This window comes from Ruegeria sp. AF2, assembly GCF_056542025.1.
The window spans coordinates 57,384-518,756 of record NZ_JBQFZC010000002.1 but is presented as its reverse complement, the minus strand read 5'-3'; the positions used below and the strand labels follow the sequence as shown (position 1 = coordinate 518,756).

The 461,373-nt window shown below is 56.4% G+C and carries 385 protein-coding genes, 2 tRNA genes, 5 pseudogenes and 1 riboswitch (2 of these 393 running past the window's edge); of the genes and pseudogenes, 234 read left to right on the top strand and 158 right to left on the bottom strand.

What is annotated here, in order from left to right:
- Nucleotides 1-367: the end of a LysR family transcriptional regulator gene (locus tag ACR0NM_RS10035; protein WP_480614451.1), read on the top strand. The gene continues 494 nt to the left of window position 1, outside the view; 367 of the gene's 861 nt are visible here — the last part of the coding sequence; the start codon falls outside the window, past its left edge; its stop codon occupies nucleotides 365-367.
- Here the strand turns inward: ACR0NM_RS10035 and ACR0NM_RS10030 are convergent, their stop codons facing one another.
- Complete coding sequence (locus ACR0NM_RS10030; protein ID WP_170394659.1) at nucleotides 368-550, bottom strand: DUF1674 domain-containing protein; 183 nt, start codon at nucleotides 548-550, stop codon at nucleotides 368-370. It lies immediately after the preceding gene.
- A 91-nt stretch (nucleotides 551-641) separates the two neighbouring features.
- Here ACR0NM_RS10030 and ACR0NM_RS10025 point away from each other — a divergent pair, with 91 nt between their 5' ends.
- The 8 genes from ACR0NM_RS10025 to ACR0NM_RS09990 all read left to right on the top strand — a co-directional run bounded on the left by ACR0NM_RS10025 (nucleotide 642) and on the right by ACR0NM_RS09990 (nucleotide 9,561).
- On the top strand, nucleotides 642-1,901 hold the full coding sequence (locus ACR0NM_RS10025) for an RsmB/NOP family class I SAM-dependent RNA methyltransferase (protein ID WP_480614448.1): 1,260 nt from the start codon (nucleotides 642-644) through the stop codon (nucleotides 1,899-1,901).
- 88 nt (nucleotides 1,902-1,989) lie between these two features.
- On the top strand, nucleotides 1,990-3,729 hold the full coding sequence (locus tag ACR0NM_RS10020; RefSeq protein ID WP_480614446.1) for a heparinase II/III family protein: 1,740 nt from the start codon (nucleotides 1,990-1,992) through the stop codon (nucleotides 3,727-3,729).
- 22 nt (nucleotides 3,730-3,751) lie between these two features.
- Nucleotides 3,752-5,341 (top strand): bifunctional phosphoribosylaminoimidazolecarboxamide formyltransferase/IMP cyclohydrolase, encoded by a 1,590-nt coding sequence (gene purH / locus ACR0NM_RS10015; RefSeq protein WP_170394650.1) that lies wholly within the window; start codon nucleotides 3,752-3,754, stop codon nucleotides 5,339-5,341.
- Entirely contained in the window at nucleotides 5,341-5,811 is a 471-nt protein-coding gene (gene lspA, locus ACR0NM_RS10010) for a signal peptidase II (protein WP_170394647.1), read from the top strand. The genes purH and lspA overlap by 1 nt, the downstream gene beginning before the upstream one ends.
- 50 nt (nucleotides 5,812-5,861) lie before the next feature.
- Nucleotides 5,862-6,377: a DUF3035 domain-containing protein gene (locus tag ACR0NM_RS10005; RefSeq protein WP_170408488.1), complete on the top strand. Its 516-nt coding sequence runs from the start codon at nucleotides 5,862-5,864 to the stop codon at nucleotides 6,375-6,377.
- An 85-nt stretch (nucleotides 6,378-6,462) separates the two neighbouring features.
- The gene (locus ACR0NM_RS10000; protein WP_480614443.1) at nucleotides 6,463-7,803 is read left to right on the top strand and encodes a M16 family metallopeptidase; all 1,341 of its coding nucleotides are present in this window, start codon (nucleotides 6,463-6,465) and stop codon (nucleotides 7,801-7,803) included.
- The gene (locus ACR0NM_RS09995; RefSeq protein ID WP_170613311.1) at nucleotides 7,800-9,104 is read left to right on the top strand and encodes a M16 family metallopeptidase; all 1,305 of its coding nucleotides are present in this window, start codon (nucleotides 7,800-7,802) and stop codon (nucleotides 9,102-9,104) included. Before ACR0NM_RS10000 ends, ACR0NM_RS09995 begins: the two co-directional genes overlap by 4 nt.
- Nucleotides 9,105-9,396: 292 nt before the next feature.
- Nucleotides 9,397-9,561 carry a hypothetical protein gene (locus ACR0NM_RS09990; RefSeq protein ID WP_480614440.1) on the top strand — a complete coding sequence of 55 codons (165 nt, stop codon included), beginning with the start codon at nucleotides 9,397-9,399 and terminating at the stop codon, nucleotides 9,559-9,561.
- A 69-nt stretch (nucleotides 9,562-9,630) separates the two neighbouring features.
- Here ACR0NM_RS09990 and ACR0NM_RS09985 read toward each other — a convergent pair whose 3' ends face one another.
- From ACR0NM_RS09985 to deoC, 3 genes are read right to left on the bottom strand one after another with little or no spacing between them, the layout of a single operon-like run.
- Complete coding sequence (locus ACR0NM_RS09985; RefSeq protein ID WP_170566980.1) at nucleotides 9,631-10,446, bottom strand: SDR family oxidoreductase; 816 nt, start codon at nucleotides 10,444-10,446, stop codon at nucleotides 9,631-9,633.
- A gap of 25 nt (nucleotides 10,447-10,471) precedes the next feature.
- Nucleotides 10,472-12,805 (bottom strand): aldehyde dehydrogenase family protein, encoded by a 2,334-nt coding sequence (locus ACR0NM_RS09980; protein ID WP_480614436.1) that lies wholly within the window; start codon nucleotides 12,803-12,805, stop codon nucleotides 10,472-10,474.
- Between the two features lie 11 nt (nucleotides 12,806-12,816).
- The gene (deoC, locus tag ACR0NM_RS09975) at nucleotides 12,817-13,815 is read right to left on the bottom strand and encodes a deoxyribose-phosphate aldolase (RefSeq protein WP_480614433.1); all 999 of its coding nucleotides are present in this window, start codon (nucleotides 13,813-13,815) and stop codon (nucleotides 12,817-12,819) included.
- Between the two features lie 199 nt (nucleotides 13,816-14,014).
- Here deoC and ACR0NM_RS09970 point away from each other — a divergent pair, with 199 nt between their 5' ends.
- The 6 genes from ACR0NM_RS09970 (at nucleotide 14,015) to ACR0NM_RS09945 (ending at nucleotide 21,325) form a co-directional block, all read left to right on the top strand.
- Nucleotides 14,015-14,968: a metal ABC transporter solute-binding protein, Zn/Mn family gene (locus tag ACR0NM_RS09970; RefSeq protein WP_170514993.1), complete on the top strand. Its 954-nt coding sequence runs from the start codon at nucleotides 14,015-14,017 to the stop codon at nucleotides 14,966-14,968.
- Nucleotides 14,969-14,971: 3 nt separating this feature from the next.
- A complete protein-coding gene (locus tag ACR0NM_RS09965) occupies nucleotides 14,972-15,775 on the top strand; it encodes a metal ABC transporter ATP-binding protein (RefSeq protein WP_170514990.1) in 804 nt (267 codons plus the stop codon).
- 2 nt (nucleotides 15,776-15,777) lie between these two features.
- Nucleotides 15,778-16,983, top strand: a complete 1,206-nt coding sequence (locus ACR0NM_RS09960) for a metal ABC transporter permease (protein ID WP_170626787.1) — start codon at nucleotides 15,778-15,780, stop codon at nucleotides 16,981-16,983.
- A complete protein-coding gene (locus tag ACR0NM_RS09955) occupies nucleotides 16,980-17,909 on the top strand; it encodes a metal ABC transporter permease (protein WP_480614430.1) in 930 nt (309 codons plus the stop codon). The genes ACR0NM_RS09960 and ACR0NM_RS09955 overlap by 4 nt, the downstream gene beginning before the upstream one ends.
- Before the next feature lie 283 nt (nucleotides 17,910-18,192).
- On the top strand, nucleotides 18,193-20,043 hold the full coding sequence (mutL, locus tag ACR0NM_RS09950) for a DNA mismatch repair endonuclease MutL (RefSeq protein ID WP_480614427.1): 1,851 nt from the start codon (nucleotides 18,193-18,195) through the stop codon (nucleotides 20,041-20,043).
- Between the two features lie 52 nt (nucleotides 20,044-20,095).
- Complete coding sequence (locus ACR0NM_RS09945; RefSeq protein WP_170613295.1) at nucleotides 20,096-21,325, top strand: DNA recombination protein RmuC; 1,230 nt, start codon at nucleotides 20,096-20,098, stop codon at nucleotides 21,323-21,325.
- A 3-nt stretch (nucleotides 21,326-21,328) separates the two neighbouring features.
- Here ACR0NM_RS09945 and ACR0NM_RS09940 read toward each other — a convergent pair whose 3' ends face one another.
- The 3 genes from ACR0NM_RS09940 to ACR0NM_RS09930 are packed head-to-tail and all read right to left on the bottom strand — an operon-like array spanning nucleotide 21,329 to nucleotide 23,100.
- Nucleotides 21,329-21,733: a hypothetical protein gene (locus ACR0NM_RS09940; protein WP_480436536.1), complete on the bottom strand. Its 405-nt coding sequence runs from the start codon at nucleotides 21,731-21,733 to the stop codon at nucleotides 21,329-21,331.
- A gap of 49 nt (nucleotides 21,734-21,782) precedes the next feature.
- The gene (locus ACR0NM_RS09935) at nucleotides 21,783-22,433 is read right to left on the bottom strand and encodes a ChrR family anti-sigma-E factor (RefSeq protein ID WP_480614425.1); all 651 of its coding nucleotides are present in this window, start codon (nucleotides 22,431-22,433) and stop codon (nucleotides 21,783-21,785) included.
- Between the two features lie 10 nt (nucleotides 22,434-22,443).
- Nucleotides 22,444-23,100 (bottom strand): sigma-70 family RNA polymerase sigma factor, encoded by a 657-nt coding sequence (locus tag ACR0NM_RS09930; RefSeq protein WP_480614635.1) that lies wholly within the window; start codon nucleotides 23,098-23,100, stop codon nucleotides 22,444-22,446.
- Nucleotides 23,101-23,247: 147 nt separating this feature from the next.
- Between ACR0NM_RS09930 and ACR0NM_RS09925 the strand changes: the two genes are divergently transcribed.
- The 4 genes from ACR0NM_RS09925 to ACR0NM_RS09910 all read left to right on the top strand — a co-directional run bounded on the left by ACR0NM_RS09925 (nucleotide 23,248) and on the right by ACR0NM_RS09910 (nucleotide 25,048).
- Nucleotides 23,248-24,018, top strand: coding sequence for a DUF1365 domain-containing protein (locus ACR0NM_RS09925; RefSeq protein ID WP_480614422.1), 771 nt, complete (start codon nucleotides 23,248-23,250; stop codon nucleotides 24,016-24,018).
- Nucleotides 24,019-24,105: 87 nt separating this feature from the next.
- Entirely contained in the window at nucleotides 24,106-24,423 is a 318-nt protein-coding gene (locus tag ACR0NM_RS09920) for a DUF3775 domain-containing protein (protein ID WP_170408475.1), read from the top strand.
- A gap of 130 nt (nucleotides 24,424-24,553) precedes the next feature.
- A complete protein-coding gene (locus ACR0NM_RS09915; protein WP_170394595.1) occupies nucleotides 24,554-24,790 on the top strand; it encodes a DUF1127 domain-containing protein in 237 nt (78 codons plus the stop codon).
- A 57-nt stretch (nucleotides 24,791-24,847) separates the two neighbouring features.
- Nucleotides 24,848-25,048, top strand: coding sequence for a DUF1127 domain-containing protein (locus ACR0NM_RS09910; RefSeq protein ID WP_480614420.1), 201 nt, complete (start codon nucleotides 24,848-24,850; stop codon nucleotides 25,046-25,048).
- A gap of 64 nt (nucleotides 25,049-25,112) precedes the next feature.
- On the opposite strand, the gene ACR0NM_RS09905 is transcribed toward ACR0NM_RS09910, so the two are convergent.
- From ACR0NM_RS09905 to ACR0NM_RS09890, 4 genes are read right to left on the bottom strand one after another with little or no spacing between them, the layout of a single operon-like run.
- Nucleotides 25,113-26,255 carry a saccharopine dehydrogenase family protein gene (locus tag ACR0NM_RS09905; RefSeq protein ID WP_480614417.1) on the bottom strand — a complete coding sequence of 381 codons (1,143 nt, stop codon included), beginning with the start codon at nucleotides 26,253-26,255 and terminating at the stop codon, nucleotides 25,113-25,115.
- 3 nt (nucleotides 26,256-26,258) lie between these two features.
- Nucleotides 26,259-27,314: a saccharopine dehydrogenase gene (locus ACR0NM_RS09900; RefSeq protein ID WP_170626795.1), complete on the bottom strand. Its 1,056-nt coding sequence runs from the start codon at nucleotides 27,312-27,314 to the stop codon at nucleotides 26,259-26,261.
- Nucleotides 27,315-27,328: 14 nt separating this feature from the next.
- Complete coding sequence (locus ACR0NM_RS09895; RefSeq protein WP_170426208.1) at nucleotides 27,329-27,943, bottom strand: glutathione S-transferase family protein; 615 nt, start codon at nucleotides 27,941-27,943, stop codon at nucleotides 27,329-27,331.
- Between the two features lie 10 nt (nucleotides 27,944-27,953).
- Nucleotides 27,954-28,604, bottom strand: a complete 651-nt coding sequence (locus ACR0NM_RS09890; protein WP_170514965.1) for a histidine phosphatase family protein — start codon at nucleotides 28,602-28,604, stop codon at nucleotides 27,954-27,956.
- Nucleotides 28,605-28,733: 129 nt separating this feature from the next.
- On the opposite strand from ACR0NM_RS09890, the gene ACR0NM_RS09885 reads away from it, so the two are divergent.
- The 7 genes from ACR0NM_RS09885 (at nucleotide 28,734) to ACR0NM_RS09855 (ending at nucleotide 38,343) form a co-directional block, all read left to right on the top strand.
- Entirely contained in the window at nucleotides 28,734-29,921 is a 1,188-nt protein-coding gene (locus ACR0NM_RS09885; protein ID WP_480614414.1) for a Zn-dependent hydrolase, read from the top strand.
- A 291-nt stretch (nucleotides 29,922-30,212) separates the two neighbouring features.
- The gene (gene gcvT, locus ACR0NM_RS09880; RefSeq protein WP_480614412.1) at nucleotides 30,213-31,310 is read left to right on the top strand and encodes a glycine cleavage system aminomethyltransferase GcvT; all 1,098 of its coding nucleotides are present in this window, start codon (nucleotides 30,213-30,215) and stop codon (nucleotides 31,308-31,310) included.
- 17 nt (nucleotides 31,311-31,327) lie between these two features.
- Entirely contained in the window at nucleotides 31,328-31,693 is a 366-nt protein-coding gene (gene gcvH / locus ACR0NM_RS09875; RefSeq protein WP_170393732.1) for a glycine cleavage system protein GcvH, read from the top strand.
- Nucleotides 31,694-31,804: 111 nt separating this feature from the next.
- Nucleotides 31,805-34,660 (top strand): aminomethyl-transferring glycine dehydrogenase, encoded by a 2,856-nt coding sequence (gene gcvP, locus ACR0NM_RS09870; protein WP_480614409.1) that lies wholly within the window; start codon nucleotides 31,805-31,807, stop codon nucleotides 34,658-34,660.
- A gap of 96 nt (nucleotides 34,661-34,756) precedes the next feature.
- Nucleotides 34,757-35,752, top strand: a complete 996-nt coding sequence (locus ACR0NM_RS09865; protein WP_170394573.1) for a helix-turn-helix domain-containing protein — start codon at nucleotides 34,757-34,759, stop codon at nucleotides 35,750-35,752.
- 317 nt (nucleotides 35,753-36,069) lie between these two features.
- Complete coding sequence (locus tag ACR0NM_RS09860) at nucleotides 36,070-37,086, top strand: GlxA family transcriptional regulator (protein ID WP_170394570.1); 1,017 nt, start codon at nucleotides 36,070-36,072, stop codon at nucleotides 37,084-37,086.
- Between the two features lie 108 nt (nucleotides 37,087-37,194).
- Nucleotides 37,195-38,343 carry an amidohydrolase gene (locus tag ACR0NM_RS09855; protein WP_480614407.1) on the top strand — a complete coding sequence of 383 codons (1,149 nt, stop codon included), beginning with the start codon at nucleotides 37,195-37,197 and terminating at the stop codon, nucleotides 38,341-38,343.
- 89 nt (nucleotides 38,344-38,432) lie between these two features.
- Here the strand turns inward: ACR0NM_RS09855 and ACR0NM_RS09850 are convergent, their stop codons facing one another.
- A complete protein-coding gene (locus ACR0NM_RS09850) occupies nucleotides 38,433-40,412 on the bottom strand; it encodes a bifunctional 2',3'-cyclic-nucleotide 2'-phosphodiesterase/3'-nucleotidase (RefSeq protein WP_480614404.1) in 1,980 nt (659 codons plus the stop codon).
- A 144-nt stretch (nucleotides 40,413-40,556) separates the two neighbouring features.
- Nucleotides 40,557-40,767, bottom strand: a pseudogene (locus tag ACR0NM_RS09845) (hypothetical protein); the annotation flags it as partial.
- Between the two features lie 373 nt (nucleotides 40,768-41,140).
- Here ACR0NM_RS09845 and ACR0NM_RS09840 point away from each other — a divergent pair.
- From ACR0NM_RS09840 to ACR0NM_RS09830, 3 genes are all read left to right on the top strand, one after another.
- Nucleotides 41,141-42,457 (top strand): nucleotide sugar dehydrogenase, encoded by a 1,317-nt coding sequence (locus ACR0NM_RS09840; RefSeq protein ID WP_170561491.1) that lies wholly within the window; start codon nucleotides 41,141-41,143, stop codon nucleotides 42,455-42,457.
- 360 nt (nucleotides 42,458-42,817) lie between these two features.
- The gene (locus ACR0NM_RS09835) at nucleotides 42,818-44,557 is read left to right on the top strand and encodes a type I secretion system permease/ATPase (protein WP_170394562.1); all 1,740 of its coding nucleotides are present in this window, start codon (nucleotides 42,818-42,820) and stop codon (nucleotides 44,555-44,557) included.
- The gene (locus ACR0NM_RS09830) at nucleotides 44,557-45,864 is read left to right on the top strand and encodes an HlyD family type I secretion periplasmic adaptor subunit (protein ID WP_170394559.1); all 1,308 of its coding nucleotides are present in this window, start codon (nucleotides 44,557-44,559) and stop codon (nucleotides 45,862-45,864) included. Before ACR0NM_RS09835 ends, ACR0NM_RS09830 begins: the two co-directional genes overlap by 1 nt.
- A 20-nt stretch (nucleotides 45,865-45,884) precedes the next feature.
- Here ACR0NM_RS09830 and ACR0NM_RS09825 read toward each other — a convergent pair whose 3' ends face one another.
- Nucleotides 45,885-47,798, bottom strand: a complete 1,914-nt coding sequence (locus tag ACR0NM_RS09825) for a M10 family metallopeptidase C-terminal domain-containing protein (protein ID WP_480614402.1) — start codon at nucleotides 47,796-47,798, stop codon at nucleotides 45,885-45,887.
- Between the two features lie 349 nt (nucleotides 47,799-48,147).
- Between ACR0NM_RS09825 and ACR0NM_RS09820 the strand changes: the two genes are divergently transcribed.
- The 5 genes from ACR0NM_RS09820 (at nucleotide 48,148) to ACR0NM_RS09800 (ending at nucleotide 56,846) form a co-directional block, all read left to right on the top strand.
- Nucleotides 48,148-52,002 (top strand): Ig-like domain-containing protein, encoded by a 3,855-nt coding sequence (locus tag ACR0NM_RS09820; RefSeq protein WP_480614400.1) that lies wholly within the window; start codon nucleotides 48,148-48,150, stop codon nucleotides 52,000-52,002.
- Between the two features lie 64 nt (nucleotides 52,003-52,066).
- Complete coding sequence (locus ACR0NM_RS09815) at nucleotides 52,067-52,873, top strand: SapC family protein (protein WP_480614398.1); 807 nt, start codon at nucleotides 52,067-52,069, stop codon at nucleotides 52,871-52,873.
- Nucleotides 52,874-53,240: 367 nt separating this feature from the next.
- Complete coding sequence (locus ACR0NM_RS09810) at nucleotides 53,241-53,423, top strand: hypothetical protein (protein ID WP_480614396.1); 183 nt, start codon at nucleotides 53,241-53,243, stop codon at nucleotides 53,421-53,423.
- The gene (locus tag ACR0NM_RS09805; protein ID WP_480614393.1) at nucleotides 53,420-55,552 is read left to right on the top strand and encodes a type I secretion system permease/ATPase; all 2,133 of its coding nucleotides are present in this window, start codon (nucleotides 53,420-53,422) and stop codon (nucleotides 55,550-55,552) included. The genes ACR0NM_RS09810 and ACR0NM_RS09805 overlap by 4 nt, the downstream gene beginning before the upstream one ends.
- Nucleotides 55,536-56,846 (top strand): HlyD family type I secretion periplasmic adaptor subunit, encoded by a 1,311-nt coding sequence (locus ACR0NM_RS09800; protein ID WP_170596152.1) that lies wholly within the window; start codon nucleotides 55,536-55,538, stop codon nucleotides 56,844-56,846. The genes ACR0NM_RS09805 and ACR0NM_RS09800 overlap by 17 nt, the downstream gene beginning before the upstream one ends.
- Nucleotides 56,847-56,920: 74 nt before the next feature.
- Here ACR0NM_RS09800 and ACR0NM_RS09795 read toward each other — a convergent pair whose 3' ends face one another.
- The 4 genes from ACR0NM_RS09795 to aspT are packed head-to-tail and all read right to left on the bottom strand — an operon-like array spanning nucleotide 56,921 to nucleotide 62,900.
- Nucleotides 56,921-57,622, bottom strand: coding sequence for a response regulator transcription factor (locus tag ACR0NM_RS09795; protein ID WP_170394537.1), 702 nt, complete (start codon nucleotides 57,620-57,622; stop codon nucleotides 56,921-56,923).
- Nucleotides 57,623-59,524: a PAS-domain containing protein gene (locus ACR0NM_RS09790; protein WP_480614389.1), complete on the bottom strand. Its 1,902-nt coding sequence runs from the start codon at nucleotides 59,522-59,524 to the stop codon at nucleotides 57,623-57,625.
- Between the two features lie 55 nt (nucleotides 59,525-59,579).
- Nucleotides 59,580-61,196, bottom strand: coding sequence for a bifunctional aspartate transaminase/aspartate 4-decarboxylase (locus tag ACR0NM_RS09785; protein ID WP_480614387.1), 1,617 nt, complete (start codon nucleotides 61,194-61,196; stop codon nucleotides 59,580-59,582).
- Nucleotides 61,197-61,214: 18 nt separating this feature from the next.
- Nucleotides 61,215-62,900, bottom strand: coding sequence for an aspartate-alanine antiporter (aspT, locus tag ACR0NM_RS09780; RefSeq protein ID WP_170407834.1), 1,686 nt, complete (start codon nucleotides 62,898-62,900; stop codon nucleotides 61,215-61,217).
- Nucleotides 62,901-63,296: 396 nt separating this feature from the next.
- Between aspT and ACR0NM_RS09775 the strand changes: the two genes are divergently transcribed.
- Genes ACR0NM_RS09775 through ACR0NM_RS09760 form a run of 4 tightly spaced genes read left to right on the top strand, consistent with a single transcriptional unit; the run spans nucleotide 63,297 to nucleotide 67,213 of the window.
- On the top strand, nucleotides 63,297-64,421 hold the full coding sequence (locus ACR0NM_RS09775) for an ABC transporter permease (RefSeq protein ID WP_170511940.1): 1,125 nt from the start codon (nucleotides 63,297-63,299) through the stop codon (nucleotides 64,419-64,421).
- Between the two features lies 1 nt (nucleotide 64,422).
- Nucleotides 64,423-65,238 carry an ABC transporter ATP-binding protein gene (locus ACR0NM_RS09770; protein ID WP_170422811.1) on the top strand — a complete coding sequence of 272 codons (816 nt, stop codon included), beginning with the start codon at nucleotides 64,423-64,425 and terminating at the stop codon, nucleotides 65,236-65,238.
- 5 nt (nucleotides 65,239-65,243) lie between these two features.
- Complete coding sequence (locus ACR0NM_RS09765; RefSeq protein ID WP_170394518.1) at nucleotides 65,244-66,560, top strand: MlaD family protein; 1,317 nt, start codon at nucleotides 65,244-65,246, stop codon at nucleotides 66,558-66,560.
- Nucleotides 66,557-67,213 carry an ABC-type transport auxiliary lipoprotein family protein gene (locus ACR0NM_RS09760; RefSeq protein WP_170407827.1) on the top strand — a complete coding sequence of 219 codons (657 nt, stop codon included), beginning with the start codon at nucleotides 66,557-66,559 and terminating at the stop codon, nucleotides 67,211-67,213. The genes ACR0NM_RS09765 and ACR0NM_RS09760 overlap by 4 nt, the downstream gene beginning before the upstream one ends.
- Nucleotides 67,214-67,219: 6 nt before the next feature.
- Here the strand turns inward: ACR0NM_RS09760 and ACR0NM_RS09755 are convergent, their stop codons facing one another.
- Nucleotides 67,220-68,800 carry an FMN-binding glutamate synthase family protein gene (locus ACR0NM_RS09755; RefSeq protein WP_170635839.1) on the bottom strand — a complete coding sequence of 527 codons (1,581 nt, stop codon included), beginning with the start codon at nucleotides 68,798-68,800 and terminating at the stop codon, nucleotides 67,220-67,222.
- Nucleotides 68,801-68,977: 177 nt separating this feature from the next.
- Between ACR0NM_RS09755 and ACR0NM_RS09750 the strand changes: the two genes are divergently transcribed.
- Nucleotides 68,978-69,424 (top strand): fluoride efflux transporter FluC, encoded by a 447-nt coding sequence (locus tag ACR0NM_RS09750; protein ID WP_480614385.1) that lies wholly within the window; start codon nucleotides 68,978-68,980, stop codon nucleotides 69,422-69,424.
- Nucleotides 69,421-69,783 carry a fluoride efflux transporter CrcB gene (gene crcB / locus ACR0NM_RS09745; RefSeq protein WP_170407821.1) on the top strand — a complete coding sequence of 121 codons (363 nt, stop codon included), beginning with the start codon at nucleotides 69,421-69,423 and terminating at the stop codon, nucleotides 69,781-69,783. Before ACR0NM_RS09750 ends, crcB begins: the two co-directional genes overlap by 4 nt.
- On the opposite strand, the gene ACR0NM_RS09740 is transcribed toward crcB, so the two are convergent.
- The 6 genes from ACR0NM_RS09740 to ACR0NM_RS09715 are packed head-to-tail and all read right to left on the bottom strand — an operon-like array spanning nucleotide 69,780 to nucleotide 76,304.
- On the bottom strand, nucleotides 69,780-71,297 hold the full coding sequence (locus ACR0NM_RS09740; protein ID WP_480586262.1) for a DHA2 family efflux MFS transporter permease subunit: 1,518 nt from the start codon (nucleotides 71,295-71,297) through the stop codon (nucleotides 69,780-69,782). The two genes, crcB and ACR0NM_RS09740, sit on opposite strands and share 4 nt — an antisense overlap.
- A complete protein-coding gene (locus ACR0NM_RS09735) occupies nucleotides 71,294-72,271 on the bottom strand; it encodes an HlyD family secretion protein (RefSeq protein ID WP_170407817.1) in 978 nt (325 codons plus the stop codon). Before ACR0NM_RS09735 ends, ACR0NM_RS09740 begins: the two co-directional genes overlap by 4 nt.
- Before the next feature lie 35 nt (nucleotides 72,272-72,306).
- A complete protein-coding gene (locus ACR0NM_RS09730) occupies nucleotides 72,307-72,633 on the bottom strand; it encodes a cytochrome o ubiquinol oxidase subunit IV (RefSeq protein WP_255612219.1) in 327 nt (108 codons plus the stop codon).
- Nucleotides 72,626-73,258: a cytochrome c oxidase subunit 3 gene (locus ACR0NM_RS09725; RefSeq protein ID WP_480614382.1), complete on the bottom strand. Its 633-nt coding sequence runs from the start codon at nucleotides 73,256-73,258 to the stop codon at nucleotides 72,626-72,628. The genes ACR0NM_RS09730 and ACR0NM_RS09725 overlap by 8 nt, the downstream gene beginning before the upstream one ends.
- Nucleotides 73,255-75,345, bottom strand: a complete 2,091-nt coding sequence (locus tag ACR0NM_RS09720; RefSeq protein WP_170511943.1) for a cbb3-type cytochrome c oxidase subunit I — start codon at nucleotides 75,343-75,345, stop codon at nucleotides 73,255-73,257. The genes ACR0NM_RS09725 and ACR0NM_RS09720 overlap by 4 nt, the downstream gene beginning before the upstream one ends.
- Nucleotides 75,342-76,304: a cytochrome ubiquinol oxidase subunit II gene (locus ACR0NM_RS09715; RefSeq protein WP_480614379.1), complete on the bottom strand. Its 963-nt coding sequence runs from the start codon at nucleotides 76,302-76,304 to the stop codon at nucleotides 75,342-75,344. Before ACR0NM_RS09715 ends, ACR0NM_RS09720 begins: the two co-directional genes overlap by 4 nt.
- A gap of 131 nt (nucleotides 76,305-76,435) precedes the next feature.
- Between ACR0NM_RS09715 and ACR0NM_RS09710 the strand changes: the two genes are divergently transcribed.
- The 8 genes from ACR0NM_RS09710 to ACR0NM_RS09675 all read left to right on the top strand — a co-directional run bounded on the left by ACR0NM_RS09710 (nucleotide 76,436) and on the right by ACR0NM_RS09675 (nucleotide 87,329).
- On the top strand, nucleotides 76,436-77,671 hold the full coding sequence (locus ACR0NM_RS09710) for a lytic murein transglycosylase (protein ID WP_170735894.1): 1,236 nt from the start codon (nucleotides 76,436-76,438) through the stop codon (nucleotides 77,669-77,671).
- 391 nt (nucleotides 77,672-78,062) lie between these two features.
- The gene (locus ACR0NM_RS09705) at nucleotides 78,063-79,691 is read left to right on the top strand and encodes a peptide ABC transporter substrate-binding protein (protein ID WP_170407804.1); all 1,629 of its coding nucleotides are present in this window, start codon (nucleotides 78,063-78,065) and stop codon (nucleotides 79,689-79,691) included.
- Between the two features lie 66 nt (nucleotides 79,692-79,757).
- Nucleotides 79,758-80,681 carry an oligopeptide ABC transporter permease OppB gene (oppB, locus tag ACR0NM_RS09700; RefSeq protein WP_170422826.1) on the top strand — a complete coding sequence of 308 codons (924 nt, stop codon included), beginning with the start codon at nucleotides 79,758-79,760 and terminating at the stop codon, nucleotides 80,679-80,681.
- Nucleotides 80,682-80,691: 10 nt separating this feature from the next.
- On the top strand, nucleotides 80,692-81,621 hold the full coding sequence (locus tag ACR0NM_RS09695) for an ABC transporter permease subunit (protein ID WP_170407802.1): 930 nt from the start codon (nucleotides 80,692-80,694) through the stop codon (nucleotides 81,619-81,621).
- 1 nt (nucleotide 81,622) lies between these two features.
- Nucleotides 81,623-83,428: an ABC transporter ATP-binding protein gene (locus ACR0NM_RS09690; protein WP_480614376.1), complete on the top strand. Its 1,806-nt coding sequence runs from the start codon at nucleotides 81,623-81,625 to the stop codon at nucleotides 83,426-83,428.
- A gap of 242 nt (nucleotides 83,429-83,670) precedes the next feature.
- Entirely contained in the window at nucleotides 83,671-84,564 is an 894-nt protein-coding gene (galU, locus tag ACR0NM_RS09685; protein ID WP_170407796.1) for a UTP--glucose-1-phosphate uridylyltransferase GalU, read from the top strand.
- A 77-nt stretch (nucleotides 84,565-84,641) separates the two neighbouring features.
- Nucleotides 84,642-86,072, top strand: a complete 1,431-nt coding sequence (locus tag ACR0NM_RS09680) for a mannose-1-phosphate guanylyltransferase/mannose-6-phosphate isomerase (protein WP_170818456.1) — start codon at nucleotides 84,642-84,644, stop codon at nucleotides 86,070-86,072.
- Nucleotides 86,073-86,252: 180 nt separating this feature from the next.
- Nucleotides 86,253-87,329 carry a DUF2793 domain-containing protein gene (locus tag ACR0NM_RS09675; RefSeq protein ID WP_170394471.1) on the top strand — a complete coding sequence of 359 codons (1,077 nt, stop codon included), beginning with the start codon at nucleotides 86,253-86,255 and terminating at the stop codon, nucleotides 87,327-87,329.
- Between the two features lie 171 nt (nucleotides 87,330-87,500).
- Here the strand turns inward: ACR0NM_RS09675 and ACR0NM_RS09670 are convergent, their stop codons facing one another.
- Genes ACR0NM_RS09670 through ACR0NM_RS09660 form a run of 3 tightly spaced genes read right to left on the bottom strand, consistent with a single transcriptional unit; the run spans nucleotide 87,501 to nucleotide 89,898 of the window.
- Complete coding sequence (locus ACR0NM_RS09670; RefSeq protein WP_480614373.1) at nucleotides 87,501-88,580, bottom strand: helix-turn-helix domain-containing protein; 1,080 nt, start codon at nucleotides 88,578-88,580, stop codon at nucleotides 87,501-87,503.
- Nucleotides 88,581-88,639: 59 nt separating this feature from the next.
- Nucleotides 88,640-89,377, bottom strand: coding sequence for a hypothetical protein (locus ACR0NM_RS09665; RefSeq protein ID WP_170394465.1), 738 nt, complete (start codon nucleotides 89,375-89,377; stop codon nucleotides 88,640-88,642).
- Nucleotides 89,374-89,898: an RNA polymerase sigma factor gene (locus tag ACR0NM_RS09660; protein WP_255612221.1), complete on the bottom strand. Its 525-nt coding sequence runs from the start codon at nucleotides 89,896-89,898 to the stop codon at nucleotides 89,374-89,376. Before ACR0NM_RS09660 ends, ACR0NM_RS09665 begins: the two co-directional genes overlap by 4 nt.
- A 98-nt stretch (nucleotides 89,899-89,996) precedes the next feature.
- Here ACR0NM_RS09660 and ACR0NM_RS09655 point away from each other — a divergent pair, with 98 nt between their 5' ends.
- Nucleotides 89,997-90,578, top strand: coding sequence for a YceI family protein (locus ACR0NM_RS09655; protein ID WP_480614370.1), 582 nt, complete (start codon nucleotides 89,997-89,999; stop codon nucleotides 90,576-90,578).
- Nucleotides 90,579-90,615: 37 nt separating this feature from the next.
- Here the strand turns inward: ACR0NM_RS09655 and ACR0NM_RS09650 are convergent, their stop codons facing one another.
- The 3 genes from ACR0NM_RS09650 to ACR0NM_RS09640 all read right to left on the bottom strand — a co-directional run bounded on the left by ACR0NM_RS09650 (nucleotide 90,616) and on the right by ACR0NM_RS09640 (nucleotide 93,551).
- The gene (locus ACR0NM_RS09650; RefSeq protein WP_170394456.1) at nucleotides 90,616-91,638 is read right to left on the bottom strand and encodes a trans-3-hydroxy-L-proline dehydratase; all 1,023 of its coding nucleotides are present in this window, start codon (nucleotides 91,636-91,638) and stop codon (nucleotides 90,616-90,618) included.
- Nucleotides 91,639-91,701: 63 nt separating this feature from the next.
- Nucleotides 91,702-92,760 carry an ABC transporter ATP-binding protein gene (locus tag ACR0NM_RS09645; RefSeq protein ID WP_480614367.1) on the bottom strand — a complete coding sequence of 353 codons (1,059 nt, stop codon included), beginning with the start codon at nucleotides 92,758-92,760 and terminating at the stop codon, nucleotides 91,702-91,704.
- Entirely contained in the window at nucleotides 92,757-93,551 is a 795-nt protein-coding gene (locus tag ACR0NM_RS09640) for an IclR family transcriptional regulator (RefSeq protein ID WP_170394450.1), read from the bottom strand. The genes ACR0NM_RS09645 and ACR0NM_RS09640 overlap by 4 nt, the downstream gene beginning before the upstream one ends.
- 140 nt (nucleotides 93,552-93,691) lie before the next feature.
- On the opposite strand from ACR0NM_RS09640, the gene ACR0NM_RS09635 reads away from it, so the two are divergent.
- The 12 genes from ACR0NM_RS09635 to ACR0NM_RS09580 all read left to right on the top strand — a co-directional run bounded on the left by ACR0NM_RS09635 (nucleotide 93,692) and on the right by ACR0NM_RS09580 (nucleotide 107,861).
- Nucleotides 93,692-94,951 (top strand): ABC transporter substrate-binding protein, encoded by a 1,260-nt coding sequence (locus ACR0NM_RS09635; protein WP_170394448.1) that lies wholly within the window; start codon nucleotides 93,692-93,694, stop codon nucleotides 94,949-94,951.
- Between the two features lie 94 nt (nucleotides 94,952-95,045).
- Nucleotides 95,046-95,972: a carbohydrate ABC transporter permease gene (locus tag ACR0NM_RS09630; RefSeq protein WP_170394445.1), complete on the top strand. Its 927-nt coding sequence runs from the start codon at nucleotides 95,046-95,048 to the stop codon at nucleotides 95,970-95,972.
- Nucleotide 95,973: 1 nt separating this feature from the next.
- Nucleotides 95,974-96,822: a carbohydrate ABC transporter permease gene (locus tag ACR0NM_RS09625; RefSeq protein ID WP_170394442.1), complete on the top strand. Its 849-nt coding sequence runs from the start codon at nucleotides 95,974-95,976 to the stop codon at nucleotides 96,820-96,822.
- 22 nt (nucleotides 96,823-96,844) lie between these two features.
- On the top strand, nucleotides 96,845-98,185 hold the full coding sequence (gene melA / locus ACR0NM_RS09620) for an alpha-glucosidase/alpha-galactosidase (protein WP_170663509.1): 1,341 nt from the start codon (nucleotides 96,845-96,847) through the stop codon (nucleotides 98,183-98,185).
- A gap of 54 nt (nucleotides 98,186-98,239) precedes the next feature.
- Entirely contained in the window at nucleotides 98,240-99,949 is a 1,710-nt protein-coding gene (locus ACR0NM_RS09615) for an IlvD/Edd family dehydratase (protein WP_480614364.1), read from the top strand.
- Nucleotides 99,949-100,716, top strand: coding sequence for an SDR family NAD(P)-dependent oxidoreductase (locus ACR0NM_RS09610; protein WP_170625528.1), 768 nt, complete (start codon nucleotides 99,949-99,951; stop codon nucleotides 100,714-100,716). Before ACR0NM_RS09615 ends, ACR0NM_RS09610 begins: the two co-directional genes overlap by 1 nt.
- A gap of 4 nt (nucleotides 100,717-100,720) precedes the next feature.
- Nucleotides 100,721-101,614, top strand: coding sequence for a 2-dehydro-3-deoxygalactonokinase (locus ACR0NM_RS09605; protein WP_170625529.1), 894 nt, complete (start codon nucleotides 100,721-100,723; stop codon nucleotides 101,612-101,614).
- Complete coding sequence (locus ACR0NM_RS09600) at nucleotides 101,611-102,216, top strand: 2-dehydro-3-deoxy-6-phosphogalactonate aldolase (protein WP_170735907.1); 606 nt, start codon at nucleotides 101,611-101,613, stop codon at nucleotides 102,214-102,216. Before ACR0NM_RS09605 ends, ACR0NM_RS09600 begins: the two co-directional genes overlap by 4 nt.
- The gene (locus ACR0NM_RS09595) at nucleotides 102,213-103,073 is read left to right on the top strand and encodes an SMP-30/gluconolactonase/LRE family protein (protein ID WP_480614362.1); all 861 of its coding nucleotides are present in this window, start codon (nucleotides 102,213-102,215) and stop codon (nucleotides 103,071-103,073) included. The genes ACR0NM_RS09600 and ACR0NM_RS09595 overlap by 4 nt, the downstream gene beginning before the upstream one ends.
- The gene (locus ACR0NM_RS09590) at nucleotides 103,070-104,983 is read left to right on the top strand and encodes a beta-galactosidase (protein WP_480614359.1); all 1,914 of its coding nucleotides are present in this window, start codon (nucleotides 103,070-103,072) and stop codon (nucleotides 104,981-104,983) included. The genes ACR0NM_RS09595 and ACR0NM_RS09590 overlap by 4 nt, the downstream gene beginning before the upstream one ends.
- Nucleotides 104,984-105,050: 67 nt before the next feature.
- A complete protein-coding gene (locus tag ACR0NM_RS09585) occupies nucleotides 105,051-106,895 on the top strand; it encodes a family 1 glycosylhydrolase (RefSeq protein ID WP_480614356.1) in 1,845 nt (614 codons plus the stop codon).
- A gap of 39 nt (nucleotides 106,896-106,934) precedes the next feature.
- Entirely contained in the window at nucleotides 106,935-107,861 is a 927-nt protein-coding gene (locus ACR0NM_RS09580; RefSeq protein ID WP_170422864.1) for a carbohydrate kinase family protein, read from the top strand.
- Between the two features lie 135 nt (nucleotides 107,862-107,996).
- Here ACR0NM_RS09580 and ACR0NM_RS09575 read toward each other — a convergent pair whose 3' ends face one another.
- From ACR0NM_RS09575 to ACR0NM_RS09565, 3 genes are all read right to left on the bottom strand, one after another.
- On the bottom strand, nucleotides 107,997-109,262 hold the full coding sequence (locus ACR0NM_RS09575) for an ABC transporter permease (RefSeq protein WP_170394412.1): 1,266 nt from the start codon (nucleotides 109,260-109,262) through the stop codon (nucleotides 107,997-107,999).
- Nucleotides 109,259-110,065 (bottom strand): taurine ABC transporter ATP-binding protein, encoded by an 807-nt coding sequence (locus ACR0NM_RS09570; protein ID WP_170394409.1) that lies wholly within the window; start codon nucleotides 110,063-110,065, stop codon nucleotides 109,259-109,261. The genes ACR0NM_RS09575 and ACR0NM_RS09570 overlap by 4 nt, the downstream gene beginning before the upstream one ends.
- A 73-nt stretch (nucleotides 110,066-110,138) precedes the next feature.
- Nucleotides 110,139-111,134: a taurine ABC transporter substrate-binding protein gene (locus ACR0NM_RS09565; protein WP_170394406.1), complete on the bottom strand. Its 996-nt coding sequence runs from the start codon at nucleotides 111,132-111,134 to the stop codon at nucleotides 110,139-110,141.
- A 176-nt stretch (nucleotides 111,135-111,310) separates the two neighbouring features.
- Here ACR0NM_RS09565 and ACR0NM_RS09560 point away from each other — a divergent pair, with 176 nt between their 5' ends.
- The 4 genes from ACR0NM_RS09560 (at nucleotide 111,311) to hisD (ACR0NM_RS09545) (ending at nucleotide 115,531) form a co-directional block, all read left to right on the top strand.
- The gene (locus ACR0NM_RS09560) at nucleotides 111,311-112,285 is read left to right on the top strand and encodes a LysR family transcriptional regulator (RefSeq protein ID WP_170394403.1); all 975 of its coding nucleotides are present in this window, start codon (nucleotides 111,311-111,313) and stop codon (nucleotides 112,283-112,285) included.
- Between the two features lie 218 nt (nucleotides 112,286-112,503).
- Nucleotides 112,504-113,517 carry a D-cysteate sulfo-lyase gene (gene cuyA, locus ACR0NM_RS09555; protein WP_480614354.1) on the top strand — a complete coding sequence of 338 codons (1,014 nt, stop codon included), beginning with the start codon at nucleotides 112,504-112,506 and terminating at the stop codon, nucleotides 113,515-113,517.
- A 35-nt stretch (nucleotides 113,518-113,552) separates the two neighbouring features.
- Entirely contained in the window at nucleotides 113,553-114,248 is a 696-nt protein-coding gene (cuyB, locus tag ACR0NM_RS09550) for a cysteate racemase (RefSeq protein WP_170635860.1), read from the top strand.
- A gap of 8 nt (nucleotides 114,249-114,256) precedes the next feature.
- Nucleotides 114,257-115,531 carry a histidinol dehydrogenase gene (hisD, locus tag ACR0NM_RS09545; RefSeq protein WP_480614351.1) on the top strand — a complete coding sequence of 425 codons (1,275 nt, stop codon included), beginning with the start codon at nucleotides 114,257-114,259 and terminating at the stop codon, nucleotides 115,529-115,531.
- Nucleotides 115,532-115,564: 33 nt separating this feature from the next.
- Here the strand turns inward: hisD (ACR0NM_RS09545) and ACR0NM_RS09540 are convergent, their stop codons facing one another.
- Genes ACR0NM_RS09540 through ACR0NM_RS09520 form a run of 5 tightly spaced genes read right to left on the bottom strand, consistent with a single transcriptional unit; the run spans nucleotide 115,565 to nucleotide 120,383 of the window.
- The gene (locus tag ACR0NM_RS09540; protein WP_480614349.1) at nucleotides 115,565-117,031 is read right to left on the bottom strand and encodes an aldehyde dehydrogenase; all 1,467 of its coding nucleotides are present in this window, start codon (nucleotides 117,029-117,031) and stop codon (nucleotides 115,565-115,567) included.
- A 9-nt stretch (nucleotides 117,032-117,040) separates the two neighbouring features.
- Nucleotides 117,041-118,078, bottom strand: a complete 1,038-nt coding sequence (locus ACR0NM_RS09535; protein ID WP_170561567.1) for an LLM class flavin-dependent oxidoreductase — start codon at nucleotides 118,076-118,078, stop codon at nucleotides 117,041-117,043.
- A 1-nt stretch (nucleotide 118,079) separates the two neighbouring features.
- Nucleotides 118,080-119,000 (bottom strand): flavin reductase, encoded by a 921-nt coding sequence (locus ACR0NM_RS09530; protein WP_480614345.1) that lies wholly within the window; start codon nucleotides 118,998-119,000, stop codon nucleotides 118,080-118,082.
- The gene (locus tag ACR0NM_RS09525; RefSeq protein ID WP_480562047.1) at nucleotides 118,997-119,809 is read right to left on the bottom strand and encodes an alpha/beta fold hydrolase; all 813 of its coding nucleotides are present in this window, start codon (nucleotides 119,807-119,809) and stop codon (nucleotides 118,997-118,999) included. Before ACR0NM_RS09525 ends, ACR0NM_RS09530 begins: the two co-directional genes overlap by 4 nt.
- Nucleotides 119,781-120,383 carry an amino acid synthesis family protein gene (locus ACR0NM_RS09520; protein ID WP_223118490.1) on the bottom strand — a complete coding sequence of 201 codons (603 nt, stop codon included), beginning with the start codon at nucleotides 120,381-120,383 and terminating at the stop codon, nucleotides 119,781-119,783. The genes ACR0NM_RS09525 and ACR0NM_RS09520 overlap by 29 nt, the downstream gene beginning before the upstream one ends.
- A 102-nt stretch (nucleotides 120,384-120,485) precedes the next feature.
- Between ACR0NM_RS09520 and ACR0NM_RS09515 the strand changes: the two genes are divergently transcribed.
- Nucleotides 120,486-121,172, top strand: coding sequence for a GntR family transcriptional regulator (locus ACR0NM_RS09515; RefSeq protein WP_170422879.1), 687 nt, complete (start codon nucleotides 120,486-120,488; stop codon nucleotides 121,170-121,172).
- A gap of 100 nt (nucleotides 121,173-121,272) precedes the next feature.
- The gene (locus ACR0NM_RS09510; RefSeq protein WP_170422881.1) at nucleotides 121,273-122,247 is read left to right on the top strand and encodes a LysR family transcriptional regulator; all 975 of its coding nucleotides are present in this window, start codon (nucleotides 121,273-121,275) and stop codon (nucleotides 122,245-122,247) included.
- Nucleotides 122,248-122,261: 14 nt separating this feature from the next.
- On the opposite strand, the gene ACR0NM_RS09505 is transcribed toward ACR0NM_RS09510, so the two are convergent.
- The gene (locus tag ACR0NM_RS09505; RefSeq protein WP_170561577.1) at nucleotides 122,262-123,779 is read right to left on the bottom strand and encodes a trimethylamine methyltransferase family protein; all 1,518 of its coding nucleotides are present in this window, start codon (nucleotides 123,777-123,779) and stop codon (nucleotides 122,262-122,264) included.
- Nucleotides 123,780-123,968: 189 nt separating this feature from the next.
- Between ACR0NM_RS09505 and ACR0NM_RS09500 the strand changes: the two genes are divergently transcribed.
- Nucleotides 123,969-126,404 carry a GcvT family protein gene (locus ACR0NM_RS09500; protein WP_480614341.1) on the top strand — a complete coding sequence of 812 codons (2,436 nt, stop codon included), beginning with the start codon at nucleotides 123,969-123,971 and terminating at the stop codon, nucleotides 126,402-126,404.
- A gap of 8 nt (nucleotides 126,405-126,412) precedes the next feature.
- Here ACR0NM_RS09500 and ACR0NM_RS09495 read toward each other — a convergent pair whose 3' ends face one another.
- On the bottom strand, nucleotides 126,413-127,330 hold the full coding sequence (locus tag ACR0NM_RS09495) for a GlxA family transcriptional regulator (RefSeq protein ID WP_170512003.1): 918 nt from the start codon (nucleotides 127,328-127,330) through the stop codon (nucleotides 126,413-126,415).
- A gap of 95 nt (nucleotides 127,331-127,425) precedes the next feature.
- On the opposite strand from ACR0NM_RS09495, the gene ACR0NM_RS09490 reads away from it, so the two are divergent.
- The 4 genes from ACR0NM_RS09490 (at nucleotide 127,426) to ACR0NM_RS09475 (ending at nucleotide 132,121) form a co-directional block, all read left to right on the top strand.
- Nucleotides 127,426-128,586: an acyl-CoA dehydrogenase family protein gene (locus ACR0NM_RS09490; RefSeq protein WP_170512005.1), complete on the top strand. Its 1,161-nt coding sequence runs from the start codon at nucleotides 127,426-127,428 to the stop codon at nucleotides 128,584-128,586.
- A gap of 7 nt (nucleotides 128,587-128,593) precedes the next feature.
- Nucleotides 128,594-130,609: an acetate--CoA ligase family protein gene (locus ACR0NM_RS09485; protein ID WP_480614338.1), complete on the top strand. Its 2,016-nt coding sequence runs from the start codon at nucleotides 128,594-128,596 to the stop codon at nucleotides 130,607-130,609.
- A 3-nt stretch (nucleotides 130,610-130,612) separates the two neighbouring features.
- A complete protein-coding gene (locus ACR0NM_RS09480; protein ID WP_480614336.1) occupies nucleotides 130,613-131,392 on the top strand; it encodes a carnitinyl-CoA dehydratase in 780 nt (259 codons plus the stop codon).
- A 147-nt stretch (nucleotides 131,393-131,539) separates the two neighbouring features.
- A complete protein-coding gene (locus ACR0NM_RS09475; protein ID WP_480614333.1) occupies nucleotides 131,540-132,121 on the top strand; it encodes a helix-turn-helix domain-containing protein in 582 nt (193 codons plus the stop codon).
- 14 nt (nucleotides 132,122-132,135) lie between these two features.
- Here the strand turns inward: ACR0NM_RS09475 and ACR0NM_RS09470 are convergent, their stop codons facing one another.
- The 3 genes from ACR0NM_RS09470 to ACR0NM_RS09460 are packed head-to-tail and all read right to left on the bottom strand — an operon-like array spanning nucleotide 132,136 to nucleotide 134,194.
- Entirely contained in the window at nucleotides 132,136-132,933 is a 798-nt protein-coding gene (locus tag ACR0NM_RS09470) for a metal ABC transporter permease (protein ID WP_480568579.1), read from the bottom strand.
- On the bottom strand, nucleotides 132,933-133,679 hold the full coding sequence (locus tag ACR0NM_RS09465) for a metal ABC transporter ATP-binding protein (protein ID WP_170611711.1): 747 nt from the start codon (nucleotides 133,677-133,679) through the stop codon (nucleotides 132,933-132,935). Before ACR0NM_RS09465 ends, ACR0NM_RS09470 begins: the two co-directional genes overlap by 1 nt.
- 2 nt (nucleotides 133,680-133,681) lie before the next feature.
- Nucleotides 133,682-134,194, bottom strand: coding sequence for a Fur family transcriptional regulator (locus tag ACR0NM_RS09460; protein ID WP_480614330.1), 513 nt, complete (start codon nucleotides 134,192-134,194; stop codon nucleotides 133,682-133,684).
- 56 nt (nucleotides 134,195-134,250) lie between these two features.
- Between ACR0NM_RS09460 and ACR0NM_RS09455 the strand changes: the two genes are divergently transcribed.
- Nucleotides 134,251-135,375 (top strand): zinc ABC transporter substrate-binding protein, encoded by a 1,125-nt coding sequence (locus ACR0NM_RS09455; protein ID WP_480614327.1) that lies wholly within the window; start codon nucleotides 134,251-134,253, stop codon nucleotides 135,373-135,375.
- 335 nt (nucleotides 135,376-135,710) lie between these two features.
- Here ACR0NM_RS09455 and ACR0NM_RS09450 read toward each other — a convergent pair whose 3' ends face one another.
- From ACR0NM_RS09450 to ACR0NM_RS09440, 3 genes are all read right to left on the bottom strand, one after another.
- Nucleotides 135,711-136,184: a 6TM ABC transporter family protein gene (locus ACR0NM_RS09450; RefSeq protein ID WP_480614325.1), complete on the bottom strand. Its 474-nt coding sequence runs from the start codon at nucleotides 136,182-136,184 to the stop codon at nucleotides 135,711-135,713.
- A 371-nt stretch (nucleotides 136,185-136,555) separates the two neighbouring features.
- On the bottom strand, nucleotides 136,556-137,704 hold the full coding sequence (locus tag ACR0NM_RS09445; RefSeq protein ID WP_170512019.1) for a TolC family protein: 1,149 nt from the start codon (nucleotides 137,702-137,704) through the stop codon (nucleotides 136,556-136,558).
- A gap of 445 nt (nucleotides 137,705-138,149) precedes the next feature.
- Nucleotides 138,150-139,292 carry an alpha-D-ribose 1-methylphosphonate 5-triphosphate diphosphatase gene (locus ACR0NM_RS09440; protein WP_170512021.1) on the bottom strand — a complete coding sequence of 381 codons (1,143 nt, stop codon included), beginning with the start codon at nucleotides 139,290-139,292 and terminating at the stop codon, nucleotides 138,150-138,152.
- Nucleotides 139,293-139,341: 49 nt separating this feature from the next.
- Between ACR0NM_RS09440 and ACR0NM_RS09435 the strand changes: the two genes are divergently transcribed.
- A complete protein-coding gene (locus ACR0NM_RS09435; protein WP_480614322.1) occupies nucleotides 139,342-140,013 on the top strand; it encodes a DUF1045 domain-containing protein in 672 nt (223 codons plus the stop codon).
- On the opposite strand, the gene phnN is transcribed toward ACR0NM_RS09435, so the two are convergent.
- From phnN to phnG, 7 genes are read right to left on the bottom strand one after another with little or no spacing between them, the layout of a single operon-like run.
- A complete protein-coding gene (phnN, locus tag ACR0NM_RS09430; RefSeq protein WP_170394325.1) occupies nucleotides 139,989-140,540 on the bottom strand; it encodes a phosphonate metabolism protein/1,5-bisphosphokinase (PRPP-forming) PhnN in 552 nt (183 codons plus the stop codon). The two genes, ACR0NM_RS09435 and phnN, sit on opposite strands and share 25 nt — an antisense overlap.
- Nucleotides 140,537-141,220: a phosphonate C-P lyase system protein PhnL gene (gene phnL, locus ACR0NM_RS09425; protein ID WP_170394324.1), complete on the bottom strand. Its 684-nt coding sequence runs from the start codon at nucleotides 141,218-141,220 to the stop codon at nucleotides 140,537-140,539. The genes phnN and phnL overlap by 4 nt, the downstream gene beginning before the upstream one ends.
- 3 nt (nucleotides 141,221-141,223) lie before the next feature.
- Entirely contained in the window at nucleotides 141,224-141,994 is a 771-nt protein-coding gene (phnK, locus tag ACR0NM_RS09420) for a phosphonate C-P lyase system protein PhnK (RefSeq protein WP_480614319.1), read from the bottom strand.
- Nucleotides 141,991-142,842 (bottom strand): alpha-D-ribose 1-methylphosphonate 5-phosphate C-P-lyase PhnJ, encoded by an 852-nt coding sequence (locus tag ACR0NM_RS09415; RefSeq protein ID WP_480614316.1) that lies wholly within the window; start codon nucleotides 142,840-142,842, stop codon nucleotides 141,991-141,993. Before ACR0NM_RS09415 ends, phnK begins: the two co-directional genes overlap by 4 nt.
- A complete protein-coding gene (locus tag ACR0NM_RS09410; RefSeq protein ID WP_480614314.1) occupies nucleotides 142,839-143,927 on the bottom strand; it encodes a carbon-phosphorus lyase complex subunit in 1,089 nt (362 codons plus the stop codon). The genes ACR0NM_RS09415 and ACR0NM_RS09410 overlap by 4 nt, the downstream gene beginning before the upstream one ends.
- On the bottom strand, nucleotides 143,927-144,490 hold the full coding sequence (gene phnH / locus ACR0NM_RS09405) for a phosphonate C-P lyase system protein PhnH (RefSeq protein WP_480614311.1): 564 nt from the start codon (nucleotides 144,488-144,490) through the stop codon (nucleotides 143,927-143,929). Before phnH ends, ACR0NM_RS09410 begins: the two co-directional genes overlap by 1 nt.
- Nucleotides 144,490-144,945, bottom strand: coding sequence for a phosphonate C-P lyase system protein PhnG (gene phnG / locus ACR0NM_RS09400; RefSeq protein WP_480614308.1), 456 nt, complete (start codon nucleotides 144,943-144,945; stop codon nucleotides 144,490-144,492). Before phnG ends, phnH begins: the two co-directional genes overlap by 1 nt.
- A gap of 81 nt (nucleotides 144,946-145,026) precedes the next feature.
- Between phnG and phnF the strand changes: the two genes are divergently transcribed.
- Nucleotides 145,027-145,746 carry a phosphonate metabolism transcriptional regulator PhnF gene (phnF, locus tag ACR0NM_RS09395; RefSeq protein WP_170422919.1) on the top strand — a complete coding sequence of 240 codons (720 nt, stop codon included), beginning with the start codon at nucleotides 145,027-145,029 and terminating at the stop codon, nucleotides 145,744-145,746.
- On the opposite strand, the gene ACR0NM_RS09390 is transcribed toward phnF, so the two are convergent.
- From ACR0NM_RS09390 to phnC, 5 genes are all read right to left on the bottom strand, one after another.
- Nucleotides 145,743-146,360, bottom strand: coding sequence for a DapH/DapD/GlmU-related protein (locus ACR0NM_RS09390; RefSeq protein ID WP_480614305.1), 618 nt, complete (start codon nucleotides 146,358-146,360; stop codon nucleotides 145,743-145,745). The genes phnF and ACR0NM_RS09390 overlap by 4 nt on opposite strands.
- Nucleotides 146,360-147,685, bottom strand: coding sequence for a phosphonate ABC transporter, permease protein PhnE (gene phnE / locus ACR0NM_RS09385; protein ID WP_480614301.1), 1,326 nt, complete (start codon nucleotides 147,683-147,685; stop codon nucleotides 146,360-146,362). The genes ACR0NM_RS09390 and phnE (ACR0NM_RS09385) overlap by 1 nt, the downstream gene beginning before the upstream one ends.
- Nucleotides 147,682-148,557, bottom strand: coding sequence for a phosphonate ABC transporter, permease protein PhnE (phnE, locus tag ACR0NM_RS09380; RefSeq protein ID WP_170635883.1), 876 nt, complete (start codon nucleotides 148,555-148,557; stop codon nucleotides 147,682-147,684). The genes phnE (ACR0NM_RS09385) and phnE (ACR0NM_RS09380) overlap by 4 nt, the downstream gene beginning before the upstream one ends.
- Before the next feature lie 65 nt (nucleotides 148,558-148,622).
- Complete coding sequence (phnD, locus tag ACR0NM_RS09375; RefSeq protein ID WP_170611738.1) at nucleotides 148,623-149,534, bottom strand: phosphonate ABC transporter substrate-binding protein; 912 nt, start codon at nucleotides 149,532-149,534, stop codon at nucleotides 148,623-148,625.
- A 59-nt stretch (nucleotides 149,535-149,593) separates the two neighbouring features.
- Nucleotides 149,594-150,409, bottom strand: coding sequence for a phosphonate ABC transporter ATP-binding protein (phnC, locus tag ACR0NM_RS09370; RefSeq protein WP_480614297.1), 816 nt, complete (start codon nucleotides 150,407-150,409; stop codon nucleotides 149,594-149,596).
- A gap of 284 nt (nucleotides 150,410-150,693) precedes the next feature.
- On the opposite strand from phnC, the gene ACR0NM_RS09365 reads away from it, so the two are divergent.
- On the top strand, nucleotides 150,694-150,921 hold the full coding sequence (locus ACR0NM_RS09365; protein WP_170509507.1) for a hypothetical protein: 228 nt from the start codon (nucleotides 150,694-150,696) through the stop codon (nucleotides 150,919-150,921).
- 86 nt (nucleotides 150,922-151,007) lie between these two features.
- Here the strand turns inward: ACR0NM_RS09365 and ACR0NM_RS09360 are convergent, their stop codons facing one another.
- The gene (locus ACR0NM_RS09360) at nucleotides 151,008-151,394 is read right to left on the bottom strand and encodes a carboxymuconolactone decarboxylase family protein (RefSeq protein ID WP_480436495.1); all 387 of its coding nucleotides are present in this window, start codon (nucleotides 151,392-151,394) and stop codon (nucleotides 151,008-151,010) included.
- Nucleotides 151,395-151,592: 198 nt separating this feature from the next.
- Nucleotides 151,593-152,684, bottom strand: a complete 1,092-nt coding sequence (locus tag ACR0NM_RS09355) for an aromatic ring-hydroxylating oxygenase subunit alpha (RefSeq protein WP_170394282.1) — start codon at nucleotides 152,682-152,684, stop codon at nucleotides 151,593-151,595.
- A gap of 214 nt (nucleotides 152,685-152,898) precedes the next feature.
- On the opposite strand from ACR0NM_RS09355, the gene ACR0NM_RS09350 reads away from it, so the two are divergent.
- From ACR0NM_RS09350 to ACR0NM_RS09335, 4 genes are read left to right on the top strand one after another with little or no spacing between them, the layout of a single operon-like run.
- Entirely contained in the window at nucleotides 152,899-155,373 is a 2,475-nt protein-coding gene (locus ACR0NM_RS09350; protein WP_480614294.1) for an FAD-dependent oxidoreductase, read from the top strand.
- A 47-nt stretch (nucleotides 155,374-155,420) separates the two neighbouring features.
- Nucleotides 155,421-156,536 (top strand): mandelate racemase/muconate lactonizing enzyme family protein, encoded by a 1,116-nt coding sequence (locus ACR0NM_RS09345; RefSeq protein ID WP_480614291.1) that lies wholly within the window; start codon nucleotides 155,421-155,423, stop codon nucleotides 156,534-156,536.
- Nucleotides 156,537-156,549: 13 nt separating this feature from the next.
- Entirely contained in the window at nucleotides 156,550-157,653 is a 1,104-nt protein-coding gene (locus tag ACR0NM_RS09340) for a mandelate racemase/muconate lactonizing enzyme family protein (protein WP_480614288.1), read from the top strand.
- A 29-nt stretch (nucleotides 157,654-157,682) separates the two neighbouring features.
- On the top strand, nucleotides 157,683-159,044 hold the full coding sequence (locus ACR0NM_RS09335) for an aminotransferase class III-fold pyridoxal phosphate-dependent enzyme (protein ID WP_480614286.1): 1,362 nt from the start codon (nucleotides 157,683-157,685) through the stop codon (nucleotides 159,042-159,044).
- A 173-nt stretch (nucleotides 159,045-159,217) separates the two neighbouring features.
- Here ACR0NM_RS09335 and ACR0NM_RS09330 read toward each other — a convergent pair whose 3' ends face one another.
- Together ACR0NM_RS09330 and ACR0NM_RS09325 are read right to left on the bottom strand one after the other, a co-directional pair.
- Nucleotides 159,218-159,697, bottom strand: coding sequence for an invasion associated locus B family protein (locus ACR0NM_RS09330; protein ID WP_170509492.1), 480 nt, complete (start codon nucleotides 159,695-159,697; stop codon nucleotides 159,218-159,220).
- 18 nt (nucleotides 159,698-159,715) lie between these two features.
- Nucleotides 159,716-173,041, bottom strand: coding sequence for a hypothetical protein (locus ACR0NM_RS09325; RefSeq protein WP_480614284.1), 13,326 nt, complete (start codon nucleotides 173,039-173,041; stop codon nucleotides 159,716-159,718).
- A gap of 270 nt (nucleotides 173,042-173,311) precedes the next feature.
- On the opposite strand from ACR0NM_RS09325, the gene ACR0NM_RS09320 reads away from it, so the two are divergent.
- Complete coding sequence (locus ACR0NM_RS09320) at nucleotides 173,312-174,349, top strand: zinc-dependent alcohol dehydrogenase family protein (protein WP_480614282.1); 1,038 nt, start codon at nucleotides 173,312-173,314, stop codon at nucleotides 174,347-174,349.
- Between the two features lie 65 nt (nucleotides 174,350-174,414).
- Here the strand turns inward: ACR0NM_RS09320 and ACR0NM_RS09315 are convergent, their stop codons facing one another.
- Entirely contained in the window at nucleotides 174,415-175,218 is an 804-nt protein-coding gene (locus ACR0NM_RS09315) for a helix-turn-helix domain-containing protein (protein ID WP_170407624.1), read from the bottom strand.
- Between the two features lie 131 nt (nucleotides 175,219-175,349).
- On the opposite strand from ACR0NM_RS09315, the gene ACR0NM_RS09310 reads away from it, so the two are divergent.
- The 11 genes from ACR0NM_RS09310 (at nucleotide 175,350) to ACR0NM_RS09260 (ending at nucleotide 189,524) form a co-directional block, all read left to right on the top strand.
- Nucleotides 175,350-177,326, top strand: coding sequence for a CocE/NonD family hydrolase (locus ACR0NM_RS09310; protein WP_480614280.1), 1,977 nt, complete (start codon nucleotides 175,350-175,352; stop codon nucleotides 177,324-177,326).
- Between the two features lie 25 nt (nucleotides 177,327-177,351).
- The gene (locus ACR0NM_RS09305; protein ID WP_480614278.1) at nucleotides 177,352-178,917 is read left to right on the top strand and encodes an ABC transporter substrate-binding protein; all 1,566 of its coding nucleotides are present in this window, start codon (nucleotides 177,352-177,354) and stop codon (nucleotides 178,915-178,917) included.
- Nucleotides 178,918-179,003: 86 nt separating this feature from the next.
- A complete protein-coding gene (locus ACR0NM_RS09300; protein ID WP_170422950.1) occupies nucleotides 179,004-179,942 on the top strand; it encodes an ABC transporter permease in 939 nt (312 codons plus the stop codon).
- Between the two features lie 11 nt (nucleotides 179,943-179,953).
- Nucleotides 179,954-180,811, top strand: a complete 858-nt coding sequence (locus ACR0NM_RS09295) for an ABC transporter permease (protein WP_170394253.1) — start codon at nucleotides 179,954-179,956, stop codon at nucleotides 180,809-180,811.
- Nucleotides 180,808-181,788, top strand: coding sequence for an ABC transporter ATP-binding protein (locus tag ACR0NM_RS09290; RefSeq protein WP_480614276.1), 981 nt, complete (start codon nucleotides 180,808-180,810; stop codon nucleotides 181,786-181,788). Before ACR0NM_RS09295 ends, ACR0NM_RS09290 begins: the two co-directional genes overlap by 4 nt.
- A complete protein-coding gene (locus ACR0NM_RS09285; protein WP_480614274.1) occupies nucleotides 181,785-182,729 on the top strand; it encodes an oligopeptide/dipeptide ABC transporter ATP-binding protein in 945 nt (314 codons plus the stop codon). The genes ACR0NM_RS09290 and ACR0NM_RS09285 overlap by 4 nt, the downstream gene beginning before the upstream one ends.
- 3 nt (nucleotides 182,730-182,732) lie before the next feature.
- Nucleotides 182,733-184,376 (top strand): amidohydrolase, encoded by a 1,644-nt coding sequence (locus ACR0NM_RS09280; protein WP_480614272.1) that lies wholly within the window; start codon nucleotides 182,733-182,735, stop codon nucleotides 184,374-184,376.
- Between the two features lies 1 nt (nucleotide 184,377).
- The gene (locus ACR0NM_RS09275; RefSeq protein WP_480614270.1) at nucleotides 184,378-185,883 is read left to right on the top strand and encodes a M81 family metallopeptidase; all 1,506 of its coding nucleotides are present in this window, start codon (nucleotides 184,378-184,380) and stop codon (nucleotides 185,881-185,883) included.
- 613 nt (nucleotides 185,884-186,496) lie between these two features.
- Nucleotides 186,497-187,582, top strand: coding sequence for a hypothetical protein (locus ACR0NM_RS09270; protein ID WP_480614268.1), 1,086 nt, complete (start codon nucleotides 186,497-186,499; stop codon nucleotides 187,580-187,582).
- A gap of 160 nt (nucleotides 187,583-187,742) precedes the next feature.
- Complete coding sequence (locus ACR0NM_RS09265; RefSeq protein WP_480614266.1) at nucleotides 187,743-188,855, top strand: glycosyltransferase family 2 protein; 1,113 nt, start codon at nucleotides 187,743-187,745, stop codon at nucleotides 188,853-188,855.
- Between the two features lie 12 nt (nucleotides 188,856-188,867).
- Nucleotides 188,868-189,524, top strand: a complete 657-nt coding sequence (locus ACR0NM_RS09260; RefSeq protein ID WP_170663560.1) for a sulfotransferase — start codon at nucleotides 188,868-188,870, stop codon at nucleotides 189,522-189,524.
- A 289-nt stretch (nucleotides 189,525-189,813) separates the two neighbouring features.
- On the opposite strand, the gene nadC is transcribed toward ACR0NM_RS09260, so the two are convergent.
- From nadC to ACR0NM_RS09235, 5 genes are all read right to left on the bottom strand, one after another.
- Nucleotides 189,814-190,674 (bottom strand): carboxylating nicotinate-nucleotide diphosphorylase, encoded by an 861-nt coding sequence (nadC, locus tag ACR0NM_RS09255; RefSeq protein WP_480614263.1) that lies wholly within the window; start codon nucleotides 190,672-190,674, stop codon nucleotides 189,814-189,816.
- 3 nt (nucleotides 190,675-190,677) lie between these two features.
- The gene (locus ACR0NM_RS09250) at nucleotides 190,678-192,216 is read right to left on the bottom strand and encodes an L-aspartate oxidase (protein WP_480614261.1); all 1,539 of its coding nucleotides are present in this window, start codon (nucleotides 192,214-192,216) and stop codon (nucleotides 190,678-190,680) included.
- Complete coding sequence (gene nadA / locus ACR0NM_RS09245; RefSeq protein WP_480614259.1) at nucleotides 192,213-193,184, bottom strand: quinolinate synthase NadA; 972 nt, start codon at nucleotides 193,182-193,184, stop codon at nucleotides 192,213-192,215. The genes ACR0NM_RS09250 and nadA overlap by 4 nt, the downstream gene beginning before the upstream one ends.
- Nucleotides 193,185-193,261: 77 nt before the next feature.
- A complete protein-coding gene (locus tag ACR0NM_RS09240; RefSeq protein WP_170635900.1) occupies nucleotides 193,262-194,143 on the bottom strand; it encodes an NrtR DNA-binding winged helix domain-containing protein in 882 nt (293 codons plus the stop codon).
- An 864-nt stretch (nucleotides 194,144-195,007) separates the two neighbouring features.
- Complete coding sequence (locus ACR0NM_RS09235) at nucleotides 195,008-197,071, bottom strand: alkyl/aryl-sulfatase (protein ID WP_480614257.1); 2,064 nt, start codon at nucleotides 197,069-197,071, stop codon at nucleotides 195,008-195,010.
- A gap of 293 nt (nucleotides 197,072-197,364) precedes the next feature.
- Here ACR0NM_RS09235 and ACR0NM_RS09230 point away from each other — a divergent pair, with 293 nt between their 5' ends.
- The gene (locus ACR0NM_RS09230; RefSeq protein ID WP_480614254.1) at nucleotides 197,365-199,062 is read left to right on the top strand and encodes a hypothetical protein; all 1,698 of its coding nucleotides are present in this window, start codon (nucleotides 197,365-197,367) and stop codon (nucleotides 199,060-199,062) included.
- 564 nt (nucleotides 199,063-199,626) lie between these two features.
- Here the strand turns inward: ACR0NM_RS09230 and ACR0NM_RS09225 are convergent.
- Both ACR0NM_RS09225 and acdA read right to left on the bottom strand, forming a co-directional pair.
- Complete coding sequence (locus ACR0NM_RS09225) at nucleotides 199,627-199,980, bottom strand: hypothetical protein (RefSeq protein ID WP_170732796.1); 354 nt, start codon at nucleotides 199,978-199,980, stop codon at nucleotides 199,627-199,629.
- A 340-nt stretch (nucleotides 199,981-200,320) separates the two neighbouring features.
- Nucleotides 200,321-201,538 carry a 3-sulfinopropanoyl-CoA desulfinase gene (gene acdA / locus ACR0NM_RS09220; RefSeq protein WP_480614252.1) on the bottom strand — a complete coding sequence of 406 codons (1,218 nt, stop codon included), beginning with the start codon at nucleotides 201,536-201,538 and terminating at the stop codon, nucleotides 200,321-200,323.
- A 95-nt stretch (nucleotides 201,539-201,633) separates the two neighbouring features.
- Here acdA and ACR0NM_RS09215 point away from each other — a divergent pair, with 95 nt between their 5' ends.
- Nucleotides 201,634-202,518, top strand: coding sequence for a LysR family transcriptional regulator (locus tag ACR0NM_RS09215; RefSeq protein ID WP_480614250.1), 885 nt, complete (start codon nucleotides 201,634-201,636; stop codon nucleotides 202,516-202,518).
- A gap of 287 nt (nucleotides 202,519-202,805) precedes the next feature.
- On the opposite strand, the gene ACR0NM_RS09210 is transcribed toward ACR0NM_RS09215, so the two are convergent.
- Entirely contained in the window at nucleotides 202,806-203,717 is a 912-nt protein-coding gene (locus tag ACR0NM_RS09210) for a LysR family transcriptional regulator (protein WP_480614248.1), read from the bottom strand.
- A gap of 107 nt (nucleotides 203,718-203,824) precedes the next feature.
- On the opposite strand from ACR0NM_RS09210, the gene ACR0NM_RS09205 reads away from it, so the two are divergent.
- From ACR0NM_RS09205 to ACR0NM_RS09185, 5 genes are all read left to right on the top strand, one after another.
- Nucleotides 203,825-204,601 carry a CmcJ/NvfI family oxidoreductase gene (locus tag ACR0NM_RS09205; RefSeq protein ID WP_480614246.1) on the top strand — a complete coding sequence of 259 codons (777 nt, stop codon included), beginning with the start codon at nucleotides 203,825-203,827 and terminating at the stop codon, nucleotides 204,599-204,601.
- 13 nt (nucleotides 204,602-204,614) lie between these two features.
- Nucleotides 204,615-205,580 (top strand): LLM class oxidoreductase, encoded by a 966-nt coding sequence (locus ACR0NM_RS09200; protein ID WP_480614244.1) that lies wholly within the window; start codon nucleotides 204,615-204,617, stop codon nucleotides 205,578-205,580.
- Between the two features lie 12 nt (nucleotides 205,581-205,592).
- Nucleotides 205,593-206,381 carry an SDR family NAD(P)-dependent oxidoreductase gene (locus tag ACR0NM_RS09195; RefSeq protein WP_170818226.1) on the top strand — a complete coding sequence of 263 codons (789 nt, stop codon included), beginning with the start codon at nucleotides 205,593-205,595 and terminating at the stop codon, nucleotides 206,379-206,381.
- 91 nt (nucleotides 206,382-206,472) lie between these two features.
- Nucleotides 206,473-207,318 carry an enoyl-CoA hydratase/isomerase family protein gene (locus tag ACR0NM_RS09190; protein ID WP_170596288.1) on the top strand — a complete coding sequence of 282 codons (846 nt, stop codon included), beginning with the start codon at nucleotides 206,473-206,475 and terminating at the stop codon, nucleotides 207,316-207,318.
- An 82-nt stretch (nucleotides 207,319-207,400) separates the two neighbouring features.
- Nucleotides 207,401-208,387, top strand: a complete 987-nt coding sequence (locus tag ACR0NM_RS09185) for a zinc-dependent alcohol dehydrogenase family protein (protein ID WP_480614242.1) — start codon at nucleotides 207,401-207,403, stop codon at nucleotides 208,385-208,387.
- Between the two features lie 182 nt (nucleotides 208,388-208,569).
- On the opposite strand, the gene ACR0NM_RS09180 is transcribed toward ACR0NM_RS09185, so the two are convergent.
- From ACR0NM_RS09180 to ACR0NM_RS09165, 4 genes are read right to left on the bottom strand one after another with little or no spacing between them, the layout of a single operon-like run.
- On the bottom strand, nucleotides 208,570-209,367 hold the full coding sequence (locus ACR0NM_RS09180; RefSeq protein WP_480614240.1) for an ABC transporter permease: 798 nt from the start codon (nucleotides 209,365-209,367) through the stop codon (nucleotides 208,570-208,572).
- Nucleotides 209,364-210,116: an ABC transporter permease gene (locus ACR0NM_RS09175; RefSeq protein ID WP_170423024.1), complete on the bottom strand. Its 753-nt coding sequence runs from the start codon at nucleotides 210,114-210,116 to the stop codon at nucleotides 209,364-209,366. Before ACR0NM_RS09175 ends, ACR0NM_RS09180 begins: the two co-directional genes overlap by 4 nt.
- Before the next feature lie 9 nt (nucleotides 210,117-210,125).
- Entirely contained in the window at nucleotides 210,126-210,890 is a 765-nt protein-coding gene (locus ACR0NM_RS09170) for a transporter substrate-binding domain-containing protein (protein ID WP_170394204.1), read from the bottom strand.
- A 41-nt stretch (nucleotides 210,891-210,931) separates the two neighbouring features.
- Nucleotides 210,932-211,729 (bottom strand): ABC transporter ATP-binding protein, encoded by a 798-nt coding sequence (locus ACR0NM_RS09165; RefSeq protein WP_480614237.1) that lies wholly within the window; start codon nucleotides 211,727-211,729, stop codon nucleotides 210,932-210,934.
- 77 nt (nucleotides 211,730-211,806) lie between these two features.
- Between ACR0NM_RS09165 and ACR0NM_RS09160 the strand changes: the two genes are divergently transcribed.
- From ACR0NM_RS09160 to ACR0NM_RS09145, 4 genes are read left to right on the top strand one after another with little or no spacing between them, the layout of a single operon-like run.
- Entirely contained in the window at nucleotides 211,807-212,463 is a 657-nt protein-coding gene (locus ACR0NM_RS09160) for a TetR/AcrR family transcriptional regulator (RefSeq protein WP_480568438.1), read from the top strand.
- On the top strand, nucleotides 212,460-213,644 hold the full coding sequence (locus ACR0NM_RS09155) for a pyridoxal phosphate-dependent aminotransferase (protein WP_480568435.1): 1,185 nt from the start codon (nucleotides 212,460-212,462) through the stop codon (nucleotides 213,642-213,644). The genes ACR0NM_RS09160 and ACR0NM_RS09155 overlap by 4 nt, the downstream gene beginning before the upstream one ends.
- Nucleotides 213,641-215,245, top strand: coding sequence for a 5-guanidino-2-oxopentanoate decarboxylase (locus tag ACR0NM_RS09150; RefSeq protein WP_480614235.1), 1,605 nt, complete (start codon nucleotides 213,641-213,643; stop codon nucleotides 215,243-215,245). Before ACR0NM_RS09155 ends, ACR0NM_RS09150 begins: the two co-directional genes overlap by 4 nt.
- A gap of 3 nt (nucleotides 215,246-215,248) precedes the next feature.
- Complete coding sequence (locus ACR0NM_RS09145) at nucleotides 215,249-216,031, top strand: arginine deiminase family protein (RefSeq protein WP_170561710.1); 783 nt, start codon at nucleotides 215,249-215,251, stop codon at nucleotides 216,029-216,031.
- Between the two features lie 119 nt (nucleotides 216,032-216,150).
- Here the strand turns inward: ACR0NM_RS09145 and ACR0NM_RS09140 are convergent, their stop codons facing one another.
- The 3 genes from ACR0NM_RS09140 to ACR0NM_RS09130 form a co-directional block, all read right to left on the bottom strand.
- Nucleotides 216,151-217,761, bottom strand: coding sequence for a glycosyltransferase family 2 protein (locus tag ACR0NM_RS09140; protein ID WP_480614233.1), 1,611 nt, complete (start codon nucleotides 217,759-217,761; stop codon nucleotides 216,151-216,153).
- Nucleotides 217,761-218,891, bottom strand: a complete 1,131-nt coding sequence (locus tag ACR0NM_RS09135; protein ID WP_480614231.1) for a glycosyltransferase family 61 protein — start codon at nucleotides 218,889-218,891, stop codon at nucleotides 217,761-217,763. Before ACR0NM_RS09135 ends, ACR0NM_RS09140 begins: the two co-directional genes overlap by 1 nt.
- 522 nt (nucleotides 218,892-219,413) lie before the next feature.
- Complete coding sequence (locus ACR0NM_RS09130) at nucleotides 219,414-220,286, bottom strand: glycosyltransferase family 32 protein (protein WP_480614229.1); 873 nt, start codon at nucleotides 220,284-220,286, stop codon at nucleotides 219,414-219,416.
- Nucleotides 220,287-220,760: 474 nt separating this feature from the next.
- On the opposite strand from ACR0NM_RS09130, the gene ACR0NM_RS09125 reads away from it, so the two are divergent.
- The 13 genes from ACR0NM_RS09125 to ACR0NM_RS09065 all read left to right on the top strand — a co-directional run bounded on the left by ACR0NM_RS09125 (nucleotide 220,761) and on the right by ACR0NM_RS09065 (nucleotide 231,172).
- The gene (locus tag ACR0NM_RS09125; protein WP_480614228.1) at nucleotides 220,761-221,756 is read left to right on the top strand and encodes a glycosyltransferase family 2 protein; all 996 of its coding nucleotides are present in this window, start codon (nucleotides 220,761-220,763) and stop codon (nucleotides 221,754-221,756) included.
- 72 nt (nucleotides 221,757-221,828) lie between these two features.
- Entirely contained in the window at nucleotides 221,829-222,524 is a 696-nt protein-coding gene (locus tag ACR0NM_RS09120) for an FkbM family methyltransferase (RefSeq protein WP_480614226.1), read from the top strand.
- A gap of 399 nt (nucleotides 222,525-222,923) precedes the next feature.
- A riboswitch (TPP riboswitch) is annotated at nucleotides 222,924-223,024 on the top strand.
- A 79-nt stretch (nucleotides 223,025-223,103) separates the two neighbouring features.
- Nucleotides 223,104-223,892 carry a bifunctional hydroxymethylpyrimidine kinase/phosphomethylpyrimidine kinase gene (gene thiD / locus ACR0NM_RS09115; RefSeq protein WP_480614224.1) on the top strand — a complete coding sequence of 263 codons (789 nt, stop codon included), beginning with the start codon at nucleotides 223,104-223,106 and terminating at the stop codon, nucleotides 223,890-223,892.
- Entirely contained in the window at nucleotides 223,889-224,917 is a 1,029-nt protein-coding gene (locus ACR0NM_RS09110; RefSeq protein ID WP_480614222.1) for an FAD-dependent oxidoreductase, read from the top strand. The genes thiD and ACR0NM_RS09110 overlap by 4 nt, the downstream gene beginning before the upstream one ends.
- The gene (thiS, locus tag ACR0NM_RS09105; protein WP_480614220.1) at nucleotides 224,914-225,111 is read left to right on the top strand and encodes a sulfur carrier protein ThiS; all 198 of its coding nucleotides are present in this window, start codon (nucleotides 224,914-224,916) and stop codon (nucleotides 225,109-225,111) included. Before ACR0NM_RS09110 ends, thiS begins: the two co-directional genes overlap by 4 nt.
- Before the next feature lies 1 nt (nucleotide 225,112).
- A complete protein-coding gene (locus ACR0NM_RS09100; RefSeq protein ID WP_170625590.1) occupies nucleotides 225,113-225,883 on the top strand; it encodes a thiazole synthase in 771 nt (256 codons plus the stop codon).
- On the top strand, nucleotides 225,880-226,476 hold the full coding sequence (locus ACR0NM_RS09095) for a thiamine phosphate synthase (protein ID WP_170561737.1): 597 nt from the start codon (nucleotides 225,880-225,882) through the stop codon (nucleotides 226,474-226,476). The genes ACR0NM_RS09100 and ACR0NM_RS09095 overlap by 4 nt, the downstream gene beginning before the upstream one ends.
- Nucleotides 226,473-227,441, top strand: coding sequence for a ThiF family adenylyltransferase (locus tag ACR0NM_RS09090; RefSeq protein WP_480614218.1), 969 nt, complete (start codon nucleotides 226,473-226,475; stop codon nucleotides 227,439-227,441). Before ACR0NM_RS09095 ends, ACR0NM_RS09090 begins: the two co-directional genes overlap by 4 nt.
- Before the next feature lie 42 nt (nucleotides 227,442-227,483).
- The gene (locus ACR0NM_RS09085) at nucleotides 227,484-228,392 is read left to right on the top strand and encodes an ABC transporter substrate-binding protein (protein WP_480614633.1); all 909 of its coding nucleotides are present in this window, start codon (nucleotides 227,484-227,486) and stop codon (nucleotides 228,390-228,392) included.
- A complete protein-coding gene (gene tenA / locus ACR0NM_RS09080; protein WP_223118545.1) occupies nucleotides 228,389-229,060 on the top strand; it encodes a thiaminase II in 672 nt (223 codons plus the stop codon). The genes ACR0NM_RS09085 and tenA overlap by 4 nt, the downstream gene beginning before the upstream one ends.
- The gene (locus ACR0NM_RS09075) at nucleotides 229,057-229,782 is read left to right on the top strand and encodes an ABC transporter ATP-binding protein (RefSeq protein WP_223118546.1); all 726 of its coding nucleotides are present in this window, start codon (nucleotides 229,057-229,059) and stop codon (nucleotides 229,780-229,782) included. Before tenA ends, ACR0NM_RS09075 begins: the two co-directional genes overlap by 4 nt.
- The gene (locus ACR0NM_RS09070; RefSeq protein WP_223118547.1) at nucleotides 229,779-230,432 is read left to right on the top strand and encodes a TenA family protein; all 654 of its coding nucleotides are present in this window, start codon (nucleotides 229,779-229,781) and stop codon (nucleotides 230,430-230,432) included. The genes ACR0NM_RS09075 and ACR0NM_RS09070 overlap by 4 nt, the downstream gene beginning before the upstream one ends.
- Nucleotides 230,429-231,172: an ABC transporter permease gene (locus tag ACR0NM_RS09065; RefSeq protein WP_480614216.1), complete on the top strand. Its 744-nt coding sequence runs from the start codon at nucleotides 230,429-230,431 to the stop codon at nucleotides 231,170-231,172. The genes ACR0NM_RS09070 and ACR0NM_RS09065 overlap by 4 nt, the downstream gene beginning before the upstream one ends.
- A gap of 258 nt (nucleotides 231,173-231,430) precedes the next feature.
- On the opposite strand, the gene ACR0NM_RS09060 is transcribed toward ACR0NM_RS09065, so the two are convergent.
- The 3 genes from ACR0NM_RS09060 to ACR0NM_RS09050 form a co-directional block, all read right to left on the bottom strand.
- Nucleotides 231,431-232,360: a glycosyltransferase family 2 protein gene (locus ACR0NM_RS09060; RefSeq protein WP_480614214.1), complete on the bottom strand. Its 930-nt coding sequence runs from the start codon at nucleotides 232,358-232,360 to the stop codon at nucleotides 231,431-231,433.
- Nucleotides 232,350-234,098 carry an ABC transporter ATP-binding protein gene (locus ACR0NM_RS09055; protein ID WP_480436466.1) on the bottom strand — a complete coding sequence of 583 codons (1,749 nt, stop codon included), beginning with the start codon at nucleotides 234,096-234,098 and terminating at the stop codon, nucleotides 232,350-232,352. Before ACR0NM_RS09055 ends, ACR0NM_RS09060 begins: the two co-directional genes overlap by 11 nt.
- A 137-nt stretch (nucleotides 234,099-234,235) precedes the next feature.
- Nucleotides 234,236-234,919, bottom strand: coding sequence for a DnaA N-terminal domain-containing protein (locus tag ACR0NM_RS09050; protein WP_480614212.1), 684 nt, complete (start codon nucleotides 234,917-234,919; stop codon nucleotides 234,236-234,238).
- A 469-nt stretch (nucleotides 234,920-235,388) separates the two neighbouring features.
- Between ACR0NM_RS09050 and ACR0NM_RS09045 the strand changes: the two genes are divergently transcribed.
- A complete protein-coding gene (locus tag ACR0NM_RS09045) occupies nucleotides 235,389-236,696 on the top strand; it encodes an AAA family ATPase (protein ID WP_170423104.1) in 1,308 nt (435 codons plus the stop codon).
- A complete protein-coding gene (locus ACR0NM_RS09040) occupies nucleotides 236,693-237,799 on the top strand; it encodes a ParB/RepB/Spo0J family partition protein (protein WP_480614210.1) in 1,107 nt (368 codons plus the stop codon). The genes ACR0NM_RS09045 and ACR0NM_RS09040 overlap by 4 nt, the downstream gene beginning before the upstream one ends.
- An 880-nt stretch (nucleotides 237,800-238,679) precedes the next feature.
- On the opposite strand, the gene ACR0NM_RS09035 is transcribed toward ACR0NM_RS09040, so the two are convergent.
- The 8 genes from ACR0NM_RS09035 to ACR0NM_RS09000 are packed head-to-tail and all read right to left on the bottom strand — an operon-like array spanning nucleotide 238,680 to nucleotide 245,964.
- Nucleotides 238,680-239,522, bottom strand: a complete 843-nt coding sequence (locus ACR0NM_RS09035) for a fumarylacetoacetate hydrolase family protein (RefSeq protein ID WP_480614208.1) — start codon at nucleotides 239,520-239,522, stop codon at nucleotides 238,680-238,682.
- 17 nt (nucleotides 239,523-239,539) lie between these two features.
- Nucleotides 239,540-240,295 (bottom strand): SDR family oxidoreductase, encoded by a 756-nt coding sequence (locus ACR0NM_RS09030; RefSeq protein WP_480614206.1) that lies wholly within the window; start codon nucleotides 240,293-240,295, stop codon nucleotides 239,540-239,542.
- A gap of 8 nt (nucleotides 240,296-240,303) precedes the next feature.
- A complete protein-coding gene (locus ACR0NM_RS09025; protein ID WP_480614204.1) occupies nucleotides 240,304-241,806 on the bottom strand; it encodes an aldehyde dehydrogenase (NADP(+)) in 1,503 nt (500 codons plus the stop codon).
- 12 nt (nucleotides 241,807-241,818) lie between these two features.
- Nucleotides 241,819-242,931 carry a fumarylacetoacetate hydrolase family protein gene (locus tag ACR0NM_RS09020; RefSeq protein WP_170394151.1) on the bottom strand — a complete coding sequence of 371 codons (1,113 nt, stop codon included), beginning with the start codon at nucleotides 242,929-242,931 and terminating at the stop codon, nucleotides 241,819-241,821.
- Between the two features lies 1 nt (nucleotide 242,932).
- Nucleotides 242,933-243,763 (bottom strand): amidohydrolase family protein, encoded by an 831-nt coding sequence (locus tag ACR0NM_RS09015; RefSeq protein ID WP_480614202.1) that lies wholly within the window; start codon nucleotides 243,761-243,763, stop codon nucleotides 242,933-242,935.
- Nucleotides 243,760-244,188 (bottom strand): RbsD/FucU family protein, encoded by a 429-nt coding sequence (locus ACR0NM_RS09010; RefSeq protein ID WP_480614200.1) that lies wholly within the window; start codon nucleotides 244,186-244,188, stop codon nucleotides 243,760-243,762. Before ACR0NM_RS09010 ends, ACR0NM_RS09015 begins: the two co-directional genes overlap by 4 nt.
- Nucleotides 244,178-245,230, bottom strand: coding sequence for an aldo/keto reductase (locus ACR0NM_RS09005; RefSeq protein WP_480614198.1), 1,053 nt, complete (start codon nucleotides 245,228-245,230; stop codon nucleotides 244,178-244,180). Before ACR0NM_RS09005 ends, ACR0NM_RS09010 begins: the two co-directional genes overlap by 11 nt.
- Nucleotides 245,227-245,964 (bottom strand): GntR family transcriptional regulator, encoded by a 738-nt coding sequence (locus ACR0NM_RS09000; protein ID WP_170394143.1) that lies wholly within the window; start codon nucleotides 245,962-245,964, stop codon nucleotides 245,227-245,229. The genes ACR0NM_RS09005 and ACR0NM_RS09000 overlap by 4 nt, the downstream gene beginning before the upstream one ends.
- Nucleotides 245,965-246,048: 84 nt before the next feature.
- Here ACR0NM_RS09000 and ACR0NM_RS08995 point away from each other — a divergent pair, with 84 nt between their 5' ends.
- From ACR0NM_RS08995 to ACR0NM_RS08970, 6 genes are all read left to right on the top strand, one after another.
- Nucleotides 246,049-247,602, top strand: a complete 1,554-nt coding sequence (locus tag ACR0NM_RS08995) for a UxaA family hydrolase (RefSeq protein ID WP_480614196.1) — start codon at nucleotides 246,049-246,051, stop codon at nucleotides 247,600-247,602.
- Nucleotides 247,603-247,631: 29 nt separating this feature from the next.
- Nucleotides 247,632-249,170: a sugar ABC transporter ATP-binding protein gene (locus ACR0NM_RS08990; protein ID WP_255612237.1), complete on the top strand. Its 1,539-nt coding sequence runs from the start codon at nucleotides 247,632-247,634 to the stop codon at nucleotides 249,168-249,170.
- Nucleotides 249,167-250,174, top strand: a complete 1,008-nt coding sequence (locus ACR0NM_RS08985; RefSeq protein ID WP_170394139.1) for an ABC transporter permease — start codon at nucleotides 249,167-249,169, stop codon at nucleotides 250,172-250,174. The genes ACR0NM_RS08990 and ACR0NM_RS08985 overlap by 4 nt, the downstream gene beginning before the upstream one ends.
- Before the next feature lie 47 nt (nucleotides 250,175-250,221).
- Nucleotides 250,222-251,166 (top strand): ABC transporter substrate-binding protein, encoded by a 945-nt coding sequence (locus tag ACR0NM_RS08980; RefSeq protein ID WP_170407420.1) that lies wholly within the window; start codon nucleotides 250,222-250,224, stop codon nucleotides 251,164-251,166.
- A gap of 839 nt (nucleotides 251,167-252,005) precedes the next feature.
- Entirely contained in the window at nucleotides 252,006-253,256 is a 1,251-nt protein-coding gene (locus ACR0NM_RS08975; RefSeq protein ID WP_480614194.1) for an aminotransferase class V-fold PLP-dependent enzyme, read from the top strand.
- A gap of 21 nt (nucleotides 253,257-253,277) precedes the next feature.
- The gene (locus ACR0NM_RS08970) at nucleotides 253,278-255,722 is read left to right on the top strand and encodes an FAD-dependent oxidoreductase (protein ID WP_170625610.1); all 2,445 of its coding nucleotides are present in this window, start codon (nucleotides 253,278-253,280) and stop codon (nucleotides 255,720-255,722) included.
- Between the two features lie 16 nt (nucleotides 255,723-255,738).
- Here ACR0NM_RS08970 and ACR0NM_RS08965 read toward each other — a convergent pair whose 3' ends face one another.
- Nucleotides 255,739-256,626: a LysR substrate-binding domain-containing protein gene (locus tag ACR0NM_RS08965; protein WP_480614192.1), complete on the bottom strand. Its 888-nt coding sequence runs from the start codon at nucleotides 256,624-256,626 to the stop codon at nucleotides 255,739-255,741.
- 203 nt (nucleotides 256,627-256,829) lie between these two features.
- Here ACR0NM_RS08965 and ACR0NM_RS08960 point away from each other — a divergent pair, with 203 nt between their 5' ends.
- From ACR0NM_RS08960 to ACR0NM_RS08930, 7 genes are read left to right on the top strand one after another with little or no spacing between them, the layout of a single operon-like run.
- Nucleotides 256,830-258,185 (top strand): MmgE/PrpD family protein, encoded by a 1,356-nt coding sequence (locus tag ACR0NM_RS08960; RefSeq protein WP_480614190.1) that lies wholly within the window; start codon nucleotides 256,830-256,832, stop codon nucleotides 258,183-258,185.
- Between the two features lie 16 nt (nucleotides 258,186-258,201).
- A complete protein-coding gene (locus ACR0NM_RS08955; protein WP_480614188.1) occupies nucleotides 258,202-259,443 on the top strand; it encodes an FAD-dependent oxidoreductase in 1,242 nt (413 codons plus the stop codon).
- A gap of 1 nt (nucleotide 259,444) precedes the next feature.
- On the top strand, nucleotides 259,445-259,708 hold the full coding sequence (locus tag ACR0NM_RS08950) for a sarcosine oxidase subunit delta (RefSeq protein WP_170407402.1): 264 nt from the start codon (nucleotides 259,445-259,447) through the stop codon (nucleotides 259,706-259,708).
- Entirely contained in the window at nucleotides 259,708-262,545 is a 2,838-nt protein-coding gene (locus ACR0NM_RS08945; protein WP_480614186.1) for a 2Fe-2S iron-sulfur cluster-binding protein, read from the top strand. Before ACR0NM_RS08950 ends, ACR0NM_RS08945 begins: the two co-directional genes overlap by 1 nt.
- A complete protein-coding gene (locus tag ACR0NM_RS08940; protein ID WP_170407396.1) occupies nucleotides 262,545-263,096 on the top strand; it encodes an aminomethyltransferase family protein in 552 nt (183 codons plus the stop codon). Before ACR0NM_RS08945 ends, ACR0NM_RS08940 begins: the two co-directional genes overlap by 1 nt.
- On the top strand, nucleotides 263,093-264,058 hold the full coding sequence (locus ACR0NM_RS08935) for a D-2-hydroxyacid dehydrogenase (RefSeq protein WP_170407393.1): 966 nt from the start codon (nucleotides 263,093-263,095) through the stop codon (nucleotides 264,056-264,058). Before ACR0NM_RS08940 ends, ACR0NM_RS08935 begins: the two co-directional genes overlap by 4 nt.
- 4 nt (nucleotides 264,059-264,062) lie before the next feature.
- A complete protein-coding gene (locus ACR0NM_RS08930) occupies nucleotides 264,063-265,601 on the top strand; it encodes a trimethylamine methyltransferase family protein (RefSeq protein ID WP_480614184.1) in 1,539 nt (512 codons plus the stop codon).
- Nucleotides 265,602-265,643: 42 nt separating this feature from the next.
- On the opposite strand, the gene ACR0NM_RS08925 is transcribed toward ACR0NM_RS08930, so the two are convergent.
- From ACR0NM_RS08925 to ACR0NM_RS08905, 5 genes are all read right to left on the bottom strand, one after another.
- Complete coding sequence (locus ACR0NM_RS08925; protein ID WP_480614182.1) at nucleotides 265,644-266,384, bottom strand: maleate cis-trans isomerase family protein; 741 nt, start codon at nucleotides 266,382-266,384, stop codon at nucleotides 265,644-265,646.
- Nucleotides 266,381-267,448 (bottom strand): pyridoxal phosphate-dependent aminotransferase, encoded by a 1,068-nt coding sequence (locus ACR0NM_RS08920; RefSeq protein WP_480614180.1) that lies wholly within the window; start codon nucleotides 267,446-267,448, stop codon nucleotides 266,381-266,383. Before ACR0NM_RS08920 ends, ACR0NM_RS08925 begins: the two co-directional genes overlap by 4 nt.
- Nucleotides 267,445-269,097 carry a hydantoinase B/oxoprolinase family protein gene (locus tag ACR0NM_RS08915; protein ID WP_480614178.1) on the bottom strand — a complete coding sequence of 551 codons (1,653 nt, stop codon included), beginning with the start codon at nucleotides 269,095-269,097 and terminating at the stop codon, nucleotides 267,445-267,447. The genes ACR0NM_RS08920 and ACR0NM_RS08915 overlap by 4 nt, the downstream gene beginning before the upstream one ends.
- Entirely contained in the window at nucleotides 269,097-271,193 is a 2,097-nt protein-coding gene (locus tag ACR0NM_RS08910; protein ID WP_480614176.1) for a hydantoinase/oxoprolinase family protein, read from the bottom strand. Before ACR0NM_RS08910 ends, ACR0NM_RS08915 begins: the two co-directional genes overlap by 1 nt.
- 257 nt (nucleotides 271,194-271,450) lie before the next feature.
- Nucleotides 271,451-273,058, bottom strand: coding sequence for an ABC transporter substrate-binding protein (locus ACR0NM_RS08905; RefSeq protein WP_480614174.1), 1,608 nt, complete (start codon nucleotides 273,056-273,058; stop codon nucleotides 271,451-271,453).
- A 218-nt stretch (nucleotides 273,059-273,276) separates the two neighbouring features.
- Between ACR0NM_RS08905 and ACR0NM_RS08900 the strand changes: the two genes are divergently transcribed.
- The 4 genes from ACR0NM_RS08900 to ACR0NM_RS08885 all read left to right on the top strand — a co-directional run bounded on the left by ACR0NM_RS08900 (nucleotide 273,277) and on the right by ACR0NM_RS08885 (nucleotide 277,913).
- Nucleotides 273,277-274,257, top strand: coding sequence for an ABC transporter permease (locus ACR0NM_RS08900; RefSeq protein ID WP_480614172.1), 981 nt, complete (start codon nucleotides 273,277-273,279; stop codon nucleotides 274,255-274,257).
- Nucleotides 274,254-275,174 (top strand): ABC transporter permease, encoded by a 921-nt coding sequence (locus ACR0NM_RS08895; RefSeq protein WP_223118569.1) that lies wholly within the window; start codon nucleotides 274,254-274,256, stop codon nucleotides 275,172-275,174. The genes ACR0NM_RS08900 and ACR0NM_RS08895 overlap by 4 nt, the downstream gene beginning before the upstream one ends.
- A complete protein-coding gene (locus ACR0NM_RS08890; protein ID WP_480614170.1) occupies nucleotides 275,164-276,804 on the top strand; it encodes an ABC transporter ATP-binding protein in 1,641 nt (546 codons plus the stop codon). Before ACR0NM_RS08895 ends, ACR0NM_RS08890 begins: the two co-directional genes overlap by 11 nt.
- Before the next feature lie 797 nt (nucleotides 276,805-277,601).
- Complete coding sequence (locus tag ACR0NM_RS08885) at nucleotides 277,602-277,913, top strand: helix-turn-helix domain-containing protein (protein WP_480614168.1); 312 nt, start codon at nucleotides 277,602-277,604, stop codon at nucleotides 277,911-277,913.
- A gap of 83 nt (nucleotides 277,914-277,996) precedes the next feature.
- On the opposite strand, the gene ACR0NM_RS08880 is transcribed toward ACR0NM_RS08885, so the two are convergent.
- The 7 genes from ACR0NM_RS08880 to dctP form a co-directional block, all read right to left on the bottom strand.
- The gene (locus ACR0NM_RS08880; protein ID WP_480614630.1) at nucleotides 277,997-278,647 is read right to left on the bottom strand and encodes an adenylate kinase; all 651 of its coding nucleotides are present in this window, start codon (nucleotides 278,645-278,647) and stop codon (nucleotides 277,997-277,999) included.
- Between the two features lie 145 nt (nucleotides 278,648-278,792).
- Nucleotides 278,793-279,200 carry a universal stress protein gene (locus tag ACR0NM_RS08875; RefSeq protein WP_480614166.1) on the bottom strand — a complete coding sequence of 136 codons (408 nt, stop codon included), beginning with the start codon at nucleotides 279,198-279,200 and terminating at the stop codon, nucleotides 278,793-278,795.
- A 127-nt stretch (nucleotides 279,201-279,327) separates the two neighbouring features.
- Nucleotides 279,328-280,842 carry a malonate--CoA ligase gene (locus ACR0NM_RS08870; RefSeq protein WP_480614164.1) on the bottom strand — a complete coding sequence of 505 codons (1,515 nt, stop codon included), beginning with the start codon at nucleotides 280,840-280,842 and terminating at the stop codon, nucleotides 279,328-279,330.
- Nucleotides 280,843-280,847: 5 nt separating this feature from the next.
- Nucleotides 280,848-282,104 carry a malonyl-CoA decarboxylase gene (locus tag ACR0NM_RS08865; protein WP_480614162.1) on the bottom strand — a complete coding sequence of 419 codons (1,257 nt, stop codon included), beginning with the start codon at nucleotides 282,102-282,104 and terminating at the stop codon, nucleotides 280,848-280,850.
- A complete protein-coding gene (locus ACR0NM_RS08860) occupies nucleotides 282,101-283,417 on the bottom strand; it encodes a TRAP transporter large permease (RefSeq protein WP_170423173.1) in 1,317 nt (438 codons plus the stop codon). Before ACR0NM_RS08860 ends, ACR0NM_RS08865 begins: the two co-directional genes overlap by 4 nt.
- A gap of 5 nt (nucleotides 283,418-283,422) precedes the next feature.
- On the bottom strand, nucleotides 283,423-283,965 hold the full coding sequence (locus ACR0NM_RS08855; protein ID WP_170423175.1) for a TRAP transporter small permease: 543 nt from the start codon (nucleotides 283,963-283,965) through the stop codon (nucleotides 283,423-283,425).
- A gap of 101 nt (nucleotides 283,966-284,066) precedes the next feature.
- Nucleotides 284,067-285,053 carry a TRAP transporter substrate-binding protein DctP gene (dctP, locus tag ACR0NM_RS08850; protein ID WP_480614160.1) on the bottom strand — a complete coding sequence of 329 codons (987 nt, stop codon included), beginning with the start codon at nucleotides 285,051-285,053 and terminating at the stop codon, nucleotides 284,067-284,069.
- Between the two features lie 138 nt (nucleotides 285,054-285,191).
- On the opposite strand from dctP, the gene ACR0NM_RS08845 reads away from it, so the two are divergent.
- The 11 genes and pseudogenes from ACR0NM_RS08845 to ACR0NM_RS08795 all read left to right on the top strand — a co-directional run bounded on the left by ACR0NM_RS08845 (nucleotide 285,192) and on the right by ACR0NM_RS08795 (nucleotide 293,764).
- Complete coding sequence (locus tag ACR0NM_RS08845; protein WP_170423179.1) at nucleotides 285,192-285,848, top strand: GntR family transcriptional regulator; 657 nt, start codon at nucleotides 285,192-285,194, stop codon at nucleotides 285,846-285,848.
- 180 nt (nucleotides 285,849-286,028) lie between these two features.
- Entirely contained in the window at nucleotides 286,029-286,286 is a 258-nt protein-coding gene (locus ACR0NM_RS08840; RefSeq protein ID WP_170465639.1) for a metal-sensing transcriptional repressor, read from the top strand.
- Between the two features lie 4 nt (nucleotides 286,287-286,290).
- Nucleotides 286,291-287,628 carry an MFS transporter gene (locus ACR0NM_RS08835; protein ID WP_480614158.1) on the top strand — a complete coding sequence of 446 codons (1,338 nt, stop codon included), beginning with the start codon at nucleotides 286,291-286,293 and terminating at the stop codon, nucleotides 287,626-287,628.
- Nucleotides 287,629-288,396: 768 nt separating this feature from the next.
- On the top strand, nucleotides 288,397-289,194 hold the full coding sequence (locus ACR0NM_RS08830) for an ABC transporter permease (RefSeq protein ID WP_480614156.1): 798 nt from the start codon (nucleotides 288,397-288,399) through the stop codon (nucleotides 289,192-289,194).
- A 56-nt stretch (nucleotides 289,195-289,250) separates the two neighbouring features.
- Nucleotides 289,251-289,862, top strand: a complete 612-nt coding sequence (locus ACR0NM_RS08825) for an ABC transporter permease (RefSeq protein ID WP_480614154.1) — start codon at nucleotides 289,251-289,253, stop codon at nucleotides 289,860-289,862.
- A 221-nt stretch (nucleotides 289,863-290,083) separates the two neighbouring features.
- The gene (locus tag ACR0NM_RS08820) at nucleotides 290,084-290,824 is read left to right on the top strand and encodes an oligopeptide/dipeptide ABC transporter ATP-binding protein (RefSeq protein WP_480614152.1); all 741 of its coding nucleotides are present in this window, start codon (nucleotides 290,084-290,086) and stop codon (nucleotides 290,822-290,824) included.
- Nucleotides 290,778-291,341: pseudogene (locus ACR0NM_RS08815) on the top strand (ATP-binding cassette domain-containing protein); the annotation flags it as partial. The gene ACR0NM_RS08820 and the pseudogene ACR0NM_RS08815, both read left to right, overlap by 47 nt.
- Nucleotides 291,315-291,806, top strand: coding sequence for an oligopeptide/dipeptide ABC transporter ATP-binding protein (locus ACR0NM_RS08810; protein WP_480614627.1), 492 nt, complete (start codon nucleotides 291,315-291,317; stop codon nucleotides 291,804-291,806). The pseudogene ACR0NM_RS08815 and the gene ACR0NM_RS08810, both read left to right, overlap by 27 nt.
- A gap of 164 nt (nucleotides 291,807-291,970) precedes the next feature.
- Nucleotides 291,971-292,339 carry a hypothetical protein gene (locus ACR0NM_RS08805; protein ID WP_170465622.1) on the top strand — a complete coding sequence of 123 codons (369 nt, stop codon included), beginning with the start codon at nucleotides 291,971-291,973 and terminating at the stop codon, nucleotides 292,337-292,339.
- Between the two features lie 59 nt (nucleotides 292,340-292,398).
- Complete coding sequence (locus ACR0NM_RS08800) at nucleotides 292,399-293,127, top strand: HupE/UreJ family protein (protein ID WP_480614150.1); 729 nt, start codon at nucleotides 292,399-292,401, stop codon at nucleotides 293,125-293,127.
- 16 nt (nucleotides 293,128-293,143) lie between these two features.
- A complete protein-coding gene (locus tag ACR0NM_RS08795; RefSeq protein WP_480614148.1) occupies nucleotides 293,144-293,764 on the top strand; it encodes a transmembrane anchor protein in 621 nt (206 codons plus the stop codon).
- Between the two features lie 595 nt (nucleotides 293,765-294,359).
- On the opposite strand, the pseudogene ACR0NM_RS08790 reads toward ACR0NM_RS08795, so the two are convergent.
- Nucleotides 294,360-294,470 (bottom strand): annotated as a pseudogene (locus tag ACR0NM_RS08790) (IS5/IS1182 family transposase); the annotation flags it as partial.
- Nucleotides 294,471-294,792: 322 nt separating this feature from the next.
- Here ACR0NM_RS08790 and ACR0NM_RS08785 point away from each other — a divergent pair.
- On the top strand, nucleotides 294,793-294,960 hold the full coding sequence (locus tag ACR0NM_RS08785) for a hypothetical protein (RefSeq protein ID WP_480614146.1): 168 nt from the start codon (nucleotides 294,793-294,795) through the stop codon (nucleotides 294,958-294,960).
- Between the two features lie 393 nt (nucleotides 294,961-295,353).
- On the opposite strand, the gene ACR0NM_RS08780 is transcribed toward ACR0NM_RS08785, so the two are convergent.
- The gene (locus ACR0NM_RS08780) at nucleotides 295,354-296,115 is read right to left on the bottom strand and encodes an aldolase/citrate lyase family protein (RefSeq protein ID WP_170465613.1); all 762 of its coding nucleotides are present in this window, start codon (nucleotides 296,113-296,115) and stop codon (nucleotides 295,354-295,356) included.
- A 200-nt stretch (nucleotides 296,116-296,315) separates the two neighbouring features.
- Here ACR0NM_RS08780 and ACR0NM_RS08775 point away from each other — a divergent pair, with 200 nt between their 5' ends.
- Nucleotides 296,316-297,206 (top strand): SMP-30/gluconolactonase/LRE family protein, encoded by an 891-nt coding sequence (locus ACR0NM_RS08775; RefSeq protein WP_480614144.1) that lies wholly within the window; start codon nucleotides 296,316-296,318, stop codon nucleotides 297,204-297,206.
- Here the strand turns inward: ACR0NM_RS08775 and ACR0NM_RS08770 are convergent.
- Complete coding sequence (locus ACR0NM_RS08770) at nucleotides 297,203-298,201, bottom strand: ester cyclase (protein WP_480614624.1); 999 nt, start codon at nucleotides 298,199-298,201, stop codon at nucleotides 297,203-297,205. The genes ACR0NM_RS08775 and ACR0NM_RS08770 overlap by 4 nt on opposite strands.
- Nucleotides 298,202-298,358: 157 nt before the next feature.
- Here ACR0NM_RS08770 and ACR0NM_RS08765 point away from each other — a divergent pair, with 157 nt between their 5' ends.
- The 15 genes from ACR0NM_RS08765 to ACR0NM_RS08695 all read left to right on the top strand — a co-directional run bounded on the left by ACR0NM_RS08765 (nucleotide 298,359) and on the right by ACR0NM_RS08695 (nucleotide 313,920).
- The gene (locus ACR0NM_RS08765; RefSeq protein ID WP_170394099.1) at nucleotides 298,359-299,408 is read left to right on the top strand and encodes an ABC transporter ATP-binding protein; all 1,050 of its coding nucleotides are present in this window, start codon (nucleotides 298,359-298,361) and stop codon (nucleotides 299,406-299,408) included.
- Nucleotides 299,409-299,493: 85 nt separating this feature from the next.
- Complete coding sequence (locus ACR0NM_RS08760; protein WP_170394097.1) at nucleotides 299,494-300,720, top strand: extracellular solute-binding protein; 1,227 nt, start codon at nucleotides 299,494-299,496, stop codon at nucleotides 300,718-300,720.
- A gap of 63 nt (nucleotides 300,721-300,783) precedes the next feature.
- Nucleotides 300,784-301,812 carry a carbohydrate ABC transporter permease gene (locus tag ACR0NM_RS08755; protein ID WP_170394095.1) on the top strand — a complete coding sequence of 343 codons (1,029 nt, stop codon included), beginning with the start codon at nucleotides 300,784-300,786 and terminating at the stop codon, nucleotides 301,810-301,812.
- 1 nt (nucleotide 301,813) lies between these two features.
- Complete coding sequence (locus tag ACR0NM_RS08750; RefSeq protein ID WP_170394093.1) at nucleotides 301,814-302,695, top strand: carbohydrate ABC transporter permease; 882 nt, start codon at nucleotides 301,814-301,816, stop codon at nucleotides 302,693-302,695.
- A 178-nt stretch (nucleotides 302,696-302,873) separates the two neighbouring features.
- Nucleotides 302,874-303,863, top strand: a complete 990-nt coding sequence (locus ACR0NM_RS08745; protein WP_480614142.1) for a nuclear transport factor 2 family protein — start codon at nucleotides 302,874-302,876, stop codon at nucleotides 303,861-303,863.
- Between the two features lie 132 nt (nucleotides 303,864-303,995).
- Complete coding sequence (locus ACR0NM_RS08740) at nucleotides 303,996-304,532, top strand: ester cyclase (RefSeq protein ID WP_170407056.1); 537 nt, start codon at nucleotides 303,996-303,998, stop codon at nucleotides 304,530-304,532.
- A gap of 4 nt (nucleotides 304,533-304,536) precedes the next feature.
- Nucleotides 304,537-305,868, top strand: a complete 1,332-nt coding sequence (gene hisD / locus ACR0NM_RS08735) for a histidinol dehydrogenase (protein ID WP_170394087.1) — start codon at nucleotides 304,537-304,539, stop codon at nucleotides 305,866-305,868.
- Nucleotides 305,865-306,917, top strand: coding sequence for an ester cyclase (locus ACR0NM_RS08730; RefSeq protein WP_480614140.1), 1,053 nt, complete (start codon nucleotides 305,865-305,867; stop codon nucleotides 306,915-306,917). Before hisD (ACR0NM_RS08735) ends, ACR0NM_RS08730 begins: the two co-directional genes overlap by 4 nt.
- A 1-nt stretch (nucleotide 306,918) precedes the next feature.
- A complete protein-coding gene (locus tag ACR0NM_RS08725; RefSeq protein ID WP_480614138.1) occupies nucleotides 306,919-307,686 on the top strand; it encodes an SDR family NAD(P)-dependent oxidoreductase in 768 nt (255 codons plus the stop codon).
- The gene (locus ACR0NM_RS08720) at nucleotides 307,686-308,705 is read left to right on the top strand and encodes a LacI family DNA-binding transcriptional regulator (RefSeq protein WP_480614136.1); all 1,020 of its coding nucleotides are present in this window, start codon (nucleotides 307,686-307,688) and stop codon (nucleotides 308,703-308,705) included. Before ACR0NM_RS08725 ends, ACR0NM_RS08720 begins: the two co-directional genes overlap by 1 nt.
- Complete coding sequence (locus ACR0NM_RS08715) at nucleotides 308,702-309,691, top strand: nuclear transport factor 2 family protein (protein WP_480614134.1); 990 nt, start codon at nucleotides 308,702-308,704, stop codon at nucleotides 309,689-309,691. Before ACR0NM_RS08720 ends, ACR0NM_RS08715 begins: the two co-directional genes overlap by 4 nt.
- 152 nt (nucleotides 309,692-309,843) lie before the next feature.
- A complete protein-coding gene (locus ACR0NM_RS08710) occupies nucleotides 309,844-310,806 on the top strand; it encodes a cupin domain-containing protein (RefSeq protein WP_170663400.1) in 963 nt (320 codons plus the stop codon).
- Between the two features lie 102 nt (nucleotides 310,807-310,908).
- On the top strand, nucleotides 310,909-312,033 hold the full coding sequence (locus tag ACR0NM_RS08705) for a cobalamin-independent methionine synthase II family protein (protein ID WP_480614132.1): 1,125 nt from the start codon (nucleotides 310,909-310,911) through the stop codon (nucleotides 312,031-312,033).
- Nucleotides 312,030-312,734, top strand: coding sequence for an alpha/beta fold hydrolase (locus tag ACR0NM_RS08700; RefSeq protein WP_480614130.1), 705 nt, complete (start codon nucleotides 312,030-312,032; stop codon nucleotides 312,732-312,734). Before ACR0NM_RS08705 ends, ACR0NM_RS08700 begins: the two co-directional genes overlap by 4 nt.
- A 463-nt stretch (nucleotides 312,735-313,197) precedes the next feature.
- Nucleotides 313,198-313,920 (top strand): response regulator, encoded by a 723-nt coding sequence (locus ACR0NM_RS08695; RefSeq protein WP_170561885.1) that lies wholly within the window; start codon nucleotides 313,198-313,200, stop codon nucleotides 313,918-313,920.
- On the opposite strand, the gene ACR0NM_RS08690 is transcribed toward ACR0NM_RS08695, so the two are convergent.
- Nucleotides 313,899-315,275 carry a sensor histidine kinase gene (locus ACR0NM_RS08690; RefSeq protein ID WP_480614128.1) on the bottom strand — a complete coding sequence of 459 codons (1,377 nt, stop codon included), beginning with the start codon at nucleotides 315,273-315,275 and terminating at the stop codon, nucleotides 313,899-313,901. The genes ACR0NM_RS08695 and ACR0NM_RS08690 overlap by 22 nt on opposite strands.
- Before the next feature lie 300 nt (nucleotides 315,276-315,575).
- Between ACR0NM_RS08690 and ACR0NM_RS08685 the strand changes: the two genes are divergently transcribed.
- From ACR0NM_RS08685 to ACR0NM_RS08660, 6 genes are all read left to right on the top strand, one after another.
- Complete coding sequence (locus ACR0NM_RS08685) at nucleotides 315,576-317,351, top strand: type I secretion system permease/ATPase (RefSeq protein WP_480614126.1); 1,776 nt, start codon at nucleotides 315,576-315,578, stop codon at nucleotides 317,349-317,351.
- Between the two features lie 39 nt (nucleotides 317,352-317,390).
- Nucleotides 317,391-318,722, top strand: a complete 1,332-nt coding sequence (locus tag ACR0NM_RS08680; protein WP_480614124.1) for an HlyD family type I secretion periplasmic adaptor subunit — start codon at nucleotides 317,391-317,393, stop codon at nucleotides 318,720-318,722.
- A gap of 323 nt (nucleotides 318,723-319,045) precedes the next feature.
- Nucleotides 319,046-319,708: a hypothetical protein gene (locus ACR0NM_RS08675; RefSeq protein ID WP_480562188.1), complete on the top strand. Its 663-nt coding sequence runs from the start codon at nucleotides 319,046-319,048 to the stop codon at nucleotides 319,706-319,708.
- A 308-nt stretch (nucleotides 319,709-320,016) separates the two neighbouring features.
- Entirely contained in the window at nucleotides 320,017-322,911 is a 2,895-nt protein-coding gene (locus ACR0NM_RS08670) for a calcium-binding protein (protein WP_480614122.1), read from the top strand.
- A gap of 354 nt (nucleotides 322,912-323,265) precedes the next feature.
- The gene (locus tag ACR0NM_RS08665) at nucleotides 323,266-325,860 is read left to right on the top strand and encodes a hypothetical protein (RefSeq protein ID WP_480614120.1); all 2,595 of its coding nucleotides are present in this window, start codon (nucleotides 323,266-323,268) and stop codon (nucleotides 325,858-325,860) included.
- An 864-nt stretch (nucleotides 325,861-326,724) separates the two neighbouring features.
- Nucleotides 326,725-328,206, top strand: a complete 1,482-nt coding sequence (locus tag ACR0NM_RS08660) for a heparinase II/III domain-containing protein (RefSeq protein WP_480614118.1) — start codon at nucleotides 326,725-326,727, stop codon at nucleotides 328,204-328,206.
- Between the two features lie 204 nt (nucleotides 328,207-328,410).
- On the opposite strand, the gene ACR0NM_RS08655 is transcribed toward ACR0NM_RS08660, so the two are convergent.
- The 6 genes from ACR0NM_RS08655 to ACR0NM_RS08630 all read right to left on the bottom strand — a co-directional run bounded on the left by ACR0NM_RS08655 (nucleotide 328,411) and on the right by ACR0NM_RS08630 (nucleotide 335,251).
- The gene (locus ACR0NM_RS08655) at nucleotides 328,411-329,328 is read right to left on the bottom strand and encodes a hypothetical protein (protein ID WP_480614116.1); all 918 of its coding nucleotides are present in this window, start codon (nucleotides 329,326-329,328) and stop codon (nucleotides 328,411-328,413) included.
- A gap of 4 nt (nucleotides 329,329-329,332) precedes the next feature.
- Nucleotides 329,333-330,166 (bottom strand): class I SAM-dependent methyltransferase, encoded by an 834-nt coding sequence (locus tag ACR0NM_RS08650; protein WP_480614114.1) that lies wholly within the window; start codon nucleotides 330,164-330,166, stop codon nucleotides 329,333-329,335.
- A 13-nt stretch (nucleotides 330,167-330,179) separates the two neighbouring features.
- Complete coding sequence (locus ACR0NM_RS08645; RefSeq protein ID WP_480614112.1) at nucleotides 330,180-331,133, bottom strand: glycosyltransferase; 954 nt, start codon at nucleotides 331,131-331,133, stop codon at nucleotides 330,180-330,182.
- A gap of 227 nt (nucleotides 331,134-331,360) precedes the next feature.
- Entirely contained in the window at nucleotides 331,361-333,037 is a 1,677-nt protein-coding gene (locus tag ACR0NM_RS08640; protein WP_480614110.1) for a hypothetical protein, read from the bottom strand.
- The gene (locus ACR0NM_RS08635) at nucleotides 333,030-334,019 is read right to left on the bottom strand and encodes a glycosyltransferase family 2 protein (protein WP_170395047.1); all 990 of its coding nucleotides are present in this window, start codon (nucleotides 334,017-334,019) and stop codon (nucleotides 333,030-333,032) included. The genes ACR0NM_RS08640 and ACR0NM_RS08635 overlap by 8 nt, the downstream gene beginning before the upstream one ends.
- A 278-nt stretch (nucleotides 334,020-334,297) precedes the next feature.
- Nucleotides 334,298-335,251, bottom strand: coding sequence for a LysR family transcriptional regulator (locus tag ACR0NM_RS08630; protein ID WP_480562203.1), 954 nt, complete (start codon nucleotides 335,249-335,251; stop codon nucleotides 334,298-334,300).
- Nucleotides 335,252-335,387: 136 nt separating this feature from the next.
- Between ACR0NM_RS08630 and ACR0NM_RS08625 the strand changes: the two genes are divergently transcribed.
- From ACR0NM_RS08625 to ACR0NM_RS08595, 7 genes are all read left to right on the top strand, one after another.
- On the top strand, nucleotides 335,388-336,395 hold the full coding sequence (locus tag ACR0NM_RS08625) for a TAXI family TRAP transporter solute-binding subunit (RefSeq protein WP_170422662.1): 1,008 nt from the start codon (nucleotides 335,388-335,390) through the stop codon (nucleotides 336,393-336,395).
- Nucleotides 336,396-336,475: 80 nt separating this feature from the next.
- Nucleotides 336,476-338,689, top strand: a complete 2,214-nt coding sequence (locus ACR0NM_RS08620) for a TRAP transporter permease (protein WP_480614108.1) — start codon at nucleotides 336,476-336,478, stop codon at nucleotides 338,687-338,689.
- A gap of 4 nt (nucleotides 338,690-338,693) precedes the next feature.
- Nucleotides 338,694-339,932 (top strand): NAD(P)/FAD-dependent oxidoreductase, encoded by a 1,239-nt coding sequence (locus ACR0NM_RS08615; RefSeq protein ID WP_170611509.1) that lies wholly within the window; start codon nucleotides 338,694-338,696, stop codon nucleotides 339,930-339,932.
- A gap of 24 nt (nucleotides 339,933-339,956) precedes the next feature.
- On the top strand, nucleotides 339,957-340,706 hold the full coding sequence (locus ACR0NM_RS08610; protein WP_480438944.1) for an aspartate/glutamate racemase family protein: 750 nt from the start codon (nucleotides 339,957-339,959) through the stop codon (nucleotides 340,704-340,706).
- Nucleotides 340,707-340,806: 100 nt separating this feature from the next.
- Nucleotides 340,807-341,535, top strand: a complete 729-nt coding sequence (locus ACR0NM_RS08605) for a TSUP family transporter (RefSeq protein ID WP_170422664.1) — start codon at nucleotides 340,807-340,809, stop codon at nucleotides 341,533-341,535.
- 16 nt (nucleotides 341,536-341,551) lie between these two features.
- Nucleotides 341,552-342,568: a D-cysteine desulfhydrase family protein gene (locus ACR0NM_RS08600; protein WP_480614106.1), complete on the top strand. Its 1,017-nt coding sequence runs from the start codon at nucleotides 341,552-341,554 to the stop codon at nucleotides 342,566-342,568.
- Nucleotides 342,569-342,684: 116 nt separating this feature from the next.
- A complete protein-coding gene (locus ACR0NM_RS08595; RefSeq protein ID WP_480614104.1) occupies nucleotides 342,685-343,029 on the top strand; it encodes a RidA family protein in 345 nt (114 codons plus the stop codon).
- 446 nt (nucleotides 343,030-343,475) lie between these two features.
- Here the strand turns inward: ACR0NM_RS08595 and ACR0NM_RS08590 are convergent, their stop codons facing one another.
- From ACR0NM_RS08590 to ACR0NM_RS08540, 11 genes are all read right to left on the bottom strand, one after another.
- Nucleotides 343,476-344,564, bottom strand: a complete 1,089-nt coding sequence (locus tag ACR0NM_RS08590) for a ferritin-like domain-containing protein (protein ID WP_170394033.1) — start codon at nucleotides 344,562-344,564, stop codon at nucleotides 343,476-343,478.
- Nucleotides 344,561-346,465: a GMC family oxidoreductase gene (locus ACR0NM_RS08585; protein WP_170611518.1), complete on the bottom strand. Its 1,905-nt coding sequence runs from the start codon at nucleotides 346,463-346,465 to the stop codon at nucleotides 344,561-344,563. The genes ACR0NM_RS08590 and ACR0NM_RS08585 overlap by 4 nt, the downstream gene beginning before the upstream one ends.
- Nucleotides 346,462-346,938 carry a hypothetical protein gene (locus tag ACR0NM_RS08580; protein WP_170511783.1) on the bottom strand — a complete coding sequence of 159 codons (477 nt, stop codon included), beginning with the start codon at nucleotides 346,936-346,938 and terminating at the stop codon, nucleotides 346,462-346,464. The genes ACR0NM_RS08585 and ACR0NM_RS08580 overlap by 4 nt, the downstream gene beginning before the upstream one ends.
- On the bottom strand, nucleotides 346,925-347,866 hold the full coding sequence (locus tag ACR0NM_RS08575; RefSeq protein ID WP_480614102.1) for a hypothetical protein: 942 nt from the start codon (nucleotides 347,864-347,866) through the stop codon (nucleotides 346,925-346,927). The genes ACR0NM_RS08580 and ACR0NM_RS08575 overlap by 14 nt, the downstream gene beginning before the upstream one ends.
- A gap of 43 nt (nucleotides 347,867-347,909) precedes the next feature.
- Nucleotides 347,910-351,269 (bottom strand): adenylate/guanylate cyclase domain-containing protein, encoded by a 3,360-nt coding sequence (locus ACR0NM_RS08570; RefSeq protein WP_480614100.1) that lies wholly within the window; start codon nucleotides 351,267-351,269, stop codon nucleotides 347,910-347,912.
- A gap of 208 nt (nucleotides 351,270-351,477) precedes the next feature.
- Nucleotides 351,478-351,846 carry a putative quinol monooxygenase gene (locus ACR0NM_RS08565; protein WP_480614098.1) on the bottom strand — a complete coding sequence of 123 codons (369 nt, stop codon included), beginning with the start codon at nucleotides 351,844-351,846 and terminating at the stop codon, nucleotides 351,478-351,480.
- 331 nt (nucleotides 351,847-352,177) lie between these two features.
- Entirely contained in the window at nucleotides 352,178-353,410 is a 1,233-nt protein-coding gene (locus ACR0NM_RS08560; protein ID WP_480614096.1) for a Tm-1-like ATP-binding domain-containing protein, read from the bottom strand.
- Nucleotides 353,411-353,483: 73 nt separating this feature from the next.
- A complete protein-coding gene (locus ACR0NM_RS08555; protein ID WP_480614094.1) occupies nucleotides 353,484-354,968 on the bottom strand; it encodes an aldehyde dehydrogenase in 1,485 nt (494 codons plus the stop codon).
- Nucleotides 354,969-354,973: 5 nt separating this feature from the next.
- On the bottom strand, nucleotides 354,974-356,506 hold the full coding sequence (locus tag ACR0NM_RS08550) for a tripartite tricarboxylate transporter permease (protein ID WP_480614092.1): 1,533 nt from the start codon (nucleotides 356,504-356,506) through the stop codon (nucleotides 354,974-354,976).
- A 10-nt stretch (nucleotides 356,507-356,516) separates the two neighbouring features.
- Nucleotides 356,517-357,053, bottom strand: a complete 537-nt coding sequence (locus tag ACR0NM_RS08545) for a tripartite tricarboxylate transporter TctB family protein (protein WP_170394014.1) — start codon at nucleotides 357,051-357,053, stop codon at nucleotides 356,517-356,519.
- A 62-nt stretch (nucleotides 357,054-357,115) separates the two neighbouring features.
- Nucleotides 357,116-358,045, bottom strand: a complete 930-nt coding sequence (locus tag ACR0NM_RS08540; protein ID WP_170394012.1) for a tripartite tricarboxylate transporter substrate binding protein — start codon at nucleotides 358,043-358,045, stop codon at nucleotides 357,116-357,118.
- Between the two features lie 109 nt (nucleotides 358,046-358,154).
- Between ACR0NM_RS08540 and ACR0NM_RS08535 the strand changes: the two genes are divergently transcribed.
- On the top strand, nucleotides 358,155-358,934 hold the full coding sequence (locus ACR0NM_RS08535) for an IclR family transcriptional regulator (RefSeq protein WP_480614090.1): 780 nt from the start codon (nucleotides 358,155-358,157) through the stop codon (nucleotides 358,932-358,934).
- A 32-nt stretch (nucleotides 358,935-358,966) separates the two neighbouring features.
- Nucleotides 358,967-360,319, top strand: a complete 1,353-nt coding sequence (locus ACR0NM_RS08530) for an aminotransferase class III-fold pyridoxal phosphate-dependent enzyme (RefSeq protein WP_480614088.1) — start codon at nucleotides 358,967-358,969, stop codon at nucleotides 360,317-360,319.
- A gap of 34 nt (nucleotides 360,320-360,353) precedes the next feature.
- On the opposite strand, the gene hpaR is transcribed toward ACR0NM_RS08530, so the two are convergent.
- Nucleotides 360,354-360,857, bottom strand: a complete 504-nt coding sequence (hpaR, locus tag ACR0NM_RS08525) for a homoprotocatechuate degradation operon regulator HpaR (RefSeq protein ID WP_480614086.1) — start codon at nucleotides 360,855-360,857, stop codon at nucleotides 360,354-360,356.
- A 42-nt stretch (nucleotides 360,858-360,899) separates the two neighbouring features.
- On the opposite strand from hpaR, the gene ACR0NM_RS08520 reads away from it, so the two are divergent.
- The 7 genes from ACR0NM_RS08520 (at nucleotide 360,900) to ACR0NM_RS08490 (ending at nucleotide 367,482) form a co-directional block, all read left to right on the top strand.
- Entirely contained in the window at nucleotides 360,900-361,283 is a 384-nt protein-coding gene (locus tag ACR0NM_RS08520) for a 5-carboxymethyl-2-hydroxymuconate Delta-isomerase (protein ID WP_170394004.1), read from the top strand.
- Nucleotides 361,284-361,285: 2 nt separating this feature from the next.
- Nucleotides 361,286-362,797, top strand: coding sequence for a 5-carboxymethyl-2-hydroxymuconate semialdehyde dehydrogenase (hpaE, locus tag ACR0NM_RS08515; protein WP_170663431.1), 1,512 nt, complete (start codon nucleotides 361,286-361,288; stop codon nucleotides 362,795-362,797).
- Nucleotides 362,798-362,848: 51 nt separating this feature from the next.
- Entirely contained in the window at nucleotides 362,849-363,700 is an 852-nt protein-coding gene (hpaD, locus tag ACR0NM_RS08510; protein ID WP_480614083.1) for a 3,4-dihydroxyphenylacetate 2,3-dioxygenase, read from the top strand.
- A 12-nt stretch (nucleotides 363,701-363,712) separates the two neighbouring features.
- Nucleotides 363,713-364,696, top strand: a complete 984-nt coding sequence (gene hpaD / locus ACR0NM_RS08505) for a 3,4-dihydroxyphenylacetate 2,3-dioxygenase (RefSeq protein ID WP_480614081.1) — start codon at nucleotides 363,713-363,715, stop codon at nucleotides 364,694-364,696.
- A gap of 63 nt (nucleotides 364,697-364,759) precedes the next feature.
- A complete protein-coding gene (locus ACR0NM_RS08500) occupies nucleotides 364,760-365,614 on the top strand; it encodes a fumarylacetoacetate hydrolase family protein (protein ID WP_480614079.1) in 855 nt (284 codons plus the stop codon).
- A complete protein-coding gene (gene hpaH, locus ACR0NM_RS08495) occupies nucleotides 365,611-366,411 on the top strand; it encodes a 2-oxo-hept-4-ene-1,7-dioate hydratase (RefSeq protein ID WP_480614077.1) in 801 nt (266 codons plus the stop codon). Before ACR0NM_RS08500 ends, hpaH begins: the two co-directional genes overlap by 4 nt.
- A 12-nt stretch (nucleotides 366,412-366,423) precedes the next feature.
- Complete coding sequence (locus tag ACR0NM_RS08490) at nucleotides 366,424-367,482, top strand: aldolase/citrate lyase family protein (RefSeq protein WP_480614075.1); 1,059 nt, start codon at nucleotides 366,424-366,426, stop codon at nucleotides 367,480-367,482.
- A gap of 60 nt (nucleotides 367,483-367,542) precedes the next feature.
- On the opposite strand, the gene ACR0NM_RS08485 is transcribed toward ACR0NM_RS08490, so the two are convergent.
- Nucleotides 367,543-367,619 (bottom strand) — tRNA-Pro (locus ACR0NM_RS08485).
- Nucleotides 367,620-367,745: 126 nt separating this feature from the next.
- The gene (locus ACR0NM_RS08480; RefSeq protein WP_480614073.1) at nucleotides 367,746-368,861 is read right to left on the bottom strand and encodes a THUMP domain-containing class I SAM-dependent RNA methyltransferase; all 1,116 of its coding nucleotides are present in this window, start codon (nucleotides 368,859-368,861) and stop codon (nucleotides 367,746-367,748) included.
- A gap of 299 nt (nucleotides 368,862-369,160) precedes the next feature.
- Between ACR0NM_RS08480 and ACR0NM_RS08475 the strand changes: the two genes are divergently transcribed.
- The 7 genes from ACR0NM_RS08475 to ACR0NM_RS08445 all read left to right on the top strand — a co-directional run bounded on the left by ACR0NM_RS08475 (nucleotide 369,161) and on the right by ACR0NM_RS08445 (nucleotide 375,934).
- A complete protein-coding gene (locus tag ACR0NM_RS08475; protein ID WP_480614071.1) occupies nucleotides 369,161-370,504 on the top strand; it encodes a Na(+)-translocating NADH-quinone reductase subunit A in 1,344 nt (447 codons plus the stop codon).
- Between the two features lie 5 nt (nucleotides 370,505-370,509).
- Nucleotides 370,510-371,718, top strand: a complete 1,209-nt coding sequence (locus ACR0NM_RS08470) for an NADH:ubiquinone reductase (Na(+)-transporting) subunit B (protein WP_170393985.1) — start codon at nucleotides 370,510-370,512, stop codon at nucleotides 371,716-371,718.
- A complete protein-coding gene (locus ACR0NM_RS08465) occupies nucleotides 371,711-372,526 on the top strand; it encodes a Na(+)-translocating NADH-quinone reductase subunit C (RefSeq protein WP_170635799.1) in 816 nt (271 codons plus the stop codon). The genes ACR0NM_RS08470 and ACR0NM_RS08465 overlap by 8 nt, the downstream gene beginning before the upstream one ends.
- Entirely contained in the window at nucleotides 372,526-373,179 is a 654-nt protein-coding gene (locus ACR0NM_RS08460; protein ID WP_480614068.1) for an NADH:ubiquinone reductase (Na(+)-transporting) subunit D, read from the top strand. The genes ACR0NM_RS08465 and ACR0NM_RS08460 overlap by 1 nt, the downstream gene beginning before the upstream one ends.
- The gene (nqrE, locus tag ACR0NM_RS08455; protein ID WP_050603817.1) at nucleotides 373,179-373,787 is read left to right on the top strand and encodes an NADH:ubiquinone reductase (Na(+)-transporting) subunit E; all 609 of its coding nucleotides are present in this window, start codon (nucleotides 373,179-373,181) and stop codon (nucleotides 373,785-373,787) included. The genes ACR0NM_RS08460 and nqrE overlap by 1 nt, the downstream gene beginning before the upstream one ends.
- A 10-nt stretch (nucleotides 373,788-373,797) precedes the next feature.
- A complete protein-coding gene (gene nqrF / locus ACR0NM_RS08450; RefSeq protein WP_480614066.1) occupies nucleotides 373,798-375,021 on the top strand; it encodes an NADH:ubiquinone reductase (Na(+)-transporting) subunit F in 1,224 nt (407 codons plus the stop codon).
- Nucleotides 375,022-375,154: 133 nt separating this feature from the next.
- On the top strand, nucleotides 375,155-375,934 hold the full coding sequence (locus tag ACR0NM_RS08445; RefSeq protein ID WP_170625665.1) for a metallophosphoesterase: 780 nt from the start codon (nucleotides 375,155-375,157) through the stop codon (nucleotides 375,932-375,934).
- A 4-nt stretch (nucleotides 375,935-375,938) separates the two neighbouring features.
- On the opposite strand, the gene ACR0NM_RS08440 is transcribed toward ACR0NM_RS08445, so the two are convergent.
- Nucleotides 375,939-376,463, bottom strand: coding sequence for a CBS domain-containing protein (locus ACR0NM_RS08440; protein ID WP_480614064.1), 525 nt, complete (start codon nucleotides 376,461-376,463; stop codon nucleotides 375,939-375,941).
- A gap of 120 nt (nucleotides 376,464-376,583) precedes the next feature.
- Here ACR0NM_RS08440 and ACR0NM_RS08435 point away from each other — a divergent pair, with 120 nt between their 5' ends.
- The 7 genes from ACR0NM_RS08435 to ACR0NM_RS08405 all read left to right on the top strand — a co-directional run bounded on the left by ACR0NM_RS08435 (nucleotide 376,584) and on the right by ACR0NM_RS08405 (nucleotide 383,878).
- The gene (locus ACR0NM_RS08435) at nucleotides 376,584-376,769 is read left to right on the top strand and encodes a hypothetical protein (protein ID WP_170407230.1); all 186 of its coding nucleotides are present in this window, start codon (nucleotides 376,584-376,586) and stop codon (nucleotides 376,767-376,769) included.
- Nucleotides 376,770-376,836: 67 nt separating this feature from the next.
- Nucleotides 376,837-377,862, top strand: coding sequence for an FAD:protein FMN transferase (locus tag ACR0NM_RS08430; RefSeq protein ID WP_480614062.1), 1,026 nt, complete (start codon nucleotides 376,837-376,839; stop codon nucleotides 377,860-377,862).
- 15 nt (nucleotides 377,863-377,877) lie between these two features.
- Nucleotides 377,878-378,108 carry a (Na+)-NQR maturation NqrM gene (gene nqrM, locus ACR0NM_RS08425; RefSeq protein WP_170393970.1) on the top strand — a complete coding sequence of 77 codons (231 nt, stop codon included), beginning with the start codon at nucleotides 377,878-377,880 and terminating at the stop codon, nucleotides 378,106-378,108.
- A 15-nt stretch (nucleotides 378,109-378,123) separates the two neighbouring features.
- A complete protein-coding gene (locus ACR0NM_RS08420) occupies nucleotides 378,124-379,794 on the top strand; it encodes a sulfatase-like hydrolase/transferase (RefSeq protein WP_480614060.1) in 1,671 nt (556 codons plus the stop codon).
- Nucleotides 379,795-379,880: 86 nt separating this feature from the next.
- Nucleotides 379,881-381,398, top strand: a complete 1,518-nt coding sequence (gpmI, locus tag ACR0NM_RS08415; RefSeq protein ID WP_480614058.1) for a 2,3-bisphosphoglycerate-independent phosphoglycerate mutase — start codon at nucleotides 379,881-379,883, stop codon at nucleotides 381,396-381,398.
- Nucleotides 381,395-382,528, top strand: a complete 1,134-nt coding sequence (locus ACR0NM_RS08410) for a peptidase M23 (protein ID WP_170625670.1) — start codon at nucleotides 381,395-381,397, stop codon at nucleotides 382,526-382,528. Before gpmI ends, ACR0NM_RS08410 begins: the two co-directional genes overlap by 4 nt.
- A gap of 6 nt (nucleotides 382,529-382,534) precedes the next feature.
- Complete coding sequence (locus ACR0NM_RS08405; RefSeq protein ID WP_170393963.1) at nucleotides 382,535-383,878, top strand: S41 family peptidase; 1,344 nt, start codon at nucleotides 382,535-382,537, stop codon at nucleotides 383,876-383,878.
- Nucleotides 383,879-383,926: 48 nt separating this feature from the next.
- Here ACR0NM_RS08405 and ACR0NM_RS08400 read toward each other — a convergent pair whose 3' ends face one another.
- From ACR0NM_RS08400 to ACR0NM_RS08390, 3 genes are all read right to left on the bottom strand, one after another.
- Nucleotides 383,927-385,453: an MFS transporter gene (locus ACR0NM_RS08400; protein WP_170422711.1), complete on the bottom strand. Its 1,527-nt coding sequence runs from the start codon at nucleotides 385,451-385,453 to the stop codon at nucleotides 383,927-383,929.
- A gap of 63 nt (nucleotides 385,454-385,516) precedes the next feature.
- A complete protein-coding gene (locus ACR0NM_RS08395) occupies nucleotides 385,517-385,882 on the bottom strand; it encodes a hypothetical protein (RefSeq protein WP_170407248.1) in 366 nt (121 codons plus the stop codon).
- A 10-nt stretch (nucleotides 385,883-385,892) separates the two neighbouring features.
- Complete coding sequence (locus ACR0NM_RS08390; protein ID WP_170562004.1) at nucleotides 385,893-386,654, bottom strand: DUF6478 family protein; 762 nt, start codon at nucleotides 386,652-386,654, stop codon at nucleotides 385,893-385,895.
- 233 nt (nucleotides 386,655-386,887) lie between these two features.
- Here ACR0NM_RS08390 and ACR0NM_RS08385 point away from each other — a divergent pair, with 233 nt between their 5' ends.
- Genes ACR0NM_RS08385 through ACR0NM_RS08370 form a run of 4 tightly spaced genes read left to right on the top strand, consistent with a single transcriptional unit; the run spans nucleotide 386,888 to nucleotide 393,135 of the window.
- On the top strand, nucleotides 386,888-389,983 hold the full coding sequence (locus tag ACR0NM_RS08385; protein WP_480614055.1) for an ABC transporter transmembrane domain-containing protein: 3,096 nt from the start codon (nucleotides 386,888-386,890) through the stop codon (nucleotides 389,981-389,983).
- Nucleotides 389,973-390,872, top strand: coding sequence for a type II CAAX endopeptidase family protein (locus ACR0NM_RS08380; RefSeq protein WP_170407256.1), 900 nt, complete (start codon nucleotides 389,973-389,975; stop codon nucleotides 390,870-390,872). Before ACR0NM_RS08385 ends, ACR0NM_RS08380 begins: the two co-directional genes overlap by 11 nt.
- A 59-nt stretch (nucleotides 390,873-390,931) precedes the next feature.
- Nucleotides 390,932-391,864 (top strand): acetyl-CoA carboxylase, carboxyltransferase subunit beta, encoded by a 933-nt coding sequence (gene accD, locus ACR0NM_RS08375; protein ID WP_170393952.1) that lies wholly within the window; start codon nucleotides 390,932-390,934, stop codon nucleotides 391,862-391,864.
- Nucleotides 391,861-393,135 (top strand): bifunctional folylpolyglutamate synthase/dihydrofolate synthase, encoded by a 1,275-nt coding sequence (locus ACR0NM_RS08370; RefSeq protein ID WP_170393950.1) that lies wholly within the window; start codon nucleotides 391,861-391,863, stop codon nucleotides 393,133-393,135. Before accD ends, ACR0NM_RS08370 begins: the two co-directional genes overlap by 4 nt.
- Nucleotides 393,136-393,178: 43 nt before the next feature.
- On the opposite strand, the gene zapE is transcribed toward ACR0NM_RS08370, so the two are convergent.
- Nucleotides 393,179-394,237 carry a cell division protein ZapE gene (gene zapE, locus ACR0NM_RS08365; protein WP_480614053.1) on the bottom strand — a complete coding sequence of 353 codons (1,059 nt, stop codon included), beginning with the start codon at nucleotides 394,235-394,237 and terminating at the stop codon, nucleotides 393,179-393,181.
- A gap of 148 nt (nucleotides 394,238-394,385) precedes the next feature.
- Between zapE and ACR0NM_RS08360 the strand changes: the two genes are divergently transcribed.
- Nucleotides 394,386-395,627, top strand: a complete 1,242-nt coding sequence (locus tag ACR0NM_RS08360; protein ID WP_480614051.1) for an MFS transporter — start codon at nucleotides 394,386-394,388, stop codon at nucleotides 395,625-395,627.
- Nucleotide 395,628: 1 nt separating this feature from the next.
- Here the strand turns inward: ACR0NM_RS08360 and ACR0NM_RS08355 are convergent, their stop codons facing one another.
- The 5 genes from ACR0NM_RS08355 to ACR0NM_RS08335 all read right to left on the bottom strand — a co-directional run bounded on the left by ACR0NM_RS08355 (nucleotide 395,629) and on the right by ACR0NM_RS08335 (nucleotide 400,173).
- Nucleotides 395,629-396,249, bottom strand: coding sequence for an HAD family hydrolase (locus ACR0NM_RS08355; RefSeq protein ID WP_170625675.1), 621 nt, complete (start codon nucleotides 396,247-396,249; stop codon nucleotides 395,629-395,631).
- Between the two features lie 142 nt (nucleotides 396,250-396,391).
- A complete protein-coding gene (locus tag ACR0NM_RS08350; protein WP_170511868.1) occupies nucleotides 396,392-396,847 on the bottom strand; it encodes a YaiI/YqxD family protein in 456 nt (151 codons plus the stop codon).
- Nucleotides 396,844-398,304, bottom strand: coding sequence for a Si-specific NAD(P)(+) transhydrogenase (gene sthA / locus ACR0NM_RS08345; RefSeq protein WP_170818326.1), 1,461 nt, complete (start codon nucleotides 398,302-398,304; stop codon nucleotides 396,844-396,846). Before sthA ends, ACR0NM_RS08350 begins: the two co-directional genes overlap by 4 nt.
- Nucleotides 398,305-398,307: 3 nt before the next feature.
- Nucleotides 398,308-399,141: an S-formylglutathione hydrolase gene (gene fghA, locus ACR0NM_RS08340; RefSeq protein WP_170562027.1), complete on the bottom strand. Its 834-nt coding sequence runs from the start codon at nucleotides 399,139-399,141 to the stop codon at nucleotides 398,308-398,310.
- Nucleotides 399,142-399,243: 102 nt separating this feature from the next.
- A complete protein-coding gene (locus ACR0NM_RS08335) occupies nucleotides 399,244-400,173 on the bottom strand; it encodes an AEC family transporter (protein ID WP_170393935.1) in 930 nt (309 codons plus the stop codon).
- 161 nt (nucleotides 400,174-400,334) lie between these two features.
- Here ACR0NM_RS08335 and ACR0NM_RS08330 point away from each other — a divergent pair, with 161 nt between their 5' ends.
- On the top strand, nucleotides 400,335-400,952 hold the full coding sequence (locus ACR0NM_RS08330) for a TetR/AcrR family transcriptional regulator (RefSeq protein WP_170732693.1): 618 nt from the start codon (nucleotides 400,335-400,337) through the stop codon (nucleotides 400,950-400,952).
- Between the two features lie 50 nt (nucleotides 400,953-401,002).
- Here ACR0NM_RS08330 and ACR0NM_RS08325 read toward each other — a convergent pair.
- Nucleotides 401,003-401,087: transfer RNA gene (locus ACR0NM_RS08325), tRNA-Leu, on the bottom strand.
- Between the two features lie 768 nt (nucleotides 401,088-401,855).
- On the opposite strand from ACR0NM_RS08325, the gene ACR0NM_RS08320 reads away from it, so the two are divergent.
- From ACR0NM_RS08320 to ACR0NM_RS08265, 12 genes are all read left to right on the top strand, one after another.
- Nucleotides 401,856-402,269 carry a hypothetical protein gene (locus ACR0NM_RS08320; protein ID WP_170393931.1) on the top strand — a complete coding sequence of 138 codons (414 nt, stop codon included), beginning with the start codon at nucleotides 401,856-401,858 and terminating at the stop codon, nucleotides 402,267-402,269.
- A 2-nt stretch (nucleotides 402,270-402,271) separates the two neighbouring features.
- Nucleotides 402,272-404,272 carry a dynamin family protein gene (locus ACR0NM_RS08315; RefSeq protein WP_170393929.1) on the top strand — a complete coding sequence of 667 codons (2,001 nt, stop codon included), beginning with the start codon at nucleotides 402,272-402,274 and terminating at the stop codon, nucleotides 404,270-404,272.
- Nucleotides 404,273-404,280: 8 nt separating this feature from the next.
- Complete coding sequence (locus ACR0NM_RS08310) at nucleotides 404,281-405,930, top strand: dynamin family protein (protein ID WP_170393927.1); 1,650 nt, start codon at nucleotides 404,281-404,283, stop codon at nucleotides 405,928-405,930.
- A 25-nt stretch (nucleotides 405,931-405,955) separates the two neighbouring features.
- On the top strand, nucleotides 405,956-406,357 hold the full coding sequence (locus ACR0NM_RS08305; protein WP_170818330.1) for a hypothetical protein: 402 nt from the start codon (nucleotides 405,956-405,958) through the stop codon (nucleotides 406,355-406,357).
- A gap of 22 nt (nucleotides 406,358-406,379) precedes the next feature.
- A complete protein-coding gene (locus ACR0NM_RS08300) occupies nucleotides 406,380-407,243 on the top strand; it encodes a hypothetical protein (RefSeq protein ID WP_480614048.1) in 864 nt (287 codons plus the stop codon).
- 68 nt (nucleotides 407,244-407,311) lie between these two features.
- Nucleotides 407,312-409,354: a dynamin family protein gene (locus ACR0NM_RS08295; protein ID WP_170407302.1), complete on the top strand. Its 2,043-nt coding sequence runs from the start codon at nucleotides 407,312-407,314 to the stop codon at nucleotides 409,352-409,354.
- Nucleotides 409,351-410,640: a dynamin family protein gene (locus ACR0NM_RS08290; protein WP_170511884.1), complete on the top strand. Its 1,290-nt coding sequence runs from the start codon at nucleotides 409,351-409,353 to the stop codon at nucleotides 410,638-410,640. Before ACR0NM_RS08295 ends, ACR0NM_RS08290 begins: the two co-directional genes overlap by 4 nt.
- Nucleotides 410,641-410,980: 340 nt before the next feature.
- Nucleotides 410,981-413,149, top strand: coding sequence for a serine/threonine protein kinase (locus ACR0NM_RS08285; RefSeq protein ID WP_480614046.1), 2,169 nt, complete (start codon nucleotides 410,981-410,983; stop codon nucleotides 413,147-413,149).
- Between the two features lie 200 nt (nucleotides 413,150-413,349).
- A complete protein-coding gene (locus ACR0NM_RS08280; RefSeq protein ID WP_170663469.1) occupies nucleotides 413,350-414,333 on the top strand; it encodes an FHA domain-containing protein in 984 nt (327 codons plus the stop codon).
- Complete coding sequence (locus tag ACR0NM_RS08275; protein ID WP_170393913.1) at nucleotides 414,333-415,112, top strand: PP2C family protein-serine/threonine phosphatase; 780 nt, start codon at nucleotides 414,333-414,335, stop codon at nucleotides 415,110-415,112. Before ACR0NM_RS08280 ends, ACR0NM_RS08275 begins: the two co-directional genes overlap by 1 nt.
- A 22-nt stretch (nucleotides 415,113-415,134) precedes the next feature.
- A complete protein-coding gene (locus ACR0NM_RS08270; protein ID WP_170625684.1) occupies nucleotides 415,135-416,397 on the top strand; it encodes a transporter substrate-binding domain-containing protein in 1,263 nt (420 codons plus the stop codon).
- A 43-nt stretch (nucleotides 416,398-416,440) separates the two neighbouring features.
- Nucleotides 416,441-417,547 carry a transporter substrate-binding domain-containing protein gene (locus ACR0NM_RS08265; RefSeq protein ID WP_170393909.1) on the top strand — a complete coding sequence of 369 codons (1,107 nt, stop codon included), beginning with the start codon at nucleotides 416,441-416,443 and terminating at the stop codon, nucleotides 417,545-417,547.
- A 385-nt stretch (nucleotides 417,548-417,932) separates the two neighbouring features.
- On the opposite strand, the gene ACR0NM_RS08260 is transcribed toward ACR0NM_RS08265, so the two are convergent.
- The 4 genes from ACR0NM_RS08260 to ACR0NM_RS08245 form a co-directional block, all read right to left on the bottom strand.
- A complete protein-coding gene (locus ACR0NM_RS08260; RefSeq protein WP_170465585.1) occupies nucleotides 417,933-420,146 on the bottom strand; it encodes an NADP-dependent isocitrate dehydrogenase in 2,214 nt (737 codons plus the stop codon).
- Between the two features lie 210 nt (nucleotides 420,147-420,356).
- Nucleotides 420,357-421,322: a sensor histidine kinase gene (locus ACR0NM_RS08255; protein WP_480614044.1), complete on the bottom strand. Its 966-nt coding sequence runs from the start codon at nucleotides 421,320-421,322 to the stop codon at nucleotides 420,357-420,359.
- Nucleotides 421,310-421,987, bottom strand: a complete 678-nt coding sequence (locus tag ACR0NM_RS08250) for a response regulator transcription factor (RefSeq protein WP_480614042.1) — start codon at nucleotides 421,985-421,987, stop codon at nucleotides 421,310-421,312. The genes ACR0NM_RS08255 and ACR0NM_RS08250 overlap by 13 nt, the downstream gene beginning before the upstream one ends.
- The gene (locus ACR0NM_RS08245; protein WP_480614040.1) at nucleotides 421,965-423,431 is read right to left on the bottom strand and encodes a DUF4153 domain-containing protein; all 1,467 of its coding nucleotides are present in this window, start codon (nucleotides 423,429-423,431) and stop codon (nucleotides 421,965-421,967) included. Before ACR0NM_RS08245 ends, ACR0NM_RS08250 begins: the two co-directional genes overlap by 23 nt.
- 166 nt (nucleotides 423,432-423,597) lie before the next feature.
- Here ACR0NM_RS08245 and ACR0NM_RS08240 point away from each other — a divergent pair, with 166 nt between their 5' ends.
- The 6 genes from ACR0NM_RS08240 to ACR0NM_RS08215 all read left to right on the top strand — a co-directional run bounded on the left by ACR0NM_RS08240 (nucleotide 423,598) and on the right by ACR0NM_RS08215 (nucleotide 433,139).
- On the top strand, nucleotides 423,598-425,904 hold the full coding sequence (locus ACR0NM_RS08240) for a Tex family protein (RefSeq protein ID WP_480614038.1): 2,307 nt from the start codon (nucleotides 423,598-423,600) through the stop codon (nucleotides 425,902-425,904).
- A 209-nt stretch (nucleotides 425,905-426,113) separates the two neighbouring features.
- Nucleotides 426,114-427,694: an ABC transporter substrate-binding protein gene (locus ACR0NM_RS08235; RefSeq protein WP_170393897.1), complete on the top strand. Its 1,581-nt coding sequence runs from the start codon at nucleotides 426,114-426,116 to the stop codon at nucleotides 427,692-427,694.
- Nucleotides 427,695-427,843: 149 nt separating this feature from the next.
- Entirely contained in the window at nucleotides 427,844-429,409 is a 1,566-nt protein-coding gene (locus tag ACR0NM_RS08230; protein WP_170407338.1) for an ABC transporter substrate-binding protein, read from the top strand.
- An 88-nt stretch (nucleotides 429,410-429,497) separates the two neighbouring features.
- Nucleotides 429,498-430,475 carry an ABC transporter permease gene (locus ACR0NM_RS08225; protein ID WP_170393893.1) on the top strand — a complete coding sequence of 326 codons (978 nt, stop codon included), beginning with the start codon at nucleotides 429,498-429,500 and terminating at the stop codon, nucleotides 430,473-430,475.
- Entirely contained in the window at nucleotides 430,472-431,422 is a 951-nt protein-coding gene (locus ACR0NM_RS08220) for an ABC transporter permease (protein ID WP_170407343.1), read from the top strand. Before ACR0NM_RS08225 ends, ACR0NM_RS08220 begins: the two co-directional genes overlap by 4 nt.
- 4 nt (nucleotides 431,423-431,426) lie before the next feature.
- Complete coding sequence (locus ACR0NM_RS08215; RefSeq protein WP_480614036.1) at nucleotides 431,427-433,139, top strand: ABC transporter ATP-binding protein; 1,713 nt, start codon at nucleotides 431,427-431,429, stop codon at nucleotides 433,137-433,139.
- A gap of 31 nt (nucleotides 433,140-433,170) precedes the next feature.
- Here the strand turns inward: ACR0NM_RS08215 and ACR0NM_RS08210 are convergent, their stop codons facing one another.
- Together ACR0NM_RS08210 and ACR0NM_RS08205 are read right to left on the bottom strand one after the other, a co-directional pair.
- Nucleotides 433,171-433,908 (bottom strand): creatininase family protein, encoded by a 738-nt coding sequence (locus ACR0NM_RS08210; protein ID WP_480537098.1) that lies wholly within the window; start codon nucleotides 433,906-433,908, stop codon nucleotides 433,171-433,173.
- A 45-nt stretch (nucleotides 433,909-433,953) separates the two neighbouring features.
- Nucleotides 433,954-434,724 carry a transporter substrate-binding domain-containing protein gene (locus ACR0NM_RS08205; protein WP_170393886.1) on the bottom strand — a complete coding sequence of 257 codons (771 nt, stop codon included), beginning with the start codon at nucleotides 434,722-434,724 and terminating at the stop codon, nucleotides 433,954-433,956.
- Between the two features lie 121 nt (nucleotides 434,725-434,845).
- Here ACR0NM_RS08205 and ACR0NM_RS08200 point away from each other — a divergent pair, with 121 nt between their 5' ends.
- The 5 genes from ACR0NM_RS08200 (at nucleotide 434,846) to ACR0NM_RS08180 (ending at nucleotide 439,348) form a co-directional block, all read left to right on the top strand.
- Nucleotides 434,846-435,586, top strand: coding sequence for an amino acid ABC transporter ATP-binding protein (locus tag ACR0NM_RS08200; protein WP_170407352.1), 741 nt, complete (start codon nucleotides 434,846-434,848; stop codon nucleotides 435,584-435,586).
- Between the two features lie 10 nt (nucleotides 435,587-435,596).
- On the top strand, nucleotides 435,597-436,358 hold the full coding sequence (locus ACR0NM_RS08195; RefSeq protein WP_170407354.1) for an amino acid ABC transporter permease: 762 nt from the start codon (nucleotides 435,597-435,599) through the stop codon (nucleotides 436,356-436,358).
- Between the two features lie 10 nt (nucleotides 436,359-436,368).
- Nucleotides 436,369-436,704, top strand: a complete 336-nt coding sequence (locus ACR0NM_RS08190) for a carboxymuconolactone decarboxylase family protein (RefSeq protein ID WP_480614033.1) — start codon at nucleotides 436,369-436,371, stop codon at nucleotides 436,702-436,704.
- A 41-nt stretch (nucleotides 436,705-436,745) separates the two neighbouring features.
- Entirely contained in the window at nucleotides 436,746-438,194 is a 1,449-nt protein-coding gene (gene phnY, locus ACR0NM_RS08185) for a phosphonoacetaldehyde dehydrogenase (protein ID WP_480614031.1), read from the top strand.
- 140 nt (nucleotides 438,195-438,334) lie between these two features.
- Nucleotides 438,335-439,348: an NAD-dependent epimerase/dehydratase family protein gene (locus tag ACR0NM_RS08180; RefSeq protein WP_480614029.1), complete on the top strand. Its 1,014-nt coding sequence runs from the start codon at nucleotides 438,335-438,337 to the stop codon at nucleotides 439,346-439,348.
- 63 nt (nucleotides 439,349-439,411) lie between these two features.
- On the opposite strand, the gene ACR0NM_RS08175 is transcribed toward ACR0NM_RS08180, so the two are convergent.
- Genes ACR0NM_RS08175 through ACR0NM_RS08165 form a run of 3 tightly spaced genes read right to left on the bottom strand, consistent with a single transcriptional unit; the run spans nucleotide 439,412 to nucleotide 442,555 of the window.
- Nucleotides 439,412-440,494, bottom strand: a complete 1,083-nt coding sequence (locus tag ACR0NM_RS08175) for a DegT/DnrJ/EryC1/StrS family aminotransferase (protein ID WP_480614027.1) — start codon at nucleotides 440,492-440,494, stop codon at nucleotides 439,412-439,414.
- 4 nt (nucleotides 440,495-440,498) lie between these two features.
- Complete coding sequence (locus ACR0NM_RS08170; RefSeq protein WP_170562078.1) at nucleotides 440,499-441,605, bottom strand: formyltransferase family protein; 1,107 nt, start codon at nucleotides 441,603-441,605, stop codon at nucleotides 440,499-440,501.
- Nucleotides 441,602-442,555, bottom strand: coding sequence for a Gfo/Idh/MocA family protein (locus ACR0NM_RS08165; protein ID WP_480614025.1), 954 nt, complete (start codon nucleotides 442,553-442,555; stop codon nucleotides 441,602-441,604). The genes ACR0NM_RS08170 and ACR0NM_RS08165 overlap by 4 nt, the downstream gene beginning before the upstream one ends.
- A 163-nt stretch (nucleotides 442,556-442,718) precedes the next feature.
- Here ACR0NM_RS08165 and ACR0NM_RS08160 point away from each other — a divergent pair, with 163 nt between their 5' ends.
- Nucleotides 442,719-444,221, top strand: coding sequence for a glycosyltransferase (locus ACR0NM_RS08160; protein WP_170562084.1), 1,503 nt, complete (start codon nucleotides 442,719-442,721; stop codon nucleotides 444,219-444,221).
- Here the strand turns inward: ACR0NM_RS08160 and ACR0NM_RS08155 are convergent.
- Nucleotides 444,218-444,724: pseudogene (locus ACR0NM_RS08155) on the bottom strand (UDP-N-acetylglucosamine 2-epimerase). The gene ACR0NM_RS08160 and the pseudogene ACR0NM_RS08155 overlap by 4 nt on opposite strands.
- A gap of 26 nt (nucleotides 444,725-444,750) precedes the next feature.
- Between ACR0NM_RS08155 and ACR0NM_RS08150 the strand changes: the two are divergent.
- Nucleotides 444,751-445,060, top strand: a pseudogene (locus ACR0NM_RS08150) (transposase); the annotation flags it as partial.
- Nucleotides 445,061-445,134: 74 nt separating this feature from the next.
- On the opposite strand, the gene ACR0NM_RS08145 reads toward ACR0NM_RS08150, so the two are convergent.
- The 5 genes from ACR0NM_RS08145 to ACR0NM_RS08125 all read right to left on the bottom strand — a co-directional run bounded on the left by ACR0NM_RS08145 (nucleotide 445,135) and on the right by ACR0NM_RS08125 (nucleotide 453,097).
- Nucleotides 445,135-447,927, bottom strand: a complete 2,793-nt coding sequence (locus ACR0NM_RS08145; protein WP_170393863.1) for a bifunctional aconitate hydratase 2/2-methylisocitrate dehydratase — start codon at nucleotides 447,925-447,927, stop codon at nucleotides 445,135-445,137.
- A gap of 291 nt (nucleotides 447,928-448,218) precedes the next feature.
- Nucleotides 448,219-448,707, bottom strand: coding sequence for a sarcosine oxidase subunit gamma (locus tag ACR0NM_RS08140; protein ID WP_480614023.1), 489 nt, complete (start codon nucleotides 448,705-448,707; stop codon nucleotides 448,219-448,221).
- 1 nt (nucleotide 448,708) lies between these two features.
- Entirely contained in the window at nucleotides 448,709-451,579 is a 2,871-nt protein-coding gene (locus ACR0NM_RS08135; RefSeq protein ID WP_480614021.1) for a 2Fe-2S iron-sulfur cluster-binding protein, read from the bottom strand.
- Nucleotides 451,566-451,823 (bottom strand): sarcosine oxidase subunit delta, encoded by a 258-nt coding sequence (locus ACR0NM_RS08130; protein WP_170596652.1) that lies wholly within the window; start codon nucleotides 451,821-451,823, stop codon nucleotides 451,566-451,568. The genes ACR0NM_RS08135 and ACR0NM_RS08130 overlap by 14 nt, the downstream gene beginning before the upstream one ends.
- A 14-nt stretch (nucleotides 451,824-451,837) precedes the next feature.
- On the bottom strand, nucleotides 451,838-453,097 hold the full coding sequence (locus tag ACR0NM_RS08125) for an FAD-dependent oxidoreductase (RefSeq protein ID WP_480614019.1): 1,260 nt from the start codon (nucleotides 453,095-453,097) through the stop codon (nucleotides 451,838-451,840).
- A 264-nt stretch (nucleotides 453,098-453,361) separates the two neighbouring features.
- Here ACR0NM_RS08125 and ACR0NM_RS08120 point away from each other — a divergent pair, with 264 nt between their 5' ends.
- On the top strand, nucleotides 453,362-454,165 hold the full coding sequence (locus ACR0NM_RS08120; RefSeq protein WP_480614017.1) for a phytanoyl-CoA dioxygenase family protein: 804 nt from the start codon (nucleotides 453,362-453,364) through the stop codon (nucleotides 454,163-454,165).
- Nucleotides 454,166-454,199: 34 nt separating this feature from the next.
- Here the strand turns inward: ACR0NM_RS08120 and ACR0NM_RS08115 are convergent, their stop codons facing one another.
- Nucleotides 454,200-455,249 (bottom strand): aromatic ring-hydroxylating dioxygenase subunit alpha, encoded by a 1,050-nt coding sequence (locus ACR0NM_RS08115; RefSeq protein WP_170422580.1) that lies wholly within the window; start codon nucleotides 455,247-455,249, stop codon nucleotides 454,200-454,202.
- 96 nt (nucleotides 455,250-455,345) lie between these two features.
- Nucleotides 455,346-456,275, bottom strand: coding sequence for a LysR substrate-binding domain-containing protein (locus ACR0NM_RS08110; RefSeq protein ID WP_480614015.1), 930 nt, complete (start codon nucleotides 456,273-456,275; stop codon nucleotides 455,346-455,348).
- A 95-nt stretch (nucleotides 456,276-456,370) separates the two neighbouring features.
- Here ACR0NM_RS08110 and ACR0NM_RS08105 point away from each other — a divergent pair, with 95 nt between their 5' ends.
- The 3 genes from ACR0NM_RS08105 (at nucleotide 456,371) to ACR0NM_RS08095 (ending at nucleotide 458,876) form a co-directional block, all read left to right on the top strand.
- Nucleotides 456,371-457,456 carry a hypothetical protein gene (locus ACR0NM_RS08105; protein WP_480614013.1) on the top strand — a complete coding sequence of 362 codons (1,086 nt, stop codon included), beginning with the start codon at nucleotides 456,371-456,373 and terminating at the stop codon, nucleotides 457,454-457,456.
- A gap of 154 nt (nucleotides 457,457-457,610) precedes the next feature.
- Nucleotides 457,611-458,555: a fatty acid desaturase family protein gene (locus ACR0NM_RS08100; RefSeq protein ID WP_480614011.1), complete on the top strand. Its 945-nt coding sequence runs from the start codon at nucleotides 457,611-457,613 to the stop codon at nucleotides 458,553-458,555.
- A 3-nt stretch (nucleotides 458,556-458,558) separates the two neighbouring features.
- On the top strand, nucleotides 458,559-458,876 hold the full coding sequence (locus ACR0NM_RS08095; RefSeq protein WP_170635751.1) for a non-heme iron oxygenase ferredoxin subunit: 318 nt from the start codon (nucleotides 458,559-458,561) through the stop codon (nucleotides 458,874-458,876).
- Between the two features lie 7 nt (nucleotides 458,877-458,883).
- Here ACR0NM_RS08095 and ACR0NM_RS08090 read toward each other — a convergent pair whose 3' ends face one another.
- The 3 genes in view from ACR0NM_RS08090 to ACR0NM_RS08080 are tightly spaced (at most 53 nt apart) and all read right to left on the bottom strand, a layout consistent with a single transcriptional unit that may run on beyond the window.
- Entirely contained in the window at nucleotides 458,884-459,765 is an 882-nt protein-coding gene (locus ACR0NM_RS08090; RefSeq protein WP_170562105.1) for an amino acid ABC transporter permease, read from the bottom strand.
- Nucleotides 459,766-459,818: 53 nt separating this feature from the next.
- The gene (locus ACR0NM_RS08085; RefSeq protein WP_170393843.1) at nucleotides 459,819-460,652 is read right to left on the bottom strand and encodes a transporter substrate-binding domain-containing protein; all 834 of its coding nucleotides are present in this window, start codon (nucleotides 460,650-460,652) and stop codon (nucleotides 459,819-459,821) included.
- A 36-nt stretch (nucleotides 460,653-460,688) separates the two neighbouring features.
- A protein-coding gene (locus ACR0NM_RS08080; RefSeq protein ID WP_170393841.1) for an amino acid ABC transporter permease crosses the window boundary here: on the bottom strand, nucleotides 460,689-461,373 show its 3' portion. It continues 158 nt past the right edge of the window; the window shows 685 of its 843 coding nt (coding positions 159-843); its start codon lies beyond the right edge, outside the window — the gene reads right to left on this strand; its stop codon occupies nucleotides 460,689-460,691.

Below are 461,373 nucleotides of genomic sequence, written 5' to 3'. Positions count from 1 at the left end.
AGTGCTGGCACCGATGGCCGCATCCGGCATCAACTGGGGTGCGCCGCTGATTGATTTGCGCGGAGAACGCCCCGGTTGGAAGGACTGGGCGCAAGTAGCGGGGGTTGATGAATTACCGGCTGGCCGGATCAGTTTTGATTCGGTAGGTCACGCGATCACGGCGGCGCGTCAGGGCATGGGGATCGCGTTGGGTTCACTACCGTTGGCTTCGGGCAGCTTAAAGACTGGTCAATTACACAGATTGGATATGCCCGAGCTTAGGACAAAGGATGGCTATTGGCTGACATGGCCCGAGGATCGGGCAAGGTCGAAACGGCAAAGGGCGTTGATAGACGACTTTCTGCAAGCGCTGCGGGGCGGGGCCTGATCAGAAGTCGATGGCGATGCCCTTTTTTTCCCAATCACCATAGCGGGCCGGATCGGGACCGTCGCGCCCACCCAGTTCCTTGGGCTGCGCCTTGGCTTCCGCTTCGGCCTTTTTGCGACGTTCCTCAGCCTCGGCCAATGCGCGCTGGGCGGCGGGGGGCAAGTCTTTGCGCTCGTCACTCATGACATCGGGTTCCTTTCCGTTCTGGGCCTTGATATACGCCCTCGTCCGCCCAAGGCAATGCGGGCAAAGGTCACGAGAGGCACTCAGCATCATGTCAAACTCTGCAACCGCCGCGCGGCGCAGTGCAATCTATCTGCTGGATCAGATATTGGGCGAGGGGCGGCTGTTACCTGAGTGTCTGGCGGCCGGCGCATTGGATCGTCTGGTACCCGAGGATCGTGCGCGCGCACAGCGGTTGACGATTGAAACCCTGCGAGGGCTTGAGCGTGCCGACCGGCTGTTGGCCGATCACCTGCGGCAGACACCAGCGCTAACGGTGCATAACGCACTGCGGCTTGGAACGGTCGAGCTGTGTCAGGGCGAGGCCGCGCATGGCGTGGTCAATTCGATGGTCGAGATCGTGGGACGCTCGCGCAAGCATGGGCGGCTCAAGGGGTTGGTGAATGCAGTCTTGCGCAAGATTGCCGCCGATGGACCGGATGCTTGGCCCAAGATGCGCGTGCCCCGTCTGCCCGACTGGCTGCGCGATCCTCTGATCATGGCGTGGGGCGATGACGCAGTAAAGGGTATGGAACAGGCCCATTTCAATGGTGCACCGCTGGACGTGACGCTGAAACCGGGCGCCGAGGCGCCGGGCGGAGAAGCCCTGCCCACCGGCTCAGTCCGTTTGCAGGATGCGGGGCAGGTGTCGGCTTTGCCGGGCTACAAGCGTGGAAACTGGTGGGTTCAGGATGCGGCAGCGGCGCTGCCTGTGCGCGTGCTGGCCCCGAAAGCCGGGGAAAAGGTATTGGACCTTTGCGCCGCGCCCGGTGGCAAGACGTTGCAATTGGCTGTGGTAGCGGCAGAGGTCACGGCGCTGGATATCTCCGAAACACGGTTGGAGCGGGTGCGCGAGAACCTGAAACGGACAGGTTTGAAGGCCAAGGTGATCGCTGGTGATGCGCTGGACCATCAGGGCCAGTATGATGCCATCCTGCTCGACGCGCCATGTTCGGCCACGGGCACGATTCGCCGCCATCCTGATTTACCCTTCGCCAAGGATGGCTCGGAATTCGGGGGATTGATCGAACTACAGGCCCGGATGCTGGCCCATGCCTGGACCCTGCTCAAACCCGGAGGCCGATTGGTATATTGCACCTGTTCCTTGTTGCCGGACGAAGGAGAGGTGCAGATCGAAGAGGCGCTGGATCAATACCCGGATATGCAGATTGACCGTGCGGCGCTTGAGATTGCGGGCGTTGAACCGGACTGGATTACAGAAGAAGGTGGCTTGCGTTTGCGTCCGGATTTCTGGGCGGACAAGGGTGGCATGGACGGGTTCTATTTCGCCTGTCTGAACAAATCCGCTTGAGGCGACGCTTTTCGATGACTTGACGCGCGGACCGGTCTATCGTGTGTTCAAGCGCCCGCAGAGCGCAAGGGGCAGAGTCGCAAGCGTCATGTCAGAATCGGACACAATGGCCAATCGCTGGATGCGGTTTCAGAACCGCCTTTACGCGCGCCTGAGCCAAAGGCGGAAGGCGGTTTCGGGATTCGTCAGCCAGCCTGAGCCGCGCACCGTGGGTTCGTTTGCACGCGGGCGACAACTGGTGGCCGGGAATCTCCTTTTCGCTGGATATCTAGTCGAGGCGGATGACACCGATCTATGGGATGTTGCTGCGCCCAGTCCGGATTTTGATGATGAACGCCACGGTTTCATCTGGCTGGATGATCTGGCAGCCGTCGGCGATATGCGCGCCCGTGAAAAGGCGCAGCGATGGGTCTGGGGCTGGATCACCGCACATGGGCGCGGGAAGGGACCCGGCTGGGCGCCGGATCTGACCGGGCGTCGGGTGATGCGCTGGATCAACCACGCGCAATTTCTGCTACGCGGCGCTGATGAGGCGCAAAGCAGAGCTTTCTTCCGCTCCTTGGCACAACAAACATGGTTTCTTTCCAAACGCTGGACAGCAGCAACACCAGGATTGCCGAGATTCGAAGCGCTCGCAGGGCTGGTTCAGGCTGGTTTGGCCCTGGAGGGGTTGGAGCAACTGGCTGATCCCGCATTGCGCGCACTGGCCCGGGAATGCGACCGCCAGATCGATGCCGAGGGCGGCATTCTCACCCGCAACCCTGAGGAATTGCTGGAGGTCTTCACTCTGCTGGCCTGGACTTCTGCTGCACTTGGTGAAGTTGGCCGGGGCACGCCTACCTCTCAGACCGGGGCGATCAAGCGCATTGCACCTACTCTGCGAAATCTGCGTCATGCAGATGGATCTCTGGCCAGATTTCACGGGGGCGGGCGTGGGCTTGAAGGGCGGCTGGATCAGGCACTGGCACAAAGCGGTGTCAAGCCGCAGCAGCATTCGGACCTGTCAATGGGTTATGCACGATTGGCCGCCTCGAGAACCACGGTTCTGGTGGATGCCAGCGCGCCCCCCAAAGGTGCAGCGTCATTCAACGCACATGCGTCCTCGCTTGCGTTTGAGCTGACCTCGGGGCGCCGTCCTCTGATCGTGAACTGTGGATCAGGCGGCAGTTTTGGGCAGGAATGGCGCAGGGCAGGGCGCGCGACCCCGTCGCATTCGACCCTATGCGTCGAAGGGTATTCCAGCGCCCGGCTCGCAGAAGGCGCAAATGGGTCGTCGCAGGAAGCATTGGTGGATGGCCCGCAGGATGTGCCCGTGGATTTCGAGGATGCATTCGAAGGCACCCGCTTTATGGTGGGTCATGACGGCTACGCCAAAGTGTTTGGCCTGACCCATGCCCGCACGCTTGAACTGCGCTTTGACGGGCGTGAGCTGGTGGGTGAGGATATTCTGCTGACCGCAACCGACAAAGCCAAACGGCAGTTCGATCGCGCGATGGACGGGGCAGGTCTGCAGGGGATCGCCTTTGACATCCGGTTTCACCTGCATCCTGACGTTGATGCGGCACTTGATCTGGGTGGCGCTGCGGTGTCGATGGCGCTCAAAAGCGGTGAGATATGGGTTTTCCGCCATGATGGCGTTGGAAAGTTGTCAGTTGAACCAAGCGTTTACCTTGAAAAAGGCCGTTTGAAGCCACGCGCGACAAAACAGATCGTTCTATCTGGGCGCGCAATGGAGTATGCGACGCGCATCCGGTGGACGCTCAGCAAGGCTCAGGACACAGCCTATGCCGTGCGGGATACGCACCGGGACGAGCCCGTTTTCGACTGACGCCAAAAGGACCTTTGGACCCATGACCGACCTTCACCCCGTGCGCCGCGCGTTGCTTTCCGTTTCCGACAAAACCGGGCTGATCGAGCTGGGAACGGCGTTGGCCGAACGCGGGGTTGAACTGCTTTCGACCGGCGGTACCGCGAAGGCGCTACGCGATGCGGGGTTGGAGGTGAAAGATGTCAGCGAGATCACCGGCTTCCCCGAGATGATGGATGGCCGGGTCAAAACGCTGCACCCGATGGTCCATGGCGGGCTGCTGGCTCTGCGCGATAATGACACCCATGTCGCCGCGATGAACGAACATGGTATCGGCGCAATCGACCTGCTTGTGGTAAATCTCTACCCATTTGAAGCGACCGTGGCCAAGGGCGCTGCCTATGATGAGTGTATCGAGAACATCGATATCGGCGGCCCAGCCATGATCCGGGCGGCATCCAAGAACCATGCCTTTGTAAACGTGGTTGTGGATGTCGAAGATTACTCGTCGCTGCTGGATCAGCTGGAAGAGAATTACGGTAAGACTTCTCTGGGCTTCCGTCAGTGGCTGGCGCAAAAGGCCTATGCCCGCACTGCCGCCTATGACACAGCCGTGTCCAACTGGATGGCCGATGCGCTGGAGCTTGAGGCCCCCAAACGCCGCGCCTTTGCCGGTGAGCTGAAACAGACCCTGCGCTATGGCGAGAATAGCCACCAGTCGGCAGCGTTCTATGTAGATGGCTCGGGTCGTCCGGGCGTGGCGACGGCGGTACAGCATCAGGGCAAGGAACTGAGCTATAACAACATCAACGATACCGATGCCGCCTTTGAGCTGGTGGCCGAGTTCGACCCGGCCGAAGGGGCAGCTTGTGCGATTATCAAGCATGCCAATCCGTGTGGTGTAGCGAAAGGTGCGACGTTGCTTGAGGCCTATAAAGCCGCGTTCGACTGCGACAGGACGTCGGCATTCGGCGGTATCGTGGCGTTGAATCAACCGCTGGACGCGGAAACCGCGCAGGAGATCACGGGGATTTTCACCGAGGTTGTGATCGCTCCGGGGGCGTCAGACGAGGCCAAGGCGATCTTCGCCGCCAAGAAGAACCTGCGCCTGCTGACGACCGAAGCTCTGCCGGATGTGACCGCCGGTGGTAAAACTGTGCGACAGGTGGCCGGTGGCCTGCTGGTGCAGGACAAGGATAACGGCTTTGTTGGTATGGATGATTTGAAGGTGGTCACCAAAAAAGCGCCATCTGAGGAGCAGATGCGCGACCTGCTGTTCGCGTGGAAAGTGGCGAAACATGTCAAATCCAACGCCATCGTCTATGTCAAAGACGGCGCGACCGTGGGTGTCGGCGCGGGGCAGATGAGCCGCGTTGACTCGGCACTGATCGCGGCAAAGAAAGCCGAGCGTATGGCTGATGCGCTGGGCTTGCCCCAGCCGCTGACCATCGGTTCGGCCGTAGCTTCTGATGCATTCTTCCCATTCCCCGATGGGCTTATGGAGGCCGCCGAGGCAGGCGCAACATGCGTTATTCAGCCCGGCGGTTCGATGCGTGATGATGAAGTGATCGCGGCGGCGGATGAAGCCGGTCTGGCCATGGTCTTCACCGGCATGCGGCATTTCCGTCACTGATGCGCGGTTCGTTCATCCTATGGGCCGGATTGGCGGCGTTTTTGATCGACCAGATCAGTAAGTATCTGGTCGTCCACGTAATGCGCGTGGCGCAGGGCGATATCGACGTGCTGCCACCGCTTCTGGTTTTCAGATACGGCGAGAATCGCGGCATCAATTTTGGCCTGTTTCAGGGCGACGGTGACGCCGCCCGCTGGGTGCTGATCGGGGTTTCCGTGGCGATCTGCCTGGGCGTCCTGATCTGGCTGGGCCGCATCGCTCCTACGAAGCTTCAACAATTCTGCGGCGGTCTCCTGATCGGCGGTGCGCTGGGAAATGTTGTGGACCGGGTGCTTTACGGCTATGTTCTCGACTTTTTGAACATGTCCTGCTGCGGGATCAGCAACCCTTTTGTGTTCAATCTGGCGGATGTGTTCATATTTGCGGGAGCTTTGGGATTGGTCCTGTTCGATGGCAAAAAGCCCTCGTGACCTGCCGGACGATATGCGATAAAAGCGCCTGAAACTGGCTGGAGACACTGATGCGTATGCCACGCGCCATTCTTGTTCTGACACTCGCCGTTGTCGTTGCGGGCTGTTCCGATATTGGTTTGCGCAATCTTGATCCGCCCGGAGCCGGGCCGGATGAGTTTTCGGTATTGCCTGTCAAGCCACTGACCCAGCCCAAGGACTACGCCTTTCTTCCAGCGCCGACCCCCGGCGGTGCAAACCTGACCGATCCTAACCCCAAAGCGGATGCCGTTGTGGCGCTGGGTGGTAGTGAGGCAGCGCTGAACCCGAATACCTCAATACCGGCCAGCGATGCCGCGCTTGTGACGGCCTCAAGCAGATATGGCGTTCCTGCCAATACGCGTCAGGTAACGGCCGAAGAGGATGCGGCTTTCCGTAAAAATCGCGGTCGCTGGACCCGCCTGCGCCTGTTCCCGGTTGATCGGTACTCGCAGGTCTATGAACGTCAGTCAATCGATGCGAACGCGACCAATGAAGCGGCGCGTCGTCGTGGGATCGAAACGCCGTCGGCCCCGCCGCTGGAATGAATTCTTCTTAACTTTCCGTCATTGGCCTTGAACCCCGGCGGCACCACCGTAGTTTGAATATCAGAAATGAAACGGAGGATGCCCCATGTTTCGGGCCCTGGCATTGTCGGCTGCCCTGATCGCCGCCACCCCCTTGTTCGCGAAAGAGGGGCAAGAGGCTGTCACCACATTTACGCTGGAAAACGGCATGGACGTCGTAGTGGTCGAGGATCATCGCGCTCCTGTTGTGCAGCATATGGTCTGGTACCGGGCCGGATCCGCCGATGAACCGATCGGATCCTCTGGCGTTGCACATTTCCTGGAACATCTGTTGTTCAAAGCCACCGACACAATGGAAGCGGGCGAGTTGTCAGCCACTGTCGCGGCCAATGGCGGCAATGACAACGCTTTCACTTCTTACGACTACACCGCCTATTTTCAGCGTGTCGCCGCTGACCGGTTGGAACTGATGATGCGGATGGAGGCAGATCGCATGCGCAACATCCGCCTGACTGAGAATGATATCACCACCGAACGCGATGTGGTTCTGGAAGAGCGTAATCAGCGGACCGAAAACAATCCACGCGCTCTGTTCGGAGAACAGATGAATGCAGCGCAATATTTGAACCACCGTTACGGAGCGCCGATTATCGGCTGGCGCCACGAGATGGAGGCGTTGGATATGGACGACGCCCTGTCCTTCTACCAGACCCATTATGCACCCAATAACGCCATATTGGTCGTCACCGGAGATGTTGACCCGGACGAAGTCAGGGCGTTGGCCGATCAGTACTACGGTGTTATCCCAGCCAACCCTGATTTGCCCGAGCGGGTACGCTCGCAAGAACCACCCCAGACTGCCGAACGTCGCCTGACCTTCAAGGATGCGCGTGTCGCACAACCCTACGTGCAGCGCAGCTATCTGGCCCCTGAACGGGACGCCGGTGAGCAGGAGAAGGCCGCTGCCCTGTTCCTTTTGGCGGAATTGCTGGGAGGAAGCACAACTTCATATCTGAATGAAAAGCTGCAATTTGAGCAGCAGAAGGTGGTCTATACCGGTGCGTTCTACAAGGGGGTCTCATTGGATGACACGACCTTTGATCTGATCGTTGTGCCGGCTGAGGGCGTTTCGCTTCAGGATGCGGAGGATGCCATGGATCAGGCCGTTGCGGATTTCATCGCGGAAGGTGTCAAGGATGAAGACCTGGAGCGCATTAAGATGCAGCTCCGCGCCGCGCAGACCTATGCGCGCGATAACGTGGACGGTATTGGAAACCGCTATGGTCGTGCGTTGACCAGCGGGTTGACGGTCGAGGATGTGCAGGCCTGGCCCGACATCCTGCAGGCTGTGACGGGTGACGAGATCATCGCGGCTGCCCGTGAAGTGCTGCAACCTGAAACCTCGGTCACTGGCTGGCTGATGCGTGACGATGAGGTGACACAATGAAACGGTTTGCCGCAACGCTGATTGCGCTGATCATTGCCCTTCCCGCCTGGGCCGAGATTAAGATCAAAGAGGTAACCTCGCCCGGTGGTATTACCGCTTGGCTGGTCCAAGATCATTCGATCCCCTTCACTGCGCTGGAACTGCGGTTTCGTGGAGGAACGTCGCTGGATGATCCCGATAAACGCGGCGCGGTCTATCTGATGAGCGGCCTGATTGAGGAAGGCGCCGGCGACATGGATGCCCGCACCTATGCGCGCGAACTTGAATCTCTGGCTGCGTCCTTCAGCTACAGGGCAACAGATGATACGGTCTCCATTTCGGCGCGGTTCCTGACTGAGAACCGGGATGAAGTGATTGATTTGCTGCAGACCACAATTCATGAACCGCGTTTCGATGAGGATGCCATCGATCGGGTGCGCGCTCAGGTGATTTCGGGTCTGAAGTCCGACCAGACTGATCCAAGCGATATTGCCGGACGTAGCTTTGCTGAAATGGCATATGGGGATCATCCTTATGCGTCGGACGGTAAAGGTACGATTGAAAGCGTTTCAAGCCTGACCCGCGACGACATCGTCGCTGCCTACGACAATGTCTTTGCCAAGGACAGACTGTATGTCGGGGCTGTTGGCGACATCACGGCAGAAGAGTTGGGCGTACTGTTGGACGAATTGCTGTTGGATCTGCCAGCAACCGGGAAACCCATTCCAGACAAGGCGAAGGTCACCATTGACGGCGGTGTCAGCGTAGTGGACTTCAACACTCCGCAATCCGTCGCCCTGTTCGGGCAAAGTGGCATTGATCGCGACGATCCCGATTTCTTTGCGGCCTATATCCTGAATCACATTCTGGGCGGCGGCGGATTCGAAAGTCGCCTTATGCAGGAAGTACGTGAGAAACGTGGCCTGACCTATGGCGTGGCGACCTATCTGGTGCCCAAGGATCTGGCGTCAGTGTATCTGGGCTCGGTCTCATCTGCCAATGACCGCATCGCCGAAGCGGTCGAAGTGATCCGACAGGAATGGGCGCGCGCGGCTGCGGAAGGTGTGACGCAGAAAGAATTGGATGACGCCAAGACCTATTTGACCGGGGCCTATCCGCTGCGTTTTGACGGCAATGGCCAGATTGCCGGAATCATGGTCGGGATGCAGATGGAAGATTTGCCTATCGACTACATTGCGACTCGCAACGACAAGGTGAATGCAGTGACCTTGGAGGATGTGAACCGGGTGGCGTCTGAACTGCTGGACCCCGAGGGTCTGCATTTCACCATCGTCGGCAAACCGGAAGGGGTGGACGGCTGACGTCGTCCATTTACCCGCTGCCGAACAGAATTATTCGTTGTTATTGAATAATTTTTCTTGGAATTGACGGCAGTGGGTGATGCGAACCACTGGCGAAAACAACGAGTTTGTGAACTCTTCCAGGGCGCAGCGCCAGACAGAAGATCGGCAATTCTCCGCCTTAAGTAATCGTTAACTCGTCTTGGCCATACTTTGGCCAGAAATGTCGAGAATTCTATGTTAGTCGGGAACGGAGATGGGATTCAGAAGATCAACATCTCCTGAGACGAGGCTTGGGACGGATAGCGGCACCATGATAGTTGCGATAATGGGATTGGGAATACTTGCAGGGTTGTTAACCTTTGCTGCCGCTTTGGTTGTCGGTCAATCTCTGCTCAGCGCTTTCGCACTTTACGTGGTGGCTGGTACGCTGACATCGCTTTTGGTAGCAGCGGGTATCTATTTCAGAAGCTCTTGAATTTGGTAGGTTGGAAATAAAGCCCAGCGACTGAAAAGTTTGTCACCAATCGGATCCCTGTGTTCTAACCTAAGCTTGGTCCTTTTTCGCTGCGCGCAGCATCTGACCCATCATCTGGCCAAACTTGCCCGAGCCGCGCTGATACAAAGCCCCGTCAACGGCCATGACTGTTCCGCTGATATAGCTCGCCATATCAGAGCTAAGGAATAGGCAGGCATTTGCCACATCCTGGGGTTGACCCCAGCGACCCAGCGGGACGTCCCGACGCAGCTCTTCATGGGCATTTTCGGTAGGGGCCAGCCGTTTTGCGCCTTCGGTTCCTTCGATAAAACCCGGAACGACCGAATTCACGCGAATCCCTTCGACGCCCCATTCCATTGAAAGGGTTCGGGTGATCTGATCAACGCCCGCCTTGGCGGCGCAAACATGGGCCTGCCCTTCGTAAGGCAGATAGGATTGCGGGGCCGAAATGTTGATAATGCTGGCACCGGGACGTTTGAGATAGGGGTAGGCCCCTTTCATGACGTGGATCGTGCCCATCAGATCGATATCTATGACCGCCTTGAATGCATTGACCGACATTTCAGATGCCAGCGCTGGGAAGTTGCCGGCAGCACCAGAAATCAGGACATCGAAATCTCCAAAAGCGTCGTGGAATTGCTTAAGGCCTTCGGCTACGGCCTCTGGATTGCGAACGTCGAACGCCGCGCCGATCGCGTCGGATGCGCCTGCTGCTTTCAACGCAGCCACGGTATCATCGACCTTTTCCTGCGACCGGCTGGCGACAGCCAGATTAGCACCCGAGGCCGCAAAGGCCTCGGCAATGCCGCGATTGATACCGCTGGTGCCACCAATGACGATGACGGTCTTACCTGAAAAATCCATTTAGGCCTCCGGTGGTACGGGGGCCTTACTCTCCGTAGGGCACCCAGATGTTTTTCACTTCGGTCGCAGCCTGCAGGAAGCGGCGCGAATGGTCCACGCTCCAGTCAAATGCCGTCGCGTTATTGACCCAAGTCCGCTTCAGATTTCCGGCCGAGACGACCTCGATATCTTTAGACAGATCGGTGGACGAGAACGACCAGACCGCATCCACGTTCAGATGCGAGGCCAGCGGCTTTGCCAGCTCTGCGTGGCTGCCGGTCAGGATGTTGACCACACCGGCGGGCACGTCCGAGGTTTCTAGGATCTGGTAAAAATCCGTTGCTGCCAGCGGGTAGGGCTCACTTGCCGCCAGAACCACCCGGTTGCCCATCGCAATCGCTGGCGCCATGGCCGAAACTAGACCCAAGAGGGGTGTTTCGTCAGCACACAGGGCGCCGATCACGCCAACCGGCTCTTTCATGGCAATGGCGACGCCCCGGATCGGAACACCATGTACTTGACCATCATACTTGTCCGCCCAGGCGGCGGCGGTGAACAGTCGCTGGATCGAGGCCTCAACCTCTTTCGCGCCGTCTTTCTTACCGGTCATCGCATCAATACGAGCAGCGAACTCACCCGCACGTGCCGAGAGGTTTTCACCGATGTAATACAGAATCTGAGCCCGCAGATGGCCGGTGGTCTTGGACCAGCCTTTTGCACCCGCTGCAGCCTCAACCGCGTTGCGCACGTCCTTACGGTTGGCCAGACCCACATGGCCAAGTAGGCCGGATTTGCCCCAGACGGGTTTCGAATAGCCGCCATCGGGCCGCGCCTGCTTACCGCCGACATACATCTTGGCGGTGCGGTCAATAGGATCGACTGGAGCGCCTTCGCCCATTGCCGCCTCAATCTTCGCCAGCGGTTTGGCCTTGGCTTTGGGCTTGGTATAGGCCGTCAGCCCTTCCCAACCGCCTTCACGGCCAAAGCCGCTTTCGCGTACACCGCCGAACCCGGCAGCAGCGTCGAACAGGTTAGTTGCGTTCACCCAGACCACGCCCGCAACCAGCTTGGGCGCGATATCCAGCGCGAGGTTCACGTTCTCGGTCCACACAGTCGCGGCCAGCCCGTAGCGGGTGTTGTTGGCCAACTCGACCGCTTCTTCCGGGGTGCGGAAGGTCGAAGAAACCAGAACCGGGCCAAAGATTTCTTCCTGCATCAGCGGATCGGAGGTTTCGAGTCCTGAAATCAAAGTTGGTGGATAGTAGCAGCCATTCGAGGGCAGCTCACAGGCCGCCTGATGAACATGCCCAACCGTGTTGCTTTCGACCATGCCCTTGATGGTCTGTAACTGCACGGGGTCCACAACCGCACCCACGTCGATGCACTTGTCCAGCGGATCGCCGATGCGCAGCTTGTCCATACGGGCACGCAGCTTGTCATGGAAGCGATCTGCGATGCCTTCTTGTACCAGAAGGCGCGAGCCCGCACAGCAGACCTGGCCCTGGTTGAACCAGATCGCGTCGACCAAGCCTTCGATCGCTGAATCAATATCGGCGTCGTCAAAGACGATGTAGGCGGACTTGCCGCCCAGTTCCAACGTCAGTTCTTTGCCAGAGCCAGCGGTCGCTTCACGGATGCGGCGGCCCACGACGGTCGAGCCGGTAAAGGCGATTTTGTCGACGTCCGAAGACACGATCATCTCACCAACGGCACCATCACCTGTGACGATGTTGACCACGCCTTTCGGCAACCCGGCCTGAGAGCAGATGTCGGCAAACAGCAGCGCGGTCAGCGAGGTGTACTCGGCCGGCTTCAGAACCACCGTGTTGCCCATTGCGATTGCAGGCGCGATCTTCCACGCCATCATCAGCAGCGGGAAGTTCCACGGGATGATCTGGCCGCAAACACCCAGTGCTTCGGCATCGGGCAATTCGCTTTCCATCAACTGCGCCATGCCGGCGTGATAGTAGAAATGCCGCTGTGCCAGGGGGATGTCGATGTCGCGGGATTCTCGGATCGGCTTACCGTTGTCGAGGCTTTCGAGCACAGCAAACAAACGCGAGTGCTTCTGCAGCAGGCGCGCAATCGCGTAGAGGTAGCGCGCACGACCGGCTCCGCCCAGCTTCTCCCATTTCGGCTGCGCCTTGCGCGCCGCAGAAACGGCGGCGTCCACGTCAGCCTGTTTGGCTTGTGTCAGCTTGGCCAGAACCTCTCCGGTTGCTGGGTTGCGGCTGTCGAATCCTTTGCCGGGTTTGGTAAACGCGCCATCGATGTAGTGGCCGAACTTGTCGCCCTGATCGACCAGCCAGGCCAGTGCCTCGGCTGCGCTTTCGGGGGCAGGGCCGTAGTCCATGGTCTCGAAAATCTCTTTGACTGTCATTGTTTTTGTCCTCAGCCCATGGAGTGACGGTAACCGGCAGAGTAAGCGCCGGTGACATAGTGTTCCATCTGCCGCTCGATATCGCCCAGCAGTGATGAGGCGCCAAAGCGAAACAGATCCGGCTCCAGCCAGCGGTCGCCCAGCTCGTCCTTGATCAGCGACAGATAGACCAGCGCATCCTTGGCTTTCGAAATCCCACCCGCAGGCTTGTAGCCTACGCGATAGCCGGTGCGGTCATAATAGTCGCGAATGGCTCGGATCATTACCAACGACACAGGCAAGGTGGCGTTGACGCTTTCTTTGCCGGTCGAGGTCTTGATGAAGTCTGCCCCTGCCATCATGCACACCAGCGAGGCACGGGTGACGTTGCGCAGGCTGCCCAGCTCTCCGGTCGCCAAAATGGCTTTGACATGTGCATCGCCGCAGGCGATGCGGAAGGCCTTCATCTCATCATACAGGGCCTGCCAGTCGCCAGACAGCACATGACGGCGCGAGATGACGATGTCGATCTCCTCGGCTCCGGCCTTCACGCTTTCTTCGATCTCTGCCACACGCAGATGAAACGGAGAGAGCCCGGCCGGGAAGCCAGTGGATACCGCCGCAACCGGAATACCAGTGCCTTCCAATGCGTCCACAGCCGTTTCGATCATGTCATGGTAGACACACACCGCTCCGGTTGTGATCGGCGGCATGTCCAGCGCCTGCAAAACCGAAGCCGCGACAGGCTGACGAGCCTTTGCGCACAGGCGACGAACCCGCCCAACCGTATCATCGCCCGACAGAGTGGTCAGGTCGATCATTGTGATCGCCTTGAGCAGCCATGCGGCCTGGTATTCTTTTTTCACCGACCGCCGACCGGGCAGCGTCGCTGCGCGGCGCTCGATGGCCGAAGTGTTGGCCTGCACGGCCCGCACCCAATCCAGATCCAGATCCATTCCTGGGTTCCGGGGCTCGGTCACTTGCGGCAGATGCGGGGTGCGCACGGTGCTTTCTGAGCTCTGCGTTTCCATTATTCCGTCCTTTTGGAGGTTCGCGTCAAAATCGCATGGGTCGCAGCGAAAGGGAAGGTGTGCCAGCGTCGTAAGGGGCAAATTTTTGACCAAATGGACAAATATAGTCGCTTTCTTGCGAGTAATTCGCATTTGCATTGACTTAGTTGCGAATGGTTCTCATATTTTGACTTAACAGGATAACCGTTCGGAGTCTGAAATGATTCGTCGATCGCTACTTACGGCATTGGCTCTCGTGTTTGTGTGGCCCGTCGCCGCAATCGCTCAAGCGCCGCTGAAAGTCGTCGCCACCACCGGCATGATTGCAGACGCTGCGCGCCAGGTCGGCGGTGAACAGGTCGACGTTAAGGGCTTGATGGGACCCGGTGTCGACCCGCACGCCTATCGCCAGACCCGCACCGATATTGTTGCGATGACCCGCGCTGATCTGGTGCTGTGGCACGGCCTCTATCTAGAGGCTCAGATGGAAGGTTTCTTTGACGATCTGGGCCGCAAGCGGACAGTGGTTGCCGTGGCGGATGGCATCGACACATCGAAACTGCGCGCCCATGACGATTACGCTGACAAATTTGACCCGCATGTCTGGATGAGCCCGGTTCTGTGGCGCGATGTCGTGATCGAAGTGCAGGAAGCTCTGACCGAAGCCCGACCCGAAGCGGCAGATGAGTTCGCAGCCAACGCACAAGCTTTTCTGGCCGAGATCGATCTGCTGGCCGCCTATGGCAAGCAGGTTTTGGCGGCCGTTCCCGAAAACAACCGCGTGTTGGTGACTGCGCATGATGCATTTGGCTATTTCGGTGATGAATATGGCTATGAGGTGCTGGGTATTCAGGGCATCTCAACCCAATCCGAGGCAGGGTTGAACCGGATCGGTGAGTTGGTCGAAACTCTGGTAGAGCGTCAGCTGAACGCCGTGTTTGTGGAGAGTTCCGTTTCAGATCGATCCATGCGTGCCTTGATCGAGGGTGCTTCGGCCGAAGGTCACAAAGTGGGCGTCGGCGGAGAGCTTTATTCCGACGCCATGGGCGAACCGGGCACTTATGAGGGTACCTATATCGGTATGCTCGATCACAACATTACCGTGATTGCCGGCGCGTTGGGGGCGGATGTGCCCGAACGTGGCATGAACGGCAAACTGTCGGCGGGGTTCTAAACCATGATTGAACTCGCAACAGTTCAGGGCGTTTCTGTCGACGGGCAGGACATCGATCTTTGCCCCCTCGCCATTCGTGGTCTGACAGTCTCATACGGTCAGAAGCCAGCGGTTTTCTCGGTCGATATGACGGTGCAGCCCGGCGCCATGACGGCGATTATCGGGCCAAATGGGGCTGGCAAATCAACCTTGCTAAAGGCTGCTTTGGGGATCGTGTCTCCGTTGTCGGGTCAGGTGACCGTGTTTGGTCAGCCGCTCGATGACCAGCGGGCACGCATCGCCTATGTACCACAGCGCGCCAGCGTGGACTGGGATTTCCCGACGCGCGTGATTGATGTGGTGCTGATGGGCTTGTCGCGTCAATTGGGCCTGCTGGGTCGGGTTCGTGCCCGCCATACCGCCCGTGCCATGGACTGTCTGCACCGTGTCGGTATGCGGGAATTTGCCGACCGTCAGATCGGGCAGCTTTCTGGTGGTCAGCAACAGAGGGTCTTTCTTGCGCGCGCTTTGGCACAGGATGCCGACATGTATTTGTTGGACGAACCTTTTGCAGGCGTGGACGCTGCGACTGAAAAGGCGATCATCGCCGTGCTGAAATCGTTGAAAGAGGCTGGCAAGACCGTTGTTGTAGTGCATCACGACCTGGCCACGGTCACCGACTATTTCGACCATGTGTTCCTGATCAACACCCGCAAAGTGGCCGAGGGACCGGTGGAGCAGGCCTTTACCGCTGAAACGCTGCAGGCCGCTTATGGCGGACGTCTTGCAACGGCTCAAATCGATCAGATTTCGCGCGCGCTGGGGTAATCATGCTTTGGGAGGCTTTGACCTTACAGCTTGGCTATAACGCCACGCTGGTTGCCATTGGTGCGACGTTACTGGGCGTTTCGGCAGGTGTGACGGGCACGTTCTTATTCCTGCGTAAACGCGCGCTGGTTAGCGATGCCATCAGCCACGCGACCCTACCGGGCGTTTGCCTTGCCTTCATGGTGCTGGTGGCCCTCGGTGGTGATGGGCGTAACTTGATCGGACTACTTGCAGGTTCGGCAATATCCGCATGGGTTGGTTTGCTCTGTATGAACTGGCTGACCAGTCGCACACGTTTGGCAGAAGATGCAGCGATCGGCGCAGTGTTATCGGTGTTCTTCGGTTTTGGTGTCGTACTGCTGACGGTTATTCAAACCATGGGGGTTGGACGCCAGGCAGGATTGGAAGGATTCTTGCTGGGTTCTACTGCGGGGATGCTGTGGGCGGATGCTCTGGTCATCGCGATCGGGGGCGCGGCAACTTTGGTGCTGGTGATGATCATCCGCCGCCCGATGACGATGGTCGCCTTCGATCCTGAATATGCCGCCGCGCGCGGGTTGCCCGTGCATCGGATTGATCTGGCGATGATGGGGCTCGTGATGGCGGTGACCGTGGTCGGGTTAAAGATCGTTGGTCTGATCCTGATTGTTGCTCTGCTGATCATCCCGCCTGTGACAGCGCGGTTCTGGACGGAGCGATCCGACCGCGTGGTCGTTCTGGCCGGTTTGGCCGGAGGTCTTGCAGGGTATCTGGGGGCAGGTGTTTCGGCCTCGGCTCCGAACCTGCCGACCGGACCGATCATCGTTCTGGTCAGTTTTGGGTTCTTTGCCTTGTCGCTCCTGCTCGCGCCGGTTCGGGGTGTGTTGGCAGCTATTCTCAGCCACCTTCGGTTCCAGCGTCGAGTGCACATTCGGCAGGGACTGCTGGCACTGGCGCAGGGGCAGCAAATCTATGAACCCCTAACCATTCGCCTGTTACGCCGCACCGGCCTTGTGCGCGCCGATGGAGTTGCAACGGAGGAAGGGAGGGCGCGTGCGGCCAAGGCCCTACGAGACGAAAAGCGGTGGGAGATCGTCCGCGCGGATCAGGCGCATGAGGCCACTGCGGCGCTGTACGATGGGCTGCGCGATATCGAGACTGTGCTGACTCGCGATCAGATCGCCGAGATTGATCGTCGTATCGGCGGTCCGCAGGAGGTCACGCCATGAGCGGAGAAGAGTTCGTCCCCCTGTCGCTGACGCCTTTGTTGATTGGGACATTCGCGGCCATCGCATGCGCTCTGCCCGGTAACTTTCTGGTGCTGCGCAAGCAAGCGCTGATTGGCGACGCGATCAGCCATGTGGTGTTGCCCGGTATTGTCGTCGCGTTTCTGCTGACAGGCGCAATTTCAACTTGGCCGATGATGCTTGGCGCAGCAGGGGCTGCTGTGGTCGCCGTGGTTATGATCGAAGCGATCCGGCGATTGGGTCAGATCGAGCCGGGGGCAGCGATGGGTGTCGTATTCACGACCATGTTCGCCGGTGGTGTCCTACTGCTTGAGCAGACTGACACGTCGACCGTCCATTTGGACGTGGAACATGCGCTTTACGGCAATCTGGAAAGCTTGATCTGGCTGGATGCAACGGACTGGTCGTCGCTGCTGGATCTACAGGCATTGGCAGGGTTGCCACCTGAATTGCCGCGCATTGCGCTGACACTGACGGGGGTCTTGCTGTTCACGTGGTTGTTCTGGCGACCGCTCAAGATATCGACCTTCGATGAAGGCTTTGCGCGTACAATTGGTATCCGCACTGGCGCGTTAGGGATGGCGCTGGTGATCATAGCTGCGATCGCCGCTGTCGCGGCATTTGATGCAGTGGGGTCGATCATCGTGATTGCAATGTTCATCTGCCCGCCAGCTGCGGCACGGATGATGACCAACCGGTTGGAAGTCCAGATCGTCTGGAGTGTCCTGTTCGCAACCCTTTCCGCCGTGTCCGGTTATGTTTTAGCGGGCTATGGCCCATTGTGGTTGGGGGCTGCGGATGCTGTCAGCGCCGCTGGAATGATCGCCACGATATCAGGCCTGATTCTGGCGCTGACCGCTGCTTTTGGCCCATGTCGAACCCGCAGCGGAGCGCTCAGTCAGGCTTGACTTGGCGTATTCACGCCAACGCCTATCACGCAGTTTCGGCTGAACTTCGCCAAGTGGAAACAATCACGAATTCTTAACAAGATTTATTCCATTTTCGGTGATACCAAACTTTCAATTGGAAACCACAAGACCACCACTCACTCTGGTATATCCGGCCAGTTTTGACCTTAGTCGCTACCCCCTTAACGGCGCGGTCAAACTGGCCGGATACCTCGTTTAAAACCCGCTCTTCACAATTCAAACCGGTGGTCGAATCGCGTGCGCCTATGCTAGGTCTAGCGGTATGGTGTGTGCGAACCCCAATATCAGCGACGATCGCCCGGTAATCCGCCAGCTGGATGACGCAGCGATCAACCGGATCGCGGCGGGTGAAGTCGTGGAACGGCCTGCTTCTGCCGTCAAGGAACTGGTCGAAAACGCCATCGATGCCGGGGCCACACGCATCGCCATTGAGGTCGCGGATGGCGGCAAGACCCTGATTCGTGTCACAGATGATGGGTGTGGGATCGCAGCCGGGGATTTGCCACTGGCGCTGTCGCGCCATGCGACATCGAAGATCGACGGCTCCGACCTGTTGAATATCCACACCTTTGGATTTCGCGGTGAAGCACTGCCCTCGCTGGGGGCTGTCGGGCGTTTGACCATCACCAGCCGTGTCTCGGGTGCTGATGCGGCCTCGATCCAGGTGTCCGGTGGCAAAATGGATGCAGTGAAGCCAGCAGCCTTGCGCGCTGGGACTGTGGTTGAGTTGCGAGACCTGTTTTACGCCACCCCGGCACGGCTGAAGTTCATGCGCACGGACCGGGCCGAGGCGCAGGCGATTTCAGACATTGTGAAACGTTTGGCGATGGCCGAGCCTTCGGTCGCGTTCACCCTGCGCGATGTCTCGGGCGGGGGAGAGGGGCGCGTGACCTTCCGCGCCGACCGCGAGAATGGCGATCTGTTTGATGCGCTGCATGCCCGATTGGCGCGCGTTCTTGGCCGTGAGTTCGCTGAGAATGCTTTGCAGATCGATGCCACACGCGAAGGGCTCAGGCTTTATGGCTATGCCGCGCTGCCGACCTATTCGCGCGGGGCTGCAGTGGCGCAGTATCTGTTCGTCAATGGGCGACCCGTGCGGGACAAGATGCTGACCGGTGCGCTGCGAGCGGCCTATTTCGATTTCCTCAGCCGCGACCGGCATCCGGCGGCGGCGCTGTTCATAGATTGCGATCCAACGCTGGTGGATGTGAATGTACATCCGGCAAAATCCGAGGTTCGGTTCCGCGATCCCGGCCTCGCGCGTGGCTTGATCGTGTCCAGCCTGCGTCACGCGTTGGCCGAGGCCGGGCACCGGGCATCTTCGACCGTGGCCAACGCAACCTTGGGTGCGATGCGGCCCGAGCCGGCACCTGCAACCCCGGCGCGGGTGTATCAAATGGATCGCCCGTCACCCGCGGCGCGTGAGGCGGCCTATCGGGCGCAGTCTCCAGGCTTTGCGGAACTGTCGCAGGACTATAGCGGACGCATCATGGAACCTGTGCCCGAAATTGCACCGGTGGATGAGCTGCAAGACCTGCCCTTGGGGGCGGCGCGCGGGCAGGTGCACGAGAATTACATCATCGCCCAAACGGCAGACGGCATGGTGATCGTGGATCAACACGCCGCACATGAACGGCTGGTTTACGAAAAGCTCAAGTCCCAGATGGCCGAAAATGGCGTTGCCGCACAAGCGTTGTTGATCCCCGAAATCGTCGAACTGACAGACGGTGACTGCACACGTCTGATGGCCGTTGCAGAGGACCTGTCGCGCTTTGGATTGACCATCGAACCCTTTGGTGGCGGGGCAATCGCCGTGCGCGAAACTCCGGCCATTCTTGGCGAGGTCGATGCCCGCGCGATGATCCTCGACATCCTTGATGAGCTCTCCGATCAGGGCGAAAGCCAGATGGTGCAAGCGCGGATCGAGGCGATCCTGAGCCGCGTGGCCTGCCATGGCTCGGTTCGGTCTGGCCGTCGGATGCGGGCCGAAGAGATGAATGCCCTGCTGCGTGAGATGGAGGCGACGCCCCATTCCGGGCAGTGCAACCACGGGCGGCCAACTTATGTGGAACTGAAGCTGAGCGATATCGAACGCCTGTTCGGCCGCAGTTGATCCGCTGGCCCGCTCGGGCTATGAAGAATAAAACAAGAACATCTGAGGCGATATGATCGAGATTGCTGGCACCCAATATGCATTGAATGACCCTATCATCCTGATTGCAGGCGGGGTGGTGGTGTTGATTCTGCTGCTTCTGTTTCTGTCACTTCGAGCGTCACAGCGTTCAGCTCGGATGGCGGAGCCGCTGGCCCGGCAGATGGCGCACCTTGGGCAGCATGTGCAGCAACTGGGCCAGGGGCAGGAACAACTGCGGGGTGGCCTACAGCATGTCTCGGACACGCAAGCCAACGCGCAGGTGCAGGTGATCCAGACCGTTGAATCCCGCCTGTCATCGGTGCAACAGCAGATGAATGACCGACTGGCCGATAACGCGATGAAATCGGCGCGCGCTCTGGCTGAGATGCAGGAGCGGATGAAGGAATCGCTGCATGGTTCGTCGAAACAGACGGCGACCTCGCTGACGCAATTGCAGGAACGTCTGGCAGCCATCGACAAGGCGCAGGACAATATCACCAAGCTTTCAGGCGACGTGCTGTCATTGCAGGATATCCTGTCGAACAAGCAGACGCGCGGGGCTTTCGGGGAAATCCAGCTGAACGATATCGTTTCAAAGGCGCTGCCATCAGATAGTTTTCAGCTGCAGGCCACGTTATCGAACGGACGGCGCGCTGATTGCCTGATCAACCTGCCGAACCCTCCCGGACCGATCGTGATCGACAGCAAGTTCCCGCTGGAAGCCTATGAGGCGCTGATCGGATCGACCAACGACTTGGAGCTGAAAGCAGCGGTACAGATGTTCCGCAGTACCGTGCGCAAGCACATCAACGATATTGCCGAGAAGTACATTCTGGACGGTGAAACTGCAGATGGTGCGCTGATGTTTCTGCCCTCTGAGGCAGTCTATGCCGAGCTGCACGCCAAGTTCCCTGAATTGGTGCAAGAGAGTTTCTCGAAACGCGTTTGGATCGTTTCACCCACAACTTGCATGGCGACGCTGAACACCATGCGGGCGATCCTTAAAGATGCGCGTATGCGCGAACAGGCCGGTGCGATCCGCAAGGAATTGGGGCTGCTGCATAAGGATGTGGAACGTTTAGGCGACCGGGTGTCGAACCTCGACCGTCATTTCGGGCAGGCTGCAAAGGATATCTCGGAAATCAAGATCAGCGCGGAAAAGGCGGGTCGCCGGGCGCAACGGTTGGACAATTTCGATTTCGAAGAGCTTGCGCCGGATGACCAAACAAACGTCGTGCCGCTCGGCAAAACCGAAGGGTAAGCGTTATTGGATCGACAGGTCCAAATTGTAACCAACCGTCTTGCCTGTGTCGCGATCGTTACCCATCAGATAAACACGTATGGTGTAGTCGCCATCATCGGGAAGCTCGATCCGGGCGGTATTTCCATCGATTGAGCCGTTGTAAATTGCGACGCCGTCGCTATCCGGCGGCAAGATGTTGAAATAGATCACGCCGTTGCCATTGGTGTCACTGACCTTAAGGTCGGCGAACATCTCCTGCCCAGCCTTGGCTCCGAGTTTATAGTCGAAATATTCGTCGCCGGTGACAGTCCCATTCACCATCGTGCCGAAATTGCCCGGTTGGAATTTAACGTCTGCGGACATCTGTGCGGAAACGCTGGCTCCAAAAGTCAGCAAAAGCGCTGTGACTGCCATCCTTAAGAACATTGAAAACCCCGATTTAGTTAGCGTCGATAAACAACCCTACCACGACGGATCAGATTCGAAGGAATGGCTGGAACAGGCGTGGCATCAGCTTGCTGAACTTCAGTGGAGCATCAGTGACGGCCAGGCAAATGCAATCTTCAGAGATATCTGCCGTTGGGGTATGATGGATAGACTGGTCAGCGATTTCGACATCGCCGCGGTCGAAGCGGTCGATCTCGTCAGAGAATGCACCCTGCAGGACCATCGTCAGTTCTATGCCTTTATGGCTGTGATCCGGCACCGCTGCCCCGGCGGGGATAAACAACAACCGGGCGGTGGCTTCGCTGGTCGTGGGCAGAATTGCCTGTTTGACACCCATGCCGACGGGCTTCCATTTGATCGCGTTCACGTCGCCGCCGACATAGTCCTGCAGCGGTGTCGGAAGAACTGCACAAGGCTGGTGCGCGGGTTTCACCTTTGGTGCGCCCTGAGCAATCAATGCCATTGTTGCCGCTAGTGAACCGTCACTCATGCTTGCTGACGCATCTTGTTCCTGCAAAACGCATCCGCCAACTGCGTCAAAGCTTTCAGCGCGGGCGCGGCAGTGGTCGCACAGAGACAGATGCGTTGCGACCATCAGGTCAAACGCTTCGGGCAGATTGCCTGCGGCATAGGCCATCAGCAGGTCGTCTGTCAGGTGATGTTTAATCTCGTTTTTCATGCTCGTCATCTCAGTTCATCGCGTGGCGCAAGCGGTCCAGCGCCAGCCGTATCCGTGATTTGATCGTTCCCAAGGGCAACCCGGTCTGAGATGCGATTTCTCGATGGCTCAGATCTCCGAAGTAGGCCTTCTCGATCAGCTGTCTTTGCGCCTCAGGTAATGCCGCCATGGCATCACGCAGCTGCGCGGTTTCCTGTTGCAGCGCTAGAACGTCTTCCTGTTCCGGCTCCGCCTCCGGCCCCCACCCGAGGTCTTCGGGTTCGGGGCGGCGTTGCTTGCGCAATACGTCAATGCGCTTGTTCCTTGCGATCGTGAACACCCAGGTCGCAACCGTTGCCCTTGTCGGGTCAAACAGATGCGCCTTGTGCCACAAGGTCGCCATGACCTCCTGCGCGCATTCTTCAGCCAGGGCGGCATCCGAACCGGACTTGATCAGGAACGCCTTGATACGAGGCGCGAAATGCTGAAACAGTTCGGCGAAGGACGCCTGATCCTGAGCGTCTCGGATTCGACGGACGTGTTCCACCCAATCCTTTCTGGCGCCACAAGTATTATTCTGTCCGTTCACCGAGTTGCCCTTAAAACGCTTAGGTCCGCGCCAAACAAGTCTTTCAGCAGCTTCTGCCGCCGGTTCGTCCAATGTCGCGGTGTCAGTCTCGGTAAACATAACCACAATACGTGGGGACACCCAAGGTGGATCAGTCGGTTGGATAAATTTCATCCAAAACCGGCTGAATATCGTATTGTGAGATATCAGATATGCGGAAATGCATGTCAATTGAATGATTTGCGGGCAGGACGGAAAATCTGTTTCATGAACAGAATTGATTATATCGCGGGCCATACCTTTCACGGGCGCAAAGGTGCGGTCGAGAATGCGTTTCGCTATTCCGTCGATTACATCTTGCTAGACCCCGAGGCCCACCCCAAGACCCCATACCTGTTTTCGATCAATGGCGCGAACCTGACAAGCTGGCGAGATTGCGATCATGGGGGTGAACCTGGTCAGGGTCGCGGGGCGATCTGGCTGCGTGAATGCTTTGAGGCGCAAGATATTCCACAACCGGACAGGATGACCTTGCTGACACAACCCCGTGTGTTAGGGCATGTGTTCAATCCGGTCAGTTTCTGGTTCTGTTTTGATAAAGATCACCAGCTTTATGCTGTGGTGGCCGAGGTGACCAACACTTATGGCACACGCCATAGCTACTTGTGCCACAAACCCGATCTTTCACCGATTGCACCTACCGATCGGATACTTGCGGACAAGCTGATGCATGTCTCTCCGTTTCAGAAGATCGAGGGCACCTATACCTTCCGCTTTGATTATCAGGACGAACGTGTTGGTGTCTGGATCGATTATGGGCGTGCCCGAGGCGGTTTGATTGCCACGCTGACCGGTCCGCGCCAGCCGTACAGCAACCGGATCATTCTAAAGTCTCTCTGGCGGCGTCCGTTCGGCGCGCGCCGGGCGGTGTTTCTGATCCACTGGCAGGCGGTGAAGCTGTGGTTCAAACGGGCGCGGTTCAGCCCGTTTCGTACCGCGCCGGTTCCCGATCAGCCTGTATCCCGGTCGCGGCACTAAAGCCCTCCGCTTTGCGCAAGATCAAAGACGGTCACCTGTGGGATCGTGCAGAAATGCCTGGACCGCGAACACGAGGAGTTGAGACAGATGTTGGAAATCTCGGCAAGAAAGATCGCCCAGGTCGCCATGATGGGGCGTGAACTGGACCGGGCCGAGGGCGAATTGCGCGCATTCATCGACCGTATGGGTGAGGATGAGCAAGCAGAGCTGGTGGCCGTCATGTGGATCGGTCGAGAAAGCTTTTTTGCCGAGGATTTGGCCGAAGCGATTGCGACGGCTAAGTCCGAAGCCTCGACGCCTTGCGCGGATTATCTGATCGGAACACCGCATTTGTCGGACCATCTGGAAAACGGTTTGGATGCGCTGGGAATTTCAGCCGAGGACGTTGAAAACGATCTGATGTAGTCGGTGATCTGGCGACGGGTCAGCTTATCCTAGCGTATGAAGCAAAATTAATGCGGCCTTCCGTCGGGGTTAATGTCGAGTTCTTTGATCAGGTTCATCAAACACAGCGATGAATCTAGGAGGAACCGTCATGGCACATGTCAATGCAACCGGAGCAGATCATCGGGATCTGCTTTTTGGCCAACTTGTGAACCAAACAGTGCCAAAGTCAGGATGGCAGCGCCGCAAGGTCTACAAGAACACGATCCGGGCGCTTGAAGAACTCAGCGATCGTCAGCTTTTTGATATCGGCATTCCGCGTGGTGAGATCAGGCGGCGCGTATATCGGAACGTCTATCAGAACATACCCTATCTGAACGGCGTTTAAGCCTTTCCGGCGCTGAACGGATATCAGTCCATTTTAAATTTTGCTGAGGTAACGAGTATGCTGGATGCCAACCCAACCCCGAAACAAACCCCTTCAAAAAGCGCATTGATGCTGTTTGACCGGGCGATGAGAATACACGCCATCAGAGCGGATATCGTTTGCGCCGCCCAAGAGCTGAACCGGCTTTCTGACTCGGATTTATCAGAACTGGGCATCAACCGCTGCGATGTGGAAGCGGTGATTGCGCAATACATTTGATGACGGCTACTTAAGTCGTATCTAAAACAGCCGCTCCGAAGATACCGGAGCGGCTGTTTGTGATTTAGGCCATGTGGTCCACGATCTGCAGGTGCTGTGCCAGCGTGTCGATCTCGTGCATCCAGTCCTGCACCAGCTTCGGGTCGCTGGGTGCAGCGTGAACTCCTGCGGGAATAGCGCGGTTCAGCACGGCCTCGACGGCCAGTGAAACCGGGATCGAAACCAGCCGCGCCATCGCCGTCCCGCGCGCGTCGCCCCAGGCATCCATGACATAGGTTTTGTGCCAAACTTCGACGCCGTCCTTTTCCGCCTTCAGGCCCACACATAAAACCACGCGGTCAGGCTCGCCCTCGTCATAGGCGTTCTCGGCCCAGAACTGATCCGACATCTCTTTCAAGCGCGCATCGCCTTCGGGGCCGGACAGCGTTTCGATTTCGGTGAACACATCCGACCACGCCTCAGCCCAGCCGTTCAGGCGCAGGGTGCCACGGACAAATTCCTTGACCGGCCAGTGATCCTCGAACTGGTACTCAGCCTTGAAGGGGATCGAGTCGCGGTTCGGGTAGACTTCGAAGCTTTCCGGAGTGGGCAGCGGTGCGATGTAGCTGGTGATCGCGTCCCAAGGTCGGGCGACATCCAGCGGCGCGTAGTCCCGGATTGACTTGGAAGGAGAGCGCAGCGCTTTGAGCACACCCAGAGGTGACCAGCTGAATTTGTAGCGGAACGGGTTGGGATTCTTGGGAACGCCTCCGCAATAAGAGATAAAGCTCAGGTGGTTTTGGGGATCAAACGCGTCCGAGGCGCGGTAATCGGCAACCAGAGCGTGCGCCATCAGATGGTCGATGCCCGGGTCCAACCCAACTTCGTTAACCAGTGCAACCCCGGCCTCGCGGGCCTTGCCGTCCAGCGCGCGCATCTCAGGTGCGATATATGAGGAAGAGACAAAGTTGGCTTCTTTCGAGATTGCCAATTCTGCCAAAGGTACATGCCAGTCACCAGGCAGCATCGATACGATGACGTCACCTTTTCCCAGCACCTCACCCAATGCATCGATGTCGAAGGCGCGGATGTCGTCGGTGAGGTCACCGACCTCTGTCTTGGCCTTCTCAATGGTCCGGTTCCAGACAGTGACTTTGTGCCCGCCTTCAATAAGACGGCGCAGGCCGGGGATGGCCGACAGGCCGGTGCCGCACCAGTGAATCGTCATCGCTCAGATCCCTTCAATATGAGTTTTGTAAGTTGCTTCTGCCCGGCCCCAGACGCCGCTATCCAGATCGGTGAGGGTCAACAACGACGGAAGCAATTGCGCCGCGTAGTCCTCGGAACTTTCGACAGGCAGCATCGACGGCAGGTTGTCGATCGCCATAACATCCATCACCGGATCGGTGGCCACGCGCAAGGCGGGGGCATCCCATGTGGTCGCGCGGTCATAGACCGGCACTGGGTTGTAATCGCTATCCGGGTCGCAGGCCACATCGCCGATAGCTGTAAGGTTCCGCGAGGTGGTCAGCGCTGACCGTGGGACAAAGACCGGTGTGCCGGGACGAGCGAAGATACAGTTCAAGAACAGGTCGTGGTCGAGGATTTCTGGGAATGGTCCGCCGCGGGCGGTTTCGGCCATGTCCCACTTGGTAACGCTGACGCCCATTGCCTCGCAGAGATCAGCCGCGCCTGTGCCAACACGGCCCAACGCACCGATGACGATGGCGCGGGGACGGTCGGCGCCGGTGGAGTCCAGCTCGGCCAGCAATTCGGCATTCAACGTGTCTTTGTTCTTATAAACACCAACCGGCGGGCATTCTTCATTTCGTTGCTGGGCCGCCCATGTCTTGAGCGTCACGGCAGCCCCCGCGTATCCAGCCCAATAGCCGAAAGCGGCAACCCGGCGGCCGTTTTCCTCGACCAGATACTCCAGATCATAAAGTGTGCCGCCGCCAGCCTTGAACCGCTGCAAAAGCGCGCGTCCTGAATGTTGCCCCTTATAGGCATGGCCGAACATGATATGGCGGTGGGGCAGGGGCGTGCCGTCCTCGGGCAGCTCCTTGAGGCCAAAGATGATCGCGTCCAGCGGGGCATTGGGCCAGGAATTCTCAGCCGCGATTTCACAGCCCGAGTCCTTGTAGCCATCAATTGCGATGGCGCGGACGGAACTTTCCTCGACCGTCACGCGGATGCCTGCCGCGATCAACGCGGCAGTGCCTTCGGGGGTCAGCCCGACCCGTTCCTCGTTCGGGCGCTGTTCTGCCCGGACCCAGAGATGTGTCATTCCAATTCCTTTTGTCAGAGCATACCGGCAGCGCGTACCGCCTGTACCGAGGGACGCGCCTCCATCGCTTCTCGGAAGGCGATGATCTTTGGAAAGGCCGAGACGTCAACACCGTCGCCCTCCAGCCAGCTGCAAACCACGTACAGGTACGCGTCGGCCAGCGAGAACGCCTCGCCCAAAACAAACGGCCCACGCAACCCGTTCGACGAGATATATGCGCAGGACTCAGTCATGTTTTGCGCGACTTTGTCCTTCATGTCTTTCCAGCTGGATTTCTTGTCTGCCCAACGGGGCCCGCGCATCTTGTGGGCATGGTTCACATGCATGGTCGAGGCGAGATAAAACATCACCTCTCGCATCCGCGCCGCCATAACCGAATCTGATGGCACCAATCCCGCCTCGGGCGCTTTAGCGGCAATGTATTCCAACAACGCTCCGGTTTCGGTCAGAATGCCGCCATCCACAACCAGTGCCGGGACCCGACCTTTTGGATTGATCTGCTTATAGGCGGGTTTGGTTTGCTCACCTCCGGCAAAGTCCAGTTGGATGGCCTCATACTCAAGCCCGGCCTCTTCCAGCGCAATTGCCACGGCGACCGAGATTGTGCGGGGGGCATAATAAAGTTGCATTGTAGCCTCCTTACAGATGGGTCTGCGCGAACTGACGGTCTGGCGCTTCCAGATGGGGCACTGCGTTGAACAGAACCGGACTTAGCTGCGCGCCAATCGGGTGCAGACGATGCATCGACGTGTTCATGATGGCAAGCGCCACCCGCGCCATCGATGGGATATCCAAGCCCATCGCCTGCCGCACCACCATCGAGATCAGCCCGCCCGAGGTCACGACAATTGCCGGACCGCCTTCGGTGCCTATCTCACGCAGAGCGTCGCGAACGCGAGTCTCGAACTCTTCAAAGGTTTCCGGCGTATCTTCGATCTCGCCCCGGGACCAGGCGGCAAAGGTGCGGGGCAAGTGCTCGACAAAGCCTTCGCGGTCGGTTGGTATTTCAACCCCGTGCTGCTGTTGGAATAACTGGGCGAGGGTGAAATACTCGATCTCATTCAGCCGCGCATCCCGAGTTGGCTGCGGCAGCCCCATGCTAGCCGCAGTTTCCACGTGCCGGTTGAGTGTGCCGCAATAAACCCGAGGGTAATGCAGGCGGGTATCGCGCAAATGCGCGCCCAGCCAACGGGCCTGTTGGTGACCCAGTTCGCTCAGCCGGTCATAGCTCAGCTCATCCCGTGCGGTTGTGTTGGCCTGCCCGTGGCGCACTAATGTGATATGTGACATGATGATCCCTCTTGCGTTGACGTCTTAGGGCAGGTTCGGGGCCGGGACCAGAGAGCTTTCACGCGGGCCCGAAAAAACTCCTATATCAGGCGAAGTTTACCGCTATGGTCACCCCGACAAGGAGGACCCATGGCTGTCGATCACACACGGTTTCTGACCGATCTACACACGCTGCGTTCATTCGGGGCTTCGGGCGTCGGCAAGGGCGTCGTCCGCCCCGCCTATTCCAAAGCTGATATCGCCGCGCGCCAGTGGCTCGTCGGGCGCATGACCGAGGCTGGCCTGACTCCGCATGTCGACCCGGTTGGAAACCTGTTCGGGTTGGCTGATGGACCCTCGCTGCTGATGGGCTCGCATTCCGACAGCCAGCCCGAGGGCGGTTGGCTGGACGGAGCCCTGGGCGTTATTGCGGCACTGGAAATCGCGCGTTCTAGTGATCGACCCATCTCGGTCGTCAGTTTTCAGGACGAAGAGGGGCGGTTCGGCGTCACCACCGGATCGGCGGTCTGGTCAGGTGGATTATCTTTGGAACAGGCGGACGTGCTGACTGATGGCTCAGGCGTCACCTTTGGCAGCGCGCGGGCTGAAATGGCAAAGAAGTCGCAAGGCTTTGTTGATCCTGCTCGGTTCAGCGGTTTCATCGAAATGCACATCGAACAGGGCCCGGCACTGGATGCAGCCGGTGAACAGATCGGCGTTGTCACCGATATCGTCGGCATCCGCGATATGGCCATCACCTTCCAAGGCCAGCAAAACCACGCCGGAACCACGCCAATGCATTTGCGACGTGATGCGTTTCAGGCCCTGTCGCTGTTTAACGCGCGTCTCAACGACCGGTTCCGTAATGTGGTCACGCCGCAAACCGTCTGGACCATCGGGCGTGTTGATGTTCACCCCAATGCGTCCTCTATCGTGCCGGGACGGGTGCGGTTTTCGATGCAATGGCGCGACGGCGATCCTGAGCGTCTGGTGCGTATGGAAGACATCATTCGCGCGACCGCACAGCAGATTGCCGAAGAGCAGGGCGTAACACTAACCTACGGCCCGATGCTGGGGTTAGAGCCCGTCAGCATGGAGCCGGTTTTGCGCGGTGCGCTGGAAAGCGGCGCGCAGGCCATTGCGCCTGGGCGTTGGCGCAATATGCCATCCGGAGCGCTCCACGATGCCACCAATGTCTCGCGCCTGATGCCGGTTGCGATGCTCTTTGTCCCGTCGATTGACGGAATCAGCCACGATTTTGCCGAAGACACAGCCGAAGAGGATTTGGTTGCGGGTCTCAGGGTGCTTGATCGCGCAGTTCATTCCCTTGAGGAATGAAGGTAAGTTGAAGACCATTTCATGATTTTCCACGCGAAACCAAGTTACTATCGGGGATGTCCACCAGCTATGGGCGGGTGCTCGGCACAGTTTTACTGACTCCGAACAAGGAGTGTTGCCTAACGGAAAAAAGTTTCCTATAGGAACATTATTGATGCATGCACCCGTATACTGTTCTGCCGTGATCGAGGCGATCTGCTGAAATCCTGGGCTGAATCGTTGCAATCTGTGCAGCTTGGGTCAGACTGACAGGAACGTTTCTGGGTAACTGATACAAAGCAGGTGGCCACCATGACTTCATCCTTAAAACGCACTCCCTTGCACGCTTTGCATGTTGAGTTGGGAGGTAAGTTGGTTGATTTTGCGGGTTGGGAGATGCCTGTTCAGTATCCTTTGGGGATTATGGGGGAGCATAAGCAGTGCCGTGAGAAGGCGGCGGTGTTTGATGTGAGCCATATGGGTCAGGTGATTTTGCGGGGCGAGAATGTGGGTGAGAAGCTGGAAGCGCTTTGCCCGCAGGCCTATGCGACGCTGAAGGAAGGCAAGGCGCGGTACGGGTTTTTCACCAATGCCGAAGGCGGGATCATGGATGACCTGATCGTGTCGAATGCGGGCGATCATTACATTGTGGTGGTGAACGCGGCGCTGCGGCATCAGGACATTCCGCATATGCGTGAGCACCTTGAAGGCGTTGAAGTGATCGAGATTTTCGACCGCGCGCTGGTGGCGGTTCAGGGCCCTGCGGCGGAAAACGTTGTGGGCGAACTGTGCCCCGCCGCGCGTGATCTAAAGTTCATGGAAACCACGGTTGCCGATATCAACGGTGTTGAGTGCCGTATCTCGCGGCTGGGCTATACCGGCGAGGATGGCTACGAGATCTCGATCCCCGAGGACAAGGCGATCGAGATCACCAAGGCGTTTCTGGCGCATGAGGATTGCGAGCCGGCCGGTCTGGGCGCGCGCGACAGCCTGCGGCTGGAGGCAGGTCTGTGCCTTTATGGCAATGACATCGACCAGAGCACCTCGCCGGTCGAGGCCTCGCTGGGCTGGGCGATGCAAAAGCGCCGCAAGGAAGAGGGCGGTTTCCCGGGCGCGGCCCGCGTGCAAAAGGAACTGGCCGAAGGTCCCGCGCGCAAGCTGGTGGGCATCAAGCCCGAAGGCCGTGCGCCAGCGCGTCAGGGCGTGGAAGTGCAGTGCCTTGAGGGCAACAGCATCGGTCAGATCACCTCGGGCGTGTTTGGCCCCACGGTGGGTGGACCGGTGGCGATGGGCTATGTGAGCAAAGGCCATGGCGAGCCGGGCGAGAAGGTGAACCTGATCATCCGGGGCAAGCCGCAACCGGCTGAGATCGTGGCGCTGCCCTTCGTCAAACAGAATTACAAGCGTTGAAGTCAGGAGAGAGAGACATGGCAACCTATTATTCCGAAGAGCATGAATGGCTGAGCGTTGACGGCGACACCGCCACGCTGGGCATCACCAAACACGCCGCCGAGCAATTGGGTGACGTGGTGTTCGTGGAACAGCAGGAAGCAGGCGACGAGTTCGAAAAAGGCGGCGAGATCGGCGTGATTGAATCCGTCAAGGCGGCGTCCGAGCTTTACGCACCGGTCGACGGCGAGATCACCGAGGTGAACGAGGCGCTGGCCGACAATCCCGGCGCGCTGAACGAAGACCCCGAAGGCGAGGCCTGGATCTACAAGATCAAGATCGCGGACGCCTCGCAGCTCGAAGACCTGATGGACGAGGCCGGCTACAAGGCCTTCATCGGTTAACTCAGGCGGCGGGTCCGTGCGCGGCCCCGCCCCTTCATCTGTTTCCAAATACTTCCGCCGGAGGCTCCTGCCGTCTCCGCCGGGCCTGACCTATCCTTGAGGAGCGCACACATGGCCTTCAAACTGACCGATTACGAAGCCTATGACTTCGCCAACCGCCGCCATATCGGGCCCAGCCCGACCGAGATGCGCGACATGCTCAAGGTGATCGGCTTCAAGACGCTGGACGAGCTGATCGACGCCACCGTCCCGCCGGCGATCCGGCAGAAAGAGCCGCTGGACTGGGGTTCGGCGATGACCGAGCGCGATGCGCTCTTTCACATGAAAGAAGTGGCGAGCAAGAACAAGGTTCTGACCTCGCTGATCGGTCAGGGCTATTATGGCACCACCACGCCGGCGCCGATCCTGCGCAACATTCTGGAGAACCCGGCCTGGTACACGGCTTACACGCCTTATCAGCCCGAGATCAGCCAGGGCCGACTTGAGGCGCTCTTGAACTTCCAGACCATGGTCAGCGACCTGACCGGGCTGGACGTGGCCAACGCGTCCTTGCTGGACGAAGCGACTGCTGCGGCGGAAGCCATGGCGATGGCCAAGCGCGGTGGCCGGTCCAAGGCCAACAATGCAGCCTTCTTTGTCGACAAGAACTGCCACCCGCAGACCATCGCGGTGATTAAAACGCGCGCCGAGCCTCTGGGTATCGAGGTGCAGGTGGCCGATCCGGACACGCTGGATGCGGGCGCGGTCTTTGGCGCCATCTTCCAGTATCCGGGCACGCACGGCCATGTGCGCGACTTCACCAAGGAAATCGCGGCGCTGCATGAACACAAGGCGATTGCCATCGTCGCCGCCGATATCCTGTCGCTGGCGCTGCTGAAGTCGCCCGGCGAGATGGGCGCGGATATCGCCATCGGCTCGACCCAGCGCTTTGGTGTGCCGATGGGCTATGGTGGCCCGCACGCCGCGTATATGGCGACCACCGACAAGCTGAAGCGCTCGATGCCGGGCCGGATCATCGGTGTCAGCATCGACAGCCGGGGCAACAAGGCTTACCGCCTGGCGCTGCAGACCCGCGAACAGCACATCCGGCGTGAGAAAGCCAACTCGAATGTCTGCACCGCGCAGGCGCTGCTGGCGGTGATTGCCTCGATGTATGCCGTGTATCACGGCCCCGACGGCATCAAGGCCATCGCGCAATCGGTGCACCGCAAGACCTCGCGTATGGCTGCCGGTCTGGAAGAGGCAGGCTTTGCTGTGGAGCCGGAAGTGTTCTTCGACACGATCACGGTTGAGGTTGGCCATCTGCAGAAAACGGTCATGGAGGCCGCTGTGGCCCGGGGCGTCAACCTGCGTAAGGTCGGCGACACGAAAGTGGGCATCAGCCTGGACGAACAGACCCGCCCCGAGACCATCGAGGCGGTCTGGGGGGCCTTTGGCATCGACCGCAAGGATGACAGCTCGAACGTGGCCTATCGCCTGCCGGATTACGCGCTGCGCGAAAGCGAGTACCTGACCCACCCGATCTTCCACAAGAACCGGGCCGAGGCCGAGATCACGCGCTACATGCGCCGTCTGGCCGACCGCGACCTGGCGCTGGACCGGGCGATGATCCCGCTGGGCTCGTGCACCATGAAGCTGAACGCCACGATCGAGATGATCCCGGTCACCTGGCCCGAGTTCGGCAACCTGCACCCGTTCTGCCCCGAAGATCAGGCGCAGGGCTATCATGAGATGATCGATGATCTGAACGACAAGCTGTGCCAGATCACCGGCTATGACGCGATCAGCCAGCAGCCCAACTCGGGCGCGCAGGGTGAGTACGCAGGCCTCTTGACCATCCGCAACTATCACTTCGCCCGGGGCGAAGGGCAGCGCAATGTCTGCCTGATCCCGACCTCGGCGCATGGGACCAACCCGGCCTCGGCGCAGATGGTGGGCTGGCAGGTTGTGCCGGTGCAGGCGGATGAGAATGGCAACATTGATCTGAATGACTTCCGCGCCAAGGCTGAAAAGCACTCCGATCATCTGGCCGCCTGCATGATCACCTACCCCTCGACCCATGGCGTGTTCGAGACCACCGTGCAGGAGGTCTGCCAGATCACCCATGATCACGGCGGTCAGGTCTATATCGACGGCGCCAACATGAACGCCATGGTCGGCCTGTCGCGTCCCGGAGACATCGGCGGTGACGTCAGCCACCTGAACCTGCACAAGACCTTCTGCATCCCCCATGGCGGCGGCGGCCCCGGCATGGGTCCGATCGGCGTCAAGGCGCATCTGACCGAGCATCTGCCCGGCCACCCGGAATACGGCACTGCCGTGGGTCCGGTCTCGGCGGCGCCCTTTGGGTCTCCGTCCATCCTGCCGGTTAGCTGGGCCTATGTGCTGCTTATGGGCGGCGCGGGTCTGACGCAGGCGACCAAGGTGGCGATCCTGAACGCCAACTACATCGCGGCGCGGCTCAAGGATGCCTACCCGATCCTCTACACCTCGGAAACGGGTCGCGTGGCGCATGAATGCATCCTCGACACCCGCCCGCTGGACGAGGCGGCCCATGTCAGCGTCGATGACATTGCCAAACGTCTGGTGGACAGCGGCTTCCACGCGCCCACCATGTCCTGGCCGGTGGCCGGCACCCTGATGGTCGAGCCCACGGAATCGGAACCCATGGATGAGCTGGACCGCTTCTGCGACGCCATGCTGTCCATCCGCTCCGAGGCACAGGACATCATCGACGGCAAGATCGACGCGGAAAACAACCCGCTGAAAAACGCTCCCCACACGGTGCGCGATCTGGTCGGCGACTGGGACCGTCCCTACACCCGTGAACAGGCCTGCTTCCCCCCGGGCTCCATGGGCGTCGACAAATACTGGTCCCCCGTCAACCGCGTCGACAACGCATACGGCGACAGAAACCTCATCTGCACATGCCCGCCAATGACCGAATACATGGACGCAGCTGAATAAACCTCAATCAATAAACCCCCGCCAACTGGCGGGGGTTTCAATCCAAGTTCGGGAACGATTGCTCGCGGCCGAAGCGCTAAAGAAGGTGGAGGAGAAATGAAGCATTATGTCCCTGTAAATGACCATGCGCATTTGACCGAAACCACGTTGGCACGACCCAAACGAGACCATCAGATCGAGATCATTCTTTGCGAGGGCGGAGCGGAAGCATCGGCAGATATGCTGGTTGATTTCTATCGTGCCCTGAATGAACTGAACGAAGGCCATACATACATTACAAATATCCGCCCCATTGCCGACGGTGCTGCGGGCGGACCCTTGCACTGGGCCGGGCGAACCGCGATTTTCTGGGGGGATATCTATAAAAGCTGGCCTCTTACACCGTCGGACAAAACCTGGATCGCCCAAGTATTGAATCTGTCCTACCGATCAATTCTCGTTGGCGGTGCAGTGTTTCTTCTCGCCCAGACTAGTCGCGCAACCAAGCGGATTGCATCGGTTCACCCCAACTTTTCTGCCGCAGCGCAAGAGGTTGGACTGATCGACGTCGGTTCGGGTACATACTGGTCCTCAGATAGCCGCACCCATAGCGCATCAACCAGATTGGGCACGTTGCGTTTGTTGTCCGATTTTGTTGCCTTTGATCACGGCGAGCATCTTGCCGAGTCAGTACGCAGCTATATCGGGTTGGCCGACAGGCAAACTACATGCGCAAGCCAACTGGCATCTCGATTGATCAGACGTTCAAAAGCCGACCCGATGGTGCGACAGGTTGTTGAAAAGATGCAGAACAATCTAGAGGATCCGCTTAGGATACCGGAACTTGCGATGGCGCTTGGTACATCAACGCGCCAGTTACAGCGGCGGTTTCTGGACAGAACGGGTGTAAAACTGCTGACAACGTATCGGGAACTTCGCCTAGAACGGGCCTATGGCCTGCTTCAATTTACCGAGATGACCTATCTTGAAGTGGCGACCGCTACGGGCTTTTCTTCCACAAGTGCATTGGTGCGTGCGTTCCGGGATCACTATGATGCATCGCCTGAAAGTGTACGAAATCGGCGATTTGCAGGCAAAACTCAGGCTGTTTAGCTTGATCGTGTGAATCGACGGCGCAGTCGAATGCGGTTGATACCACACTGGGCCTGAACTTTTGGCATTCACCATTCATGAGGTTGACGACAGATACGATTGTTAGTCCAGTTAACAATGCTTTGCCACCGGTTCAATTAATGACCCGGCCACATCCTCAATTGCCGTCTTACAGACAAGCTCGCAGCTACTCGCTGGCCAATTGTTGTCGTAGGACCACTCGCTTGTGATCTGCGAAGTTGATACGCTGGTGTTTCGATCGATACGATATTGTACGGGCCGGTTATCCATCCAGGTCCGCACTGGGAAAAGAGAGCATGAAACCTAGGAATTTCGTTCCGAAAGGGGCCGCGACGTTCGACATCGATTATGACGGATCATCCAACGAGATCTATTTTCTGTTGCTGCCGAAACTCACCATGCTTGCCTTTAGCGCAGCGGTTGAACCGCTGAGGATCGCCAATCAGGTCACCAACAAAGAGCTCTACAAGTGGTTTCTGATCTCTGAGGATGGGAACCCTGTTCGATGCTCCAATGGAGTCGAAATAGCAGCTGACTTGGCTCTGCATAATTTGCCGCGATCATCCAGATTGTTTGTGTGTTCAGGGATCGAACCATCGGAAAGCATTAATTCAACGATCCTTTCGTGGATCAGCCGTCAGAAAGCGTTTGGCTGCAAGCTTGGTGGAATTTGTACCGGCGCATTTACGCTGGCCAAGGCAGGCATGCTGACCGGCAAGAGGTTCACACTGCATTGGGAAAACCAACCCGCCTTTGTTGAACACTTCGAACACCTGACACCATCGGCTAACCTGTATGAGATTGACAATGATCTGATGACCTGCGGTGGAGGTAACGCGGCAACCGACATGGTACTGGACATGATTGAAACCGACTTCGGAAAGGATCTGGCCATCATCGTCTCGGACATGTGCATCCACTCACGATCCAACAATCAAAAAACGCTCCAGAAATCCGCGTTTTCTGTCGCGTTGGGCAGTCGGAACCAATACCTGATCAACGCCATCCAGATCATGCATGAGAATCTGGAAGAGCCTCTGGATATCTCTGAGATCGCCAAGATCGTTCAGATTTCTCGCCGACAGTTGGAGCGGCTGTTTCAAAAGTATGTCGAGGTTTCCCCGGTACAATTCTACATCGAGTTGCGTGTGGCGCGCGCCTACGCGTTGCTAAGCGAAACAGAAATGACCGTTGCTGAAATTGCGGCCGCCACGGGTTTTGGCAGCGCGACCCAACTGACAGTTCGGTTCAAGAAACGATACGGCGCAGCGCCGACTTCATTCAGGCGGGGCTGGTCGGGACAGAACGATTGAGAGATGCCGTGCCGGTGGACCCGTCTGCCATCGTACTCTACCAATCAGGGCTAGAGTCCGAGTTCGCCCCGCTCGGATAGCACCTATAATCTGGGAACATTAACCGCCATGGAATTGAACCAACCCGAACTTCGCCAACTTAGGCGGTCATTCCACAGACACCCCGAATTGGGCTTCAATGAAACGAAAACCAAAGCCAAAGTTGCGGCGCTGCTACGTCAATACGGGCTTGAAGTTCATGAAGGCGTGGGCGTGGTGGGTATCCTCAGGGCCGGTCAAGGCAACCGCGCGATCGGATTACGCGCAGATATGGACGCGCTACCCATTCAGGAAGCCAGCGATCATGATTACGTGTCACAAAATACCGGCATTATGCACGCCTGTGGCCATGATGGTCACATGACGATGCTGTTGGGCGCAGCAAAGACTTTGTCCTCGGATCCCGGTTTCAGCGGCACGGTGGTGTTCCTGTTTCAACCGAATGAAGAGCTTGGCCTGGGGGCCAAAGCGATGCTGGACGAAGATGTCCTGACGCGATTTCCAATCGAAGAAGTCTACGCCATACATAACCTGCCCGGGGCGCCCGCCGGACAGATGTCGACCCGAACTGGGCAGATCTGTTCCTCGGAAAGCCTGTTCGAAATTAAGATCAAGGGGCAAGGGGGTCATGCGTCCATGCCACAGGCGGGGCGTGACGCGCTGACGATCGGGTCCGAGATCGTTCTGGCGCTTCAGACAATTGTTGCGCGCAAGCTGGCCCCGGGCGCCGGTGCGGTTGTGTCGGTGACCGAATTTCTGACCGATGGGCAGCGCAACATCCTGCCAGGAACCGCGACGCTAAAGGGTGATGCGCGGGCACGCAGCCCCGAAGATCGAAACAAGATCGAAGAACACATGCGCAGGATTGCGCATGGCATCGCATCCGCCCATGGCGTTGAGGTCCAAGTGGATCTCAAAACTGAGTTCATCGAAACGATCAACGCACCGATCCCGACCGAAGCTGCCATCCGCGTTGCGCAGCAATCCGGACTGGACACCCTCCCCGATCGTCAGCCGATGAGTTTTTCAGAAGATTTCGCGCATTTCTGCGAAGCCGTACCCGGCTGCTTTATTCTGCTGGGCAACGGTGAAACTGGCCCCAATGGGCAACCGCTGCATTCGAATGACTACGACTTCAACGATGCGTTACTGCCGATCGGCGCGGAATACTGGGCAAATCTCGTGCGCGATAGGCTTCCGCTTCAAGACGAAGACTGAACGGGGCCCAGCAACATAGCACCTTCGAACGGCCGTCAGATGAATGATCTAAGACGGCCGCTCACACTGTAATTTGGACCTTACCCTTGCTAGAGCCTGATGCGGAATGCCGCAAACCCATCAGCGCCTTCACCGGCATCCTCGATGGTGACGCCTTTGACTTCGCCCATGTAGTCGCGCGCCTTTGGACCAGTTTCAAACAACACGGTAGTGTCAGAAAGCGGCGCGAACGACCAGTTTGCATCGGCCTTGGGATCGATTGTTCCTTGCTCGACGATATACCGCACGATCACGTCGCGGTTGGTGTCAGGGGCTTCGAACACGACGGTATCACCCATTGCGCCCGGGAAAGAGCCGCCGCCCGAAGCACGATAGTTGTTGGTGGCAATGATGAACTCCATGTCATCCGTGACCGCCTCACCGTTGAAGGCCAAATCTACGATACGGGCTGCATCCGGGTTGATCTCTTCCCCCTTGGGTCCAAAGCGCGACGGTTGCGATAAGTCGATCTGGTAGGTCACACCGTCCATCACGTCGAAATTGTAAGACGGGAAGTCCGGGTTTAGCAAAATCGCATCCTCTGATCCCGCCTCGATCTGGTTGAACATACCCGCCGAGCGTTCCAACCAACCCCGAACCTGTGCACCGTTCACCCGCACCGCGCGCACGGTATTGGGATACAGGTAAAGATCAGCCACGTTTTTGATCGCAACATCGCCCACCGGAACATCTGTGTAATAGTCCGGGCCGCCGCGACCCCCTGCCTTGAACGGCGCTGCAGCCGATAGAATGGGCAGACCTTCATGTTCGGTGCCCTTCATCATCTCTTCGACGTACCATTTCTGCGCAATCGAGACGATTTGCACCGATGGATCATCCGCAACCAACGCGAAGTAGCTGTGAAGCGGGGCCGAAGTCTTGCCGACCGCGCGGCGTACATAGGCCAGTGTTTCGTCATGATCTTTCGCCACCGAGTCCAGCACCTTCTGATAGTCGCCAACAAGTGCCGCGATCGAACGATCTTCGTTGCGCTTTGAAATCGGGCGCGCCTCAGACGTTGTCGTCACAACCCGCCATTCGTTTCCGTCGCGCTCAAGCAGCAGATCCAGCAGGCCAAGATGTGACCCCCAAAATCCGCCCATCACCGCCGGTTTGCCCATCAAGGTCCCCTTGTCGACATCAATGCCGGGACGATCAGCAAAGGTAGCGGACGGGAATACGAGGTGATTGTGCCCGGTCACCAGCGCGTCGATGCCATCGACCCCTGCCAAAACGACTGAAGCATTTTCCATTCCATCAGCGTGATCCGCATCCCCAATGCCGGAATGCGACAAGGCGATGATCAGGTCGCAACCCTGCTCTTGCATCTCGGGGACATAAGCCTGCGCCGTTTCGACTATGTCACGCGCCTGCACGTTGCCTTCCAGATGCTTGCGATCCCAGTTCATGATCTGAGGCGGAGTAAATCCGATGACACCAACCTTGATCGGATGCTTGCTGCCATCCCCCATTTCAATCTCACGCTCAAGGATGGCATAGGGCTTCACCAGAGTCGTATCATCGCGGGGGGACGCCCCAGTCTCTTTTGCAACATTGGCCAGAACCACGGGGAATTCTGCACCAGCAAGCGCCTTTTCAAGGAAATCTAGACCATAGTTGAACTCGTGATTGCCCAAAGTGGCAGCGTCATAACCAACAGTATTGAAGGCAGTGATGATCGGATGGCTGTCGCCTTCTTTCATGCCACGCTCATAGGCGATGTAATCGCCCATCGGATTGCCTTGCAGAAAATCTCCATTATCGACGAGCAGCGAATTTGTCGCCTCGGAACGAATCTCATTGATGATCGAAGCGGTCCGCGACAGTCCGACAGTATCGCGCGGTTTGTCCGCATAGTAATCGTATGGGAACACGTGAACATGGATGTCAGTGGTTTCCATGATCCTCAGATGCGCCTGATTGTTGGCCGCCGCCGCCGAAAAGGGATGCAAGGTGATGGCAGCTGCGCTGGCGGTCGTAGTGGCAAGAAACTGACGGCGCGAAATCAAACTACGATTGGAATAGGACATAAGGCACCTCTCAGGTTTGTGGATCGACGCGTGTTCTGGATGCTTTTCACAACAAGGGTATGACAGTGAAGATCTTTGCATCAAACATGTCGAACTTGGGGGTAGGATCCTAAAAGCCTATTGTATTGAATTGCACAGTCCAAGTCACTTTACGCACCAAAGGCGATTGCAGCGAACTGCCCCCATCGTCAGGCCTTCCAACCGATGGATGGCGGTTTCCGCGAGAGCGATGGCTGAGTGACAGACAGCGGTCAAAGCGCGTCGCAACGCGCATTAGACCCTTGAGCCTATCGGATATGATCTCGATGCGGTTTTGCCGTCTGTACCGACGCTTGTCATATTTGACCGGGGTCTTGCACGGACCATAATCGGCAGGAGCGGCACGTCAGCGCATATCATTGTGAATGAAAAAGACTATTTCTCTCAGTACACACCTATCGTCGAACCGGGGCTTTCTAGGCGACTTCGGGATGAAGGGTCTAGGCGTGCTATCTGCGCGTCAGCCAGCCGATGAACTCAATCATGATTTCAGTTCAATTTTCCAATCGGGAAAAAAGTGAAAGCTGCAAGTCAATGGCTTCCGAACTTGACGAAGTTACAATGGCCAAAACTGTTTGCAAAGCAAATACCCATTGCCTTTTCCACCAAAGCAACTAGTAGAGACGCGACTTCGTATTCGGGCCCCCTCTGACTTTCCTGCGCAGACTTAGATAATGAGCGATTTTGTCATGACACAGACATCACTGGACAACCTGCTACACAAACTTAATGCGAAGCAGGCTGTGATCGGGATTGTTGGACTGGGATATGTCGGACAGCCCCTGGCCCTCAGATATACCGAAATTGGATACCGGGTCATTGGCTTCGACCTGGATGCCACAAAGGTGCAGGACTTAAACTCGGGTCACAGTTCGATTGAGCATATCGACGATGCCCGCATCACAGCGGCACGGGAAAATGGGTTCGAGGCTACCACGGATTTTTCGCGTATCGCTGAGGCGGATGGCATTATGCTTTGCGTGCCAACGCCACTCAACAAATATCGCGAGCCAGATCTGAGCTTTGTCACCGACACGTGCGATCAGATAGCAGATCATTTGCGTCCGGGTCAGGTTATTGCGCTGGAAAGCACAACTTATCCAGGCACAACCAAAGAAGAAGTTTTGCCTCGGCTTGAGAAGAACGGCCTCAAGGTCGGCGAGGATATTTTTGCGGTCTACTCACCTGAACGGGAAGACCCAGCCAACCCGGATTTTACCACCAATACCATCCCAAAGGTTGTCGGCGGGCATACAGGCGCCTGCCTGAAAGCGGGTATCGCGCTTTATGAACACGCAATTGATAAACTCGTACCAGTCAGCTCGACTGAAACTGCCGAGATGACAAAGCTTCTGGAAAATATCCACCGGGCGGTAAACATTGGCCTCGTGAACGAGATGAAAATCGTTGCTGACCGCATGGGAATCGATATTTTTGAGGTCATCGACGCGGCCGCGACCAAACCCTTTGGGTTCACGCCTTACTATCCGGGTCCGGGACTTGGAGGGCACTGCATCCCTATCGATCCATTTTACCTGACCTGGAAAGCACGTGAATACGGCATCAACACACGCTTCATCGAATTGGCCGGTGAAGTGAACACGGCGATGCCGGAATATGTGTTTGGCAAACTCGCCAATGCGCTGAATGATCGCAGCAAAGCGATTCGTGGCAGTAAAATTATGGTTTTGGGCATCGCGTACAAAAAAAATGTCGACGACATGCGTGAGAGCCCTTCTGTCAGCTTGATGGAGCTGATCCGAGACAATGGCGGAGACCTCAGCTACTCGGACCCCCATGTGCCCGAGTTTCCCACGATGCGGGAACACTTCTTCGAATTGTCATCTGAGACCCTTACCCCTGAGGTTCTGTCGGAGCAGGATGCAGTTATTCTGGCGACCAATCACGATGCCTTTGATTATGAGTTGATCAAAAAACACGCGAAGCTCCTCATCGACACCCGCGGTAAATACCGTACCTCTGAGCAAAATATTGTTCGTGCTTAAATGAAATCGTGACCGGCTTTGCCGAGCAGGGCCGGAACATCTGGCGGATGGTACTTAGGAACGGCTGTCGCTCGTATGACCGCTTACGCGGGACCAAAACTCTGAATGGTTTGACGGTGTCCTAAGCGCTGGATGAATGCGCTGAGAATTGGACCCGCAAGGCAAAAATATCGGCACTTTCCTGCCATTCCAATCAATTCATCGGTACGAACACCGCCTAAACAACTGGCGGCGCATGAAACGCGCGTTGTTCCGGTGCAGGTAGGCAGATATAGTTGCGGGAAATGTCAGGCCGCCTTCGGGTACAGGAAGATTGGCTGTTGACGAGTTCCAATTGTGAGCAATCAAGGGCCAAAACGCGTGAGCTTGAAAAACCGCAACACCCCGCCTCAGCGCCATGAGCTGCGAAAGGTGCGTAATCAGGGGAACAGTTTCCTGGCGCTTGCCTTCATTTTCAGCGTTTTTGTCAATCTGCTTATGCTGACCGGACCGCTGTTCATGCTGCAAGTGTATGATCGGGTCCTTGGGTCGCGCTCGGTCGAGACTTTATCAGCGCTTTTTTTGCTTGTCGCGCTGCTTTATGCGCTGATGGCGATGTTGGACTATGCGCGCGGCCGAATTGTGGCTCGGTTCGGAGCGCGATTTCAATCAGCACTCGATGAACGCGTGTTTGAAGGGACCATGCGACGCGCATTGTTCCCACAGGTTCGATCAGCACCTGCGACTGCATTGCGTGATCTAGAATCGATCCGTGCATTATGTGCCTCGCCCGTTTTGTTGGCGGTAATGGACATCCCTTGGACTCCAATCTTTGTGGCTGCAATTTTCCTGTTCCACCCGTTGCTAGGCTGGTTGGCCGTCGCAGGCGGAACGCTTCTGGTTGTTATCGCCCTACTGAACCAAGCGTTGACCCATCGCAAAGTGGCAGATGCTCAAATCGCCTCTGCCAAAGCAAATGCATTTTCTGAACACGCCAGACAAGCTGCCGAGGTCGTCAGATCTCAGGGCATGCAGGAAGATGTCTCAAAACGCTGGTTGAACCAACGCACCGAGGCGCTTTCTCAATCCATATCCGCAAGCGACTGGACCGGCAGCTTTACTTCGTTGACTAAGTCTCTGCGGCTGTTTTTGCAATCCGCCATGCTGGCGCTTGGCGCGTTGCTGGTTCTGCGCAACGAAATGACGCCCGGTGCTATGATTGCTGGCACGATCCTTCTAGGTCGCGCTTTGGCTCCGGTCGAAATGGCGGTGGGTCAATGGTCGATGATCGAACGCGCGCGCACGGCATGGATTAACCTGAACACATTTCTTGATTCAACGCCGCCCGAGGCGTCGCGCACCAAACTGCCCGTTCCCAAAGCACATCTTGTCGCAAAGGGCCTGACGGTGATCCCTCCGGGCGCGAAGACACCGACACTACGGAATGCGGCACTTGAGTTGCGCCCCGGCACAGCTCTGGGTGTGATTGGTAAAAGTGGGTCTGGCAAAACGACCCTAGCCAAAGCGTTGTTGGGCCTTTGGCAACCGGCGGCAGGGGAAATTCGTTTGGCCGGCGCTACACTTGATCAATACGACCCTGATGATCTTGGGCAACATATTGGCTATTTGCCCCAGCAAGTGACGCTGTTCAACGGAACGGTTGCTGAAAACATCGCCCGGATGTCACAAACCCCTGATCCCGAAGCGGTTGTTGCAGCGGCGAAAACAGCCAATGCACATGAGCTGATTCTGGGGCTTGAGAAAGGATACGACACCTTCCTTGAGGGCAATGACAGCCAGCTTTCCGGTGGGCAGAAACAGCGGATTGCATTGGCGCGCGCTCTATATGGCAATCCGGTATTGTTGATTCTGGATGAGCCAAACTCGGCCCTGGATGCAGACGGAACCCTCGCCCTGAACAACGCGGTCCGCGAGCTCAAGAGCGCGGGCAAATCCACGATCATCATGACGCACCGGCCTCAGGCGATCTCGGAATGCGACGATCTTGTCGTTGTCGAGAAGGGCCAGATCGTCAAATCCGGTGGGCGCGATGAAGTTTTGAACACGATGGTCCAAAATGCCAACGTTATCAAAAGGCACCTGAACAAGGTGGGTGAATAATGGCAGACAAGAGTTCACGTCCCGTTTGGAGTATTAAAGCGCCCGCTTTTGTCGGCCTTTTGGCTCTGGCAGTTTTGATCCTGGGACTGGGATTATGGAGCGTCCGCACTGAGCTGGCCGGTGCTATTATCTCGCAAGGTGTGATCGAAGTTCAGAGCAATCGTCAGGTCATCGAACACCCCGATGGTGGCGTTGTAGGCGAGATATTCGTACGTGACGGTGACGCAGTGGCGCGTGGGGACATGATGCTGCGGCTTGACGATACGTTTTTGGCCTCGGAGCAAACGATCGTGGAATCTCAGCTATTTGAGTTACTTGCCCGAAAGACCCGGCTAGAGGCTGAACGGGATGGTGCGAACGCAGATACGTTAAAGCAAAATCTGCAAGAGCTCAAAGCCCGCGAATCGATCGACGACGATCTGTTGGAAGGCCAACAACGTCTGTTCAACGCCAGGTTGGAAACGCTGACCCAGCAGATCGACCAGCTTGGGAAACAGAAGATACAGATCCAGAACGAGATTGAGGGGACGCAGGCGCAATTGGCGTCACTGAATACTCAGGTCGAATTGATCAGAACGGAGCTCGAAGATCAGCAAGGTTTGCTTGATCGCGGCCTGACACAGGCCAGCCGCGTTTCTGCATTGCAGCGGGAAGAGGCAAATCTAACAGGGCAAATCGGCAGCCTCGAATCCACAGTTGCGCGACTGACAGGCCAGATCGCCACGACCGAGATTCAAATTGTTGAATTGCAGGCCACGCGGCGCGAAGAAGCCATCACCGAGCTTCGGGATGTGCAGTCTCGCGTTGTAGAACTGGCAGAACGTCGTCTTTCCCTTTCCGAGCGTTTGTCGCGTCTAGACATCCGTGCACCCGTCGCTGGCACAGTTTACGACAGTCAGGTTTTTGCCATCCAGTCTGTGATCCAGCCGGGTGAGCCGATGATGTATGTAGTGCCGCAGGATACGCCCTTGTTGGTCGCAGCACGGGTGGATGCGTTGCATGTGGATCAGTTACATCGCGGACAGGAAGTCGCCCTGCGCTTTCCCGCATTCAATCAACGCGACACGCCCGAGCTGAATGGCCGTGTGATCAATGTCTCAGCAGATTCATTCACAGATGAGACAAGCGGCTTTACCTTCTACCGTGCTGAAGTTGTGCCTGACGAAGGACAACTGGACCGTTTGAATGGCCAGGAACTGTTGCCGGGTATGCCTGTCGAAGCCATGATCAAAACTGATGAACGCACTCCGCTTTCTTACCTGGTCAAACCATTGGCAGATTACTTCTACCGAGCGTTTCGAGAATAGCACCGGTCACGCAGTCTCATTCAAACTGCCTCGATATTGCCAAGCAGTATTGAGGTCATGTCGACCGACAGATCACTATCAACAATTGTGACCTCTGCTCCGGTTTCGTAGGTGACGTTGCTGCGTGAAATTCCGGATAGATCCGCATTTGCATCCAGAAAAACCCACTCAGCGTTGTGCGCAGAAGGCTGGCCAACCGCAACCTGAAGAATTGCCAGTGCATCCAACGCGTTTACCGATCCATCCCGGGTGATATCGGCCGCGATGTAATTTTCGGCCGTTGCCGGACCCCATGTCGGATCAAGTCCAACCGACATGCGCAAAACCTGCAATGAGTCCAGCGCTGTTATCTCGCTGCTTGCCGTTGAATACGATTTAATGATGTCCAATTGGCCGGGAAACGCGCCGTCTGGTAGATCCAGATCAAATTCACCTTGTGCATTTGCCTGAGCAACAATTGCAGACCCTCCGTCTGGGGTGAACCGGATTTCAGCATTTCCCAACGCTGCGTTTGGAGTCGTCGAATTCAGCGTGAACCCACCAGCTACCCCGTCTGATGAGTTGTTATCCGGCCCGCTACCCAGATTGACAGGAATATGATCAGGACCACCAAATCCAGCGCCGAATACCTGCTCAGTTGTCAGGGACGTGCCATTAGCTGAAACAAGTTCTATCGTTTCGTCGCGATAAGCGATTTGGGCGCCTTGAGCGGTGGAAGTGAAATCCAACTGCGCTGGGGTGCGCAGAAAAGGATAATCGGTCAGATCCAAACGATCGGTGCCGGCCTGAAAGTCCGTGATCACAGTCGGGCCACTTGTTTGACGGATCACAAAGATGTCCGCGCCAGCACCACCCGTCATGGTCGTGGAACTAGTGCCCGTAATCAGCATATCGTCCCCTGCTCCGCCGTCCAGAATAGTGTCCAGTACACCGCCTTTTAGCATGTCGTCCTGCGCGGTACCGGTTACTGTACCAAAGCCTTCGACAACAATTCCAGGGTCGGCAATCGATACGCTCAGCTGAGTGAGCCCTGCATCCTGTTGAGATGATACAAATATCTGCAGCTCATCCCCCATATGCGCAACGCTGATCGTTTGGACATTTTGCAGTCCACTGTCCAGGGTATCAGCAAAACTATCCATATGGATGAGCTGCCCGTCCGGCGTCATTGTAAACAGCGTGATCCCATCATCCCCGCCCCCAGCCACCACGAAAACCCGACCATTAACTTCAAGAATTGAAAGATCCTGTACGGCCCCAAACCGGGTATGCAGGGTATCCAGAATATGATCCGTCGGCTTTAACTGCCCGCTGGCGTCCAATTCCATAACGCTTAGCGAATCGCTTTGCGATCCGGCCACAACAATCCATGACTTTCCATAGGCTTGAATTGTCTCAACCGCCGTAGGAGAACTGATGCCCAGCGTTTGGATATCGTCATTACCGGCAACCTCAGAGAGCACGCCACTGCCTTGATCGATCGAATATGACGAGATTGTTCCACTGGTTGCATCTGCGCCGACAATGAAATGATTCGACCCCGATTGCAGGGTCTGAAGCGTACTGGCAGACGCGTTGATGCTATGCGCCGGGCTCAGCGATCCATCACCATTAATACTGTAGGTGCCGATCTGGCCTGTGTCCTCATGCGCAAGCGCAAGCAAGTCGCCAGCCCCAATCGTCACCTGAACCGCTGCAGCGATATCCCCGCCGCCCATCAAGGCATTGGTTTCTTGCAAGGCACCGATAGTGCCATCCGCGTTTAGTTCATAACCCACAAGCCCTGTGGCAGTATCGACGTCGAGGACCAGTTGATTATTGCCCGCCAGATGAATCGGGGTTCCGCTGCGCCCGACCTGATGGGCAATCGAGGCATCGAAATATTGTTGGTCCTGTTCTTGTGGGCCAGCCCCCTCCACAAGGTGCCAAGACACGAGCCCTCCCCCGGGTCCGCTCGTGCTGTAAAGATACGTTTCCCCGTTAAACGTTTTTAAAGCCGTATCGCCGATACCTGAATCGAGCGCTGCGGTCCCCGTTGCCACCACTCTTTCGAACTGAAGCATCATCGCCCGTTACCCCCTGCCACCCCTGGCAACACATACAGGATGAAACGATGTTCGGTTCTGAACCAGAACAGAAATGTGGTGAAAACAAGGACTTCAGTTCCAGATTAACTCAAATTTTTCGCAGCGGTCGAATGGCGCAGAAGATCAAACCACAGACCAGATCGGCCGAAAACAGCATATCACGCAACGACCAGCGTCCATCTAATGAGAGGGCAAAATGACCAAAGATACCGTTTCGACCAATAAATCGACCACGGACGCCGGGCCCGATGCGCAACGTACGCGCCATATCCGCAAATGGTTCGACAAAAAACTTCAGCGATGGGTAGGACGCGGGGTTGCTGGCGGCCTTGGCTCGACACTATTCGCATTACCAGCTCTTGCGCAGGCCACCGATGAACAGCTTGCGTCACATCAGTTTGCTGAGTCAATTCCGGGCGTTCGGGTGGCAAAGCTGCTTTCGAATGGCGACGTGCAGCTGAAACTGACAGATGGGCGGACGATTGTTGTCTCTGCCGAGAACGTACAGATTCTGGAAAACGGCACCATAATGGTTGCAGATGAAGTCGTCGGCGAAATTGCACAATTAGATCTAGCCGCAGAGGCCGCAGGTGCGACCGCAGCGACCGCAGGTGGCGTAAGCGGTGCCGGGCTGGCCTTGGGCGGGCTGGGAATAGCCGGTGCTGCAGCTGCCGGTGGCGGAGGCGGCGGCGGTGGAGATAGCGACGATGAAACTGATGCCGAACCCACGGTTACCCCCTCACCTCCTCGACCGCCCAGCCTGAACCTGGCTGAGCTGCAATCAAACGCATTGAGCAATCTCAGCAGCCAAACAACAGCGCCGGATGGAACAACGACTGTCGAAGTTACCATCGGATCGGTGACAAAATCAGTCACTCCTGCAGGCGACGGAAGCTGGAGCGTTTCACTAACGCAGGCCGAGGCAGCGGCCCTGCCTCAGGGGATCTCGGATGTTTCCGTGCGCCATCTGGATGGTAGCGGGATGGAGCTATCGGCTGAAACCGCAAGGTTCGACGTTGATACCATTCCGCCGGTCCTGACCATCGATACATTCTCGGCGGGTGCGGTAATGAATGCTGCAGAACAAGGTACAAATCTCGAAATCTCTGGAACAACGGATGCCGAGAATGGGCAGACCGTAACGGTAGCGATTGGTGGGCAATCCTATAGTGGCACCGTTTCGGGCGGCGGCTGGAGCGTTTCGGTGCCCGCTTCAGATCTTACCACGCTGCCAGACGGGTCAAGCGTCACGGTGACGGCTGATGTATCGGATCGCGTTGGGAACCCAGCAGCTCAGGCCAATGGAAGTTTTGACACTGATCTGACTGCGCCTGATCTGACACTAAACCCAGTGGGTGGCGGTTCAATAGATCTGGCCGATGTCGTTGGGGATCTTGTCTTGTCGGGCACGACCACAGCTGAAAACGGCCAGGTGGTCAATGTATCTTTCGACGGTCAGGATTACACGGGTTCTGTATCGGGCGGCAGTTGGTCAGTGACGATCCCGAATGCCGATTTGTCTGGTTTGGCAACCGGTGTGCCCGCATCCGTTTCAGTTGCCGTCAGCGACACAGCAGGCAATTCGGCAACACCGATATCGGTATCCGTTCCGGTCGATCTTACGGGCCCATCAATTGCAATCACTCCCTTGTCGGTCGGGGCTATCCTGAATACGGTCGAAACCGGATCTGACCTGGTCGTAAGCGGGACAACAGGGAACGTAACCGACGGGCAGCAGGTAACAGTAGCCCTTGATGGGCAGACTTATACCGACTCGGTCTCGGGCGGCAGTTGGAGTGTGACAATCCCCAGCGCCGATCTCATTGCGCTTGCCGATGGCGGAGATTTCAATATCACAGGCGACGTGACGGACGCCGACGGCCTTGTCGCCCCGCAAGCCAGCGTCAACTTATCCAAAGATGTCACCGCCCCAACTCTGAGTATCGACAGTTTTTCGGACGGAGCGGTTTTGAATGCTGCGGAACGTGGTACGGACTTGACCATTACGGGCACTACATCCGCCGAAGATGGTCAGACAATCACCGTAAATCTGAACGGCCAATCCTACACAGGACAGGCCTCAACCGGGGGGTGGTCGGTGAGTGTCCCCTCGGCGCATTTGGCGGCGCTACCCGATGGAACCACGATCAGCGTGACAGCGGATGTCTCGGATGCCGCCGGCAATCTGGCGATACAGGCGACCAACAGCTTTGACACGGACTTCACCGCCCCGTCGCTCGCCATATCATCACTGTCAGGTGGAGCTGTAGTCAACCTGACCGAACAAGCAACGGATCTGGTGGTCTCGGGAACTTCTGATGCGGCCAATGGTACGCAAGTTTCGGTACAGATCATCCAATCCGGAGGTGCGGTTCTGACCGGCGGAACCGCCACTGTAAATGGTGGCATCTGGACATTCACAGCGGCTGCTGCCGATTTGAGCAGCCTGCAGGACGGGCAAACGTATGACGTGAACGCCTCAATCACGGATGCGGCTGGCAACACGAACGCTGCGACTACCAGTTTCAGCACCGACCTCAGCGCACCAACAATTGCATTGAACCCGCTTTCGGTTGGATGGGTTCTGGATATCGTTGAACAGGGAACAGACCTCAATGTGTCGGGGACAACAAATGCCGAGGACGGGCAGATTGTAACGATTAGCCTTAATAACCAGACCTACAGTGCGGTGGTTTCCGGTGGCTTGTGGAGCACAAGCATTCCTTCGGCGGATTTGGCCAGTTTGGCCGATGGAGGCAATTTTGCGGTCACGGCATCGGTTCAAGACGCCGCAGGAAACCCGGCAACCGATGCGACAACCATGTTGGCCACGGATTTCAAACCTATCCTCTACATCGATGATCTGGGTGCCAATAGTGCCGTGTCGCTGAGCGATGCACAAAACACTGGAATGACCGTATCAGGCAGTTCCGCAGGCCTGTCAGCCGGACAAGCGGTCGATGTTACACTTAACTCGGTCTCGCTTGGTTCGGCGACGGTTGCGGCCGATGGGAGCTGGACCCTGTCCGCGCCTGCCGCAAGCTTTGCCTCGATTGAAGCGGGAGACGCCCTCGATTTCGAAGCACAGGCGACAGTCGCAGGCGGCCCCGATCCTGATCCGGTGTCCGAACACGCAATTGCTCATGTTCCGGCGGCCTACACCATCGTTGAAGCCGGTCGCAGCGGAACGACAGTGACGTTCGAGGTCTACGCAGATTCCGATCGCGATATCTCAAGCGGTCTGGCCATTACCGCCGAGCTGGGGTTCGATCCTTCGGTGGCGACCTACGATAGCGGCTCCGAGACAGAAAACCCTGACTTCAATCTCTTTCTGGCTAACCCGAATGGAGGTTCCGCAATCAGTTTCGCGGGCGCGGCCACGAGCTATGGGGACTTATCGCAGCCTGTGGTGACATTTACCATGACAGTTCAGGACGCGAGCCAACCCATCGTTTTGACGTTGACCACTCCAGACGGAGGGCCATCACAGCTCCATCTCGGCACCAGTGGGAATGATACCATTACGGGCTCGGATGTTGATGATGTCATCCGCGGCAACAAGGGCGACGACACCATAGATGTGTCCGGGGCGGGTCGAGACGTCATCGTTTTCGAAGCTGACCCATCTTCAAATGGCATTGATACGATCAATGGTTTCACACTGGGCCCAGCAGCCAGCGTTTCTGACGCCTTGATGTTCCAGGGGTTGAATACCACATCGCTTCGCGGCGACGGGACCGGTGTGGAGACCTTGGTGGCCGGCGGCACAATTGGTGCCAACACCGGGTTCGTCGGGCTGGAGACCACGCTTTCGGACCTTGATCTGGATACAATCACTAGCGCAGCCGAAAACCTGAATGGTGCTCAATCAGGTGATGAGATGTATCTGCTGGCAACGGACGGCACTGACAGCATTCTGGTCAAGGTTGACTACTCTGGCCCAGATTCGGCGTCGGTCGAAGCGCTTGCACAGTTCGACGGCCTTTCCGATCTGAGCAGTTTGTCCGACGACAACATCCTGATCACTGACCCAACTGGCGCTTCAGCCTAAACGGCGGATTTAGCTTGGGGCGATGCACAAATGTAGCCTCGCCTCTTCAGAACAAGAGGATCACATGGCAGAGAACGGCCTTTTCCCAGTCAGCCTTGTACGGCACAGGAATCGATTCTGGCGCCGGTTCACATCATACCAATTTGTTGCAGAGATGGACGCCTGTCCCATCGTCATCTCAGAAGTTCCGCAAATTGCCACATCTTTTCCGATTGTGTTCCTTTCAAACCAAACAGGTTTTTCTCCCGTCGCACTATTCTCAGTCATCCCGGAAGTGGCACAGCCCTTCGTCGACCAAAACGGTCGCTGGCTTGCGCCTTATGTGCCCTCAGCGTTGCGTTGCTTTCCATTCCAGGCAGAAGCTTTGAAAAAGGGCGACTCTCGGTCACGTCTGTTTGTCGACGAGGTTTCAGGGTTGGTTACACATGACCCTAAGGACCAACCATTTTTTACAGTGGACGGACTTTTGACGCAGGATCTATGCGATGTGCGCCGCTTTCTGCAAAATCGCCTGGCCTCGGCAAACAAAACGGACCAAGTCTGCTCTTTGATCGCTGAAATGGGTCTGCTTGTACCACTGGACGAACAGAATGGCATCACTTTGACCGAGGGTTACTGGGGCGTTGATCCAATTCTGCTGGAACGATTGCCCGAGTCTTATAAATTGTCCCTGCTTTCCAGCGGCGCGCTACGGTTGATTCACGCTCATCAAGTATCCCTGTCGCATTGCGTTTGGCTGTCCAGTGCACAGAGCCAATCAGGCACGAGGAGTTCAGAACAAAACGACACCTTTGGCGGATTCATGACTGCACTTGCTGAAGAAGTTCGGCACGGACAATGCAAGGAGGGCGCGATCCATGCAATGGGTTAAGTTCGGGCTTGGAATCCTTGGCATAACAGCGGGGTTGCTGTCAGTTTCAGCCTGCACCTCAACGCCCAACCTAGCCGATGTCGAGACATCTTTAACGCGAGGAACGACCGGAGCAAGCGCAACAGCACGATCAAAACAACTTTCAAAGAACGCTTTTAACCAACAAGTGCGACAGGCTGTTCAGAGCAGTTCGATTGTGGCACGAAGTGGGTCCAAAACAAGGACAATCCAAGCTTACCAGAATGCCGCTGGCGGTGCATTTTTGGCTCAGGCCTTATTGGGGTTGATAGCTCGGCCCGTACAGACGAACTCCAATAGTAGTGAAGTGCCGTCTTGCTTGCGGGTATCAAACGGTCATGAATCTAGAATGGGTGTATTGACCGCGAAATCCCGAGTGTCGGGTAAGAAACGCAACTACATGCAGCTACAGGAACGGCTGATTCTGGCAGAACAGAACTTCGCTTTGGCCAATTACGCCTCATTGAGCCTAACTGAGAACATTCTGGATTTTCCGGGGTTCACGATGGACACGCTGGATAAGTCGCTATGAATGTTGATCGTGCAACTCTGACCGAACTGGAAGCTTGCTTGTTGAATGTCGCGGCGACACTTGAGCGACCGTTGACAGTGGCAGCACTGAACGCCTGCCAATCTGGTGATACAGGTGAGTTGACCGTGCGCGATGCGATGCACGCGGCACAACAAGCAGGCCTGCAGGTCGGGTTTGGTGCGCGAAAGCTGTCGGCATTTGATACAACGCTGGCACCTGCGATCTTGTTGTTGGAAGGCGATCGCGCCGTTGTGTACCACGGGCGCACGCGCAATGGCGATCTATTGCTTTACGACCCCGCTTTGGATGACGGTATCGGAGAGGTTCCCGAAAGCGGCGTGGGCGAAGTCTACACGGGCTATGCATTGTTGTTTCGACCCTTGCACCGCGACGAGGTTAACGCAGATCAAGCGGATCAGCGGGGTCATTGGTTCTGGTCGGCACTTTCCGCAAACCGCTGGTCTTACGTTCAGGTGGCGCTGGCTGCGGCGATGGCAAACGTTCTGGGGCTTACGACCTCAGTCTTTATCATGATCGTCTACGACCGGGTTTTGCCCAACGAGGCGACCGAGTCGCTGATAGCTTTGACGCTTGGCGTGGGGTTGGCGCTTCTTTTTGACTTCGCGCTGAAGCTCCTTCGCGCGGGGTTCATAGATCGCGCCGGCCAGAATGCTGACATGTCCATGGGACGGCGAGTATTTGACCAGGTGCTGAATATTCGCATGTCGTCCCGAACGGGCTCAACGGGTGCAATGGCCAGTACCATCCGCGAATTCGAAACTTTGCGTGAATTCTTCACTTCTGCCACACTCGTCGCTGTCGTAGACTTGCCATTCATCGCGGTATTCATATTCGCGATCTATATGGTGGGCGGCCCGCTGGCGCTTGTTCCAGCACTCGCTGTACCAGTCGTTCTTCTCAGCGGACTGGCTGTTCAACCGATCCTGTCGCGTCTTGCTGAACAAAGTTTTGCAGACGGACAATCCAAGCAATCTGTTCTGGTTGAGGCTGTATCAGGCTTGGAAACCATCAAGACAACCGCCGCCAGTCGGCAGATGCGAATGCGGTGGGAAGGTGCAATTGCACGCCAGTCAAACTACGGATCACGCAGCAGGGCCGTTACTCAATTTGCCCTGAACCTAACTGGATTTACTCAGCAGGCCGCGCAAGTTCTTATCGTCTTTTATGGTGTATTTCTGATCACGGATGGCCAGACGAGCATGGGGGCACTTGTTGCGTCGGTGATGCTGACCGGCCGTGCCCTGGCACCGCTGGGACAATTGGCGCAAACCCTGACACGTGTCAATCAGGCACGCAGTGCCTACCGCAATCTGGACACGTTAATGCAGGCGAGCAATGAGCGGCCTGAAGGCAAATCTTGGATCAGCAGATCCGAGTTTTCCGGGCGGATAACGTTTAACAATGTTCATTTCGCATATCCTGATCAAACGGAAGACGCGATGAAAGGTGTTTCATTTACAATCGAACCCGGTGAAAAAGTCGCTGTCCTGGGCCAGATTGGGTCGGGCAAGAGTACGATTGCGCGACTGCTGTTGGGCCTCTACCAACCGCGCGTGGGCTCGGTGATGTTGGACGGGCTGGACATTCGCCAGATTGATCCCGGCGACTTGCGGCGAAATATTGGTTCAGTCTTGCAAGACATCTGGCTGTTTTCCGGTACCGTCCGGGAAAACATTGCCAGCGGGTCGGTGCGCCCGCGTGATGATGAACTGATCCGTGCAGGGCGCATTGCAGGTGTCGAAGATTTTATCGCGCGGCACCCACGGGGCTATGATCAGCCTGTAGCCGAACGAGGAGAAGGATTGTCAGGTGGTCAAAGGCAGGCGATTGCATTGGCCCGGGCGCTTATCGGGCATCCTCCTGTCCTGCTGCTGGATGAGCCTACGAGTGCGATGGACGTCAAATCCGAATCCGAAATTATACGCCGCCTTTATAAGACCACGCCAGATACCACGATGATCATTGTGACGCACCGAACCAGCCTGCTGGAACTGGTTGATCGGGTCATAGTGATTGAGGATGGCAAAATTGCGATGGATGGACCCAAAAACATCCTGACGCAGACAGTTCGCAAACCCGGGAGGCATCTGAATGTCGCGGCATCCTGATCTGGAAAGCCTCGCCTGTGAAATGCGTGGCGGGTCACCGCTGCGGGGATCATTGCTGCTGCTCCTGATACTCAGTTGTTTGATAAGCGCCGTCGCCTGGGCTCATTTAACTGAACTCGACGATGTCGTGAGGGCAGATGGGCGTATCGTGCCATCCGGCGATATTCAGGTGATCGAAGCGACCGAACCCGGTGTTTTGCGGTCCGTTCACGTGCGCGAGGGTCTGGTGGTTGAGGCTGGTACATTGCTGATGGAGCTGAATACTACTCAGATCGAACGAGAGTTGAGCCAAGAGCAACAGCGTGCCTTTGGTTTGATGGCCCGCGCACAACGACTACGTGCCGAAATCGATGGGGCTGAGCTTGAGTTCGACGACGATCTTCTGACTGGCGCGCCAGATGTCGTGCGGTCGGAGACTGCGCTGTACCACGGTCGGCAAGCAGAACTTGAAGCTGAGATTGCAATTCTCTCTCGACAGCGCGAACAGCGGCAACGCGAGTACGAAGAGGGATTGGTTGACCAGGTCACGTCAACCGAGACCCTGAATGTTTTGGCCGATGAGCGCGCTATGATGGTGCCGTTGGTCGAACAGAAGATGGAACCGGCAACAACCCTTTTGGCCCTGCGCCGTAGCGAGGCGGAATGGAAAGGCCGCAAGGTCAGAGCAGAGGCGATGATCAACCGGTTGAAGGCCGGGCTGGATGAAGTGGATGACAAGGTCCGCGCGACGCGCAGTCGGTTTCGTAGTGCCGCACTAACTGATCTGGCTTTGGTTTCGGCAGAGCTTGCCGCCTTGCAACCTGCCCTGCCCTCTTTGCGTGACCGTGCGTCTCGCGCGCTGATCCGGGCCCCCGTACGGGGTGTCGTAAACCGGATTCACCGGACGACGATCGGCGGGATGGCCCGAAGCGGTGAGGAACTGATTGAGATTGTTCCGTTGGACGACAGATTGTTGGTGGAAGCCTATGTCCGGCCCAAGGACATCGCCTTCCTGCACCCAGAGCAAAAGGTCAAAATCAAGATCACGGCCTACGATTTTTCGCGGTACGGCAGTCTGGATGGTGAGATCGTTCGAATCGGTGCCGACACCATCACTCGCTCGGAACGAAGTGAAGAAGAGGTTTTCGTCGTCGAAATTCAGACGTCAGACACGATGTTGGATGCGGGTGGTACAGCGGTTGAAATCATCCCAGGAATGATCGCTCAGGTCGATATTCTGTCAGGCCGAAAGTCAGTTCTGGATTATCTGATCCAACCTGTTCTGAAGATAAAAGACGAGGCGCTGCGCGATTGAAGAGAACGACAGATGGGCAGCAGATAGCAAAGCACCAGCCGATAGACATCTTAGGCGTCGGGGGGGACCGACGACTAAGACCAGGTCACGTCACCAAGAAAGATATATCCCGCACCATATATCGTTTTAATAAGGCGCGGGTTTTTGGGATCTTCGCCCAGCTTCGTTCGCAAGCGGGAAATCCGAACATCCATAGCGCGGTCAAAGCTGTCACCTGCCCCGCCACCCAACATGTCCTGCATGCGCGCGCGGCTGATCAGGCGTTTGGGACTTTCAAGAAACAATCGCAGAACCTCACCTTCGGCATGACTGAAAGGTGTCTCGACGCCATCGGCATTGATCAAGACATATCGATCAAACTGTGCGGTCCAACCATTGAATTCGGCTATGTCTGAATTCGGCGTTGCTGGTCCAGTAGAGCGTAGCCGAGCGCGCACCCGAGCAATTACTTCGGCTGGATCAAATGGTTTGGTGATGTAATCATCTGCGCCAAGCTCCAATCCCGTTACCCGGTCCTGCACCTGAGCGCGGCCTGATATGATGATGACGGCAGCACCTTGCTCAAGCGCAAGTTTGTGCACAAGTGCAAGTCCATCAGTATCCGGCAATGATAAATCCACCAAACACAGATCCGGAGTGACCCTTTTCAGCGAAGCTTCAAATTCACGGGCACGTGAAAAGCTTTGAGTTTGAAACCCGGCATCTTCCAGCGCTTCCGTTAGGATACGGCGGATTTCAGGTTCGTCATCGAGAATGGTCACCAAAGGTTGTGTCATTCAGGCGGCCTCGGTTCGGATCAACGCCGACAATTGCGACGATGTGAATGGTTTGCTTAGGACAGGTGCACGGGTCAATGCCTGATGATGTAGCGGGTCATTTAGCGGCAGCGACGTCATCAGTATACAGGGCAACGCACCATTCAGGCGGTCGACAATGTCGATCCCAGTGCCTTCGCCCTCCAGCTTAATATCTGATAGAACCAGCGCGATATCACCGATTTCCGACGTCAAGGTCAAAGCTTCATCGACCGAGCTTGCCTCGATCACCGAACACCCCAAATCGACCAGCATATCCCGGAACTGACTGCGCAGGTCATCGCTGTCTTCAACCAACAATACGAGACCCGCTTGCGCGGACGGGGCAGGACGGTAGGGCAAACGTATCACGACCGAAGCACCAGAAGGCGTGTTGCGCAAATTAAGGTCACCGCCCGCCAGCTTTACCGTGTCGTAGACCATTGGAAGTCCCAACCCCGAGCCATCGCTGCCTTTGGTGGAAAAGAATGGGTTTAACGCCTTCTTTAATGCTTCCCCGGTAAACCCCGGGCCAGTGTCCGACACCGTGATCTCAACCCATATTGTCCCGATTGCATGCGCAGTGATCGTGATCTGGCCCGATGTGCCGCAAGCATCCCGCGCATTCAGAACCAGGTTCAGCAGTGCATCCTGAACCATGCCGGGATCTAGCATCAGCGCCTTGTCGGGTAGAGTATTGACCACCGACAACCCCATGCCCCGCGGCAAGGACGGGGTGGCAAGGATTCGCAAATCTTCAAGTAAACCGCGCATATCCGTCGCCTGAGGTTGAGGCGTGCGATTGCCGGTCATGTCTGCGATGCGATTCAGCAATTGCCCCCCGCGTCGGGCAGTTTGTTGCGTAGCCGTGACTAGCTGATCGGCTTCCTCGGGCAGATTCATCCTCTCTAATCGCGCCTGCATGCCCAGAATGATGGTCAGCAAATTAGAAAAGTCATGGGCAAGCCCGCTTGTCATCTGCGCCGCCATGGCTCTGCGCCGCGTTTGCTGAAGGGCGACACGGGCTTGAGTTTCTTCGGTGATATCCACCGACATGACATAAACACCACCCGCTTTATCCGGGGTGAATGATACCCGAATGCGGCGTGAATCCTGATCTTCGGTAAACTCGAAAACCGAAGGTTGGCCTCCATAGGCCTGTTCCAGATGTGGCTTTACCCGGTCATAGGCAGATGACCCCAAAGCCTTTGAAATATGAAGGCCCAGAATGTCAGACGGACGGCCGGGCATGACCGAACTGAGGCGGCGGTTTGAGTAATCGTATCGTCCATCGGCATCCAGATGCGCGATATGAGCCGGCATCATCTCGGTCGTCATCCGCGTACGGGCCTCGATCTCGGTCAGTTGACGCTTGGCTTCTTCCAGCGCGGTGATGGTTGCGGCCAGTTTGCGGTTTGTTGCAGAAAGCTCTTCGGCATGGCTCAGAAGTTGGCCAGACAGTTCTTCTGAACGGGCGCGCAGCAAATCTTCTACCCGCTTCGTGCGAGTTATGTCGGTATAGACGGCCACCCAACCCCCATTGGGCAAAGGTGCACCTTCAACCGAGATCACCTGACCATTGGGCCGGGTGCGCTCCATATAATGCGGCTCAAACGCGAGGGCCTGTGAAACGCGTAGCTCGACCATCTCGTCAACATCGCCGACCGAACCGTATTCCCCGCGGCTAGCGAGAAAATAAATTGTGTCGCGAAACAGAGCCCCCGGCTCGACAAGTTCGTTTGGCAGGTCGAACATTTCCTGAAACCGCAGGTTGCTGACAACGAGACGCAATTGGCTGTCATAAATTGACAGCGCCTGACCGATCAGGTTCAGGCCAGCCGTGGTCATCGCCTTGATGCGCTGTTCGGAAATGTCCAAATTCATCCTCCCCTGCGCCCATGGGTATCACCAGTTCAGGCGCAGGTGTAGGGAGATTTACCTATCCGTGCAGCGGCAAATTGTTTGCGGCACGGTAGGCTTGAACATAGCCGCGTGCCACTGATCGAACGGCTGTACCAATCTGCGAATAAGCCTCGTCCGGCAGGTTGGCAAAGGACACACGGGCCGACCATCCGGGCGCATCAAATCCGCTGCCGTTCAGCAAAACGATGCCATAGTCTTCGGCCAGCTTGAACGCGATATCCAATGGATGAACATTCTGCTTGATCCAAGCCACGACATCTTCACCGACATATTTTCGCAACCAGTATTCGAAATCGATGATGCCGTAATAGGCGTCGTAATGCTCACCTGCCTGCACCTCGATGCCCATCGCTTCGGTCAGCAGTTTGAAACGGCGATGAACCAACTCCATACAGGCGGTCTGATAGATCTTCTTGCTGTCGACCAACTCACTGAGTGAAAACAGTGTCATCATCACCTGCTGCGGCAGCGACAGGCCCGCCGTGTGGTTCAAAGCCACATCGCGGCTATCGGCCACAAGCCGGTCGATAAAGCGAATGTCGCGCGGTGTCAGGCTAAGCGTGCCATAGCGCTTGTCCAGGGCCTGTTTGATCTCATCCGGGTGATCCGCCAGTTTCAGATCGAAGATGTTGTCTTGCGCGACAGCAATCACGCCAAGACGCCAGCCGGTGCAGCCAAAGTACTTGGAATAGGAATACACCCCGATCGTGTTGCGTGGCAGATGGCCCATGACCGAGGTAAAATCATGCACAAAGGTGCCGTAGACATCATCCGTCAACACGATCAGATCGGGACGGTGGTTTTCCACCAAATCCGCCAGTTTGCGCAGTGATGCGGTGCTTAGTGCAACCGAAGACGGATTGCCCGGGTTGACCAGAAAGAACGCCTTTACCTTGGGATCTTTCAGCTTTTCCACTGCGGCATCCGTCAGTTGGAAGCCGTCTTCCTCGTCGGTTTCCACATGGACGGATTCAAGGCTGTAATCCTCAAGCTCTGGCATTTCCAGATAGGGGGTGAAGATCGGTGTACACAACGCGATCGTATCACCCGGGTTCAGCAGCCGATTGGCTTTGAGAGACTTGAAGATATAACACATCGCCGCCGTGCCGCCTTCGACTGCGAACAGATCGAACTGAGCGTCAGGCCGGTGACCTCGGCACATGGACCACATCAGGTATTCATGGGCAATGGTGGCATTGTGTTTCAGGATGCGGTCAGGCACCGGATAGTTATCACCGATGATCGAATCCGTCAGTTCATGCACAAACTCGTCCGCATCGAAATCAAATGCGGATATGGCATGCGCCACGACCTCAAGCAGCGTATCGACGCCCGGCGTGTCGGAATGATCAGACGCCCAGCTCTGCAGCCGTCCATGGCAACCTTTCTGCGCCGGCATTCCGCCTAAACCAGCGGGGTGGTCCATCACACGTTTGGATTCAGTTATGGCAAATTGACCAAGGGCAAAGAACGCCTCACGCGGACGGGTGGCAACCCAGTTAGGATTGCCGCGCCCCGCGTTCAGGAAAGCGCTATTGGCCTTACGCGCCTCGGCCGAGGCCAGTTTGATCAGCTCATCCTTGATCTGAAACGGGCTGAGTGCTTCGTAATCGTGCAGCGCTACTCTATCCATAACGTGAACCTCTCCAAATCAGCTTAGGATCAAAACAACGACCATCCCGAAGATGGTCAATAGTGTATTTCCGATCGCATACGGCATTCCGTAGCCAAGCGCCGGGATGCGACTTTGCGCGGCTTCCTGGATCATACCCAACGCGGCAGTGGTGGTGCGTGCGCCTGCGCAGGCACCAAACAGAATAGCCGGGTGGAACTTGAATACGTAATGCCCGACGTAAACTGCAAAGATCATTGGTAGCGAAGTCGCGACGATTCCCCATAGCAGCAGCGCAATACCGGCCTGTTGCAGTCCCGCGACAAATCCCGGCCCTGCGGTGATCCCTATCACCGCGATAAAGACGTTCAGGCCCAGCGTGTTCATCAACCACAGTGCCGGCCCCGGGATGCGCCCAAAGGTCGGGTGCACCGTACGCAGCCAACCCAGCACCAGCCCAGCCAGCAGCGCGCCTCCGGTAGTGGAAAGGCTGATCGGGAAACCACCCATCATGACTGACAATGTTCCAATGATGCCGCCGATGAAAATCCCCCAGCCTACAAAGGCCAGATCCGTGGTGTCTACCGGGCGGTCGGCATAGCCAATCTGGGCAACTGCGGCCTCGACATGCCGCTTGCTGCCCTGAATTGTGACGATGTCACCACGATGCACGACTGTCCCGGGTAGCAGCGGCAAATCCTGCATGTTTCGCATCAGTTTCGAGACATAAATGCCCCGCGCGATCGACAGTTTGCTTAGCTCTTCAAGCGTCTTGTTATGAACCTCTTTGCTTGTGATCAGCACATCCAGTTTTTCCGACGGTATGCTCAGCAGATCAGGCGCGTCAGCTTCTGTAAGATTGGTCTCAAGCAAACTCACCAGATCAGCGCGGCGGCCTGAGAACATCACAACATCTCCGGCCTGCAATACGGTGTTATCATCTACCTCTATGATCTTCCCGTCGCGTCTCAGGCGTTCGGCATAGATGCGGATACCGGGCATCAGATCTTTGACCGGTTGCCCTAGCAAATCGCTACCTTCTGGGATCTCAAAGGCCCGCGCCTCGATCGCGCGATATGCCGAGACGATGCCATCACCGGTTTCAACCGACGTCGTGCCACCCAGCTTAGCCTCATATTCCTTGCAGGCCGCGACCAGATCGACGCCAATCAGACGCGGGCCGATCTTGGCCAGAATGATGGCCGACCCGATTGTGCCGTAAATATAGGTCACCGCATAGGCAATCGGAATCTGGTTCGCATAGGTTTTGGCCTGTTCCGCCGACAGGCCCAGCTGGCCGATTTGGTCGGTGGCAACACCGATCGCCGCTGAAATCGTCTGCGATCCGGCATAAAGCCCCGCGGCATAGCCAAGTTCCAGACCCGCGACCTTGGCTGCGATGATCGGGATTACAAGGCAAAGTGCGAGCACGCTGAGCGCAAAGAACACCTCGCGCGCGCCGTCTGCTTTCAGGCCGCGGATGAACTGAGGTCCGACACCGTAGCCCACAGCAAAGATGAACAAGATGAAGAAAGTCGATTTGACCGCCGAGTCGATTTCAATCTGGGCCTGCCCGATCACCACCGCCGCCAACAACGTTGCCGTGACCGTGCCCAGACTGAACCCCATCAGTTTCCAGGGACCAACGAGAAAGCCGATACCGATGGACAGGAACACCGCCAATTCAGGGTAGTTTTGAAGAATATGCACCAGCCAATCGACCATCAATCACCTCTCAATCCGCGCCTGACAGGCATTTGAGGCAAAAGCCGGAGACAAGGTGAAGAAGCGCCCAATTGGCCCACTTGCTGCCCGACCAAGCCGCCTGTTCGAACACACAACCGCAACAGGAAAACTTCGGCTTCACGATACCTTACAAAGGACATTTGTCTATAATTATCTGAATATTAATAGTTCTGCTTGTCCGCCCTCATTCAGAACACCCCGACTGAGCCTGCGCCACAATGCAAACACGCGAAACGCATGGCTCGCCCGCTCTGCCTGCTCCAGAACCGGAACCATGGGCTTCACTGTCGCTCTACCGCAATGCGCGGGTGCAAAATCCTGAGGGGTTCGAACAAATCCATTGCAGCGACCCGGTGTTTGCCATCACATACCGCTATGACACGGCCGACGATTATTTCCGAGACCAGCGCAACCGGCGTTTGTATCCGCCTTGCCGGAGATCTGCGCACTCAATCGTTGGATCGTGTCGAAGCGGGTTTTGCTGCCCAAAAGCCCAACGGCCAAGATGTCATTGTGGACATGTCGCAGGTGGAATCACTGGATACCGGAGGGGCCTGGCTAGTCGCCAATCTGGTGCAGCGGATGGGAAGCGAGGGCGCTCAGGTCCAGCTCGAAGGGTTGGCCCCTGCGCATTCGTCATTGATCGAAACAGTATCGCACAACATATCCGAGGTTACAGGAGAAGAACTGCCGCCGCATGGCTTTGTGAATTGGGTTGCCCGGATTGGGCAAAAAACTTTGGGCGCCTGGCAGGACACATTATCAATCATCGGCTTTCTTGGCCTTACTCTGCATCGATTGGTCCGGACTCTGATCATGCCATGGCGACTGCGTCGTGCTGCCTTGGTGTCACAGATGGAGCAAGTCGGCTTCAAGGCGCTGCCGATTGTGTCCTTGATGGGTTTCCTGATCGGCGTCGTTCTGGCCTTTCAGGGCGCGACGCAGTTGAAACAGTTCGGGGCTGAGATCTTTGTTGTCGAATTGATCTCCATCTCGATCCTGCGTGAGCTTGGTATCCTGCTGACAGCAATCATCGTCGCAGGTCGCTCCGGGTCGGCTTTTACGGCTTCGATTGGCTCGATGAAGGTGCAGGAAGAGATTGATGCGATGCGCACCCTGGGGTTGGATCCGATTGAAGTTCTGGTCATTCCCCGTGTTCTGGCGCTGTTGATCATGTTGCCCATTCTTGGCTTTGTTGCCGATATGGCTGGCCTGATCGGCGGAGCGTTGATGAGTTGGATTGACCTCGGTGTCAGCCCTGGCATGTTCCTGACCCGGTTGAAGGAAAATACCGGCGTCGCACAACTTGCCGTCGGGATGATCAAGGCACCGTTCTTTGCACTGGTGATCGGTGTCATTGCCTGCTGGCAGGCTATGCAGGTCAAAGGTTCATCCGAAAGCGTTGGTCAGCGGACGACAGCCTCGGTCGTGCAATCGATCTTTATGGTCATCGCCATCGACGCCCTGTTTTCGATCTTCTTCTCAGAGTTGGGGATCTGACATGGATGGAGCCGCGCTTCAGGACAAGCCCCAATCCGACGCGAAACGCGAGGCCGTTATTCGTGTGCGCAATTTAACCAACCAGTTCGGCGAGCAAGTGGTCCACGACAACCTCAACCTCGATGTCTGGCGCGGTGAAGTGCTGGGTGTTGTCGGTGGATCGGGCACTGGGAAGTCCGTGCTTTTGCGTACGATCGTCGGGCTGAACAAGCCCAAGTCGGGAAGTATTGAGGTTCTTGGCGTCGATGTTCTTAACGGCCCCGAAGAAGAACGTCAGCGGATCGAAAGAAGCTGGGGTGTGGCATTTCAGGACGGTGCGCTGTTTTCCTCACTGACTGTATTGCAGAACGTGATGGCGCCTCTGCGCGAGCACACGGGTATCAGTGAAAAATTGATGGCCGCACTGGGTGGTCTGAAGATCAGTCTTGTTGGCTTGCCTCAACTAAGTTGTAGCAAGTTCCCTTCGGAACTGTCCGGCGGAATGCGTAAACGCGCCGCGTTGGCCCGCGCCCTGTCGCTGGACCCTGAAATCGTTTTTCTGGACGAACCAACTGCCGGGTTGGACCCGATCGGGGCCGCCGCATATGATGACCTGATCGGGGAACTTCAGCACACGTTGGGGCTGACCGTGTTCATGGTAACGCATGATCTGGACAGCCTTTATGCCATATGTGATCGCGTCGCGGTACTTGCGGAAAAACGCGTGCTGGTTGAAGGTCCGATAGAAGAGATGACCAAGGTCGACCATCCTTGGGTTCAGGAATATTTCACAGGCCCCCGCGCCCGTGCGGCACAACAGAAGGGGCAGGACAGGTAGAGGCGATGGAGACCCGAGCGAATTACATCCTGATCGGTGCGTTCACCCTGGCGGGCATCCTTGGTGCCTTCGGGTTCTTCCTGTGGCTCGCCAAATTCGAAGTGACCCGGCAATACGCCTATTATGATGTGTTGTTCGACAATGTCTCGGGCCTGTCGGCTGCAGGTGGCGTAAATTACAACGGCTTGCCTGTGGGTCAGGTGGTTTCCCTGGACTTGGACAAAGATGACCCGTCAAAGGTGCGAGTGCGGCTTGAGGTTGATGCCGACATTCCTGTTACCAAAGAAACCATCGCACAGTTGCAATCTCTGGGTGTGACAGGGGTTGCTTATGTTGAGCTTTCCGGAGGGTCTCCAACCGCAGAAAGGCTGGCCCAGAATAGTGTCATCCCAAGCAAGCGCAGTTCGATTCAATCCTTGCTTGAGGGTGCGCCAGAGGTTCTGGAAAAGGCGGTCACCCTGCTGGAGAACCTCAATTCGGTTGTTGATGACAAAAACCGAAAGGCGGTGTCGGATATCCTGAACAATCTGGCAGAAGCGTCGGGCAAGCTGGATAAAACTCTGACGGATTTCCAGTCGCTCTCGTCCGATTTGGGCGGTGCGGCCAAAGACGTTGGAGAATTTACCAAGAGACTGGATACGTTGGCGAATACGGCCGAGACGACGTTGAGCACAGGAACGGACACGCTGAAGAGCATCAAAGAAACCTCAGAATCCGCCAAAACAACGCTAGAGACTGCAAATAACGCCATTGCCAGTGCTGAAAGCGTGATTCAGGAGGATATCCGGCCCTTTATCGAACGCGGGTCAATTCTGGCCGAAAGGCTTACTCGGCTGTCAGACGAAGGCAGCGTTACGCTTGAGGTAATCAGCGAAACTGTTCTGAATGCAAACACCACCCTTGAATCGGTTACATCGACTATGGATTCAGCCAAAGGGGCGCTCGATTCAGCAGAGAGGGCGTTTGACTCGGCAAACCGCGTGATGGACGAGGATATCTCACCTGTCGCTGAAGATGTGAGTAAGGCGGCTAATCAGGTTGCGGAAACCGTCTCGAACATCACCGAAAAGATTGACAAGATTTCCGACGATGTTCTCAGCGCCTCCCAATCGGCGTCGGATCTGCTGGGAACCATCGACGGGATCGTTCAGGACAACCGCCGTCAGGTTTCGGACTTCTTGCGCGTTGGGTTGCCTCAGTTCATCCGGTTCATCGAGGAATCACAACGTCTGGTCATCAGTCTGGATAGATTGGTCGACAAGGTCGAACGCGACCCGGCCCGCTTTTTGTTAGGCACCCAAGCATCGGAGTTTCGTCAATGATACGGCCCTTAATATTGACTCTGGTTTTGGCCGCTTTGACGGGCTGCACGGGCTTGGGCACGCTGCGGCAGGCTTCTAAGCCCAATGATTTGTATTTGCTGACACCCAAAAGCACGTTCTCGTCATCGCTGCCGCGTATCCAAAAACAGATCGTTGTCGAAGAGCCCACAGCGACGGCGGCCGTGAACACCGATCAGATCGCCGTGCAGCCCACCTTGCTTCAGGTTCAGTATCTGCCGCGGGCCCGATGGGTGGATCGCGCGCCGTTAATTGTGCAGGCGCTGATGGTAGAAAGTTACGAAAATTCGGGCAAGGTCGCGGCCGTAGGACGTTCGACCGTAGGCCTGAGAGCGGACTATGTGATCGCGCCTGATCTGCGCGAATTTCAGGGCATCGTCATCAGCGAAACCGAAGACACGAAGACGGTCCGCGTAGAAGTGCGCATCAATATCAAGATTATCGATGAGTATGAGGACAAGATCATCGCTTCAAGCTCATTCCAGGAAGCAGTGCTGGCGACCAGCGATAAAACACCCGAACTGGTTGAGGCCTTTGATATCGCCTTGGGCAAGACAATGCGGGATGCCGTGGAATGGAGTATCCGCAAAATCCATACGCATACGCTCAATAACCCGCGATCAAGACCTAGCTAGTGGTCGCTAGAACTGGCTTGCTGAGGCGACTTGCCAGTCAGCGGCGAACTCTTCGGGGATGGTCTTGCCCAACAAAGAGCCGTCATCCAGAAAGCTGTATAGCTCGGCATAAGACCGCTCTCGTTCATCCGCATTTCGGCGCCGGATGTCGGCAGGGCGCAGGTCGGAAACTTTTGCTTTGCCCATAGCCCCTAATATCTCGCGGAAGCTTTCAAGCGTCGCGTCATGAAACCGATGCACGCGCTGTCGTTTCTGTGGCACATTCACTGCCCGCCCACGGATCGGATCTTGCGTCGCTACCCCCGAGGGGCACCTGTTGGTGTTGCAATGCAGCGCCTGAATGCACCCCACCGCAAACATCATCGCCCGCGCCGCGTTACACATATCCGCACCCAAAGCGAATTTCTCGACCATATCGAACCCAGTGGCCACTTTGCCCGAACAGATCACCCGCACCTTGTCGCGGACCCCGATACCGCGCAGACAGTTGTTTACAAATATCAGTGCCTCGTTGAGCGGCATCCCCAATCGGTTGGTGAACTCGACCGGGGCAGCGCCAGTGCCCCCTTCCGCGCCGTCCACCGTGATGAAGTCAGGCAGAATCTCAGTTTCCAACATCGCTTTGCAAATCGCCATAAACTCGGATCGACGACCGATGCACAGTTTGAAGCCTACGGGCTTGCCACCTGACATCTCTCGCAGATGCTGAACGAAATGCATCAATCCAGTTGGTCCATCAAAGGCCGAATGAATAGGTGGGGAAATCACATCCTGATGTACTGGAACCCCACGAATCTCGGCGATTTCTTCATCCACCTTTGCTGCCGGTAGGACCCCGCCATGAGACGGCTTCGCCCCTTGCGACAATTTGATCTCGATCGCTTTGACGACATCTTTCTTGGCCTTTTCGGCAAACAGGTCCTTATCGAACCCACCATCAGGCGTGCGGCATCCAAAATATCCTGTTCCGATTTGCCAGATGATGTCTCCACCTTCTGCCAGATGGTGGGGGGACAGTCCGCCTTCGCCCGTGTTATGCGCAAAACCCCCATCTTTTGCACCGCCATTCAAAGCACGGATTGCGTTGGCGCTGAGTGCACCGAAACTCATTGCTGATACGTTCAGACGCGACGCATTGTAGGGTTTGTCGCACTGAGGGCCGCCCAGTATCACCCGTTCTTCGCTCTCTTCAACGTGCTTGGGGGATAGCGAGTGATCAGCGCGGTGATAACCTACCGTCATGATATCGTACTGAGTGCCAAACGCCTGAGTATCCACCTGCCCCTTGGCGCGGGAATAGACCAGACTGCGGATGATCCGATTATAGGGCCGCCCGCTTTCATTGGTTTCAACGAAATACTGCCGGATTTCAGGGCTGACAAACTCCAACATATATCGGAAGTGACCCAGTACCGGGTAGTTGTTCAGCACATTATGCTTTGTTGTCAGCATATCGTAGAGACCGACAACCGCATAGGGGATCAGTATGATCAGCAACCAGTGGGCGGGTGGCCAGAAAAAACCCCAAAGCAAAGTCAAAGGCAAGCAGACATAGCTGAGGAAATAGTAAAGCCTGCGAACAATCATTTCCTATCTCCCTGAGTAGCGCTGTGACAGCGTGACCTTGAATGGACATTGGGTCCATGACCCTGCTCTTCATCCAGAACGTGGAACAAATTGACCTGTTTGCGCAAGCCCTTGCCAATCAAACAAAGATAACGGTTGGGTTAGCGAGGCCGGTTGAACCAAGCAAAAGCAGTCTGTATGCAAAATGAAACGCTGGTCAGAGCAGGATCAACCGCAGTGTCGAAAACAGCGCCTGCATTCGGGCATCGCGCCCTGATGTATACAGCCGTCTTTGTGGGGGGTGCTGCAGGGTCGTTGCTGCGCGAGCTATTTTCGCTGGAGATCCCCGGCGCTCCGTTCCTAACCGCGACTTTCGGCATCAATGTTGCGGCCTGTTTCGTTCTAGGTTGGCTCTATGCCATTCGAAATCGTGTCCACGCCCACGTCCTGCATCTAGGGGCCGTTGGATTATGCGGTGGGCTATCGACGTTTTCCTCATTCGTTGCCGAGCTGGAAAGACTGGCAGAAACCCAGAATTGGTTTGTGGTTATCGCCGTAAGCGCGGAGATCGCATTTGGTCTTACGGCGGCGGTTCTTGGGGAAGCGCTGGGTCGGCGGCATCATTCCCGGGAAACATCGGAATGACGACCTTGTATCTGCATGCCATGTTCGCATTGGGCGGAGGATTGGGGGCTGTACTGCGGCATTGGCTGGCGCTTCGGGTGACGCATGATCTGCCGTACTCGACCCTGATCGTGAATGTTCTGGGCAGCCTTCTGCTGGGTCTATGGATTGGTTATCTGGGTGGCTCTGCGGAAATGGGCGAAGAGGAAAAACGCCTTGTATTCGGGTTTTGCGGCGGCTTCACCACATTCTCAAGCTTCGCCTATCAATCGCTGCAATTGCACCGTGAACGGACGATCGTATTTGCCGCCGGTAACATCGCTCTCAGCCTCGTCTTGTGCTGGTTCGCGCTATGGCTGGGCCTTGTTCTGACGCGCTAGTGAACGGGTGCTGCAGCCCTTTGGTCGGGCCTGGGCGCGCGGCAGAAGAACAACAGTGGGATCGTGGCCAACGCCAGCAGTCCAAGATTGTTGAATACTGTAAGGTACGAGATCATCTCGGCCTGCCGTGCGATCTCTTGCCCCAGAATGGCGGCGCCCTGAGCGCTATCGGGTGTTAGCCCCAGCGGCGCAAGATAAGCCTGTGCAGCAGGATTGTAGGGTGTCACATTCTGGCTGAGCACTGCCGTATTGGTTTGCAGGCCTCGCACGACCCAAGTCCCCACCAATGAAATACCTACCGAAGAGCCAAGCTGCCTGGTGACGTTGAATAAGCCCGAGGCCTCATCCTGCCTTGATTTACTGATGCTCTCGAATGCCAGAATAGACATCGGCACAAACACCAGCCCCATCCCCAGACCACTGACAAAGCCCGGCCAAGCCAGTTGCCAGAAACCGGCGTCGAGGTTGAGCGTGCCCAACATGAAATTCCCCAGTGCTGTCAACAGCATCCCCAACCCGGCTAAAACTCGTGGATCAAACCGGGTGACCAGTACGGCCCCGGTCAGCACCATCGATGCACCTGCGGCGATCCCGCGCGGTATGAACAAATGACCGGATTCGATCACGGGGTAATCGAGCAGGCTTTGCACAAAGGTTGGCAGTATGGCGATCCCGCCAAACAATGAGATCGCGAACCCCGCTATCACTAGGTTGCACAGGGCAAAGTTGCGATCCGCAAAAAGGCGCAAATCAACGACAGAATGCCGGGATGTCAGAGAATGGACGATGAACCCCATTGCCCCAAGAACCGAAGCGATCAACGCCAGCTGTATCATCCTCGATGACAGCCAGTCCTTGGTCTCACCTTGGTCAAGAATGAATTGAAGGCATCCAATGCCAAGTGCCAGCAGCGCCAGGCCTTTCCAGTCGATGCGCACCTCTTCGGTTTTGTCGTCCGGCAACTCGCCCGCCAAAAGCAGCAGGGCCATGGCAGCGACCGGAAGGTTGACGAAAAACACCATTCGCCACGAAAAATACTCAGTCAGGACTGCACCTACAGTTGGGCCCAACACCGGTGCGACCACCACGCCCAAGCCAAAGACCGCCATGGCCTGTCCCCGTTTTTCACGCGGAAAGGCGTCAAACAGGATGGACTGCGATAACGGGATCAGGAACGCGCCGAACATCCCCTGCGCCAGGCGGAACGCGACGATAGTCTGAAGACTCCATGACAGGCCGCACATGACAGACATTGTGGCAAAACCCGTGACCGCAGTCAGGATCAGCCTGCGCCGCCCGACCCGACGCGCGACAAACCCGGTCAGCGGCATGACCACAACGGCTGAGACGATATAGCTGGTTAAGATCCATGTCGCCTGATCGGTTGTGGCCCCAAAAGCCGCCTGAATATGCGGCAACGCAACATTGACGATGGTACTGTCCAGAACTTCGAGAATTGCACTGAGCACGACGGCCACGACAATCACGCGATTGATATGGCCGGCATCAGTCATTGGCTGGTTCCGGTTGTATCCACCGTAACTTTGCTGCTGCCTCCTACACGTAGCGGAGCATCAGTTGGATCAAGCTCAATCCGCACCGGGAAACGTCGAGTGACCTTGACCCAGTTGCCGCTGGAGTTTTCGGACGGCAACAACGAAAACGTATCGCCCGAGCCTCGACCGATCGACGCAACCTTGCCGGTCAGGGTCGTGTCTGGAAGCATATCCACCTGCACTGTGACCGGCTGACCGGGTCGGATGCGTGGCAGTGATGTTTCCTTGAAATTTGCATCGACCCACCAGTCAGACGACTCGACAATGGAAAATTGCGGCGCATTGGCCGAGACAGACGACCCTGGCCGCAGCGTCAGATTTGCGATCCAGCCATCGGCCGCGGCATAGACCTTGGTCCAGACAAGATCGGCCTGCGCGATTTCCAACGCAGCCTGCGAGGACAACACATTGTCCTGCCGGGCCGCGAGGCCACTTTGCAACGCGGAAAGCTCGGACCGGCTGGTGGTCAACCGGGCCGAAGCCTGTGCGAATTCGGATGTAGTTTGGTCCAGCGAGGCCTGCGCGAGGTCCCCGTCCGAAAACAAAGCTCGGGCGCGTTCAAGATTGCTCTGAGCGGTTTCGTAGAAAGAGTTGGCGCTTTCGACAGCGGCCTGTGCAGCAGTGATCTGGTTCGAGAAGGAGTCAGCCTGCTGAATGGCACTGTCCAGATTAGCTTTGGCCTGATCGACCGAGGCTTGGAACTGTGTCGGATCAATCGAGAACAGCAAATCGCCTGCATTGACCGGCTGGTTTTCGACCACTGCAACGTCTGAAACCTGCCCGGTCACCTGTGCGGCCACATAGATGATATTCGCGCCGATATAGGCGTCTTTTGTTGACGGATACCGCTCTTCATGCCGCCAGAAAAGGAACAATCCAACAGCAATCGTGACCAGGATCCCAGCGGCGGCAATTGCCTTGAATGACTTCATAAGCAGCTTCCTTTTCGGTGCCTAATCGAGCGACCTCACATCACCTGCATATGCATGCGCATGGCCAGATTGCCCAGAATCCAAACTGTCCCGCCGATGATAATCAGCAGAACAAGTGTCGAGAACAGAACCAGGTCCAGATCTTCTCGGCTGCTGCGGCGGCGGTCGATGTGTAGAAAATAGATCAGTTGAACAACCAGTTGTGCCAACCCCAGAAGGCCGATGGTCATATAGACGCCTGGTGTTTCAATACCGAAATGATAGGCGATCACAAATACCACCAGCGTGAGCAGCAGTGACCCACCATAGCCAATCACGTAACGCCGCCGTTCGCGGTGATGCATCTCGGATCGTTTATCCATAGGCCAGCCCTCCGAAATACACGATGGTTATTATGCCGATCCAGATAAGATCGAGGAAATGCCAGAATAGCGCCAACCGCACCATACGCGACATCAGCAGATCGGTCAGCCCGAACATACGCAGCTGAATACCCAGCACGATTAGCCACATACACCCGGCTGCAACATGCAAGCCGTGGAGCGGTACGAGACCATAGAAGGCCGACAAAAACCCGCTACGCTGTGGGATACCGCCTTGGGCTGCCATGTTCATGAAATCACGGATCTCCAAAACCAGAAAACTGAGCCCCAGCAGCAGTGTCACTCCGAACCACAGCACGATCCGTGCCCGAGGCAGGTTGTATTTCAGCGCTAACATCGCCAGCCCGACGGTCAAACTGCTGGTCAGCAGAATGAGAGTCTGGGCAAAGATGCTTTTCAGGTCGAACAGCTCATGCGGGCCCGGACCGCCGGCCTGCGCGTCTATCATGGTGATATAGATCGCGAACATCAGGCCGAAATAGACCAGATCGCTCATCAGGAAGACCCAGAAGCCGAAAGTGACGACCTCGGTCGCCTTGTGAGCGCTGGCGTGGTCCTCACCGAGGTTTATCCCCGGATAGCTGTGCTTGGGTGCGCGCCTCATATCACGGCCTCCATATCCGGGCGGGCGAGGCCGCGATTTTCCGGTGTACTTTCATGATCGCGATCCACAGCGGCGGTGCTGTGGACCAGCGCCAACCACGCCTCGTGTTCTTTGCGGACCTCTTCGGCGGGGATGATGACCTCGGTGCTGGTGTCGAAGCTCCAGATGATAATGGCGAGGATCATCGCGATGGTCATCAGTGCTGCCAGCCACCAGATCCACCAGACCAGAGAGAACATCCAGATGCCACTGAGCACGCAGAGGATAAACCCGATGCCGGTGTTGCGCGGCATCTCGATATCTTCGTAGGCCGCGGGTGCAGGATAGGCTTGTCCGCGCTCCTTAGCTGCAGCAAAGTCATCGCGGTCACTAACCTGAGGAATAATAGCGAAGTTGTAGGGTGGCGGCGGAGACGGGATCGACCATTCCAGCGTGCGCCCGTCCCAAGGATCACCGACCGGTGCGCGGGTCTGTTCTCGGTCGCGTATACTGACCCACAATTGGACCAGGATCGAAAGCAACCCGCAAGTAATCACCAGCGATCCTATGGCGGCGGTGATCATGTAGGGGTGAAAGCTGGGATCCTCCCAACTGAACGACCGGCGGGGCATGCCCATCAGACCAACGAAGTAGAGCGGCATGAAGGTCAGCAGAAACCCAACCGTCCAGCAGAAAACCGAAACGCGGCCCCAGAACTCGTTTAGACGGAACCCAAAGGCCTTGGGGAACCAGTAGTTATAGCCGGCGAGCAACCCGAACAGCACACCGGGTAGCAACGCGTTGTGGAAATGAGCAACCAGAAACAGCGTATTATGGACCTGATAGTCGACGGTTGGATTGGCAAGAACCACCCCGCTGAGGCCGCCGATGACGAACAACATCAAGAACGCTAGGCCATAAAGCATCGGAACCGAGAATCGAATGCGCCCACGGTACAGAGTCGCCATCCAGTCATAGACCTTTACCCCGGTCGGAATGGCGATCAGCATCGTGGCAATCCCGAACACCGCGTTGATCAGAGCGCTTTGCCCCATGGTGAAGAAATGATGCAACCAAACCGTGAAGGACATGACCGCAATCGACATTGTTGCGATGACCAGTGAGTTGTAACCATAGAGACGCTTGGCCGAAAAGGTGGCAAAGACCTCGGAATAGATACCATATGCAGGCAGGACCAACAGGTAGACCTCGGGGTGGCCAAACAGCCAGAACAGGTTGGCATAGTTCATCATGTTGCCGCCAAGGTCATTGGTGAAGAAGTGGAAATCGAGATATCGGTCAGCGGCCAGCAACAATGCAGCTACGCCAAGGGGGGGCATGGCAAAGATGATCAGAATCGAGCTGCAGATTATCGTCCAGCAATACATGGGCAACCGCATGAACTTCATCCCCGGCGCACGCAGCTTGTAGATCGTGACGGCAAAGTTGATGCCAGTCAGTGTTGTGCCCACGCCAGAGACCACGATGGCCCAAATCCAGTAATCCGGCCCAACGCCGGGATTAAAAGCTGCTCCGGTATAGGGTGGATACGCGGTCCAGCCACCGGTCGAGAACTCTCCGACCACCAGCGAGACCATCAGCATCAGCCCGGCCGAGACGGTTAAGCCAAGCCCGATCTGGTTCATCACCGGGAAGGCCACGTCGCGCGCGCCTATCATGAGCGGAATTATGTAATTAGCGACGCCAAAGACAAAAGGTACCGCGACGAAGAACACCATTATGGTGCCATGAGTGCTGAACAGTTCCGCGAAATGCTCGGGTTCCAGGAATCCGTCCCCCGGTCCCGCCGCCTGTTGGGCCCGCATCACCACGCCTTCCAGGACGCCCCGCGCTAGCATGACGATGGCGAAGACAATGTACATGACGCCGATCTTCTTGTGATCAGCGCTGGTCAGCCAATCGCGCCAGAGCGGACCCCACAACCGGAACCACGTCAGGATGCCAATCACTACCACTACGCCCACGATCACAATAGCAGCAGCAGCGTTTGCAATGATCTCATTTGCGCCAGGATTCTGGATCAGTCCAGCGATGGGAAATGCATCCCAGCTCAGGCGACCGAAGAAACCGGTCTCGGCATTTGTCATTGGCTTGCCTCCTGCCCGTATTCAGCCGTTCCGGGTTGCTGATCCAACTGCAGAGGCTCTCCGCTGTGATAACGACGCAGGATCGAATGGAACAGGTCGCCCTCTTCCAGCGTGAAATAAAGCGCATTCAGCGGCATGAGTTCGGTGCCCAATGCCGCCTGTACCTCATCCCGATCCGTACGCATCGCCAACGTCCGATAGGTGCTTTCGGTCAACGGTATGCCATGCGCTTTAACACTGGCGACCCATGCCTGAAAATCCTCGGGCTGCATCGCTTGCGCCAGGAATTTCTGCTTTGTGAATCCTCGGCCATTATACTGTGTGTTCTCGCCTTGCATCGTCTCAGGCGAGTCTGCCACCAGGTGTAGCCGAGTCGTCATCCCCGGCATGGCATAGATTTGCCCTGCCAGCGCCGGGATCATGAACGACTGCATCACCGTGTCTGTGGTCAGCGTCATCGCAACTTGCTGTTTGATCGGTATGCCCAGTTCTCCCACCGTTGCGATGCCATGATCTGGATAGATGAACAGCCATTTCCAATCGAGACCAACCACCTGCACATTTAGGGCGGGCCCTTCCCCAAACGGGGCCGAATAAGGGTCAAGACGATGTGTCGCTTTCCAGAGATAGAAGGACAGGATCATCACGATCACCACCGGGACGCCCCACATCAGAAATTCTAGCTTCGCCGAAAAATCCCAATGCGGAGTGTAGGCTGCGCTTCCTCCTTTCCGTCGCCGATAGCGAATGGCGATCAGCGGCACCAGAACCAGAACCGGAATCACCGCGATCAGGATCAGGGCCGTCGCACGCAAAAGATGGGTCTTTTGCACCGCCGCGATCGGGCCTTGAGGGTCCATGAAGCTATCGCTCGCCCCGGCTGTCTGTGCCGTCGACATCAGAGCAACAAGCGTCACCAAGGCGGGCACAGCGACTGAAGACATCCGGGAAAAGGTCAAGCCTGATGATCCTCTTGCGGCGGGGTTCCCGGCAACTATCGGCAGAGTCACAGATTTTCTCAAGGACTTTTGCAAAATTGCCCGAACACCCCGATGTTGACATAAAGTCATGCGCACGCGAGACCGGTCATATGCGTTTGGTTCTTGCTCTCCTCTCCCTGCTTTGTCTTGCGGCCCCTTCGGCCGCGCAGGATCGCGCTGCGGTTGAGCGTCAGTTTCAGAGCTGGCTGCAACAGACCATATGGCCTCAGGCAAAAGCCAAGGGCGTTTCGAAACGCACATTCCAAAGTGCCTTTGACGGGGTAACACTAAACTGGGACCTTCCTGACCTGGTTCCGCCGGGCAGCTCTAAAAAGACACCCAAGCAACAACGGCAGGCCGAGTTCGGCTCACCTGGTCGTTATTTCAATGCCGGATCAGTCCAGGGTGCCACCTCCGTCGGTCGCAAGATGGCTAAGCGCCACGCGGACACGCTATCACGTGTCGAGACAGAAACCGGCGTACCCGCCCGTATCATACTGGCCATCTGGGGCCGCGAAAGCGGATACGGACAAGTCCCTATCCGCCATAATGCGTTTCAGGTGCTGGGCACCAAAGGGTTCATGAGCACACGGGCAGAGTATTTCACGGCTGAACTGATTGCTGCGCTACAGATCGCTGAATCCGGTCACGGCCAAGGCCACGCACTGAAAAGCAGTTGGGCGGGTGCCTTGGGGCAGCCTCAGTTTATGCCCACAAATTTTCTGACTTACGCGCGCGATGGCGATGGGGATGGCCGAACTGATATCTGGGGCTCAGCCTCGGACACGATTGCATCGATCGGCGCGTATCTTGACGAGCACGGATGGGTGACAGGCCGCGACTGGGGGTTCGAAGTTATCCTACCTACGACCGTTTCTTGCGCGTTGGAGGGCCCTGATCAGGGGCGGTTGATCCGCGATTGGGTCGCCATGGGCGTAAATCGCGTTTCCGGCAAACCTTTTCCGGCACATGAACTTGATGCCGAGGGCTATCTTATGATGCCTGCCGGTCGTAGCGGTCCGGCCTTTATCGTAACGCCCAATTTCTATGTCCTCAAAGACTATAACACCAGCGACCTTTATGCGCTGTTTGTGGGACATGTCGGTGATCGCATCCAATACGGAGTTGGCGATTTTCGGGGTCGTTGGGGCGATGTCGGCAATCTCTATCGTTCAGATGTCGCCAGCATGCAGCAGGTGCTTGTTCAACAGGGTCATGACGTCGGTGGCGTCGATGGCCTGCCCGGATACAAAACCCGACGCTCGATCGGGCGCTGGCAAGAGGCTTCTGGAAGCACACCAACCTGCTTCCCCGATGCCTCATTGAAGGCCGTTCTGAAGCCGTAGCAGCGTACTGATTCGCCATTTACGAGCATCACTGCGAACACATTCACCCACGGTGATATGTTGAGCTTCACGAAAATGTCACTGCCACGAAGCGTTTCAAAATAAAATTTTAACACCTCCGCCGGCTGCGGTTCTAATCAGCCTTTGTGGTCTTCACCCACCGCAAAACCCTTTACCTTTGCTTCAAAACTGACAGGTTCATGGGCAGTGAAAGATAGCTTTCGCATTCGGATCTCCGACATTGCCTGATGCATGAATGCCGAAATTATCGATCTTGGCACGATCTAGATCAAGGTAAAGTCCAGACAATTGCCGGAGACAAAATGGCAGACAAGCGCCCACCGCGAATGCGGTTTGGACGTTCGAAACCATACAAAATGGGAGTAAACACATGAACAAAATAATCAGAACCTCTTTGGCAGGACTGTTGTCCTCGACCATCATTACCGGTGCTGCAATTGCTGCCGGTACACATCCCGAAACCGGAGAAGCCCTGGCCGACGATCAGACCTTCACCTATCGGATTCTCGATGAACACAGCTCGGTCGACCCGCAAGTCGTAGAAGATGTGTCGGGTGCAGAAATTGTTCGCGATCTGTTTGAAGGCCTGATGAATCAGGATGAGGACGGTAACCTGGTTCCTGGTGTCGCCACCGAATTCTCGGTCAACGATACCAAGGACGTTTACACCTTTACCCTGCGCGATGAAGCGAAGTGGTCGAATGGTGATCCGGTGACCGCAGGTGACTTTGTGTATGCCTGGAAGCGCGCCGTCGATCCCGAACTGTCGTCGCCCTATGCGTGGTTCATGGAACTGATGTCGATCGAAAACGCTGCCGAGATCATCGCGGGCGAAAAACCGGTAGATGAGTTGGGTGTCAAAGCCATCGACGACAAAACGCTGGAAGTCCGCCTGAGCGCCCCCCTTCCCTATTTCCCGCAGATGACCACACATTCGACAACCTTCCCGGCACCGCAGAAAGTGATCGAAGAATTTGGTGACGCCTGGACCAAACCGGAAAACATCGTCTCGAACGGCGCATATGTTCTGACCGAGCACCTGCCGCAAGAACGCTCGGTACGTGAACGCAACACCGCCTATTGGGACAACGATAACACCATCATCGACAAGGTCGTGGCGCTGGTCATCAATGATGAAAACGTCGCCCTGACCCGCTATTTGGCTGGCGAACTGGACCGCACCGAAATTCCAGCCGGCCAGTACCCACGTCTGAAGGAAGAGCACCCCGTAGAAGCCATCAGCTTCCCACGCCTGTGCAACTATTATTACACCTTCAATCTGTCTGATGGTGGCCCCGAGGCTTTCAAGGACCCGAACGTCCGCCAAGCCCTGTCACTGGCCGTTGATCGTGCGATCATCACCGAAAAAGTGATGGCAGGCGGTCAGCCCGAAGCCTACACCTTCGCCCCCGAAGCAACCGCAGGCTTCACCGTCCCGGCCGTTGAAATGGCATCCATGTCCCAAGCCGAACGCGACGAGTTGGCGAAGGAGCTGCTAGCAGAAGCAGGTTATGGGCCTGACAACCCTCTGAGCTTCCAGATGGTTTATAACACCGCGGAAAACCACAAGAAGGTCGCCGTTGCGCTGAGCCAGATGTGGAAGCAAAAGCTTGGCGTGAACGCCGAACTGGCAAATATGGAGTGGAAAGTCTTCCTCGAGGAGCGCGGCAACCAAAACTTTGAGCTGGCACGTGGTGCTTGGTGCGGAGACTACAACGAGGCGTCGACCTTCCTGGACCTGCTGCAGTCGGACTCGGGCTATAATGACGGCAAATATGCCAACGCGCGCGTTGATGAGCTGCTGGCCGAGGCCAAAACCTCGGACGATCCGGCTCCGCTTTACACCGAAGTTGAACGCATCATCGCCCAAGAAACGCCTGTGATCCCGATCTATCACTACGCAGGCGTCTATATGATGGACAGCGATGTAGGCAACTGGCCGGTGAACAACGTCGAGCAGAACTGGTACTCGAAGAACCTCTACAAGCTCGCTGAATAATCGTCTTTGAACCACGCCCTGCCCCGGAGACATCCGGGGCAGGGCCAATAAACACGGGGGCATGAAATGCTTGCCTACAGTTTAAAGCGGCTGCTGGTCGCTATTCCGACGATCCTGTTATTGATCGTCGCCTGCTTTTTCCTCATGCACATCGCGCCTGGCGGGCCATTCACCTCGGAACGGCCATTGCCGCCGCAGGTTCTGGCCAATATCGAGGCGCGTTATGGATTGGACCAACCGCTGTGGAAACAGCTTTGGGACTATCTGTACAACATCGTGGTGCATTTTGATTTCGGACCGTCCTTCAAATTCAAGGATCGGGATGTGAACGACATCATCGCGCAGGGTTTCCCGATTTCGCTGACCTATGGTTCGTTGTCTTTCCTTGTTGCAACTTCCGTTGGCGTCGCGCTGGGAATTGCCGCTGCAATCAAACACAATAGCTGGATTGACTACTTTGCGGTGGGTCTGGGTATCGCCGCTCAGGCGCTTCCTAACTTCATCATGGGGCCGATCCTGATCCTGACCTTTACCCTGTGGTTGGGGTGGCTGCCGGGTGGCGGCTGGCATGGCGGTCAATGGCAGTATCTGGTGATGCCGGTGATTGCGTTGGCGACCTCCTACATGGGCTCAATCGCAAGGATTACGCGGTCATCGATGCTGGAGGTTCTGAACTCGAACTTCATTCGAACTGCACGGGCCAAGGGATTGCCGACAAGAACCGTGATCTGGCGCCATGCGCTTAAGCCGACATTGCTTCCCGTTGTCTCGTACCTCGGGCCGGTTTTTGTCTACGTTCTGACCGGTTCGGTTTTTGTCGACATCTATTTCTCAACCGGTGGTCTGGGGCAGGCCTATGTCGGCTCGGCTTTGTCTCGCGACTATGCTGTGCTGCTAGGGGTCACCATTCTTTACGGCGCGTTGACCGTGGTTGTGAACCTTCTGACCGACCTGGCTTATGCCTGGTTCGATCCAAAAATCCGATACTGAGGGGCAGGCAATGCTTGGAAAATCACAAAAAGCCGCCCATCTGGCCGAGGAAATCACTGATTACACGGTCATTCAGGGGCGCTCGCTTTGGCAGGACGCACGGATACGTTTTGTCCGCAACAAGGCCGCAATGGCCAGCGTTTTCATTTTGGGTCTGATCGTGTTGTTCACGATTGTTGGGCCTTACTTCGCGGTCTGGAACAATGAAGAGATCGATTGGAACGTCATGGGGGACGTGCGCGGCATGGGGATGCCATCCATCGAAACCGGACACTATTTCGGCGTCGATGATCTGGGGCGCGACCTATACAGCCGTGTCATTCAGGCCACCACCACATCGCTGCTGGTCGGTTTGATCGGGGCCGCGACCGCTCTGATCGTCGGCACCTGCTATGGCATCACCGCTGGATATATTGGCGGGCGCACCGACAGTGCCATGATGCGGTTCGTGGACATCCTGCTTGCAATTCCGGCAACACTGATCATCATTTTGCTGCTTGTCGTGGCGGGACGATCCTTTTTCATGCTGTTCATCGCCTTGGGCGCTGTTGGTTGGCTGACGATGGCACGGATTGTTCGTGGGCAAACCCTGACCCTCAAGAACCGCGAGTTTATCGAAGCCGCGCGCGCCGCCGGTGTCAGCGAATTTACCATCATGTACCGTCACATTCTGCCCAACCTGTTGGGCGTTGTGATCGTGTACGCTTCGTTACTGGTGCCCGAGATGATCCTGACGGAAAGCTTCATCTCGTTCCTCGGCCTCGGAATCTCAGAACCCTACACATCGTTGGGCCGCCTGATCGCCGAAGGGGCTGGCACCATGGCGTATGGTACGCTCTGGCAGCTGATGTTCCCACTTACTTTTTATGTCGCCATCATCATCACCATGTTTTTCATCGGTGACGGGCTGCGCGACGCTCTGGACCCGAAGGATCGCTGATATGAGTCTGTTTTCCGTGAAGGACCTGAGCGTCCGATTTGATACACCCGACGGCGTGGTTGAAGCTGTAAAGGGCATCAGTTTCGACATTAATCCCGGCGAATGTCTGGGCATCGTCGGCGAAAGTGGCTCGGGCAAAAGCCAGACGTTCATGGCAGCGATGGGGCTGTTGCCCTCCGCTGGCCATGCGTCTGGTGCTGCTTTGCTGAATGGTCAGGAAATCCTGAATCTGCCCGTCAACAAAATCAACAAGATCCGTGGCTCAGACGTCGGCATGATCTTTCAGGATCCGCTGACCGCGCTGACCCCACATCTGCGAGTCGGCCAGCAAATGCGCGAGGTGCTACAGGTTCACGAAGGTTTGCAAGGCTCGGCTGCCCGCCAACGTTGCCTTGACTGGCTGAATCGCGTTCGCATCCCTGAAGCGAAACGGCGGCTGGATCAATATCCACATGAATTATCTGGTGGCATGCGTCAGCGTGTGATGATCGCCATGTCGATGCTGTGTAATCCCAAACTTTTGATCGCGGATGAGCCGACTACTGCGTTGGATGTGACCGTTCAGGCCGACATTTTGGACCTGATGGTACGGTTGCAAAAGGATGAAGGTACGGCCATAGCTCTGATCACCCATGACATGGGCGTTGTTGCGCGCATGTGCGACAATATTCAAGTCATGCGTATGGGTGAGTTTGTGGAGGCCGGTGACACGCGCGAAGTCTTTCGTTCTCCTCAGCATGATTATACCCGAACGCTACTTGAGGCTATGCCGCGAATTGATGCGGGCGATGCTCCGAAAGCACTTACGCAGACGGGAGAACCGCTACTGAAAGTGGATGACGTCAAGGTTCATTTCCCCATCCATGTCTCGGGAGGTCTTTTTGGGCACAAGGTACCGCTGAAAGCCGTTGATGGCGTGAGTTTCGACATCCGAAAGGGCGAGACCCTAGGTGTTGTTGGAGAATCCGGCTGTGGCAAATCCACGCTGGCCCGGGCTGTGCTGCAACTGATCGAACCCAGCGCGGGCAATGTCAGCTGGCTGGGGCATCCGATCGTCGGGCTGAAACGGGCCGAGTTGAACAAGTACCGCAAGGACCTGCAGATCGTGTTTCAGGACCCGCTGGCGAGCCTTGATCCACGGATGACGATCTCGGCCTCGATCGCAGAACCGCTGAAAACCTATCGCCCGGATCTGACCGAGCGGGAACGCAAAGAGCTGGTCGCAGAGATGATGGAGCGTGTTGGCTTGAAGGCCAACATGATCAACCGGTATCCGCACGAGCTGTCCGGGGGGCAAAACCAGCGTGTTGGAATCGCGCGTGCCATGATCAACAAACCAAAACTGATTATCTGTGACGAGGCAGTTTCTGCGCTGGATGTGTCCATTCAAGCCCAGATCGTAGGATTGTTGCGTGAACTGCAACAAGAGTTTGGCCTATCGATGATCTTCATCAGCCACGATTTGTCTGTGGTACGCGCGGTTTCGAACCGGATCATGGTTCTATATCTGGGCCGCATCGTTGAATTGGGCGATGGTGAAGTGATCTGTTCCGAACCGAAACATCCTTACACTCAGTCCCTGATTTCGGCGGTTCCGATCCCTGATCCGGATGTCGAGCGCAGCCGCCAAAGGCTTAAACTACCGGGAGAATTGCCTTCTCCCATGGATCCGAAAGCAGCTTTGCGCTTTTTGCCCAGCAGATTGTCTATGGGTGAGACCGACTATGTACCTCAACTCAGTGAGATTGCCCCGGATCATTTCGTCGCCGAACACGATCCGCTTGAGGTGATTATGGCCAATGCATAATCTTACGCGCCCCGATCTAAGGGGCGCGTTTTAAACTTCATAGAACAAGTGATTAGTGGATTGGTTCGGTGATCCCGCTTTCGGTCGTGTTTCGTTTTGACTCTGCCCTTAAGTTAATGGCAGATTCCAGCGAACCCGTAGCAGACCAGCCGGGTGTGATTGATTGGTAGGGTTTTAGTTTATATGTGGGGGCTCCGGCATCACCGAGAGTCGTCGGCAATATATAGAATTAGTGAGGTAATATGGTACGCAAAGTCACCAAGGCGATATTTCCCGTAGCGGGAATGGGCACTCGGTTTCTTCCGGCGACAAAGTCGGTGCCAAAGGAAATCATGACATTGGTTGATCGTCCGCTGGTCCAATATGCCATCGACGAAGCGCGTGCGGCCGGGATCACTGAATTCATCTTCGTGACATCGCGCGGAAAATCAGCACTTGAGGACTATTTCGATCACAATCTCGTGCTGGAGCAGGACCTCAAGTCTAAGGGCAAAGACGAACTGCTTGAAGTCTTGAACGCAACCAATATGGAAAGCGGAGCAATTGCCTATATCCGTCAACACAAGGCTTTGGGATTGGGGCATGCGGTCTGGTGCGCCCGTCGACTGATCGGGGATGAACCCTTTGCCGTGATGCTGCCCGACGATGTGATTGCCGCCGACAAACCCTGCCTACAGCAGATGGTCGAAGCCTATGAGGAAACCGGCGGCAACATGGTCGCCGCGATGGAAGTTCCCAACGAAAAAACCAGCTCCTACGGTATTCTGGATACCGGCCAGAATGTTGGAACGGTTGTCCGTGCCAAAGGAATGGTTGAAAAACCGAAACCCGAGGACGCGCCATCCAATCTAGCGGTGATCGGTCGTTACATCTTGGGTCCTTCGGTTCTGTACAATCTGAACCAGAAAAAGAAGGGAAGTGGCGGCGAAATCCAACTGACCGACGCAATTGCTGAGGATATTGGCAATGGTGTTCCTGTTTTTGGCTACAAGTTTGACGGACAGCGGTTCGATTGTGGTTCAAAGGCTGGCTTTCTGCAGGCAACGGTCTCGTTCGCATTGGCTCGCGATGATCTGCGCGACGACCTAAACCAATATCTGCATGAAGTCGTGGCCTCTGATCGGGCCGCGCAGTAGGCCTAGTTGTGTCAGCTATTCCGATTTCAATTCAATAGTTTAAGATAAAAGGTTCAGAAGGGGCAGGCACCGTGAGCATGGTCTATCCTGTAATTTTATGTGGCGGATCCGGCACTCGGCTTTGGCCGTTGTCGCGTAAAAGCTACCCCAAACAGTTTGTTCCGCTGATTGGTGAAACCAGCCTGCTGCAGCAATGTGCCGAGCGGTTGAAAGGCCCGACCGACGCGCCTTACGCCAAACCTCTGATCCTGACCAACGAGGCTTTCCGCTTTGTTGTCCCTGAACAATTGATGGCCATCGGAGTCGATCCGGGTCCGATCTTGATCGAACCCGAAGGACGCAATACTGCACCTGCAGTGCTGGCCGCTGCTCTGCACCTTTCATCCATTGATCCCGACGGGATGATGCTGGTAGCCGCGTCGGATCACGTTATTCCAGACAGTGCGGCCTTTCACGAGGCCGTCACCGAAGGTGTCCGAACAATAGCCGAGCGTGGAGATCTGGTGACATTTGGGATCACACCCGACCGACCCGAAACCGGGTATGGCTACCTTAAGCTCGCCCAAGCACCGGACTCGTCAGGCGCTTCTGTGCAACTTGACCGGTTCGTTGAAAAACCCGATCTTGAAAACGCCAAGGCAATGGTGGCTGAAGGGAGTTATCTTTGGAACTCGGGCATCTTTTTGTTCGCAGTCCGAGATATTCTTGAGGCGTTCGACCAGCATGCACATGATCTAATTGCGCCCGTTCAGAAGGCGGTTGAGCATGCGCAGTGTGATCTGGGCTTCCTGCGGTTAGATCCCGAGGCCTGGGCGACGGCTCAGGACATCTCTATCGACTATGCGGTTATGGAGAAGGCCGACAATCTCAGCGTTGTCCCTTATGCCGCCGGGTGGTCAGACGTGGGCAGCTGGTCTGCCGTACAAGAGCTTAGCAACCCCGATACGGACGGCGTTGCAACTGCCGGCGAAGTGACCGCCATAGATTGTCGCAACGTGCTGGTGCGTTCTGAATCGCCCGCGCAAGAAGTTGTTGCAATGGGGTTAGAGAACGTAATCACCGTGGCTATGCCTGACGCGGTTTTGGTCGCCAGCATGGACCGGGCGCAAGACGTCAAGCAGGCCGTCGCAGCATTGAAGGCAAAAGGCGCCAAGCAGGCGGAAGCATTGCCCGTTGATCATCGCCCTTGGGGATGGTTCGAAAGCCTCGTCATCGGCGATCGGTTTCAGGTCAAACGCATTCACGTCCATCCCGGCGCTTCGCTGAGCTTGCAATCGCATCACCATCGGTCCGAGCATTGGATTGTCGTGGAAGGCACCGCCGAGGTGACTATTGACGACAAGGTACAGCTCGTGTCTGAGAATGAATCCGTCTATGTGCCGCTCGGGGCCGTGCACCGGATGGTAAACCCAGGCAAAGTGCCAATGGTTCTTATCGAGGTGCAGACCGGGACCTATTTGGGTGAAGATGACATTATTCGCTACGAAGATGTCTACGCGCGTGACTGAGATCTGATTTCAAGAACTGATCCAAGTTTGGGGCATCTGCAAGGCAGATGTCTCCATATATCTGAGACCAAATCTTAAAAATTCGAAACCTGGGAGTTCGGCTGGGTCAGGCGGGATTTACGCACATCACGGCAGTGTGGCGCGCAATCATCATCGGACCGACACCACAGGAGGATGCCCATGCCACAGAACTCTCCCCGTCTAAATCTGCCCTATCTGCAACCCGCGCAGGCCCAAAAACATGTGACCCATAACGAAGCGCTGCGTGCGCTAGATCTGGTGGTGCAGCTAAGCGTTGCGTCCGTTAACGCGACGATCCCACCAGCTGCTCCTGATCAGGGTGAAACCTATGCATTGGGCACGTCTCCGACCGCGGCATGGTCCGGACAGGATGGAAAACTGGCGGCTTGGTTGGACAACGGGTGGCATTTCTTGACGCCCGGCATGGGCTGGCGGGCTTGGGATCAAAATGCAGGGCTGTTGAAAGTCTGGGACGGGTCGGCGTGGATCGACCCGCCGGTCAATACACAGAACCTTTCCGGGATCGGCATCGCAACCGGATCAGACAGCACAAACCGTCTGGCCGTACGTAGCCCTGCCACCTTGTTGACGCATGAGGGCGCTGGCCACCAACTCAAGATCAACAAGGCTGGTGCCGGTGATACTGCCTCGCTGCTGTTTCAATCGAACTGGACCGGCCATGCCGAAATGGGCCTATCCGGCGATACAAATTTTTCAATCAAGGTCTCGCAGGATGGCGGAAGCTGGGTCGATGCTTTGCGGTTTGACGCCACAACCGGAACAGCCAGCGGAGCGGCTGTGCAAAGCAGCGCCGATGACACCACCTCGGGTCGCCTGATGCGGGCAGATTTCGGGTACGGACCGGGCAATGTGCTGGGCACCGTATCCGAAAGCAGCGGTGTACCCAGCGGAGCGGTGATCGAGAGGGGCAGCAATGCAAATGGTGACTACACGCGCTTTGCTGACGGAACCCAGATTTGCACCGCCGTTCTAAGTGCGGTGGCCTGCACGACCGCAACTGGTAGTATGTTCGCCAGCGGTACCGCCAATTGGGATTTCCCTATTGCCTTTGCTGACAGCAGTTCTCCCGCTCTCAGCGGGAACGGCGGCGGTATTGGCCGATTTATGGGGTTTGACGCACCTTCAGAAACTCAAGCGACGTATCAGGTGATGGCTCCATCCTTGGACGCTACCAGTATAGCGCCAACAGTGATCGCAGTCGGACGTTGGTACTGAATAAAGACCGTTCGGGCCATCGCCCGGACGGTTATCGTTCTTGCAAATTGGTTTCTGACCGATCCAGACAACACGCAAAGATCTGTCTTATCCTGTACCAAGATCGATACCAGGAACCCAGCTAACAACCCAATCATTTCACTCTTTGTGAAAGCGACAGATCAATGCCAGTTACAAGGCCGCCGTCCATACGCGATATCGACCCTGCCCGGTTACTTCACGGATCAGCCCCCTATCGCTGAATTTGTCCAGATTTCGCTGTGCCGCTGCACGCGAGGCATGGGTCAGTTCTTCGGCCAGCGGGGCGGAAACCATCGGCCAAGCCGTTAATGCATCAATCAGCACGGGTGGGGTTCGACCGCTTAGGTCCGAAATGGCGTCGCGGGCGCGCTCTTCCCAAGCGCTGATCCGGTCCAAATGCAGCAAAGCCGCAAGTGAGGCCTGGCCTGCCCCCTGAATCCAGGCCGAAAGTTTCTCGTCCAACGATCCTGCCCCCCGCAATGCACCTGGGCCCGACAGAGAAAGCGGCATGAACAATGCGCCACCTCGACCCATCGCGGCGGCATGGCGGGCCGCGATGACCGCGGCCTCGGTATCTTGTCCGATGCCAGGAGACAACGCGCGCCACGCGTGAAATCCGATGGCGGCCTGGGTAACCGGGTGCAAATCGGCGACATTTCGCATGGTTTCCGCCAGATCAATCACTGCTTCGGGTGTATCTTCGAAACCTTGGGCCTGACGGTCTAGAAAAGCGGTCAGCCCCGCATCCCAGCCGCCCTCTGATGGCGCAGCACCCGACGACAGCCGCCTCACTGCCCATCCCGCCCGATACAAAGCCTGCACATCATCACCGGTTGCTCCGATCCGCAAACCGGTCCAAAGCGCAAGGCGGTCGACGCTGATCCGGTCGCCCGTCCACCAGCCCAGATCCGAGACCTCCATCAGGGCCAGACGGTGACCCCACCCCTTGGGACCCGCGCGCAAACGTTCATCCAGAGCTCCAAATGTGACGGCCAGATCGGCAAGTTCAGCCGATAACTCGGATTGGGCCGCACGCCAGTCCCTTGGGTCAAACAGCAAACGCTGGTCCGGTCTCGGTACAGAGGGCAGAAATTCTCCCGGGTCTTCTTCGCCGTCGGGCGGAAGGAACCACAAATCGTCGTCTTCCGGCGGATCGGCGTCATAGATGCTGCGCGGCCCTTCTTCCAAGGCCTCATCATCCGGGTCCGGTATCTGAGGGTTCGGCTTCATGTCGGGTATTCTTCGGGCATTTACCGCGGTTCACAAGTGGTTTTGCGGATTCTTGTCGCTCAGCCTGAGAACGCCTCGGTCAAAACACTTAGTTCTCCACTCAGGTCTGTTTGCGCATCTCCACCCAACAGCATATAGCCGTAGCCATCATTCGCCCATGTCGCTGTCGCAAGACCACTGAGCACCGCAAGGTTCACATCCTTGACCGGTGCTCCCGCGCCTTGCCGGATCACACAAAACGCCACCGGATTGCCCTGGGCGTCAGCAAAGACCACCTGCACCAAAGGTTTACCTTTGAACGACAGTACCTGAGCACGTTTCAGATCAAGGCCCGGCAGAGTTTCCAACACGTCCCGGTTCAGTGAACGACCCAACTGAGCCTCGGCCTGAACAAACTGCGCGTCCAGCGTTTGCTGAGAATTGTCCAGATCGGCAATCGTGTCCGGTGAATAAAGCGATTGATAGATCGCAGCCTGCTCCGCCCAGCCCAATGCCGGTGGTCGCGTGGCCCAGAATGTTGCAGACGCAGCAATAACAGCAACTGAGGCTGCGACCGCCAGCAAACGGAGCGGTCCGGCATTGGACTGTTGAGCGCTTGGTATGGGCAGATCGATCGAAGGCGCCTCAGTTGGAATGCCTTCAAAAGCCTGCTGCACAACCTGGGCAAATGGGTCGAGCGCCATGAGACGGTGTTCGAGTGCAGAATCCTCGGCCACCGCGTCTTCGATGGCGCGGGCTTCGGCCTCATCGAGGCTGCCTTCCAGATAGGCCAGAAGTGTTTCGTCGGAAAACTTCATTTGCCACTCCGTTGCACGGTGTCAGCCGCATCGTGCTGCATAACAGTTTTCAGTTTCTGCCGGGCATTGGAAAGCCGGCTCATGATTGTGCCGATGGGTACGTCCAGCATATCCGCAGCTTCGCGGTAGCTGTAGCCTTCGACAAACACAAGCATCACCGTTTCACGTTGCGCCTCTGGCAGCTGCATCACTTGAGTAAACACCTGAGCGGCGAAAATATTCGTTTCTGAATCAGGCCCTGTCGCGACTAATTCCGCCTCGGGCGTGACTGAAAGCGCCTGCGCCTTTCTTACGGATCGCGCCCGTATCTCGTTCAGCCAGATTGAACGGCAGATCGTCATCAGCCAACTGTCCAGCCGTTCATACGAGGTGACCTGGTGGTGCTTCTCCAACGCACGCAATGCCGTCGCCTGCAACAGATCATCCGCAACGTCCGACGCACCCGACAAAGCCAGCCCAAACCGCCAGACCCGTTTCGAGTGGGTCTGGATTGCGCCGCGCACGGCTTGTTCGGTGCTCATCTCAACACTCATCGAATAAAACGCGACCTGTGTGTGTTTGCTTTGACATGGGACCGGGCCCGCTTGGTCAGAACTGTCATAGATCCTGGAGGAAAGAAATGAAACTTCTGTTCAAAACAATCACGATTGCGTCGGCTATTATTGCAGGCCCGAGTCTGGCTGCAGATTGGACACTAAACCCGGATGCGTCTCATCTGGCTTATGGAACGGTCAAGATCGATGATGTTGGAGAGGTCAATTCTTTCACCAACCTTTCGGGTCATGTCAGCGAAGATGGCAAGGTTAATATCGATATCGATCTGTCGTCGGTCGAAACGAATATCGACATCCGTAACGAAAGGATGATCGAGTATGTGTTTCGCAAGGCCGCGACCGCGACATTGAGCGCGAATATTGATATGGACCAAGTGTCGAAGCTGGATGTGGGGGCCAGTAACACGATTGAGGTGGATGCGAAGCTGGCTCTGGCGGGGACCGAGGTGGAATTCTACACCGATATGTTTATCCTGCGTGTGGCCGAAGATACCGTCATGGTTTCAACCAACGACATGGTGTTCATCAGCACCGAGGATGCGGGCGTTTCGGCAGGCGTAGACAAGCTGATGGAGTTGGCACAACTACCCAGCATCACCCGCACCGTACCGGTGACCGCACGATTGATGTTCAGTCTCGAAGGCTGAAACCTAAGAAAAGTACGGGGTCGAATTTGGCCCCGGCTTATGCCCCCCAAGTGTCGCTTAGGCGATAGCCGCCAGGCCATGGGTCATCGGGGTCCAGCATGTGCTGGTGCGTACCCGTAATCCAGCCTCGCCCCGAGATTTCCGGGGTGATCGCCACGCGGCCGTTCAGATCATGCCGCTCTACGATACGGCAGCGAAATTCACTGTTGATGACTGAACGCGCGTGGTAGCGATCGGTCATCGTCATTTCTCCCTTGGCCAGCAAAACCGCCATCCGGGCTGAAGCACCGGTGCCACAAGGTGAACGATCCAGCTTACCCGGTTTGATGGCGACAGTATTACGTCCGATGAGAATATCGCCCTGACGATCGAGCGGGCCTGCAATCTGGCAGAACGAAATGTGGCTCCAGTCTTTAGTAGGGTGATCGAAGCCAAGCTGCTCATTGGCGGCATCGGTGATACGCGCGCCAGTCCTTGCAAGATCAGCTCCTTCATCAGGGGTAAGCTCGAAACCCAAATCGGCGGCATCGACAATTGCAAAACTGTCGCCACCAAACGCGGTATCCACGCGCAACGTCCCGATGCCCTCAACCTCGATCCGAGCATCCAGCTTGTCGACGAAACTTGGCACATTATGCACAAAGATACGTTCGGCCTTGCCATTGCGGCATTCGGCGCGGACGCGGATCAACCCTCCTGGGGCTTCCAATGTCAGATGGGTTTCAGGCTCGTGCATCGGAAGAATGCCACTGTCCAACAGAACCGTTGAGACACAAATCGAGTTGGAGCCTGACATCGGTGGCGTGTCTTCCGGTTCCATTATGATGAACGCTGCATCGGCCTCGGGGTTTTTTGGTGGAACCAACAGATTCACATGGCGAAAGACACCGCCGCGAGGTTCATTCAGCATGAAATCCCGCAATGTCTGGTCTTCAGCGATAAAGGTCCTTTGGTCCCATACCGTCTCTCCCGGAGGCGGAGCGACGCCGCCGACGATAACGTCGCCCACTTCGCCTTCAGCATGGGCCGAGATTACATGGATGGTTTTGGAACTGCGCATTGAGCCTCCTGAAAGCCGATGGATAATGCGCAGTCATGCAAAACAGATCCGGTCTGGCAAGCCTTATCGCAGCCGCTGACCCGACTCTGGATCAAACAGCATCGCACGCTCAGGACGAACCGAAAGCCCGATGCGGTCACCGGTCGTACTGCGTTGGTCTTCCCGTTCTTCCACAATCAGCTTATCGCCATTTGGCGTCAGCAGATAAGAATATGAAACACCACCGAGCGCTTCGGTCAGATCAACTGTGCAGGTGTCACCGTTTCGATCCACCTGAATATGCTCGGGGCGAATACCCAATGTTACTTTCGTCGCTCCTTTGGGAACGCTCTCGGTGACCGGGACATCATCAGTAAGTGCTGGGTGCCGCACCATGCCGTCCACGACATCGCACTCAAGGAAGTTCATTGCAGGAGACCCGATGAAACCCGCCACGAACTTATTGTCGGGGTCGCGATACAGGTCCATAGGGGCTCCCACTTGCTCAATCCGACCGTCGCGCAATACCACAATCTTGTCGGCCATGGTCATCGCCTCGACCTGATCGTGCGTAACGTAGATCATCGTCGCGCCGATTTCCTGATGAAGCCGCGCAATTTCAACCCGCATTTCCACGCGAAGTTCTGCATCCAGATTCGAGAGCGGTTCGTCGAACAGGAACACCTCGGGGCCGCGCACAATGGCACGCCCGATCGCGACCCGCTGACGCTGACCGCCGGACAACGCTTTGGGTTTGCGTTTCAGATATTGGTCGAGCTTCAGAATATTTGACGCTTCCTGAACCTTCTGATCGATCTCGGCCTTGGCAACACCGTTCATCCGCAGACCAAATCCCATGTTCTCGGCCACGGTCATATGGGGATAGAGCGCATAGGTTTGAAAAACCATCGCCACTCCGCGTTTGGCCGGATCCACATGCGTGACTTCACGTGCGCCGATATGGATTTCCCCGTCCGAGGTTTCTTCCAAACCCGCGATCATCCTCAACAGCGTCGACTTACCGCAGCCCGAGGGGCCCACGAACACGCAAAACTCACCATCTTCAATCTGCAGATCAATCCCGTGAATGACCTGCGTCTGGCCATACCGTTTGATCGCGCCTTTCAGGGTTACACCTGTCATGTTGCTTGCATCCTATTCTGTTGGCCCTCGGGGAACCGCCACGCCTGTGCTTCTGTGCCGATCTGTTCAGCGACGCGCCGGACGCGCGGCACCCAAGATTGCAATTGCTCGAAATCCATTCGCCCAGTCGATCCTGTCACCGAAAGGGCCCCCAACATGCGGCCCCCGTTAGTCAGAATCGGGCAGGCAATGCAGATGATGCCGGGCTCATGCTCTTCATCATCAACTGCGTAACCACGGCTGCGGATCTTAACGAGATCAGCCCGCAATGCCTTTTCCGAGGCCAAGGTCTTGTCAGTGAACCGATGAAAGCTTTGTTGCGAGATCGTCTTTTCCAACTGTGCCTCGTCCAAATAGGCCATCATCGCTTTGCCAACGCCTGTGCAATAGGCCGGGCCGACCTTGCCGGCCTCAGAATACATCTCAATTGGTCGTTGCGCGTTGCGCTTATCCACATAAAGCACCTGCCCGGAATCAAGTTGCGCCAAGTGCACGGTCTCCCCTGTCTCGGCGCTGAGAGCGTCCAGGAAAGGCCGCGCAATTGGAGCTAATGAGCTATGCGTCCATGCCGAATGCGCCAGTCGCACCAATCGCATACCTGGCGAATAAGTCTGCCGTTCCGGTTCGTAATGCAGCATGCCCTGATTGGTTAGCGACTGCAGAAAACGGTATAGCGTCGCCTTGGGAAATTCACTGCGTTCCAGCAATTCCCCGAACCGCACCGGGCGTTCGAAGGCCGCGACCTGTTCCAGCACGTCACATGCTTTTCCTATTGTTCCGTCACCTGCCACGGGTGCCTGTTCTCCTCCACTTTCCCTCGGCTTTGGGCACGAGGGTCTTGACAAGAGTAGCCGAGTCGATGTGTAGTTTTCAATATATAAAACAAGGTTTCAATATTTGAGACCAATATGGAAGCTTAAGGGAGGAAACTATGCATTCCATGTTCAAGCGCACAGCGGCTGCTTTGGCTGCCAGTGTGGCACTTGCTGCGCCCGTCGCAGCAGAGCTGACCGGCGAGCTGCGAATCTTCCTCGATACGTCCAACCCGGCGCCGCGCGCGACGATGGAAGCGATGATCGAGCGATTCGCGGCCGAACATCCCGGTCTGGAAATCGAAACCACCGTGATCGACCGTGAGGCCTACAAGACCCAGATTCGCAACTTCCTGACGGCTGACACGCCAGACGTTGCCACCTGGTATGCAGCCAACCGGATGAAGCCTTATGTTGAAGCGGGTCTTTTCGAAGACGTCTCGGACCTGTGGGCTGAACCTGAAATCGCCGACAATCTGGCCTCGACCAAAGGTGCGATGACCATTGATGGCAAACAGTGGGGCGTTCCGTACACCTACTATCAATGGGGCGTTTATTACCGCAAAGACATCTTTGATGAGCTGGGTCTGACCGAGCCGACCACTTGGGAAGAAGAACTGGCCAATTGCCAGAAGATCGTCGATTCCGGCCGCGCCTGTTATACCATCGGCACCAAGTTCCTGTGGACAGCAGGTGGCTGGTTTGACTATCTGAACATGCGCACCAACGGGTTCGACTTTCACAATCAACTCGCAAATGGCGAGATCAGCTGGGAAGACGACCGGGTTAAGCAGACCTTCGCCAACTGGAAACAGCTGATCGACATGGGCGCATTCATTGACAACCACCAGACATATAGCTGGCAAGAAGCCCTGCCCTTTATGGTCAACGGTGAGGCCGCCGCCTATCTGATGGGTAACTTCGCTGTGGCTCCGCTGCGTGAAGCAGGCCTGACCGACGATCAGTTGGACTTCTATCAGTTTGTCGCCATCAACCCCGATGTTGAACTGGCCGAAGACGCGCCGACCGATACGTTCCATATCCCGGCCAATGCCTCGAACAAGGAAGCCGCGCGTGAGTTCCTGCGTTTCGCAGTCTCTGCGGACGAACAGACCGAAATCAACAACGGTGCAAACCTCGGCCAATTGCCTGTGAACGCGCAATCTGCAGTCGACGACGACAAGTTCCTGCAGCAGGGCTTTGTCATGCTATCGTCTAACAGCCCCGGCGGTGTTGCACAGTTCTGGGACCGCGACGCACCAGCGGAAATGGCAAAAGTGTCGATGGAAGGCTTCCAGGAATTCATGGTCAAGCCGGACAACGCTGACAAGATTCTGGCCAAGCTGGAACGTGCGCGCGAGCGCATCTACGACAACTAAATCTTGTCCAGGGTCGGGCTGAAGCCCGGCCTACACCTTGCACAATAGTAGGGCGGGCTTCAGCCCGCCTTCACCCACCAGATCCGAGATGCCCATGACCGCTGCCGTTGACGCCCCCGAGCAAGAAAGCTGGTTCCACAGAAACCAACAGCGCATCGCGCCCTGGCTGTTTTTGGCTCCGGGTCTGTTGTTCTTCATGGTCTATGTGATCATCCCGGTTTTTCAATCTTTCAATCTGTCTCTTTATGAATGGGACGGTTTAGGTGCAGCTGAATATGTCGGCTTTCGCAACTATGAAGATCTGTATTGGGAATGGGTGGACCGCGACGCTTTCTACATCTCGCTCAAGAACAACTTGATCTGGCTGATCCTGTATCTGGCCGCAATCCCTGCAGGCTTGTTTATCGCACTGTTCCTGAACCAGACGGTCTGGGGCATCCGCCTCTACAAGTCTTTGTTCTTCTTTCCCTTCGTCATCTCTCAGGTCGTCGTTGGGCTAGTATTCACATGGTTCTACGACCCAACCTTTGGCCTGCTAAATGAATTCCTAAGCCTCTTTGGCCTCGGTCCACTGAACGTGCTGGGGGATGAGCGCTTCGTAACCTACGGCATTATCTTCGCAGGTCTATGGCCACAAACGGCCTATTGCATGATCCTCTACCTCACCGGCCTGAACGCCGTCGACCCCGAACAGATCGAAGCCGGGCGTCTGGACGGCGCAAAAGGTGGGCGAATGCTGTGGCACATCATTCTGCCGCAGCTGCGCCCGGCAACATTCATCGCATTCGTTGTGACAATCATCGGCGCGCTGCGCAGCTTTGACCTGATCTCGATCATGACACAGGGCGGCCCTTTTGGCTCGTCCCGCGTGCTGGCCTACTACATGTTCGAGGTCGCGCTGTCCGAATACGGCTTCCGCATGGGATATGGCGCAGCTATCGCTGTGATCCTGTTCCTGATTATGCTCTGCTTCATCGCCTACTTCCTGTGGTCGATGTACCGCGAAGAAAGGGGGCACTGAGATGTTTCCCAAACCGATCGAAAAACAACCCCGCGCAGCGCAGATCACCTATCAGGCGATGTTGCCTCTGGCACTGCTACTATGGCTGGGGCCCCTTTTGGCGGTCGCGCTTTTCTCGGTCAAACCTGCCGCAGACTTCACCAACGCGAATTACTGGGGGATGCCGTCCAGTTTTGAGGGCGCGTTCAACTATGGTCAGGTCTTTTTCAATTCGGATATGCCACGTTACTTGATGAACTCGTTCCTGATCACCGTACCAACGGTAATCGGGGCCGTTGCGCTCAGTTGCATGACAGGCTTCGCGCTGGGGATCTACAAATTCAAATCGAACCTCTGGATCTTCTTCATGTTTGTGGCGGGCAATTTCGTACCCTTCCAGATCCTGATGGTCCCTGTGCGCGATCTCACGCTGGAGTTGGGCCTTTACAACACCAAAACAGGGCTTGTGCTATTCCACATCGCCTTCCAGACCGGGTTCTGCACGCTCTTCATGCGCAACTTCATCCGCGCCCTGCCATTCGAACTGATCGAGGCCGCACGGGTCGAGGGCATTAGCGAATGGCGAATCTTCTGGTACGTTGTTCTACCACTGATGAAACCGGCCATCGCCGCACTCAGTGTCCTGATTTTCACCTTCATCTGGAACGACTATTTCTGGGCTGTTGTCCTGACCCAAGGGGCCGAAAGCCAGCCCGTGACAGCCGGAATCACCAGCTTTAACGCGCAATTTCGCGCTGCTTATCAGTTGATGAGTGCCGGTTCTATAGTGGCAGCCCTGCCGCCGGTTGCCATGTTCTTCCTGATGCAAAAACACTTCATCGCGGGCCTGACCCTCGGTGCCGTAAAATAACGTCAAACCAGAGGTTTACCTCATGACCAAGATCACCTTTGTAGGTGCAGGTTCCACGATCTTCATGCAGAACATCGTGGGCGACGCCCTGCTCACCCCTGCCCTTGCAGACAGCCACTTTGCGCTGATGGATATCGATCCGGTGCGCTTGGCCGAAAGCGAAGCTGTGGCCAAGGCCATGATCCGCTCAGTCGGCACGGGTGCAACCGTCTCAACCCACACGGATCGTCGCGCGGCGCTGGACGGCGCAGATTTCGTGATCACTGCCTTTCAGGTTGGCGGGTATGAGCCTTGCACGGTGACAGATTTTGAAATCCCAAAACAATATGGCCTGCGTCAGACTATCGCCGATACGCTGGGCGTTGGTGGCATTATGCGCGGCCTGCGTACTGTACCCGTTCTGTGGGGCGTCGCGCAGGACATGATGCAGTTGTGCCCCAATGCAACGCTGCTGCAATACGTGAATCCGATGGCCATCAACACCTGGTCTCTGGCTGAGCGCTTCCCTAATCTGAAACATGTCGGCCTGTGCCATTCTGTCCAGAACACGGTCGAAGAACTGGCGCATGATCTAGACCTGCCCAAGGCGGACTTTCGCTACAAAGTTGCCGGTATCAATCACGTCGCGTTCTTCCTCAAGCTCGAGCATGAAGGCCGCGATCTGTATCCGGCTTTGCGTCAGGGCTATCGCGCCGGGCATTTACCCAAGCCTCCGCTGCTAATGCCGCGCTGTCCAAACAAAGTCCGGTACGAAGTGATGGACCATCTTGGATACTTCTGCACCGAAAGTTCCGAGCATTTTGCAGAATACGTTCCTTGGTTCATCAAAGACGGTCGCAATGACCTGATCGAACAGTTCAGCATACCGCTGGACGAATACCCGACCCGCTGTGTCGAGCAGGTGGCCAATTGGAAGGAACAGGCCAAGACCCTGACCGATGGTCGGAACATCGAAGTAACCCGAAGCCATGAATTCGCCGCCGACCTTATGAACGCAATCGTGACAGACACGCCGTACACAGCCTACGGCAACCTGCCAAATACGGGTCAGATTCCGCAACTACCCCTAGGTGCAGCGGTTGAAACGCCGTGTCTGGTTGACTCGAATGGCGTCCAACCTTCCGTGGTCACTGATATCCCGCCACAACTGATCGCGTTGATGCGGACCCAGATCAACGTACAAGAGCTAACGGTTCGCGCGCTGACCGAAGAAAACCCCGAATACATCTATCACGCCGCAATGATGGATCCCCATACTGCGGCCGAGCTGGATCTGCGCCAAATTCGCAGCCTCGTCACCGATCTGCTTTCTGCCCATGGCGATTGGCTGCCAGATTGGTGCCGTCCAGCCCGCGCAGCTTGATCTTCGTCTTCTAAAAAAACTTTCAATTCCAACGCCAGACAGACAGAGCCAATAATGACCAAGAAACGCCGTTCACAGCATTGGTACGGAAAACTCGATAAGGACGGGTTCATTCATCGGTCCTGGATGAAAAACCAGGGCTTTCCGGATCACGCTTTTGACGGGCGCCCCATCATCGGCATCTGCAACACATGGTCGGAACTGACGCCCTGCAATTCGGGCCTTCGTGATCTGGCCGAAGGCGTGAAACGGGGCGTGTGGGAGGCAGGCGGCTTTCCAGTGGAATTCCCCGTTATGTCGCTGGGCGAGACCCAGATGAAACCCACCGCCATGCTGTTTCGCAACCTGCTGGCGATGGATGTCGAGGAATCGATCCGCGCCTATGGTATCGACGGCGTTGTCCTGCTGGGTGGATGCGACAAGACCACCCCGGGGCAGCTGATGGGTGCAGCCTCGGTCGATTTGCCGTCCATCGTGGTTAGCTCTGGCCCGATGCTGAACGGCAAATACCGGGGTCAGGATATCGGCTCGGGCACAGATGTCTGGAAGTTTTCCGAGGCTGTTCGTGCCGGAGAAATGACACTTCAGGATTTCATGAACGCTGAATCAGGCATGTCGCGTAGCGCGGGTGTGTGCATGACTATGGGCACCGCTAGTACCATGGCCTCATTGGTTGAGGCGATGGGCATGTCGCTGCCCACCAACGCCGCCCTGCCTGCCGTTGATGCCCGCCGCATGGCACTGGCGCATCTGACCGGCAAGCGCATTGTCGAGATGGTGGACGAGGACCTCAAGCCATCAGATATCCTGACCAGGGAGGCGTTTGAGAATGCCATCCTCGCCAATGCGGCCGTCGGAGGATCGACAAACGCAGTGGTCCACCTGTTGGCACTTGCAGGTCGCGTGGGTGTCGACTTGACGTTGAAAGACTTTGAAATCGGATCGGAAATCCCCCTGCTGGTCAATTGCATGCCTTCTGGCAAATACCTGATGGAGGATTTCTGTTATGCAGGCGGTGTGCCAGTGGTTCTGAGCGAACTCAAACCTTTCCTGCGCCCGGCAAGAACAGTTCTGAACAAGGACATCTCGGCCCACTGTGAAGGGGCTGAGTGTTTCAACACAGACGTCATCCGCCCATTTGACGATCCGGTAAAACGCGCCGCAGGCCTGCGGGTTCTGCACGGCAATCTTGCGCCCAACGGGGCAATCGTGAAGCCTTCGGCGGCCACAGATGCATTGCTGGAAACCGAGGCCGAAGCATACGTTTTTGAGAGCATCGAAGATCTGAAAGCCAATATCGACCGCGACAACCTACCAGTTACACCTGAGACCATTCTGGTCCTCAAAGGTTGTGGGCCCAAGGGCTATCCAGGGATGCCCGAGGTTGGGAACATGCCGATCCCGGCCAAGCTGGTCAAAGACGGCGTACGCGACATGATCCGGATCTCGGACGCGCGTATGTCTGGTACTGCATTCGGGACAGTTATCCTGCATGTCAGCCCTGAGGCTCAGGTCGGTGGTACGTTGGCGTTGGTCAAAACCGGTGACCGTATTCGCGTGTCCGCCAGCAAGGGCGAGCTGCAGCTGCTGGTCGACGAAAAGGAACTGGACGCCCGCCGCGCCCTGTGGCAACCGGACGATCCGCATTACTCGCGCGGGTATGCGAAGCTTTATATCGACCACGTGTCGCAGGCTGATCGCGGCGCGGACCTTGATTTCCTTGTGGGCAAAGACACGCGCTTAGTGACGAGAGAGAGCCACTGATGGATCAACCTGCTACATTTCAAGACCTCAACGGAGCCTCTGTTTATATCACCGGCGGCGGTTCGGGCGTTGGTGCAGCGTTGACTGACGGGTTCATGGCCCAAGGGGCTAAAGTTGCCTTTATCGGTCGGTCAGATGCCGGTGAATTTGTCGAACAGATGCGTGACAAGCACGGCCGCGCCCCCTTGTTCCTGCAGGGTGACATGACTGATACCGAGCTGTTGCACGCCACCATGGCCAAAGCAGCTGAAGCCCATGGTCCGATTAAAGTGCTGGTCAACAACGCCGCGAATGACAAGCGGCACTCACTTGAAGAATCTACAACCGAGTTCTGGGACTGGATGATCGAAGTCAACCTAAAGGCCTATTATTTTGCCTGTCAGGAAGCCGCGCGACAGATGAAGGACAAAGGCGGTTCGATCATCAATTTCAGTTCGATCAGTTACCTGATGGGGAACGCAGGTTATCCAATCTATACAAGTTCAAATGCGGCAATCACCGGCATGACACGCTCGTTGGCGCGTGAACTTGGGCCACATAAAATTCGCGTCAACGCGCTGGCACCGGGATGGGTTCTGACACAGAAACAGCTGGACATGTGGGCCACACCCGAAGATCTGGCTGCGCATATGGATCGCCAGAGCCTGAAAGAGCATCTGACGCCCGAAGACATGATCGCACCAACCCTGTTTCTGGCTTCAAGCGCAAGCCGTGCAATGACCGGGCAGTGCATGGTGGTTGACGGCGGCGTGGTAGGAACGGGGTGACGCTATGAATGTCGAGTGGATCGCTGTTGACTGGGGAACATCTCATCTGCGGGCATGGGCCATGCAAGGTGATAGCGTTTTGGCACAGGCCGCGTCGTCAGATGGTATGTCCCGCACAACCGGCGGAGGTTTTCAGGCAGCCCTGCTGGCTTTGATCGAAGATTGGCTGCCCGGGCAACCGGTAGATGTGATCGCCTGCGGAATGGTCGGGGCACGACAGGGTTGGGTCGAGGCCCCGTATTCTGCGGTTCCATCCGAGCCCATTCCGGTCGTACCCTTCCGCGTTCCAAACACCGATCCGCGCATTCGGGCCTTCGTTGTCCCTGGGCTGAAACAGCCCAGCCCTCCCGATGTGATGCGCGGCGAAGAGACTCAGATCGCGGGGTTCCTCAGCACGCATCAGAATTGGGACGGTGTGATTTGCCTGCCCGGCACGCATACAAAATGGGCCCAGATCAGTGCGGGTGAGGTCGTTAGTTTCCGAACCTTCATGACCGGTGAGTTGTTTGATCTGCTGCGCGGGCAATCCGTTCTGCAGCATTCAATTGACGAGGGCTGGGACGACGCGAGTTTTTCTGAAGCGGTTGCCGACATGCTGTCGAAACCCGAGCAGCTGGCAGCGCGCCTATTCGGGCTACGGGCTGCTGATTTGCTGCACGGTCAAAACAAGAGCGTTGCACGCGCCCGTCTTTCAGGGTTCCTGATTGGCGCCGAGCTTGCCGCATCGCGACCCTATTGGCTGGGCCAGCAATTGGCGATCATCGGCTCGGAAAGCTTATCCAACGCCTACGCAACCGCCCTGCAGCAACAAGGTGCCATGGTCGAAACCGCAGACGCCACAATCGCAACACTTGCGGGTCTGTCGCAGGCCCGAACATTAACGAGGCAAACCGCATGAGCCGCCCCATCATTGCCATCCTGCGTGGGCTGCCCCCTGACGAGGCAATACCCGTCGGTCACGCCCTGTTGGAAGCGGGCATAGACCGGATTGAGGTTCCGTTGAATTCTCCCGATCCGCTGGAAAGTATCCGAGTTCTCGCCTCGGAAATCGGGGACCGCGCGCTTATTGGGGCGGGTACTGTATTGACCCCCGATCAGGTTGACGCGGTTGCCGATGTCGGGGGCAAACTGATCGTTTCGCCAAATTGCGATGTGTCAGTGATCCAACGCTCTGTCGCACTTGGGCTGCAAAGCTGGCCGGGTGTGTTCACCCCGACCGAGGCCTTCGCTGCGCTCCAGGCCGGGGCTACGGGGTTAAAACTTTTCCCCGGTTCGCTTGCCGGTCTTGCAGGGTTGGCTGCGCTGCGCCCTGTTTTGCCGCCGGGTGCTCAGGTCTTTGCGGTGGGCGGTGCGGGCCCCGAGAACTTTGGAGCCTGGATCGAGGCCAGCGCCGACGGCTTCGGAATTGGATCTGCGCTCTATAAGCCCGGAATGGCAGTTGGAGAAATAGCAAACCGTGCCCGGCAAATCGTTGCTGCCTATGATGAGGCCGTTGGATGAGTCAGGTCTATGACGACCGCCCCTGCGAATTGGGCGAGGGGCCATTGTGGCACCCTAAACGGCAACAGCTTTTCTGGTTCGATATCATCGGCAAGCGATTGATGACGCGAGAAAATGAACAAGCGCATAGCTGGGCGTTCGATGAACATGTCTCAGCCGCAGGATGGGTAGACCGTGACACTTTGCTGATCGCGTCGGAAACCGGCCTGTGGCGATTTGGGCTTGAGAGTCGAGCCAAAGATTTGATCGCCCCGCTTGAGGTCGACAATCTGGTGACTCGATCCAATGATGGGCGCGCCGATCCTTGGGGCGGGTTCTGGATTGGCACCATGGGCAAACAGGCAGAAGTAGGCGCAGGTTCGATCTATCGCTATTGGAATGGCGAGCTACGGCCATTGGTCCGAGATATCACCATCTCAAATGCAATTTGCTTTGCGCCGGACCGATCCTGCGCCTATTACAGCGATACCGCCACCAAGCTGGTCATGCGTTGGGAACTGGACGCGCAGACAGGCTGGCCCATAGAAAAAGCGGCGGTCTTCCTTGACCTGCAAAGCGAAGATCTGAACCCGGACGGTGCCGTGGTTGATCACGACGGAAACATCTGGATCGCCCAATGGGGTGCCAGCCGGGTTGCAGCCTATACGCCCGGCGGTCAATTCCTGAGAGCGGTTGGTTTCGATGCCAAACACACTTCGTGCCCGAGTTTTGGTGGTGATGACCTGACTACACTGTTCTGCACCACCGCCCGCCAAGGGCTGGACGCGGACACTCTTGTAAGAACGCCGACGAATGGCATGACACTCACCGCGCCAAATGTGGCGCAAGGTCAAGCTGAACACAGAGTTATACTATGAAGCCGGAACTTGGCGTTTGCTATTACCCTGAACACTGGCCCGAAGAAAACTGGGCTCAGGACGCCGCGCGCATGGTCGAGACTGGCTTGAAATGGGTCAGGATCGGCGAATTCGCCTGGAGCCGAATGGAACCCACTGCTGGAGACCTGCAATTCGACTGGTTGGATCGCGCGATTGAAACCTTGGGTGCGGCAGGGCTGAAGATTGTGCTGGGCACCCCGACGGCAACACCTCCGCGATGGATGCTGGACAAGCATCCCGACATGCTGGCTGTGGATGTTGATGGCAATCTACGCAAGTTCGGCTCACGCAGACATTATTGCTTTAGTCACACCGGCTATATCGACGAATGCAAGCGGATCATGAAGACCATGGGTCAGCGCTATGGCCGCAACCCGCATATCGCCGCTTGGCAAATCGATAACGAATATGGCTGTCACGATACGACGCTCAGCTATAGTGCTGCGGCGTTGTATGCTTTTCACCGCTGGCTGGCGAACCGATACAACTCGATCGACGCGTTGAACGATGCCTGGGGGAATGTGTTCTGGTCGATGGAATATAACAGCTTCGATCAGATCGAGCTGCCGAACCAGACCGTGACCGAGCCCAACCCGGCACACGTCTTGGCGTTTCGCAGGTTCAGTTCGGATCAAGTGGTGGCGTTCAACAAGGCCCAGGTCGATGCGCTGCGGCCGCTAACGGATCAACCATTGCTGCACAATTACATGGGGCGTGTGCTGGAATTCGATCATTTCGATGTAGGCAGGGATTTGGACATCGCGACGTGGGACAGCTATCCGATTGGCTTCCTGTCGGATCGGTTGGAAGTGGACGAGCCGCACAAGACTGCATTTCTGCAGCAGGGTGATCCGGACATGCAGGCCTTTCACCACGACCTATACCGCGCCGTCGGTCGAGGCCGTTGGTGGGTCATGGAACAGCAACCCGGTCCAGTGAACTGGGCCCCCTACAACCCGGCACCCCTGCCCGGCATGGTGCGCCTCTGGTCGCTTGAGGCGGTGGCCCATGGGGCCGAAGTGGTCAGCTATTTCCGCTGGCGGCAAGCGCCATTTGGGCAGGAACAGATGCATGCCGGTCTACTTACCCCGCATGGCGACGAAGCACCCGGTTTGGCCGAGGCGCGTCAGACCGCCGATGATCTGGCCGCGATAGGCACGGTTCAGCCTATCCATGCGCAGGTTGCTATCGTCTTCGATTATGCATCTGACTGGGCCTGGACAACGCAGCCTCAGGGCGCGGGGTTCGATTATTTCCGGCTCGTATTCTCTGCCTACCGCGCGCTGCGGCGCGCTGGGTTGTCGGTGGATTTCGTGCCTCAGGACGAGGTCGGCAAGGAGCACTATAATCTGATCCTAGCACCGGGCCTGGCTGCCCTAGGCGATCTTGAACAAAGGCTAATACAAGGGTGTGATCTTGCTGTTCTGGGACCGCGCAGCGGGGCAATCACCGCAGATTTTCAGATCCCTGATTCGGGGCGCCCAGGTCTTGATGGCCTCAGCAGCTATGTCGATCTGATCGAAACTTTGCCACCTGGCGTAACCCGTATTGTCGAAGAGGGCGGGGCTGCGGAACATTGGGTTGAGCGCTTGTCAGGCTCCGCGCAAAAATTGCTTTCTTTCGCAGATGGCACTGCGGCGTTGCATGGCGGTGCCGGTCTTTGGTATTTGGCGGGGTTCCCCGATGAGGCCCTTTGGGATCGCGTCATAGCCATGGCGGCCCAGAAAACGGATCTGGCGCTCCATCCGATGCCCGAAGGGCTGCGGCGGCGCGAGACGCAGTCGCACGAAGTGCTGATCAACTATAATGCGCATTCAGTGACATGGGACGGCCAGCAGGTCGAGGGATGTGATGTCCTGTTCAGGACGCGCGGTTCATATAAACGTTAATCTAGATACCGCTAACATAACCTGTTAGATGGCGTGACGCTGGTCATGGCTCCAACAGGTTGCGACAATGAAATATACCCGTTCTGACTTTCCCAATGGCTTTCTGTTTGGTGCGGCTGCCCCTGCAGAACCGGCAACTGGGCTAGACATGCACCGCTTTACAGTCCGTTGGCAGCAAATCATGCCAGACGGTCGCATTCCTGATGCACGCGCATTGGATCAGTGCGAGCAGCGGATTGATCAGCTTTTGGCACACAGCATTCGGCCATGCATTGTGCTGGATCACAACGATATCCCCCCAGCGCTGGAGGATATCGGCGGGTGGCGCAATCGAGTAATGGCCGACTATTTTGCAGCGTTTTCTGAGGCAGTCGTCGCTCGGATGGGTGATCGGATATTCAACATCTCTACCTTGAACCCGTCCGTCGGAATCGAACGCGACCCTCGCACTAATGCCCGCAGCCTGCACCATCAATTGCTTGCACAGGGCGCGGCGCGTCAGGAAATGCGGAGCTATGGGATGGCCAATCTGGGTGTAGAGGTCGATCCGCTCATCCTTGATACGATAACCAACGGGCAATACCCGCAGTCTTTGCTGGATCGATTGGCCCGCCACTTTCCCGAAAATTGGCGGGATGATTTTTCCATCATCGCCGAGCCGATTGATTGGTGCAGCGTAGTCGTGAAAGAGGGCGCTGACATAGACATACTCATGCGCACAACACATGAGCAATCGCTGCCTTCATTCGTGACCGTAGCCGCCGATGCGGGTCATGACTTGGTGCATTCGCTGGCGCGCGTGCATGACGCGCTTGAATCCGACACCTTGGTACACGGCATTTTCGTTCAGTCCGGGACCGACGTCGAGGCGTTGCAGACAATCCAAACAAGTGACGCCCAGCCGGCCCCATGGGTTAGACCCAAGGGCGGGTTACACGCACATTGGAATCTGGTGGCTGATATCGGCGGCACAAATACAAGATTGGGCGTCGTAACCGAGGGGGCGCTGACCGATCTTCGCAAACATCCCACCGGCTCCGTAAGCGACCTGCAAGACGCATTACACAGTTTGTGCGACGAGGTCGGAACAAAACCGCGCGCGGTCGTTGCTGCCGGGGCGGGGCCGGTCCAGAACGGCACCATTCGCCTGACCAATGCCAATCTTGATCTTTCCGAAGACGCTCTGGCCCGAGCAACCGGCGCGCACCATACCTATGTCATCAATGATTTCACGGCTGCCGCATGGTCAGTCGCCGAGATTACCGAGAATGATGTTGAGGTATTGCAGGGCTCAGCCGCTCCACCACTGGGGACACGGCTAGTTGTCGGGCCGGGAACCGGGCTGGGTGTGGGCGCCCTGCTCTACTCTGAAGGACATTTTCACACCGTTTCCGGCGAAGGCGGCCATGTTGGATTGTCCCCGCGCCATCTTGACGAGGTCGAGGTTTTCCGCGCAGCGCGCAAGATCATACCCGAGTGCTTTTTCGACGACACGCTCACCATCGAGGCCGAGATGTTCCTGAGCGGAACCGGGCTGCCGGTCCTCTATCAGGCGATCGGGATGGCCGAGGGTCAGCCCGAGGGTGTGGTACGTTCGGCAAAAGACATTCTGCAGGATGCGCAGGACGGCTCGGATACCTGTGCTGTCAAAGCGGCGCGAATGTTCACCGAGCATCTGGGCGCCATCATGGGCGATCTTGCTGTCGCTCTTATCCCCGCCGGAGGCGTATTTCTGGTTGGCGGGGTGGCCGAAAAGAACCGCTGGCTGTTTGGTCAGGATTTTCTGCGTGCCTTCAACGCGGGTGGGCGGTTCGATGAATTGCGGCAATCGATGAACCTGTATGTGTCAGAACAGGATGAGTTTGGCATTGTTGGCGCTAACAATTTCTGTAAGAATGCCTTGGCACGGTAATTTGGCCGTGCATTTTTAGGCAGATCGAAGGGTAGCGGAATGATCCTGTGCTGTGGAGAAGCTCTGATCGATATGATTGCCGAACCAACGGTTTCTGGCAGCAAAGGGTTTGTCCCACATTCCGGCGGCGCGATCTTCAATACAGCAATTGCATTGGGTCGTTTGGGCATACAAACGGGGCTGCTGTCAGGGCTATCTACCGACATGTTCGGAGAGCAGTTGATCGCCGCCTTGCAGATCAGCCATGTCGCGACCTCGCACGTTATCCGCTCGGACCGTCCTACGACACTTGCATTCGTGCAGTTGAGGGATGGGCACGCCACATACAGTTTTGTCGATGAGAATACGGCGGGCCGGATGCTGCGGCCCGAAGACATGCCGGATCAACTGCCGGGCGTTTCCGCACTGTATTTCGGAGGGATCAGCCTGGCTTGCGAACCATGCGCTGATGCGTACGCGGCCGCACTTGATCGTCATGGCGCGGATCATGCAGTGATGTTGGATCCCAATATTCGACCCAGCTTTATCAAGGATCAGACCCGATACCGGACCCGCTTGAACCGTATGATCGCAAAGACCGACATCATCAAAGTTTCTGATGAAGACCTTGATTGGATTATACCGGGCCCCGAAAGCCATGCCGAGAAAATTCCCCTGCTGCTTCGTGCAGGACCAGCGATTGCAATCGTGACCAAAGGGGGAGATGGCGCGACAGGCTATCTTTCTGATGGAACGGACGTATCCGTACCCGTCCAGAAAGTTAAGGTTGTGGATACTGTTGGTGCTGGCGATACGTTCAACGCAGGTGTGCTGGCCGCGCTGAGCCAAACCGGTCATCTCAACAAGCCCGCCTTGCGCACTTTGCCCACAAGCAGTCTTCGCGACGCGCTTGAATACGGTGCAAAGGTCGCTGCCGTCACCGTATCCCGAGCGGGGGCAAACCCGCCTTGGGCACAGGAGCTCTGAAGGTATACAGACCGATGCCGTGTTCAAGCTAAAACAGCAGCAAGGTCCAACGCCGCGTTCTTAATCGCAGCTGGAACAAAAGGCCCCCGAGATTGCTCGGGGGCCGCTTTGTTACCACAGTATCGGAAAGACCGATCAGCTGCGGCCTTTCCATGGCACCAGCCAGTTCTCGGCCTTGCGCATCAGGATATCGATTCCATATCCGATCACCCCGATCAGGACGATCCCCATAATGACAATGTCGGTCAGCTGGAATTTGGATGCGGCGATGATCATCATGCCGGCGCCCTTTTGTGCGGCAACCAGTTCAGCCGCAACAACAGTTCCCCAACAGACACCCATAGCCACACGTGCACCGGTGAAAATCTCGGGCAGCGAGTTGGGCACGATCACATGGCGCATGATCTGCCATTTCGACGCCCCCAGAGAATACGCTGCGTGGATTTTCGAGATGTTCACACCGGACACACCAGCCCGCGCGGCGATGGTCATGATCCAAAGGGCCGCAAGGAACAGCAGAACGATCTTGCCGGTCTCCCAGATGCCGAACCAGATGATCACCAGTGGGATCAGCGCAAGTGGCGGCACCGGTCGCATGAACTCGACAATCGGATCGAACCAGCCGCGGAACCAACCGGATAGGCCCATTGCATAACCCAGCGGAATCCCCACAAGCGCACCTGCGATAAACCCAGCAATCACGCGCAACAGCGACCAGCCCAGGTGCTCCCAAAGCGAGAAGTTCTGGTAGCCTTCATTCGCAATCTCAAAGAACCGGGCCACAACCGTTTCAGGGGCTGGAAGCCAGATGGGGTTCATCTGCAAGCCCTGTTTGGGGGTGAAACTGATCGCCCCTTTCCCGGTCAGCGTTACGGTACCATCGCCTGTATCAACCTTTTGGCCTTCACCTATAGGTGTGCCGTTGATCGCGACGATCTTTGCACCCTCATTGCGTTTAGCATCATCGTTCTTGTCGAAAAGGATCGTCGATGAGCGGCCCGCAGCAGCGGCAACCGCATCGTCTTTGGCAAATCCGCTGCCGGGCTCGACCTCGAATTTCTCTGCTTCCTCACCGAAGGCTGGAACGCGAACAAAAATCGTGGCTTCATCCGTGCTGCCATCCGCGTTTTCGAGCGTATAGGTGAATTGCGTATCACCTACAAATGGGCCCGGCACATGGATCGGAAACAACTTCGAGCCGGTGAAAGCCGCCCAGATTACAAAGATCACGAGAACCGAGATTATCGATGCAGCCCTATCCGCTCGTACGGCACTTTCGTCGCCGAAAGTCACAGTTTTCAAGCTTGTGAAATCCTGACGCGATTGCAAACCGCGGCGTAACGCGTAGACGATAAAAAACGCGCCACCGAACAGGCCGATATAGAAGAGAAGTACAATCATGATGCCTGCTCCGTCCGACCCATAATTTCTTCTTCCATCTCCCAGATCATCGAGAGGATCTCATCGCGCTTTTCCGCAAAACCTTCGGATTTCTTCACATCACGCAGATCGGCATTCACACCGCGTTCAGCAAAAGGCAGATTGTATTCGCGGTGAATGCGCCCCGGTCTGGGGGCCATGACAATCAGACGCTCACCCAGCAACAAGGCCTCTTCGACCGAGTGGGTGATCAGGATGATCGTCTTGCCTGTTTCTTTCCAAAGCTTCAGGACAAGGCCCTGCATTTTCTCACGGGTCAGCGCATCCAAAGCACCCAGCGGTTCGTCCATCAGGATGACGTCCGGCTCATTCGCCAGGCACCGCGCCAACGCAACACGCTGCTGCATCCCGCCCGATAGTTCATAAACCGCCTTGTCTTTGAAATCCTGAAGCCCGACGACCTCAAGCAGATGGTCGGAAATCTGGTCACGCTCGGCTTTGGGCATGCCTTTCATGCGCGGGCCAAACTCGACATTTTCCCGCACGTTCATCCATTCGAACAACGCGCCTTTCTGAAACACCATCCCTCGTTCAGCATCAGGGCCTTTGACCAGATGGCCGTTCAGTTCAATCTTGCCAGATGTCGGCGCCAGAAATCCTGCAACGATGTTCAGCAACGTCGTTTTACCACAGCCCGACGGGCCAAGGACAGACATCAGCTCACCCTCTTTAAGGCTGAGTGAAACATCTTGTAGGGCCTGTACTGAGGAGCCGTTGGGTAAGTCAAAGCGCATGGACAATTCTACGATGTCCAGTTCAGGCATCCTGCCTCCTTCCTGCTTTCATAGCTGTCGACCGGCCCGAAACCGGGCCGGTCGCATGAAATGTCCTGCGTGATTAGTTATTCGCAGCTGTCAGCGGGCCTGCATTAACGGCACCATCATACGAATCCAGAGCGGATTCGATGCTGCCTGCCGACACGAACACGTTTGCAACACCCTGCATGAAGTCTTGCGCGCCACCGCCCAGCCACTTCTCGGACAGCTGGTCTTCAACTGACGGGAAGGTGAAAGTCGCGATTGTGGCTTCAGCGTCTGCAGGATCCATACCAGCATCCTTTGCAATCACCGGCAGCATTTCATCTTTGCTGTCGCCTGCGTTCCACTTGGCGTTGGCATCTGCGGTAACCTTAAGGAACTTCGACAGAAGCTCGGGCTCTTCTTCGATGAAGCTTGCCGGAGCGCTAGTGACGTCGAACACCAGAATACCGATCTCTTCTTTTTCAGCACCGGTCAGCAGAATGTTGCCATGCTCGGTCATACGACGAAGCGCGCCACCCCAGCCGCAAACCATGTCGAGGTTGCCCTGGGCAAACGCCGCGGCGCCATCGGCAGGAGCCATGTCAACAATTTCCATTGAACCGATGTCGACACCAAAGTGAGACATTTGCGACAGGAAACCGTAATGCGCAGCTGTACCGATCGGAACACCGACCTTCTTGCCGTTCAGTTCACCCGCGTTGCCCTTGTCGATTTCAAGCGCTTCGGCAACAACGCAGTTGTCGTTGTCTGAATAGCTAACCGCCACATCGACGATCTGGATGTCCTGACCGGCCGAAGTGGTTACCACAAACGGTGGTACCCCTTGGCTGACCGCGATCTGTACATCACCCGAGGCCATCGCAGCTGACATGGCGGTACCGGTGTCGAAGGACACCCAGTTGATCTTGACGCCCAGTTCTTCTTCGTAGGTTCCGTTTGCTTTCGCATACTGGAACGGCATCGGCCATTCGAGGAAATATGCAACCGTCAGTTCATCAAGCGCGGCGGCTTGTGAAGCGGTGACGGCCGCAATCCCGGCATATGCTGTTGTGAGCAGATATTTCTTGATCATTTTGACTATTTTCTCCCTGCTGGTTCCACTTGTCGGCTCTTGAAACGTCCGAACTCTGGAACAGTAGAAAAACCATAGTCCTTACGCGTTGAATTAGTAAATCAAAATACTGGTTGCGTAAAAAGCGAAACTTTGTTTCGCTTTTGACTGATAGTTCGCTGGTTTGGGAGCACCCGATGACAAAGAAAGCACTCAGTCTTAGGTGGCTGGAGGTCTTCCAACTTATTTCCAAGTTGGGTTCAATCCAAAAGGTGTCAGCTGAAACCGGTTTGTCAATCAGTACGGTCTCCAATCATTTGCGCAGTCTTGAAAAGGCGCTGGATGTGGATTTGGTGGACCACAGCCGCAGACCCATGGGTCTGACACCCGCAGGCACGGTGTTCTCACGACATGTGCATGACGGCCTGATCGCCTTGAAACGGGGCGAGGCCGAGCTTCGCTCGGGCAGTTGGCAACATGCAACAGATTTGCGTCTGGGCCTGATTGACGATTTTGACAGCCGGGTCGCGCCAGAACTGTTCCGTCATCTCTCTGCAAGCCTGCCGCGGTGCAATTTTCGCCACTTTACCCGCCCCAGCCATGAGATTCTTGACAAACTGCAGTCTCAAAAGCTGGATGCAGGCGTTGCGACCCGACCTCCTGAGCACTTTGAGGGGTTAATCGAATTCCCGCTACTTCGAGATCCGTTTATCGTCATTCTTCCGCCTGCATATGACGGACCGGTCGAGGAACTGACCAAATCAGACAGTCCGCTTCCGCTTTTACGATATTCGCGTGATCACACCATAGGCAGACTCATCGAAATTCAGCTAACCCGCAGCAAGATTAACCTACCCAACCGGTTCGAACTTGAATGTAATCAGTCAATTATCGGACTTGTCGCCGGGGGCAGTGGTTGGACGATCACGACTGCCGCCAGCTACTATCGCGCACGGCGATTCCACAAAGATACACGCGCATTACCTTTCCCGGGCAAAAGCTTTGCGCGTACCGTATCGTTGTTCACGACCAATATCTATCCGTCGACAACCACACGACTGATCCACAACACACTGCAAAACCTGATCCGTCGTCATGTGACCGAGCCTATGAATTCGCGGTTTCCGTGGTTGAATGACGACTTTCGAACCATTCCCGCACCCCCCGAATGAGCAACCAGGTAATCTGAGCGCAATATCGAAGTTATTTTCCGGCTTTTTCGAAACCGGGTACAGTGCGCTTGACCGACGCGCCCCATCCGCTGTGATTAGGCCTGACCTTGCGGCTTGAATACAGGCGGCATTCTAAACCCAGAAACCTACCCAGCGGCACATGTTGGCAAGACCTACCGGTCTTGAACCATGTGCCGGGCCCAGATCAGGACAGTTTGATGCATCTTTCCCGTTTTCCCCGTGTTTTTCTTGCCCATCTGCCAACACCGCTTGAACGGATGGATCGTATGTCCGAGGCTCTGGGAATCGATCTGTGGATCAAGCGAGACGACTGCACCGGCATGTCGACGGGTGGCAACAAGACCCGCAAACTAGAGTTTCTGTTCGGCGAAGCGCTCGAACAAGGCGCAGACATGGTGATGACGCAAGGGGCAACGCAATCGAACCATGCGCGTCAAACCGCTGCATTCGCTGCCCGGCTGGGTTTGAAATGTCATATCCTACTGGAAGACCGCACCAGCTATAACAACGCCAACTACAACAACAATGGCAATGTCCTGCTGGATCATCTGCATGGCGCAACCACCGAGAAGTTTCCCGGCGGCCACGACATGCCCGCCGAGATGGAGCGTTCGGCCGCGAAGAAGCGTGAAGAAGGTCACAACGTTTATGTCATTCCGGGCGGAGGCTCGAACCCGACCGGAGCGCTTGGCTATTTGAACTGCGCGCTAGAGCTTGTGAGCCAAGCCAATAACGCCGGTCTCAAAATCGATCGCGTGGTGCATGCGACGGGCTCCTCGGGCACGCAAGCCGGGCTGGTCACCGGGCTTTGCGCCATGAATACGGGCATTCCGGTTCTTGGCATTGGCACCCGCGCGCCGCAGCCCAAACAAGAGCAGATGGTCTATGATCTAGCCTGCAACACGGCTGAGAAATTGGGTTGCCCAGACGTGGTGCGGCGCGAGGATGTGATGGCCAATACCGACTATGTAGGCGACGGCTACGGCTTGCCGACCGAAAGCGGCATTGAGGCGATCCGCATGTTTGCCGAACTGGAAGGCATTCTGCTCGACCCGGTCTATTCCGCCAAAGGGGCCGCCGGTCTGATCGATCTGGCGCGCAAGGGCTCGTTCAAGGATGAGCGCGTGGTGTTCTTGCATACCGGAGGCTCGGTTGGCCTGTTCGGTTATGATTTCGCTTTCGATCACACCGACCGCTGGATCAATCTGTAAATCACGGTGATAAGTTCCAGCAAGCAGGTCTTTGCATGAAACCCCGCGTCACCGGCATATTGGGCGGAATGGGCCCCGAGGCGACAATTCTGTTGCAGCAGCGCGTGTTATCCACGGTACAGGCGGCGGATGATGCCGATCACCTGCCACTACTGATTGACATGAACCCACAGGTGCCTTCCCGCATCGCGCACCTGATCGAGGGCAACGGGTCTGATCCCGGGCCGGTTCTGGCCGATATGGCGAGAGGATTGGAGCAATCAGGGGCAACCGCGCTTGCGATGCCTTGTAACACCGCACACCACTATGCGGCGCAGATAGAGGACGCGGTCTCGATCCCCTTTCTGAACATGGTAGACCTGTCCGTGGATCAAGCGTCGCAGCTCCTGCCTTCTGGCAGCCAGGTCGGAATTCTTGCCTCACCAGCGCTGCGAAAGGTCGGAATTTTTGACGCCCCCCTGAACCGCGCTGGATTTACCGCAATCTGGCCCGAGGATGAAGATAGGATGCTCGGCACGATCCGCCACATCAAATCTGAAGGGCCAACCGGCGCTGCACTCAGCACACTTTCCGACGCTGCTAACGCCCTTTCGGGCCGGGGTGCCGCACTTTTGTTTGTGGCCTGCTCCGAATTCTCTCTGCTCACCCGCGACTTACCCAAAAGCGTTCCGATCATCGACACCGTCGATGTTCTGGCGGGCGCTATCCACTCCCACTCTCTGACGCGTTGAGGTTTCCCATGGCCGTCTCATATCTGAAAACCGCCCTGCCCCGCCCCGATGCAGAAAATTCGGATATCCGCGATATCGTCGCAATCATGCTCTCCAATATCGAGCTCGAGGGCGAAGAGGCCGTTCGGCGCTATGCCGGAACGCTCGATGGCTGGACGGGAGAGTTCGTGTTGACTGATGAAGCGCGCAAAGCCGCATGTGACCGCGTGCCTGAACAGGTCAAAGACGACATCCGCTTTGCCCATGCCAATATCCGTCGATTTGCCGAAGCGCAGATGACCACGGTGAGCGAATGCGAGATCGAGGTGATGCCCGGCCTGATCGCAGGTCAGAAACAGATCCCGATCGCTAGTGCGGGATGTTACGTTCCTGGTGGTCGGTATAGCCATATCGCAAGTGCGTTGATGACGATTACCACGGCAAAGGTGGCTGGGGTGTCCCACATCACGGCGGTCTCGCCACCGCGTCCCGGTGCGGGCATCCCTGATGCAATTGTTTATGCGATGGACCTTAGCGGTGCAGATCTGATCCTGAATCTGGGCGGAGTTCAGGGGATTGCTGCGATGGCCCATGGCTTTTTTGGTGCGCGGCCAGCTGATATTCTTGTCGGTCCGGGAAACTCCTATGTCGCCGAGGCGAAACGGATGCTGTTTGGTAAGGTTGGCATCGACATGTTTGCAGGTCCAACCGATACCTTAGTCATTGCCGATCACACAGCATCGATCGAGACTGTCGCCTGGGATCTGGTGAGCCAAGCCGAGCACGGCGTCGATAGCCCTGTCTGGCTGGTCAGCACCGATAAAGCTCTGGCCCAGGGTGTTATCGCGCGCGCCGATGCCCTGATCGAAAGTCTTCCCGAGCCGAACGCTAGTGCAGCGCGCACGGCATGGCGCGACCGGGCCGAGATCATTCTTTGCGACAGCCGCGACGAGGCTGCCAGGGTCGCCAATAACTACGCGCCCGAACATCTGCAGGTGATCGCCGAGGACCTGGATTGGTGGCTGGACCAACTGACCACCTATGGATCGCTGTTTCTGGGTGCCGAAACAACAGTGCCCTTCGGCGACAAGACGTCCGGGCCAAATCATGTTTTGCCAACAAGCGGAGCGGCCCGATATACCGGCGGTCTGTCAGTGCATAAATTCACCAAAACGGTGACTTGGCAGCGCTGCACAGCGCAAGCCTCGCACGAGCTTGCTGAACGCACTGCCAGGATCAGTCGGATGGAAGGCATGGAAGGCCACGCACGCGCGGCAGAGATGCGATTGTCTAAAGTGTGCTAAATCTGGCCCAAGGATCCTGTTGATTGGTCAGATTCACCGCATCACGAACGGATCGGGGATCGGATCGTCGCTTGTGCGCAACCAGACCGATTTGACCCGTGTGTAATCAAGCGCCGCCTGTAGGCCCCCTTCGCGCCCGTGGCCCGACAGTCCATGACCTCCGAATGGAGCAATCGGGCTGACAGCGCGATATGTGTTAACCCAGACAATGCCAGCCCGAATTCTGCGGATCATTCGATGTGCGCGGGTCAAGTCTTTGGTAAAGACACCCGACGCCAGCCCAAACGCGGTGTTGTTGGCTATTTGTATCGCCTCCGCTTCGGTCCCGAAACTGACGACCGAGAGGATCGGACCAAAGGCTTCGCGCGTCAGACAGGGCGCATCAGGCGCGTCCGTACAATCAATGATTGTCGGTGGAAAATAGTGCCCCTCACGGTCCAAAGGTTGCCCACCCGCTATCACGGTAGCCCCTGCCGAGACGGATTCAGCAACCAAATTTGCCGCTGTCACAAGCTGAGCCTGAGTGCACAGCGGGCCAACTTCGGTCTTTAGGTCATCGGGCGCCCCGATCACGATCTCACCCGCTTTTTCGGTGAGCCGGGCCAGAAACTCATCTTTGATCTTATCAGAGATTACCAATCGCGATCCCGCCACGCAGCTTTGCCCGGTAGCAGCAAAGATCCCCGAAACCTGCGCGTTCACAGCACTTTCGATATCGGCATCTTCGAATACGATGAACGGGGATTTTCCGCCCAGTTCCAACGAAGTCGAAGCGAGGTTTTCAGCCGAGTTGCGCACGATATGGCGCGCGGTTTCCGGGCCGCCTGTAAAGGCAACATGATCGACATCCGGGTGACTGGTCAGAACAGCGCCGCATTCCGGCCCGAAGCCGGTGATGACGTTCAGAACTCCGGGCGGGAAGCCTGCCTGATCGAAAATACGCGCGAATTCCAGCATCGGGGCCGGACCATCTTCGGATGCTTTCAGAACGACTGTGCAACCGGCGGCAAGCGCCGGGCCAATCTTGACCGCAGACAGGAACAGTTGCGAATTCCACGGCACTATGGCGGCCACCACACCAACTGGTTCGCGGCGCAGCCAAACCTCCATGTCGGGCTTGTCGATCGGCAGGTGCGCCCCTTCGATTTTGTCCGCCAATCCGGCATAGTAACGGTAGTAGTCCGCGACATAGGCGATCTGAGCAGAGGTTTCGCGAATGATCTTGCCGGTATCGCGCGTTTCAAGCTCGGCTAAGGTCTGAGCATTTTCGGCGACCAGATCGGCCAGCCGGTACAACAGTTTACCACGCGCCGTTGCTGTCATGGTCGCCCATTCGGGGGCATTCAGCGCTGAACACGCAGCCTTAACCGCGGCGTTCACATCATGTGTTCTGGCCTCAGGCATTTTCGCCCAAACGGTGCCCGTCGCGGGATCAAGGCTGTCGAAATGCGCGGTCCCATCCGAAAACGTGCCGCCGATATAGTGCTGAAACTGCCGCATTTTCTCTCCTTAGGCGAAGGCGGGCATGACGTCCGCAATGAACCGCTCAAGCGAGGCTTTCTTGCGCTCAAAGCTCATCCCACTGTCGATCCAGAAAGAATACTCATCATATCCAAGATCGCTATAGCCCTTGAGGCGTTCGATTGCTTTGTCGGGCGTGGCGATCACATTGTCCCGGATCATCGCCTCGGGCGAATAGAAGGGATGGTTAGCGATGTCGTCATCGCTCAGCGTCTGGATCAGACCCTGCGACACAGGGCGTTCGTTTTTGAACCACGCGCCGAAATAGCAATAAAAGCGATTGATCTCTTCCGCCGCGCGACGGGCATCCGCCTCGTCCGAGGCGATGTAGGTGTGGTTCAACAGCATGATTTCGGGGCGCGGGACGTCATGAAATTTGGCGCAAGCGGCATTGAACGTATCCATCAGCCGGGTAATCTCTTCGTCGCCCTGCCACAATGGGGTGACCTGCACGTGACAACCGTTCGATACCGCAAACTCATGACTGTTGGGATCGCGCGCGGCAACCCAGATCGGTGGACCGTTTTGTTGCAGAGGCTTGGGTGAAGATGTGGTTGCCGGGAAAGAATGAAACTCTCCGTCCAGCGCATGATCGCCCTCCCAAAGACCCCGCAATGCCGGGACAAGCTCGCGCATACGCTGGCCTGCCTCCCAGGCGTCCAGCCCCGGCACCATCCGCTCGTATTCATAGCTGTAGGCGCCACGCGCGATGCCCAGATCCAAACGGCCATTCGTGATCATGTCCGTCATTGCGGCCTCTCCGGCCAGCCGGATCGGATGCCAGAACGGAGCGATAACGGTTCCGGTTCCCAGACGCACATTGTTGGTCTGGCGTGCTAGATCGACAATATTCAGGAACGGGTTCGGCGAGATGGTGAAATCCATCCCGTGATGTTCGCCGGTCCAGACCGCATGCATGCCGCCCGCATCAGCGATCTTGGCCAGTTCTATGAAGTTTTCATACAGCTCCTGCTGGTCCTGATCGGGAGAGGTGCGTTCCATATGAACGAAAAGCGAAAACCGCATGTCAGTGACCTCCTCGTGTAATCGGGCGAACCTCGCCGCTGTTCTTGTTTCCGTAGTAAATGCCAAAATCTCCCAGACGGGATTCCTCGGACAATCGTTCTAGCATGGTTCGGGTCGCCGTGTCGGTTATAGTGCCAAAGGATACGACATCCAGCGGGACGAAATTACCTTTCTTCGGCTCACCATCTGCGGCCTGACACAGAAACGCGATGTGTTGACGCTTTTTCTCTGCATCTTCGTAAACCGAATAAACAAAGCCCGGCTCTGCGGTCAGCCCGGTGGCATCGATTAGCTTGTCCAATGCAGCCGAAACGCCCTCTGATCCAACCGCCACCTCAGGCGGTGCAAGCGCGCCGTCACCGGCATCGATCAACAGAACCTCACCTGCGCGTTCGATCAAGGCTGAGACGATCAGGCCGGTGTCCTGCATCAAGGCGCCAGCCGCTGTTGATGGTGTTACATAGGCCCCCCTGACATATCCGAGACCGGGTGCCGGAGTATTGTCGAAGGCTTTGACCTCGCCGATCAGGATCACATGATCCCCCGCTTCGACGGTTTTGTGCATAGCGCAGTCAAACCAGGCCGACGACCCATCGATCAACGGCGATCCCGCAGGTCCACGCCGCCACTCGACGCTGGCAAACCGGTCTTCGACGGGCCGGGCAAAGGTATTGGATATCTCGATCTGTGTCTCTGACAGGATATTGACGGCAAACCCGTCTGCGGCAATCAATGCTTCATAGTTCTTTGAACTGTTGGCGAGACAAACCAGCACAAGCGGCGGGTCTAGTGAGACGGATGTGAACGAGTTCGCGGTAAATCCGATCGGGTTACCTTGGGTATCATGCGACGTAACCACGGTGACGCCGGTCATGAACGCTCCAAATGCATTTCGCAGCGTGCGGGGATCAAGCGAGGTCATTGCGCAATCCTTTCTTCGGCGGGCTGGCCGAGCCATTCAACCAGATGCGCTGTTACTTCATCGGGTGCTGTCAAGTTCACCATATGTCGGTGGCCTTGGATCACAACGGCCCGACCGTTTTGAACTGCTGCGGCCATAGCTTGTGACATAGCCGGGGTTGAGTTCGAGTCTCCGTCACCGGTGAGCGCCAGAAACGGGCACGAAATCAGATTCATCTTGCTGGCGTAAGTGGCATCGCCCCGCGCAAAAGCGGAATAGGCGATGGCGTAGCCTCGTTGATCCACAGACCCAAGCCACGACGCCACCTGCGCACGGGCAGCCAGATCACCCGGACTGTCACCAAACCAGCGCGACAACGGCGTTTCCAGATCAACTCGACCCGCGCTGATTTCTGCGGCCCGTTGGATGACTGCGGCGCGGGCTGAGGCATCGCGACAGAAGACGCCGTTCAGCATAGCAACACGGCTAGTGATATCGGGATACTCTGCCGCAAAGCCGGCGGCAATCAGTGCCCCCATTGAATGACCGATGATCGCGACCGGAGCCAGATTCAATGCGTCGACAACATCATGTATCCAGCCGACAAAATCCGGCAATTGGCTTCCAGATAGCAGACGGTCACTGCCTCCATGCCCCGGCAGATCAACCGCAATTACACGGCAATGCTGGCTCAGCGTGTCAAACTGAGGGCCCCAGGCCGCAGATTGCATGCCTACGCCATGGATCATAAAGACCGGTTGCCCTTCGCCCGCCTCTCTGAACGCGACTGATCGGCCCGAGTTAGACAGCTGCAGGGTTGTCAACGTCATGACCAAGTTCCTCGATGTCCCGATAGCGATCCCCGATCCGGTGGTGCGGCCGCCCTCCAATCGATGCACCCAGTGCAATCAGAATCTCATCTGCCGCAGGTGCATCTGCGACCGAAGTCTGGATCGTAAGGTAGTGAGAGCGACGACCCCCATCATGTTTGTCCATCAAGGGGATCAGCAGCGGCGCATTGGCAGGGCCGCGCGTATTGCAGAAGGAAAGGTAGGATTTCGCGCCGACTGCTTTGCGATAATGATTGCCAAAATGCAGCGTGTGGATCAGGGCCGACGCATGCTCGACCTCTCCGTTCAAGCCCACAATCGCGGATTTTCCATAGGCTTCGACCCGGTCGCCGCCACCTGAAGCATCCAAAATCATTTTGGTCAGCAACTCCCCCAATCCGGGGGCGCAATCGCGGATCGCGGGGCCAAGATCTTCGACAAAACCCTGACCAGCCCAAGGGTTCCGAATGACAGCTATTGCGGCAATTAGCTTCAGCGGAGTGTCCGCCAACTTACCACCCTCGATCAGAGTGTCTTCGACATGCAGAAGCGTTTTTCGAATTTCGGCGGACATGGTGATTCCTTTGGCAAGCCTTTGGTCGAGAATATGGTATACCATAATACGATATGTCAATCATACTTGTTCCGGATCCGTACCACAGATATGAAAGCGTCGATGATGAACACCGACTCCACCCTGCAAAAGATCGAAAAAGCACCGCAAACCTTGCGGGATATCGTGCAAGCCCGCCTGCGCGAAGCGATCATCGCCGGGCATTTTGCCCCCGGTGAGCGGCTTGTTGAACGCCCGCTTTGCGATCAGCTTGGTGTCAGCCGCACCGTCATCCGCGAGACGATCCGGTTTCTGGAAGCCGAAGGTTTGGTTGAGATTATCCCCAACCGCGGGCCAATCGTCTCGACCCTCAGCTGGGACCAAGCGCAGCAAATCTATGACATCCGCTTACAGCTAGAAGGCTCAGCCGCCGCCGCCTGTGCACAAGCGCATGAGACAGGTTTCGCAAACGATCTGGGCAAGGCATTGAAAGCAGTGGGCGCGGCGCAGAATGACACCGAATGGTCAAATCTGCTACAGGCCACAACTCGCTTCTATGAACTGATTTTTCTACAGGCTGGGCACAGCATCGCCTGGGATGTCGTGCAACGTCTGAACGGCCGGATCAGCCGCCTGCGGGCCTTGACCCTCGCAGCGCGGAATCGAGAGCGTTCTGGGATGAGCCACATGACTGCAATCCATGATGCCATCCTCAGTGGTGATCCTGCCAAAGCCCGAAAAGCAGTCGAAAGCCATATCGCGGATGCTGCACAGACCGCGCGCGGCTTTTTGGAAAGCTCTGAAACCTGAGTGCTCGGCAATTGAGCCAGAATTCCAAGATTCTGATATCAAAGCTCTCATTATCTGCGTAGATTTGCCGGGAATGCCCTGATCTCACGAAAGCACCGGAATGCCGCGTCAGTCTACTCCGAAAGACCTCAGCCTCAAATGGCTGGAACTGTTTCAGATATGCGCGCAGAAAGGGTCGCTGCAGGCGGCCTCAAAGGAAACAGGGCTGACGATAAGCACCGTTTCCCATCACCTGCGCAATCTCGAAGACCATCTGGGCGTTGAGCTGTTCAACCACACCCGCAGACCCATGGTTCTGACCCCAAAGGGCCGGGTCTTCCTGCGCAATATCGACGATGCGCTGCACCTGATCCGAAAGGCCAAGGCCGAAGCGTCTGCAGGAAGCATCACCGAGGCCAGCTATCTGCGTTTCGGCACGATCGAAGACTTCGACAGCGACATAATTCCAGAGCTGGCGGTCTATCTATTCGCGAATATGCCCGCCTGTGATTTCATGTACCACACGGATTCCAGCCACGCGATTATCGACATGCTGCGCGACAGGCAGTTGGATCTGGGGATTTCCACTACTCCTAGCGAACGTATGCGCGATCTGCAGGATCGCCCCCTTCTGCGCGATCCATTTGTGATCGTTTTGCCTGCGGTGAGTGACAAGTCTTTGCAAGACATTGTTGAGGGTCGAACTAAATTGCCGTTTCTACGATATTCCAGCAATCTGATCATCGCGCGCCAGATCGAGTCCCAATTACGCCGGATGGGGATTTCGTCCTCTCACAGGTTTGAATGCAGCAACAATCAGACGTTGATGTCGATGGTGTCCTCCGGTGCGGGTTGGACCATCACGACGCCGCTGCTGTATTCTCGGGCAAAGCGGTTCCAATCAAAGCTGTGCATGCACCCGTTTCCGGGCAAGAGCTTTGCACGCACACTGGCGCTGGTCGCGACGCCGGATTGTTCAAGATCAGTGATTGAGCTTGTGGATGCCAAAACCCGATCACTGATCAATGACCGCATCATTTCACCACTGCGCGATGATACCCCGTGGCTGACGGATAGTTTCAAACTTATCGAATAGCACTGGATCAGCCTTCAAAGAATGTTGAAGCGATCTCGGATTTGCCGATCCTGTTCGTCTGACAGGTATCTTGGCGTATGGGTCTGCAAAATTTCTTGCGCCCGATGTCGCGCGCGGCTCCAGGCATCTTGCGCTCCGTTTTCTGCCCAGGTTCGCGGCTCGTCCCTGTCTGCGAGTGAGGGATAAAAGTAATCCCGTTCCATGGCCGCAAAAGTATGCTGACCACCCAGAAAATGGCCCTCGCCCAGAACTGCTTCGCAGATCGCGTCAAAGCCCAGATTCTCGTGTGTCACCTCTATGCCCCTCAAAGCGCGGTAGGTGTACGAGTGCATCTCATCATCCAGCACGAACGCCTCAAAACTTGCACCCAGCAACGAGGCCGTCATGCCCGAGCTTTCATATATCAGATTACCACCTGCCAGCGCTGCCGCCATTGAGGTCAGTCCCTTTTCCATCCCGTATTGAGCGTCGATCGCCTTGGCATCAGACATCGAACAGGCCACACCTGAAGGCAGCCCAAGCCAATTTGATAATTGTGCTGATGCTGCATTCAGGACAGCCGTCTCTCCGCTGCCACCTGAGAACGCGCCGGTCCGAAGGTCAATCACCAGTGGCCAATTCGAAAAGACCATAGGAAACCCGGGCTGGATCGCGTGGACCATTACTAGACTCGCAAGAGTTTCTGCCAATGACTGCGCCAGAAAACCAGCCAAGGTCGCTGGTGCAGTCGCGCCGGCCTGAGCAGCGGTGATGCAAGAAATCGGAATATTGTGTTCGATGCAGGCGTAGACCACATCCACCGCGTCTTCGCCGTAGCGCATCGGCGAGATCACCGGGCTTATATGTGCTTTCATGAACGGGCGTTTTGCGAATTCACCGGGTCCCCCGGCTGCGATATCCAATATCTCAACAATTGGCGCAACGTGCTGCGCCAATGTAAAAGACGTCGCGGTGGGCTTGGAGGTATTCTTCAACAGCGCATAGACGGTGTTCACATCCAGATCGAAGGTTTCCTCCAGATCGGTTGCAACGCAACAGCGGGTGAACCAGCTGACATTTGGCAAGACATCTTGAAGACGCGTGAAATCATGCAAGTCCTGCAAGGTTGAAGGCCGATAGCGACCACTGCGCAGATCAAGCGTCTGAACCGCCGCCCCTCCGGTTCCGAAATAGACGCGATTACCGCCAACTTCGATGGATCGGGCTGGATCACGCCCGTGCAGAACGAAGGTCTTGGCGGCCTGATCAATCGCCTGTTCCACAAGTTGAGGCGAAAAAAGTATCCTCCCCTCCCCGCTATCTTGCGCCCCAACCGCCAACAAATCAGAACGCAAACGATCCGGCACCTCGCCGATCCCCAGCTTCTCAAGAAGATCCAGAGCTGTGTTGTAAATCCGCTCAAGCTCAACCCCAGTCAAGGGTTTGTAAGTGCCTCCCGGTTGACCTGGCGGACAGGGGTCGAGCGCAGGCTTTTCAGCCCGCTGTGCGATACGTCCTTTTCGACCGGACCTTTTCGCCTGCGGCGCAGCCATTTGTGATCCTCCAACCGCATCAGATTGATCAATTCAACTAAACGCCTAGGGCGAATTTCAACCGCATTCGAATTACTACGAGTTAATGAGCTTTTATTTTCGATTTTTTACGTAACAATATCCAGCCGCTTGTGAACCAACTGACAGAACAGGCTAATCCCCAAAAGACTACCTACCGGAGGGTCCTTGATGAAATCGCGCACTAAAGTGGTCGTCATTGGCGGCGGTATCGCCGGCTGCTCGACTCTGTATCACTTGACCCGTGAAGGTTGGTCCGATGTGGTGCTGGTCGAGCGCGATGAGTTGACCAGCGGCACAACTTGGCATTCGGCCGCGCAGGTGACCAATTTTGGCATGAACCAGACCATGGTTGGTCTGAAGACCCACTCGATCAACCTGTACAAGGAACTGGCCGAGGATCCGGACTATCCTATCAACTACCATCACGGTGACGGCGGCATCCGGCTTGCAAATACGCCTGAGCAGATGCAGGGGTACCATCATTTTGCGTCTATGGCGCGCGGAATGGATGTGCATTTCGAGGTCATAGATGCAGAGGAATGCGCCCGCCGGCACCCGTTGATTTCCACCGACAACCTTCTCGGTGGGCTATGGGATCCGCTAGATGGCGACATCGATCCGGCTCAACTGTGCCAAGCTCTGGCACGCCGTGCGCGCAAAGCCGGGGCCGAGGTATATCGCAATACTCCGGTCACAGGACTGACACAGCACAAGGACGATACCTGGACGGTTCACACGGAACACGGCAATATTGACTGCGATATCGTAGTTAACGCTTGTGGTTATCGGGTCAACGAAGTGGGCGCGATGATGGGCGTGCACCACCCTGTCGCTTCGATGGAGCATCAGTATTTTCTGACAGAAGAAATCGCAACGATCCGCGACGCAGGCCATCGGATGCCCCTGCTGCGCTGTCCGATCAGCGACTATTATTGTCGGCAGGAGAAGAACGGCTTGCTGGTCGGCTTCTACGAGCAGGATTGCAAAACCTGGGGCATGGACGGGATCGATCCGAATTTTGTGAACGCGCTGTGCCCTGACGATCTGGACCGCGTGACGGATGTGCTGGAAGGTGCCTTCGCACGCATGCCTGCACTGATGGATGTCGGCATTCATACAGTGGTGAATGGTCCGATCACCTACACAATTGACGGCGCACCTTTGGTCGGGCCAATCCCCGGAAAGCGCAATGCTTTCTGCATCATCGGTCTGCGCGCGGGTTTGGGCGAAGGGGGTGGCCATGGCTGGCTGCTGGCCCAACAGATCGTTCACGGCGAGGCCTGTTATGACACGTGGTGCCTTGATCCGCGTCGGTTTACCGGCCACACAAATGTGGAGCTGACCGCGCTGAAAGCCATCGAAGATTACCAGAATGAATTCCGCTTTCATTTCCCGCACGAACACCGGCCTGCCGGTCGCCCCGCCAAAACCACACCGCTGACCCCGATCCTCGCAGCAGAAGGGGCTGAATTTACAGTGGTCAACGGTTGGGAGCGGGTCGACTACATCAAGCCTGCGCCTGATTTTCAACCAACGCTGAGTTTCAGTTTTGGTGAGGCCTTTGACGTCGTCGCGGCGGAAATCAGAAACCTTCAGGAAAATGTCGGACTGGCCGAAGTGAACGGCTTCAACCGGCTGGAAATCACCGGAACCGATCGGCATCGGTTTCTGGATCGGATGATGTGCGGCGCGGTGACAAAACGCGACGGGCGGGTCGGCCTTGGTTATCTGCTGAACCACCACGGGATGGTCAAAGCCGAGGCCACCATCGCCAACCTGCCCGCGAGTGATCGCGGCCCGGCACGGGTCTGGTACGGGTCCGCCGCCGCCAGCGAATACCATGATATGGACTGGCTAAAGGCGCATCTGCATGATGGCGAAGATGTGCAAATCCGCTCACTCACCAATGATCAGACAATATTAGTGCTGGCCGGACCCAAATCGCGCGACGTGCTGTCCGCTTGTGCTCGAGGAGACTGGTCGCGAGAAGCTTTTCCCTGGCTGTCAGTTCGCGAGTGTTTTGTCGGGTTCGCGCCAGCAACTGTATTGAATATCAGCTTCTCAGGGGAACTGGCCTACGAGATACATGTCCCGAACGCCTCACTATACGCGGCCTATCTGGCGCTCAGAAAAGCTGGCGAGACGCATGACTTGAAATTATTTGGTGCTCGCGCCGTCGAGTCCATGCGGATGGAGAAAGGGTTCTTGCACTGGAAAGCCGATCTGCTCACAGAGTTCGACCCGTTTGAGACCGGTTTGGATCGGTTCGTGAAACTGACCAAAGGCGATTTCATTGGCCGAAACGCGTTGCAGAGACGCCTTGAGAACGGGCCTCAAAAGAAACTGGTAAGCCTGAAAATCGATGCAACCAAAGCACCGGCGCATGGTGGAGCCTCCCTGATGTTGGACGACATGGTTGTTGGTACGATCACGTCAGGTGACTGGGGCCACAGAACAGGGCTAAACCTTGCTTACGGCTTTGTGAATCCGGAATTTTCCGAACCCGGCAGCCGAATGCAACTTGACCTGTGCGGAGAAATGATCGCGGCCGAGGTGATTGCGCCGTCCCCGTATGACCCGGACCTCTCACGCGTGCGAGGCTAATCCCAAAGTTACTCCCCGTTTCGATAGGCTGTTGGTGTCTGCCCGAATTGCATCCGGAACGCCCGCGTCATTGCGCTTGGGTTCTCATACCCGCAGCGGCTGGCGATCTCGGCCACGGACTGCTGGGTCTCGACCGCAAGTTTACGCGCCAAATTCAGACGCAGGCGACGATAGAGCGCCTGCGGTGTTACACCCAGCTCGGACAAAACCCGGGTCTCAATCTTCTTTTGAGAGCACCCGAGCTGACGAGCGATATCCTTTATCATTACTGGCGCATCCAACGTGCCCTGCATGACGCCCAGCACCCGATTCACCAGCCTGTCTTCGGATTTCATCTGTGATGAAGCAGCACTTGGTTCACCACGGTTCATCAGAAGATGCGCCACCTCCATCGACAACAGCGGCCCGTGATCCGCAAGAATCAGAGCAGTCGCCAGATCATAAGCAGCCATCGCGCCTGAACAGGTGATCCGGTCCCGGTCGATCACAAAACGTTCCTGCACGACCTCGACATCGGTAAAATTTTCTTCGAACCGGGAAAGTTCATCCCAGTGAATGGTCGCGCGATACCCTTCCAACAGTCCCGCACGCGCGAGCAACCAACTCCCTGTGTCCAGACCAGCCAGTTTGCGATGACGGGTTGCGGCCCTGCGCAAAGCGCGATGAGTATCGGGAACCGAGTGTTCCAGATACCCATAAGACGGCATGACAACCAAAGCATCACCCGCCTCAATGCCCATCGCTCCATGCGGCGCGACCTGCAACCCGCTGGAGCTTTGGACTGGCGCACCATGGGGTGAATAAAACTGCCAGGCATAGAGATCCTGCCCCGCCAAAGTGTTCGCCGCGCGCAATGGCTCAACCATGTTGGCGAGGCAAAGGTTCGAGAACCCGTCGAACAGCAAAAAGTTATAGATCTGGATCAAATTTTTCTAACTCGGCATGATATCGTACGATTACTGCATGTCATTGCGTCAGGCAATTACGTTTCATTGCCAATCAGACATCAGGGGAACGCGTCATGCAATTTGGCTTAACCGAAGAACAGGAAATGATCGTCTCAACAGTGCGGAGCTTTGTTGAGAACGAGATTTACCCCCACGAAGCTGAGGTCGAACGCACCGGACAGGTGCCGCAAGAGCTGGGAGACGAAATCAAGCGGAAATGCATCGAACTGGGGTTTTATGCCTGTAACTTCCCCGAAGAAGTTGGTGGCGCAGGTCTCTCGCATCTTGATTTCACTCTTGTCGAACGCGAGCTCGGCCGAGGTTCGATGGCATTGACCCATTTCTTCGGTCGTCCGCAGAATATCCTGATGGCCTGCAACGCCGACCAGCGTGAACGCTATTTGTTGCCTGCCGTGCGTGGCGAAAAGATGGATGCTCTGGCTATGACCGAACCTGACGCGGGTTCAGATGTTCGGGGCATGAAATGTCAGGCCGTTCGCGATGGCGGTGACTGGGTCGTCAACGGTTCGAAACACTTCATCTCGGGCGCGGAGCACGCGGATTTCTTCATCGTATTCATCGCAACAGGTGTGGATGAAACTCCCAAGGGCCCCAAAAAACGGATCACTACATTCCTCGTAGATCGTGGCACGCCGGGTTTTGAAGTGCGCGAGGGGTACAACTCAGTCAGCCACAAAGGCTATAAGAACTATATCCTGTATTTTGACAATTGCCGCCTGCCCGATGAACAGGTTCTGGGCGAGGTCGATGGCGGTTTCGCCGTGATGAACGAGTGGCTCTATGCAACGCGCCTGACGGTTGCTGCTTTTTCGGTCGGGCGCGCGCGGCGCTGTTTTGATTACGCACTGAACTACGCGGCTGAGCGCAAGCAATTCGGCCAGCCAATCGGCAAGTTTCAGGGTGTTGGCTTTCAGATCGCTGACATGATCACCGAGATCGACGCTGCCGACTGGCTGACGCTCGCGGCCGCATGGCGTCTGGATCAGGACTTGCCCTCAAATCGCGAGATTGCCTCGGCCAAGCTTTATGCTTCGGAAATGCTGGCAAAGGTCACGGATACGACGCTGCAAATCTATGGTGGCATGGGTCTGATGGACGACTTCCCGATCGAACGGTTCTGGCGGGATGCGCGCGTAGAACGTATCTGGGATGGTACGAGTGAAATCCAGCGGCATATCATCAGTCGTGATCTGCTGCGGCCTCTGGGTGCCTGAGGCCCGAATGAGCAAGGATATCTCCCGTCTTCTACGCCCGGAATCCATCGCGGTGATCGGCGGCGGCGCGTGGTGCCAGCAGGTTATCCTGCAGTCGGAACGCATGGGCTACGCAGGGAAAATCTGGCCTGTTCATCCCAAGGCGGATGAAATTGCCGGGCACAAGGCCTACGCACGGATTGAGGACCTGCCATCGTCCCCGGACGCGGCCTTTGTTGGCATCAATCGTCACGCCACCGTTGAGGCAGTTCAGGTTCTGTCAGACATGGGCAGCGGCGGAGCAGCTTGCTTTGCCTCTGGCTTCTCGGAAGCTGCAGCCGAGGATCAGGCAGGAGGAGATCTGCAATCAGAGTTGATCAATGCAGCAGGCAGCATGCCCATTCTTGGGCCAAACTGCTATGGCTTTATCAATGCGCTTGATGGTGCGCTATTGTGGCCCGATCAGCATGGAGCTGCTCGAGTAGATCGAGGCGTTGCCATTCTGACCCAGAGCTCCAACATCTCGATCAACCTGACTATGCAGAAACGAGCTCTGCCGATTGCCTATATGGTGACTTGCGGGAACATGGCGCAGACCAGTCAGGCTGAGATCGCCATGTCGCTGATCGATGATCCACGGGTCACTGCCGTCGGTTTACATATCGAGGGCTTCAAGGATATCCGCGAATGGGAGGCCCTTGCTGCCAAGGCACATCGGAAAGGCGTGCCTCTGATCGCACTTAAGGTGGGCGCATCCGAACAGGCGCAGGCAGCAACAGTTTCTCATACCGCCTCACTGGCTGGGAGTGATGCGGGTGCGCAGGCTTTGCTAAACCGGCTGGGCATCCCGCGCCTGTCCTCGCTGCCCGAGTTTCTGGAAACCCTGAAATTGTTGCATTGTTATGGGCCTTTGCCGGGGGGCAACATTGCTTCGATCAGCTGCTCGGGCGGCGAGGCCAGCCTGATCGCAGATATGGCGATCGGCACTGGCCTCAGATTTCCAGAACTGTCCAGAGATAAGCAAACCCGATTGCGCGATGCGCTTGGTCCGATGGTCGCACTAAGCAATCCACTCGATTACCACACCTATATCTGGCGCGATGAAGAGGCGATGGCGAACGCTTGGGCCGGGATGACAGGCAACGATCTGGATCTGACCTTCTCGATCGTCGACTACCCGACCACCGATCCAACGGATTGGGCTGCCGCGACGCGCACGGCACTAAAGGTGCGGGCAGAAACGGGCGCGCGCTTCGCAGTGGTTTCTACACTGCCCGAATTGTTCCCTGAAAACACTGCGCAATCCCTGGTAGAAGGCGGTGTAGTTCCCTTCATGGGCCTTCGTGAAGCGCTTGCCGCTACACGCGCGGCGGCTCAAGTCGCCGCGCCTTCGGACACGCCAATCTGCCTGCCGGGCACATTAGATGCCACGCAGACGCTGACCGAAGCCGAGGCGAAGCAGGCTCTGGCCGCGCATGGTTTGCGCATTCCTCAGAACAGGTCTGTCCGAGGCGCCGAAGAAGCCCTAAGCGCGACGCGCGAGATGGAAGCGCCCTTTGCCGTCAAAGGTGTCGGCCTTGCCCACAAGTCCGAACATTCCGCTGTACGATTGAGGGTTCAGGCTGCCGATGTGACAGGTGTGGCAGCGGACATTGGAACTGATGAGATTCTGATCGAAGAGATGATCACGGGTGCGGTGGCTGAAATCCTCGTCGGTGTGGTGCGGGACCCTGCCCATGGCTTTGTGCTGACAATAGGGGCCGGTGGTGTCTTGACCGAAATATTGCGCGATACCACCTCTCTTCTGGTCCCGGCAACATCCGACAGTATTCGCGCTGCTCTCGGCGAACTAAAGATCGCGTCATTGCTGGCAGGCTATCGCGGCCAACCAGCGGCTGATATGGATGAAATCGTTGCCGCCATTCAGGCCGTTCAAGACTATGTAATGCAAAATGCCGAAACGCTCGGCGAGGTCGAAATCAACCCGCTTCTCTGCACGCCCACCCGGGCGGTGGCGGTGGATGCGCTTATCAGAAAGGCCTGAGAAATGGACCCGATCAAGACCCGCCGTGACGGCGCAATTCTCGAAGTGACGCTGGATCGGCCAAAAGCCAATGCCATCGATCTGGCAACCAGCCGGATCATGGGGCAGGTATTTGCCGAATTTCGCGATGATCCCGAGCTGCGCGTCGCTATCTTGACCGGAGCAGGCGAGAAGTTCTTTTGCCCTGGCTGGGACCTGAAAGCCGCAGCCGAAGGCGACGCCGTGGATGGGGATTATGGTGTCGGTGGCTTTGGTGGTTTGCAGGAGTTACGCGATCTGAACAAACCGGTCATCGCGGCCATCAATGGTATTGCCTGTGGTGGCGGGCTCGAGCTTGCGATTTCAGCCGATATGATCCTGGCCGCTGAACACGCAACTTTTGCCCTGCCTGAGATTCGATCCGGAACCGTTGCAGATGCGGCGAGCGTCAAGCTACCCAAACGCATTCCCTACCACATCGCGATGGAGCTATTGCTGACTGGACGCTGGTTCGATGCCGAAGAAGGTCAGCGCTGGGGCTTGGTCAATGAAGTCCTGCCCGCCGATCAACTGATGGATCGTGCCTGGGAATTGGCGCGTCTGCTCGCCTCGGGTCCTCCGCTGGTTTATGCTGCGATCAAAGAGGTCGTGCGCGAAGCTGAAGACAGCAAATTTCAGGACGCCATGAATCGCATCACCAAGCGCCAGCTGCGCACCGTCGATATCCTCTATTCCAGCGAAGATCAGCTTGAAGGCGCAAAAGCCTTCGCTGAAAAACGTGATCCGGTCTGGAAAGGAAAATAAGTTCAAAACACCGCTGCCTTCATCGCATTGGCGCAGTTTTGCGCCAATCGCTCAGCTAAGCTTGTTTTTTGTCAGAAAACACTTTTACTATCCTGCAATTCAGGCCACAGCTACTTTAACTGGAAGAAGGAATGTCAAAGCGGCCCGATGCAGGACAAGAAAACAGAACCAGAACTTGAGATCGGGCGAACCCTGCAGCGTTTGCGACAGGAACGTCAGCTCACGGTGACCGAACTTGCTGCGCAGTCAAAGGTTTCCGCGCCCATGATCAGCCGAATCGAAAATGGTCATGTTTCGCCGTCCCTTAGTACCTTACACGCGTTGGCAGATGCACTATCTGTCTCTCTGATGGCGCTGTTCAGCCATACCGACACGACCTCGGATGTGCATCACGTTCAGGCGGGAACCGGGTTGCCGTCGCGGCGTATCACACCAGACCATGCCCATGACTATCTACTGCTCGGCAAACACAGCGGGCCTAGCGGGTCATTCCAATCCGCACGCATCCGCATCTCAAAACAAGACCAACGCAAGTTGCCTAACTATCAGCACGAAGGCTACGTCTTCATCTACATGATTGAAGGCAGCGCCATCTATGGCTGTGGGACCGAAGAGTTCCAGATGTCAGAAGGTGACACGCTCAGCTTCGACGCCAAGCTCCCACATGGGGTACGGGTCATCCTGTCAGACGAAATTGAATTCTTGACCGTGTCGACGCGACCGCATTGATCTTTGCAGATGCCCTAGGCTCCACGCCGCGTTTGCCATCCGATCAGGCTGAAACACGCGAACACTACTGCAGCAACACAAACAATGGATGGCCCTGCAGGCGTATCAAATATGTAAGCAGCCCGTAGCCCGGCGATTGCGGAAAATGCACCAATCGCCGCCGCAATCAAAGCCATCGCTTCCGGAGATCTGGCCAAACTGCGCGCAGCCGCCGCCGGGATGATCAGCATTGCAGCAATCAGTAGAACACCTACGACCTTTATCGCCACGGCCACTGTAACTGCCAGAGACAGCGTCAGGATCAACTGCTCTCGCTTGGGGTCAAAGCCGCTGGCATAGGCCAGCTCTTCATTCATGGTCGCTGTCAATAGCTGCGACCAGCGCCATACGATCAGGGCCACGACAAGCGCTGCGCCCCCCCAGATCACAACCAGATCGGTGCGTGACACGGCCAGAATATCACCGAAGAGATAGGCCATCAGGTCGATGCGAACACCGGACAGGAAAGATACGGCGACTAGACCGAAGGCAAGTGCAGAATGTGCTAGAACGCCCAGCAGTGTATCCATCGCGTAACCACGTCCGGACAACAGTGTCACGGTAAGTGCCATCGCAAGTGCAACAGCTAGCGCCCCAGTAAAGACGGACAACTGAAACGTCAGCGACAAAGCGACACCCAGGATTGCCGCATGGGCGGTGGCATCCCCGAAATAGGCCATTCGACGCCAGACAACAAAACACCCCAGTGGTGCCGCAGCAAAAGCAACGCCAACACCTGCAAGCGTCGCGCGCGTCATGAAATCATCCAGCATTATTCTGCGGCTTCCTGAGAGGTTTCACAGTGACCGTGATCGTGATCATGGTCGTGATCATGGCGATAAAGGGCCAGTGCGCCTCCGGTACCCGTTCCGAACAGGGCCCGATATTCCGGGGCCGAGGCTACGACTGCGGGGGACCCTTGGCAGCACACATGACCATTGAGGCAGATCACCCTGTCAGACGCGCTCATGACCACGTGCAATTCATGGCTGATCATCAGTATGGCGCATCCGGTTTCACGCCGGACCTCCTCGATCTGACGATAAAACGCCGCCGACCCCGGTTGGTCGAGACCCTGAGTGGCTTCGTCCAAAAGCAGAACGTCGGGCCGATTGATCAACGCTCGCGCCAGCAAAACGCGCTGAAACTGTCCGCCTGACAATTGCGACATTTGGCGCTTTAGCAGATCCGGCACCCCAGCAGTTTCAAGCGCTTCTGTACATTGAAGCCTAGAGACACGCTCCGTCAGACGCATGAATCTTTCCACTGATATCGGCAGGGTCGGATCAATGTGCAGTTTTTGGGGGACATACCCGATTTTTAGCCCAGGCTTCAGTGTAACCTTACCTTCCGCAGGCTTGGTCGCGCCAATGACGGCACGCAACAGGCTGGTCTTTCCCGATCCGTTTGGACCAACGATCGTCACGATTTCACCAGCCTCAATCGTCATGCCGACATGGCGCAGAACGGTATTCGCGCCATAACGCACGCTGAGATTTTCAACGGTGATCAGGGTCATGTCTACGCCTTCTCGGTGCAGTCTGGGCAGAGTCCCTCGGCTTCTACAACGGTTCGCTCGATTTCGAAACCCGCCGCGCGCGCGGCTGCGCCGAGGACGCCATTGGACGGTGCCGACTGAGCTTCGGCGACAGCGTCGCATTTTCTGCAGATCATGAAGGCCGGGGAATGCGACGCTCCGGGACGAGAACAGGCCACAAAGGCGTTCAAACGTTCGATCTTGTGGACGAACCCGTTCTGGACAAGAAAATCAAGCGCGCGATAAGCCACCGGCGGCTGAGAGCCAAAACCGGCTTCGCGCAAACGGTCCAGAATAGCGTATGCCCCGAGCGACTTGTGGTCTTGCAACAGCATTTCAAGAACTTTTCGCCGCACAGGGGTTAGCCGCAACCCTTCTTCCCTGCACCGAGCATCCGCTGTGGCCAACGCCGTTTCGACGCAATTCTTGTGATCATGCTCCTGAAATCCTACCGGCGCATCTTCACCAACCGAAATGGGGTGCATCTCACTTGTCATGTTATACCATATCATATATGCCGCTCGTAACGTTATAAAATCACACAGAGGGTCTGATGTCCAGAAAGCTGCTCCCACTATCGATTACCGCTGCATTGATGGGCGGAACCGCCATGGCGGATGCACCCAAGGTTGCGGTTGACATCGCACCCGTTCACTCACTCGTGGCCCGGGTGATGGAGGGGGTAGGAACGCCTGAATTGATAGTGCAGCCCGGTGCCTCGCCACACGAATACAACCTTCGTCCGTCAGAAGCAGCCGCACTGCAAGAGGCAGATCTGGTATTCTGGATTGGCGAGGACCTGACCCCGTGGATGGAAGGCGCTGTCGAGACGCTCAGCGACGGGGCGACTGTTACGGTGTTGCTTGAGTCGGACGGAACGGTTCTGCTCGATTTCCGTGAAAGTGCTTTGTTCGAAGCGCATGACCATAGCGACGACGAAGATCATGGGGATGACGATCATGACGATCACGACCATGCTGAGGATGATGGTCATGATCACGACGACCACGACGATCATGCAAAAGACGATGACGACGATCACGAGGATCATGCCGAGGACAAAGAGCATGATGATCATAATCATGACGAAGAGCATGCGGATGAGCATGACCACGATGATCATGAGGACCACGCCGGACATGACGACCATGAGGGCCATGCGCATGGCGAACATGATCCGCACGCCTGGCTCTCTCCGGTCAACGCAGAAATCTGGCTGAAAACGATCGCGGCGCAGCTTTCTTCGGCTGACCCAGACAACGCAGGTGCTTATTTTGCGAATGCGGCAGCTGCGCGTGAAGAAATGGCTGCTTTGTCAGCGGAAGTGGCCGAAACGCTGGCGCCGGTCAAAGGTGGCAGCTTCATCGTGTTCCACGATGCCTATCAATATTTCGAAGATGCCTTTGGCTTCCCGGCCTCGGGTGCAATTTCCCTCAGCGATGCGACCGATCCAAGCCCGGCAAGGATCGCCGAAATTCAGGGGCGTATCCGCGACGAAGGTGTGGATTGTGTCATGGCTGAACCCCAGTTCAACCCCGGAATTGTCGCAACCGTTCTCGACGGCACCGAAGCTAAAACCGGCATCATGGACCCGCTGGGATCTGATCTGGAACCCGGAGTAAATCTGTACCCGCAACTCATCCGCAATCTGGCCAAAACACTGTCTGAGTGCCTTTGACTCAATCAACAGCCTGGTTGGGAGTTGGTTCTGGCCAGGCTGAAATCAGACAAAGTTCTCCGCTCATCGTTCCAACAAAGTCATCAGTATTCGGCTACCGGCCTCTCTAAGCTGTCCAATTTGGCGGCTAAGCTGCCGGCGCAAGTCAATCATCGCCAGCGAACTTTCGATGCCGCGCTCGACCAGAGGTTGGATCACGCCAATCTATACCTCCAGAAACGCCGCCTCCACACCTGTACGGTCGGGAAGATCAAATTCTTGTCCGGATATCTGAGCCTCAAGTCTCGCGCGCGACGCGATCGCAATCGCCTGTCGCGGCCTGCCAATCGCCTAGATCACACCACGAATACGAAAGGGAAGGGCAGATCGACCAAAGCAACCAGCGAGGCAGACGTAAAGAAATCCCTCACGACCTTTAAATCCTGAAGGATCGAGGCCATGTGTCCATTCGGCCCGCCCCGGGCTTTCATTATAAGCGCCATCAACTGATTGAACAGCCGCTCGGTGATCTTCAGGTCCGCCCGTTTTCCCGCTGTATCGATGAACCGTGTCCGCAGGTTCTTGATCAGGAAATCGAACAACAGTGCAAGGCCAACCCCGACGACCAGAGCCAACAAGCTATCAACCACTTCGTTTGGCAGAATGGGGTCATGAACGACCATGGTGAACCGCGACGTCACCAGCCCAAGCACGCTTGTCACCATCGCGGCCAATAGGATCTGAATGTAGACCCCGCGCAGATCGCTGAACGCGGACCAAAACCGATGACCTTGCGGCCTAAACGATTCTCGTTCCAGCGGCGCGAGCATTATGCGCGCAATATCCAGCGCGTCTTGCGCAGTCGTGTTTCCTGTCGCCGCCAGATCTGAGGTTCGCTGAGTCCGCCGCTGGCATCGATCACAAGAAAGCGTTGGTGTCTTCTCGATCCAGAAACGCGAAAGATTGCACAGCTGCGTCAAACGCCAGGACCAGAAACAAGTTCGGGTCCAGTTTCAGCAACCGCGCTTTCCCGAAACCCGCCTGTAGCCCACCGCTTCCACTGCGCTGACCGCCTAGGCGACTTCATTGCCCTAGAACACCCGAAAGATATCCACCTCGGACAACCCAAGACCCAAATGCTCTGTCAGAAGTCGGAGGTGCGTATTCAGCGGGTTAGTCGCAGTCGAGTTCACGACGGATATCACAAGGTTGGATCGGTCGGCTGTGCAACACCCAACGCGTCCAGGATATCGCCCGTGACCGCCAGCACGGCATATTCCGCACGACGTGCCTGAGCCTCAAGCTGGATCACCCGAACCTGCGCAAGATTCAACTCGCGCAACGCATCCAATATCTGTACCAGCGTGCTGCGCCCGATATCAAACTGTCCACGAGCTGCATCCAGCGCTTGCTCATTGATCTCGACAGCGCGCCGGGCTGTGGCGAGCCGTCGCTGGATTGAATTGGTCTCTTCCAAGGCCTGGGAGAGATTACGTTGCAACTCGCGCCGCAATTCTTCTTCATCAGCCCGGCTTTGTTGAAGATTCGCCCTTGCGGTTTCGACATTGGCGCGCGCGGATCCCCCTTGGTAAATCGGGACCGTTACACCCAATCGGGCCTGCACACCGTCGTCGATACTGCCCTGGTCGAAATCTGTCTCAAGAATCGCAGAGAGTGTTGGGCGGGTCGCTCGTTCGGCAACCACGACCTCTTGTTCACGCACTTGACTGAAGGCGACCTGAGTACGCAGACGCGGGCTGCGTGCAACCATTTGCTGCGAGGTGGCCGCTGCCAGAATGGGTGCGGGGGGGATGGTCGGAATTATATCGGGTCGCGTTCCGAAGACTTCGACCCATGTTGCCGTCGCCAGTTCCACATCCGTCTGAGCCTGCGCTAATTCTGTCTCGGCGTTAGACTTCCGCCCCTGCCCCGCCAGCAAATCTGCCACCGATCCGGCCCCGGCATCAAAACGGGACTGGAGGTCGCTGACCAAAACGTCCGTACGATCCAGATTCTGCTGGGCTTGTTCTTCGAGGCGGCGATTTCGATCCAGATCAATTATGGTTTCGATGGCCTCGAAGCTCAGCGCGCTCAGCTCTGACAATTCGTTTAACCAGGTCTGCCGGGCTTCAATCTGACGCAAACCCACACGACCCGAGACTTTGCCACCATCATAGATGATCTGGCTAAGCCGCAGGATCGGTACTGTATCCCCATCGGACGTCAGGGATGTCTCGGCCTCGATCTGCGGCAGGAACGCGCCTTGCTCGGCATCAATGCGGGATTTCGAAGCCAGAACGCTGGCGGCTCCGGCTGCGGTGGTGGGCGATGTCGCGACAGACCTTCGCACCAACTCAGCGAATTCAGTGCGTGCGACATTTCCCTTCAGATTATTCCCCCCCGATAAGGGAGCGGGGGCTGGTGTCGCCCCGGGATCAAAGGACTTGGTTCCCTGTAAATCCTGACTGCAGCCCGCCAAAATAATAGTGGCTATCACAACCGACAACCATGCCCTCATCCCGCCAAAGCTCCTGATTTCAACTCTGAGATAAGCAACAAATTTCCAGTCAGTTAATCGTGGAACTTGTTGCCCGCATTTTGCGTTACAGGAGAAAGTGCGGTAAAAAAGTAACCATATTCTTTACGAGTTTAATGTTCTGGCACGACATCAGTTTATCAAGATGCGGGTCCAGAAAAATCAAGCGGAGCAAGGGCGCAGATCCCATCTGATAATCCGCGAGCTTTCGGCCGCCAGCCATGTTCTGTTCGGCAAGTTTGATTCAACCAATCACAACTCATCCAACCTTGTTGCCTTGGCTCCAGACACCGCGCAAAACTGGTGTTTGACCCATGCGACGCACACGCAGAACGTCACCACGCAGACCTACATTCAGGATGCCACGGTCATCAAGACCGACAGCCATTGCAGGATTACGTGTAACCGTGGCCACAGCACGTGGCAGGTCGTCCCAAACACTGGCAAGATGAAAAGCCGACAGCAGTAGCGCAGAAGGCACATAGTCGGAAGACACAATTTCCAGAAGATCGGCCTTTGCAAGATCTTCAGCCGCGACATTGCCGGAATGCGAGCCGCCACGGATCAGATTCGGGGCACCCATCATGACGGCGATGTTGCGGGTACGGCAGGCCTCGGCCGCCTCGAACGTGGTTGGGAATTCGGCGAAAGCCACACCATTTTCGGACGATTTTTCGACATGCCGCGCCGTGGTATCGTCATGGCTGGCCAGCGCAGCGCCAAGACGGGCGGCCTCGATCACTGCACCGGCTTCGTGCTTTTCTCCGAAACGCTGCTGTAGACCACGCAGGTTCTCGACATGTGCAACGAAATCGGCGTCGGTCATACCGCGCTTTTTGGCGACATAGGTCTTCAATGCACTCAGATCGCTGAATTGGCGTTGACCCGGCGTGTGGTCCATCAGACTGACAATGCCAACCCTGTCTTCCGGCCCGAAGGTCGCCAATTCCTCAAGCAGTGTCTCCGAGCAGATCTCGGCCCGCAGGTGAAGGAAATGGCTGATCTTGAAATAGCCTGCGGCGCGCGCCGACAACAGTTCGTCCGCCAGTTTGCGGGCATAATCGATGTAACGGCCCTTGCCGCTGTGAATGGAACCTACTCGCATGGCGTCGAACACGGTTGTGATTCCGGTCGAGGCCAGCTCGCTATCATGCGCGATCAGGGCCGGAAGATGAGGCCAGTCCACTTCCGGGCGAGGCTCGATATGACGTTCGATATTGTCGGTGTGCAGCTCGACCAGTCCCGGAAGGATGTAATCACCTGCACAATCGACTGCGCCGGTCGGAACATGATCCCCTTCGGTGATCTCGGAAATGACGCCCTGTTCGATTGTCACCGAACCGGTTACTACCCGATCGGGCATCACAAGCTGGGCATTCGCAAGGCACAGATTATCTGACATATCGCTGTCACAAGCCTTTGCCAAAGAGGGCGCGGGAAAAGGGGAATTCATGTCATACTCTCGATTTGCAATCTACTACGTGCCGCCCGAAGGACCATTGGAACAGTTCGGCGCGCGCTGGCTGGGATGGGATGTCGTGCAGGGCTGCGAGGTGCCTCAGCCCGATCTGCCCGATTTGCATGACGTTACGATGACACCGCGCAAATACGGCTTTCACGGAACGCTGAAACCACCCTTTCAACTGGCCGGAGGTTATTCGCTTGAAGCCCTGAAAGCGGCGGCGTCTGAGATGGCCGCTGGCCTGGCGCCTTCGAGCTGTGAAGGGCTGAGTCTGACGAGGCTGGGCCGGTTTCTCGCTTTGACCCCACAGGGCGATGTGAGCGGCTTGCAAAGAATTGGTGCGGCCTGTGTACGTGAGCTTGACCCGTTTCGCGCCCCAACCAATGAGGCTGAACTTGAGCGGCGGCGCGGTGCAAGGTTGAGCCCACGTCAAGACGCACTGTTGATCGAGTGGGGTTATCCCTATGTGATGGACGAGTTTCGGTTTCACATGACGCTGACGGGTCGGCTGCCGAATGGCGATATTCCTGTATGGACCGAGGCGCTGCGCCGCCATTTGCCAGCCTTGCCAGAGCCCTTCGTCATCGACCAAATTGCCTTGTGCGGCGAGCGCATTGATGGGCGTTTCGAGCTTATTCATCGGTACGCGCTCGCCGGTTGAAGGACCCCTGCGGCGCGCGCAACCGTCTCGGCCAGTGGGCCATCGTTGGAAATGGTGATAACGTCCAACCCATCGGGCAAGGGTTTTTCTGCCTGAGCAAGCCGATTTGCAATCTCGCTATCGCTTTCTCGGCCGCGAGTCGCCAAACGCCGTGCAAGAGTTTCCGGCTTCGCCGTGATATTCAGGACAATGAAGCGTGGGAAATTTTCTGCGGCCTCGAGCAGAGCTTTGCGCGAGAAATTTGCCAGACAGTCTGCGCCATCACTCAGCCGATCTTTGACGGCAACCGGTATCCCGTAGCAAAGCCCATGAGCAACCCAATGCACCGCAAAGGCACCATTCGCTGCCATTTCTTCAAATTCGGCGATTTCGACGGCGTCATAGTCTTCCCCGCCCAACTCTGGTGCCCGGGTGATGACGCGGCGCACCAAATGCAAATCGGGCAACAAGTCACAAAGCCCTAGCATCACACTGTCTTTGCCAGCCCCCGACGGGCCAACCACAGCGATGAGGCGACCCCGGGTCATGCCGCGACCTCGGGTGAAAACTGACTGGCGTCGATTTCGCGATCACAAACGCGCGCCCTAGCCGCTTCGTCATGGAAAATGCCGATGATTGCAGTACCACGCGCCTTTGCCTCTTCGATGAGCCTTAGAACAACCTCGCGATTGGCCGCATCCAGACTGGCAGTCGGCTCATCCAACAGCATCGCGGGATAGGAATGGGCGAACCCGCGTGCGATGTTGACACGCTGCTGTTCACCACCCGAGAAGGTAGTCGGTGAAAGGGTCCAGAGCCGCTCGGGAATGTTCAGTTGCCGCAACAGAGCTTCAGCCCGCGCCTTCGCGTCAGCAGCGGAAATGCCCACAGCCCGCAAGGGCTCGGCCACGACATCGACGGTGGGCACGCGCGGAACCACGCGGAGAAACTGGCTGACATAACCCAGAACCTCGCGGCGCAGGGCGATAACTGTCCGAGGCTCTGCCTGCACGATATCCACATCACCGATGCGAATTTCTCCGCTTCGGGCCAGATAGTTGCCATAGATCATACGCATGAGGGTGGACTTGCCCGCTCCAGACGCGCCCGTCAGCGCTACGCATTCGCCCGGAGAGACCGAGAAGGATACATCGCTCAGCACCTCGATCACGGCCGCACCTTGATTATGGAGAGTGAAAGTCTTTGAGACGTTGTTAAGCTCAATCATTGCTCACACCTGCAAAACGGAACTGACAAGAAGTTGGCTATAGGCATGCTGCGGGTCATCCAGCACCTGATCGGTCAGGCCTGCCTCGACCACGCGGCCCGATTTCATCACCATCAGCCGATCCGCTAGCAGGCGCACCACGGCCAGATCATGCGTGACGATGATCGCCGACAGGCTCATGTCGCGAACTAACCCGCGTAACAAGTCGAGCAACCGCGCCTGAACGGACACGTCCAGACCGCCCGTTGGCTCATCCATGAACACCAGCCGAGGACCGGTCACGAGGTTTCGTGCAATCTGCAGGCGCTGCTGCATCCCGCCCGAAAAGGTCGTCGGGCGATCATCCACACGGGAGGCATCGATCTCCACTCGTTGCAACCAATCCGTGGCCTTGCCGCGAATGTCGCCATAGTGGCGCTCCCCCACGGCCATCAGCCGTTCACCCACATTGCCCCCGGCACTGACGCCCATGCGAAGACCGTCGCGGGCATGTTGGTGGACAAAGGCCCAATCGGTGCGGCTCAGCATCCGGCGTTCAGGCTCGGACATAGTCACGGTATCCTGCAGACCATTCGCGCGGGTGTCGAACACAACCTCTCCGGCATCCGGGGTCAGATGCCCGGCCATGCAGTTCAACAAAGTCGATTTGCCCGACCCGCTTTCGCCAACGATCCCCATGACCTCACCGGGATAGAGGTCGAATGACACATCGGCACAGCCAATATGTGGGCCATAGCGCTTTGTGATGCCCCGAACAGACAGCAAAGGTGTCATGCGGCGTCCTTTCCTTTGTGGCCCGCCGCCTGGCGCGCCTCGCAATAGTCGGTATCCGAGCAGACAAACATCCGCCCGCCCGCGTCGTCGATGATCACCTCGTCAAGATAGCTGTCCTCAGCTCCGCACAAGCTGCAAGCATGTTCGGCCTTGGACGCCTCAAACGGGTGATCCTCGAAATCCAGCGAGACAACCTGTGTATTAGGCGGCAATGCATAAATCCGTTGCTCACGCCCCGCTCCAAACAGCTGGATCGCAGCCATGTCACCCAATTTCGGGTTATCGAATTTCGGGATCGGCGACGGGTCCATCACATAGCGGCCCTCGACCTTCACGGGGTAGGCATAAGACGTCGCGATATGCCCGTGCCGACTGATGTCTTCGTACAGCTTCACATGCATCAGCCCGTATTCTTCAAGGCTGTGCATCTTGCGGGTTTCGCTCTCTCGCGGTTCCAGAAAGCGCAACGGCTCAGGGATAGGCACCTGATAGACAAGGATCTGACCTTCTTGCAGCGGCTCCTCGGGAATCCGGTGGCGGGTCTGAATCACGGAGGCGTCGCTTGTCGTTGTGGTTGTTTCAACCCCTGCAGTGCGTTCAAAGAAGGTGCGGATCGAGACCGCGTTTGTGGTATCGTCCGAGCCCTGATCGATCACCTTGAACGTGTCATCCGGGGTCAACACAGCGGCCGAGACCTGCACACCGCCCGTACCCCAGCCATACGGCATAGGCATTTCGCGCGAGGCAAACGGCACCTGATAGCCCGGGATCGCCAGACTTTTCAGAATTGCACGGCGGATCATCCGCTTGGTCTGCTCGTCCAGATAAGCAAAGTTATAGGCGTTCATTCCGCAGCCTCCTGCACCTGATCCGCGCCAGCCTCGCGGCGTAGTTTACGCACCAGTTCCAGTTCAGACTGGAAGTCGACGTAATGCGGCAGCTTGATATGCTCTAGAAACCCCGTCGCCTGTATGTTGTCCGCGTGATAGAGGACAAACTCGGCATCCTGAGCAGGTGCGCCGACATTGTCCTCACCCAGTTCTTCCCACCGCAGCGCACGGTCGACCAAAGCCATCGAGATCGCCTTGCGTTCCGTCTGACCAAACACAAGCCCATAACCTCGGGTGAATTGCGGCGGCTCGGTTTTGGAGCCCTTGAACTGGTTAACCGTTTCACATTCGGTCAGAACGACCTCACCGATTTCGATGGCAAAGCCGAGTTCAGGGATCTCCATTTCAACCGGCACGGACCCGATCCGAAGCTCTCCAACAAAGGCGTGATTGCGCGCGTATCCGCGCTGTGTGGAATACGCCAGACCGAGGGTGAAACCTTCATCCGCGCGGGTCAGCGCCTGAAGGCGCAGGGCGCGATCGGCGGGCATTTCAAGCGGCTCGCGGGTCAGATCAGGTGGCGGCGTATCGTCATGCGGCGCTTCCTCGATCAGGCCTTCGCGATTGAGGAAATCCGTGACATGCGGCACATCACCCAGTTCAGCTTCGCGCGCTGGGGCTTTGGGCACCTCACCATCAGCAGCCAGTTTGAAATCCAGTAAGCGATGAGTGTAGTCGAAGGTCGGCCCAAGCACCTGCCCGCCCGGCAAGTCCTTGAAGGTTGCCGAAATGCGCCGGTCACAAGCCATAGCCCCGGTATCAACAGGCTCGGATGCGCCAAAGCGTGGCAACGTGGTTCGATAGGCGCGGATTAAGAAGATGGCCTCAATCAGATCGCCGCGCGACTGCTTGATCGCAAGCGCGGCCAGATCTGGATCGAACAACGAGCCTTCGGCCATAACCCGATTGACCGCCAGGCTAAGCTGTTCGCGGATTTGCGCGATGCTCAGTTCCGCCACATCGGTATCACCGCGGCGTTCTTCGGCAAGCCAAGCGTGGGCGTTCTCAATCGCGCGCTCACCGCCTTTTACTGCGACATACATCAGGACACCTCGGTCGTTCTTGGCAAAGCCGCTAGGCGGCTGCTATTCGTGAAGATGAAGTCGAGCCCCAGTGGATATAGCGTCTGATTATGCTGAAACGCCTCAAGCTCGGGCAATGAAAGCGCGGCTTTATCCTTGATTCCCGGACCTGTCAGAGTCGCCCCTGAAGCGATGAGTTCGGGGCATTCCATGATCAACGTGGCAGAACGATCCGGATATTCAGACGTCCCGATCGGGTATGCGTTCAATGGTCCCAGATCCGACCACGCACCAATGGCAAACATACAATGCGACGGGCCGGTCAGCGGTGCGCCGGTGTGGAATGCAAGCCAGCTGCGTACGGCGTCGCAATCTAGCGCACCTGCCAGATAAACGGGCGTCTCAGTGTCGCAAAGCGTCAACAACACCGCACCCGCTGCTGGTGACATTGGGGCCGGAGGAACTGCGCCAGAAATCTCTTGCACGGTACCGGGACGCGCCATTGCTTCCATCACGCTGCGAAAGGCGTGAGCAGATTGGATCGCGGGATCCTTGAAACCGCCGATCAGGGCTTCTGACTGCATCAATCCTCTCCTCGTACCATGGTGAAGAAATCAACCTTAGTGGCTGCGGCTTTGGCGGCACGCGCGGCCTTTGCATTGGTCAGCTCATCTCGCACAGGGGTCAGCACTTTTATTCGCAACAGATCAGACACATCTGTCTGCATCAGTGCATCAACCAGCGCGGCGACTTCGGCATCTTCTTTCCGACGGCCTTGCATATAGGCATGCCCGACTTCGCCCGTTCCCAGCGTCAGCGCACAGCGTGTTACCGTCATTTCGCCCAGATTGAACGGCGCACCAGTCCCGCCAGCGCGAGCCCGAACCATGGTGCTGCCAATCTCAGGAGCACGCAGCCATGTGAAGCCGGGGCGAGGCATCGTTGCATCCAACAGGACGGCCACGCGTCCCTCCGGCGCTTTGGCCAGCAGGCTCATCCAAGCCTTCCGGTCCGCGTTTTCATCAAAAGTGTCTTTCATCTCGACAACTTTTCCATATACTATACAACTATACACATCTTATCATATTTGCCGCCGTCAGACAGAGGAATTTTGTGAAACTTGCGTGACACTCCCACCAAAACCCCGATCTGGAAGGCCATCGCCGACGCACTTCGCAGCGATATGGCCGAAGGGCGCTATGGCCCGGGTGATAAGCTGCCAACCGAAGCGGCACTGGCAGAGCGGTTCGGTGTGAACCGCCATACGGTGCGTCACGGCATCTCGGCCCTTGTGGATGAGGGCCTAATCCGAACGCGCCGGGGCGCGGGCGCTTTCGTGGCAGCCACGCCCACCGATTACCCCATCGGCTCGCGGGTGCGATTCCATGAAAACCTCATCGCTGCTGGTCGCAGACCAGAAAAGAGGGTGCTTCATGTTGAAGAACGGGCAGCGACCGAGGGCGAGGCCACCGCACTGACCGTTTCACCCGGTGATCAGATCTGTGCGTATCACGGGCTCTCATTGGCGGACGGGCACCCGATTGCCGTGTTTGAAAGCATGTTTCCCCTTGAGCGCCTGCCTGGCATCACTGCTGCGCTGCAAGAGACCAGCAGCGTTACCGAGGCGTTAAACAGGTCGGGCGTCACTGACTATACTCGGGCCTCAACCCGGTTGACGGCCACGCGCGCTACGGCCACTCAAGCTCTGCATCTGCAGGTTTCAGAAGGTGATCCGCTGCTTAGATCATCCGGAGTGAATGTTGACGAACAGGGACAACCGGTTGAATTTGGTCGAACATGGTTCGTCGGAGACCGGGTGACACTGACCCTTGAGAGTTAAGGCTCGTATTTCTCCAGAAACGCTTCCGCCGTCAGAGCACGGAAATCGTCGAGCGCTATCCGCAACTTGTCATGAGACCAATTCCACCAGGCCAATGCGATCAACCGATCGGCGATGTGTCGTGGCTGACGCAGTCGCAAGGGTCTTGCAGGTGTACCGGCAACAATTGTGTAGGGGTCTACATCCTTCGTCACCAAGGCACCCGCAGCCACAACAGCCCCGTCACCCAGTGTGACCTCGGGCTTTATCATCGCGCCTGCGCCAATCCATGTATCGTTCCCGATATGGACAATTCGGGATTTGCGGTGACTGAAAAACACCTCGTCCCGATCCGCATCGTCCCAATAATCGTTCGAGCGATACAGGAAATGGTGACAGGACGCCGTGTGCAGCGGGTGATCAGTCGCGCCGATCCGCGAAAACGCGGCGATGTTGGCGAACTTACCGACCTTCGCGTTGGCGATGTCGGCATAACGATCGCAATAGCTGTAGTCGCCCATTTTTGTATGTACGACGCGGCTGCCCTTGCCGATTTCAACATAGGCCCCGAACGTGCTTTCGGTAATCTCACATTCGGGGTGAATGCAGGGCTGTTCCGCTGAAAGCCGCGCCATCAGTCTTTCCGCCCGATCAGCTTGCCGCGCAACCTGCCCGAGGCCCAATCCATGAACATCACCATGATGATGATCAGGACGATATAATAGGCAACCTCTTCCCAATCCTTTTGCGTCTGGATGGCTTGTGTCAGCATCAGGCCGATGCCACCTCCGGTGATCGCACCGATGATCGTTGCTGAACGGGTGTTGGATTCGAGGAAATAAAGAACTTGTGCCAGCAACACGGGAACGACCTGCGGGATCACCCCGAACCGGTAACGCTGTAGCGGTTTAGCCCCGGTCGAGGACACCCCTTCGATCTGTTTCTGATCAACGTTTTCCAACGCTTCCGAAAAAATCTTGCCAAACGTACCCGTGTCGGTGATCAGGATGGCCAAGGCCCCCGTCAATGGTCCGGGACCGAAGGCACGTGCCAGAACCACGGTCCAGATCAGAGCATCCACGCCGCGCACAAAGTCGAACAGACGGCGCGTTGCGGCGCGAAGCAGCATGATCGGCGAGAACCGTTTGGCGGCGAGAAAGGCCAGAGGCAGCGCGATCATCGCGGCACCCATCGTGCCCAGAAATGCCATCAGGATCGTTTCTCCGATGGCCCAGGCCACATCCTTATGCCGCCACATCGCGTTGTTCCACCAGTCAGAGATTGCGCCTGCGATATTCGAACGGCTTGGATCGATCTGCGCGCCAAACAGGATCTCTCCAAGCCCATGGCCGTGGTAGGGACTGTCAAGCGTGAACCAGAACAGCTCCCAACCCGGGAAATAGTTGAACACTTCAGTCCGAGCGCCCGTCATGGTGATCCGGCCCTCAGGCGTTGTGACGCCAACACGCCGTTCAGATGCGGAAATCCAGTCGGGCAGTTCAGAGGGCAGATTTGTCGTCAGGCGACGTCCCTTGGCCTGCACTTCGATCAGCTGGAAGTCGGGTATTTCAATCTCGGTCCGGTTGTCAGGCAGGAACCGCACGATATGATTGCGGCCCAGATCGATCGTCGTCACCTCTTCACCCGATACCCAGTCGGGACGTTTACCCTCGGGATAAGTGCCCTTACGCTCGCCTTCAACAGCATAGGTCACCTCACCGCTCCGATTATTGCGTGTGACATGCACCTTGTGTGACCAGCTATCAGAAGCCAGTGTAACGGCGTTGTCCAGATTGGCACGTTGCGCTAGGCCCGGCAGGTCGAAGGCAAAGAAGATGTAGGTGAGATAAACGAGGATCACGACAGGGATGCTAAAGCCGATCAATCGTTTACGCTGAAATAGCTTTTCGGCGTCAAGCTTGGCCCCGTCCAGCCCGAAGTTCCAATCAATAGTGGTCATTGGCCCTGCCCTTCGGTCAGACGGTTGCGGTAGCGGCTGGACACCTGATCGAAGAATACGATGGTGCTGAATAGCAGGATGAAAATCGCGCCGGCCTCGTCAAAACGACCCGGACCCCAAGCCATGGCATTGCGCAGTTCGTAACCCAACCCTCCCGCGCCGACGAAGCCCAGGATGGCAGAAGCGCGAATATTGATCTCAAATCGCAGCAACGTGTAGCTGATATAGTTTGGCGCGACCTGTGGCAGGATACCCAGCATCATCTGTTTCGACCAAGTCGCCCCGGTCGAAGCCAACCCCTCAACCGGTTTCAGATCCGCGTTTTCGGACACTTCCGAGAACATTTTGCCAAGCGCCCCAGCGGTGTGGATTGAGATGGCGATCATCGCCGGCACCGGCCCGCCGCCAAGGACAAAGATCAGCACAAGCGCGATAACGATTTCCGGCACTGCGCGCATAACATCCGAGATACGCCGGAAGACCGGGATCAATCGCGGCCATTTCGCCAGCCCGCGTGTGCCGAGAAGCGACAGGATCAGGCCACCGATGGCCCCGATCAACGTGGAAACTGCGGCAATGTTCACCGTCTCAACCAGTGCAGGGAAGTACTTCACGATCAGGCCAGGCAGATCGGCCCGCTTTTCCCAAGCTTCAGACAGCACATCCGCCGGGTAATCACCGATCTGATGCAATCCGTCCCAGAACCCACCCGCGTTTCGGGAATCCGCAATGTTGAAACCTGATACCATCAGGACCACAAAGATCAGCAGCGTCAGCCCGCCATAAAGCCTGCGCTTGTGAACTTGTGCCATATAGCTGGATTGAATGGTCTCAACGCCGCCTGGCGCCGCACCGATTGATAAATCTGCCATCCCGAGCCCCGAATGAATAAAGACCGGCAACCCCAATGGGTTGCCGGAAACGTCATGTGCGCGCGTTAGCCACCGATTTTGGCTTTGCGGGCCTCAACAATCGAGATGTAGGTGTCATGCGATACCGGCTGGAAACCCAGCGTCTCGCCTGCCGCCACACCATAAGCGCAATCGGGGTCACGCTCGTGCAGGCCATCGACAAGATCTGTCATGGTCGCACGGACATCGGCAGGCAACGCCTTGCGCAGAACCACAGGGCCTTCGGGGATAACGTTCGATTTCCAGATCTGGACCATGTCGTTCATGTCGACAAGACCTGCGTCAACCGCTTTGCGCAGGGCACCAGAATTGTATCCATCTTCCCAGTTGCCCTGACCATCGGCCCAGGTCACACCACCATCAATGTCGCCATTATTCACAGCGACGATCGTCTGCTCGTGGCCACCAGTGAATTTGACCTCACCGAAATACTCACCCGACTCCATGGTGATACCTTCTTTGTATTGCGGGATTTCGATCGACGGGATCAGATAACCTGAGGTCGAGTTCGGATCACCAAACCCAAACACTCTGCCTTTCATGTCGTCCAGTGAGGTGACGCCACTATCCTTGCGGGCGAACCCAATCGAGTGATACCCGATTGAACCATCCACATTGACCTTGATCAGAACGGGCTCAACTGCTTCGGGGTCTTGCAGATAGGTGGCCGCGTAAGAAGAGGCACCCAGCCATGCCATGTCGAGTGTACCGCCCAACAGGCCCTGTATCACACCGTTGTAGTCCGCCGGGGCGAATAGCTTGGTCTCAACGCCTAACGCCTCAGAGGTATAGTCTGCAAGACACTGGTACGAGTTCATGCGGTCCTGGGCATTTTCACCACCGAGGATGCCAATGCGAAACTCGGTGATTTCTTCGGCAAGAGCAGCAGTGCTCAATACAGTCGTGGCGGCAAACGACAGTGCGAGGGTCTTTTTCATCATTTTCTCCGTTCGGTTAGATGAAGGTGGCCCGCGACGGACGCGGGGGGGGAAATGGCTCAGACGTAGGCTTCCGCTTCGCGGACCTCGGGCCTGTCCAGTGTTTCGATCTCGGTCGAGGTTGCGGCCTCGGAAAAGTCCGCGCCTGCACCGTAGATGTCGCGCGCTACGCCCGTGGTCAGCTGCGCAGGGGTGCCGTCGAACACAATCCGACCATCACGCATTCCGATGACCCGGTCGCAGTAGCGACGCGCGGTATCCAACGTGTGCAGATTAGCAATGACCATTCGGCCGTCTTCTTCGTGAATGGCCCGCAGCGACTGCATCACAACCTGTGCATTCATTGGGTCCAGCGAGGCAATCGGCTCATCCGCCAGAATGATCTTCGGGTCCTGCATCAGCGCGCGGGCGATGGCGACGCGTTGCTGCTGGCCGCCTGATAAGGCTTCGGCTCGTTTGGGTGCTTGCTCGGCAATGCCTAGCCGATCCAGAATTTCAATCGCCTTATGAATATCCGACCGCGGGTACAGGTTGAACATCGTCGAAAAGGTCGATTGCCTGTTCAGCGTGCCATGCAAAACGTTCGAGACGACATCCATGCGCGGTACAAGATTGAACTGCTGGAAGATCATCGCACAGCGCGATTGCCATTCGCGTTTGGCAGCACCGCGAAGCGCAGAGATCTCTTCGCCTTCAAAAGTAATTGTGCCGGTCGTTGCATCGCTCAGACGGTTGACCGTGCGCAAAAGCGTGGATTTTCCAGCCCCGGAGCTGCCTATAATCCCGATCATGGTTGGCTTGTCGACAACGATATTCGCCGAATCCACGGCCCGTTTGTCACCAAACTTTTTGGTCAGCTTTTCAATTCTCAGCATATCGCCCCCATCGTTGCGAGGCGGATAGAACGTCAAAACAAAAGCTTCGTGACGCTTTTGAATCGTTTCGTTTACATCTACGCGAAAGATTTGTGACAGGCGCGATGATTGCCTGGTTCTGCAGTGTGTGGCGTTTCTCGCAGGACTCTGCGCGAGTTTTATCTACAGGGCGTCATAAAACTGTTACGCTTGAGCGCAGAAAGAACTAACCTTCACCTATGACCCGTCTTCATGCCAGCCTTCTTCTTCTATGCCTTGCGGTGCCTTCTACTGCGCAGTCTAAAATGGCGGATGTCAGCTGTGATGACAGCGCGCGGATGGCACAGACACTGAAACAGGTTCTGGGAGCCGAACGTCAGGGCATGGGTTTGCGCGATCCCGAAACAATGCTGGAGGTTTGGGTCAAACGCACAAGCGGAGACTGGATGATCGTTCAGAACTACGCCAACGGTACTTCATGCATCGTCGCGATGGGGGACCATTGGCAAGGTGAGGTGCCAGACCCGGCTTAGGCAGGTGTCAGCAGACCGCGCGAACTGCAGACGCGCAATCTCGCTGATTGTGGCGTTCCTTCTGAAGATCTCGCGAAGGGATCAGGTCAGTCCAGCAGCCCACGTTCGGTCAGGACTTTGCGAGCGACACGGAAGCATTCAAGAGACTGCGGGACGCCACAATAAATGCCGATCACATGAATGATTGATCGGATTTCCTCTTTGGTGACACCATTGTTCAACGCGCCGTTACAGTGGATTTCCCATTCATGCATCTTGCCGAGTGCCCCAATCATAGCGAGGTTCATCATCGAACGGGTCTTGTGATCGATCGTGTCATCCCCCCAGCCGAAGCCCCAGCACCAAGCAGTCATGTTCTCTTGGAATGAGCGGGTAAAATCATCCGCCGCTGCCAGGTTCTTCTCAACATACTCGGCGCCCAGCGTCGACTTGCGCTGCTTCAGGCCATGTTCAAACAGGTTGTCGTCCATCATTCTCTCCTCAGGTGAAACGACCGATCTGCAACTTAGTCGGTCCTGGCTCGATATTCCGCTAAAGCCGCCGCCCCTGTCTTACAACCAACCCCACCACCGAAGGCAAGGGGCTCGATCGCGTCGTTCTGGTCGGGTGTGCCCTTTGGCACAGCGTTGGCTTCGGTGATGTCTTATCTGGCCCATCCACAGCACGTAACGTTATTCAATCGCCTCGCGCATCCATTGTTGAAGCTTCGCAACGGAATGCTCGCTCATGACGCCACAGGCCGGATCAAGCACCAGCGGTCCCGGTTTGTACCCTTTGGATTTCAGGCCGCGGTGAACGGATTCCACCAACCGAATATCTTCGGCCACAGTCGTTTCGCGATCCTGAGTGGCAAGGCCACGGATCACGTCGCTTTCATGACCGCCTTCTGTGTACCACCCGCGCCAGACGGTACAGCTGTCCACTGTATTTGCCCGCCAATGATAGGTGTTCAGAACATTTCCCGGATAGCATTGGAACGAGAACATCGGCCACAAGAACCAGCTTTGATAGTCGCCCGCGTGCTTGTTGCTTTCCAGATCAATCGGATAGGTCATCTTTTCGAGGCTTTGGCACTCGGTCGTGTGACGCAGCACGTAACCTCCCGACACATCGGGTTGAATGTCATAGGTTTCCGGTTTGATCACGCCTTCGGCAAAGGTCGGGTGATTAGTTGGGCAGTGATAGCATTCCGAGTAATTCTCGATCGAAACCTTCCAATTGCAGTTCTCAGGAATTTCGACCCACTCTAAGGGGGCCAGAGCGTTAGTGTTCGGCACGAACTCAGACAACTCGTCCCGGACACCGGGATACCATTCGTCCATCGTTGCCGCGTTATCGTCCAAATTGACAAAGATGAACCCGAGGAAGTCTTCGGTCCGTACTTCGGTCAGACAGATTTTCGCGCGATCAAAACCGGGAACTTTCTTGATGTTCGGCCCAGACCGCAGGCCGCCGGTAAGCTCATAGGTCCACTGATGATAGGGACAGACCACTACACGGGTATTTCCGGTTCCGGTCACCATTTCATGCGCACGATGCTGGCACACGTTGTAGAAAGTCCTGACAAGATTGTCGCGTCCGCGAATGGCAAAAAGGTTCTGACCAGCGATTTCGAACGCAAAGTAATCGCCTACATTTGGGATATCTGCCGCATGACCTGCGTATTGCCAAGTTCTGCACAACAGGCCGTTCATCTCTTTGTCGAATATGTCAGGATCCGTATAGTACCGGGCCTCGAGCGAGTGGGTTGGCAGGACAGTCATATTTTTTCTCCTGATACAAGCCAAGCTGGTGTTTCAGTCAAAAAGATCGCGTAAGGATTCGTAACATCCGTACGCGTCAGAATACCACTTGAAACATCTGTACCGCACATTGCTTACCTCGGTATGTACATTTGTGCCATTTTTAATTGACAGTGGTACATATGTAGCAATAGGAAGTCCACAGAATTCCATGTCTCGGAAACAGGAAGTTGCGATGTCTAAAAAGGAACTGCCTGCACGCGCAAAGGTCGTCATTGTCGGCGGTGGCGTCATGGGTTGCGGACTGGCCTATCACCTGGGCCATGAAGGTTGGGGCGAAGACACGGTACTGTTGGAAAAGGCCGAGTTGACTTCGGGCTCCACCTGGCATGCCGCCGGTCAGATCACTCACTCCACCAGTTCCTACGGGCTGGGCAAGATGGTCGACTATAACATTGGCCTCTATTCCAAGACACTTGAGGAAGAAACCGGTCAGGCGGTCACGTGGCACGGCTGCGGTTCATTCCGTCTGGCCTATACCGAGGATGAGATGGACTGGCTGCGCCACACCTTATCGGTTGGCCGTGCGCTGGGGTTCAATATCGAGTTGGTAGGGCCTGACTTCATCGCTGAAAAGCACCCTTACTATAACCTCGACGGTGTCATTGGTGCGCTTTACACGCCAGACGACGGCCACGTTGATCCTTCGAACGTGACCATGGCCATGGCCGCTGGTGCCCGCCAGAAGGGTGTGAAGATTTTCCGCCACTGTCGCGCGACCAACATCACCCAGAACGACGCCGGTGAATGGGTGGTGGAAACCGAACAAGGCACCATTATCTGCGAACACGTGGTCAACGCGGGCGGAACCTATGCCCGTCAGATGGGCGAATGGTCGAACCTGCAGTTGCCCATGACCTCGATGACCCATCATTACTTCGTCACCGAAGATGTGCCAGAATTCAAAGACCTTAAGACCGAGCTGCCGGTGATCCGCGATGACAAGATGGTTTCGGGCTACATCCGTATGGAACAAAAGAAGGGCCTGATCGGGATCTACGAAAAAGAGAACTCGAACTCTGTCTGGCACGATGAATGCCCATGGGAATACGAAAACTGGCTGTTCGAGGCGGATTATGACCGTGTCATGCCATGGCTGGAAAACTCGTTGGAACGGATGCCGATCTTTGCGGAACTGGGCATCACCCGCGAGGTCCATGGCGCGATCAGCCATCCGCCAGATGGCAACCCGATGGTCGGCCCCGCGCCGGGCGTCAAGAACTACTGGTGCTGCTGCGGCACACAAATCGGCATCGGTTGGGGCCCCGGCCTGACCCGCGAACTGGCCAAATGGATGGTGCACGGTGCTGCCGACATTAACATGCGCGACTATGACCCGCGCCGCTTTGGCAGCTATGCCAAGAAAGACTGGCAGGTCATCAAGGCGCATGAGGATTACAAGCTGCGGCACGAGATCCCCTTTCCGCATTTCAACCGCCTTGCAGGGCGTCCGATCAAACCCTCGCCTCTTTATGAAATCCTCAAGGAAAAGGGCGCGGTCTATGAAGAGGTTTTCGGCCACGAACGCCCCCGCTGGTTCGCGCGCAATGGTGTTGAACAGCGTGATCACTATTCGTTCCGCCGTAACGAGGTTTTCGACATGGTGGCGCTGGAATGCCAGGCCGTACGTGAACGCGTCGGCATCATGGACGTGACCGCGTTCACCAAAGTCGAAGTTTCAGGCCCCGATGCCTATGCCTATCTTGACCGTCTGACGGCCAACAAGATGCCGCAGAAAGACGGCTCGATCACGCTGACCCACTTTTTGAATCGCCGAGGCCGGATCGAGCTTGAGACGACCATCGTTCGCATGGCTGAAGATCGGTTCTACCTTGTATGTGCCGCCTTCTTCGAACAACGCCTTGTCGATCACCTGAACCAGAACCTCACGGGAGAGACAGTCTTTGTCAAAACGCTCTCCGAAGATTGGTCGGCTTTGTCCCTGAACGGGCCAAATTCCCGCGAGGTGCTGGCCAGATGCACCGACGCGGACCTGTCCAACGCCGGGTTCCGCTGGCTGTCGGCTCAGGAAATCACCATCGCGGGGCACAAGGTCTGGGCCTTTCGCATGTCCTATGCGGGCGAGTTGGGTTGGGAATTCCACATGCCGGATGAAGCCTGCGTTGACGTCTACAACGCACTGTGGGCTGCCGGCGAGGAATTTGGCATCGAAAACTACGGCTCGTTTGCGATGAACAGCCTGCGCATGGAAAAAGCATTCCCCGGTGCTGGAGAACTGACCAACGAGGTCACGCTGCCAGAGGCCAATGTCAGCCGGTTCTTCAAGCTGGACAAAGAGTATCTAGGTGTCGAAGCAACGCGCGCCAGTGCCGCTCAGTCTGAGGCGGGCGAGATGCCTTGGATTTGCGCCTATTTGGAGATCGAACCGGATGGGGTCGAAGATGGTCATGGGGGCGAGGCTATTCGGATCAAAGGCGAGGTTGTCGGTGCAACAGCCTCGGTCGCCTATGGCCACAGCGTCGGCAAAATCCTCGCCTTTGCTTACGTCAAGCCACACGTGAATGTTCCGGGCACAAAGATCGAAGTAGTTATCGCTGGTGTACCCCGCAAAGGGCGTGTCCTCGGCGAAGCAGCCTATGATCCGAAATCCGAACGCCCACGCACGGACGCAGTTCGTGAACTGGCGTGATCTGAAAACCAGAGCATCGGCCATCGCGGAAGCCCTATGGTGACGCCATGAAGATAACCCGTATCCGTGTGTTCAAAACCCCCCTGCCCTATGTCGGCGGATCATACGGCTGGGGCGCGGGCAACGCGATCACAACGTCGATGTCTTCGGTAGTGGTGATCGACACGGATGCGGGTCTACAGGGCTGCGGCGAGTTTGCCCCATGCGGCGAGAACTACATGATCGCCCATTCCGAAGGCGTCGAGGCCTTTGCCCGCCTCGTCGCCCCGCGCTTGCTGGGGGAAGATCCCCGCCAGCTGTCCAAGATCGAACGGTTGATGGATGGCACGGTCCAAGGTCACGGCTACGCCAAAGCGCCCTTTGATGCAGCGTGTTGGGATATTCTGGGACGGTCCACCGGACAACCTGTTTGGATGCTGATGGGCGGCAAACTCACCGATGGTGCGCCGATGTACCGGGTTGTGCCGCAAAAGCCTGTCTTGGAAGAAACCATCGCCGAGATGGAGCAGCACCGCGCAGCGGGATACCGGCAGTTCCAGATCAAGGTAGGTGGCGACTGGGTGACCGATATCGACCGTATCCGCGAAGGCGTGCCCCTGCTGAAACCCGGTGAAAAGGCGATGGCAGACGCCAATCAGGGTTGGCGTGTCGACAATGCCATCCGTGTCGCTCGGGCAACCCGCGATCAGGACTATATCCTTGAGCAACCCTGCCACAGCTATGACGAGTGCCAGCAGGTGCGCCGCGTGGCCGAGCAGCCGATGAAACTGGATGAATGCGTGACCGGGATCGACATGGCCCGGCGTATCGTCAACGATCGGGGTGCCGAAATTTGCTGTCTGAAGATTTCAAACCTTGGCGGCCTGTCCAAGGCCCGACGGGTGCGCGATTTCCTGATTGACCACGGTATTCCCGTCGTTTCCGAGGACACTTGGGGCGGGCAGATCACCACCGCTGCCGTCGCCCATTTTGCAGCCTCGACCCCCCAAGAGATGCTGATCAATTCGACCGATCTGATGAACTACAACACCCGAAACACCGGGATTGGCGGCCCCACGGTAAGGGGCGGTAAACTCTATGCCTCTGATACACCTGGGCTGGGTGTGACGCCGGACTTTGACAGCCTTGGCCCACCTGTCGCAACCTACGAATCCTGCGCCTGATGGAAACCGCCTGATGAAGATTACCCGCATCACCGTCTGGGAAGTCCCGCTAACCTCGCATGACACCTACTACATGGCTGAGGGCAAGACCTGCGATACGACGGTTTCGGTGGTTGTCCGTCTGGATACCGATATCGGCGCATCGGGCTGGGGAGAGGTTTGTCCGATCCCGCATTATTTACCCGCCTATGCCAAGGGTGTGGTTCCAGCACTTGAAGAGATGGCACCCGTTCTCATCGGCGCTAACCCGGTTGGTCCCGAAGCGCTGATGGAGCGCCTTAATAAGCATCTGATCGGGCATGGCTACGCCAAGTCAGCGATCGATACAGCGCTTTGGGACCTGACCGCACAGGCAGCCGACCTACCGCTTTACGCTTTGCTCGGTGGGCGGGCGGTCGCGGATTTGCCGCTGTATCACTCGATCACCTGTATCACACCAGAGGAAATGGCGCGCATGGCGCGCGATGCCTTTGATCAGGGCATGCGACAGTTTCAGGTGAAGCTGGGCGCGGACGACAACTGGGAAGCCGACGTTGCTCGTTTGATTCAGGTGCGCGAGACTGTGGGTGATGGCCCGTTGGTTTATGGAGACTGGAACTGCGGGTCAGATACGCTGACCGCCACACGAGTTGGCCGCGCTGTCTCGCATCTGGACATAATGCTGGAACAACCTTGCGCCACGATCGAGGAATGCGCCCATGTACGAGCAGCCACGGGTCTGCCGATGAAGCTGGACGAAAGTGCCTGTGACATTCATTCGATACTGGCTGGACACCGCGCTGGCTGCATGGATGCTGCCGCGCTGAAACTGTCGAAGATGGGCGGCCTTTCGACGATGCGTCAAATCCGCGATCTCTGCCTGTCGCTTGGCACGCAGATGTGCATCGAGGACACTTGGGGCAGCGATGTTACGACGGCCGCCTCGCTGCATCTTGCAGCCTCAACCCCAGCGCGCGGCATCATGAATACCTGCGATTTGTCCCACTATGTCAAACCGCGTCTCGATCCGAATGCACCTAGCCGCCGGAACGGCCGCATCGCCCCACCCGAAGGCCCCGGCCTTGGCGTCACGCCTGATGCAGACGCTTTGGGCCAGCCAGTAACCATCATCGATTGATCCCAACCCCGCACGCCAAGAGGCCTGTTATGGAAGACTTCAGCAACGCCTACCCCTCCCATGATCCCGAATGGGTCAAAGACATGCACGCGGATCATTATCTGCAAAGCTGGTCTAAACAGGGCAGCCGCCCGCGTGTCATCACCGGCGCGCAGGGCAGCTGGTTCTGGGACAGCGAAGGTAAACGCTACCTCGATTTCCAAAGCCAACTTGTGAACGCCAATATGGGTCATCAGCACCCCAAGATCGTACAAGCGATTAAGGATCAGGCGGACAAGCTTTGTTATATCGGCCCGGCCATGGGCTCGGATGTTCGATCAGAACTCGCGGCAATCATGACCGAGATCACGCCTGCCAACATCTCATCAACCTTTTTTACAACAGGAGGGTCCGCCGCCAATGAAACCGCGATCCGTTTGGCGCGGCATTACACCGGTCGGACAAAGATCATTGCCCGCTACCGTTCCTATCACGGAGCAACCGGAGGCACGCTGTCGCTGACGGGCGATCCACGTCACCATCTGACCCGCGCCGATATGCCGGGCATCGTGCGGATGCTTGATCCTTACGTCTATCGGTTACCAACGGGCCACAAAGACCCGGCCCAGTGCCCGGTCGCCCAAGGCGGGCCGCATCTGGAAGAAATCCTGATGTATGAAAACCCCAACACCGTGGCCGCTGTCATTCTGGAACCTATTGTCGGCACAAACGGGATCATCGTGCCACCCGACGGATATCTGCAATCTATTAAGGCAACCTGCGAAAAATACGGCATCCTACTGATCGCGGATGAGGTCATGGCCGGGTTTGGCCGGACCGGAAAATGGTTCGCCGTCGATCACTGGGGTGTTCAGCCGGACATCATTTGTTCGGCCAAGGGCATCAACTCGGGTTACGTGCCGCTTGGCACCATGTCCGTCAGTACCGAGCTGCATGACTGGCTGCGCGATTACCCATTGCCCGGAGGCCTGACTTATGCCGGCCATCCGCTGGCCTGCGCATCTGGCATTGCCGCGATCCGAGCCATGCAGGAAGAAGGCACGCTGGCCCACGCCACCGCGATGGGGGAAAAGATGCGCGCAGAGCTGCACAAGCTGGCAAAGAAACACCCCTCGATCGGGGATATTCGCGGCAAGGGCATGTTCAACGGCATCGAACTGGTCAAGAACCGCGACACTCGCGAACCGCTGGTGCCATTTGCTGCCAAAGGCGAAGACGCCAGACCCATGAGCGAGATGATGAGCTTTGCGATGAACGAAGGCCTCTACCTGTCCTTCTTCTCGAACGTGATCCGCCTGACCCCACCGCTCAACATCAGTGAAGACGACCTGATGACAGGGCTGGCGATTCTGGACCGCACCCTCGACATCGCCGACCGGGAGTGTCTCTGAGAACTAGTCGGCGCGAACGATCGCATTTCGGAAATCCAAAGCCATCACATAGCCCTACGCCGCAGCCTCCGCTCGTTGCGAGCGTAATCACAAAATGAACGCTCTGGTCAGACCCTTCTACGCGTTGCTGACCAAGAAGGCCTGCGCGGCCTTCTGGAAGGAAGGCCAGGCAATCACGGCAGCATATCGGATATTCTGCTAAATCCCGCCAGATCGAAGCCAAAGGAAATCGGATCGCCGACCCGGTTAACGCTTTCAATGCTCAACTGATTGCCAGCGCGCATCTTTGACATCCAGTCCTGAGAAACAGGAGAACGGGCAAAACAACCCTGTGCTTCGCAGGTTAGAAAATCCAGCCGCGCGATCTCGGCATCATCCACTTTAGCAATCAGCCCTTCAGAGAACAGCAGGCCAAATGGCAGTGTCAGCACCGCTTCGATCTCGTCTCTGCCGGCAGGTTTGACGAATGCAATCGAGGCAAGCCTTTGATTGTTCTCGGTTAAAATAATGGTCTGGGTCATTTCACAAATCAATTCAGTTCCGTTGACCTGATTGCTGCAGTTGACCGACCACAATGGCGCTTCGTTTTCCTGTGCGCCAAGTTGAGTTGTCAAACCGAACGACGCCACCAAAGCGTAGATCCAAGTTTTCATACTGCTGTTCCTCATAAACTAGAATTGTATCCCAAGGCCAATGCCAACCTGCAGGGCTTCGGTTGAGTCTCCAAACATATGGTCCAGGCTCAGGTTGATAAAGCTGCTGTCATCCAAAGCAAACAATCCCAACCGCGCGGACACGACGCCGTGGGCGTCACCGATATAGCTGGTATTCACGAACCCTCCGTCGGAGGCGCTGGCCCCACTGAAGCCAGCGGTTACCGACACCGTGTCGTCAGACGAGAGGATGGCACCGGCGCGCAGGCTCGCACGCAGTTTCTGCGAGGCGCTCAGGATCTGCTCGGTCCCGATCTCAATCGACGGCGTCAGCGAATAGATCATCTCGTTGTCGTCCTGCAAGACGATACCTGACAAAGTGGCATCGCCATTGCTTTCCGTCGCCAACCGCGTCGCATCGACGGCCAGTTCGGGGCGCAGGTACGCTCCACCAGCGCCAAGTCTTTGATCATACGCCAGGCTGAGCCGCAGGTTCTGGTGGTTCATCTTGTGCTTGATCTCGCTGACACCAACGGTGTCCACAATAGTGCCATTGGGCAAAACGCCCCGGATCCCACCTGCACGGCTTGTATCGTAGTTTGACCAACCTGCCGACAGCATGGCCGCAAACTCCCACGCGCCTGTGTATTTGGTCAGCGATGCACCCAGATTAAACCGATCGCCGGATGCATTGTATTGCGATCCGTTCTGCAGGCTGATCTGATCGTAGCCCAAGGCAAACCCTGCATACAACTCATCCCCCACCGGTAGACGGACACCCGCCGACCAATTGGTGTTATTGACGTTCAGATCGTTGTAAATCCCGGTCTGCTCGCGGTCGAAGAAATAGCGGCCGCCGGTAAACCAGATACAGTTACGCGGATCATCCCCGGCTTGATAATTGGTGTAGCGTTCGCAGTTTTGCAGCGTATCCGCGAATACCCGCGTGCCAAAATACGCATCCACCGCATCTGCGGCGTAGTCCGCTGTCGACAAGCTCTCAATGGCCGCGATCACATCGGCCTCGGATTGCATGTTCCCGATCAGCGCCAAAAGCTCGCCCTGTTCGGACGTTCCCCGCCCGTTCAGGACATCATTGATATAGTCACCGATCGCGGTCTGGTTGGAGTTCATCCTAGGCGTCGAATAGTCTGGTGTGATCACCAGATCGATCGAACTGCCGTCCGACGTCGCCCCGTTCAAACCAATGGAGTAATCAAGAACCACAGTGTCCTGGATGGTCGTGCCAGCATCTGCGGCCGTTCCATCGGGATTGATGATGACAAGCGGCAATGCGCGTTCGAGCGTGTTCAACCGCGGCACCAATGTACCACCAATGGTGGCATCCCCGGTGACATTGATCAGATCGCTGTCTCCACCCGATATGCCAGTGGTTCGGAAATACACGTCGAACGTTGAAGTCGCAGTGCCGCCAAAGGCCAGACTTCCGGTCACGTTCGTGGTCTGGCTGACATTTTCGGTGAAGGAAAAATCATCCGCTTGAACAGCAGCCGTCAGGCCTCCGTCGACACCCCAATTTGCGCCCAGAACCAAGTTGCCATCCACCTGCATGAGCCCGGCGTCGCCCAGATTCACGGTATCCAATGCATAGAAGGTTGCACCATCTTCCACGGTCAGGCCATTCGTCCCGTCACCAAGGTTCAGGTTCCCAAGCGCGCGTCCGGACAGCGTGATTTGTTCATTGCCATCGCCGCCGTTCACCAGTTGGTTATTGCCCGCGATCAGCACCGTGTCTTCTGATAGGGTCAGCGTGTTGTCGGTACCTCCTTCGACAATGATCGAGGCAACCGAGTTCGCTTGCCCGGTGCCGCCCATGACAACACCATCGAACCCAAGCATAATGGCGTCTGCACCGTCACGGCCTTCGGATTGTGCAAAGACACCAATGCCACCGTCGCCGACCGACAAGACATTGCCGGTCAGGGTCATGTCGATAGCACCGCCCGACCCGGCGCCACCTGCGGCACCCCGGAATATGGAATCGACGATGCCGCCGCCGCCACCCAACGACTGCGCGGCGACACCGATCGCGTTCTCTCCACTGGTGACCGTGTTACCAGTTTGCAAGAACAGAATGTCCCCGCCGTCCCCGCCATTCGCTGCTGACAGATTTACGGTCACCTGGCTGGGGTCCAGGTCTGTCGTGACAAGACCACCGCCGCCGCCGATGCTCTGGATCACGAACGCATGCGATCCGGTACCACTTGTGTTTACGTCACCGGTATTGGTGAAATCGACGTTGCCGCCATCTCCAGTTGAATCGTCCTGAGCCCCGAGGGTCACATCGACGCCTCCAAGACCAGCAACGACAGCTTCACCACCACCCGCGCCGATGCTTTGAACGCTTTGGCCAAAGGACCGGTCACCGCTGGTGAAGACATCTCCATTCAGATCAAGATCGATATCACCGCCGCTGTTGCGGAAGCTTGGATCGGACCCCAGGATTACCGAAGCAAACCTGTTGGTATCAGCCGTGCCCGTGCTGTTGAGCACCAGCTTACCGCCGCCGCCGCCAATAGATTGCGCCGTACCTGCCGAGGAAAACGCACCATCAGTGCCGACATCGCCAGTCCGGCTGCCGAACACATCGCCACCTGCTGCATCATTCGTATCAATCGCGCCCAGGCGCGCATCAATCTCGATACCGTCGCCATCCTGAAGGCTGATGTTGTTGGCCGATGTGCCACCACCGCCGCCAACACTCTGCAGCATCAGACCTGTCGAGCGGTCACTGGTGGTCGCTATGTTACCGACGTGCGACTGGGCAACCTGGCTGCCCGCCGTGCCCGAAACATCATCACCGCCCAGCGAGATGTCACTGATATAAACAGTGCCGGTTCCACCCGCGCTTGCCGTCGCGGTCGTAAAGTCGACCGATGTTTCGGAGTTGCCGCCGCCGCCATTGACGGATTGTGCGAAGATGGCCTCGCTGCCTGCACCATTCACCAGAATGTCACCGGTTGAATTGACAGTCGCGGTTCCCACCGATCCGGTGGTCCCTTCTCGCGCGCCCAACACATGAGAGATCGTGTAGTCCAGCGCCGAGACCAAGGGCGACGATACCGAATATCCCGCATTACCGCCGCCGCCACCTACGGATTGGGCATAGATACCGAACCCGTTTTCAGCGTTCACGACAATCGTACCGGTATGGTTGACCGTGACATCTCCACCATCCGCACCGTCGCCACCAGAACCGCCAATGGCGATCTTCGAGTATGACTGGCCGGTCATGGTGTTTTTGAGGTCGTTCACATCCATCGCGACGGCCAAACCACCGTTACCGCCGCCCCCACCAACGGATTGCGCGAAGATACCGTAGGCCCCTTCGCCATCAACGCGGATGTCGCCGGTATTGGTGACAACCGAGTTTCCGGCAGCATTGCCACTGCCACCCGAACCACCGATGTTCAACTGCGCGGTCGGAGAGCTGTTGTCCCCAGTCTTTAGCCGCAGCGTCCCAGTAATCGAACTCCCACCATTGCCGCCGCCGCCACCAACGGATTGAGCAAAGATGCCATGCGCACCTGCACCAATGGTGATGATCGTGCCCGCATTTGTGACGGCCACGTTGCCTCCGGTTCCACCGGAACCACCCGAGCCACCCAGGCCAAACTGCAACGCCCGCCGAGTGCTCGCCTCGGCCCCGCCATAGCGACCATCAACCGAGATTGTCGATCCGCCATTGCCGCCGCCACCGCCGACAGACTGCGCGAAGATACCGTGGCTTTCCGCTCCGCTGGTCACGATCGTACCATCGGCTTCGTTCACAACAGTGGTTGTACTGCCAGAACCACCGGTGCCGCCGGTGCCACCAATAAGGATCGCGTTTGTCGTAGACCCCTCCGAGGACCGGCCCAGAATAATGTTTCGAACCTGCTGTGCATCACCACCGCCACCACCGACCGATTGCGCGTAGATACCCACCGACTTGTCGCCCGTGGTCAGGATCACGTCCCGGTTGGTCACAGATACCGCCGCCGACATCGCACCCGAGCCGCCGTTGCCGCCGATGGATAATGTCGCGGTGTTTCCAATCTCTTTACGCAGGCTGATGATGCGGTTTTCCACGACACCACCCATGCCGCCGCCGCCTCCGACGGACTGCGCAAAGATACCATGGGCCATGGTGCCTGCTGTGCTGATTATTCCGTCGCTCACAACGGTCACGATGTCCGAGGTCATACCGTCCCCACCTGTACCGCCTATGTTGATCGATGCTGTGGTGCCGACTGTGGACGGGTTGACCACAGCTTTGATGGTATCGAGGTTCGATTGTCCGGCCTGTACCATGCCGCCAGTTCCGCCTGCGCCACCGATGGATTGCGCCATCAGCCCAATCGAGCGATCTCCGAACGTTGCGATCTGGGCAGTGTTGGTCACGTCCACCGTGCCACCAACGCCTCCGGTGCCGCCGGTACCACCGATGGACAAGGCAATTGACGTGCCCTTGCCAGCCGAGTTGCTGGCCTTACCGCCATTGCCTCCGCCGCCGCCAACTGACTGCGCAAATACGCCATGTGCGTCATCGCCCTGCGTGACGACGGTGCCCGCCACCACAGAAGTCACATCGCCTGCCGCGCCACCCGTACCGCCTTCAAGCCCGACTGACAGGCTGGCTTTGTTGCCTTTGCTGTCGCCGGATTTCGGGGTGCCGATGCTGACCGAAGTTGATGACGAGTTACCCCCGCCATTGCCGATGGACTGTGCAAAGAAGCCATAAGACCGGTTGCCCGTCGTGCTGATCGCGCCGTTCGAGCTGGCATAGACGTCCCCGCCGCTGCCCCCGGTTCCACCCGTGCGGCCGATCTGGATGTTTACATTGCCGCCATCAACCGACGTCGATGCCGAATTGTAGCCAGCATTGCCGCCGCCGCCGCCAACGGACTGCGCAAACAGACCATGGGAATCTGCGCCCGAGGTCGCGATGTCGCCTGTATTGCGCACATCCACCGAACCACCGATGCCGCCCTCACCCGTGCCGCCGCCAATAGCCAAGCCAAAGCCTTTGTTGGTCGCGTCGGAGGCAAGCTCATAGGTCATGCCGAGGTTCAAGGCGGCGTTGCCGCCGCCACCGCCGATGGATTGCCCAAACACACCGTGGCTGCCATCTTGCAAGGTGACGATATCACCATAGTGGTCAACATCGACCTCGCCACCGTCCCCTGCCGTACCTGCATCGCCACCGATGGCAACCACCGCCGACACTCCGGTTTTGTTGCCCGAGGAATCTGCAGGGTTCACCTTGCCTTCAAGCTCATCCAAAACCGCGTTGTAGTTGGCGATGACCGAGTCATCGACGCCGGTATTGGTCGGTGTCTTGCGATCCGTGGAATCGCCGGTGCCGCCGTTACTTTGATTGCCGGTGGTCTTGCTGATACCCACAACTGCGTTGATCCCGGCATCGCCGCCGCCGCCGCCAATGCTCGACGCCTCGATACCGTGTGATCCAACGCCATCGGTCGTGATTGTCCCCGCAGCAAGGGCCGCTGTGCCACGCGCGACGGTCACGTCACCCGCATCGCCGCCACCGCCGCCAAAGCCGCCGATCCCCATCGCGATCGGTGAGCTGTCCTTAGTACCAACAAAGGTTGCATTGATGCCGCCAGTGCCACCGCCGCCGCCGATGCTCTGGGCAAAGATTCCGCGCGCGTGATAGCCATTTGTTGCGATGTTGCCGGTCTGAGTGACCGACACGTCACCCGCATCCGCACCAGTACCTCCGTGGCCGCCAAGGCCGCCCACAATGCTCAGATCCGTTTTGCCGTCCGAGTTGTTGGAGTCGCCATAGTTCAGCTGCCCGGTCACGTTCAAAGCACCGTTGCCACCGCCGCCTGCGATCGACTGGGCCAAAACTCCATGTTTCCAGTTGCCGGCGACTGACACAGTTCCCGCGTGATTGACGCCCACATTGCCCGAGACATTGCCGTCACCGCCAAAGCCTCCGACGCCAAACGTAACCGAAGGGATCTTGCCATCTTTGCTGAGCGCAATACCGCCCGAGACATTCAGACCGCCATTGCCGCCGCCTCCGCCGATGGACTGTGCCAGCAGACCCGCCGAGCCATCGGTATCGGGTTTTTCTTCGTTGAAGACACCCATGTCGATGAACAGGCGTTCCAACCCGAAGTTCGACGCCAATTCCTCGGTCTCATCTACGATCGAGTCGCCCAGGAAATCGCGCAGTTTGTCTTCGAAGGTCGTTGTGTTGGGGATCGATATATCGTCCGGGTTCGTTGTAACCGTAATATCCGCTTGCGAGGTGACCGTGACGTCTCCGGCCTGGCCGCCATCTCCTGCGAAACCACCGACGCCCACGATCAGAGAGCTGTCGGATACGATCCCGCCTGACACGTTCAGACCACCGTTGCCACCGCCGCCGCCGACGGATTGGGCCAGCAGGCCGGATTGGCCAGTGCCGTGAGCTGTGATGGTGCTGCCTGCGCCGATGTTCACATCAACATTCCCGGCGTCTCCACCGCCGCCACCAAAGCCCCCGACGCCCACGACAACCGCGTAGGATTTGCTGCTATCTGTCTGGCCTGCGCCGGGTTTGCCGCTTATCGCGAGGCCACCCGAGACGTTCGTGCCGCCGTCACCGCCACCGCCACCAAGCGACTGGGCAATGATGCCACTGGCCCCTTTGCTTTCATCAACGGCGAAAGTGCCATCCGATTGCTCGACCATCGGTACGGCCTGTACATTGCCGGTATAGTCCAGATCGACATCGCTTGCATCACCACCGGCCCCGCCAAAGCCGCCAACACCCGCTGAAACCGAAAAGATCGTGTCCGACCCCGATGGTTTGGTCAGCGCCAGAGTGCCCGAAATATTCACGCCCCCGGTGCCGCCACCGCCACCAAGGCTTTGCGCAAACAGACCATGCGATCCGTCACCCGCCGTCACTACATCGCTTTGAACATCCAACGTGACCGCATCGGCATTGCCACCACCGCCACCAAAGCCACCAAGTCCCAGGGCAACCGCTGCACCGGATTTGCCGGTGAGATTGACAGCGCCAGAAACGTTCAGACCGCCGTTACCGCCGCCGCCGCCGACCGACTGGGCTATGACACCAATACTGTCTACGCCAGTGGTTACCACCGAAGTTGTGCCACTGCTGTCCGTTCTTGAGCGCAATGTGCTGTTCACTTCACCAGCGTTACCCGCCCCGCCACCGAAGCCGCCAACGCCCAGACTGACCGAGCCGCCATTTTCCTGGCTGATACCCAACGAGGCCGAGATATTAGTGCCGCCGTTGCCACCACCGCCGCCAAGGCTCTGTGTCAGGATCCCGGTGCTGCGATCGCCGGTCGTGGTCACTCCGCCGTTGATTGTCGATTGCACCAACGCTCCGGCATCAGCGCCGCCGCCGCCAAAGCCGCCCACACCGATGCCGACCGCCGCATTGGCTGATCGGGACAGAGACAACGCTGCCGAGATGTTGGTGCCGCCGTTGCCACCACCGCCGCCGAGGCTTTGCGTCAGAATGCCGACCGAGTCATCACCGGTTGTCATGACATCTCCGGTGACCCGCTGCGTGACGTTATCTGCCGCACCACCGTCCCCGCCAAAGCCGCCGACGCCGATCCCCAAACCGCCGGAATAGTTGCTGGCTACAGAAATGGCCCCGGAAATGTTTGTGGCGCCATTGCCGCCACCTCCGCCAAGGCTTTGTGCGATAATACCTGCCGACCGCGGACCCGAGGTGCTCACATTGCCCGAGAACGTGTTGTCGACTACCCCGCTGGTCCCGCCACTGCCGCCGAAGCCGCCCACGCCGATACCTGCCGCACCCGATCCAGTGCGTGCGATGCTCAGAGCGCCCGAGATGTTGACGCCGCCACTACCGCCGCCGCCGCCAACGGATTGGACCAGAACGCCCGTCGCGTTCTCACCACTTGTAGTGACATCGCCGGTGACCGACCCCGTCGCCGAGCTCGCAGCACCGCCATCTCCACCCGAGCCACCGATGCCAACCCCAACGGCGCCGCCTCCGGTGCCCGAGATGTTCACGGCGGCTGATACATTCAGCCCACCATTGCCACCGCCACCCGCAGCAGATTGCACCAAGACGCCGCCAGAATTGTCACCGGTAGTGGTAACATTGCCAACGATCGTGCCTTCGGCAGTATCCGCGTCGCCCCCGTCGCCACCGCTGCCACCAAGACCAACAGACGCACCACCGCTGCCGGTTCCTGCGACAGTGACTGTGGCGGAAACATTCATGCCTCCATTGCCACCACCGCCGCCAAGGCTTTGCACGATCACCCCGCCGGATTCATCGCCTTGTGTCGAGACGTTGCCGTTCAATGTGGCTTCAACTGTGCCTCCGTTGCCGCCGGTGCCGGACGCGCCACCAAGACCCACGGATGCCCCACCCGAGCCAGTGCCCGCCGCGGCCACTGCAACCGAGACGTTCATGCCACCATTACCGCCGCCACCGCCGACAGATTGTGCCAAGAGACCGCTGGAGGTTTCACCTTGCGTGATCAGATTCCCGGTTACATTCGCCGTGACCGCCGAGGCGTCACCGCCGCCAGTTCCACGACCGCCCAAGCCAACTGCCGCAGCACCAGAACCCGTACCTGCGCCACCGACGGAAGCGGAAACGTTGAACCCGCCATTGCCGCCGCCGCCGCCGATGGATTGCGCCACAACTGCGCTGGACTGCGCACCTTCGGTTTGAACACTATTGGCAACCGTCAGGCCAACAACACCCCCCGTGCCGCCGCTGCCACCGGACCCACCCAGGCCAACGCTGATCGCGCCCGATCCGGTGCCGGCCCCAGCCAAAGCCGGTGAGACATTGAAGCCACCATTACCACCGCCGCCACCGACGGACTGCGCGAGGACACCCACCGAAGCATCCCCTCGGGTCACCACGTTTGCTGTTGTGCTGGCCGTTACCAGACTGCCATCACCCCCGGCAGATCCTGAGCCGCCCAACCCGACCGAAACCGATGCCGCACCCGTTCCAGCCCCCGAAACGGTTGGCGAAACGTTGAACCCTCCGTTACCACCGCCGCCGCCAAGAGACTGCGAAACAAACCCGCTTGAAGCAAAGCCATCCGTCAGGATGGTACCGTTCGAAGTCAGCGTGACGGTGCCGCCATTGCCGCCAGTATCGCCCGAACCGCCGAGGCCGACACTCACCGCGCCACTGGCTGTTCCTGCACCCGACAAGACCGGGGCTACGTTGAACCCACCATTGCCGCCACCGCCGCCGATGGACTGCGCAACCACGCCCGAGGATTGATCCCCCCGGGTTTCGACCGCGTTGTTCGACGTAGCAATTACCGTGCTCCCATCACCACCTCCGCCGCCGTCGCCGCCCAAGCCGACCGAAACGCCCGCCCCAGCGGTGCCCGAACCCTGAACCGATGCGCTGACGTTGAAACCTCCGTTACCGCCGCCACCGCCGATGGACTGTGCGAGGAATGCAGCGGCCGAGTCGCCTTGCGTCAGAATTGTCCCACTGGATCTTAGCGTAACCGACCCGCCATTACCGCCACCTGCGCCCGTTCCACCAAGCCCGACGCTGACCGCACCGCTTGCAGTACCTGCACCGGCCCCAGTCCCCGAGATATTAAACCCACCATTGCCGCCACCACCGCCGATGGATTGGGCGACGACGCCTGAAGAACGGTCCCCGACAGTTACAATCGTATTTGTAATCGTCAGATTGACTGTGCCACCCGTCGAGCCCGTACCTGCGTCGCCGCCAAGGCCAACTGAAACTGCACCGCTCGCAACCCCAGCCCCTGCAAGTGACGCGCTAACATTAAAAGCACCATTGCCACCGCCGCCGCCAACGGACTGTGCCAGAACGGCAGTTGAGTCCGCGCCACCGGTGCTTACGGTGCCTGTGACTCGACCGGTCACCGATTGACCGATTCCACCTCCTGAGCCGTCGCCACCAAGGCCTACGGTGACGGCACCGCCACCTGCCCCCGCACCAGCAACACCGGCCGTCACGTTGAAGCCACCATTGCCACCACCGCCGCCGATGGATTGGAAAACTACGCCGCCTGAACCTTCGGACACTGTTGTGACGTTTCCTGCAACCTGGCCTTCAACCACGCCGCCATTGCCGCCTGTATCGCCGTTGCCGCCGAGCCCGACGCCAATTGACCCAGCACCGGCTCCTGCCGCTGCCACTCCGGCAGTGACATTGAAACCACCATTACCACCGCCACCGCCGATGGATTGAATAACGACAGCCGTCGAGCGTGCACCTTCGGTCCGAACGTCGCCGTTGACGCGCACGCCGGTTACCGTACCGCCTATGCCGCCGCTGCCTCCGTCGCCGCCAAGACCGACTCCAATCGTTCCGGCACCGCCACCGCCGGCCGCCAAGCCAGCAGCGACGCTGAAGCCGCCATTGCCACCGCCACCGCCGATGGATTGAACCACGACCGCACCGGCATCATCCCCACGGGTGGTGACATCCGCATCAACTTCGGCCGTCACTGTGCCGCCCGCACCTCCACCGCCAGCTTTGCCGCCGAGGCCTACACTGATGGACCCGGCAGCGCCGCCCGCAATATCGGCGCTGGCACCGATGGCATATCCACCATTACCACCGCCGCCGCCAACGGATTGCGCAACGACACCGCTGGAGAATGCGCCACTGGTTTCGATTGAGGTCCCACCGGCGCGCAAAGTGACGTTGCCACCGATACCGGCACCACCACCATCTCCGCCGACACCGACGTTGATCCCGACCGCAGCGCCTCCGCTTGCGCTGATACCGGCCGCGATGCTTCCACCACCATTACCGCCACCGCCACCCACGGATTGCGCGATGATCGCGCTGGAGCTTGTGCCAGTCGTGGTCACGTCAGCATTGGTATAGACCTGAACAAGTCCACCATTGCCCGCACTGCCGGCCTTGCCACCAATTCCGACTGATACGTTGCCCGAAAACAGAGCCGAAGCGCCTCCGGTCGCGGCGACCGCCAATCCACCATTGCCACCACCACCGCCGACGGACTGAAACAGCATACCTGTCGACCGGTTTCCGGTCGTGACGACAGTGCCTTCAAACCCAGCTGCTATTGCGACGCCACTACCATCGAACTGGCCAACCGTGACCGGACCACCCGTGCCGCCCGTACCACCGTCACCGCCAACCCCAACAGCCAGCGAACCCGATACCGGACCTCCAGAGGCTGCGACAGATACCGCATAGCCACCATTGCCGCCGCCACCGCCAACAGATTGCAGCATCACCCCAACCGAGTCGTCGCCTCCGGTCTGCACCGAAGCTGAACCGCTGCCGCTAAGTGTGACCGTCCCACCGTTGCCACCATTGCCAGCGGACCCACCAACCGAGACCGATGCCGCGCCAAATGCGCCAACCGCAACCGAGACCGCTCCGCCACCGTTGCCACCACCGCCGCCGACAGATTGTGCAAATACACCTGCCGAGCGCGCGCCCGAAGTCCGGATAGCCGATGGCTGGCTGCCATCGGTGTTGGATAAGGTTACGTTGACATTGCCACCGGTCCCTCCGGCCCCGCCATCACCACCGATGGCTACCCCGACAAACGCGCCTACCGAACCAGACGAACCACCATTGCCGCCACCGCCACCAATCGACTGGGCCAGAATACCCATCGCATCATCACCCGAGGTGGTGATGATCCCGTCATTCACGATTGTCACTGTGGACCCGCTGCCACCGCCGCTGCCATTGCCACCGACCGAGACCATTCCACCGGACGAGCCGCCGTCACCGCCACCGCCGCCGATGGATTGCGCGATAATCCCGCGGGCGTTGTCGTCTTCGGTTACAATACGCCCGTAGTTGCTGACGCTCACCGCAGCGCCCGTTCCGCCCCGAGATCCTGTGCCACCAATCGCAACAAGCCCATATGAATTTGCACCGGTTCCGCCGCTGCCGCCGATGGATTGCGCCATGACACCGTCAGCCCCAATGCCCGAAGTCAGGATGCTTCCCGAACCTTGCACAGTGACATTCACCGCGTCCCCGCTACCGCCGTTCGAGCCCACGCCACCAAGAGAAAGGGATACCAGGCCGCCTGCAGTTCCGCCCGAACCGCCGCCGCCGCCGATGGACTGGGCTACAATACCGCGCGCGAAATCACCTTGTGTTTCAATCGCGCCACCATGCGAGACGTTAACCCTGCCTCCATTTCCGCCATTATCGGCCCCGCCAATGAGCGAAACCAACAAATTGCCACTTGTCCCCGCTGACCCCCCCGAACCGCCGATGGATTGGGCGTAAATCCCGTTCGCATAGTCGCCGGTCGTCAAGATGCTACCGCTTGAGGCCGTGTTTACCGTTACGGTGCCACCGCTACCGCCATAGCCTCCGTTACCGGACGAGCCAACCAGCCCCCATTGTGACCCACCATTACCGCCATTGTTCGAAACGCTCAGCGCATAGATGCCATCAGCCGAGTCGCCGGACGTAGAAATGTCACCCCGCTGCGTAACGGTTACATCGCCACCATCTGCCGAGTGGCCACCGGTGCCCCCACCCGGAGCCGCGAAGCCGCTGCCACCATCACCAGCCTCGCCGCTGCGGCTGAACGCAAATATACCGTCATAGCCGTCGCCCGATGTCTGGATCGTGCTGCTGGAGGATTGTGTTGCGTTTACCGTGCCGCCTTCCCCGCCGTCGCCGCCATCGCGCCCGTCCCAAAAGCTCAGATACGAGTCGCCGCCCTGACCACCGTCACCGCCAACGCTACCCACTTGCCAACCAACATTGCTGGTTGCGTTGACATTCCCGCTCAGGGTTTGTGTCTGGGTTGGGCCATCGGCACCGTTTCCACCTGAACTTGGTGGCACAACAAGCGCACCATCGCGCCCATTGCTGCCATCTCGCCCGTAAACGACCTGGCTCACACCGTTAGGTCCGGAGACGTTCACCGGCGGGGTGACAGAGCCAGGAGTACCCGAACTGTTGAAGTTGCTGTTGTACTGAGACAGGGTCAGCTGAGTGGACAAGCTGGCCGTTCCGGTCGCACCAGAATTACTGATCTGAGCCGTTGTTCCCGTTATGGATACAATCTCAAATGCCAGTGGGGGATTGTCGGAGTTGTAAATTGTATCGCCGGCATCTTTGACGAGAAACACATAGCCATCCGCCGTCTCAACAAAAGCCGTCGTCCCGGCTGTAGGTGTTGAAGCGGGATCCACGATCAGTGCGGTGACTGTCGTATCCAGACCAGTCACAGGGTTGTTAACAGTGTCTCCAACAATTGAATCTGCGGTCGGCGCGGCAAGCAAAGGTGTTGAATTAAATAGAAAAATAGAAAGCGCAAACAGCAGGTTTGAAAACTTTGACACCTTGAGACCCTACAACCCAATTCACCAGCACAGAAGGCAAAGAAGAGCTGCACCCAAAAGCAACACATTGCTTTTGGGAATTTCCCCATCACCACCTAAAGAAAGATATGCGCAAGTTTAAGGAGAGTGGATTTCTTAAATTTGTCTAAAACTGGATTTGGTTAAAATAGTGCTAAAATGCCACAACCTGGGTTCATCCCTAAGGCTGGATCAGTTCGGCTGAGTTGGTTTAGGTTCACACAACTTTTCGAAAAAATGAAAGAGCACACTATGAAGGCTGTCCTGTTCGAGAAGTTCCAACAAACCCCCAAGGTTGTCACAGTCGACGACCCTGCACCCGATACTCATGGCGTTGTTCTGAAGGTCGAAGCCACCGGCGTTTGTCGTAGCGATTGGCACGGGTGGATGGGGCATGACAGTGATATCGAGCTGCCTCACATACCCGGTCATGAGTTGGCTGGCGTGGTCGAAGCCGTCGGACGGGATGTAAAGAACTGGAAAGTTGGCGACAAGGTAACCGTGCCTTTCGTCTGCGGCTGCGGAACGTGCAGCGAATGTCACGCAGGGCATCAGCAAACCTGTCTGTATCAAGAGCAACCCGGCTTTACCCATTGGGGCAGTTTCGCGGAATATGTACCAATTCATCAGGCTGACCTTAATTTGGTCGCGCTGCCTGAAACCATGGAATTTGCAACCGCCGCCAGCCTTGGCTGCAGGTTTGCCACTTCATTCCGCGCGATCGTCGATCAAGGAAGGGTCTCGGCCGGTCAATGGGTTGCCGTACATGGCTGCGGTGGGGTCGGTCTGTCAGCCGTTATGATTGCTGCCGCCGTCGGGGCCAATGTCATCGGGGTTGATCTAGACGAAGCCAGACTCGAACTTGCGCAAGAACTGGGTGCAGTTGCGACCATTAACGGTACAGATGCTGATGTTCCCGAAGCGATCCGCGAAATCACCAAAGGCGGCTCCCATGTGTCAATCGACGCTTTGGGTCATCCCGTCACTATGACCAACTCAATCCTCTGCCTGCGTCCGCGCGGCAAGCACATTCAGGTCGGTCTGATGCTGGGTGAGCACGCTTCGCCAGCAGTACCCATGCCAAAGATCGTAGGACAAGAGATCGAATTGCTTGGTTCGCACGGGATGCAGGCGCATCGCTATGGCGCGATGCTCGACATGATTAAAAATGGCAAGTTGGATCCGGCGCGGTTGGTGGGGGAAAAAATCAGCCTGGAAGACGCACCCAAGGCCTTGATAGGGATGGATAAGTTTACCTCAATCGGTGCGACGGTCGTCACAAGGTTCTGAGTTACAAACAGGATCCGCCCCGTGCGAAAATGGCGCCACTAAACGGCGATTTCAAAATGCATCACTCAATTGGCAAGTTCTGTTGGTATCGCTGAAAAATGGGCATCGCCTGATCCCAAAAGGTACTTTCGGACCGCCAGGTCGATTGATTTACTCTGTTCTGAATAGACACCGCAGGCAGTGAGCGCTTCACGGGCGGTAATGCGCTCATCAAGCCGTTTCCAGATTGTTTTCGCCGCATAAGGGTGTGGAAACGGCCGCCAAGCCACACCCATTGTCATGCCACGCAAGTATTTTAGCTGTTGGCGATGCGCGGAATAAAGGATGGTCTGCGCAATGCTTCCTTCCTTGCCGCATTCATGTTCCGTGGCGAAGATCCTGTTACCGCGCAGGGCAACCAGCCCTTCGTAGCGCGAAATCTGCCGAACGCTTTTGTCCGGGGACGTGGCGTTTTCGTGCGAGCGGATCGTCACCACGCCATCCACCTCCTTAAGTCGGATCAGAGAACAAAAAATGCGCCCCTGCCAAGACGGGGTGCAAAAGAAAGAATGATAGAAGCCCACATAGCGTCTGAGATTCTTCACCTGATCACTGTACGGCTTAACAAACAAGCTGGCAGGAGTTTCTTTCCGACGGACGATCGAGTCTTTCAATGTTTCTTCAAAATCCGTCCGAGGCGCAAAAAGCTGCGCCTCAGGCAGATCGAAATACCGAGCGATACGGCGCAGGTTGTGGGCTGATGGCAAGCTTTCGCCGTTGAGGTAGCGATTAAACTGCTGCCTGTTCAGGCCGATTTCTCGACAGACTTGCGAGATATTGCCTCGCTCGGCGCACAAAGACCGTAAATTTGCGGAAAAACTTTCGGACATAAGCGTCATTTCTTTCGCGTTTTGACGCTATAATGCTAAAGATTGAATAAAAGCGCGTAAAGTAGCTCAGTTCAATAATTTTCGGAATGCGGGTTGGCTGTACCAAACGCAACAACGGGACCTCGCTCCGAATGTCCACAAAAATCATCGAAAACACCTGGATCCCCCTGCCGGATGGTCGGAAACTGGCTGCACGAATTTGGTTGCCCGAAACCGGGCCGTCACCCGCCATTCTGGAATACCTCCCCTATCGCAAACGGGATGGAACTGCGCCGCGAGATGCAACCACTCATCCAGTATTTGCCGAGGCAGGATACGCCTGCATCCGCGTCGACATTGCCGGAACCGGTGATAGCGAGGGGCAGTTCGACGACGAGTATTCGGAACAGGAACTCCGCGATGGTGAAGCCGTTCTGAGTTGGATCGCCGCACAAAACTGGTGCGACGGAAACATTGGGATGATCGGTATCTCCTGGGGAGGATTCAATGGGCTGCAGCTGGCCTTTCGCCATCCGCCCGAGCTCAAGGCGGTGGTCAGTGTCGCCTCGACCGTGGATCGGTACGCCGATGACATACACTTCATGGGCGGCTGCCTGTTAAGCGACAATATCAACTGGGGCAGTCAGATGTTCGCCTATTTGACACGGCCCGCAGACCCCGAGCTGCGATCTGATTGGCGAGAAGACTGGCTTGCCCGACTTGAGAATGTACCATTCTCAGCAGCCGATTGGCTGCGTCATCCAACGCGCAGCGCGTTCTGGAAACATGGCTCGGTTTGCGAGGATTGGTCGGCGATTCAAGCTCCGGTTCTTGCGATAACGGGTTGGTCGGATGCATATGTCAACGCTCCGCCAGCGCTGGCAGCAAATCTGGCCGTGCCGTCAAAAGCGCTGATCGGACCGTGGGAGCACCGCTATCCGCATATCTCGAAACTAGAGGCTGGGGATTTCCACTCCGAGGTGATCGGCTGGTTTGATCGCTGGCTGAAGGGGCAGCAGAATGGCGCCGAAGACCTGCCCGCCTACCGAACCTATATGCAGGATCATTTTGGCCCGAGCAAAAAGAACAAACCCAGGCAGGGCCGCTGGATCGCCGAGACAGAATGGCCGTCGCCCAATGTCAGCGATGAAGTCTGGCATTTGGGATTGGGTGGGTTTTCCGACGTCGCCACTACGGCCGAGACAGCCGTATCGAATCCGGCCCATATCGGACAGGCTGGCGGGTATTTCTGCCCGGGCATGCGGATCGACAATGAGTTGGCCGAAGATCAAGCAGCCGATGACGCACTGTCGCTTTGTTTCGATACGGCACCGCTGGACAAGCCGCTTGAACTGCTTGGACGGGCGCGACTGAAACTGTCCTTCACCGTGGACAGACCGGTAGCCCAACTGATTGCGCGATTGTGTGATGTCGCCCCGGATGGGGTTTCTCAGCGGATCACCTATCGGGCGCTGAACCTGACGCACTACAAGAGCCACGAGACCCCTGTAGCGTTGGTTCCCGGTCAAGTTTACAGTGCGGAAATTGCACTAAATGAGTGCGCGCATCGCGTGAAACCCGGTCATATCCTGCGTCTTGCGCTGTCTACCGCTTACTGGCCAATCGTTTGGCCCGCGCCAGAAGCGGCAGAGGTGACGTTGCAACTGCAAGGTTCGGCGCTGTATTTGCCGGTTCGGACGATGTCTGAGGAAGCTGATCCTGCACATCCCGGACCAGCGCAGGATTATCCGACTTTGCAAAGCACCGAGCTGCGCGCGCCGTCGGGCCGATCCGAACGGCGCATCGAAGCGGACGGAACCGTCGTACTTGAGACATTCGACGACTACGGCAAAGCACAGGACCCCGGCCACGGCCTGATCGTCGGAAGCCACGTCGCCATGCGCTATGCGATCCATCCCGATGACCCAGCGACCGCGCAATTCACGGCGGGCTGGCGTTTCACGTTCGAGAGGGACGAATGGCAGGTCGAGATCAGCACCGAAAACGCGATGACCTGTGACGTCGAGAATTTCTATCTGCATCGAAAACTGCGCGCCACCGAAGGCGCGGACAAAACAGAAGTTCTGACAAAGGAATGGAACGAAACCATCCCGCGCAGGCTTCTGTAAACGATCTGACCCAAGGGAGAACATCATGAAAATCGAATGGACAAAAGCAAATGTCGGGCGCAGGGGCTTCTTGAAAGGGGCAACTGCGCTTGGGGCGGCATCCGCGCTGCCTGCAAGCTGGGCCAATCGCGCCTTCGCCGCTGATGACGGGGTGTTGCGGGTGCGCGCCTACGGTGATGCCCAGAACATGGACCCCGCACATTCCGTCGGTGTTGTCGAAGAAGAAGTGCATGCCTCGATTTACAACAAGTTGATCCAATACAAGCCCGGCGAGGAATGGGGTTGGCAGCTGGATGCGGCGGCGATGATCGAGCAGGTTGACCCGACCCATATCAAGTTCGCCCTACGCGATGATATCGGTTTCACCAATGGCTTCGGTGCGATGACCGCTGAAGACGTGAAATTCAGCATGGAGCGCATCGTGGACGATGCGACCGAAAGCCCGAACAAGCCCGATTTGGGTCCGTTCAGCCATGTCGAAGTGAGCAGCGAACGCGAAGGTACCATCGTTCTCAACGAGCCGTTTGCTCCGATTTGGTCGATCGCCCTGCCTTACATAACCGGCAACATCGTCTCGAAAGCTGCGGTCGAGGCCGCAGGGGGCCGCATCGGGGCCGATCCGGTCGCTGAATCCGGCCCTTATCTGCGGGACAGCTGGTCACCCAAAGAAAAAACCGTGCTTAAGCGCAACCCGGATTGGAAGGGTGACGCACCAACATGGGACACAATCGAAATCCTGCCGATCGACGACGAAAACACCGCCGAGATCGCCTTTGAGGCGGGCGAACTGGACATGACTCGGGTTTCGCTGGGATCGGTCGAACGCTATCGGGCCGGTGTTCCGAATGGCGGATCTTTGGTCGAGAAACCCTCACTGTTCTATGTCTGGTTGGGCATGAATCTGGATCACCCCAAGCTTCAGAACCCAAAACTGCGTCAGGCGATTCAACATGCAGTCGACGTACCAAGCATCCTAGAGGCGGCCTATTTTGGAGCCGCTGAACCCTCGACAGGCATCATCGCACCTGGCCTTGCGGGCCACCGCCTGCAATCTCTGGTCCCTCCGGCGGCAAACTTCGAGAAAGCGGCGCAATTGCTGGCGGAATCTGGCGAGACCAATGTGACGCTTACGCTGGACACGCTGAACAAGACCACTTTCACCACGACGGCTCAGATCATTCAGGCAACTCTGGCGCAGATCGGGATCACGGTCGAAGTCAACGTACTGGAATCCGGTGCATTCTGGGCAAGCGGAGACAACGAGAACCTGCAACTGGTTCTGAACCGCTTCTCGATGACCCCCGATCCATATTATGCGACGGCCTGGTTCACCACCGAACAGGTCGGCATCTGGAACTGGGAGCGGTTCAGCAACGCTGAATTTGACGAAATTCACAACTCGGCATTCAAGGAAGCGGATGTGGCCAAACGCGCTGAGATGTATCAGCGGGCGCAGGATCTGATGGAAGAAAGTGGTGCCTACCGCTTTATCACCCACGAGGCGACACCGGTGATTCATTCGGCTCGTGTCACCCCCGCGCTAAGACCCGACGGTCTGGCACTGCTGCGGTACTTCGGCAAGGCGACCTGACCTCCCCAAGGTCGGCTATGTCCGGCGGGGTTTGACGCCCGCCGGACAAAACAGCTCGCCACCCATCCACAAGGAGCCAGCTTTTCATGTTGAAGTTTGCAACCCGCCGCTTCGGGCTAGCGCTGCTTATCCTGTTCGTGGCGGTTACCGTCATGTTCCTGATGATCCGCGCCGTCCCCGGGGACCCGGTCCAGATCATGTTGGGGCCACGCGCAACACCTGAGCTTCAGGCCCAGCTCACCGCTGCGTTGGCGCTGGATCAACCAATCTGGAAACAGCTGGTCATATTCTATGGAAACCTGGTCCGTGGCGATCTGGGAATCGACGTATTCTCGGGCCGGTCCGTGACAGATATCGTGTTTCAGCAGCTACCCTACACTCTAGAACTGATCTTTGCGTCGATCCTGTGGTCCGCCACCTTGGGAATTGCGCTTGGGGCATATGCCGCCGCCCATCCGAACACTCTGATCGACCGAATTGCGGCGGCGATTTCGGTCAGTTTTGTTGCAGCACCCGCCTTTGTCGTAGCACTTCTGTCGCTATTGGTCTTTGCCGTGCATCTTCAGTGGTTTCCAGCCATCGGCGCGGGCGAAGGCTTCTGGGGTCGCATTGATCACCTCGTTTTGCCCGCCTTTGCCATCGGGCTAAGCTGGGTGGGCTACATCGCGCGGTTGGTGCGCGCCTCGATGTTGGAAGTCTTAGGCGAAAACCACGTTCGGACCGCACGAGCCTTCGGTATCGCAGAGCGCCGCGTGGTGATGGTTTATGCCTTGCGTATCGCCATTCTTCCGGTGGTCACGGTGATCGGCGTCGGCATGGGTTTCCTGCTGAGCTCGGCCGTATTCGCCGAAATAGTGTTCGCGCGCCCGGGTCTGGGCAAGCTGGTGATCGACAGCATAACCACCCGCAATTACCCGATTGTCATGGGCTCGGTTCTGATCTCAACCGGTTTGTTCGTCGTGTCGACCGCACTGGCGGACCTGATCAATGCGTGGCTCGACCCACGCGCTAGACAAGCGCATTGAGGAAAGCCGAAATGGAAAAATCTCGTTCTGAACTTGGTCAGATCATTGTCGGCGTCGCCCGCGACCCTCTGGGTCTGATTGGTTTGGTCATTGTCGGCACCATCGTCTTCTGTGCGATTTTCGCCTATTGGATTGTGCCCTATGATCCCGTGGCCATGGATATCAAAGCCCGGTTGCAAGGCCCGTCTGCCGAGCACCTTCTGGGTACGGACCAACTTGGCCGCGATACGTTTTCCCGCGTGATTGCCGGCGGTCAGGTTGCGTTGAAAGTCGCCTTGCCTGCGGTCTTTGGTGCGATGGTAATTGGCCTAACCTTGGGAATGATTGCGGGGTATGGGCCAAAATGGCTCGACAACCTGTTGATGTTGTTCTTTGACACCATCCGATCCTTCCCAACCGTGATGTTCGCGCTGGCCGTTGTGGCCCTGGTCGGTCCCAGTTTGCAAACGGTTGTGTTCGTGGTGATGGCGACTTCGATCCCAACCTATGGCCGTGTGGCGCGAACGCAGACCCTGACGTTGCGCAATTCCGAGTTCATTCTGGCCGAGCGGTCGATGGGGGCCAGCATGGCCCGCATCTTGGGTGTGCACATGCTACCAAATATCGTGGGGGTTTTGGCCGTCCTGGCTGCTATGGACATCCCGACGGTAATCGCGCTTGAGGCGGGGCTGTCCTTTCTCGGGCTTGGCGTGAAGCCCCCAACCCCCAGTTGGGGCGCACTTCTGAAGGACGGGTATTCCCTGATCCGACAGACACCTTGGCTGGTGGTGGGCGGCGGTCTGCCGATCATTCTGGCAACCCTGGGCTTTACGTTTTTAGGGGAATCCCTGCGCGACGTGGTTGATCCCAAACTGAGGAAACAGCGATGACCGAAACTCTTCTGGAAATCGAGAACCTCAGCGTCGATTATGAAACGGCACGCGGAGATCTCAAGGCATTGCGGGATCTCACCTTTGACATCCGCAAAGGTGAGATCGTGGGCATTGTCGGTGAGTCTGGTTGCGGAAAATCAACCTTGATCTCGTCGATCCTGCGGCTGACCGCACCGAACACGCGGTTCCGGCAAGGCGAAATACGCTTTAAAGGGCAGGATCTGTTGCAAGTGCCTGAACGCAGGATGAGTGATCTGCGCGGGGCCGATATCTCAATCATCTTTCAGGACCCGATGCAGACCCACAATCCGGTTCTGACCATTGGCCAGCAGATGGTCGATATTCAGCACCGGTCCAAGGCTAGTAAGCAGGAAAAACTGGCCAATGCGGCAAAGATGCTGGGGGCTGTCGGAATTCCGGACCCAGAGGCACGGCTAAAGCAGTTCCCGCATGAGTTTTCAGGCGGAATGCGACAGCGGATCGCGATCGCCATGGCGTTGATGTCAGAACCCGACCTGCTGATCGCGGATGAGCCGACCACCGCGCTGGACGCCACGCTTGAGGTGCAAATCATTGAGCGCTTGCAAGAGCTGCAGCGCGAGTTCGATTGCGCCATCCTGTTCATCTCGCACCATCTGGGTGTGATCGCGGAACTCTGTGATCGCGTAGTGGTAATGTACGCAGGCGCCGTGGTCGAAAGCGGCGAGGTGCGCGAGATTTTTCACAATCCCAAGCACCCTTACACACGCCGTCTGATTGATTGCGATCCCGGCCATATCAAGGAACGCGCGCGGGTTCTGCCAACTATTCCGGGCGAAGTGCCCGATCTGGCCAACCTGCCCGGCGGCTGTATTTTCCGCGACCGCTGCGATCAGGCGATGCCACGCTGCGCAACGGACGTTCCGCCCTTGGATCGTCTGAAAGAAGGGCATCACGCCGCCTGCTGGCTGAACCATGAGGAGGCCGTGACATGAGCCTGCTGAATGTCCAAGACCTGCAAACCAGCTATGGCCCGGTCAACGTGCTGGCGGGCGTCAGCTTTGAGGTCGAAGCTGGCGAAACCTATGCGCTTGTCGGCGAAAGCGGTTCGGGCAAGACAACTGTCATCCGTGCGATTGCGGGCCTGGCCCCGGCGCAGGCCGGTTCGGTCGTGTTTGACACGCAAGAGATACGAGGCGCGCCGGAACGGGTAATGCGTCCGCTGCGCAAGGACATGGCGATGATGTTTCAGGACCCTGTGGGCAGCTTGTCACCACGCCTGACAATTCGAAGCCTGATCACGGAACCCTATCGCATTCAGGGCATGAAAGATCGCGATCTGGATGCCGAAGCCAAGCGTCTGCTGGAAATGGTGAACCTGCCGGTGCATTTCGCGGACCGCTACCCCTATCAATTGTCCGGTGGCCAGGCACGACGGGTTGGTGTTGCCCGCGCTTTGGCGCTGGAGCCGAAACTGATCCTGGCGGATGAACCAACGGCGGGGCTGGATGTCTCGGTACAGGGTGAGCTGCTGAACCTGCTCAATGACCTGCGGGAACGCCTGGGCCTGGCGATGGTGGTCATCACCCACAACCTGAACGTGGTGCGCCACGTGGCAGACCGCATGGGCATTATGTATCTGGGTCGACTGGTCGAGGAAGGCACGACAGAGGCGATCTTCGACGATCCGCGCCACCCCTATACCCGCTGCCTGCTCAGCGCCAACCCCGAGCCGGACCCCGATGCGCGCCTTGAACGGATCGCGCTCAAAGGTGAGCCGCCCAGCCTCTTGCAACGTCCGTCGGGCTGTGAGTTCCGCGAAAGATGCCCGTTTGCCAAAGACATCTGCACACAGACACCGCAATGGGAGGTTGCGGCGGGCCACGGGCTGCGCTGTCTCGCACCCTTGTCGGGTGCGCCTGCTCCGGGTCACTAAAGGATGAGGGAAACACTCTATTTCGGCGGTCCCATCCTGACGATGGACGCCGACAATTCCCGACCCGAGGCGGTGTTGGTGCGGGACGATGTCATCATTGCGGTGGGGGACGAAGCAACGCTGCGGCGGCAGATGTCATCCGATGCGGGTGTATATGACCTAGCTGGCCAGACCCTGATCCCAGCCTTCATCGACTCGCACGGCCACTTCCCAGATCCCGGCTTCATCCAGCTGTTTCGGGTTGATCTTGCATCACCTCCGCGCGGCGCGTGTATGGATATGGCGCAAGCTTTGGAAAAGCTGCGCTGCCGGGCCGAAGAGACGCCCGAGGGCGATTGGGTGATGGGCGTTTTGTTCGACAACACCGCCATTTCAGAAGGCCGCATGCCTACCCGGGCCGAACTGGATGATGTCTCAACGGCGCATCCAATCTGGGTTCTGCATGCTTCGGGTCACAACGGCGCGGCCAATTCGATGGCGCTGAAGCTGCATGGCGTCAATCGCGACACCCCGGACCCGGCCGGAGGGCGTTATGGCCGCGACCCCGATACCGGCGCCCTGACGGGGCTGGTCGAAGGGCTGTCGGCCATAGGCGAAATGGGCGACACTGATTTTCTGATCGACCGGGACAGGTTCTGGCAAGGGTTCAACGCCTGCCGTGATGAGTATTTGTCCCACGGAGTAACTTATGCACAGAACGCTTGGGCATCGCAGGTTATGCTCGACCACTTTGCCAGCCTTCCTGCCGATCAGGATCCCGGCATTGATTTGGAATTGTTGCCAATTGCCGATCTGGAACCGGCTCTGAGCCAGGGCTGGATCGACGATAACTGGCCCGGCAACCCAAATTTTACGCTGGGTGCGCGAAAGCTGTTTACCGATGGCGCGTTCCAGTTACAGACTGCCTATCTGTCTGCGCCCTACCACAAGTCGCTGGACCCCGATCACCCCTGTGGCATGATCTATGCCACGCAGGTCGACATGGATTTCGAGGTTCTCCGCCTACACGCTATGGGGTTTCAGATCCACTGCCATTGCAACGGGGATGCCGGGGCCGAGATGTTCATCGATGCGGTGGACAAGGCCTTGTTAGCGCATCCGCGAGACGATCACCGCCATACAATCATCCACGGCCAGGTTCTGCGCGACGATCAACTGGACCGCATGGCGGGGCTTGGAATAACTGTCAGCTTCTTTTCAGCACATGTGCATTTCTGGGGGGACCGACATTACGATACCTTCCTCGGCCCGGAACGCGCTGAACGGATTTCGCCAGCCGCAACTGCGGAACGATACGGTGTACGCTATACGATCCACAATGACGCGTCGGTTACGCCAACGCGGCCAATCCATCTGGCGCATTGCGCGGTGAATCGACTGACTGCATCCGGCCGGCAACTGGGTGAAAAGGAAAGGGTCAGCGTACTGTCTGCGCTCCGGGCACAAACTATCGATGCGGCGTGGCAAGTGTTTAAAGAAGATGAGCGCGGTTCGATTGAGCCCGGAAAACTGGCAGATTTCGCCATCCTTTCTCGCAATCCCCTAGATGATCCTGAACGGCTGCTAGACACATCGATTGTTGCAACCATCCGGCGAGGTCAGATTGTGTTCGGCACCACCAAATCCAGAAAAGAACTGGAATTTTAGAATGACAGCCAAACGCATTGCCATTGCCGGATTTCAACACGAAACCAACTGCTTCGGAGCGACCAAAGCGGGTCTGCCAGAGTTCGAGATGGCAGATTCATGGCCCGAAATGTTGCATGGCCCGCGTGTCATCGCGGACACCAAAGGTATGAACCTACCCATCGCCGGGTTTTCTTCCGCCGCGAACCAGGCAGGTTTCGAGCTTTTCCCGATCCTGTGGTGTGCGGCGGAACCTAGCGCTCATGTCACGGATCACGCGTTCGAGAAGATATGTACTATGATCTTGGATGGCCTTCGCGGCGCGGGACCGCTGGACGGAGTGTATCTTGACCTGCACGGTGCAATGGTGACTGAAAGCCTGGCCGATGGTGAGGGAGAGCTGTTGCGCCGAGTACGTGATCTGGTAGGGCGGGATGTTCCGGTCGTGGCGAGCCTTGACCTGCATGCCAATATCTCTGACCAGATGATCTCGCAGGCGGACTATCTGGCAATTTTCCGCACGTACCCGCACCTCGATATGGGCGAAACCGGTGCGCGATGCGTACCGGTTCTGCAAAGGCTACTGGCCGGAGAAAAGCTGCACAAAGCCTTCCGGCAGGTGCCCTATCTGATCCCATTGCATGCGCAATACACCTGGGCCGCACCGTTTGATGAGATTTATCAGTTGCCCACCCAGTTCGAACATACCCATGTCTTTGCAGAAATCGCGCTGGGTTTTACTGCGGCAGATTATCCCGATACTGGTCCGTCCTGCGTTGCCTACGCGACCAGTGCCGCGCAAGCGACCGCCGCAGTAGATCAAATTTTCGACCTTTTTCTGGCCCGAGAACCCGATGTGGACTGCTCTATGTTGTCGTTGGACGAAGCCGTTCTGGCCTGTCGTTCGCATCGCGACAAACCGCTCGTGTTAGCGGATGTACAGGACAACGCAGGCGCAGGCGGCACATCCGATACCACCGGACTTCTGGCCGCTTTGATCGAGGGGGAAGCGCAGGAAGTTTTGATGGGTCTCTTCCACGACGCCGAAAGCGCAGAGAAAGCGCATCGTGCAGGCCAAGGCGCAAAACTGAACCTGGCCATCGGCGGAAAATCAGGTCTGCCCGGGCACCACCCCGTTGAGGCAAAGTTCGAAGTCCTGGCCATCGGAGATGGCATCTGCCGATACTCAGGTGAGATGTACGGAGGCGGCATCGCGACGCTTGGCAAAACGGCCGCTCTGAGGATGATAGAGTCTGGCGCGAAGATAGACTTGGTCGTCACCAGTGTGCGCAACCAATGCCTAGACCGCGCTCATTTCACCCATATCGGCCTGAATCCCACATCCTATTCAGTGATCTGTGTCAAAAGCACCACACATTTCCGTGCGGATTTCCAACCCATCGCAAGCGACGTGAAAGCCGTTGCCGCTCCAGGCACCTTTCTCTGCGATCTGGACCAGATCCCCTACTACAACATCGCAGGCAAACGCCGCATCGAAACAAGTGGACCCAAAACCAAAAACCATTGATTTTCCACCAGCATCGCAGTTCGCAATCGACATAGCAGGCGCAGAAATTGCATTGAGATCCCGCTTGTAAACTAAGAGATTGGAAACTTCTCGCTTCACGTTTTGACAATGCCGCCTCATCTTTCGCTTCAAATCGACAGAAGATAGGGCTTAAACCGTTTCTGTTCGGCAGAAACCCAAACCCATTACGACCAAGCTTTGATAGAGCAACCCCGCGGCAAATCCCGACCCAGCAAACGGACCTTGCTAGCGCGATTCACGGTTCGAAATCGAGCGGTGAATATGTCTGACTTATATTGGTTGGCTGGCGCACATATAGCGCGTCTTGAGCCCTTATTCCCCAAATCACACGCCAGTCAACTACGCGAAACCCAAGGAGTTACAGACCCAGATTGTTATGATGTGCTAAAACCCGCTTTTTATCAGAATAGTGAAGGAAACCGCAACGATCGGAAACACCATCACACCGGATACCTCCGCTCAAACAAACTGGTCTAAGAGCCGACCGGTTCGGCGTTGGATGTAGACGGCAAGTGTAGCTATCGATAGACAACTTCCACAGGGTCAAACCGAAAACGAGGGCCCGAGGCAACCCAGGCAACAGGAAGAAACTATGAAGCGCTGTGCAATTGTACAATTTGAACCGCGCCATGAAGAAGTCATCCCCAGCTTGGTGGCCGCCTGTAATGCCAACGGGTACCGACCACGAATCTTTCTGCATCGCCGGATCTTAAAGCTGCGCGGAGATATCATGGCCTTGGTGCCGGGATTGGAATTTGATGTTGAGTATGTGCCTTTGAGCACACCGGATTACCGGGCTGCGGATGCACCAAAACATATCAAGTCAACTATTGCAGCAATTGAAGCGGCCGAACATGACTTCGTCCTCATGGCCTCTTTGAGTCGTCCAAAAGCGGCAAGCTGGGCGCATGGAGTGAAGAAGCCATTGATCATGGTCCTGCATAATCTGGATCAGTTCAGCCAGATGGTACCCCTGCGCGAGACGCTTCAGATGCCAAATGCGCGCTACATCAGCCTGAGTGCACATGTCACGGCTGAATGGATCAGCCGGGTGGGCAAAGCCCATATGGACAGGATCGCGACGTTGGAGCCGTTTTATTGGATCGATGATCCGGAACCAAAGTTGGGCCAGCCGCGTCAGGTCGTGATCCCCGGCAACGTTAACATGCGGACACGTGATTACCCTGGCCTGCTGGATCTTCTTGGCAATCGACCGGACGCCTTTCAGAATCTGCATTTCATCCTGCCGTCAGGAGGCGGAGATCGCGCAAAGGTTGAAAGTGAGATCCAGGACCGAAAGCTTGACGCCCGCTTTACGTGCGTGCCTTTGGACAACAGCGGGCAGGTCGGGCATGCCGCGTATTTTGACGCACTGGCGGGCGCTCAGGTGATACATCCGCTCATGCCATTTGACTATGAACAATATCAACGGATCAAGATCACATCTGCCCTGTCCTCTTCGGGTGGATTCTGTGTGCCGATCGTCATGGACCGCTGGTCAGAGGCCTGTTACCGACCACCAATGCTGATTGCTGACAATGGGTTAGAGGCAAGCCTGACCCGCATTTCAGAGGCGAGTGATGCAGAACTCGGCGATCTGCAGGTAGCACTGAAGTCTTACCGCCGATCTGCACTTGCAAACGGAGCTGTCGGGCTAAGACGGCTAATTGAACAATAAGTGCATCTATCCGGTTCACTCTCAGCCTTTTAGATCCACCTACCACCGAGTTGGAAATCGCCCAAGTTGGCAACATGATGCCGCGCCGTACTTTTTTCGTTCCTACGCGAAATTCGCAGTTCAGAACATCTGCAAAACCGTTATTCTCAATGAGCACCACATGACATGCGGTCTGGCGGATGACCAGACTGAAGCGTCGGATCAAAGGAATAGAATGACACGAAAGCTAGCGATCCTGACGGTCAAAGATGAAGGCGCGTTCCTGTTGGAATGGCTCGCCCATCATCAGATGGTTGGTTTCACTGATTTTCTGATCTTCTCAAATGATTGCGCGGATGGCACCGATCTGATGTTGCACCGACTCGAAGAGATGGGGCAAATCACTCATGTCAGCCATGAGGCCAAGCCCGATAAGAGCGTACAGTGGCAGGCTATGAAACAAGCCGCCAAACATCCTCTATTGAAAGAAGCAGACTGGATACTGGCGCTCGATATTGATGAGTTTGTAAATATCCATATTGGCGACGGCTCATTAAACGCGCTCATCCATAGCCTCCCCGAGGCGGATGCGATCACGCTCACCTGGCGGCTATTCGGAAATGCAGGGATCGTTTATTTTGAAGATGCGCCGGTGACCCAACAGTTCACTTCGTGCGCCCCCAAACCCATCCTTTGGCCGTGGCGCGCCTCGATGTTCAAAACGCTTTATCGCAACAACGGGATTTACCGTAAACCAGGCATTCATCGGCCAATTTCGCCTGATCAGACCCGCGTGGATGAGGCGCGCTGGTATGATGGATCAGGCCGTTTGCTTGGTGGCGATCATCGCCGCCAGCGGGTATTTTCCAACTATACGCAAGATACGACCATGAGGGTTCAGCTTAACCATTATGCTTTGGGCGCGATGGACTCCTTTCTGCTCAAACGTGCGCGTGGACGTGGGGTGCATTTCAAAGAGAAAATCGGCATGGATTATTGGGTCGATTACAACTTTAACAGCGATCAGGACGTCTCTATTTCCCGCTACCAATTGGCACGGGCTGCTCGGGTTACCGAGCTAAAATCAGATGCCACACTGAAGAAGCTTCATGACAAGGCCTGCGAATGGCGGCACAAGCGATTTAAGGAACTTTTGGAGTCAGAACCTGAACGCGCGTTTTTTGCTCGCCTGATGATGGCTGGCCAAACCACACCTCTGACGGAGCATACGGCCCGTCAGCTTATTTCAGTTGCCATGCGCGCGAACCAGAAAGCCGCCGCAGAGTCCGAGTAGGAGCCTTCCTTCGTGCCGCAATCATCAATAGCCCCTGAATATCTCTCCACCCGTGCAGGACGTACGCGGCGGATATTTCAGGTCGGTTTCAACAAGTGCGGCACAAGGTCGATTTCCGCCTTTCTAGATAACAACGGCATTCCGACGGTTCACTTCAAGCGTGGCAATCTGGCCCGCGCGCTCGCTAACAATCTTAAGTATGGCTATGCGCCACTCAATGGCATCGACCGTTGGGTCGGCTACACCGACATGCAGATGGTGAGCGGCTCACGCGTGATTGAAGGTTGCCGTTATTTTCGTCAACTCGCGGCATATTATCCCAATTCCTATTTCATATTGAACACTCGAGACAAAGACAGGTGGATTGCAAGTCGCCGAAACCATGGCAATGGGTTTTATGCTGAGCGTTATCGTAAGGGTATGAATTTCGAGTCGGTTGATCAGGTAATTGATCATTGGTCAGAAGAATGGGATCGGCATCATCAGGAGGTGCCCGAATTTTTTAAGGACAAGCCGGATAAATTATTGATATATAATATAGAAACAGACAGGCCTGACCAGATGTCCGAGTTCCTTGCGCCTGATTTTGAGACTGATCCGACTTTCTTCGGCCATGAGGGAAAAACGTCCGGAGGCAATGACGCCGACGATGCGGTTTCTCCGAATTGAGATGTCATGGCCTGCTTATTTGAGCAGCATAAGAAATCGAGTGTGGGCGAGAACGAAAGGTTCGGTCGCCAACTCTCTGACGAATGAATGCGACTTAAAACTTGCCCAGCTTAGCTGGCTAACGGAGTGACAAGACTGAACAGGCAGGCTGCGCCGCCGCGCACCTTTTGATTGCCTTGATTCCTATGGTGCGCGCGATGCTCTTGCCGTTGGCAATCTTTTGGAAAGGCCGTTGATTTCGACAATTTGGGCAATGAGCGTCGTAACTGTTGGTTTACTCTTGGTGCTGTTAGAGCACAAAATCCAGACCAATATCGAGGCAGTGTGCACTGTGGGTGATCCAGCCCATAGAAATCAAATCAACACCGGTGTTCGCCACAGCCCGCACATTATCTGGGGTTATCCCGCCTGAAGCTTCGGCAATGGCTTGACCATCAATCATGCCTATAGCTTCGCTTAAGGTTCTTGGATCCATGTTATCCAGAAGCACCGCATCAACACCGATTTTCAGAACTTCGGCCAGCTGCTCCAGCGTGTCGACCTCGATCTCGATCTTGACCATATGACCGACTGTCTCTTTGGCCCGCGTCAAGGCCGGGCGGACACCCCCGGCTATGGCGATGTGGTTGTCCTTGATCAGCACCGCGTCACTTAGGGAGTAGCGATGGTTCATGCCGCCGCCTGATCGCACAGCGTATTTCTCTAAAGCCCGCAAACCGGGCGTTGTTTTTCGGGTACAGACGATGGCAGCACGCGTGCCTTCGACGCGGCGAACCATATCGGCAGTCACACTTGCAATACCCGATAGATGACCCAAGAAGTTGAGCGCCGTACGTTCGGCATTCAGCAGACTGCGCGACGGCCCTTTGAAAGTGGCGATCACTGCGCCGGGCGCAACTGTCCCACCATCCTCGACATGGCGGAATACTTTGATCGCCGGATCTATCAGCTCACAAGCCAATTCAGCACAATCCAGACCGGAAATACATCCGGATTGACGCGCGCAAGCCACAACTTCGGAAACATGATCCGAAGGAATAACAGCCGAGGAGGTGACATCTCCGGCGAGGCCCAAATCTTCATCAAGTGCGCGGCGGATCACCGGCTCCAGCATCGTTCGGGGCAACGGGGCTAGGGGCATGATAGTCATTTCTCAAGCAGTCCTCAGAAAGGGTTCCTGACTGTTCAAACTCGCATGAGCAAGTACTTCGGTCAGAGTCATTAAAAGAGATTGCGCGTTCGCCTCAGGATTAGGGAAGTCACTTCGGTAATGTCCGCCACGCGATTCTCGGCGCAGATCGGCAAAGACCGCGATCGAAAGCGCGACTAGTGCCGGGTCAGAAGCGCAGGCAGCGGTTTCGACCAACGGAGACAACTTTGAAATGACTTGACGCAATCCCACCTCGTCGCGGATCAAACCCAGAAATTTTGTAGCCAAAGGCCGGACAGAGCTAGGGTCAGAACGAGGCAGAGCGGTAACTGTAGGAACAAATGACAGGTTTCTCATTTCTGCCTTGGCAACATCATTTGCGGCGCGGCATCCCATCACCACCGCCTCTAGCAGTGAATTGCTAGCAAGGCGATTGGCACCATGCAGGCCAGTGGCCGCGCATTCACCTATGGCCCAAAGGCCTGACAGAGTGCTTCTTCCATACTCATCAACGGCGATACCGCCCATGTGGTAATGCGCAGCCGGAAGTATCGGTATGGGATCGCGCGCCGGATCAATTCCGGTTGCTGCGCACAATGCATGGATGCCAGGGAACCGCTGGACAAATTCGGCACCAAGCGCGGCACGAGCATCAAGAAACACTCGCCCACCTTCCAATATGACCTGATGCACGGCACGAGCCACCACGTCGCGCGGGGCCAGTTCAGCCCCCGGAATATGCGACATGAAGCGCTTGCCGGTTTGGTCAATCAGAATTGCGCCTTCGCCCCGGACGGCTTCACTGACCAATGCCAGTGGTGTCTGCTTGGCATCCAGCGCTGTGGGATGAAACTGGACAAATTCCATATCGCGCAACGCTGCCCCGGCGCGGGCGGCCATCATGACACCCTGGCCGAAATTACCTGAAGGGTTGGTGCTGACACCAAACAGACCGCCGCAACCGCCTGTCGCCATAACGACCTGAGATGTGCGCAATACCTCTGCTTGGGCATCTTTTTGCAGATGAACGCCTGTGACGTGTCCGTCTAGCGTCAACACCCGTCGGGCTTCGACTCCGGTCAAGCAAGTGATCGACTGGCATTGCAACACGGCACTCGCAAGGGCCGATGTGATTTCGGCTCCGGTGCGGTCGCCGCCTGCATGCAGTATGCGGCGGCGGGAATGCGCGGCCTCGCGCCCCAAGGCATATGTGCCGTCGGCGGTTCTATCGAAACGAACGCCATGTTTCTCTAAACCAGTGATCGCCTTTTGCGCTTCGCAGAGAATGGCCGACGCCAGGGTTTCGTCGCACAGCCCGTCGCCCGCCCGCAAAGTATCGGCCAAGTGTTGCGCAGGATCACCATCCGCGCCTAGTTCGGCGGCAATCCCTCCTTGAGCCCAAGCGCTGGAACATTCCTGGCCCAGCCCTGCACGGGTGATTAGTACTACGGGTTGTGGAGCTAGTTCCAGCGCTGCCGTCAGCCCGGCGATGCCGCCACCGATGATGGCAGTTCGACCATGAAGCCCTTCGAGCCAGATCATTTCACTGCCAGCATCCGTTCTACCGCGCGGCGCGCATCTTCGGCGATGGCCGGATCGACGGTGACTTCGTGATGACCCAGTTCCAATGCGTTGCGAATGTTGCGCAGACTAATGCGCTTCATATGTGGACACAGGTTACAGGGGCGCACGAACTCCACTTCAGGATGGTTCAGCGCCACGTTGTCGCTCATCGAGCATTCGGTCAACAGGCAAACCCTCGTCGGTTTTTTGTCGCCGACGAAATCCGACATGACTGCGGTAGAGCCAGAAAAATCTGCTTCGGCAACCACTTCGGGCGGGCACTCAGGATGGGCCAGGACCGTAACATCCGGCCACGCTTCGCGCATTTCACGTATATCGGCTGGAGTAAACAGTTCGTGCACCTCGCAGTGTCCATGCCATGCGATCAATTCGACATCGGTCTCTTTGGCGACGTTCTTGGCGAGATACTCGTCCGGGATCATCAACACGCGCGGCACTCCGAGGGATTCCACCACCTTTACTGCGTTGCCCGACGTGCAGCAGATATCCGATGCCGCCTTCACCGCTGCCGAAGTGTTTACATATGTGATCACCGGAACGCCGGGATGGGCTTCGCGCAGAAGCGCAATATCCTCGGGTGTGATGGAATCTGCCAGTGAACACCCCGCCCCCAAATCTGGGATCAGTACCGTCTTTTCCGGGTTCAGCAGCTTGGCAGTTTCCGCCATAAAATGCACACCAGCCAACACAATGACATCGGCATCAACCTTCACAGCTTCGCGCGCAAGCGCAAGGCTGTCGCCCACGATATCGGCAACTCCGTGGAAGATCTCCGGCGTTTGGTAATTGTGGGCGAGGATGACCGCATTCCTCTCACGCTTGAGATCAAGGATGGCTTCCAGATCATCTTCAAACAGCATCCATTCGGGTTGCGGGATGATCTGCTTTACCCGGTCGTAGAGGTCTGGAAGGCGAAAATCTTTCATTGGCTTCTCCATTTATACTCGAATCGAGTATATTGAGGCCATGCTTATTCTCGATTCGAGATTATGTCAAGCGAGGTTCAGGACCGGGAGAGAGGTAATCTGACGCCCGACAGCATGCGAGCCTCTAGAATGGCCGGCCTATATCGGAACAGGCGCGCCGGGCGACCACCGGTGCCGCTGGACATTTCGCCGGTATCTTCAATCAATTCCTGCTGATCAATCTGGCGGCGAAAATTGGGTTTGTGCAGGTGTAGACCAGACAGCGCTTCGACTGTGCGCTGTAACTGCAGCAAGGTGAAGCTTTCGGGCATGAGCTCGAACACCACCGGAGAGTATTTTATCTTGGCCCGCAAGCGAGATATGCCGGTGGCGAGAATGCGACGGTTGTCCGCTTCCATGTGACGACCGAATTCAGGAGTGTCAACAAGCCCTGCTTCGTACATAAGCTCATAACGTTGCAAAACCAGCTCTTCGTTCCAGGTCTTCCCATTCAGACCAAACAGATAGTCCACACGCTGCAGTTTTAGCGGATCACTCCCTGCCCAAGCTGAGATACGTTTGATAATTTGTGGTAGTTCTTCGGGGCTGCGATCGCGATGATCCTCCCATGGGAAGTATTGATACCAGCTACGCCATGCCGGACGTCCAGCACCAGTAGTATCCTGCTCCCGCACCAGACCGAGATAGCTGATCGAGATACGCTGAGAGTTGTCGTCATAACCCGAGCGTGGATCGCGATCCTTGTCTGCAAAGGTATAAAGCTGTTCAAGATATCCCACCGGATGGCCGGTCTGCGCCTCAATCCAGGCCCGCAAGCCGCTTTGCAAGCTGCGGTGTGAAGATTCGAACGGTCCCGAAGGTAGCGCGTTACCGCCACGCAAGGTCATGACACGCGGCTGATCATCAGTCACGGCGATTAGGATTGCGATCAGTTCGGCAGGGGCTAGTCCACTTGGCAAGGAATTTCCTGTTTGTAGAATGTCGCGAAGCGTTGGTTAGAATGTGCGTTCTAACCCAAATTTAGTACCTTGGCTTGAAGAAAAATACAGTGTGACGGGTGCTTCTTCAGAGAACAAGCATTTCTGGCCCAGTTAATCGTCCCACTGTTCTAACATCAGGTTACTACTTTCGGTCCAATGAACCTGAAATACAGTTTCGTCTCACGACTTGAGAAGTGTCGCAAGATATGGGTTCGGGCTGACCAAACAGCCAGTTGAGGTGTTCGTTTCGCTAAAGTAGTTCTCGAACCGGTCTTACATATGATCTTCTAGAGGCTGCCGTTTCCGCAAAGACATTATTGATTGCACTAAATACTTCGATTTGCGACACACATTGTCTTATCGAAATTTGGAAGCGATCATAGCATATCGCAGCTAAGGTCTGACCACGTCACATTCGACAGTTGGGTTGTGAAGCTTCCTCCAGTTCGAAGATACCCATTCGACCCGCGGCGCTATGCGGCCAGTTCTTTGAATCGTTGTACGGGACGGGGTCCAGGAGTGAATTGAAATCTACGGATCGGGACATCTAGGTAGTTTGATATCTTGGCTGATGTTCACAAATTGCAAGTTTCAGAACATCCCAGTTTGATTTTTGCGTCATACGCTTTGGCTTTCTTAGGCTGAAGATTCTGATCCCGCATTGACACCACGGATGAAAGAGTCCGCGCACGGCGGTAACAATCCAGCAGTCGTTCGGGCGGGGCATTCTGCTGCTCCGATACCAGCACTACTGGTCGAAAACTTCTCCCGGTCCAATAGTCAGAAAGAGAGAGGCCCAGGGCAGCAAAACCCTGAGCCAGCTTTCAATCGGACGGTCCCGTCTCAGCCGCCACTCGAGTTTGCTAACCCGGGCTGGGCAAAATCATTGGCGGGTGGTGTCAAATCCTGCGCACCGGTGCCGGGCATCAACTCGAAACCCAAATCGAATTGATCCAGGGTCGAAGCCAGTTGCGCTACGATCTCGGCGTTGCCCTCAGACTGCGCGGTGCCATCAGCGAGCATCTCGGTCAATCTGCGCTCACCGGTCATGACCTTTTCTAGGTCCGTGCGGCTCAGACTGATCGAAAGATCGGCGTCTTCCGCCACCTGATCGACGATATGAGTCAGAGTGGCATTGCTCATCTCGACAACGATGTTCTCGTCCCGGTCGGGGATCGACAGGTTGATGGTGAACTCCATATTGGCGGCTTTGGCGCTATTGACGCGAATGGCCAGAAAGTCGAGCCACATCGTGGTCTGCATCGCCTTGATCGTATCGGGACCGGTGGTCTCGATGGTAGCGCCCTGCGGAATACCGTTGCGCAGTTCGAACGCCGCGCCAAGGAACGAGTTGCGGACCGAAGGGCTTTCCTTCTGATACCCGATCTGCTCGAACGCGTCGGCCAACAGGTCCTTGGCGGCCTGGTTCTGTGGCTCGGCGTAGACCAGTTTGTTTAGAATCTCGGTCGCTTCAAGGTATTTGCCGGTGTCGACCAATTCCTGCCCTTTCGACAGGATTGGCTCGGCGCCGCCCATCATCTCGACAAACAGCGGCGCGCTGTCTTCTGGCGACAAAGGTGTGAGCGTGGTGGGGTTGGCATCCCAGTAGCCCAGATAACGGTTTATCACCGCCCGGCTGTTATGCTCGACCGAGCCATGATAGCTGCGCGCGGCCCATTGCTGCTGCAGGCTTTCCGGCACGTCATAGACGTTGTGAATCTGATTGATGGTCACGCCCTTGTTGGCCAGATTCAGCACCCCGTTGTTAAGATTGGCGTAAGTGTCACGCTGCGCACGCATCACTTCTTGAATGCGCTCATTTCCGTAACGGGGCCAAGAGTGAGAGGCGAACATCAACTCGGCATCCTGCCCAAACTTGTACAGCGCGTCATTGACATGCTTGGACCAGCTCAGCGCATCGCGCACCAGTGCGCCACGCAAGGTATAGATGTTGTGAATTGTCCCAGTGATGTTTTCCGCCGCCCAGAATGCCTTGAGGTCGGGGAAATAAGTATTCATCTCAGCAGGTGCTTCAGTACCCGGTGTATTCTGGAAGATCATACGCACGCCGTCTACGATGATCTCTTCATACGCGTCCGAGACATAGCGGGTCGGTTCGATCAGGCCCGTGGTGCCAGCCGAGATGTTCTTGCCGATGGACTGATCCACATGACCGAACGGGCTGCGTGGCAGCAATACGCCGTATTGGAAAAACAGACGGCGGTTCATCACGTTGCCCGCATAGACGTTTTCGGAAACCGCATGTTCCATGAAACCTTCGGGCGCGATCACCTCCACGCCGTTTGCCACGTCCTCATCGGTGATCACTCCGCGCACACCGCCATAATGGTCGGCGTGGGAATGCGAATAGACAACCGCCTTGACCGGCAGTTCGCCCACGGTGTCGTTCAGCAGCTTCAGCGCTGCGGCGGCAGTTTCCTTGGAGGCCAGCGGGTCAAAGATGATCCAGCCGGTATCGCCACGAATAAAAGTGATGTTGGACAGATCGAAGCCACGCACCTGATAGATGCTGTCGTCGAGAATCTCGTACAGGCCGAAATTCATGTTCAGGATCGCCTGACGCTGCAACGACGGGTGGATCGAGTCGAACTCTTTGCCCTCGAGCAGATAGTCATAGCTGCCGATGTCCCAGGCGACGGTGCCATCCTCGGTTTTGATCTGGCGGTATTCTGGAACCGCAATTAGCCCCTTGCGGCTTTCTTCAAAGTCACGCTCGTCATCGAACGGCAGGTTATTGCGTTGGGTTTGCTGGAATTCGATCGTGTAATCCGAGGGCAGCTTGCCCTTCGGGTCAAAGTGCTGAGGACTACCATCCTGAGCGACGGCAAGACCTGAGGTCAGCGTCAAAAGGGTGACGGTCAAGAGTAAGGTGGTTCGGCGTGGCATATATAATCGGTTCCTATCATGAACGCTTCAAAAGAGATCGCAGCGCAGGAGGTCTGACGGGACGAACCACGAGGTTGAAATTCGTCCCGCCGGTGCATTGACCTCCAGAAGTGCCGAGATGCGCGATCTTTTGGAAGCCGGGTGCCTGCCTGTACGACCAGCAGTGCGGCCCTCTTATCCGCAGAATTTTTCCCGAGAAGTGCAAACATGTTGCCACCTGTCGAAAAACACATGTATCAACGAGGCCAACATAATGGTTTTCCTTGGTTTTCCCGAGGCAGAGGGATATTGAAGTGGATACTACCGAGCGTGAAATTCGGGTACAGATGAAACGTATCCTGGAGCATCCGGATTTCACCGCCAGCCCCAAACGCCGCGCATTTCTGAACTATATCATCGAGGAATATCTGGCTGGTCGTTCAGATCAGATCAAAGGCGTGTCGATTGCCATGTCCGTCTTTGACCGCGACGAAAGCTTCGACCAGCAGGTCGATCCGATTGTCCGACTTGAGGCGCGGCGACTAAGGCAGGACATTGACACCTACTATGCCGGGCCCGGTCGGGGCGATCCGATACGTCTCACCATACCCAAAGGAGGATACGCGCCGCGGTTCGAAAAATCTTCACTGCCCAGCCCTGATCAGGCACCTGCTGAAGCCCGGCCAAATGCCGGGTTCAGCGGACGACGACGCGCTGGGATTGGACTGGCTGTCGCCTTTGGCCTGGCATTGTTTGGGCTAATCTGGGGATTGACCCGTTCAGGGACGCCTGAGGAACAGGCAAATCACAGCTTGCCCAAAGGGCCCGTCGTGGCTGTACTGCCCTTTGAAACTCTGGGAGAGGGCCCCGAGTACCTCGCCGATGGTCTTACCCGGCAGTTGACGACCGAGTTGATCCGGTTCCGGGACATCTGGGTCTTGCCCCTTGGCAGCACACTGCATTCTGGTGAAACCGAGATTGATACGGCGAGCTTGCGTACAGAATTCAACGCTGATTTCGCGCTGGAAGGCAATGTGATGGACAGGGGCGACACCTTGCGCCTGTCCGCACGCCTCATTGATCTGAAAGACCGAAGATATATCTGGTCGCAAAGCTATGAGGTCAGCAATACCTCCGAGGAAATCTATGCGGTACAGGACAGCATTATCCGAGATGTAATGGGTAAACTGGCCGGGAAATACGGGCTACTGACGCTTGGCGCGATGCGAGATGCCGATAGAATTCCACCCAACAATCGCGATGCTTATGACTGTGTGCTTGGTTATTACAGCTATCAGGTAACCATCAATCTGGATCGCCATGCTGAAATCAAATCCTGCATCCTGAACGCGCTTGAGAAGGCTCCGGATTATGCCGAGGCCTGGGCGGTGCTGTCGAACCTGTATCTGCAACAGATACGTTTTGGGCTGGGCGGAAATCGCGAACAGATTCTGGCCGCAGCCGATGCCGCAGCACGCCGGGCGGTCGAGATCGACCCAAATCTGGCGGCGGGACATCTGATGATGGCCAATATGCGGTTCGTGCTCGGTGATTTTGCCGGGTTCCGCGAGGCCGGGCAACGGGCGATTGACCTGAATCCGAATGACACCGACATTCTGGCCCATTACGGGATGCGTCTGGCGTTCAGTGGCGAATGGGACAAAGGACTTGCTATTGTAGACCGGGCAATCGCTCTGAACCCTGTGCATCCTCAGTGGTATCTGTTTTCGCGGGTTTTTTACGAGTTCGACCAGGGCGACTATGCAGCGGCGCTGGCACAATTGGAACAAATCGATATGCCAGGTTTCTTCTGGACCCATCTATGGCAGGCCGCGCTACACAGCAAACTGGGAAATGGGGAACAGGCCCAGGCGGCCCTACGCAGCTTGTTGGTTCTACGCCCAGATTTTTCATCTGTTGCATCGGATATACTTGCCATTTGGCAACTTGACGCCACTTTTAAGGAGAACCTGTTGGCCAGCCTTCACAAGGCTGGTTTGTCAGATTCTTGACCGGCTTATCCAGTTTCCGCACACCTATTCATCGGTGGGTTTGACAGTTATCTGGAATCGCATCACCCTTGTACGCAGCAATAAGTAAACCACGTCAGATGGCTGACTTTATATCATCAGATCGTCGTTCATTTTCTAGCTTTCACGCAAGCGGGCCAACGGTCGCTGCCGGTCCATGTCTGGAATGGTTTGTCAGAGTTGGCGCATTTTGGGGACGGCCTTTTACGTAGTTTCGGCATTGCAAAACACTTTGCTCATCGGTGCTAAACATGCGGAAGTTGATCACCTGTAGCCTGAAAGAAGCGCGCTTCTGGGTGGGATATGTCAATTCGATGCGCCAACATGCAAGGCAATCGAAACGCGTCTTTGGAAGATCTGCGCGACACTGTTCACCCACCCAATCAGGCCGGTTTCTTTAACTGTTACAACTGAAACGTTTATTCGGCATTAGAGCACTCCTTCTCTGGTCAGAATTTACCCCAAATTACGAATTCTGTTCGGACCCTTTTCTGAGTCACGGCCAAGGCCCCGTTCGATAAACCACTGAGTAATCTGCAGCCATTACTAGCCCACCACACCGTGACCACGCACCTGCATGCAGTTCACAAGCACATGACGCCGCGCCATTTCGTCATTGTACTGGCCGCGCACAGATCCGACTATGCCACCTGCGATCGCACCTCCGATGACATCTTCCTTCTCGCCAACAACCCAACCAGTAACCGCGCCATCAATAGCGCCGAACGTAGCATCTATTTTACGCTGCCCAGGATTGAAACTCGCGGCCATCAATCGGCATTCAGCCTCATCTGTGTAGAAGGTCGCATTCCTGGTTCCGTCAACCATCAGTGGCTTCTGCATCGGGTACTGAGTGCATGCGGTAAGACTGATGAGAGCAACAAAAATGAACTTTTTCATCGCAGCTTTCCTTTCGGGAATCGAAGTAATTGCTTGGCGTACGCGCTAAACTTGCCTGCCTAGGCAAATCTCATTTAGGAAGTTTACGATTGTCGAAAAATAGCCCAGCCATTTTACGCAGCGTAAAATTGCATTTGTTTCGCTGGCTCAGTCGCAAACTTCTCTGGCGCATGAATACAGCGCCTTTCTTGCGCAGCTAAGTTGGCTAACTAGGCAACTAGCTTAACGCGAAAAAACCGTCGGCCGAGCATGCCGCAGGCGTGACGGCACGCAGCCGCGTAGGGCTGCGGCACAAGAAAGTCGGCGGCCCGAAAGTCTTTTTCAATTTTTACAGGGTCTTCTATTCAGCCGCGTAACGCTCCATGTCGGCAAGGCGCGTATATCCGTCCCGCGTCTGTGGTGTTTTAATGCCTAGAATATTTCCGGCGATTTGGGTCCGGAGAATCTGTGCGGTCCCGCCGCCGATAGTGAACATGCGCACATCGCGATACATCCGCTCCAGAGGTTCACGATCGCTGTAGCCGCGCGCGCCGAACATCTGCAGCGCATCGCTGACCACCTTAATAGCCATCTCGGACGCAAAAAGCTTGGCGCGGGCGGCCATGGTCATATCGGGATACTGACTGCCGTTTGGGCCACGCGATCGTGCCGCTTCATGGAGCAGCAGCCTAGCTGCATGAACTTGCGTGTCCATATCGGCCAGCATCCATTGAAGCCCCTGGAATTCTGCAAGCGGGCGCCCGAACTGTTCACGTTGAACGAGGTAGCGTTTTGCATGTTCAAGTGCCCCTGCCGCAACACCCATAGCAACTGCTCCCGCACCGACGCGTTGCGAATTGTAAGCGTTCATCAGGTCGGCAAAGCCACGCTTCAATCCTGAAGGCGGTTTGACCAGCCATTTCTCGTTGATCTCGACATTTTCGAACCGCAATTCTGCTTCGGGCATACCGCAAAGGCCCATCGTGTATTCGCGACCCACCACGGTGAACCCCTTGGGCATATCTCCTGACATCGGATCGGCAAACAGAATGAAACCGCCAATCCCCTGATCGACGCCCGCCTCATCGAGCACGCGGGCAAAGATCAGGTGCAGCTTCGAGACCCCTCCACCAGTGATCCAATGCTTGGACCCGTTGAGGATGTATGTGCGACCCTGTTTCAGCGCGGTAGTCTGCATTTCGGTCGCGGCACTTCCCGAGTCAGGTTCGGTTATGCAGATCGCAGGCTTATCTCCTGCCAGGACATGCTGAGCACAAAAAGCCTTCTGCTCATCATTGCCGTACCCCATGACCGCACTGATGCCGCCCATGTTGCCCTCGACAACGATGCGGGCGGTCAGGGTGCAGGCTTTTGCGATCTCTTCCACCACCATGGTGACATCCAGAAAACTCGCGCCCTGCCCACCATATTTCTTGGGAATGGTCATACCCATGATGCCAGCATCGGCCAATTCGCCAACATTCTGCCAGCAATACCTGCGCGATCTGTCCCAATCTGCGGCACGTTTCTCAAATTCTGGGGCCAGTTCTTTCGCAACGTTCACAAGCGGATGCGGCATGCGTGTCCCTCGTCTCTGTTTTTTAACAGAATACGCTTGCAGTAATACAACACAATCGAATAAAATTGGATATCTAATCCAGTATACTTTAACTTATGCAGACACGTTCTCTCAGAACCCTCATACGGGTCTCGAATGTCGGCTCCTTTGCGAAAGCGGCCGAGCAGCAAAACATGACATTGTCTGCACTTTCAATGCAGATGAAGGCGCTTGAGGCGGAGCTTGGCGTCGACCTCTTTGACCGCACCGTACGACCACCGCGACTTACGCCAATCGGCCGGAGCATCGTCGAGGCATCGATCCCGCTCCTGCAGCACGAAGACAGCCTTCTCAAAATCTGTCGCCCGACGCACACGCTTGTCGGGCATTTCCGAATAGGATTTGTCACAACTGCTGCCGTTCGCTTGCTGCCGAACTTCCTGAACAACGCAAAACGTCAAGCACCGCAAGCGACCTTCTCATTCGAAACCGGCCTGTCCAAGGTTCTACAAGAAAAGGTTGTAAGCGGTCAGCTTGATGCCGCCCTTCTTACAGATGCAGAAGGTGTTCCAGACACGCTTGCGGAAAAGGTGCTTCGAGAGGAACTCTTTGCCTTTGCAGCCCATGAGAAATTGCTGAAAGACGGCCTCGCGGGTTTATTGAATGCACAGCCCTTCTTTCACTTTATGCCCGACACCGGGATCGGAAAACTCATTGCTGGAGAGATGCTTAAGCACAAAAGACCAAAGGGTTCCGAAACCATTGTCCTTGATAACCTTGAAGCGATTATGGAATGTGTTTCGGCAGGCCTGGGATTTACGCTTCTGCCTGTCCCCGATGTTTTGCGGTATCGGTCTGACGACGTCAAAAGTATTTGTCTCCCACAATCGTCGGCTCGGAAACTTGTTCTTGCGACCGTGCGCAAGGGCGCGCTGGCTGGAAGTGAGGCGATGCTTGCCGCGCTATTCTCGACAGGCGAGGCCGTCGCTGCGGGCGAATAAGAAACACCTTTCCTGCACTCGCGGCTTCGGCTTGATCGACTAAGGTCTTGAAACCCTCTTTTGGGTTCACGCAAGAACGACCGGAACCGGCCTTGGATAAACCGTTTAGATGCTGCGATGCAGCCTGTCTAACTAGCCACTCGCTACGGGAGCGATGGCCGCATTCACGGGAACTCAAAAATCGCGGAACAGATCAGGCTATTGCAATTGTAAAAGGCGTGTCCGCCTCGTGCATTTCTCCAAACTGGCGCCGTGATGTCTTAAGGCGCGCTTGACCAATATTGGGATCATGTTTCCCAAGGTGGATTTGAGCCAATCTCTGTGATCAGAAAATCCATGAATACCCGAACTTTGGGAGATAATACGTTGGACTTGGGATAGATAAGCCATAGAACATTGTCTTCCGTAGCCTCAAAGTCTGGCAGAATTTGCATCAACCGGCCCGATTTCAGGTGATCATACACGCTCCATAGTGCGTTTAGGGATATTCCGGCGCCGGCCAGAGTGGCGCAGACCTGACTTTGGCCGTCGTCGATGATCAATTGACCCTTGGCCATCGCTGGATCAAATGTGGCTTTCTCACCTGCCTTTCCCGTTAGCGTGCGCAATTGGCGATTTTGGAAAGCGATCAGGTGGTGGCTTTTCAGATCGGCAGGTGTTTTGGGTGTGCCGTATGTGTCAAGATAGTGCGGCGCGGCGCACAGTATGCGTCGGTCATCAGCCAATTTTCGGCCTTTCAGGCTGGTGTCGACAAGCGGCGCATTTCTTAGTGCAAGGTCGTAACTCCCCTCGATAAGATCGAACTGCACATCCGACAGGCGCAAATCGAGCGTCAGATCGGGGTGCTGTTGAAGAAATTTCGGCAGGATTGGTGCAATGTAGAGCTGAGCAAAGGTGCTGGGTGCAGCGAAGCGCAATGTACCGCGGATGGTCGCTGTTTGTTTGCCCAACGCCGTAAGTGCCGCCTCTTCCTGCGCAATAATCTCTCGGGCGAAGGGCAGGAAATCGGCACCTTCAACAGACAGCGACACTTTGCGCGTTGTGCGATGTAACAGTTCGGAACCCAGGCTTTGCTCCAACTTGGCAAGCTTTGCGCTCGAGACAGCTGGAGCCATGCCCAAAGCGCGCCCCGCCGCACTGATGTTCAGCCTTTCTGCCGCCGCCACAAACAATCTCAGCGCGTCTGTATCAAGCCCCATTATATCGCAAACCCGAATTATCAATCCATGAATGGGCAGTTTATACGCAAATAGATTAGCGTTAAATCCCCTTCATAGATGCAACTCGGCATGGGAAGGAGACGCAGATGACGCGAACAGCCACAGTCAACTACCACGTTCACAAGCCCTGGCGGCAAGCCTTTGAACTAGATGCAGGCGGGATTGCTGGTAATTTGATTTCGCCCGAACTGGCCAGCACGGCTGTTGCATTGACAGATGCCCGCACCACGAGCAACCCAGTTACATTTGCGTCTGATGCTGTTGAGTTCGCGCTGCTGGAAACGCAGGTACAAGATTTTACCGGCGAGGTCTGGAAACCGACATACGATGCGGAACTAACGGAAATGCTCTCGAACAAGTTAGGTGCGCGCGAGGTTGTGGTTTTTGATCACACGGTTCGGATAGATGACCCAGGAGCGACGCGCAAACCCGCGCGCAACGTCCACAGTGACTATAGCAAGGACGGAGCCGAACAGCGGCTTGTCGATCTTTTGGGTGCCGAGGCCGCAGCGGAGTGGGCGCGTAGTCACTATGCTTTTGTTAATGTGTGGCGCCCTGTGGATCATCCTATCAACTCAGCACCCCTGGGCTTTGTTCGCCCGTCATCAGTTGAATCGTCTGACTGGATTTTACTGGACCTGATCTATCCCGACCGCAATGGGCAAATAATGGGGCTGGTAGGAAACCCCAGGCATGAATGGATTTATCAATCGAAGATGACGCCGGATGAGGTCGCGATCTTCAACATCTATGACAATCAAGGTGCTCCGTCGATCGCGCATAGTGCGCTTGATATGATCGAAGATTCAAACGTCAACACCATTCGCAAAAGCATCGAGAGCCGCACATTGGTGCGGTATTAAAGGAGAGCCGGACATGTTGGATAAAATGCAGCCTGCTGATTTTGCCCAAATCAACGTGGCCTATAACCGGGTATTTCGACCGGGACGGCTGAGCGTTGGCCTTGTGTTGCCGCTCGAAGCATATGCAGTCGGTGCAGAGCCCACGCTTCGGGATCATCTGGAAGCGGCTCGGAAAGCGGAGTACCTCGGGTTTGCATCACTTTGGCTGCGCGACGTGCCATTCAACGTTCCAAGCTTTGGTGATGCAGGACAGATTTTCGATCCATTTGTCTATCTGGGTGCGCTTGCTGCGGTGACGGACCGAATTGCCCTTGGAACGGCGAGCGTGATCCTGCCATTGCGTCACCCCGCTCATGTAGCCAAGGCGGCGGCGAGCGCGGATGTGCTCTCGGGCGGACGGTTGCTCTTGGGTGTAGCCTCCGGGGACCGGCCTGAGGAGTATCCGGCAATGAACCAGAGCTATGATGACCGCGGGGCACGTTTCCGCGACAGCTTTGACTATATCCGCGCCGTTGGATTGGACTATCCCGAGCGTGAAAGTGCACAGGGTACGCTGTCTAGCGGGATTGACCTGCTGCCAAAGCCGCATGGGACCCGCCTGCCGATGATTATTACGGGTGGTAGCCAGCAATCCCCCGATTGGGTGGCGCAGAACGGCGATGGTTGGATGACCTATCCGCGCAATGCGACTGCCCAAAGGCAGGTTATTGCGGACTATCGGAGGCGCGGGAAGGAAGCGGGCCAGCCAGACAAGCCTGTCATGCAATCCCTGTATATCGATGTCGTTGCCGATCACGCCGCACCACCGCGCCCGATCCATCTTGGGTTTCAGTCTGGCACCGATTTCCTGCGTAGCTATCTACGTGAAATAGAAACGCTTGGGGTCAATCACGTTGCACTGAACCTACGGTTCAATCAAGCGCCCATCGATACGACCCTCGAACACTTGGCGGATACCGTACTGCCCGACTTTTCCTAAAGGATCAGATCAATGACCAAGACTATACTCATTACAGGTTCAACCGACGGCATTGGTTTGCTCACGGCAAAGAAGCTGGCCGCCGATGGACACAAAGTACTTCTGCATGGACGCAGTACCTCCAAATTGGACAGCGCTGCCACCGACGTCGGCGGCGATGTCGAAACTTATACCGCTGATCTGAGCGATCTGTCCGCAGTGCGAGAACTGGCTGAGAGCGTAAAGGCCAAACATGACAAACTGGACGTGTTGATCAACAATGCAGGCGTGCTGAAAGCTCCGCAAACCGTGCTTGCGAATGGGCAGGACATCCGCTTTGTCGTCAACACACTCGCACCCTATCTGCTCACAGAATTGCTGATGCCGATCATTCCCGCCGACGGGCGCGTCGTGAACCTGTCATCGGCAGCGCAGGCCCCGGTGAATTTAAATGCACTGGAGGGCAGTGTTCCGCTGGATGATATGGAGGCTTACGCGCAAAGCAAGCTGGCGATCACCATCTGGACCCGGGAATGGGCCAAATCTCTGTCCGATGCACCCGTCATGGTCGCGGTAAATCCGGGATCGCTGTTGGCCTCAAAGATGGTGAAAGAAGGATTCGGCCTAGCCGGGAACGATATGAACATCGGCGCTGATATCCTGATTGACGCAGCATTGGGTGATCGGTTCGCTGATGCGTCAGGTGCCTATTTTGACAATGACAGCGGTGCCTTCGCGAATCCACATGCCGCAGCACTGGACAAAGCACATGTTGCCGACGTCATGAACTCGATCAGAGGTTTGATTAACCAGACCAACTGACCCGCGCTGCGCTAAATCCAGACGCGCTTCCAACTTTAACCTCCCTTACCCCTCGCGCGTGCCGCGTCGAGGCCCAAGAAAGGACTGTCTGATGAAATATGAGAGCTTTCAAACCTTTGACGTTGCTGTTGAAAACGGCATCGCAACAGTCACATTCAACTTTGGCACCGTAAACGTGCAAGGCCAGGAAATGCTGGCCGACCTCAACAGTCTGGCCATGCGGCTAGAGCGAGACCGCGAAACCAAGGTCGTGATCTTTCAATCCGCCAACCCGGAAATCTGGGTCTGCCACTACGATACCGAGCTGCTCAAGGATATGTCGACTGAGGCCGTATCCCGCGAGGACGCACAGCTTTTGGACCTTCAATCGGTCTGCGAGCGGATCAGCAAGGTGCCACAAGCCACCATCGCAAAGCTGGAAGGGTTCGCACGTGGTGGCGGACACGAGTTGGCGTTGGCGCTCGACATGCGATTTGCGGCGCGGGGTAAGTACAAGTTCATGCAGATGGAAGTTGGAATGGGCATCCTGCCTTGCGGCGGCGGTGCTTCGCGCATGGCACGTCAAACCGGCCTTGGAAAAGCGCTCGAGATCATCCTGAGCGCACAAGACTACGATGCGGATGATGCAGAACGTCTGGGCACCATAAACAAGGCTTTGGAGCCAGATGAGATTGGCCCGTATGTGACGGCTCTGGCCGAGCGGATCGCAAAATTCCCGGCAGAGTCGATCAATGCCTGCAAGCAGATGGTCTATGAATCCATCGACAAACCCATTGATGAAGCGCTGAAGGCCGAAGCCTATTGGCTGTATCAGGCCACAAGCAAAACCCCGGCGGTCAAACGGTTCACCATCGCGGATGAACAGGGTCTGGAACACGACATCGAAAACCAGCGCAAGTGGGGCGATCTGGTTATGCAGGTTCAGGATATCAACTGATCCGTCCTCCAACACAATGATCACGTCAGGCGTGCGCTGTTCAAAGCCGCGCCTGACACTTCGCTAAAAAAGGAATATCCCAATGAAAGCAATGGTTCTGAACGCCTACGGACCCGATGCACCGTTCGAGCTTGTAGAAATGCCTGACCCGGTCGCAACGTCTGGGCATGTAGTCGTCAAAGTGGCCGCGGCCAGCGTCAATACCGTCGATACAATGATCCGAAGCATGGGCGCGGATCTACCTCTGTCCCCCAATTTGCCCGCGGTCCTTGGCATGGATTTTGCTGGCACAATCACAGCCGTTGGCGAAGGTGTTACAGGTTTTTCCATAGGCGATGAGGTGTATGGCTGCGCCGGTGGTATGATGGACCTCCCTGGTTCGCTAGCCGAGTACATCAATGCGGATGCCCGCCTGATTGCACACAAATCCAAGACGCTGAGCATGCGAGAAGCCGCGGCGCTGCCTCTCGTAGGCATCACCGCCTACGAAGGATTGACGCGCGCCGGTGTCGGCGAAGGGCAGACCGTTCTGGTTCAAGGCGGTGCCGGTGGCGTTGGTCATGTTGCCGTTCAAGTTGCGCGCCACCTTGGCGCAACCGTGTCGGCAACAGGTCGCGGAGCGGATCAGTTAGCCCTCATCGAGGGTCTCGGTGCGCGCCCGTTGGATTTCACAACCCAAAAAGTCGAGGACTACGTGGCCGAACACACTGATGGCGTGGGCTTCGATGTGGTGTTTGATAGCGTGGGTGGGCAGAACATGACGAAGTCGTTCGAAGCGGCCAAGCTCAATGGCCAAGTCGCCTCAACCGTCGCGATGGTCGAGATTGATCTGACACCTGTGCATTTCAAAGGTCTGTCTCTGCACGTCGTCTTCATGCTGATCCCGATGATGCATGATGTCGGGCGTCAATCCCATGGTGACATCCTGAAAACTCTGGCGGAAATGGCGGACGCGGGCCAACTCAAACCAATTGTTGACGAACAGAGGTTTGGGTGGACCAATGTCGATGCAGCCTATGAGCACCTGACAAACGGAGCGGCGGTCGGAAAAGTTGTTGTAGAGCTGTGAACGGAACCGGCCGGGATTGGTGCGCAGAGATATAATTGCGCACCATTCCAGTATGGCCTGATATTGATATCGACCATCAGTACTCAGCCAAGCTGAATCCAAGTTGCAGCTCAGATTGCTATGAACTCAAAGCACTGGTCGGAGCTGACGCAGCACATGGATCCCCTCCGCTGCTGGCGATACTAACTGATACCGCCATTGCGGTTTCCAGACCCAAGAACCTTTACTTCCAGCCAGTGGAAGCCAAATGCAATCACGCCCGCAACGAAAATATAAAAAACGGCCAAAAGGATGAGTGGCTCGTAAATAATGAAAGTGTCGGAGCGCACACGTGAAGACACTGCGTAAATGTCGACGACAGTGATGGTCGCAACCAATGGAGTTGCTTTGAGTTGCAATATGGTTTCACCGCCCAATGTCGGCAGGACGTTGCGGATAGCTTGCGGCAACCAGATACGGCGAAACATGGTGAAACGTGGCATGCCAAATGCCTTGGCTGCCTCAAGCTGACCCTTGGCGACCCCTTTGAAGGCACCGCGCATCACCTCTCCTTCGTAGCCGGCATAGGACAACGTCAGCGCCAGTACTGCATAAGGCCAGGCCTGCCGCAAATAGGGCCACAACTCGGAAGAGCGTATCCAAGGGAACTGCGGAAACAAAGACCCAAGCCCATAATACAATAACCAGAGTTGCAGCAGCAGCGGTGTGCCGCGGATGATAGTGCAAAATGCCTTGGCCGGGGCGGCAAGATACCAAGGCCCTACCGCCTGTGCCAATCCAAGAGGAACGGCGAGTAGGAAACCCAAAACTACGGTGACCACCAACAGCCAGATTGTCGTCCAAATGCCCTGAAGGGCGAGCGGCGCATATTTCGGGATCCAGTCCCACTGAAGAGAGACGGCGCACCAGACAACGATCCCAGCGAATATCAGCATCATCACAATGCGATGTGGTTGCATCAACGATCTGAAATCAATCATCTGCCCCCTCCTTTAAGGGAGGGTTGGCCGCGACGCGCCCATTTCTCAATCCGAGCGAAGATGCCGCCCGAACACAGCGTTACCATGAGATAAAGAAATCCCGCTGCCAGAAAGAAAGTAAAATAGGCGCGTGTACTGCTTGCAGCCTGGCGGGTTTCCAGTGTCAGCTCGTTGAAACCCACAACAGCGAGCAACGCGGTATCTTTGGTTGCAATCAGCCACAGGTTGGCAAGACCTGGCACGGCGAAGCTCATCATGGCCGGGATTGTCACGCGGCGCATGGTCATGAAGGCGGGCATACCGTAGGACTTGGCCGCTTCGATCTGACCGGGCGGAACCGCCTGAATCGCGCCGCGCAAAATCTCGGTCGCGTAAGCGCCCTGGACCACACCCAGCACCCATATGCCTGCGCCAACACCACTGACCTCAACCCGACCCCCGCCCATTGCGGCGGAGATTTTGTTTATGATGTCAGATCCCACGTAATACAGGATCAGGATCAGGACCAGCTCGGGCACAGCCCGGATCACCGTCGTGTAGATGGCGAGAAGATCGCGCGTGACCTTCCCGCCATAGAGTTTGCCATAAGCTCCGAACAATCCGATCACGAGACCGAGGGCATAAGCGCCGAAAGCGATCTGCAATGAGTGGGACAATCCGCGCAGCAGATTGGCCCCCCATCCCGGCGGCGAGAGCGACAAAAGCTCTGCGCTCTGCGCCAATCCAAGTGAATCCAACAGTCCGTTCACAGCGGCGGCTTAGTAAATGCTGGCCGAGAAATAGTTCGATGTGATCTTCTCGTGCGTGCCATCGGCAAGAATTGCGGCGATGCCTTTGTTCAGCGCCTCACGCAGGTCATCTTGCCCTTTGCGCACGCCAGCCCCAACGCCGCGTCCCAGAATAGCGGGATCATCTGCAACGGCGCCTTTAATTTCACAGCAAGCGCCCGCATCCGAGTTTACAAAGTCGGCCATGGCGATGCTGTCTGCTTGAGTTGCATCAATACGGCCTGCGAATAGGTCCTGATTGGCCTCATCCTGTGTCTGATAAACCCGCAGTTCAGCATCCTTGAAATATTCCTGCGCATAGGCCTGGTGGATGGTCGAAGCCTGAATGCCGACAACTTTACCCGCCAGCGACTCGGGTGTCGCTTCGATATCCATCGATTTGTCCGCAACGATTACAGCGGGTGTGTTGTAGTAAGGATCGCTGAAATCAATGGTTTTCAGCCGCTCCTCGGTGATCGACATAGAGGCCATGATGGCGTCGATCTGCTGCCCGGTCAGCGATGGAATGATACCATCCCAGGCTACAGGCGTTATAACACAGTCCAGTTCGGCAGCTGCACAGACGGCATTGATAACATCGATCTCCCATCCAACCCAGTTGCCTGAGCTGTCAAGCGAAGCGAATGGTGGATAAGGTTCAGCCGCGATACCGATCTTGACCTCTTCGGCACTGGCGACACCAACTGAAAGGATGGCGGCGGCAACTCCGGACGCAAGCAGTTTCTTAAGGTTCATTTTGTTACTCCCTTTTGGTTCATTAGTTTGTTTTGACTGAATCAGGCGACCGAGCTGAGGAACTGCCTCAACCGCTCTGATTTTGGACTACCGAAGACCTCGGCAGGTGGACCCTGCTCTTCAATGCGGCCTTCGAAAAGATAGACAACGTGGCTGGCAACTTCGCGCGCAAATTTCATTTCATGGGTGACGAGCAGCATGGTGCGTCCTTCACCAGCGAGATCACGGATCACGTTCAAAACTTCGCCGACCAACTCGGGGTCCAGCGCCGATGTGGGCTCATCGAAAAGCATCACCGAAGGATCTACGGCAAGCGCACGGGCAATGGCAGCGCGTTGTTGCTGACCGCCAGATAGATAGGCCGGAAAGGTGTCGGCCTTGTCACCAAGCCCTACCCTTTTCAACAGGTCGTGCGCCCGCGAGATAGCCTCTGCCTTTGGCACCTTGAGGACATGTATCGGCACTTCGATCACGTTCTCCAAAAGCGTGCGATGCGTCCACAGATTGAACTGCTGAAAAACCATTGCCAGCCGCGTTCGGATACGCTCGATCTGGCGGCGGTTCGCTGGGCTACCATCGGCGTGCATTTCAACCAATTCACCGCCTATGGTGATTTTTCCCGAGCTCGGCGTTTCCAAGAAGTTGATACAGCGCAGCATGGTGGATTTGCCCGAGCCTGACCCCCCGATGATTGCGACAACGTCCCCCTTGTTGGCAGTCAGGGAGACACCCTTCAGGACCTCTAGCGCACCAAAGGATTTGTGCAGGTCCTCAATCTTTATCGCCTCAATGGACGCAGTGGCTTCGGGTGTGGGTGATGCTGCTTCGGCTGTGTCCATATCCAACAATCTTCTGATTTCAGCTTGCAGTAAGCCTCGAATCTCGCAATTATGCAAGTGTATAATAACTCCATGCCATGGATGACACTGACGTGCAGGACGACAGCCGCAAATTTAAACGTGAGTCTGCTGAGTTTCGGCGCGAGGCGCTGATATTGGCGACTTTGGACCTGATCGCCGAGATGGGCGTCCGCGGTGCCACGGTGCGTGAGATTGCAGCCCGCGCGAACGTGACCCAAGGGTTGATCCGTCATTATTTCTCTTCAAAAGAAGAGTTGGTTCAAGCGGCGTATGAGCACCACATGAATACGCTAACCGATCAGACAGCAGCTTCGTCAGGAATGGGAAGCGCGGTATCTCAGTTGACCAACTTCGTTGACGCGTCGCTGCGACCACCAATCGTTGATCCAAGCGCTGTGGCGTTGTGGGCCAGCTTTCTGAACAAGGTGCAACATGATTCAAAAATGCAGCGCATTCACCAGCAGACCTATAACTATTTCCGGGGTCACCTCGAGGAGCTGATCGTCGCTGCATTGCTGGAAACCGGACGTTCAGTTGCTGCAACGGAGGCAACGCAACTGGCCATTGCTTGCAACGCGGTAATCGACGGCCTTTGGCTGGAAGGCGGTGCGCTTCCGGACGCGTTTTCCGAAGGGCAACTGGCGCAGATCGGCTTGGACTCGGTAAGCGCCATCTTAGCGATACCATTGAACAAAGAGGCGGAGCAGCCATGAAGACCACATCTGTGACTGAGCGTTTAGCGGGGTTGGGTGGTGCCAAATGGGGTGTACACCTGAAAGCACGTGACCTTATCAAAGCCGGAGCGGATATCGTCGAAATGACGATTGGAGAGCCGGATGTGCCCGTGCCAGCCGCATTGGTAGAAGCCACCGTAACCTCCTTGCGGGCACAACGGACAGGGTATTCCAACGGGCGCGGTGAAGCCGGACTGCTTGACGCGCTTGCTGCTCGCTATTCAACCTCTCGTGGGCGGCCCTTCGGACCCGAGAACTTTTTGTGCTTTCCCGGGACGCAAACCGCCCTATTCGCAGTGATGTCCGGGATTGCAGAGGCCGGAGACGAGGTTTTGGTTGGTGATCCGATGTACGCGACATACGAAGGAGTCGTGCGTGCATCCGGGGCGGATATGGTGCCTGTGCCGCTTCGGCCAGAGCACGGGTTTCGCATGCAAGCCGAAGATATTGCTGCACGCATCACTCCACGCAGCCGCGCCATTCTTCTGACAACGCCACACAACCCGACAGGTGCAATTCTGACTACCACGGAAATTGCCGAAATCGGGCAGCTCGCCATGGCGCACGATTTATGGATCATCTCGGACGAGGTCTATGAAGAACTGATCTTTGACGAGGCCGAATTTGCTTCACCATTGGCAGACCCGAAACTGGCGGATCGTGTCATAGGTGTATCATCCATCTCGAAATCACATGCTGCCCCAGGGTTTCGTAGCGGTTGGTGTGTCGGACCAGCAGCGTTTTGTGAAGCGCTGCTGCCGTATTCCGAAACAATGCTCTTTGGCAATCAGCCCTTCATCGCGGACATGACCGAAAAGGCAATCCGCGACGGGTCCGAGGTTGCGCCCGGCATGGCCGCTCGTTTCTCTGGCCGCGCCACCCTGCTGGCTGATCGTCTTGAAGCAGAAACGGATCTGACGGTTCATCGCCCAGAGGCGGGAATGTTCGCCCTCATCAACGTTTCTGCCACCGGGTTTGATGGTGAAGCTTATGCGTGGGATCTGTTACAGGCCGGGGTGGCTGTCATGCCAGGGTCCGCCTTTGGCGACGGTCTGAAAGACTGGGTCCGGGTCGCGCTGACGATTAGTGACGCCGATTTTGCCACAGCGGTTTCTCGCATCATTGATCACGCCAACAGCAAATCACGCGAGGTTGCATGAGCGGAATGACAATCGGCGAAGCTTTGGTTGCCAAGCTTCGCCAAAGAGATGTGACCTGCGTCTTCGGAATTCCGGGCGTTCACACGGTCGAACTTTACCGCGGTCTTGCGGCTTCGGGCATTCGTCATATCACGCCCAGGCATGAACAGGGTGCTGGTTTCATGGCTGATGGCTACGCGCGTGTTTCGGGGAAACCGGGTGTGACCTTTGTGATCACCGGCCCCGGATTGACCAACACCTTGACACCGATGGCGCAGGCGCGCGCTGATTCAATTCCGATGTTGGTGGTCTCTGGTGTCAATAAAACCGCTTCACTTGGCAAGGGCTTGGGACATCTGCATGAATTGCCAGACCAACTGGGGCTGGCCAGAACAGTTGCGTTGGTGTCAGAACAAGTTCCCGACTCCAACGCTCTGGACCCGGTCTTGGACCGTGTTTTTCACGACCTCACCAACGGTCGCCCAGGGCCGGTGCATATAGAGGTCCCGTTGGATGTAGCAGCAGAAAAATATCAAAAAACACCAGTCGAGACGCTCGATCCAGCACCCCCGGTCAATCCAGATTTAATCTCACAAGCGGCAAGGCAACTGGCTAAAGCAAATCGAGTTGTCATTCTGGCGGGCGGTGGCGCGAAAAAAGCGGAAACCGATTTACAGACATTGGCTGAAACCCTCGATGCCCCCGTCGTGCAAACCGTCAACGCACGGGGCATGATGCACCGACATCCACTGACCGTTCCTGCCAGCCCGAGCCTCAAAGCAGTACGCGAGCTGATAGAAAGCGCTGATTGCGTTCTGGCTTTGGGAACCGAATTGGGGCCAACCGACTATGACATGTACGGCACCGAGCAAATAGCAGGAAGGTCAGGCCTGATACAGGTGGATCGCTGCAGCGATCAACTGGCGCGACATGAGGCAGCGCTAACCATTCAAGGTGACGTTAATTTGGTTGTACCGGCGCTGTTTGGGGCATTGTCCAATGAGGCAAAGCAAGACGACGGTGCCGAACGCGCCAGCAAAACACGCCGCGCCGCCTGGCAGGAAATTGGTCCGGACTATCGCCATCAGGTCGAAATCCTGAACGCCATTCGCTCGGCAGTTCCGAATGCATTGATGGTCGGAGACTCAACCCAACCAATTTATGCCGGCAATCTTTTCTACGACCACGACCGGGCCGGAGGTTGGTTCAACGCAGCAACGGGATATGGCGCGCTCGGCTACGGGATACCCGCTGCCATCGGCGCGTCAATCGCCGATCCGACTGCAAGGGCGATCTGCATTGTCGGCGATGGAGGTGCACAGTTTTCATTGCCTGAAATCATGGCCGCAGCAGATGAAAACCTGCCGGTCACCTTCGTGATCTGGAACAATCATGGATACCAGGAAATTGCCGCGTCGATGCGGGATGTGGGTGTGACCGTCATAGGTTGTGATCCTTCGCCCCCGAATTTTTCTGCATCAGCCAAGTCTTTTGGCATTCCATTCACCAAGGTTCCGGCCGAACCACAGGCTGTCGCGCAGGCGTTGCGCGAAACTGTCGCTTTAGATGGGCCTGCAATGATCGAAGTCATCGCTCCGAAATGTGAACCTCAGAAAGATTGAAACATGTCAGACCCGACCTTTGAGTTCTCCCGCGCAATCACCCGCCGCCCGGCTGCGACCATTGCCGGCGGTTTGCGTGCAAAGGATATTGGAAACCCCGATTTCGAAGGAATGATGGCGGCACATAAGGCTTATGTGGCTGCACTGAAAAGCACCGGGGCTGAAGTGATCGAACTTGATCCCCTTGACGCGTTCCCCGACGCACAGTTTGTCGAGGATACGGCCCTTTGCCTACCGCAAGGCGCTGTGCTGATGCGACCAGGCGTACCATCGCGGATGGGTGAGGTGGCAGAAATGGCGCCAAATCTTCGCGCTTGCTACGAGACGGTTCTGGAAATCAACGGCCCCGGCCATATCGAGGGCGGAGATATTCTTGTAACCGGTCGCGAAATTTTGGTGGGCAGATCAGACCGCACGGACGCTGAAGGTGTCGCCGAGCTGTCTAAAATCACCTCCGCGTGGGGCCACAAACTGCGCGAAGTGTTTACACCGGAAGGCGTTTTGCACTTCAAGACAGATTGTTCACTGATGGATGCCGAAACAATCCTGTCTACCCGAAGACTTGATGCATCAGGCTGCTTTGAGGGCTACCGAGTGCTTCATGTTGCTGATGGGGAAGAAGCTGCTGCCAACGCGATCCGCTTCAACAATCTGGTGCTGATGGCCGCAGGCTTCTCGCGCACAGCAGACATGTTGGATCGTGAAGGGTATGAGATCGTAGAAATTGACAACACCGATTGCGCCAAGCTGGATGGCGGCATGTCATGTCTCTCGCTAAGATTTTGAAGGGTTATTCGTCAACTTTTGGTTATCGGCGGTCTTTTAGTTGGCGAATGAATATCAGCCGCGCGCTATCTGCGACAGCCGGGGCCGTTCTCTGAATCTGATCATTGCGGCAGGATAAGTCAGCTTTGCATATCCGCATCTATGATGGCGCGGATCCGTTGCAAATCCTCAAGTTCGATGCTGGTGATCTCGTCATAAAGGTTGCGAAACTCGGGCTCATCCATCAAAAACTCAATCTTAGCCTGGTGCCAGGCAACAGCTTTTTCGTGTAGCTGCGCAATCTGGGGAATGGCTAGCAACGCTTCCATCGCCACTGACAATCTGGCCAGGTTGCGTTGGATAGTGACGTCCTGATACTGGTTCCAATCCATCCGTATCCAATAGTTGCGCCCGACAGTGCGATCCACATGCAGGGCTCGTCCGCGTTGACGCTTGACCAAGAAAGACTGCGCAGATCTTAGTGCGTAGTGGTTTAGCTGGACCAGTTCATAACCGATGGTCTTGATATCGGACCTCCAGCCATTCTTTGCCACTTTGTGCGTGATATCCTGACCCGATCCATTGACCCATAGCACCTGTTCGGCTTTTGCTTCTTTCAGCTTATTTGGCCGGTGACAGCTTAGTTTACGATAGGCACGAATATTCCTGGTGGCGGTCTTGAAGCCCCAAGCGGTATGCGGTTTGGGCAGATATGACGGAGCGCATCGGTCAAATTGCGCCAGGACCGGCCTGTCTTCGTAGGTCTTTATCCCGGCCGACCCAAATTGCCGCCAGGTCATGGCAATATTGCTGACTCCGTCGGGCAGGCGCTTATAAAGTTCCGGCAGTGTCCCGTTACCAAAGCGGATGTTGATAAACTCATCCACATCAATATGGATAACCCAATCAGCACGTTTGACCACCTTGAGCTTTGCAGACTGGTTCAGAGCCCACTGTTGCGGGGAATTGCCCTTCCATTTGTTGTTGTCGACATGCGTGACCAGACCGGTTTTGGCCAGCGCATCCAGCATCAGATTCGTGCCATCCTCGCAGCCATTGGTATAGATAACAAAGTGATGCACCCCGATCGATTGGTGGTATGCAATCCATTCCAATAGGAAAGGGCCTTCGTTTTTCATGCAACCGATCAGCACCGTGCCGCTGGTACCCTCTGGCGGCCTGAGGTCCACCGGCACCGTGTCACCCATGGGTCGACTTTCGTCAAAACTGGTCAGGTCATTGCGCGGCAAGAAGCGACGGGCAAATGGCAGCACTTCTTTTGGAGTGAATTCTTCTTTTGCAGAGGAGGCCAGGGTAGAGAATGCAGGAGGCTGTGCAGTCAGATCATCTGGCCATTCAATCCGGTTAACTATCGCATCGGCACCAAATTGTGCGGCCCAAATTCTGGCGCGATCAGATCCTGAATCAAGATCAGTCAAAATCAGGATGTCGGCCGCCAATTGCCCCAAAACTTCGTGGACTCGACCAACAGAGACTTCCGTGTTGAGGTTTTCTGATAGCGCTGGCATGGCCAAAAGCATGAACCGCGGTCGCTCATTAGCAATCGCACTGGCGAGTGCGGGCAAAAATTCGGGCGGCTCGGCCTTTGCACGTCTTCGCCGCGTAATCTGCGCAAACGCAACCAGTTGCTGCTGCAAATCCGCGTTATCGATACTCAAAACAGACGCAACCCCATTGGCTTGGTGCGCCTGATCCCGAGCTGTGTCGCGTATATCCAGGATTAGCTGCATTAGTCAGCGGTCTCTTGATGGATGGGAACCAGCTGGTCGCCAAGGGCTTTTTCCAGTTTTCGGATGGTTCGCCGCCGCTGCCGCCAGAACATTTCTTCCCAGGCCAGATCAGGTGAGACAAATCCTGCATCGGCAAGCATTTTATGCAATCTGGACATGTCAAGCTCTCCAAGTGAATGGCGGTTGGGGCGACCGCGCGAAGCCAATACCCAATCAGTGCGAATGGCATTGGCGACTAAAGGCTCTTGCCCGCAAAAGGCCGCTAGCTGAGCCGAGATATTGTGATGCACCGAAGAAGTGCGGCGCGGGATCATTGCAACCTGCTGATCTGGACGGCCTACCAGAGCAAAAAGATGCAGTGCCGACCCGTCTAGTGCAACGATCTGACGGGCGGCTTTGTAACGCGCGATCTGCTTTTCCATCGGGTGTTGTTCCGGATAGAAAATCTCGTAACCGTTCTGGCGCAAATTCTCTTCGAGAAACTCTTCTCCGATAACGCCACCCCGCCGTATTCCAAGACCCGCGCGCGAGATATAAAGCCGCTCCGGCCCATCAGGGGGAACGTCGGCGCCAAAATTTTGATGGATCAAGGCACGATATTCAGGCGTTCCCGCCACAATCGGGCCCAGCCCAAACCCCTGACCGGGCACATGCAGATGTTCTATCTGAGTTGGCTCGGTCACCACTTTGATTGGAAGATCAATACCCAAAAGCGCAAAAAAATTATGCTGCATGGGGCGCGTTTCATCCCCATTGGCGGGTCGCTTGGGGGTAAAGAGGACCCCATCAATATCCTTCGCGATTGCCGGCAGCGGCCAAAGACGTGCGGTGCTTTCAGCCAGGAAATGACCAAAGTGTACCCATAACAGCCCGGCATAAAGCCAGCGACCCGACAATTGCGGCAAAGGGTCTGTTGGCGATACCGGTTGGGTGGTCATGGCACGCTTTCCCCGCCAAAGCGCCCCATGCGCGCAATATTCCCGGTCTTCAGTCAGAACACCGGCTTCCTGCACCGTATCGGAGACTGCGGGCGGAACCACAATAGCCCGCTCAAGTGCAACAAGTTCACGTGACCATCCTTGATCAGGCTGAGGAGGTTGGTTCAGATCATTATCGTTAAGCGTAGACATCTTTGTTCACACCCGGTCAGAGCGACCGGGTCGACAAAGACATGCTTTTAGTCGGTCTTCTGGTGTTAAAGGCCGGGATAGATGATCGGCGAATATCCTTGTGATCTGTAGCCAGCTTCTTTGACATTCGCCTATCCCTTAAACTGGACCCCAGATTAATCCAAGATCTGTGTTCGGGCTTCATAACATTCGGCCCTATTCACCCCAGTATTCTGATATGGCCGTACCTGCGCCGCTGCAAGTAATCGTAGTGAAATTTCTACGCCAGAAAAAGTAAAGGCTCTATCCGTAGGAAGACAATCGAATATGTTGACAGTGTCGCAGTTTATCATCCTTGCCTGAAGCGACCGCCATTACTTTGATTGCCAAGTTGTTGTCCGTTGTACTCAATGCAATGGCCGGTTGGGAAACCGTCCGCCAAACAACTTGGCACTACGGTATTAGCAGATGACACCTAGTGTTATTGTTTGCGATCGCCCCAAACCTGGACACAGACTGGCGCTTTTGACTTGCCCAGACATTTTAATCTTGGTCAACAGACTTCAGCACATCCTGTGGCATCGCCTTAGAGGGATCGATGTCATGTTTCTTGCATAGCTTGGCGACCTGGCTGTTGGGATGCGGCAAAGGAAACCCACCGTCCATATTGTATTTCTTGCGCATGCTTGAGCCGCCAATGTGATGAACCCCCAACGCGTTTTCATTGAGCGATATGCGGGAAAACCGCGGCCGGAAATAATTCAAGCGCATGGCCGTAGGTTCTTGGGAATAGAATGACTCGGGTGGCAGGGCGTGTTTGACTTCACCGTTTTTGCCCAGGAAATACGAGATAGCCTGAGGCCCGAACGTATAAAATGGCAGCTGCGACAGGTTTTCCAACGGTACCGAGAAAGAGCCGTCTTCATTGGACTTGCCGATGGAAACATCAATATTCTTTTTCCACGGCCAGTCATTGGGGATCACGATCTCAGACCCGTTCATAAAGTCATGCATACCCTGCAATGTTGGAGAACTGTGCGGCAGCCGGAGAGCCGCATTGTTATAATAGCGTTTCTCTTTTGCGAAAATATACTGAATGTCGGGGATCGGCTGCATACACAACATATCGCAATCCATCCAGATTTCGTCGGATTCCCGAAGCATGTTGATCCTGAAAAAATCCGACAACGGGGCATAAGCGCTGTTTCGCTTTTCGTTTCGCCATATTTTCAGGTGGTCAGGTAAGAAAATACGTGCATCCGCATTTTCAACGCCCGGTGGCGTATTCGTGATTTCATTCAAAGAGTACAACTTGACCTTATGGCCGTGATCCACAAAGCTTTTGAGGCAGAGTTGCTCGAAAAAAGTCAGACTGGATCCATGCCAAAACGATGAAATTACTGGAGAAATATCCATGCTGGATCGATGCCCGTTATATTTTTCGCTTGCTCCGCATTAGCATGGCTCCGGTATTCGATCCACTGGTTTAATGATCCCGATACAACCGCAATTGTGATGGTGACCCAACCGTCCAATATGAACTGTCTGTAGCGCAGGTCCGTTAGTCAGAATTCTCGCACCTTTGTGTTTCGCGAAAAAGAACGAGCGGTAAAGATCAAACTTTAGGGGCTCGCAATAAGCAGTAATTGTTTGGTTACCTCAACTTTGGTCCAGTTTTCTCAGTCCTCCCCGACAAAGGTCGTAAGATCACCCAAACTGTCTTAAATCGGATCGTCCAATAAGACCTCAGGATGCTCTTGCTTAAGGCGGAAAATTCACCGATCAAGGTTGCCACAAATCCAGACTTACTGGGCAATAGAGGAAGCCGGTGACTCTAAAGACGTGCAATCAGCGATTTTGGCCCTTCCCAAACACAGGACTCCTTTGAAGATGGCCACCTGGGGTGTCGTTACTATGGTCAAAGAGCCGCCAGAGCTGGTGGCTATATTTGCTTCCTATTATGCGTCACTCGGCGCGCAAGAGATCTTTATCTTTCTGGATGGTGATGATCCGAAAGCGCGGCAACTTCTGGCTCAGATACCGAACTGTCGCGTTGAAGTGATGGATGACACGTTTTTTCGAAGAAACTGGGACTGTGCTTATCCAGAAAACAGTTTCAGACGCCAAAGGCTGATAGCGACAAAAGCCTATCGAGAAGCAAAAGTCGATTGGATGCTTTTCCTCGATGCGGACGAGTATCTGCAAGCCGATGATTTTGCACAAGAGCTTGCTGACCTGCCCTCGGATGTTGATACGATTTCAATTCCTAATGGCGAGCGTGTGTTTTCAACCGAGGACACCACACCCGGACTTTTTGGTGGTCTTATGCTGAAGCCTAAGCACACCCGCGGCTATGTCGCCCGAAGCTTATTCGGAGAAGAACGACTCAAGTACAGCGACAGAGGATTTTGTGCGCATCGTTTCGGAAAAAGCGCCACCCGAACGGGGAAAAACATCAAGTTAGGTGTTCATGCGCCACAGCGGTGGAGAGGCAACATCAAGCGACATGTTTCTCAACAATCGGTCATTTGTCACTTTGACGGACTGACCGAAATCCACTGGATGCTCAAATTGCTGAGATATCATGATATGGGCACATATGAATCACCTAAGGGCAGCAACGATTTCCGCTATGAACAGGTCCAATTCCTGAAAAATTCATCTTCTATGAATGCTGTTCAAGAGCTTCATGACATTATCCGAAAATACGACAAGGACACGGAAGAAAGATTGAGGGGTCATGGTCTTCTCGATGATGTGCAGGTCCGCCCTTTCCGGGGTTTGGATACTTATTATCCTGAACACGAGTTTGACTTGTCGGTTGAGTGGTTCAACGAGGTTCTGAAGACGAATATGTCGGACCTCTATGCGAGATTACCGACATGATGTTTGATGCAAATAGTCTGACCTTATGCAAAACATGCTCTACCGACCGCTCATCCTTGGAATGGAGCAAGAATGACCGAAACGAACCCTGATGTTGCGATCCAGTACCGTGGATTGAAGATACCTTCATCGCCATTTCTGGACGAAACGATCATGAATCTGATCGAGCAGGACAACTATGAAAGCTGGGAAATGGATGGCGCTTTGAGCGTCGTTCAACCGGAGGATCGTATTCTGGAAATGGGCGCCGGTCTGGGTATCGTGAGTGGTGTTGTCGCGCTCGAGAACAAACCAGAGGCTATTCTCAGTTTTGAAGCCAATCCAAATCTAATTCCACACATCCGTCGTTTACATGCCCTAAATGGGCTTTCAGACCGGATCGAAGTCCGGAATGCGATACTAAGCGCCAATCCAAAGGATCCCGACTCTATTCCGTTTCATATTGACGCTTCATATCTAGGGTCTTCAGTTTTTGATAATGCTGGTGATTCAACAACATCAGTGCACGTCGCTAAAGCAGACTTCGAAGCGGTGAAACGAGAGTTCGCTCCGACGGTTCTTGTGATGGATATTGAGGGGGCGGAACTGGATTTCTTGAGGAATGCGGACCTGTCGGGCATTCGAGCCATTGTTATTGAATTCCATCGCCTCATTTATGGGCACAAAGGTGTCCGGGCCTGTAAAAGGATTCTTTCGAACGCGGGTTTTCTACGGCTGGACGATTTGTCTTGGAGGGTCGTTTGGACCTGCACCCGAGATCTTGGCTGAGCCCTCTTCATTGCGATGGGCAATTTTCGGGTTAGGTGATTTGGCCAAGCCAGTTGAGCGCCCTGAAATGAGACTATCGGCCGGCTTGTGAACTGAATTTGCCCATCGCAATTCACGCACTGCAGCTATCTGCATCTATGAGCAGTAACTTGTGACAGAATCTCAAAAAGACTGTTTCTGTCTTTGATCTCGGATCGCGGGGCTGATGAAACGTCCACGGTTTCGGCGCTGTATGTCCCTATCTTATTGTGTCGTTCTCCGGTCATAGCATCTGGAAACGCCACCATTTTGCGACTTCACCAAAACCCCGAGTTAATCGAAATACTCAAGCGGAGGTCGCAACCACCAAACTGTGTGCAACAAAATTGTTGACGAGACCTGATCTCATCAATAATCGGTAACCATCTGTTGGGGTGCCCCTCGGGGCTGAGATGCAGACATGCAAACCCATTGAACCTGACCCGGTTAGGACCGGCGGAGGAAACAGGCATACCGGGCGCCCCGTGTCACAACTCGTGTCACTACGCAGGCTCTGGGTCTTTCCACGCACATCCTGACCATGACAACGAAGGATGTGCCATGGTTGCGACTGCATTGACGATTGCCGGCTCCGACAGCGGAGGCGGCGCGGGCATTCAGGCGGATCTCAAATCATTCGGCGCGATGGGCGTGTACGGTTGCAGCGTGCTCACCGCGATCACAGCGCAGAATACCTGTGACGTGACGGCTGTACATCCGATCCCCGACAATGTGGTCGCGGCTCAGATCAAGGCAGTGTTGGATGACATCCGCATAGACGCCATCAAGATCGGAATGCTGGGCACGCCATCATTGGTCGAAACAGTGGCCCGTGCATTGGAAGGTTTTTCCGGACCTGTAGTCCTCGACCCCGTCATGGTGGCGAAATCCGGGGTCGCCCTGCTTGAGGATCAAGCGATTGCCGCGCTGAAGCAGTATCTTCTGCCGCACGCTGACCTGCTGACACCAAACCTGCCCGAGGCGGACAAGCTGCTGGGACAAACCCATAAAGGCGACAGTGCCGGACTGGTTGCGCCGTTGCTGGCGCTAGGTCCTAAGGCGGTTCTGATCAAGGGCGGCCATGCCGATGGCATTGAGTGCCTTGATGTGCTGGCAAAGTCAGGGTTCGTTGTCACGCTGGGGGCACCGCGGATCGCGACCCGCAACACGCATGGTACTGGCTGCAGTTATTCCGCAGCAATTGCGGGCTGCCTTGCGCGGGGCATGGATCTTGAGACTGCGGTGCGGCGGGCGCATGGCTGGCTGCACGCTGCAATAAAACGTGCCGACGGGTTGGAGATTGGACAAGGCCACGGCCCGGTGCATCATTTTCACGAGATGTGGGCATGAGCGCTGTCACCATACTGGGTGCAGGAGTTGCCGGGCTTTGCGTTGCAGCCGAGCTGGTGTCACGCGGTGTTTCCGTACGGATGATCGACCCGGCAGGTCCCGTGAATACGCATTCCTGCAGCTGGTGGGCCGGGGGCATGTTGTCGCCGGAATGCGAGGGCGCAGTCGCCGAACAGCCCGTTGTGGAACACGGGCGTAAAGCAGCGGATTGGTGGCAAAAGCAGGGGGCGCAGTTCGGTCTGGATGTAACCCGGAACGGTACCTTGGTTGTCGCTCTGGGCCGGGATCAGAGCGAGCTGACGACGTTTGCACGGCGCGCCGAAGGCGTGGAATGGCTGGACCGCGAGGGCATCGCGCTCCACGAGCCGCATCTGGCCGAGCAATTCGGCAAGGTGTTGTTCATCGCGAATGAAGCGCATCTCAATCCCCGCCCGATGTTGACCGGGTTGCATGCACACCTGGTGGCTTCGGGCGTTGAGTTTCTGACTGCAGGCGAAACGCTGGGTCAGGTCATCGACTGCCGTGGTCTCGCCGCGCAGGATCGGCTGAGCGATTTGCGCGGGGTAAAGGGTGAGATGCTCATCGTGCGCTGCCCGGACGTGTCGCTATCGCGTCCCGTGCGGCTGCTGCATCCTCGTTTCCCGCTCTACATCGTACCGCGCGGCGATGGCGTATTCATGTTGGGCGCAACCCAGATCGAAAGTGGGCAGCGCAGCCGCGCAAGCCTGCGATCCGTGATGGAACTAATGAATGCGGCCTACGCGTTGCATCCAGCCTTTGGTGAAGCCGAGCTGCTGGAAATCGGAGTCGATGCCCGCCCGGCCTTTGCGGACAATCAGCCACGCATCCGCCACTTCGACGATCGCATCATGGTGAACGGGCTGTACCGCCATGGCTATCTGCTTGCTCCGGCGTTGGCAGGGATGGTGGCAGATCTGGTGACCTGCGGCACGCAGCCCGCGCTTTGGTACGAGAACTGCCAAAACACGAAAATCGCACACAAAACACTGGGGAGAACCACATGAAACTGATGGTGAATGGTGAGGCCGTCGAGGCCAAAAGCCCCAGCCTTGCCGATCTTCTGGTCGAACTAGGCAAAGGCAATGACAAACTGGCCACGGCGGTGAACGAGGTGTTCGTTCCGGCATCAACACGTGCGGCGCAAATGCTTTCCGATGGGGACCGGATCGAGCTGGTTTCGCCGCGGCAGGGGGGCTGACATGCCGGAATTCTACGGCAAGGAAATAGCGTCGCGCCTGATGTTGGGCACCGCGCAGTATCCGTCGCCCGCAGTGCTCGCCGATGCGTTTCGACGTTCGGGCGCAGGCATTGCCACGGTGTCGCTGCGTCGCGAGGCGGGTGGTGAAAGGGCCGGGCAGGATTTCTGGTCTCTGATCCGTGATTTGGGTGTCGAGGTGTTGCCCAATACCGCCGGGTGCTACTCAGTACGCGAAGCGGTCACTACGGCGCAGATGGCGCGCGAACTTTTCGAGACCAACTGGATCAAGCTTGAGGTGATCGGCCATGCCGACACTCTGCAGCCCGACCCGTTCGGCCTTGTGGAGGCGGCGCGCATCCTTGCCGACGATGGGTTCGACGTCTTCCCCTATTGCACCGAAGATCTGGTGCTGTGCGAGAAACTGATCGAGGCAGGCTGTCGTGTGTTGATGCCTTGGGGGGCGCCGATCGGCACCGGACTGGGGCTGAACAACCTTTACGGCCTTCGCTCGGTACGGGCTCATTTTCCCGAGGTGCCTCTTGTGGTTGATGCAGGGCTGGGCCTGCCATCACAGGCGGCACAGGCCATCGAAATCGGCTATGATGCGGTGCTGCTGAACACGGCGGTCGTTAAGGCAGGTGATCCGGCGGCGATGGCCCAAGCGTTTGCCCGCGCGGTTGAAGCCGGTGCCTTGGCCTTCGGTGCCGATGCTATGGAACCGCGCGACATGGCCGCGCCCTCAACACCTGTTTTCGGAAAGGCCATGCTGTGACGCTGCCGTCGTTCTACCCGATATTCGATGACATCTCATGGCTGCGCCGAATGCTGCCGCTCGGAGTGCGGTTGGTGCAGCTGCGCATCAAGGAACATCCCCTGGATGCGGTGCGCGCGCAGTTGGCGGAGGCGCGGGATTTGTGCCGCGACCACGGCGCGCTGTTGGTGGTCAATGACTATTGGGAGCTGGCGATTGAGCTTGACTGCGACTGGGTGCACCTAGGGCAGGAAGATCTGGATACCGCTGACCTTGACGCGATCCGAGCTGCTGGATTGAAACTTGGAGTCTCAACCCATGACGAAGCAGAGCTTAAGCGTGCGCTGGCTTTGCGGCCTGACTATGTGGCACTCGGGCCCGTTCATCCGACCATTCTTAAAAAGATGAAATGGCACCAGCAGGGTGTCGAAAAGCTGACCGACTGGAAGGCGCGGATCGGACCTATTCCGCTTGTGGCGATAGGTGGCATGTCGGTCGAGCGCGCGCAGGGTGCGTTCGCCGCCGGGGCCGACATCGTGTCCGCCGTGACCGACATCACCTTGAAGGACGACCCAGAAGCCCGTGTACGCGAATGGCTAAGGATCTGCCTATGAGCCGCTATGCACGCCAGATTGCTGTACTTGGCTTTGGCGCGTCGGGGCAGGAAAACCTGCGCACCGCGCATGTACTGGTGATTGGCGCAGGAGGGCTTGCCGCACCAGTGCTGCAATATCTGGTCGGGGCCGGTGTGGGACGTATCCGTTTGGTTGATGCTGACAAGATCAGCCTGTCGAACCTGCACCGCCAAACGCTGTTCCGTGAACGCGACATAGGGCAATCCAAAGTGCAGGTGGCAGCACGTGAAATGATGGCGCTGAATGATGAGGTGCGGATCGAACCGGTCGAAACCCGCTTTGATCCGGCCAATGCCTCGCAACTTTGTCAGGGCATCAATCTGGTGCTGGATTGTGCCGACAGTTTTGCCGCCAGCTATGTGGCCTCGGATGTTTGCCTTGCTGCCGATCTGCCGCTGATCAGCGCCAGCGTTGTGGGCTCGGACGGCTATGTCGGGGGCTTCTGCCACAAGGCTCCGGGGCTGCGCGCTCTGTTCCCGGATCTGCCTGCAAGGCTGGGTTCCTGCGACGCGGATGGCGTGCTTGGCCCGACGGTGGGTGTGATCGGCAGTCTGCAAGCGCAGATCGCGGTTGCGGTGCTGAGCGGGGACCTTACGCCAATGGGGCGTCTGGTGACCTATGACGCCACCAGCATGCGCTTTGGCGGTTTTCGCTTTGACGGCGCACCGGATCCCGCACCAGAGCCGGACTTCATAGCGCAAGAGATGCTTCGGGCCGACGATCTGGTAATCGACCTACGCGCCGCAGATGAAACTGGCCCGGAGCTGGCTGGCGCTCAGCGCCTCAGTGTCGATGAAATCGATCCGCGTGACCCCCTTTTGCAAAACAACAGACGCCTCATCCTTGCCTGCCGTTCCGGTCTTCGGGCCTGGCAGGCGGCGATGCGGATTTCCACGAAAAACGGGCCCGAAATCAAACTTCTGGCCCTAGGTGACAACAACTGAAACGAGGAAACCGAATTGAAACATTTTCTGACCGTAGCGGCGATGCTGATGGCTACACCGGCGCTGGCACAAGACAAGATGACTCTCCTGCTGGATTGGTTCGTGAACCCTGATCATGGTCCGATCATCGTAGCGCAGCAAAAGGGTCACTTCGCAGACCAGAATCTTGAGGTCGAGATTGTGCCGCCTGCTGATCCCTCGGCCCCACCGAAACTGGTAGCCGCCGGGCAGGGTGACATCGCCGTGAGCTATCAACCAAACCAGCACCTACAGGTAGCCGAAGGTCTGCCGCTGATGCGTGTCGGTACGTTAGTGGCGACACCACTCAGCTGCCTTTTGACGCTGAAGGACGGCCCAATCCAGGAAATCAGCCAGCTAAAGGGCGGCAAGATCGGGTTCTCAGTTGCCGGCGTAGAAGAAGCGGTGCTGAGTGCCATGCTGGGCAAGCACGGCGTCGCGCTGGACGAGATCGAGATGATCAACGTCAACTTCTCGCTCAGCCCTTCGGTCATGTCGGGGCAGGTCGATGCGGTGATAGGTGCCTATCGCAATTTTGAGCTGAATCAGATGGAAATCGAAGGCGTCGAAGGCCGATGCTTCTATGTCGAAGAAGAAGGCGTGCCGACATATGACGAGCTGATCTATGTCGCCAACCCCGAGCTGATGGACAAGGACAAGGTGCGCCGCTTCCTGCGCGCCACCGAGCTGGCCACGCAATACATCGTCAACAACCCGGATGAAAGCTGGGAGGTTTTCAAAAGCTACGCGGAAGAGCTGGACGACGAGCTGAATGCAAAGGCTTGGGTCGACACCCTACCCCGCTTTGCCTTGCGTCCTGAGGCGCTGGACGAAGGCCGCTATATCCGCTTCGAGGAATTTCTGGCCAAAAGCGGCCTAGTCGAGGGCACCCGCCCAGTATCGAAAATCGCGGTCGATCTGGGGGCACAATGAACTACGGCACCTCATTTGAGGCGTGGCGAGCGGCGGCCGGGGAAACCTGGCCTGCCTATACCCGCCACGCATTCGTGCGGGGCATGGGTGATGGAACCCTCCCGCGCGCGGCGTTTTTGCATTATCTCAAACAGGACTACGTTTTTTTGATCCATTTCGCCCGCGCTTGGGCGCTGGTGGTGACCAAGGCCGAGACCGTCGCGGATATGCGCCTCGCCGCGGGGACAGTGAATGCACTGATCAATGACGAGCTTGCCCTGCATATCGGCATCTGCGCCGAGGCTGGGATTTCCGAGGAAGAACTTATTGCAACGCAAGAGCGTCAGGCTAATCTTGCCTATACACGCTATGTGCTGGATGCCGGGCATTCAGGGGATATGCTTGATCTGCTGGCCACACTGGCCCCCTGCGTCATGGGCTATGGTGTGATCGGGGCGGAGCTTTCGGCGACAAAGACCTCGGAAACCTATGCCGATTGGATCAACACTTATGGCGGGGAAGATTACCAACAGGTCTGCTGCGATGTTGGCGCGCTGATCGATGGCGTGGTAGCGCGGCGCATCGGGGATGACCCGCAAAACTGCCCACGTTGGGCAAATCTTTGCGACCGCTTCCACAAGGCGACCGAGCTTGAGGTCGGCTTTTGGGGCATGGCATCGCAGCCATGAGCCCGGCCCCCGCCCTATATCTGCGCGGATCACTGTCGATTGGCGACACATCCATCGCGCACGGCATTGATCTGCGACTTGATGCAGGGCGGTGGACCTGTCTTCTGGGGGCCAGTGGTGTGGGCAAATCCACAGTGCTCAAGCTGCTGGCCGGACTGGGAGACCATGTTTCTTTGGACGGTGAAATCTGGGCCTCGGACGGTGGCGCGCTGGCCGGGCGGGTGGCCCTAATGGCGCAGAGTGATTTGTTGCTGCCTTGGCTATCAGCGCTCGACAATGTGGCAATAGGGGCACGATTGCGCGGCGAGACGCTTGACCGGGATCGAGCCGAGCACGTGCTGGAGCAAGTTGGGCTAGGCGCGCATCTAGACAAGAAACCGGGAGAGCTCTCCGGTGGGCAGAGACAGCGCGTGGCCTTGGCCCGAACCCTGATGGAAGACCGCCCCATTGTGCTGCTGGACGAACCTTTTTCCGCCCTTGATGCCCTGACTCGGGTGCATATGCAGGACCTCACCGCACAGCTGCTGAAGGGACGTACGGTGCTGCTTATCACCCATGACCCGGCCGAAGTGGCGCGGCTGGGGCAGAACATCATGATCATGACGCGCGACGGGCTGCACCCGGTCGAAACTCCAATGGGCAGCATCCCGCGCCCTGTTGATGATCCGGGCGTGCTGGGCATCCAGGCCGCGCTGCTTCAACAACTCAGGACTGACAGATGAGCACAAGCGAAACTCTCAGGGCGCTGAACCAGGACAACTGGACAGCGGCCACGACACATGACTTTACCAATGCGCTGGCAACCGGAATGCTCGATCACGGCAAAATGGCTGGCTATTTACAGCAGGATTACCTTTTCGTGGAAGGCTTCGTGCGTCTGCTGGCCTCAGCAGTGGCGCATGCACCCAACCTCGCCGATGCTGTGCCGGGCGCGCGCTTTCTGGGCCAGATCTGCGGGCCAGAGAACACGTACTTCCTGCGTGCATTAGACGCGCTGGACGTGCCCCAGGCAAGCGAAGCCGCACCCGAAACCCTGGCGTTTCAGGCCCTGATGGACGAAGCCCGCACATCCGGGCGCTACGAGCGGATGCTGGCGGTGTTGGTGGTCGCGGAATGGGTCTATCTGGATTGGGCCAGCCCGGTCGAAGCCCGCGCCGAAGATCTGCCGTTCTGGCTGGGGGAATGGATCACTCTGCACTCAGGCGACGGGTTCGAAAGTGTGGTCGCCTACCTACGTGGACAATTGGACGCGATCTGGTCGACCCTTTCGGACCAGGCACAGGCCGAGGTCGCTGCAACCTTCGGCAAGGCCGTCGCCCTTGAGCGTGCCTTTTTCGATGCCGCATGGGCAGGCTTCCCGGTAGCCCGATGACAGGTTGGCGTGCGGGTATCGCCGCCACCGCAATGGCACTAGCGCTTTGGCAACTGGTGGTTTGGGCCACCGGCTTGCCGCGTTTTATCTTGCCCCCGCCAGCGCTGGTTTCCGAAACCATTTGGAACAGCCGCAACCTTCTGCTGGAGCATGGGCTGGTCACCGCGACCGAAGTGCTGATCGGGCTGGCCCTTGGCGCAGTGCTGGGCGGGCTGTCGGCCATCGGCCTTGCCGCCTCACCGCTAGCACGCGCGCTGGTGCGACCAATTTTGGTGTTTTCCCAGACCATCCCCGTCTTTGCCCTCGCACCGATTCTGACCCTGTGGCTTGGCTTCGGGCTCGAGGCCAAAATCGCCATGGCGCTGCTGATCATTTATTTCCCGGTTACTTCGTCTTTCTTTGATGCACTGATGCGCAGTAATCGCGACTGGCTGGATCTGGCTCGGGTCATGGGGGCGTCACCTGCCCGAGTAATGTGGCACATCCGTATTCCATCTGCTCTGCCCGGATTTGCCAGCGGCCTGCGTCTGGCTGCCGTCTATGCCCCGATCGGTGCCGTCATCGGTGAATGGGTCGGAGCGTCGCGTGGGCTGGGATATCTGATGTTGCTGGCCAATGGCCGTGCCAAAACCGACCTGATGTTCGCCGCGCTAATCGTGTTGGCGCTACTTACCATCATCCTGCACGCAACAGTCAATGCCCTGTGCAATCGGTACCTGGATCAGCGTGATCAGATATGAACAAAGTACTGAACATCAATATACACGAACGCGGAGATCGACTTTAATCGTGCCACCAGCTGTGATGAAAGAGCTCAAAGCTAGAGTACATTGATTTCCAGAGCGCCATGTTAAACAAAGCTAATTGGTCGAGCGGCGAACGCAGAGTGTGCCGAAGTCACTTGTCCAAGAGTCCTACCGTAAGGATCAACTTGAATTAGGCCGAACCAGAACGCGTAGCGTCATGGTCTGAAGGTGGTTTATCTTTGCCAGTGGCCACTACTTCCGCTGGTCAGGCCTCCGCATCCAGAGAAGTCGGATGGTTTCCGTAATTTTTGCAACGCGGATCACATAGTGAACGCCCCACACACCAAAAGCCTGTTTGGTTGACAGATCCTGATTCCTCAGGAGATTTTTTAACGTCTTGAAGGAAGGGATCAATTTCTGCAAAGGCGGGATGTAATTAACGATGCCGCGCTTGGCATTGCGGCGCAGCCTAGCCCCCTCAATACGACGGGCTTTGGTGATGTGATCCTCAAGACTGTCGCGCGCCGGATGACGGACGATGGCGTCTTCGGCAAACACAATCGCTTCGCCCGCAGATTGAGCACGATCATTCCATTCCATGTCCCCGCCGGACAACACCGTGTCGTTGAACCGACCGATGCGATCCATAAGCTCCCGCCGTACGATCAGATTGGCCGTAACCGCACGCCCCCGTTCCACCCATTTTTTTTGCTCTAATCCCAAATGAACATCATAGAGTTCGGTCGTCGTCCAATCCTGCCCGTTCGGGATCAGCACTACATTGCCGCCAAAGCGATTAACCTCGGGGTGGTCTTCGGCTATTTTCAACCCGGCCTCTAGATAGAGCGGGTCAGGCTGACAATCGGAGTCGGTGAAAAACAGTAGCTCCGAGGTGGCTTCTTCGATTCCCCGGTTGCGCGCTGCGTATGAGCCGGGTTTTGCCTCACTTAGGATGCGGGCGTTGGCGGGCAGGCGAAACCCGTCTGGCATGGGGTCGGTCGGATCATTGTTGACTGCAAGTATCTCGAACTGGTTTGTGTTCAGTGTCTGAGAGGCGAGCCCATCCAGACAAAGCTGCAATTGGTCCCAGCTTTGATAGGTCGGGATGATCACTGACGCGCTCAGGGGCGAACGCGCCGGTGTAATGTCAGGCCGCTGGATCACGTCGGGATCATTCGGCATTGACGGCGTTCGAGTACTGATGGTCATACAGGGTTTTGAATGGTCCCGGTTTCTTCAGCAACTGTTGGGCGCTGCCCTGCTCAAGAACTTCACCAGCCTCAATCACGACGATCTTGTCCGCATGCATGATGGTTGAAAGCCTGTGAGCCACAATGATTGTCGTGCGCCCCTCGGTCAGGCGGCCCAATGCCTCCTGAACCAGATGTTCCGACCGCGAGTCCAGCGCACTAGTTGGTTCGTCCAGCAGCAGGATCGGGCTGTCGCGCAGAAGCGCGCGCGCAATCGCAAGGCGCTGTTTTTGACCACCGGACAGGAAGGCACCATTTTCACCAACCAGAGTGTCAAAGCCTTTCTCAAGCGACATGATGAAGTCATAGGCATTCGCGGCCTTGGCAGCCTCGATCACGTCGTCTTGCGAGGCACCCTCACGGCCAAAACGGATGTTGTCGGCGATTGAGGCCGAAAACAGAAACGTCTCTTGCCCGACGAACGACATGTTCTGGCGCAGTGATTTGAACGAGGCGTACTTGATATCCTGACCATCGATCGATACCGAACCACTGCTCGGGTCATAAAGGCGCAGGGCCAAATTCAAAATGGTCGACTTGCCGCCGCCGGACAGACCAACCAGAGCGGTGGTCTTGCCAGCTTCGAACGTCAACGAAAGCCCTTTCAGGATCGGATCGCGACGACGGTAGCCGAAAGTGACGGCGTCGAACACCACCTCTCGCGGACCATCAGGCAGGCTTTTGGGATTGGCCTCTTCCGGCAGAGTTTCAGGCTCGTCCAACATATTGAACAACATCTGCACCCGGCGCAGACCCAGTTCCATCTTCACCCGCACCTTCGTCAGGCGCTTCGCGGGCTCATAGGCCATCATCACAGCGGTCACGAACGACATCAGTTCACCCGGAGTGGACGCTGCAGCGCCAAACAGCTTACCAGCGCTCAACCCGATGACCGAGGCAATTGCAAACCCGGCCAGGATATCCGTCAGCGGGCTCGTCGCAGCTTGCAAACGCGCAAGCTTGTTGCGGCGCTTCTCAACGCTTTTCACCGCCGAATTCATTTCGAGGGCCATGCGCTCTTCCAATCCGAAGGACTTGACCACACGTATACCAGCCGAGGTTTCTTGAATGACCTTCATGATCGCGCCCATCGATTGCAGCTCCATATCCGCAATCTCTCGCACTTTGCGAAGCAGCATGCGAACACCCAAGATCGCCAAAGGGCCGACGATAAGCGTAAACAAAGACAAGATCGGTTGCTGGTAGAACATCACGGCCAAAAGACCAATCAATGTAAGCATATCGCGCACCGCAGTGGTCACCATGATCTCGATCACCGTGCGCGCAGCCTGGGCGGTTTGTGTCACCTTCAACAACAGATCCGAGCTTTCGGTCAAATTGAAGAATGACACCCCTTGCCGCAAAAGTTTGTCGTAAAGCTTGATCTGCTGTTTCGAGACGATCCGGTTACCGGCACGGGTCAGAGCCACAATCTGGACGTAAGTCGCAATCCCTTTGACCAGGAAGATCGAGAATACAGCCATCGAAACGCCGAAAATCTTGGCTGAGTTTTCACTGTCAAACAGCGAATCCACCACATCACGCATGATAAAGGCGATACCTGCAGTGGTTGCCGCAACAAATACCATCGCGATGATCGCGATGGTATAAGGGACCGCTTGCTCGCGCATATTTTCGGAGAGCAGTCGCCACAGGACGGAATCACTCAATACGGCCGCAAATTTTGATTTGATCTTTTGCAATGCACATGTCCACTGTGATCAGGATCGAGCTATGTCACATCTGACGCGCTCATAAACAGTTTCCGCTAGATAGTCGCCTGTTGCCAGTTGAGCAAGCCCGCGCCCTATTCTGCCGCTTCAATGCGAATTGTTCGAACCGAAGGGTCTACACGCGAATAAGCGGCCAAAACCCTCCCCGACCATTTCTGTGCAATGTAATCCGCCATGAAACGCGTTGGCGCAATCAGAATCGCCAGGCCCCCTGCCCTTTCGGCTTCGTTCAGATGCTTGAACCAACTGGACCAAAGTTCTGGGTCACGCTCATGTAGGATCGATTGAACCTGTGCCCAAACGTCTTCACCCTGTGGCGGCGGGATCGATGGCTTTGACTGAAATGGCACAACATTGGTATCGCGCTCTGGCTTCTGCTGCATTCGTTCTTGGAAATCCGTCCCGATGACGGGCCAGGTTTCGATTGTGTCCAGCATGATCTGCTTGAGGTCGAGTTCATAAACCGCAACCCGACCCCGAGCGGCGGGTCGTTTGACCGCAATCCAGCCTGCGCTGCGCAGCTTAGCCATCTCACGTTTAACTGTGCGTTCGTTCACGGACCACAACCGAGCGATCTCTTCCCGACCAATCGACAGTTCATTGGAGCGCCAGTTATAGCGCGTGGTAATTAATGTCATGATGCGAAGAACACTGCGATGACGATGCTTGTCACCTGATAAGGCGTGAACGGCGAGCGCCGACAAGATATCGTACTTCAGTGCAGGCGCATTTCGCCCGACCGGTTTCGCAACCTGCATCCGTTTCCTCACCGCTCTTTTTTGCCTCATGCGGGTTGATCCCGCCGTAATCGCGCCGTTTCCCAACGCTTTTCGTGATTGTTCACTGATTAGCGTCCAATACTTCGATTCTGTCAAGAGTTCGTTGAGATCACGCTATTTGATAGGTGCTATTCGCTATCAAAAATTAAAGAAATAGGTGAATTTATGGTGATGGGGGACATACTGGGTGTCCCCTTATGGAACAATAATGTCCCCCTATATGCCGTATTTACTTCAGTTGTGACCCCCTAAATCTGGTAGGATATCCGAAGTCAGGACGATTGCAGAGAGCAGCAGCGTTCCGAATCGGTCAGCATTACATACAGCCATATTTTCTTACCCGTGGGTAACATCACAACCTTACAATAATTTCTTTTGCCAAATATGCAAATCGAGCGTAAATAACAAAAGAGAGAAAAATAACGTCCAGAAGAATGAGAACTGAGGCATGTACACGCACGAAGACCTGAATGCATTGCGCACCCAGTCCCTGAAATTGCAAGGCTGGATTCGCCAGCAGACTTTCAGCCCTGAGATGGAGAAGACGCTAAGGCGGTTCTCAAGCTGGGAGGTGTCCGAGCTGATCTTTAAGGTGAACCAATCGACTTTCCGAGGAAAGCTGGCCGCCGATCCTTCATTGCCGGGAGGCGAGGTCGAGCCTGATGGGCGGCAGCGTTGGTTTAGTCTGGAAGAGGTAAATGAGCTCAGGCGGCGGCTTAAGGTCAATCGCAAAGCGCTCACTCCCCCACGCCCTGCAGGCAAGCGGGCGGTTCGGGCCGCTGTTGCCAATTTCAAAGGGGGGGCTGGCAAGTCGACCGTGGCGTTGCATCTTGCGCACGCCGCTGCTCTGGACGGCTACCGAGTATTAGTGGTGGATTTTGACCCTCAGGCGACGCTCAGCCATTCGATGGGTCTGACCGATGTCGCTGAAGATTTCACCGTCTGGGGTATCATGGCGCGGGATCTGATCCGTGAAACCGAGCGCATGAATAACCGCCCTGCGGCTGCGGAGTCAGGAACCGCCCTGCCCCGCCGAGAGTTACCACCTTCCATCACGGATATGGGCCTCGGCGAACTGCGCATTTCTGATTTTATCAAGCAGACCTCATGGTCAACGATTGATGCGATCCCTTCTTGCGCCAATGCTGCTTTCGTCGAATTCGCATCAGCACAATATCGGCACCTGAATCCTGAGTGGTCTTTTTTTGCAGCTGTGTCTCGCTATCTGGATCAAATACCGAATGATGCTTATGACCTGATCCTGTTCGATTGCCCGCCTGCGATAGGATACCAATCGATGAATGCGGTGTTCGCAGCAGACATGTTGTATATCCCGTCGGGGCCCGGATACTGGGAATACGATTCAACCACCTCATTCATTGGACAGTTGGCTGAAGCCCTCGAAGATCTGGCCTATGGTTTCGACAAGACCTTACCCACGGGTAAGATTGGTTTACCCAAGACATTCTGCGAAATTCGGTTTTTGCTTACGCGCTACGAACCGGGGAATGCACTGCACACAGCGATGTATGACGCATTCCGCAAAGTCTTTGGTGAGCACCTCGCCGAGCACCCGGTCGAGATGACGCGCGCGGTCGAGCAATCGGGTCGATTCCTGAGTTCAGTTTATGAGATGGATTACCGTGAGATGACGAGGGAAACCTGGCGTCGCGCGCGTTCGACATTTGATAATGTTTATGATGAATTCCGGGGCGTCATGCTATCGGCCTGGGACAAGCTGGAGGATGACGTATGAGCCGAAAACGCAGAATGTTCGATATCGATATGCCAGCGATGGAAGAAATCCCGGTTGGCAAGGTTCCGGATAAAGCGCTTGAGAAAAGGCGCGGACCGATGGCTACTGCAATCTCCGAGAACGCTAATGCGCTACGCGACCAGCAAACTACCGAAGATGCAATCAGGGTCGAAAATGACAGGTTAGCGCACGAGCTTGTGCGACTACGTTCAGAAGGGTATGTTACTGAACAGATCGCATTGGCGGATGTTGTTACCGAGCGCCTGACGCGCGACCGCAAGCCTGGCCCTGATCCTGAGTTGGATGAGTTGAAGGCTTCTATTCAGGATGTGGGTCTTTCGAACCCGATCCGGGTCGAGCGTCGCAACGATGGACGCTTTGAGTTAATTCAAGGAATGCGCAGATTATCGGCATTTCGCGCATTACTTGAGGAAACTGGCGACGCGCGATTTGCGACGATTCCGGCCGGTGTTTCTGACGTTGCAGAGCTGGATGATAGCTATCGTCGCATGGTCGATGAAAACCTGATCCGAAAGGATATCTCGTTTGCGGAAATGGGCGCGCTTGCGCGTGCCTATGCGGAAGATCCCGCCAATGATTGTCCGGATGTCGACAAAGCGGTTTCAACCTTGTTTAAATCTGCAAGCTATACCAAGCGCAGCTATATACGGGCGTTTGCGAGTTTGCTGGCCATATTGGAAAAGGTTCTTATGCACCCAAACGATATTCCACGGAATGTGGGTGTTGAACTCAAACGAAAGCTCGACTCTGATCCTGGATTGATCCGACAAGTCAGTACGGCTTTGGTGAGTGAACCAAATCGCGACAGCGTGCGCGAAGTGGCCATTCTTCGCGATTTTCTCACAACCGAAAATGCGACCGCCGCTAAGCCAAAGGCTGAAGCCGTAGGTAAACCACGCCGCGCGAAGACAACGTTTCAGGTAAGGGGCAGGGCAGGGATTGCAAAATGTTCTGCATCCAGCGGAAGGATCGAACTTCGCTATGATCTCGATTTCACCCGTGTCGATAGGGCGAAATTAGAACGTGCTGTGGCCACTTTGATCGAGGATCTGCGAGAAGAAGACGATCTTACCCACGGGTAAGACGGGCTTAGCGAGATAGATCCGAAGCGCGGCGCTGGTTAATTTCAGCGCCGTTTTTTTGCACAAACAGACCAATCGTGTAATACGGTACCCTGGGAGACCATCTAAACGCTTAGCTTTTACCGCCCGGCCTCAAATTCTTGTTTTGTAGTTCGGGCAGGTATGTTCCGAGCAGAGTTGACGACTAAAAGTTCAGGCCATCAGTAGAAGGTTTCTTAACGTATTGATATGGAACTAGGGCAGATAATCTACAATTTATGTAGTTAGTCGCGGCTGAACAGATACACAGTTTTCGCGGCAGGGCAGGGACGACGCGATCGCTTCTATCTTCGAGCGCCCCGGCACTACATTTCAACGGGAAGACCAACATAGCGTACCGAAACATATTCGAGGCGCGTGAGCATATAACGGATTGGCCGTGAGCACCTATCAATGAGGGATATGATTGCGCTGTGGCTTGCCAAAGAAAGGGCGGCGATGGGTTGAATGATTGACCGAGTAGAAGGTCATTTGGGCGTAGTGTGCAAAATACTTTAATAAGTATTATTAAGAGCTGTATCGGTCTGCCTACTTTAATGCGAAGGCGCCCCATCTAGCCGGCTTAGGGGCCTGCTGAATCGTGATTTAAGGACAGGCTTTGTTAAAGCTTGCAAAAAAACAATGACTCTTCTCAGTATTGAAACGCCCGAAGCAACCAGAAAGATGTTCGGTAACCTGATCCGATACTACAAATACCGGATTAATCGCGCGAGAAGCGCCTATAAGAATATATACTGGCCTGATAGATAATCAGTATACGGGCGGCGTTATCTGAGACAAAACCTTCTCGCTTACTTTTGTTGCTTCAAGGCTACATATGGCATTCGCCAACAGCGCGATCTCATCCCTGGATGACGTTCTGACGTTGCGTGCCCAGACCCTGAATACCAAGCTCCATTTTGTCGCCGGGATTCAAGTAGGTCTGCGGGTTCTGTCCCATACCAACACCCGGGGGTGTGCCTGTAGAAATTACGTCACCGGGTTGCAAAGACATAAATTGCGACAGATGCGAGATGACCGTCGCTACGCCAAAATGCATCGTTTTGGTTGATCCGTCCTGATATCGGTGCCCGTTTACCTCAAGATACATCGGAAGGTTCTGCGGGTCGGGGACTTCGTCTCGTGTTACCAGCCAGGGGCCAATTGGGCCGAACGTGTCCGCAGACTTTCCTTTGACCCATTGGCCAGAGCGATGAAGCTGAAAGTCACGTTCTGACAAATCGTTCACTACGCAGTAGCCGGCGACGTGGTCTATGGCTTCCGCCTCAGAGACATATTTGGCCTCTTTGCCGATAACGACGCCCAGCTCAACTTCCCAATCGGTTTTGACCGATCCGCGCGGGATTTCTACGGTATCGTCGGGGCCGGCGATGGCCGAGGTGGCTTTGAAGAAGATCACGGGCTCAGCAGGCAATTCCATGCCGCTTTCTGCTGCGTGATCAGCATAATTCAGGCCAATGCAAATGAACTTACCAACATTGCCAACGCAAGGACCGATGCGCGGGTTGCCGTTTACCAATGGCAGGCTGGCCAAATCTAGTGCGCGCAGCTTTTCAAGAACGACATCGCCAAGAGTATCGCCCGAGATATCATCCACCACACCGGAAAGGTCGCGAACCGAGCCGTCTGAGGCCAAAATGCCGGGTTTCTCAGCGCCCTTCGGGCCATAGCGTAGTAGTTTCATTGTCAGGTCCTTCCTGCTCAGATCGTCCAGCCGCCATCTATGGCAAAGGGCTGGCCCGAAGTGTATCTGCTGGCATCACTGGCCAAATACAGAGCCAGTTCAGCGATCTCCTCCGCTGTGCCAATACGGCCCATCGGTTGACGGGCGATGAAATCAGTCATTGCCTGCTCATAATCCCCGGTGGTGCGAAGCCGGTCATGCAGGCTGGGGCTGTCCACCGTACCTGGACAAATCGCGTTGCACCGAATGCCCTGGGTCACAAAATCGGCTGCCACAGACTTGGTCAGGCCAATCACCGCTGCTTTTGACGCGCAATACGCAAATCGGTTGGGCACGCCTTTCATGGACGATGCGACCGACGACATATTGATGATCGATCCTCCGCCTGCTTTCAGCATTCCGGGTAGAGTCAGTTGGATCAGTCTGAACATGGCCTTTACGTTGAGGTCAAAGCTGAAATCCCAATCCTTTTCAGTGCATTCAAGAATTGATCCCCCCGCTACATAACCTGCGCAGTTAAACAGAATGTCCAGTTGCGGCAGATTGACCGCTGCATCTGTAACGGCCTTATCGTCCATTACGTCCAGTTGCAGCGGTTCGATACCCGGAATACCGCCCAATTCGGCAAGCGCAGCATCGTTGATGTCGCTGGCTATCACCCGTGCGCCTTCGGCAGCGAACAATTCGGCGGTTGCACGGCCAATGCCTTGGCCAGCTGCTGTGATGAGAGCGGTCTTATCTGCAAGCCGGTTGGATGGGTTGATTGTCGACATAAACAACCTCACAATTTCTCGGGTAGAAGCTCGGATGGGATGTCCTGATAACAAACCGGCCGCAGGAAACGGCGTATCGACAATGTTCCCACGGATGTTGCGCCAAAGTTGGTTGAGGCGGGGTAGGGGCCTCCGTGAACCATGCTATCGCAAACTTCGACCCCGGTCGGAAAGCTGTTGGCCAACAATCGCCCAGCCTTTCGTTCAAGCAGCGGTAGCAGTGCCTGAGCGTCGGGTTTGTCGCCAGCGTCCAGATGTAGTGTGCAGGTCAACTGCCCTTCGATGGCCCGCGCGATCTGTTGCATCTGAGAGCTGTCGTTCACGCGTACGATGATGCCCAATGGTCCGAAGACTTCTTCTTGCAGCTTCCGATTGGCGAGCCAGTCATCACCTGAAACAGTGAACAGGTATGGGGCCGCATCGCGTGACTTGCAGCTTGTGCCGATAATCTTCGATACACCGGTACCAGCAGCTACACGCGAAACTCCGTTTCGGTATGCCTCCGCAATTCCATCGGTCAGCATTGTCTGCTCGGCCACCGAAGACAGGCCAGCCTCTGCCGCTGCTTGAAACGCGTCAGCATCAGGACCGTCGATGATCACGGCGATACCGGGGTTGGTGCAGAACTGTCCAGCGCCCATGGTTAGGGACGCGGCCCAGCCATTGCCGATTTCAGCACCGCGCGCGGCCGCCGCTTGCGGCAGTATGAACATCGGATTGACTGAACCCAGTTCGCCAAAAAACGGAATGGGTTCATCGCGTTGCGCGCATAAATCGAACAGCGCCCGTCCACCTCCGAGGCTGCCCGTAAAGCCAACCGCCCGGATCAAGGGATGTTGCACCAATCGCGTGCCCACATCCCGTTTGCCACCCTGTACCAATGAAAACACTCCGGGATGAACTCCGGTCGCCTTGATGGCGGCGTCGATGGCCTGCGCCACGATCTCGCCCGTGCCGGGATGGGCCGAATGGCCTTTAACGACAACCGGACATCCTGCGGCCAGTGCCGCGGCGGTATCGCCCCCAGCAACCGAGAAGGCCAATGGGAAGTTCGACGCGCCGAACACCGCAACAGGACCCAGCGGGCGCTGGATCATGCGCAAGTCGGGGCGGGGCAGGGGTGTACGATCCGGCATGGCCGGGTCATGGCGCATGTCCAGATAATTACCCGCTTCGATGTGATCGGCGAAGAGGCGCAGCTGGCCGACGGTACGGCCACGTTCCCCCTGCAGGCGCGCCTCGGGCAAGCCGGTTTCCTGAGTGCCGATTTCGGTGATGGCATCCCCGCGGGCATCAATCTCATCTGCGATCTTGCGCAACAGCGCGGCACGTTCGGTACGAGAGGACCACCCGAAAGTGGCAAATGCCGACTCTGCTGCCTCCACCGCGTTATCAATCATCGCCGCTGTCCCCACAGAAAAGTCATGGCTTGGTCCATGCGCTGGTTCTGACGCAAAAGTGGTGTCTGCGCCGATCCATTCGCCAGCAATCAGGTGTTTTCCGGTCAACATATTCGTTCTCTCTTACAGCAGGCCGCGATGGGCGAGGTTTCGCATCAGGTGTGAGGCCCCAAAGGTCCATTCGGGGCATTCCGTCGACAGGCGCACGGTGTTTGTCAGCGCTCCAAGGCGCGTATTGGAGATAGTGACGACATCGCCAATTTTGTGAGTGAACCCACCGCCAGGTGTGTCACGGTCTTGGGTCGGGGCGAACAGGGTGCCAAGGAAAAGCATCAGCCCATCAGGATATTGGTGATGGCGCCCGATAGTCTGCTTCACAAGGTCTGCAGGATCGCGACTGATCTGGGACATAGATGAGCTTCCGTTCAGCACAAATCCATCCGATCCGGTCACGGTCAGCGCAAGTTCAGCCTGGCGTACATCGTCCAGTGTGAACCCATCATCGAACAACCGGATCATCGGTCCGATCGCGCAAGAGGCATTGTTGTCCTTTGCTTTGCTCAGCAACAAAGCCGAACGACCTTCAACGTCACGCAGGTTGACGTCGTTCCCCAGCGTAGCGCCCTTAATCTCGCCCTTAGAAGTAACGGCCAGAACGACCTCGGGCTCGGGGTTGTTCCAGGTCGAAATCGGGTGAAGACCGATTTCTGAACCAAACCCGACCGAAGACAAAACTTGTGCTTTGGAGAACACCTCGGCATCGGGGCCGATCCCGACTTCAAGGTACTGACTCCAGAGGCCTTCGGCGATCAGTGCTTCTTTGACCTCTGCGGCCGCGTCCGATCCAGGTACGATGTTCGAGAGGCTGTCGCCGATCCGATCTCCGATGCGCGCCCGGATCGCGTCGGCTTTGGCAGGATCACCGGCGGCTTGTTCCTCGATTACGCGTTCGACCATGGACCCGGCAAATGTGACACCACAGGCCTTGACCGCCTGCAGGTCACACGGGGCCAGCCATTGGTGGTCGGCGTCCAAAGGGCCGATATCTTCACCTTGGGCGTTGCGCACATGATCTGCTTCATCGTCGCGTTCCAGAATGTCCCTGACAGTTGGTGCCGTTTTTGACGTGATATCGATAATCCGCCCATTGCGCAGGGTCACCACGCTGGGGCCGATTCCGCCGCGCTCAATACGGCCGAGCCACAGCCCGTTCGAATCCAATGTACCTATGGTCATTTTAATTCCTGAGGTTGTAGGCGCAGGCGGCGTTGCCACCCATTATTGCCTGTCGTTCTGCGCTGCTCAGATGTTTCAGCAACATGTCGGTGGTTTCACACCAGCGCTCATAGCTACTGGCCAAAGTGCAAACTGGCCAATCGCTACCCCAGATCAGACGCGATGGACCGAAGGTGTTCAGCAGGTGATCCACGTACGGGCGCAGATCGTCGATCGTCCAGTCTGCTGCAGCCTCGGTCACAAGGCCTGAAAGCTTGCACCATGCATTTGTATCTCGGGCCAAGGCGGCCATGTTGTTGGACCAGTCACCCAAGATTGCGTCTTTGATCAGCGGTTTCGAGCCATGGTCGACGACTACACGCATTTTCGGATGGCGTTCCAGAAGTTGTCTGAGCGGGCCCAGATGTTGGGGCAAGGTCAATGCATCGAATGTCAGGTCATGCCGTTGGACAGCCTCGAAAGCTGGAGGCAGCGTGTCGCCGAGCATCCACAGAGGGTCAGCGATGTCCTGTATCATCGGACGAAGACCGACCAGTGCCGGATGGGCGTCTAACGCAGAAATCTGTGAGCCAACATCATCGGCTTCAAAATCAACCCAGCCGACAACACCTTTGATAAACGCATTCTGGTCGGCCAGCGAGAGCATGTATTCCGTCTCAGCCACAGTGGGCGCCGCCTGGACAAGGACTGTGCCATCGATCCCGGCAGCCTTAAGCAGGGGCATTAGATCGTCCGGCGTGAAATCCCGGTAGATCGTGTCCAGATCGGGCGTCAGCCAGCCATAGTCGCAGCGCGCCAAAGCCCAGAAATGCTGATGCGCGTCGATCCTCATGCGATCACACCCTTTTTCAGGATGATGTTGCCATAAAGCCTGCGTTCGCCCGTTTGAACGATGGCAAACGCGTTGGCCGCACGCTCGTAGAATGCAAACCGTTCCAAGCCCTGAACTTTGGCCGGGTTGTCGGCGGTCGTGTCGATGATGCGTTGAAAATCCGCGACTGCGTCAGGAATCGCTTTGGGGTCGCCAACAACCTGCATGCTCAACGCCGGATCAGGAACGAACGTATCCAAAGGCATCACAGAAAGTACGGCCTTCAACATTTCACTGGCTGTAGACCCATCGGCCCGGATGCAGTCTGGTCCCATGCTGGTGCCCGGAAAATTCGCATCTGCGATAACAATCTCATCCCCGTGGCCCATGGCCCTGAGGGTGAAAAGCAACTCCGGCGAAAGGATCGGGTCGATGTTACGCAGCATCAGCTGTCTCGCTTGGCAGTGGCGCATCAGGTCGGATCAGGCCTTCGGACCGCAAGTCCGACCACAGGCCGGAAGAAATGTTGCGCTCCATTAGTGCCACGTTGGATTGTACTTCGGATGCGTTTACGGCTCCGGGAACTACTGTTTTGACGCAAGGATGACCCAGAACAAATTGCAGTGCTGCGGCAATCAACGGAGTGTCGTGCGCCGCGCAAACGGCTTCGATCTTGCGGACCCGGTCCAGAATGTCTTCGGGCGCGTCAGCATAATTGTACTTGGCGCCGGGCACTGCTCCGGTCGCGAGAATGCCTGAATTGTAAGGTCCTCCGAGGATGATCCCGACATCGCGCTGCTCGCAGAGTGGCAGGAAACTGTCGAGGGCCTCTTGTTCAAGCAATGTATAGCGCCCAGCCAAAAGGAACCCGTCGAAGTCGCCCAGCCCAAGAAGTTTCTCGCAAACCTGCCATTCGTTTACACCTGCGCCGATTGCTGCGATTTCACCCGCATCGCGCAGCTCGGTCAAAGCCTTGTAACCTCCGCCATCAAACAGTTCACGCACCTTGGCGTCCGAAACCTCTTGGCTGCCTTGGCTGAAGACACAGACATCATGGACCAGAAGAATGTCAGAATTGGCGACACCGATCCTGTTGCGGCTTGCCTCGTAAGACCGCATTACGCCGTCATAGGTATAGTCAAACACGATCCGTTTCTGCGGTACATCGACGAAAGCTTCGGGCGTTACTTCATGCGGTTCGCAATCCAGTAACAGGCGACCGATCTTGGTTGAAAGCTGGATGTTTTCGCGCCCGAACCGACCAATCGCCTGCCCAAACCGATGCTCTGATCGGCCAAGCCCGTATTGCGGCGCTGTGTCGAAAAAACGGATGCCTGCGTCATAGGCGGTCTGCAATGCCGCCTGCGCGTCCTCGTCCGAGACTTTTCGGTACAGGTTCCCCAATGGTGCCCCACCGAACCCCATGCGGGTCAGGGGAACGGGCCGCGTGGTCCGGTTGTTCAGTAATTCTGTTTGGGAAACGGTCATCCTGCCTCGCTATTCAGCTGTGGGGTGAGGTTGAACAGATGCGGCTTCAGTTGCTCCAACTGCTCAATGCGCGGCATCAACTGCCCGAGGTGGGCGCGCATAGCGACCTGCGCGGCCTGTTCGTCGCGATTGCTGATTGCCTCGAAAATGGCCCTGTGTTCTGCCAGTGTTTCAGCGATCCGGCCAGGGGTGGGCAGCAATAGCATGCGTGCGCGACTGACCTGTAAGGAAACGGTTTGGGCAACGTCGGCGAGGCGGCGGAAGCCTGTAAATTCCATCAGAAGACTGTGGAACTCTTCATCAGCCTGATAAAAGCCTGGGATATCATCATCCATAATCAACAGTTCCTGCAGACGCATATTGCGGCTTAACCTTTTACGCTGAACGTCGGTTATGTCGCGCGCGACTTTGGCGACAGTTGCAAGTTCAAGCGCTTCACGCAGGAATACGCCTTCGCGGATCTCGTCCATCGAAAAGTAGGATACGCGAGTGCCTGATTGCGGCACTACATCCACCAGCCCTTCCGAGGCTAAACGCGCGATCGCATCGGCCACAGGTGCGCGCGACACACCCAATCTTTCACACACAGGTGCCTTCCTGAGGTTCGCTCCGGGTGGGAAATCTAGTGAGAGAATCGCCTGCTTCAATGAGTGGTGAACCCGCTGAGCGAGCGGTCCTTCGATCGTTGTGATCTCGGGCAACAGTTCGGCATCAATATCTTGGTGTTTGTTCATACTGCATAAGTTAGCATTCTAACATGTTAGTTGACAAGTAGAGATATTGGATTTAGCAACATTGACCAAGCAAGTGGAGAAGAGATGCGAGCGAACGGCAGCATAAACGTTTTGGAAGAGGCGGCTCGCGATGTCGTGAAGCTAAATCCGCAGGACAACATCGTTATTGCTTTGCGTGACTTGCAAGCGGGTGAGCAGCCGGCACATGTTCCCGTGCAATTGGCTGCGCCCGTTACCCGCGGTCACAAGCTTGCCGTGTCATCAATCCAAACTGGCGAGAATATTGTCCGCTACGGTCAGATCATCGGGCAGGCCAAATGCGATATAGCGCCTGGCGAACATATCCATGTGCACAACCTTGGCATGGGGGCGCATCAGCAGGATTATGCGCATGCCAGCGCCAACACCCCGCTGCCTGTTTTGACTGAAAAGCGTACATTCGACGGATACCATCGATCTGACGGTAAAGTGGGAACCCGAAACTACATCGGGATTCTAACCACCGTGAACTGCTCGGGTTCAGTAGCGCGTTTTATCGCCGACGCAGCGGAAAAGACCGGGTTGTTGGAAAGCTATCCCAATGTTGACGGTGTGGTCCCGATTGTGCACGGGACCGGATGTGGAATGTCCAGCAAGGATGAGGGCTATGCTACCCTGTTTCGGACGTTGGCCGGCTATGCACAGCATCCGAATTTCGGGGGTATTCTGCTGATCGGTCTGGGCTGCGAAGTCATGCAGGTGGCAGATCTTGTCGGCGGTCGACCAATCCGCGCTGACGGTGCGCTGCGTTACATGACCATTCAGAACGAGGGCGGAACACGCCGCACTATCGAACGGGGGCTGGCGGAGTTGCGCGGCATCGCCCATCTGGCCAATCAAGCCGAACGCGCTCCGGCTCCGATCAGTGCCATCACGGTCGGTATGCAATGCGGCGGCTCGGACGGGTATTCTGGGATAACCGCGAACCCGGCGGTGGGGTATGCGTCGGATTTACTTGTGCGCCATGGAGGAACAACGATCCTGTCGGAAACCTCGGAAATCTACGGTGCCGAACACCTGCTGACCCGGCGGGCCGAGACTGTTGAGGTGGGTGAAAAACTGATCGAACGCATCCACTGGTGGGAGGACTACACGGCCCGAAACGGCGGTGAGATGGACAACAACCCAAGCCCAGGCAACAAGCGCGGGGGGCTCACAACCATTCTTGAGAAATCGCTTGGTGCCGTAGCTAAGGGAGGCACCGCGCCACTGCGAGACGTCTACAAATTCGGTGAGATGATCGACAAGAGCGGGTTTGTCTTCATGGACAGTCCCGGTTTTGATCCGTGTTCGGTCACCGGGCAAGTCGCTTCGGGTGCGAACCTGATCGTGTTTACCACCGGGCGCGGTTCGGTGTCTGGATATCAGCCAACGCCATGCGTCAAGCTGGCCACCAATTCCGAAATGTATGCCCGCATGGCCGAGGATATGGATCTGAACTGCGGTGACATCGTGACAGACGGGATCAGCATCGAGAGCAAGGGCGAAGAACTGTTCGAAATACTGATCCGTGTCGCCTCAGGCAAGAAAACCAAAAGCGAGGAACTTGGATTTGGGGGCGTTGAATTCGTCCCCTGGCAAATTGGTGCGGTGATGTAAACCGCGTTGGCCCAAGGGGAGAGGGGCAAATGGGAGGCAATAAAAATAGACTGGTCGAAATGACGGGGATTGATAAGTTTTTCCCCGGCGTGCACGCGCTGAAATCCGTGCAATTCGATCTTGAACCGGGTGAAGTTCACGCGCTGATGGGCGAGAACGGTGCCGGCAAAAGTACGTTGATGAAAATCCTGTCGGGTATTTATCAACGTGACGGCGGGACCTTGAAGATCGAAGGGCGCGAAGTCAGCCCGACAACCCCGCGCGAGGCGCAGGATCTAGGTATAGGGATCATCCATCAGGAATTGAGCCTGATGAACGACCTGACCGTAGCCCAGAACATTTTTATCGGACGCGAACCGCGTAAGAGCTTTGGCCGTTTGGACGAGGCGGCGCTGAATGCGCAGACTGCCGAAATCTTTGCTTCGATGAACCTCAGCCTTGATCCCAAGGCGTTGGTTGGCAGCCTGACCATCGCAAAACAGCAAATGGTCGAGATCGCCAAGGCACTGTCCTTTCGGTCCAAGGTGCTCATCATGGACGAGCCAACAGCGGCCCTGAATGACGCCGAGATTGCTGAGCTGTTCGTGATCATCCGCCGCCTCAAGGCTGAAGGTGTAGGCATCGTTTACATTAGCCACAAGATGGACGAGCTGAAGCAGATCTCGGATCGCGTGACGGTTATGCGCGATGGGGAATATGTCGGAACAGTTGGGGCTGCTGAAACCCCGATCAGCCAGATCATCGCCATGATGGTGGGCCGAGAGGTCAAGGAAGAACCGCTGGACGTGCCCGATCTGGGTGATGCGGAGATGTCTCTGCAGATCACCGGGCTGAGCCGGAGCAACGAAATTCAGGACGTCAGTTTCTCGGTCCAAAAGGGTGAAATTCTGGGCTTCGCCGGTCTTATGGGCGCAGGTCGCACCGAGGTCGCGCGCGCCATATTTGGGGCCGACCCCAAGGATAGCGGAGAAATCCGGGTACATGGTCAGGTGGTGTCGATCAAATCACCCACCGACGCCGTCAAAGCGGGGATTGGATACCTGTCCGAGGACCGAAAGCACTTCGGTCTCGCCACTAGTATGAATGTACGCGACAACATCGCGCTTGCCTCGATGGACCTATTCACCGGCGCAGGCGGGGTTCTGCACGATGGTGAAATCAGCGACACCGCCAAAAGCTACATCCAGCAATTGGGCATTAGAACGCCATCGGATGTGCAAGAGGTTCGTCTGCTGTCAGGCGGCAATCAGCAGAAGGTCGTCATCGCCAAATGGCTGCTGCGCGACTGCGATATTCTGATCTTTGACGAACCGACCCGCGGTATCGACGTCGGCGCGAAATCCGAGATTTACAAGTTGCTGGAAGAACTGGCAGGGCAAGGCAAGACGATCATCGTGATCTCATCCGAACTGCCCGAGATCATGCGTCTTAGCCATCGTATCGCCGTGATGTGCGAAGGGCGGCTGACCGGCATTTTGCCCGGCGGAAAAGACACCACTCAGGAAGACATCATGCATCTGGCCACGCAACGTGCAGCGGCGATGCAGGTAACAGGGACAGTCCAATGACCACAGCAACCGACATCGAAAAGAAAAAGCCACTCTCGGGTCTTGCGGACAGCGGCGCGTATCAAAAGCTCTTGGCCTTTGCCAGTTTGATCGTTCTGCTAATCGGTTTTTCCATTGCTTCACCCAACTTCATGCAGACGTCGAACATGATCGCCATTCTGCAGGCGACATCGGTGAATGGCGTTCTGGCTGTTGCTGCGACGCTGGTCATTATCACCGGTGGGATCGACCTTTCAGTCGGAACACTGATGACTTTCTGCGCTGTGATCGCCGGGGTGGTCCTGACATATCTCGGCATGCCCTTGCTGTTGGGAGTGGCCGCAGCCATTGCGGCGGGCGCATTTTGCGGACTTTGCTCGGGCACTTTCGTAGCGAAAATGAAAATTCCGCCCTTCATCGCCACGCTTGGGATGATGCTGATCCTCAAAGGCCTGTCGCTGGTGATCTCTGGGACACGGCCAATCTACTTCAATGACACGCCGGGCTTTGACCAGATCTCGCGCGGGTCGCTGATCGGAGAGGTCTTCCCATCGCTACCCATCCCCAACGGTGTGCTTATCCTGTTCCTGGTGGCCATCGCGGCTTCGTACATTCTGGGGCGCACAGTTCTGGGTCGTTACACCTTTGCGCTTGGCTCTAACGAGGAAGCGGTGCGTCTGTCAGGCGTGAACACCGACATGTGGAAGATGCGCATTTATGCGCTGGCCGGAGCGATCTGCGGCATCGCCGGTATCCTGATCGCTTCGCGCCTGAACTCGGCGCAACCGGCATTGGGTTTGGGATACGAATTGGAGGCGATCGCAGCCGTAGTGATCGGTGGCACGTCTTTGTCCGGTGGGCGCGGCACGATCCTGGGCACGTTGATCGGCGCCCTGATCATGGCTGTACTGACCAACGGATTGCGCGTGCTGTCAGTCGCGCAGGAATGGCAGACCGTTGTCACCGGCGCGATCATCATTCTGGCCGTCTATGCCGACATGGCGCGGCGCAAGAAATCGGGATGACCAAGCAACTAAATCAAAGACCAAAACGACCAACTGGAGGAGAAAACATGTTAACACGTCGTTTCATTCTGGGTGCGCTCAGCGCAGCCACCCTGGCAGGTCCCGCCTCGATGGCGGTAGCCGAAGAGATTTACATTCCACTGGTATCCAAAGGGTTCCAACATCAGTTCTGGCAAGCGGTGAAGTCCGGCGCCGAACAGGCAGCAGACGAGTTTGATGTCACCATCACGTTCGAAGGTCCGGATAACGAAACAATGGTGGACCGCCAAATCGACATGCTGGCTGCCGCTTTGGCCAACAACCCCAAAGCCATTGGGTTTGCCGCTCTGGACAGTCAGGCCGCAATTCCGCTTTTGAAGCAGGCCAATGAAAAGGGCATTCCGATCATCGCCTTCGACAGCGGCGTTGACAGTGACATCCCGCTTTCAACTGCGACAACAGACAATCTGGCGGCGGCTGGGCTTGCAGCCGACAAGATGGCCGAAAAAATCGGCGGCAAGGGTAAAGTTGCGGTTGTCGCGCATGACCAGACCAGCCGAACCGGCATCGACCGCCGCGACGGTTTCGTCAATCGCATGGCCGAGAAGTACCCGGATATCGAAGTCGTCACAGTTCAGTACGGTCAGGGCGACCACCTGAAGTCGACCGAGGTCACAAAGGCGATCCTGACAGCAAACCCCGATCTGAATGGCATCTTCGGCACCAACGAGGGCTCGGCCATCGGCGTTGTGAATGGCGTTCAGGAGCTGGGCACCGAGGGTTTGGTGATCATCGGTTATGACAGTGGCAAGGCCCAGAAAGACGCAATCAAGAGCGGCCTGATGGCGGGTGCGATCACGCAAAACCCTGTGGGCATCGGCTATGAGACTGTGAAAGCAGCGGTTGCGGCTCTGAATGGGGAAGAGGTTCCAGGTCTGATCGACACAGGCTTCTACTACTACGATGCCTCGAATATTGACGACCCGAAGATCTCGGCCGTTCTGTACGACTAAAAGTACTTATTAACTCTGTTCGGCCTGCCTTTTTGGTGGGCCGGACAACCAATGTTCATCGTTCAGGTGGGTTATGTCAGGTTTTGCGGGGCAACGGCGTTTGGGTCGCAACACCGGTCTGTCGCTGCTCTGCGTATGTCCTTGGTGCGTCGATGATGGGTTTAAGCCTAATTAGCAGAAATTTTGGCAAATTGATTTAATGCTCGAAGTCTGGACATAAGCTAACCTGTTGCAGACGATTAACTTTTCAGCTTTCAATCAGCAAGCTCTATACACCAATATGTTACAAGCTATTGACCATCGACGAATGCGCCACCAGCGCGTGAGTGGTTCGCGGTATCGCCGCGTCGAAGGCAAGTTCGTGATCTCTTACAATGGCGATTAGTCAGGTCTGAAAGGCGTGACGAAATCCCAAACTGCTGTAAACAAATGCATGAATCGCTATCTATCTAAATACCCCAGCCGATATGGGAATATCTGGGATGCAGGATGCATGCCCGCTTCTACGATGTCTGGTTTGTGATGGCGGTACAGGCTGCGCCAATGAGGTTGGATCGTCACTCTCTCAACACCGTCCTGCAAAGCGATGTCTCTAGAACAACGCTCAGGTTACAAACCGTCGGCCTGACCAGCGGTTTCTCAACCAAGCGAAGGCATGCGTGAGGGTGTGATCGGGCCGACGAAATTGAAATTCGCGAACCATATTGTTCTTGTGGCTGAGCTCTCTTGGCTCGATGGTCTCAATTTCCACCCACAATGCCCCAAGTTTTTTTGTGAGTAGTTTTGCAAAAGGGCGCATATATCTTGCCAGAATGACATTTTCGCAGGAATGGTTCCCGATGACCAAGATCACTCCAGAATTGCTTGAACAAATCCGTGCCCGATTTGCGCAGGTTGACCACTGCCCGCAGCAGGGACCGCGTATTTTCTTTGAAAACGCGGGTGGGGCGCTGACGCTGAATTCGGTTGTGGGTACCTCGCAGGCTTATGCTGCGGTCCCTGACAATCAGGGCCGCGACAACCCGGGAAGTCACGAACTGGTGCGGGTAATCAACAAGGCCAAAGAAGATATGGCCGCGTTCATGAACGCCCCCGGTGGCCAGTTCTTTGTCGGCGAAAGCGGGACCGAGCTGCTGTTTCGTTTGATCATGAACGCCTGTCTGGGCACCGCCACCGGTCGGGTACTTGGCACAACGCTGGAACATCCCGCGACCCGAAGCGCTTGCGCGCGTTGGGCCGGGGTGGCCGGGCAAGATCATGTTCTGGTGGTCCATGACGACGCCACAGGCACCGTCACCGCAGATGCTTATGCGGCGCAGGTAACGCCGGACACAAAGGTTGCGACTATCGTGCACACCTCGCCGGTGACCGGTATGGGCGTGGATGTAGCGGCTGTGGCTGCCGAAATCCGCACCGTTGCGCCCAATTGCTTCATCATAATCGACGGTATCCAGCACGCCGCGCATGGCCGGATCGACCTGACCGCCTATGATGTCGATGGCTATGTGATCTCGCCCTACAAGTTGTTCTCGCGCCATGGTTACGGGGTGGCCTGGATTTCTGACCGGCTGACCAAGCTGCCACATAACAGCTTGATCGACGGCCCCGCCGACAATTGGGAAATGGGGACGCGTGATACCGGCTCTTACGCTACAATGTCTGACGTAGTCAGCTATTTCGAATGGCTGGGCGCACAGGTCAGCGACGCCACCGACCGGCGCGAAAAATTCGTCGCTGCCGGAGAGGCGATCCATGAGCAGGAAAAAGCGTTGACTGATGCGATGATCCGCGGAACCGGCAACCTGCCCGGGCTGGCCGAGATGGAGAAGGTGACCATTCTGGGCGGTGTCGATAACCCAGCACGCGAGGGGCTGGTGTCACTGCAGGTCGAGGGCGTGCCGTCGGTCGATGTGGTCAAGCAACTGAACGAACAAGGCATCCGTACGCATTTGCGCAAGGCCGATCACTATTCGGGCAACATCTTGATACCGCTTGGCATGGACAGCTGCGTGCGTGTTTCGATGTGCCACTACAACAGCGTCGCCGAAGTGGCCCAGTTTCTGGGTGCAATGAAAACCATCGCCGCCTGAGGCATTTGAGAGGGGAAGCACATGAAAACGCATGCGCAAGCGGTTGTAATCGGCGGTGGCCTAGCCGGCTGTTCAATTCTGTATCATCTCGCCAAGTTGGGTTGGACCGATGTGGTCCTGCTAGAGCGGGACGAACTGACCAGCGGCTCGACCTGGCACGCGGCGGCCAACATTCATGGGCTGCATGACAACAACAATATCACCCGCATCCAGCACTATACGATGAATCTGTATAAAGAGCTGGAACAGGAAACCGGTCAGAGCTGCGGCGTGTTCCAGCCAGGTTCGCTCTATTTAGCGCAAACCGAAGAACGCGAGCATCAGCTGCGCCTGCAGGAAGCCAAGGCTAAATTCTATGGTTTGAATTTCCACGAGGTCAGTCGCGAGCAGGCCAAGGAACTGCACCCGTTGGCGCAGTTCGACGATATCCGCTGCATCATGTATGAACCCGATGGCGGCAATGTGGATCCCTCGGGCGTGCCCCACGCCTATGCTGCCGGTGCCCGCGCCATGGGAGCAACCATAGAACGGTTCTGTCCGGTGCTAGGTACGGATCAGCAACCCGACGGGTCTTGGATCGTGCGTACCGCAAAGGGCGATATTCACACGCAATGGGTAGTGAATGCCGCTGGTCTTTGGGGCCGCGAAGTTGCGGCGCTGGCGGGGCTGACTCTGCCGTTGCAACCGACCGAGCACCAGTACTTCGTGACAGAATCCATCGAAGAAGTTGCCAATCTGGGCCGTCGCCTTCCGTCAATTGCAGACCGGGATGGCGAGTACTATTTCCGTCAGGAAGGCAACGGATTGCTGATCGGGGCCTATGAGAAGGACATGAAGTTCTGGGCCGAGGACGGCACGCCGCTGGACTTTGCCCATGACCTGTTCCCCGACGATTTGGATCGGATCATGGAAAACGTGATCCGCGCTACCGAACGTGTGCCAGTTGCCGCCACCGCAGGGGTCAAACGGGTGATCAACGGGCCGATGATCTGGTCTCCGGACTCCAGCGCCTTGTGGGGTCCGGTGCCCGAACTGAAGAACTATTTCCTCTGCGGCGGACTGATCCCGGGTTTCTCGCAATCGGGTGGTCTGGGCCTGCTGGCGGCGCAGTGGATGATCGAGGGCGAGCCGCAATACGACATGTTTGCCTGGGATCTGGCCCGCTTCGGCGACTGGGCCGACAAAAAATTCACCAAGGCACGGGTCGAGGACCAATATACCCACCGTTTTGCCATCCACTTCCCGAACGAGGAGCGTAGTGCAGGTCGCCCCGCCCGAGTCCGCCCTGCCTATGAAATGCAGAAAGACATGGGCTGTGTCTTTGGTCTGAACTGCGGCTGGGAGCATCCCCTATGGTTCGCCGATCAGCCCGGCGTGCAGGAAACCAACGGCTTCACACGCCAGAACTGGTGGGAGCCGGTGGGACGTGAGGTACAGATGCTGCGGGAGAATGTGGGCGTCATCGACATATCGAATTTTGCGAATTACATCATCAAAGGACCCGGCGCGCAAGATTGGCTAGACCGCTTGGTCGCCAACCGCGTACCGACCGTGATCGGGCGGTCTTGCCTGACGCCGCTGATCTCTGTCCGTGGCGGCGTGGCTGGCGATTTCACCATAACCAAGGTGGCTGATGACGAATACATGATGATCGGATCGGGCATGGCCGAGCGCTATCATCAACGCTTCTTCAACATGATCGACCTGCCAAAGAACACAACCTTCGAAGTCGCCACCGACCGCATAGCAGGGTTCAACGTCGCCGGTCCGAAAGCGCGTGACCTGCTGCAGCGGCTGACCAATGCAGACCTGTCGAACGAGGCGTTCCGCTTTATGCGCTCGGCCACAATCGAGGTTGCGGGTGTCACCTGTCTGGCCATCCGCGTCAGCTTTACCGGCGATCTAGGGTGGGAGTTGCACTGCGCCGAAGAAGATCAGACCCGCCTTTACGCTGCGCTGCTGGATGCGGCCAAGCTGCTGGATGGCGGCCCCGTTGGCGGCCGCGCGCTGGGGTCGTTGCGGATCGAAAAAGGTTATGGCTCTTGGGGCCGTGAGTATTCGCAGGAATACTGGCCGCAAGAGGTCGGGCTGGCGGGCCTCATCAAGCTAGACAAGGATTTCCTGCACAAGGATGCGTATCTGTCGGTCAAGGACAACGCCGCACGCGAAATGCTGTCAATCTTCGAGGTCGAAGTCTCCGAGGATGCCGACGCTACCGGCGGTGAGCCGATTTTTACCCCGGATGGTACCCCGGTTGGCCGCGTGACATCCGGTGCATACGGCTATTCGGTCGGCAAATCGCTAGCGCTTGGCTATATAAACCCTGAGTTCGCACAACCTGGTGATACGGTCGAAGTGTTCATCCTTGGCAAGCCCCATAAAGCGAAAATCCTGTCCGAGCCTCCTTTTGACCCGGATGGAAACCGCCTGCGTGATGTTAAACCGGCACTGGAAGGGGCTGCCTGAGCAGCCCCGTTGCAGGTCAGCGGTCCATGCTGGCGGCGGCGTTTAGCAGCCAGTCCTGAAACAGCCTGACCGACGGTGAAACGGGTTTTTCCTTGAGACGCACGAAATAGGCCCAGGGGCTGTCCAAATCGAATTCGAACGGTTCGATCAGCAGCCCCCGGTCCACATAAGACCCGGCCAAAGAGCGGGGCAGAGCGACGCAGCCCAACGACTGCGCCGCCATTTCCATTGCCAGATTTGAAGCGTTGGTCCGCAGCCCTTCCTTCTGGTTCAGGTCTGCCAGATCAAAATGACGTGCGACCCGTTCCCAATAAGCTGGACGACCCAGAATATGGATCAGAGGTGCCTCTTGCAGTTGTGCCGGATCGGTCAGCTGCGCGCCATTGACTGTGAATTCGGGCGCACACACGACCGCAAGCTTTTCGGCCCACAGCTGCCGCGCGCCCACCGTCACATCGTCAATATGATTGACCGTTATCGAAATGTCCGAGACGTTCGGCTCGACATCAATCCAGACGGTGCCGTGTACCGTCAGGTCGATATCCGGGTGCTGGTCGCTAAAGCCCCGGATTACGTCCGGTAGCCAATTCTCGGCCAGGCTGACCGGGCAAGACACTACGACTTTGCGGGTGTGTGACCGCTGGATGACCGATTGTGTGGCTACGTCAATCTCATGCAGAGCATGCCGCACTGAAGGCAGATACGCCTCGCCCACGTCGGTCAGCGACAATGACCGGGCATGGCGCACGAACAGAGGCCGCTGCAAAAACTCTTCGAGCGAACGCACATGGTTGCTGACGGCGGATTGGGTGCAGTTCAGCTCATCTGCCGCGCTGGTAAAGCTGAGGTACCGGGCGGCGGCCTCGAAGGAGCGCAGGAAGATCAGGTGGGGCAGGTTCATCATGGCGACATTTTCCTGGGCGGGCGGATGGGTGGTGCGCCGGGAATCCTGTTTCGCGGCGGGAATTGATCTGGTTCATATGCTACAATGGAGCGGAGCCAAAGCTACAAATTTTCCGGGGCCATTGCCCTCGTATTGTTTTCGTGCTGCGATGGGCAAACACACTTAGGTTTTGGCCGAACCCGAAACCTCATCTGTAGGGCATCGTGACCAACACATTTCAAACTATCGCAAAGTTTGCGCTAAATCGAAGGGTGCAGGATTTCCCCGACAGCGCGCTCGAAGCGGCAGCACTGATGCTGCTGGACACGCTGGGGATCACCATCGGGTCCGGACCGATGCAGGCCGGTCAGATCGCGCGTGACAGCGCAGTGGCGCTTTACGGTGCGGGCGATCCGGGCCTCAGCGCACGGATGCTGTTCGATGGCCGCAAGGTTAGCGTTGCCGGCGCGGCTTATGCCGCTGCGACTCAGACCGATAATCTAGATGGCCATGACGGCTATAACCCCACCAAGGGCCATATCGGTGTTGCCGTTGTGCCGGCTCTGGCGGCTTTGGCGGAAACGGTCGCGGATTTTTCCGGCCCCGAGGCGTTGGCGACCGTAACTATTGGTTACGAAATCGCCGGGCGCGCCGGGATTTCGTTGCATGACACAGTCAGCGACTACCACACTTCCGGCGCATGGAACGCGTTGGGAGTTGTGGCCGTTGCCGCCCGTCTGCGCGGGCTGAGCGCAGAACGGATGCGGCAGGCCATGGGCATCGCCGAATATCACGGGCCGCGCAGTCAAATGATGCGCGAGATTGCCAACCCCACCATGCTGCATGACGGCTCGGGCTGGGGCGCGCTGGTGGGTGTATCCTCGGCAGTGCTGGCCGAGAAGGGATTTACCGGCGCGCCGGCGATCACAATAGAGGCGCATGAGGTCGCGCATCACTGGCGGGATCTGGGCAGCTTCTGGCAGATGGAACATCAATATGTGAAGCCCTATCCGATCTGTCGTTGGGCCCATGCAGCGATCGACGCCACCAGGGCGCTGATGCGTGAATATGGCCTGTCTCATCAGGACATTGCCGCGATTCAGGTGAACACTTTCCACGAAAGTGCCTGCCTGTTTCAGGGTATGCCGGATGACACTTCGAAGGCGCAGTATTCGCTGCCCTTCGCGGTGGCGACGATGGTGGCGCACGGCCGTATCGGGGTCGAGCATATCACCGGCGCGGGCCTCTCCGATCCGCTGGTCGCGGCGATTGTCGACCGTATCTCGGTGGCCGAGACCGCGCGCCATTCCGACCGCTTTCCTCAAAGCCGCGTTGCTGATGTCGTCATGACCCTGACGGATGGGCGGGAACTGGCGTCGGGCGACGTCCACGCGCGCGGCGGGCCCGAGGCACCCATGGACCGTGACGAAGTGATTGCCAAGTTCATGGAGTTCGCCACACCACCGCTGGGGGTCAGCCGTGCCGCCGCCATACGCGACGCGGTTCTGGGGTTGCAGTCGCCGGACGCCAAATTCTCGGATCTCGGCGCGCTGATTTATGACGCCGCTGACAACCGCTGAAATCAGGACAACAAAAATGCCGCTAAGGCTGCTGAAATACGGGCTATCCGCCGATTACCCTGTCACCGGAGACATTCCGGCCACGCCAGAGCTTAAATCCAGTTACGATGTGGTCATCGTAGGTGGTGGCGGCCACGGACTGGCCTGTGCCCACTACCTATCAAAGTATCACGGCATCACCAATGTGGCTGTGCTGGAAAAGGGTTATCTGGCGGGCGGCAACACCGCGCGGAACACCACTACCATCCGCTCGAACTACATCACCAAAGAGGGCATCGCGTTCTACAAGGAAGGTGTGCAGCTTTACGGGAAGATGAGCGAAGAGCTGGATTTCAACGTCATGTTCAGCCAGCGCGGTCAACTGACGCTGGCCCATACCGAGGCGACGCTACGCTCGTTCCATCTGCGGGCCGAGATGGGTAAACACGCGGGCACCCGGATCGAGGTAGTTGATGCGCAGACGGTCAAGGACCTGTCCCCGCATCTGAATATGGATGAGGGCGGGCCGCTGGAAATCATCGGCGGTTTGTGGCACGCCGATGGAGGCACTGCGCGGCATGATGCGGTGGCCTGGGGCTATGCAGCGCAAGCCAGTAGGCGCGGGGTGGAAATTCATCAACGTACCGAGGTTGAAGGGTTCGACACTGCCGGTGGCAAGATCACAAAAGTGCGCACCAATCGCGGTGATATCAGTGCCGGGCAGGTGATGATTGCTGTCGGGGGCATGAACTACGACATGGCGATGAAATCCGGGGTTGAATTGCCGATCCGTTGCTATCCGTTGCAGGCGATGGTCACGCAGCCGCTGAAACCGTGGCTGCACACGCTGGTCAGTTCGGTCAGCCTGCACACCTATCTGGTGCAGTCATCGCGAGGCGAGATCGTGATCGGCGGTGGCTCGGACCCTTATCAGCTGTATTCCACCCGCTCGACACTGGACATGAAAGAACATCTGGCCGAAGGCGCGGTACATTTGTTCCCGTTCTTGCACGGGGTGCGTCTGCTGCGACAATGGGCCGGGATTACCGACATGACGCCCGATTACTCACCCATCATGGGTGCCAGCCCATTGTCCAACCTATGGCTTGATTGCGGTTGGGGCACTTGGGGGTTCAAAGCCACTCCGGTGGCGGGCAAGTACATGGCGCAGTCCATCGCCAACCAGAAGGTCGCGCCGATACTCGAACCCTTCACAATGGAGCGTTTCGCCACCTTTGATCTGCTCAATGAAATGGGCGCAACTGCCGCGAGCCACTGACATGAAGATCCTGATCTGCCCTATGAACGGGCCCCGCAATATTAATGAATTCCAGAGCTTCGGCCCCCTGCGCGCCAACCCCGACCCGGATGCAACCAGCGATCAGGACTGGGCACGTCACCTGTTCCGCGCCGACAATTCACGCGGAACGCTGGTGGAATGGTGGCGGCACGTGCCCTCGAACTATTTCTTTCTGGCCGAGCGCAACGCCACCACGAACGAGGTGATCCGCACTTTTGACCCCTCAGAGCTGGAGCAAAGGTGATGGCCCGACTTCCCGCACCCTGGGGCAACAGGATCAATCGAGATGCGCCGGTATCGTTCAGCTTTGAAGGGCAGGCGTTTCAGGGATACGAAGGTGATGTGATCGCCTCGGCTTTGGCCGGGCAGGGGAAGTGGATGCTGTCGCGCTCGTTCAAATACCACCGACCGCGCGGTGCAATGTCGATGGCGGGCACCGAGGCCGATACGCTGGTGCAACTGCCCTCGGACCCGAACGTGCAGGCCGACCGGCATCCGATTTCGGCAGGGCTGCAAGTTATGGCGCAGAACGTCAACGGATCACTGGCGCGAGACCGCGAAGCATTCATGGACAAGCTGGGGCGATTCATGCCGGTGGGGTTCTATTATCGCACCTTCATGGGCCCGACGCGCAATAGCTGGCTGAAACTGTGGGAGCCGCTGATCCGCAAGAAGGCTGGGCTGGGCGTTCTGGATATCAACGCACCGCATGAAGACTACGAAAAGGCCAACCTGTTTTGTGATCTGCTGGTCGTCGGCGCGGGGCTGGCCGGGTTGACCGCCGCCATCGAAGCCGCCGAGGCCGGGGCTGACGTCATTCTGGCCGAGCAGGAGCCGGTCTTGGGCGGTGCGCTGACCTATGGCCGCGATGCCAACAGGCTGTCCGACCTACTGGCGAAAGTGCAAAGTCTGCCGAACCTCCGCATCATGACCGGTACAGTGGTGAACGGCTGGTTCGAGGACAACTGGCTGCCGCTGATCCGGGGCAACAAGCTGTTCAAGACGCGCGCGCGCGTGGTTCTGATGGCCACCGGCTGCATCGAACAGCCCGCGATCTTCCGAAAAAATGACCTGCCGGGCATCTTGCTGGGCACTGGTGCGCAACGGCTTATGCGGCACTATGGTGTGAAACCGGGCAAGCGCGCGGTGGTACTGGCCGCCAATCTCGACGGTTATCGGGTGGCGCAGGATCTGTTGGACGCAGGCGTAGAACTGGCGGCGGTGGTTGATCCGCGCCCCGGCGGCAGCGGCGGCGAGCTTGGCCAGCAACTGTCAACAAGGGGGACGCGTGTCATTCACGGCACCGTGGGCGAGGCGCGTGGCAAGACCCATGTCGCCGGTGTAAAGGTCGGCGGCGACTGGCTGGATTGCGATCTGTTGGTGATTTCGGTCGGCTATGCGCCAATGTGGCAACTGCCCTGTCATGCTGGCGCGAAACTTGGGTACAATGAAACGGCGGCGCGGTTTTCCCTGTCTCTGCCAGACGCTCCGCTGGGCATTGCCGGGGGTGTTGCCGGGGTCTTTGCGCCTGATGCGGTGGTGGCCGATGCGCAACGCGCGGCACAGACGGCGTTGACTCGTCTGGGGCTGCCAACCCGCGACATCGCGCAGGTTGAAGATGTCGAGGCTGCGTTGACGAATTTCGAACCGGCAATCGCCGGGCATCCCAAGGGCAAGGATTTTGTCGACCGGGACGAGGATATTCAGATCAAGGACCTGCAAAACGCGGTTAAGGAAGGCTATCGCGAGCTGGAGCTGATCAAGCGCTTTACCACAGTTGGTATGGGGCCGTCACAAGGGCGGCACTCGGCGCTGGCCACCGCCCGGGTGGTGGCCAAGGCGACCGACCGCACAATCGGGCAGATCGGCGTGACTACCGCCCGTCCGCCCTTTGGCCCCGAAACGCTGGGCGTGCTGTCTGGTCATCATCACCCGGCAGACAGGCGCACCGCGCTGCATCACGAACATATCCGGTTGGGGGCGGACATGCGCCCGGTCGGAGCGTGGTGGCGGCCTTATTTCTACGGCCCCAAACAAGACGCCAAGCGCCTTATCGAAGAAGAGGTGCATGCGGTGCGCAATGGGGTCGGCGTGCTGGATGTTTCAACTCTGGGCGGGCTCGAGGTGCGTGGCCCGGATGCGGGCGAATTCCTCAACCGCATTTACACCATGGCCTATAAAAAGCAGCCTGTGGGCCGTTGCCGGTACTGCCTGATGACAAACGAAATGGGCACGGTGATCGACGATGGCGTGGCGTATCGGCTGGCCGAGGATCTGTTCTATGTCACCGCCACCACCGGGGCCGTGGCGCGGGTTTATTCGGATATGTTGTTCTGGAATGCGCAGTGGCGGTTGGATGTGGATGTGCTGAACGTCACCTCGGCCTTCTCGGGCTTCAACATTACCGGTCCCAAGGCGCGCTCCGTGGTCGAGGCGCTGGACAGCGATATCGATTTCTCGCGCGATAGCTTTGCCTATCTCGACGGGCGCAGCGGCATGGTGGCCGGGGTGCCAGTGCGCGCCATGCGGATTGGGTTCACCGGCGAGTTGAGCTACGAGCTGCACTGCCCCACCAGCTATGCCCACACCCTGTGGGATGCGGTGATGGCGGCGGGTCACGCGCACGAGTTGCGCCCTTACGGGCTGGAAGCCAGCCGGATTCTGCGGCTGGAGAAAGGCCATATCCTGATTGGTCAGGACACCGACGCGCTGACCTCGCCGGATGAGCTGGGGTTCGAATGGGCGATCTCGAAGACCAAGCCGTTTTTCGTGGGCAAGCGCTCAACCGAGATGCGCCGAAACAAAGGCCTGCCGCGCAAGCTGGTCGGGCTGACATTCGACGGGCCAGATGTACCGGGGGAAAGCTGTCTGGTACTGAGGGACGATGTACCGGTGGGGCATGTGACCTCGGTCCTGTGGTCGCCGACGCTGAACACCCATATCGCGCTGGCATATGTGCATGGCGATGACGCTACGCAAGGATCGCAGGTCACGGTGAAGTGCCGCAATGGCAAGCGCGTCGTTACAACTGTACGCGGCCACACCTTCTTTGATCCTGAAAACAAACGGCAGGAGGTGTGATGATGCGAACCTATCCGCTTGACCCAAAGGGCGCTGCTGAAGGCACACCGCTGGTTTCCGGGCAGATTTTCCTGCAGGACCTGACCCATACGCCGCGTTTTGGCCTCAAGGGCCGAGGCACCGTGGCGTTTTTGCAATCGCGGGGCCTGAAGGTGCCAGACGTCAACGAAACCGCCGATGGCCTTCTGCGTCTGGGTCAGGAAGAGGTGGTGGTACTGGATGCGCCTGCCGACCTGTATGCCCGGTGGCAGGTCGCCGCCACGCCAAAGGGCTATTATTCCTGGCGCGAGGAAACCTGGGCCATGATGCACCTGACCGGCCCGCGCCTGTTCGATCTGCTGGCCAAGATTTGCCCGGTCGACCTGTCGCCCGGTGCCTTTCCAGTGGGAAAGATCGCCCAGACCCGCGTGGGCTATGTCGAGGCAATCACATGGCGCAACGACCGCAAAGGTGTGGGGTTCGATGTCCTTTTCGACGTCGCCGCCACTGCTTTTTTCGCCAACGCGGTAGCCATTGCCAGCGCCGAGTTCCAACCGGAGGTACCCGCATGAAATCCCCCACCGTGATCTTGCACACCGATAACCCCGACGCTGCCCGTGCGGTTCTTGCTGAAGGTCATCCCGATCTGCCGATCCACACCTGCGACAGCTACGAGGCGCTCACGGGTTTGATCGAGGATACAGGGGCTGAAGTTGTCTATTCCGTTCGCTTTGCGGGCACCCCCGGCTTTCCACGCGCAGCACTGGTCGAGAACCCGCAAATCAAATGGGCTTCGGTCGGCGGCTCAGGTACCGATCACCTGAACCCTTGGAACCCTGATGAGGTAACGGTGACAAATGCCGCCGGGGTCGCCGCCGATATGATGGCACAATATGCGCTGGGGGCGATGCTGCATTTCACGCTGGATTTCCCGGGCTTTCGTGCCGCGCAGGCGCGGCGGGACTGGATCGGCGGCAAAGTCGAGCCCATCGACAGCAAGACGGTGCTGATCATCGGCCTTGGCAAAACAGGAGAGGCTGTTGCGGCACGAGCCAAAGCTATGGGGCTGAACACAATCGGTGTACGGGCCCGCCCGAAACCGACCCCCAACGTGGACGAGGTACACGGGATGGAGGCTTTGCCTGATCTCTGGCCACGCGCTGACTTTATCGTCGTTTGCGTACCACTGCTGGACAGCACGCGCGGTCTGGTCGGGGCGGAGGCTTTTGCCGCCATGAAACCGACGACGGTGATAATCGACGTCTCGCGAGGTGGGGTAATTGACGAAGCACCTCTACTGGCCGCGCTGGAACAGAACCGGATCAGAGGCGCGGCGCTGGACGTGTTCGTTACCGAACCGCTGCCTCAGGGGCACAGGTTCTGGGAACTGGACAACGTGATCGTCACACCGCACTGCAGCTCGGTCTATGACGGCTGGGATCTGAAATCGGTCCGCATGTTTTCCGAGAACCTGATGCGCTATCGCAAGGGCGAGGTGCTGAACAACATCGTAAATCCACAACGGGGATACTAGGTCAATGGCACGAGACAGACGCAGCGGCGGGCGACGCGGCAAATCCGGGCGCGCGGCGGCGGGAATCGAACAGCTGCCCTGGCAACAGGTGCGCAACAGCTATCCGCCGTTCGAGCTGTTGAACCCTGAACAGATGGATCAGCTGCATACAACCTCGATGCGCATTCTGTCCGAGGCCGGAATCCGGGTGATGGGCGACAATGTTATGGACATTTTCGAACGCGCGGGGGCCATCGTAGACCGCGACACCAAGACCATCCGTATGGACGAAACCATTGTCGCCGAAGCGTTGAAAACGGTGCCCTCGGAATTCACGCTGACCTCTCGCAACCGCGCGAAACAGATTACGCTGGGCGGCGATCATGTGAATTTTGGTTTGGTTGCCGGGCCGCCGAACGTACATGACTGTATCAATGGCCGCCGTCAGGGTAATTACGATGACTATTGCAACTTCATCCGGTTGGCGCATCACTTCAACGCTATCCATCTGATCGGCAATCAGGTGATGGCCCCGATCGAAATGCCCGCCAACAACCGCCATCTGGACACCTACAACGCCAACCTGAGCTATAGCGACCTGAGCTTTCACTGCACCGCTATCGGGCGCGGGCGGGCGATGGATGGCATCAACATGATGGCGATTTCGCGCGGTCAGAAACCTGAGGACATGCGCGGCGATCCGGGGGTGATCACAATCATTTCGGTGAACTCTCCACGCCTGTTCGACGATGCCATGGGTGACGGCCTGATCGCGATGGCCGAGTATGGTCAACCTGTGACGGTCACGCCATTCACTCTGATGGGGGCAATGACACCGGTCACGCTTCCTGCCGCGCTGGCGCAACAGAACGCCGAGGCGCTGTTCGGTGTGGTGCTGACGCAGTTGGTCAGCCCGGGAGCGCCTGTCATGTATGGCTCGTTCACCTCGAATGTGGACATGAAATCCGGGGCCCCGGCTTTTGGCACACCGGAAAATGCCAAGGCGAATATTGTCGGCGGGCAGCTGGCGCGGCGCTATGGCATTCCGTACCGGACATCGAACGCAAATGCATCCAACGTGGTGGATTTGCAGGCGGCATACGAAACGATGATGGCCACATGGGGCGCGGTTCTGGGAGGGGCCAATGTCGTCTATCATGCCGCCGGCTGGCTTGAGGGCGGCCTGACCGCATCTTACGAGAAATTCGTTATGGATATCGAGATCATCCAGAACATGATGGAATTCCTCAAGCCGATGAAATTTGACACGGATGAACTGGGCCTGGACACCATCAAATCGGTGCCCACTGGCGGCCATTTCTTTGGCGTCGATCACACGATGGAACGCTATGAGACCGCGTTCTACAAACCGATGCTGTCCGACTGGCAGAACTATGAAAACTGGGAGGCGGCCGGAGCCAAGGACGCCCTGCAACGCGCCACCGAGGTTTGGCAGCAGGCGCTACGCGAGTATCAGATGCCCGAGATGGACCCCTCCGTGCGTGAGGAGCTGGATGCCTATATCGCCAAACGCAAGGAAGAGATCGGCAGCGGCGAACCCTGATGGAATATCGGGGCAGGGGGGTCGACCGCTGCCCCGGTTCGTTTACAGAAGATCGAACAACCGGCCCGGCAGAGCCTCGTGGCGTGGCAGACCCAGCGCCCGCATCATGCAGAACATCATCGCCTGATTTGAGGTCACTACCGGCTTGTCCAGCGTGTCCTCGATCTGCTCGATGGCCTCGACTGCGCGCATGTCGGTGCAGCTGAGCACGACGGCTTGCGCGTTCGGGTGGTCTGCCTCACAGGCGAGGTCGTAAACCTCGTCCGGGGTCAGCTCTCCCTGTCCGTAATTGCCCAGCTCGCGGCCAACATCGGCGCAACGCACGGTTTCGATGTCGTTTGCGGCCATGAAATCCATCGCCTGCGTGTTGATCTCGCCCAGATAGGGCGAGGAAAAGCCCACTTTCGTCACCCCAAGCGCCTGAATGGCAGCGATCAGCGATCCGGCGGCTGTCAGCGATTGCGCTCCCGATCCGGCCTTGATCTGCTGCGCCAGATCGGCGTCGAAAGTCGGCCCATGGGTCAGCGTGGCCGAGGTGCAGCCGTACAGCACCACATCTGGCCGCACGCCCGAAATCATCCGCAGATCGTGGCTGATGTCCGAGGCCCCAAGCCCCGCCATCTGGTCCGAGCCGGGGATTTCATCCACGTCATAACCACCCATGCGCTGGAAATGCACGGTGGTGTGCGGGCAGCGCATCAAGGCCATGTCGGCCTCGAGGTTGGTGTTGGTGAAGGGCACCAGCACTCCGATCTTGGCCCGGGTACGCGTTTCGTGGCTCATGACGTTACCTTTCTCAGAACGGCCAGACAGCGATCCATCACCGGCGTGTCGCAGATCGTGGCGCGCAGGCAGTCGGACAGACCATAGCCGCCCATACCGCGCATCAGCAGTTTCTCGGCCCGTAGCGCGGCGTCGGCCTGTTGCGCCTGCTCGGTCGAGGCAAAGTGGATCAGCACGAAATTGGTGTGGCTATCCGGCACGATCAGCCCCAGATCGCGGCAGTCCTGCGCGAACCGATCGCGAATGGTTGCCGTTTTCGCGACCACGTCCCGCATATGCACCTGATCGCGCATCGCTGCCGCTGCCGCAGCCTGCGAGGCAATCGAGATGTTGTTGGGGTTCAACAGCTTGCGCAGCTCTCTGGCGATGTCGGTGGGGAAATAGCCCCACCCGGCGCGTGCCCCGGCCAGCCCGTAAGCCTTGGAGAAGGTGCGCGTGATAACGGTATCTCCCCGGTCCGCCAGCCCGAAAACCTCAGTCGGATCGTTGGCGGCATCGGCGAACTCGGCATAGGCCTGATCGACCACCAGCAGCACGTCGCCGGGTAGCGCGTTGCGCAGGCGCAGGATCTCGGAATTCGGGATCAGGGTGCCGGTGGGATTGCCCGGATTACAGACGAACACGATACGGGTCGCCGGGGTGACGGCGGCCAGAACCGCATCGACCGAGACGGTCAGATCGACCTCGGGCGCGGCCACGTATTCGGCCTGCGCCTGTGCCGTGGCCGAAGTGACAAAGGCATAGCCATATTGCGTGCCCAGCACCTGATCGCCGGACCCGGCAAAGGCGCGGATCAGGCAGCCGATCAGCTCCATCGAGCCCGCGCCGCACAGCACCCGCGCGGGGTCGAGCCCGTGTACCCCGGCAATGGCTGCGCGCATGTCGGGCCATTCGGGATCGGGGTATAGCGTCAGATCAGCCAGCGCCGCCTGCCCGGCCGCCACGGCGGACGGACTGGCCGGAAAGGCGCTTTCGTTCTGCGCCAGCGAGATTGTGCCTTCGGCACCCAGATCGGCCAGCGCATAGGCGCCCATGGCGCCGACATAAGAAACCGGACGGATCATGTGTCACCTCCGTAAGCTTTGGCCCCCTCGGCACTGACCAAACCGCGTTTGAGGTCCAGCGCCAGCGCATCCGAGTTGCGGTCGCCCGGATCGCCGAAACCGCCACCACCGGGAGTGTCGAAGATCAGATAATCGCCGCCTTCGACCCGCAGCTCTCCCTTGCCGGGAATGTCGCTGTCGCCATCACGGAACCGGATGCGCCCCGGCGCGCCGGGCTGACCGCCCATGCGGCCCAGGGCGGGGAATTTCAGCCGCTCGACCGACAGGAACACGATGAAGGGCGCACCGTTGGACGAGGTCATCTCGATCCGCTGCCCCAGCCCGCCGCGATACTTGCCCGCGCCGCCGGAATCCGCACGCAGTTCGCGCCGCCAGATGGTGACGGGCGCGACGCTTTCGGTGATCTCCACCTGCGAACCGAACACGCCCGAGGGGTAGGCGGTGGCTGACAGCCCGTCCGCATGAGGCCGCGCGCCGGTGCCGCCATTATGTACCGGTTCCACTGCGAATTCGCGCCCACCATCGCGGGCCACCTCGGGGGCGTGGCGCATGGGCAGGTCGAACATGCAGCTTGCGCCCTCGGCGGGCACTTCATCAGGTAGTGCCTGATGCAGACAGCCCAGCACCAGATCGGGTGTCACCTGACCCAGCGTGTGCCGCATCGCCACCGGCACCGGGCGCTGTGCGTTCAGGATGCAGCCCTTGGGGCCGTCGACGGTGAACGGCTCCAGCGATCCGGCATTGTTGGGGATGTCCGAGCCGACGATGCAGCGCAGCGCAAACACCGTATAGGCGGTAGCATAGTTCAGCGGCACGTTGATGCCCTTGCGCGAACAACCCGAGGTGCCGGTGAAATCCACATGCATCCCCGATTTACTGACGGTCAGGGTTGCGTGCAACTCCAGCTCATTCTCATAGCCATCCATTTTCAGGACGTTTTTGTAGATACCTTTGGGCACCTCGGCGATGGCCTCAAGCGTGCCACGGCGCGAAGTGTCGATGATGTAGGACCCCAGCGCATCCAGATCGGTCAGGCCGAACTCTTCCATCATACTGACCAGCCGGTTCACCCCGGCCTCGCAACAGGCAATCAAGGCATAGATGTCGCCCTCGTTGGCGATGGGCTCGCGGCTGTTGGCGCGGATGATGTCCAGCAGCAGCGCGTTTGGGGTGCCTTCCTCGACCAGTTTGCAGGGCGGAATCAGCAGCCCCTCGTCATAGATGTCGGAGCCTTCCGGCCCCATGCCCAGACCACCCAGATCAACCAGATGTGAGGTGCACGAGGTAAAGCCCACCACCTTGCCATCCTTGAACGCGGGCATCATCAACAGGAAGTCGTTCAGATGCCCCGAGGCCAGCCACGGATCGTTGGTCATGTAGATATCGCCCGGTTTCATGGTCTGAACCGGGAAGGCGGCGCGCAGATGCTGCACCGCTTCGGCCATGGTGTTGATATGGCCCGGCGTACCGGTTACCGCCTGTGCCAGCATCCGGCCGTTGACGTCGAAGATCCCGGCGGAGATATCGCCGCATTCGCGCACGATGGGCGAAAAGGCGGCGCGGATCAGGGTCTGGCCCTGTTCCTCGACCACCGCCAGCAAACGGTTCCACATCACTTGTAGGCGGGCGGGGGACAGATCGGTTGTCATCAAGCGCCTCCTTTCTGGTCCTGAACCAGGACGAGGTTTGCTATGGCATCCACATGGGCCGAGAAATCGGCCGAGACCAGCGTGGTGGTCTGCGGTTCGTGGATCAGGGCGGGGCCTTGTATGCGATCGCCGGGGTGTAGGTCAGCCCGCGCCACGAATGCGGCTTGTTTCAGCGCCCCGTCCACATCGCAGGTGATCGGGCGGGATTCGGTTGCGGTGATAGTAGCCAACGCCGGAGTTTCCGGCACTGGCGGCACGGCGCTGTCGCTTGTGGCGACGCGCACCGCCCAGTTGAGAATCTCGATCTGCATCCCCGGCACCGGGCGTGAGAACTGCTTGCGATATTCTTCCTCAAAGGCGGTGGTCAGCGGTGCAATATCGTCTGCCGTCAGATGCCGGTCGGGCAGGGTGATCTCGATCTCGTGACCCTGACCGTTGTAGCGCATGAAGGCGGTGCGCTGGGTTTCGGTCGGGGCATCGCCCGCGCCCTGGGCAACCACGCCTTTGGCTTCGAAAATCATTGCGTCGAACAGCGCGTTGATCTCATCCATGTCCATGCTGTCCAACAACGAATAGCGCGAGCGGACGATTTCGAACGACACGGGTGCGAACAGGAAGCCCACGGCAGACCCCACGCCCGGATTGGGCGGGATTACAATGCGGCTGACCCCGGCGGATCGTGCCACCCGGCTGGCATGCAACGGCCCGTTGCCGCCAAAGGCAATCATCGTGCGCGGTCCAAGATCCTTGCCCGATTCCACCGCGTGCATCCGGCCCGCGCTGGCCATGCTTTCGTCGACGATGCGGCTGACGCCGTCGGCTGAGCCAACGGCATCGAGATCTAGTTTCGACCCGATCACCCGGCTCAGCGACTGTTTGGAGCCTTCGGGGTCCAGCTTGATATGCCCCTCGGCAAATGTGTCGGGCACGATGTAGCCCAGCGTAATGTCGCTGTCTGTCACCGTGGGCTCGGTGCCGCCGCGCATGAAGGCCACGGGTCCGGGTTCAGACCCCGCCGATTTCGGACCCACGGTCAGGCGTCCCAACCGATCCACCCCGGCGATGGAGCCACCGCCCGCGCCGATCTCGATCATCTCGATCACCGGGATGCGCACTGGCATGCCCGAGCCCTTTATGAACCGCGCGGCGCGGGCGATCTCGAACTGGCGCGAGGTCTGCGGGCGGGCCTTGTCGATCAGGCACAGCTTAGCGGTGGTGCCGCCAACGTCAAAGGACAGCACCTGATCCAGCCCGGTGCGGGCGGCGATGCGGGCGGCCAGAATGGCCCCTCCGGCGGGGCCGGATTCCACCAGCCGGATCGGAAAACGCGCGGCGGTGCGCACGGTGCACATGCCGCCGCCCGCCGTCATCATCAGGATCGGACAGGTCACGCCCTCGGCCTCGAACCGGTCGACGAAACGGGCCAGATAGGTCTGCATCAGCGGCTGGATATAAGCATTGGCGACGGTGGTGCACAGCCGGTCGAACTCGCGCGCCTCGGGGCTGACCTCGGACGAGATCGAGACGGTCAGATCGGGCCGCTTCTCAGCCAGCACATCGCGTAGGCGGCGTTCATGGGCGGGGTTGGCATAAGCGTGCATCAGGCAGATCGCTATGGCCTCTGCGCCGCTCGCGTCGATATCGGCCAGCAGTGCGTCGATGGCCGAGTCTTCGAGCTCGATCAATACCTGACCACCCGCCGACATGCGTTCGCGCACGGTCAGAGCACGCTCGCGCGGCACCAGCAGGTCAGGCTTCTCGAGGTTGATATCGTATTGCGAATAACGCCGCTCATACGCGATTTCCAGGATGTCGCGAAAGCCTTCGGTGGTCACCGTTGCCACCACCGCGCCGCGACGTTCGATCAGCGCATTGGTCGCCAGGGTGGTGCCGTGGATAAAGCCGGTCACCTGATCCAGCGTCCGGCCCGATTGCTGCATTACTCGCGCGGCCCCTTCCATGGCGCCGTCGGCAGGGTTCTGATGGGTGGTCAGGGTCTTGGTGGAGGCCAGGATTGTCTCTTCGCCAGAGACAAGGACCGTATCGGTAAAGGTGCCGCCAATATCGATGGCCAGGCGCAGCGTTTGAGTTGTCATGAGGTCTTCCGAAATTTCTGTAATCGCAGCGTGAAGCAAAAGGCCCGAGGCCCTGCTTTATGCAAGGATCACAAGATCACAGCCGGTTGCGCGGCGGTCCGTGGGATTCGGAATATCAGTCTGTGTCATGGGCGAAATGTGCAGTTTCAAGATAGCCGCAGCAAGCTGGATTGCGACAGAAAGGCCTGCAAGCGACATCTATCGGCGTAGCAGGCCCGAAATCTGCCGAAACGGGCCGTCAGACGGCGAGCGCTCGATCAGGCAAGCCACCAGCGTTCAGGGGCTTTGGCACCATCCATTTCCCAATTCGCGGCGATCTCGCCCTGGGCGACGGTTTTTGCAACACCCATGATATGATTGGCGAACATCGGAACGATCGCACCGCCATCATCATGAACCAAAGTCTGCGCTTCGGCATACAGAGTGCGGCGTTTGGCGTCGTCCAGCTCTGCACGGGCCTCGACCACGATGGCGTTGAAGCGATCGGCGGCTTCGCCTGTGCGCCAGGCGGTCTCGTTCCATTCGGTGTCGTTGGTATAGGCCGATGCAAACATCCAGTCCTCGGTCGGGCGGCCCGACCAGTACGAGAATGACCAGGGTTTCTTGTTCCAGACATTCGACCAGTAGCCATCCGAGGGTTCGCGAACCACTTCGATTTCAATACCTGCTTCGGCCGCGGATGCGGCGATCAATTGAGCCGCATCTACTGCGCCAGCAAATGCCGCGTCTGAAGATGACAGCTGCAGCGCGCCGCTATGGCCTGATTTCTTATAGTGATAGGTGGCCTTTTCAGCATCAAATTCGCGTTGCGGTAGTTCGCCGTCGAAATAGCGGTTGGCGGTCGAGATCGGATGATCGTTGCCCAATGAGCCATGACCCAGCAGGATCTTGTCGACCAGTTCCTGGCGTTTGACTGCCAGCTTCAGCGCCATGCGCAGATCGTAATTGTCGAAGGGCGCGGCATCGACCCGCATTGGTATCGTGTAATGCAGGGTCGAGGTTTTCTCGAGGATGTTGATATGTGGTGCCCGCGATAACAGGGCGACTGTCTTGGGATCGACCCGGTCGATTGCCTGGACTGATCCGTTCATCAGCGCAGTCTGGCGCGCAGTCGGGTCGATGATAGTAAGGAACTCGACCTCATCGAAATGGGCCCGATCCTGTTTGAAGTAATTCGGGTTGCGGCGCGCCTTTACCCGCACGCCCGGCTCGTACACCTCAATGATATAGCCACCGGTGCCGATACCGGATTGCGGGTCGGTCAATTTGCCATCGGTCGAAGGCATTATGACCAAGTGATAGTCCGACAGGATGTATGGGAAGTCGGCATTGGCTGATTCCAGCTCGAACACCACGTTGTTGCCATCGGCGCGCATTGATTTGATTTGGGCGACCAAGCCGTTCACCGCAGATTTCGATCCCTCGCCACGGTGGTGGTCGATAGTGGCGATGACATCGGCAGGGCTAAGGGTTTGGCCATTGTGGAACTCGACCCCTTCACGCAGGGTGAATACCCAAGTGATCGCGTCGTCCGAGGAATACTCGGTCGCGAGTTCGGGCACCAAATTGCCGCTTGCATCTACTTCGACCAAGTTGTTGCCGAACAGATAGGCGACAGCGGTGTTGATCGTACCTTCATAGGTAGCTGGATCTAACGAGTCGGTGGTCGAACCGCTGCCAAAGCCAAATTTGATCGCTCCGCCTTTTTTGGGGACCTGCGCAAGTGCTTGTCCGGATAGGCTCAATGCTGCCGGAACGGCAAGGCCCGCAGCCAGTGCGCTTGACATGAAGCTGCGACGTGAAACCCGACCGCTCTGCAGTTTCTGCATCTGAGAGGACAGGAAAGGTGATCCGGGCTTTTTCATTTGGGGCCTCCTGGTTGAACCTGTTGTTCACAATGTTCTTTGAACCGCAGCACGCAGGCCCGTTCCGAACGTCCAAGCGAAGATCACTCGGCTGTACTGCTTCAACAAACGAAGAAAACGGGGACATAGGTCATGTTTTCTTTGTCAGTGTTGCGGAGATGATCTGTCTAGACTGCGCGCACCCGCCGAATGAAGCCCCGCAGACGCAAGGAGTTCAGATGCATCCGGTTCTGGTGACGATACTGAAACGCCTGGGACTTGGCGTAGTGACTCTGGCTGTCGTTTCCATCATTATCTTCTGTTCAATCCAAATGCTGCCCGGCGATTTCGGTGAGGCTGTACTGGGCCAGGCCGCGACCGAGGAAACGGTGGCGGCGTTCCGGGCCGAGCTTGGCCTCGATAAACCTGCCTATATCCGATATTTCGACTGGATCGGTGCGTTGGCGACCGGGGATCTGGGAACGTCGTTCTCAGGTCGGGCGAGTTCGGGTGTGGATCGATCACGTCCGGTAGTGGAACTGGTCGCACCGCGCTTATGGAACACATTGTTTCTTGCGGGTATGGCGGCGCTGATCTCGGTTCCGCTAGCGCTGTTTCTGGGTATCACCACCGCGCTGTGGCGCAATTCGCGCTATGATAAGCTGGCCAGCGCCAGCACCTTGACGGCGATCTCGTTCCCCGAGTTCTTCGTGGCCTATATCCTGATTTTGCTGTTCGGAACGCTATGGCCGGTGTTGCCGTCGTTGGCCAATGTGGAGCCAGGGATGCCGCTGGTCGAGCGGATCGTCAAATGCATATTACCTGCGCTTACACTGACACTTGTAATCGTCGCGCACATGATGCGTATGACGCGGGCTTCGCTGATCAGTCTTCTAGCTTCACCCTATGTCGAGATGGCGCGGTTGAAAGGAGAGAACGCCCGCCGCGTGGTTCTGCATCACGCGCTGCCCAATGCGTGGGCGCCAATTTCAACGGTGGTCGCGTTCAACCTGGCCTATCTGGTAGTTGGAGTGGTCGTGGTCGAGGTGGTGTTCGTCTATCCCGGCGTCGGCCAACTGATGGTCGATGCTGTCAGCTCGCGCGATATCCCGGTGGTTCAGGCGTGCGCCCTGATATTCGCCGCCACATATGTCCTTCTGAACCTGATTGCCGACATCATTGGAATCGTCACCAACCCGAGGCTTCTGCACCCAAAATGAGCCAGACAAGCAAGACATATTCAGCCGCCGCCGAGGTGGGTCGCGTGCGGACCCGTCGCAGCAAGCGCGAGCGTATTTGGATCGAGCTGAAGAAAGCGCCGCCGACGGCAATTTTCGGCATGTTTGTGATCCTGTTCTATCTAATCATGGCAATCGGAGCGCCGGTCATCGCGCCTTATGGTGAGGCCGAGGTATTCCCGACGCCTTACGCACCCTGGTCGTCCGAGCATTGGCTGGGTACCGACCAGATCGGGCGTGATATCCTGTCGCGGCTGATCTATGGCGCGCGCAACACCATCGGTATCGCTTTTTTCACTACGCTGCTGGCGTTCTTCATCGGAGGCGGTCTGGGACTGATCGCTGCGATTAACCGCAGTTGGCTGGATCAATTGATCAGCCGGGGCGTAGATGTATTTATGGCCATTCCCAGCCTGATTTTCGCGCTGATGCTGCTGTCGATTTTCGGCTCGTCGGCGCTGTCGTTGATTTTGATTATTGCGATTCTGGATTCAACCCGCGTGTTCCGCCTGACTCGCGCTGTGGCGGTGAACGTGGCAGTGATGGATTATGTCGAGGCAGCCCGGCTGCGCGGCGAAAAACTGCCTTGGGTGATGCGTCGCGAGATTTTGCCCAACATCATGCCTCCGCTGGTGGCCGAGTTCGGGCTGCGATTCTGTTTCGTGTTCCTAACCATCGCTGCGCTCAGCTTTCTGGGCGTCGGTATTCAGCCCCCCACCGCCGATTGGGGCACCATGGTGCGCGAGACCGCCAACCTGATCCAGTTCGCCAAATATGATTTCAAGGCCGGGATCACGCCACTGCTGCCCGCTGCCTCGATCGCGTTGATCACTGTGGCGGTCAACTTTGTCGTCGACTGGTTCTTGCACAAAACAAGCGGATTACGCGATGAACACTGAGACTGACCTTCTGCTGGATATGCGCGACATCCGTATCGAGGGGTTCTCGGACGAAAAGTGGAATCCGATCATCAAAGGTGTCAACCTGAACCTAAAGCGCGGTGAGGTGCTGGGCCTGATAGGCGAAAGTGGCGCGGGCAAGTCGACGCTGGGCAAAGCGGCTATGGGATACACGCAGCCCGGCTGTCGTATCACGGGCGGTTCGATCCGGTTCAAGGGGCAGGAGTTGCGCGATCTGGACGACCACGTGCTGCAGCATCTGTGGGGATCGCGGATAGCCTATGTGGCCCAATCGGCGGCTGCGTCGTTCAACCCGGCGCAAAAGTTGTTGGATCAGACCGTTGCTGCAACGGTGCGCGAGGGACTGCAACCCGAGAATTTCGCGCGTGAGGATGCCCGCGCGCTTTATGCCTCGTTGTCGTTACCGCATCCCGAAACGATTGGTGACCGCTATCCGCATCAGGTCTCCGGTGGCCAGTTACAGCGGATCATGACAGCCATGGCGATGTCACCCCGTCCCGATTTGATCATTTTCGACGAACCGACAACTGCGCTGGATGTGACGACCCAGGTCGAGGTTCTGACTGCTATGCGCCGGATCGTCGAAGAATTTCATACCGCCGCAATCTACATAACCCATGACCTGGCGGTGGTCGCGCAGATGGCGGACCGGATCAAGGTGCTGCGCTATGGAGAAGAGGTAGAAGAGGCGGAAACGCGCAAAATGCTGTCTGCGCCCGAGCAAGAGTATACCAAATCCCTCTGGTCCGTGCGGCTGTTGCAAAAACAAGCCGAGACTTCGGATGATATCATCCTTAAAATTGACGGTGTGGATGCGGCCTATGGCAAGAGCGCCAAGGTGTTGCACAATGTGTCAATCAGCCTGCCGCGGGGGCGCACGGTGTCGATTGTCGGCGAATCCGGATCTGGTAAATCGACCACGGCGCGGGTGATCACCGGCTTGCTGCCAGCCACAAGCGGGCAGGTCACGTTCAATAGCGAGGTCCTGCCAAACGAACTGAAAAATCGCAGCCGTGATCAGCTGCGCAGAATTCAGATGATTTATCAGATAGCCGATACCGCGATGAACCCGCGTCAAACCGTAGGTGAAATCATTGGACGTCCGCTGGAATTCTATCATGGTCTGCGGGGCCGGGCGCAGGAAGACCGGGTCATCGAACTGCTTGAAGCCATCGAGTTGTCGGAAGACTTCTACGATCGTCTTCCCAGCGAATTGTCCGGCGGACAAAAACAGAGAATTTGCATAGCGCGCGCTCTGGCCGCGGACCCTGAGGTGATTATTTGTGACGAAGTGACGTCCGCACTGGACCAGATTGTGCAGGAAGGCATACTGCAATTGCTGATGCGCCTACAAAAAGAGCGCGGAATCTCCTATCTGTTCATCACGCATGACATTGCCACGGTCGAGGCTATTTCGGACGAGATTGTTGTGATGCTGAATGGTCAAGTCGTCGAGCAGGGATTGAAGAATACCGTTCTATCCGAACCCTTCCCGGACTATACAAAGCTGCTGCTAAGTTCGGTTCCCGAGATGGACCCGGATTGGTTGACGAACCTGCTGAAAGAGCGAAAAGAAAATCACTTAAATACAAAACATGACACTGCGTAGGCGCGGGCAATAACAACACTTGGGAATCTCAGTCGCAGTGGATTTCTCATTTTGCTTGTATTCCGAAACTCAGTTTTTACCGACATCTCGACAGATCGGTGTAAAGAGAACCTGCAACTCAGGAGCAACTCGCGAATTAAGGTGGCTTTTGACTGGATCGCATTGATGTTCTTGTTCACAATCAGTTCGATCCTCTTTTGGGCTGTCATAGGGTTAATATTTGAGGTCGCCGCAGGCCGTGTAATTGCCTCGTTCTTCGACACCCCATTGGTGACATGGGTTGCAGTCATCGCAACCTTCCTCGCCGGGTTTCCTCAGGCAGCGCGTGCGAAGCCTTGTCGCAAAATACGAGTGCAAGGCTGCGATCAATAATGTGCGAGCGGCGCTTGTCGTGATGACTGTCCCAATGGCATCATCTCCGACGGTCATGGGACTGCTTTCTGCAATGGGTGCTCGAGTAGTGGCTGGAATGCTGCAGAGCGCACCTTACATGCGTCGCAAAAGGATCTTACCGACTAAACCTCCTAGAACGACATAGTCCAATTTGGTGATGCCTTATGAACAATAGATCTGGGACCGAGTGAACGTCGATCTCAATCTGGCATCCCCTGTCTTGTTCGTTGGAGATGGCAGTAGCACTTTGCCCAACAAGCTGCTCGCACCGCGACCACTGATGCAGGTCGCCCGGTTTTTTTCTGATCGACCCTGGCGAGCGGGCGCAGAGCTTTTACATCTCTTTTTCGCCCAACCTGACTCATGGGGACAACGCAATCCTTCGAACGCAGCATTGGGTGCAAATGCGTTATGCGGGCCCGATCCCGGTTTCCGAATTGGCCCGCACCGCTCGACTTGAGCTGCGCACTCTTGGATTCCGATTCCTGACGGCCACGGGTTTCACGCCATCGGAATACCTGCAACAGCTTCGCATCACCAATGCCTGTCAGAGGCTGGAACTATCGCAGTCTAGTATCGAAACCATCGCCCGGGATGTGAGGTATATGGATGTTTCAACATTCCGCCGAATGTTTCACGAAATGGTCGACCTCTCGTCGGGAGATTACCGTAAGCGCTTTTCTTTTCTAAAAGATGCTCCGCACTCAAGAAAATGACTTCTGAACAGCCTTTCTTGGATCCGTTTTTGCTTTGGCCAAGCGTAATTGCGAAGGTCTTATACCTCTGCTTTCTTTTGTCATCACGACCTTGACGATATGGCGGCCTCGATGCTTCGATTGATTGCCTCGATCGGTCCCATTGCGTCAACATTCGCCAAAACGCCCATATGGCTATAGTAGTCGATCAAGGGTGAAGTCTGTTCACGATATTCAATCAGGCGTGCAGCGACTGTTTCGGCCTTGTCGTCAGCGCGGCGCTTAAACTCAGAGCCTCCGCAATTGTCGCAGCGTTCCGCTGCCTCAAGCGGTTTGAATGTATCATGGAAACCTTCGCCACATCCTGCACAGGTAAAGCGACCGGAAATGCGGTCGACCATCTTCTTGTCATCCACCGCAAGACTGACGACAGCACTGATCTGCTGCCCCGTTTCCGCCAATAGTTGATCCAATGCGCGCGCCTGGCTAAGCGTGCGTGGAAATCCGTCTAATATCACCCCTCCGGCACAGTCCGAATCCCTCATACGGTCACGCAAGATCGAAATGACGATGTCATCTCCGACGAGCCTGCCTTCAGCCATGATGGATTCCACCGCCTTGCCTGTTTCGCTGCCGCTTTCAATCGATCTGCGGAGCAAATCGCCTGTCGACAACTGAACCAAGTCAAATTTTTGCTCAAGCAGTCGGGATTGCGTTCCCTTACCGGCACCAGGAGGGCCGAGAAGGATTAACACTTTAGACGTATTCGGGCTGGTCACTCTTTTTCCTCTTAGAGAATATCGTAAACACGACTTGGAATAGACCGCTCAGTGCCATTTCAGATGTATTAGCGGTGTATGACGGTCGTGTGTGGGCGTTGCTTCTGATCCCTAGACCAGACTATCGCACCACGTGTACGGAACAGTTTGCATGCCTGACTACGCGTGCCGCTGTGGACCCCAGAAGATAATCCTGCAATCCAGGCTGGTGGCTTGCGATAATGATGCAGTCTGCATTGTTATTCGTTGCATAATCGAGAATTCCACGGCCCGACTGTCCTTCGACAATTTCAATTTTGGAGTCCGCAACCCCGTCCACTAGTGGGCCCAGTCTGTCAGTAACACTGGTCTTTGCGATATCCAGATGGTTTTCAGGAAGCAGGTCGCTTGTGTATTGCGGAAGGTGCTCAATGACATGCAATAGAGTAATATGACCACCATCCGAGCGGAGAGTTTGTGCGACATCCAGCGCTCTTTGCGCGTCGCGGTCGGTATCAAAGGAAACAGGGACTAGAATATTTCCATACATTTCTGGTTCTCCAGCAGGTAGAAAAATTCAACAACCAGAGCAGGGAACAGGTCCGCCTGCCCTGGTTGTTGAAGTTAGGCCCGTAGCATTATCGAGAAGAGGGGCTACTGGGCCGGGGAGGGTCATCTTACGCTTCCACGAACATGTCTTTGTATTGGTCGCGCAGGATGTTCTTTTGAACTTTGCCCATGGTGTTGCGGGGCAGTTCGTCCAGCAGGATCAGTTTGCGTGGATGCTTGAACCGCGCCAAGCTACCGCGCACGGCCTCCATCATTGCGTCCAGATCGGGGGTTTGGCCCGGCTCTGCAACGATCACGCCCAGAACAGTTTCGCCGAAATCGGGATGTGGAACGCCCACCACGGCGCTTTCCAGCACGCCGGACTGGTCATCCAGAACCAGCTCGATTTCTTTGGGATAGATGTTGTAACCGCCTGAAATAATAAGGTCTTTGTTGCGGCCAACAATATGAACATAGCCGTCTTCGTCGATCCGACCCAAATCGCCAGTGATGAAAAACCCGTTCTCGCGCAGTTCGGCGGCAGTCTTCTCCGGCATCTGCCAGTAACCTTTGAACACGTTGGGCCCGCGTACCTCGATCTCGCCGATCTCGCCCTGAGCCAGCGCATTGCCGTCTGAATCACAGATCTGCAGCTCGACCCCAGGCAATGGAAAGCCCACCGTGCCTGCGCGGCGGTCACCGTCATAGGGGTTCGAGGTGTTCATGTTGGTTTCGGTCATGCCATAGCGTTCAAGGATGCGATGGCCAGTGCGTTCTGCGAACTGTACATGGGTTTCGGCCAGCAAGGGTGCCGAGCCTGAAACAAACAGGCGCATATGTGCGGCCAGATTCTTGGTGAAGCGGTCATCGTCCAGAAGGCGGGTGTAGAAGGTTGGCACACCCATCATGGTCGTGGCATTGGGCATCCGCCCGATGATCTCATCCAGATCGAACCTGGGCATAAAAACGATGCTGCTGCCTGCAGCCAGCGTGACATTGGTGGCCACGAATAGTCCGTGAGTGTGAAAGATCGGCAGCGCATGCAGCAGCACGTCGTCGGATGTGAAGCGCCATTCTTTGACCAGCGTCTGTGCATTCGACAACAGGTTGTTCTGGGTCAGCATCGCACCCTTCGATCGGCCTGTGGTCCCCGATGTATAGAGGAATGCGGCCAGATCGTCGCCATCACGGTCAACGGTCTCAAAGCTGGCAGGCATTGCTGCAGCCTGCTCCATCAGGCTGCCGCTGCCATCTGCGTTCAGGGTTTCCACCTTCGCGCCTAGCTGCGCACCAACCGGGGCGAGTTTCTCTTCGCTGCGACTGTCACAAACGATCAGCGAGGCGCCACTGTTTTCGATGAAATAGGTCAATTCATCCACAGTATAAGCGGTATTGAGCGGCAGGAATACAAGACCTGCCTGCGCACAGGCAGCATATAGCGCCAGCGCTTCGGGCGATTTCTCGATCTGTGCCGCAACCCGGTCGCCGGGTTTCAGGCCCAGCTGCGTCGCCACATGGGCGATTTGTGCGGCGGTGCTCAGGAAGTCCTGATGGGTGATGGTCGTTCCGTCGAGCAACTGCAAAAAAGCTGTGTCTTTACCGGCATGTGCGCCGAACAAACCGTCATAGAGAGGATTGGCCATAAGAGTTACCTTTCCTGTGTCGTGGTGAGAGAGGCTGACGCGGCAAGCGATTTGGCCTCGGACGAGGCGATTACCTCGCGGGTGTTGGCGAACTGTTCGTGGTTCTGCGCTACGCGGCCAAGGTCATAAAGATAGTTGACCATGGTGCCACCGGACTGTGCCCGGCCCTTGTCCGAAACATCTGCGTCGGCATGAACCGCATGGACCAGCGCACCGTTGCCAAGATGGAACCGTGCCACCGGATCGAACGGCAGATCGCCCCGACCTTTGGCGTTCAACAGGTAATGTGCGGCCAGTGCTTTGATCTGATCGGGCTCTTCGATGTTCCAATCGATGCCTTCCTGCGACAACCATTTGGTCAGCCCCGGAATTGGCGAGAGCGTGACGAAGGTTTTCAGCCCCGCCAACTCAGCCGACAGGTCCGAGGCCACCTGTTTGATCAGCGAATTGCCGAAAGAGATGCTGGCCAACCCGGCCTGGCAGTTGGAGATCGAGTAGAACACAGCCGTATCGGCCTGATCTTCGGGCAACGGATCGCGGTCTTCGGCGAGCAAGGCCTGTACGGAACCCGGAATACCGCTGTTCAGCGCCACTTCGACAAAGATCAGCGGCTCATCAGGCATCGAGGGATGAAAAAAGGCAAAGCAGCGCCGGTCAGTGGGTTCCAGCCTGCGGCGCAGGTCGTCCCAGCTGTCGATGGCATGGACCGCCTCATACGCAATGATCTTTTCCAGAATATGCGCCGGGCTTTCCCAGTTGATCGGGCGCAGCACCAGAAAGCCACGATTGAACCAGCTGGCAAACAGGTGCCGGAAGTCCAGGTCAAGCGCCTGCAATTCGGGTTCCTTGCCGCCCAGCCGCAGCAGATCAGCGCGCATCTGTACCAGTGCGCCGGTGGCACCGGGCACGCGGTTCAACCGGCGGATCATTTCCTGCCGGGCCGGTTCCACCGCAGCCGCAAAGGTGCGATAGGTCGCTTTCGAAGGGTTGCGCTCGTATTCGTCCAGTGACGAACGTACCGCCTCGGGATCGATATTCATGGCGGTGGCGAGATAGCGGAAGAACTCCAGCTTGTCGTCATCACTCAGCGTATCGAACCGGGTCAGAATTTCCTCGGCCAGCGCCAGCCCCGAAGTTTCCCCCGCTGACCCAACCAGCGCGTCGGCCAGTTCGGTCAGTGGTCGGCCATCCGGAGCCACCGCGCCGTCGCGGCGGTAACGCCGCTCGAACACGGTGGATAGAAGATCCGCCAGCAGGGTCATACCGCTGCTCCCATCACCAGGTCAGGCAGCCATGTGGCCAGACCGGGGAACAGGCACAGCAGGACAATCGCGATCACCATGCAGGCCACGAAGGGGAGAGAGCCTGTCAGGATGGTCTTGAGCGAGATGTCGGGCGCAATGCCGTTGATCACATAGAGGTTCAGGCCGACAGGGGGCGAGATCAGGCCAATCTCCATGTTGATGGTCAGTACAACCGCAAACCAGATCGGATCGAAGCCAGCGGTGGTGATAATCGGCAGCAGGATCGGTGCCGCCATCAGGATCACAGCGACGGGCGGCAGGAAGAACCCGGCGATCAGCAGGAACACGTTGACCGCACCCATCAGAACCCAACGGTTCACGTCCAGCGTACCGATCCATTCGGCAATCGCCTGTGTGATGAACAGCGAGCTGAGCATGTAAGAGAACACACCGGCAGCGGCGATGATGAACAGGATCATCACGCTTTCCTTGGTGCTGTCGCGCAGCACGACCCAGATGTCCTTGGGGTTCCACAGCTTGTAGATGATCATCGCGATCAGCAGGCAGAGCAGGGCACCGACAGCAGCCGTTTCCGACGGGGTGGCGATACCGCCATACATGGCGTAAAGCACACCCAGAATGATGCCGAGGAAGGGCAGCACGCGCGGCAGAATCTCGAACCGTTCGGCCCAGGTGTAGCTGCCCGAACCCAGACGGGTCGCGTCACCGGATTTCCAGGTCGAATACAGCGACCAGGCCATGAACAGACCCACCAGCATAAGGCCCGGGATCACACCGGCCAGAAACAGACGGCCAATCGAGGTTTCGGTGGCAATACCGTAAACGATCATGGTGACCGATGGCGGGATCAGGATTCCCAGAGTACCGCCTGCAGCGATCGAACCGGCGGCGACGCCGTCAGGATAGCCACGTTTGCGCATCTCCGGGATACCCATCTTGCCGATGGCGGCACAGGTCGCGGGTGACGAACCGGACATAGCCGCAAATAGGGCACAGGCACCGAGGTTTGATACGACCAGACCGCCGGGAACACGGGTCAGCCAGCGTTCCAGCGCTTCGTACAAATCCGCTCCAGCTCTGGTAGAGGCGATTGAGGCCCCCATGATGATGAACATCGGGATAGACAGAAGGGCGAAGTTATCGAGTTTGCCGAACAGGATTTCCGGCATCAGTTCCAGCGAGCGCGGTCCGTCAAAGACGATTAGGAACCCAGCCGAGACGATCAGCAGGCCGATGGCCACGGACACGCCCGAGAAAAGAACAAGGATGGTGGCGATGGCGACAATAGCGCCGAGCAGAAGGGGATCCATCGGCTTTACTCCAGACCAAATGGTTTATCGATGCCAAGCAGGACGGCGACGAGATCGGCGATCAGTTGCAACAACAGCAGACCAAAGCCAACTGGGATGGCGAGGTAGGGGATCCACAGGCGAACGCCCCAAACGGTGTCGGATTTCCATCCGCGCTCCCATGCGAAGTGCCAATACTCGTAGCCGTAGAACAGCATGACTGAGACGATGGCGATGGACAGAACCGAAGTCAGGATCGCCATGTAAAAGCGGGCTCGAGGTGCGAGCGAAATCGGGATCAGGTCAACATTCACGTGACCGCGCAGGCGCTGCACATAAGGCAGACCGACCAGGGTTGCGGCGATGACCAGATAAATGACCGCTTCGGTTTGCCAAATGGTCGATTGATTCAGCACGAAGCGCACGATGATCATCTGGCAGGTGATGGCGACAGCAGCGACGATCATGCCTGCGGAACACCATCCAGCCAGAGTTGAAAGCGCAGCGACAAAGCGAAGGAAGGGATTGTTCCCTGTGTGGGAAGCAACGGCAGAGCTATGACCGGCCATTTGCGCCTCCTGTGATTGAGATGCAATTAAGTCTGAAGATCAGAGAAGATCAGAACCAAGATCGGATGCCGAGCGGCGGCAGGCCGCCCGGCAAGATGGGGTCATTCGACTGCCAGAGCCTTGTCCAGCAGGTCCTGCCCATCAGGAACCTCTTCTACGAAGGCCTTGTAAGATGTTTCCATTGCCAGCGTACGCCATGCTTCGAAGTCTTCGGCGCTCATCTCCGCAATCTCAACACCGGCGTCGGCAAAAACTTTCGCCGAGTTGGCGTCCTGTTTCTTGGCCTCTTCCAAATAGAAGGCCTGTGCCTTTTCCGATGCAGCCAGCAATGCGGCTTGCTGATCTTGGTTCAGTCCGTCGAAGGTGGATTTGTTCATCAGCAGCGGCTGATACATGAACCACAGCGCCACATCGCCCGCAGGGGTATAGCAGGCAACCTGCTCGTAGATGCGGTAGCTGACAAAGGACGAGGACGACGTGTTGGCCGCCTGCAAAACGCCGGTTTGCATGGCGTTATATATTTCTGACGACGCCATTGATGCGATCGAGGCATCAGCGCCGGCCAGCATCTGCTCAAAGGATTTACCTGCCGCGCGGGTCTGCAGGCCTGCGACATCCTCAGGGTTCGTGATGCACTTGTCTTTACCGGCGAAGCCACCGGCCAGATAGCCATGCACCAGCACCATCACGTCGTCCTGAGCCATTTTCTCTTGCAACGCCTCCATGAAGGGCGAGTCGGCCAGACGGGCAGCGTGATCGTGGTTTTTCACCAATCCCGGCATCAGCGTCAGATTATAGGCAGGCTGCTGACCGCCGGCGTAGGACAGCGGCAGTATGGTCATATCCAATTGACCGCGGCTGAGCGGCTTGTACTGCTCGCGCGGCTTGAACAGCGATTTCGAGCCGAAAATCTTGATTTCCAGATCAACGTCCGCCGCCGCAACCTCGTCTGCAACAATCTGTGCTACTTGATGGCGAATGTCCTTGTTCGACCACTGATGTGACAGGCGCAGTTCCTCCGCTGACACCAATGTACCTGCGGATGCAAGCGCCAACGCAGCGACGGCCGTTTTGAACACTGATTTCATTTTTTCCTCCCGTTTTCAGTCCCGGATGAGCCGGGGATGAATAGAAGCATAGGGCAGTAATGTTTTTTTAGTCAAGGTTTTTGTATACAAGATATGATTTCTTGAGTTCTCGCCTAATCACAAGTAAAACAGAAACCTATGGACCAACGACTTGCAGATACCATCGCTCAGGATTTGGAAGAGCTGATTTTTGACGGGACATTTTCGGACGGTGACCGTCTAGATGAGGTCAAACTGGCTGAGCAGTTCGGGGTCTCACGAACGCCACTTAGGGAAGCATTCCAGAGACTTGCCTTGTCGGGGTTGGTCGATCTGATAGCGCGGCGGGGCGCTTTTGTCCGACAGCCCGGCCCGGTGGAACTGATGGAGATGTTCGAGGTCATGGCCGAGCTTGAAGCCGTTTGTGGTCGACTTGCGGCGTTGCGCATTTCCGATGAAGCTTTGCTTGAACTGACCGAAGCTAACAGCAAATGCCAACTGGCCGTGGATGCGGGCAATCCCGATGCGTACTACCTGGAAAACGAGCGGTTCCATCGAATCATCTATCAACAGTCCGGCAATGCATTCTTAGAGCAAGAAACTTCCAAGCTGCACAGAAGGCTCAAACCATTCCGTCGACAGCAGCTTCGGTTCCGTGGTCGTATGGCCCAGTCCATGGCCGAACACGAAGAAATTGTCAGAGCCCTGAAAAAAGGCGTACCGGAAGAAACAGCGAATGCGCTGCGTGACCATGTCGCCGTACAAGGTGAGAAGTTTCGCAACCTTATGGCTTCACTCAAGAGCGCCGCTGAGTAGCAGTTGCCATTAATACACGCGGAATTTCATTGTGAGCGCGACTGGGTTGGTCAGCTAGCGTTGATGCCAGTGCGCCTTTGAATCAGATCTCAAATATAATCGGGTTAATTTTCGAACCCATATTGACGCGGCAGGATTTCCTATTGTCCTATCCCCCTGGTAGGGATATCTGGTTGTGATATGAATCACAAGCACACCTCACACCCAACGATTATCGCGCGGCTTAAGCGGGCCGAAGGTCATCTTGCGAAAGTCATCAAGATGTTAGAACAGCAGAGTCCCTGCGCAGACGTTGCGCAGCAACTACACGCGGTTGAAAAAGCAGTTACGAACGCAAAACGAGCGCTTATTCACGACCATATCGATCACTGTCTGACGGGCAGGGATGATTCCAGGCAAGCCGCGGAAGAATTGAAGAGTATTAGCAAATATCTTTGATCCGATGCTTTCAGTTCTGAAAAATCGAACATATCGCCATCTGTTCTTCGCCCAAATCGTAGCGTTGTCGGGCACTGGTTTGGCAACAGTGGCTCTCAGTTTGCTCGCCTTTCAGCTTGCCGAAGATTCTGCTGCGTTGGTGCTGGGAACTGCGCTCACGATCAAGATGGTCGCATATGTCACAGTGGCGCCTTTAGCTGCCGCATTCTCGGAACGTCTGGACCGGCGCGTAATGTTGGTCGCGTTAGATCTGGTCAGAGCGGCAGTCGGCTTGGCGTTGCCCTTTGTTACCGAGGTATGGCAGATTTATGTGCTGATCTTCATCCTCCAATCGGCATCCGCCGGGTTCACACCGACCTTTCAGGCAACCATTCCTGATGTCTTGCAGGATGAGAAAGAATACACCAAAGCACTTTCTCTTTCGCGATTGGCCGTGGATATGGAGAGCTTGTTGAGCCCGATTTTGGCCGCCGCACTGCTAACGGTCATGAGCTATGACAATCTGTTCTGGGGCACCGTCTTGGGCTTCCTTGCATCAGCCGTTCTGGTTGCATCCGTATTACTGCCATCGCCGAAACCTTCCAAACCGAGAGGTATCTACGATCGGACAACACGCGGAATGCGGTTATATCTCAGGTCGCCCCGATTGCGAGGATTGCTGGCGGTAAATTGGGTCATCTCTGCTACGGGCGCCATGGTCATTGTCAACACAGTTGTCATTGTCCGCAGTGATTTGGGATTGTCAGAAAGTGCCGTCGCTTTGGTTCTTGCCGCTTTCGGGGCAGGGTCAATGATGATGGCGATGACTATCCCGAGCTTGCTGGATCACCACAGCGAGCGCGCGGTCATGCTATCCGGTGCAATACTGAATATACTTGCATTGGCGCTATTGGCCCTCAGCGTCGTAGCCATTCCTATATCAATGTCGACCATCATGGTTGGCTGGTTTGCGATCGGCGCGGGATACTCAGCAATGCTCACTCCTGGGGGGCGTGTTCTGACGCGGTCCGCCCATCCTGAAGATCGGCCTTCCGTGTTTGCAGCGCAGTTTGCATTGTCACACGCCTGCTGGTTGGTCTTTTACCCGGTTTCCGGCTGGTTGATCACTGAATTCGGAACCCTGGTTACGATGCTCGTGCTGGTAGTTTTGGCGTGCCTCGGCTTAATTACGGCATGGCGTATCTGGCCAATAGACGCAGATCTACCTGTAAAGCATGAGCATCCTGATTTGCCGCCCGACCACCCTCACCTGAAAGGTACGGGGCCGCACAAACATGTGATCATCGTCGACAGTTTGCATCGCCAGCTGACGCGCTCGGTGCGAGCCTCTGATCGCCTATGAGGTGCTGCTATTCGAAAAGCCCTTAATAAATGTGTAGACATAATGATATATTGCATGTTTATAAAAGATGGTATTGGACGTGTTTATCCGTCTTCAGTAGGCTTTCAGTGCCAAAGGTAAACGCCTTTTGTCTGAACCACCCATGGATGGGAGCGAAGTTGGTTGCAGAGCTACAACGTATAGAAGCACCACCCCGCTTCACTTTACGGGCTGTCTATACTGGGCCCGCACAGTGTATTTTGGACTGCTTCTTGATTGTCTGACAGCCTCACTTGTAGCTGGTTCTCATGTTCATAAAGATCGGGCAGTCACCCATCAGGCAGAAGCGTCAGCCAAATCGGCTCCTGTGGCTTCTGGGCTGGGTGCTCAATTCGCTTCACGACATGTGTCGCACAATCAAAGTAACAAATCCTCGGACGACGACAGTGCTCCGGTAAAACTCACTGCTAACCACAGCACGACGCATGTACATGAAGTATCTTTTGTCGCATTTTAGTTGGCGACGGCGGCTGAGCGGGGTTATCGATCGATCTGCCTTATGTCGTCACGGTGTTCGCAGGTGTTTGAGCTGTCAACGGACATTTTCCATCCTCCAAGACTTGGGTGATCGCACGCATGAAGTTCACGTATCGCACGGGCTGAAATCTTCTTCAGACTGATAGCGACGTGTCCGCCCACCCAGGCATTCTAATGCGCAATCAAAAGTCACATCAGAAGCTCTGAGTATCGACGTCGGACTTTCTGACCCAACAGTTTTGGAGAATCGAAATGCCAATTCTTACCCGCCGCGCCGCGCTGATGGCCGAGCGTGTCGTCGGCCCTTTGGCTTCGGCGGAACTGGTTGCACAGATCGAGGACGAGCTGGGCCTGAACGACCCTCTGCCCGTCCGCTATGTCCGATGGCTGGGCGATGCACTGACCGGTGATCTGGGCATCTCGCTGCGGTCCGGCAAACCCATCGGGCAGGAGTTCGCCGAACGCCTGCCCATAACCGCCACCCTGCTGATCTGGGGTGGTGTGATCGCCTTTTTCCTATCGCTGCTGGTCGGCCTTGCGGGCGCAATCAGTAATGGTGGCTGGATCGATAGGCTGCTACGGGTGTTTTCGCTGCTGGCGGCCTCGACCCCCAATTTCTTTGTCGCGGCTCTGCTGGTGATTCTGTTTTCCGTCACGCTGGGCTGGCTGCCCGCATTTGGCGGCGCAGGCGTGGCCAGCCGGATCATGCCGTGCCTGACCATTGCGCTGTTTCCCGGCGCGGTGCTCAGCCGTGTGGTGCGCGTCGGCCTGCAAGAGGTGATGGCTCGCCCTTTCGCCACAACTGGCTTTGCCAAGGGATATGGCCGGTCAGGCGTGCTGCTGCGCGAGGCGCTGCCCAATATAGCTGTGCCTTACCTGACCACATTCGGCGCGCAGTTCACGCTGATGATCATCGGGTCGATTGTGGTCGAGACGGTCTTTGCCCTCAAACGGCGTCGGCGCGTTCTTCATCGAGGCGATCCGGTTCCGCGATTTCGTCTCGATGCAGGCGATCCTGCTGACCTTCATCGTGTTCTTTGTGTTCGTTAACCTGTTTGTCGACCTGCTGTGCATGCTGATCGACCGCCGCATCCGGAGGCAGAAGAATGCATATCCTGAAAAATTTGCCGTGGCTGGTGATCACCCCTGTGGCCCTGTTCACCTTGATCGCCATTCTCGCTCCGTGGATCAGCCCATATGATCCAACTGTGCAGAACTATGGCGCCATCCTGCAGGGTCCTAGTGCCGCCCATTGGCTTGGCGCCGACTATCTGGGCCGCGATATGCTCAGCCGTCTGATCAATGGCGCGAGTGTGTCTCTGTTTGCCATTTCTATGGTGCTGGCCTCGGCGTTGTTGATTGGCGTGGTGATCGGGTCGTTAGCAGGCTATGCCGGCGGCAAGGTCGAGCTTGTGCTGATCAGCGCCATCGACATCGTACTGTCGCTGCCCAGCCTGATCGCGGCGCTGACCATGGCATGGTGGGCCAACTATACCCGCATGAGCCGCTCCGTCGTCGCATCAGAACTGCATCAGCCGTATATCGAGGCCGTGCGGATCATGGGTGCGGGCCATGTACGCATATTCTCGCGCCATATCCTGCCGCATGTGCTGGCGCTGGTGGTGGTCTATGCCTCAGCGGATTCAGGCGCGCTGGTGCTGGCGATTGCCACGCTGTCCTTTCTGGGTTTGGGGGTCGAACCGCCCACACCGGAATGAGGCCAGATGTTGGTCGACGGCATGAGCTATCTTGAGGAATATCCCCGCCTCGTCATCGCGCCCGGTCTTGCCCTGACTATGGTGGTGGTCAGCTTCAACCTGCTGGGTGAACATTTCGCGTTGTAAAAAGTGCCGCGCGCGCTGAACCCGCGCCGTTTGCGTAAGCTAAAACGGGAACGCCTCGGCGACGAGGCCGAGATTCAGGCCAAGGAGGTCAAAGCATGACCCAGCCCGTCTTTCAAATCGAGGATCTTGTGATCGATCTTTACACTGAGCAAGTCTCGGTCCGGGCGCTCGATACCGCCTCGCTGTCGGTGATGCCGGGTGAGATTCTGGCAATTGTCGGCGAAAGCGGATCGGGCAAAACGGTGATGACGTTGGGCCCGTTGGGCCTTCTGCCCGAAGGCGTATCAGTCGATATTCGCGGCAGTGCTGTGTGCGGCGGGCAATCGCTGCTGAACCGCTCCGACCGGGTGCTGGCGGGCAATCCGCGCGTGCTGATCGCGGATGAGCCGACAACGGCACTGGACGCCACCGTGCAGGCGCAGATTCTGGAACTGATCAAGGATATCCAGCAACAGGAAGATATCGCGGTGGTGCTGATCACCCATGATATCGGCGTGGTCGCTTCGGTCGCCGACCGCGTGGCGGTGCTCTATGCGGGTCGGGTGGTGGAAAGCAGCACGGTTGCGCAGGTGCTAACCGCACCGGTGCACCCTTATACGCAGGGGTTGCTGGCCTCGGTCCCTAATCTGCGGGCCAACAGCAACGAAGTACCCAAGGGCATCCCCGGATCGTCCCCTGATCAGTCGCGGCTGCGCACCGGTTGCCCGTTCGATACGCGCTGTTCGCGCATGCTCCCGGTCTGCGCCACCCAACGCCCGGCGCTCATCCCGGTGCCTGAGGACGGGATTCATGTCACAGCCTGCCACGCGGCGCAGGCGGAACTGGAAAGTGCCTGAGATGGAGACGCAAAACGCAATCGAGGTTCACGACCTGAAGGTTCATTTCCCCGGCAGCGGCCCCGACCGGATGGTGCGTGCGGTGGATGGCGTAGATCTGACCGTCGCGCGCGCTTTTCACGCCATCGTTGGCGAATCCGGCTGCGGCAAGACCGCACTGGCGCGAGCCATGGTCGGGCTGCAACCGGCCACATCGGGTTCGGTGCGCATTCTGGGGCAGGATCTGGCCGACGGGATGCGCGACCGTAAGGCGCTGGCAAAACAGATGCAGTTCGTGTTCTAGAACCCGCTGGGTGCGCTCAGCCGTCGCCAGACGGTTTATCAGTCGCTTGAGGAACCCCTCTCGATCCACAGGTTCGGTCGCAAGGATCGTCAACAGCGCATCGCCCGACTGATGCATCTGGTGGGGCTGCCTGAAACGGCGGGTGAGCGTCTGCCACGGTCTCTGGCCGGCGGGCAACGGCAGCGTGTCGCGATTGCTCGCTCCCTGATGCTAGAGCCCGAAATTCTGATCTGTGACGAACCGCTTTCGGCGCTGGATGTCTCGACTCAGGCGCAGATCGTGAAGCTGTTCGTAACCCTGCAGCAGGAACTCGGCCTGACGATACTGATGATCTCGCACGACTTGGCGGTGGTGCGGGAAATGTGTAGCGACATGACAGTGATGTATCTGGGTCGCGTGATGGAGAAAGGTTCAACCGAGAACCTGTTTAACGATGCACAACATCCTTATACCCAAGCGCTTTTGTCTGCTGTCCCGTCTCCCGACCCGCGTATTGAGGCAACCAGGCAGCGCATCGTACTGCACGGTGACCCGCCCAGCCCAATGGACCCGCCACCTGGATGCCGTTTCCAGACGCGCTGTCAGCGGGCGCAGGACATATGCCGGCAAAAAGGGCCAATTCTCACAGGTCAACACAATGAACACGCAGTTGCGTGCTATTTTCCTGGTTCCGCTGCAGCGCGAGAACACGCAAATTGAAGTCCTGATCTGTCGAGAAGGAGATCTTTCGGCCTTTTCGGCAGATCGGAGACTTCCCGCTGACAATGATATCCAGGGTTGCGAGATAACGATTATTGACGCTAAGTGAGTACGATAGCGCATGAAGAAAAACGGACGAAAAACCGTCGCGGGCAGGAACAGTTATGCAGATTGTGTCGGGCAGACAACTGGCTGATTGGATCAGACACGCGTTTATCGCGATGATGGTTCTATGCGTATTTGCCTGGTCAGTGGCCCCGTCTTTCACACACTCTGCCAACTATTTGCTTAGCGTGTCAGAACGCAGCCAGATAATGGGTGATCACGGCCATTCCCATGGCGAAGCACTGGACAATTACTGGGCGCTGCATGGCCATAGTCACGATGCGGTCGATCATGATCACAGCTCGGCGATCCTGTTCCTGGTTGCCGAGGCGGAATCGGTCGACAGATTTAGGTTGCCTGATGCGCTGGAACCGTTTCTGGACAAACCTGACCCCATATATAGGCTTGACCGACCTCCGCGCGTGTGACCGAGCCCGCTTTTGCGGGGTTTGACGATCAATCACACAACATAGCGGAGAAATATCTCATGCAAACCGTCCAAAGGGGCCGGTTAGGGGAGGCTGTGCGCCAATCCCTGACGCTGGCAGCCCTTGTCTTTGCGGCGCTCGCCTACAGCGCGTCTTATGCCGCAGCCCATAACGTCACGGCTGGCGATGCCGGCTATATTCAACAGATCTGGGGCGTCAAACTGATCCCCTTCGCCTATCTGGGTGCCAAGCACATGGTGACGGGATATGACCATATCCTGTTTCTGTTCGGGGTCGTGTTTTTCCTGTACCGGGCCAAACATGTCGCCACCTATGTCAGCATCTTTGCCGTGGGCCATTCCACGACCATGCTGCTTGGCGTCTACTACGGCTGGAACGTCAATGCTTACATTATTGATGCCATCATCGGTTTGTCTGTCGTCTACAAGGCGCTGGACAATCTGGGAGCGTATCAGCGTTGGTTCGGCCATCAGCCCAATACCAAATGGGCCACGCTGATCTTCGGCTTTTTCCACGGCCTTGGTCTCGCAGCCAAGATTTTGGACTATGATATGCCCGAAGACGGGCTGTTGCCCAACTTGCTGGCCTTCAACGTCGGCGTCGAAATCGGCCAGTTCATAGCCCTTGCCCTGATCCTGATCTTCATGGGGTTTTGGCGCAAATCCAAATTCTTCTGGAAACACGCCTATGGCGTCAACGTCGCGATGATGGCGGCTGGTTTCGTGCTGATGGGATATCAGCTGACCGGCCTGTTCGTCTCAGCCTGAATAAACGGAGATACACATGTACAATTCTGAAAAACCAAGCCCCGAAGAACTGCCTAGCTCGGCCCAGTTGATCAAGTCCACTATCATTGCGGCCGTGGCCGCTGTGGTTTTGCTGGTGACCGTGGTTCTGCCCGCAGAATATGGCATTGATCCCACTCGGATCGGCAGTGTTCTTGGTCTGACCGAGATGGGAGAGATCAAGACCGATCTGGCCGAAGAGGCCGCTCGGGACGCGCAGCAGGCACCAGAAGATCAATCCAGCTTGTTTAAGGATATCTTTGGCGCCTTTGTGGGCGCCGCCTATGCGCAGCAAAGTGCCGAGACCTGGGCGGATGAATTCTCGTTCACTCTGACCCCTGGAGAAGGAATCGAGTGGAAGCTGGTCATGGATGAAGGTGCTGTGACTGAATTTGATTGGGTTGCCGAAGGCGGCCGGGCAAATTTTGAACTCCATGGCGACAACGCTGACGAATCCATCAGCTATGAGAAAGGCCGTGGCAAAACCGGTGCAAAGGGAACATTGGTTGCCGCATTCACCGGCAATCACGGCTGGTTCTGGCGCAACCGTGATAAGCAGGACATCACGATCACCGTGAAGCTGCGCGGTGCCTACAGCGACATCAAGCGCACCTATTGATATCTTAACGCCCCGTTTCGTCTGAAACGGGGCGTTCCCAGATCATTTGGCTCACGACCCGTTGCGTGAAATTAATCTATCTCAGTTGCTTAATTTCATTCCTGAAAGCTTCGGTTGGGTTTGAACATCCGTGGCGCTTTCTTGTTCTCCTTCAAGGAATCCCAAACCGCTGACACATAGGGCACAGGAGCGGCGATGCCTGCGTCTAGCCGGCTGTGAGGAACCGATATTCGCTTAGAATGTGTAGGTTTAGGCTGGCCGAGAATTCCGGCGGCGAGGATTTGTTTTCCAAGCCTAAGTATCCCCACACAAATGCTACCAGTTACTGTCCCCGATCTTGAAATGAGCGGTCGAAAGCGAATTCCAATCGAAGGGGAGAATCCCAATCCGTTCGAAACAGGCTGGCGCAATCACTTTCCTTCAATACTATGATACGCGCAGCTGTCTTGGTGTGTGATGTACTTCGAATTCCCATCAAATTTCGAAGTCTTCTTCTACGCGAATTTTTACAGATTAACCCTACATAAGCAGTCGATACCCAAGCCTTATTAGCTTCATGATACCATACTAATAGATGACGGTTTCCGCGAGCGCTGGCTGCGAGCAAGACCTTTGGACATCGGTCAAAGCGCGTCGCCACGCGTCTCCAACTCTTGAGTCTGTCGGACATGATCTCGTTGCGGTTTTGCCGTTTGTAACGGCGCTTCCGTCGGCTGTTGAGAGTGCTGCACGGGCCATAAGCGACAGGAGCGCCACGCCAGTGCAAGCCATTGTGATTGAAGAAATATATTCCGTTAAATGCACACCTATCATCGACCTGGGGCTTTCCAAGCGAGTTCGGCAAGAAGGACTTAGACGTACGATCTGCCCGCCAGCCAGCCTGAAAAGATCACGCATTTCAAAGTTCCGTTATCGATGCCGTGAAGCATGCAGTGCGATCTTAATCAATGAAGCCGGGCGTTGGTCTCTTCTTTAGTGAATTGGTCGACCGCCTTTTTTAATGGCGTTGCGCTGGTGGCAAATCTGCGGTGGATATCGAAAAACTGGTCAACAGTTTCCGGCTTGAGGCGGACGAGCGTTTCCTATCCGGCCGCCGCGAACCTCTGCGTCAAACAGACGATCATAAACCCTACGAACCAGTTCGGCGCAAGGTGGTCGAGTTTTTCCTGCTACTGGCGGAATCACCGATCAAATAGTGCTGGAACGGCTACATTACGGATGCGGCAGATGGTCTGCCGCGTTTGCAAACTCTTACCTCAGGTCTCTGGACATCTATGGGGATTACCGTGTGCGGTTTAGGATATGCGACGGTGACTGGTGAACTGCTAGACGAACTGATCTCGGGCCAACGCCGTGCAGTTTCCGATCTCGACTGTTACTGTTAAACCTAGCCCGTTTAGCGATTTTTGCCTGGTCAAGGCGGGTACGGCGGACTGGAGAAAAACCGACAGGACACCGCTATTCAGCGAAGCGAATAATCCGCAATCGCGCATCGCATTTCTAGCAAAGAAAGTACTGTCGTCGCAGCATTTACCAGCCCGCGGATATTTCGACGCCAAGGCCCTTTCCACTAAAAAGCCCTGTGCGTTTCACGTCCTCGCGGTGCCATGGAAGTTCTCCGCTTCCGCGTTTGCAGCGCGAAGCATGAAGGCGTGTTCCGAAGCGACGAAGATCATGGTCACCCCATAGTCGCGCAGCTTGAGTCCGGCTTCTGCGCTGGCCGCAAAGGTCATCAGCGTCTTGTCATGTGCTTTGGCTGCATCGCCCGAGCGTCGCATTGCATCAAGAACCTGTGGGTCGGACTGATCGGTCACGCCGTAACATACCGCAAGATCCGCAGGTCCTACAAAAATCCCGTCGATGCCCTCGGTCCCGGCGATATCATCGACTTCTGCGACGCCTTCTGGTTCTTCGATTTGGGCAATGATAATCGTCTCCTCTTCGCTTTGCTTGAGGACGTCAGCCATGGATCGGGTCGCAAACCCTGCCCACCGGGTTGATCCGGCATAGCCGCGACCACCATGGCCAAAACGGCCCTCGCGCGCAATGCGACGGGCCTTTTCGGCGCTGTCAACATGCGGCACAACAATACCTGTCGCGCCACTGTCAAGCGCCTTGAGAATCTCGTCCGCCGACCCAGTCGGCACCCGCACCAACGTCGGCAACCCCAGAGCCCGGGCGACGGCGAGGCAAACATCCAACCGACCCCGGTCAAAGGGTGCGTGTTCCGCATCCAGGCACAAGAAGTCCAGTTTTGACTTGGCAATTATCTCGACCAGTTCATGAGCTGGTGTCTTGAGAAACGTTCCGACGAGAGGCTCACCAGAAAGCATGCGTTGTTTGAAATTCATGGGAAAGTCCTGACGGTTTTGTTTGGGCGGCACATGGCAATTGGCAGCCAAGCGGTTTGGAAACATCGGCCATAGCGTAGAGCATTGACGTTGGCAGGGCCAGACTATCGAACAGTCGTTATTGCGTTTTCACCCGAAACGCTGTTCTTGTCGAGGCTTGCCGGTAGTGTTGGCAGGCGCAACTCTGAAAAGGTGTTCACATGGTATTCGATATCCGTTCCAAATGCTTCACAGATCTGGTGCACCCTGACGCTCAACTGGAAGAAATCGCTAGCGGTCTGGGGTTTACCGAAGGGCCAATATGGCACCCCGAAGAGCATTGGCTGGTATTCTCGGACATTCAGGAGAGCCATCAATACAAGTGGAGCGAGGGTGAAGGAGTTCGCGTTTTTCGCACCCCATCCAACCAAGCAAACGGAAATTGCTTCGACAAAAGCGGGGCAGTGATCTCTTGCGAGCACGCCAGTTCGCATTTGGTACGCCATGATCACGGCGGCAAGCGGGTTACTTCGATAGCCACGCATTTTGATGGCAAAGAACTCAACAGCCCCAACGATGTTATCTGCGACTCGCACGGTCGGATTTGGTTCACTGATCCCAGTTTTGGTCGTATCCGAGAGGATCTTGGCATTCTGAGAGAACAGGAGCTGCCGGTGCAAGGCGTGTTCCGGCTGGACCCCGATGGCACGTTGCATCTTGTGGCGGGGGATTTTCAGCAACCCAACGGGCTGTGTTTGTCGGCCGATGAAACAAGGATGTTCGTCAATGATAGCTGGGGCGGTCATATCCGCGTCTTTGATGTCGCCGATGATGGGTCGCTGACCGGTGGAGAGGTCTGGGCCAATGTTGTTGGTGAAGGGGAAGGGGTGCCGGATGGCATGAAGTGCACCCGTGACGGTCAGATCTTGTGCAATGGTCCGGGCGGGGTACATCTGTTTGATACTCACGCGCACTGCCTTGGTGTCATTCTGACGCCGCAAAAATCTACCAACTTCTGTTTTGGCGGAACCGGGTTCAGCATGCTGTACATCACTGCCTGTACGTCCGTTTACCGTATTCCGACCAACATGACGGGTCTGGCCATGATCTAAAGGCCCACACGCGCCATGCGGTCCAGAATATCGACACCTTGTTGCTTCCAGAAATGAAGCAGATCGATGAAAATCCAATTCTCGGCCAGTTTGTCACCTTGGCGACGATAGATGTCGATCACCCGGAACTCACCGGCTTTGTCGGTGGCAGGCATTCCCATGAACCCGCCGGTTGGTCGGGCGGTAAAGTTCGGCCAGCCGAAAAAGCCGCCATAATGACCCTCGGCCATGCGGCAGATATGGTTGGTTTTTGATCGGTCAGCGAACCCCGCGCGGAACGGGCCAGCATGCTGCTTTGCGTAACGTTCAATCGTGTAGGTCGCTCCGATACCGGAAGGACCCCACCAGATCATGTCTTCGCACCAGGTGCGGCGCAGCTCATCCTCAAGGCTAAGCCCGCTGTCCCACTGCCCAAGATCGGAGATCATCGCGTTGATGGCTGACAAGGTCCTTTTGCCGTCCTCGGCGGGTTGCGGCGCGAACATCAGACCGTCGTGGGTCATAGGTCCGGGCTGGACAAGTTGCACGGCGGTCTGCGGCGGGAAGGGCCGCAACCCGGCCTGCATCATGAGATGCGGGATGTCGAAATACATTGCTGTTTCGACGATCTTACCGTTCTCAATCCTGTTGAACTCGCAATAGCGCAGAAAGGCCATTTTTCCAGTTTGCGCGATGCCCAGCCAGTCTTTGTCGAACAGCCCCATGAGATGGCCCATCGAAACAACCCAGACTGAATTGAACCCGTCGATCTCGTTCTGACCGGCCATGAACACGTCCATCCGACGCTGTAGGTTTGCGAGGCTGTGGTTCAGCGGTTGCCAGAATTTTTGCGCCACGTTGCTAGCGCCACGCAGCTCGTTGAACGGGTGAAAGCCGCGCCACAGGAGGTCTTCGGCGCAATACTCAGCGATCACATCAGAGTGGGCTGATTCCTCTGCATCGCTCAGAGCTTTGTAGAAGTTCAGGACAATTTCTTTCTCGGCTTCGTAAGACATATCTTTTACTTTCAATGCTTTGCCCGGAGGGAAGCGTCAGTCTTTAGCAAGATTGCGGGCGCTTTTGCATTCGCTTGCAAAAAATACTTGCCAGATGTTCCTTTGGATGTCTATGCTTTTGCAAACGTATGCACTCAGGTGCAACTGGGAGGACAGTATGGCCGAGATTCAACTGCGCAATGTTGGAAAACGTTGGGGTTCGTTTGTTGGAGTGGACAATTTCGACCTGACAATATCCGACAAGGAATTTCTGGTGCTTCTCGGCCCGTCGGGTTGTGGCAAGACCACGACGATGCGCATGATCGCAGGTTTGGAAGACGCAAGCGAGGGTGATATTCTGATCGACGGTACCCGCGTCAACGATATGGAGCCAAAAGACCGCGACGTCGCGATGGTGTTCCAGTCTTACGCTTTGTATCCGAACATGAATGTCTACGAGAACATTCGTTTCCCGCTGAGGGTACGTGGCATCGACGCTTCCACCCATGACGAAAAAGTGCGCCGTGCGTCGGCGATGGTAGAGTTGGACGACTTTCTGCATCGTAAGCCGGCAGAGCTGTCAGGTGGGCAACGTCAACGGGTGGCTCTGGCGCGTGCGATTGTACGCGAGCCCAACGTGTTCCTGATGGATGAGCCGTTGTCCAACCTTGACGCAAAACTGCGTGTTTCGACTCGCGCGCAGATCAAGAACCTTAGCCATGAACTGGCGGTGACTACGATTTATGTGACACATGACCAGATCGAGGCGATGACACTGGCCGATCGCGTGGTGATCATGAAGCAGGGTGTTGTCCAACAGGTTGGCTCTCCGACGGCGATCTACGACGAGCCTGCGAACACGTTTGTCGCCAGCTTTATCGGCAACCCGGCGATGAACCTGGTTGATGGCGATGTTCAGGGCGGTGTGTTCCGCGCGCAGAATACCGAAGTGCATGGTCTGAATGCTCCGGATGGCCCAATAACTTTGGGTTTCCGCGCCGAGGACGCCAATGTCGTAGAAAGCGGGGGCGAGATTAACGCGCCCATCTATACGCAGGAATTGCTGGGCGACAGCACCATGGTCTCGGTTCGGATCGGCGGAGCGCTGGTCTCGGTCAAGGCCGACAAAACCTATCGTGCAGAAATCGACGATCAGGTGTCGATTCATATCCATACCGATCACTGCCACCTATTCGATGCGCAAACCGGCGCGCGCCTTGAGATCTGAGAGACGAAAACCAATCCCGCAATGACGGGACAATCTCGGGTGCAGGCTTCGAAGATGCACCCAATCACCTAGGGAGGAATCAAAAATGTTTCTAAAGAAAATCGCATTGGCCGGGTCACTGACCGCCTTTGCTGCGAGCGCGGGTTATGCCTGCGAGATCACGGATCGGGTCAACATCGTCGGCAACGAATTTGCCGCCATTCAGGCTGTGGCCGCTGCCGCAAAGGAATGCACGGGCGCATCTGTTGAATCCAACCTGACATCCGAACACCAAACCATCAACGTGGCCGGTCTGTCGGGCAATCCGTCGGAATACACCTCAGCCATCATCGCCAACAGCTCGATTGTGGCGTTGATGAATGAAGACGTTATCCGACCGCTCAATGACCTGGTCGAAAAACATGGTCAGAACCTGCAGCCGGGACAGTTGATCAAGATCGGCGATGACATCATGGCCATCGCCTTCATGGCCAACGCTCAGCACCTGATGTACCGCAAGGACGTTCTGGAACAGGCAGGCGTAGAAGTGCCGACCACGTATGAAGAACTGCTCGAAGCGGCCGAAGCTATTCGCGCGCAGGGCATAATGCAAAACCCGGTTGGTGGTGCTTACGCTGCGGGATGGAATCTGGCGCAGGAATTCAACAACATGTTCCTTGGCTATGGAGGTACTCATTTCAAGCCCGGCAGTGCAGAGCCCAACGTCAATACCGAGGCCGGTGTCAAAGCGCTGAACATGATGAAGGCTTTGTCCGAGTATATGAACCCCGATTTTCTGACCCATGATTCCAATGCCACCAACGCGGAATACCGCGCGGGCAATGTGGCGATCATGAATATGTGGGGGTCACGGGCGTCACAGCAGACCACAACCGAAGGTGTCTTGCAGGAAGTAATCGATGGCCATGCCATTGCAGCGCCGCTGACCGTGGGTGGCGGCACGACTCCGGCCTCGACCCTTTGGTGGGACGGATGGACCGTCGGCAAGAACATCTCGGATGAAGAGGCTGAGGCGACCTTTGTCGCGATGACGCATGGCGTCCGCCCCGAAATGTTGAACGATGAAACCACGCCGCTGGCAGTCTGGTTGATCGAAGGGTACGAACCTGCAGACGACGCGCAGGGTGTATTTGACGCTGCCAAAATGGGCACGACGCCTTATCCGATGCTGCCCTACATGGGTTTGATGCACAGTGCACTTGGCAATGAACTTGCCGATTTCATGCAGGGCAAGGAAAGCGCTGAACAGGCGCTGGCCGATGTCGAGGCCGCCTATCGCGCCGCGGCAATCGAACAGGGCTTCCTACAGTAAAACGCCCCTCGCGGGTGCCCAATTCGGGCACCCGCCCAATCAAGCCGACACGGGAATTGCGACATGCGCCATAAGACATTCCTTTGGTTTTTCCTGCCCACAGGACTTGCAATGCTGCTGTTCATTGCAATGCCCATCGTCTCGGTGGTGATCCAATCCATTTATGCCCCACACCCGGCGGTTCTGGTGGAAGTCGAAAACTGTACTCCGCTTGTCGGGTGCACAACCGAGACCACCATCGATCAGGAAGCCACCGCAGCGCTTCGTGCCGAACAACCATTGGGCAGATTTGTCGGGCTGGATATCTACTTTGATCGCGGCCACCTGGCGATACAGGAGGTTGGCGAAATCTGGGCGGCGAGTGACACGTGGGGTGACCTTTTCTCAGAGGTCGGAAACTTGCCCTTCTATCGGGCCATGGCCTTTACGCTGACCTTCACATTCATTGTGACACCCCTCACGATCATTCTGGGGCTGGTGATTGCGCTGGCGGTCAACTCACTGCACCGGCACCTCAAGGGTTTGATGATCTTCTTCTCGCTCTTGCCCATGATTGTGACACCGCTGATCGGCTCGCTCATTCTGTTTTGGATGATTGACAGTCGTGGCGTCATCGGCAACGCCCTTGTAAACTTGGCCGGAGATCCGGATTTCAGTCTAAAGGCTTCGACCGGGCTGATGTGGGTGGCGCTGATGGTTTATGGCGTCTGGAGCTCGGCCCCCTTTGCCTTCGTGGTGTTCTATGCCGGTTTGCAAACTTTGCCCAAAGATCAGATCGAGGCGGCCCAGATCGATGGGGCAACCCGCTGGCAACAGGTCAAATTCGTGGTTGTTCCCCATCTCATGCCCCTGGTTACGTTTGTTGCGCTGATCCAGTTGATGGATAATTTCAAGGTGTTTGAACCGATTATCGGCTTCAGCGCCGGTGCCCATGCGCAATCGCTCAGTACTTTCATCTTCAACGACCTCGGCGGTGAAACGCGACAACTGTCCTCTGCAGCCGCTACGTCTGTGATCACGATTATCGGGGTCGCCATTCTGTTGTCGCCCGTGCTTGTCCGCACCTGGCGTGACTTCAAAGGAGCAAGATAACATGGCCAGTCGTGCGCAAAGAATGCCCAAAAGCCTTCGGATTGCTTCGTCGCTTTTTGTGATCCTTTGGTTCATCCTGGCCGCTTTCCCGTTCCTCTGGACGGTTTGGGGGTCGTTCAAGGTAGAGCTGGATTTCTTCTCGATCGCCGATTGGACCAACGCTCTAACCGGCGCGCGGACCGAGGCAGTTTATGGCTCACCCTTTACCACCACCGGTTACGAAGGGGCTTGGATTCAGGAAGAATTTTGGCGGAATGTTCTGAACACGGGGATCGTTTGCGTCTTTGTGGTCGCCATCTCGCTGACCATCGGAACGCTGGGGGGCTATGCGCTTTCACGGTCGAGCTATAACTACACATTCTGGCTTTTGATCACGGCACTGATCTTCCGCGCAATGCCGCCGATCACGTTGGTCTCGGGTTATCTGCTGCCCTTCTTTGAATGGAATATCTGGGGGATACTTCCGACGACAATTATCGTACTTGTCGCGATCAACCAGCCGTTCACCCTGTGGATGCTACACGCCTTCTTCAAGAACATCCCCAGCGAGCTTGACGAAAGCGCAAAGGTCGACGGCTGCAACCAGTTTCAGGCCTTCCGCCGCGTGATCATTCCGGTGATGTGGCCGGGTGTGATCACCACGGGGCTGTTCTCGTTTCTTCTGGCCTATAACGACTTTGCCGTTGGGGCGATGCTGTTGTCAGAAAGCAACCGCACAATGGTTCCAGCCATCGCCGCGTTCCTTGGTACAACGCAAACCGAGGGCAACGTAATGTTTGCCGTTGCGGCCGTGGTTTCTGCGACGGTTCCGCTGTTCATCTTGGTGATGTTCTTCCAGCGTCAGATTGTGGGCGGTTTGACCGCCGGGGCTGTGAAAGGCTGACGCTGATGGGACTCACGCATCCTCAGTCCGTATTTGCCCATGCGCACGCAGCCAGCCTGAACATGGCTGCGTGCCGGGCAAGGCGACCAGGGCGAATTCCTTTTGCTTTGATGCGCGCAGGGCCTTGCGGGACGTTTCTCCGCAGACGCCTTGAACAGATCCTATAGAGACAAAGTTAATGGAACGCCTCGACCGTAAACCCTTTCTGAAATTCACCGCCGCGCAACGCCATCCAGGCAATTTCCGGCCGGCCTATGAGGGATTCTTCGCCCCCGGTGCACATGTCAACGTGGTGCATCCTTTCAACGAGGTCGCGGGTGGCCTCGGGCTGCACGATCACGTCATCGCCCCGCTCGCAGCCTCCTTCGACGGACTTTTTCGGCGCGATGATATCGTCATGGCCGGTGTATTTGAAGGACAGGGCTGGATCAGCGCCACCGGCTATTTCGTCGGTCGGTTCTCGCGCGACTGGCTTGGTATCCGCGCCACAGGCGAGCTTGCCTATCTGCGCTTCGGCGAGTTCCACCGCATGCATGATGGCAGGGCGGTGGAGAGCTATATATTCTTCGATATCCCAGAACTGATGCTGGCTGCAGGGCAATGGCCGATCACCGATAGCCCGGGCAAGACCCGTGGCTTCACCGGCATGATTCAGGGTCCAGCAAGCCATGATGGCATCTTGACCACGCCGCAAGACCCAGTCGAGGGGGCCAAGAGCTATCGTATGGTCACAGAGATGCTGGCCAAGCTTGCCACCAAGAACGAGGCCTGGCGGCCGTTCTGGCATGACAACATGGTCTGGTACGGCCCCGGCGCCTTCGGTTCTTTCGTCGGGCTCGAGAGTTTTGCAAGCTTCCAGGTGCCTTTCGAGGCCACCTTCGAAGGTTGGTCCGGAGGTAGTGCGGGAAATGGCATGACTGCGCATTTCACCCGCTTTGGCGAAGGCAATTACGTATGCTCGGGTGGCTGGCCTTCCTTGACTGGTGTCCAGGTGAAACCCTTCCTCGACCAGCCCGCAAGCGGAAAACGCGTCTTCATGCGGGTCTGCGACTGGTGGCGTCGAGAGGACGATCTGTTGGTCGAAAACTGGGTTTTCGTCGACATCCCGCATGTGTTGTTGCAGCTGGGATATGACCTTTTTGCCGACATCGCCGAGCAAGCCGCATGAGCAGCTCTGCAAGACATAACGCCGTTGGCCGCCACCCGGCGCTCAACCGGATGCCGAGGGATTTTCTGTCAGCTGATTGAGCTACCCGATGAAGACAGAATTTCTATTGGCACCAATACAAGGATGAGAAAGATGAAGGGTTCCCGCCCGGAACAGGCCGTGCTGACACGTGATACGGACCTAGACAAAACAGAAGACACCCGCCGTGTGATTGAAACCATGGTGGATGGTCTGAACGATCACCGCATAGATGACATCGGCGAATTCTTCTCGGAAGGCTTCCGCTGGATGGGCAATCAGGGCTGCGGCACAAAAACTGGCCTGAAACAGTTTCAGGACAATTGGCAACGCCCGTTTCAGGCGGCTTTTTCGGACAAGACCTGCATCGACGAAGCGCGCCTTTACATGGGCGAATGGGCGGCTGCGTTTGGCCGACAGGAAGCAACCCATTCGGGTGAGTTCCTGGGGATCGCCCCCACCGGAAAGCGGGTCGAGATCCGATATATGGATTTCTGGAAAGTGGTCGACGGCAAGATCGTCGACAATTGGGTGAATGTGGATTTCGCCCATGTAGCGGCACAGCTGGGTGTCGATCTGTTTAACGGTGAAGGCTGGGAAGCATTTGACCGGGGTGAGAAGTCTCCGCCCCGGCCTGAAACTAAGGATTAGGACAATGACAATCGAGTATCTGAAACGTGGTAAGTCCGATGCTGACCGGGCCGAGGATGACGCCAAAACACGCGCTGTCGTCGAAGCGACGCTGAAAGACATCGAAACACGTGGCGATGCTGCGGTACGCGAGCTAAGCGAGAAGTTCGATAACTATTCGCCAGCATCGTTTCGGTTGTCTCAAGACCAGATCGACGACCTGATCAATCAGCTAACGGATCGAGAGCTGGCGGACATCAAATTCGCGCAGGAGCAAGTGCGCAACTTTGCACAAGCTCAGCGCGATTCGATGCTGGATATCGAAGTTGAGACTCTGCCGGGCGTCATTCTGGGCCACAAGAACATCCCCGTACAATCGGTGGGCTGTTATGTGCCCGGTGGCAAATTCCCGATGGTGGCCTCGGCGCATATGTCGGTGGCGACGGCCTCGGTAGCAGGCGTGCCGCGTATCATCGCCTGCACCCCTCCGTTCCAGGGCAAGCCCAATGCAGCGGTGATCGCCGCCATGTATTTGGGTGGGGCGCATGAGATTTACGTGATGGGCGGCATTCAGGCCATCGGCGCCATGGCGCTGGGAACCGAGACGATTGATCCAGTCCACATGCTTGTCGGTCCGGGTAACGCCTTTGTCGCAGAAGCTAAACGTCAGCTATTTGGTCGTGTCGGTATCGACCTGTTTGCCGGCCCGACCGAGACCATGGTGATTGCTGATGAGACTGCCGCAGACGCAGAGCTGTGCGCGACCGATCTTCTGGGTCAGGCCGAACATGGATATAACAGCCCCTGCGTATTGCTGACCAATTCTCGCAAACTGGCCGAGGACACGATGGCCGAGGTGGACCGGCTGCTGGGCATTCTACCGACAGCGGGCACCGCAAAAGTATCATGGGAGGAATATGGCGAAGTGATCGTCTGCGATACGTATGACGAGATGCTGCAGGTCGCCGATGACATTGCATCTGAACATGTGCAGGTCATGACCGATCGCGACGACTGGTTCCTTGAGAACATGACTTGTTATGGCGCATTGTTCCTTGGACCGCGTACCAATGTCTCGAACGGTGATAAGGTTATTGGCACCAATCACACGCTACCTACCAAAAAAGCTGGCCGCTATACTGGTGGTCTATGGGTGGGTAAATATCTGAAAACACATAGCTATCAAAAGGTTCTGACTGATGAGGCGGCAACCTTGATCGGCGAATATGGCTCGCGCCTATGTATGCTCGAAGGTTTTGTGGGGCACGCCGAGCAATGTAACGTCCGCGTACGGCGTTACGGCGGCATCAATGTCCCCTACGGCGCGCCTGCACCTTATAGGGACGCCGCAGAATGAGTGACAGGCATACTGAGCACAAGACCCTGATCGCACAGGTCAGGGCTGCGATGTATGACTTTACCGAAGCCGGTGTCCGGCAGGCGTTGGATCAGATTTGTTCTCCCGACGCTGTGTTCCATCTGAGCTATCCGTTTGGCGACACCAATGGGAGTAGTGCTTATTACGATTGTTGCTATCGCGATCTTCTGACCGCATGGCCCGATCTTGAGCGTCGCGATTATATCGTCATGGCTGGACCTGATGAATTCGGGGCTGATTGGGTTGGATGCGGCGGGTACTATACCGGCACTTTCGCGGGGCCATGGCTGGAGATTCCGCCGACAGGCCATCAGGTCACCATGCGGTTTCACGAGTTTTACCGGATCGAAAATGGCAAAATCGCCGAGGTGCAGGCGCTTTGGGACATCCCCGAAGTGATGATGCAAGCGCAGGCCTGGCCCATGGCACCCGGTTTGGGGCGGGAATGGCATGTTCCGGGACCAGCGACGCAGGACGGGCTGGTGCCCGGCCCGTATGACAAGGCCAAGGGCAAAGAGACCTGCCAGCACATTGTCGACATGCTGAATCATCTGACCAAACATCCCGCAGAAGGTGGTCCGGAGGTGATGGAGATGGAGCGGTTCTGGCATCCTCGGATGAACTGGTACGGCCCCTCGGGGATCGGCACAGGGCGGGGTATTGCGGGGTTCCGTAATTGGCATCAGATTCCATTCCTCAACGCAATGCCGGATCGCGGGCAGGATGTAGATGACATCACCTGTCATTTCTTTGGCGACGGTGACTATGCGGCTGTTACGGGTTGGCCCAACATGATCCAGACTGTCACCAATGATGGCTGGATGGGGATCGCACCGTCGGGCAAGAAGATCACGCTGCGCAGCCTCGATTTCTGGCGGCTTGAAAATGGCAAGATTCGCGAGAACTGGATTCTGGTTGATCTGCTGGATACCTATCGCCAGCTGGGTGTTGACGTCTTTGCCCGTTTGCGAGAGTTCAACAAGGCGCGCGTTCCGGGCCGCATTCCATTTCCGGTTGGCGAGGTCTGATATGTCCCAATTTCCCAGCACCCCAAGTTTCAATCTTAACGGCAAACGCGCATTGGTCGCGGGCGCGTCGTCCGGTATCGGCATGGCCTGTGCCGTAGCGCTGGCAGAGCATGGTGCCGAAGTAACACTGGCGGCGCGGCGCAAGGATGCGTTGCAGGATCTGGCAACAGAGATGAACGCTCGGGGATGGTTGGCGAATGTACTTGAACTGGATGTTTCTGACGTTGCAGGCACTGCTGATGCTGTGGCGCAAAACGGGCCGTTTGATATCCTGCTGAACTCGGCCGGTCTGGCCCGACACAGCAGGGCCGTGGACACACGGCCCGAGGATTTTGATGCGGTAATGGATGTCAATGTCCGAGGAGCCTATTTTCTGACCCAAGCGGTGGCGAAAGGATTGTTAGAAGCTGGGCGCCCCGGATCGCTGATGAACATCTCCAGCCAGATGGGCCATGTGGGCGGGCGGGAAAGGGCCGTCTATTGCGCGTCAAAATTCGCAGTCGAAGGCTTTTCCAAGGCGATGGCGCTGGAGTTCGGTCCTGCAAAAATTCGGGTCAACACGATCTGCCCAACTTTTATTTTGACCGATTTGACCAAGTCGACTTTTGATGACCCGGTCAAGCGCGCATGGATATTGGACAAGATCAAGTTGGGCCGCCCGGGCGAGATCGAAGACATCATGGGGGCAGTGGTTTATCTTGCCTCGGATGCATCGGCTTTGGTGACGGGCACCGCGTTGATGATAGACGGAGGTTGGACAGCAGACTGATGGCGGCGCAAAAAGTTACATCCATGGAGGTCGCCCGCCTCGCCGGGGTCAGTCAGTCTGCCGTTAGCCGTGTGTTCACTCCGGGGGCGTCAGCCTCGAAGAAGACGATTGAAAAGGTGCGTCAGGCCGCCAAGCAACTGGGCTATCGGCCGAACGTCCTTGCGCGTGCCGTAGTGTCCGGCAAAAGCCGGATCATTGGGCTTGTTGTGGCGTATCTGAATAATCAGTTTTATCCTGAAGCACTGGAAAGGTTGACGAACACGCTGCAGGAGCGCGGCTACCATGTGATGATATTCATGGCGTCGAACCAAGCCGAAAACGTCGATAGCGTGGTTGAGGAATTGCTCGACTTTCAAGTCGACGGCATAATCGCGGCATCGGTGGCCCTGTCGTCGACCTTGTATGAACGTTGTCGGACCGTGGGTGTACCGATGGTGTTGTTCAATCGGGCACAGGATGACCTCACTATGTCATCGGTTACATCCGACAATGTCGCCGGTGGCCGAAAGGCAGCCGAGTTTCTGCTGGCTGGCGGTCATGAGAAGATCGGATATATCGCCGGGTGGGAGGGCGCTTCGACCCAGCGCGATCGTGAAGCGGGGTTCGTAGCGGCCCTGCAAGAGGCGGGTGTCAAACTGCACGCCCGTGGAGCCGGAAACTTCATCGCAGAACAGGCGCGTGAGGCAACGCTACGCATGTTCGCGTCCGATCCACCGGACGCTGTGTTCGTGGCCAATGATCACATGGCGATCTCTGTGATGGACACGCTGCGGTTCGAGTTGGGCCTGCAAATTCCGGCCGACGTCTCGGTTCTGGGATATGACGATGTCGCCGTTGCCTCTTGGCCAGCCTACAATCTGACAACTATTCGTCAGCCTGCCAATCGGATGGTTGCCGAAACCGTCGATATTCTACTTAGCAAGATCGAAAATCCCGCTGCTGCGCCGCGCCGCAGCGAGATTGACGGACCTTTGATCGTTCGCGGCTCCGCCCGCATACCTGAAGGATGGAAGACATGAAGGGATTTGATCCCAAATTCAAAGATTTCCCGGATTATATCATCGGCATCACCAAAGAGATTTGGGAAGACCGTGGCATTGCGACTTTGCATAAATATTACAGCCCAGACATCGTCGTCCGCTCGCCCGGTTCGGTTGTGTTGGGTAACCAGAATGTCATTGGTGCAACAATGGCCACGTTGGCCGAGTTCCCCGACCGTCAGCTGCTGGGCGAGGATGTGATCTGGTCGGGCACCCCGGAAGAAGGCATGCTGAGCTCGCATCGTATCCTGTCGACCGCCACGCACCGGGGCAATGGTGTCTATGGCAAAGCCACCGGAACACGCTTGCGATACCGAATTCTGGCCGACTGCCACGCCATCGACAACATGATCGATGACGAATGGCTGATCCGAGATCAGGGTGCGATTGTTCGGCAAATGGGCTGGGATCCCAAGGAATATGCCGCCGATCTGATAGCGCGTGAAGGTGGGGCCGGGGCCAGTGTGAAGCCTCTGTCACCCAAGAACGACATCGAAGGCCCCTACAAGGGGTACGGCAATGACAATGAATGGGGACACCGCCACGCGGATCTGCTGACACGGATAATGAATGCAGATATGGGCGCGATTGAACGAGAGTATGACCGAGGCGTGCAGACCGAATATCCCGGCGGTGTCACGGGCCATGGCTGGGATTCGGCTGATCGGTTCTGGATGTCTTTGCGTGCCGCCATGCCAAGCGCAACCTTCACCATCCATCATCAGATCGGGCGCGATGATCCGAATATGCCGCCCCGCTCGGCCCTGCGCTGGAGCTTGCATGGCAAGCATGACGGTTGGGGCGTGTTCGGCAAACCCACAGGCGCTGAGTTGTATGTGTTGGGGATCAGCCATGCCGAATGGGGCGAGTTGATTGGAGGCGACATCAGGCTGCGACGCGAATGGACCTTGTTCGATGAAACCGCGGTCTGGAAACAGCTTCTGTTGGAAACCGGGGATCTCTGATGTCTCGAACGCGCGTCGCATTGGATGCCAGTGAAGGAACCCGGCGGTACCACGGCCACCGGGCGTCCTTGCGGGCGCGGCGGCTGAATGATCGCCCTCCGGGTGCATGAGGATCGAGACCTCTTGTACCAATTCAATGAACGGAGACCATTATGAGCACGATCCAACAACGCATTGTCCGCTACGGCGAACTGCAGCCTTGTAAAACTGCATTTATTGACGCGCACACGCCCGGTTCGGACCAGAAGGAAAACTTTACAATCGTCGGCGGTGGCGTATCCGAAAGCCCCGATCAGCATGTCCACATCACCGACAAAATCGGTTTCAATATTGGCGCGGCGGGGCAACCTCCGAAATGCCGGAATTCGCTGCACAGCCACACCACGGCCGAGGTGTTCTTTGTCGCCAAAGGACGTTGGCGGTTCTTCTGGGGTCGCTATGGCACCGCGGGTGAGTTTATTGCCGAGGAAGGTGACATATTTAACATTCCAACTGGCATCTTTCGCGGTTTCGAAAATGTCGGGCAGGATTATGGGATGATCATGTCGATCCTGGGCGGCGATGATGCGGGTGGCGGTGTCACCTGGGCACCACAGGTGATCGAAGACGCTCAGGCGCATGGGCTGATGCTGGGCGACAATGGCGTGCTGTATGACAGCAAGAAGGGTCAGGAACTGCCCCACAACGTGCGCCCCATGCCGCTGCTGACCGAAGAAGAGCTTAAGAGCTATCCGGAAGTTCCGGTCGAAAATGTTATCGGCAAATATGTGGCACGCTATTGGGATCTGATGGCGCTTTCCGCTAACAAGCCAGCCAAAGTGATTGGCGAAGATGCCCTGATCACGGACAAGCCGGGGTTTGAGGTCGATTTCCTCGGACGCGGCTCTTGTTTGAACGAACCCGTCGCGGCGCATATGCCCGTCGTCCTCATGCCTGCGAGTGGTCATTGGCGGATTACAGTCGATGGCTATGAAACAACTTTGTCCGCAGGCGATACAGCGCTGGTTCTGTCAGGTGAAAGCTACAGTATCGTGCCCTCAATGACCGGAGAGGCCGGTCTGTATCGTATCACGGCAACGGACGATCCCGCCGGTGCTACCTGGACCGGTGCATAAAGGCAAAGTTGCGCGCTCCGATCTTTTTCGGGGCGCGCAGTATGTGACCCGTGCTTCACTTTGGACTCAGCAAAGGGAAGTAATTGAATTGGAGATGACAAGATGACCCGAATTTCAACCACCCATGTGGGAAGTCTGCCGCGTAGTCAGGAAGTCGTCGATTTCATCTTCGCGCGTGAGCGGGAGGAACCGTTCGATCAGACAGATTTTGATGCCTGCATGACGAACGCGGTGTCCGAGACCGTAGGCAAACAGGCTGCAGCGGGGATCGATATTGTATCGGATGGCGAGACTTCGAAAATCTCTTACGCGACCTACGTCAAGGACCGCTACACCGGGTTTGCAGGCGACAGCCCGCGCAACGCTCCGGCTGATCTGAAGATGTTTCCGGGCTTTCTTCAACGTTTGGCGAATGATGGCGGAACTCCGCAATACGCGCGGCCCATGTGCGTAGGCGATGTGCGCTCGAAAGGGCAGGGCGAGTTGCAGAAGGATATCGACAACCTCAAAAGAGCCATGGTTGAGCACGGGATTGAGCGCGGATTTATGAATGCTGCCAGCCCGGGTGTGATCTCTCTTTTTCTGCAGAACGACTATTACCCGACGCGCGAGGCGTATCTGGCCGCGCTGGCCGATGCGATGAAATCCGAATATGAAACCATCGTCGCGGCGGGCCTGGATATTCAATTGGATTGTCCCGATCTTGCCCTGTCGCGCCATATGCTGTTCACCGACCTTTCTGACGAGGAATTTGTCAGTATTGCCGAAATGCATGTCGAAGCGCTGAACCATGCATTGCAGGATGTGCCCGCCGACAAGGTTCGGGTTCACATCTGCTGGGGCAATTACGAAGGTCCGCATTGCTGCGATATCGGAATGGACAAGGTGTTCTCGACTTTGATGTCAACCAAGTCGCGCTATGTGCTGTTTGAAACCTCGAACCCGCGCCATGCACACGAATGGTCGGTGTTCCGCGACCGCAAGTCCGAGATACCGGATGACAAGGTACTTGTGCCGGGTGTGGTCGATACCACCACAAACTTTGTCGAACACCCCGAACTGGTCGTGCAACGTCTTGAGCGGTTCGTGAACATCGTGGGAGCGGAGCGGGTGATTGGCGGATCGGATTGCGGTTTTGGCACTTTTGCGGGGTTTGGCGCTGTCGATCCTGATATCGCCTATGCCAAACTGGGTGCGCTGGCCGAAGGGGCTGCTCTGGTCAAATGACACCACTTGTCCTTTTGCCGGGCATGATGTGCGATGCTCGGCTATTCTCGCCGCAAATTGGGGCATTGTCTGGCAGATATCCGATATTTGTCGCTCCCATTGGTGCGCATGATACGATGCAGGCTCTGGCCGCCGAGGTTTTAAGTCATGCGCCCGACCGGTTCGCCTTGGCCGGTCTTTCCATGGGAGGCATTGTTGCGATGGAAATACTGCGGCAAGCACCGGGGCGTGTAGCGGGGATGGCGTTGATGGACACCAACCCGCTGGCAGAGGTGGATCAGGTCAAGGCGAGGCGTGAGCCCCAGATTGAGGCGGTTAAAAACGGTCGGCTACGCGATGTGATGGCCGAGGAAATGAAGCCCAACTATCTGACCGATGGCCCTGATCGACAGGCAATTCTGGACCTATGCATGGATATGGCTATGGCCTTGGGGCCGGAGATTTTTGTTAACCAATCCAAGGCCCTACGAGATCGCCCGGATCAAAGTCACACATTGCGCGCTTTCAAGGGATCTGCGCTGGTCCTTTGCGGTCGTCATGACGCGTTATGCCCAGTCGAACGCCACGAATTGATGCATGACCTGTTGCCGCAAAGCCGGTTGGAAGTCATCGAACACGCGGGGCATTTGCCAACTCTGGAACAACCGCGGCAAACCACGGCGGCGCTGCTGCGCTGGCTGGAGAAAATCGAAACAATCTAAGCCGGATTTCCGCAAGGCCGTAGATAGCCCTGGTGGAAACTGACTACGATATTACTCTGTCGGACTTGGAGCCCCTATCGTAGCATGGGCGCAGCAGTAACGATTTAGAGTTTCTGAAGCACCCAAATCTGGTTCAGAGCCTGCTGTCGTGATCAAAACTGCACTTAAGTCGGGGCGCACGCGATACACCAAATACAAGGCCTGCTACCAAGCCTCTGACAAAGGTTGCTTTGTTGCGCGCAGCCACCTGCGGAATGTGGCGGAAGTTGGAGGAATTTGCTGTTTGGCGTGACAAACTTTTCAATCGTCCGGAATGCCCCGGTGGATGATTGTCTGGTTTAGCCATGAGTGGCGATTGCGGTCGCTGCGTACCGGACAGTTTGATCGTTCTCTGCAACATTGACAGTTTCGAATAGCAAATGTTGTTATCGTAACGACAGGCATCGTCCCGAGGAGAAGAGCTATGCAAGACGTCGCGGATCAATCCGCTGGCTATGATGAGCACATTCTGATTTGTGACGATGACATCGAGTTTGCTCAGGGTGTTTGTGCATTTCTGACTGACAAAGGGTACAAAATCGAACACGCGCAAGATGTACCCGCTGCGCGGTTGATGATGGCTGATGAAACCTACAGCTTGTTTCTGCTGGACCTCGTGATGCCAGGAACTAGTGGTAAGGTGTTATGTCACGAGATCGCTTCGCGCATAGATGCCGGGATCATCATGATCAGTTCGATTGATGACGACGCCGAGCGGATTTCCCTGCTGGAACTGGGCGCGGATGATTACATCATTAAACCATTCAACGAGTTGGAACTCCTCGCGCGCGTGCGTGCTGTGCTGCGCAGGCGTGCTGGTGGAACGCAGGGAAAATCCCGGGTTACACGGTTCGGAGAGTGGGAGCTTGTTGAAAACGAGAGGCATCTCAAAAGCGAGGATGGTCGGCTCATCACCCTCACCTCAAGTGAAGTGCGCGTCATGCGGTTTTTTGCTGAAAATCCGGACGTGTTGTGCACCCGGGAAGACCTACTTGCCGTCGCTCGAACGCGGCAGCATGGCGGAGCAGGGGACAGGAGCGTTGATGCTCTGATCAAACGGTTGCGGTCGAAGATCGAGAACGATCCATCAAATCCGGAATATATTCGAACGGTCTGGGGGCAGGGTTACATCTTTCGTCCAGGCTGAACTCCGGAATCAAGCGGCAAAAGCACATTAGCCCTAAGGCCCCCGCTAGGGCGGTTTTCAAGCGTAACAGTGCCCCCCTGATCGACAACAATCGCCCGGACAATAGCAAGGCCGAGGCCTGTGCCGGGCTCGGTGGCGCCTAGTCTCTGGAAAGGCTCAAACGCTGTTTCAAGTTGTTCGGTTGGGATACCTGGTCCTTCATCGTCTATGTGAATTGCGGCCATATCGTTCGAGGTGGTCAAAGAGACATTTGTTCGACCCCCGTATTTGACCGCATTCTCCAACAAGTTTCTAAGAACCCGGGTAAGCGCGTTGTGTCTTCCTTTGACCACCGCAGATTGTTCGATTGTGCAGGTCACATCGCGACCCGCCTCAACCTGTTCATCTACAAGCGCCTCAACCAGGGAGCGCAAATCCAGGCGTGCAAGCTCTCCATCGTGATGCGTTTCGCGGTTGAGGTTGGTGACGGAGTTTACAATATCGCTGATGGTTTCCAGCCGCTTGAGCAGTTGCTCTTTGGGTGCTGTTGGTTCCAATTTCTGGATCGCATCGTGCATCCGTGCAATCGGTCCCTTCAGGTCATGCCCGAGGCTACGAAGCAAGGTTGTCTTGTACTCAAGCGCCAGAACAATCCGGGCTTCCATGCGATTGAACGCAATAATTGTGTGGCGGATATCAATGGCACCCGCCTCGACGAGTGGGCCGACTTCTTCACCCCGGCCGATCAACTCGGCATTGACGGCCATCGCGCTCAGCGGTCGCATCACTTTCTGAATAAGAAACGCAAGTGCGCAAAGCAGGGTAAGCGCGACCAGACTGTCGATTGAGCCAACGATGACCAAAGGTACAATGTTCTTGTTTTTCATGAGCAAATAGCAGTTCAGCCATTCGTCATCATCCTTGAGCCGGACCGAAAAAACGCTCACCAGAAACGCGTCAACGCTTTCTGCATCGATAGGTTCGCCCGAGTGGCTCTTGAACAGTTGCAACAGCGCGCTTTGGTCGTGTTTGGCGTCAACGACCGTGTCTGCCACGGACAGTTCCGCGACGGCGATCCCACGGTGTTCCAGCCGCGCCGTCAGCCAGTTAGCCAGATTCGGGCGGTCGCGGCCATTGGCCAAAGTGGTTGCTGCATCCTGCGTGCCGACCCTGACACTCCATTCTGCAGGAAAGAAACCAAGCGCTGCTTCGGAGCGGCTGTCAGGGGGCACGCGGGCCAGGGTTGAAACCACCTGCGCAAGAAAGGCATCGCCCCTGTTTCGGATCTCTTCAGCGCGAGAGTTTCGGATCTGGACCACGTCGGTGACTACCGAGAACACGCCGACAATCGTCCAGCTGATAAGCACGATGCTCATAACTTGTGTTCGAAGTGTCAGATCATTCCAGCGCATTGCGCGTAGGCTCCCTGTCCCATCCCCCTCACTTGGGACGCTAATTCAAATACCGCCGCATTCCCAAGCGGAAATTGCATCCACCATGCCGCTGATGACGCAAAGGGGTTTCACCCACCGGTACCGCATTACGGGGCACTCGGTTTCGCCAGATCGGCAAACAACCGGCCAAATTCGTCAATTGAATCAAAGTGTGACAAGCCCTTGGGGCATCGGCGGCTGGTCTCCAAGTATCACCCACAGAGTTTTTATTGGGAGCCAGCTATGTTAAAGCATTCATCCGTTCATCCACAACTTGCCAGCGCCCGGCGCGCGCTGAGGGGCAATCTGATTGCCACCGGCGTTTTCAGCGGTGTTGTGAACCTATTGATGCTGACAGGGCCGATTTTCATGCTTCAGATCTATGATCGCGTGATGTCTAGCCAAAGCGTGAATACGCTTGTCGCGCTCAGCACACTTGTCGCCGGTCTGTACTTGTTCATGGCCTTGATTGACGGCGCGCGGACCCGTGTGCTGGTTGCCATGGGGCATCGCTTTGAACAAAGGCTCGCCCGCACAGCGTTTGATTGCACTTTGTCCGAGCCGTCGCGCAACCGTCCGGGTGGCAACCCTGCGGCGGCAATTCAAGATGTCGAAAAAATTCGCGGTTTCCTGTCGGGTCAGGGTGCCGGAGCTTTGTTCGATCTGCCGTGGATCCCGGTCTATCTGGGATTGGTTTTTGCCATGCACATGTGGCTGGGTATGGTCGGTGTAATTGGCGCGCTGGCATTGGTTGCCATTGCCATCGTTACGGATATCAAGGTCCGCGCTGCCGCGTGCGTTCAGTCTGAGCATTCAGCCAAGCGCAATCGTCTGGCAGAAGCCGGCCGCCGGAATGCCGAAATGGTTCGCGCGATGGGGATGCAGTCCAATCTGGGCAAGACCTGGCAGGATGTGAACGATCTCCACCTTGGTGCGAGTGCTAAGGCGGCCACTACTGTCGGAGTGTCTGGTAGCTTTACCAAGGTGTTCCGCCTGGCACTTCAGTCCGCCGTTCTTGCGGTCGCCGCTTATCTTGCCATCCATGGACATATATCGGCTGGCTCAATCGTTGCGGCATCGGTCATCATGTCCCGTGGCTTGCAGCCTATCGAGACTCTGGTCGGTAGTTGGCGCAATCTGGTTGCTGCCCGGCAAGCATGGGCTCAGCTGAAGCAAACTCTTTCTGGTGACGAAGCTGTCCGTCGTATTTCCATGCCCAAGGCACAGAAGTCGCTGACCGTTGACGGCCTGATCGCTGCCCCTCCGATGGCCACTGCCGCTGTTCTCAAAGGTGTTGGTTTCGATATGAAAGCTGGCGAGGCACTGGCTGTGATTGGGACGACCGGCAGCGGAAAATCAACCTTGGCGCGCACACTTGTTGGTGCATGGTCGGCGGCCAAAGGCAGCATCAGTCTCGACGGTGTGCCGATCGACCAGTACCTGCCTGAGGAGCTTGGCCCCCAGATCGGCTTTCTGCCGCAGGATGTTGAGCTCTTTGACGGAACGATCGCCCAGAACATCGCGCGTTTTGATCCCGAGGCGACGGACGAGATGGTGATTGCCGCCGCCAAGGCAGCGGGTGTTCACGAACTGATCGCTAGCTTCAAAGACGGCTATGCCACCTCGGTTGGCGAGCGTGGCGCGGCCTTGTCCGGTGGTCAGCGACAGCGTGTTGCCCTTGCACGAGCGCTTTATGGTGATCCATTTCTGGTGGTTCTGGACGAGCCCAACTCGAATCTGGATGCCGTGGGTGAGGCCGCACTGAACCATGCCATTCTCGCCGCCAAGGCACGCGGGGCGATTGTGATCGTCATCGCGCACCGGGCGAGTGTGCTGGGTTCAGTCGACAAGATTCTGATCATGGAAGACGGTCGCGCTGGAGATTTTGGTCCTCGAACAGAAGTGATGGAGCGGTTGCGTCAACGCAATCAGGCCGCCGCCGGAGCTGCACGGCCTGCCGCTGAACAGAAGACCGTCGAACAACCCCAACAAACAGAAATCGTTGCCGCCACGGGCTGACCCAGTCCCGCGCTGTAAACAGAATGAATGGAGGAAGTCATGAATACCAACAAGAATTCCAACACGAAGACCGAAGGGTTTAGGGATCGTTCTGCCCGATCCATCGGCTTTGGTCTGGTCACAATTGCTGTGCTCGCCATAGGATTCGGTGGTTGGGCGATGAAAGCCCCGATGTCTGGGGCGGTCGTGACGGCTGGTAGTGTGGTGGTCTCGTCCGACCTCAGAGCTGTGCAACATCCCGACGGAGGTATTGTCGGCGCCATTCACGTCAAAAACGGAGATAGGGTTCAGGCTGGCGATGTTGTTCTGACACTTGATGATCAGCTGTTGTCAGGCAGCCAAGCCTTGGTCGATGACAGGCTCGTGGCGCTTGAAGCGCAGTTAGTTCGTCTGACGGCCGAGCGCGATGGTCTGGACGATCTCGTACTGTCCGAGGAGCTTGCGGCCCGGAAAGACGAAGACAAAATTGACCGCGCACTCGCAACGCAGCGCGTGGTGATGGAAGCACGTCGTCTGTCGCAGGATGGTGAGGTCGCGGCCTTGGAAGAGAAAATCGAACAGGCAGAGCAGGAAATTGTGGGCCTGGAGGCGCAGCGCGAGGCTTCCGAAGAAGAGATCAAACTGATCGACAGCGAATTGGAGGGTCTGACGCAGCTCTTTGAAAAGGGTTTAGTGCCTGGTACCCGGGTGACGACTTTGCAGCGTCAAAGAAGCAGTCTTGTCGGTAATAGTGGCGGCCTGACCTCTCGGATTGCAGTCGCCCGTGGTCGTATCAGTGAGACGCGTATCCATATCCTGCAACTGGAAAAGACCTTCCGCGAGCAGGTGATGAACGAGATCTCCTCGCTGGAGGTCGAACTGGATGGCTTGAAAGAACGTCGGAGCGCGGCCGCGTTGCAGCTGGCGCGGGTTGACCTTCGGGCTCCGGCGGATGGCATCGTGCATGAATTGGGGGTGCATACAGTCGGCGGCGTAGTGTCTCCGGGCGAAACGCTGATGCAGATCGTGCCCGAGGATGACGGGTTGGTGGTGACCGCTAGTGTCATGCCACAGGACATCAACAATGTCGACTTGGGCCAGGCTGCGAGCGTGATGATCGGGGCGTTCGATCAACATGTTGCCCCTCGGTTGGATGGGCACGTTGAGTTTGTCTCGGCTGATTTGAAAACAGATCAGATGACTGGCTTACCCTACTACGAGGCGCGGGTTGCACTAAGCGAGGAGGCTGTCGGACTTTTGTCTGACCGCCAGTTGAGCCTGCTGCCGGGTATGCCGGCTGACGTCTTCATCGAAACCGGCGAACGTACCTTGTTCCAGTACCTTCTTGATCCTCTCAGTAAACAAATCCGGACCACGTTCCGGGAGGTCTGATCGACCGCATGATGTGAGCTGCCCAATAGGAAGAAACAGCTAAAACCAGCGCCAGAAATGGCGCTGGTTTTTTCGATCCTGAAGGCGAGGAGGGGCGAAGGTGGTACCTGAGCGGGTGCTGGTCCACATCTTGGAAGCGCGTCCTGTCTGAAAAGAGATGATGCCCGGCTTGAGAGCCTATTTTTGTCATACTTTGTAACAATTTAGCCCCCTTTTTCGCGTTGTAATGAAGGGGTCGGATAACCACCTTTTTGTTATACCCGAGGAGGAAGTTTCTAAGATTTTTTGGGTGCTAAACAAAGTGTGTAACAAGGAGAAATACAATGAAACATGTAACCGCTACGAGCTTCGAGAAAGCCAACGACGATGTCATCGCCGTGCCCCCGATTCAGCCTTTTCCAAAGTGCGGAACCGAGGTGCCAAACGATGGTGAAGACCTGGTGGCTGTAAATCCGTTGCCGATTAATCCGCTGGTTGCCGATCCCATCGAAGATCTGGTTGCCGTGAACCCGCTGCCTTTTGGTGCGGTTCCTGCCGGTGAAGGTGACGACGTCACCGCAGTTTCCCCGATCATGCCTGACCCCCGGTGTGGTACCGAGGTTCCGCAGGATGGTGAAGACCTGATCGCAGTAGCCCCGCTGCCTTATGGTGCGGTTCCTGCTGGTGAAGGTGACGATGTGACCGCAGTTTCGCCGATCATGCCTGATCCCCGTTGCGGCACCGAAGTGCCACAGGACGGTGAAGATCTGGTTGCAGTGAACCCGCTGCCCTTTGATCCGATCGTTCTGGATCAGGGTGATGACGTCATCGCTGTACCCCCGATCCTGCCGCTGCCCAAATGCGGCACCGAAGTACCGGAGGATGAGTATGACCTGACGGAAATGGCGCCTCCGCCGCTGTGCGAGATCGTACCGACTGCAGGCGGCGAAGACATCTGCGGAACCCCCGTTCCGACCGACAGCTTCTTTGTCGATATGGTCGCCTAAGTGGGGCGAAAACTCAGCGATTATCTATCGCTGCACAACCAAAATCCGGGCGTCTTAGTTCCTGTTGAAACGGACGCCCGGGCAAACAAAGGGAAAACCAAACTCACCGGCTGGGGCCTGAAACAGGCGCCAGCCGGATTGCTGGTTTTCTCAGGCCGTGGATTCCATTTTTGTCATACTTTGTAACAACTTAACTGGCTTTCGCCTGTTGAGATCAACAGCCTGAAAAACCACATCTTTCCTATGATCTGTGATGCGTATGGGCCCGAACCTCGGGTGTCGACCATCCAGGAAACAGGAGGAAAGACATGAAACATGTTAGCAAATCAAAATTCCAGCCCAACTCGGCGAGCACGCTCAACATATCGGTTGGTCTTGGTGAAACGGATGACGATCCTATCGTGATCCCGCCGGTTAGTCTGCTGTCGGAAGAAAGCAGCGAATTGCAGGACTACGTCTGGGAAGATTCAGCCTCGGACGACGAGACTGTAGCCAGCAACAAACCTGATATTCCCGTCTGGACCGGTGGTAAATCACCTGGCGATGGCCACAGCGGTTGGTGGGATAACTATGGGACCCATCTGCATGACACCAGCGGCACCTATGTCGGCCGCGATGTCAAAGCCCGTGGTGAATACAAAATGGCAGACGGTGAGGTGAGCTTTGAAAACCTGATGCACCGTCTCTCAAGTGGGCAAAGCAAGGGGACATATCTTTACACCCGTATCGAAGGGAATGATGGGGATAACGTCATCCACGGTTGGAACCCCGAAAACTGGGATAACTATGATGGCGGCACCTCGATCAAGAACTACTATTCCAACTATCATCATCGGGACAATATCTCGGGCGGTGACGGTGACGACATCATCATCGCTTATCGTGGGAACGACCAGTTGTTCGGTGATGCTGGTAATGATGTGATTTACGGCGGCGGCGGCCACGACTACATCGTTGGAGGTGAAGGTGATGATCAGCTGTTCGGCGAATCCGGCAACGACAAGATCATTGGCGGCGGAGGCAAGAACATCCTTGTTGGCGGCGAAGGCGATGACATCCTGATTGCCGGGAATGAAGGCGACAAACTGTACGGTGGTACTGGTAACGACCTTCTTGTCGGCGGTGACGGTGATGATGTCCTGTTTACCGGGCATATCGACGAAACCTCTGCCGACACGCTTTACGGTGGAAAAGGGGCCGACACGTTCGTTATTGGCTCTGTGCCTGAACCAACAACTCATGATCCCAACCATAACCAATCGAATGGTCTGGGCGAAGAGTGGCTGGAAGAGGCAGGTAATCTGGCACTCGCCAAGATGCTGCCGGGCGCGAAGCTGTTCATCAACCTTGCCAGAGGCCTGATCGACGGGATCAAGAACATGTTCAAGACCGAGGAGCAGGTTGTCGAAACCGTCAACCCGCCGAAGGTGTCTCTGGTCGAGATCCTCGACTTCAACCCGCTTGAAGACAAGATCATTGTACCAGTCAACGTGGAGGGGCCAGTAACGCTGGACCTGCAGGCATCGATCGTTGATGGCGCGGCATTCGATCTGGTCGCGCTTGATCCGGCCGACAACAAGTTCAAGGTGATTACAACCTTCTATTGGGATGAGGCGTCGAACATCTTTCCGGGCGCAACAAGTATCTCGCAGCAGAACACAGATGCCTTCATTCAACGGTTGAAAGAAACCGCTCTGATCACGGGGCCGGATGGTGCGCATTATGGCTTGGGCCAAAAGATCGACCTTGGCCTGAGTAGTGAAGACCTTGCAGGTCTTGGAACCAGCAAGTTCGTCACATTCGGGGCGTTCGGCGGTGTTTCGATGGTCGGCTTTCACGACGAGGATCGTCAGTTGGGAACAAACCACAACGACGTTCTGCAAGCCTATACGTCCGAGCGCGATACCCACGGCGGAAACGAGGCCGAAATCCGTAATGACGGCAATGATGTTCTCTACGGCTTTGGCGGTGACGATATCATGGCTGGCGGTGGCGGCTTTAATAAGCTGTATGGTGGAGAAGGCAATGACACGGCCTGGTATGGTGACAGCCTGAGCGGCATCTATGTCGACATGAACAACAAGGCGGAAGATGCCAGCGGTGAGTATTACTGGGCCTGGCATGGCAACAGCGCCAATCCGTTCGATCTCAATGACGAGATTCGCGACAAGGAAGGCTATGATCTGCTCTGGAGCGTCGAGAACATCTATGGCAGCGACCATGATGATGTGATCATCGGAGACGAGGGCGATAACGTCTTCACCTCGGGTGATGGCAAAGACGTGCTGACCGGTAACGGAGGAGCTGACACCTTCATTCTGAACGGCGGCGGGAACACGATCACCGATTTCGATGCCGATGAAGGCGACCGTATCGAGATTGACCTCGACGCCTACGGGATGACCGGCTGGTTCGATCTGGATCACCGCATTGAAAACGGCCAGATCATGCTGTTCAACAAGCTGACAGACGAGATCATCGTGCGCTATGACGATGACGGGAACGGATTTGACCCGTCATACATCGACCTGCGCAGCTTGGTTGGCAACGATGAAGAAGGCTATCAGGTTGTCTACGAACCGCCCTTTGGTGCAAACACGCTGGAGTGGTTCGAAAAGTATGGCAACCGGATTGATGCCGAGGTCGGCGAAGAGCTCGTTACCGTAGATGGCACCGATTGTTGGGACTACATGATCGGCGACACCGGCAGTGGTGGATTGACCCTGAATGGTGGTGCTGGTGATGACTACATTGTTGGCGGTGCGCTCAATCAGTTCGCTACTCTGAACGGCGGCGACGGCAATGACACCATCGTGATCCGCAAAGGCGCGATGATCACCAATGCAAATGGTGGAGACGGCGACGACGTCATCATCCTTGATGCAGACCAGTCTTCAGAAGCCGGGTTTGCCAATATGTTCGGTGGCGAAGGCAGCGATACTTTTGTCATCACCGGCCCGGGCAGCCAGTATGGTGGTCAGGTGATCCGGGATTTTGAGGCTGACGACTCGATTGTTATCGATCTGGAAGGGTTCGGGATCTCGTCTCTGGATCAACTTCAGATCGAATGGCGTTCCAGCACTCACTGGGTCACGGCAAATGGCCAAAAGGTGATCAGCGTACAGGGTGTTGATGAGCATTTCGATGTCATGCAGCACATCAGCGAGCTGACGGCTCAGCAATCACAGGATTGGGGTCTCTGATCATCGCCTGATAACAAAAAAACGCCTCAGCCGGTCTGGATCGGCTGAGGCTTTCTTAACAGTTCGATCTGGCAATAATGCAAAGTTAATTATTGCGACATTCCAAATTTGGCGAAGACTCGCGCAACTACACCGATCTTTTGCTCAAACCCCGCTATAACCCACTGACGTACAGCGTTTTTTAGCGCATCAAAAGGTTGGCCTAGGCCCGCATCCGCTCAGATTAATTCGTTAATGAACTCTTAACGTGTCCTGAACTTCTGACTTGTTACGCAAGTTGGGCCTGAATTCATCGGGCTAATAAAGCCGAAACACTTGGGCTGAAACAACGACAAGATGGGAGTCTGTTTCAAGATGAGTAATGGAACATATGAAGAATTTCGCGACGCTTTGCGTGCATTTGAATCTGGTTGGGATCGAGATCGATACGACGCAGGAATCATTCAGGATTGGCAGCTGAACCAATGGGCCGGTGGGGCCGTTGCTGACTTCTATCCAAGCTATTCCAGCTGGTCTGATCTAAGCAGTGATGAATGGGACGCGATGTCCTATCGCTCGATGAACTCGCTTGGTTTTGTTGGATATCAGTTCGGCGAGGCGCTGTTAATTGACCTCGGGTATTACACCGATGATGTCTATTATGGGAATGGCGCGGCTTCGAACACCTGGGATGGCACATGGACCGGTAAGAACGGGGTGAATTCGCTGGCAGAGTTCACAACCGCCGAAGCGCAGGAGCGCGCGATTCAAGAAGCGTTTGGCTACAATCTTCAAGTCATCGAAACCGGGCTGGGCTATCAGGGAGAGAGCCTGTCCGACTATCTCGGCACGACACGCACTTATCTGGAAAATGGCCAGGCCGTCTCTGTCACGCTCAGTCTTACTGGCATAATGGCCGCCGCGCACCTGCGGGGGGCATGGGGTACGTTGGCTCTGCTTCAGGGTGGAAGTGTATCCACCGATGAATACGGTACTTCGATCCTGCGGTATGTCTCGCAATTCGGCGGTTATGACGCGCCGAGTATCGAAGACGCTATCAAGGTATACACCGACGGTGTCTTGCCCACGGATACAAATGGCGGCACCGATAACGGGAATACGTCGCCGCCCGTTGTCCCACCGGTTATACATCCGGAACCCACGGAACCGACCGGCAACGGGACTGCTGACATCACAGAAGATACTGCGGATGTGGTGATTAACTGGGCTTGGGGCACGAATGCAACGATCCCGGATTTCGACCCTACGACCGATACGATCTTCATCGCATGGGTCGGTGCAGACGCGTTGGAGGTTGCCGAGGTTGATGGCGCGGTTGTGTTCTCGATCCCGTCCAACAACCAGTCCATGACCCTCAGCGGTGTGACACTTGCTGAGCTGAGCTCGGCAAACTTCACTATTCTGGACAATACCGCCGCAGCTGAAGTGCTTGGGCTGATAGGCACTGATGGTTCAATGCCGACCAGCGGTGGCAATGGTGGCGGAGATGGTGGTGGCGGTGGCCATAGCCACCAACATATGCACGTCATGCTGGGCCTTGCCAGCGAGGCACAGACGGTCGAAGGCTTCCTGCCCGCGATGGGAGATGTCATTGAAATCGGACCGGACATTGGGGCTGATAACTTCTCGATTTTCGAAGAGAGTGGGGACGCTCTGGGGCAGACCGTTAGAATTGAGCTGACCTCGGGCAATGTAACCAAGCAGATCGTATTCACTGGCTTTGGCCTGTCCGATCTTTCGCTCAGCAATTTCTCTATCACGGATCAGACGGTGTTGAACGAAGTGTCCACAGCTTTGGGGCAAGTTATCGTCTCGCCGGGAGACGGAGAGGGCTATGACCTCAGTTATGATGCAGACGGGTCAAATCCGCCCGCGATCACCGGCAATACAGACACGGGCGGGGTGAAATACCGGGCCGATAGCAACGCTGACGACATAACCGGATTCCACCCCGGTGTGGACGAGTTGGACTTTGGCGGTACGTCGGTTCACGGCATGATCTTCACCAAATCCAAGGCCGGCGAGATTGTTATCGACAGCCCATGGTCGGACGCGGCGCAAATCGTGCAAGGTGTCACCTTCCAGGACGTGACCATCGACAGCTTTGGTGTGGTCGGCAACGAACACCTCCGTCAGGATATGGGCGGCGTTCTTAGTTGGGAGCAGGGCGTAGGACCTCGCGATGCTGACACAGTCTATGTTCGCAGCCACGAATATGGCGTGCACGAAGTTATTGACGGTTTTGATCCTTCAACGATGAAGATCAGCTTTCTGTATTTCGGAACCCGCGAGCGGCTTAGCGTCGAGGACAGTGGCGATGGTCTGGTGATCTCATCCTTGCCGACCGGACAAAGCATCACGCTGACCGGCGTGACCAAGGCTGACCTGATCCCGGGTCTGGTCGAATTCCATTTTGATCAGGTGATGGAAGACAATCTCGAGGTGCCATTTGGCTTTGACCAGAACGATGCGACGTTGGTTGATCGCACCATACTGCTGACCCCACAGGCTCCTGTCGGGGCGACGACAGACGGTTATCAGACACGGGTCGGAGATCTGAAAGGGGGATCGACCCAACCAGATATCGGTAGTGGAACCAACGAACCCGGAAACAGCCAAACCCCAGGAATTGTAACCTTCGGCGCTGAAGCGGATGTGGCAGAGCTTACCTGGAACTGGGGGGTAAAGACCCAGATTATCGGTTTTAATGCCGATGAAGATATCATCGATTTCAATGCTTTGAGCGAAAGCGATGTGTCGGTCACCGAAATTGATGGCGATCTTATCTTTGAAGTTGTCGGAAATGGCGGCCATACCGTTACACTTCAGGATGTTCAGGCCGAGGATCTGGACCTTGGCAACCTGACGGCTGATGACTGGAACAGTGTTGCCGAAGCAGAAAGCGCCCTGACAGTCCAACTTGAAGCGCTCGGCATGTCCATCGCCTGAAGCACTCCAATAAGTGGTTCCCGGTCTGCGCTAGGCCGGGAACGAAAACAAACACATGAAAATCGATGGGCTCTTGCCTCGTTTCCGGTTCGGTTCCGTGATCAAGCCATGCGACCATAATATTAATGCTCGGATCGCTTGCGCTAGGTTCTCGTGGCTGGCTTTCTTATCGTTTGTCCTTCCGGCTCTACTTAAACATTACTCCAATAGGCTGCCGGACGGAGCGTTTAGCATATCAAATTGCTAAGCCAAACTAATCGGATGTCTTTGACAGAATTTGGCCACCGCTGCAGAGTCGGGTTGCAGGCGTTTCCAGTGCGGAAGAAACCCATGATCGCAACCGTTAGAAGTGTGAATCCGATTAAAGCCTTCTTTTTGTTCGTTTTGTCCTTCGCTTGTTTTTGCGCTACAAGCGCTTTGTCCCAAAACTCAGTGCCGCAAGTCGTTCTAACGGATGAGATCGTGCAGCGCATAGAAACACAGCGCTCAGCCGATCAGGTGTTCGCGGCTGACTATCAGGCATTGATTGACAGTGCAGAAGAGCATTTGCAGTCGCCTACTATTGTTGAGGCTGTTCGGAATGGAGATGGTCAACTTCACGAAGCTTTTCGTGGATTTGGACAACGTCCGGTCGAACGCCTCACCACACTGGCTTTGGCTTGGCGATTGACTGGTGACAGTCGATATGTTGATCGCGCCAGAACCGAACTCTTGCAATTTTCGGAACTGGAGACATGGCAGCCCGCACACTTTCTGGGATTAAGCCGTGTCACATTGGCGGTGTCGCTCGGATACAGTTGGATTAGTGACAATCTGGACGAAGAGGATCATCAAATCATTCGATCGGCACTTGTCGAGAAGGGGTTGAAAGAAGCCGCCAAAATCTACGATCTGGATACGCATTATTATGACAAGGGTTGGATCGCCCCCCAACGCTGGGTGAACCCAGTGTCTGTTCCCGCGTCGCTTCCTGATGGGACGGCTACCGCAGATATCGCCTGGCCCGTTGCTTCCTTCAACTGGAACATCGTTTGCAATGCAGGAATGATCGTCGCCGCTCTGGTTGTGTCAGAAACAGAACCGGAACTGGCTGATCATATTATTGAGCAAACGCAGGTTTCACTTAGAAATGGGTTGGCAATGTTCGCTCCGGATGGGGCTTGGCCAGAAGGACCGATGTACGGGGCTTTGTCCGCCCGGGACGCGGCGGTGGCGTTTGATGCGCTTGTTTCCGTCCTCGGGCATGATTTTGATCTCTCTAAAATGGTAGGGTTGGAAGATTTTGGGGAGTTCCTGATCCATGCATCTGGGCCAACTGGCATGCTGTTTAACTTTGGAGACAGCGATACAAGCACTGACCTTGTTGTGTTGACCTGGTTGGCGTCGCGGTTCAATCGCCCGGGCTACGACATTAAAATGAATAGCAAAATGCGGTCTTCCCATCCAGCATTCGAGCTGATCTGGCAGCAGCGAAGCAATAGTGAACCAATCACTGCCCGATCAACATCCTATTGGTCTGGAGGGCTTGGGATCGTAACCATGCGGTCTGGTTGGAATGACCCTAAGGCCAGCTATATCGGCCTCAAGGCTGGGCCGCTTAGCAGCCATCACAATGACCTTGATGCGGGCACCTTTGTGCTTGAAGCCGACGGTGTACGTTGGGGGGTGGATCTTGGGCTCGGAAATTACCAATTGCCCGGCTACTTTACTGACAAACGTTTTGACTATTATCGAACCGCCACGATCGGGCAGAATACACTGACCTTTGACATGGCAAATCAAATCGAAACGGGGCGGGCGCATGTTGAGGAATTGGCGCAGTTTCCAGGTTTCGATTTTGCAATCGCCGATCTTTCAGACGCCTATGGAAAGCCCAAGGGAACGGTCAGACGAGGCATAGCTCTTGTCGACGGAACGACAGTGTTGGTTCAGGATGAAATTAGCCCTGATCAACGGGGGCGGGTGGCGTGGGCAATGCATACCGAAGCGCAGTTAACAGTTGATGGCTCCAAGGCCACATTGCGCCAGGATGGGAAAGAACTAACCGCACGCATACTGTCGCCGCCAAACGCCACCTTCTCTCAACTTTCAGCCAATCCTTGCGAAACGGCATTCAATTCTGAATGTGCGATGCAGAATCCGAATTCAGGCGTTACACGGCTCATGATCCAGCTTGATCTTGATGAAAGTGACAAGCGTGAAACCATTGTTGTTACTTTTGAACCTGATGCACAGGCCGCAAACAAGCCGGTCATCCCGTTAGGTGAGTGGCGATTGAACGCGACCCTCTCGAACGATGTTGAGAAAAAGCACATTGATCGGTTGCCTGCTGAAAACTCACGATAGGTTTGGGTCAAACTTGAACGACCTCAAGCCTGGCTTTGGGCGATGCTGGGTGCGCTCAAGGAATGTAGTACGCACCAGAAGTCGCACTATGTTTGGAAACGAATAGAAGACGGCACCCTAGCGCCTGAAGCAGCGCATGGCGACCTTCAGATACGATAGACTCCGATTCAAGTTGTCTGGCTGACCCGATCCAAATTATTAAGCCTATACAGCTTCGTGCTCACCACTGCTTAGATATCGGCGCAGGGTTACGCCAAGCCCAAACACAGCTACATCCCCCAGAACCGAGAGCGCGCGATGCGCGATCGCAGCGCTTAGACCGACTCCCTGATCAGTGAAAAGGCCAAGTCCGAGAGCAATAATTCCGTCTCGAATACCGATACCACCGGGTGCGCCCGGCATCAGAAAACCGATGACCCAGGCTGTCGAAAAGATTGCGATGCATTGCAATATACCGGCACCACCCTGAGGGTAGATCGCCCGTGCGACACACCAAAGTGACAAACCCAGCATCAAAAAGTTGAAGCTATGCAGAAACAACAGGATCAGGCATTTTGAAATTGTGAGCTTCGGTTTTCCCGCTTTGCGCCAGATTACAATCTGGCCAATCATGATGCAGGCCAGAATTCCGAAGAAGATGATTGTCATCTGTCCATCGAGCCAGGATCCTGGAAGGTCTGCAATTACTGCGGCGACAAGATCGGGCATGGTCAGGAGCACAATTCCGACGACCAGAGCACCGCTGGCGAGCAGAAAACCGATCTCGAGCAAAAGAGATGACGCAATAATTGCGGATGGCACTCCATCACTCCGTGCGAGGGCGAAACGTCCCAAAAGGTGGGCAACATTGCCGGGGATGTATTTCCCGATCTGCGATACCATTAACTGACTTTCAGCGCGTGTGCGCGGTAGGGCAACGTCATAGATGTTTAGCGTCACCCCCCAAGCCACAGCACCTACGAGCTGCGACAGCACATAAAGGGTAAACCCACCTAGCAGTGCATAACGGGCGCGGCCTGACCCGAGGTCGAGCACTGCAATGTCTCCTGCGTGTCGAACCAGAATGATTCCGATGAAGATCAGGGCAGCAGCGGTGCCGATATAGCGCAGGGCGGTAGCCATGTGTTTACGTTTTGCGCGCCACTATAAGAAAACCATTTCCAAATTCGGTGTTAAGGAACGGGCGTTGTAGCTGGAAAAAAAGCCGCATGACCGTGACTGCGGGTATGGAAGAAAACACAGGCCAGAAGCGCCGCTCAATGGAACGATCGCTACCGCTCTCGTTGGTAAGGTCGTTCGCTGTTTTACCAGATTTGGCGTTGGTTTCCAATATCTGCCCATAGGCCCGAGCACGCCAATACTCCATGATATTGGCCAAAGGAAAACCGTAGCACTCAATAGTTTCGACCGTGAAGCCGGCTTCCTGAACCGAATGTACTAAAAGTTCTTTACTGTAGCGTCGAACATGCCCTGCCCAAACGTCGGCCGCATTCCAGCGGGATGGGTGCGCAGGCGTCGACAAGATCATTGTTCCACCGGGTTTCAGATAAGTTTGCCATTCTCTCATGGCCTCAATATCTTGCTCCAAGTGCTCAATCACTTCAAATGACATGATCAGGTCGAAGGAGTTTTTCCAATCCGGGTCAAGCTCGGCCAAGAGTGTCATAGGGCTGGCTTGAGTGTTGAGCTTATCTGCCAGTTCAAGGGCCTGCTGCGAACGATCTGCGCCATAAGCTTCAAAACCCTGTTCTGCCAGTTCTGACAATAGCGCAGCCGGTCCGCACCCGATGTCAAGCACTCTGCAAGGCATCAGATTTTTGAGATGCCGCATAACCCGATCACGCCTTAGAAGATACCGCGGCGCGGGTACCCAATTGGATTGCGGCAGGGCCGGGCCAAAGTGCCTGTGATAGATGGCAGAAGCACTATGCTCTGCGGAATTAATGGCGGTATCAGTCATGTCGACCACAGTTTTATCCGGCTTGAGGTGCACAATGAAACAAGTATCCGCAAAGGGTCCGCGCGATCTCATGCGGCTGGGCCATTTTCAGTTTGTCTTCAGGCATTACCGGATAGCCCTCGTGCCTCAATTCAGCGATGGCATCCAGCAGCGCTTCGGGATTTGAATGAGGGATAAGCTTCACCCCGAGAGCTTCGGTGCCGAATGTTTCGATCATGGCAGGTGAGCTTCGGGTGATCACTGAACGCCCTGACAACAGCGCCTGATAAACCTTGTTCGGCACCACTGACGCAGCCTTGCCAGAGGCGCCAAAAATGCCGAGGCAGATGTCGGCATTTGTAATTGCCTCGGTCAGTTCCTCATAGGGAACCCACTTCTGCCAGGAGATATGATTATGCTCCGCATCCACCAGAGCTGTCTCGAGCAATAGGCGCTCTTGCCCGGTGCCAATCAGGTGCCAATTGATATCGCGACCTCGATCCGAGGTAGCTGCCGTCAATATCGTTTTAAGCCCATGCAGCGGGATGAGCTGTCCGTAAAACAACACTCTAGTGGGACCGTCGTGGCGCGCAGGAGGAGGCAGACGCTGGAAGGATCCCGGCTCAGCTCCCACCGGCACTGCTCCAATCCTGGATTCAGGCAAATTGAAGATCCGTGCAATATGCTCGGCATGCGCCTTCGTATCGAGCAAGACATGATGCGCTGCCCGGCAGGCCAGCCATTCAGTGACCCAAAGCATCCGGCCCGGCAGTGACTTGGCCCCAACCATACTTCGATCGTTAACGACAGTGTCGTAAAGCGAAAGGAACATGTCCCAGGTGATCTGCCGCCGACGTAGCAGGGCAAAGGGCCACAACACCAATGTATCGAGCGCGCCAAGATAGGGAACCATCACTGCATCATGACGAGGCGCACGCAAATAATGCAGGATCAGAAGCGGATAGGCCAAGAGCGCGCTGAACAACACTCGGATCATTACAGCCATGTTCAACTGGCTTTTATCCGCGTGTTTGGGCCAAATCTCTGCGTGGATTTCAATTACTTCTACGCCGAGCTCTTGCAATCCAGTTCGGAGAATTCGAGTACGCGGCTTGCTGAGATCATATGTTCCCCAAAAAATCACCCGCTTGTTGCCGGGCTCAGATGGTATCGGAGTGGTGCTGACCACCGGAGGGGAAAGAGGCATATCGGCATTCATGGCGAAAGCATCCGGAAGCCGGTATAAACCTCTCGATCCAAGCTTTCTGGCGCAACCGGAGCCACACCAGTATCCCAGATCAGCCTGACAGCAACACGTTTCGGTCCGTTGATTGTTACTGCCTCGGCCCCAATGCTGAGAATGTCTCCAGATGCGACGGCACTTGTATCAATCTGTACTGGCTGGCTGGTTTCGACCCGAAACCGCCCGGGGAACGGAAGTGCCAATTCAACCGGTTCGCCGGTCAGCGTCACTGATCCTCCGGCAAGCCAGATCGATCCCGAATAGTGCACATATGACTCGCGTAATATCTTGTGGTCCTCAGGCAGCAGCACAGGCTCGGCTCCATTGGCCGAACTTGGGTCCATCGTCAGCGTCAGAGCAGTTTTGTTGGCGATAAGTAGAGGTGGCTGCTGTTCTGCGATGATTCTGGCAAATACGGGCTGGCCCGCCGCCTGATAGCGTGCAACGCCCCAGCCTGACATGAAGAAACCAGGATTCGGGAAACTTGCGATCATGTGGCTGTCATCAATATAGGCGACCTGATCTGGGAACAGGCGATGAATTTCCGCAATAGTGGCGCGTTGGTTTCCTGCACGATCTTGCAGTGCTAGGGCTGCCTGGACAAAAAGCCCCGCAAGCATCACTATCACCAGTTGTGCCGAGCGTCGTGATGATCCAAGCCTCTGTGCTCCGATCGCGACGGCTACCATCAGGAGTGGGGTAGCGAAGGGGTAAAAATAGACAAAGGCATTGCGATAGATCACCACCGAGAGGAGCGGTGCAGCAAAGAGCGCAATCAACAGAACCCGCCGAGCATTCCGACCGGCACACAGTCCGATCCCCACAAGAATGATCTGTGGGAGACTGAGCATAGCCCAACTCATGAATTCAGTTGATCGTGGGAATATGCCGCTTTTCAACAGCGTCGTATTCAGCGCGTCCTTTGCATTGTTTGCCGTCTGGTTGCCTTCGGCGACGCGGAGGCCAGACGCATGCCAGAGGTAGAATGACACGCAAATGCCAGCCGCCAATATACCCGTGATAATGATGCGCCGTACCGCTATTCGATCTTCGATCCTCCATATCAGAACGGCCAGAAATGCGGGCAGATAGAGTGCCGATTTGATCGTAACCAGTACGGCTAGAGCGCTCAGAAGCGCTGCCGCCAGTGTTTGCCAGACAGACAGGCGCGTGGTCAGCAAGATTGCAATCGAAGAAGTCAGTAATGCCGCAGCAATGGGATCGGCACGGAAACTGGCGCCATAGGCCAAAACGTAGCCCGAAGTCAGGAAACCCAGAGCAGCGATATCGGCAAATCGCTGTTCGGTAAAATACAGGGCGATACGGTGCACAGAAATTGTGGTCAGCCCGACGCATGCAACCATCACAAGCCGGGCTGCAAATATCTGTTCCATCTCATGACCCGGCAGCGCATCGAGCCATGTGAAACCATGCACGAAGAAGGTCTGCATTGGACGGTCCAATCGACCGTCGAGGAAGGCATGGACATGTGACAGGAAATAGAATTCGTCCCAATTCACATTGTGAGTATACGCCAGCACCAGCATAAACACGAAGACAACGACAATGCTCGCACGTACCACTCGATCAAGAGTGATAGCCCCTACCAATCCGGCGTTTCGCTGATCGCCTAGCGCCGGATTATCCATTCTCTACCGCCCTGACCGGGTCGAGGGAAATTACTTCAGTAGGTCTAATCGGCGCGCGCAGCAACTCTCGGGCCCGGATGTCTTCCAGCAGACTACGGTTGGTGGCGATAAGATCGGCCAGGATACCAACGGCGAACAGTATCGTGGCCATTGCCAGCAGCACACCGGACAGAACCAGCGACTGAACATGCCCGGCCCCCCCGTCTGTCGCGTAATAATAGAGAAATCGCCCAACCCCGATTAAGCCAGGCAAGGCGAATACTGCCGAAAGCGTCAGGAAGAACTTCAATGGTGCATAGATCACAAAAACGCGCAGAATAGTTCTTGCTGAGCGGGTGACATACTCTCCGATACCTCTGAACAGACGAGACGGGCGTGTTACCTTGTTGACCCGAACAGGCACCGAGGTCATCGGGATATGTTTGCGTCCGGCCTGAATGATGGTTTCCAGAGTGTAGGTATAAGTGTTGACAACACAGAGTCGGGCAGCGGCATCTCGGGAATAGGCGCGAAATCCGCTGGGCGCATCAGGGATTTCTGACTTGCTTGCCAGTCTCACGACCCAACTGCCCAGCCGTTGAAGGGTTTTCTTCAACGGCGAGAAGCCCTCGATCTCTCTGATCGGGCGAGCGCCGACCACGATTTGTGCCTTACGCTTCAGTATCGGATCAATCAGGGCCGGAATGTCGTCAGCGCAATACTGATTGTCTGCATCGGTGTTGACGATCACATCCGCGCCCAATGAAAGTGCATACTCGATGCCGGCACTGAACGCACGGGCGAGGCCGACATGGCTGCTCATTTCCAGAACGTGATCAGCTTTGGCGTTCCAGGCGACTTCAACGGTCCGATCGGTGGAGCCGTCGTCGATGACCAGTACTTCAACTTTACTGACGCCAGGAATCGATCGGGGAATTGCCGCGATCGCTTCGGCAAGGGTTTCCTCCTCGTTAAGCGCCGGTATTTGGACGACAAGCATCATGATCATGCCACATTGATAACTATTGAGTGCAATTACATTTTATTTTGGGACAAAATTGTGTCCAAAAGGGGTAATTGTTGAGCCATCTGAAACGGTTGAAACGCTCCTTTGAAACAATTCGTATGAATACTCGATGGTTGGTGCGTCATCGGTGTCGACCGAAAACTGCGTTACTCTAAATCCGTGAATTGCGACCAGCCGTCTTTCTTCTCAAATCAACTTGACGCTGTAAATCGCTTCGAGCGATCAAGAGATCAACTCATTGGGGCCGATCAGTTTTACTCACGCCCGGCCTGGAAAATCCATTCTGTGTGAGGATTCGCCTTCACGTCTTCCAACATTTTTAAGACCTCGGCTTTCCATCCAGCTTTGATCTTTAAAGCCAGTTGAGACGGCGGCCGGTGGTTGGGTTCAAGGATCGCGTATTCATATCTGAGCGGTTTCTTGAATGGCAAAAAAGCGACCTTTCCGTCGGACAGGTTCAATTCTTGCTCGGTCACGACGGTCAGCGGATCAACGATGCTGCAACATTGCCCGGAGCTGACGAAGGGGATGAGGGGCTGAAAATACTGGCAGGTCACTGTCGGATTGTACTCAGCACCGACCTCCTCGAATTCCTGCCGGATTTTGCGCTGGAATGGGTGTGACGCATGCAAGCCGCCCATGGGCGTATCGTTCAGATCAGACAGTGTCAGGCTCTTACGCGAAGCAAGTGGGTGGGTGCGGTCAATGGCACAGAAGCAATCTGCTTTGATTAGTTCGGCAGAGTACTGCGGTTCTTTGCCCGCTGAATGTTCGAAATCAGCAAATCCGAAGTCTATGTTCTGGGTCCCTGCAAGCTCCATAATCTGAGGTGAACTGCGGGTCGAAAGAGTGATGCGAATATCGGGGTTTTCTCCGACCGACTGGCTGATGAAACGCGGGAACAAAAAGGCGGACGGGCCGGGCATCGTTGCGATGTTCAGGCTGCCTGCGTGCCCTTTGATCAACCCTTCCATTGTGCTGGAGATGGTGGCGAGACGGTCCAGAATGCCTGTGGTTTCGGCCAGAAGGTAGTGCGCTTCAGGAACCGGAACCAGGCGTCTTCCCTTGCGTTCAAACAGGGTCAGTCCCAGCGTTTTTTCCAAGTTTTTCAACGCAAGGCTAATCGCCGGCTGAGTGCGATTCAGTTTCTTGGCAGTTTGCGAGATAGAGCCGGTCTCCATCACTTCGCGAAACACTGTGAGCTGCATAAGGTTCATGGTTAATGTATAAATAAAACCTTAGTTTTGTGAAGTATAAAAAATTTGCATTTATGCGAATCGTCTCTACGCTGAGGAGATCGAATTCGGGAAAACCGAATCCAGCGATCCAACAACGGAGATGATTATGAAATTCGTGAAATGTTTGACCGGACTGGCCTTGGCAGGCGCGCTTGCCGCCCCTGCGCTGGCGCAGGATCCAACATTCTTCCGCATCGGGACCGGTGGCGCAGGCGGAACCTACTTCCCCATCGGCGGCACCATCGCCAACGGAATTTCCGCCCCTCCGGGATCGCGTCCATGTGAAGAAGGCGGCCAATGTGGCGTTCCGGGCCTAATCGCAATCGCGCAATCCACGACAGCGTCGGTGTTCAACAATGCCGCAGTGCAGAATGGTGAGCTTGAGGCCGGTCTGGCCGCAGCCGATGTGACCCGTTCAATGTATCTGGGCGAAGGTAAGTTCGAGGGTAAACCTCATCCTAACCTTCGCATCGTAGCAAATCTGTTCCCCGAGGACCTGCATCTCGTGCTGCCCGCCGGTCAGACGATCAACAACCTGGGTGATCTGGAAGGCAAGCGCGTCGGTATCGCACAGGCCGGATCGGGTACGCAGGTTGCTGTTCTGCAGATGCTCGACGCCTGGGGTGTAAACCGCGACAATATGGATGAAGCCGAACTGAACAACAGTCAAAGCGCCGAGCGTTTGGCTGACGGTCAGTTAGACGCCTATTTCTACGCTGCGGGCTGGCCAGTTGCCGCGATGGTACAACTGTCGTCGACCAAAGGCATGAACCTGCATTCGTTCAGCGATGAAGATCTGGCCAAGATCAACGAGATCATTCCGGCCTATATCCCTTCGGCTATTCCGGGTGGTGTCTATGAAGGCATAGATGCGGAAACCAAGACCCCTGCGGTCAGTGCTATGCTGGTTGTGTCCTCGGATCTGTCGGAAGATCTGGTCTATCAGCTGACCAAAGCCCTGTGGAACGACAACACCCGCAAGCTACTGGACAACGGCCATGCCAAGGGTAAGCAGATCACGCCCGATACCGCGCTGGACGGTGTGGAGGCATTGGGTGTTCCACTACATCCGGGTGCCGAGAAGTTCTACAAAGAAGCCGGACTTCTTCAGTAAACGTAACAGACTGAACTGTATCGTCGGTGCCCCTATGTGGGGCACCGCACACTGGAACTATGCGAAATCGGGAGGCCATCATGTCCGAGACCCAGAAACTTGATGACCACGAATTGACAGCCGAGGAACTAGCGGCCATCGAGGAACAGTTCGATGAAGGTGCCGCCGTCCGGCAGGTGACGCCCACCACAGGAAAAGTTCTCCGTGTTGTGGCCCTGATTTTAGCGTTCTACGAATTCTTCACGGCCGGATTCGGCCTGCCCGCGGACCACTGGCACATGGGCATCTACCTCGCCCTGCTGTTCATTCTGGTCTATGCCACAATCCCGATTGTTGGGGCAAAGAGCCTTTATGCCCTTAAGGTCAGCCGGTTCCGCATCGGTAACATCCCGCTCTATGATCTGGTTTTCATGGCGCTTGGCATCATTGCCGCGCTCTATGTTGGCGTAGCCTGGCGCGGCATTCCGTTCCTTGGGATTGAGGAACAAACGTTCCGGATGGGCAACCCAAACAACTACGACGTGTTTCTGGGCGTCATCATCATCCTATTGGTGCTGGACATCGCGCGGCGCACGCTGGGTTGGGTACTGCCACTGATCATCTGTGTGTTCATCTCATACGCCCTGCTGGGGCCATATTTTCCCGGCCTGCTGCAGCATCCAGGCGTGAACTTCAAAACCTTCGTCTCGTCGATGTATTTCCCGCAGGAAGGTATCTACGGCGTCACGCTCTGGGTGGTTTCGACCATCGTATTCCACTTTGTTTTGTTTGGGGTCATCGCTCAGCGCACCGGGTTGGGGCAGCTGTTCATCGACAACGCGACTATACTTGCGGGCCGTTATACTGGCGGTCCGGCAAAGGTATCAGTGGTTTCCTCGGCTTTCTTTGGCACGATCTCGGGCTCATCGGTGGCCAACACCGTATCGACCGGCGCGTTGACCATTCCCAACATGAAGCGTCTCGGATACCCGGGCCATTTTGCGGGCGGGGTTGAGGCTGCGTCTTCTGCTGGTGGCCAAATCACTCCGCCGATCATGGGCGCTGCGGCCTTCATCATGGCCGAGTTCCTTGAGGTCCCCTACACCACCATTGTAATTGCGGCGATCTTTCCGGCGATCCTGCACTATGTAGGTGTGTTCGCCGTGGTGCACCTGATGGCGCGCAAGCTGAACCTGAAAGGTCTGGCGAAAGAGCAACTGCCGCAACTCAAAGCCGTCTGGGCGGAAGGTTGGGCCAATATCGTGCCACTGATCGGCCTGCTGGTGGTGCTGTTTACGGGCTACACGCCATTCATGTCCGCTTTTTGCGGTATTTCTCTGGCGGTCATCGCGGGCATGTCGCGGATCAAACAGCCGCCAACGCTGGTCTATGCCGCGGCTTTCCTGGCTTTTGTGCTTTGGAAATTCTCGGATGGCGGGTTCGACCTGACGATGACCGCAATCCTTTGTGGCCTGTCGGTTATTGCCACGCTGAATCCACAGAAACGGATTGAAGTGCCCGAGATGCTGCAGGCGGTCGAACTGGGCGTGAAGTACTCGCTGGCCGTTGGTGCCGCAGCGGCTGCGGTTGGCATCGTGGTCGGAGTGATCAACACCACTGGCATCGGCTTTCGCATTGGCTTCATGGTGACACAGGGCGCGGGCAATCTGGCTTCAGATATTTACAACATGATCTCGTTCGGCAGCTTCCAGCTGTTTGCCATGGAAGACCTGCAGCTGTTCATCTCACTGGTCTTCATAGCCATCGTCTGTATCCTGATGGGCGCAGGTATCCCGACCACAGCGTTGTACATCATGCTGGTATCGGTCGCACAGCCTGCTTTGGCGCAGCTCGGCGTTCCTCCCATCGCCAGCCACCTGTTCGTGCTCTATTACGGCGTGGTGTCAGAAATCACACCCCCGGTCTGTACGTCGGCCTACGCGGCTGCTGCAATTGCCAACTCGAATCCGTTCCGCACTGGCCTGTCGGCATTCACTCTTGGATTGGGCAAGGTGATTGCGCCGATGGCTTTCGTATATGCGCCAGTTCTGCTGTTCGTATCCTCAACCGGCTTCAATTTCTGGGAGTTCACTTACACCGCCGCCAGCTGTATCGCCGGGGTCATCGCCCTGTCGGCTGCGGTTGTGGGCTACTGGCTGAAACCGATGAATGTTGCGGCGCGGATTCTGATGGCCCTTGCGGGGATTATCTTTGTCGCGCCCAGCCTGACGGCAGACCTGATCGCGCTGGCCGTTGCCTCGCCTGTCATCGTCACCCAATTGATCGCGCGCAACCGCAGTCAATCTCCGGCCTGAACTGATGACAGAACAAGTGACCATCATCGGCGCAGGAATCGTCGGCATCTGTTGCGCTTTGTCGTTGCAGGAACGGGGCATTCAGGTTCGGCTGATCGATCGAGGTGAGCCGGGTCAGGAAACCTCGTTCGGGAATGCTGGTGTGGTTTCGCCTTGGTCGATCATTCCGCAAGCAATGCCCGGTATCTGGAAAATGCTGCCCAAAATGCTGCTAGACCCTAAGAGCGCGCTGTCAGTCAGGCCCAGCTTCTGGCCGAAAATGATCCCTTGGGGGTTGCGATTTCTCGGAAACTCAGGAGAAAAAACTGTTCGCGAAGTCTCGGACGCGATGGAGGTTCTTTGTCGCCCCTCCGTCGATCTGTACCGGCGTCATTTACATGGTACCGGGCACGAGAACCTGATCACCGATAGCTATTACATCCACGCCTTTCGCCGACCAGAACAGGCTGATCTGGACGGGCTTGGATATCTTATCCGCCGAGAAAAAGGCGGCGATCTGGAACGCGTCGACGGTGACGAACTGCGCCGATTGGAGCCCGCTATGTCCGAAGCGTTCAAAGGTGCGATTGTGATCAAAGGGCAAGCGCGTGTAACCGCTCCGGGACGTGTGGGAGCGGTTTTGGCCGAAAAGGCGCAAGTGCAAGGTGCTGAAATTGTGCAAACCGAAGTCACCAAGCTTACCCCCGCAGAAGAGGGTGGTTGGCAGATTGCAACTGCGCAGGATACGCTAACCGCCAGCCATGTTGTTCTTGCGGCAGGCGTATGGTCTGCCGACCTGTTGAAACCATTGGGATTGCCTATGCCTCTCGTGGCCGAAAGGGGCTATCATGTCGAATTCCCAACCCCTGCGGTCGAACTGAACAACTCGGTCATGGATGTGGATGCAAAGGTGGTCGCAAGTTCGATGCTTGGGGGGCTTAGGGTCGCCGGTACGGCTGAATTCGGCAGCGCCGATGCACCCGCTGACCCACGGAAGAAGCAAATCCTGTCCCAACAGGCCAAGGCCATGATGCCCGAGCTTGATACAGGTGAGGCGCGGTTTTGGATGGGTCGGCGCCCGTCATTCCCGGACAGCTTGCCCGCAATCGGGCAAGTAAAAGACCAAGAGGGACTCTATGCAGCGTTCGGGCATTCTCATTACGGGCTGATGATGGCCCCGAAAACCGGCGAGCTAGTTGCGGATATCGTCTCGGATCGCATCCCGAATATCGATCTAGCACCGTATACACCAACCCGGTTTTGAACTTTCAAATCAAAAAAGGACCTGATGACAATGCCAATTTATCAAGGCGGCCAGAATATCTGCGGGGCCTCAATCGGTGTGCTTTGCCTTGAAAGCTATTTCCCAAAGCCACCGGGCCATATCAAGAATCCGTCCAGCCTGCCATTTCCGGTTCTGTATGAAATGATCGACGGGGTGACTGTCCCGACACTTCTGAACAACCCAACGCCGGAATTGCTTGAACCCTTCATCGAAGGTGCCAAACGGCTTGAGGCCGAAGGCGTGCGCGCCATTACCGGCAGCTGTGGCTTTCTTGCGCTGTTTCAAAAAGAACTGGCTGCAGCGGTTTCAGTTCCGGTGTTTGCTTCCAGCCTGATCCAGGTGCCGCTGGCTTATCACATGACCGGCGCGAACGCTCCGGTGGGTGTTTTGACTGCAGACGCTTCTGCTTTGACTGCCCGGCATTTTGAAGGCGTCGGTGCCGCCGGTGTTCCGGTGGCGGTGAAGGGACTGGAGGACACTAGTGAATTTGCAGAAGTGATCTTGCGGAATACCCGCACCCGTATGGACACAGACCTGATCGAGGCCGAGGTCCTGAACGCAGCCCGTAGCCTGATGCTTGAGGCCCCTGATATCCGCTCATTGGTTTTGGAGTGTACAGACCTGCCGCCCTACGCATCGCGCCTTCAGGAAGAACTGCGCCTTCCCGTTTATGATCTGACGACACTTGCGCAAATGGCACATTCCGTAGCGGCCCGCGAGCTATACTCTGGATTGATGCCCTGGCAGCGTTAGTGCGTGCCAATCAATTCGAATGAAGGAATGACATGGACCATGGCCGTAACCTCAGGATATCTGAGGTCTTGCAACAATGCCAAAGCTGCAGGAGTGCTATGTGACCATTGATCTGTCTATTTTGATGGCCGCCATTTGCCTCGGGGCAATGCTGCAGGTTGGCGTGGGCATCGGTTTCAGTATCATCGCGGGTCCCCCGATGATGATCCTGCTCGGCACCTCGACGGCAGTTCCCATATTGCTGTTGCTGAATACCCTTGTGTCAGTAGTCGCGACGGATCGTCATGTATTGAAGAACAACAAGCCACTCATTCTTAATGCTATCATCGCATGTTGTGTCGGTGTAGTTGCCGGTCTTACTGTTTATCCGTTGTTGAACGAGGCGTTTGTTCTGGCCTTGACGGCCTGCTTGTTGTTGATCGGCTTAATCACCACCCTGCTTCCCTTGCGCGGCACAATCGGGCGTTTTGGGTTTTCAGCCATTACAGGACTGTCCGGGCTTGCAACCGTCTGGGCGGCAACACCGGGCCCGCTTATGGTGTTTGGTTTGATCGCAAAGGGCCGTTCAGCCAAAGAGGTGGCCAAGCTGGTGCAACCCATCGCGCTGGTGGCTTATGGCATTGCATTCCTGTTGCACAGCCTGTCCGAAACGCAGGCGATCACATACGGGCCGCAACTGCTCGGCTTTGTCATTATCACACTGGTAGGCAGCCTGCTTGGACGGGCAGGAGGCCCTTACTTGCCGCAGTCGGTCGTCATAGCCGCGATCCGCGTGGTTTCTTTCATCGCCTGCTGTGTCCTGTTCCAGCGCGCCTATATGATTGCATAATCCCGGGAGGTACACGATGCAACGAAACGACAATCTGGAGAGATTTCCTCGCGCCCGGCTTATGTCGGGCCCGACACCTCTGGAACGTTTGGACAGGTTGTCGGCGGAATTGGGGATCGATCTCTGGCTCAAGCGCGATGATCTGACGGAGCTTGTGTTTGGCGGCAATAAAACACGGCAGCTCGAATTCTACCTCGGCGATGCTCAGCAACAAGGTGCCGATACCATTCTAATCACCGGTGCTGTTCAGTCCAATTTTGTCCGATCTGCAGCTGCGGCGGCCGCTAAGCTGGGCATGCAATCCGTGCTTCAATTAGAAGAGCGTGTCCCAGATATGAACGAAGAGTATTACAGGTCCGGGAACGTATTTTTGGCACAGATTCTGGGTGCCGAGCATATGAGCTATCCCGAGGGCGAAGACGAAGCTGGGGCCGATGCGGCATTGCACGCGCGTGCTGACGAATTGAAGGCCCAAGGCCGCACGCCATACGTCATTCATCTGGGCTTGAATAATCCACCTCTGGGGGCGTTGGGCTATGTCGTTGGCGGACAGGAATTGTGCGCCCAGATGCCCAATTTCGATGCGGTGGTTGTGCCGTCAGGCAGTGGTGCTACGCATGGCGGTTTGCTAACCGGTCTAGCACTGGAAGGCAGCACGGCCCCGGTATTTGGAATATGCGTGCGCAGAGATCGCGAGAAGCAACACGCCCGCATGATGATCGTTCTACAGAAACTTGCAAACTTGCTGGATGTTGATGCCGCTCTATTGCAGGCGCGGATCGATGTCTATGACGATGCATTGCCGCCAGGTTACGGCAAAGTGAACGCAAGAACGCGTGCCGCACTGGAAAAAATGGCACGGACCGAAGGGGTTTTCCTCGACCCGGTTTATTCCGCCAAGACATTCGCCGGTTTGATGCATCTGGTTGAAAGCCAGAAGATTAAACAGGGTCAGAAGGTCATTCTGCTGCACACCGGCGGGCTGCCGGCCCTTTTTGGATATCAAAATGAACTGGCGGACAATCTGACTTGAATGAACCTCGGCCTCGTAATGCCGGCTTCTGATCTATGGCTCCCATTGGCATTTCAACGCTTGTGCCGTGGGCAGCTCAAATCACTGCTAAATTCAACAATGAGAAAGTACAAGTTATGACAATCACCCGCATCGAAACCGGTCAGCGCATGAGCCGGATCGTCAAACACAACGGCGTTGCCTACCTGTGCGGTCAGACTTCGGACGCGCCGACCGTGGCAGATCAGACGCAGGCCATTCTGGCCAAGGTTGAGGATCTTTTGCAAAAGGCAGGCAGCGACAAGACCCGCATCCTAAAATGCGAAATCTGGTTGGCGGATATGGCAGACTTTGCCGAGATGAATGCCGTTTGGGACGCTTGGGTGCCCGAAGGCCACGCGCCCGCCCGCGCCTGCGGAGAATCCAAGCTCACCCGTGATGTATTGAAGGTCGAAATGATCGTGACGGCAGCTTACGACTGAGCGGCGGCTGATTGCGGTTAATAGGGCCGGTTTTCTGGGCCTTTGCAAGTCCAGTCCCTCGGAGGTTGAGCTATTCACGGTCCAGAAAACACCCTAGGTCTTCGCTTCTGCGTTCGCGTGCCCACATTTGCGTCTCTGAAAGCGATTGCTGACGGGAGATGACGGCGATGCGTTAGTTTCGCAGTTTCACCACCAACTGGCATGTGATGCGCGCCCGGTGGGTTCATATCGATTGACCGAAGTCATCGTCGTGGATTCAAATCCTCACGCATCCTGGGTGAGTCAAGAAACAACGCACGATAAATAGCGCTATTCGAGTGCTATTTCAGATCATTTTGGCCGATTCAGGACTGCGCTATGCTGCTGTTAATACAGCAAATTATTGCTTTCCGAATTTGACCAAATAGCTGCGGCGTGTATTCATCGACTTGCAACGAAACGAGCGATCAACTCTTTCTCTTTGCAAGATACGTCCAGGTTGGTCCGGCAGTTTCCCCTGATCCATCCGGCAAAGGAATACGCATCAATTTCTGCGCCAGAGACTTGATGTCATACATTGCTGGGACCAATGACCTTAGCGCAGTCTTGTCCGTGTTGAACGCGATGTGCAGACCATCAAGCAGGCCGGACCAGGCCGCGTTAAATTCAGCAGATATTTCTGCGATCTCTGGCGCGTTTTTGAAGTCCTTTTCGGACGGATCATCCCGCATCGGGGATACCGCGCTCCAATCGACGATGAGGTCGCCACCGGTGGGCGGGCCGTCTATGCTATCATCTGGCTTATAATACCGGCTGTGCAGGATTTCGTTGAATTTGAAATAGTGCGCAACATCCTCGCGGTGGTCAGGGCCAGGGATGATGTCATTGTCGCCAGCTCTGTGACCAAGGTCTGCGCCTTCCCCTTCATCCATGATTTTCTTTATCGCCTTCAGCGCGGCCTTACGGCGCTGCGACGGGGTGCCAATCACCTCGATCACCTCACCTCCAGCACCGAAATAGTCGGCGTCGGTGATTTGTCGTGCCTCATTACCAGTAAAAATCGCGGCATCCCCATAAGTATCACAGGCTTTGCGCAACCTTTCCCGGATGTAGATGTAAAAACCTCCGATCGTATGATAATCACCGCTTTTCGCAGCTCTTTCATCTTTTGGTGCCGTTTCAACCGCACGAAAGCTCTTGATTTGGTCTGGCGTAAACCTGCGCAGATAAACAGTTGGACCGCGCCCGTTTAGCAGTGGCTGGGGGTATTTGGGTAGCAGCTTAGGATTGTTCAGCTCCGGAGTTCCGCCTATCGAATTCATGACATTCGCCGCAAGAACCATGTGCAGCATTTCTTCGACCATAACCTGCCGGATCACTTCGATGGGTTCGGCGTTTACGATTGTTGGCTCAGACCGGTCATACTGGCCTTGTTCGAGGATCGAATAACACGCAGTCGCATAGGGTGGAATGGTAGTGAGTTCAAGAATAAGCGCGTCCTGAAACAGTTTACACAGTGTCGCGCGCTCTTTCTCCAGTTTGTCTTTCGAGGTCATTTTGCACCCCCTTTCCGAACAGCATCCGATATTGCTCTGGAGGCTCGGTAAGCCATTGCCGACATCGTGAGTGTCGGGTTCGATGTTGCGATTGTTGGCATCGATCCGGCGCCTACCATCCACAAATTGTCGTGATCCCAGGTTCGCATTACGTCATTAGTCACCGAATTGCGCGGGTGTGTTCCGATCCGATGGGTTCCGACAAGATGACCTGCGCCAAAGAACGTGTATCCCCGGCCGTCATAGGTGAAATATCCGGCGTCAGATGGGTTGTAGGCCGTGTGGTTTCGAATACCCAGGCGCTGAAAAATCTGGGTGCAAGTGTCATAGGCAGTTGCCAAACCGGCCCGCGAATAGTCATCCAGATCATAGCTGATCACAGGGCGATATTCACCCATCGGTGTGCGATAGGCGGGATCAATCGTGACTCGGTTGGTCGAGCGGGGCAGTTGTTCGACCATCGTACCGATGCGAACCTGTCTTTGAACATCGTGATATAATTTGTCACGAAGCGCTTTGCCAAAGAGGTTCTCCTGTTCAACAAAGCGCGCCACATCCGTGTTTGGGGCCCCGGTGGCAAAGTTCCAGCCCCAGTTTCCGATCTCGAGCCTATGTGCGGCAGTTCTGTCACGAAAGGTCCCGTCCCGGAAATTGGCGTAGCTTGACGTCGATCCCGGCCCACGAAACGGACCAACCGGCTCGGGCGCGGAACCCCAAGTCATCATGTAGGGATGATCCATCAGGTTGCGGCCCAGTTCGCCGCTGGTCCGACAAATCTCGGAAGCCAGCGCAAGAGTTACGTTTTCCACCGCTCCACCAGCAAGGACGTATTGTTTGCCCTTGGCACGGCGCAGTTCGTATTGCGCGACGCCGGGGAAAGGGTACTTCTTGTAAACGATACCCGAAACGCGACCGCTTTCGGCAAGTTCGACTTTGGATGCCACGGCTTGCGTGATTGTCTGCATGTGATGTTTGCGGAGATGCCTGGCATCATCCAGCGTTTTCATTGCATTGTATTTTGCCTGGATTGGGCAGATCGGGATACAGCTTGAGTTGCCCTCGCAGCGCTGGCCCATATAAGCAAACGGGCCGGTTGACCCGCGCGGTCGGAATTGGGGCCTCATCTTACGGCCCACAGGTATGCCATTGGCATTTTTTGGCTTGCGCGGGGTTGAGTTGCGGCCTTGTGGAGTGCGTGAGACTTTCAGTCTAACTGTATCTTTAGGGTCTTCGCCAATTTCAATGGGCATGCCGTCTGCCCGGGCAAAGAACCCGTCGATATAAGACGAGGGTATCGAGTGCATGGGGAAGTCATATCCTTTAGCAAAGTACCCCCGGTTATCATGCTTGCCCGAGGTCTTTATTCCCAATGCTCTGGGTGTCTGTTCCTCGGCGTCCGCAGAGACGCCGATTTCCCACTCGGCTCTTTCATAATCGGATCGAATATCCTTGTAGCCAAATGGCCAATCGACCCCTTGGCCGAACCTGCTCTGCATTTCGAAATCTGCGGGCATCATCCGAAGGCTGGTGCCCAGCCAATGCAAGGAGGTTCCGCCATAGGCACGCAGATAGTTGCTGCCGAAGGGCAACGGGCCACGTTGAACAAAGTACCCGTTCGTGTCCGGTTCGGTGCCGCGAACCGCCGTAATGTCCAGCACCGAAGGTGACGGCAAAGTCGGCAGATCCGGGTAGGGTGAGTTCGGTGTTTTCGCCAACGAGAGGTAGTACTGATCCAGATAGGATCGGTAGGTCTCCCACGTTTTACCGTGATCTGCACCGGCCTCGAGGATCAGAACTGTATGCCCTGCTGACACAAGCTCTTTCGCCAGAATGGCACCAGAAAATCCAGCGCCGACAATGACCACATCATAGGTTCTGTCGTCGTCTGTAATCGCGTTCATTGGCCCGCCTCCCGTTTCCGAGGAGGTTCAAGCGCCCAAGCACCAAAACCCTGCTGCTTTGCCCCCATGGGATGGGCACCGATGGCGTCCCAGACCAACCCTTCCTTGTACGAGCGTGTCGAGATGATCTTGACCACATCAAAGCGAGAAGCGCCGTAGCTTTCGCGCCATTCTTGCGAAAGCGGGACCCACTGACCCGTGTACCAAAGCTGAATCAGCGAACGCGCAATCGGGCCAAGGCACCTGTCCGACAGATAAGTTTGGCGGATAATCTGATCATCGTCCCCTTGCCCGAGGGATTGAGCGTGAGACAGAAACCGGCTCAAAATCTCTTCTGGCAGAACCTGTCGGAATTGATGCCAGTATTCCCCGGTGCACCCGGTCCCTTGCAACTCGGCACTATTGTAACCCGTCAATGCCGCGCTGACCGTCAGGAAGGCTTGATGGGCGGGACTGTTGTCATGCTGTGACATGGCGGTCTCCATCAATGGCATCCACGTAGAACCCGCGAGGCTCGAAGCAGGCGGGGGGGCTTTCAAAAACCTGTACGGCGACAGGGGTGAAGTCGGTGAACAACCGATGCATGTCCCGTGTCATCGGGAAATCGTTGTTGCCGAGTTTCAGTTTGAATGTCTTGGCGATGCGCTTGCCGTCCTTGTTGTCCAGCATTGCAGTTTCGAAGAGGCCCGAGATTGTCCAGCGGGTCCAAACAGTGCGGCCAAGACCGGTCGCGAATTCTGGGATCGGAGTGCAATTTGTTGTCGTCCACTGATTGCCACTAAGCTTTCCCAAATCGGCGGTCAAATCGTAGACGATGGTTTGCGGGTCGTCGGGGTTGACCAATTGAATCCACCAGGATTTCGGAGAGATTGGCGGATGGCCTTTCATCTTGGCGTTCAGCGACGGCACTTTGTAATTGAACTGCCCCAGAAACTTGGGCTCGCCAAAGGCCTGACGCCCAGCCTTGACAGCAACCGCATTGTCTGCGGCTACGTGTATTCGCAGATGCCCGATGGTCTTGGTCTGATCGCGGCCGTGCAGATACTCGGTCAGGGACATCTTCGGAACGCCGGGCACCCGGTTCGAAGGGTAAGCCAGAAGGTTAAATTCAACCTCGTTCACAAAGCCCAAGGAATTGTCATAGTGGGCGGTGTAGCGTTGAAAATTCAATAGAATGACAGCTTTGTTCTTTCCATTTTCATCGGGGAACTCCGCCACGCACAATCCTGTACCCTTGACGAAGGGTTTGGCGGCTTCGACCGGGGTATACCAATACATCCATTGGCATTGCAGAGAGGCATAATAGAAGGGAAACGTATCAAACTGCTTGGGCAGTTTTGGCATGACACCGGTGACATTCGTCTGATGGCAGCGGTCACCTTTTGATTTCTTCTTAGTCATAATGGCTATGTCCTCCCGACTGGCTTTGACTATCTCGTATGTTTCAAATGTCCTGTGATGAGCTCTCCGTTTTTGCAGTTCCAAGTTTACTCAGAATAGAGCGTGTCTCGGCCAAATCCGGACCATCGAACCCGGCGACTTCTTCAACCGCTTTTTTGATCCGGTTCAGGCAATCGGGGGTTGGATCAAGCTTTGCCAGCTCTTTGATCGTACGCAGCAGCGGACCAAAATGCCCGCGGTCCAGCGCCAAACTGACAGCCTGCTCGAAATGATCGATACACGCTTCTTCATGACCTTGGGCAAGCGCCAGACGTCCTCTTAGCCGGGTCAAACCGACAATCCAGAATTGTTCACCCCCTCCCAAAGTGATCTTCTCGGCTTCGTCCAAAAGCTCTTCTGCGAGTTCGAGATGTCCGTGCAGGATGGCCGCGTCTGCATAAAGATACAGAAAGAAACTCAACCCCAGCCGGCAGCCGGTATCCCGCCATTCCTGAAGACCAAGTTCGATTTCCTTCAGCGTGCCGTCGCCCAACTCGTTCCGGCGTGCCCATCCGTTCATGATCCGCGCCCATCCACGCCAGAACTGAAACGAGTACTCCTCTGACAGCGCAATCAGATTGGCCGAGCTTTCCAGTACAAGGTCTTCATCACCGCGGAACTGCGAGATCCAACCCAGAAATGCATTTGCAAAGGATTGACTGAAGGGATGCGCTGTTTCTTCCGCGTGAAGCACGGCCTTTTCGATCGCTTCCAAAGCGCTTTTCGTGTCGCCTGACAACCAGCAAGACAGCGCACGATATCCCTGAAGCGCGACGGATAGATCAACGACGTCAAAATCCAGCCCCATGAACCGGTGCTCAAGCGACAGATTGACATCAATCCCTGCCTGCAGATGCGTTAGGGCGTCCTGCGGCTGGCCAAGATATGTCTGTAGCGAGCCAAGTGATCTCTCGGCGGATACAATGGCAAGAGGGCTTTTCAGATCCTGACAAAGCGACACCAGGCGATCCGCATTCTGTTTCGATACAGCATATTCGCCCCCCAGCATTGTCGATCGGAACTGGCCATAGACGACTTTGAACAACCGCTCTGTTTCGCCGTATTCACGACACAAGGTTTGTGCCCGGGCATATGCGGAAAGGACCGAATTGTGTGCGTATCCTCGTACAAACGCCAAAGGAACCGCGATGGTGATTTGCAGATCAATCTCGCGCCGGTCGCGGTCTTGCGACGCAGGCAGTTCCTGCAGACATTCCAGGGCGTGTTGCAGATGGGTGATGGCCTCAACATTTGCAGAATGATCCAATGCCTGGCGCGCGGCCCGCATAAGATTGAGCTCGGCCGCCAAATAATCACCGGCCCGCCAATAGTGATGGCCCAGAATCTCTGGCTCGTGTTTAACAATTTCCTTGTAGTTCTCTTCAAGAACCGCCGCGATTTGACCGTGCCATCTGGACGCTGTCGAACGCAGCATGGATTGATACGCCGCATCCTGTACCAAGGCGTGACGGAACCGATATGTGTCTTCCACGCCTCTCAGCCCGGCGGGAACAATCAACTCTGTTTCAAGTAGCTGCTCCAACGCTCTGGTGATTTCCTGGTCGCTCCATTTCAAAACGTGGCTAAGCAGGTTTCTTTCAAAGTTGCGCCCGATTGCAGCAGCGACCTGCACGATTTCGCGGCTGGCGGATAATCGGTCCAGCCTGGCCATCAAGGAATCCTGCAGAGACTCCGGAATCGCCATGGACAACTCGGCCTTGCTTTGCCCCCGGCTTGCCAGCAGACCGGATTCCATCGCCATTTTAGTCAGTTCTTCGACAAACAGCGGCACGCCATCGGTTCGGTCTGCCAACTGGGTCAGAACCTCATCCGAAGGCCGGATCCCCGAAATGCTTTCAACCAGTTTGAAGATATCGCGCCGGACCAGACGGTTCAGCTCCAAGGTGGTAACATGTGACTGGTTTCGCCAGGGTGACTGGAATTCACTGCGGGCGGTCATCAAGACCAGGCAGCGTCTACTTGATAGTTGTTCAACCCATCCGTCGACAAACTCAAGCGTGGAAGCATCGAACCAATGTACGTCGTCCAGCAACAACATCAGCGGTGAAGATTGTTCTAATCCTGCGCAAAGCCGCAGCAACGCTTCGATCAACGCACCCTTTTCCCGTTCAGGCGCCATTGGTTCAGCTGGGATTGAAGTGTCTTCCAGCGCCACTAGGCGCAGAATGGGCATAACACAGTCAGGATCATCGAGACCGAGTTCAGACAAAAACCCGATGATCTTAGCCCGCTTCTGTTCTGGAGTCTCATCAGGTGTCATTCCGGTCAACGCCGTAAGCGCGTTTTTTATCGGGTAAAATGCGCTGCTTTGATGAAGCGGTGAGCCGAACAGAATGAATTGCGACGCATCTTCTTCGGCCAGGTCATCGCTTAGCCCAAAGGCGATCTTAGATTTTCCGACACCCGCATCGCCGGTCAGCAACAGCACTTGCCCTTCACCTTCCAGCGCACCCTCCCACCGAGATCGGACCAAGGCAATTTCCGCCGTCCGACCGATGGTTGGTGTTTTGTCGTGTGAAAAGTCTTTGCGCCCCGTTTCGAACCCCAAAACCTTCTGCCGGGCCTCAAACAGCTCTAGCGGAGCGCTAATCCCTGCCAATTGCGGCGCGCCCAAAGACACAAAGTCGAGCCGTTCACCAATCAGGCGTCGCGTCACCTCGGAGATCACGACTTGCCCGACCTCGGCAACGGACTGAATGCGCGCGGCCACGTTCGGTGTGTCTCCGAACAGCCACATCTTTTCGTCCAATGACGAGCTGTTGGCGGTGCCAACAACAACGGGTCCAGTGTGCATTCCGATACGAACGTTGGTCGCAACCGGCTGGCTGGAAAATCCAACTTCAATACCCTCTGCCATCTGAGTAATTTCAAGCGCGCACAGCGCGGCCGAATAGTGACTCGCCTCTTGCGCGACGGGGTAACCAAAGACAGCTACAACACCATCACCCGCATAGTTTGCGATCTCACCGCCAAATTTCGCAACCGTGCTACCGACCAGATCGCGATATTGGGTGATAAGCTCACGATAGTCTTCGGGATCAAATTTTTCGGACAACGCGGTAGAACCAACCAGATCGCAGAACATGACGGTCAGTTGCCGTCGTTCCGCAACATTTTCGGGTGCGGGCGTTAGTGGCGGTGAATTGTCTGGCTCTGAGTTGTTGACCGACGCTGATCCGACCAAAGACGCACCGCAGGCCGTGCAGAACTTTGCCTTTTGCAAAGTTGGGGCTCCGCACGCTGTACACGTAAGGGACAGGGCGTTTCCACAGCTTTGGCAATACTTCGATCCGGCAGGATTGGCCGAACCACAATTTGGGCAATTAACGTCAGGACTTACCAAAATGGTCGCCTTCGTAAGTTTAGATAGATCAGGTCAAAATTAGAAACGATAGAACGAAATCACGGCTTCTTATAACATAATATCAACAATGCGTCGCCCAACAATTCCTGATGGATGAACCAGGCTGCAACTTTACCCGGCGCAAAACCCCGTGGATCAACAAAATTACAGGGTTTCCTTGGGGTGGCCGGGATCGCCCGACCTACCTTTAGCCGTTGCTCGACCCAGCTTCGGGGCGTACGAATCCCTGAATGCGATCAACGTTCATGACCTGAAAGAATGGGCTCTCGCTCCCTGGGGCAGAAAGAAAAAGGTGACCATTTTTTTTCAGGAACTTCGAAAAATCCGATCCTTTGCTCAGGTGTTTTTTAAATGCCTTTTCGTTTTTGTAGATTTCCACGAACACAATCTTATCGTCATCGCATGGCGGGACCGAGTCCGCGCCACCTGAGTGCACAAGGTAACCCCAGGTATCAGGTTCGTTTTTCTTGACGTCCCTAGCAAGCTGCCGGAGTGCAGCAATACCTTCGGACCGGGTTTCTGGGTTCAGATACCAAATCGCAATCGTGGTTAGCATTTCCTCGCTCCTTTCATGGGTTGGACCGATCGTCTAAATGCGGGTCCAACGGTTTGGTTGCCGCTCAATATTGGCAACGTCACCGGCGGAACGGGTCGCTAATCCTGGGCATTTGTCGAGTTCAATTCTTCACTTACTGCGCAGGTCTTTGGCCACCTTGAACCGGTGACACGGTTCCGCCGAAAAATAGTCTTTGACAAGTATCCAAGCGGTGATGGTTATGCATCCAGCTGCAAGTCGGCCGCACGTGGAAGAATGCGCCCGAACTCACCGCCACCGAGGCTGTGTTTGACCTGCGTGTATATCATAAAGACGGGCGTAAATCCCGAATTTATGTTGTGACCACGCCTTCTGCGACCCATTCGTCGAACTGGGCCAATACATGATCGCAAAACGCGGCATCGTTGATATGTGCGTCTATTTCGGTCATAGGAACGCGCCCGGGCATGACTTTACGGGCCTCATCCATCATCTCGGCCAGGGCTTCGGGATCATACGCCTCTTCACCCTCCTTGTCCCAGGCTTCGACCCCGTGAACGGGCAGAAAAAAGTGAACCGGGCCAGTTGCGGCCTCCAATCGGTTGGCAAGCTCCCGCACCCAGGCACGGCGTTCATCGCCATTGAAGACCGAGCTTTTTATCAGGCGGTTGTGTTCATGAAATGGACGGTCGGCATACTGGTCAGGGATGTCCTGCCATCCGGCAAAGTCCAAAAGGTCCAGCGCGCCTGGCGCAACCAGCTGTGGTGTGCCCACACGCCCGGCATTTGTCACGCGATCCTCACCGCTGGAGACCACGGAACCCGCCATCAGGTTCCCGAATTCCTGCATGCAGAAGTCCATGACGCAGGCAAACGCCCCTTCACCCGCCAGTTTTTCGAAAGCCATGCCGCCCATTCCGGTGGAATGAAAAACGGCAACCTCGAACCCGCGCTCTTCCAGCGCTGGTTTGAGCGTTTTCATGTAGCGCAAACACGAGGATCCAAGACTGGTCATCCCAATCAGCGGTTTGCTACGATCCGGTACAGTGGCAGCCTTTGCGGCACCAACAACAGCGCCAGCAGCTTGCGCAAGCGAGGATTGGCAGATCGAATTCATACCGTAGAGCCCCCCGGCCCACAGGATCATCTGAATGTCCGGAGCCAGTCGGTGCGGCGGGATCAGCGGAGAAAAACTGACGGTCGACACGATGTATTTAGGCACTCCCATGGGCAAGGCCTGTGCACAGTCCAGGGCCAGATCGGTGCCCATAGTGCCCCCGGTCGCCAGCATCCCGTCAAATCGCCCATCCGCATAGGCTTGGGTAACGGCCTTTGAGGCACCGTCTGACATCACGCGAAAGGCTTTGTTCTCGTCCCCTTGTGCGATGACATCTTCGATGGTCATTCCAGCCGCTTGGGCGACGTCGTGCTTGGAGATGTCGGTTGGCTCCAAAGGGTCGCCCAATACCGAGACATCCATCGTCAACACATCCGCGCCCTGCGCCTTGATCGCCTGTTCGATGAACCGCATCTCGGGTTCTTTCGTGTCGTAGGTCCCAATCAGCAGGATTGTCTTTGTGGTCATTGGTTCCTCCTATTCATGCGACCTATGGGCCCCAGACAAAGCGGTGAAGACATGTCGTACAGACACCCCGCAGTCAGAGCTTTATCCAGGCGGTTTTCAATTCAAAGTACTTCTCAAGCGCGTGCAAAGATTTGTCATGCCCGTTCCCGGATTGACCCACGCCCCCAAGCGGAACGGTCAGGTCCGAGCCGCCATAGGTGTTCACATGCATGACCCCGGTCCGCACTTCGGCCACCATGCGATGCGCGCGACTGAGGTTTGAAGTCCAGACTGCGCCTGCGAGCCCATAGACTGTGGCATTGGCAAGCCGGATCGCCTCGGCTTCGTCATTGAACGGGGTCACGGCCAAGACTGGGCCGAAGACTTCGTTCTGAAACAGATGATCCGTTTCTTTGACACCTGCCATAACTGTGGGGGACATATAGTAGCCCCCGGTTTCGGTCAGAATGCGGTTTCCGCCCGTACGACGTTCGGCACCTTCAGCTTCGGCCTTGGTAACGAACTCCAAATTGGCCTCTAACTCGGGCAGGCTGTGCACGGCACCAATCTGGCTGTTCAGGTTCAACGGATCACCAACGCGATAGGCTGCGGCGTAGCGCGTGATCTCGGCGACAAAATCCTCGTAGATGTCCTGCTGCACCAGCAGGCGCGAGCCCGCGATACAGACCTGTCCGGAGTTGCGGAAAATCCCGGCGGCCGAGACCTTGGCGGCCTCGGTCAGATCCGGGGCATCCGCAAAGACGATGTTCGGAGACTTGCCGCCCAATTCCAGATAGCAGCGTTTCAGATTGGACCGCGCCGAGTATTCCAGCAGTCGCCGACCTGTCGCGCCGGATCCCGTGAAGACCATGATGTCCACATCCATCGACAAGGCCAAAGTTTCCCCCACGACCGACCCGCGCCCGGTCACCACGTTGAAGACGCCATCCGGAACTCCGGCTTCGGCAGCCAGCTCAGCGATTTTAAGCAGGCTGAGCGATGCGCTTTCTGCAGGCTTCAAGACGATGGAGTTGCCCGCCGCAAGGGCAGGGGCGATTTTCCAACTGCCAATCATCAGCGGGAAGTTCCAGGGCACAATCGCCCCGACAACACCGACAGGCGCATGATGTACGAGGCCAAGAACATCGTTGCTCGTCGGGGCAATCTGCCCGTAAATCTTGTCGATGGCTTCGGCATAGTAGCGGAAAGTGGCCGCAGCCGAGAGCGCCTCGGCCTTATAGGCCATATTGATCTCGGTTCCGTTGTCGCGTACGCCCAGCACCGCGATCTCAAGCGCACGGGATTCGATCAGATCCGCCAGTTTCAGCAGAACCTTCTTGCGTCCTGCAGGGGCCATGCGCGACCACCGGCCATCCTCAAACGCGGTCCGCGCGGCGCGCACCGCTGCATTCACATCCGCCGGGCTGCCCTCGGCGATTTGAGCGAGAGGCTGGCCGTCGATGGGCGACAGCACCTCATGCAGGGCGCCAGTTTCACCGGCACGGAAATCGCCATTGATAAAGTGTCCGCGTGGGGCAATCTCCTGCACGCGCAAGGCATCGATGGAAGACTGATCCATGAAAGCTATCCTTGTTGGTTCGGGTGGTCGGAATCCACGGCTGGGACATGGGGTTCGGGGCGCAGCTTGTTTTTGAACTCGTAGTACAGCGTGCGGAAATGCAGGATCAGGATCAGCACAATCAGGCCGAACAGAATGGCTGCGATGGGCCGGTCGATGAAGTCCAGCGGCGTCTTGACCCGAGCCATTGCGCTGCGAAGCTTGGTTTCCATGATTCCACCCAATACCATGCCCAGGATGATCGGGACGATCGGCAGATCAAGCCGTTTGAGGATCAGACCAAAGACGCCAAACCCCGCAGCGATCGCGCAATCGGTGATCGAATTGCGCAGGCTGTATACTCCGACAAAAGCAAGGATCAGGATCATCGCGCCGAGGAAGCGTGTGGGGATTTGAATGATCTTTAACAGCAGGTTTGTCGAAAACAGCAGAAAGACCAGAACGATCACATTCAGCAGGATCAGCGCCATATATAGGGCCATGACGAAATCCATCTGGTTCTCAAACAGTTGCGGGCCGGGGATCACGTTGTGAACATAGAAGACCGACAGCATCATCGCCGTAAGCGCTTCGCCGGGTATACCGAGGGCGAGTAGGGGGATCATCGCTGCCCCCGGCACGGCGTTGTTCGCGGCTTCAGATGCCACCAACCCTTCGGGCGAGCCATCGCCGAATTTGTCGGGATTTTTCGAGCTTTTCTGAGCATAAGTGTATGACAGAAACTGCGAAGTGAACTCACCCGTTCCCGGCACCATGCCCATGAATACCCCGACGCTTGAAGAAACGGTAGCGATCCGTTTCAGGCCCAACAGTTCCTTCAAACCTGCAAAGATATTCCCGCTGACATGGGTGTCCTCTGGAGCGTGGTTCTTTTCCAACAGCAAAAGAAAAGCCTGGCTGAGCGCAAACAGGCCCAGCACAACCACGATCAGGTCAACGCCTGACGCCAGCCAACTTTGATCGAATGTATAGCGGCGCGTATATTTGACGGGCTCCAGTCCGACCGTGTTCAAAAAGACGCCAAATGCAGCAAGCATACCTGCTGCAAAGATCTGTCCTCGATGGGCTAAAACGACCAGAACAATACCTAGCAACGCGGCCAAAAAAATCTCGCGGCTGCCAAAATGCGGGGCGATCATGGCCAACACGGGCGAGAGGACCATCAGGCAGATGATGGCAAAGACCCCCCCGAAGAATGAAGCTGAATAAGCCAGCGATAACGCCCTGTGGCCTTGGCCGCGCTTGGTCATTGGATAGCCATCATAGGTCGTCAGCGCATTGACCGCCGTGCCGGGCGTGTTGATCAGGATGGCCGGGATCGCGCCGCCATACATGGATGATCCGTAAATCCCCAACAACAAGGTCAGACCGACGATGGGCTCAAAGGCAAAGGTTGCGGGCAACAGGATGGCGATGGCAACGGCAGCGCCCACACCGGGCAGCGCGCCGATGATGACACCACCGATCGAGCCGATGAACAAGGCCACGATGACCTGCCATTGCAGCAGGATTGAAACACCGGACAGAAGGGTATCCATACGTGCCTCCCTACAAATATGTCAGCGCAAAGGCGCGGATCGAGTCGGGAAGGTATTCATAGACAGCCCCTGCTGGGATTTTGACTTGCAGAAACGCTCGGAACACGATGGTGACGACGAAGCCGAACAGGGCTGCGATGCCGATCGCGCCCGAGCCTCGAAACCCTGAGCGCAGCGTCAGAAACACCGCGAACAACATGGTGGACGGCAGATAGCCAAGCTGTGGCACCAGTAGGACATAAATCAGGAAATAAGCCACATATTCCAGAGACCGGACCCAAAACCCGACCTCGGCCCAACGACCATCGATCCGATCGGATAAGGCAGAGCTGAGCCAATGTAAAAAGCTGAACAAGACCATGCACCACACGGCAACGGTGGGCCACAGACCGGGTTGAGCAAACCATTTGGTCCGCTTGACGACCTGTGTCTGCTCCCCAAGCTGAGACAGCAGAAACACCGAGAAAGCCAGGAACAATACGGCAAAGACAATATCACCCGGACGGCGATACCGTTTGAACATGTCCTGAAGCGTTCTTGCGATCATTTCATCCTCCCAGCCCTATGAAGAAGGCGCGGAAATCACTGCCCGCGCCTCGATCCGGGGTGTTACTCGCCTAGAATCTCTTCTATTTTGGCGAATGACGCTTTATCTTGCTCGATCTGGGCATTCGAAGCATCGGGATCCTGCCAATAGATCAGCGCACCGGTTTCTTCGGCAAGCTTTTTAGCCTTGTCCGATTGCAGTGCTTTTTGGGCTGCGGCGGTGATTTTTTCGCGAGCCTCGGGCGGCGTGTCTTTGTGAACAAACAATCCGTTCCACAGCGCCAATGGCAGGTCTGGGTTAAGCTCAACCACTGTCGGCGTATCCGGTACCAGAGCGATCCGGTCGCCGCCGATGCTGGCCAGCACGTTCACTTCATCCAGACAGGGCAGAATAAGCTGGAGCGTGGTGTTGATGACATCAACGTCACCGGACGCCAAGGTGTTGCAGTCCAGCGCATCGAACGCGGCTTCGCTGGCAAAGTCGAAACCGCTGCTGACAGCGGCGGCAAAAGTAACCTGCGTGGGTGGCAGAACCGAGCCAAAGTGGCCGAGTGCCACGTCGTTTGACTTGCCGTGTTCCACCAACTCATCCCAGCTTTGGAACGGGGCGTCTTTGCTCGACGCGATTACGAACGGGTAGGTCAGGAAGATGCCGATCGGTTCAAACGGGTTCGGGTTCAATTCAGGAATACCAATCTCGGGCCCGATGACCGGAACACCAATCACAAACGACCCGATCGTATAGCCATCCGCCGGTGCTGTGGCGACTTCGACTGCGCCGGGGAAAGGACCACCACCGCCGCCGGGCTTGTTCACAACAGCTGCCGGTACCCCGTACATCGCCTGAAATTCATCTGCGATCATTCTGGTCAGGACATCTTCAAGATCACCCGGAGGCCAAGGAACCACGAAGGATACCGGCTTTTCGGGGTATTCTGCCAAAGCGGCCGTTGCCGAGGCGGCCATCACGGCTGCCGCAATAAACTTTTTCATTTACACCTCCCAGCGTATGGTTCATTATTTGAACCGTGTTAACAATAATAATCTTGCTTTGTTAAGTTCATTCTGTCAAGGATAACCTCAGCGGAAGGAGGCAAAACACATGGGTGCCGCACTTAATGCCCTAAAAATGCTGGACTTATTCTCGAATACGATGGCCGAAATCGGCCTGAGCCAGGCCGCGCGCCTGTCAGGATTGAATAAGGCGACAGCCCTGCGTCACCTACGAGCGCTTGAAGAATTCGGGTTGATCGAACAGAATCCGCAGTCAAAGACCTATACCATCGGACCGGCTGCGCTGCGGCTTGCGGCGCTGCGCGAGATTGCCAAACCCGGCCTTGAAGGCGCGCGCCAGAAAATGCACTTGGCCATGCAAGAGGTTGGCGAAAGCCTGCACCTGACGCTGCTGGAACAGGGCAGTCTGCAAACCGCCATTGTGGTTGAGACAACCAAGCACAGCGTTCGCGTCAGCCTTGATCCAAGCGAGATCATCCCGGTCAACGCGACTGCGGCTGGTCTATGTATGCTCAGCTTTGGCCCACCTTTCCTGCTGGATCGTCTGGATCAGGAAGCGCAGGTACGTTTCACCGAATCCACTCTGACAGACCCGGATCTGATCAGGGAAAAAGTTGCTCTGATCCAGCGGGCTGGTTGGGCCAACAGCAATGGCAGCTATGAAGAGGGCGTTTTCGGATTTGCGACCCCAATCTTTGGCATCGACCAAGTCGCCCTTGGGACCATTTCGATCGCGGTCCCAGAAATCAGAGCTACCCGTGAACGCCTGCCCGTGATTCTGAAATCCCTTCAATCCCTCTCGCGCGATCTGACCGCAAATTTCGGCGGCCAGATGCCCGAGACTTTTCCAACCGAGTTCCACCCATAAGCGATAGTGGACAACCCCCGGAGAACCGCGACATGAAAGACTCCAACTTCCTCAAGGAGAACAACGCCCGCCATTTCTGGCATCCGATGGCGCACCCGGCTGACAGCCGGAACAACCCTCCGACCATTCTGACCTGCGGGGAAGGGGTCAGCATCATCGATGTGGACGGGCACAAGGCCATCGACGCCGTGGGTGGCCTTTGGAACGTCAATCTGGGCTATTCCTGCGATCCGGTGAAACAGGCGATCACCGATCAGCTAAATGCGCTGCCGTATTACTCGACCTTCCGGGGCACGAGCAATGACAAGGCGATCGAGCTGTCTTACGAATTGGCGCAGTTCTTTGCCCCTGACGGGCTTACGCGCGCCTTCTTCACCTCGGGCGGATCGGATTCGGTGGAAATCGCACTAAAGCTGGCACGCCAGTACCACAAAGTCCGGGGTGAGGCCGGTCGCACCAAGTTCATCAGTCTCAAACAGGGATACCACGGCACCCATTTCGCTGCCGCTTCGGTTAATGGCAATCAGAAGTTCCGCGCCGTGTATGAACCCATGATGCCAGGCTGTTTTCATGTGCCTTCGCCTTGGACCTATCGCAACCCGTTTGACGAAACCGACCCTGAACGCCTGGCTCAGCTTTGCGTCAAAGCGCTTGAAGCCGAGATTGCGTTCCAGGGGTCCAACACGGTTGCCGCCTTCATCATGGAGCCGATTTTGGGCGCTGGCGGTGTAATTCCGCCGCACAAAAGCTTTATGCCCATGGTGCGTGAGGTTTGTTCGAAGAACGGTATTCTGCTGATCTCAGACGAAATCATCACGGCGTTTGGTCGAACCGGTAGTGAAAGCGGAGCGAGACATTGGGGCGTCCAGCCTGACATTATGACGACGGCCAAGGCGATCACCAATGGCTATTTCCCGTTTGGCGCCGCGATGATCTCGGGGGCAGTTGCCGAGGTATTTGAAAATGACACAACCGGCTTGGCATCCGTTGATCAGGGATACACCTATTCTGGTCACCCCGTCGGCGCGGCGGCGGCACTGGCAGCTCTTTCGGAAATCAATCGTCTGCGGATTTGGGAAAACGCTGCAGCACGCGGGGATGAGCTGTTCGAGGGCTTGAAGAAACTGGCTGAAAAGCACGAGGTGATCGGTGACGTCCGAGGGGGCGAGGGCCTTATGTGCGCGCTGGAACTGGTCTCGGACCGCGCAACCAAAGCACCGATTGCCAAACAACTGCCAATACAGGTGCAAAAGGCAGCTTATGAGGATGGTGTGATGGTGCGCGTATCTGGCAACAACATCATCATTTCCCCACCTCTGATTGTCACATCCGACGATGTTGCCAAGATCCTGTCAGCGCTGGATACAGGATTGTCGAGTTTGTAGTCGTCGCGCAGACCCCGCTTGCCAACTGGCGGGGTCAAACCTTAACAGCTTGCAGCTCTTCAAGTAGGTCCAGTAGCTCATCAAGCTTCTCTCGCCCCATCTGCGCCTCAATACTATTTGAAATGGCCAATGACGCTTGAAGGTTGTCTTTCAAAATCTGCCGACCCGCATCTGTAATCATCACCATCGTCCGCCTTTTATCCTGGCTGTCCTGACGACGTGTGACCTGCCCATCGGCTTCCATGCTGCGCAATATTCGCGTCAGGCTGGGCAGCAACAGACAAGCTTCTTTGGCGATAGCGCTTTGCTCGACCTCGCCAAGCTCATCCAATACGCGCAGGACGCGCCACTTTTGCTCGGATATCTGTATATCCTGCAGCATGTCCCTGATGGGGGCCATGATCGTTTCGCGGGCGCGCAATAATGCAATGGGAAGCGACCTTGAGGTGCTCTTGGTATGGCTTTGAGTGTTCATGCCGCCTTCTAGTGTGCTGCCCCAGGAAATGCAAAGATTAACAACGCAACTTCTTGACGACATAATCTCATAATGCTAAACATGTTAATTAATAACGGAGGAATCATGCCGCATTTTCACGTCGAATATTCCTGGAATCTGGAAGACAGGATCGACATGGGCGGTCTGTGCGATTGCATCCGTGCAACGGCCGCTGAGATTGACACCTTTCCGCTAGCAGGCATTCGCGTCCGAGCGATCCGTGTTGATCACTATGCCATCGCAGACGGAAATCCAAAGCATGGGTTCATCGATATCTCGATCCGGCTGCGGGCCGGTCGTTCGCAGGCCGACAAGAAGGACGCAACGCAGCGCATCTTCGAGGCGGCCCGAACCTATCTGGAGCCCGCCATGAGCCAGCATTCCATCGCGCTGTCGCTTGAGATGCGCGACATCGATCCCGACCTCTCCCCCAAAACCGGCACGATCCGCGACCATCTGGAGGCCTGACCATGAGTGACCTGCACAAGAATATTGAACGGCTTGATGGTTTCCTTGCCCGTTTCAAGAGGACTGGGATAAAGAACCGGATCGCAGGAGAAGATCAAGATGGGTCAGCAGGGGTGTTTCAGTCGATCTCTCCGGTGGATAAATCGGTGATCTGCGACGTTGCCCATGGCACGGCGGAAGATATCGATACGGCGGCACAGGCCGCGCATAATGCCTTTGCAGACTGGCGCGACATGCCCGCTACGGAGCGCCGCCGGATATTGCTTAAAGTTGCAGATGGCATTGAGGCAAGAGCCGAAGAGATCGCGCTGTGCGAATGCTGGGATACCGGCCAGACCCTGCGCTTCATGTCCAAAGCCGCCCTGCGAGGGGCTGAGAATTTCCGCTATTTCGCCGATCAGGTGGTTCAGGCGCGGGATGGTCAACACCTGAAATCACCGACACTGATGAACATAACCACCCGCGTCCCAATCGGGCCCGTTGGTGTCATCACGCCGTGGAACACCCCGTTCATGCTGTCGACATGGAAGATCGCTCCGGCACTGGCCGCTGGCTGTACGGTCGTCCACAAACCGGCTGAAGATTCACCGCTGTCTGCGCGGCTATTGGTCGAAATCGCGGAAGAAGCCGGTCTGCCCAAGGGTGTGCTGAACACTGTCAACGGTTTTGGTCCAGACGCCGGTAAGCGGCTGACCGAACATCCATTGATCAAAGCCATTGCCTTTGTCGGTGAAAGCCGTACGGGCAGCATCATTACCAAGCAAGGCGCAGACACGCTGAAACGGATGCATCTGGAGTTGGGCGGTAAGAACCCGGTCATCGTCTTTGACGACGCCGACTTGGATCGCGCGCTGGATGCGGTGATCTTCATGATCTATTCGATCAACGGCGAACGCTGCACGTCTTCTTCGCGGCTGCTGGTACAGGATACGATCAAGGAAGAGTTCGAAGCCAAGCTGATCGAGCGCGTGAACAATATCAAGGTCGGCCACCCGTTGGACCCTGCAACCGAGATTGGCCCTCTTGTAACGGAAGAGCATTACAACAAGGTCACTTCATACTTCGACATCGCCAAGGAAGACGGCGCGACTGTCGCGGCCGGTGGCGTCAAGGTGGGCGAAGAGGGGTACTTCGTACGGCCCACCCTGTTTACTAACGCTAACAATCAAATGCGCATCGCACGCGAGGAAATCTTTGGCCCTGTCCTGACCGTGATCCCGTTCTCGACTGAGGAGGAGGCGCTGCAGATCGCAAATGACACGCAATATGGTCTGACCGGCTATGTCTGGACCAACGATCTGACCCGTGCGTTACGTTTCACGGACAAGCTTGAGGCCGGAATGATCTGGGTGAACTCGGAAAACGTGCGCCATCTGCCCACACCGTTTGGCGGGGTCAAAGCATCCGGCATCGGGCGCGACGGCGGCGACTGGAGCTTTGAGTTCTACATGGAACAAAAGCATGTCGGCTTTGCCACAGGCCAGCACAAGATCATGCAGTTGGGTAAGCTATAGCGGCCCCTCAGACGACAAACGCGCGAAAAACCTTAACTCCAGGAGGAGACCATGGGAGAAATCGTTCTTGCCGCCAAAATGACCCATGTGCCGACTCTGCTCATGTCTGAGCAGGAAGGCCCGGTTAAAGGCAAACGCCAGCCTGCCATTGATGGTCACCGCAAAATCGCGCGCCGTGCAAAAGCGCTCGGGGCGACCACGGTGATCATCTGCGATACGCATTGGGTGATCAATGCCGGGTTCCACATCAACGCCAATGAAAAATTCGAAGGTTTGTTCACGTCGAACGAGTTCCCGCAGTTCATCCAGGACCTGCCCTATTCCTATAAGGGCAATCCTGAAATGGGTGATGCCCTCGCAAAGATCGCGTCGGACAAAGGCGTCTACACTTTAGCGCATCACTTGGACAGTCTCGAACTGGAATACGGTACGCTGGTCCCGATGCGCTTCATGAGCCGCGAGCATGATATGAAAGTCGTCTCAGTCGCGGCCTGGGCCACGGTGCATAGCCATGACGAAAGCCGGGTCATTGGTGAAGCCATCCGTGAAGCGGTTGAGGCCAGCAATGAAAAGGTGCTGTTGGTCGCGTCAGGCTCGTTGTCGCACAAGATCTGGGCGAACAAGGATTATGCCGCCAATAACGGCACTTTCACCATCAGCTCGGAATTCAACCGTCAGATGGACTTGCATGTGCTTGAGATGTGGAGGAACGGCGACCACGCCACGTTCCTGAAAATGCTGGGCGACTATGCCAATTTCTGCTGCGGCGAAGGCTCGATGCATGACACGTCGATGCTCTACGGAGCGTTGGGTTGGGACGCCTATGACAAAAAATGCGAGGTTGTGACCGAGTATTTCCCAAGTTCCGGCACTGGTCAGACCAACGTCATCTTCCCCGTTTAACTGGAGGTTTCAATGCCCGTTCCAGCCCCCAACCTGTACCCCGACTTCAACACGATCCGGCTGAGCCATGTTTGCCTGAACGTCAGCGATCTTGTTGCTTCGCGCAAATTCTACTCGGAGATTCTGGGTTTGCAGGTCTCGGACGAAAGCGACACACATGTCTACCTGCGCGCTATGGAGGAACGTGGACATCATTGTGTGATCCTGCAGAAATCCAATCAGCCGGCGACTGTCGAGGTAATGGGCTTCAAAACATTCGGCGAGGATGATTTGGATCGGGCCGAGGCGTATTTTATATCCAAAGGCCGACCGACCTCATGGGTTGATCGCCCCTATCAGGGCCGGACTCTGTTAACCTCGGACAATATGGGCATACCGCTGGAGTTCTATCACAAGATGGATCGCCTAGAGCCAATCCATCAGAAATACGCGCTCTATCGTGGTGTGAAACCGCTGCGGATCGATCACTTCAACTGCTTCTCGACCAATGTTGATGACAGTGTCGCATTTTATAGTGATTTCGGGTTCCGCGTGACCGAGTATACGGAAGACGAAGACAGCAAGAAACTGTGGGCAGCGTGGATGCACCGCAAGGGTGGGGTGCATGATATGGCCTTCACCAATGGCAAAGGCCCACGGATGCACCACGTGGCCTTCTGGGTGCCAACACCGCTGAACATCATCGATCTGCTCGATCTAATGGCCACCACCGGCTATGTGGACAACATCGAACGCGGCCCGGGGCGACATGGTATTTCGAATGCTTTCTTCCTGTATATACTCGATCCCGACGGACACCGGATTGAGATTTATTGCTCGGATTATCAGACCGTTGACCCCGATCTGGAGCCGATCAAATGGGACCTGAAGGACCCGCAGCGTCAAACGCTCTGGGGCGCTCCGGCGCCGCGCAGTTGGTTTGAACACGGCACATCCTTTGTCGGTGTGGATGTAAACGAGCCAGACCTGTCTGCGTCTCCCATCATCGCACCGTAAGCAAAGTATGCTTGATCTAAAACATCTTAGTATGGGCGGGTTCCATAACGCCGAGGAGGCCTGATGCGCATTGCAACCTACACTGCCAACGGTGAAACATTTTTTGGTGCGATCACTGATGAAGGCGCGGTCGCACTAAACAGCGAATTTGCCGAGTTCAAAAGCCTCTACGAGGTTGTCGCCGCCGGGGCGTTTGGCCAATTGACCAAGGCTGCCGAAGGAAAGCCCGTAACCCACACGGATTTCACCTTTGAGATGGTGATGCCGGATGTCCGCCGTATTCTGTGCGTTGGCGTGAACTTTCCAGATCGCAACGCGGAATACAAAGATGGAAGCGCCCAGCCGAAATACATGTCGCTATTTCCGCGTTTCGCCAGTGGATTTACCGGCCATAATCGCCCACTGATCCGACCGCCTGAAAATCACACGCTGGATTACGAAGGTGAAGTGGCCATCGTGATCGGCAAAGCAGGCCGCCGGATTTCGCAGGACGATGCTTATGGCCATATCGCAGCCTTGACCCTGTGCAACGAAGGGACAATCCGCGATTGGGTTCGGCACGCCAAGTTCAACGTCACCCAAGGCAAGAACTGGGATAAATCGGGTGCCATCGGCCCTTGGCTGGTCCCTTTCACTGATGCCGTGCAACTGGATAGCGCCTGCATTCAGACCCATGTGAATGGTGAGTTGCGTCAGGAAGATACGTTGAACCGGATGATGTTTCCGATCCGGCGCGAGATTGAATACATATCAACCTTTATGACCCTTCATCCGGGCGATATCATCGTCACCGGCACCCCAACTGGTGCAGGTGCACGATTTGATCCGCCAAAATACCTGGCTCCCGGCGATGTGGTTGAGGTATCCGTCGATGGAATCGGCACCCTGCGCAACACCATCGAGGACGAGCAGATATGACCCCAGAAGACCATGCGCGCGCTGCCACAGATCTACTGAATGCAGAAAGGACGCAAGCACAGATCGGTCTTTTGACACTGCGTTACCCCGAAATGGCGATGGATGACGCTTATGAAGTGCAGAATGCCATCTATCGTGCCAAATTGGCGGAAGGGCGCAAGGTCATCGGCTGGAAGATCGGGCTGACCTCAAAAGCGATGCAATATGCTTTGAATATCGACATTCCTGATAGTGGTATCCTGTTTGACAACATGGCCTTTGAAAATGGCGGGACCGTTCCCGCAGGTCGTTTCATCCAACCCCGTATCGAAGCCGAGATCGCTTTTGTCATAAAGGAGGCCATTGGTGGCGCGGATGTGAATCGCGATCAGGTTTTGCAAGCGACCGACTATGTTACTCCGTCCATTGAAATCCTCGACACTCGTATAAAGCGGGCAGACCCTGAGACTGGAAAGGCACGCACTGTATTCGACACGATCAGCGACAACGCCGCAAATGCCGGCATTGTACTAGGGGCGGAACGCCACCCAGCGGATGCGTTTGACCTGCGATGGGTAGGGGCCCTAACCTTCCGCAACGGCGAAATCGAGGAAACTGGCCTGGGTGCGGGCGTATTGAATGATCCGGTCGAAAGTGTGGTCTGGTTGGCCCGTCGCATGGCGCAATACGGCCAGAGCATTGAACCCGGCCACGTAATCCTGTCCGGCAGCTTCATTCGCCCGATCGAATGCCCGTCGGGTGCGGAAATCCACGCCGATTTCGGATCGTTCGGATCCGTCGACATCAATTTTGCCTAAAGGAGCAGCGACATGCCCGCACCAAAGAACACCTTTAAGGCTGCATTGAAGGCTGGAAAGCCTCAGGTCGGGTGCTGGATCGGAATGGCCGACGCATATGCAGCAGAAATTTCCGCGACCGCAGGGTTCGATTGGTTGTTGGTCGATGGCGAACACGCACCAAACGACCTGCGCTCGACCCTTGAACAGGTGCGAGTGATCGAAAGTTCGGGCAGCGCGCCCGTTGCACGTCTACCGATTGGTGAGACATGGATGATCAAGCAATATCTCGACGCGGGTGTTCAGAGTATTCTGGTGCCGATGGTCGAAAGCGCTGATCAGGCGCGCGAACTGGTGCGAGCGGTGCAATACCCCCCACGCGGCGTCCGAGGTGTGGGATCATCCCTTGCGCGGGCTTCGCAATTTGCCAAAATCCCGGACTACCTCGATACGGCGGATGAGCAGATTTGTCTGCTGGTACAGGTAGAGAACAACGCGGGCATGGCCGCTCTGGACGACATTCTGACGGTTGATGGAGTAGACGGAGTTTTTATCGGACCTGCAGATCTGGCCGCCGACATGGGTCATATCGGCAACGCCGGGCATCCAGATGTTGTGGAGGCCATTGAAGACGCGCTGACCCGCATCGTCGCGGCAGGTAAAGCCGCGGGTATCCTAACACTGGAGCCAGCAATGCAGCGTAGGTGCCTTGAGATCGGCGTGACCTTTCTGGCCACTGAAATTGACGTCACCCTTTTCGCAAAAAGCATGCGCGCAAAAGCGCAAAACGGCCTCGCGCTTTTGCCGCGACAAAACGCTATCGGATCGGCGACAACAGAAAATGCCAGCAAGTACTTACAGAAATTGTGCAAACATTGGTCACATAAGGGACAGGTCGAGTTCGATGCAAATACTGGAACCGTTTTTTTTGATAGTGGCAATGCCGTCGAACTAAAGGCGACGCCAGTAGCACTGGAAGTTCGCGCCTCGGCGCAGCCACGCGATGACCTGGACAGTTGGAAGACAGTGATTTCCGATCACCTGAAACGGTTTGCCTTTCGCGAAGAGTTTGAACTGAACTGGGATGACTAGCGACTTTTGCTAAGCTGGATATCACAGAAAAACAAAGAGGCCCTTCAGGAACTTTGTTTTTGGTCGGAGTGAGAGGATTCGAACCTCCGACCCCTGCCTCCCGAAGACAGTGCTCTACCAGGCTGAGCTACACTCCGACCGTGGCGCGTGATCTATACCTCGTCATATCGATGTGCAAGAGGGATTTTGAGCGTACACACATATGTCGTCGCTGGATTCGAGGGGTGGTTTTAACCCTTCGCCTGATCTGCGAATTCGCTGAGTCACTGCAACGGATCGGTTCGATACAGTCGGATTTTTGTTCCGCCGTGATCAACGATTGGGCCGGGGGGAAGCATTGGCAATCGCGTTGCGCGGGCAAGTCCGGGTGTGGTGGTGATGATGCCCACACGCCATCGCTGGAAACGACTGGATAATACCTTGCCTAAACTGCCATAGAGCGACCGCAGGCGCTTTTCATCACCGATGCGTGCCCCATAGGGCGGATTGACGATGACCAGCCCAGCTGGGCCTTCTGGCGGCTTGATATCACTGACCGAACAGTGCTGAAATCGGGTGGCATGATCCACTTGTGCCTGTCGGGCGTTAGAGCGTGAAGCCTCAATCGCGCCTGTATTGCGATCTGAGCCAAAGAATCTCAGCTGTGTTTCGGGTCGACCGGTACGAGTGCGCATTTTTTGCCAGACATCTGGATCGAAGCTTGCCAAATCTTCGAATGCGAACTGACGTGAGCGGCCTGGGGGCAGACCAAGTGCAATTTCAGCCGCTTCGATAACGAATGTTCCAGAGCCACACATCGGGTCTAGAACCGGTTCAGACCCGTCAAACCCACACTCACGCAGGAACATCGCGGCCATTGTTTCCCGCATCGGGGCCTTGGCGACTACAGGCTTATGACCGCGCTTGTGCAAGGGCTCGCCGGATGTGTCGACGGAGATCGTGCATATGTCTTTTTCGATTCGTAGCAGCACGCGGACTTTGCCATCGGGTGAGACTGAGGTGCCGAGCCCCTCGGATATGGCTTGTTCAATGCGCTGTCGCGCCGCTCCTGCATGATAGATGCGAGATTTGCGGCAGGTTGCTTCGACCTTCACGGGAATGTCTGGACTGAGATAACTCGCCCACGGGAATTTTCGGGCGCGCTTGTCCAATTGCGCCAAATGCACGGCGGGGAAACTGCCCAGTCGTACCAGAACCTTGTTGGCACCACGCAATTCCAGATTGGCGCGCCAGACTTCCGGCCAATCGCCACGGCACACGACACCACCTGGAACGATCCTGGCGCCTGAGAATCCGCGCTCTATGGCCTCGGCACACAAAGGCGTTTCGAGCCCCGGAGTGGCAATCAGAAAAATCTCGAATTTATCATTGTTGTCCATTGTGGTTGCTTACACCGGTTGATCAGCCTGTGCGACACGCAAATTAAATGGGCAAATTGTTCTGAACGACCGTAAGCTCAAAAGAATGTGACATTCCTTTTCGATTTTGGGCGGTAACAGGTTTGCGTTTGCACTCATCCCCGCGTAAAGGAGCCGTGATCGGAAATACGCCTGCGGATTCTGGTCGGATAATGGCGCTTTCGCGACCGGACAGACGGGAAATTTCGTGTTATTTCCTGGCATCATTGTAAGATGGCGCGCAGCAGGCGCAGGACAAAGGCTTGGAAGAACGTAGCAACATGCAAACTTTCAAACTAAAAAAAGGGTTGGATTTGCCGGTTGAAGGCGCGCCCGAACAGAAAATCCAGCCGGGGCCTGAATTCTCGTCGGTTGCCGTTCTGGGCAGTGATTATATCGGATTAAAGCCCAAGATGCTGGTGCAAGAGGGCGACGCGGTCCAGCGAGGAACGCCGTTATTCTGCCACAAGGATGCGCCCGACGCGATGATGGTCGCGCCGCTGACTGGCAAGGTCGTGGCAATTAATCGCGGGGCGCGACGTGTATTGCAGAGCGTGGTGATCGAGGTTTCGGATGCCAATGACGCCGGCATAGATTTCTCGCGCACCGGCGATGCCGAGACTGACGAAGGTGTTACGGCTAAGCTCTGCGCGGCCGGGCTGTGGACTTCTTTCCGGACACGTCCTTATTCAAAGATGCCCGAACCAGGCTCCAAGCCTACAGCAATCTTCGTGACAGCCATGGACAGCGATCCACTGGCAGGTGATGCGGCATTGGTTATTGCGGATGCGGGCGAGGCATTTGCGGCTGGTCTCGCAGCTGTCTCAAACCTGACCGACGGCAAGACTTATCTGTGCCAGCAAGAGGGGGCATCCATCCCCGGTTCCGATCTGCCAGGTATAGAAGCGGCTGCGTTTTCCGGCCCACACCCCTCGGGCCTTGCTGGAACTCATATTCACTTCCTTGAGCCGCTGACAGGGGACAAACAGGTTTGGACCATTGGCTACCAGGACGTGATCGCGATCGGTCGTCTGATGCAGACCGGTCATCTGGATTCAAACATCGTGATTGCTTTGTCTGGACCGGGCGCGCGCCAGCCGCGCCTGATCCGCACCGTGATGGGCGCGTCGACGGATGACCTGACCCGGGATGAAGTGAACGTCGACGGGATCGCGCGGATCATCTCGGGGTCGATCTTGTCGGGGCAGCATGCCGATGGTCCGACCGCCTATCTGGGCCGTTTTGCGCGCCAGATCAGCATTATTCGCGAAGATCATGATCAGCACACACTGGGCTGGATTCTTCCTATGCCTTCGAAATATGCGGTACAGCCTGTTTTGGGATCGGCTTTTGCCAAGAAACTCTATTCATTCACGTCAAACCTGAACGGTGGTCGCCGCGCGATGGTGCCGACGGGTGTATTCGAAGAGCTTATGCCCCAGGATTATCTGCCGACGCAATTGCTGCGGGCGCTACTGGTGATGGACACCGACACCGCGCAGGCGCTGGGTGCACTGGAACTGGACGAAGAAGACCTGGGCCTTGTGGGCTTTGCCTGCCCTGCGAAATATGAATATGGGCTGGCGCTGCGCGACTGCCTCACCAAGATTGAAAAGGAGGGCTGATCCACATGGGTTTGCGCAGCTTCTTCGATCGGATCGAGCCGAACTTTACCAAGGGCGGCAAGTACGAAAAATATTTCCCCATCTACGAGATGGTGGAAAGTTTTATCTACACTCCGAAAACCGTCACGACCGTCGCGCCGCATGCGCGCTCTTACGTGGATATGAAGCGGATCATGACCTATGTCGTGATTGCTACGATCCCCGCAATCCTCTGGGGGATGTATAACACTGGCTATCAGGCAAACTCGGCCATCGCTACGTTGGGACCGGATTCGGCAACAGGCTGGCGGATTGCGATCCTGCAGGTGTTCGGCATCTCGCTGAACCCTGACAGCATTTTCGCCAATGTGATGCATGGATTGATGTATTTCCTTCCGATCTACATCACCACACTGGTTGCGGGCGGTATTTTTGAGGTCATCTTCGCCACTGTGCGCGGCCATGAGGTCAACGAGGGTTTTCTAGTAACCTCGATGCTTTACACCCTGATTATGCCTGCGACAGCGCCATTGTGGCAGGTCGCGTTAGGCATCATTTTCGGTGTCGTGATCGGTAAGGAAGTGTTTGGCGGCACGGGCAAGAACTTCCTCAACCCAGCGCTGGTCGGGCGTGCTTTCCTATATTTCGCCTATCCCGCGCAAATGTCGGGGGATTCAGTCTGGACCCCGGTGGATGGATTTTCCGGTGCGACTGCTTTGGGTATCTCAGCTGCTGAAGGCGTTCAAGCACTGGCGGCCGACGGGATCACCTGGGCCAATGCCTTCTTCGGGCAAATTCAGGGTAGCTTTGGAGAGACATCGACGCTGGCTTGCATGATTGGCCTGGCCTTCCTGCTGACGACCAAGATTGCCAATTATCGCCTGATTGTGGGCTGTCTTGCGGGCACGATAGGCTTCACGCTTCTGCTGAATCTGATCGGATCGGACACAAATCCGATGTTCGCGATGCCTTGGTACTGGCATATCGTGCTTGGGGGCTACGCCTTTGGTCTGGCGTTCATGGTAACTGAGCCCGTTTCGGCCAGTCACACCAATATGGGCCGCTACATCTATGGCGCGCTGATTGGTATCATGGTTGTGATGATCCGCGTCATTAACCCAGCTTTCCCAGAAGGTATGATGCTGGCAATCTTGTTCGGAAACGTTTTTGCGCCGCTGATCGACTATTTCGTCGTCCAGGCAAACATCAAACGGAGGGCGCGTCGCCATGTCTGATACGCAATCCAATGAACCCAAGGGAGCGATTGCCAAGTTTCTGGCTGCTTCGCCGGATTCGGTTGGCAAGACTATCTTTGTTGCCGTTGCCGTCTGCCTTGTAGCCTCGATGGTCGTGTCTGCTGCTGCGGTCAGCCTGCGCCCGGTGCAGGAAATCAACCGTTTGAAGGATAAGCAAGTCAACGTTCTGCAAGTTGCCGGCATCTACGAACCAGGCATTGATGTGACCGAGGCATTCGCTGCCTTTGAGCCGCATGTACTGGAATTGTCTACAGGTGAATTCGTTGACGATCAGTTCGACGCGAGCACCTTTGATGATATCGCTGCTGCCAGCGATCCAGATCTGAGCGTCGCTTTGGACGATGACCCGGCTGGGATCGGGCGCAAGTCCAAGTACCGCGTGATCTATCTGCTGCGTGATGATGCAGGCGCGCTCGACAAGGTAATCCTGCCGCTTCACGGTTATGGCCTGTGGTCCACGCTTTATGGTTTCATCGCGCTGGAAAACAACGGCAACGATATCTACGGCCTGCAGTTCTATCAGCACGGTGAGACACCGGGCCTTGGCGCCGAGGTGGACAATCCTCGCTGGAAGGCGCTGTGGAATGGCAAAAAGCTGCGCGATGATGCAGGCGATCTGCAAATCACCGTTGCCAAGTCGCAGCCTGCGGCAGGCCCCGATTTCTATGTCGATGCGCTGGCTGGTGCCACGCTGACGTCGGTTGGTGTCGATAACCTGGTGAAATTCTGGATGGGCGACGCGGGCTACGCCCCGTTCCTGGCCAAACTGCAAGCAGGAGAGCTCTGATGTCTCAGACCAAGAAAGAGATGCTGGTCGACCCGCTTGTCGACAACAACCCGATCACGCTGCAGGTGCTGGGCATCTGTTCGGCGCTGGCGGTGACCTCGTCACTGCAGGTGTCTATGGTGATGGCGCTGGCGGTGATCTTCGTGACCTCGTTCTCGTCTTTCTTCATCTCGTGCCTGCGCAACCAGATCCCCGGCTCAATCCGGATCATCGTGCAGATGGTGATCATCGCCTCGCTGGTGATCCTGGTGGACCAGATCCTCAAGGCTTATGCGTTCGAGATTTCCAAAACGCTGTCCGTCTTCGTCGGCCTGATCATCACCAACTGCATCGTGATGGGCCGGGCCGAGGCGTTTGCCATGAAGAACCCCCCGGTCGCGTCCTTTATCGACGGCATGGGCAACGGCATGGGCTATGGTCTGATCCTGCTGCTGGTCGGCTTCATTCGTGAGCTGTTTGGCGCCGGGTCACTGTTCGGTGTCACCATTCTGGAGACCATCAACAACGGCGGCTGGTATGTGCCCAACGGCATGCTGCTGCTGCCGCCGTCGGCTTTCTTCATCATCGGTCTGATCATCTGGGCCTTCCGCACATGGAAGCCGAACCAAGTGGAAGAGCGTGAATACAAAATCCAGCAGGTAGAGGCCCACTGATGGAAGGTCTGATTTCACTGGCCGTAAAGGCCATCTTTGTCGAAAACCTTGCGCTCAGCTTCTTTCTGGGGATGTGTACCTTCATCGCTGTTTCGAAGAAGATTTCAACTGCGCTGGGTCTGGGCATCTCGGTCATGGTGGTGCAGGCCATCACCGTGCCTGCCAACAATCTGCTGCTGAACTATTTGCTGAAACCGGGTGCGCTGGCTTGGGCGGGTTTCCCGGATGTGGACCTGACCTTCCTTGGACTGATCTCGTATATCGGCGTGATTGCGGCGATGGTTCAGATCCTAGAGATGGTGCTGGATAAGTACTTCCCCCCGCTCTACAACGCGCTGGGGATTTTCCTGCCGCTGATCACTGTAAACTGCGCCATTTTGGGTGGTTCACTGTTCATGGTGGAACGCGACTACAATTTTGCCGAAGCGGCGACTTACGGTCTGTCCTCTGGCTTTGGCTGGGCTCTGGCGATTACCGCGATGGCGGGTGTTCGGGAAAAGCTGAAGTATTCGGACATTCCCGATGGTCTGCAAGGCCTGGGCATCACTTTCATCACCGCTGGACTGATGGCGATGGCCTTCATGTCCTTCTCGGGCGTGAAACTGTAAGGAGGGCGGAATGGAAACCTTTGGCTTAGGTGTAGCCCTTTTCACCGTTATCGTTCTTGGTTTGGTTGCCATCATCATGGCGGCGCGGTCCAAGCTGGTTTCAACCGGCAACGTGAACATCACCATCAATGGTGAGAAAACAATCTCGGTCCCGGCGGGTGGCAAACTGCTGCAGACGCTTGCGGCAGAGAAGCTATTCGTGCCCTCCGCTTGTGGTGGTGGTGGCACCTGCGCGCAATGTCGCGTGCGCGTGCATTCCGGCGGTGGCTCGATCCTGCCGACCGAGGAAAGCCATATCACCAAGCGCGAGGCGTCTTGTGGTGACCGGCTATCCTGTCAGGTTGCAGTCAAGCAGGATATGGAAATCGAAGTTCCCGAAGAGGTCTTCGGCGTCAAGAAATGGGAATGCATAGTTCGCTCGAACGAGAATGTGGCGACCTTTATCAAAGCCCTGACGCTGGACCTGCCTGAAGGCGAAGATGTGAATTTCCGCGCTGGTGGTTACATCCAAATCGAAGCGCCTGCACACCAGCTCGTCTATACGGATTTCGACGTAGAAGAAGAATACCGCGAGGATTGGGATCGCTTCAATCTATGGCAGTACAAATCCGTCGTCGCCGAACCGATCGAACGCGCCTATTCCATGGCAAACTATCCGGATGAAAAAGGCATGATCATGCTGAACGTCCGCGTGGCTTCGCCCCCTCCTGGGTCCGAAGGTATCCCTCCGGGTCAGATGTCGTCGTATATTTTCAACCTGAAACCGGGCGACAAGGTCACAATCTCAGGTCCCTTTGGTGAGTTCTTTGCTCGCGAGACAGAAAAAGAGATGGTCTTCATCGGTGGTGGTGCTGGTATGGCCCCAATGCGCAGCCATATCTTTGACCAGCTCAAACGCCTTGAAAACCGCAACCGCAAGATCAGCTTCTGGTATGGAGCGCGGTCGAAGAAAGAGATGTTCTTTGTCGAAGATTTCGACACGCTGGCCAAGGAATTCGACAATTTCGAATGGCACGTTGCGTTGTCGGACGCCCAGCCCGAGGATGACTGGAAAGGCTACACTGGCTTTATCCACAACGTTTTGTTCGAGGAATATCTGAAGAACCACCCCGCACCCGAGGATTGCGAATACTACATGTGTGGTCCGCCAATCATGAACCAGTCGGTCATCAACATGCTGCTGGATCTGGGCGTGGACCGCGAAGACATCATGCTCGACGATTTCGGCGGATAAACAGAATCGGTCGGTTCCAACCCTTGGGACCGACCATTTTCATTTTGGGTCTGATGTTGGGCAGGCTGCCAATATCAACGTCTGCATTTGGCGAACTCCGCTTCATATTTTGCCGCATTGGGCAGCAGGTCTTATGTTAACCGGATGGATCAAAAGGCTTATCGCATCTCAAACACCGCCTGATCAGACGGTGAATCTGCATTCATTGGCGCCTACAGAAAAATTCTACGCAATCGGAGACATACATGGGAGGTTGGATCTTTTACAACGGCTCCTGCCTGCGCTGGATAACGACTGTCCGGTGGTGTTTGTAGGCGACTATGTTGACCGGGGCGGATACAGCGCGCAGGTGTTGCGTCAGCTACATCACCTCGACACGAACCCCGAAACCCGGGCGATCTGCCTGAAAGGCAATCACGAAGATATGCTGCTTGGGTTTTTGTCTGATCCAACACGGATGGAGCGTGTCTGGCTGTATAATGGCGGTGCTCAGACTTTGGCTTCGTTTGGGCTTGCTGATATTGACCAGTCCAACCCGCAAGCCGTTGCCGAACAACTGCAGCAAGCGATGGGACAACCGCTTTTGGACTGGCTGCATGATCGGCCGCTGACCTGGACGAGCGGGAATGTAACGGTTGTTCATGCCGCGCTTGATCCATCGCAGCCGGTCGATCGGCAACAGGACAGAACTTGCCTTTGGGGGCATCCTCATTTCCGCAAGAAACGCCGGAAAGACGAGCAATGGGTGGTGCATGGCCATACCATCGTCGACGAAGCTCGGGTCGAGCATGATGTCATTTCGATCGATACAGGTGCGTTCATCACCGATCAGTTGACGGCTGCGGAAATCTCGCCTGGTTCTGTCCGATTTATCTCGACCACGCGCGCTGGTATCGCGCGCGTATCGGTGTAAGTCGCTAGCCTACGATCATTTGCTTCATTCTAAGTGCTTCATATTCCAGTTCTTTCAAGCGGAAATGAACCACATCGCCAATGGTGATCACCCCGCGCAGATTTCCATCACTCAGTACGGGCATATGCCGGAACCGGCCTTCGGTCATGGTTTTCAGCACGTCGTTCAGATAATCTTCGGGGCTGCAGGTTTTAACCTCAGTCGTCATAAGATCAGCCACGGTTTGGGGTAGGGTCTGGCCGGGCGTTTCCGCCATACGGCGCACGATATCACGTTCGGAAAGGATACCCTGCAGGGCACCATTCTGATCCGTCACAACAACGGCCCCGATGCGTTTTTCGCGCAAGATATCCACGACCGAGTGAATCGTGTCGTTGGGCCGCACCGAAAACACAGCATCACCTTTGCCTTCCATCAGTTTCGCAACCGTTGTCTGGGTATGCGACAGATTGGTCTCAACTGATTGACTGCGGGTTGTCGCCGCGGCCTTGTCGCCGCGTGTCGGAGGCTGGTAAGAGCTTGGGGCCATGGGCGGTCTCCTCTTTCACCGGTATTGTCCTTACAACCTACCTTACCGCAGGGACCGGCCCTGTATAGGGTGCAATTTCGAAAACCGGCGTAACTCGGCCACTTCAAAAGGAAATTGCTTGTGAGCAACCTGTATCTGACGCCACCAGTCGCCGCGCTGATATTCTTTATCGTGGTGGTCTGCGGCCATAACTTTCGCATGGCTTGGAAACAGCAACCGGAAGGTTGGCAAAAGCGCGCTTGGCTGTTTGGCGTCCCGGCAGCAATCGGGCTTTTTGCATTGGCGTTTTTGCCGCTCAAGATTTGATGTCGGTTTGACTCTGAACAGGCTCACTGGCATATGCCGGGCAAGAACACTCCCGGGAGATTGCACCATGCGCCCACTGATCGCACTGGCCTCACTTTTGATTGTTTCGGCCTGTTTGTTTGGCAAAGAACCGGATGTGGTGCGCCTGTCTGGCGAGACGATGGGAACCACGTTCAATATCACCGCAATCGGCGATGATTTGGACGAAGCAGCGCTGGGGCAAGCGGTTCAGGAGACCCTGGCGCAGGTCAATGCCAAGATGTCCAACTGGGACCCGAATTCCGAGGTCTCGACCTTCTCGGCCTCAGGCAGCACGGACCCCATGCAAGTGTCAGACGAATTTGCCTTCGTTATCGAGGCCGCAAATGAGGTTCACGAGAAATCCGGTGGTAAGTTTGATGTTACCCTTGGTCCGCTGATCGAATTGTGGGGGTTTGGACCGCGAAAACCTGAAGACCCAATTCCGGCAGATGACGAGATCGCGACAGCGCTAGGGCAAGTGGGACAAGCGCGGTTGTTAGACTTGGATCGCGGAGCGGGCACTTTGGCCAAGTCAGAGGCCGGAGTCGGGATCAACCTGTCTGCGATTGCCAAAGGCTATGGCATCGATGCGGTTGCCGCACAGCTGCGCGAGGCCGGGATCGAGAACTATATGGTCGAGATCGGTGGTGATCTGGTGACCATGGGCGAGAATGACAAAGGCGAAAGCTGGCGCATCGGGATCGAAAAACCCGAGACTGGCGCGCAATCAATCCAGTTGATCGTGCCGCTCGACAATCTGGGAATGGCGACCTCGGGTGATTACAAGAACTTCTTCGAACAGGACGGGGTGCGCTATTCGCATATCATTGACCCGACGACGGGCCGCCCGATTACTCATCGCACCACTTCGGTTACTGTTTTAGCAGACAACGCCATGATGGCGGATGCGTGGGCAACGGCGATGCTGGCATTGGGTCTGGAAAAGGGTCTGGAACTGGCCGAAGAGCATAAACTTGCCGTGTTCTTCATCTCGCGGGATGTGACAAGCGAAGAAGAAGCCTATATCACCGTACAAAGCAGCGCCTTCAAGGATGCGCTGGGGACCAACTGACCGGTAGGAACCGCTATGAGCACCTTTATTCTAGCCTTTTTCCTGTTGCTGATCGTCATGGTTGGCATGGCGCTGGGTGTGATGTTGATGGGCAAAACTATCAAAGGCAGCTGCGGTGGCCTGAACGCGATCTCGGGTGCCGATAAATGTGTGGTCTGTCAAAAGGATATCGATCCCGACAGCCCTCTGCGCGACCAGTTGCAGTGCAAGCGTGCGAAAAAGATGCTGCAACAGATGGAAGGCTAGGATAACCCTCTTGGCATGAACAAAGCCAAGAACGTCCTCTTCATCATGTTCGACCAATTGCGCTGGGATTACCTCAGCTGCTACGGACATCCACATCTGCATACGCCAAATATTGACCGTCTCGCCTCGATGGGTATGCGGTTCACACGTGCCTACATCCAGTCACCGATCTGCGGCAGTTCCCGTATGTCGACCTATACCGGCCGCTATGTGCATTCGCACGGCGCGTCATGGAATGGAATCCCGCTGAAAGTTGGTGAGATCACCATGGCCGATCACTTGCGCAAGGCGGGGATGGATTGCTGGTTGGTCGGCAAGACTCATATGCGCGCAGATGCCGAGGGCATGGCCCGTTTGGGGCTTGAGCCCGACAGCCTGATCGGCGCGCGCGTCGCTGAATGCGGGTTTGATGTCTTTGAGCGCGATGACGGGATGCGCCCCGAAGGGCCGGATGGGTTTTATGACCCGGATGGCGCCAAAAGGTACAACGAGTATCTGAAAGACAAAGGCTATGAGAGTGACAACCCCTGGCACGACTTCGCCAATTCGGGGCTGGATGAAGAGGGCAATGTACTTTCAGGTTGGTTCCTGAAAAATTCGTCAGAGGCCGCGAATATCGCCGAGGAAGACAGCGAAACGCCTTATCTCACCTCTCGCGGCATTGAGTTCATGGAAAACCATGAGGGGCCGTGGTGCTGCCACCTCAGCTATATCAAACCGCATTGGCCCTATATTGTGCCAGAACCCTACGCCTCGATGTATGGTCCCGAACACGTTCTGCCTGTCATTCGGTCCGAAGCTGAACGGCAGAACGCTCATCCGGTGCTGAAAGCGTTCATGGATACGAAAATCGGCCATACCTTCTCGCGTCAGGATGTACGCGAGGCCGTGATCCCAGCCTATATGGGCCTGATCAAGCAGGCTGACGACCAAATGGGGCGGCTGTTCGACTGGATGGAACAGACCGGACGAATGCAGGACACGATGATCGTGCTGACCTCGGACCACGGGGATTTTCTGGGCGATCACTGGATGGGAGAGAAGACCTTCTTCCATGACGCCTCGACCAAAATGCCGCTGATCATCTATGATCCATCGCCCGAGGCTGATGCCACGCGCGGCACCACATGCGATGCATTGGTCGAATCCATCGATCTAGCGCCCACGTTTCTGGAGGTTGCAGGCGGTGAACCCGCAGGGCACATTTTGGAGGGGCATTCGTTGCTGCCCATCCTGCACGGTCAGGCCGAAAGCACTCCGCGCGATGTGGTGATTTGTGAGTACGACTACTCCGCATCCCCCATTGCGCAGACACTGAACGCCTCGGTTCGGGATGCGGTCATGTTCATGGTTGCAAACGAGAAATGGAAGCTGATCCATTGTGAAGGGGGCTATCGCCCGCTTTTGTTTGATCTAGAGAATGATCCGAATGAGCTGACGGACCTGGGCGAAAGCGATGAGCATGCAGACATCATCGCCGAGATGTATGATCACCTGTTCACCTGGACGCGGCGACAGTCGCAGCGCACGACCCGGTCGGAAGAACAACTGCTAAACATGCGTGGATCAAGCCGAGGAACAGGCGTGGTGATCGGTATTTACGACGAAAACGAGATGCCGCTTGAGCTGACCGTTAAATACCGCAACCGCAAAGCGCGACCCTTTGGGGACTACAAGACAGATTAATTCTTCATTCGCGGCCCTAATGACGGTTCAACCTTGAGCGGGCAGGGGGTAGAAGACAGCAACGCCGCCTCAATCGGAGAGCTTTCATGACCGCCCCAAAGCCCGTTGTCCTTTGTATCCTTGATGGTTGGGGCCTATCCGACGACACCAAGGCCAATGCGGTTTATCTGGCAAATACGCCAACCTTTGATGCTCTCATGGCTGAAGGTCCTCATGCGCAACTGATAACGCACGGGCCGGATGTGGGTCTACCTAGTGGTCAGATGGGTAATTCCGAGGTTGGTCACACCAATATCGGGGCTGGGCGCGTGGTTGCGATGGATCTGGGGCAGATTGACCTAGCCATAGAAGACGGTTCTTTCTTTCACAATGAGGCGCTGCAGAGCTTCATCGCTAAGGTGAAAGCTGCAGGCGGGACAGCGCATCTGATGGGGCTGGTATCGGATGGGGGCGTGCACGGGCACCTGGATCACATCGTGGCTGCCGCCAAAGCGGTTACCGATGCGGGTGTGCCTGTGGCGCTACATGCGATCACCGACGGGCGCGATGTGGCCCCGAAATCGGCCTTTACCTATATCGCCGAACTCGAAGACCGGTTGCCCGATGGCGCAAATGTTGTCACCGTCTGTGGGCGCTACTTTGCCATGGACCGCGATAATCGCTGGGAACGCGTTTCCGAGGCCTATGACGCAATAGTCAAAGGTCAGGGGCGCACCGTGGCCTCGGCCCATGAGGCCGTCGACCATGCCTACGCCCAATCCGAAACCGACGAGTTTATCGCGCCCACGGTTCTTGCTGGTTATTCCGGTATTAAGGACGGTGATGGGTTCTTTTGCCTGAACTTCCGCGCCGACCGTGCCCGAGAAATCCTGCGGGCAATTGGGGAGCCCGGTTTTGCTGAGTTCGACAACGGTCCGCGCCCGCAGTTGTCGGCGTTACTGGGCATGGTTGAGTATTCCGATGGCCATAACGATTATATGACGACCGTATTTCCCAAGCGGGATATCGTGAACACGCTGGGCGAATGGGTTGCTAAGCAAGGCCTGCGCCAGTTCCGGCTGGCCGAAACCGAGAAGTACCCTCATGTCACTTTCTTCCTGAACGGTGGCAAAGAGCAGCCCGAGGGTGGCGAGGATCGCTTCATGCCCAAATCGCCCAAAGTGGCGACGTATGATTTGCAGCCCGAGATGTCCTCGGCCGAAGTGACAGAAAAGTTCGTCGAGGCGATCCACGGCGGATATGATCTGATCGTCACCAACTACGCCAATCCAGATATGGTTGGTCATACCGGTGATCTGCAAGCTGCGATTGAAGCCTGTGAAGCTGTTGATCAAGGGCTGGGGCAGGTGGTTGCAGCGCTGAAGCAGGTCGGGGGTGCGATGATTTTGACCGCAGATCACGGTAATTGTGAAATGATGGATGACCCGGAAACGGGCGGTCCACATACGGCGCATACGCTGAATCCCGTGCCTGTTGTTCTGGTCGGCGGCCCCGAAGGGGCAAGCCTGCGCGATGGGCGCTTGGCCGATCTTGCTCCAACTTTGTTGCAGCTTATGGAATTGCCGAAACCCGTTGAAATGACAGGGGAAAGCTTGCTGACATGAGATTGCACCCGATCGTTGCTGCAGCGCTGATTTGGGCCACCCCTGTCGTCGCCCAAACCAGCCCGTCAAAGGCGGCACTAGAAGCGGCCGAGATGCTGGAGCAAGCCTCGATCGCGTTGACTGAGGCCGAATCTGCCCGCGACCGGGTCAAAGCCCTGACCGAAACCATAAAAGCCTACGAGGCCGGTCTGAGCGCTATGCGCGACGGCCTGCGCCGCGCGGCCTTGCGCGAGGCGCAATTGACTGCAGAATTGCAGGTACAAGAGCAGGAGGTGGCGCAGCTGTTAGGTGTTCTGCAGACGATCGAAACCACCGCGCCTCCGGTACTTATGCTGCACCCGTCCGGCCCACTTGGGGCCGCGCGCACTGGTATGATGTTGTCCGAAGTCACGCCTGGGTTGAACGCGCAGGCTCAGGCGCTTGCAAACGAATTGCAAGAGGTACAGACACTGCGACAGCTTCAACAAAACGCTGCCAATACGCTGACCGAAGGGTTGGAGGGTGTTCAGGATGCCCGCACGCAGCTTAGTGAGGCGATAGCGGACCGGACCGATCTGCCTCGCCGTTTCGTAGAAGATCCTGTGCGTACAGCGATCCTGATATCCTCGACCGAAACGCTGGATGGGTTTGCCAGTGGGTTATCCGAGATCACCGATGGTGAGATTGAAGATACAAATGCAGATGTCTCGGGCCGGAAAGGTCAAATCGCCTTGCCCGCACAAGGGGTCATGCTGCACCGGGCGGGCGAAACGGACGCAGCGGGGGTAACGCGCCCCGGGCTGGTGCTGGGCACGCGACCCCGCGCATTGGTCACCGCGCCAACGGCTGCCACGATCCGTTACCGCGGGCCCTTGCTGGATCTCGGGAATCTTGTGATCCTTGAACCCCAGCCCGGATTGCTATTCGTGTTCTCAGGTCTGCAAGAGGTATATGGTCTGACAGGGGAAGTGATACCCGAGGGTACTCCGGTAGGTTTGATGCCGGGTGAAACTCCGGAAATCGGCGCTATTATGTCAACAAGCGGTGATGGCACTGGAACTGACTGGTCAGAAACGCTCTATATAGAAGTAAGACAGGATAACAGCCCAGTGGACCCGGAATCATGGTTCCGGACGGACAAGGATGGATAAACGAGTATGAAGAAATTTGTGATGGCCGGACTGGCCGGCACCGTGGCAGGGATAGTCGCAACAACACAGATCGCAGGCCCTTTGCTTGCGCAAGAGGCCGAGAACAAGGCAAGCGTTTACGAACAACTTGATCTGTTCGGTGACATTTTCGAACGTATTCGCGCCCAGTATGTCGAAGAGGTAGAAACCGACGAGCTGATCGAGGCTGCGATTGACGGGATGCTGACCTCGCTAGACCCACATTCCAGCTACCTGTCGCCTGATGATGCCGAGCAGATGCGCGTGCAGACACGTGGCGAGTTTGGCGGGCTCGGTATCGAAGTTACGCAGGAAGAAGGCTTTGTCAAAGTTGTATCGCCCATCGATGACACCCCAGCGGATGCTGCTGGTATCGAAGCGGGCGATTTCATCACTCATGTGGATGGCGAGAGCATTTTGGGGCTGACGCTGGATAAAGCCGTGGACCTGATGCGCGGCCCGGTGGGATCGGAAATCGTGATCACAGTCGTGCGTGAAGGCGAGCAGGAGCCATTCGACGTAACGATCGTTCGCGACACGATCAAGCTGACCGCAGTTCGTGCACGTACCGAAGGTACAAGTGTCGTGTTGCGTGTCACGACCTTCAATGACCAAACCTATCCGAACCTTAAGGAAGGACTGGAAGAACAGATTGAAGAGGCCGGGGGCATCGAAAACGTCAATGGGATCGTTCTGGATCTGCGTAACAATCCCGGCGGGTTGTTGACTCAGGCCATCAAGGTCTCTGACGCATTCCTGGATGAGGGCGAAATCGTCTCGACCCGGGGTCGCAATCTCGAAGATGGTGAACGATTCAACGCAACACCCGGCGATCTGACCGGAGGCAAGCCCATCGTTGTGCTGATCAACGGTGGTTCGGCCTCGGCGTCGGAAATTGTCGCGGGCGCCTTGCAGGATCACAACCGCGCCATCGTGGTTGGCACTAAGAGCTTCGGCAAGGGATCGGTGCAGACGGTCATGCCGCTTCGGGGTGACGGGGCTATGCGTCTGACAACCTCTCGCTACTACACGCCCTCGGGTCGTTCGATTCAGGCGCTTGGCGTCAGCCCGGACATCATCGTCGAGCAACCGCGCAACAACCCGGTTGACGAGGAAGAGGAAGATACAAACACCCGCACCCGGTCCGAGGCCGATCTGCGCGGCAGCCTGAATAATGACAGCCTCAGCGAGGACGAGATTCGCCAGATCGAAGAAGATCGCGCCAAGGCCGAAGCCACCGCGGAGCTGCGGGAAGAGGATTATCAACTGGCCTATGCCATCGATATCCTCAAGGGCCTGTCCGCATTCAATCCGACTGGACCGTCACAATAAAGGGGAGGGGGGCCGCCATCAGCGGCCCTATTCTCGCACCCTGAAGTGTTACCCTTCGACCTTGTGCAGCTTTTTCTCATCCAGCATCAGCGCTAGGACGATTCCAGCAGCGACTGAGATCGTGGCGAATACAAAAGCCATATTCATTCCGGTATCAAAGGCCGCCGCAATGGCGGCCTGAACCTTTTCAGTTTCACCTGAATTCAACTTTTCAAGCACTGCTTTTGCCGAGTCTGTGTTCAGCGTTCCACCATTGATCGCTTTCTGATCAGCCTCGGACATGTTGATGCCTGACGCAGTCAATCGGGTTTTCAGGCTGGACAGGCTTGTCACATACATGACCGCCGTCGCACAGGCGACCGCGATTGCCCCATAGACCAGATGGGTCATGAAACTCAGGCCGCCAACCAGTCCGGCGCGTTCCGGCTTGACCGCGCATACAGCGGCTGTTCCCGAAGGCCCGACCGTCAGCGTTGCGCCCAAACCAATCAGCGCCATTCCGGGAAGAATCTGAAAATATCCGGTCCCGGAGGGCATGATGACAACGCTTGCCGCCCCGACTGTGGCGCAAATATATCCCCAAAACAGCAGTCGCTTGGGCCCAAAATCGTTATACAGCGTACCCGAGACGATCGATCCGACCGCTAGCAACACCGTCAGCGGTGCCAAACCCAGCGCCGATTGGAACACAGACCATCCCAAGACTTTTTGCATATACTGCGGAAAATAAAGCAGCCCGACAAAAGCTGCCGAGACGTTGAACATATTCAGACCTAAGGTAATCAAAAACTCTCGGTTCTGCATCAACTGAGGCATTAGCAAGGGTTCCTTGACCCTCTTTTCGACTTTCGGAAACAGGAAGAACAAAACGGCGCTGACAAAAAACAGCAGCAAAAGCGGCAGCGAAGTCCAGCCCCAATCGGCACCAACGTCCAAACCGTAAAGCAAGAGCAAAACTGCAAAAGACAGGATACCCATCCCGGCAAAGTCGATGTGTTCACCTTTCTTATGCTCGGTCTCACGCTCCATCAGCAGGATCGCAGTCGTCATCGAAATGCTGGAAAACACCACATTGGCGAGGAAAAACAACCTCCAATCACCCAGATTGACCACCGCGCCGCTAATCATCGGTCCAAAGACATTACCCGTGGTGACACCCGCCAGTATCAGCCCCATCACCAATGCGCGGTGTTCTTCTTTCGACACTTTGGTGGCTCCAAATGCCAGTGTGCAGGGCCACACGCATCCCGCCCCGATCCCCTGCAAGGCGCGTGCGCCGATCAGGTAGTCCAAACCGGGTGAGACAAAGCATAAAACCGACGCAAACAGAAAGATCGAAAGACCGATGATCATCATCTTGCGATGACCATACATGTCACCCAGGCGACCTCCGGCCACCATCGTCATGGCAAAGAACAGAGCGTAAATATTCAGAACCCACTGGGTGCTGGTGATGTCGGCGTCAAAGCTGTTTTCGATTGCCGGGACCAGCATGAGGGCACCGGTAAAATCGATCCCGATCCCGAAACCCGTCACCATCAGCGCGATGACCTTTATGATGCTGTTGCGATCCATAGGCCAATCCAATGATGCACGTATGGACCTGAAAAGATAGGGACAATCCTATCGGTACTGTGGTCAGGTTTCGCTTTGAGATGCCTGAGAGCGGCGGAACGCGCGCTTTAACATGTCCAACTCGGCGCGCAACAAAGCGACTTCGGCCCTCAAGTCATCTGCGGCGGGTGAACCGGCGATGATGGTGAAATCCCCCAGCTTATGGCCTGTTGTTCCATCGTGAATCACGACAGTATGGACACCTTCCGACAGGGCGGCGGGCGGCACTGGGATGCGCAAGGCCCAGCCATCTGTTGCTGGTTCCAACTCAACATCAGTCAAAGGCTCACCAAGAAACAGCACCTTGATCTGAGGGGGGCTTTCGCTGGTCAAATGGCCTTCCCACAGGCCGTTTTCGAAGCGGATTGGTGTCAGGGTGGTATGAGACATTGAGTACCCTTTACAGATCAGCCCGGTGGTAACGGCAAAATGTCAGGTCACGAAACACCACACGGTTCATCGCGGGTTGATCAATGATCAGATCCAGCCAGAGTTTTTCAATTCGACGCTCATTCACGTTCAGATGGGCCAGATCAAAATCTACAGTCGCCGCAGGTGTTGAAAGATCAAGTTCGCGCAGAACCTGCTCGGTATTAGGGCCATGCTGAATGTTCAGGCGGGCGAAGACAACGGTAGAACGCTCGCACTCAACCAGAGTGTCGACCCGCATCAGATGCTGGCGGGACAGATTTATGGCGGCATCCGTGGGCAGATCAATGGAAAGCGACAGGAAAGATCCCTGAAAATCAAATACCTCAACGGCCAGACTGAAAGGCGCCAAATCCTTGTCTCGCCGATTTCGGATTTGCTGCAGCCCGATCTCGACCTGGCTGCAATCGTGAAACAGGATGACCTGCCCATCCATCCGCGCCTTGCGCGGGGCCGAGGCTATACCTTTGCGGATCAGTGGCGTCCGCCACAGGTCCGGTCGCCACGACCAATCCGTTCCCAGGGGTTTTGGAAACTGCGTCGCCCCAATCAAGGGTTGGATCAGGCGAGCATCAGCTTTTTGAATTGCTTGTTCAAGTTTGCCGCGCAACCGCCGGGCGTCATCACGTTGGCGGCGAAGCTCAGGCAGTGCGAGGTGGTCAGACTGCTGCGCGGCACGCTGCCAGCGCCCCAGAGCCTTTAGTTGAATATATCGATCCAGTAACCTGCCCATCGCCCCATCTTTCAAGACAGCCCCTCTTTAGTCAAAGTCGGGGCAGGGGACAAACCAGTCTTACTTGATTAGCGGATAAATCTTCCCGAATCCTAAATGTGATCTCCTATCCAGCTGGTTTCTGCGTCGCAAAGAGCCGCCATTCTTGCAATAGCTCGGGCCGAGGCTTACCGTCGGCGCTCGGGCAATCGGCATTTGTCCTGGATCATACAGGCTCATCATGAGGCAGGGGAATGGAACCCACCCTATTTTCATTCATATGGAAGCATTCGAAAAAACAGCAATTGGTCCTACTATTGCTGACCGTTCTGTCATTTCCGTTCCTTTACGCTTCGTTGGAGCTTCCTAAGCAGATCATCAACGACGCGATTGGTGCGCCCGCAGACACCGTGACAGTACTCGGTATCACCGTGACACAGGTGCAGTACCTGCTGATTCTGTGCTTTGCCTTTTTGGCAACTGTCATCGCCAGTGGCGTGATGAAAATGCGCATCAATACCATGAAAGGTATTCTCGCCGAGCGGATGTTGCGTCGCCTTCGCTTTACCTTGATCAGCCGCTCGATGCGCTTTCCCAAATCCTATTTCGCCACCACCAGCCAAGGTGAACTGGTATCGATGATTACGTCCGAGGCCGAACCCATGGGCGGGTTGATGGGAGATGCCATCGCGCAGCCCGTTTTTCAGTTCGGCCAGATGATGACGATCGTCACGTTTCTTTTCATGCAAAGCGTGTGGTTTGGTCTGGCCAGTATTGCATTGATCCCTTTGCAGGCTTGGCTGATTCCCAAATTGCAGCGTCAGATCAACCTTCTGAACAAGGATCGCATTCAAGAGGTCCGGCGGCTGAGCTCTGAGATTGGCGAAAGTGCTGCTGGTATCAGCGATCTGCGCACCAATGGCGGCTGGCGCTATCGTCTGGCGCAATTCAGCCATCGGCTAGGAACCTTGTTCGAGATCCGCTTTAAGATCTACAACAAGAAGTTCTTCATGAAGTTCCTCAACAATCTGATCACTCAGATGACACCCTTCCTGTTCTATTCAGTAGGCGGCTATCTGGCGATCACGGGCGAGGTGACAGTAGGCGCATTGGTTGCCGCGTTGGGTGCATATAAAGACCTCAGCGGCCCTTGGAAGGATCTTCTGACCTACTACAACCAGGTACAGGACATGTCACTGCGCTGGGAAATTGTGACCGAACGGTTTGCCCCATCGAATATGATACCCGAACAGTTGTTTGAGGGCGTCCCCGAGGCAATCCCGCACCTAACCGGCGATATCGAACTGCGCAACGTGACCGTTCGTGATGATGACGGCAAGACCATCCTTGAGGATATTGATCTTACCATTCCCCAAGGCGCTCGGGTTGCGATTCAGTCGAAACACGCTTCGGAACGCAGTGCGCTTGCGCAGTTGCTGACGCGCGAAGTGCTGCCGGTTCAAGGCGAGGTTCTGATGGCTGGCCACAACCTCAACAGCCTGCATCAGGCGGTGATTGCGGCGCGGATCGGCTATGCCTATTCACGCCCTTACCTGTTCGACGGAACATTGGGTGATAACCTGCTAATGCCGCTGCGCACGCATCCTCAACACGAAAGTGGTGCATTGCAGGCCCCCTCACGCCGCCAGATCGAAGCCGTGCGCGCCGGGAACCCACCCGATTCACTGTCCGATGAATGGATCGATCCAAGCCTCGCGGGTCTTGATGACATCGAGGATATTCGCGATTGGTGGTTCCAGCTTGTCGAAGCGATGGGCATTGATGAATTTATGTTCCGGCGCACTTTGCGCTCTCAGTTCGACCCGGAAGTACACCCGGTGTTGGCGAATGAAATAGTCGATCTGCGAGATACCGTTGCCACACGCCTGCAAGAGCGCGGTTTGGACAAGTATGTCTATCGGTTCGATCCTGACCAGTTCAATCCCGCCGTGCCCTTGGGCGGGAACCTGCTGTTCGCTTCACCGACGCATGATATCGCACCGGACATTCTGGCGGGGGACCACCGGTTTCTGTCGTTGCTTACGGGCAATGGCCTGGATGATGACGCGCTCAGCATCGCTCAGGCCGTTCTGGAAACCCTAAACCAGACTTTCGGGCGAGATGGGGCCGATCACCCATTGTTCTTGCGGCTTGGCATGTCAAAAGACATGTACCACCGTCTGCTCGATATCGAAGAGCGCCGCAAAACCAAGGGCGAAGAAGCCATCGGCGATCAGGAACGTGCGCTGCTGTTGACCGTCCCATTCATGCTGACCGCTGAACAAATCGGCCCGAGTTTCCCTGAGGAGTACAAGGACAAAATCCTTTCCATTCGTCACAGTCAGGCCGAACGGCTGCGGGGCGCTATGGGTGCGATGTTCGTGCCGGTGTCACCGGACGTCTACGTTCCCCGCCTGACAGCAATGGAAAACGCTCTGTATGGTCGGGTATCCATCATGGCTGGTGCTCATGCAGAAGAGATCGAAGATCTGGTCGCGGAGGTTCTGAACGAGGCCGGGCTGCGCCGAAGGGCCGCCGCGATCATCTACGACCTGCCCTCCGGGTTAGGTGGGAACAACCTTCCGACAGTGTTTCAGGAGCGTGCTGCCTTTTCTCGTGCCGGGATCAAACGCCCCGATATCCTGATACTCGACAAGGCACTGGCCAGCCACGACTCTGAAAGCCGCCTGCGGACCCGTCTGAAGCTGCGCGAGTTATTACCCGACTCGATCATGATCTTTATGGAGGATCATTTTGCCCATCCGGAAGCCTATGATTTATTTGTTGAAATAAAGGACGGTCGCATCGATGGTGTCTCCCGCGTGTCCAACGATGCCGAAGACACCGGGACGGACGACCTGAGCCGGAAACTCAAGATCATTTCTTCGACCGAGTTGTTTTCACGAGTCGATGGGCGCAACCAGCGTCTTCTGGCGTTTTCGGCCCAATGGTACGAGGTCGCGGCAGGTCAAACCATTTTCGCACGTGGCCAGGCTCCCGATGCGGCGTATTTGTGTATTTCAGGTTCGGCAAGCCTGAATTGGCTGAATGAACACGGTGAAATGCGTTCGCTCTCGATAGTAGAACCCGGGCGCCTTATCGGCGATCTTGCGATTATCACCAATGAGCCGCGACAATTGGATTTGGTAGCCCTCACGGATTGCTCGTTCCTGCGGATCGGCGCGGAGGAATTGCGTGCTGTGATTGAAAGTGACGCGGGCGTTGCGATGAGGTTGCTTGAAACCGTGGCCGGATATTTGTCCACGGTGTCCGAGCGGTTGCGTGACCCCAACACTCCAATTGGGGATGACCTGCCTTCGGTAAGTGCTGAGCAATCCGATGAGCACTAATGAAAGGCGGGGGGCCTATTCAAGTCATCAGCAATTGCTAGGTGCCGCCCGCAGATATCCCGAGATATGGCGCTTGTTGGCTGGTCTTGCGCTGGTCTCAGTGGTTGTGGTCACGCTCAATGCAATCTTGTTCGCAATCGTTGCCAGTCTTGGCTCATCAGGATCGGCGGTCACATTCTTGAATGGATCGTCGCCAACAGCGCTCCTTATTGTGCTCTCCAGCTTTATTTTTGTCACTATTGGCGTGGCGTTGGGGGCACGACTATTTCAGCACCGGTCACTTGCCTCGGTCCTGGGCGAACAATCCATCGCAATCTGGCAGTTTTGGCGCGTTGTTCGCGCATTGCTTCTGCTGGGTGCAGTCATATTCATACTCCCTCCCTATGACCTTGGTGCACCATTGGTGGCGAATCTCGCGTTAACTAAATGGCTTTTGCTGCTTCCCTTATCCGCTGTTGCGGTGCTGATTCAGACCAGCGCCGAGGAAATCCTGTTCCGAGGCTATATGCAACAGGGCCTCGCCGCGCGGTTTCGGTCTCCGCTGATCTGGATGGGTCTGCCATCAATCTTGTTCGCAGCTGGCCACTACAGCCCCGCGACGGTCGGAGACAATGCGGTCTTGATTGCCATCTGGGCGCTGACATTTGGGCTTTTGACCGCCGATCTGACCGCGCGAGCGGGTACGCTGGGCCCCGCCATTGCGCTGCATTTTTTCAATAACATCGCGGCTCTGCTTGTCATTTCGCTTCCCGACAACCTTGGTGGCCTGGCCTTGTTCCATCTTCCTTATGAGGCATCGGACGCCGAAGCGTTGCGACCTTGGTTGCTAGTCGACTTTGCGCTGATGATCGTGGGGTGGCTCACCGCAAGATTGGTCCTCAGGCGCTGATTGCATTTCCCGGCATTGCGTCTTATTTGACGTCAACGCCGCATTATCAAGGTTCCGACATGAACTGGATCACAAACTACGTCCGCCCCCGGATCAATTCGATCTTCTCGCGCCGCGAAGTGCCCGAAAACCTTTGGCACAAGTGTGATGAGTGTGGAACCATGCTGTTCCACCGCGAATTGGCGGAAAACCAGAATGTCTGCACCCAGTGCGACCATCACATGGCAATCACGCCGCGCGATCGGTTCCAACATCTGTTTGATGGCGGTATTTTTTCCGAGGTTGATGTCCCGGCACCGAAAGACGATCCCCTGCAGTTTCGGGATCAGAAAAAATACCCTGACCGTATGAAGGCGGCCCAGAAAAAGACCGGCGAGAAAGAAGCGATGCTGGTCGCCGTTGGCGAAATCGGCCGTACCCCGATCGTGGCAGCCGCGCAGGATTTTTCGTTCATGGGCGGATCGATGGGCATGTATGTAGGCAATGCCATCATTGCTGCAGCACAGGAGGCTGTTAGGCTACAGCGGCCCCTGATCCTGTTTTCGGCAGCCGGCGGCGCGCGGATGCAGGAAGGCATTCTGAGCCTGATGCAAATGCCGCGTACGACGGTCGCAGTGGAGATGCTCAAAGAAGCAAACCTGCCCTATATTGTTGTCCTGACCCACCCGACTACAGGCGGCGTTACAGCCTCGTACGCGATGCTGGGTGACGTTCATATTTCGGAGCCCAATGCCCTGATCTGTTTCGCCGGACCCCGTGTGATCGAACAGACCATTCGTGAGAAACTGCCCGAAGGATTCCAGCGCGCTGAATATCTGCTGGATCACGGGATGCTCGACCGAGTGACCAAACGCACCGAGATGCGGGATGAGCTGATCACCATCACCCGAATGCTGATGAAGCAGCCCCCTGCGGTCAAAGGCGACCTTCCTGCGCCCGAGCCGGAAGAAGCCCCAACCGAGGCACCCACCGAGGACGCGGTCGAAAAATGACCTCCCCATCTTCGGATGCCATCCTAGACCGGATGATGGCGCTGCACCCCAAGATCATCGACCTGACTTTGGACAGGGTATGGCGTTTGCTGGCGGCACTAGACAATCCTCAGGTTAAGCTGCCTCCGGTCATTCATATCGCTGGAACCAATGGCAAGGGCTCGACCCAGGCCATGATCCGGGCGGGGCTTGAAGGGGCAGGGCATGCGGTCCATGCCTATACCTCACCTCATCTGGCCCGGTTTCACGAGCGAATCCGACTGGCAGGTGAGCTGATTTCCGAGCCCGACCTGACCGCCGTGCTGGATGAGTGTTACGCCGCAAATGGCGGTGAGAACATCACCTATTTTGAAATCACCACCTGCGCCGCGCTGCTGGCATTTTCCCGCACCAAAGCTGACTATACGCTGCTCGAAGTCGGGCTGGGCGGGCGGCTGGACGCCACCAACGTGATCGAACGGCCCGAGTTGACGGTCATCACCCCCGTCTCGATCGACCATGAGCAGTTCCTGGGCGACACTTTGGGCAAGATCGCCGCTGAAAAAGCCGGAATCATCAAGCCGGGCGTTCCCTGCATCGTCGGCCCGCAGCAAGATGAGGCGCTGGAAGTCATCGAATATACTGCAGCCCGTCTGGGCGCTCCGCTAATGGTCCACGGGCAGCACTGGCATGTTCATACTGAGAACGGTCGCCTTATTTATCAGGACGAAACCGGTTTGCGCGATCTGCCTATGCCAAACCTACTGGGTGCTCATCAGATCGAAAATGCAGGCGCGGCTCTGGCTGCGTTGCGCCACCTGCAAATGGGTGATGATGCCTACGAGGCCGCTGTGGCCAAGGCCGAATGGCCCGCGCGCATGCAGCGGCTAAAAATCGGTCCTCTGGTTGAGCAGGCCCCTCAAGCTGAGTTGTGGTTGGATGGCGGTCACAACGCGGCTGCAGGCACTGCTTTGGCCGAGGTTTTAGCGTCACTACCAGAACGTCCCACGCATATGATTTGTGGTATGCTGAATACCAAAGATGTCACCGGTTATCTCGCGCCATTGGCCCAAAGGGCAGACAGCTTGACGGCCGTATCGATCCCGGGTGAGCAGAATACACTGAGCTCGGACGAAACCGCCGCCGCTGCTGCTAAGGTGAATCTGACCGCCACAACAGCAGACAGCGTCACAGACGCGCTCGCCGCAATCACCGCTCAAACCCCTGATGCACGCATTCTGATCTGCGGGTCGCTTTATCTTGCGGGAAACATCCTTAGAGAAAACGCCTGATCCTCCGCCTGATGAAAAAGATCCTGCGCCAGGGCAGCACCCCCTATCTGCCCCAATCCTTGTCTTGCATCTCCCGCAGGCGCGAGGCCGTACGCTCAAACTCAAAGGTTCCTTCTCCTTCGACATAGAGCATCTCGGGCTCGGCAGCGGCGGAACAAATCAGCCGAACTTTCGCCTCATAAAGCGCATCGATCAGGGTGACGAAGCGCTTTGCCTCATTGAAGTTATTGCGTGACAAACGCGGGATGTCTTCAAGAACCAATACCTTCAGCGCTTCTGCGATAGCCAGGTAATCTCCTGGACCCAACATTCGTCCGCAGAGGTCAAAAAACGAGGCCCGTGCAACGCCGTTGCGAAAGGCGGGCAGGACAACTTCGCGACCCTTCACCTGAAGGGCCAGCTCTTCTGCCGGTCCACCCGACAGATCATTCCACACCTCACGAATCTTTTCCCGCGCTTCGGGCCCGATGGGGGTGAAGTAAACCGGCGAGCCTTCAAGTCGGTTCTGCCGGTAATCCGTGGGTGAAACCAACTCCCACACTTCCAGTTGCTCTTTGATATGCTGAATGAAAGGCAGAAAAAGCTGCCGGTTCAACCCATCCTTATATAGATCATCCGGATGTCTGTTCGAAGTCGTAACGATAACGACACCACCCTTGTAGAGCAGATCAAACAACCGCCCCACGATCATCGCGTCGGTGATATCGACGATCTGCATCTCATCAAAGGCCAGCACCCGCGCCGATTTGATGACTGCATCGGCCACAGGTACCAGAGCGTCCTCAACGCCGTCTTCACGCGCCTTGTGCAGACCGGAATGGATTTCCTGCATGAACGCATGAAAATGCACCCGTCGAACTGGGATTTCACCCAATGTCTCGACAAACATGTCCATCAACATCGACTTGCCGCGCCCAACACCTCCCCAAAGATACAAACCCTTGGGTGGCGGCGGCGCTTTGCGGAAAAATCCACGCTTAACCGGTTCGGCCAAGGCTGCCCGAATGCGCTCAAACCGGGGCAGCACAGCCTCTTGCGCGTCGTCCCGGGTCAGTGTCCCATCAGCAATAAGATCTTCATAGTGTGAAATTAGATCCGTCATGAGTTGAGCCATACCGATCGCTTCGTGTGTTGAAAAGAAACCTTTTTTCCAGACACATCAATATTGCTGAACTGGCGTCACAAAACTCCTGAATTGACGCGCCGAGTTGTACCGCTAACGTCTGCTGGAACCAATCTTCGGAGCCTTAATGTCGCAATCCACCCGTTTGCTGAACCCGATCCTGATCGTCGGCTGCATCGTAATTACAGTCAGTTTTGCCGTACGCGCCTCTTTTGGTGTGTTCCAGATACCGATTGCAGATGAGTTCGGCTGGCTACGCAGCGATTTTTCGATGGCGATCGCCATACAAAACCTGGCTTGGGGGATCGGCCAGCCGATCTTTGGCGCCATTGCGGAAAAGATAGGTGATCGGCGCGCCATCGTTCTGGGCGCTCTGACCTATACGGCGGGAATGGTCCTGACGGCATGGTCCGTTACCCCGTTTGAACATCAGATGTATGCCTGGCTCGTGGGTTTCGGGATCGCTGGGACGGGGTTTGGCGTGGTCCTTGCGGTCGTAGGTCGTGCCTCATCGGATGCGAACCGCTCGATGTCATTGGCGATTGTCACCGCAGCGGGCAGTTTCGGGCAAGTCATTGGCGCACCCACAGCAGAGTGGTTGCTGACTTTCTTACCCTGGCAGCAAGTGTTTCTGATCTTTGCGGTGGCTATCCTTGCATTGATCCTGACATTGCCATTCATGCGCGCGCCTCAGCCCGTCAGCAGGACGGAGCTAGAAGAGAGTATGGGGCAGATCCTGTCCAAGGCATTCCGCGACCCGTCTTATTCGCTGATTGCGATCGGCTTTTTCAGTTGTGGCTATCAACTGGGCTTTGTCACAGCCCATTTCCCCGCCTTCGTCACCGAGATGTGCGGCCCGATCCAACCCGGAGGCCTCTTACATTCGATGGGGATCACCACAACTTCAGCCTTGGGGGCGATTGCGATTTCGTTGATTGGGTTGGCCAATATCGGCGGAACCCTTTTGGCCGGATGGGCTGGAAATCACTTTCCGAAGAAGTACCTGCTCGCGGCGGTTTACACCGGCCGAACGCTTGCCGCAGGTGCCTTCATCGTGTTCCCAATCACGCCCTTGTCCGTGATCGCATTCTCGCTTGTGATGGGGTCGCTCTGGTTGGCGACCGTACCGCTAACATCTGGCCTTGTCGCACATCTCTATGGCCTGCGGTACATGGGCACGCTCTACGGGATCGTATTCCTGAGCCATCAGATCGGCAGTTTTCTGGGCATCTGGTTAGGCGGGCGCATGTACGACCAATTCGGTGATTACACCATGGTTTGGTGGATCGGCGTCGCTATCGGAGCGTTCAGCGCCATCATTCACCTGCCCATCCGCGAAAATCGCTCACCAACCGGCGTGACAGCCTGAGCTATGCGGCCTCTTCAGCGGTCAGCAGCCCCTCAGAAACCAATCGATCCGCCCAACCCTGCGGATCGATGAAGTGGTGCGTTTGCCATCCGCGCGCCCTTGCTGTTTCGATATTCTCGATCCTGTCATCTGCAAACAAAAGCGCCGAGGGAGGGATGCCGCAATCGGCCTCAACCATTTCGTAAATTGGCATATGAGGTTTGACCGTCTTCATCCGACCCGAGACATATTGACGATCAAACTCATTCAGAAACGGATAAACAGTAGTGGCATAGTCAAAATTCTGAACCCCAAAATTCGTCAGGGCAAAGACCGGGATCTTCTTGGTCCGCAACGCGCGCAGCAGTCGCGCTGAATGTGGGATCTCGGGCGCGGCCAGTTCGATCCAGTTGTCATGCCACATTCGGATTTCATCGCGCCATTCCGGGTACTTGTCCGCCCAATTGTAAATCGTATCCGTGAAATGATGGCCCTGATCTACCAGATCATTCATCCCATGCAGATCGACCTCGTCAAACATGGCGCGACGACGATCCTCGCCGATTACCCGATCATAATAGCGCTCGGGCTGCCACTCGATCAGCACATTTCCGATGTCAAAGATGACGGCTTCAATGGCCATGACTTAATCCCATACCAGTTCAATCACCACCGACTGAACCAAGCGCAGGTCAGAGATGCAAGCGCCAACCGCCGCGCGGCACGCGCTGCCCAGCCCAACGGGAGGATACGCATCTTTGATGCGTCTCTGACCGGCGGGAGCACTACCTGCGAAGGGCAGCGCGTATCTCGCGCTCAAGCGCATCTAGAAAACGCGACCGGTCGGCTTTGCTAAATGGTTTTCCCCCGCCACCTGTCCCCAGCGGGTTCGCCGCGCGAAGGTCCGCCATCAGATCGCGCATTGCCAATTGCTGGCCGATATTGGCCGCAGTGAAAGCCTCACCACTGGGCCGAAGCACGCGTGCTTCGGCTTCAATACACTTGGCGGCCAGCGGTATATCAGAGGTAACGACAATATCGCCGGTGCCGCAGCGTTCGGCAATCCACTTATCCGCCTCATCTGCTCCCGAGGCGACGATCACTACCTGCACCAACGGGTTGGCGGAGGGGCGTAGCCCTCCGTTTGAGACCAGAACCATCGGCACCTTGTGCCGGGTTGCCACCCGTTCAGCCTCGGCCTTGACCGGGCAGGCATCCCCGTCGATGTAAAGCGTCGTCACGCCTCTTTGACCTTTGGGGCTGACTTCGCCTTTGGCGTCGATTTGCGCACCTTGAATTCGTCCGGAATGGGCATCCGGTTAAAGGCATCCAGCCCCGCGATTTTGTAAGCTTCGGCAAGGGTCGGATAGTTGAACGTGTTCTGCACGAAGTAGTCCACCGTGCCTTTCAGGTTCAGCACCGCCTGCGCAATATGGATCAGCTCGGTTGCCCCTTCGCCAACGATTTGCACACCTAGAACCCGCCGGGTCTTGAGCGAAAATAGCATTTTCAGCATGCCATGCTCCAACCCCATGATGTGCCCGCGTGAGGTTTCGCGGAAACGGGCCACGCCCACTTCGTAGGGAATACCACGCTCCTGCAGTTCTTCCTCGGACATCCCGCAGGTTGAGATTTCGGGGACCGAGTAGATCCCATACGGATACCAGGGGCTTTCCGGCAGGGTTGGAGTCTCCAGCGCATGACAGGCCGCGACCCGCCCTTGTTGCAACGAAGTTGAGGCCAACGACGGATGCCCGATGACGTCTCCGGTGGCATAGATATGCGGCTCCGAGGTCTGATAGGTCTTGCGGTCCACACTGATACGATCGCGATGATCCGTTTCAATGCCAACCGTATCCAGGTTCAGCGCCGAGGTTGCCCCCATCCGCCCGGCTGCAAACAGCAGCATCTCGGCCCGGACGTGCCGCCCATTGTCCAGCGTGATCTCAACATGGCTACCGGCGTCTTCTATTTTCTCGACGGCTGCACCCAACCGCAGATCGACGCCATTTTCACGGATCTGATGTGTGAAATCGTGGATAAGTGTCTTGTCGATGAAATCCAGAAACGTCTCGCGCGGTTCGATCAACGTCACCCGGACATCAAGCGCCGAGAACATGGTTGCATATTCAACGCCGATCACGCCCGCACCGATCACGCAGAGCGAACGCGGGATTTCCTCCATCTCAAGGAAATCATCTCCATCGACGACAGTTTTGCCATTGAAAGGCACGTAATCTGGCCGGTAGGTCTTGGTGCCGGTGGCGATCAGGAATTTGGCTGCTGTCAGACGCGTGGATTCGCCTGCATCCGTAGCCACCTCGATCTCGTGTGGCCCCGTGAACGTCGCCAACCCGTTCAGCGTTTCAACATGGTTGCGGTTGAACTGATGCTCCAGCACATCGACCTCATGATCGAGTGTCATGTGCAGCCGTGCTTTCAGATCCTCGGCGCTGATCTGATCCTTGACCCGGTAGGAGCGCCCATAAAAACTGCGCTCGCGCCAGCCTGACAGGTTCAGCACCGTCTCTCGCAAGGTTTTCGATGGGATCGTTCCGGTATGAACAGAGACACCACCAAAACGATCTTTGCGGTCAATCACCAGCACCCGGCGCTGCAATTTGCCTGCCTGAATCGCCGCCGCCCGGCCTGAAGGGCCCGAGCCGATGATGATCAGGTCATAGTCATATTTGCTCATGCCTCAGTCCCCATACAGCGCTTCGGCGTGGAAGGTGATGTGATCCTCCATAAAGGTGGACACGAAATAGTAGGAATGGTCATAGCCGGGCTGCAGGCGATAGGTGGCCTGCTGGCGACGCTCGGCAATTGCCTGCGCCAGTGCCTCCGGGCGCAACAGATCCATAAACTGATCGTTTGCACCGGTGTCGATCAGGACCGGTCCGTCAAAGCCTGTGCTTTTCATCATCGCCGACGCGTCATGCTTGGCCCATGCGGTCTCATCATCGCCCAGATACGCGCTGAGTTGCTTGCGGCCCCAATCCGCCCCCATGGGGTTCGAGATCGGCGAGAAGGCCGAAACAGAGCGGTAACGCCCGGGCAGGTTCATCGCCAGCGTCAATGCGCCATGCCCACCCATCGAATGTCCTGTGATGGCCTGACGATCAGGATCAATCGCAAAGTTCTCGGCCAGAAGGGCCGGCAACTCTTCGGCAACATAATCCCACATGTTGAAGTGAGGCGTCCAAGGGCCTTGCGTGGCATTGACATAGAATCCTGCGCCTTGGCCAAGGTCATAGTCTTCGTGATCTGCCACGCCTTCGCCGCGTGGTGAAGTGTCGGGGAACACAAGCGCAATGCCTTGTTCGGCCGCCCAGCCCTGGGCACCCGCCTTCGTCATGGCATTTTCATGGGTGCAGGTCAGGCCCGACAGGTACCACAGAACAGGAACGGGGCCGTCCTTGGCTTCGGCTGGAAGAAACAGGCCAAATGTCATATCACATTTGCAGGCCGAGGAAGCATGGCGATAAACGCCCTGCACACCACCAAAACAGGCATTTTCCGAAAGGGTTTCCATCAAGCTGATCCTCACGTTGTTTCCGGGCCATGGCTACCGGTCTGCAGCGTCGGCGTAAAGTGCAGCCACCTCTGGAAAGCTCATTTTTCGAAAAGGTGAAGATCAGAATCCGCTGACCCATCCTATCGCCAGCGGGACGGTCAGAATGCTGGCGATGGTAGATAACAGGATGGCAGCAGATGCCCGTTGCGGGGCCACACCGTAGTGCGCGGCCAGCATGTAAACATTGCCTGCAACTGGTAAAGACGCCGCCGCGATTGCGACCATCGCAGGGAATGAGGCAACCGGGATCAGCCAAATCACCATAAGTGCCACGAAAAACGGATGCAGCACCAGTTTGCAAAAACTCAACCAGCCCGCGATCTGGATGCGCTCGGCCGATTTGTCTGCCAGTGACGCCCCGATGGCAAACAGCGCCCCCGGCGTAGCCGCACCGCCCAGAATTGTCAGAAAATCATTAAGCGGGGCTGGTACAGGCACCTCTAACGCAGACCAGATCAATCCGGCGGAGATTGACAAGATCATGGGGTTTCTCAGCAGGCCAATCCCGATCAGGCGCATCGTCCCCAGGCTGAGCCGACCATCGCGGCCACCGTTGATCAGAATCACGATCAATGAGGAAAACACAACCAGATCAACTGTCAGCACCAACATCACGGGACCAATGGCGGCTTCGGAGAATAACAGCGCAAGCATGGGCAGGCCCAGAAACCCAACATTGCCAATAGCAGCACATTGCGCCTCGACCGCGGCGGTGGGGATGTCCAGCCCTCGGAGATAAGCGATAGCCGTCGCCAGCGCATAGACGCCAGCAGTGCCGATCAGATACCCGATCACCAGCCGACCGTTGAAAATTTCGGCAAAGGGCAGGGTGGCGGCAAACCGAAATAGCATAGCCGACAAAGCAAAGAAAAACACGAACTTGGTTAGATATGCTGTCGCCTCGGGAGGGAAAAACCGGCTGCGTCCGGCCCAGAACCCCAGGCCGATGATTGCGAAAAAGGGGAGAGTGCGCAGAAATATCTCGACCATGGCAACGTGTTAACATGGCTGGTCAGGCTCGCAAGGTTGACGCACGGTCGGCGGTACGATTGAAGCCGTAACGTTGTGCCAAAACCGCTATCGGAGTGAAAAGCGTTGAAACTGAACCGAACGGTTTATAGTGTTGCGGGATATCGCAATCCGGAGACATCATGACCCAAGCCGCCACCATCCTGCGTACAGGCCGTAAATTCGACCAGGTGTTACGTGGGGCCCGAGAGGTTTTCATGGCGGATGGGTTTGAAGGCGCAAGCGTCGATGACATCGCGCGTGCGGCGGGTGTTTCGAAGGCAACGCTATACAGCTATTTCCCCGACAAGCGACTGTTGTTCACCGAGGTTGCCCAGACCGAATGTCGCCTGATGTCTGAACGCATCCTTTCGATGATCGATGAGACCAAGCCAGCCCGCGAGGTGCTGACGATAGCAGCCACTCAGCTTACGGCTTTTCTCGTCTCGGACTTCGCGCAGCAAGTCTTTCGCATATGTGTGGCCGAGCGCGACCGATTCCCCGAGCTTGGTAAAGCGTTTTATGAAGCAGGGCCGAAGAACGGCCAACGCCAGATGGCCGAATATCTGACCAAGGCGGTTGGTAAAGGTGAGTTGGCGGTTGAAGACGTCAACATCGCGGCCGAGCAGTTTTCTGAACTGTGCAAAGTCCGACTATGGGGCCGCGCGGCGTTCGGTATCCAAAATCGATTTGACCAGAACGAGATAGACGAGATTGCATTACAGGCCGTCGACATGTTTATGGCCCGCTACGGCGTTTGAACTGCGTAAGTTCGCCAGCGATCAATCACATTGATGGTAAGAAGTCGTGTTGGTGCGGGTGGAGGGACTTGAACCCCCACGCCTTGCGGCGCCAGAACCTAAATCTGGTGCGTCTACCAATTTCGCCACACCCGCAACCCGATGCCGAAGCACCGCGACGACGCGCTGAATAGCAAAGCTTTTGAATGAGTGCGAGAGGTAAAATCAAGCGAGAGGGCAGTTTATTATCGTCTCGCTGGAAACAATCTTTTGCCCAAGTAAGTTTAACCAGAACTCGCATGTGCCAAATGTTAAAGAACGTGCCTTGGACAGTGAGAATGCGGTTTGGCCAGTCTTTCCAGCACGAACAGTGCTCAGGTGCTGGTTTTGGTCGTAATTTCACCTGTGTGAAGGCCCGTTCTCTGGTCCTTCTTTTTGTTTCCATTTAGCGAACATTTATCGCAATTTTTCTCTTTATCTTAAACTCGCATACGTTGAGTCGCTCAGAGATTACTTTGTGTGGGGCACATTTCAAAAAAGTGTAACTTGAGGTGAGTGGTTTCGTATCGAATTTCAATCAGAGGTTCCTTCGATCACAGAAATAGAAATTATTTCTATATATTTCAAAAAAGTAAGAAGCGGCGTGCAAATCCTTGACGCGACGGAACCTCAGACTTTTTAATAAGCAATCAAAGCCATAAAAACTTGGGCAACTCTTCAACGTCGTGGCTTACACTCTCATAGGTTGAGGTTTTTCTATGAGGCGCCATCATAATTGTGCCACATTTCAAACGCCAAAATATCCTATTCGCGTCAAAATAACACCGCGGTAATCGTAATTGATTGGGCGCAGGAGTTAATGAGTCTTTTTGCCTTCTGGCACCGTGCGAGTTTCTGCTCAACTCCAGAACAAGGGTCTCTGTCGTGACCAACCAGATCAAATCCGTTGCTTCCGAGCAAGACGCTGTCAGCCTTGCGCGTGAAAGCTTTATTGGCGAACTGAAAACCCTGAACCGTCAGCACCCTGGCACAGGATTCGGCGTCGCTCTCCGTACGCATTCGGGCAATCGCTACTTGCTGGCTAATGCCCGCATGCCGCTGCCTGCCAACAAAACAGATGATTTTCCGACCGGACGCCGTGTGGCTTGTTTGGAAAATGGTGAAGGCTTCAGTTCAATCGAAGTTCTGGCTGATTCTTTCGCATATGAATCGATTTCACCGCGAACCGAGGCCGCAATCCTCGGCAACGCGCTGGACCTGATCGCACGAATCGACACGCTTGCAAGCCTGCCTGACGGGGCAGGGAACCACATCGCTGCAACTGGTACCGGAGGCTGACCATGGCGCGTAACGACCACCTTCTGTCTGTCGGAAACGAGTCCCTGTCTGAGATGACAGAGGCAATGACCTCGTTGACGACACAGATCGACCAACTGACAGAGGTGGCGGATGCACGGTCTTCCGCACGGCTGGCTGCGCTCAAGACCAAAATGGAGAATTTTACCGCCAGTGTCACGATGGTGGGGCAGGTGAAGGCCGGCAAATCCTCAATCGTGAACATTTTGGCCGGGCGGCCAAATCTTTTGCCTTCGGATGTGAACCCGTGGACCTCGGTGGTTACAACGCTGAACATCAACACCCGCACAGAAGGCGACACCCGTTCCAAATTCACATTCTTCGAGCAGGAAGAATGGGACAATCTGATGGTTGGCGGCGGTCGTCTGGGCGAGTTGGCTAATCGAGCCGGTGCCGATGATGAGATGGACGATATTCGCCGTCAAATCGGCGAGATGAAGGCCAAATCAGAAGAGCGGCTTGGGAAGCACTTTGACCTGATTCTCGGTCAGAGCCACCAGTATGATTATTTCGACGATGAACTGATTCAGCGGTATGTCTGCCTCGGGGATGAGGATGACCCGGATATCGACCCCAAGACGGGTCGTTTCGCCGATGTGACTAAATCGGCCGAGCTGTTCATGGATATCCCGCAATATCCGATCTCGCTCAAGCTCTGCGATACCCCAGGAGTGAACGATACCTTTATGGTGCGCGAACAAATCACCCTACGCAGCCTGCGTGGATCAGAGGTGTGTGTTGTTGTTTTGGCTGCCAGCCAGGCGCTGACCACGATGGACATGGCGCTAATGCGGATCATCGCACAGTTCGAGAACCGCCAGATCATCCTGTTCGTGAACCGCATCGATGAATTGTCAGACCCGGTCAATCAAGTGCCTGAGATACGTGATCGTATTCAAGACACACTGAAACAGAACAACATAGACGCCAACACCAGCGTTGTTTTTGGCAGCGCTCTGTGGGCCGAGGCTGCGCTAACCGGAAACCCGGACATTCTAACTGAGGAATCGCGCGAGGCGTTGAACACCTTCTATCTGGCGGCTGGATTTGGCGATCAGGCTGCATCGCTGGATAAGATCTGGGCGCTATCAGGATTGCCTGATCTGCTGCTCGCCATGAATGAGCGTATCGCTGAGGGTGCAGGAACGCGTCTTTTGGATCGCGTTCGCCATCGGGCGCGCAACATCGCCAGCCAGATCCGGGCTACTGCAGTGGCCAAGACGCTGTCAAACTCCGACGGTATCGTTCGGGATCTGGACGGTGCGTCGCCCGAAGAAGCGATCGCAAAGGTTTCGGCTGAGTACGAAAAGAAAGCCTCGGAACTGACAACCAAGCTTCGCGACAAGGTATTAGAGCGACTTGCGTCCGCAGAAGCAAATTTTGTCAAACGTGCGACGGATTCTCTGATCTCACATCTGGAACAGAATGGTGAGCAGGGTACATGGCAATATGATCCGGCAGGTCTGCGCACCTTGCAGAAGGCGGCATATTTCAGCTTTGCCCGATCCATGCGTAAGGATGCCGGTGCTCTGTATTCGGCTGCTGCAGCGGATGTCGAGGCACTGTATCAGAAGCTGCTGGGCAACCACTTAGGTGAATTCAACATTGAAGCTCCGATCGTGCCGCGTGTACCCCCGCCATTAGGGATTGGCCGCACAATCGCACTGGACCTGCAGAGCACATGGTGGCGACGTTGGTGGCAACGCCGCAAAGGGTTTGAAGCTTATGCCGCAGACTATACGCGTTTGATCGCGTCCGAGGCGAACTCGATCACCAAAGACATCGAGGAAAACCAGATCGCCGCCGTCTTAGAGAACGTGCGGGCCACGTTGACCGACTTTATTGCCGAACAGAAGGACACGCTGCTCAGCATCTCGCAATCGCCTGAAAGGGCTGCGGCCCAGATGGCCGAGCAGAAGCCGCAGAAATCACGTGACGATATTCTGGGCGATATCCTGAAAGACCTTAGTAACGAAGCAGCATAAGAAGAGTTATGGTAAAAGAATCACAAACCCGCTTCGTCTCTCCCAAGGCTTGGAACCGCATCGAGCAGTGGTCCCGCCGCAAACCTGTGTTTGCGCTCATGGGGGAATTCAGTGCAGGCAAATCGACGTTGATGAATTTCCTGCTGCGCAAACAGGCACTGCCGACGCAGGTCACAGCGACGCAACTGCCGCCGATCTGGTTCAGCTGGGGCAATCGACCCGCCTATATCAAACGCCATGATGGTAGTACGCAGAATATCGAATTGGATCAGCTTGAACAGGTTGGTGTCAACGACGCCCAGTTCATTCGCATCTTCCTTGAAGCCGACATTCTTGAGGCGGTCGACCTGATCGACACACCCGGCATTTCGGACCCGAAGATTTCGACGGATGTCTGGCAACGCGCAGTTGGCCAGGCCAATGGTGTGTTGTGGTGCACGCACTCGACCCAAGCTTGGCGGGAGACTGAACGTGCCACTTGGGTTTCGCTGCCAGAACGTCTGCAGCACAAGTCGCTGCTATTGGTGACGCGCGCAGATGCCTTGAATCAGAAAGACCGTCAAAAGGTCTTACGCCGTGTAAATCGGGAAGCGGGTCATTTGTTCAATCGCACGATCCTGTTCTCGGCCCGTGATGCCATCATGGCCCGTGACAAAACCGGCGACGCCGAGTTGTGGTCACGCAGCGGCGGCGGCAAGATGGTCGACAGTTTCCTTGAGATCACTGAGCAGATCATGGACAGCCGTGCGGATATGCTGTCGCGCTATCAAATTGACAAATCCCTGTCAGACGCACCCAAAGTTCAGCCATCGCGGCCCGAGAAAACCTCTGGCGATGCACCGCTGAAACTTGTCACGCCGATGGAAGATGACTCTGCCGAGAATGATGTGGTTACAAGTTTCCCGGTACGCCCTGCCCGCGTGGAGCGTCGCACCGAGGAATCCGGACAGGCGCGGATTGATGCAGAAGAAGCCGAGCGGATGCGCGCGGAAATGGCGACCGAAGCGGAGCCTGCTGATGAAGACTTACGTGCCTTGTTCTCTGACAAGACGGAAGATCCGCTGGATTTGAACCTCTTGGCAAACCCCATCACCGACGTGGATGAGTTTGATTTCATGGATGACGATGATGAGGAAGAGCAGGAAGATGCCGAACTGATCGTCTTGGGCGAAGAAGAGGACGAAGCGGAAGCAGTCGAAGCTGCGGACACCGAACAAGAGCCGTCGGAAGACGCCGAAGAATCATCAGATATCGAAGTATCGGTTTCGTCGATTACGGCCCTGTTGGCGGAACAGTCGGAAAACTCGGCAGACGAATATGAACCGGAGCCCGAATCGAATGCGCTGGCTCCAAACCGCGTCGTATCAATGGTGGGTGAAGCTGCTGCCGAAGAGATTGAAGATGCAGCCGATGACAAGGCAGATGATTTGGGCGATCGCCTCATAGAAACGCCACTCAGTGCTGCAGCAATGTGGGGTGAAATCGTGGCGCGTGAGAACCTGCCTGACGATGCAAATGGCCTGAAAAGCGCCTTTGCAGCATTCTTGTCCGAGTTTGACCAGATTGCGTTGGAACATGACGCTAAGCGGAATCAAGACATACCGCGCGCCGTTTCTGAGGCTCGCAAAAACGGCGGAGCGGAGTGGCATGCGATTTAGATTAAACCCGAAGGTGGGCATCTGAATGTCGATTGAATCTGCTCTGGCTTCGGCCATCGAAACCATACCCGACTGCATCGCAGCCGGGTATGTCGACATGGAGACCGGCATGTTATTGGGCGTCGACGCGTCGGACCAAGACAGCGCTGATGCGCTCGAAAATCTCGCACTTGCAGTAGCTAATCTGTTTCAGGGACGCGGTATGAAGGGATTCGAAGAAATTCTGCGTGCGGCAAAAATCGACGATACTGAACACCCCGGATTTGGGGAAATCGCGGTGTTTTCAAACGACCGGCTGCACATCTTTCTCAGGACAACAGAATATCCTGATCACGTGGTATGCTATATCTGCCGCGACAGCGCGAATGTCGGGCTGGCGCTTACGAAATCACATCTCAGCCTCGGGCCGGTGGCGGCCGCGGTGTAGACGGGACCAGAGGGGGTCACGCATGATGGATAGTGAAATACTGGATATGCTCGAAGGGATCGGGCGGACTTCGGTCGCGCGCTTATCGCCTGCAATCTACCTATCGGGTAGCAGCGCACTGTTACGCCGGAATGAGGTGCTGGGGGCCATCCGGGGCACGATCTTGCCTAGGCGTTTGGAATTTACGGCGGCTGACGGGGCAACTTTGGCTATCGAAGTCAACAGCTCTCGGGTCACCGACGTATTCCGCTGTGCTTCGGGCCCTGTCCCGGATTTTGAAACCGAAGCACGCGAAAAACTGATCGAACGACTGGCGCAAGTGGTGTCGGAAATTGCAACGGCACCCGGCCCGCTTGAGTTGGTTTCTCTGCGCCCGGATACGGCGCTTGAGGCTGATGACGTAGGGGTTACCTTTTCGGAGGTCGAAGCGGCCTGCGCGCGGATCGAACTAATCGAAGAGCCACGCATGGCCATCGTTTCCGACCAGACCTTAGAACCAGAAGCCCAGCCAGAAACTGCGTCACAAGGCGCCACCAGTATTGCCGGAAAATTCTTTGAGGGCGCGGATCGGTTCGCATTAGGTCGAATACTGATTGGGTCGACTGAAGACGAGATGCAATTTGACGGGTTGTGTGCGCAGGGCCAAGACGCACATCCGGACACGGATATATTGGCCCGATTCACCCGGGATCTGGCGGGATGGCAGGCCGATGGTTCCGATGCTTTAACTGATCCACAGCTGATCGTCATTCGCCCGACAGGTGGACAAGGCGCGGGTCTCGCCATCTTGTGCGACGGTCAGGATACCGCCGCCGCCGTTCATGACGCCCGCAAGCTGGGCGCTGTCGTCAACCTATGGAAAACATTGAATAGCGCCGTTGAATAACCGCGTTCCTGCCAAATAGTGTCCACTTTGCAAAGTTAAACAAAATACGAGTTACCAGGGTAAATCTTATGAGTGAGTTAAACCGCCGCGAGCTTATTCGCATCGCAGAAGACATGAACGGGACGAGCAATGACGAAACGCGTCACTTCATCTCGCGCATCGTTGACGACTTGTCGAACCTCAAGCCTTCGATAGCATTCGTAGGTCAAATCAAGGCCGGAAAATCGCGCTTGATCAACGGTTTCACCGGGCATGCAGAATATTTACCCTCGGACGTGAACCCATGGACGACAGTGATCACCGACATGCATTTCGGTCATCCGTCCGGTCGGACGTCGGGCGCCGAGTTTCATTTCTTCGACAATCGCCAATGGCAGGCCCTGATCGCCGAAGGTGAAGAGTTGCGCAACATGTTCCCTGATGAAGAGGACAGCTACAAGCGCGAGATGATCGAAGAGCAGGTCGAGGCAATGAAAACCCGCGCCAAGCTACGCTTGGGGGAAAGCTACAAACACCTTCTTGGCGAGCATCACGATCTGGATGAATTGACCTCGGATGACCTGGCGCGCTATGTCTGTGCCGGGGATGACCCGACAGATGAAGACCAGTATGACCCCGGTTCAGATCGGGGCCTTTACAGCGACATCACCCGTAAGGCCGAGGTCTATTTTGACATTGGCCATTTTCCGTATCCGGTGACAGTCACAGACACACCCGGTGTCAATGACCCGCTGCTGATCCGTGAAGAGATCTCGCGCCAGTATCTCAAGGAATCCGACTTTTTCGTCGTCGTGCTGTCTGCGCATCAGGCGTTGTCGCGGGCCGATCTGAAGCTATTCCGCCTGATGCAAGCGCTAGAGCTTGGTCAGATCGTGGTCTTCATCAACCGCGTGGACGAATTGGGTGGTGGCGCCGAAGATGCCGGCAAAGTGCGCACTGACGTATTGGATGGGCTCGAACAGGCGCTTGGCAACTCGGAGATTGACGTTCTGATGGGCAGCGCCCAATGGGCCCATTATGCGCTGACCGGGGATGAAACCGGAATCGACCATGATCAGATATTGGCGTGGCTGCGGGCGCATCCCGAACAGATGAAGCAATATCTTGACGGCGTCGAAGAGATCAAACAAGGCCCCGGCCCCATCAGCCGCGAAGGTGTATTGCGATTTGCCGCGATGATCGCATCGGGCCTGCCCGATCTGCGCCGTCATGTGACCAAAGCCCTGACCGAAGGACCGCGCCAAGAACAGCTTAATATTGCGTGGCAGCACCTCAACAGTTTTGCCCAAGGTGAGCTTGAGCGCAGCACTGCGCGGCTTCGTGCGATTGAAGAAAAGGATGGTCCCGACACAGCGGATGTCGAAGAAAACAACAAAACGCTTTCTGAGTTGCGCGCGCTAGTTGAAGATAAATCCAAGGCCATCACCAATGATATGGACGATGTATTGGCCAATTTGCGGGGTGTTATGGATGACACCGTTGCCGAGGCTGTCTCGATCGTTGTGCGCGGCCCTGATGGGCAATCGCCTTTGCTGGCCAAAGACGGAGATACCGAGCTGAACTTTACGCCTCTGCGTGAGCGGATGCGCGAGCTTGTCCAGGGCGCGACCCAGGTGGTGCGGCAGCGCATGCTTAGTGAGCTTTACGCAATCGATATGCAGACCAATGCTGCTTTGCGCGCCTTGCCCGGATGGCAGGAGCCCGTGGACAATCGCATGAATACCAGCGCGGTGCGTTGGTTCCGTCCAAATACAAGCGCGCTGACGCGTGGCATTACGGTTGAGTTGCGTGTGACATGGCTGTCGCGACTGATATCGCGTCGCAGTGTGTTGAACCGCGCCGAACGGATGATCGTTCAAGAGTTTGAGATGATCGGAGACGATCTTGTAGATACCGCCAGAAGCGACCTGATCGAACGGATGAAAACCGTTCTTGACCATTATATGGCGCTGCTGGCCGGGCATCTGGAACATCGCGCAGGCCCCGATGGGTCGAACGCGCGCGCCGAAGCGCAACGTGCGGTTGACCAAGCGCGGCGCATCAGCGATGAACTAGGGGCGGTGCACGGAACTGCACCCGTGGACACTCGACAGGCAGAGGCCGCAGAATGATTGAATTCCCCGGAACCGAGAAGGAAGTGCGCCAGCTAGAGCGTTTCCTGACCGCCACCGAAAATGCACCCTCATCGGCAGAGCTGGATGATATGCGCGCCCGCGCGCTGGCCCATGCCGAGCGGCTTTCGAACGCGGTTTCCATTGGTTTTGCCGGGGAGTTTGGAGCCGGAAAGTCCAGCCTTGCCAACATGCTGGCGGGGGCAGACATTCTGCCCACCGGGCCGCAGCATCTGAAATTGCCCCTGGTGATCGTGGCCTATGCCGATACGCCTGAGACAACCGTTGGTTGGTGGGACAAGGAACCCAAAGTCTATTCCGGTATAGCGCTGGAAAAGGCAGCGGCGGATGAACCCGATTTCATCTCGGTCGGGTTGAATACCCCTGCCCTGCAGGAGATTTCGCTGTTTGATTTGCCCGGTGCCGGTGCACTGGATGATACCTACAAACAGACTCTAAATTTGCTCGACTATGTGGATTGTGCGATCTGGTGCACCAATGGCACCAACGCCTGGCGTGAAACCGAACGCCATTTGTGGTCGCAGGTCCCTCAAAAGCTGCGCGATAACAGCTTGTTGGCTGTAACACATGCCGATTTGCCTCCGGTGCGGGATGCTCTGGATCGGGTAGTCGCACGCCTGAACAAGGAGAAGGGCGATTTGTTTCGCGCGGTTGTGACCATCGGCACCCCGGTAGCGGTACGGGCCATGGAACAAGAGCCTGAACCCGACTTTGCTTTGTGGGAAACCTGTGGCGGGCAGAACTTGGCAGAACAGGTTTTGCACATAGCCTCTGATCACCGTCGCCATGATCTTGAGGCCGCCCAAAAAGATCTGGCTGAAGAGTTTATGCCTTATCTGGAGAACCTTACTGGTGCGGCTTCGACAGATGGCGCTGAGGCCGACGGCAATACTGTGCAGGCAAGCCTAGAGGCCGCCCTGCCCCCCCTGGACAATCCAATCCTTGAAGACTGGCTTGCGGCCATCGCCAGCATTTACAACGATCTGCGCGAAAGCTCAGATATTGAACCGGCGGCCTTCCTGCAAAGCTGTCAGGAAATCGTCGAGGATTTTGCCGAAAGGTTAGAATCTGGTACCGAAATCGATCCCAAAGCAGACTGGATTCCGGCCGAGTTTGAAAAGGCCACTGACCTGTTGCTGTTGCTGCAGTTTGAAACCGGGGACGCACCGCTGAAGGATGCAATAAGCATTCTCGCACAACTCAGCGACAATCTGGCTTGGGCAGGCAGCTCTGTTGCGTCGGCGCCCCCAAAAACCGGCACATAAGTTTTTCCCGCTTGAATTGAGCCGCATCGCAGCGATTCGAAGCGTTCGGAATCAGCGCGATATTGTTTCGAATTCGTGGACCAAGCGTCTATTTCGGCGGTATAGAATCCATTTCTTCCATCAGGCAAACACAACATATTGTGGGATGAGGGTCTGGACTCACTATATAGGCGATTTCGATTTTTGTGATCCATAGTGAAGCCATCAGGCGGCCCCAATAAAGTCAAATTTGAAACGTCTAACCGTCTTAAGTGTCCTGCGGTTGTGTTTGGTTGTGAGTTCGCGGGCTGAAGCCCTGGTTATCTATGCCGCAATAAACGAGTAGAATGGGCGGGAAGAAATGAGCCACAACCAGGCGGTCGGCGCAACGCACGACGAACCTCAAATCGAAGGATTGCAGCCAGGCGCAAAGCTGCTGCGCGGACAGTATGAAATCCTCCGGTTCCTAAGCAACGGCGGGTTTGGGATCACCTATCTCGCGCGCGATAGTCTGGATCGCGATGTGGTCATCAAAGAATGCTATCCGGGGGCGCTCTGTCAGCGGAATGGTGATCTGGTCGAACCTGCCAACCCTGACCACAAAGAAGACCTGCGCTCCATTATCGACCTGTTCATTCAGGAAGCACGCAACCATGCGCGGCTGGTTCATCCCAACATCGTCGACGTGCATCAGGTGTTTGAGGACAACGACACCGCTTATATCGCGATGGACCTGATCCGCGGATGCGATCTTCTGGATTATGTCGAAAAACCCGAAAACAAGAGCGGACCGGACTTTATCGTTCAGGTCACCGAAAAAATGCTGTCTGCGGTGTCGTTCATTCACCAAAGCGGCATGCTACATCGCGATATTTCACCCGACAATATCCTGATCGATGAGAATGGCGAACCCATCCTGATCGACTTTGGCGCAGCACGCGAGCAGGCGGCACACAAGTCAGCGGCGCTATTGACGCTGCGCGTGATTAAGGACGGGTACTCGCCGCACGAATTTTATGTGCGTGGCGCGGATCAGGGCCCCAGCAGTGACCTCTATGTACTGGCTGCAACGCTGTATCATGCGATCAGCGGCGAGCGACCGATTGATGGCCAGACACGTTTGAATGCGTTCAACAACGGCCAAGACGATCCTTATGAACCGCTGACAGGGCGATTCAAAGGTTATCCTGACGGGTTCCTTGAGGCGATCGACAAAGCAATGGAAGTGCACGCCACTGACCGTGTGCAAACCGCATTGGACTGGCTGCGTATGTTCCGTGGTCCCGGTGTGATGTTCGACAGTTTCGCGTATCGCCCTGTTTCGGTCATTGTTGGCATGGATCGCAAAGACGAAGAGGCCGAAAAAGAACGGATCAAAGCCGAAAGCGAGAATGCGGAGGCCGTCGTGACCGCGCTGCTGGCCGGGAACTCTGATCTGGCCCTCGGGAACGAGGAAAAAACGGAAGACACTCTTGCTAAATTTGCACCTCAGGACGAGGCCGTTGCTGCAGTCGACACCGTTGTAAAAAGCGGCTCGGGCGGCAGTGGCAAGATGATCGCGGGTATCGCGATTGTATTGGCGGCTCTGGCAGGAGGTGGATACTTCGTAATGCCGGGCGATCAGCAATCGCCCGAGGCAACTCCGGTGACTGCAGAGGTTCCGACTACTCCGGTGCCCGCAGAAGCAGCTCCGGAACCCGTCGAGCAGACCGCCGAAGCCACAACAGAGCCGCAACAGGCCGAAGTCGCTTTGGCATCAGAACCAGAAGCGGCGCAAGAACAACCTGTCGAGCAGGCTAATGAGGTGCCGGAAGCCGCCATTGTGTCAGAGCAGCAACCCGAAGAAATCGCTTTGGTGGAACCTGAAGTGACGGAACCTACGGTTGAAGACATCACACCCATCGCACCTGCGACGCCGGTAAATCTAGCCGAAAACCAGGTCGCATTTGGGCACTGGGATATTGAGATTCCATTCACGATGTCCAAGCGTCGCAGCTCGACCGGGAGTGTCATTGCCATCAATGGATTGAACGCCGGTCAAGATAGGTCGGTGATCGGGGATTGGGTCGAACGGGGCGCTACGATTTTTACTCTGAATGGTGAACCTATTCGTCCGGACACAACGCTTGCATCGTATGTTCTAGATAATTTCTCGGTCGATCCAGACGGGTATATCCGTGTAGCAGCGCGCTATCGCAGTCTGGGCGAAACACGCGCGCAGAATGGATTGCTGGCCCTGCCCGCCTTCCGCAGTTTTGGCCTTCTGAACGGTTATTCGTTTGATGTGGCTCATGCGGGCGAGGCAGGTTGGCAAACCGTCGTCGCATCTGTTCCGGAAGAAGTTGCTGGCAGTTTGCAGCGGGGGGATGTGCTGCTGCGCGAAACACAGACTGGTGTCTCGATCAATGAGCCCGAAAGTCTGGACGGCATCCTTGCTCAACTTGTTTCCGACAACCAACCCGAGGCGCGCCTAAGCATTCTGCGCAACGGAGCTGAAAGTACTGCGGTCATGCAACTAACGCAGGAGTGATCGCCCAGTTGATGTGACTATCGCCAGTTTCAGTGTGCTGGGGGTGCCGCCCATCGCGTCACCCCGTCGGGGACCAACCCGTCGCGACGTAAATGTTTCTCTGTTTCCTCTTCATCAGTGCCCTGCGCCTACGGCGAAGCGGTTTGTAGCAGTCCCGCGGGTAAAACCCCGCATCAGAAATCAAAGAAGGTGACGACACCATGTTCAAATACAAAAGCCCTCTGAGCCGGCTTCTAGAAGGTGCCGGAAAACCGAAAGAAGAAGATGCGGTGGAAACCGAAACCGAAACCGTTGCGGAAGCGGTCGAAACAGAAAACGCTGCTCCGATTGCGGATTTCAACGCCCTGCGCGCGGCCCTTGCGGGTGGAAACGTTAGCTCGGACAGCTACGAGGAAGCAGACGAACTGATCCCCGAAGAACCGATGCCCGAGTTTTCGGAAGACCAGATCGAAGATCAGGCGACCGAAGAAGAAGTGGCCGAGGTTCAAGAGGTCGAAGAAGATGAACAGATTGTCACGCTTCATCTGACTGCGGAAGACGAGGTTCAGGACGATGAACCCGAAGTCACCGTAGAAGAACCAGACGCCATCGAACCTGAAGTCGTATCCGAAGTTGCGGGCGAGGTGGAAATCGTCGCAGAACCCACACCGGAACCGGAGTCTGTTGATGTAACCCCGGAACCCGCCATGGTCGCACCTGCACCTGCACCTGCACCGGCTGAAGATCGGCGTTCTCGTGTGAAGACGACGTTTTTGGGTTTCGAGCGTGCAGACACGCATGTTCAGGAGCTGATGGAAACAGCTGAGCCTGTTGAAAAGACAGAAGCGGCCGAACAGACATTCCCGGTTGGCTGGCTGGTTGTGACCGCCGGACCGGGCCGGGGTGCCGCGATTACCTTGACCGAGGGATTGATGCAGATCGGTCGGAACGACGATCAGGCTATTCAGCTGGATTTCGGCGACACCGGGATCTCTCGCAGCAATCACGCCGTCATCGCATATGACCCAGAGGACCGGAAATGCTATCTGGGCCATGGCGGCAAGGCCAACTTGGTGCGCCTGAATGGCAAGCCTGTGCTCAGCACCATAGCCTTGTCCAGCGGCGATCTGATCCGGATCAGCGAAACCTCGATCCGCTTCACCGCTTTCTGTGATGACGGCTTTGACTGGCGGGATGCCGATTAATGCTGGCGACTCCTGCATATGATATTGCCCTGATCCTGGACCAGGGTCAGCGCGACTCGCAGGAAGACGCGATTGCTGCGCGGGTCTCTGACGCGGCAGACGCGGGTTATGTCGTGATTGCCGACGGTATGGGCGGCCATGAAGCGGGCGAAGTCGCTTCGCAGTTGGTCATTTCAGCCTGGCGCGATGCGATGGATGCCCAGTTGGATGGGCCCGACCTTGCTGAGAGCGCACTGCTCGACGCTCTGCCGTTGGCCGCAATGCAGGCCAACGCCGCTATGGCGAGCCATAGTGAGGAAAACGAGGTCAATCTGGGCTCCACCCTTCTGGGCATGTTGATGCTGGATCAACGCGTATTCTGGATCTCGATCGGTGACAGTCCACTTTACCTGTTCCGCAATGATGCCCTGTCACAGGTCAACGAAGATCACTCGATGGCCCCGGTGATCGACGAACAGCTCGCGCAAGGATTACTGAGCGCGGAAGAGGCGCAGGGCCATCCGGATCGTAACCAACTGACTTCGGTGATCATGGGGGCTGCGATTCCAAAAGTGGATTGTCCGGAACAACCATTGGCGCTGATTGCGGCAGATGTACTGATCCTTGGCAGTGATGGTCTGCAATATCTCGGCAATTCCGAGATCGAAACGCTGGTGCGTACGCATATTCATTCCCCGGCTCGCGATATTGCTGATGCGCTGCTTCAAGCACTGCATGCAAAGGCAGACCCGGATCAGGACAACATTTCAATCGCCGTGGTCAAACCGGCACAGACTTAGACAGGCAGTGAAACAGGACAAAATGCGAAACCATCTTATCATATCCACCCTCGCTCTTGCTGCTGCAACAGGTGCAGCATCGGCGCAAGAGGCGTGTTCGACTTATGAAATCCAGCCCGGTGACAGCTTGCGGGAACTGGCAATTGCCGTCTACGCGACGGAAGATTACCGGGTCATCTATGATGCGAACCGGGATACGATCGGGTCGAACCCCAATATCATTCGCGTCGGTGATGTTCTGACTTTCCCTTGTCTTGAAGATATCGGGCGCGCGGCGCAACTGCCGGATACCGAAGCTGGCCGCATGGCTGCCGAAATGGCCTCGGAACTGGTCAAAGCTGCCGAGGAACGGGCTGAAAAAGCCATTGCCGAGGCCGAAGCCCGCGTGGCCGCTGCAGAGGCCGAAGCTAAAAAGACCAGCGAAGAAGCCGTAATCGCGGCCAAGGCTGCGGCCAAGAAAGAGATCGAAGCAGCGCGTGCGGAAGGTGCCGCATTGATCCGCAACGCGGATGGTGGCGAAAGCCCTGAAATTCGTGACCGTCAGATTTTGTTGATCACGGGTGGTAACTACGCCCCGTTTACGGATGAAGCGCTGCCAAATCGTGGGCTTTATACCAACCTGGTTGAAACCGCGATGCTGCGGGCCGCGCCCGAGCAGTCCTACAAGATTCAGTTCGTTAATGACTGGTCGTCGCATCTGGACCTATTGATGCCGACTCTCGCCTTTGACGCCACATTCCCTTGGTCGCGGCCGAACTGTGAACAAGCCGCTACGTTGTCGGAAAATGATCGTTCACGGTGCGAAACCTATAATTTCTCAAACCCATTCTACGAGGTCGTTGATACGTTCTTCGCAAAAAGCGGTTCGGGTTACGAAGAGACTCTGACTTATGCAGATTTCGCGGGCACAACGATTTGTAGGCCGGAAGGTTGGTCATTGTCGCATATGGATGCAGTTGGTCTTTACGAGCCTGCAATCACTTTGATGCGCCCCGTTTCACCCGATGATTGTTTTCGCGCAGTCATGGATGGCACAGCCGATATTGTCGCGATCGAAGCGCATCTGGCGGTCGAAGCAATCGGGCGTCTGGGCTACGAACATCAGATCATCGAAAACCCCAACCTAGCGGCAATCAAGTCGCTTAACGTCATGACCCACAAAGATAATCCGGATGGGGAAGCGATCCTTGAGACGCTCAACCAGGGTCTGGCGATCATGCAACAATCAGGCGAGTGGCGCGACATCGTATCTACCGCACTGCGCTATCAAATGGAAAATGGCTAAGGCCTTGATTGGCCCAACGAAACAAAGTCTGGAGGAAGTGGACATGTTTAACAAGAAATTGAAGAAAGCAGTACTGTCGGCATCAGCCTTCACCGCCCTGAGCGCAGGTGCAGCCGCCGCTCAAGAGGCCTGCTCCAACTATACGGTTCAGGATGGTGACACATTGGCGACCATCGCCATTGCCGCCTACGGCACCTCAAACTATCAGCCGATCTTTAACGCTAACCGCAATGCAATCACCAATCCCGGTTCGCTAACCCCCGGTCTGGTACTGGCGCTGCCCTGTGAGGATGGCAGCCTGCCCAACGGTCAGAGCGCGCAAGAACTGATCGCGGCAGAAGAACAACGTGCTGCAAGCGTCAAGCGCTCGAATGTCTACGCGCCTCCGATCAAGATGGTCGCTGGCAACGGTTGGGAACCGTTCACTACTGAAGATCTGAGCGGCGGTGGCATCATGACCCGTCTGGCGACGACAAGCCTTCAGCGTGCTGGTAACAGCCGCGATTTCTCGGTCAGCTTTGTAGATGACTGGAGTTCGCATCTGGACACACTGTTGCCACTGGGTGCGTTTGATATTTCGATCGCGTGGACTGTACCGGATTGTACCAACCGCTCATATGAGTGGTCTGCAGAGACCGAAGCCCGGTGTACCCAATTTGTCGCTTCTGTTCCGGTATATGACATTGTCGGAGGTTTCTTCACTTTGCCTGAAAGCGAATACGCAAAGGCGACAGATTTCTCCGACCTTGAGGGCTCGACCGTTTGCCGCATGGCAGGCTGGAGCATGGTGGTGCTGGAAGAACAAGGGCTGAACCGCGAGAACACAACCGTGGTCCAACCCAATTCGGCTCGCGAATGTCTCGATGCCGTATTGACCGGTACGGCAGACGTGGCTGCATTCGAAGTTGATCTGTTTGCCTCGACAATGAAAGATATGGGTTTGACCTCGGCGGATATTGTTGAGAACCCGTATGTCTCGACACTGTCTTCGATGAGCTTCCTTGCACACCGCACCAATCCATTCGCGCGCGAGTACATCGCGATGATGAACAAGGGTTTGATCGAGATGCGCGAATCCGGCGAATGGTACGCGATTATTTCCGACACGCTGCGCGAACAAAATGAAAAGCTGAACGCAGCATCAAACTAATCCCTCGGTCGTTATGACCTTTCTTAGGGGCCGGTCTTCGGACTGGCCCTTTTTTTGTCGGTGGGTCAGAATCTTCAATGATAACGGCAAAGCCAACTGACTAGGCCTCAGACGTGGCGCAGTCAGCATTTGGTCTTATTTGCACATACATAATGACTATTTTTATCCTTAATCGCTCATAAAAGGCGGCCGTCTACGGGAATTCCCGAATATTCAGCGTGAACGATAAGCGTAGGATGAACTCAACTGCACCGGTGAGGCGTAAGCCCCGCCACTCACTCAGAAAGAGGCTGGCTATGGGGGCTGGCCTTTTTCTTTTTCAGGGCATGAAAAAACCGGCCCTCTTCGGACCGGTTTCTTTTTAGGCGTTTATGCAACCCTTGGCTTATCCGATGATCGCATTCAGGGTCGCACTTGGACGCATCACCGCAGCCGCTTTGGCCGGATCAGTGTGGTAGTATCCACCCAGATCGGCGGGTGCGCCCTGCGCTGCCGCCAACTCGGACAAAATCTGTTCTTCTTTGTCCGCCAACTCTTTCGCGAGCGGTGCAAACTCGGCGGCAAGCCCAGCATCATCGGATTGCCCCGCCAAAGCTTCGGCCCAGTAACGAGCGAACCAGTAGTGGCTATCGCGGTTATCCGGCTGGCCGACTTTGCGGCTGGGTGACTTGTTGTTATCCAAAATTCCCTGCGTGGCAGCCTCGGCAGCGGCGCCCAGGACGCCCGCTTTGGCGTTGCCCTTGCTGTCAGCGAGGAAGTTCAGGGATTCTCCGAGCGCACAGAATTCACCCATGGAGTCCCAGCGCAAGTGGTTTTCTTCAACCAGTTGCTGAACATGTTTCGGCGCCGAACCACCTGCACCGGTTTCGAACAGACCGCCGCCATTCATCAGTTTAACGATTGATAGCATCTTGGCCGACGTCCCCAGTTCGAGGATCGGGAACAAGTCGGTCAGATAATCCCGCAATACGTTACCGGTGATGGCGATGCTGTCCTTGCCCGCCGTGATAGTTTCCAGCGACTGGCGGGTTGCTTCACGCGGGGCCATAGTCAAGAACTTGTCGGCCACGCCTGCAGCTTCAAGCGCTGGTTTGACATACTTGATCAGCTCGGCGTCATGTGCGCGGTTGGCATCCAGCCAAAAGATCGCCTCGGACCCGGTCAGGCGCTGACGGTCCATCGCCAGCTGGATCCAGTTCTCGATCGGGGCCTTCTTGACGGTGCAGGCGCGCCAGATGTCGCCCTTTTCGACGTCATGGGAATGCAGCGTTTCGCCATTGGCCAGAACGATACGGATTGTACCATCTGCGGGCGCTTCAAACGTCGTCGGGTGCGAGCCGTACTCCTCGGCCTTCTGCGCCATCAATCCAACGTTGGCGACGGCTCCTGCGGTGGCTGGGTTCAGTGCACCATTGGCTTTGAAGAAGTTGATGGCCTCATCATACACCGGTGCATAGCAACGGTCAGGGATCACACAGTTAGTATCGCCCTTGGCGCCGGTTTCGTCCCAACCCTTGCCGCCAGCACGGATCACTGCGGGCATCGAGGCGTCGATGATAACATCAGACGGGACATGCAGGTTGGTGATGCCACGGTCCGAATCCACCATATACATCGACGGACGATCCCCTTTGATCGCATTGATTGCGGCGACGATGTCTGCGTTGCCCTGAACCCGCTCAAGCAGGTCCCCCAGACCCGAGTTCGGGTTTACACCCAGTGCGTCCAGCTCTGCACCGAATTTTTCGAACACGGGGGCAAGCCACGCCTTGACTGCATAGCCGAAGATAATCGGGTCACTGACCTTCATCATCGTCGCCTTCATGTGCAGCGAGAACATGGTGCCGTCTTTCTTGGTGTCCTCAATGGCTTCGGTCAGGAACGACGACAGCGCCTTGACCGACATGAATGTTGCGTCGGCCACAGTTCCTTCGGCCAGTGGCCAAGCGTCTTTCAGAACCGTAACGCTGCCATCTTTGCCCACAAACTCAATCTTGGCATCGCCGGCTTGCGCCGCAGTGATCGTTGCCGATTTCTCATTGGCGTAAAAATCATTGCCCGGCATCGAAGACACTTTGGTCTTGCTGTCCGCGCTCCACTCTCCCATCGAATGAGGGTTCTTCTGGGCATAGTTCTTCACAGCGCGCGCTGCGCGGCGATCGCTGTTGCCTTCGCGCAGGACCGGGTTCACGGCCGAACCCTTGATGGCGTCATAACGCGCACGGATCGCCTTTTCGTCGTCCGTCGAAGGCTCCTCGGGGTAGTTCGGAATGTCATAACCCTGTGATTGCAGCTCTTCGATGGCAGCCACCAGCTGGGGCACCGACGCCGAAATGTTGGGCAGTTTAATGACATTTGCGTCCGGTGTTTTCACCAGCTCACCTAACGCGGCCAGATCATCCGTAATACGCTGTTCGTCTGTCAGATTCTCGGGGAAGGTCGCGATAATGCGCCCGGCCAGCGAAATGTCTTTGGTTCCGACGCTGACACCGGCTGCTGACGCAAACTTGCGGATAATGGGCAGGAACGAGGCGCTCGCCAGCTCGGGCGCTTCGTCTACAATGGTATACAATACGTCGAAGTTCGATTTTTCTGCCATATTCCCTTACCTTTTTTAAGCCTTTCAGGGGCGTGCGATCCAAGAGCATGTGCCGCCGTGACATAGGCACCAATCCCAAAGGGGACATGACGGCCCCACGGGTAACTCTGATTTGACAGGGCCTCCCTTAAATGAGGATTGGCTTGGGATCAATCGTATTGAGCGGCGCAAATTGACACGGGTCGAATTAGTTTGGGCTATTGAGTGATATCACACACCCGGAAACACCAACTCAAATCGCGTACCCGTCTTGGAAGGCACCAGCAAAATCCGCCCGCCATGTGCCCCCAACAGGTTTGTAACGATGGTCAGGCCCATCCCGGTCCCTCCCTTCTCACGCGCGGTTGTGAAGAATGGGTTGAAGATGCGGTCCCGATTACCGTCGGATATGCCGGAACCATCGTCTTGGACAACCAATCGACCGAGTTCTGCGTGCAGGACCACCTGCCTTGCCCCGTGACGGCGTGCATTATCCAGAAGATGTTGCAAGGCAATTTTCAGGCCAGAGGCTGCAAGGTTCAATGCCTGATCGCCGCCTTCTATGCTGATGTCCAATTCGGGAAACGACGCGCGCAACTGATCGGCAAGATCGTTCAGGCTTGCCTCCCCATGATGTTCCGGCACTCGTGCCTGTGCAACCGTGTTAAGAGCGCTGAGCTGCGTTTGCATCTGATCGCTTGCGCCCAATATCTGTTGCAGCAATGCGTGATCCTGGTCCGAGAGCGTTTCGGCCTCGGCCAACAAATCTCCTGCCGCACGGATCGCGGTGACAGGGGTTTTCAACTCATGCGTGACATGATCTGCAAAGACGCGGATCGAAGCTTCGCGCCGTTGCAGCGTATCCGCCATGCTCAGAACCGAACCGGCGAGGCGCGACAGTTCTTGTGTACCGTAGTGATCGGGCGGCTCGGCGCGTTGCCATTGTTCAATGGCCCCTGAATAGGTCGCCAGCGACGTTATGGGGCGGAGCAGAAGCCGAACCATAAGGTATCCGACTACTCCGGTCGCACATCCGATCACGATCGCCAGCAAGCCCGCAGCGTTTCGAAACCCGATCTCAGGTCCAAGATACCGCAGCGCGATCAGACCCAGCAGAGACAGGGCGAGCGTACCCGCGAGACCTCCGCCAAGAACAAAACCCAGCGAAGGGCGCCATTTGCGTCTCAGCCCGGCCATGCACCCATCCGCAATCCGATCCCATGCACGGTTTCGATGGCACCGGCCCAGCCCTGATCCCCCAACTTGCGTCGTAAGTTCCGCAAATGACTATCCAGTGTCCTATCCGAGACCGGACTGCCTGCGCCATAAATCGCATCAACCAATTGTGGTCGCGAGACGATGGCGGCGGGCGTTTGCATCAGGCGACGCAAAATCGACAGCTCGGTTGCGGTTAAGGCAAGCGCATTGCCGTCGACCCGAACCAAATGCGCAGACACATCCATTTCAACCGGGCCATACCGCAGGAGAAGCTCTGCAGCACCCGGTTTGCTGCGTTTCAGGATGGCTTTGATCCGCGCAACCAACTCTCGGGGGCTGAAAGGTTTGGTCACGTAATCATCCGCTCCCAACTCGAGGCCCAAAATGCGATCAATCTCGTCATCAAGCGCGGTCAGGAACAAGATTGGTACGTTCGAGCGTGCCCGCAAGCGGCGGCAAACCTCAAGCCCATCAATCTCAGGCAGGCCGACATCCAGCACGACAAGATCAGGCGCTTCCCGCATCGCGTGGGTTAGCGCCATTTGGCCATCGCGGGCGGTAACCGTCTGGTAGCCCGCGCGCTCAAGCGTGATCGAGACCAGCTCTCGCAGGCGTGGATCATCATCCACGACGAGGATTTTCATCTACCTTCTCCGGCATGGGTTCGACGGCCAGATTACGGATCACCCGATCTGCGCGAAAGCCCCAATTCCTCCAATTGTCGACGACCGGAGGGGTTGCGCAAGCGCGTACCCGTTTGTCCTTCAGCAACTCTGCCGCCGCCATCTCATTGAGCTGACATGCGTAGTAGGCATCAAACCGTAGCGGATTTTCCAGATTCCAACGGGCGATTAAGGCTGAAAAATTCACGAAGCAGCATGCATAGAGCACGCCAATCCCCAGGACCGCAGATCGCAGCAATAACCAACGGTTCGATTTACCCTGTAAAATTTGCCAACCGGTCAGACACAAGCCCACAGCAACCAGCGCCATCCAGATTGCCGCATGAACACGCAAATAGGTCAGCCCGTAGAAATCAACGTAAAGCGACAGGCGCATCAGCGATGAGATCACCAGCAGTACATTCTGCGCCAGCCACAGCATCATCCATCTTGTCAGCCCCTGCCGCTCGTTCAGATAGGGTCGCGCGGCCAAGGCAAATGCGCCCGCCAGCAAAGCTGTGACCAAGAGTGGGTATGCCCCGCGATGAGCATATTCAGCATAGGTCATCCCCTCGGGCAACTTGGCATTGCCCCAGAGAAAGACCATGTCCATCCCAGTTTGCACCGCCAGCAGCAAGTTGAACACCATTAGCGCATTGGCAACGGATTGGGCATTCAAGCCAAAGGCAGGCAATGGGCGCTTGCGTCCGGGGCCAAATCGGGGGGTAAGCAAGTCAGGCCGCAAGGTGACCGCAAGAAAGGGCCAGATCGTGATTGCCGCCCCGATCCAGAATAGCAGTCGGTCGAACCGCATATCAAATCGCCAAATCCGATCGATCCAATCAGACAAGACCGGATTGGCCGCAACCATCAGCGAAGCAAGGATCAGTGCGCCTCCGATCGGGAAACTCCAGTTGCGCAGTGCACGAAGGGTAACCCCGTCAACGCGGGAAACCGAATGACCTTTCTGAACCGCCTCTATCCCGTGTCTGAGCGCCAATATTGGAAACAGAGACAGAAACCGGCGAACCGAAGCGACCTCATGATTGCCCAGCACGGCCCAACACAGCGCAATGGTCGATCCACCCAGCAAGAAAGCTACGGACAGGGCTTGAACATATTCCACCACCGGAAGAATGCTAAGCAGCAAAAGAAGGGCTGGCCCGACAAGTCCACCACGGCGGCGCAGCAAGGCAAATACTACAGCGGAAACCGCCAACGTAAAGAGTGCGATTGAAAGGCCAGGAGAATGGTCGAAAAACAGAAAATCGGCGAGCGCAACCAGAAACACCAAACCCAAAAAAGCGTGGCGATTGCTGGGTTCCGCTAAGCCATCGGCTCGGTTTGCGCCTCGATCAGGGGTGTCCAGCCACCAACTATCTTGTAAAACTGATGCCGGTACGCCGCGCACGATGAACTGTCCCATAAAACTGCTCCTTGTTTATGCTGGTTCTGTCTGGCCTAGGCAGGTGCAGATCACCGCGTAAGGGTCGTGCATTTTTTGTGCAGAGGTGCTTTTCGCAGCGCAGCCTCTTCCCCTTGTGCGTGCCGGTGGCTAAGACGATCTTCCAACCGCAAGTCAGGAGGCCCCTTTGGACCGTATCGCCCGCACCATCGCCACCGAGATTAACGCCCGCGCGGAACAGGTTGGGGCCGCGGTCAGGTTGTTGGATGAAGGTGCGACCGTGCCCTTTGTCGCCCGTTATCGGAAGGAAGTGACCGGCGGGCTGGATGATACCCAATTGCGCACCCTTTCCGACCGACTGAATTATCTGCGTGAGCTTGAGGCCCGGCGCGAGGCGATTCTGTCCTCGATCAAGGATCAGGGGAAACTGACGGACGATCTGGTGAAATCGATCGCCCAAGCCGAAACCAAGGCGCAGTTGGAAGATATTTATCTGCCGTACAAGCCCAAACGCCGGACCAAGGCGATGATTGCCCGCGAGAATGGTCTGGAGCCGCTGGCCGATGCGATTCTGGCGGACCGGTTGGCTGAACCAGAAGGGCTGGCTGAAGGGTATCTGATTGAGGCTGTCCCCACGACCAAAGACGCGCTGAATGGTGCACGGGACATCATCACAGAGCGGCTTACCGAAAACGCTGCTTTGCTGGGAGAGCTCCGAAACTTCATGCAACGTGAGGCGTTGCTGAGCGCAAAGGTCGTCGAGGGCAAGGAACAGGAAGGTGCCAAGTTCAGCGATTACTTTGATCATTCCGAGCTTTGGTCGAAAACCCCGTCACATCGAGCGCTGGCAATGTTGCGCGCCTCAAAGGAAGGGATCGTAACGCTAGACATTGCTCCCGAACCCGAAGCGGGAGCCGCGCGGGCCGAGGCCATGGTTGCGGCTCATCTGAACACGCGCGGTGATACTCCTGGTGACAAGTGGCTACGCAAGGTCGCGGGCTGGACATGGCGGGTCAAGCTATCGCTGTCGATGATGGTCGAGCTGATGGCCGACCTGCGCAGCCGCGCACAAGACGAGGCAATTCAAGTGTTTTCGCGCAACCTAAAGGATCTGCTATTCGCTGCTCCGGCGGGGGCACGTCCGACGCTTGGGTTGGATCCCGGCATTCGCACCGGGGTTAAAGCCGCCGTGGTGGATGCAACCGGCAAGGTGGTTGCAACGGATACGCTATATCCGTTTCAGCCCAAGAATGATCTGCGTGGTGCACAAGCGGCAATCCTGAACCTTATCGCTACACATAAAATCGAGCTTATTGCCATCGGCAACGGCACAGCCAGCCGCGAGACTGAGCGTTTGGTGGCCGATACGCTGTCGCTTCTGCCCAAGACCGTCAAAGCGCCCACCAAGGTCGTCGTGTCCGAGGCTGGAGCCTCGGTCTACTCGGCATCCGAGCTTGCCGCGCGCGAATTTCCCGACCTCGACGTCTCGCTACGTGGAGCGGTCTCGATTGCCCGCCGGCTGCAGGATCCCTTGGCTGAACTGGTCAAGATAGAACCCAAGAGCATCGGGGTCGGCCAGTATCAGCACGATGTGGATCAGCACCGCTTGTCACAGTCACTGGAGTCGGTGATCGAAGATGTAGTGAACGCTGTGGGCGTGGATCTGAATACAGCTTCAGCCCCCTTGCTTTCGCACGTCTCGGGTCTGGGACCGGGATTGGCCGAGGCGATTGTCACGCACCGAGATATTCATGGTGCCTTTGCCTCTCGCAAGGATTTGCTGAAGGTGGCCCGCCTTGGTCCGCGCGCCTTCGAGCAGTGTGCAGGTTTCCTGCGAGTTCGTGACGGGTCGGAACCTTTGGACGCCTCCTCGGTTCACCCCGAGGCTTACGATGTCGCCCGTCGGGTAGTGGCAGCATGTGGGCGCGACATTCGCCAAATCATGGGGCATGAAGGCGCGCTGAAAGACCTGCGCGCCGAGCAGTTTGTGAGTGACACTTTCGGCTTGCCTACGGTTCGGGATATTTTCACCGAATTGGAGAAGCCCGGCCGAGACCCGCGACCCAGTTTCAAAACGGCGTCGTTTACGGACGGGGTTGAGGAAATCACGGACCTGAAGCCCGGATTGGTGCTGGAGGGTACCGTCACCAACGTCGCCGCCTTCGGCGCGTTTGTCGACATTGGCGTGCATCATGACGGGTTGGTTCATGTCAGCCAACTGGCCGATCGGTTCGTGAAGGACCCGCATGAGGTGGTCAAAACCGGGCAAGTTGTCAAAGTGACGGTGGTCGAAGTCGACGTTCCACGTAAGCGCATTGGGCTGTCCATGCGCAAGGACGGTGGTGCTTCGGCACGCGAGGGCAATGCACTTCGTGGCAAGGGCAAACCGGCACAAACACCCAAGCCAGGGGAACAGCGGCGCAGCCATGGGGGTCAGAGCACCCAGAACGGGGCCTTTGGTGACGCTCTTAGAGACGCCTTCAATAAACGTTAGGCGGCAACCCTGTCATAGGGCTAAATACGAGGCGTGTTTCTGCAAGACCTACATTCACCTAAGCCCCGGCAGACAGAAAGAAAAGCAGGGCCCTAACATTCGGGTGTTGCAACTCGGACCATGATCTGGATGATGCTGGCCCATGATGGCCGAAAAATTCGGCCAACCGTATGAAAATGCGGCCACAACAAAAAATGGGGAGACGACTTATGTCATTCAAAACTCTGATGCTTGCCGCCAGTGCAACGGCGATGATCGCGGCGGGCGCTTCGGCGGAGACGCTGCGATGGGCCCGTGCAGGTGATGCGCTGACGCTGGACCCGCATGCGCAAAACGAAGGCCCGACCTCGGCCATGGCGCACCAGATCATGGAAACGCTGGTGATGCGTGATCACTCAGGCGCACTGGTTCCATCGCTGGCGACCGAATGGGCACCATCGGAAGAAAATCCGAATGTCTGGGTGTTCAAACTGCGCGAGGGCGTTACCTTCCACGACGGTGCCGAGTTCGACAGCGAGGATGTCGTGTTTTCGCTGAACCGCGCGATGACGCCGGATTCGGATTACAAGGAACTGTTGGCCTCTGTGAAAGAGGTGCGTGCGCCCGACAAGTTCACGATCGAGATCGAAACTGACGGCCCAAACCCGATCATGCCCAACAACCTGACTAACATGTTCATGATGGACAAAGGTTGGGCCGAGGCAAACAACGCCGTCAAGGTTCAGGACTATGAGGGCGGCGAAGACACGTTTGCGGCCAAGAACGCCAATGGCACCGGTCCCTACAAGCTGGTCAGCCGCGAGCCCGACGTGAAAACCGTCCTGGCCGCCTATGACGGCTATTGGGGCAAGGATGAGTTCCCGCTGCAGGTAACCGAGATCATCTATACCCCGATCCAGAACGCCGCGACCCGTGTTGCCGCGCTGCTTTCGGGTGAGGTTGATTTCATTCAGGACGTGCCCGTACAGGACCTCGAGCGTGTAGCCGGAACCGATGGTCTGGACGTACGCACCGCGCCGCAGAACCGGGTAATTTTCTTTGGCATGAACATGGGCGACGCTGATCTGACCTCGGACAATGTGGATGGTAAGAACCCGCTGGCTGATGTCCGCGTTCGACAGGCGATGTCAAAAGCGATCAATCGTGATGCGATCAAACAGGTCGTGATGCGTGGTCAGTCTGCTCCTGCTGGTATGATCTCACCTCCGTTTGTGAATGGTTGGGATGCAGATATGGATGCGTCCTCGTCAACCGATATCGAAGGGGCCAAGGCGTTGATGGCCGAAGCAGGCTATCCTGATGGATTCTCGCTGACCCTGAACTGCCCGAATGACCGCTACATCAATGATGAGGCGATCTGTCAGGCAGCGGTTGGAATGCTGGCCCAGATCGGCGTCACAGTTAACTTGGACGCCAAACCGAAAGCCCAGCACTTCCCGTTGATCAACAACCTAGAAACAGATTTCTACATGCTGGGCTGGGGTGTTCCGACTTATGACTCGGAGTACATCTTCAACTTCCTCGTCCATTCGAAGGGCGAAAAGTACGGCTCGTGGAATGGCACACGCTACTCCAACCCGGATCTGGATGCCAAAATCGTGGCCCTTGCCTCTGAAACTGATCTACCCGCACGTGATCAGCAGATCGGTGATATCTGGCAGGTTGTTCAGGATGAACAGCTCTATATCCCGATCCACCATCAGGTGCTGAACTGGGGCATGAAATCGGGCGTGGGCACCATCGTCGAGCCGGAAGATTCACCGAAGATCAAATACTTTGAGATGAACTAAACTATCCTCTGTGATGGTATGCAGGGCGCGGAAACGCGCCCTGTTCTTGTTTGCGCCGTCGGTAACGGACCTGTGATCTCGGCGCAGGAACGGCTTTACGTGGCAGCGAAAAAGCTGGATTGTTTCAGCGCTAACAGGGAGATTTCGCCATGATCCTCAGAAACAGTGCAATCGGCCTGACCATGTTGCTTGCAAGCACCGCGCAGGCGGCCGAATTCAAGTGGGCCTCGACCACCGATCCGCAGACGATGGACCCTCACGCGGTCAACTCGGCCCCAGTTCTCGGGTTCCTGAACAACGTCTACGAAGGGCTGGTCCGCCGCGGTAAGGATATGAGCGTTGAGCCCGCGTTGGCTGTCAGTTGGGAGCCAATCGGCGACGGCGAAGGATGGCGGTTCAATCTGCGTCAGGGCGTGACCTTTCACGACGGAAGCAGCTTTGACGCGCAAGATGTGCTGTTCAGCTACCAACGCGCCTCGGGTGAGGCGGCGGACACGCGCAGTTGGTTCGCTCCTGTCAGTGACGTCATTGTAGTTGATGACTACACCGTTGATATCATGACCACAGCACCTAACCCGCTGTTTCCGTCATCGATTGCCAACTGGATGATCATGGATCAAGACTGGACTGAGGCCAACGACGCCGTGGTCCCCGACAAAGAAACCGGAAACTACGCCACCATCAACGCCAACGGCACCGGCGCGTTCAAGGTGACCGAGCGCGAGCCGGGTCTTAAGACCGTGTTGGAACCTTATGAAGGCTGGTGGGGGGATGTTGAACACAACATCACCCGTGCAGAATTTAATCCGATCCAAAATCCTGCCACGGCCGTAGCGGCGCTGCTATCGGGCGATGTGGACATGATCAACCCGGTCCCCATTCAGGACGTCGCACGGCTGCAGCAGAACGCAGAGGTCGATGTCATCCAGGGCATTGAGGCGCGCGTAATCATGCTGGGCTTCGACCACGAGGCTGACACGCTGAAATACACAGACGATGCGGGCAAACCCAACCCGTTCCGTGACGCGCGCGTGCGGCAGGCAGTTGCGCAAGCGGTGAATGTCGACGCCATTCTGGCCACGATCATGCGCGGAAATGCCGAGCCCGCATCGCAGCTCGTCAGCCCAGCCATGAGCGGGTTCTCCGAAGCCAACGCCGGACGCCCCGCGTTTGATGTGGAGTCGGCAAAGGCGCTGCTGGCCGAGGCCGGATATGCAGATGGTTTCTCATTTGGCCTGAAATGCCCCAATGACCGCTACCTTAATGACGAGGCCGTCTGTCAGGCCGTCGTTGGTATGCTGGCTCAGATCGGGATCACCGCCGAGCTGGACGCGATGCCAGTGCGGAACTATTGGCCGGAACTGCGCGAAGATAATTACGACATGTACCTGCTGGGCTGGAGCCCCGGTACGTTCGACGCCGAGCATCCGGTCCGGTTCCTTGTCGCAACCCCGAACGAAGAGAAAAAGCTGGGTAGCTGGAACTTCGGCGGCTTCTCGAATGCACGTGTCGATGAGCTGTTGCCGATGATCCAGTCAGAACTGGATGAGGCCAAGCGTCAGGCGATGCTGGACGAGGTTACTCAAATCTATCAGGACGAACACGTTTATGTGCCGATGTATGTCCAGCCGCTGGTTTGGGGCACGCGCAGCAATGTAGAGGTCACGCAGCGTCCGGACAACTTCTTCCTGCTGCGTTGGGTGAATGTGAATTGATCGGCGGCAACGTCGCGTTGAGTTGACAGCACTCTCTTGACCATCTGGTCAAGGTCGGCCTAGAGAGACCGATCTACGAGGGAAACATATGTTCGCATATATCGTCAGACGGATGTTCCAGTCCGTCATAGTGCTGTTGGTCGTGGGGTTGGTCGCCTTTTCGATGTTCCGATTTGTTGGCGACCCGATCGACAACATGCTGGGGCAAGAGCGCACGCAGGCCGACATTGACCGCCTACGGACCGAGCTTGGGTTGGACCAACCTTTTGTGGTGCAATACGCCAAGTTCCTGCAAGGCGCCGTTCAGGGCAATTTCGGTGTGTCTTATCGCCAGGGGCGACCGGTCTCGACCATCCTGGTGGAGCGCGCTCCGGCGACGTTGGAATTGGCCTTTGTATCCGGCTTTCTTGCGATCACGATGGGCATTGCCCTCGGTGTCTTTACTGCAATCCGACGACAAGGGATCGCTGCCAATGTGATCATGACTGTTTCCTTGATCGGGGTTTCGCTGCCGACGTTCCTCATAGGTATCCTGCTGATCTATGTTTTCTCGGTTGAACTTGACCTACTGCCCAGTTTCGGGAGGGGCGAGACCGTTATGATTGGCAGTTGGTCCACCGGGTTTCTGACGACCTCGGGGCTCAAGGCATTGATATTGCCTGCAATCACGCTGGGCCTCTATCAAATGACACTGATCATGCGGCTTGTCCGGTCCGAGATGCTGGAGGTTCTGCGCGCTGACTATGTCCGCTTTGCCCGCGCCCGAGGGCTGTCGGACCGGGTGATCAATTTCCGCCACGCGCTGAAGAACACTCTTGTGCCGGTGATCACCATAACAGGCCTGCAGCTGGGGTCGATCATCGCTTTTGCCATCATCACCGAAACGGTGTTCCAATGGCCGGGCGTCGGCTTGCTGTTCATCAACGCGATCCAGTTCGTGGATATCCCCGTTATGGCTGCCTATCTGATGCTGATCTCGGTGATGTTCGTGACAATCAACCTGATTGTCGACCTTCTGTACTATGCCATTGACCCGCGCCTGCGTGTCGACGCGAGGGCCACATGACCGAAACGATGGAAACCCCGAAAGTCGCGCCTAAATCGCGTATGGCCAAGTTCTGGGATAGCGATTTCGCCTGGTCTTTCCGGCACTCTCCGGTAGCCATGATCGCATCTTTGGTCGTGGTCATTCTGGTGCTGGCGGCGATCTTTGCCCCGCTGATCGCGCCATATAACCCGTTCGATCCAGCAACACTGAACCTGATGAACGGGTTCACACCACCAGGTACGCCCAATGCGTTTACGCAAGAGACCTTTTTGCTAGGCACAGATGACCAAGGGCGCGATGTGTTCTCGACCATCCTCTACGGGTTGCGCATTTCATTGTTCGTAGGTGCCTCTGCTGTGCTTCTTGCCTTGATCATCGGCGTGATCCTCGGTCTGATCGCTGCGTATTTCGGAGGTTGGATCGAGACGCTGATCATGCGTATCGCAGACGTGCAGCTGACGTTCCCGGCCATTCTGGTCGCGATGCTGATCTTTGGGATCGCCAAAGGGATCACTCCGCCGGAATACCGCGATGAGATGGCAATCTATGTTCTCATCATCGCAATTGCGTTGTCGGACTGGGTGCAGTTCGCACGCGTCGTCCGTGGTGCTGCTCTGGTTGAGAAAAACAAGGAATATGTACAAGCCGCGCGCCTGATCGGGCGTGGATCGTTCCCGATCATGTTCCGTCACATCCTACCCAATGTCCTTAGCCCTGTTCTTGTTATTGCGACCATCTCGCTGGCGCTGGCAATCATTGCTGAGGCCACATTGAGTTTTCTGGGTGTGGGCGCCCCCCCGACCCAGCCGTCGCTGGGAACACTAATCCGGATCGGGCAAGGTTTCTTGTTCTCGGGCGAATGGTGGATTTTGTTCTTCCCGGCCTGCACGCTTCTGGCCCTCGCCCTGTCGGTCAACTTGTTGGGCGACTGGCTGCGCGACGCGCTGAACCCAAAACTGCGGTGATTTCATGAGCCTTCTGACCATCCAAGACCTCACCGTCGAATTCCCGACCCGCCGCCAGCTGTTTACTGCAGTGGACCACGCCAGCCTTTCTGTCGAACCCGGTGAAATCCACGGACTTGTGGGCGAATCCGGGGCAGGTAAATCTACCATCGGCGCTGCGGTGATGGGCCTTCTGGAACGCCCAGGTCGCATTGCCAGCGGTCAGATTAAGCTGGGCGGCGATAAGATCAGCGGCATCGATGCCGAGGCGATGCGCGGGCTGCGCGGCAAGAAGATCTCGATGATCTTTCAAGACCCGCTTACGTCGCTGAACCCGCTATTTACAGTGCGCGAACAACTGGTCGAGACGATCCAGGCCCATCTGGGTGGATCCGAGGCCGAAGCAAGCAAGCGCGCCCGTGATTTGATCGACCGCGTTGGCATCCCAGACCCGGATACTCGGCTGGATCAGTACCCGCACCAGTTTTCGGGCGGCATGCGGCAACGCGTGGTGATTGCTCTGGCACTTTGCACCGAACCGGATGTGATCATCGCCGATGAACCCACGACAGCTTTGGATGTTTCGGTTCAGGCCCAGATTCTGGACCTGATCAAGGAACTGGCACAAGAGCGTCAGGTGGGTGTCATCCTGATCACCCATGATATGGGCGTGATCGCCGATACAACTGACCGCGTGACCGTGATGTATGCGGGCAAGGTGGTTGAAAGCGGCACCACGGCACAGGTGATGGGCCAGCCGCAACACGAATACACCAAGTCCCTGATCGCCGCCGTACCACGCCCGACGCTGAAACTGCATCGCTTCCCTCAGATCAGCTATGGCGGGCGTGAAACGCGTTTCGCGATCGAGGATATGGCACGCCACTGGCCCAAGGTGAATAACGACGCCAGCAAACCGATCTTTGAAATCCGCGACCTGACCAAGAAATTCCTGCAAAAGCGTGGATTACTGCCTTGGGATCGTACCTACTTCACCGCTGTCGACAACGTCAGCTTTGACATTCGCGCGGGCGAAGTCTTTGGGGTTGTCGGTGAGTCCGGATCGGGCAAGTCCACCGTCGCGCGTATGATCGCAGGGCTCTATCCCGTGGACGGTGGCACCATCACCTTTGACGGGCAACTGGTTAGCGATCTAAGCAATCGTGCGGTGCAAGACGAATACCGCAAGAACATCCAAATGATCTTTCAGGACCCCTACTCGTCTCTCAATCCGCGTATGCGGGTGGATGAAATAGTGGCGGAGCCGATCCGCCATCACCGCCTGATGGAGGGTGCCGACATCAAGCGCCGTGTGGACGAATTGCTGGATCAAGTGGGGCTGGGGTCAGAGGCTGGGCTGAAATATCCGCATGAGTTCTCGGGCGGTCAGCGCCAGCGCATCTCGATCGCACGCGCACTGGCGACACAACCCCGGTTCCTGATCTGCGATGAACCCACAAGCGCGCTCGACGTTTCGATCCAGGCGCAGATTTTGAACATCCTGAAAGACCTGCAAGAGCATCTGGGCCTGACCATGCTGTTCATCAGCCACGACCTGCCAGTGGTACGCCAGATGTGTGACCGAGTTGCGGTTATGAAACAGGGACAAATCGTCGAGGTTCAGGACACCAGCGATCTGTTTACCAGTCCGAATACCGAATACGCGCAAGAACTGTTGCGGTTGATGCCGAAACTCGATGACCTGTCGACTGACGGGCTTGGGGTCGAAGCAGGATAGGGCCGCGACACCCGTCGCAGGCGCTCCGTGACTAGAGGCCTTGTTCGAATGCCCGGAACTCGGCAGCGATAGCCGCAGCTGCTATCGCCAGCAGACGCTCGCCATCCTGAGGATTGGCCAAAGCTGAATGCGATCCAACGCGGCCATCCGGGAAGTCCGCGCGATGCTCGTCAGGTGGACCATGGCGATCCCCTGCGTGATCCCGGATGTATTCGGCGCTGAGTTTCTGGGGCGGCTCAGCGGCCTGATTGGCAGGCAATGGTCCAAGCAAAGACTGGGTTATGGCAATCTCCGAGGGGGTGGCGTGCATCCCTTCCCAATCTCCATAGAGCTGCTGTCGCAGAACATTCACTGCGTTCGGCTCCCACCAGCTCCGGATCAGCAATTGACCACCGGCAATTTCGCTTTCGATCTGCCGAAGAGGCGCCAGATTGGCCCCGTGCCCATTCACTATGAACACTCCAACGAAACCTTGCTCCAAGAGCCCCCGGATCACCTCATCTGCGATGGTGCGAAAGGTTTCGGCTGAAATAGACACCGTTCCGGGAAATCCCGCGTTGAAAGGCGCTGGCGTGTAGGCCAGCGCCGGAGCGACGATACCCTCGCATTGCATGGCGGCAGCGAGTGCGACAGCCTCGGCGCAAATCGTGTCGGTGCCAATGCGACCCATCGGGCCGTGCTGCTCGGTCGATCCAACCGGCAGCAACACGGCCGCACCGGCATTGATACGAGTGTCAACCTCGTACCATGTCATGTGCTCAAGTTTCATGACTTTGAAAACTCTCGCAGGCGCTCCAGTTACTAGGGCCTCTGATCAGAGACCCCAGCGTTCCCGGTTTTCGTCAAAGAAGCCTTGGGCTTTTTTCACTTCAATCCAGTTGTTCACATAGTTGATCCAGACCTGATCACTTTGCGGCAACAGCATCGCGATAGGAGAAGGAGAACGCGGCCCGGCATTCTTGACGCGGACGACCGGGAACTTTGCTTCAAGGGTCGATCCCTCGATATTCGAGGTTATGAACACATCTGCACGACCGGCCAAGACCTCCTGAAAACCACGCGCAGGAGCTTCGACCACTTTGATATCCGCATCGGGGAACCATTCGCGCACGCGCTTTTCAAAGGTAGTGCCCAGGGTAGTAGCAACCTTCACGTCTGGCTTGTTGATCGAGTCGTAGCCATCAAATTTGTCGGCCTTTTCCTTGGTCGTGTAGGGAAACAACTCAACCGCGATGTAACTGTCGGAAAACCCTGCAACTTTCATGCGCGGAGGTGAGATAGAAGCCGAACCGGTGATGTGGTACTTCCCCGCTACCACACCATTGACCAATGTTTTCCAGTCGGTGGGCACATATTCGACCTCAACACCCAGATCAGCGGCCAGCGCGTTCATGATGTCGATATCATAGCCTTTATAGCTGTTAGTCGCCGGGTCGCGCAGTGACATCGGGTTCCAGTCACCGGTTGTCCCCACTTTCAGCACGCCGTCATCCAAAATTTCATTCAGAGCCGACTGTGCTTGCGCAGCGCCGCTGATCACAAGACCGAGCGCAGCCGCAGCCGCGACTTTAACAAAACGTTTCATGTGGTTCTCCCGTTGGTGGCGTTAGTCTTTTTATCACGACATTGCTTCTTGATTTAAGCGTAAAGAAAAAGATAACCTCAAGCAACTAATTAACTCATAGTAATCACAAGTGGGCCAGCAGATGCCAAACGCAGCGATCGAGCTTGTCGACGTAGACAAGTGGTTTGGCACATTTCACGTGCTCAAGAACATCAACCTGACAGTCAACAGTGGTGAAAAGGTTGTGATCTGCGGCCCATCCGGATCGGGTAAATCAACGGTCGTAAGATGCATCAATCAGCTTGAGAAACATCAAAAGGGCACCATCCGCATCGATGGGGTCGAACTGAACGATGATGCCAAATCTGCAGCCACCATCCGGTCAGAAGTTGGCATGGTGTTCCAGCAATTCAATCTGTTCCCGCATCTAACAGTGCTGGAAAACCTGACCCTTGGCCCCATCAAGGCCCGCGGGTTGAGCCGAAAAGAAGCCGAGGACAAAGCGCGCCACTACCTTGAGCGTGTTCATATACCCGATCAGGCCGACAAGCGCCCGATACAGCTTTCAGGTGGACAGCAGCAGCGAGTGGCAATTGCCCGTTCGCTTTGCATGGAGCCCCGGGTCCTTTTGTTCGACGAACCCACCTCGGCGCTCGACCCTGAGATGATCTCCGAGGTGCTCGACGTGATGGTCGAACTTGCCGAGGAAGGCATGACCATGGTTGTGGTGACCCATGAGATGGGATTTGCCCGAAAAGTGGCCGACAACATGGTGTTCATGGATGCAGGCGAGATTGTCGAACAAGGTAAGCCCGAGCATTTCTTCACCAATCCAAAGTCTGAGCGGTGTCAGAAATTCCTGAGCCAAATTCTACAGCATTGAGTTGGGTCCGATGAAAAAATCACTTCTCTTCCTTCCCCTTTTCTTGCTGATCACGGGCTGTTCGTCCTCACAGACCTGGGGTTGGTACGTCATTGACCCAACCACGGCTTCAGGCTGGACCAATGTAAAATTCCTGATTTCGGGCATGGGTGCGACCATTCAGATTTCGCTGATTGCGGCGATTTTATCGATTGTCATTGGATTGCTGGTCGCCCTGCCGGGTCTGTCGGAAAAGCGCGGCTGGCGGCTGGTAAACCGGGTATATGTCGAATTTGTCCGCTCGATCCCTCTGTTGCCTATGCTGTTTTGGGTGTTCTACGGGTTGCCGATTGTCTTTCAGTCGATGGGTATGGACATCCCAATCGATCCCTTCTGGGGCGCAATTATCACCCTTGCGATATCGGACAGCGCCTTTACCGCCGAGATCTACCGTGCCGGTATACAATCTATCGCAAAAGGGCAAAGCGAGGCGGCGCAAACGATTGGCCTGAACTATTTTCAGACCATGCGCTACGTGATCCTGCCGCAAGCGATCCGGCGCATTCTGCCGCCGCTGGCCAACCAGTTCATCTACATCGTGAAGATGAGCGCATTCGCCAGCGTCATCGGCATGCAAGAACTGACACGCCGTGCGAATGAGCTGGTAGTGACGGAATACCGCCCGCTTGAGATCTATACCTTGTTGATCTTCGAGTATCTGGTGCTGGTACTGATCATCAGCGCCGGTGTGCGTTGGCTCGAGCGCCGGATGGGCGCAGATGAGCGCGGATAAGGAGCATAAGATGGACTGGAAAGACTTCATGGCCGAGACCGAGGCCAATATTGGTGCATTCTCGAAAGAAGTGCCCGAAACCGTCCGTGGTTTTGGCGTCATGGGTAAGGCCGCCAAAACAGATGGTGCGCTGAGTGAAAAAACAAAGGAATTCATGGCGTTGGGGATTGCCATCGCGACGCGCTGCGACAGTTGCATCGGCTTCCATGTCCGCTCATTGGTGCGGCTGGGTGCGACCCGCGAAGAGCTGTGCGAAGCGCTGGCAATGGCCACCTATATGGGCGGCGGCCCGTCTTACGCCTACAGCGCCAAGGCGTTGAAGGCGTTTGATGTGTTTTCAGAGTAATAGACCGGTACGCGGTCCGATTTCATTGGATGGTTCTTGCCATGGCAGTCACCGAAATCCGTGATGAAGGGATGCGAATTGGTGGCGAGATCATCTTTACCGCTGAGACCATCCCGGTTCACTACCCCTATACCAATGAGGTCGTGGGCCATGTGCCCGCAGGGCAGGCTGAACACGCGCGCCGCGCCTTCGAAATTGCGGCCCACTACAAGCCCGAACTGACCCGCTATGAACGCAGCCAAATCCTGCAACGGGCTGGAGAGCTGATTGGTGAACGTCGCGATTACCTCGCCAAATGGCTGGTGCTTGAGCTTGGCATCTGCCATCAACACGCGATCTACGAGACCAAGCGCGCGCAGGATGTCTTTCAATTTGCGGCGGCCGAGGCACTGAAGGATGATGGCGAAATCTTTGCGTGCGATCTGACCCAAAATGGTAAAGCCCGCAAGATTTTCACGATGCGCGAGCCTGTGACCGCAATCAGCGCGATCACTCCATTCAACCATCCACTCAACATGGTCAGCCACAAGGTTGCTCCGTCGATCGCCACCAATAACTGCATGGTCTGCAAACCGACCGAGTTGACGCCTCTGACCTGCCTGACGCTGGCCGATATCCTTTATGAGGCAGGCCTGCCGCCTGAGATGTTTCAGGTGGTCACTGGCTGGCCACAGGACATTGGGAATGAGATGATCGTCAATGAAAACATCGACATCATAACCTTCACCGGTAGTGTTCCCGTGGGCAAGATGATCGCAGAGAAGGCGGTTTACAAACGTCAGGCGCTGGAGTTGGGCGGTAATGATCCACTGATTGTTCTGAATGACCTCAACGATGCCGATCTAGACAGGGCAGCAACGATCGCCGTAGCCGGGGCCACCGGCAATTCGGGACAACGCTGCACTGCGATCAAGCGAATACTGGTGCAAGAGAGTGTCGCGGACACCTTTGTGCCTTTGGTGCTTGAGAAGGCCAAAAAGATCAGGTTCGGAGATCCGCAGGATCCTGAGACCGAGCTGGGTTGCGTGATCCACGAGGAAGCGGCCAAGCTTTTCGAAGATCGTGTTCACTTGGCCCAGAAAGCGGGAGCAGAAGTCCTTTACCACCCCGGACGTCAGGGCGCGCTGCTGCCGCCGATCGTGGTCGACGACGTTCCCAACGACTCTGCGTTGGTGATGGAGGAAACTTTCGGCCCCATTATTCCCATCATTCGTGTGCCCGACGACGATGACGAGGTCATGCGCATCTCGAACTCTACTGTGTACGGCCTGTCGTCGGGGGTATGTACCAATGACCTGAACCGCGCAATTGCCTATATCAATGGGCTGAACGTGGGCACCTGCAATATCTGGGAACAACCCGGATACCGTATCGAAATGTCCCCCTTTGGGGGCATCAAGGATTCGGGCAATGGTGTCAAAGAAGGGGTCATCGAGGCCATCAGGTTCTTTACGAATGTCAAAACCTACTCGCTTCCTTGGCCCGGTTGAAGGCTTGTTGAAGATTGCAATGCACACCACCAGTGATGCATGCTCGCTCAGCCAAGAAATGACCGCTTGAGCCCTTCGGCTCTTGGCGTCATATGTGCCTTCGAACGCACGCGCGATGCCCCGAAACAAGGAAATACCTCATGCAAAAGGTTCTCATCACAGGTACTGCCGGATTTATCGGGTTCCATCTTGCCAAACTTTTGCTTGAGAACGGTTGCCGGGTTCATGGCTTTGACGGGATGACTGATTATTACGATGTCCGCCTCAAACAGAGCCGACATGCGCTGTTGCTGGAGAACCCAAATTTTTCGTGCGATGAAGGGATGCTGGAAGATACCGCCAAGTTCGACCAGATCGCTGATGCTTTTGAACCGGACGTGATCATCCATCTCGCAGCGCAAGCTGGCGTCCGGTATAGCCTGGAAAACCCGCGCGCCTATGTCGAAAGCAATGTTGTCGGGACGTTCAACGTTATGGAAGCTGCGCGGCGGCACAAAGTGCGGCATCTGCTGATGGCTTCGACTTCGTCGATCTACGGGGCAAATCCTGACATGCCCTTCGACGAGTGCGAAAAAGCAGATCATCAACTCACTATGTACGCAGCCACCAAAAAGGCAAATGAAGCGATGGGACACTCCTATGCCCATCTTTGGAATATTCCGACAACAATGTTCCGCTTCTTCACAGTCTACGGTCCTTGGGGGCGCCCGGACCTTGCGTTCTTCAAATTCACGGACGCGATCCTCAACGACCGCCCGATAGACATCTACAACCACGGCGACATGTATCGTGATTTCACCTATGTGGATGACCTGGTGCGCGCAATCTCTCTGCTGATCGACGTTGTGCCTGTTCGCCCCAAAGCCCCCGAAGACATCGCCGAAGGTGACAGCCTGAGCCCGGTCGCTCCCTATCGCATAGTGAACATTGGAAATTCGGACAAAGTGCGTTTGTTGGATTTCATCGACGCCATCGAAGAAAGCCTCGGCAAACCCGCGATCCGAAACTATATGGAGATGCAGTTGGGCGATGTGCCTGCAACTTGGGCCAATGCCGATCTGCTGCGCCGCCTGACCGGTTATCGCCCAAAAACCGAAATCAGGGACGGCATACAGGCCTTCGTGGACTGGTATCGCGCATATTACGGTAAATAGAACCTGCGAACCTGCCTAAACCTGAATTCGCCGGCCCCAGCACCGATTAAACCGTCAGCGTGATCAGATCGCTTTTTTCAGTGCCTCGATTATCTGCTCTTGCGAATTCTCCTGCAGATACGGGTGCATCGGCAGGCTAATCACTGTTGCGGCGGCCTGATCGCCAACAGGCAAGTCGGCATTTGGGTCAGAAACAGCTGGTTGCTTGTTCAACGGCAGTGGATAATGCACGGCGGTCGGAACCCCGGCGTCTTTGAGCTTAGCTTGCACATCCTCACGATTGTCCACGCGTATCGTGTACTGCGCCCAGGCGCTGGTCGCGCCCTCCATCAGCGTCGGAGCGGCGATATTGGTTTCCTTCAGTAGCACTTTGTAACGGTCCGCGACGGAGTCTCGCAGGACCAGTTCATCCTCGAAAATATCCAGCTTGCACAGCAGGATCGCAGCCTGCAATGTGTCCAGACGGCTGTTAACGCCAACCCTGATATGGTGATAACGCCGGTCCTGCCCGTGCCGGGCTATCTGGCGAAGAATGATGCTCAGATCATCGTCCGAGGTGAAGATAGCACCACCATCGCCGTAGCAGCCAAGGGGTTTCGATGGGAAAAAGCTGGTGCAGGAAATCGTTGATAGGTTTCCTGACCGTTTGCCACGCAACGATCCGCCAAAGCTCTGAGCAGCATCCTCGATGACAGGTAAGCCGTTTGCCACAGCTACCTCGTTAACTCGTTCGAAATCAGCAGGTTGGCCATACAGCGACACCGGTATAATTGCCTTTGTCCGGGGTGTGATCGCAGCGTCAAGCTTGTTGGGATCAAGGTTATAACTAGTCTGGTCAATATCGACATAAACCGGCTTTGCGCCCAGCAATCTGACGGCTTCAGCCGTGGCGATATATGAAAATCCGGGCGTGATGACCTCATCCCCCGGCCCGACCGCAAGCGCCATCAAGGCAATTTGCAATGCATCCGTTCCATTGGCGCAGGTGATGCAATGTTTAGCTCCCGTGAAGGCAGTCAGCCGTGCCTCTAGTTCAGCCACTTCTGGGCCAAGAATGTACTTTCCATGCGCCAACACATTGGCAATGCCAGCATCAAGCTGATCCTTGATACGTTTCTGTTGTTCCGCCAGGTCAATAAATTGCATTGATCTAATGACGCCCTATCTTCTCTTGAAAATATCGTTCTAGGTGCTCTGCCTTTGCATCCTTTACATAATCCATAAGTGCTCGGCCATGCATATCTGTTCGCAAAGGATCTGCTCCACTTGCCAACAACGTATCCAAAAGTTCAAAACTTGCATTTGGATGAGCCATAAGCGCGGTTTTTGCATACATTAGAACAGTAGTGCCGTTTCTTCCGGTCGCGTTCGGATTTGCCCTGTGCTCTAGCAGGTAGTTTGTCAATTCAAGGCGCTGATTGAAGGCAGCCATGATCAGTGGCGTCCACCCTTTTTCAGTGCGCTCTTCCAGAAGATCAGGGTGGATTTCAAGTATCTTCGAAACAGCCTGTACGTCACCCTGGTTGCACGCCACCTTCATGCTTTCAAATGCCTGCATACGGACCCTAGTTGCACGCCAAGCTGGGAAGTTAAGTAAGGTTTCCCATTTTTTGGAGGGTGCCATGGGCTCATTTTTAGTGGGCCTATGAAGCGCAGTTGGCGACAGCTCCGATTTGGTCCAGCAATCCAAGAATTGTCTTAGCGCTGTGATTTGCAGTCGATAGGTGTTTTCCTGAACTATTTCAGGAGTATCCGTCGCGCTGATTTGAGTAGCGTCAAATGCCAGATGTTGCCCCGCGTCAACCCTGGGGTCTATCAGGTGAGTCGTAACCCCGGCATCGACTCCATTTTTGAGAGTATAGAAAAATGCATCCAGGCCGGATGTCTCGGGAATCTTTCCAGGATGAAAGTTCACAATACCCTGCTTGAAGGCTTCGATAACTGGTCGTTTGAGGATTCGCGCGCCGGATATGATACCTAGCTCCAAACCATGCTCATCAACCAGATTAATGATGCCGTCGATATCACTATGCGGCATTTCAACGAAAGAAAAACCTAAGCGCTCGCAGAGTTCCTTTGTATCAAGCGGTGGTACTGCCCTGAGCGTATGTGGGAAGTAAACTGTGCGATCCATTGATGGCAGCTTTTGAAAAGGTGCACCGATTACGGTCACCTCTCGTTGACCCATCAGCGCTAGCTCTACGAGAAAATCATGAGATTTTCGATGAGGAAACGCGTAGGCGAACACTGCAATCATTGATCAGTGCCGGAATTCAACTTGGGGTGCTGCTCGCCCTTGCGAGCTTCGATTGGTGCATTGCGGATATAGTTGACCATACCAATCGCTGGTCGATTTACGTTAAGCCCAAACCCGTTCCCTTTCAAAATCTCTTCGTAGCTTCGCGTATGCAAATCAGCAAAACCACCAGAAAACTCGACCTCTTCTTCATTGATCGTGATCGACCGATAGGTTCTGGCTCCAGCTTCCCGCGCATCTGCCGGAACGTCGTTAATATCCAACGACAAGAACCAACGGCACCGGGCATGTTCGAACTCCAGATAACCCGCAGCCTTTGTCGGGGCATTGAGATGGACGTGGTTTGCCTGAAGGTCTCCGAAGAGAAAATGCAACATGTCAAAGAAATGTACGCCGATGTTGGTGGCAATACCACCAGATTTGCGGACATCCCCCTTCCAGCTCTCCAGATACCAACGTCCACGGGACGTGATGTAAGTCAGATCGACCTCGTACTTGGTATCTTTGGGGCTATTTCGAATCTTGTCCCTCAGAGCAATGATCGATGGATGTACGCGCAACTGCAGGATCGTGTTTACGGTCTGTCCGGTCGCCTGCTCGATCGCTTCCAGACCATCGATATCCTCGGGGTTCAACACCAGCGGCTTCTCGCAAATCGCATCAGCGCCTGAACGAAGGGCAAACCGCATGTGGCTGTCATGGAGATAATTCGGCGAGCAGATCGAAACATAATCAACTTTGCCCGTTTCGCTGCGACGTAACATGTCAACGTAGCGATCAAAACGCTCAAACTCTGTGAAAAAATGTGCATCGGGGAAGTGGCTATCGATAATCCCAACGGAGTCGCTTGTGTCCAGAGCAGCCAACAACGTGTTTCCGGTATCCGTTATCGCCTTCATGTGGCGCGGCGCGATGTATCCTGCGGTTCCTATCAGTGCGAAGTTGCTCATTCGGTGCGTCCCAAGTGCTCAAATTGTGCTACAGCGCTTCCAAGAATTTCTTTGGGAAGTCAATAGAGGCAGGCATTTCAAGCATCACCAATCGCGCTGGAAACCCCGATCAACCTCTGTTAGAGCAGTTCGGAATTGTCAGAGCTAGATTGATCTTCGACCGATGTCAGACACCCGTGCCAAATCTCAAAAAACCGTATTCTGTCTTACCTACCACGAAATTACGGCGGATGCGCGCGTTCTCAAAGAAGCGCGCGCGCTTCAAGCAGCGGGCCACAATGTCCACATTTTCTGCGACTGGCCTGGAGGCTCGCCGCAAGAAGAGGTCATTGATGGCATTCAGATCACTCGATTCAACTGGCAGTCTTGTGAGAACATCACTGAAAAATTGCTTGAACGTTTCTCGTTTATGGAGCGAACGTCCGCTCAAGTCGAGCAACGTGTCTTACCGTATGTCGAATCCGCTATTCAGCTAAATTCTTTAAAAACCTGGTTGAAGACTTTCCTCACGGACGAAGCCGTCCAAAAGCTTGACCCGATGTACTACAAAAACTTCGGTGGTGATGAAAGGCGGGCTAGAAAACTCGTACACAAGCGGCTGCTTTGGAAAACACGGCTTGGACTTGGATTCGGAAAGGGCCCGAAAAACCTCAAGTCATTTATGTTGATGGCCCGAAAAGTCAGAGAGAATTTCTTTAAACTCTATCAGTTGGAATCACTGATTTACGCAGAAAACCTTTGCCACCTTAAATTTGATGATACCCCGGACGTCATTCACGCTCATGACATCTATTGTCTCCCGGCGGGCGTTGTGCTTGCAAAACAGTTTGGGGCGAAGCTTGTATATGACGCACATGAATATGAACCAGCACGGGCGACGAAGAATCCAACTGATGGATCGAACTTTGCAGAAAACCTAGAAGACGATTGCCTCCCCTTCGTCGATTATATGATCACCGTATCGTCGTCCATCGCAGATTTGTATGCCAAACGCTTCAAAGATAGTCCGACACTAATCCTCAACGCTCCAGAGATAGATGTCGATTACATAGACGGTCGTAATAAACAGGAATTGGATCAGCTTTCAATTCGTGCTCAGGCAAAAGTTGCAGACGGGGCGCCCTTGATTATTTTTACTGGCGGCATTCAAACATCGCATCGTGGGTTAGATAAAGTACTTGAGGCTTTGGTTCATCTTCCCGAAGTCAAGTTAGCTTCGATGGGCCCACGGCACCTCCGAAACGACAAGTGGTTCATGAGTGTCGCTCATGACCTAGGTGTGGATGATCGCGTTACCTTGCTTCCACCAGTGGCTGCTCCAGATGTACCCATAGCGATTAGTACCGCAGATGTTGCAGTCATTCCGATTCAAGATGCGTCATTAAGCTATCGGTTTGCAATGCCCAATAAGCTATTCGAAGCCGCGTTTGCAGGATTGCCGATCTGTGTCTCCGATCTTCCCGACATGCGCCGTTTTACAGAATCGCTCGGTTTGGGGCGAGCAATGGACGAAACAGATCCTCAGAGCATTGCTGAAGCTATTCGGGATGTCTTGGACCATCCCGAACGCTTTACGTTAAGCGTCGACAACAGAAGGAAGCTTTGGGAGACCTACAGCTGGCCTGCGCAAGCCAAGAAGTTAGCGGCGCTCTATGAAGGTATTTAAACTCGCGCGGCTAGTATCTGTGCGATTTGTTGCGAAGCGGTTCCATCACCATAGATTTCTATCTGATTTCCGCTAGTCCCTATCGCACTTAGGATACCATCCTCGATATTCCCTTCCATGGGCGAATCGACACGATTCCAGCCGCTTTCATCAAGCTCAATCGACCCTGTTTCCGTTCTAATAGTGACGCATGGGACGCCGTAGAGATACGCTTCTTTCTGCATTCCGCCAGAGCCCGTAGAAACCAGCACCGCATTGCTTTCTAGAGCGACCATATCCAAGTACCCGACTGTGTTTATCGTTTAGACATATTCGAATTTACGACCGATTCCATTTATCCTTGCGGCAGTACGTTGATGAAATGGCAAGACAACCGGATTTTGTTTCGCAACCGCCTCCAGACCATCCACAATGCTTGTCAACGTTTCTAGCGAACCCGTATTTTTAGCTCTATGGATCGTCGCGAGTATGAATCCCTTTGCGTCAACCCCAATGTCAGTCAAGATCGTTGATTTCTGCTTGGACTCACCTCGCAGATCGCGGCTCTGATGCAAACCAGTTCAGGGAGTCTTCACAAGACAAGGGGATACGCGCTGGCATTCCAGGCCGAAAGCAACAAAGTACAACTTCAAATACGACAAACGCAGATGCAAGCGGCAAAACCGCGTTGAAATCATGTTCAGCAGGCTCAAGGGCTGTAGACGCGGCGCAACGCGCTATGAAGGCTGCCCAAAGGTCTTTCTCGCAGACATCGCTCTCGCGGAAACCGTCTCTATTGGTTGGGGATCATGACCCTACTGAAATGGCTAAATCTCATTCCGCAATACAAGCATTGCTAGACTTATCGATTCAGAATGGATTCTATTAGACAGCATAAGGCCGGTGCGCCTGAGCGGCGACCGGCCTTTCCCAATCAGAAATGTGCCGAATTGGAATTTGCGGGCTTGGCGACCGGAGGTGCAAAGCGGGTCAGGTCGATCCCTTCGACAGCGGCCTTGTATTCCTCGATTTTCGGAGTTCGCCCGAGGATGGCAGACAGTACAACTACCGGTGTGGAAGCCAGAAGGGATTCACCTTTCTTATCTTCCGAGTCCTCGACAACACGCCCTTGGAACAAGCGGGTAGATGTCGCCAGAACAGTATCACCTTTCTCAGCCTTTTCCTGATTACCCATGCAAAGGTTGCAGCCCGGACGCTCAAGATACAGCGTATTTTCGTATTCGGTTCGCGCTGATGTCTTGGGGAAAAGATCGTCGAATTCGAAACCGGAATATTCCTGAAGAATGCTCCACTCACCTTCTTCCTTCAACTCATCAACTATGTTGTAGGTTGGCGCCGCGACGACCAGAGGGGCCTTGAATTCAATCTTGCCCTCCTTCTTCTCAAGGTTCTTAAGCATCTGCGATACGATGATCAGATCACCCTTGTGGACCATGCAAGATCCGACAAATCCCAGATCCACTTTCTTTTCCCCTTTGTAGTAGGAAACAGGCCGGATCGTATCGTGCGTATAACGCTTGGAGACATCCGCGTTGTTCACATCAGGGTCGGCGATCATGGGCTCGTTGATCTCGTCCAGATCAACGACCAGCTCGGCAAAATACTCGGCATTTTCATCCGGCCTCAGGGCTGGAACTGCGCCGGATCTGATCTCGGCTATACGTGCGTCGGCTTTGTCGATCAGGCCTTGCAGGGTCCGCGCCTCATTCTCCATGCCCTTGTCGATCATGATCTGAATCCGACCTTTGGCGATTTCCAGTGACTCGATCAGGGTCTCGTCTTCGGAAATACAGATCGAAGCCTTCGCCTTCATCTCGGCCGTCCAGTCGGTGAAGGTAAAAGCCTGATCCGCCAGCAGGGTTCCGATATGAACTTCGATAATACGCCCTTGGAACACGTTATCGCCGAAAGCCTTCAGCATCTGCGCCTGTGTCGCGTGGACCACGTCGCGGAAATCCATGTGATCGGCCATTTTGCCTTTGAACGTCACCTTCACAGATTCCGGAATGGGCATGGTTGCTTCGCCCGTGGCCAGTGCCAAGGCAACGGTGCCCGAATCCGCCCCGAAAGCCACACCTTTGGACATGCGCGTGTGCGAGTCGCCCCCAATGATGATGGCGCGATCATCCACGGTGATATCGTTCAGAACCTTGTGGATCACGTCGGTCATCGAGTGATATTCACCCTTGGGATCGCGCCCTGTGATCAGGCCGAAATTGTTCATAAACGCCATCAGTTTGGGGATGTTGGCTTGCGCCTTCTTGTCCCAGACCGAGGCGGTGTGGCAACCGGACTGATACGCACCATCGACGGTTGGAGAAATCACGGTCGCCGCCATCGCCTCAAGCTCTTGCGAGGTCATCAGGCCAGTGGTGTCCTGCGATCCTACGATGTTGACCTTGACCCGTACGTCCGACCCGGCGTGCAAGACCGTGCCTTCCACTACTCCCAAAGCGTTGCGGTTAAAGATCTTTTCGACCGCGGTCAGGCCCTGTCCATCTCGGCTGATCTCTTTCGAAGGCGCAAATGCCGACTTCAGCTCGACTCCCAGTGTCTGTGCTGCAAATGTTTGCAACTTCTTGCCGAACACGATGGCGTAGGATCCGCCGGCCTTCATGAACTCCTGCTTTTGCGGAGTGAAGGACGAGGCAATATCAACAAGCTCTTTGGCGCCATCGGCGTCATAAAGCTTTTTGTCTTTCGTATTGATCGTGAGCACTGTCCCGGTTTCGACCGAGTACTTTTGCTCCAGGATAGGGCTGTCGTCATTGTTGAGGATCGGATTCCCCTCGGAATCGACTTTTTTGACCCAGTTTTTCAGGTCGATACCAATCCCGCCCGTCACACCAACGGTGGTCAGAAAGATCGGAGAGATACCGTTCGTGCCGGCCACGATCGGGGCAATGTTTACGAATGGCACATATGGGCTGGCCTGCTTGCCGGTCCAAAGCGCCACGTTGTTGACACCCGACATCCGGGACGAGCCAACGCCCATTGTCCCTTTCTCAGCAATCAGCATCACGCGTTTATCTGGGTGCTGGCGCTGTAATTCTTGAATCTCGTCTTGCGCTTGCTGCGAGATTAAGCACTTGCCATGCAGCTCCCGATCCGAGCGCGAGTGTGCCTGGTTGCCCGGCGACAGCAAGTCAGTCGAAATATCGCCCTCGGCAGCGATATACGTGACAACTTTGATCTCTTCCTCGATATCTGGCAGCTTGGTGAAGAACTCGGCCCGCGCATAGCTTTCAAGAATGTCGCGTGCGACCGGATTTCCGGCAGAAAACGCCTCCTTCAAACGATCCGTATCAGCCTCATATAGGAATACCTGTGTTTTCAGCACTTCAGCCGCCTGCCCTGCGATCTCGGGATCACCACCCAAAGCCAGATCAAGAAGAACCTCAACCGAAGGACCGCCTTTCATGTGCAACAACAGTTCAAAGGCAAAGGGTACTGAAATTTCGTCAACCAGCGCTTCGCCCAGAATGATCTCTTTCAAAAAACGTGCCTTCTCGCCAGCGGCGCTGGTCGTGCCGGGCAGCGTATTATAGATGAAATAGTTTAGAGAATCCGCACGATGCGCATGATCGACGTCCTTGATCTGCGTAACAAGCTCTTTGACAAGCGCGCCGTCATCAATCGGTTTCGGATGCAGACCCTGCGCTTTGCGGGCTTCAATTTCGTCGAGGTAGTTGGTGTAAAGGCTCATGGCTCGTTCCGGTATATGTGGCTCGATTAGCAGGGGCTCAAAGACGTTATGAACGCCCGAGGATCCCAATTGTATGCGGCGGTATACTAAATGATCGGAACTTGCAAGCCTTGCACCTGTGGCGCGATGTCCCGTCTAAAAGCAACACTTCACAAAGGATTTTGTGCCAGCCAATGACTTTCGATAAGTCCGCTATGTCCTTATCTGAACCCTGTTCCCGGACGATATGCATATAGACCGCCGAGATAATGAATAGCCATAAGGCGTAAACCGCCCCTGCTTCGAATTGCGTCAGGCAGTTGCTCGGGTCAGATAATCCTGAACCATGTCGCCGAAACTCTGTTCAACCGCAAACTCAAAACCAGCCTCGTAGCGCATCACAAGTGCTTTTAGGCCAAACAACTCGGAATAGGTTACTGCGTCTTCATCAAAAGCAGTGACATGCAGATCAAGAGGGCAGGCAATAGCCATCACTTCAGCGGCTTGGGGTCCGGCGACACTAAAGAAGGTAAGGGTGTCCGATATCCGCACTATACTGATGTCCGCAGGGCAATCCGTTGGTTTGAGCTGTGCTTCCAGTGCCTCTTCCAGTTCCAGCGAAGCACGTACAATCCAGTGATTGCGTCCAATGTGATATACCTCAAACGCTTCCTGCATCGCCCTTGTGTTCGGGCGGTTTGGCAGAGAAAATTCGGCCCAATTTTGAACGACCTCGGGATCCCCTTTGAGGTCAAACAGCGCATTCAGGGTTTGGCGTTCGATCTTGACGTCGTAGCTCATCTCAGGACCTCAGGCGCTGACCCTCTGGGTCATGGAATACAGGCTTTGTGATGGTCACCGGGATCACCTCGTCTTTCAGCCGAACATGCGCGGTTTGCCCGTGTCGCTCCTGCCCGTTCTTCAGCAACGCCAGGCCAACCCAGCGATTGTTGACGACGCTCCAGACGCAGGCGGTAACCAATCCTTCGGTCGCTTCTTTGCGACCTTCAGGGGTCAGTGGCGCGCCTTCGGGCACTTGCTTGTCAGGGTCTTCGGGCAAGATGCCAACCAATTCCCGGCGTTCCCCTACCGCTTCACGGCGCAAGTGGACCGAGCGCTTGCCTAGGTAGTCGGGCTTTTTCTTCGACATTGCCCAGCCCATGCCCAGGTCATAGGCGTCCATGGTACCGTCGACCTCGTGCCCCAGCGAAAGAAAGCCTTTTTCCACACGCAAGACATGGCTGGATTCCGATCCTACAGGCAGGATACCAAAGGCTGCACCAGCCTCCATCACCTTGTCCCACAAGGCGGCCATGTGGCGTGGGGCAACGTTGACCTCAAAGGATAGCTCACCGGTGAAACTGACGCGCACAACCCGCGCAGGGAACCCCGCAACCGTACCGTCCCGGAACGACATGAAGGGGAATGCCTCGGGCGACAGATCGATATCCGTACACAGCGCGAGCATGACATCGCGCGCGCGGGGTCCACAAATGGTGGCATTGTTCCACTGGCTTGTCACAGTTGTGATCATGACTTGCCAGTCAGGAAACTCGGTCTGAAGCAGCTTTTCCATGTGCTGGTTGATGGCGTCCGCGTGACCTGTTGAGGTCGAGATCATCCAGCGGTGCTGATCCAGCCGAAAGGCCACCCCGTCATCTATGATCAGACCGTCATCCGACAACATAAGACCATAGCGACCATCGCCGGGCTTCAGGCTGGACATGATGTTCGAATACAGAAAATCCAGAAAGCGCGGAACATCGCGCCCTTTAAGCTCGAACGTGCCGAGCGGCGAACCGTCGTATACGCCAACGCCTTCACGCACCGCGCGGCATTCCCGGTTCACCGCCTCTTGCAGGCCCTCACCGGGTTTGGGAAAAAACCCCGGACGGCGCCATCGGGCACCAGCCTCATACATCACTGCGCCATAATCCTTGTTCCATTGGGTCACCGGCGTGTGCCGGTAGGGGAACAACACCGAGTCCTCACGCAGCCCCCCAATCGCACCGAATGAGACCGGCGTGTAGGGAGAGCGGAATGTCGTCGTGCCAACATCTTGCAATGGAACGCCCTTTTGCAGAGCAACGGTGCCAATAATGTTGATATTGCCCGTCTTGCCCTGATCTATGCCCATCCCGCCAGTGGTGTAGCGTTTGACATGTTCCACGTTGTCATATCCTTCACGCAGCGCCAGATGCACATCGCTGACCGCAACATCGTTCTGAATATCCAGGAATGCCTTTCCGCGTTGCCCTGGCACATCTACGCGCCATAGCGGTTCAATCGAATAAGGCAGCTCTGAACCGTCATCGATGATCCGATCCAGTGTGAGATCCCCCGCCGCCGCGCCGACGGCCCGACAGGATTGAATCGGTTGATCGGGCAAAAACGCAGCGAGTTCTTCATCAAACCGAAGTGTGCTACGGGACTGAGACCACAGGTGCACCGTCGGATTCCAACCGCCGGAATGAGCCAACAAGTCGCAGTCGATCCAGGTGCCTGCGCCTCCGGACTTGGGAACGGCCTTGACAGCACGGATGCTTTTGTACCCTCGGATATCGGCGGCTACTGTTCCGGCATGGACGGTTATCCCCGACACCAGATCAAGAGCTTCCCTTGGAACCGTGTCGCGGCTATCGAGGATCGCGTTAACCGTTACCTCAGCTGCGACCAGATCGGCGGCCACTGCGTAAGCGCTGTTGTTGTTGGTGAACAGAACCACACGCTGACCGGGTGTCACGCCCCAACGATTAACATAGGCCTGCACGGATGAGGCCAACATGACGCCCGGCCTGTCATTATTGGCAAACACCATCGACCGTTCCGTGGCCCCGGTGGCAATCACCACCTCAGCAACACGGACCCGCCAGTTGCGTTCTAGAATGCTGGCCTGATCCGGCTCGCGTTCATTGACGATCAGTAGGTTGTGTTCGCGATAGGCCCATACGGTCGCGTTCTGAAGATGGGTGACGTTTGCCATTTGGCTTAGTTCTTCAACCGCTTCGCCCACCCAATCCATCGCCGGACGCCCGCCAATGGTCAGGGTGCGGTTCACGAGGCTGCCGCCCGCTTCGGTTCCCTCGTCTGCGAGGAAGACACGCTTGCCCGCCCGACCAGCCTCAAGTGCAGCTTGCAGGCCAGCGGGACCTGCACCTGCAATCAAGACATCTGCATGAGCGTAGCGCGCTTCGAAATGCCCCGATGAAGGCGGGTGCGCAGGCGCTGCTGCCAGCCCCGCCGCCTTGCGGATGTATGGTTCAAACAGTTGCCAGTTAGGCCATTTGAAAGTTTTGTAGTAGAAGCCCGCAGGAATAAAACGGCTCAGCAGTTGATTGATCCCACCCAGATCAAACTCGGGTGAAGGCCAGCAATTGACCGAGCGTGCATTCAGCCCTTCGCGCAATGGAACCGTGGTCGCTGGACGGTTGCCCGAGGCGTCCTCGCCTTCCAGCTCCACAAGCGTTCCTGGCTCTTCGGGACCGTGTCCGACAATGCCGCGTGGGCGGTGGTACTTGAAACTACGGGCTGTTACTCGCACCCCGTTTGCCAGCAAGGCCGAGGCCAGAGTGTCCCCTTCGAACCCTTCGTAAGTTTTCCTATTGAACTGGAACGTCAGAGGGCGGCTTCGATCAACACGACCACCCACTGCGCGGCGATTAATCTGAGCCATCGGGCACCTCCACAATGTCATGTGTCACGGTATCCCGCCAGATTGTCAGCCACTCGCCACAGCCCCGTGCGTGCCACCACCGCTCTTGCACAGGCCCCATCGGGTTGGGCGTTATGGTCAGGTATTCGACCCAATCAGCATCGCTGACGGCGTTGGCATCGGGTCGAGTAGCACCGACCGGGCCGCCATAGACGAACTCACTTTCATTGCGCTTGCCACAGAATGGGCAGGGGATGAGCATCATGATCCTGTCCCTTCCTATCTCGCCGTTGTGGTGCCGGCTTCCATCACAAATTCCAGATGGCGGAAGCGGCCTAAAGTGAACGAGGCCATCAGCGGATGCGGCTCGCCTTTGGCGACCAGATGCGCAAGCGTCAGTCCGCCCGCAGGAATGGCTTTGTATCCGCCCCACCATCCAGCGGTCACGAACAGCCCCGGTACCTCAGTCTGATCCATGATGGGCGAGGCATCATGGGCAATATCAAGATGCCCACCCCATTGGCGCATTAGTTTGAGTTTCTTGAAGCTCGGGAAAAGCGACAGCATCGTGGTCACAGTGTCTTCGAACACATGTTGCTTGATGTCGCGACGAAAGCTTTGCCCCATATCAGGAGCGCCGCCGATCACCATCTCGCCCTTGTCAGACTGGCTGAAATAGAACCCACTGTCCGGGCAATTTACGATGACATCCACCAAGGGCTTCACTGGTTCGGACACAAAGGCCGTCAGGTTCATCGTGCGCAATGGCAGCTTGAGCCCCGCTGTCTCGGTCAATGTCGTGGTATGGCCCGATACGGCCACCACAACCTTTTTCGCCCGCACGGTGCCGCGATTGGTCTCGACACCTTCGATGCGCCCATCAGCGCCACGGATCAATGCTTGCACGGCGGTCTGTTGGTGCATCTCCACCCCCATTGCATCCGCCGCGCGGGCATAGCCCCAGGCCACCGCATCATGACGGTTTACACCCGCATCTGTGTGGACCATTCCGCAGATGATCGGCAGGCGCGCATCTGGCCCACCGCCTGTCAGCGCAGGTATGCGTTTGCGCAATTCGTCTGTGGTGATCTGCTCATAGGTCGAGCCATAGATGTCCATGACCAATTGCCGACGCCGCAACTCTCGCAGTTTGGGCCAGGTCTGCACCACATCCACCATAGTGCGCTTGGAATGCATCATGTTGAAGTTCAACTCATGCGTCAGCCCTTCGTACATCTCGACGGATTTGACGTAGAACGGGATCGACTCGTCACGCATGTAATTTGACCGGATCGTAACCGTGTTGCGCGCTATGTTTCCGCCACCCAACCAGCCCCGTTCCAGCACGGCGACGTCGGTTATGCCAAACTCTTTGGCCAGATAGTAAGCCGTGGCCAGCCCGTGACCCCCTGCCCCGATCACCGCCACCTCGTACCGGTCTTTGAGCGGCGGGCTCCGCCAGGCTCGGGACCAGTTCTTATGACCAGAAATCGCGTTACGGGCGAGTGAAAATGCCGAATATTTTTGCATAGCAAGCATAATATTTATCAGAAAAAATATATCGTCAATAAATATATTTACCATTGCGCAAAAACTGCTTGGGCAATCAAAGGTCGTGGGCTACCATGGCGCATGACCTTCAAAATTGAACAGTTTCATCGGAATCTTGCTGGCAAATGGTCGGCCCGATCCCGCTGGCCCTGCTTTATCATAAACTGCCGCAGTTCACCCTCTCTCTGACTCCATGCAGACCGTGGCGCTTTGCGCCTGATTTCAAACCCGCCGGGAAATGAGGCGGATGCTATGGATGGAAGAACTATGATAAACACACCGGATACAGATTCTGTTCAGCAAGCGTATGCGCGCGATGGCGTCGTTTTATTGAGAAACATCCTCAGGGACGATTGGTTAAACAAGTTGCGTGATGCCGTGGACGAAGAGGTCAAAAAGGGTGTCCGGTATTTTGCCTATAAAAATATGCGTGAAAAACCGAGTGTCTTTCAGGACTATTGTCTGAACTCAGATATTGGAAAGCGCGTGGCCGAGGTGGCGGGTAGCCCCTGGACTTCGTTGATCTATGACCAAATTTTTGTGAAAGAACCCGGCACACGCACCCAGACCGGCTGGCATACAGATCAGCCCTATTGGCCTGTGGCCGGTCCCATCATGACAATGTGGATCGCACTTGATCCTGTCGACCCAGACAATGGAGCGCTGGAATTTGTCCGTGGCTCGCACGCTTGGGGCGCAAAATACCGGCCTTTCAAAACTGACCAGCTTGGCAAGTTTCTTCACTATCTGGAAGAGGATAAACCGGACTATATCGACATGCCCGATTTCGAGGCGGATCGCACTAAATATGACATATTCCACCATGAACAGATGGAACCTGGCGATGCACTGGCCTTCGATGGAATGACTGTGCATTCGGCGATGGGCAACCGAACCTCGACCCGTCGCAGGCGTGGATATGCGGTACGTTTTGCCGTTGAAGGTGCCACCTATGAACCGCGCGATAGCGTCACTGAATGGCTGCATGATGACGACCTGAAACCGGGTGCTCCCTTTGCCGGTGGGCGCTTCCCTGTCATCTATAGCAACACCTAAGATAAGGGGCCGGGAACTGGCCTCTGTTCAGGTTTCAGGCTTGCCGAATTGCACCCTCTGGCACAGCGGCCTCGGCCTCGATCGCTCGGTCGAGCACGCGACGGTATGTTTTTGCCCCGGCATCCAAACCCAGATCAATATGCGGTGTCTGAGCATTTTTCATGCCCTTGTGCACTTTTTCCAGCACATCTTTGTCTTCAAGAAACGCCATCCGGGCACCGTCATTCATGAACTTTGAAACCTCGGCATTGTCAGGATCAGAGTTGCGATGCTGGAACCAGAAATACCTGGTCTGATCCTCGTTGATTGGCGTCATGAAGTTGTAAGAGATGTTGATGAATGTCTCATCGACAGGATCTTTGTCATATCCACCCGTGCCAACCGGAGTATAGATGGACTTATTCAGCCCGATTGCGGGCATGCACATTTCGTAATGCTGCAAGCGGTCGCAATCGCCGTCGAACGAGACCAGTTTGGCATAGTAAGGCGATGGTGGTTTGTTTTCGATCCAGCGCGAGACAATCACGCCGCGATCTGTCTTTTTGACGTCCAGAGGCTCTTCATCCGTTCCCGCGCCGGCGAATGACGAGACATGTACCCAGGCCACATGGCTGGGATCAAGCAGGTTATCGCAAACCCAAAGATAATGGCAATCGATATCCATCACCCCGCCATCGGTTAGGCCCCAGCTCGTGTCATCAAAGTTTTCGATTGGGAAAATCAGGTCCGGATCAGCCAGTTCAGGATCGCCCATCCAGATCCAGAGCAGGCGATAGCGGTCGACAACTGGATAAGACTTCACCACCGCGCGCCGAGGCGTCATCCCCCGCTGCGTTGGGCTGTCCGTACATTTGCCCGAACAATCGAATGTCAGCCCGTGGTAGCCGCACTCGACCAGATCCCCTTTCAGATTGCCATCGGATAGCGGGAGCTTGCGATGCGGGCAGGCATTCTCAAGCGCAACGGGCGTCCCATCCTGCTGACGATAGAGCACAATGTTCTCACCCAGATATGTCTCAGCCTTCAGTTCGCGCCCGATATCCTTGCTCCAGGCGGCAACATACCAGCAATTTCTGAGGTACATGGTTTGCTCTCCAATTTCATCAGTTGGCTTAGCGCCATTATGGCAGCGTCAGCGCAATACACCATTCTGGATTTGTAATGATACATATAAGGCAAGCTAATTCGGCAGCGTTACAGACGGGGGCAGATCGGGCTGCGAAGCAACTTCGGCCTTGATCCAGTTCAGGAACTCGCTGACTTTTTGGCTGTCTTTGCTATCAGGACGCCGGACGAGCCAATAGGAAAGTGGCGATTGGGTCAGTTGCTGAAACGGTCGCACCAAACGGCCATCGCACAACGCATCAATAACCAGCGGTTCGCGCCCAAGCGCCACCCCCAGCCCCTCAATCGCTGCCTGTATGACCATGTTTGATTGGCCCAATCGGCGCGTGCGCACTCCAGACGGCAATGTCAGATTGGATTGCCGCGCCCAGAACTCCCATGTTGGGCTGGACGTACCATGGTGCAGATTTTCATCTACCAGCAGTGTGTGCTGTGACAAATCTTCAATGCGCTTTAGTTCAGGCAACAGCGCAGGCGCGCAGACGGGAAACAGCCTTTCCCGCATAAGCAAATCCACTTCAAACCCGGGATATTCACCAAGACCATATCGAATGCCGATATCGGAATCTGCGCCGGAAAACGGATAGTATCCCGTATCCGTCGCGATCGAAATAGACAGGTCCGGGTGGGCCAAATCAAAGTGCAGAAGCCTTGGAAACAGCCAGTTGAATGCAAACCCCGGCAAGCATGAAATCACGATGGTCCGGTCCGCACGCGTTCGATCGCGAAGTTGCGCACACACATCTGAAATGCGGCCCAGCCCATCCGAGATTGCCTGCGCCAATTGCTCACCTTCGCGGGTAGGTCGCGATTGCCGCGCACCGCGCAGCAGCAAATCCCGCCCAAGCCATTCCTCGAGCGATCTGACGTGCTGGCTGACGGCACTTTGGCTGACCCCCAGTTCCTCGGCGGCGGGTGAAAAGCCGGAATGGCGTACAACTGCCTCAAAGGCTCGCAGCGCGGAATATGGCAGATTCAAGATCATATTAGTCATCCTAATGTCAGCCATTATCACTTTCAAATGGATTGCCGGCGGCCTTAGGCCGTAAGTTGATAATGTCAAGTAATCAGGAGATGTCGATGTCCGACATGACGCCAGAGCGGGGCGCTTACAATCTGCTGGTCAATTGCGCCCGCGCGGCGGCGGGTGAAAGGCTGCTGATTGCCTATGAACCTGCAGAGTTTGGATATTTCGACGCCGACAGCGTAAATGTTGTCAGTCAGGCGGCCCGTAAACTTGGGCTGGGGGTCGACACGATTGATGTGGGCTTCAATCCGGACAATCCGCAATTATCGCCCGATCTGCTTGCCCGGTTCGAAGTGGCAGACATCATTCTATTTTTGGCCCGTCTTGGAGATCAGTTGCGGTTCTCGGACATGCCGCAGGGTAAGAAAGTCATCGTTAGCTTCGCTTTAACCAAAGAAATGCTGGGATCTGGTTTCTCCAACGGCCACCACGATGCGTTCATGGAGCTTAAGGCCGATATCAACGCGGTCTTGGACGCGGCCAGCGAGGTGCGGATCACTTGCCCTTTGGGCACTGATGTAAGCGGTCGGCCAGTGATGAACCTGCAACCCGCGGGCGACACCTCGATCCTGCGTTTTCCGATGTCAGTCTTTACCCCGGTTCCTGCCCACAGTTTCTCGGGCCGTGTCGCGATCAGTTTTCTGACGGGAACGGGGTCGAAGTATTACGATGACTACACCATCGAATTCGACCGCCCCGTCTTTGCGATGATGGAGAATGGGCGGCTGCAGCGTTTTGACGGCGATCCCGACAACGCCGCACGGGCCGAGGCGCATTATGACCGGGTAGCCAACCAGTTGGGAATTGATCGCAATTTCGTGCACTCTTGGCATGCAGGTATCCATCCGGGCTGCGGCTACCCCTGGGATATGCGCGAAAACTATGAACGCTGGGGCGGCTCCGCTTTCGGAAATCCACGCATCCTGCATTTCCACACCTGCGGGGCGTACGCCCCCGGTGAAATCAGCTGGAACGTTATTGATCCTTCCATCGAAATCGATGGCGTAACTTATTGGAACCACGGTACATTCCATGCCGAACGGTTGCCTTACGGCCAATCAATCCTGGATCGGCACCCTTGCGCGGCCGCCCTGTTCGCCCATCCCGATCCGGATATCGGTCTGCGTGCAGTTGGCTGATCAATAGCGGCTTGATCGAATCACGAGCTGTGGAAATACTCTTAGATAATAGGGTCTGTTCGAGTTGGCCCTATGGTGCGGAGCACTCCCGTCTCCGGTGCCGGAATATGCGCAGAGGGCAAGACCCCCGCTCCGGCAAAATCATGGAAATCACATGTCAAAAGCTATTGTTACGCCGCTGACTCAGGCTCTGGCCGAAGGAAAACTGACGCGCGAAGAACTCAAGGGATTCATGCAACGCTCGAACGCGCACGGGTTACGTCATCTTGCAATGTGGATTTTGGTGCTGGCCTGCACGACAACATTGATCACCCTAGCCTGGAACAGTTGGCTGATTTGGCCCGCGATGTTTCTGCAAGGGGTCGTCTTGGTGCATCATTTCTCACTTCAGCATGAGTGTGTGCACTATACCGTGTTTCGCACCCGGTGGTTGAATGATCTGGTTGGTCAGATTTGCGGGCTGATCATCATTCTGCCCCATCGGTTCTTCCGATACGAACATTGTGATCATCACACGTTTACGCAACTGAACGGAGAGGATCCCGAACTGATCCCGCTGCCCAAATCCCTTGGCGAGTACTTTTTGTACCTGTCAGCCCTGCCTTATTGGCGCGGTAAGTTTACTGAGCTGTTCCGACATGCCTTTGGGAAGCTCAGCAAGGCCGAGTTGAGTTTCATTCCCAAAGAGGAGCATCAGTCGGTCTATTGGGACGCGCGCCGCATGCTGGCCATTTACGCTTTGATCTTTCTGGCTATGGCCTCCACCGGATGGTGGGGATTGATCTGGTATTGGATCATACCCCTGTTTCTGGGTGAGCCGGTGATGCGATTCATACGAATGACCGAGCATGTCGGACGTCCCACCGTGGCGCAGATGTCAGAAAACACGCGCACCAATCTGGTGTCAAAGCCGATGTCATTTTTATGCTGGAATATGAACTATCATGCCGAACATCACTATGTCGCCTCAGTTCCCTTCCACGCTCTGCCCCGTCTGCATGAGAAGCTAAAGGATCATGTCTTCGTCGAAAAAGGTGGATATCTGGCTGCGCATCGCGACATTCTGCGGCAGATCATGCAACGCAAAGCCGAGGCCTGAGAGATGGCGGCAGACAAATCTTGGCGCGATGTGATCGAGGCATCGAAGCTGGAAGAAAACTGGGTCACGCGGGTTCAGATCGGACCCAGATTGATTGCGGTTTATGACACGCCCAGCGGTGTCTATGCCTCGCTGGCATTGTGCAACCATGGCGGGGCTGATCTGTGTGACGGCTATTTTGATGGGCATGTTATCGAATGCCCATTGCACCAGGGCGCGTTCGATGTGCGTGATGGCAAGCCTGTTTCAGCGCCCGCGACCCGAGCAATGCGGGTTTTTGAGACACGGATTCAGGATGGAATGGTTCAGGTCCGAATGTGACCTGAACCTAGCGCTTGTCAGATCGTTTCTCTAGCCGCGCAAAGATGCGGCTGAGGCCGAAGCAGACGACAAAATAGAATGCAGCCGTTGTGATCCATGCCTCAAAGATCATCCGGGACGAAGCGACCAACTCGACGGTCTTGTAGGTCAGTTCCTGAACCGAGATCAGCGACAAGATCGAGCTGTCCTTGATTAGTGAGATGAACTGGTTGGCCAGCGGCGGCACGACCTTTTTCATCGCCTGCGGCAGCACGACATAGCGAAGCTCTTGCAAACGGCTCATACCGATCGAGCGTGCAGCTTCGCGCTGACCTTTCGGGATCGACTGGATACCTGCTCGGACAATTTCGCCGACAAATGCGCTTTCAAACAGCGCCAGAACGATGACACCTGAGACAAGCGACGGAAAGCGCCGCATCTCACCAAAGAAAAATGTCCAGATCTGGTTGTCTTCCTGCCGCGCAATTCCACGCGCCCAGCGTTCAAGGTTCAGTGCGTCGATCAGTTGCTGCGATAGGAAGAAAAAGAAAATAAAGACAACAACAACCGGTGGCACATTACGCAGAAATTCAAGATAAGTGCGTGCCAGCATGCGTATGGTCAGGTTCGCGGAACAGCGCGCGATCCCCAGAATTGTACCCAGAATGAGCGCCAAAATGCCGGAATAGATGCTGATACGAACCGTCGCCACCAAGCCTTGCAGCAATAGATTGGCAAAATACTCTTCTCGCCCAGTATGCCAGCCGACGATGTAGCTGGGGATCAATTCCCACCGCCACTTATAGTTCAGCGTGCCTTCGATCGACAACCAGATATATCCGAAGAAGGCGATCAATACCGCCACGATCAGATAATCTGGCCATCTGAGTTTTCTAAGAAATTCAGGCACCTGGGCGCTCCGCTTCAGGCCCGAGGGCGGCTGACCCGCCCCCGGCTAATTGGTTATTGGGCAACCTGGTCTGCCCACTCTTCAGTTGCGAACCAATAGTTGTGACGCTCTTCCAACCAACCCGACCGCCAGTTCTGAGCGATCCAATTGTTGAAAAAATTCATGGCGTCCGGATCGCCCTTGCGTACTCCGAACGCTTCGCCACGCGGATCATAGAGGTTATCGAACGGAACGGTCAGAGTTTCCGGATGACGACCGGCCTCGCGGTTCGGTGTGGGTTGGGCCGCCATTGAGGCATGCGCGTTTCCGTTCAGCACTTCTTGCGTTGATGCACCGTCTTCATCAAACAACAGCAGCGTCGCGTTGGGGAAGTTTTCCGCGATGACTGTAGCTGGTGTCGCACCGCGACGAGCGGCAAAGGTGACCTCAGGTTTATTGAAATCTTCCAAAGACATACCATCGGTCAACTGTTTGTTAGCCATAATAGCCAGGCCCGAATACGCGTAGGGATCGGTGAAGTTGATCGTCAAGTTTCGCTGCGCAGTCACCGACATGCCCGAGATGATCACGTCGAAATTGCCGGATACGAGCGCCGGGATGATGCCATCCCAGGCGGTCGGTACAAACTCGACCTCTACACCCATGTCCTCGGCCAGCTTGCGACCGACATCCAGTTCGAACCCGATCAGATCACCATTCTTGTCGCGCATCGACCACGGCACGAACAGCGAAAGACCAATCCGGATTACCCCATCCTGTTTGATCGTTTCAATCACACTTTCGCGGGACAGTTCCTGAGTCGCACTTTGCGCCCAGCCTGAGGTCGCCATGCCTGTTGCCACGACCGCGCCCAGGGCCGCCCCGAGCATTCTGCGAGATAGCTTCATCTTGGTTCTCCTTGTTGTCCGGTTAAGTTCTTGTGGTTATTGGTCGACGGCATATTTCTTCTCCAGATAGCTAACGCCAATCGACAGGATCAGGGTCACCACCAGATAGACCAGCGCGATAGTGAACCAGATTTCAAAACTCATATATGTGTCGGATATGATGTTGCGCCCGAAGGTGGTGAGTTCAGCCACGGCAATGACGCTGACAATAGCCGAGGATTTGATCAAGTGGACGACCTCGCCCGTCATGGGCGGTAGCATAAAGCGAACAGATTGCGGCAGAATGATATATCTGTAGGTCTGATAGGGGGTCATACCGATAGACTTGGCCGCCTCCCACTGACCAGATGGGATGGCGTTGATCCCCGCCCGTAGGATTTCTGAAATCAAGGCTGAATGAAACACCGCCAAAGTCAGGATGCTGGCGGTATATCGATCAAATCCAAAGATAGGACCCAGGACATAATAGAACAGGTAAAGCAGAACCAGCAGAGGGATATTGCGGATCAGTTCAAGGTAGGCAACCGCGACAGCCGTGCCAACTACCAAGCCGGACAAGCGCAGTAACGCCACCAGCAACCCGATAGCTGTGGCCAGCAGAAACGAGGTAACTGACAGCTTGATCGTGGCAACCAGTCCGATGGGGATTTCGCCCCACTCGAACCCGATCTCGGTGTTGCGGTACAGGAATTGGGGCACGCGATACCACTGCCAGTTATAG

Coding starts and splice junctions, on each gene's coding strand:
- ACR0NM_RS09790 (WP_480614389.1), bottom strand. CDS start 59,524: ATGAATTTGGACATTTCCGAACAGCGCATCAAGGCGATGACCACGGCT.
- phnC (WP_480614297.1), bottom strand. CDS start 150,409: ATGCTGAGAATTGAAAAGCTGACCAAAAAGTTTGGTGACAAACGGGCC.
- ACR0NM_RS09060 (WP_480614214.1), bottom strand. CDS start 232,360: ATGCCGAATGATCCCGACGTGATCCAGCGGCCTGACATTACACCGGCG.
- ACR0NM_RS09770 (WP_170422811.1), top strand. CDS start 64,423: ATGGATGGAGCCGCGCTTCAGGACAAGCCCCAATCCGACGCGAAACGC.
- ACR0NM_RS09085 (WP_480614633.1), top strand. CDS start 227,484: ATGCTGATGGCTACACCGGCGCTGGCACAAGACAAGATGACTCTCCTG.
- ACR0NM_RS08765 (WP_170394099.1), top strand. CDS start 298,359: ATGGCCGAGATTCAACTGCGCAATGTTGGAAAACGTTGGGGTTCGTTT.
- ACR0NM_RS08470 (WP_170393985.1), top strand. CDS start 370,510: ATGGGTTTGCGCAGCTTCTTCGATCGGATCGAGCCGAACTTTACCAAG.
- ACR0NM_RS08230 (WP_170407338.1), top strand. CDS start 427,844: ATGATCCTCAGAAACAGTGCAATCGGCCTGACCATGTTGCTTGCAAGC.
- ACR0NM_RS08475 (WP_480614071.1), top strand. CDS start 369,161: ATGCAAACTTTCAAACTAAAAAAAGGGTTGGATTTGCCGGTTGAAGGC.
- ACR0NM_RS09065 (WP_480614216.1), top strand. CDS start 230,429: ATGACAGGTTGGCGTGCGGGTATCGCCGCCACCGCAATGGCACTAGCG.
- ACR0NM_RS08650 (WP_480614114.1), bottom strand. CDS start 330,166: ATGACTGATACCGCCATTAATTCCGCAGAGCATAGTGCTTCTGCCATC.
- phnL (WP_170394324.1), bottom strand. CDS start 141,220: ATGATTGAGCTTAACAACGTCTCAAAGACTTTCACTCTCCATAATCAA.
- ACR0NM_RS08135 (WP_480614021.1), bottom strand. CDS start 451,579: ATGGCTCAGATTAATCGCCGCGCAGTGGGTGGTCGTGTTGATCGAAGC.
- ACR0NM_RS09895 (WP_170426208.1), bottom strand. CDS start 27,943: ATGCAACTTTATTATGCCCCCCGCACAATCTCGGTCGCCGTGGCAATT.
- ACR0NM_RS09575 (WP_170394412.1), bottom strand. CDS start 109,262: ATGATTGTACTTCTCTTCTATATCGGCCTGTTCGGTGGCGCGTTTTTT.
- ACR0NM_RS08465 (WP_170635799.1), top strand. CDS start 371,711: ATGTCTGATACGCAATCCAATGAACCCAAGGGAGCGATTGCCAAGTTT.
- ACR0NM_RS08910 (WP_480614176.1), bottom strand. CDS start 271,193: ATGACAACTCAAACGCTGCGCCTGGCCATCGATATTGGCGGCACCTTT.
- ACR0NM_RS09970 (WP_170514993.1), top strand. CDS start 14,015: ATGATTCGTCGATCGCTACTTACGGCATTGGCTCTCGTGTTTGTGTGG.
- ACR0NM_RS09670 (WP_480614373.1), bottom strand. CDS start 88,580: ATGAAGCCGAACCCTCAGATACCGGACCCGGATGATGAGGCCTTGGAA.
- ACR0NM_RS09635 (WP_170394448.1), top strand. CDS start 93,692: ATGCATTCCATGTTCAAGCGCACAGCGGCTGCTTTGGCTGCCAGTGTG.
- ACR0NM_RS09485 (WP_480614338.1), top strand. CDS start 128,594: ATGAGCAAGGATATCTCCCGTCTTCTACGCCCGGAATCCATCGCGGTG.
- ACR0NM_RS09860 (WP_170394570.1), top strand. CDS start 36,070: ATGAAACCTAGGAATTTCGTTCCGAAAGGGGCCGCGACGTTCGACATC.
- phnY (WP_480614031.1), top strand. CDS start 436,746: ATGGCAGTCACCGAAATCCGTGATGAAGGGATGCGAATTGGTGGCGAG.
- ACR0NM_RS08930 (WP_480614184.1), top strand. CDS start 264,063: ATGGCACGAGACAGACGCAGCGGCGGGCGACGCGGCAAATCCGGGCGC.
- ACR0NM_RS09300 (WP_170422950.1), top strand. CDS start 179,004: ATGTTGAAGTTTGCAACCCGCCGCTTCGGGCTAGCGCTGCTTATCCTG.
- ACR0NM_RS09940 (WP_480436536.1), bottom strand. CDS start 21,733: ATGTTCTTAAGGATGGCAGTCACAGCGCTTTTGCTGACTTTTGGAGCC.
- ACR0NM_RS09930 (WP_480614635.1), bottom strand. CDS start 23,100: ATGTTTACCGAGACTGACACCGCGACATTGGACGAACCGGCGGCAGAA.
- ACR0NM_RS08295 (WP_170407302.1), top strand. CDS start 407,312: ATGAGTGAGTTAAACCGCCGCGAGCTTATTCGCATCGCAGAAGACATG.
- ACR0NM_RS08335 (WP_170393935.1), bottom strand. CDS start 400,173: ATGGTCGAGATATTTCTGCGCACTCTCCCCTTTTTCGCAATCATCGGC.
- sthA (WP_170818326.1), bottom strand. CDS start 398,304: ATGAGCAAATATGACTATGACCTGATCATCATCGGCTCGGGCCCTTCA.
- ACR0NM_RS08675 (WP_480562188.1), top strand. CDS start 319,046: ATGAAACATGTAACCGCTACGAGCTTCGAGAAAGCCAACGACGATGTC.
- ACR0NM_RS09840 (WP_170561491.1), top strand. CDS start 41,141: ATGACACAGACATCACTGGACAACCTGCTACACAAACTTAATGCGAAG.
- ACR0NM_RS09740 (WP_480586262.1), bottom strand. CDS start 71,297: ATGACTGATGCCGGCCATATCAATCGCGTGATTGTCGTGGCCGTCGTG.
- ACR0NM_RS08385 (WP_480614055.1), top strand. CDS start 386,888: ATGGAACCCACCCTATTTTCATTCATATGGAAGCATTCGAAAAAACAG.
- ACR0NM_RS09655 (WP_480614370.1), top strand. CDS start 89,997: ATGAAACTTCTGTTCAAAACAATCACGATTGCGTCGGCTATTATTGCA.
- ACR0NM_RS08205 (WP_170393886.1), bottom strand. CDS start 434,724: ATGAAACGTTTTGTTAAAGTCGCGGCTGCGGCTGCGCTCGGTCTTGTG.
- ACR0NM_RS09205 (WP_480614246.1), top strand. CDS start 203,825: ATGACGCGAACAGCCACAGTCAACTACCACGTTCACAAGCCCTGGCGG.
- ACR0NM_RS08700 (WP_480614130.1), top strand. CDS start 312,030: ATGACACCACTTGTCCTTTTGCCGGGCATGATGTGCGATGCTCGGCTA.
- ACR0NM_RS08170 (WP_170562078.1), bottom strand. CDS start 441,605: ATGATTGCAGTGTTCGCCTACGCGTTTCCTCATCGAAAATCTCATGAT.
- ACR0NM_RS08390 (WP_170562004.1), bottom strand. CDS start 386,654: ATGGGCAGGTTACTGGATCGATATATTCAACTAAAGGCTCTGGGGCGC.
- ACR0NM_RS09960 (WP_170626787.1), top strand. CDS start 15,778: ATGCTTTGGGAGGCTTTGACCTTACAGCTTGGCTATAACGCCACGCTG.
- ACR0NM_RS08695 (WP_170561885.1), top strand. CDS start 313,198: ATGCAAGACGTCGCGGATCAATCCGCTGGCTATGATGAGCACATTCTG.
- ACR0NM_RS09985 (WP_170566980.1), bottom strand. CDS start 10,446: ATGGATTTTTCAGGTAAGACCGTCATCGTCATTGGTGGCACCAGCGGT.
- ACR0NM_RS09475 (WP_480614333.1), top strand. CDS start 131,540: ATGCAGGACAAGAAAACAGAACCAGAACTTGAGATCGGGCGAACCCTG.
- ACR0NM_RS09990 (WP_480614440.1), top strand. CDS start 9,397: ATGATAGTTGCGATAATGGGATTGGGAATACTTGCAGGGTTGTTAACC.
- ACR0NM_RS08705 (WP_480614132.1), top strand. CDS start 310,909: ATGACCCGAATTTCAACCACCCATGTGGGAAGTCTGCCGCGTAGTCAG.
- phnG (WP_480614308.1), bottom strand. CDS start 144,945: ATGAAAGACACTTTTGATGAAAACGCGGACCGGAAGGCTTGGATGAGC.
- ACR0NM_RS08655 (WP_480614116.1), bottom strand. CDS start 329,328: ATGGCTACCGCCCTGCGCTATATCGGCACCGCTGCTGCCCTGATCTTC.
- ACR0NM_RS08440 (WP_480614064.1), bottom strand. CDS start 376,463: ATGGCCCCAAGCTCTTACCAGCCTCCGACACGCGGCGACAAGGCCGCG.
- ACR0NM_RS08905 (WP_480614174.1), bottom strand. CDS start 273,058: ATGAAAAAGCCCGGATCACCTTTCCTGTCCTCTCAGATGCAGAAACTG.
- aspT (WP_170407834.1), bottom strand. CDS start 62,900: ATGGTCGATTGGCTGGTGCATATTCTTCAAAACTACCCTGAATTGGCG.
- ACR0NM_RS08895 (WP_223118569.1), top strand. CDS start 274,254: ATGAGCCAGACAAGCAAGACATATTCAGCCGCCGCCGAGGTGGGTCGC.
- ACR0NM_RS08535 (WP_480614090.1), top strand. CDS start 358,155: ATGGGTGCCGCACTTAATGCCCTAAAAATGCTGGACTTATTCTCGAAT.
- ACR0NM_RS09190 (WP_170596288.1), top strand. CDS start 206,473: ATGAAATATGAGAGCTTTCAAACCTTTGACGTTGCTGTTGAAAACGGC.
- hpaD (WP_480614083.1), top strand. CDS start 362,849: ATGGGAGAAATCGTTCTTGCCGCCAAAATGACCCATGTGCCGACTCTG.
- ACR0NM_RS08115 (WP_170422580.1), bottom strand. CDS start 455,249: ATGTACCTCAGAAATTGCTGGTATGTTGCCGCCTGGAGCAAGGATATC.
- ACR0NM_RS08140 (WP_480614023.1), bottom strand. CDS start 448,707: ATGAGCTACGACGTCAAGATCGAACGCCAAACCCTGAATGCGCTGTTT.
- nadA (WP_480614259.1), bottom strand. CDS start 193,184: ATGAAAGATTTTCGCCTTCCAGACCTCTACGACCGGGTAAAGCAGATC.
- ACR0NM_RS09020 (WP_170394151.1), bottom strand. CDS start 242,931: ATGACCATAGGTACATTGGATTCGAACGGGCTGTGGCTCGGCCGTATT.
- ACR0NM_RS08950 (WP_170407402.1), top strand. CDS start 259,445: ATGAAGATCCTGATCTGCCCTATGAACGGGCCCCGCAATATTAATGAA.
- ACR0NM_RS08985 (WP_170394139.1), top strand. CDS start 249,167: ATGACCACAGCAACCGACATCGAAAAGAAAAAGCCACTCTCGGGTCTT.
- ACR0NM_RS09415 (WP_480614316.1), bottom strand. CDS start 142,842: ATGAACGCCTATAACTTTGCTTATCTGGACGAGCAGACCAAGCGGATG.
- ACR0NM_RS09630 (WP_170394445.1), top strand. CDS start 95,046: ATGACCGCTGCCGTTGACGCCCCCGAGCAAGAAAGCTGGTTCCACAGA.
- ACR0NM_RS09965 (WP_170514990.1), top strand. CDS start 14,972: ATGATTGAACTCGCAACAGTTCAGGGCGTTTCTGTCGACGGGCAGGAC.
- ACR0NM_RS09130 (WP_480614229.1), bottom strand. CDS start 220,286: ATGGATATTTCTCCAGTAATTTCATCGTTTTGGCATGGATCCAGTCTG.
- ACR0NM_RS09305 (WP_480614278.1), top strand. CDS start 177,352: ATGAAAATCGAATGGACAAAAGCAAATGTCGGGCGCAGGGGCTTCTTG.
- ACR0NM_RS10025 (WP_480614448.1), top strand. CDS start 642: ATGTCAAACTCTGCAACCGCCGCGCGGCGCAGTGCAATCTATCTGCTG.
- ACR0NM_RS09090 (WP_480614218.1), top strand. CDS start 226,473: ATGAGCCGCTATGCACGCCAGATTGCTGTACTTGGCTTTGGCGCGTCG.
- ACR0NM_RS08940 (WP_170407396.1), top strand. CDS start 262,545: ATGATGCGAACCTATCCGCTTGACCCAAAGGGCGCTGCTGAAGGCACA.
- ACR0NM_RS09910 (WP_480614420.1), top strand. CDS start 24,848: ATGCTGGATGCCAACCCAACCCCGAAACAAACCCCTTCAAAAAGCGCA.
- ACR0NM_RS08315 (WP_170393929.1), top strand. CDS start 402,272: ATGGCGCGTAACGACCACCTTCTGTCTGTCGGAAACGAGTCCCTGTCT.
- ACR0NM_RS08640 (WP_480614110.1), bottom strand. CDS start 333,037: ATGGATAATCCGGCGCTAGGCGATCAGCGAAACGCCGGATTGGTAGGG.
- ACR0NM_RS08180 (WP_480614029.1), top strand. CDS start 438,335: ATGCAAAAGGTTCTCATCACAGGTACTGCCGGATTTATCGGGTTCCAT.
- ACR0NM_RS09585 (WP_480614356.1), top strand. CDS start 105,051: ATGAAATATACCCGTTCTGACTTTCCCAATGGCTTTCTGTTTGGTGCG.
- gcvT (WP_480614412.1), top strand. CDS start 30,213: ATGACTTCATCCTTAAAACGCACTCCCTTGCACGCTTTGCATGTTGAG.
- ACR0NM_RS09045 (WP_170423104.1), top strand. CDS start 235,389: ATGTACACGCACGAAGACCTGAATGCATTGCGCACCCAGTCCCTGAAA.
- ACR0NM_RS09600 (WP_170735907.1), top strand. CDS start 101,611: ATGAGCCGCCCCATCATTGCCATCCTGCGTGGGCTGCCCCCTGACGAG.
- ACR0NM_RS08165 (WP_480614025.1), bottom strand. CDS start 442,555: ATGAGCAACTTCGCACTGATAGGAACCGCAGGATACATCGCGCCGCGC.
- ACR0NM_RS08770 (WP_480614624.1), bottom strand. CDS start 298,201: ATGTCTTACGAAGCCGAGAAAGAAATTGTCCTGAACTTCTACAAAGCT.
- ACR0NM_RS09215 (WP_480614250.1), top strand. CDS start 201,634: ATGCAGACACGTTCTCTCAGAACCCTCATACGGGTCTCGAATGTCGGC.
- ACR0NM_RS08805 (WP_170465622.1), top strand. CDS start 291,971: ATGCAGATTGTGTCGGGCAGACAACTGGCTGATTGGATCAGACACGCG.
- ACR0NM_RS08730 (WP_480614140.1), top strand. CDS start 305,865: ATGAGTGACAGGCATACTGAGCACAAGACCCTGATCGCACAGGTCAGG.
- ACR0NM_RS08565 (WP_480614098.1), bottom strand. CDS start 351,846: ATGCTAACCACGATTGCGATTTGGTATCTGAACCCAGAAACCCGGTCC.
- ACR0NM_RS08310 (WP_170393927.1), top strand. CDS start 404,281: ATGGTAAAAGAATCACAAACCCGCTTCGTCTCTCCCAAGGCTTGGAAC.
- ACR0NM_RS09120 (WP_480614226.1), top strand. CDS start 221,829: ATGACCGAAACGAACCCTGATGTTGCGATCCAGTACCGTGGATTGAAG.
- ACR0NM_RS09490 (WP_170512005.1), top strand. CDS start 127,426: ATGCAATTTGGCTTAACCGAAGAACAGGAAATGATCGTCTCAACAGTG.
- ACR0NM_RS09720 (WP_170511943.1), bottom strand. CDS start 75,345: ATGACAAATGCCGAGACCGGTTTCTTCGGTCGCCTGAGCTGGGATGCA.
- ACR0NM_RS09660 (WP_255612221.1), bottom strand. CDS start 89,898: ATGAGCACCGAACAAGCCGTGCGCGGCGCAATCCAGACCCACTCGAAA.
- ACR0NM_RS08275 (WP_170393913.1), top strand. CDS start 414,333: ATGCTGGCGACTCCTGCATATGATATTGCCCTGATCCTGGACCAGGGT.
- zapE (WP_480614053.1), bottom strand. CDS start 394,237: ATGACGGATCTAATTTCACACTATGAAGATCTTATTGCTGATGGGACA.
- ACR0NM_RS09465 (WP_170611711.1), bottom strand. CDS start 133,679: ATGACCCTGATCACCGTTGAAAATCTCAGCGTGCGTTATGGCGCGAAT.
- ACR0NM_RS09750 (WP_480614385.1), top strand. CDS start 68,978: ATGCAAAATGAAACGCTGGTCAGAGCAGGATCAACCGCAGTGTCGAAA.
- phnK (WP_480614319.1), bottom strand. CDS start 141,994: ATGACACCTTTGCTGTCTGTTCGGGGCATCACAAAGCGCTATGGCCCA.
- ACR0NM_RS09500 (WP_480614341.1), top strand. CDS start 123,969: ATGAAATCGCGCACTAAAGTGGTCGTCATTGGCGGCGGTATCGCCGGC.
- ACR0NM_RS09805 (WP_480614393.1), top strand. CDS start 53,420: ATGAATGTTGATCGTGCAACTCTGACCGAACTGGAAGCTTGCTTGTTG.
- ACR0NM_RS08860 (WP_170423173.1), bottom strand. CDS start 283,417: ATGGATCCCCTTCTGCTCGGCGCTATTGTCGCCATCGCCACCATCCTT.
- ACR0NM_RS08245 (WP_480614040.1), bottom strand. CDS start 423,431: ATGGGACAGTTCATCGTGCGCGGCGTACCGGCATCAGTTTTACAAGAT.
- ACR0NM_RS09335 (WP_480614286.1), top strand. CDS start 157,683: ATGGAAGACTTCAGCAACGCCTACCCCTCCCATGATCCCGAATGGGTC.
- ACR0NM_RS09180 (WP_480614240.1), bottom strand. CDS start 209,367: ATGATTGATTTCAGATCGTTGATGCAACCACATCGCATTGTGATGATG.
- ACR0NM_RS09330 (WP_170509492.1), bottom strand. CDS start 159,697: ATGAAAACTTGGATCTACGCTTTGGTGGCGTCGTTCGGTTTGACAACT.
- hpaD (WP_480614081.1), top strand. CDS start 363,713: ATGCCCGTTCCAGCCCCCAACCTGTACCCCGACTTCAACACGATCCGG.
- ACR0NM_RS08095 (WP_170635751.1), top strand. CDS start 458,559: ATGGCGGCAGACAAATCTTGGCGCGATGTGATCGAGGCATCGAAGCTG.
- ACR0NM_RS08420 (WP_480614060.1), top strand. CDS start 378,124: ATGAACAAAGCCAAGAACGTCCTCTTCATCATGTTCGACCAATTGCGC.
- ACR0NM_RS09165 (WP_480614237.1), bottom strand. CDS start 211,729: ATGGACACAGCCGAAGCAGCATCACCCACACCCGAAGCCACTGCGTCC.
- fghA (WP_170562027.1), bottom strand. CDS start 399,141: ATGGAAACCCTTTCGGAAAATGCCTGTTTTGGTGGTGTGCAGGGCGTT.
- ACR0NM_RS09315 (WP_170407624.1), bottom strand. CDS start 175,218: ATGTCCGAAAGTTTTTCCGCAAATTTACGGTCTTTGTGCGCCGAGCGA.
- gcvH (WP_170393732.1), top strand. CDS start 31,328: ATGGCAACCTATTATTCCGAAGAGCATGAATGGCTGAGCGTTGACGGC.
- nadC (WP_480614263.1), bottom strand. CDS start 190,674: ATGACTATCATGCCCCTAGCCCCGTTGCCCCGAACGATGCTGGAGCCG.
- ACR0NM_RS08900 (WP_480614172.1), top strand. CDS start 273,277: ATGCATCCGGTTCTGGTGACGATACTGAAACGCCTGGGACTTGGCGTA.
- ACR0NM_RS09285 (WP_480614274.1), top strand. CDS start 181,785: ATGAGCCTGCTGAATGTCCAAGACCTGCAAACCAGCTATGGCCCGGTC.
- phnH (WP_480614311.1), bottom strand. CDS start 144,490: ATGCAGTCAGAAGCCCTGATCGGCGGTTTCAAGGATCCCGCGATCCAA.
- ACR0NM_RS09410 (WP_480614314.1), bottom strand. CDS start 143,927: ATGTATGTCGCAGTAAAAGGCGGTGAGCGCGCGATTGAGAACGCCCAC.
- ACR0NM_RS09760 (WP_170407827.1), top strand. CDS start 66,557: ATGATACGGCCCTTAATATTGACTCTGGTTTTGGCCGCTTTGACGGGC.
- ACR0NM_RS08780 (WP_170465613.1), bottom strand. CDS start 296,115: ATGAATTTCAAACAACGCATGCTTTCTGGTGAGCCTCTCGTCGGAACG.
- ACR0NM_RS08545 (WP_170394014.1), bottom strand. CDS start 357,053: ATGATCGCAAGAACGCTTCAGGACATGTTCAAACGGTATCGCCGTCCG.
- ACR0NM_RS08550 (WP_480614092.1), bottom strand. CDS start 356,506: ATGGATACCCTTCTGTCCGGTGTTTCAATCCTGCTGCAATGGCAGGTC.
- ACR0NM_RS08195 (WP_170407354.1), top strand. CDS start 435,597: ATGAAAAAATCACTTCTCTTCCTTCCCCTTTTCTTGCTGATCACGGGC.
- hisD (WP_170394087.1), top strand. CDS start 304,537: ATGACAATCGAGTATCTGAAACGTGGTAAGTCCGATGCTGACCGGGCC.
- ACR0NM_RS08750 (WP_170394093.1), top strand. CDS start 301,814: ATGGCCAGTCGTGCGCAAAGAATGCCCAAAAGCCTTCGGATTGCTTCG.
- ACR0NM_RS08490 (WP_480614075.1), top strand. CDS start 366,424: ATGCCCGCACCAAAGAACACCTTTAAGGCTGCATTGAAGGCTGGAAAG.
- ACR0NM_RS09515 (WP_170422879.1), top strand. CDS start 120,486: ATGATGAACACCGACTCCACCCTGCAAAAGATCGAAAAAGCACCGCAA.
- gpmI (WP_480614058.1), top strand. CDS start 379,881: ATGACCGCCCCAAAGCCCGTTGTCCTTTGTATCCTTGATGGTTGGGGC.
- ACR0NM_RS09195 (WP_170818226.1), top strand. CDS start 205,593: ATGACCAAGACTATACTCATTACAGGTTCAACCGACGGCATTGGTTTG.
- ACR0NM_RS08925 (WP_480614182.1), bottom strand. CDS start 266,384: ATGAGCCACGAAACGCGTACCCGGGCCAAGATCGGAGTGCTGGTGCCC.
- ACR0NM_RS09595 (WP_480614362.1), top strand. CDS start 102,213: ATGAGTCAGGTCTATGACGACCGCCCCTGCGAATTGGGCGAGGGGCCA.
- ACR0NM_RS08825 (WP_480614154.1), top strand. CDS start 289,251: ATGCATATCCTGAAAAATTTGCCGTGGCTGGTGATCACCCCTGTGGCC.
- ACR0NM_RS08220 (WP_170407343.1), top strand. CDS start 430,472: ATGACCGAAACGATGGAAACCCCGAAAGTCGCGCCTAAATCGCGTATG.
- ACR0NM_RS08965 (WP_480614192.1), bottom strand. CDS start 256,626: ATGATGAACCTGCCCCACCTGATCTTCCTGCGCTCCTTCGAGGCCGCC.
- ACR0NM_RS09675 (WP_170394471.1), top strand. CDS start 86,253: ATGCCACAGAACTCTCCCCGTCTAAATCTGCCCTATCTGCAACCCGCG.
- ACR0NM_RS08855 (WP_170423175.1), bottom strand. CDS start 283,965: ATGGCCGGTCATAGCTCTGCCGTTGCTTCCCACACAGGGAACAATCCC.
- ACR0NM_RS08995 (WP_480614196.1), top strand. CDS start 246,049: ATGCGAGCGAACGGCAGCATAAACGTTTTGGAAGAGGCGGCTCGCGAT.
- ACR0NM_RS09000 (WP_170394143.1), bottom strand. CDS start 245,964: ATGAACAAACACCAAGATATTGATGCCGAACTGTTGCCCGAGATCACA.
- ACR0NM_RS09455 (WP_480614327.1), top strand. CDS start 134,251: ATGTCCAGAAAGCTGCTCCCACTATCGATTACCGCTGCATTGATGGGC.
- ACR0NM_RS09460 (WP_480614330.1), bottom strand. CDS start 134,194: ATGACAAGTGAGATGCACCCCATTTCGGTTGGTGAAGATGCGCCGGTA.
- ACR0NM_RS09810 (WP_480614396.1), top strand. CDS start 53,241: ATGGGTGTATTGACCGCGAAATCCCGAGTGTCGGGTAAGAAACGCAAC.
- ACR0NM_RS09450 (WP_480614325.1), bottom strand. CDS start 136,184: ATGCTCGCGCCGCTGGAACGAGAATCGTTTAGGCCGCAAGGTCATCGG.
- ACR0NM_RS09035 (WP_480614208.1), bottom strand. CDS start 239,522: ATGAAACTACTACGCTATGGCCCGAAGGGCGCTGAGAAACCCGGCATT.
- ACR0NM_RS08410 (WP_170625670.1), top strand. CDS start 381,395: ATGAGATTGCACCCGATCGTTGCTGCAGCGCTGATTTGGGCCACCCCT.
- ACR0NM_RS08820 (WP_480614152.1), top strand. CDS start 290,084: ATGACCCAGCCCGTCTTTCAAATCGAGGATCTTGTGATCGATCTTTAC.
- ACR0NM_RS08990 (WP_255612237.1), top strand. CDS start 247,632: ATGGGAGGCAATAAAAATAGACTGGTCGAAATGACGGGGATTGATAAG.
- ACR0NM_RS08370 (WP_170393950.1), top strand. CDS start 391,861: ATGACCTCCCCATCTTCGGATGCCATCCTAGACCGGATGATGGCGCTG.
- lspA (WP_170394647.1), top strand. CDS start 5,341: ATGCGCGGTTCGTTCATCCTATGGGCCGGATTGGCGGCGTTTTTGATC.
- ACR0NM_RS09925 (WP_480614422.1), top strand. CDS start 23,248: ATGAACAGAATTGATTATATCGCGGGCCATACCTTTCACGGGCGCAAA.
- ACR0NM_RS09815 (WP_480614398.1), top strand. CDS start 52,067: ATGGCAGAGAACGGCCTTTTCCCAGTCAGCCTTGTACGGCACAGGAAT.
- ACR0NM_RS08835 (WP_480614158.1), top strand. CDS start 286,291: ATGCTTTCAGTTCTGAAAAATCGAACATATCGCCATCTGTTCTTCGCC.
- ACR0NM_RS09505 (WP_170561577.1), bottom strand. CDS start 123,779: ATGGCTGCGCCGCAGGCGAAAAGGTCCGGTCGAAAAGGACGTATCGCA.
- ACR0NM_RS09945 (WP_170613295.1), top strand. CDS start 20,096: ATGATCGAGATTGCTGGCACCCAATATGCATTGAATGACCCTATCATC.
- deoC (WP_480614433.1), bottom strand. CDS start 13,815: ATGGAAACGCAGAGCTCAGAAAGCACCGTGCGCACCCCGCATCTGCCG.
- ACR0NM_RS08555 (WP_480614094.1), bottom strand. CDS start 354,968: ATGGATCAGTCTTCCATCGATGCCTTGCGCGTGCAGGAGATTGCCCCA.
- ACR0NM_RS08875 (WP_480614166.1), bottom strand. CDS start 279,200: ATGTATGGAAATATTCTAGTCCCTGTTTCCTTTGATACCGACCGCGAC.
- ACR0NM_RS09695 (WP_170407802.1), top strand. CDS start 80,692: ATGCTTGGAAAATCACAAAAAGCCGCCCATCTGGCCGAGGAAATCACT.
- ACR0NM_RS08235 (WP_170393897.1), top strand. CDS start 426,114: ATGTCATTCAAAACTCTGATGCTTGCCGCCAGTGCAACGGCGATGATC.
- ACR0NM_RS09705 (WP_170407804.1), top strand. CDS start 78,063: ATGAACAAAATAATCAGAACCTCTTTGGCAGGACTGTTGTCCTCGACC.
- ACR0NM_RS09185 (WP_480614242.1), top strand. CDS start 207,401: ATGAAAGCAATGGTTCTGAACGCCTACGGACCCGATGCACCGTTCGAG.
- ACR0NM_RS08540 (WP_170394012.1), bottom strand. CDS start 358,045: ATGAAAAAGTTTATTGCGGCAGCCGTGATGGCCGCCTCGGCAACGGCC.
- ACR0NM_RS08795 (WP_480614148.1), top strand. CDS start 293,144: ATGTACAATTCTGAAAAACCAAGCCCCGAAGAACTGCCTAGCTCGGCC.
- ACR0NM_RS08890 (WP_480614170.1), top strand. CDS start 275,164: ATGAACACTGAGACTGACCTTCTGCTGGATATGCGCGACATCCGTATC.
- dctP (WP_480614160.1), bottom strand. CDS start 285,053: ATGAAATCAGTGTTCAAAACGGCCGTCGCTGCGTTGGCGCTTGCATCC.
- ACR0NM_RS09295 (WP_170394253.1), top strand. CDS start 179,954: ATGGAAAAATCTCGTTCTGAACTTGGTCAGATCATTGTCGGCGTCGCC.
- ACR0NM_RS09580 (WP_170422864.1), top strand. CDS start 106,935: ATGATCCTGTGCTGTGGAGAAGCTCTGATCGATATGATTGCCGAACCA.
- ACR0NM_RS09360 (WP_480436495.1), bottom strand. CDS start 151,394: ATGATGGACGACAACCTGTTTGAACATGGCCTGAAGCAGCGCAAGTCG.
- ACR0NM_RS08615 (WP_170611509.1), top strand. CDS start 338,694: ATGACAGAACAAGTGACCATCATCGGCGCAGGAATCGTCGGCATCTGT.
- ACR0NM_RS09590 (WP_480614359.1), top strand. CDS start 103,070: ATGAAGCCGGAACTTGGCGTTTGCTATTACCCTGAACACTGGCCCGAA.
- ACR0NM_RS08980 (WP_170407420.1), top strand. CDS start 250,222: ATGTTAACACGTCGTTTCATTCTGGGTGCGCTCAGCGCAGCCACCCTG.
- ACR0NM_RS09890 (WP_170514965.1), bottom strand. CDS start 28,604: ATGTCACATATCACATTAGTGCGCCACGGGCAGGCCAACACAACCGCA.
- ACR0NM_RS09050 (WP_480614212.1), bottom strand. CDS start 234,919: ATGCAGGTTGCGAAACCGGTCGGGCGAAATGCGCCTGCACTGAAGTAC.
- ACR0NM_RS08670 (WP_480614122.1), top strand. CDS start 320,017: ATGAAACATGTTAGCAAATCAAAATTCCAGCCCAACTCGGCGAGCACG.
- ACR0NM_RS09865 (WP_170394573.1), top strand. CDS start 34,757: ATGAAGCATTATGTCCCTGTAAATGACCATGCGCATTTGACCGAAACC.
- ACR0NM_RS08970 (WP_170625610.1), top strand. CDS start 253,278: ATGAAAACGCATGCGCAAGCGGTTGTAATCGGCGGTGGCCTAGCCGGC.
- ACR0NM_RS09535 (WP_170561567.1), bottom strand. CDS start 118,078: ATGCGGTTTTCGCTTTTCGTTCATATGGAACGCACCTCTCCCGATCAG.
- ACR0NM_RS08130 (WP_170596652.1), bottom strand. CDS start 451,823: ATGATGCTCATCCCCTGCCCATTCTGTGGCAAGCGCAATGAAAGTGAG.
- ACR0NM_RS09155 (WP_480568435.1), top strand. CDS start 212,460: ATGAAGACCACATCTGTGACTGAGCGTTTAGCGGGGTTGGGTGGTGCC.
- ACR0NM_RS09125 (WP_480614228.1), top strand. CDS start 220,761: ATGGCCACCTGGGGTGTCGTTACTATGGTCAAAGAGCCGCCAGAGCTG.
- ACR0NM_RS09170 (WP_170394204.1), bottom strand. CDS start 210,890: ATGAACCTTAAGAAACTGCTTGCGTCCGGAGTTGCCGCCGCCATCCTT.
- ACR0NM_RS09200 (WP_480614244.1), top strand. CDS start 204,615: ATGTTGGATAAAATGCAGCCTGCTGATTTTGCCCAAATCAACGTGGCC.
- oppB (WP_170422826.1), top strand. CDS start 79,758: ATGCTTGCCTACAGTTTAAAGCGGCTGCTGGTCGCTATTCCGACGATC.
- ACR0NM_RS09320 (WP_480614282.1), top strand. CDS start 173,312: ATGAAGGCTGTCCTGTTCGAGAAGTTCCAACAAACCCCCAAGGTTGTC.
- ACR0NM_RS08575 (WP_480614102.1), bottom strand. CDS start 347,866: ATGACTAAGAAGAAATCAAAAGGTGACCGCTGCCATCAGACGAATGTC.
- ACR0NM_RS09250 (WP_480614261.1), bottom strand. CDS start 192,216: ATGATCTGGCTCGAAGGGCTTCATGGTCGAACTGCCATCATCGGTGGC.
- ACR0NM_RS09625 (WP_170394442.1), top strand. CDS start 95,974: ATGTTTCCCAAACCGATCGAAAAACAACCCCGCGCAGCGCAGATCACC.
- ACR0NM_RS09005 (WP_480614198.1), bottom strand. CDS start 245,230: ATGACCGTTTCCCAAACAGAATTACTGAACAACCGGACCACGCGGCCC.
- ACR0NM_RS08920 (WP_480614180.1), bottom strand. CDS start 267,448: ATGATCCGTCCGGTTTCTTATGTCGGCGCCATGGGCGCCTATGCGCTG.
- ACR0NM_RS09480 (WP_480614336.1), top strand. CDS start 130,613: ATGGACCCGATCAAGACCCGCCGTGACGGCGCAATTCTCGAAGTGACG.
- ACR0NM_RS09995 (WP_170613311.1), top strand. CDS start 7,800: ATGAAACGGTTTGCCGCAACGCTGATTGCGCTGATCATTGCCCTTCCC.
- ACR0NM_RS08290 (WP_170511884.1), top strand. CDS start 409,351: ATGATTGAATTCCCCGGAACCGAGAAGGAAGTGCGCCAGCTAGAGCGT.
- ACR0NM_RS08380 (WP_170407256.1), top strand. CDS start 389,973: ATGAGCACTAATGAAAGGCGGGGGGCCTATTCAAGTCATCAGCAATTG.
- ACR0NM_RS09040 (WP_480614210.1), top strand. CDS start 236,693: ATGAGCCGAAAACGCAGAATGTTCGATATCGATATGCCAGCGATGGAA.
- ACR0NM_RS09365 (WP_170509507.1), top strand. CDS start 150,694: ATGGCGGATGTCAGCTGTGATGACAGCGCGCGGATGGCACAGACACTG.
- ACR0NM_RS08840 (WP_170465639.1), top strand. CDS start 286,029: ATGAATCACAAGCACACCTCACACCCAACGATTATCGCGCGGCTTAAG.
- ACR0NM_RS10030 (WP_170394659.1), bottom strand. CDS start 550: ATGAGTGACGAGCGCAAAGACTTGCCCCCCGCCGCCCAGCGCGCATTG.
- ACR0NM_RS09150 (WP_480614235.1), top strand. CDS start 213,641: ATGAGCGGAATGACAATCGGCGAAGCTTTGGTTGCCAAGCTTCGCCAA.
- ACR0NM_RS08945 (WP_480614186.1), top strand. CDS start 259,708: ATGGCCCGACTTCCCGCACCCTGGGGCAACAGGATCAATCGAGATGCG.
- ACR0NM_RS08265 (WP_170393909.1), top strand. CDS start 416,441: ATGTTTAACAAGAAATTGAAGAAAGCAGTACTGTCGGCATCAGCCTTC.
- ACR0NM_RS09310 (WP_480614280.1), top strand. CDS start 175,350: ATGTCCACAAAAATCATCGAAAACACCTGGATCCCCCTGCCGGATGGT.
- ACR0NM_RS08215 (WP_480614036.1), top strand. CDS start 431,427: ATGAGCCTTCTGACCATCCAAGACCTCACCGTCGAATTCCCGACCCGC.
- ACR0NM_RS09140 (WP_480614233.1), bottom strand. CDS start 217,761: ATGCAGCTAATCCTGGATATACGCGACACAGCTCGGGATCAGGCGCAC.
- ACR0NM_RS08585 (WP_170611518.1), bottom strand. CDS start 346,465: ATGAACGCGATTACAGACGACGACAGAACCTATGATGTGGTCATTGTC.
- ACR0NM_RS09955 (WP_480614430.1), top strand. CDS start 16,980: ATGAGCGGAGAAGAGTTCGTCCCCCTGTCGCTGACGCCTTTGTTGATT.
- ACR0NM_RS09900 (WP_170626795.1), bottom strand. CDS start 27,314: ATGACACATCTCTGGGTCCGGGCAGAACAGCGCCCGAACGAGGAACGG.
- ACR0NM_RS08620 (WP_480614108.1), top strand. CDS start 336,476: ATGTCCGAGACCCAGAAACTTGATGACCACGAATTGACAGCCGAGGAA.
- ACR0NM_RS08845 (WP_170423179.1), top strand. CDS start 285,192: ATGGACCAACGACTTGCAGATACCATCGCTCAGGATTTGGAAGAGCTG.
- ACR0NM_RS09765 (WP_170394518.1), top strand. CDS start 65,244: ATGGAGACCCGAGCGAATTACATCCTGATCGGTGCGTTCACCCTGGCG.
- purH (WP_170394650.1), top strand. CDS start 3,752: ATGACCGACCTTCACCCCGTGCGCCGCGCGTTGCTTTCCGTTTCCGAC.
- ACR0NM_RS08610 (WP_480438944.1), top strand. CDS start 339,957: ATGACAATGCCAATTTATCAAGGCGGCCAGAATATCTGCGGGGCCTCA.
- ACR0NM_RS08625 (WP_170422662.1), top strand. CDS start 335,388: ATGAAATTCGTGAAATGTTTGACCGGACTGGCCTTGGCAGGCGCGCTT.
- ACR0NM_RS09850 (WP_480614404.1), bottom strand. CDS start 40,412: ATGTCCTATTCCAATCGTAGTTTGATTTCGCGCCGTCAGTTTCTTGCC.
- ACR0NM_RS08500 (WP_480614079.1), top strand. CDS start 364,760: ATGCGCATTGCAACCTACACTGCCAACGGTGAAACATTTTTTGGTGCG.
- ACR0NM_RS09435 (WP_480614322.1), top strand. CDS start 139,342: ATGTCATACTCTCGATTTGCAATCTACTACGTGCCGCCCGAAGGACCA.
- ACR0NM_RS08250 (WP_480614042.1), bottom strand. CDS start 421,987: ATGAAAATCCTCGTCGTGGATGATGATCCACGCCTGCGAGAGCTGGTC.
- ACR0NM_RS09520 (WP_223118490.1), bottom strand. CDS start 120,383: ATGTCCGCCGAAATTCGAAAAACGCTTCTGCATGTCGAAGACACTCTG.
- phnD (WP_170611738.1), bottom strand. CDS start 149,534: ATGAAAAAGACCCTCGCACTGTCGTTTGCCGCCACGACTGTATTGAGC.
- ACR0NM_RS08720 (WP_480614136.1), top strand. CDS start 307,686: ATGGCGGCGCAAAAAGTTACATCCATGGAGGTCGCCCGCCTCGCCGGG.
- ACR0NM_RS08975 (WP_480614194.1), top strand. CDS start 252,006: ATGACCAAGATCACTCCAGAATTGCTTGAACAAATCCGTGCCCGATTT.
- ACR0NM_RS09560 (WP_170394403.1), top strand. CDS start 111,311: ATGACAAAGAAAGCACTCAGTCTTAGGTGGCTGGAGGTCTTCCAACTT.
- accD (WP_170393952.1), top strand. CDS start 390,932: ATGAACTGGATCACAAACTACGTCCGCCCCCGGATCAATTCGATCTTC.
- ACR0NM_RS08225 (WP_170393893.1), top strand. CDS start 429,498: ATGTTCGCATATATCGTCAGACGGATGTTCCAGTCCGTCATAGTGCTG.
- ACR0NM_RS08665 (WP_480614120.1), top strand. CDS start 323,266: ATGAGTAATGGAACATATGAAGAATTTCGCGACGCTTTGCGTGCATTT.
- ACR0NM_RS09855 (WP_480614407.1), top strand. CDS start 37,195: ATGGAATTGAACCAACCCGAACTTCGCCAACTTAGGCGGTCATTCCAC.
- ACR0NM_RS08175 (WP_480614027.1), bottom strand. CDS start 440,494: ATGCAATTTATTGACCTGGCGGAACAACAGAAACGTATCAAGGATCAG.
- crcB (WP_170407821.1), top strand. CDS start 69,421: ATGACGACCTTGTATCTGCATGCCATGTTCGCATTGGGCGGAGGATTG.
- ACR0NM_RS09275 (WP_480614270.1), top strand. CDS start 184,378: ATGACAGCCAAACGCATTGCCATTGCCGGATTTCAACACGAAACCAAC.
- ACR0NM_RS08210 (WP_480537098.1), bottom strand. CDS start 433,908: ATGAAACTTGAGCACATGACATGGTACGAGGTTGACACTCGTATCAAT.
- ACR0NM_RS08830 (WP_480614156.1), top strand. CDS start 288,397: ATGCCAATTCTTACCCGCCGCGCCGCGCTGATGGCCGAGCGTGTCGTC.
- ACR0NM_RS09800 (WP_170596152.1), top strand. CDS start 55,536: ATGTCGCGGCATCCTGATCTGGAAAGCCTCGCCTGTGAAATGCGTGGC.
- ACR0NM_RS08715 (WP_480614134.1), top strand. CDS start 308,702: ATGAAGGGATTTGATCCCAAATTCAAAGATTTCCCGGATTATATCATC.
- ACR0NM_RS08865 (WP_480614162.1), bottom strand. CDS start 282,104: ATGACCCTGCTGGCGGATCTTCTATCCACCGTGTTCGAGCGGCGTTAC.
- ACR0NM_RS09905 (WP_480614417.1), bottom strand. CDS start 26,255: ATGACGATTCACTGGTGCGGCACCGGCCTGTCGGCCATCCCCGGCCTG.
- ACR0NM_RS09980 (WP_480614436.1), bottom strand. CDS start 12,805: ATGACAGTCAAAGAGATTTTCGAGACCATGGACTACGGCCCTGCCCCC.
- ACR0NM_RS09935 (WP_480614425.1), bottom strand. CDS start 22,433: ATGAAAAACGAGATTAAACATCACCTGACAGACGACCTGCTGATGGCC.
- ACR0NM_RS08635 (WP_170395047.1), bottom strand. CDS start 334,019: ATGATGCTTGTCGTCCAAATACCGGCGCTTAACGAGGAGGAAACCCTT.
- ACR0NM_RS09795 (WP_170394537.1), bottom strand. CDS start 57,622: ATGACACAACCTTTGGTGACCATTCTCGATGACGAACCTGAAATCCGC.
- ACR0NM_RS09650 (WP_170394456.1), bottom strand. CDS start 91,638: ATGCGCAGTTCCAAAACCATCCATGTAATCTCGGCCCATGCTGAAGGC.
- ACR0NM_RS08300 (WP_480614048.1), top strand. CDS start 406,380: ATGATGGATAGTGAAATACTGGATATGCTCGAAGGGATCGGGCGGACT.
- ACR0NM_RS09565 (WP_170394406.1), bottom strand. CDS start 111,134: ATGATCAAGAAATATCTGCTCACAACAGCATATGCCGGGATTGCGGCC.
- ACR0NM_RS08590 (WP_170394033.1), bottom strand. CDS start 344,564: ATGACCTCGAAAGACAAACTGGAGAAAGAGCGCGCGACACTGTGTAAA.
- ACR0NM_RS09830 (WP_170394559.1), top strand. CDS start 44,557: ATGGCAGACAAGAGTTCACGTCCCGTTTGGAGTATTAAAGCGCCCGCT.
- ACR0NM_RS08085 (WP_170393843.1), bottom strand. CDS start 460,652: ATGAAGCTATCTCGCAGAATGCTCGGGGCGGCCCTGGGCGCGGTCGTG.
- ACR0NM_RS09690 (WP_480614376.1), top strand. CDS start 81,623: ATGAGTCTGTTTTCCGTGAAGGACCTGAGCGTCCGATTTGATACACCC.
- ACR0NM_RS09145 (WP_170561710.1), top strand. CDS start 215,249: ATGTCAGACCCGACCTTTGAGTTCTCCCGCGCAATCACCCGCCGCCCG.
- ACR0NM_RS09025 (WP_480614204.1), bottom strand. CDS start 241,806: ATGTTGACCGGAAAACACCTGATTGCTGGCGAATGGATCGGCGCAGAC.
- ACR0NM_RS08600 (WP_480614106.1), top strand. CDS start 341,552: ATGCAACGAAACGACAATCTGGAGAGATTTCCTCGCGCCCGGCTTATG.
- ACR0NM_RS08360 (WP_480614051.1), top strand. CDS start 394,386: ATGTCGCAATCCACCCGTTTGCTGAACCCGATCCTGATCGTCGGCTGC.
- ACR0NM_RS09525 (WP_480562047.1), bottom strand. CDS start 119,809: ATGACGTTGACAACCCTGCAGCTGTCTAACTCGGGCCGATCAGTCGCG.
- ACR0NM_RS09390 (WP_480614305.1), bottom strand. CDS start 146,360: ATGGCGCGGCTTTCAGCGGAACAGCCCTGCATTCACCCCGAATGTGAG.
- ACR0NM_RS09540 (WP_480614349.1), bottom strand. CDS start 117,031: ATGCGGCAGTTTCAGCACTATATCGGCGGCACGTTTTCGGATGGGACC.
- ACR0NM_RS09350 (WP_480614294.1), top strand. CDS start 152,899: ATGTCTAAAAAGGAACTGCCTGCACGCGCAAAGGTCGTCATTGTCGGC.
- ACR0NM_RS08125 (WP_480614019.1), bottom strand. CDS start 453,097: ATGCTTGCTATGCAAAAATATTCGGCATTTTCACTCGCCCGTAACGCG.
- ACR0NM_RS10020 (WP_480614446.1), top strand. CDS start 1,990: ATGTCAGAATCGGACACAATGGCCAATCGCTGGATGCGGTTTCAGAAC.
- ACR0NM_RS10005 (WP_170408488.1), top strand. CDS start 5,862: ATGCGTATGCCACGCGCCATTCTTGTTCTGACACTCGCCGTTGTCGTT.
- ACR0NM_RS09920 (WP_170408475.1), top strand. CDS start 24,106: ATGTTGGAAATCTCGGCAAGAAAGATCGCCCAGGTCGCCATGATGGGG.
- ACR0NM_RS09915 (WP_170394595.1), top strand. CDS start 24,554: ATGGCACATGTCAATGCAACCGGAGCAGATCATCGGGATCTGCTTTTT.
- ACR0NM_RS08630 (WP_480562203.1), bottom strand. CDS start 335,251: ATGCAGCTCACAGTGTTTCGCGAAGTGATGGAGACCGGCTCTATCTCG.
- ACR0NM_RS09755 (WP_170635839.1), bottom strand. CDS start 68,800: ATGATTGTTCGCAGGCTTTACTATTTCCTCAGCTATGTCTGCTTGCCT.
- ACR0NM_RS09680 (WP_170818456.1), top strand. CDS start 84,642: ATGGTCTATCCTGTAATTTTATGTGGCGGATCCGGCACTCGGCTTTGG.
- ACR0NM_RS08915 (WP_480614178.1), bottom strand. CDS start 269,097: ATGACAACCGATCTGTCCCCCGCCCGCCTACAAGTGATGTGGAACCGT.
- ACR0NM_RS09015 (WP_480614202.1), bottom strand. CDS start 243,763: ATGAGGATCGACGCGCATCAGCATTTCTGGGCTTTGGCGCGCTGCGAC.
- ACR0NM_RS08255 (WP_480614044.1), bottom strand. CDS start 421,322: ATGGCCGGGCTGAGACGCAAATGGCGCCCTTCGCTGGGTTTTGTTCTT.
- ACR0NM_RS08885 (WP_480614168.1), top strand. CDS start 277,602: ATGCGTTATGCGGGCCCGATCCCGGTTTCCGAATTGGCCCGCACCGCT.
- ACR0NM_RS08105 (WP_480614013.1), top strand. CDS start 456,371: ATGTCCGACATGACGCCAGAGCGGGGCGCTTACAATCTGCTGGTCAAT.
- gcvP (WP_480614409.1), top strand. CDS start 31,805: ATGGCCTTCAAACTGACCGATTACGAAGCCTATGACTTCGCCAACCGC.
- ACR0NM_RS08710 (WP_170663400.1), top strand. CDS start 309,844: ATGAGCACGATCCAACAACGCATTGTCCGCTACGGCGAACTGCAGCCT.
- phnE (WP_170635883.1), bottom strand. CDS start 148,557: ATGGCAGATTTATCAATCGGTGCGGCGCCAGGCGGCGTTGAGACCATT.
- ACR0NM_RS10000 (WP_480614443.1), top strand. CDS start 6,463: ATGTTTCGGGCCCTGGCATTGTCGGCTGCCCTGATCGCCGCCACCCCC.
- ACR0NM_RS08445 (WP_170625665.1), top strand. CDS start 375,155: ATGTTAACCGGATGGATCAAAAGGCTTATCGCATCTCAAACACCGCCT.
- ACR0NM_RS09340 (WP_480614288.1), top strand. CDS start 156,550: ATGAAGATTACCCGCATCACCGTCTGGGAAGTCCCGCTAACCTCGCAT.
- ACR0NM_RS09775 (WP_170511940.1), top strand. CDS start 63,297: ATGACACGGCCGACGATTATTTCCGAGACCAGCGCAACCGGCGTTTGT.
- ACR0NM_RS08260 (WP_170465585.1), bottom strand. CDS start 420,146: ATGGCAGAAAAATCGAACTTCGACGTATTGTATACCATTGTAGACGAA.
- ACR0NM_RS08400 (WP_170422711.1), bottom strand. CDS start 385,453: ATGGATCGCAACAGCATCATAAAGGTCATCGCGCTGATGGTGACGGGT.
- ACR0NM_RS09010 (WP_480614200.1), bottom strand. CDS start 244,188: ATGCTGCGTAACATCGACCCGATCCTTTCGCCGGAGTTGCTTTTCACC.
- ACR0NM_RS08690 (WP_480614128.1), bottom strand. CDS start 315,275: ATGAGCATCGTGCTTATCAGCTGGACGATTGTCGGCGTGTTCTCGGTA.
- ACR0NM_RS09225 (WP_170732796.1), bottom strand. CDS start 199,980: ATGAAAAAGTTCATTTTTGTTGCTCTCATCAGTCTTACCGCATGCACT.
- ACR0NM_RS09510 (WP_170422881.1), top strand. CDS start 121,273: ATGCCGCGTCAGTCTACTCCGAAAGACCTCAGCCTCAAATGGCTGGAA.
- ACR0NM_RS09710 (WP_170735894.1), top strand. CDS start 76,436: ATGCGTTTGGTTCTTGCTCTCCTCTCCCTGCTTTGTCTTGCGGCCCCT.
- ACR0NM_RS08200 (WP_170407352.1), top strand. CDS start 434,846: ATGCCAAACGCAGCGATCGAGCTTGTCGACGTAGACAAGTGGTTTGGC.
- melA (WP_170663509.1), top strand. CDS start 96,845: ATGACCAAGATCACCTTTGTAGGTGCAGGTTCCACGATCTTCATGCAG.
- ACR0NM_RS08870 (WP_480614164.1), bottom strand. CDS start 280,842: ATGGCCAATCCTCTCTATGACGGTTTGTTCGGCGCACATGCCGGTAAA.
- phnE (WP_480614301.1), bottom strand. CDS start 147,685: ATGACCACTATTGATTGGAACTTCGGGCTGGACGGGGCCAAGCTTGAC.
- ACR0NM_RS09100 (WP_170625590.1), top strand. CDS start 225,113: ATGCCGGAATTCTACGGCAAGGAAATAGCGTCGCGCCTGATGTTGGGC.
- hpaR (WP_480614086.1), bottom strand. CDS start 360,857: ATGTCGTCAAGAAGTTGCGTTGTTAATCTTTGCATTTCCTGGGGCAGC.
- ACR0NM_RS08775 (WP_480614144.1), top strand. CDS start 296,316: ATGGTATTCGATATCCGTTCCAAATGCTTCACAGATCTGGTGCACCCT.
- ACR0NM_RS09665 (WP_170394465.1), bottom strand. CDS start 89,377: ATGAAGTTTTCCGACGAAACACTTCTGGCCTATCTGGAAGGCAGCCTC.
- ACR0NM_RS08745 (WP_480614142.1), top strand. CDS start 302,874: ATGGAACGCCTCGACCGTAAACCCTTTCTGAAATTCACCGCCGCGCAA.
- thiS (WP_480614220.1), top strand. CDS start 224,914: ATGAAACTGATGGTGAATGGTGAGGCCGTCGAGGCCAAAAGCCCCAGC.
- ACR0NM_RS08110 (WP_480614015.1), bottom strand. CDS start 456,275: ATGATCTTGAATCTGCCATATTCCGCGCTGCGAGCCTTTGAGGCAGTT.
- galU (WP_170407796.1), top strand. CDS start 83,671: ATGGTACGCAAAGTCACCAAGGCGATATTTCCCGTAGCGGGAATGGGC.
- ACR0NM_RS08935 (WP_170407393.1), top strand. CDS start 263,093: ATGAAATCCCCCACCGTGATCTTGCACACCGATAACCCCGACGCTGCC.
- ACR0NM_RS09570 (WP_170394409.1), bottom strand. CDS start 110,065: ATGCCTGAACTGGACATCGTAGAATTGTCCATGCGCTTTGACTTACCC.
- ACR0NM_RS08810 (WP_480614627.1), top strand. CDS start 291,315: ATGCTAGAGCCCGAAATTCTGATCTGTGACGAACCGCTTTCGGCGCTG.
- ACR0NM_RS08395 (WP_170407248.1), bottom strand. CDS start 385,882: ATGTCTCATACCACCCTGACACCAATCCGCTTCGAAAACGGCCTGTGG.
- ACR0NM_RS09615 (WP_480614364.1), top strand. CDS start 98,240: ATGACCAAGAAACGCCGTTCACAGCATTGGTACGGAAAACTCGATAAG.
- ACR0NM_RS09280 (WP_480614272.1), top strand. CDS start 182,733: ATGAGGGAAACACTCTATTTCGGCGGTCCCATCCTGACGATGGACGCC.
- ACR0NM_RS09235 (WP_480614257.1), bottom strand. CDS start 197,071: ATGCCACGCCGAACCACCTTACTCTTGACCGTCACCCTTTTGACGCTG.
- ACR0NM_RS08355 (WP_170625675.1), bottom strand. CDS start 396,249: ATGGCCATTGAAGCCGTCATCTTTGACATCGGAAATGTGCTGATCGAG.
- ACR0NM_RS08190 (WP_480614033.1), top strand. CDS start 436,369: ATGGACTGGAAAGACTTCATGGCCGAGACCGAGGCCAATATTGGTGCA.
- mutL (WP_480614427.1), top strand. CDS start 18,193: ATGGTGTGTGCGAACCCCAATATCAGCGACGATCGCCCGGTAATCCGC.
- ACR0NM_RS08160 (WP_170562084.1), top strand. CDS start 442,719: ATGTCAGACACCCGTGCCAAATCTCAAAAAACCGTATTCTGTCTTACC.
- ACR0NM_RS08460 (WP_480614068.1), top strand. CDS start 372,526: ATGTCTCAGACCAAGAAAGAGATGCTGGTCGACCCGCTTGTCGACAAC.
- ACR0NM_RS08145 (WP_170393863.1), bottom strand. CDS start 447,927: ATGAGCCTTTACACCAACTACCTCGACGAAATTGAAGCCCGCAAAGCG.
- ACR0NM_RS08285 (WP_480614046.1), top strand. CDS start 410,981: ATGAGCCACAACCAGGCGGTCGGCGCAACGCACGACGAACCTCAAATC.
- ACR0NM_RS08120 (WP_480614017.1), top strand. CDS start 453,362: ATGGATGGAAGAACTATGATAAACACACCGGATACAGATTCTGTTCAG.
- ACR0NM_RS08595 (WP_480614104.1), top strand. CDS start 342,685: ATGACAATCACCCGCATCGAAACCGGTCAGCGCATGAGCCGGATCGTC.
- ACR0NM_RS08430 (WP_480614062.1), top strand. CDS start 376,837: ATGCGCCCACTGATCGCACTGGCCTCACTTTTGATTGTTTCGGCCTGT.
- phnN (WP_170394325.1), bottom strand. CDS start 140,540: ATGACCCGGGGTCGCCTCATCGCTGTGGTTGGCCCGTCGGGGGCTGGC.
- ACR0NM_RS09530 (WP_480614345.1), bottom strand. CDS start 119,000: ATGACCTCGCTTGATCCCCGCACGCTGCGAAATGCATTTGGAGCGTTC.
- acdA (WP_480614252.1), bottom strand. CDS start 201,538: ATGCCGCATCCGCTTGTGAACGTTGCGAAAGAACTGGCCCCAGAATTT.
- ACR0NM_RS08270 (WP_170625684.1), top strand. CDS start 415,135: ATGCGAAACCATCTTATCATATCCACCCTCGCTCTTGCTGCTGCAACA.
- ACR0NM_RS08725 (WP_480614138.1), top strand. CDS start 306,919: ATGTCCCAATTTCCCAGCACCCCAAGTTTCAATCTTAACGGCAAACGC.
- ACR0NM_RS08685 (WP_480614126.1), top strand. CDS start 315,576: ATGTTAAAGCATTCATCCGTTCATCCACAACTTGCCAGCGCCCGGCGC.
- nqrF (WP_480614066.1), top strand. CDS start 373,798: ATGGAAACCTTTGGCTTAGGTGTAGCCCTTTTCACCGTTATCGTTCTT.
- ACR0NM_RS09440 (WP_170512021.1), bottom strand. CDS start 139,292: ATGTCAGATAATCTGTGCCTTGCGAATGCCCAGCTTGTGATGCCCGAT.
- ACR0NM_RS09725 (WP_480614382.1), bottom strand. CDS start 73,258: ATGAGGCGCGCACCCAAGCACAGCTATCCGGGGATAAACCTCGGTGAG.
- ACR0NM_RS08680 (WP_480614124.1), top strand. CDS start 317,391: ATGAATACCAACAAGAATTCCAACACGAAGACCGAAGGGTTTAGGGAT.
- cuyB (WP_170635860.1), top strand. CDS start 113,553: ATGAAACCCCGCGTCACCGGCATATTGGGCGGAATGGGCCCCGAGGCG.
- nqrM (WP_170393970.1), top strand. CDS start 377,878: ATGAGCACCTTTATTCTAGCCTTTTTCCTGTTGCTGATCGTCATGGTT.
- ACR0NM_RS08755 (WP_170394095.1), top strand. CDS start 300,784: ATGCGCCATAAGACATTCCTTTGGTTTTTCCTGCCCACAGGACTTGCA.
- ACR0NM_RS08520 (WP_170394004.1), top strand. CDS start 360,900: ATGCCGCATTTTCACGTCGAATATTCCTGGAATCTGGAAGACAGGATC.
- ACR0NM_RS09135 (WP_480614231.1), bottom strand. CDS start 218,891: ATGTCTACGCTTAACGATAATGATCTGAACCAACCTCCTCAGCCTGAT.
- ACR0NM_RS09610 (WP_170625528.1), top strand. CDS start 99,949: ATGGATCAACCTGCTACATTTCAAGACCTCAACGGAGCCTCTGTTTAT.
- ACR0NM_RS08530 (WP_480614088.1), top strand. CDS start 358,967: ATGAAAGACTCCAACTTCCTCAAGGAGAACAACGCCCGCCATTTCTGG.
- ACR0NM_RS09070 (WP_223118547.1), top strand. CDS start 229,779: ATGAGCACAAGCGAAACTCTCAGGGCGCTGAACCAGGACAACTGGACA.
- ACR0NM_RS09885 (WP_480614414.1), top strand. CDS start 28,734: ATGGCTGTCGATCACACACGGTTTCTGACCGATCTACACACGCTGCGT.
- ACR0NM_RS08955 (WP_480614188.1), top strand. CDS start 258,202: ATGCCGCTAAGGCTGCTGAAATACGGGCTATCCGCCGATTACCCTGTC.
- thiD (WP_480614224.1), top strand. CDS start 223,104: ATGGTTGCGACTGCATTGACGATTGCCGGCTCCGACAGCGGAGGCGGC.
- ACR0NM_RS08580 (WP_170511783.1), bottom strand. CDS start 346,938: ATGTCACAGCATGACAACAGTCCCGCCCATCAAGCCTTCCTGACGGTC.
- ACR0NM_RS09735 (WP_170407817.1), bottom strand. CDS start 72,271: ATGAAGTCATTCAAGGCAATTGCCGCCGCTGGGATCCTGGTCACGATT.
- tenA (WP_223118545.1), top strand. CDS start 228,389: ATGAACTACGGCACCTCATTTGAGGCGTGGCGAGCGGCGGCCGGGGAA.
- ACR0NM_RS08305 (WP_170818330.1), top strand. CDS start 405,956: ATGTCGATTGAATCTGCTCTGGCTTCGGCCATCGAAACCATACCCGAC.
- ACR0NM_RS08740 (WP_170407056.1), top strand. CDS start 303,996: ATGAAGGGTTCCCGCCCGGAACAGGCCGTGCTGACACGTGATACGGAC.
- ACR0NM_RS09730 (WP_255612219.1), bottom strand. CDS start 72,633: ATGGATAAACGATCCGAGATGCATCACCGCGAACGGCGGCGTTACGTG.
- ACR0NM_RS09345 (WP_480614291.1), top strand. CDS start 155,421: ATGAAGATAACCCGTATCCGTGTGTTCAAAACCCCCCTGCCCTATGTC.
- ACR0NM_RS09210 (WP_480614248.1), bottom strand. CDS start 203,717: ATGGGGCTTGATACAGACGCGCTGAGATTGTTTGTGGCGGCGGCAGAA.
- hisD (WP_480614351.1), top strand. CDS start 114,257: ATGGCCGTCTCATATCTGAAAACCGCCCTGCCCCGCCCCGATGCAGAA.
- ACR0NM_RS09160 (WP_480568438.1), top strand. CDS start 211,807: ATGGATGACACTGACGTGCAGGACGACAGCCGCAAATTTAAACGTGAG.
- ACR0NM_RS09110 (WP_480614222.1), top strand. CDS start 223,889: ATGAGCGCTGTCACCATACTGGGTGCAGGAGTTGCCGGGCTTTGCGTT.
- hpaH (WP_480614077.1), top strand. CDS start 365,611: ATGACCCCAGAAGACCATGCGCGCGCTGCCACAGATCTACTGAATGCA.
- ACR0NM_RS08560 (WP_480614096.1), bottom strand. CDS start 353,410: ATGACCACAAAGACAATCCTGCTGATTGGGACCTACGACACGAAAGAA.
- ACR0NM_RS09785 (WP_480614387.1), bottom strand. CDS start 61,196: ATGGATAGAGTAGCGCTGCACGATTACGAAGCACTCAGCCCGTTTCAG.
- ACR0NM_RS09075 (WP_223118546.1), top strand. CDS start 229,057: ATGAGCCCGGCCCCCGCCCTATATCTGCGCGGATCACTGTCGATTGGC.
- nqrE (WP_050603817.1), top strand. CDS start 373,179: ATGGAAGGTCTGATTTCACTGGCCGTAAAGGCCATCTTTGTCGAAAAC.
- ACR0NM_RS08280 (WP_170663469.1), top strand. CDS start 413,350: ATGTTCAAATACAAAAGCCCTCTGAGCCGGCTTCTAGAAGGTGCCGGA.
- ACR0NM_RS09605 (WP_170625529.1), top strand. CDS start 100,721: ATGAATGTCGAGTGGATCGCTGTTGACTGGGGAACATCTCATCTGCGG.
- ACR0NM_RS08100 (WP_480614011.1), top strand. CDS start 457,611: ATGTCAAAAGCTATTGTTACGCCGCTGACTCAGGCTCTGGCCGAAGGA.
- ACR0NM_RS09270 (WP_480614268.1), top strand. CDS start 186,497: ATGAAGCGCTGTGCAATTGTACAATTTGAACCGCGCCATGAAGAAGTC.
- ACR0NM_RS09470 (WP_480568579.1), bottom strand. CDS start 132,933: ATGCTGGATGATTTCATGACGCGCGCGACGCTTGCAGGTGTTGGCGTT.
- ACR0NM_RS09290 (WP_480614276.1), top strand. CDS start 180,808: ATGACCGAAACTCTTCTGGAAATCGAGAACCTCAGCGTCGATTATGAA.
- ACR0NM_RS09030 (WP_480614206.1), bottom strand. CDS start 240,295: ATGTCGACAATCAACCCATCCAACCGGCTTGCAGATAAGACCGCTCTC.
- ACR0NM_RS09355 (WP_170394282.1), bottom strand. CDS start 152,684: ATGACTGTCCTGCCAACCCACTCGCTCGAGGCCCGGTACTATACGGAT.
- hpaE (WP_170663431.1), top strand. CDS start 361,286: ATGAGTGACCTGCACAAGAATATTGAACGGCTTGATGGTTTCCTTGCC.
- ACR0NM_RS08480 (WP_480614073.1), bottom strand. CDS start 368,861: ATGGACAACAATGATAAATTCGAGATTTTTCTGATTGCCACTCCGGGG.
- ACR0NM_RS09645 (WP_480614367.1), bottom strand. CDS start 92,760: ATGACAGGTGTAACCCTGAAAGGCGCGATCAAACGGTATGGCCAGACG.
- ACR0NM_RS09820 (WP_480614400.1), top strand. CDS start 48,148: ATGACCAAAGATACCGTTTCGACCAATAAATCGACCACGGACGCCGGG.
- ACR0NM_RS08760 (WP_170394097.1), top strand. CDS start 299,494: ATGTTTCTAAAGAAAATCGCATTGGCCGGGTCACTGACCGCCTTTGCT.
- ACR0NM_RS08405 (WP_170393963.1), top strand. CDS start 382,535: ATGAAGAAATTTGTGATGGCCGGACTGGCCGGCACCGTGGCAGGGATA.
- ACR0NM_RS08800 (WP_480614150.1), top strand. CDS start 292,399: ATGCAAACCGTCCAAAGGGGCCGGTTAGGGGAGGCTGTGCGCCAATCC.
- ACR0NM_RS08330 (WP_170732693.1), top strand. CDS start 400,335: ATGACCCAAGCCGCCACCATCCTGCGTACAGGCCGTAAATTCGACCAG.
- cuyA (WP_480614354.1), top strand. CDS start 112,504: ATGCATCTTTCCCGTTTTCCCCGTGTTTTTCTTGCCCATCTGCCAACA.
- ACR0NM_RS09265 (WP_480614266.1), top strand. CDS start 187,743: ATGACATGCGGTCTGGCGGATGACCAGACTGAAGCGTCGGATCAAAGG.